The organism is Paenibacillus anseongensis, from assembly GCF_009757995.1.
Lineage (GTDB): Bacteria > Bacillota > Bacilli > Paenibacillales > NBRC-103111 > Paenibacillus_E > Paenibacillus_E chondroitinus.
Genome location: NZ_WSEM01000034.1, coordinates 115,344 through 510,646, shown reverse-complemented (window position 1 = coordinate 510,646; position 395,303 = coordinate 115,344). Strand labels below are relative to the sequence as shown.

The following is a 395,303-nucleotide window of genomic DNA, read 5'->3' as shown; positions in this document are numbered from 1 at the left end:
TTTTTTTTTTTTTTTTTTGTTCTTTGGCTGCAGTGAACAAAACATTACTGACTCAATCACTATAGAGTCGCCAAAGAGAGTTGAATTGAAACAGGGCCTAATTACTGTTGAAAATCATAACGATGGAATGGCGCGTCACAACTTAGAATACATCTCCAAAGACAAAGGGAAGATAGCTGTTGACCCGAATTATTATTTTAAGGAGAATGGATATAATCGCGGTGATATAATTTATTTATAAAACTCCTGTAATGGATACGAACTTACAGAGAAGTTCATAGAGGAGCACGCCTGATGGCTGCTCTTCTTTTTATTTGGCGCATTAATCTACAATACTTCGTTTTCAAAACGACAATGAATGCGATTATAAGGGATCTGATTTCAAGGATCTGATCTCCATTGGCACTATAGGGCTGATAACAGCGAACAATCTAACAAATATCATGGACTGAGATTGTATTCTAAACGCCATGGATGACGAATAAGCACTTCTCTAAAAATAAAAAGTTTACTTAATGAATCATTTGGAGATAATTTTAAAACAAACATGGAATAAGGAGGTGAGTTGTTTGTTTTTAAAACTTCCAGTCAGAAAAAAAATAATTTTCGATGAAAGTATAGATAGCTTTATCCGGCGGTTAGCGGATGCAAATCACATAGAAACTTCTAGTTTTTTTGCAATGATTGGAATCTCAAAAAACACATTTAAAGAGAGAATTAATAATAACTGTTTGCAAAGATTAAGTGAACTATCCGGTGTAGAAGTTGAGAAATTACGAAAACTTACCTTCTTAGATATATTCGAGGGGAATAATAAAGAGATAGATAATTTAGTGAAAATGAAAGGGGTTTACTTGTTAAAAGCTAAAATTTGTCCCAAATGTGTTCAAGAATACAAGTATATTCGCAAAGTATGGGCGATTGGATTATATACTGTTTGTCACATTCATAATATCTTAATGGTTGAAAAGTGCCCGAGCTGTAATGGCACATTATATTCTAACTTCGATTCAATGACTGAATGCAAATGTGGCTATAAATTAACTAAAGGTGATTCAAAAGAGATAGAATTTCGTAGCCTTGAAAAGTTCCTTTACAACAAGTTATTAGGATTTAATACAGAGATAGAATGCTTCAATAGTCTTAGTTTTAGTAATTGCTTATACATATTAATTGTATTTTCAACAATAGTTAATAAACTTTCTTTTTCTGGTACTGTAAAGTTTACTAGTGTAGAAAATAATGATATTGAAGTATTTCAAAAAGCAATGGACTTGTTTTTTAACTGGCCGCTTAATTTCATGAATTTTATAGACCTATATAATAAAACCAGTCTGGGTATAAATAGTCACCACTCGGGTGTAAATAAAGATTTTGGTTACTTATATTTAAGATTAGTTAGCAAATTAAAGTCAAAACAATTTAGTTTTATTCGATTTGAGTTTGACAACTACTTAATTAACAGATGGGAAGGAGGCTTAATACCGGCAAGCAACAAAGAGTTACGGTTAAATTCGAAATTTATTACAGGCGAAAAAGCAGCAGAGTTATTGAAAGTTAGTCATGTGACAATTGTTAGCTTAATTGAAAGACAACTACTTGTCGGAGCAGTTAATAAACGTGAAAGAAGAATGCAGGTACTCGTAGAAAAGAAAAGTGTAACAACATATCTTGCATCGATTCAAAATATGTTGTCAGCAAGTGAGGTTATTTGTTTATTAGGAATATGCAGAGATAGTATCCATAAGTTACAATCAAACGATATTATTCAAGGGGAAAAACATTTATTAAACAAGAAAGCATGGGCTTTTCAAAGAAATTCTGTTGAAGGGCTTTTAAATAACTTTGAAAAGAGAGTTCTTATGAAAGGAGAGAAACAGCCCACAGACCTTTATAATTTTTCAAGTGCATTAGATCAATTTGTTTCTACAAACTCCAGAACAATTGTTGACTTAATAAAGGCTGTGCTTGATTCGAAATTAGCAATTTATAAGATCGATGTATGTAAAGGAGATTTAAATAGTTATTATTTTAGTAAAAGGGAAACTATCGATTATTTAAACAGAACAAGAGAAGGTCTATTGAACAGGAAAGAGGTAGCAACTGCCTTAAAAACCGATGCAAATAATATTGGATATTGGATCAAATTGGGGTTTTTAGAAGGCAGTGCTGAACATTACAAAATAGTAGTTAGCACTGAGTCCATTAATAATTTTATTAGAAAATATATCGATTTGGGCGAAATTTCTAGATTGATGAAGCGTCAACCTCGTTGGGTACTGGAATATTTACAAGAAAGTGGTGTAGTTGCATTGTCAGGGAAGAAAATTGATGGGAGTGGTACTTATTTATTTAATAGGAATGAGATATTCGAGAGATTTAGAGATTTGATTGAGCCTATTCTTTCCACAGATATAACAGTTTGATTCTAATTATATCAAGACCCATCATTAGAATAAGTGATTATTATTTTAACAATGATGAAGCTTAGGTGGTTGGTAAAAATAGGATTCTTTGAATCCGTTTTTAAAAAGTATACTTTGAAAGATCCAAACCATTTAATTTTGCGTTTTTTTCCAACTGTGTTTGTAACCCTGTGTTAAGTAAAAAGCGGTCAAGTATATTTCGAATTTCTAGGCTTAACTGATAATTTTAAAAAAGTAGTCTTAATTTATAATCAGTAAGTATAACTTGCCTTAATTGAGGCGATAATTATTATTATACTAATTTTTTGGGGGATTATATAATGTTTACGGATCTTAAATTGGAATTTGAGAAGTTTCTTAATCATTCATTTGCCAATTTCATGTTTGTTGATGGGGTTAGTGGAATGGGGAAAACTTCGTTTGCTAAGGAAACCATAAATGAATTTAACAATTTACATAAAGGTGAAACTTCAGTTCTATTAACACAAGCGCCTTATATTGATAATGAAAGAGAGTTTATACGTTCATTATTAAGAGATGAATTTGTGTTTAATAAGAAAATGTCTAAAACCAATTTGAAAACAATTCTACTAACCAAATTATCAAATTGTAGGTACTTAGTAATAGATGATTCACAAAATCTATTAATTTCACGAAGGTTATTAATGAATCATTTTTGGCTCATGTCATGGCTTGTGAATGAGACAAATATCAAAGTTATGTATCTAGGTACTATTCCTTTTCAAGAATTTCTAGAAGAGTACGATACAATTTTTAGAAGAAGTGTTGTATATAATTTAAAGGCATCTTAGGAGCGCTATTGTACAGAAAAACACGAGCTGATCTTGGCATCGTGTTTTTTTGTGCTACAATTACATTTTTGCGACATTCTATCTTACAATAAGCATTATAAATGACAAATTATATTCAAAAAAGCGGCAGAACTTAATTACGAAAAGACCAATACAAGATATTAAAAAGCGACATTCCAAGTTACAATTCACATTTTTTTTGTGTGGTGTCATATTTATTGAGAAAATTTTCAAAATTTTTGATATTAGTTTTTCAAAGTTATTGAGAAATGTATAAATATGCATTAAATTGCATATAATTTGTTGTGATAACGATTATTTGGGAAATTCATTCTCTGGAGATAATTTAAATGAAGGAAAAAAGTCAGCTTCTAAATATTCCAATTCCATTTTATGACGAAAGTCTCAAAGGGCTGATTATAAGAGCATGTATGTTGAATAAGATCAAATTTCCTCTTATGTATAAATTCGCAAATCTCAGATCACAAAATGAACCTATAAATGTTAATGATATAAATGAGACTAGGCTAGAAAAGTTAGGAGAAATATTAAATATTAAAGCAGATTTGTTATCTTCTTTAACTTTTCATAATGCATTTAAAAAATGTGATATAAAAATAAAAAATTCGATTGTCTATATGGGTATGTTTAATGGTCAAACAAAAATTTGTCCTAAATGTTTAGATGAATGTGGGTATCATAGGAAACTCTGGGACTGTAAAATTTATTGTGTTTGTCCTTTTCATCGCTGCATGTTAGTTGAGAATTGTCAGAAATGCTATAGATCTATTTATACTCATCGTAGTAATATTCTTAAATGTGAATGTGGCTTTATGTACTCAGAAGCTTCGGTTAAAACTTGTGAGCACGAGGAGGTTATAGAGTTCTCAATGATGCTTCACAATAAATTATTTGATCAGAGTAGATTTATTATTTCGAAATTGTATTGCTTAGACCATAATCTTGAATTTGCTCAAGCTATATATTTAGTCATGCATTTTGTCAAAAGAATATCTCAAATTCTTTACAAAAGAAATATAAACTTTAGCTATAACTCTGATTTTAATAACTTACATCAAATTATTTTAAAAGTAATTTGTGTCTTTATTGATTTACCGAATAGTTTGCATGTACTTCTTGATGAAATATATCAACAACCGTTTAAAAAGAAATATCCATTACATACAAGCGATTTGCATTTTACAGTGATTAGAAATTTGTTAATGCCTGAATTTAAATTTATTTTAGATCCGTATCAACAGTATATTGATAAGGTAGCTTCAAAATTTGATTCTATGTAAATGAAAGTAATTAACAAGAATTTAGAAAGAACAATATTTGGTATTTTTAATGATATTAAGTTAACACACTTTTATAAATTGAAAAATATCTGGAATAACCATCTTCCTATAAAGGACGTATGGTTTTATTTGTACAATGCACTTTTAAGTAAGGCTTTGTAATTGTATCAGCGAAGTGATAGATATAATGCATTGAAATTGTAAAGAATAGTAAAATTAAAACTAAAAAGTAAGATGCAACCATCTTTGTATTAGTTAAAGAAAGGAAAAGGAAAGCATGGAAGTTAATCGATTACTAATTACTTCAAAACCATATTTTGATGAATCATTAGTCGGATTTTTAAGTCGACTTGCTTTGTTAAATAATTATTCAATCTCTTGGTTATACGGGGGATTGGGAGTAGACGTTCTAAATATGCGAAATGATTATCAACTAGGTAAAGCAGTAATTGATCAAACGAAATTAGCAAAGTAAATAGGAGGGAATGAACAATTAATAAAAGGCTTACCTTTGAATTTCGATAATATTAAAAAGAATGTAAAGCAAGCACTAGATAAATTTGCTTTAAGAATAGTTAGGAAACAGTTCTGTCCTTTATGTTTGTGCGAAAGGTTATATTATAGAAAGCATTGGGATATATCAATTTTCACAAGATGTCACATTCACAATTGTTACTTATTAAGTACTTGTACAAAATGCAACTCCAAAATCACGTTTAACAAGGTTATTTTGAATAATTGTGAATGTGGAAATAAATTATCAACGAGCTCGACGACTAATGTAGAAAATTCTGATCTGTCAAAATTATTGTTTCAGAAATTGTATCAAATGGAAACATCGAAAATTGAAAATGAGTGTTTAATTAAGTTGCAACAATTAGATATTGACTTAATTATTTTTTTGATTCTTTTTTTATCATTTAAAATTTCAAGTCAATTATATAACTTGAACTTTGCAGGTTTTCATTCTTCAATTGATTATATTTATAATGATCAAGTTATTAGTGAGGCAAGTAGTATCTTTTTAAATTGGCCCCATTCCTTCTACACTTTTTTAAATGAATTCAAGCAAAAACCTAAAAACAATCGACAAACAGGATAACAAAGGGACTTTGGGCGATTTCATTTACATATAGTAAATAAAATATCTTCTTTTCCCGAACTTAAGTTTTTTTCAGATGAGTATGAAAGATATATACAGAATATTTGGGATGGTGGAAACGGTCAAAAGGCGATAGATTCTAAAATACGTAGTAGGTTTATTAGTGCGAAAGAGGCGAGTAAATTTTTAGGAAGAAGACCTGAAAACTTTACAAATTTAATTCAAAATGGATTAGTAGAGGGGAAGATTGTGTATAGGCCAACAAAAAAATTAATATTAATTGATAAAAATTCTTTGAAAAAATATAAAAATCAACTTGATATAAAGAATGGAAAATATTAGAAAGAAAACGAATTTTTTAAAAAGCAAGGATACATTACTGTAACAGATGCTGCAGAAATATTAGAAACAACAAGAACAACCACAATAAAAATAACAAAAGAACACTCATTTCGACAAGGGAGGAGGATTTTTATATTAAAAAGTTTTATTGATAATCTCCAATGCTTAATTAAAAATAAAAGTAAAGATTATATCAATGAACCTAATCTTATTAACTTTTATCATGCACAAAGGCATTATGTTGAGATTACAAGTAAAGGATTGGTTGATTTTTTCAGTTTCTTATTTGAAACTAATATAAAAACATATATTAAGCATGAAAAAATAGGCCTTGAAAAATTATATTTAGATAAACAACAATTCTTTCAAAATCTTAAACGCTATGAGTAAAACTGGAAATAAGAAAATGATTATGAGTTTCATCAATTTCTTTTTGTTTGACCATCAAACCAATGAAACATTTGGTCTAATACTACAGATGAAGGATAATGTGGACTTCTGAACTTTCGGAATCCCTATTATTCTTTTTTTTCATTTAAAGAAAATAGTTGTTTTATTTAAAGCAAAAAGGTCAATACTTTTATCATAAATTATGAAACTAACAGAGGTGTAACCGTATGACTTACAAACCAGCACGTAATATTAATCCCAAAAGAAAAGGCTTCCGTGGGAAAGAACCATTTCTTAAAACTGGCGATATGATTCATTGGGAAAGTTTCCTTGAAAGAAACTTTATTAGATTAGCAGATTTCGATATTCAAGTTGAAGAAATTTTCTATCAGCCGGTCTGCATCCATTATTTATTAAATGGCAAGAAGCATAAGTATTTTCCGGATTTCAAATTAATTTTAAAAGATGGTCGTGTTTTCATTATTGAGGTAAAAGCTCTTCGGTTTAAGAACTCTCCATCAAATGTTATTAAGTATGAAGTTGGTCGGAAATATTGCGAAGCTCAAGGGTGGCATTACGAAGTATTCACAGAGGAAGAAATAAACCCAAGTCACTTGCAAATCAACCTTTCATTACTTCGTCATCTTGGTACTCAAGAAGTGACGGACATAATTATGGACCTTGTTTTGCAGCAATTGCAGTTAAAAACAGAAATGTACCTTTTTGAATTGAGGGAGTCTTGTGCTGAAATAGACGAAGAGAGCTTTTATAAGGCTGCCTATCAATTGATTTACCTACAAGAAATTTCAACAGATCTAGTTAATGTAAAGCTATCTGACGATTCAATTTTACGGTTTTCCAGTTGAGGAGGAGCGTAGTTCATGCTCATAGATTTCAAGTATGGTACACAATTTCGAATTGGAGCAGAAATATTTGAAGTGCTCCGACACAGAGATGATGATGTTGAATTGCTTAATATAACACAGGATACAAAGGAATTACTGCCTCTTAAAGAGATCTTGACTGCTTACAATGAGAAAAAGTTAATAATTCTACATGAAGGTAAAGATTCTGATGTAATTGAATACGGTACAAAAGATTATACGGATGCTCAAATCGATATAATGGAGAAACGGTATAAGGCGATTGAACCTATTATAGAACGAAAAATAAGGCCATCTCAGATAAAGGATTATGCTGAAAACTATCCAGAGGATTTAAAACCAAATGGCTCAATTTCTCCCGCGTCAATTTATAGATGGTTAGATTTATGGTATAAGCGTGAAAACAAATTCGATTTAATTCCTCAAACTAGAGGGCCAAAAGATCATCGAGTCTCTACAGAAGTAATGAATGAAGTGTCTCGCATTATTCTCAAATATGGACGCAAAGCGGAATACTTTACTATTAAAGACGAATATGATGTGCTGGATGCTGAAATAAAAAATATTAATTTGACCAGAGAAGTACATAAACAGCTAGAAATTATTTCAGAATCGACATATCGAAGGATACGGAAGGAAACAGTAGATACATATGAGCGCGATAAAGAACTCTTGGGGGCAAATCAAGCGGATTTGAAGCACAATGGTGTGCATTCAAATGTAAGAGCAACACGTCCACTTGAATGTATGGAATGTGACTGGACTCCAATTGACTGTTTAATCGTAGACTTTGAACTTGACGTGTTATTTCGTCCGGTCCTCATGTACGGAATAGATCAGGCAGTGGGAGAACCGATGGGATTAAATATCATCTTTAAAAAGGAGCCTAATGCTGGAGATTGGAAACAATTAATTTTACATTGTATCTTACCAAAAACTGGAATTAAAGAGCTCTACCCACGGGTTGAGAAGAATTGGACAGCTTATGGTGTCCCTCAATCCATACTTTTGGATAATGCAAAGGTGAACGACGCGAAAGAAGTAGAAGAGGTGTGTTCGGCTCTTCGTATCGGCCTTAGATATTGCGAAGTAGCATCCGGTCATCAAAAAGGTTCCGTTGAACAAGCACTAGGAAATCTAAATCACAAAGCATTTCAAGGATTAGTTGGCTCCCTTTTTTCAAATCCTTCAGAAAGAGGACAATATGATTCAGCAGCGAAAGCAGTGGTCGATATTAAAGCACTGTATCATATCGCACACATAGCAATTGTTGACATGGTCGCCAACAATTTTAATAGAGGGCAGAACATTCAAGGGGTTCCAGAGCATTTATGGGCTAAAGGTTTAAAAGAAATAAAGATCCATCCTCAATTACCTGCAAATCGTCAATATTTAGAATTACTCTTTTCTTCAAACAGTGATACACGCTCCGTCGGTCCTCGTGGAATATTACTCATGGGTCATCACTTTTTTAGCGATGAATTAAATGAACTAAGAAAGCGATTGGAACGTGAAGGTAGAAGCCGTGAAGTATTGATTCGCTTTGGCTCTGATTTAAGGGTTATTTTTGTAAAGGACGAATTCAATAAACGTTATATTGAAGCCTTTATCAAAAGTGCAGGCCTGGAACGGAAAAAGCTAGACAAGAATTACCTGATCCATGCAGAATTGCTGGAATATCTGACAAACAAGGATGGTAGTGCATATAACGACTACGATTCTTCGTTGCAAGGTAGGGCTAGACTAAACATTGAAGAAATTCAACAAGAATGCAAATTAGAATATCAAGGGATTCATAGAAGGAAAAGAAGGGAAGCGGCAGCAAATGAGACTGTAGCCAGTGCAATTAAAGGTGTACCTATCGAACAGCTACCTGGACTTGCAGAGTCTATGAATATCTCGATTCTAAATCCTGAGGAGAGTCGCGGAGGTATAAAACCATCCAAATCCGCTAATAATCAGGATGAATCTATTATTGCGCAACCTAAACCTGGTGCCTTGCATGTTGACAACATAGATCTAGATAAAATTGCAGACAGTTGGGGGAGTGGTCGAAAGGAGATAATTTAATTGGAGTTTGAACGATTAGAAGGAAAAATACCTGATTCGAAGGAATTGAAGAGACGTGTTGAGCATGTAAAACAGATTATTGTCCACCACCCAAAGTATGAATATCTACTTGAAGAATTGGAGACGATACTAGACTTGTCGGAAGGCTCAGTGAGTCCGGATGGCCTATTCATTTTTGGGCCAACCGGAGCCGGTAAAAGTACTGTGACCAAGGAATTTACGGCAAGATATCCTCATGAAATTAAAGAAACGGATGATCGAGAATACACGCATATACCAGTATTAAGGGTAGTTGTTCCTCCAAAAGCAACACCGAGAATGCTTGCATCGAAAGTGTTAGAAGATATGGGGGATCCCTTCAGCCATAAAGGATCTGAATCTGAGTTGACCAGTCGTATCCATCACTTTGTTAAGGTACTTGGGATTAAAGTAATTATTTTTGACGAGTTTCAGCATCTAATTGATGCAGATACCGAATATGTGTTAGCAACAGCATCAAACTGGATTAAAACATTTACTGAAGAAATTGGAATTGCTGTTATTCTCTGTGGAATGCCGGAATCTGTAAAAGTTTTTATTAGCAACCTCCAATTGGATCGTAGATTCTGTAACAAAGTTGCGTTAGAAGCTTTCGCATACGGTACCGTTGAGGAGATTCTAACTTTTAGGGTATTTCTTCAAAAAGTTGATAAATTGCTTCCTTTTGCTGAATTGGCAAATCTAGCCGATCCGCGATTGGCAGATAAACTGTACTTTATTTCAATGGGAATACCTTTTTATGTAATGAAGTTACTTGAGTATGCAACCTATATCACTGCTAAAGCGGGCGCTGATAAAATTACTGAATCCCATTTGGCGAAGGCGCTTATGAAAGTAAAACAAGTGGCTAGGCCATTTGTTGCAAATCCCTTTGCCGATCCTACTTTTGAATTAGAAGCAGCGCTTGCAGCAGAGAATGATGCCATGAACAAGTACAAAGAGAAACTGATGATTAAAAGGAAAAAGGGAAGAAAATCATTGAAAGCTCAAGGACCTTCGCTAAATGCATAAAAGGTTAATAAATCAAACGGCGGCCCCCCAGGCCGCCGTTTAATTTTTATCAAAAACTTCCATCAATATGTTCTTCGCTTTTTTCACTTCTTTAGGACTAATCGAAAGGAGAAGGTCAATGATTTGTTCTAGATCAGTTGATCTACCTTTTGTTTGGTTGTTTATCCTAGTATAAGAGAAGAGTTCAATTACCCCAACATTTAATGCATGTGCAATCTTTGTAAGATTAAGCACAGAAATATTAGTTTCCGCTCGTTCGACTCCCCCAATATAGGTGTAGTTCAAATTCGCCAATTCACCTAATTGCTCCTGCGACAATCCTCTTTCTTTTCGTAAGTCCCGTATCCGTTTACCAATTAATTTCAAAATTGATTCAGACATTAGCTACACCTCTAATTGAAGTGTAGTCAACTAGAATATAGATAAACACGAGAGAAAAATGGTATTTAATAATGAATACTATATATATGTATGACGAATCTATCATTTGGTAATAATATGAGTAATAGATTAATAGGAGGTGTACTAATGTGGAAAAATTAATTGATCTATTTCCACTTGAACAAGCACAGGTAACAGGGAAAGGAATTCAGTTTAAAGGTTTTATTTACTCATGCAGTATAGCAATTCGAGAACAGTGGTACGCAAAAGATTTAAGAGAAATTCCAATTTATTTTGATAACTACGACGATGATTACATTTTAGTATTACTGAAAGATGGAAGTTTAACAATCGCATACCGTATTTCAAATAGTGAAGTTGCGGATCAACAAAGTATTGAAAATTATCAAGCAATGATACGATCAATAAAAGAACAATTAAAATATCGTAAGAAAAGAAGTTGGAAAAAATGAAAAATGATAATTATGGAAAACTATTAATTCGCCCTTTTATTCAATGTAACGAAAGTTTATCAGGCTTTCTTTACCGAGTATCTTTAATGAATAATTATCGTTTTTCGTACCTAAGTAATTTTCTGCACTTATCAATTTACGAAGCTCAAAATAATGAATTCAATCAAGAGGCAATAGAGAAATTTAGTGACTTAGTATTAAGGAATAATGATTCGATTAGTGAAAAGAATGGGTATAATTTGAATAATTTCTTTGGATATGAACTGTACTCCAAAATTATCATGAAAAACAAAGTGAAATACTGTCCCTTGTGTATTAAGGAAAAATACTATCACCGTACAGTATGGTGTTTTACACCTATTCATTTATGTGTTTTTCATAACCTAATGCTTGTAGATCAATGCCCACAGTGCGAGCACTCGATTAGCATGGCAGATTTTATGAATCGAAGGTGTGAGATATGTTCGTTGAATTACGAGGATAGGGAGTCTGCTAATAACGACAACTTAATTCTTATGAAGTCTCAGCAGCAATTAATAAACTGTGTATGGGACAAAGAACGTTACGTTATACCGTATTGTAATTTTGGCCAGTATTTTAGACTAGCAAATAGTAGTTATCACTTACTTATTAATGGAAAAGATTATACCGCGATGACGACAGAAAAATTATCATTTTTTTATAATCGTTCCAAGGGTGGAAAAAGTGGATTAAAGCTAGCAAATGCATTAGCAAATGTTTATTGGATGTATTTAGATTTCCCGAGAAATTTTTATATTGTTTTGGGGGATTTCTTAAATCGTAACGAAGGAAAGCAACGGTATGAACGTCTGAAGAACTTTGAGATTATTTTCGATGATCAAGAATTTAATTGGGTTCAGAATGCCTATAATGCCTATTTTCTTAAACAAATTGACGAAGGATACGTACGGAAAGATTTCTCTGTGTTTAAAAAGAACCCAGGTTTACTAGCGGATAGATGTAAAATACGAAGAGAGGAAGTAAGGCAAGTAACAGGTATTGCCTATGAAAAACTTCATGAATTAAGTGATTATAGTGAGCTGCATATTGAAAAGAAATATTTACATGGACAACAGAGATATTTGGTCGAAAAAACGACACTTGATGATTTTTTGAAAAATAGACAGTCGCTGATATCAAAAAAAGAAGTCGGTTTGATTATTGGGTTTATCCCAGACACTGTTCAAAAAATAGCTAATGCCGGCTATTTAACACCAATAAGAGTTGCAAATTCTCCTAATGCCATGTTTCAGATTGATGAAGTAAATAAGCTGATGCAGGATTGTCTTGGAGAGTATACTGAGAACCTAGATCCCTCAATGGTTAGATTTCATAATGTGTTATCTAAGTATGCTAAATACGCTTTTACAATACTTGAGATTATTGCTTTTACATACTCTGGTCACTTAAATCCTTATCGTAACTCAGAGAGTCAGACGTTAGCCGACAATTATTATGACGAGGGGCAACTTAAGTCATGTCTGGATTTATTAAAAAGGAGAAGACAAGAAGAAAAAGGGCTTCACTTCAACGATGTGACAAAAATACTAAAGATTGGAGAAAAGAAGCTTTGGAGAATATTACGTGAACAGGACATTAAGGCGGATTTTACTTTAGTTATGAAAGACGGTAGGAAAAGGTACTATTTCAAAGAAGAGACGGTTTCGAGAATTAAAAGGTGTAAAAATCTGTTAGAAGGAATGAGTTAATTGGGCCTGGACGAATTAAAAAGATTTATTTTTGATGGTTCCTATATGGAACTTAAACAGGAAGAAGAAAGGTTGCGTTTATTAAAAAATTTAATCCGTGAAGAACAGGATAGTTTAGATCTAAAACGGATTGTTTGGGCAGAACTAGGTGTTGTTGGAGAGTTTCAAAACTCAATAGTCTATGAGTATGATCATGATGAATTAAACGCACTGCTTTATAATATAGGGATACTCCCAGTAATAACATGTATTAAAAGCAGCGATCTAACTGAGGAGGAATTAGGAAGAGTAGCACATGTCCCAGCTCATAGAAAAAGATACTTGCGGTTTACTCCAAGTAATCACTTTAAACAGTCTATGATCATCCCATTGTTCGATTTTAATGTTAACGAGTTAGATTTATTAGATAAAGTTGCAATGTGGAAAGAAAGCAATACTAAATTTGAACGATTAAATACAATATGGCAAATTGAGAAGTTAAGGGCTCTTGTTTCTCTAGAGTTAAAGACATCAAAGAAATTAACTTTTGAGTGTGGTACATTCTCATTTCTGGAAGGTTCGAAAAAATATAGAACAGATATGGTACTTGAACATTTTGATGTGAGGACAATAATTAGATGCGCAAGAGTTAACTTGGACAGGATGGATGAGATTAGATCGAGAGGCTTTCTGTCGAAGCATGAACTTGCTGGTATAAGACGAGTAGTTAATGTGCAAAGAAGATATATAATTATGACTATCAAAAAGGAGAAAATGAAAAAGGAATACTGGTGCTCTAAATTAAAACAACTATCACATCTTAGTCAAGGGGAAAATGCTGAGTGATGGAGGTGACAAAACAAATGAGTTGAATTGATTTTAAAGTTTTAAAGTTAAATGGTGTGTACTCATTCATTGAACACCTAGGAGCCTGTCACCAGTGCGCTGATTTCAGCGATTCTGGGTTAAGGGCTCCATTTGTGTTGTGGTTAATTCAATGTACCACGGAAAAATAAATTTGTAAAAATCATTTACAAATTGAATAGGGAGTGAGTGGGAAGGCTGTTCCGAGTGCAAGTCTTCAACACGATTTCGAGACTTAGTACATTCAAAATGTATGCCTTATAATAAGTTAATTATTGCATATAATTTCTACTTTGAGGAAAAATATGGATCTAAGAGGTGCCTGCGAGGAGGTTTTGAGAAATTTAGTTCTAGAAATTGGTTCGTAAGGAGGAGTCAATTATGGAGGGACAAAATCGCCAAATCACAATCATTCAAACTGCAATAATTCTAATTAGCGCAATTGTTGGGGTGGGTGTGCTAGCTCTTTCGCGTTTTGCTGTATGGGCTGCTGATTCAGGGGCGCCACTTGTAACGCTTTTTGGCTTCTTAGTTGGTCTACTAGGACTTTGGCTTACAACGAAACTAGGTATACGTTTTCCCACGCAATCTATAATTCAATATAGCGAAGGCTTAATAGGGAATTGGGTTGCTCGAATAATCAATTTGATGATAATTGTCCTTTTTTGCTTTCTAGCAGCTCTTGCTTCACGTGAGTTTGGGGAGGTCGTCGTTACTTCTGTCTTAGCGAAGACTCCGCTTGAGGTTACAGTTATCGTCATGCTGCTGCTAGCAGCTCTTTCGGCTCGCGCAGATATCACTACTTTTGCGTATTTCCATCATTTTTATTTCCCTATCATCATATTCCCTGCGTTATTGATTGTCGTGTTCTCGCTAAAAGATGCCCATCTGATCAACCTGTTACCACCATGGGGGAATGATCCTAAAAGTATCTTTAAAGGTGGGATTACGATGGCTGCCTTATTTCAAGGTTCTTTTGTCATAACAATAATAGTTCCAGCTATGAGGAGACCAGAAAAAGCTATGCTTGCAAGTTATATAGGAATTTCAATAGCTGGAGCGTTGTATCTCCTCATCGTAATTGCCACGGTTGGTGTCTTCGGGTCAGAAGAAATTAAAAAGCTTGTTTGGCCAACCTTGGAATTAGCTAAAACCACATCATTGCCTGCCAACATTTTGGAACGTCTAGATGGCGCTTTTCTAGCTGTATGGGTAACTGCTGTATTTACAACATTGCTTTCGTCTTACTATTTAGCTATTAATTTTATGAGTCAATTATTACGATTGCACGATCACAGGTTGTTTACATTTTTTCTCGTACCATTTATTTATGTTATTGCAATGTTTCCACAAAACTTGCTGCAGATGTATGCAATCATACAAATTATTGGTAAATGGGGGCTAGTCTTCACGATTGTGTATCCTTTGATTTTAATGATTGTAGCTGTTATACGTCAGAAAAAAAATATATAGGTGGCAGGCGAAATGAGATTACATTAAGTTTTAACTTGAAGGTATTTACAGTTATAATTTTTACATATTAAATTTACTTGAGGAGTATGTTGATGGATGATCAAAAGAGTAAAATGAAAGTATCGGAATTTAAGTTAACCTCTCCTAGGATTATAATAATTGGTTTTGCATTAATAATATTAATCGGTGCTGTTCTTCTTTACTTCCCTGTTTCAGCTGCGAATGGACAGCGTGTTAGTTTTTTAAACGCACTATTTACTTCCACATCAGCAGTTTGTGTAACGGGGTTAATTGTTGTTGATACACCTAATGCATTTTCAACATTTGGCGAGGTCGTCATCATGATTTTGATTCAAATTGGTGGTTTAGGATTCATGACCTTTGGCGTGTTAATGGCTATTATTATGGGGAAAAAAATTGGTTTAAAAGAGAGACTACTGATACAGCAATCAACAAATTCGTCATCGCCTCAAGGGGTCGTTAGACTCATATTGGGTATTTTTATGATCGCTTTGATAATAGAATCCTTAGGGGCATTAATACTGACTCTTCGCTGGTCGAATGACCTTGGGGCTGCACGTGCCATCTATTATGGCATTTTCCATTCCATCTCAGCTTTCAATAATGCAGGCTTTGCCTTGTGGTCCGATAGTCTAAGCAGGTATGTCGGAGATCCGACGGTGAACATCACGATCGCTTTGTTGTTTATATTGGGTGGCATCGGTTTTACAGTTGTTTTAGATGTGTATGACAAAAAAAGCTGGAGCAAACTTTCTCTTAATACAAAGGTTGTTTTGACGACTACGGTTATATTAATTGTATTAGGGGTACTAGTTATATTCTTTATCGAAATAGCTAATCCCAAAACATTTGGAAGTCTTAGCTTATCTGAGAAGTTATGGGCAAGCTTCTTTCAAGGAGTAGTACCTCGAACAGCAGGGTTTAACACAATTGATATTGCCTCAATGATGGCGGCTTCACAGTTCTTTATGATTTTTTTAATGTTCGTAGGAGCTTCTTCTGGTTCTACAGGTGGTGGAATTAAAACGAGTACCTTTGCAATATTAGTGTTAGCGGTGTTGACAATTGTTCGTGGGAGGGAAGAACTTCAGCTTTTTCAGAGAAGAATAGTTCAAGATTTGGTCCTTCGCGCGTTGGCAGTCATCATCATATCCCTATTTGTGGTGCTTAGCTCCGCATTTTTGCTTACTTTAACCGAACATAAATTACAGAAGGATTTTTTAGAAATATTGTTTGAGGTTACCTCTGCTTTTGGCACAGTAGGTATGTCAATGGGGCTGACCTATGAACTTTCTCCAATTGGGAAAATCATCATCATGATTACAATGTTCATTGGTCGATTAGGTCCATTAACTCTTGCATTTTCCTTTTCACAATCCATAAAAAAGCAGCCTTATCGATATGTTGAAGAAAAATTAATGATTGGGTGAAGCAAATCGGTTTTCATTTTTTGATATAACAAGTAAACTAACACTCCTTACTTTTTACATTAGATTTTATAGTAATGAAAATTTTCGTGTGATGTTTGACGAATACAACATTGTTGTGTAATATAAAACTACGCTTAATTTCCGGATTGATAAATTCTGGAAAGCGGGGGAACCAATTTTCTGGGGCGAATCTTCATGTAGGGAACCATCTTTCCCGAGCCCGGCAGCTAACCTCGTCAGCAGTGGATGGGTCAGTTTTTTATTATGCAAATAATTGCATTTTTGACCCGTAGAACGGGTCTTTTTGTTTAATTAGGCCTGTTCATAACGGAGTAGATCGTATTTTTTTTACGATCTACTCCGTCATGCGGGTCTATTTTATTTGTCTTATTACACCCATCCATGACCATCTAGACAAAGGAGGATATCGTTTAGAATAATTAAGCATCCAAAAAAACGAATATTTGCTTTTCGAGGAGGATCATCTATGGCACAGCCGAAATATATTACCGATATTGATAAAATCACGGAGATTCCAGAACAGGAACGAAGTAAACTGAAAGCAATTACGGAAAAATTCGTATTTCGTGTGAATGATTATTACTTGAATTTGATTGATTGGTCTGACCCGAACGATCCGATAAAAAAGCTAATCATCCCTAATGAAGGTGAATTATCGGAGTATGGACGTTGGGACGCTTCTGATGAAGACACAAACTATGTTGTCCCTGGTTGTCAACATAAATATAAAACAACGGCCTTATTACTAGTTTCTGAAGTGTGCGGTGCCTATTGCCGATATTGCTTCCGCAAAAGGCTGTTTCGAAATGACGTGAAAGAAGCAGTTACAAACGTTGATCCCGGATTGGCATATATTGAGAGCCATCCTGAAATTAATAATGTATTGTTGACTGGCGGAGATAGTTTAATTCTAGCAACATCGAAACTCAGGAAAATAATTGAACAATTACGTAAAATTGACCATGTAGAAATTATTCGGTTAGGTTCTAAAATTCCTGTTTTTAATCCAATGAGGATTTATGAAGACGAAGCTTTACTTGAACTTATAAGAACATATTCTACAGTCGATAAGCGTATTTATGTGATGGCACATATTAATCACCCAAGAGAAATTACTAAAGAGGCAAAAAGAGCTTTTGAAGCTTTACATAATGCAGGCGCAATCGTTGTCAATCAGACCCCTGTGCTTAAAGGAATTAACGATGATCCTCTGGTCCTAGCTGAATTACTTGATAAGTTATCATGGGCAGGAGTAACGCCGTATTATTTTTTTATAAATCGTCCTGTTGCCGGTAATAGAGAGTTTGTATTACCTTTAGAAAGAGTATACCGGCTAGTTGAAAGTGCGAAGTCTTTAACATCCGGTCTTGGGAAAAGAGTGAGACTATCCATGAGTCACACATCTGGTAAAATTGAAATACTAGCAATTGAAGATGGCCAGGCATATTTAAAATATCATCAGTCACGCGATCAGCAATATGGAAAATTTATGATATTAGATTGCCCTGATGACGCTGCTTGGTTCGATGATCTACCTGGAAGTAAAGAACTTTGGAACAGACCAAAGAAAATAGCAACCAGTGTGATCTCTGCAAATGATCTTCCAGACTTGCCTTTACATTAAGCCAAAAGAATAAAGAAGATCATCTTGGAGGAGTCTGTCAATTTAGGGGCTCCTCTTGTTTATTAGACGTACAAATTAAGTGATATAGATTTTTTTGGGGGGGAAGTTATGCTAACCACATACGCTATGTTAGAAGAAATTCAAAAAAGAATCGATTACTTAAAATTAAAAGAAATCGAATATAAGAAAGCAAATAATGTAAGCGGTCGGCTAAATGCCAAGACAAGACGGCAAGAATTACAGAGGCTAGAGGAAACTATTTGTGAAAAATATGCTGTAGAAAAAAAGGCTGATGGGATTGAAACATTATGATTATGAAAACAACAGAAGGAAAGGTCATCGAAATTTTGTTCAAAGATGAAGATGGTTTTTGTATATGTGATGATGGGTGGAAGCGGCCATTAAATGAATTAAAAGAACCGACGATAAGAGATGTACATACAAAACGTAAGCTTAAAACTCAACCGAAAAATTGTAGTGGAGATAAGGAAACATAAATTTACACATAATAACAGCAAGGCTCATCATAGGAGGTTTCAATGATCCACTACTGGCTTGTACTGCTCGGAATCGCAGTTGCGATCGCTTATGTAGCAGATAAAATAAAACAACCTTATCCAACCTTACTTGTTGTTGCGGGGCTTTTGCTTGGTATTTTCCCCATTCAGGTTCTTAATGAATTTAAAACCTATGTGACTTCGGATCATGTCTTTCAAACAGCTGTGATTTTAATTTTCCTGTCAGCGTTAATTGGAGATGCTGCACTAAAGCTTCCTTTTGGAGAAATCAAGGAAAACAAACGTCCGATATTATTACTGGCGTTATTAGGAACGTTTATAACATTTATTCTGGTAGCCGGGCTTTCATATTTCTTATTGGACCTGGACTTACAAAAGTCGCTTGTCTTTGGTGCATTGATGGCAGCCACAGACCCGGTCTCCGTATTAACGATCTTTAAGTCAATGGGTTTGAACAAGAAGTTGTCCATTATCGTTGAAGGAGAGAGTTTGGCGAATGACGGAGTAGCTGTTGTCCTTTTTAAAATAGCCTTGGTAACAACGGTACTAAGCATGTCTGGTGTATTACATGGATCATTGGAGTTTGTTAAAGTAGTTCTAGGAGGCATAGTCATTGGCGTTGTAACAGGCTACATGGCCTCAAAAATAACCTCAAGCATTGACAATTACCTGGTGGAGATCGGGCTTTCAATTGTCCTGTTCTATGGAGCATTTGAGTTGGCTGAAATGTTCCATTTCTCCGGTGTCATTTCGGTTGTTTTTGCAGGACTCTTGTTAGGAACTTACGGTAAAAATATCGGCATGTCCGATTTAACACATGATAAAATGGACTCCTTTTGGGAAACAATCGCTTTTATTGCGAACGCATTGATCTTTCTCATGGTTGGTCTTGAAATTTCAAATATTGATTTCTCTGAAAAGTGGATTCAAATCGGTGGAAGCATTCTCATTGTTCTGACGGCAAGATTTATTGCTGTCTATATTGCCCTTATCTTTGATAAAGAAATACCTGCCATCTGGAAGCCGATTATTGCATGGGGCGGATTAAAAGGATCACTGTCTATTGCGTTAATCTTGAGCATTTCTCCGGGTTTTGATGGCCGTGACATAATATTGGCTATGACGTTTAGTAATGTAGTTTTTTCACTGCTAGTTCAAGGAACAACAATAAGTCCTCTTGTAAAAAGACTTAAAGTTAAGTAAACCACTAAATGGACATAGACCACTTTGAGAAGAAATGATCTCGAAGTGGTTTTTTATTTGTGCATCAAATTCCCTCTGTAGGTAAAAATTATATCTGACTCTCGAAAAGAAAGGTATGAGAATATGGTTCTATCTATTTCAATAGGTATTATTTTAATTTTTGTATTGTGTGGAGCATTTGCTCCTGTTCAGTTTGCTGCGACAGCAACTTCGCTTTTTGACTCGTCAATAAGAAATTTTGGATGGTTTTTTTTGATCTCGACTTTTGGCTGCTTGGTTTTCGCTTTTTATTTGGCTTTTAGTAAGTATGGACGAATTAAGCTAGGGAAAGACGAAGATGAACCCGAATATTCAACCATATCTTGGTTTGCCATGCTTTTTAGTGCTGGGATGGGGATTGGCCTTGTTTTCTGGGGAGTAGCTGAGCCGTTATCACACTATCTTTCACCGCCTGAAGGAGCGACTGGAGGTTCTACAGAGGCTGCACGCTTGGCAATGCGGTATTCCTTCTTTCACTGGGGGGTTCATCCATGGGCTATTTATACAATAATCTCGCTTACTTTAGCTTATTTCCAATTCCGGCATGATAAAAAAGGGCTTATAAGTGCTGTCTTCTCGCCTTTAATTGGAAAACTATCCGAGGGAGGAATTGGAGCAGTTATTGACATCCTTGCTATTATTGCAACTGCATTCGGAGTAGCCACTTCGCTAGGACTGGGAGCACTTCAAATTAACGGTGGCTTAAATCACATGTTTGGTATTTCAATTCAACCTGTGGTTCAAGTAGTCATTATTGGCATTGTAACTGTCTTATTTTTAATCTCTGCAACTACTGGATTAGATAAGGGAATCCGAATATTAAGCAATGCAAATCTGCTCATTGCTGTCTTATTAATGGCATTCGTATTCCTAGTTGGTCCAACTTCGTTTATTTTAGATCTATTTACATCGACATTAGGTGGTTATCTGCAGAATCTTGTGTATATGAGCTTGAGAATGACTCCTTTTACACAAGGAACCTGGGTTGGTGTTTGGACTTTATTTTATTGGGCATGGTGGATCGCTTGGGGCCCTTTTGTTGGCACCTTCATCGCCCGAGTATCCAAAGGCAGAACGATTAAAGAATTTGTTTTAGGTGTACTCTTAGTGCCTAGCCTGTTTAGCTTCATGTGGTTTTCCGTATTCGGTGGAACAGGGCTTCACTTGGAATTATTTGATCAGTTTCCGATAGCTGCCGCGGCTAAACAAGATGTTACATCTGCTTTGTTCTTAACGTTACAGCAGCTGCCCATAGGTCATATCATAGCGCTTATAGCTACTATTCTGATTATCACTTTTTTCATTACATCTGCCGACTCTGCTACATTCGTTCTCGGAATGCTTTCTACGAAAGGAGATCCTAATCCGTCGAACAAAGTCAAGATTGTATGGGGGGGGCTGCAATCGTCCATGGCGATTGTATTGTTAATTAGTGGAGGCCTAAGTGGCTTACAGACGGCTTCTATCATCGCTGCGCTCCCATTCGCCATCATTATCATAGGCATGTGTGTATCCTTAATGATCGCACTCAGGCAAGATGAGAAATCATTAAGAAGCAGAGACGATAGGCGCATGAAGAAATTGGATGAACTTTTGAGCATACAGAGTGAAACTTAATTAGTTTGATCCTGAGGAGAATCTTTAGGTATCAAGTTGAAAATATCACCTTTTTCAAAGTGGGTAAAGGATAACGTCAGTATACAAAAAATGAAGTACAAGAAGAGCCGGTAATCAACTGGCTACTCTTGTACTTCGCTTTTCCTAATGAATATTATTTTTTGATTCAGTAAAGAGAGTATCTGTTTCTTGACTCTGTATGTTTTGGACAGATAAATTAGGAAAATTAATCAACATAAATTTTTCGAAGTCACCCATGGTTATAGGTCTAGCATGTGGCATTAACTCATACCCTAGCTCTCCATTGGCTTCAATAGTTCCTGACTTGACATCATCAATACGGCTGATTCCTGCCATACGTAAGCGTTTCTCTAAATCTTCGGTACTTAGACGAATACTTTTCATATTTTTAATGTTTAATACACCGTCAGATATGACGAAGATAGGCTTTCCTTTTAAAAGGTGTTCGGCAACTTTCCATTTGAGCGTTATCCATTCCATAAACACTAAAAAGACAATGAAGATACTTGTACCTAAAATGGAATTAGCCAATCCTTTGTCGCCAACTTCTGAACCAAGGATAGAACCAATGGATAATAAGATGGCGAGCTGAGGAGTAGTCATTTGAGATATGGATTTTCGACCAGCAATTCTTAATAGTAAGGTTCCAACAAAAGCCAAAGCGATTGAATTCCAAACAATCGTCCACATTGAGTTTTCCTCCGTGAATATTTTACCATAGTGTTTTCAATTTCAAGAATTCTATCCTAGTAATTACTAACTCAGGTAACCATTTCACGAAATGCTTCGATTTGCTCGGCATTTCCGCTAATTAATAAACGGTCTCCAAGACGAATTTCTGTGTTACCGTGGGGGATCAGATACGATTGTCCTCGGTAAATTCGTAAAATTAATATGTTTTCTAATCGAGGTAGTTGGCGTAGGAGAGTTGTCCGATAGGGAAGATGATGGATTTGCACTTCGAAAATAGTACCTTCTTCTTCTGTTATTAGCTTCAGTGCGCCGGGGCTGTCAATTAATGCTCGAAGCACAGTACGAGCCGCGAATAAAGTGGAAAACACCTCGAGCCCTGTACCTGCCATATCAGCCTGAGCTTCTGGCGCTTCAATGCGAACCAGGAGCCTTTTATCAGGCTCTTCTGTCTTCATTTTATTTGCCAGTTGTATGTTAAAGGCATCATCCATTGTTGCAATGACAACAATATCTGCATCAAATGCGCCATGTTGTTTCAAAGTCGTTTCATTCAGAATAGGAATATGATGAATATAAGCGGGATCCCTATGTTCAAGTTGGGTATCGCTGTTAGTTAAATCGCTTGCTGTGAAGACCTGAATACGATACACATCTTCAGCTATAAAGTCTTGTGCAACGGGCATGGAGATATGATTTAAACCTATAATGGAAATCATTTTTTTACGTATATATGGTTTAGGTGCGAGTTTGTTGAAAAGGACGGGAAACAGTAGACAAGTAAGGATAGCTACCAGTATCAATGCGCTATGAAGGGATTCTCCGATGACATGCAGGTCCAAGGCAAGTGTTGCTGCAGCTATAACTAAGCTAAGTGTAGAAGAAAGCAGGATCCCGGAACTAAGAACTTCCTGCCAACTGAACCATTTTTTTAATAACAACATGGGAATTATTTTAGCAAGAAACATCACAATCATAAGAAGTGGAATGGTCAATAGAATTTTTAAATCTGCAAATAAGTATTTTAAATCGAGCTTAGCACCTACCATGACAAAAAAAATGGGGATTAAAAATCCGTATCCGAACGACTCCAGTTGATGAATAAATTCTTTCTTTGGCTGTAACAAAGAGACAATGATTCCGGCGAGGAATGCACCTAAAATGCTTTCAACACCCAAACTCTCAGATAAAAATACAATGACGAGAATTAAAGTAAAAATGGCTCTTGTACCGAATTGTATGGAGCTTTCGCCCAGAATTTTGAAAACTTTCCCTGTTGCAAAGCGTTTTACTATAACATAGATGAAGAGAACCAATAAGAAAAACAACAAAAGCAGGAGCAGCTTGGACATATTTCTGGATAGGAAACTGACATAAAACGCCAAGAGGATCATGGTGAATAAATCCGCAAGTACAGCAACCAACAGGAGGATTTGCCCAAGACTTGTACTTAGCAGCTTTCGCTCTTTCAAGACGGGAACGACTACGCCTAGCGAGATAGTGCCAATAATTAAAGTCATTAGAAATGCACGTTCGACCAAGCCAAAAGTGATTAATACCAATGACAAAATTCCTGCTAGCATGAAGATGCCAATAAAAACGAAGATGGCTACGGATAAAGGGTGAAAGGAGCCGCTATTCATCTTATCCTTTTTAACAAATGTATTAAAATCGATTTCTACACCGCTCAGAAACATTAGATAAATAAAACCTAACAGCGAAAGGAGTTCTACCCAAGGATCATGGCCTACCAGATTGAAACCGCTTTTTCCGATAAGAAGTCCTGCTGCTATTTCAGCTACAACGACCGGGACAACTCTTAAGCGAAGCTGATAGAGCAAAATTGGAACTAAGAAAGAGATTGTAACTACAAGAATCAAACTTCCTAAAGAGCCGCTACCATGTTCCATAAAAGGTTATCCTCCTGCATGTTTCACCGTATACTTTTAATGTTAACAGTTTGTAAAAGCCAATTACCAGAAATTTCTGTCTCAAGTGATTATTTTCTATAGATCTGCATTTATTTATTACAATTAGAAGCGGACGATATTGTCAGTTGTCGATAGGTCTCCTTGTCACATATAACAAACAATCTTGCAGTTACAGGAATTTTCTCATGAAGCCTTTTGTTAATTGAGAGATTTCCTCCATCTGATATTAATGTGGCACCTTTACTCAACAGATCTTGAAAGGCATCATGAAATGTCAACCAATGAACATCTGTGGGTATTTCGTAAAGATCTTGTCCGTACGTACGCGTCAATAGCTGTGTTAAGATTTTTGAACTTCCAGGGTTGAAGGCAGCACGTACAGCTAGTTGGGAAATCGTTTCACTTCCGAAAATAAATTCGTCAATCTGCATATGTTGAAAATTCATGAGATTCTCTTTGTCTCTAATCTCAACGATGGTATAGACATGATTGTAATTTCTTTCGATTGTTGACGCTACCAGCAATGTTTTTCCATCAATAAAAGACGGGTCTCGTATCGTTTTATCGTATCGGGTGATCTCATCGGCGAAGATGAATACGGCTCTAGCTTTCGATACATTAGCCATTTCTAATGTTGTTAATTGTTGAGGATTTCCTTGCACATAATGTACACGGTCATGTTGTAAAGGAGTTTTTTCGAGTGTATCTATGAGAACAACTTCGGATAACGGGTCAGTGTTCAGTATTTCTTTAATTGCATTCTCTGCATGGTTGCTCCAATCAATAATTACAAAATGATTCTGGCCTGAGTATCGCAATTTTCCTTCCTCCTTCATTCGCGAATAAATAAATAATGAATCAATAACTTTACTGATGATAACTGAAACGAGTCCGATGCCAAAAAAATAAATTACCATACCTAAACATTTACCTGCGATGGTATGGGGATAGTAGTCACCGTATCCAACAGTAGTTACTGTTGTCATCACCCACCACAAACCATTGAATCTATTCTCAAAGGTTTCTGGTTCGAGTTCGTATGATAATAATGCGCTACATCCAATGAATATAACCGATAAAATGAAAATAAACTTGGTATTCATTCGAATTACTCGCATCAGTACCTTTGTTAAGAAAATCATATAGTCCTCCTTATAGAGTGAGCGGTTATTTCGGGGATATTATTTATTGTCTCGAAATAAGAAAACGACCGTTTACAATGAGTAGAATATATGCAATGTTAGATAAACTTTTAGTTTAAAATAAATGGTAGGAGTGTGAAACTTTATATTAACTTCATCACTTTTATTTACAATCATTGCTTCTTGGATTTTTGGTGAGTTAACTGCAATTTTTATAATCGAAATTATTTATCAAATGAACATCAGGGTAATATGGAGACAATTTTTTCTCTTTGTTGCTTTTCCAGTTTGTATAGTGATTCTATCCACGTATCCTAATGTTAATTGGGAAGACAGAGTTTTTTTAGTCGTAAGTCTAAGTACTATATGGTTCAGATGTTTATTAAATTTAACTGACACAGATACACATTAACGCATCAGTAAATAAAAGTTATTCTTAACTGTTTATAAATAAAATTGGTTTAAATATTAGCATTTTAGCTTGATTTTAGCTGAAAACATTTGATTATACAAGGTAATGAAAGAATATCCCTTGATTAGTACGGATATTATCAATTTTCTCTACATTTTCATTAATTTTTGAATATTGCGTATAATCAAGCATTTTGGTGGACGAGGGAGGTTTTTCTTGGATATGCCCGCTCATTTGCTCTAAAGGAGGGAGAGCGTGGCTTAGGGGCGCTGAGTCCTCATAACGCAGGATGTGATACATAGCGGATCATGTTACACTTGTTGTGGGGCCCCGAAATAATGGGAAAAAGGAGTTTTTGAATGAAAAAGTTGTTTTCGTACTCGCTTTGTTTCCTGCTGATAGGAATCGTTGTTGGTTGCACATCTCAAAGCGTTGGAAGTCAAACAAAAGCAAGCGATGAAAAGTCAACCGCTCAGGAGAGCACATTGGAAAAGGCCAAAAAACAAGGCTTTATAACGGTAGGTTTTGCTAATGAAAATCCATATGCCTATGCTACGCCAGATGGGAAGTTGACTGGAGAAGCGGTGGAAGTAGCCAGAGTAATTTTAAAGAATTTAGGTATCAGTGAAATGAACGGCGTATTGACTGAGTTTGGTTCTTTAATACCCGGATTAAAAGCAAAGCGTTTCGATATCATAACGGCGGGGATGTTTATCAACCCTGATCGGAGCAAGGAAGTGGCATTTGCCAATCCGGAGTACAGTATCGGAGAAGCGATTGCCGTTAAAAAAGGAAATCCGCAAAAATTACATAGTTATCAAGATATCGCAGCTAATAAGGATGCTAAAGTTGCTGTCATGGTTGGCGCTATCGAAAATGATTATTTAAGCAAAGCAGGAATCGCGAAAGGGCAGATTGTGACGGTTCCTGACCAGCCCTCGGCAATTTCAGCCTTGCAGGCTGGGCGTGTAGACGCTGTTACAATGACAGGGCCGTCTTTGCAAGCTATGCTCGATTCAGCTAAGGATAGTAAGATTGAACGTGTTAAGGACTTTACACAACCGGAAATTGACGGAAAGAGTGTAAGGGGATATGGGGCGGCGGCATTTCGCAAAGAGGATTCGACTTTCAGAGAAGCATTCAACCAAGAGTTGGATAAGTTGAAGAAGTCAGGTCAATTGTTAGAAATCTTAAAACCATTTGGATTTACTGAGCAGGAACTGCCAGGAGATATGACGGCTGATCAGCTGTCCAATAAGTAGACCGATGTTGAATTGGATATCTGCTTTTGAGTTTCTTCCCATATTAGTACGGGGAGCATTTGTTACGCTCGAAATTACTTTGTTTGCAATTGTATTATCCGCAATTATATCACTTGCTATAGGCTTATTGCGCCTATCGAGACACCGTATTGTACGGTTCATTGCTTCCGTATATGTTGAGATTTTTCGTGGAACATCCTTGCTTGTACAGCTATTTTGGCTTTATTTTGCGCTCCCCATGCTTTTAAATATCCAAATTTCCGCGATGGTTGCAGCTGTGTTAGCGCTTGGCCTAAATTATGGCGCATATGGCTCTGAGATTGTACGAAGTTCTATACTCGCGATACCCAAGGGACAATATGAAGCGGCAATTGCCTTAAACATGAGTCCAAGTCTAAGAATGCGCAGAATTCTAATGCCGCAAGCACTATTATTGATGCTCCCATCTTTCGGGAACTTGCAGATTGAATTGCTTAAAGGAACATCTTTAGTCTATTTAATCACATTAATGGACTTGACCTACCAAGGAATGGTACTGCGTACTTTCGATAGCTCTAAGACTGCAGAGATCTTCGCAATGATGCTCATCCTGTATTTCATCCTGTCTTACTCGTTAACGCTCTCGCTTCGCTATATCGAGCGAAAGGCAGTTGGGAGGCGTGGCTAGCTAATGTGGAATTGGGATTACGCTTTTCAAATTTTACCAGAGCTGTTGAATGTTCTTCCTATTACGATTTCCGCGACGTTGTTGGGCTTCTTGGTGGCATGTTTACTTGGATTGCCGCTGGCACTTGTGCGTAGATCCAGAAACAGAATGATTTCGGGTGCGGCTTTCGCCGTAATGGAGTTTATTCGCAGTACACCTCTCCTTGTTCAGTTGTTTGTATTGTTTTACGTGTTGCCTATCTATGGTGTATCTTTCTCGCCGATGGTGACGGGTGTAATCGGTTTAGGTGTGCATTACAGTACGTATATGTCTGAAGTGTTTCGATCCGGGATAGATGCTGTTCCCAAAGGACAGTGGGAAGCGTCTAAGGCATTGAATTTTAGTGCGAAGCGTACTTGGATGAGTATTATTTTGCCGCAAGCCCTACCTCCAGTGATTCCCGTTATGGGAAATTATTTAATTACGATGTTTAAAGAGACACCTATACTTTCAGCCATCACGCTTGTGGAGCTCCTGCAGACAGCAAAAGCGATTGGTTCGGGTTCATTTAAATATTTGGAGGCTTTTACACTCGTTGGCATTTTGTTTCTGCTGCTCAGCTACCCTTCATCGTTGCTTGTGAGAAAACTCGAAATACACTTCCAGAGAAAATAACATAGGGGGTACTGCATATGAGTCAAGTCCCCATCGTCAGGTACCGGGATGTCAGCAAATCTTATGGCTCGATTCATGTATTGAATCATATTGACTTGGATATCTATTCAGGGGAAAAGGTGGTTGTGATTGGGCCGAGCGGCTCGGGGAAGACGACATTGGCCAGGCTGCTCATGACGTTGGAACATCCTACATCCGGGACAATTGAAGTAGATGGTGAATTATTATGGCATCAGGAAGTCAAAGGAAAGCTTATACAAGCTAATGAGCAGCATTTACACCGCTTACGGAGTAATATTGGCATGGTCTTTCAACATTTTAACCTTTTTCCTCACATGACGATTCTTAAGAATGTCATTGAAGCACCGATTCACGTGCTTGGATTGCAAAGGGCTGAGGCTGAGGAACGGGCAATCGAAATGCTGGGAAAGGTAGGTCTTGCGGATAAGCTCAATGAGTATCCTGCCCGATTATCAGGCGGACAGAAACAGCGTGTTGCTATAGCGAGAGCGGTCGTCATGCAGCCCAAAATTATGCTTTTTGATGAAGCAACATCGGCTCTTGATCCTGAATTGGTTGGAGAGGTGCTTTCGGTAATCAAGGATCTGGCTGCTCAGGGAGATATGACCATGATGCTGATTACACATGAAATGGATTTCGCGCGCGAGGTTGCCGACCGTATCCTTTTTACAGATGGAGGCTCCATCGTCGAGCAGGGAACGCCAGAGCAAATTTTTGAAAATCCGCAAAGTCCCAGACTACAGTCTTTTTTAAGCCGTTTTCGGCAAACATGGTTTATGGGAGGAATTCCGCAAGCTTCCCCATCAGCTGAGTAAAGGTGGCGATAAAGTGATCCAAATGAAAGTAAATAGCGCTTTTATTCGAAGTGTCAGCCAGCAAGATGGTCAGTATATTTGGCAAGCAGCAATAGATAGTGGAAATCTGGATGTTAACTCGGCATATTGCTATATCATGTTCTGCAAATACTTTTCTGAAACCTGCCGGATTGCAGAAATAGATGGCAAGGTAGTCGGGTTTGTGACCGCATTCATACAACCAACGAACCCAGAAAACTTATTTGTTTGGCAAATCGCTGTCAATGCCGAGCACAGGGGAAAGGGAATTGCCGAATCACTCCTTAGAGATTTAATCTCTGTTAAGAGTTGTGCGAAGGTCCGATATATCGAAACAACGATATCGCCTAGCAATGCTGCATCTATTCAACTGTTTTCCAAATTCGCTCAAGATTTGCATGCGTCGATTGTGAGGAAGGACGGTTTTCCCTCTTCATTATTTCCCGATAACAAACATGAGGATGAGCAGTTAGTTATCATTGGTCCCATTCCAAAGATTAAAAAAGTGTGTTAGTAAATCAAATTTATTTAACATTTAGGAGGAGATACTTAAATGAAGATATTGGACACTGGTAAACCTTCCTTGCATGTATTTGAAATGCTTGAATCAGAAGTTCGAAGCTACTGCCGATCTTTTCCTACTATATTTACGAGAGCTAAGGGATGTACGCTTTGGGATGCTGCTGGCGAAGCATATTTAGATTTTTTTGCTGGTGCAGGTGCGCTGAATTACGGACATAACAACGACGATATCAAGAAAAAGTTGATCGAATATATTCAGCAAGATGGCGTCACACATAGTTTGGATATGGCAACGGCTGCTAAGGAATCTTTTCTTGAGCAGTTCCAAAGGATCATCCTCCAACCAAGAGGACTCTCATACAAAATCCAATTTCCAGGTCCGACCGGTGCCAATTCTGTAGAAAGCGCCCTAAAGCTTGCGCGTAAGGTGACTGGACGTTCTACGATTATTGGCTTTACGAATGCTTTTCATGGCATGACGCTTGGGGCACTGTCGGTTACGGGCAACAAATTTAAAAGAAAAGGCGCTGGTGTACCTTTGCATCACACCGTTTCTATGCCATATGACGGCTATATGAGTGATCAAGTCAATACAATCGAATATATGCGAAATTATATTGACGATAGCGGGAGCGGGGTATCGCTTCCAGCCGCAATTATCGTTGAAACGATTCAAGGTGAAGGAGGAATCAATGTAGCAAGTATAGAGTGGCTGCGCAGTTTGGAGATGTTATGCAAAGAAAAGGGAATTCTGCTCATTGTGGATGATGTTCAGATGGGCTGCGGAAGAACAGGAACTTTCTTCAGCTTCGAGGCGGCAGGAATTAAGCCGGATATCGTATGTCTTTCCAAATCGATTGGTGGTTACGGCTTGCCTATGGCCTTGACTCTCATTGCTCCTGAATTGGATATCTGGGAGCCAGGAGAGCACAACGGTACGTTTCGCGGGAACAACTTAGCTTTTGTTACGGCTGCTGAGGCGTTGAAATATTGGAAAACGAATCAGTTCTCAGATGAGATTTTTGCCAAAGGGGAATTGCTAAAGAGTGGACTACAGGATATGGTCGCTTCATACCCACATTTGAAAGGCCAAGTTAGAGGGCGAGGTCTGATGCAAGGCATTGCTTTTGAGACTCAGGGTTTAGCAGAGAAAATTTGTGAACGGGCTTTCTCCAAAGGATTGATTATGGAAACATCTGGTACGGATAGTGAAGTGGCTAAAATAATGCCTCCTTTAATCATAACTGAAAGCGAACTGAAGAACGGTCTTGAACTACTGTACACCAGCATCAAAGAAATTGCGGCGGAATCATACAGCGGAGAATGGAGGAGAAACAATGATCGTTAGACATCTCAATGATATTGCGGGCACAGAATTAGATGTAGACACGAAAACTTGGAGCAGCAAAAGATTACTTGTAAAAAGCGACCGAGTAGGCTTTTCCTTGCATGACACGACCATTAAAGCAGGTACGGAAACCGAAATATGGTACCAGCATCATATTGAGGCTGTGTATTGCATTCAAGGGGAAGGTGAAATCGAGCTGGCGGAGAGTGGAGATATATACCAGATCAACGCTGGGACCCTTTATGTTTTAAATGGTCACGAGAAGCACTTCCTGCGAGGGAAGACTGAAATGCGGATGATATGTGTGTTTAATCCACCAACTACAGGTCGTGAAGTGCATGATGCTCAAGGCGCATATCCATTAAGCTAAATCACGAAAGGCGGTAGAAGACCATGATGACATCCAAAGGACAAGTGGCATTAAATCATTCCAGTATGCAAGATACGTACCCGTCAAGAATTTATGAGGAACCAAATCTCTTGGAGAGGCAAGACCCAGTCGTTTATGATCATACGATCACTCAGTCCGTAATCAATGAGGAGCAGCTAGCTTTTTATGATAAGAATGGTTATTTGTTTCTAGAGTCCTTTTTTGATCAAAATCAGGTGCAGGTATGGAAAAAGGAGTTAGCAAGACTCTGGGATCAAAGTCGTCTTCTTGAAAAACCAGAAGTAATTAAAGAGCCTGGAAGTGATGAAATTCGATCCATCTTTGCTGTACACCGAGATGATGAAGCATTCAAACAAATCGCTGAGAATAAGCAGATCGAGGCCATAGTTCAGCAAATTTTGGGTAGTAATACTTATGTGCATCAATCTAGAATAAATTTCAAACAAGGCTTTACAGGTAAAGAATTTTATTGGCACTCGGATTTTGAAACCTGGCATGTGGAAGATGGGATGCCGCGGATGAGAGCGCTCAGTTGTTCTATTGCTCTAGAAGATAACACACCAAATAATGGTCCTCTTATGGTAATACCAGGTTCGCATCGTACATTTGTTTCCTGTGTAGGAGAAACGCCTAATGACAATTACAAGACATCGCTTCGCCGTCAGGAATATGGTGTACCTGACCAGAATAGTTTGAGATACCTGGCGGGGCAAGGGGGGATCATTGCTCCAACTGGAAAAGCTGGATCCATCCTATTGTTCGATTGTAATTTGATGCATGGCTCCAATAGCAACATTACCCCAGATCCGCGAAGCAATGTTTTTATTGTTTACAATAGTGTACTAAATAAGCTGAATGCGCCTTATTCCGGCAAACAACCTAGACCAAACTTCATCGCTAGTCGGTAATTATCAGGTTGGGGCCCGCCTTTCGGCGGGTCCTATAATCGAAAGGATGATGTTGTGTTCACGATCATATGCAGCATTCTTGTGATTCAGATCGTCTATGTGTCTTGTTTTACACTTCGCATGATCTTGACCCTCAAAGGTGAAAAATACACGGCTGCTGCAATCAGTATGCTAGAAATTCTTATCTATGTGATAGGTCTTAATCTCGTTCTAAAATATGTAAACCAACCTGCATGTTTAATCGTTTATGCAATCGGATATGGATTAGGTGTGCTTGCTGGATCATGGATCGAAGAAAAACTGGCTCTAGGATATGTTACGGTTAAAGTTATTACAGATGAGCTGCATCGTTATATGGCGGCTTATCTTCGCAAAGAAGGGTTTGGTGTTACCTCTTGGGTTGGTTGGGGAAGAGATGGTGAGAGAATGGTTTTGGAAGTTCTCGCACGTCGCAAAAATGAGAAGTTTTTGTATGACTGCATCCTGGCTATTGATCATAAAGCATTCATTGTCACTGTGGAGCCCAGAAAACTGCATGGCGGTTTCTGGTTAAATGCTACACGTAAATAAATTGTCATCTTGATAACGCTGAATCCTGACATTCAGGAGCGGAGGAACCATAGTAAACTGCTGCATGCTATTTTATGCACAGTGGGGTGAATCACGGAATCCACCGTGTAGGGCGATTCTCACGTCCAAATCCGACAGCTAACTTCGTAAGCGTATTATTGGTGTGGTTACGAAAATAACGGCGTAAGGCAGTTGCTTTCGTTGCCTTCCATAAGGAGGAGAAAAATTGAATATGTCTGAACAAACTTGCACTGAATATGTTTTGGTTTCCGCACCGAACCGAGCGGGAAAGGAATTTATCAACTTACTAAGAACGAAGGGAATTCAATATTACGCGATTACGAATAACAACTACGGAAAAAAACGCTTGGAAGCGATGGGTGTTGATCGTATTATTATGGTGAATACCGAAGATGTAACCAGCTGGACTCCGCCTGAGATACGAATTAGTAAAGTATATTTATTTGAAGTTAGTTTTAATCTATGCTGTCGATATATTCAAATTTGTAAAGATTGGAATCCGAAGTCCATACATGTGATAACAAAACGTGGGAATGCAAGAGTGACTTACAGAGCTCTAGGAGCTGACCATTTTACATACATCAATAATAATCAAGAAGCATCGCTCCTGCTGCTTCCATAAAGATGCACCCGGACTTAACCTCTTCTTTAACGGACAAGTCCGGTGCTTTCAATAATGATTTGAGAGTTAACTTCAAATTTGATTTGAGAGTAGACGTTTTGCCAATGTTCCCAGTCTTCCTCTTTGCCGAAATATTGACTCAGATAATGAAGTCCAAAGCCGTAGGGGTCAACCTTGGCATTGCGGATTTTATATAACAATTCTTGTGTGGTACTGTTTACGTTTTTTTCAAGCATTTTTTGGATCTGAAGAGTATTGGCGTCCATGACCGTAATTGGGCTTTGTTCAATCATTCCGTTTATTTTGAGATGAAGACTGACGATAGGAATGTCATCTTTCGATATAGAAACATGACGCGACACCCTCGACACGTAAAAGGCCAATCGCTTTCCTTTATAGTTAATAGGAATACCAGATCGGCTAAACTCATTCGCACTCATGTTATACAGTTTTGTTTCTTTCGGGTCTAAGACAAGTTTTTCTTTCATTTTATCAAGTAAAGAAAGCTTCTCGACAACATATGAATCCCCATCAAATCTAATGATGGGAAGGTAAGGATCAAGTCCCTTTTCTTTAAATCGACGGAAATTATCGAAGAGAAGAGCAGTCACGGTGTAAGGTGAAACCGTTCCTTCTTTGCCAAAGGTTAAGTAAAAGGAGTTGCCCGCCAATCTTTCTGTTGATGGATTCTCTTTTAGCAGTTTGTTTGCGCTCGGTTCGGCTAATGCCATATAGGCTATCAGCTGAATGTCTCTTCTTCTGGCAAGCCAATTGAGCGGTTCTTCCATCGACTCTTTTACTAGGCTGTTACCGAATAAGAACATCCGGCAATGTCCGAAATCGAGCTCTTTATCGACATGAGCTTTGATATTTCTAACTGCTTCGGCTATACTTGGGGCTTCCAAATGCTCGATTTGACTCTCCGCTAGCCCTTCACCAATCTTGGATGCTGGTATCGCGAGGCGAAGTGTTACCAAATAAGGATTTTCCTTATCTCCAGTCCAATCCACCCCCATAGCTACTACAAAGAATCTTTTATCAATGTCCTTAAAGCTACAACCTCCAAGGCAAAAGCAAAGGTAGAGCATAATGACAAGTAATAATATCCTCATGAAAAGGCGTTCTCCTTCTTTTTTCTCCATACAAAATAAAGCATCATAAAGACGAATATCATTTCAGTGAAAAAACGGGCCATGAGCCAAATCTCAGAGATAACCTGGTTTCTTTCTACGTTTACAAAGCGCATAAAAATGAAAGACAAGATCCCAGCACCTAAACCTAACCATATATTTATCTTGGGTACCGGCTCTTCTTCTACAGCTACTGAATGATTAATTGTATATCTAATGAACATGATGGCTGTGTGCCAAGTGTTCATAACAAAGAGCAATGATATTCCAGTGAAGAGCAGTAAAAAGACAAATAAAACCCGATTAATGAATCCATACTCCATAATCATGGAATCTGCCGTCATACTCCAAATGTAAACGTAATCGCCAACACCAACTGTACCGTGAAATCCGATAGGCACGAAAAAAGTAACCAATAAGAAGAAACATCCGAATAGGGGAACGACCCAACGATTTCGGAAGTGAAATCCATCGCTATGCAAGCGATTAAAAAGAACTAGGCTGAAATGACCAGAAAACAGAAATGTGGCCGAAACAATCGTTTTGAAGGATGGTGGTTTGTTTACATATCCAGCAACGTATCGGACTGCGTCCCAACTAAAGTTTTCATTAACCATAGCTTTAACTAGAAATAATAGAAGGAAAGGAGAGATGATAAGCATCATGATTTCATGTATAAACTGGACGGATCGGGTTGACCGGGTACTCGCCCATAACGCAGCACTAACCATGAGAAATAAATTTATGTAAGGATTTACGTCTGGATAAAAGAACATTCGAGCTGTCTCTGAATAGGCATATATAACGATGATTCCGGCTGGAAGCCAGATAAATAAACCTACAAACAAGGTGTTGACAATGGTAAACCATCTTGGGAGGTATAGATCGCATATTTCCGGAAAGCCTAGTCCAGGAAACCTTTCAAAACAAGCCATTATCACGAATGAAATGATGGAGCCAATCACCATTGCTAAGAGCATACCTGAAATTGCGCCATTAAAACGATCTCTTATGAGTATTGTTGGAACGAACATCATGATATTAATCATTCCAACATAGAGCACATGATAATAAGTATATCGAGACATCGATTAGTTGCTCTCCTTTCTATAGTGATGAGCTTTCGCTTCTAACTTTGGAATGTAGTAAGCAAAATAGGGGAGACCAAAACTTCTAAGATTACACCAATAAACTATTAATGCAAAGAATGAAACTACAACCCCTAATAAACCATAGAAAATTGAGACTATCACAAAGATGTATTTAATAAAACGTACCGAATAGCCAAAGCCGTTGTTCGGTATTACGAAATTAGAGATTGCAACAACTGAAGTGACGATAATCATGATGCTACTAACCAAGCCCGCCTGTTGAATGGCTTGACCCAGAATTAAACCGCCAACGGTTGTTGCCGTAGAACCGATATAACGCGGCAAGCGAAGGCTTGCCTCATTCAACGCTTCAATCATAAATAGCATAATGAAAACTTCAATAAATGATGGATAGGGGACCACTACTCGACTGCCTGCAATCGAAAGTGTTAATTGGACGCGAAGTATCTCTGGATTATATGAGACAATGGCTATATAGAGGGCTGGTAAGGTAATTGTAAGGAGCATGGCAAAATATCTAAGAATAAGCAGAAATTTGCTCATCCAATATGATTCATAATCATCATCCATCGCATGGAGAAAATCGATTAGTCGAACAGGAAGAAGCAGACCGAAGCGACTTCCGTCCTGCAGCAGGGCTACTTTTCCCCGTTCGATCATAATTGCAATTCGATCAGGTCTTTCTGTTTGGAGAATGATTGGGAATAGCCTGTGTCTCTTTCCCGAAAGTGCCTGTAAGAGTTGACCCGCTGCACGGAGAGTCCTGATTTGTACACTGTTTATCCGCTCATTTAATAAATCCAGTACCTCATTATTAATTAAATTTTTATCGTAAAGAACACTAATTCGCGTTTTTGAGTGATCTCCTATGATGTGTTGCTCTACTGAGAGAGAAGGTACATTATATCGCATGCGTATAAGGCTGATGTTAAGATCTAAATCTTCTGTGAGAGCAGTCTGAGGACCTTGCAATGATGCCTCTATTTGAACGGTATCAGGCTTGTCCTGAAACTTCCGTTGGACATAGAAGCGAAATACGGTGTCCTCAATTTTGAATAAGAGCGTACCATTCAGCAGCAATTGTGTCCAATATTCAGTCTGATTGGCTATCCCATAATTGGGATTAGTGTTAATCATGCGTTCAAATTCTTCAGGTTGGAAACAATAGGAATATGGAATGATCAACCCATCTTTAATCAGTGTCTGATCACAAAGCTCAGGGAAGTAAACAAGCTCCATCTGGATGTATCCGTTATCCAGTGTGTCATAAAAGAGATCGGATGGATTATTTAGTTCAGCAAGAATTTGTTCGATCATGTTATTCCCTCCAATTCCTTACGTTACCATATTAGCTTTCCCTGTACATGGATTGAGCATACGAAATATAACTGAGTTAAAGCGGATCTTTAATCATTATAACAACCTCCGTCTTCATGAAATAAATACGGGGGTATTTGTTAATAATAGTAAAGATTTATTCAAAGAGGGTGATGATAACATGAAAGAGACTCATGATGATGAGTTGGAATCTGGGGATTTTGAACTGAGTGTTGCCCAAATTAAAGATTATTTTGCTTGTACGGAGGATTTAAAGGTTCAAAAGTTCATTTATAACAGCCAATCGTGCTCATTGTTATACCTTGAAGACCTTGTAAAAACAGAGTTAATGCAATCAAATGTTATTAAACCATTGCTGGAATCAAACTCTGGAAATATTGAACAGATTTTTTCATCAATTGAAGCCAAGAAGTCGTCTGATATTCATCAAATAGGGAAATATTTACTTGATGGATTTTGCGCTATTGTGATTGAGAACGAAGTAGCTGCAATCATGATGTCTGTTGCTCAAACGCAAGGCCGGTCAATCCAAGAACCCAAAGATGAACAAATCATTAAGGGATCACACGAAGGCTTTGTAGAAAATATAAGTACGAATATTTATTTGCTTCGCAATCGGATCAAAAGTCCCAAGTTGAAGGTGAGGTATTACACCTTAGGCAATGTCACGAATACGAAAGTGGCTATGATCTATATGGAAAACAGAGCCGACCCTTTAATAGTAAATGAATGTGAGAAGAGGATTTCAGCTTTCGATCTTGATTATTTATATTCCGTAGGTAACATTGATGAAATGATCGAAGAGCACCCCTTATCGCCTTTTCCGCAATCTCTGCAGACCGAAAGACCTGATAGAGCAGTTTCTTATTTAATGGAAGGGAAAATAAATATTATCGTTGACGGCATGCCAAGTGTGTTAGTTCTTCCTATCACATTTTTTTCATTTTTTCAATCGCCGGATGATTACAACGGCAGATGGATTTTAGGATCGTTTTTTCGAATCATTCGATTTATTAGCTTTATTCTCGCAGTCAGTATGCCAGCAATCTATATTGCAATCGTCTCGTACCATTCAGAAGTGCTCCCTATAGGAATTCTTTATTCCATTCAGGTTTCTTTAGCGTACGTTCCATTACCACCTATTTTAGAAGCGCTCGTTATGCAAATCCTTCTAGAATTGTTGAAAGAGGCTGCAATTCGCTTGCCATCTCCCATTGCTCAAACGATTGGTATTGTGGGGGGGCTTGTGATTGGAACGGCAGTTGTTGAAGCCCATCTTGTCTCTAATACAATGATTGTTGTCATTGGATTGACAGCGATTGCATCATTTGCAACCCCGTTAAATGAATTTGGAACAAGCTTGAGAATCTTAGGATTCCCAACTATGCTTGCTGCCGCATTATTTGGATTATTCGGGATTTCCATCATGATGATGGTCATTTTCATTCATCTATGCAAAATTGAGACATTGGGGGTACCTTATTTTGCACCTTTCGGTCCTTATCATGGCAAACAGGGACTGAAGGATATTTTTTTACGACTCCCTATATGGAAGGGGAATAACAACTCGCAATCCTTTGAATCTGGCCGCACAAACAAGTCATATTTCAGGAGGTGGAAGCGCACTTGAATATCTCTATAACGAGATCCCAATTGTTTTTTTTAATTATCAAAACACAAATTGGAATTGGACTCCTATCTCTGCCATCCAAAATTCAGAGCTCAGCGAAAGGGGATGCCTGGATCTCGGTTCTTATCGCTGGAGGCATTATACAGCTTTTGCTTTTTATTTACTCGAGATTGCTTCGGAAATTTCCTGATCTTACCTTTAGTAGAATTACAGTGGAACTTTTTGGTTCTTATATTGGTAAGGTAATAAATATCATATACTATGTTTTTTTTATTTTCATAGCTGCTTATGCAACCACGCTTTATGTACAGTTGGTGCATACGTGGATGCTAACATACACACCTAGCTGGGTTCTAGAATTCCTAATTATTGGAACTGGTGTATACTTAGCTCATGAAAATTTGCGTGTTATTGCAAGATTTTTTGTACTAACTTCAGTATTGTTTGGTTGTTTAATACTGCTTAGTTTTTTTAATTTTACGAACGAAATGCACATTACTAACATTCTACCCATCGGTCAATCAGGCATTGAGCAAATGCTCAGAGGGAGTGAGAAAACTTTTTTTTCAATGCTCGGTTTTGAAGTAATCCTTTATTTTTACACACAAGTGCAGAACAATTCCAAAGGATTGATTCGTATCGTATCATTGGCCAATTGCTTTGTTACACTTTTCTATACATATTTTGTATTTATTTGTGTGATTGGGTTTAGCCCTAAAGTATTAGGACAGATAAATGAACCTGTATTATATATTTTTAAAGGATTGACCTATCAAGTTTTTGACCGTTTGGATCTGATTTTTTTGACGATTTGGTTTATTCCAATGACAGCTACAATCGTTTCTTATCTATGCATGGCTGGAAAAAGTCTTAGTACCAATCAAGATTCTTATCGAAGGTTGGTCTGGTTCAGTGGACTCCTTGTATTTATATTAGGGTGGTGCCTATCTACTTTGGAAAAATTAGATTCTTTCGGTAAATGGTTGGAATATGGTTATTTTATAATAATTACAGTCATACCACTTTTATTATGGTTGGTCTCCTGCCTTCGCAAAAAAAGTATAAAGGTAGGGATCTCATGAGGAAAAAAATTGCTGTAATGATTTTCATAAGCCTATTTTCTGTAATCTTAACAGGTTGTTGGGATATTCTTTATTTAACTAATAAAAAAATTATAAATGGTATTAGTCTCGATGTTACCAAAGATAGCTCAATGATGGGAATGGTCAGAGCGGTAGTTTTGAAGAGTAAAGGCGGTGGACAATTTGAAGTAAAGGATGAAGTGCTTCAGACTACAGGGGATTCTGTTTTTAATATTGGTTTGAAAATGGATAATATGCTTCCAGGCACTATTGAAGCCAGTAAGATTCATGTAATAATCATAGGTGAAAAGCTTGCAAAGCAAGGTATTTTGTCTCCCTTAGAAGGTTTTTATCGTAATCCAAAAGGGAACCTAACATCAAATGTATTAATAAGTGAGGGATTAGCTTCTGACATATTGTCATTTGAAAATATAGAAAATAGTCCTGTCGCATATGGCATTATGCAAATGATCAAGGGAGCTGAACGCAAAACGAATATTCAGAACCAAAATTTATATTCCATATGGAATCAAATTACTGATCCTGGTGAAGATGCAATGCTGCCAATGATTCGTAAAATTAAGGACAAAGCACTAGTCATTGATAGTACTGGTTTATTTCATGGTGACAAATATACGGGAACGATGTTGTCCCGAGAAGAGAGTACGATATTACTACTGTTAAAAGATAAGCTAAACAAACTTGCATACATTGAAATTCCTGTGAAAATGAGTTCTGGTCTGAGCAAGCCTAGCGAAAAGGAAATAAGCGCTATAACTTTTGAAGTACAGAAATTACAAAGATCACTCGAAGTCTCTGTTAAAAAAAACACTCAAGATATCGATTGCTTAATTAAACTTGATCTCTATGGTACCATTAATAGTTTTCCAAGTTATATGGGTCAAAAAATTAATATAGACCAATTAAATCAGGAAATTGCCGAAACGCTAAATAAACAAGCAATAGAAGTAACAAATAAATTACTTAAAGCGAATTGTGATGCTCTTGGAATAGGTAGGAGGCTACGAGTAAGCCATTCAGAACTTTGGAAAAGTATTAACTGGGAAAACAAGTACAAAGAAGTGAAATTGAACCCTAATATTCAAGTTCATATAAGAGGGACTGGTGTAATCAACTGACATTAAATATTACTGATTTGTTGAAAATAATGCCTTTATTGCTCGCGTTTAAGGTGATCTATCTGATTATGATCAACTTGGTTCTGTAATTTTATTGTTATCCATTTAATGATGTAACTAAGAAAAAAAATAACGATCAATGTATAGTAATGTTTCCAGTAGTTACTTGGCCTGTATAAATTAAAAGAAATAAATACGGGCTCAATAATATACGAAAATAAACTCGCACTACCCAAAGTCGCTATAAGAAAGCTGGATTTCTTGGGAAAGTATTGAAAAATAAACATATATGTAATGGGAAGTATAGTTATATCTGCTGGAAATAGTGGAGGAACGAATGAAAAGAGTTCCAAAGGATACTGCCATAGCCCCAATGCAATTCCGATATCATCCAAAAGTAGTGAGATTATCATCCATAAAAGGCCGTATGTAATGAGGACATTAAGTTTACTCCGATCTACATACTTCCACCAGATCAACCAAGGAAGAAGAGTTACGACTAAAAGAGTCCACCAATGGAGCTTAAATAAGTCATTTTGGATCCAAAAGTTAATTTTTAGATCTATAAGCTGATTCTGCAAATCACTAATTTGTTCATAATCGTTACCTAATGTACTCAATGCTAACTCATCCCATCATAAACTGTTTTGAATTATGAGCTAGTATTCCCTTATTCGATTTTAAATAATTCCATTCAGAATAAATTTTTCTTATTTAAGTATAAATTTATATTATTTTTACATGCTATAAAAAAAACTCATGGAGAGTGTTATCGATGCATTAACAGTCAAAGGGGATCTACGATGATTATTCTTATCTTGTCGATTATTTCATTCAATATAATCTGTTTTAAAACTAACAGGGTCTTGAATATTAACAAAATTCTTCACATCTGGATGTTTACAATGGCATTTCAATTTTTGTTTGATCTCCTGATCGAATTCAAATTAGAAGGGTATTGGTATTTTTCTAAGGGGAGAATTGATTGGCTTGGATTTTTAGCAAGGACAGTGTTAGTTCCTCCGGTCAACATGATGTATATTAATTTTTACCCCTTGAATGGCGGGATTAGAGAAAAAGGCTTATACATAATCTTTTGGTCAGCCGGCATCCTAACATATGAGTTAATAACATTACTGCCAGCTCCATGGGGCTATTTTCACTATGGTTGGTGGAAACTGGGATATTCGGCGATAGTTGACCCTATACTTTTGTTTATTCTTCTGATGTACTTCAAATTGATTTGCTCAATTGAATTGAAAATGGTGTTAAAAAAACAACATTTAGAATGATTTTGATGTGCTAACTTAGATTTTTATTTGACAAACGACATTGGAAGGTGGGGAGCGGAATTAATCTTATGGAGCAAAAACTTTGATATCGCTTCGCATGGATAGTGGGATATTAGACGATACTTAGATTGAAGCATCGCCTAAATTTGTATGAGGAGGATATTCTTTGCTAGCTTCTAAAATCATGTTGTCGACAATACTATCACTGTCTATTTTGGCGCCAGATCATGAAAGCCCTTCACTTTCTAAAAAGTCGTTGGAACTGATCGACAAGATCCGTTTGGAAAGTGAGGATTCACTTTCTATAAAATGGAGTACGCAAACTCAAACTCCTGAATTACTTTCAGGCAACTTAACAAAACCTTCTCAACATTCCCCAGGGTGGATCTCATACAAATATTTAGATGAAATTAAGATATTGTACGGCCTGAGACGCGTAAAGGAAGATTTGCGTATTGTTTCTGTCGAACCATCAAACACATCAACGAAAGTGTACTTGCAACGCATGTTATTTAACAGACCCGTTTGTGGGGATCAGCTACTTGTGGAGATAGATCGTTCAGGTATTGTCAAGCGAGTTGAGGGTAGCCTTCATACAGATTTGGAACAAAAACGTTTAAGAAGACCCATGTATGCAGCGATAACGATAGAAGAGGCTAAACAGGTGGCGTTGGCATTTGATCAATCGCTTAAGGAAACTGATGTAATCAGTTCAGACTCCTGTTACCTGCCTACCAGAGAAGGTATTCCTCTTGTACACAAAATCACTTTTGAAAAAGAAAAACGCCCAGTATCTTTTAAGGTTCATTCGATGACTGGGCGAATTATTGAATAGCAGGTCAAGTGGGGACTCAGGAATGCTGGGGTTCCTCTTTCCATTCTACTTTGGTCAGCAGTTGATATTTACAAAGCTGAAGGATGAAATCTTCATAAAAATCTTTTCTGACAACAACCTGATACTCATGATTGTTGTAGGGGTAAATTAGGACATCTGTAATGATGTCATTAGCTTCAAAGCTTTTTTGAATGAGTTTCATCGATTCAAAATATGGCTCTGTGAGAATTCGGATCTTAAACTCAAACTCATTAGCAACGGATACCTCACTAATGTCCACAACATCCTTATTCCATTCATAAGTCAATTTCAAGATTGCATTCCTCCTAGCTAAATTAAATAACGGACGTAGATATAAATACTGGCTAATCCGACGGAGAACAACATGAGGGGGAAGCCATATTTCATAAAAGTAACGAATTTAATCGGATAACCTTCTTTGCTTGATAACCCAGCAACGATCAAATTGGCGCTCGCCCCAATTAAAGTGCCGTTTCCTCCCAAACATGCACCAAGCGCTAAACTCCACCATAAAGGTTCTAGGTTATCTACTCCCATATTACCCATTTCCTGTATCATCGGAATCATCGTCGCGACAAATGGTATATTGTCTAAAAATGCTGACGCAATCGCACTGAGCCATAGGATTAACATGGAAGTCGCGATTGGATTACCTCCAGTCAACTCGATCGCTTGCGCGGCTAGTTTGGAGATGACGCCGGTTTCCACTAGACCTGAGACTAACACGAACAAACCGATGAAAAAGAATATCGTGGTCCATTCCACCTTCGTGAAGGCATTTTCCATGGCATGTTCACCAGTTAGAAGGAGTAAAATAAAAGCACCGGTCAAGGCGACGGTTGCTGACTCCAGATGTAGCATTTGATGCAGGAAAAAGCCAATGATCGTAAGCCCTAAGATAGAGACACTCTTAATTAATAGAGTACGGTCTGTGATGACTTCTTTCTCGTCAATTTGCATGATGCTCATCTTTAATTCAGGCGTCGTTTGAATTTGCTTACGAAACATGAGTACAAAAATAGGCAGCATGCAAACCATGATAATAATAGCGATAGGCGTAAGGTTATTGATAAACGCCATGAACGTTAATTCTTTAACCGCACTACCAATCATGATATTCGGCGGATCCCCGATTAGAGTCGCTGTACCTCCAATATTAGAAGCGAGGATTTGTGTGATCAGAAAAGGAATAGGATTCACTTTTAACTGCCGGGTGATACTAAATGTAACGGGCACCATCAAAAGTACGGTTGTAACGTTGTCAAGAAAGGCAGACCCAACTGCAGTAATGAGCACGAGTGATATTAAAATACGAACAGGGTCCCCCTTCGCTTTCTTGGCAGAGACAAGAGCGATATATCTGAACAGCCCAGTTTCTGCAGTAATGCTAACAATGATCATCATGCCTATGAGCAGCCCTAAGGTATTAAAATCAATATGGTGTAAAGCGTCTTCTTGGTTAACTATACCTAGGATAACCATAAGGACGCCGCCTAGCATGGCGATGATCGTACGATGAATTTTCTCGGCAATGATCATGCCGTATGTCACTAAAAAGATGCCAATTGCTAAAATCGCTTGCTGTTCCATAATTCCTCCTACATGTTATTTGCGTTTTGATAAAAAATATCCAATAAGGACTGTGCTTGAGAGGGTTGTTGCTCCAGCACCGATAAACAAGTTGATTTGTCTTTGCTTATCTTCTTCGACAGCTGCACAGACCAGGAATCCAAACAGAATTCCCATCCATGTAAGAAATAGAGCTGCGCTTATAAGATATTTAATTATTTCATTCATATACACTCCTTTCTCTGCATAAAAAAAGAGCCCAACCAAGGGCTCGGCATGGTTAAAAAAAACCAAAAGGAGCCCTTGGTGACAGGCTCCTCCAAAATACAACAGGTATTTGATTAGTTCATGATATGAATAACTTACATGGAATATTCGTTGCGTTTTAAATTTACAATGAAGTAAAGGTTGTGTCAAGTAATTTCAAGTTCGTAAAATGAAAAAGACTTCGGTCCTCCATGTACAGGAAATAGCAAGAAAATAATTGAAAAGTAAGTAAATGAATTTTCGTGAGTGTCTTGATTTTTTCTTACAAGGGATGGCAGTTTAGAAGTTTCTATGTATAAGTTTATTTAACCAAATAAGTATCAATAAAGGCTTTGGGTACATAGGTCATGTCATTAATAATAGAAGGTGCGTACATTAGCATGTCGTCCGTATTGCCAACCTTGAAGGACTTGCTGTCGATTTGTAGCACAATAGCATTACCTGACATCATGTTATCTTTCATGGTCTTATCATCTATCTTCGCTTTGTCTTCCATCATCATCTTCGTTAAAGTCACCGAACGAGTTTCCTCATCCCAAGTTACCTTAAAACCCAGCGATTCAGCGATTTGACGTAGTGGAGCCAGTTCAGTTCCATCCTTTTTCATTGTGGTTACCGTGCTGTAATCAAATTTTTTCATCATCATTTCCTCAGCGCCAGCCATACTCGGGATGGATAAGATGCATGCCGCAAGTGTAATTACAATTCCTTTTTTCCATGTTTTCATTTTAGTTCCTCCTTAATGTTGGTTACGTATTACTATAACTAAGATAACAAGCCAAACTTAAGAAAGACTAACGAAACAATTACAAAAGAATTACAAGTTTTTAATAGAGATCTTTCAATAATGTTTGAGCATTCATTTAATTGACAGAAGAAAAAGAAACAGGATTAAGTTGTTGTCAATATTCCCAAGGTAGAAAGAGCTCTTCCTAACGTAATTATCAATTGGCTGATGCAGGATGAGTGAAGATATTCAGCAAATACTTGCGTATGAATGAAAGACTCTCGTAAAATAAGTAATGATTGTCTTCTTTTAATAGCAAGATAATGAAAAACTAAATCTGGAGTGACGGAGGAATTTATGGAATTGATTAAAAACATGATAGAAGGAATTGGACTCAACTCGGAAATAGGGGGATACATGTCTTATGGAATTATGGTGTTATCCATTACTTTATTATGTATATTAGCTAACTTTATTACTAAAAAAGTGTTTATCAAAATAATTTCGCACGTGACCTACAAAAATAACATTCAGTGGAACCTCATATTGTTGGAGAGGAAAGTATTTCATAAGTGTTCTCATGTCGTTCCTGCTTTTATTATCTATTACTTTTCTTACACATTTCCTAGCTATCAACATCTGATCGAAATAGGCGCAGTATCGTACATGATTATAATGGGATTATTAGTCATGGATTCACTTTTAGATGCTGTAAATGATATTTACAAATCATATGAAATTTCTAAAATCAAGCCAATAAGAGGGTACATTCAGGTCGTTAAAATTGTTTTAACCATTGTCTGTGGGATACTCGTGATTGCTAATCTTATCGGCGAGAGTCCCCTTATTCTGTTAAGCGGCATCGGCGCGATCTCGGCTGTTCTTATGTTAGTTTTCAAAGATTCTATTTTAGGGCTTGTAGCGGGTGTTCAATTAACTGCTAATGATATGGTGCGGGTTGGCGATTGGATTGAAATGCCGAAATATGGAGCAGACGGCGATGTTATTGATATCTCATTAAACACTGTCAAAGTTCAAAACTTCGATAAAACCATTACAACCATTCCGAGCTATACGCTGATCTCGGACTCTTTTAAAAACTGGCGCGGAATGCAAAAGTCTGGAGGACGCCGAATCAAACGTTCGATATTCATTGATACGAGCAGCATCTGTTTCTGTACTAACGAAATGTTAGAGCGTTTCAAAAGTATTCACTATCTCACTGAATACATATTGGATAAAGAACGGGAAATTCAAAATCATAATAAAAATCTTCAGATTGATACCTCTAATAGAGTAAATGGCAGGGCGCTGACAAATATCGGTGTCTTTCGAACATATATTGATCAGTATCTCAAGAATCATCACATGATTCATCAAAACATGACTTGCTTGGTTAGGCAGTTAGCCTCTGGTGAAACCGGACTGCCTTTGGAAATATATGCTTTTACAAATAGCACGGAGTGGCAGGTATATGAGGCAGTACAGTCTGATATTTTTGATCATATTTTTGCCATTGCGCCTGAGTTTGGACTCCGGATTTTCCAAAATCCAACGGGGTATGATGTGAAAAGCTTATCCACGGTAAGCCTATCCAACTATAGTAGGGGTGGGGCTATTTAAGACAGCAAATCAATAGGGGACGAGATGTGAACGTTGAATATTTGAGCAGATTATTAAAAGGTAATGAGTATCACTCTATAACTGTAAGGACAGGCGAAAAATAATTCGTCTGTCCTATCTGCTGTTGATTGGCTCAATGAGATATTTGGTATAGTTAAATTGCAATTTGTTGGGTATTTGCTATCCATTTTTATTTTTGCACTACTACCGACAGAACCATTTTGGTTCCCGATTTTGATATTTTACAGGTATTGTTTGATAGTCGGTAACCTGTTCAACTATCTGGCAGAAGTGCTTGAGGCAGGATTTCATCAGCGCCATTGGAGAAATCCTAGTGGCGCTTTTTTCGCGTTTATTAGGTGAAGAAAAATCAATGTGCAGAAAGAAAATATGAGGATTTTTAAGTTTTTATGTGAGTATTTTTAAGAAGAATATGGATATTATTGTGTTATTATTGAGATGTTAGGTATTACCTTTAATTAACAAATATCTACTGGAGGGAGGTTCCATAGGTGAAATAATAAATTATGCTCAATATGATACAATTTGTATCATATTTCTTTTTGTAAACGCTGCCAGTTTTAGACAACATAATTGAATTGCTTTATGAGTCGTTAATATATTCTAATGAAATCGATTTGGAGGGCATTTATGAAGTGGAAAAAGAAAATATCGTTGACTCTTATGCTCCTTATGACGGTCAGCAGCTTTAGTGCTTTAGGCGCATCGGCTGCCCCAGCAAACGGGTATCCGGAATGGAATAACAATCCCGATGTTTTCCAGGTGAACCGAGAGCCTGCACATGCCTCCTTTATTCCTTATGGAGATGTGCCCTCTGCTTTGCAGGGAGCGGACATGATATCTGCGATGACGGAGCATCAATCACCTTTTTACCAATCCCTCAATGGGCTATGGAAATTTAACTTCTCTAAGAACCCTAATGCTCGTCCTGTAGACTTCTATAAGGATAGCTATGATACGAGTTCATGGAATGAGATTAAAGTGCCTGGCGAATGGCAGCTCCAAGGCTATGATTTCCCCATTTATACGAATATTACTTATCCATTCTGGGGTAATGGCAATTCAACCAATGTTCAGCCGCCTGTCGCTCCTACGGAATATAATCCGGTAGGATCGTATAAGCGCACATTTACGATTCCGGATAATTGGTCCGACCGGCAAACGTTCATTTCCTTTCAAGGTGTTGAAAGCGCATTCTACGTCTGGGTTAACGGTCAAAAAGTCGGATATAGCGAAGATAGCTATTCGCCCAAAGACTTTAACATTACCCCGTATCTAAAGTCCGGCGAGAATACGCTTGCTGTCGAAGCGTATCGCTGGTCGGACGGTAGCTGGCTTGAAGACCAGGATTCCCTGCGATTAAGCGGCATTCAGCGCGATGTGTTTCTTTTCAGCACACCCTCGGTTCATATGAGGGATTTCAGCGTCGTTACGAATTTGGATTCTTCTTATCAGGATGCTGAGCTAAATCTGAAAGTAAACGTCAAAAATTATATCAACGGCACAACGCCGGCCAACCATACGGTAGAGGCGATGCTGTATGACGGCAACAACCAACCGGTATTTAACGAGCCTGTCAAAATGGAAACAGCGTTTGGCGCGAACTCGGAGGTTCAGGTCAACGCTTCTAAGCTAGTCGCCAATCCTAAGAAATGGTCGGCAGAAGATCCGAACCTGTATACACTTGTTCTGAGCTTGAAAGATTCTTCCGGCAAATTAATCGAAACGGCGGGCACACGTATCGGTTTCAGGGAATTTGAACTCAAAACGATGTCCGATGGTAGTGGCAAGCAGCAAATGATCCTCAACGGTAAGCCAATTATGATTAAAGGTGTAAACCGTCACGATACAAACCCCGATACGGGGAAAGCGACCAATCTGGATCAGATGATCGAAGATATCGAATTAATGAAGCAATACAATATGAATGCTATTCGTACCTCTCACTATCCGAGCCATCCGTTCTGGTACGATCTGGCGAACAAATACGGTCTTTATGTGCTCGATGAGGTTAATTTGGAAACGCATGGCGTCAGGGACACCGTTCCGACCAGCAAGCCTGAATGGGTAGAAAACGTGAAGGATCGCGCTAACAGTATGGTCCAAAGGGATAAAAACCACCCATCCGTCATCATTTGGTCATTAGGCAATGAAGCGGGTTCCGGAAGCGATTTTAAAGCCGAATCCGATTATATCCGCAGTCTCGATCCTACCCGTCCGATTCATTATGAGGGATATAATGATAAGGCCGTAACGGATATGGTCAGCAACATGTATCCGGCTGTCTCGACCTTGGAAACGTATGCCAAGAGCAGCGATCCTAGACCATATATTATGTGTGAGTATGCCCACGCTATGGGTAACAGTACAGGTAATTTGCAAGAATACTGGGATATGATCAAAAAGTATCCGAATCTCCAGGGCGGATTCATCTGGGACTGGGTCGATCAAGCGGTACGCATGAAAACTCCGGCTGAAAAACTGTATTTGACCGATGTGGGCGAAACTTACAAAGCTGATTACACGGGAACAGTTATAGAAAGTGACGGTGCTGTAAACGGTGTTCTTCAGCCGAAGGATGTAGGAAGCGCTACCGTGACGATGCCGAACGATGCGTCATACAATATTACCGGACCGTTCACGCTAGAAGCTTGGATTAAACCGCTATCGAATATTTCGGACAGTCCAATCATTACCAAAGGGGATACCCAATTCGCTTTAAAAATGGCTGGCACGACCAAGTTGGAAATATTTGTTTATAAAAGTGGCACCTGGACATCAGCCAGTGCAAATTTGCCCGCGAACTGGGTGAATAACTGGCATCATGTTGCCGGGACTTATGACGGAGCAAACTTAAAGCTTTTTGTAGATGGCACTGTCGTCGCAACGAAAGCTTTCACAGGCAGCTTCGGTTCCAACAACTTTCCGCTTACCATCGGCACAGATAAGGAGAAAGGCCGCACTTCCAGAATGAGCTTCGATAAAGTCCGCGTTTACAACCGTGCCTTATCGTTGACGGAACTAAACGATGATACGCGCACAGCGGATGCATCCGTTGTCTTGTGGCAGGATTTCAATAAAGACAACGCCAAATCAAGCCCTCTTGAGCAGCACGAATTCTTGGGCTACGGCGGAGACTTCGGAGATAGTCCGAATGATGGCAACTTTATGGCCAACGGTCTTATCTTAGCAGACCGAACTCCGAAGCCGGAGCTTACCGAAGTGAAACATGTTTATCAAAACATTATCGTGAAAGCTGCAGACCTTGCGAAAGGCAAAGTCGATGTCAGAAATGAATTCTTGTTCACCAATGTCAACGCATACGAGGCAAATTGGGAATTACGGGCGGATAACAAAGTCATTCAGCAAGGTACTTTTGACAATTTGGATATACCCTCTTTGACGACGAAACAAATTACAGTTCCTTATAGCTTGCCGACGGCTAAGCCAGGTGTTGAATACTGGTTAAATTTCAGTTTCAAATTGAAATCGGATACGTTGTGGGCGAAGAAAGGACACGAGATCGCCAGTCAGCAAATAAGCCTACCGTTGAGTACGCCTAACCAACCGTCCGTCGATCTCTCTACATTGCCGGCTTTGAATGTTCAGGATCAAGGAACACAAGTTAAGATAAATAATACGGATATGCAAATCAATTTCAATAAATCAACTGGCACGATCGATACTTTCAAGTATCAAGGTAAAGATTTGATAAAACAAGGTCCTACACCTAACTTCTGGAGAGCGCCTACCGATAACGATAAAGGTAACGGCGAGCCTTCCAGAACGGCAACTTGGAAAAATGCCGGTAAAAACAGAAGCGTAACCAAAGCGACCGTCACCCCGATCGGAGACAAAATTGTTCGCATAGACGTGGAAGGAACGCTGCCGACTACGACAGTATCCTCTTACAAAACGTCCTATACCATCTTCGGCAACGGCGACATCACGGTGTCCAATTATTTGAAACCTGGCGCCAAATCGCTTCCGGAAATTCCTGAGGTCGGAAACATGCTGACAATTCCGCAAGAATTTGAGCATATTACGTGGTATGGCCGCGGACCAAATGAAAACTATCAGGACAGAAATTCCGGTTCCGATGTCGGGATGTATAGTAGCACCGTAGAAGCGCAATTTTTCCCTTATATCGAGCCTTCGGAAACGGGAAATAAAACCGATGTGCGTTGGGTTACTCTGACGAACCAGGACGGAGTGGGTCTGATGGCAATCGGTGCTCCTGTTATTGAGACTAACGCTCTGCATTATACACCGGATGATTTGGATGGACCAGCACATCCGTATCAAGCGACTCATCGCGATGACATCACGCTTCGCGTCAACTATAAGCAAATGGGCGTTGGTGGTGATGACAGTTGGGGCGCCAAGCCTCATGCGCTTTATATGCTGCTAGCGGATAAGGACTATAGTTACAGTTATACGCTTAGGCCGATTCCCGCTCATACAGCAGATTTGATGAAGCTGAGCAAGTCCGTGACGACGATCAACCTGGTGAAATCCATCCAAGTAAATGGCATAGCGTTGGACGGATTCGATCCGGAGAAATTAAACTACACGTACAATATCTTGCGCGGCAATAACAAAGTGCCGACGGTTGACGTGCAGACATCAAACAACACAGTAAAAGTGCAAGTGACTCCAGCTCCTGATGTAAATGGCAAAACCGTCATTAACGTCTCCTCTGCAGACGGCCTCTTCACCAAGATCTATGAAATCCAATTCAATGTGGTAGATCATTATTTGAGCAACATGGATTGGGTAAGCGCAACAGTCGGTTGGTCTTCGATCAAAAAGGATTTGAGCATTGATGGCAATTCACTTCGCTTGAAAGGTCCCTCAGGAACAGTCACGTATACCAAGGGGATTGGCACACATGCGAATTCGGAAATTATTTATAACTTGACAGGTAAAAATTATGAATCCTTCCAGGCGGTCGTTGGCGTTGATCAGGAAGTTAGTGGCACAGGAGTGAGCAACACGATTGTGTTCCAGGTGTTCTTGGATGGAGTCAAGGCTTTCGATAGTGGTTTAATGAGAGCTGCGACGGTTTCCAAAGCGATTAATCTGGACGTGAAGGGCGTAAAAGAAATGAAGCTGATTGTCAGCGATAATGGCGACGGAAACGCTGAAGATCACGGAGATTGGGCAGACGCTAAGCTCATTCCGGGCAAAGATCCTTTTGCGGTTCTTAGTGGTGTAAGCTTGGTAAAGGTAAACCAGCCATTTGACCTTAATTTGCAGTTGAACAATGTTACTCAAAACGTGTATGCGATTGACTTTATCGTCAATTATAATCCCCAGCAAGTCCTTCTAAACGATGTTACTTCCATACAAGATCAAGTAGAAATCGTTGCGAAAAAAGAGCTAGAGCCGGGTAAACTCAGAGTGCTGGCCGCAGCTCTTGGTTCCAGTATTCAATCAAGTGAGGATTTGTTGAAACTAGCTTTCACTACAACGAATGAATCGGTTACACAATCAACTTACACGGATATTTCCGTAAGTAATCTGATCATTGCCGACAATCAAGGAGCTGAAGTGAACGTTAATGGAACTCAATTTAGCGTTCAATTTGAACAAATCCATAAGGATGCTCTAATTTCAGGGATTGCTGATGCACAAGCCATATACGATGGGGCTGTAGAGGGCAGTAATCCCGGACAATATCCAGCTGCAGCGAAAGCGGCGTTCCTGGCTGCAATTCAGAATGCCGCTGCAGTCGCGAACGATGCGGATTCCAATCAGTCGCAAGTAGATCAGGCTCTAATTGACTTGACGGCAGCCGTTCAAGCCTTCGAAGCGTCCGTCCATACGAGCATTCCTGGCGATATGAACGGTGACGGCAAATTCACAATTGGCGATCTGGCTTTGGTGGCTAAGGCTTACGGTAAAACATCCTCAGATTCAGATTGGAATCTCTTCAAGTTTGCAGATCTTGTAGCGGACGGCAAAATTGATATTGCAGATTTGGCTTATATGGCAAGAAAAATTATTGAATAAGTAACAGGAAAAGAATCCGCAACTTCGGTTGTCGGATTCTTTTTAGTAGATAAGAAAGTATAAGTTTTATACTTTAGCTTCGCATCCCCAGCTGCGAGCTTTTCAGGTTGATATTTCGCCAAATATTTCCCAGACATTCTCAAGTAGCGGGCAGCAATCATACAGTGACCGGCTTGCTTGGATGAAAAAGAAGTGTAGGAAAGAGGAAAGCGAATGGAGAGCATCCGAGTTAAAAAGGACATATTCAGGAAGCGAACGGACAAGCTCCGTGCTAGCGGAGAGGTTCTGTCAACCGAACAATTTTCCCGGATCTATGAGCAATACTTTAACCGCGTGTACAAGTATATTTACTACCGGATTCAGAATCAGTATGAGGTAGAGGATCGGCGAAGTGAAAACGGAAATGGTCGATGGGACCCAGCTGTATTTTGCAAACGGAATTGTTATCTGGGAGGACAAGGGATTTACGGTGGAGATGTATGCTATGGATGATTTCGATGCGGATACGCTGAAGAGAATCGTCAAAAGCTTCGGCGTTGGCAAGGCCATGAAGCAAGAGCAAATTAATCAGTCGCAGTCCAATGTAGACAACTTGATTCAAACACAGCGAGCGGTTCCGGCTCCTGCGGCTCGTCAATAAATTGGAGCTTAAGTCGTGTAATGGTTATCTTCCAACCGTTTATGCGTGAATACGTTGATAAGTATGTTGTCAGCTTTACAATTTAGCTAGGAGGCACAAAAAAACATCATTCAAAAATGAATGATGTTCATATTGTAGAGAAACCCCAGTCTTTTACGCAGACAGGGGTTTCTTTTCTAAAGAAGGTGCTCACAGCCATGAATCACCACTATGAAAATCATTTTGTTTTTTAACCTCCCTCAAGGCATTCATTAATAATAATGATGCCTTTCCTAGGATGTTGCTATTTTTATATACTAGGCCAATTGATACGGTGGGGTCTATATCGACAAAAGGTCTAATGACTAAGGTATTTTCTAGTTCCAAGTCTTTATACATAGGAATAATTCCAATACCGAGACCAGCTTTGACCATTTGCCGAATCACAGAAAAACTTCCCACCTCGATACCAAAAAAAGAGTTTTGGCCAGTTTGACATAATATCTTTTCTGATATTTCTCTATAAATACAGGTTTGCTCTTTAAGCAGAATGGTTAGTCCGACAAGATCGTTAACCTCAATGCAAGCTTGATTGGCCATGGGGTGATCAGCTCTCATCAATACCCCCAATCTTTCTTCAATAAGTGGCTCAAACTCCAACATGAGGTTTACTGATGGAGATGCGCATATGCCGAAATCCAATTCACCGGATCGAACTCTTTCTGCGATAGATTTACTACCACTAATCTCCATAGATAACTGCACTTGCGGACGAAGCTTACAGAAATCAGCTACGATAGTCGCTATCGTCTGACTTGCGATAGGCTCAATAGCGGCAAAACGAACGGCTCCGCCATCCCCCGTACCGAAATCCGAGATCGTCTGTCTCATGGATCCTATTTGTTTCAGCAAAGCAGATGCTTCCTGATAGAGCCATTGACCGGCTTCAGAAGCAACCATGCGTTTGCCATCACGAACGAATAAAGAGACCCCTAGATCAGCTTCAAGGCGTTGAATCTGGAGTGTTACTGTAGAGGGTGCAAATTGGAGTTCTTCAGCAGCTTTCTGAAAGCTTCCAAGACGCAAAATCGCTTCAAATGTTGTTAATGCTCGCAGATCCATGTTCCTCATCCTTTTGTTTAATAAATGTGAACAATTTATTCAGATAGTTCAATTTTACAAAACTTTGATGCCAATTTACAATAGTTACAAGAACAATTTTTAGGCAGGAGGGATGCTATGGATTTAGGTTATAAATCGGCATTCAATTGGATCACCTTATGGGCATCACTATTATTTGCTTTGATCCTTGGATTTTCACGGCTATCCTTTGGATTGTTCTTACCAGGGATTCAAAGGGAAATAGGGGGGAGTTACGGTGATTTGGGCATGTTAGGAACAGTCAATTTCATTGGTTATTTGGTTGGAACCCTATGTCTACCGCCATTAATTTCCCATTTTCAACATAGTAAGAATATCATCAATAGAATTTCATGCTTGTTACTTGGATTGGCCATGATAGCCTCGGCGTTTAGTGAGCATTTCATCCAGCTTGGGCTTTGGCGGTTCATGATTGGTTTTTTTTCAGCTTTGGCCACAGTGTTGGTCTTGTCTATTGCTACGGACACCGTTCAACCCGCTGAACGAGGAATGACTTCAGGTCTAATATGGTTAGGTGGATCTGCCGGAATTTTAATTACAGGCTTATTCGCACCATATATCATAGAGCCTGCTCATTTGGATGGATGGCGCTATGCTTGGCTGGCTATGGGTATCTTCGGTGTTCTTGCTATGGTGGGCTTTGAAATGGTAACAAGAAAGCAAAGATTTGAGAGTACCCAATTCACCCAACTTGAATCGAATTCACGGGAACAAGAACAAGTGAGTGTATATAGACTCATGTTTAGTCCAAATAAGTTTTTATTCTTGCTCGGATCTTATTTCTTCTTTGGTTGGGGATATATTATTTATTTCACTTTTTTGGTTCCTTATCTTGTGAATAAAGGAATTCCGTCGATTTATGCTGGACTGATTTGGTCTTGTATCGGATTTGCAGGTTTATTCAATGGCTGGGTAGGAGGCAGAGCCATTGACCGATGGCCGAGCGGGTATACGCTTGCATTGGGGTTAGCATTAGGTACGATTGGTGTATTAGGAGTAACGACAAATCGTATTCTGCTTACTTCATTAGGCGCAGTAATTATTGGGTTGGTTTCATTTATTACCCCACCGTTGATGACGACCGCCCTTCTTCGCCGTTATGCACCAAGTAGCATCTATCCGGTATGCCTTAGCGTAGCCACCGCTTTTTTTGCAACAGGGCAAATGATAGGTCCCATGGTTGGAGGCTGGGTTGTCGAGCGATACGGTTTGGAATTTGGCGTAACATCCAGCTCTCTATTTATGGCGCTTTCCGCCTTGTTTGCTTGTTTATACGGAAAGAAACAAGGAGAGCTAGAGACACGTACATTGCGTTCCGAAAGTATGAATAGCTGATTCGTTATTAAGAAGAGTATTTTATAAAGGGAGAGAAAAACGATGGAGATATTACACGATACTAATCCGGCAATAAGAAAATATTTTAACTCGGGTAATCTTGAGCTTTCCTACATTGACTTTGGTGGAGAAAGTAATAAAGTGCTTGTTATGTTACATGGTTATATGGCTAACGCGAGAACATTTTCGGAGCTGGCTGTCAAATTTAAAGATTGGCGGGTTATAGCTGTAGATCAGCGCGGACACGGATGGAGTGAACATCCTTCTGGCATGGAATATGCAAGAAATGATTACATCAATGACCTATTAAACTTGATTCAAAATGAACTCGGGGGACAACCCGTAACGCTACTGGGTCATTCGCTAGGCGGATTAAACGCTTATCAATTCGCGGCTCGTTATCCTGAATGGGTCGAAGCCATTATCGTTGAGGATATTGGTGTGGAAATAAACGCTGACTTCTCATTTGCCGATAAGCTTCCATTTCGATCGGCCTCCTTAAAAGAACTAAGAGATTCACTTGGAAGTGTAGGACTTCGAGCGATTGATTATTTTTCAGAAAGCGTGTTCGAGGATGAACGGGGATGGGGGTTCCGTACAGATGTAAATGGTCTGCAAGTTTCCGTACCCCAATCTAATGGGGTTTGGTGGGAAGATTGGTTGTCTTCAAAATGTCCTATTTTGCTGATTCATGGTAAGAAAAGCTTTTTTCTTGACATCAAACAAGCAGAACAGATGGAAATTCGAAGACCTAACACTAAGCTTGTAGTTTTCGAAGAATGTGGCCATGGTGTTCACTCTGATGATTTAGATGGTTTTTATCAAGTTGTGAATGATTTTCTTACTGAACAAAATAACGGGAATAGACAGTAATTAGGTTTCAATAATAAAGCAGCAAGGGGTTGATATAGATGTATACCTTATGCGTCAAGCAGGGTTACCTATACCTGCGATATATGGTCCTTCGAAGGAAGGCTGGATTCAATTGGGAATAAAAACGCCGCCGCTTTGAGTACCATAATGGAGCCATGTGTTTTATGATGCTGCTTGGAAACGCCGAGCTATGAAGTTGCTCTTTTCTGTAGATAAGGACAAGTGAATCATTTCAGTCTTTGAAGCGTCTAACAAAAACGGGCTTCTTGCAGAGTAACGTTTTTTAAAAATGGAATATATTATTAGTGTCAAACTCAACCCCCTACCACCTTTTCGTCCTCCCCGTACGATAAGGTGGATTTTTTTATGTTATTCATTTGGAATAGACAGTAGCCTGTATCAAATTAAATTTATTTTAATATATTAGTTTAAGAACTTTTTCGACTGAAATGCTTCCGGATCCAAGGATTAGAGTTGAGTCAAAGAAACAGTATCGAGATCTAAGATTATACTTGTGGTACTACTGTTAATTATACGAAATTCTAAATCAAAATCTGTTTTTTCTCCTATTGCAAATGCTGGAATGATCACAGTAAATCTTCTATAACTAGAAGGTATTTTTTTAATAGGGATTAATGTTCCTGGATCAAAAGAACCAACTAGACTTACTCTTAGCTTTCCGGTATTTGATTTTGATTTGGCAAAGAAGGTAATTTTATATGCATGATTTGGAACTAGTGTTACTCGTTGAGCTAGATAAGATGTCTCGCTTCCTCTTACTGGGGCTTGAAATCGTATATGCTTTTTACCAGTATTAGATTGTACAGTAATTAGCCTAGTGTTTCTAGATAGCCACGGGGCAGTTGTATCATCTTCAAAATCTTCATTAATGGTTAGTATATTTTGAATCATTTTACCCACTCCTTATTATTGATACTACATAAATATGTAGATTCATAGGAATGGTGATAGTTTTAGAGTACAACTTAAAGTATTTTAATTTTTCTTCCATTTTCTTAATCATTGTCAGTCATTATATTGGATTATTATTGAGTGATACAGATGCCAATCGGTTCCGGATTTAATGCTGCTAGCACAACTGACGATGTGATCCGGGGAATTGACTTACGCGGTAAAGTAGCAATAGTTACAGGAGGTTATGTCGGTCTTGGACTTGAGACTACAAGAACGCTCGCAGCAGCTAGGGAGAAAGTCATCGTTCCTGCACGTGATTTGAAGAAGGCCCATCAAGCCCCTTGGATGGAATTGAAAGTGTTGAAATTGAAGAGATGAATCTCCTAGATCCTCAATCTATTGACAAATTCGCTAACAGTTTTCTCCAATCCGGTAGGCCACTTCTAATTGACCACCCAACTGTGGTCAGCTTTGCGCCAAGCAAAGGGAGCTCGCGTTGTATCGGTAGGAGCTTATAGCAGGTATATCAACTAGCGAAACCATGAAATCTCCTGTTCTATAAAAAAGCACATCTTTGTTCATGTGAAGCTTCTTTGACCCTTGAAGAACAAGGCAAAGTGCAGGTGTTAAGATACCAGGGAAAAGGGGTGTTTAAACACTGCTTTTATGTAATATAATGAATGGAATGTCAGTTGGCGATTTTCCATCGTTCACAGCTATTTGTTTGCAGAGTCCTGTGAGCAGCTACAACGCTTCTTCATGGGCAGAGATCGATTCAATAGAAATTGGTTTACTGATTAAATGATTCTCCTGTTGCCGCAACTATACTCACCTCTATCTTCATCATGCTTTCAGTTGTTGAACTAATCGAAATAATCATACCTTGCTGAATTATATACTTTCAAGCAGACATTCGAAGAGATTGTCGATTCCATTTACATTTTATTAAGGGCATGACTAAACATTAAGTTAAATCAACGTTTCCCAGTGAGTGAACGTAACGTGGTTAGTAAATTTGTTTACATGGCTCGCACAGAAATCAATTTATAAATAAACTCAAAAAAGCCCTACGGGAAATTGAAATTGTTCCCCGGGCTTTTCTTATTACCTGAAATAATAAAACTTCCGCAATTTCATCATTCTTACAAAAAGTTTAGAACATATGATAAGCATCTAACCGTTAAGGGGTGCTAAAAGTATTGAAAAAATTAATGAATAAGCGTAAGCGCCATGGAAAAAGTAATCCACTAATAAGTCCTCGAGTTAGACTAAGGAAATCGAAACCTCTCACAAATAAGTACAGTCCCGAAGAAATCTATAATAAAATTTCTGAATGTGAACTAAATTGGGTTTTTATGGAGTTACGGGAACCAGATAATAAATTTATAATTTTTTATATTAGGAAAGATGTTGTTACCCCAACATCTATTACAGGAAAAAGAATATTTCTTCCTATTCCCCCTGGGCGCACTGATTATGGAACAGTTGAATTTAGTGATAGTAGAATAGAAACCGTATTATGTTTTGAACCAGAAGAGAATAATATTGCTGAGAATGTAGTCATTGCTTGTATTAGTGGTCGGGGTGGAGGTGTATCTGGTCCTAACGGAATGACAAGTTTAAGAAATACACTTCGTACTAGGCTTGCAACATTGGGAGTACCCTCAAATAATATTTTTCAAATAAGTTGGAATAAAAACAGAGATAGTGATCCTTTTGGTGCTCCTTTAATGAGTGATTTAAAAAAAGAAATTAATTCCAGGAACAATAAACCAAGCTATATAGCAATCATAGGCCACTCATTCGGTGGTTGGGCAGCCTCTAAGTTATCAAGAGTTACTGCTGTTAAACCGGATTTTATCGGGCTTATTGATCCTGTTTATGGTGCTTCCAATATTATGTCTCCAAACGCTGTGCCAATAGGATCAAAAGTGATTAATTGGTATCAGAAGAATGGCATAAATGGTGGGGAACCATGCACAGGCATAGGTAGTATTCCTTGTACTTCACCCCAAAATGGTATTTCTTGCGGATATCAGAATGTACCTGGGGCGCAGAATATTAATGAAGTATACTTAAAAACATGGAGTGGAGCTATTAGATCAGTAAATTGCCTGGTGCCAAAAAAAGTTGTCAAATTGAAAGCGTCACATATAGATATTGATGATGATGAGTGGATCCATCGCCAAATCTTTGATCAAATTAGTTCAGATATTAAAAATCTAATTAAATCAAAAAAAGCCCGAAGGAAATGATTACTCTTTTGGGCTTTTTCCTTGTCGGGTGATAGTGAGGAATATTGACCAATTGATTAATCTAGAGGGAATTTAAGAGTGGAAAAATTATGTTGATATGCCCTTGTGGAAAAACTGCGGATAATAATGTAATTCATGTGGCTTATGCATCAGCTGAGCGATTTGTGTTTGACAAGTTGAGGCAGTTACTAGATAAATATGTGAACTAGTAGGAGTGATGATAGTTTTATGATACAAGTTGAATCAGCTGTAGAATGAAACAAAAGCGCCTACATAATTACCAGAACCTTGTGTGTATATTTATGCATAAATGCTTTTATTTAATAATTCGGTGGTAGCACCACTTATAAAAGGTCAATTTTGATACAATAAAATAAGTATTATGCTTCATTAACTGAATTATTATTATAAATACTCGAAGCTAAGCCGGCATAACACATTGTTGGTTGTATTTAGATAACATTGGGTGCTTCTGTATGGAACCCTTGGATATCGAAACGTATGGCATCGTTAAGGTGAATATTATTGATCCAACATTCAATAATAAAAAAATCAACGCTTTGAAAATTTGTCGAATTGAATTATTCAAGTCATTAGCTTAAATTTCGAAAATATAAGGTTCAATTGATTATTTTTTTTGGAATCCACTTTAGAACGAATGCTCTAGTGAGAGTTCCGGTCAACATATAGAAAATGAACGAATAATAGAAGTTCCAACCATAATAAGCAACAGCATCAAGCCAGATAGAAAACGGTTCGCCAATAAATGCAAAAACAAGTGCTTGCAAGAATAATGCAACGGAAAATGTTTTCCAATTCGAAAAATATTGAAAAATCAACATTTGAGCTACCGGTACTATCGAAAAATCAAAAGGTAACTCGAAAACAGAGTACGGTATTAATTTTGTAGGATAGATCCAAATACCAAAGTCTGCACCAAATTCGTCTGTTATAATTGAGATAATCAGCACGATTAATCCAAAAAACCAAATAATTGGCGCCCTTTTGCGGTCTATAAGTTTTATGAGAACGATCCAAGGGATAATGATCATTCCAAGTAAAAACCACCAAGTCCAAGTAAAAAGACTTTCATTTATCCATAGCTGATATTCAAAAAGTGCATGCGATTCCTGCAAATCATGTAATTGATCTTTTGTCATTTTTTCACCTACAAATGCGATATATTTTTCTTAATTATTTCCCTCATCGTGTTAGCTTAAACTTCTCTGGATATCTTCCAACTGAGTAAGAGCATGAAGTTGCATACAAGGCTGAATATTAAAGAGCACAAAAAGAACCACATTACCGGGTTGGAGCGGTAAAAGTGGTAAGGGGAGTAATTATAGAAGCCCTTAATAATTTATTCCAGGAATATCATAAGTGTCGTAGTTAGAAGCCTATTTTACTTGTATATTAAGTATCATCTCGAGGTGTTCAATAATTAGTTGTTGCCATGAATAATTTGCTTCAAAGGGGTTCCGTTTTTATTTTTGTTATTGCTTAGGGATTCTAGAACATTGGAGGAGTATTCAAAGTCATAAATGAAGAGAAAAGCAAAGCGTTCCTCCTAAACAATCGGGAAACGCTTTACTGTGTCAACAGAAACGATACTTCTATCATAGACTTGCTCATGAGGGGTTGTAATTTTATTTGAATAATCAGGATGTAATTGGGGGATAATTCCATCGAGTATGATGTTTAAGAAAGGGAGAATTGTTAGTTATGGATAATGAAGAACAGACAATCTCACTTTCGGTAATCCATAATATTGAGGCGCTAAGGAACTTGTTCGGGAACAACGAACAGCTTACCTTTCATTATTTTGAAAGGGATGGGGAAGAACCGTTTGGAGCGATTGCTTATTTAAAAGTCTTAATAGACACGGAGTGGCTGCAACAACTTATTCTTCCGCGTATTGGCGAGCGTATCCAATGGGAAGAAGCTTCAACTAATTCGCTTATTGATGCCGCCAAGGATCAAGGTATTACACGAGTGGTACCCAATTTAGAAGATGCGGTGCGAATCATCACGGACGCTGGGATTGTTTTGTTCGCTGAAAACCAAATTCAAGCCTTTGGAATGAGTCTTCCTGGATTCGGAAAGAGATCCATTAAAGAGCCAATGATGGAGGTAAATGTCCGAGGACCTCGTGCAGGTTTTATAGAGGATTTGGATACTAATGCTGGACTAATTTATAGACGTTTGAAAACTCCTCAACTTAAGTCGAAGACTTTTATAGTGGGTCAAGAAAGCCGAACTAATATCATGGTGCTTTATCTTGAAAATCAAGTAAATCTTAGTGTATTACATGAAATAGAGTCAAGGCTAGAATCTGTATGTCTAAATGTTGTTGTAGACAGTGCTCAGATTGAGGAATGGATACAGGATAGTGTCTACTCACCATTTTCCCAAATACAGAACACGGAAAGACCAGACCGAGTTGCAACTGCCTTAAATCAGGGTAAAGTAGCGATTTTAACGGACGGTAGTCCGAATGTTCTTTTAGCGCCAGCTATGTTTACAGATTTTCTACACCCAAGTGAGGACCTGTACGAAAAGTTTTATTTTGCGGATTTCCTTCGTGGTTTGCGTATAATAACGCTTTTCGTGTCCTTGTTTCTTCCGTCAGTCTACATTGCTTTATCTACTTTCCATCTCGAGATGATTCCAACACCACTTATGCTGACATTTCTTTCGGCTAAATCAGGCATCCCATTTCCTACAATTCTTGAAGCCCTAATTATGGAAATTGCATTTGAAATTTTAAGGGAAGCAAGTGTAAGGCTACCACAAACAGTCGGTCAATCTATTAGTATCGTTGGAGCGCTCATTATCGGGGAAGCCGCTGTTCAATCAGGCATCGTGTCGAGATCCATGGTAATCATCGTGGCAGTAACTGGAATTGCGTCGTTTACAATCCCGTCTTTTAATACTGCTATTACGCTAAGATTGCTCCGTTTTCCACTTATGTTTATCGCTGCTTGCACCGGTGTACTCGGCATTTCGCTCAGTATGTTCGCGCTTGTTCTACATTTATGTTCGCTAAGGTCATTTGGTACATTATTTATACCTACGCCTGAACCTAAGCACTGGCGGGATTTCGTCAGCCACTTTGTATTACTTCCAATCAAGCTTCGTAAGTTTTCGAAAATGCAAGCTTCTGCTGTTGCTGCGAAAGGATCCGAACATGATGAAGAAGTTTAAACGTGCACTGCTGATGTTCTTGATGATGACATTTCTAGTGGGGTGTTCTTCGGACATTCGCGAAATAAGCGATATTGCGCTTGTCATGTTGACAGCAATTGATTATGACAAAGAAAAACAAATGTTCATTTTTACCATCAACTGTATTGACGCTTCAACGAACAGTTCTGGAAACTCAGACAAAAAATTAGAGTGGGTCGCTACTTCATCAGGCAAGTCTATTTTCGAGGCTGCACGCAATTTACGGAGTCGCGCTGGTAAAGTGCTGGTCTGGCAACATGATAAGTTTTTTCTTATTGGCGAAAGCGCGGCAAGGAATTCGATCTACGAAATTGTGGACTTTATGACTCGGACGCGAGATATTAGGCTATCCAGTTATGTAATTATAAGCCAAGGAAATGCGAGCGAAATGATGAGAACCAAGGCAGAAACCCAAGATCTTATCTCGAATGAAATGGTTGGTAAAATCAAAAATGAGCATCTATGGGGAAAAAGCCTATCTATTACTGTTAAAGATCTCGTAAACTATTACACAAATCCTTATCGTGGATTTGTAACTGGAAGACTAAGCAAAATGAAGCCAATCGGTAGTTCACGTGAAGTAGTTCTACTTAGCGGTGGTTCTGTTATTCAACAGGGGAGGCTTACACAATGGATATCAGGAACAGATGTTCTTTCAATTCACATTATCGTCAATAAGAAATATTGGCGTGATCTTGAATTTTCGGAATATGTGTCATATAAATCGGCCAATTTAGGAATGAGAATGAAGGTAAGTAAGCGGTCTATGGCGTTAATTCAAGAGGAGGGGAAACCCCTAATCGTGATTAAAATAGGATTAATAGGATCTATAACTAGTCTCGATAAGTACTTAAATTTACCAGATCCGGTCACACTTCAAGCTATTGAAAAGTCTTCCAGTCGACAAATAGAGCAGCGTATCAAAGATAGCCTAAATCGGTTTCAACACGACCTAAAGGTAGATGTTATTGGATTTTCTGATTTTATTAGTAAATATCATCCAAACGAGTGGAGAGGGATGGAGAAAACATGGATAACTGACATCTATCCAAAAATTCCAATTCGTGTACATGTGGACGTTAAAATTCCAACGGTTGGAATGAGCCAAGTACTTGGAGGTGTAAAATGAATGATTATTTGACGATTATATTTATTCTCCTTTACTGCGTTTGGAAAGCTACAAGTTTATGGAAGAAGAAACTTCGACGTGAAGCAGCTGTACTCTGTATGTTATCGCTAATAGCGGGTATGTATTTCATACCTTCTATTGGTGACCAAATTCCAACGCCTAGTTCCATAAATAAGTGGCTTTACAAGCCAATTGCCGAATACGTGGAGCGTAAGGTAAACATTGTTCCGGAGGAATACCCATTGTGAAGTTTGAAAAAATATCGCCATTTCAGCTCGGATTTCTTTGTTTCGCATTCATGTCTGGCTTCTCAACCCTCTATTTGTTAGAAGCAAAAGTAATTATGCATGATGTTTGGATTGCAAATGTTACGGCGATGCTTGCTGTGCTTCTGATACTTAAAGTGTTTACATATGTCCAAAGCCAATTTCCAAATTTGAATTTTAGTGACATAATTGAAGCTTTATTTGGTAAATGGTTAGGGAAGTTTGTGCTAGTGTTTTATCTCATGGGTATGATAGGCCTTGGTGTATTATCTTTACGCTCTATTTCGTTGTTTTATAACACTGCTATTCTGCCAAATACTTCTCCAATGTTGATCATGGGGCTTGTTTTATGTGTGACGACTTACGCTGCTTTTCTTGGGCTTGGCACCATTTCTAGATCCATAGTACTCATTTTGCCATTTTTCATTGTGGCCATCTTGATAATTGGATTTTTAATTTATCAAGACGTTGAGGATAACCCTTTGTTGCCTCAGTTCCAGCATCCTTTTCCTTTGATATTATATTGTGCAATGATATCGTTTGGTTTTCCCTTCGGTAAAGCAGGAGTCATCGCTTTTGTCTTCTCTGAGGTTACAGTTCACAAAAAGCTATATAAAAGTTGTTCAATCGCAATCGTTTCCTCTTGCATATATTTGCTCATGTCAACTTATCTTTCGTTTGGTAGCCTTGGTGACAATATGTTTAAAACAGCATCATTCCCATTTTTTTCCTCCATTCAAATGGTTAAACTTGGAGAATACATTGAGCGAATTGAAATTATGATTATTAGTATTTGGACAGTTCTAACACTCTTCGAGATTATCGTTGTCCAATACGTATTTGTAAAAATAATAGGGCGAATGTTTAAATTGCGAGATATAAAGGCACTCTATTTGCCTGTAGGTGCAATCTTTTTAGTTGTCTCAAGTAAAAGTGCTGTCAATTCAGCGGAGCTCATTGCTTATGATCTATCCATCTTGCCATTTTCAATTATCTTACCAAGCATACTTATTCCTCTAAGCATGTTGTGTCTAGTTTACTTTAGGAAAATAAGAAGATGACAAGGATGGAGGACTATTATTCACGAACTACAGCCACCGTCAGAATTGAATTTATATATACGAAGTTTGCATGTTTTTATGAAAAAAGCCCTTCTCGGCCGACTTCGGGAGGGACTGCGTAGATCTCGGTTGAATTCACTACAGCACTACTTCTGTTTATAAATGAAATGGGCATTCTTAATTTGGCATTCGCAATTTAGGAGTAAAGCATTTGATGCATATACCTTGCATGAATGCTTTTTCTTTGTTGGGGTTACATTAATTGAAGCTATGTGGTGAAAGAGTTATTTTCTTGGAGAATTCCATAAAATAAAAATATGCAGCTTTACAGGAGGATGAAAAATGAATATTGATTACAAAACTACAGCTGTTGTCGTAACTGATCCGCAAAATGCTTTTTTGAGTCCAACTGGCTCAGGGTATGAATTAACGAAAGATGTTCTAAATGAAGTTAATACAATTAAAAATCTTGATTTGGTTTTTAAAACTGCGAAGGAACAAAACTATCAAGTTTTTATTTCACCACATTACTATTATCCACATGATCACAAATGGGAAATACTAAGCGCCGGTGAAAAAATGATGCATGACTTAATGATGTTTAATGTTGATGGTCCCCAAACAGCAGTTCCGAAATCATCGCAGGCTGATTTTTATGACTTGTATAAGCCATACATTGAAGATGGTAAAACGATTATAACAAGTCCACATAAAATATTCGGTCCTGAAACTAACGATCTTGTACTTCAATTGCGCAAACGGGGAATGAGTAAAGTTTTGTTAGCTGGTATGAATTCGAACATTTGTGTGGACTCACATATGCGAGAACTTGTGGAGCAAGGTTTTGAAGTAGCCGTAATCTTTGATGCTACTGGAGCTCCTGGTTTTGATGCTTATAATGCTGGTAAAGTGAATTTCGGTATTCTTAGCAGTGGTTCCTGGACCACAGAAGAAGCTATAGGCAAAATGAAGGGACATTAATTTTTAATTATCCAACACAATATGCACATACAGAAAAGTGATGCGGAAGGGAATCACTAAAAGTAAAACAATAAAATCACAATAAAACAGCAGCGATAACTCTGCTGAAACTCTCTCACATTAAAAAAACGCTACTCGTAGCGGCCTTTTGCTTTCGAGCAGCCTGTCTATTGCACAAAAACTTTATGTAGCCGGTAGAAAAAATAAACTGGAAGAGATGGATGCAATCTGGAGGGAGTCGCGGCTAGATACCTAGATATTTCACGTCACATCTATTGCGCAACCGTTTTGAGCAAGGAAATGCGGTTTGTTGTGACATCTAACAATTATTATAATCAGTTGATCTCATGCTTCGATCAGGAAGCCGTGCGAGAAAACTGCAGTCCCTCGTTTCCCAACAACAGTTGCAGGATTTATAAAATCAAGACCATAATTTCGAAGACGATTTGAGAGCAGATCACCGCGGTAGACAATTCCTATTGGGGCTCGAGAACGGTAAGAACAACTCAGAGGGACATTGTAAATAGGGAAGGGGATCCTCTGAAACGAACAACCTGTAAGTTATTTTCCTCAGTATTCAAAAAAACATAGGAAATTGGATTCACTCTTACCAGTATTCATGCATACAATGATAACAGGTATATTGGCCACTTAGCAACTTCGAGATTGCTTGAAGTTGCTCTTTTTTGTGTTAGATACGGACAAGCCTATTATCCTACTCTTTGAACAGTCTAAGAAAAACGGGCTTCTTTCAGAGTAACAATATTTAAATATGGAATACATTATCAACCACTGCCGCCGAAAAGGTGGATTTTTTATGTTAAATCCTTTTAAATAGATTTGGCCTATTAAATGTTTATTTAAGTATGAGTTTATAGTGATAAGACATAGTTGAACACCAAATAGGTATAGATAATACACCTTTCCACTTCTTGCAATGTCACTTCTGCATTTATCCTTTTGTTAGCAGTTTCATTAACGTTATCCAACGTTTCACCTATGAGTATCAAATGAGACCCAACAATAGATTTAATCTTTTCACTGGATGATTTGCTGTCAATGTATTGGATGAGGCGATTGATGTACTGATCTTCTCCGATGTTCATTAATTTTCCAGAAACTTCAGTTGGGGCAGCCAATGGCGGGGATAGAGATTCGGCAACTTCCTTAATTAGTCTTCGGCATGTGCGAGCAACATTTTCGCAATTCTGATCATCTTCTAATTTTATATTCTCATAAACTGAAATAAATTTCTGAAATGCTTCTGGGCAAATATCCTTTAATGCTGTGTCAACAATCAAACGGTTCCGCGAAAAAATATCCTCCGTGATCTCGCCCAACCTCAATTCATAATTACGATCTAATACATACTGATATAATCGTGCTTTAATTTTTTCAATTCTCTCCATGCTTGTTTGAATTTGATGTTGAATTCTGCTACGCTCCGCAGTATTTCCTTGTGATGCTGTAAGTTGGGAACTAGAAGAAAGTGAGACATCGCGATCATATGCCACCTTCATTCTTGCTCTTCCGGAACTCACGGTAGCCTCCATGACTGCAATTGATTCAGTGAAGGCTTGTTCTACTTTCTTTGGTTTTTGATTTTGATCTTTATTATTCGGGTCATCTATAAAATAGCGTCTTCCGGATTTTTCTATCGCCGTCCAAGCCGCTGCTGTTAGGAATCCTTCACGGTCAGTATCCAAGCCACTTGCTTCTTGTCTGAGCCAATCTACTCCTTCAAAATCATTTGTTAAGCGAGCCAGTCTCAAACATTTCAAAAGAATATTCTGTATTGGTAACTCGCTTAATTCAAAATTGCGTAAGATCTCATTAGATAGCAATAAAGCTTCATTATTGCTTTGTATAACCAAAGTTTATTCCTCCTCATATCGTACAAGGATTTTAGAAATAAGCACTTTGCTTTACTCGATAATATGAATGGCTTTAATTGGGTGGAACATGAATTTATAATTCCCGCATAAATTAGAGGTAGAAAGCAGGTGATTCAATGTGAAATCTTATCTTCGAAAATATGAGCTTATGGCTTATCTAGGTGTGAAAAAGACCACTTTGTCTCGCTGGATTGAATACTACAAAGAGTTTATTCCTTCTTCACTGCAGGGGGATGTAGTCTGTTACGGGCATGAAGCTAAAGAGGTTTTAATAAGGATTAAAATGCTACGTGAACAATTATATTCAAAACCACACATATACGAAATTTTATTGAGCGAAGGATACCCAAGGTATGGAGTAGATGGGCAAATTTTGACGACTTAATTAAATAAGCTTTTTTAAGTTAATGAGCTGTTGTGTTTTTTTGAAATCCTTGAACTGTTTTTTCTATATCTAGTCCATTCTGAATGGCTTTAAGTAGCATTGCTTGCTGCTGTAAAGGAGTCAAATTTGAATCATTTGCTAATGCAAACTGCGCTCCGACAATTGAACTCATTACCACTATTGCCATATCGGTTCCTTCAATGATTCCTGCTTTTATTGTTTCAACTTCAGGGGTTTCTGCTTGAGTTTCTGCTTTTCGTTTTATAGACGTGCCGATAAATGCGTTACATTCATACGTGTTAACTCCACCGTTATACTCAATTGTTACTCTAACCAAACTCATATAAAACACCTCTTTCAAAATATACATCTCTCATTTGATAGTATTAGAGGAATGACACAAATATTCAATATTTTTGGTAAGAATTTAAAGCACCCAATCCAAAGATTTGTATCTCGAATATGGTTTAGTTTGAACCATATATTTAGGTATAAACATTAAATTATTTACTTATTATGCACATATACTTATTTAATGATTTGTTTTATTTGGAGGCGTGATAATGAACTATCTCGTGTTTGGTCATGCAGGTTTCAATCACAATAAATTACTCAACATATTGCCTGATAAAGAAGAAATTATTTTCATTCGCCGAATGGATGAAAAAGGAGCTATAGATGAAAACACAAGGTTCCTTTCCTTGTCTGAATTGGCTTCGCTTGATTCCCAAAAATATACCGCTATAGTCTCCTCTCCATATGGGCTACAACATGTACTGGCTTTCCAGCCGCTAAGAACCATTGCATGCATACCACAGCGCTCAGAGCTCGAAGATACAACCTTATGGGATAAATATATAGGACTGTTGGCCTCATATTCGGACATGATTATTACAGAATCTGAAAGAACTTACCTGGAACAGACCCTTCAATGGGAAAGAGTATTCTTGCTGAGAGATTCTGAGGAATTAGTTCGGAGTGCCATAATATCCATGTTGAAAGGAGAGCTATTGGAACAATGGGTTACAAAACAATGGGAAGAGCGTAAGCGATTCTATCAATCGTTACATGAACAACAAGGACCTCACGAAACAATTTGTTATTTGCTAGCTTCATATCTCTATTTCTTAGGAGATGTTTCCGCTAAGATGTATCTGGGTATATCATTCGAACAAATGATAAAGAAAGAGTATTCGCAATGCTTAAATACCCATTTCAGATTTTTTTCGGCGATCGAAGTCAAAGCAGGGAGTTTGGAGAAAGCAGTTCGTACTTACGAAATCACAGCTATAACGGATGAGGAAAGGAAGAGTATGGAGAACATCAGGAACTGGCAAGAGCAGGGGGAATGGAGGCTTATTCAGGCAGAAATATTTAGAGCGAATGATGACTATCGCTCAGCTATAAAAGTGCTTGAAGATATGGGGGCTAAGAATTCGCTCCAAGCCGCGACGATGAGGCTTCAATATTATCTTCACACTTACCGCTGGAAGGATGCTTTGGCTTTATTTGATAACTATGGTCTGTCCGATGAGAATCGGGTCACTGCGGAAGTTATTCGGGGGAATATCCAACTAATTCACAACAAACACCACTTGGCGATTCGTACTTTTCTGCGGGCATCGGTTGAAGATTGGAACGTACTTACAAATTTGAATGAAATAGTGTCCTTAGAGCAAGCAGTGAGGGGGGAGTTTCAGTGAACAACATCCCTGTACGTAAATCTACAGGAAACCGTCTTACAGCGATGATGCAGGTCCATAACGAGGCAGATCGTTTTTTGGAAGATGTGTTAAAGGATTTAAGTGAGTTTGTTGATGATATCGTCATTGTCGATGATGCGAGTACGGATGATACAGCAAAGCTGTGCCGCTCATTTCCGAAAGTAAAAAAATTAGTTGTTTTACAGGAGTCGAAATTTCAACGGGAGTGGGAGTTGCGGGAATACTTATGGCGCTTTGCGTGCTCGTCGGAGCCGGATTGGTTGCTTTCTGTTGATGCTGATGAATTTTACGAAGATAAGGCTAAAACACATATGCGGGAACTAATTAATCAAGACCGATACGACTGGGTAGGTTTTCGTTTTTTTGATTTTTGGGGTGGGATAACACACTACAGAGATGACACTCTTTGGGGGATTCATCGCCGGCATACACGCACTCTTGTTCGTTATATGCCCGATTATTATTATTATAATCCTCCTATGGATCATCATGTTCCACGTCTCCCTTTATCCTATTCCGCATTGCCGGGATTTCTGGCAGAACTGAGGGTCAAACATTTCGGATGGGCGGTTTCAAAAGAGGAACGCTACCGTAAATACTTACGCTATATGGAGCGCGATCCAAAAGGGGAATGGGGCAGCTTAGATCACTATCGTTCCATTTTAGATGAAAATCCTACGCTTGTGGAATGGAAAGAGGAATTGCAATGAGAGAAATTGGTATATTGACGCATAGTTTCCTAGATGCCTACAATGGCAAAATTGATATGATATATGGCGGTGGTTTAGAACGCTATTTATACGATTTATCTGAAACGATTAAGGAACTCGGACTAATTCCTGTTATCTATCAATTATCGTATTGTGGATCATTTCAGACAGAAGTGAACGGTATAAGGGTGATTGGTTATGATTGTACAGACAAAAATATCGTAGATGTTTTTAACCTGATGTCTGCAGAAGCGAAGGGCTTGCTCATATATGCAAGCTTCATTTGGCAGCCGATTGATTATAAGGAAGGGAGCATTGGAATTTGTCATGGAATAAACTGGGATCATCATGCCGCATCCGTTGATCATAAATCCGATGTGGCTAGCAATGTGCAAAACGCGCTGAAGAAATTGAAACGTATTGTTTCGGTGGATTCGCACTTCCTTTCCTTCTGTCGTTCCGTGTGCTCTTATTCAAATGCAGACAAAGTGCTTTTATTACCCAATTCCGTGGATACAGCTCATTTTACCGTATCGATTGAAGAAGAGGATAAAGAAAATATTCATATCCTTTATCCACGCCGCATTAGTATTGAAAGAGGAATTGTTCCCATGATGCTGGTTGCGGATCGGTTGTTGGAGACATATGATCAGGTGACGATAGAATTTGCAGGAGCGACGATCGAAGATAGTTTAATTACAAAGGCGTTCGATCTATGGATGCAATATCACCCTAATCAGGATCGGATCACCCACAAGGCTTATTCATTCGATGTGATGCCACAGGCGTATTGGAAAGCGGATATCGCCGTTATCCCGACCATTTTCTCCGAAGGGACTTCTTACTCCTGCTTGGAGGCGCTAAGCTGTGGTGTTCCTCTCGTTTCAGCGAATGTCGGGGGATTGAACGATCTAATCATTGATGGGTTTAACGGATTATTGGTGACACCTACAGAAGAGAGATTGTTTCAAGCCATTTGCTCACTAATTGAGAATAAAGATATGCGAGAACAATTGGGTGCGAATGCACGCCATACGGCACAAGCGTTCGACAAACAAATATGGAAGCGAAAATGGCGGGATATATTAACGGAAAGCTTCGACTTAAATAAGAGGGTCATATCGGCAGGACATGATTTCACCCTTCCGACGCAAGAGGAGGAAGCTCAAAAACAAGTATGGGATCAACTGTGGTCCAGAGAGATCTCTTATCAGTGGGATCCTTTGAGTGAAGTGATTTTCAACTTCTTGATAGAAAAGATTGGGCCACTGAGAGATCAACAAATATGTGAGGCTGGTTCAGGAACAGGTAAAATCTCTTTGCGATTAGCCATGGATGGAGCTGCTGTGACCCTTGTAGACTACTCGGCACAAGCGTTGGAACAATCACGGATGGCATTCAAACAAAAGGATCAGCAGGGTGAATTCGTTCTCGCTGATATACGTAAAATGCCGATTGAAGCGAATAAGCACGATCTTTGTTGGAGCGCGGGTGTACTGGAACATTTTAGCTTAGAGGAAAAGGTTAACATTCTGAAGGAAATGGCTAGGGTGACAAAGCCGGGTGGCAAAGTCCTAGTACTTGTTCCTTATTCTCGTTCATTACCCTATCGAATAGGTAAAGCATACGCCGAAGCCAATCATACGTGGAGGTACGGCACTGAAATTCCAGTAGATTCCCTTAAGCAAGAGTTCGAACTGTCGGATATTGAGGTGGAAGAAGAAAGGAACATCGGATTTATTCAAAGTATGGATTTTCTTGACTATATTCCAGGGGCTGAGATCATAAAGCAAAGCGCAATTGAATGGTATAGCGAGCTGAATGATAAAGAAAGGGAGTTTTTCCCCGGTTATTTACTAGTGACGCTTGGTTCAGTTAAATGAGCATAAGTTTTATAATGAAAAACTCCGGTTTCGGGATGATCCCGAAAGACCGGAGTTATTTTTGCTTCTCCATATATTTAGATAGCATTTGATCGGCGACGAGTTGCGCTCTTGCCCGCCAACTTTCGCGCTTGGCTTGATTTTGACGAATCTGGCGCTTCTCAGGTGAACGGTCAAATCGTATTGCTTCGTCCAGCTGCTGTAGAAAATGGGAAGGAGACCGACCGATTCGAACTTCGTCAAAGGGTCTGACCTCGGGTAAATCCGTGCTGATGACTGGAAGTCCTGCTGCCAGGTATTCATAAAGCTTAACTGGGTTCGCCGCTTCTGTAACTTTCCGGATTTGAAAGGGGATAATTGCTGCATCGAACTGTCTGGCAAAGGCGGGTAAGCTTTCATAATCTCTATTTCCGAGCCAATGAACATTGGGAAGCTTGCCTATCTGCTCGGGTCCATGACAGAAGATCTCCCCAACAAAAACAAAAGAGTAATTCGGTCTTTCCTTTGCTAAATAGGCAATCAATTCGTAGTTAACCCACGAGGCGACAGCACCCCAGAATCCGACAACAGGTGCTGTGTTCAGGCATAGCTTTCGGGCTTCAATTTCATCATGCAGAAGAGATTGATCCTTGTCTAGAACTTGCGCAAAGTGCTCATAATCGGCTGCATTTCGGATGAGCATAACATTGGAATGCTTCTGTACGGTTGCATCGTAGATGATTTGAGAGGCGCAGAGTACGATATCAGCAGCATCAATCTTGCGTTTCTCCCAGACCTCGAGAGGAGCGAACTCTTCTGCGCTTATGTCGGCAATATCACTGACAACCATATTAATCTTATACTTTGGAAGTTGCTCGACAAAAGGACCGTGCGTAAGCCACATCACATATTCGTGATTTTTGTTAATGGCATCTGGATCTTGGCAAACCGCAAAATGATCATTCAGAATCACAAATGGGTTTTTCTTATCCTGTGTCACATTACAATAAATGACGTTGAAGCCTAATAGACTTAATTGATATAGCAGTTGTTGGGGGCGCTGGCGATGTACTTGATAGTCAAAACAGGGTAAATATAAAATTGGCGGAAAAGCTAAAGATTGGGTCAAGATTGTTGCCTCCTTTAAGCCTTCTGAAGTAAAGCTGGCATCGTCCGTACATATTAAGCTTCTTTAAAAAAAGACCTCAGCAGTAATGTGGGCTCTAGCGAACCGGTTGGTATACTGGGTTCCTGCTTTCGGCCAGTTTTAAGATAGTGATATGCCAATAAAGTTGTAGTGGCGGAATTATGTGCGTGCTTTTGCAAAACTTCTTGCATCCAAGCTGTCGACAACGTTTCACCGCAAATTTGAGCCATTACAGCAAAGAAGACCGCATCTGCCGCATGGATAAAGTCAGTTGCGGGGCTTTTTGCCTTGATAAAAGAGATCCATTGTTGCTTAACATTTACAGGAGCCTTGAGTAAACCGCATATCAGAGATTGGGGCATTTGTGAGAATGGAAAGTTATTCAGGCTAAGTTGATATATACGGATTATTGTTTCCCAAGCTCCAGCTTGTGTTAGAAATTGTATGGCATGAATCAGTGAAGTCGTAGGAATCGTCTTTATAACTCCTTCATCCAAAAGCTCCTGGATTTCAACTAATGGGGAATGTAGAGGATTAGCAGGCATGACTTCTAACACTTTACGAGCGGCAGTGCCATCAGATTGCGCCCAGGCTATGGCCCATAAGTAAGAAAGAGGGAGTGGATCATTGTTATTTTTTATATGCAATTGTTCCAGGCTGTGTATCGCCTTAGAACGATCGTTCAGCAGCCAGATGTAGATGGATCTGAGAAGGAGCGCTTGTTCATTCGGGAGAACTGCAGCAAGCAAGGGCTCTAAACACTCGAGGCATCGTGCATTCAAAAACGCAGGAGTTAACAATGCTAAATGTCGGGGAGTAAGCAAAGAGGCATTGTTTTCAAGATGCTCAGCTAATCTTTGTGTCTGACCGGACAATAGACAAAGCGAAATGGATTTTAACCAGGCCTGCAAGTAGCTGGGGTCGAGGGTTATCGCTTGAAAATAATGCTCGAGCGCCTCCTGATAGAGCCATCGTTTCTCGCACACATAACCGGCCAATGTGTGAGTCCGATAAGTCCCACAACCAGAGGTTGACGTATACTTGTAAGAAATATCGCCTGATTGAATAGCTAGTTGAAGTGATTCGTATGCTTTTAAGTATTCCAAACGCTCCATAAGAAGGAAGGCCTTCGCTTCATGCAGATCCGAAAAGTCTGGAAAAAGAGACAATCCTTGGTCCAGTAGCCTTTCAGATTCATCCAGTTGTTGGGTCATGTGTAGGGCGTAAGCGGTTTTCATATATAAATCCGAAAGGTATCCCGTGTTATTCGGAAGTTTCTTGATTAATGGTATAAACAGCTTTAGTGCTTGTTCATAACGTTCTATTTGATAATATTCGGTTCCCAGAGCATAATTCAGCATCGGATCTTCGGGTTGTTCTATCAATGCCTGGGCAATGATGTTGAAGTTTCGGCTGTTTTTATCCTTTCTCACGATCTCCTGATGCATATATCCAAAATGATTGATCCGTAGGCTGGAAAATGGAATAGACGCGCTCGATAGTTCCATGATGCTTTGAGCAACATCCTCATGAATTTTACCGCGGAATTGAATACGAGGATCATTTCGAAAAAGCCGGCATGCCGCATCCGTTACAAACTCCCGCTCAGGAAGATCGCTAAGAAAGTTGACGATCTGCAAATAATATCCGTACACATTCTCGTCCTGCAGTAATGTTAAAATTTCATCTGGCTTCCACGCATCGAGCTCTTCGTCCGCATCCAGAACAAGAATCCAAGAGCAGGAAGCTTCTTGCAAAGCGGCATTTCTTGCTTTGGCAAAATCGTTTTCCCAAGGAAGGTGAATAAGGTGTGCCCCGTACCGCTTAGCAATACTCAAGCTATGATCCGTTGATCCAGTGTCTGCAATTATAATTTCTGAGACGATTCCTTGAACGGAAGACAAACATCGATCTAAATGAAGATCCTCATTTTTCACAATCATACATAAGGAAATATCCAAGAGTGGCATATGATTGTTCTCCTTAGTAGCCTCTGGACAAAGGCAGACTTAGTTTGGCCAAACGAAGTAACATATAATGTGGAGATTGCTTATCAGGTACCCCGATTTTGGCATTGGCCAGAGCCGCCCATAGTCGGCTTCTTCGGTACCCGTCATCCTGCACCTCTTTCAGATCTGTCACTATGGAGGGGGGCCAATTTTCAAGTAGCTTTAGAGCTTTACCTTGATGACCATTGTAGTATGCAGATTTGACAGCAAGTTCAAACTGATCGTTAGTATTACCTTCCATCGTGCTGCTCTCTATTTCCGGCTCATCTAACCCTATCCAATACCTTATATTTTTGTGTATTTGACCGGACAACAATCGGCATATTTTTATCTTTTCATCTTTCACCTGCCTGTGAGCCTCGTCGTCCAATTTGGTTAAGAGAGAAAGTGCCGTGGTGTAACAGGATTCTTCAATTAACAGATTGACGACCTTTAACACAGCTTCTGGAGCTTTAATAGAAAATTTTTCTGATAAAAGGACAGGAAGAATGGACTCGGAGCCTATGGACTTCAACAACCGGAAAATTCTTTGCAGAGGTTTGGACAGCTGGGAGTTGTGTCTGACTGTTTCGGCATACCAGTGAATGGCATGATTGTCTTCTCCCATTTCTTCATAAACTTGCCCTAAGCCATAGGTGGATAGAAAAGTTCCAATACCGGAGTCCGTATGATACTGCATAGGTGCTATTCCAATTTGTATAGCTTGAAGGAAAGCCTCTTTGGCTAATGTTTTTTCGCCAATACTTGAGTGAACAATTGCTTTTATATGAAATAAATCGGGATAGTCAGGAAATAATTGGATGCCACTTTCGCAAGCTTGAATGGCTTCGAGTTGGCGGCCTAAAGCAAACAAGCAGCGAGCTTTGTACTTATAAAGCAAGTGAGCATAACTAACTTCATGGTTAACTAAGGACAAAGAAGTTTGCAGATAGGGAAGTGCCGACTCATAATTGTTTACCCGCATATGTTCTACAGCAATATTATAATGGTGAAACGGATCATTGGGTTCATCCTGAAGCGATTGCATTAAAAGGTCAAGATTCCTGCGGATTTTATCTTTTTGAATCACAAGTTGTTCTTCATATCCATAATGGTGAATAATGATATTAGTTATATGCAAAGCGGAGTTTGGATTTCGTTCTACAATTGAATAAGCGATCTGTTCATGTATTTTCCCGCGGAAGCGATGATCGGGATCATTGCGAAACATTCTTAGAATCGGATTGATCGTAGATACAGGAGAGTGAATAGAGTTTCCATTATGATTATGAATTTGTAAAAAAAAACCTTCGAACTCATGATGTTCCGCGCAAATTTTGAGTTCTTTCCTATGGTTTTCATCTAACTCCTCATCTGCATCTAGAATTAATATCCAGGATCCCGTGGCCAGAGATAAGCCAGCATTTCTCGCAGAAGCAAAATTGGATTGCCATGGTATTGTAATTACTTTGGCTTTATAGGATTTTGCAATTTGGACAGTGTTGTCTGTCGAACCGGTATCTACAATGATGATTTCGTCTACAGTATTTTTAATGCTGTCCAAACATCTGCGTAAATGTGCCTCTTCATTCTTTACGATCATGCATAGCGAAATCGTGTTTTTGGCCATTGGAAATCCTCCTTTGCCTACCAGACCACCGCGTATGCCAACCAGTTCTGTTTAATAAGCGAATACTAGAGCGAATTTGTTGCAAGTCTTCCTTTAACGAAGGAACGTCTGGCGCCCTGGATAAAGCATCGGAAAGACTGGTTTCTGCAAGATGAAGATAACAAATAGCGGCCGCGGTTTTAGCTCGTTCATATGTTCCCTCCTCTAGGAGTATGCTTTCGAACATTTCAGCCGCCATTAGGTAATGTCCTTTATCAAAAAGAATTTCACCCAAATCAAATAAACCCTCGTCATCCAATTGAACGCTAGACAAGGAAATGAGATGCTCTGCAGCAGTAAAAATGTACCCATGATCGTACAGCATTTTAATTAGTTCCAGTTTAAACTGTCCAGTCAGTTCAGAAAGTTTATCCATGAGTTGGATCTGGCCTAAAACAATGGATTGTCGAGTAATAGAAGCAGTAAGTTCAGACAACGAATTGTTATCTAAATCTGTTGGACTATGTCCTGTTGAGAGAAATTCATTGATAGTTTGATACAGCGTTATCAAATTCTCTGGCAATGAAGCAAAGAAGTCTGTTTGAAGTGATTCATTAAGCTGCCATTTGCAAATCGCACTCCATTGAAGCAGAATTTCAAGTTCGAGTGTGGTTGGATGCTCTTTTATATAATTTTGCAATAAATGATACGCTTCGTTTAGACGACCTAGGTGAATCATAGCAAGACAATAATTTTTAAAAAAAAGCGAATCAGTTAAGCAGGAAATAGGTGTTATTGCAATTGCCTCTTCAAATGCACCTACCTGAACAAGTGTTTCCAAAAGCAAATAATGCTCAGACGGAACGGATGGACGAACTTTTTCCTTTAATAAAGTGACAATTTCGTGCCAAGGCACATTTAATTCATAAAAAACCTCGGAAATGCCGAGTAAAGCTGGAGCATAGGTTGGATGATGCTGCAATGCCTGATTGAATAAACGAGCGGACTCCTCAAGACGTCCTAAATTTTGCGCGATTTCTCCCATCTTATAATAGACAAGAAAACTGCTTGCGCCTGCTTCAGTCACATATTTATTATTTTGAAAGGTCGAAGCTAGCTGAAATTGTTCATATGCCTGTTCCCATAACCCTTGAATTTGAAAAGACTGGCCAAGTATATAACGGAGATCTGGATAATCTTCATAACGCTCGGTTTCCTTAAGCAGCAGTAATTCGACCTCTTTGATTTCTCGAAGCTCCAGTAAAATTTTGCTTAAATCTTTTACAAGAGTAGAACGATAAGGAGCATCATCTCTCACTAACATTAGGGCCTGAATCATAGCATTTTTGGCTTCAATGAGTTTTCCAACCTGGCAAAAAGTAATGCCCAGATTATAGGAATAGTAAGGATTAGCAGGGTCAGTTTGCAATGCTTTTTTCAAGAGTCTTTCATTACGGGCGATCTTATCTTTTTTTTGTATGTGTTCGGGTAAATAACCGAAATGTCTGATCCGGATCTCCGAATCTTCAATATAAGAAGAGGGATGCAATTTTACAATCGAGTGGCCAATATCTTCATGTATGATTCCTTGAAAACGATATTTGGGATTGTTACGGAATAATCGTATGGTTCTATGCACAAGATGATCCTGAGGGCCTGTGCCAATTAAATTCTCTAGTATCACCGTGAACGCTACTGAATCGGAGTTGTTTATTTGTTCTTTGATTGCTGTTAAGCCGGAAAGTAAGATTTCGTCTGCATCCAGATAAAAAATCCAGTCGGTAGTGGCAATTTGTAATGCTTGATTTCGAGGTGTGGAAAAATCATCTTCCCATCTAGAATAAAATACCCTTGCTCCATAAGATTTTGCTATACGGATGGATGAATCTTGAGACCCGGTGTCGATGACAATAATTTCATCTGCATCTTTAATACTATCCAAACATTGACGCAGCCATTCTGATTCATCCTTTATGATGATGTGGATGCCGACTGTGCTCAATTTCATCTTCTCCTTACTAAAGGAAGAGTACATGGAGGACCATGTACTCTTTTTGGATTCCCCTTTACAGCAGCATAAGGGTCTTCATTTATTATATTGTTATGAAAGCTTTTATGTTCCTTGGGCATTCAGAATAACATTGATGGTTGAAGGTGATCCTGTGGCTGTTGAACGGTAAGCTAAACGTGTGTATTTCAGGAATCTGGTAGGGACAAGCACGTCAATGGAGCCGGCTGCCAACGGGTTGCTACCGTTCGTATCAACGTAATAGTTCGATCCGTCGGCGCTGATTTGAACTTGCGTATCGACAGAACTCGCACCAGTGTTATAGACAAAGAAGGAATATACACCGAGAACACTCGTTGTTACCGCAGGCAGTGGTGTATAGGTATCGTCGCTTGTGATTCCGAGGGTAGCTTGTTCAACAAAGCTTTTTTGCGAGATGGAAGTCACGCTACTGAGAGTACCGGCAGTAATCGTAGCACCGAGAACACTATCGATGGTACCATTGAGGATATTAGTAACTGTACCAGCAGAGCTCAGTGTACCAGCAGTAATCGTAGCACCAAGTACGCTATCAATGGTACCATTGAGGATATTAGTGACCGTACCGGCGGAGCTCAATGTACCGGCAGTAATCGTAGCACCAAGTACGCTATCAATAGTACCGTTGAGGATATTAGTAACTGTACCAGCAGAGCTCAGTGTACCAGCAGTAATCGTAGCACCAAGTACGCTATCAATGGTACCATTGAGGATATTAGTGACTGTACCGGCGGAGCTCAGTGTACCAGCAGTAATTGTAGCACCAAGTACGCTATCAATGGTACCGTTGAGGATATTAGTGACTGTACCGGCGGAGCTCAGTGTACCAGCAGTAATTGTAGCACCAAGTACGCTATCAATGGTACCGTTGAGGATATTAGTGACTGTACCTGCGGAGCTCAGTGTACCGGCAGTAATTGTAGCACCAAGTACACTATCAATGGTACCGTTGAGGATATTAGTGACTGTACCGGCGGAGCTCAGTGTACCAGCGGTAATCGTAGCACCAAGAACGCTATCAATGGTACCGTTGAGGATATTAGTGACTGTACCGGCGGAGCTCAGTGTACCAGCGGTAATTGTAGCACCAAGAATGCTAGTGATGGTACCGTTAAGGATATTAGTAACCGTACCAGCAGAACTCAAAGTACCAGCAGTAATCGTAGCACCAAGAATGTTTGTAATTGTTCCGTCAAGAATAATACTTGTGATGTTTCCGCTTGAATCTGTGGCGATAGCCTGAACAGTTCCGGTTGAATCTCGGCCGAATATTAATGTACGTAGATTATCCGGATCCGATTGAAACACACTAAAGTTTGGCAACTTCATCATTCCTTCCAGTTAAATTAATTTATTGTTGTTTGAGCTTGAAAATAGACATCACATTCTGTAGAACCCTTACCACAAGTTATATCTGTGGCTAATATTAAGCGAGTCCACTTTAAAAACCTGTTTAAAACAAATACTTTCATCGATTTCGGAGGAACTATGTCTTCGCAGTCTTTGATAAAATCGACTGAATTTGGACTGATTTCCGCACAAACAATGGCAGGCACATCACCCCTATTTATGACTGCATAGGAGTTCATAGTAATCGTTGATGTATCTTGAACAGGTAGTGTAAGCGTATGATTCGTTACTTTTAAGTTTAAAAAGGATTCCTCTATAAAAAGAGTGTTGTTTGTTGGTAAGATAACAACCTCTAAACGACCGTTATGATCAGTTCGTACAGCTCGTACTTCGTTTCCGTCGTTTCCAAAGATCTGTACTTTGTCCGATTCCGGTATGAGATTTCTAATATCTAATTGATTTGAAGAAACTTGGACTGGCTGATGAAGGGTTATTATTTTGTTTGGTTGGTCGCATGGAAGTCCTATTTTTTTTCGTTTCTGATGGCTTGGGCACTTTTTCCGTACAGGACTTGATCTTTTTTTTGAGCATACAATGAAAAAACATTTTTTTTTTGCACAAGTGCTCTTTTTTGACGACTGTTTTTTTACTGACTTTTTAATTGTTATTTTTTTGTGGGAAATAGTTAGCACCTCCTTCAATGACAATTATCAGTATATTTTCCAACATAGTTCTCTTATCGAAAAAAAGTGGAATTAGATGTAATATCATATTCTCTAGCAACTTTATTGATTGGGTTTAACTGGTAATTACGCATTGCCCCAGAGGTGTCTTACAGTCAGAGAGGCCTTAGTTCAGTTTTTACCGAACTAAGGCCTCTATCATTGGTACAAATTAGTATATAAAAAGTAGTGGAGGAGTTAAATAAGGGTAACTAAATCATCTTCAGTCTTCATTTTTTAGTTTGACTCCAAGCATATTTAAACCTAGCCTAACGTTAATATGTGATTTTTTTTCTGTTAAAAAACTTGCGAATACTTGGATATTTGGAATATCGATTTGAAAATCGCTTTGAACTATGAAAAGTTTTTCTTCTTTGATAAAGGGGGAGGCAAGGCTCTTCGTCAAAAATCCAAACAATCCACCTTGCAGTAGCATGTTTGTAATAATTGTTGAATCATCTAACTCTAAGGCTGGAGTAAGTCCATGGCCAAACACTTTTGGAAACCAATCAGGAAACCTGTTACCTACGTGGCAATATTTATCAGTAAAGAAATCCGTTTGGCTTACTACGAGTCCTTTCTCAGCTGAAACTAATATGACTTCGTCTTCGAATAGAAAAATATTCGATACTTTAGGGTGATTCGGTGGATCATGTCTTAGCGCAATATGAATAGTACCGTCAAGCAACTGAGTCACATTTTTGTAATCATCAAGATAACTATTAATTTTAATTGCAACTTTTGGATGACTTTTTCTAAAGGCTACTATTTGATTAAAGAAATAATGCTGCCATCCGGCTCCATGCCCACCTAATACGATATGATGATCGAATTGTTGTGACATCGAAAGCTTACTCTCGTTAAACAATCGAAACATCCTCTCAGCAAAAGGAAGAAAAGTAATGCCGGCCTCGGTTAAACGTACAGTTCGCTTATCTCGGAAAAATAACCTTGTATCTAAAGTGCTCTCTAATGCCTTAATCCTTGCTGTTATAGCAGACTGTGAAACATGCAAATGTTTGGAAGCCTTTGTGAAGTTTAACGTTTGGCAAACCGATAAAAATGCTTCCAATTTTTCAATTTCCATCTTCCACCTCAATAGTTTGATTTATTAATTATTACAGATAAAAAGTATGATTCAATTAATACGAAGAGAACTACATTCCCACTTATACATTGCAAAAATAAGGGCTGCCGCGTGGTAGCCCTTTGATTAAAGACAAAATGAGTAGGCATTCTCTAAGCATAAGATGCTCTAACTCAAATTTATTTAGGAAAGCTAAATTTGGTTAATGCATAGTTAAATGCTTCACCTGTCCCAATGAATTCGTCTAATCTTGTTTTTTTAACATATGGCGGGGGTGGTCTTGTAATTCGGAAATGATTACTATACCACCGTGTTTTCTATATTTCTTAATTCCATTTGATAGATTGAATTCACCCGCTGTATCCAGGTAGGGTACACGGCCCATCTCCAAAATTATTATTTTGAATTGCTTATTTATTTCTTCCATGATGGAGGTTTCGTTTACGGAGCAAAGATTTCTATTTACAAAAGTTCGGAAAACCGTGCATCATCTCTTCTGATTCGCATGAAAGTTATGAAGGGAAAAAATTTTCTTGGATTAAAGCAGATCCTACAATTGAGGGTTTTAAACAAGTAGTGTATGAGCCACAGTATCGTCTACGCTTGGGAGAGATTGCTCCAATTGATTCTGTTCATAAAATAGAGCGAGTTGTTTTTGACTTCCCTTCTACTACTAAAATCAACGGGGAACTTTTCTGTATTCAACCAAATACAGAAATTATTTTGAGCCCTAATCTTACCTGCTTTATCGGGGGTCGGGGAAGTGGTAAGAGCACCGTATTAAATTTAATACAAGAAAAATTAAAACCAGGTTCAAATAATTTTTTCAAGAAATACAAATTGAATTTACCGAAAGACTCATTAATAAAGGATTTTGTAAAAATTGATAAGGATGAAGAAGAGATAAAAGTTGAGTTCTTTAGCCAAAATGAGATCGAAGAGTTTGCCTTGGATTTTGAGAAATTCACCGAAACAATATTCCCTAGAATCCTGAAGCTAGGCGAAAACAAGGAATTAATCGACGCTTCAAGTAAACTTGATATGCATTTAGAGGAATTAAGTAGTCACATTAATGATATAGAAAACTTGAGAGTGCTAAATCTTACTGCTTCGTCTCTTCAGAAGAGGATAAAATCTCAGGAAAACATAATTTCGTCGTTAAATGATGAAAAATATCTTGAACTAAGTCAAAAGTTAGATCAGACAGATAAAGAGATACGCCGAATTAATTCATCTAAAAAGAAATATGATGACTTAATAAAATCGTTGAAGGATACAATAAATGATTTCCAAATCACAAGTGTAGCAAATGAATATGATGAACAGCGTGGAAAATTGATACAAACAATTAAGGCAGGGGTTGATTTATCTTCGGCACCGAACAACTTTATTGACGTTTCAAATACTCTCTCAGTCCTAACCGAAAACTTAGCTGCATTAAAACATGATTTAAATTTATTTCTTGAAAATAAAGGTTTAAAAGATGACAATCTTGCGGATGTTGCTTCCGCGACAGAAGAAGCAAACCGCTTAAACGGGCGCTTAACGGAAATGCTTTCAGAAATTCAGAACGTTGAAGAATCAATTTCTAAATTTACATTTAAGGATGATCTAAAACAAATATATGTTGATGAAATTAATAAAAAGATAGATGATCAAAATCGACATTTGACAAATTTAAGCGTTCAAGTAAAACCCATCTCGCTGAAATACGAGTTTAACGAGGATAAAGCTAAGCAGCATTTATTAAAATTAATGTTGGAAGATTTCTCAAATCTCGACTCGTACACAAACATTAAGCAAAACGACATCGAGAGGCATTTGTTTTGTATTGATCCCCAAACAGTATCAAGTAAATCTGATTATCTTGATGTTCTTCAAAAGACAAGCAACGCTAAATCAAGAACCTCCGCATTTTTGATTGAATATTTTTCAAACGATGTTAAGTTTGAAATATTTAAATTGCATATCAAAAGGATATATTCTGATATCAATATCTTTAAAACAATTCGTGTGTATTATGATGGAAAACAACTTGAAAACACATCTTTCGGTCAGCGTTGTACTGCCGCAATCATCCTGTTGATTAAATTAGGGAATACTCCAATTATTATTGATGAACCAGAAGCACATTTGGATAGTATGTTGGTCGCAAATTACCTTGTCAATATGATTAAAGAAAACAAACAGCAAAGACAAATTATTTTTGCAACACATAACGCTAATTTCGCCATTAATGGTGACGCAGAACTAATCAATATTCTTGAAATCAATACTGAAAATAAGACTTATATAGTTCCTACAACTATTGAAAACTTGTTATTACGCGACAAGCTTCTCCAGCTCGAGGGTGGTAAAACAGCATTTGAAAACAGGGAGAAAAAGTATCAAATTAAATAGAATTAGTTTAGGTGAAGGTTACTCGCTAACAGCTCGTAATAAAACAAATGACCGTGAGGCAATCTCACGGTCATTTGTTTTATTTAATATTTTTTAGCTAGCAACAAGTGTTAGTAGAAGACTTTGGATCTTTAAATTGCGAATCACATCCACAACCATCCTGTCCAGCTACCTTTGGTTCTCTATCTTCTACACAACAATCGCTTGCCTCGCTAGGTGCTGGTTCATCACAACATTTTCGTGGATCTTCATTTATTTGATTGCTCATTTTTTCTTCCTCCCTTAATTATTAAAGTGTGTTACATCTACGGAGACGCACATTAACAAAAAAGGACGCAAATCAAATTTAATTAACAACAATCTGATGAGCTGCACTTTGTATTTGAAGTCCCTCGGGAAGTGTAATCGATAATATTACCTAATCGGTCGAACTCGAAGTTACAGCAATTAAGTAAGAGTTCTTTTAGCTTCTCTCTGCCGCGCTGCACTCTAGACTTTGCACCAGATATAGAAAGACCTAATTGAACGCTTAGTTCTTTTTGTGTGCAATCGCCTAGTTCAGTGAGTTCAAGAGCTTGCTTAAACTTATCGGAAAGCCCTTGGATCATGGGGCGGATGCACGCGGATAGTTCTTTTATAGCATCATTCATTTCTTCATCTTGATATATTGGGAATTCATGTGGCAAGTCTGTTTTCAAATGAGATTGCTCTTTCCTAAAATAATCAATTATGCTATTACGAGTAATTTGATAAATCCAAGATTGCAGCTTCTGATCGTCTTTTAAAGTATCTAAATTGGCATGTATCTTCATAAACACATTCTGTAGAATGTCATCAGCGTCATGATCATTTTTTATGCGTTTGATAATAAAATTGCGCAAAGGGCTGTAGAATGATCTCCATACTTCCTCGGTGTTCATACTTTTCCTCCAGAATCGTTTTATTACACGGACGTTTGAGTTTACAAAAGGACGCATTTTTTATATTCATTCATAAAAATAATGTAGGCCCCGTTAGCAAAAATATTGCTAAGGGGCCAATCATATTACTTGTTAAATAACTTCTCAAGCGCCTCACGTTGAGGTTGCCTAATATTAATAACTGGGCGAATGCTTTTTGACAAACTTTCAGCATCCTCAATGTTCTCGCTCTTACCTAATGTAATCAAGGTGCCAATTGCCACAGCGCCAGTACGTCCTTTTCCACCGTCACAATGGAATCCAACCTTTTTACCGCTCTTATAAGCCTCTACAACGTGATTTATAGCTTGTTGAAATAGTTGGTCTTGTGGATCCTCCGCATTGTCACCAAGCGGCACCTGAAGCCATCCTACGCCATTTGCAGGGTAGGCACACTCCGTAGCCTCACCACGCAAATCGACAATAAACTCAACGTTCTCGTTTTTAACCATATCTTCAACGTCTGAAGCTCCGCCAAAAAATATTTTGTCTTCAACCAATGCTTGATAATTTTTCATAATGACTCCTTATTTTAGCTTAAAGGGTGTTAATTCAATTGTTACAGGTGAGGATGGTGCTGAAGGAGGGGCACAACATAGAGACATATCCTGCAAATCCCCAGCAGATTCAAATTCCGAATCCTCTTTGGTATAAAAAATTTCCCACGCATTACCGTCCGGATCATACACCCAGACTTTATCTTGAACCGCATAACAGCAAGTTGTGTTCATTTCATCAATGAGAAGAAGTCCGCTTTGTCTCAAACGCTCACCCATGGCAAGAACATCTTCCGTGTTATCAACCTGAAATCCCAAATGATTAAGAACGCCTTTTTTCTCAAAAGGTCGAACATTTAAGGAAAAATGGAGGGCTGGATCATCCAACTCAAATTTAGCATAGTTGTTTTTTACTTTAGAGGGCTCCGTACCAAAGAAAGCACGGTAAAAATCCAGCGACTTCTGAAGGTCTGAACAGTTAACGGCAACGTGCATTCTTTTGATCATCTTATTTGCCTTCTTTCACGAATTGTTCGATCCGGCTTTTAATGGAATCACGAACTTCACGGAACTTAGCTGTAATTTCTTCTTCCGTGCCTGTTGCTTTGGCAGGATCGTCAAAGCCCCAGTGCCATCTTTGAGCCTTATCATTACGGACAACAGGGCAGTGCTCGTCAGCATGACCGCACAATGTAATAATGTAATCAGCGCGACCTAGAAGCTCGGTATCAATGACATCAGAAGTATGGTTCGAGATGTCGATACCATCTTCACTCATTGTTGCAACTGCGCGTGGATTTAATCCGTGGGCTTCCAAACCCGCGCTTTTCACTTCGTATTTGTCCCCGCCTAAAGCTTTTAAATATCCATCAGAGATTTGGCTGCGGCAAGAGTTTCCTGTGCAAAGAAAATATACGAAAGGTTTGTTGTTCTCCATGGTTTCATTTCTCCTTTTTATGTGGGGCTATCCGGGTCTAAGCGCCTTGATGCCCTTTCCTCATTTGTTTTGTGCCTAAAATAGCTTTTATGATTAGCGCGGCGATCACCAGAATGACTGCAATCGCAACAATTAACAACCAAATATTCACACTTGTTGTGTTAATAACGTGAAGCCATAAATAAAGCCCTGTAAGAGTAATCAAAAGGGTTGGGACAGTAAGAATAATACCTGTCTTAAAATAATTGCCCCACGTGATTTTTACACCTTTTGTAGATAAAACATGTAACCATAAAAGGGTTGCGAGTGACCCAATCGGTGTTATTTTAGGTCCTAGATCGCTTCCGACAACGTTGGCGTAAACCAATGCTTCTCGAATAATTCCATCTGTATTCGTACCTTTAATGGCAAGAGCATCGATCATAACTGTCGGCATGTTATTCATGATGGAGGACAAAATAGCAGACAAGAAACCCATTCCGACTGTTGCAACAAATAATCCTTGTCCTGCTAAGTCCTCAACCACTTTTCCTAGGGCATCGGTAAGACCCACGTTTTTCAGGCCATAAACGACGACATACATGCCAATAGAGAATATTACGACAGCCCAAGGAGCATCTTTAATAACTCGTTTTGTTTCGATCACTTTACTGGATCTAGCCATAAAAATGAAGACCAGTGCTACGACTCCTGCGATAATTGAAACAGGAATTTTAATAAATCCGCTGCTTATATACGCCACGAGAAGGATGCCAAGGATAACCCATGACATTTTGAATAGCTTAAGATCTTTGATGGCATTTGAAGGTTGCTTTAATTGTTTCATATCGTAATTCGTAGGAATGTCCTTTTTGAAATAAACGTACAGGACCACCAGACTTGCGGCTAATGAAAATAAGCTCGTGACAATCATACGGCTTGCATAAGTGACAAAATCGATGCCGAAGAAGTCGGCAGACACGATGTTAACTAAGTTGCTAACAATCAAAGGCAAAGAAGTTGTATCTGCAATGAAACCACTTGCCATGATGAAGGGCAAAATCATTTTATCCGGCAGCTTCAACGCTCGGACCATCGCTAATACAATTGGAGTGAGAATTAACGCCGCACCATCATTTGCGAAAAATGCAGCAACTGCCGCGCCTAATAAAATGACGTACACAAACATGAGCCGTCCGTTTCCTTTAGCAATCCTCGCCATATGCAAGGCAGCCCATTCAAAAAATCCGATATTATCTAAGATTAAAGAAATGAGAATAATTGCGACAAAAGCAAGCGTGGCATTCCAAACGATGGATGTAACTGTCAATACATCGTGGAAAGACACGACTTGGAAAATAAGAGCTAAGATAGCGCCGGCAGAAGCAGACCATCCAATGTTGAGGCCCTTAGGCTGCCATATAACAAAAGTTAACGTAATAAGAAAAATAAGTACCGCAATGTAAGTCATGGTTCCTCCTAGTCACAACAATTTAGATCTTCACAAGATATCGCATCCACTTTTTCTTTTTGGGATGGTAGGTGCTGAAAGAATTCATGTAGAAAGGGCTTATCATCAATATATAACGAATAGAAAACCCATTGACCCTTTTTCGCTTCTTTTACTAAACCGCCGGCTTTCAGCTTACGCATATGCTGGCTCACATTGGGCTGACTGGTTTGTAAGAGCTCAACAATCTCATATACACATAGCTCACGTTCTTTGAGTAGAGAGAGAATCGTTAATCTCATTTTGTCCCCAAGCAGCTTACACGCATCAGATAATTGTTCAATATCAGGCAAAATTACACGCTCCTTTATATCGGTACATTCAAGCCTTTTAAGAGTTCAATCACTTTCTTTTGTATTGTGTCACGTGTTTGTCGAACTGACTGGATGTCATTTGAAAGTAATGGATCTTCAATATCCCAATCAACGCTCGTGATGCCAAAAGGGACAATGGGACAACGTTCCGCTACTTGTTGGCAGAGTTTAACAATGACATTCGACGCGATAAAATACTTCATATCGATTTTCTTAGAAGTATTCCCAGATAACTCAATCCCAACTTCCCTCATGACTTCTAGAGTTAAAGGATGAATATCATGTGGCTCTAGCCCTGCACTTTCGACGATAACGTTTTCCCCACCGTAATGTTTAGCAAATGCTTCTGCTATTTGACTTCGGCAACGATTTTGAATACATAAAAAGTAAATGCGAACTGGTTTCTTCATCATTATCTCAGCTCCAATATCATTTGTAAATGATTATATAATTATTCAGTTATATATTAAAGTTAAGGTTTTGTAAATGTATGAATGATAAAAATGTACTTGTAGTATTCAAACTCATCATAAAGAAATTTCTTCTCTTATTAGAGTATTGAGAGCCATATGAAATTCAGATCTTGATTAACCGATCAGTGGGGGCTTAAGTAATAAAGATTATTAGTAATCATACGTGGGAATTACTATTACTGTGCGCTTTTCATTTTACTTTTCGGAGGTTTAAACATTGGATGAAAGTCATACTCAAAAGGTAAAAGATGTATATCATAAAGTTCACGAAGCTAATGAAGAATTATTTAGTTTTTGGAAGGAGGACATACTGTTTAGTTGGCAATGGTGGGTCGCATTGGGATTAATAATTATTCCATGGATATTATGGTGGTTATTTAGAACAAAAAGAAGTACAAGCAGATTGTTATTCGCTGGCTTTTTCGTTTTGGTAATCTCTAGCTGGTTCGATTTCTTTGGAATCGCATTGGGATTATGGTATTACCCTGTACAGGTTATACCGACAATCCCCTCTTATTTGGTTTGGGATTTTACAGTATTAACAGTTATTGCAATGTTTTTACTTCAGATTAAACCCAAAGTTAATCCGCTCATAAAGGCAGGCATATATGGGGGATTCAATTCTTTTATTGGAGAACCGTTGTTCGACTGGTTAGGATTTTATGAAAGACTGAGTTGGAAATATATTTATTCATTTCCGATTTTTTGTGTAATTTATTTAATAGCTCATTATCTTAGTAGAAGAGAGAGTTTTGGAAATTTAACCAAATGATTTTTAGTGAGGATACGATTGTGGAGGAGCATGCCATAGTCTTCTCTCATTCGTCACCTTTAACTCTTTCTTTACCCATCCTCCCCCAGCCAAAAACGACCGCAAGAGAGGCTATAACAATAATTGGAGGCAAAATCATAGTTAATAGGAATTCCAATATCTATTCTCCTTTCGGGTGCATCTGTCCCCGTACATATCTGATATTAAACAAAAACAATTTCATTAAAAGAAACAGTGAAGGAATTAGAAGCAATAGTCCGGTTATAAAAGCAATAATTAAGGCTACTGCCATGGACTGATTAGTAAAATGTTCATACATAGATAAGTAAGGGTAAAGTAGATAAGGTAAGTGAGATGCCCCATAACCGTAAAAAGCAAATGCAAATTGAACCATCACGCAAATAAAGGACAGCCCATAATTCTTTTTCTTCCAAACGAAATAAACAGCTGCCAGAAAGAAGAGAAACGAACATGCAAACATCCAGGATAACTCCGTGATATGCTGATAATGTTCAGGGTTATGCAAGTTAATCGAGTAAAATACGATTAAACTACAAATGATCGTCGGTGCGCTCCAAATTAATGCCCATTTCCGCACAATTTCAAGAGCTGGCAGATCATTTGCTTTGGCCGCGTAAAATGTTAAAAACATAGCAGAAATATAAAGGACACTAACAATCGCAAGTAAAACAACGGACCATGAGTAAAGACTGAGAAAGAGTCTGCTGTATTGAAATAAGATCTTACCATTCTGAATTTCAATAAAATCACCCTCTGAAATTGTCAGCACTGTTGATAATGAAGCAGGAATCAGAAGTCCAGTTGCACCATATAAGAATGCATAAATTTCTCGACTCTTTATGCCATATGTATTAAACGCATAGTAGGAACCACGTATAGCAAGAAGTATGATGGCTACGCTACCAGGAACTAATAAGGCTGTTCCATAGTAATAAGCGGTATCTGGGAAAAAGCCTACGATCCCGACAATAAAAAATATGAGAAAGACATTCGTTACCTCCCACACAGGAGATAAGTATCGTTTAATGATATTCTGTATCACGTGTTCCTTTCTTGTTCTGTAACTGTAGTAACTAAAAAATCCAGCCCCAAAATCAATAGATGCTACAATTAAATACCCGTACAGAAAAGTCCATAGGACTGTAATTCCCACCACTTCCAAATTCACTTGAGAGCACTCTCCTTATTTTGCAACATAAGCTCGTCTTCGGGCGTATTATTTTTAAACATTTTCACTAAAACACGTAAACATGAAATCCCCAAAATCACGTACAGGGCGAGGAACACGACAAAAAGTAAGCCAACATGTTCAGAAGTCGTAGCACCCTGCTGTGTCTTCATATACCCACGCAAAATCCAGGGCTGTCTGCCTACCTCGGCATATATCCATCCATATTCAATGGCAAACATAGCGAGTGGAGCTCCGATGACAATCGCGGCAAGGAGCAGTTTGTTGTAAGGATTCCCTTTTCGAAACCAAAAAGCAAGAATAAACAATAAAGGTATGCTGGTTAGATAACCACCAATGCCAACCATGGCATCAAAAGTGTAATGAATCCAAAGCGGAGGGATTTCATCCGCAGGAAAATCATTTAATCCCTTTACTTCGCTCTTAGGATTTCCATGAGCAAGCACACTTAATGCAAATGGGATTTTCCATCCATATTTAACTTCGTGTGTTTCGGTTAAAATACCACCTACAATTAAAGGTGCATGTGACATCGTTTCAAAATGCCATTCCCCAGCTGCCAGCTTTTCAGGCTGATATTTTGCCAGGTATTTACCAGACAAATCACCAATTAAGAAAGTGGCTATTGCAAAAACAAATGCTGCGAAAAGAGTCATGTTCAAAACTTTCTTATAGTAAATATGCCGTTTTCCCTTTAATAGGGCGTATGCCGCGCTCCCTGCAATAATAAAAGCAGACGTAAGATAAGCTGAAACCAATACATGGGAGACTTTAGTTGGACTTGCAGGAGTAAACATAGCCTTAAGAGGCTGCACGTTACCTATAATCCCATCAACAATCTCAAATCCTTGCGGAGCATTCATAAAGGAATTAACAAGGGTAATAAAAAGTGCAGAACATGACGCACCAATGACTACAGGAACAATAAATAAAAAATGAATTTTCGGTTTAAATCGATCCCATGTATACATATAAATACCAAGAAAAATGGCCTCGAAGAAAAAGGCGAATATTTCCATAAACATAGGTAAACCGATGGCTTGTCCAGCTATCCTCATAAAATTGGGCCACAAAAGATTAATTTGTAGGCCAAGAGCTGTTCCAGAAACAACCCCTACGGCTACTGTAATGACATATCCACGTGTCCACCTTCGTGCCATCAAGGTATAATGGAGGTCATTTCGACATATACCCATCCATTCCGCCAAGGCAATAAGAACAGGAATTCCGACTCCGATAGTTGCAAAAATAATATGAAATACAAAAGTCAAAGACATTAATGCACGACTGTAAATAACCGGATCATTAGCAAACATGAATACAACTCCTTTATACAATACCGGTAAACTTCTCCATCTTGACTAAAACAGATGGTGAGAAATTGATAATAGTAAGATAACTGCAATGACCAAGCATAGAATAATCAACTTTTTTTCCTGCCTTTGATAACGTTCCACGACAGTCCCCTTTCGAAACTCGAATGTTCTTTAGTATCATCAAACTCATAAGAAATATGTATTTATTACCAATCAATATTTCGGTAGCAAAAGGCAATACTAAGAAAGAGAAGTACATTATAGGTGAAAGAAGGCAAAGAAAATGCTGAGAATGCTTGGGAAAATGTTTTTGAAGTTACTACTAAATGGAGTTTTCATAATCCCCCTATTGATGTATTTAACGCAAGCCACTCTTACAGAGGCATTCTTTGCCACTTATACTTTTTCGCTAATGTCTTATATTGCAATTGATCAATTGTTTTTAAGAGTCACCAACAATGGGGTCGCTACTTTAGCAGATGTAGGGCTTGCCTTTGTTTTCTTTTGGTTGGTCGAGAAATTCTTCTTCCACTGGTCCATAAACTTTATGAATGTAGCGATAATTGCTTTGGTTTTTGGCATCATAGAGTTCTTTATGCACAGTTATTTTCAGAAGGATAGAGGCAGACTTGATCGACATAGTTTTAGTGATAACTAATTTTTCTAGGTCCTGTTAAAATAAAAAACAGAAGGAAAACTCAGTTTCTGAGCATTCCTTCTGTTTTTAACAATTTTGTTTCAAGTCTTACTATCAGCTTTGCAATTCGATATCCCCAAAACAGCATTCAGTGGACAATAACGAGTTGTTCCCGTAACAATAGGCGCTATTCCAATTAAGCCCCACCATTTTTTATAATATGTCCCTGCAACGACAATAGCCGATCCAATTGCTATTCTTAGAACTTGCTCCGTCTTCCCTACGTTACATTGCATAAAAGCACCTCCAAAGTATCTATAATGCCATGCTGTTACGTTACAGTAGACATTGAATATGATGCCCTTTCTCAGTCCAATAATGACGGAATTTGAGTTTGTAATTTCAGGGGGTTGACGCAAATAAAAATCTTTAATATAGTATCAATATACCCATACGGGTATACGTAAAACAAAAAAGGTGGTGTAAGAAGGAATTCTCCAAACTAAATAGGCAAAAGGAAGAGAATTTTTTTTGCTATTTTATATACCCCAATAGGTATATAGCGGGCGTAGTCTAATGAACACGGAAAGGCTGTGTTTTATGGATTTAGCATGGATCATAACTATTTTCACTATTGGATTTTTGGGCTCTTTTATTTCGGGAATGGTGGGAATCGGTGGTTCCATTATTAACTATCCGATGTTGTTATTTATACCTGCAGCATTAGGATTTGCAGTTTTCACCCCGCAGGAAGTTTCTGCAATCAGTGCAATTCAAGTGTTCTTCGCGAGCTTAATGGGGATGCTTGTGTTTCGAAAAGGGGGACTACTAAATAAATCCTTAGTACTTTACATGGGTGTTTCAATTATCATTGGCAGCTTTATGGGGAGCTTTGTATCCAACGCATTATCAAGTTCAGTGATCAATCTCGTTTATGCTATTTTGGCACTGATTGCTGCCGTTTTGATGTTTTTACCTAAGAGAGGAAAAGATGTCGAAGATGTAAGCAAAGTTACATTTAATAAACCACTAGCGGTTATTTTAGCTTTAATCATCGGGACGGTATCAGGGATCGTAGGCGCGGCGGGTGCTTTTATAACGGTACCAGTGATGCTGGTCGTTCTTAAGATCCCAACTAGAGTTGCTATCGCATCATCCTTAGCCATAACTTTCATATCTTCCATTGGCTCTACGACAGGAAAGCTACTAGGTGGACACATGCTTTTGGTTCCATCCATTGTGCTTGTCATTGCAAGTACGATTGCATCACCTATTGGTGCTAAGCTGAGTAAAAAAATCAACACAAAGATGCTTCAGTGGATTTTGGCTGTATTGATAACGGCAACTGTCATAAAAATTTGGTTCTCAATTTTCCTTTAAAATCATCCGACCTTTTACCTCTGGAGGGAACTATACATGAATGAAAAACAGATACAAGGAATGAATGTCGCTAATTTAGCTAGAAAGGTTTTGAACCATACACCCATTTTTATTTTAGATGTTCGGAATGAAAGTGACTTCAACGACTGGAAAATCGAAGGCGAGAAAGTTAGTATCCTCAACGCGCCATATTTTGAACTTCTGGATGGCGTAGATGAGATTCTTGAACAAATACCGGATGACCAAGAAGTTGTAGTGGTTTGCGCGAAGGAGGGGTCATCGAAGTTTGTAGCTGAACAGTTGGTCGAAAACGGAAAACAATCTATTTCTTATTTGATTGGCGGCATGAAGTCCTGGAGCGAGCATCTTGAGCCGGTGAAAATAGCCGATTTGAATGATGGAGGTACCCTGTATCAATTTGTACGGTTAGGCAAAGGATGTCTGTCTTATATGGTGATTTCTGATGGGGAAGCTGCTGTTATTGATGCGGTTCGGATGACCGAGGTATTTGAGGATTTTGCCAAAGAAAATCTGGCCGTCATCAAACATACCCTGGATACTCACCTTCATGCCGATCATATTTCAGGCGGCCGGCAATTAGCTGAGAAAACTGGAGGATCTTACTGGCTTCCGCCTAAGGATGCGACAGAGGTTGTGTTTCATTATGAAAAACTTGAAGAACACAGCCAGCTTGTCATTGGGAAAACAGAAATCAACATCCAGCCTATTTATTCCCCCGGCCATACGATAGGAAGCACATCACTTCTTATTGATAATCAATATTTGCTATCCGGAGATATTTTATTCGTGAAGTCAATTGGCCGCCCTGACTTGGCTGGGAAAGCAGAAGATTGGGTCGCTGACCTCAGAACGACATTGTATGAGCGGTATAAGCATCTATCTGACGATTTAATCGTGCTTCCTGCCCACTTTGGTACAATTGCTGAATTAAGTGACAAAGGGCAAGTAGCCGCACGTCTAGGTGATTTGTATAAAAAAAATCCTGGTCTGAACATACACGACGAATCCGCATTTAAACGCACCGTTTCGGAAAATCTGCCACCGCAACCGAATGCCTATCAAGAAATACGCCAAACGAACATGGGGAGAATCCGTCCGACAATGGAAGAACAGCGAGAGATGGAGATTGGACCAAACCGTTGTGCCGTTCATGATGACACAACAAAATAAATATTTGGAGGAAATCAAGTGTCTAATAAAACCTATAAAGAACTGCTGACACATGAAGTTTTAGAGCGAATCAAACAGAAAGAGAATGTAACCATCCTTGATGTTCGGGAGCACGACGAATGGGAATCCGGACATATATACGGCGCCAAACATATCCCTCTAGGCCAAATCGCTCGAGCGCTTAATGAAATAGAGCAAAAACAAGAAACAATCATTGTTTGCCGCAGCGGTAATCGAAGCGGAATAGCTTGTGATTATTTATCTTCTATGGGCTATCACGTTGTAAATATGTCTGGTGGCATGTCCCAATGGTCTGGCGAAGTGGTTTATGGAAAATAACCAAATTCAAATAAGAATAATGGAGGTCTATAACCTATGACAGCATTGCATGTAGATCGTACGCTGGAGTGTGAAGGACTTGCTTGTCCACTACCAGTGGTTCGTACCAAAAAGGCAATAGATGAGATGAATCATGGCGAAGTATTGGAAGTACGTGCGACGGATAAAGGCTCGGTGGCTGACCTAAAGGGCTGGGCAAGCCGCACAGGACACCAATACGTTGGGTTAAAGGAGGAAAACGGCATATATCGTCATTTCATCCGCAAAGCTGAAGCATCCGGAACCAAAGTGGACATAAAATTTCCTCATACCGCAACCAATGATGAGTTATTGGCTAGAATAAATGCTGGAGAAAAGCTCAATATCCTTGATGTCAGGGAACCGGCAGAATATGCTTTCGGACGTATTCCAGGGGCCATATCACTTCCTTTAGGTGAACTTGAAGAAAAGTTAATGCGGCTTGATCCAAACAATGACTATTACGTTGTATGCCGTACCGGAAACCGCAGTGATATGGCATGCCAAATGCTAACAGATCAAGGGTTTAAAAGTATTAAGAATGTAACGCCGGGTATGTCGCAATGGGGACATTTTATAGAAAAAGACTAATTGCATTTTTAATTCTAAGGAGGAGTTTAGAATGGTAGATTTGATTGTTGACGCGAAGGGGTTGGCATGTCCACTGCCGATTGTTAAAGCCAAAAAGGGGATCGATTCTTTGGAGCCAGGAAAGATCATGGAATTACAAACGACGGACAAAGGTTCGATGAAAGATTTTCAGGCCTGGGTCAATCAAACGAAACACGAACTCATTGATGTAAAAGAAGATAATGGGATTTTCACATTTACAGTGAAAAAAGGATCATGATCTAAGTACAATTGGAGGATGTGGGAAGCATGGGAGGCAACAAAGAGAAAACAACAATTGTTCTTTTTAGCGGAGAGCTAGATAAAACGATTGCCGCATTTATTATCGCAAATGGCGCTGCTGCCTATGATCATGAAGTTACGATTTTCATGACCTTTTGGGGACTGAACGTACTTCGTAAATATCAAAAAATCTCGGTGAAAAAGGGATTCCTGGAAAAAATTTTTGGAAAAATGATGCCACGTGGAGCTGAAAAACTTGGGATTTCCAAAATGAATTTCGCTGGAATGGGACCCAAAATGATTAAACATGTAATGAAAAAGCATAATGCTTTATCCCTACCACAATTAATTGAATTAGCTCAAGAACAAGGTGTTAAACTGGTTGCTTGTACGATGACTATGGACTTGCTCGGTTTGCAGCAGGAAGAGCTGCTGGATGGCATTGAATATGCGGGTGTTGCCGCATATTTGGGAGATGCTGCTGATGCTAAAGTAAATCTGTTTATTTAACTTTTTAGTTCTACAGCCTCCTTATTGTTTTCGGTGGTCACATCAGCAATAATATACCTATACAGGTATAAAGAAAGGATGGCAGAATATGAAATACGATGATAATGTAAAAAAGAGATTAAAACGTGTGGAAGGTCAAATCCGCGGTGTCTTAAAAATGATGGAGGAAGAACAGGATTGCAAGGATGTTGTAAGCCAAATTTCTGCTGTCAGAAGCGCCGCGGATAAAGCGATTGCCTACATTGTTGCAGTCAATTTGGAACAATGTATCCTAGAGGAAATGGAAGCTGGAAGAGATTCGAGCAAGATGGTCAAACAGGCCGTTGAATTGTTAGTTAAAAGCCGGTAATAGGATCAGGAAAGAGGTTAGCCTATGGATTATACATCCATTTTAAATATCGTGGCCTTCGTGTTTTTAGTCTGGTTTATTTATTTCAGGTTTGCAAGCTTAAAAGGTCTAAATAATCTATCGCCAGCTCAGTTTCAGGAAGAATTGAAGGGTAAGCTTAATTACGTTCTGATTGATGTACGTGAACCCGGCGAAGTAAAGCAAGGCTACATTCCAGGTGCGATCAATATACCGTTATCCAAGATGAAACAAAGAGTTGGCGAAATTCAAAAAAATAATCATGTATTTCTATATTGTCGGAGTGGCATGAGGAGCAAACAAGCAGCAAGAATTCTAAAAAAGAATGGTTTTAATAAACTATCTCATTTACAGGGCGGAATTATGTCATGGAAAGGGAAGTTAACTAAATAAATAAATAAATAAACATTAGCCCGGTGGGTTAATGTTTTTTATTTTACATAAGTTGGACTCTTGCCCATTTTTCACTCCATTTATTAGGCATAAGCATAAGATAAGAGATGACAATAAAATCAGTGGAGGTAAGTCATTATGTATCGAAATTCCTACCATTATTATCAATGGTATCATCCCGTGCGTTGGAATTGGAAAAACCCCGAATGGAGCTACACTTGGTATCCTCACTATCACAATCGGGACAGTACCAACTATAATGGAAACATGAATTTAACAGATTATGGACCAAGACCATTGGTAGTGAATATTGACCAAGCAACTAGGCAAAACAATACTTACCGTACAGCTTTATGGACGGGGGAACACTTTCAAGTGACCTTAATGAGTATTAATGTTGGAGAAGACATAGGCTTAGAAGTACATCCCTCAACAGATCAATTCATACGCATTGAAGCTGGTCAAGGATTTGTCCAAATGGGAGATAGTAAAGATAAATTGAATTTTCAACAAATGGCTTATGATAATTTTGCAATTATGATACCTGCTGGAAAATGGCACAACGTAACCAATACAGGTAATACACCACTTAAAATATACGTCATCTATGCTCCACCGGAGCATCCACATGGTACGGTTCATCAAACAAAAGCAAATGCGATGTCGTATAGTTAGGTGTAACAACAGCACATGATTCAAATGATAAATGTTATTCTGAAAGAAAAGCCTAACTTTGAGTTAGGCTTTAATGCTTTTTGGGCATAGTAAAATTAGAGGAGGATACAGATGGAAGCAGAAAGCTCTCGTGAATCAAAATTAGTACAACAGCATCTTGCGAATGAGCGAACGTTTCTCGCTTGGGTTAGAACAGGAATCGCTACTGTAGGTCTTGGCTTTTTGGCCTCTGGTGTAGTATTTCGAGCCACACAGTATTCCTATTATATTCATAAAATTGCTGCAATCGTAGGAATAGGAATTAGTTCAGTTTCCTTGGAATTCTGGTCATAGTTTTAGCTACATTGGACTATTTCTCCAAACAAAGAGGGATTAACAATGGAAGTTTTCGTTCGTCAAAAATAATCGTTGCTTTCATTTTTCTTTCACTAGTACTTATTGGTTTATTGTTGATTTTACTTATTGGTCTGATAATGAATCCTTTGGAGTAGCTTGCTTCCAATGAAGATAAAAACCAGCTAATATACATATTAAAATTATGCTTACAGAGGTCCATTGAGCAGTAGTCCATCCTAACATATATTTTGGTGTATCGCCTCTAAGCATTTCTAACAGGAATCTCCCAATATTGTATAGAACGTTTGTTATGAGGAATAAATATCCTCTCTTTAATCTTTTTTGTAAGAGCATCATTACTATTGCAAAAATAATGACATCCATTTGTCCTTCCCAAACTTCTGCTGGATATAAGGGTTGGTCCCCAAATGTTGTTCTCGCGTTAGTGCCTTCTGGGTATAGAATCCCCCAATTGCCTCCAGTTGGATCTCCGAAAGCGTCACCGTTCATAAGATTGGCATCTCTGCCAATACTTTGTCCAAGAATAAGACCTGGTGCACATAGATCTGCAAGTTCCCAGAAAGAGATTTTATGCTTTCTAACATACCATATTGCTACAAGTACGGCCCCAACAATTCCACCTTGAATAGATAATCCACCGTGCCAAATAGCTATAATTTCTCCTGGATTCTTGGAGTAATAACCCCAATCAAACAAAAAAACCTGCCAAAAACGAGAACCTAAAATAGCACCGATAAACATAGGTACGGCAAGATTTAATAAATGTTCAGCAAGTACATTCTTCTTCTGAAGTTTTGCCAGCGTTACAGTAACACCTATCCCTAATATACAGGCTAGCACAAATAGAATACTGTAAGAGCGAATCGGAAATGAACCAATATGACCTAGAAATTGAAGCAAATGAAATCCTCCTAATAGGGAAGAACCCTAATTTATTGAACTTCTAATACTATACCTTAAATTTATACCTAAATACCAAATTAGATCAGAAGGAGAAAGTTGTTGTTTTTGTATTTCTAGATAGCTAATTATGTCGTCCATAATTAATATAGCCACTTTAACTTTACGCATTAGTGGGATTTTCATGTCGCCATTAACGTATTAGAGGGATATTCTTGTCGCTAGAGGGTATAGATTCTTGTCATTGGACTGGTGTTACAACACAACAACCTGATATAGTATCTACACAAGGAGCTATGTGTTTTGAAACACCTACAGGTGAGATAACTCCACTAGTAACTTGTACAGGTAATGGCGGGGTTGCAAGACTCAACTATTTATATGGCGATAGCTCATTTAGTTGGAGTGCAGATCTTAGATTTAGTAATGTCTACTATTTTAGCGGGGTTATTACAATCACAAATGCTAGTACAGGTACCACCATAGTAGGCTCGATTCCTATTAATGGATGGAGTGAGGTTCAATAGATTGAGGGACGGAACTCCAACGGGGGTTCCGTTTTTATTTTTGTTATTACTTAGGGATTAAATTAAACGTCAGTTTCTTGTGGAAACACGAATAAGGCTACTGTTCGGCGCAAACTTCTTTTTTCTAAGGAATCTCTGAAACATTGGTGGAGCACGAAAGTCATAAATGAAGTGATGTAAAGCGTCTCGCCTAAACAATCGGTAGACGCTTTACTGAGTCAACAGAGAGAATACATCCACCATAAGATTGCCGACAAGAGCAAAATATTTACTTTTGGGCATTCTAACGAGATATGATAGTTCAATAGCCACGATAGTTGAATAACGACATGACGACAACCGTTACACGATCGGCTTTACTCAGGTCCTGAAAGCCAAATTACGGAATGTCACCGTATTATGACCGTGGTGCAGCTCAAAGAAACTCTAGCATGATGATTGGGGAGACAAGGGTTATTTTTATTTACCAATTAAAAGCCGTTTATGAGTTGTTTTCTAACACAGAAGTTGGCAAACCTTTATGTCTGCAGAGAACTAATATACATAAAACTTCGACCGGATCTACGTCAGGAGATTCACCTACTAACGTAATCTAGCATCCCGAATCAAAGTGTAGAATATATGGATAATCGGATTAGTCGGTATAGAATTACAGGCATGTATTTCTTCGCATCGAGGAACTTATGATTTAGTAAATTCAGTTAGAGGGAACGCGGAGTACTAGGAAACTCATACGCTCCCTGTGGAGCAGGGGAAAAGCTGGAGATCACATCAAATGCTTACCTATTGTTACCGATAGTTTAATCGTAAGAGGTGTAAAATGAAGAGTGGATTCCAGCACGGAACATAAGTGATAATGAAAAGATTTGGGCAGGGAGAAAAGTTGTTGGCATATTTGTGTCATTAATGTAGGGGAATTTGTGTCCGTTAGACAGAACAAAATGATGGGGGGGTGTCGGGGGACAAGAACTTGATCCCATTCCCGATTTTGACAAGAACTTGATTTCATTTCCGACAGATGGGTTCGAGAGTGAATGATATGGATATAGAAATACCTGGAAAGGATACCTATAATTGAACTAACGGTCGACGACATGGATAAGAGTGTTGTTCATGAAAAAAACAGCTTATTCTGGGATACAGAAGGAAATGATGTTTTAGGAGCAACCTCACTTCCTCTTTATGGAGCATTTGTCTCAGAAGAAAAATGTCAGCTTTTTGGCGATGTCTCAGGAAAAAAGATACTGGAAATAGGCTGTGAAAGCGGTCAATCTTTGCAATATCTGGGGGAACGCAAAGCATCTGAACTATGGGGTGTGGATATATGGAGCATCAACATGTTAAACCGGAATATTTCTTTTACTTGGTTTGGTTTTGGCGGATTTTGTATAAAAACTCCCGGAAATAAAGAAATACTTATTGATCCATGGATTAAAAACAATCCCTCCTGCCCTGAAACGATTAAAAACATTGAAAAAGTAGATTACATTTTATTCACACATGCACATCGAGATCATGCTGAAGATGCAGTTTGACTTGCGCAAAAGACAGGTGCCATAGTATTGGCAGGCTGGGAATTGGCATTTATTCTCCAGAAAAAAGGTGTCCAAAATGTTGTTGCGATAAATAAAGGTGGAACTCGAAAATTAGGAGACATTACGGTAACTGCTGTACATGCAGACCGTTCCTCGGCTTTCGTTGATGGTGATCAGATTCTCTATTGTGGGGAGCCAATGGGGTACGTAATTAAATTCGAAAATGGATACTCGGTCTATCAACGCTAGGGATACAAACGTATTGGTGATATAACCGATCAATTTCACCAACTTCGGAGATAATCGTTGCCGCGATTTTCTCACCGATACCGGGGATGGATTGGATAATCTCATATTCTTCAACTTCATTAGCGAGTGCATCTATTTGCTTTTCGAGGGTAGATAGATGCTCTTTATAATGCAGGAGCATGCTAATGTACATATTCATACTAAATAAGTGACTTTGATAGGTTGCTTTGCGAAATGGATTTCGAATTGCAGCTGCCATGAGCTTCTGAGCCTTTTCTCTAGCCCATTTTTCGGAACGTCTTGTACATAAAACCGCAATCTTCTCGGTTAATTTAAATTCACCGGTACTGAGAACGTCCTCGGACGTTGGAAAGGCTAACAAGGTTTGCAGAGACACCGCAGAGTACAAAGCCCCGTAAACGCCCCTAAACTCCGGAAATACCTGATCTAACACCGCTTGGAATTGAAGTTTAATCTGAACATGTCCCGTTACCGATTCATGCTGTCTTGTGAGATTGCGCAGATTTAGTAACTGCACACCTCTAGTCTTACGATGCTCGAAGTCCTCCTTGTAAAAGAATTCGCATAAGGCATAGGCATCAATGGCATCTGTTTTTACTTTACGTAAGCTCGAAGATTTTTTAGATTGATAAGACAGAATAGGGTTAACAACAATGTACAAGTAGTTCTGATCATCTAAGAACTGTGTGACTGGAGCATTGTAATGGCCCATAGCCTCTAGAATAACCATTGGTTTTTGTCCAGACGTGGATTCAAGATCCTTTAAAAGCTGATGGAAAAGCTGCAATCCCTCTCGTGTGTGAATGATCGTAAAGCTCTTGCCGTAGGGCTTTCCTTTATCCAAGAAGGCCTGGCCCTGACTTTCTCCTTTTGCAATATCCAGTCCAATTACTGGATTCATACTTCAATCCCTCCTAATACTGAATTTGCCGGCAGCCCCTAGTCCTTCTTGCAGTGTCATAGCTTCGCTTGTTATTCGAGATCGTTGTCTCAACCAGCCTCAAACATGTTTCTACAAGTAGGGGGTGAACAGTTTAGCTGACGGGATCACGGTCCCACGGGCAGTGACGTTCGACCCCGGCTACCGTTTACTAAACCTCTTAAATGCAAAGAGGTCAACCAGTAAATACTGGCTGACTTCATAATACGAAGGGCAGATTAGTTCCAATATGTGGTATTATTATTACAGTGAAAAGCGATATGAGCATTTGGGGGAGAGTTTATCTTGCTAAAAAGAAAATTCGGAGACCGATCAGATTGGAAACGTGTTTTAGTTAGGGAATATGCTCAGTCTTTTATTAATTCGGAATACTTTAATGGCTACGTAACTCTCATCCGTACTGTCAAAGTGTCAGCCCCACTTTACGCTGAATATAACGGAGTGAAAATTTGCGTTGTCGATGATGGATATTTATGGCTTCAGCAATTCCCATCAGATCATAATCACTCCGTGACAACAATGTTTGATTCAAAAGGTAATATCGTGCAGTGGTACATAGATATATGTCTCCAAAATGGTGTTAGTGAAAATAATGTGCCTTGGATGGAGGATTTGTTTCTGGATGTAATTGTACTACCATCTGGAGAGATTTTTAACAAGGATATTAATGAGCTGGAAGAAGCCTTTTTGAATGGAACTATTAATAAGAAAATGTATGATTTGGCTAGAGAAGAATCAGCAATCCTTAATGATTTAATTAAGCGCAATGAGTTTACTTTAATAAAACTTTCAAAAGAGCATAAAGAATTATTGCTCCAGATGATATAAAGAGCGATTTTTATTGTGCTATATGGGAACGTTAGCATGATAATCAGGGAGCAGATCGCCGTGGGCCGGCAGCTGTTCCTTTTTTATTTTGGTAGCTGTCAGTTATGCATAAAAAGTTGATCATAGTGCAATTTGTTTATGGTAATATTAGGAATATGCTGGCTTTTCTAAAACTTATATGGTTTGTGAAAAGGGGAGAATCCTGTGAACAAAGGGGTCAATGATAAATTATCAAATGCTCTAAAAAGTATCATGATAATGGTGCTTGTACTAACCATCATCATTGGGTGCACATCACAAGAGGCTGTGGTTGATAATGACCAGCCAGAAAAATCAGGACAAACTCCAAATAAACAGTCGGGATCGCCATCTGAGGAAGATGGAATTATTGTGTCTAAAGAATTGGTAGATGTAGCTGGCCAAAACCCGAAGATTAATATTTATAAAATATTTTATATAAGTGATGGAACAAAGGTAGAAGCATTTTTAAGTGAACCAAAAGAGTCAGGTAAGTACCCACTTCATGTAACACTACATGGTGGATGGGCTTATGAGAGACCTAATAAAACCCATGACTCTTTTGGGTTTCAGGCTGAGAGTCTGAAAAACGTTCCTGAAAATGTGGTCAGAATTGCACCGCAATATCGGGGTTATATGGGGAGCGACGGTTCTGTTCAAGGGCTCGCGGGGAACACTTTAGATACACGGAATGCGATCAAAGCCGCCATGTCATGGGGGAATGTATTGCCCGATTCCATATTTTTGACAGGCGCTTCCATGGGAGGTGGCGTGGCATTGCGAACTGCGTCGGAACGTAAGGACATCAAAGCTGTAGTTGCGGTTAGTCCTTTTGTCGGATGGGATACAATCATCCAATGGATGGATAATAATACCGATGGAGTCTGGCCTGATAATGTTCAAAAGGAAAGAAAACTAGCTAATGAATATAAAGACATTTTCAGCAAAAATCCCGGCAAGGAAAAAGAAAATTCATTGCTTGACCGAATCCCAGATATTCAGGCTCCTGTCCTTTTATTGCAGGGCACCGCAGATGAAAGTGTAGTATGGCAAACAGTTCAAGAATTCGCCAACCGCATGAAAGAAAGGAACAAGACCATAAAGTTGATCTTATATCCGAATGGTGGCCACGGCTTAAAAGATCAGTACCAAAGTGAAACTAGTAAAGAGATTGACAGTTGGTTAACCGAATATGGTTTATCTCAGATATCCAAAAACCCGCAATAGTTGGTACCATTGCAGATTAAACTAACTGGATACATTAGTTAATACCCTTATAATAAAATGGGAAATAAATCAATAAATTGGGGTTAAGTTATGATTAATTCTGCTGAAGAATTTGTTAGGCTAAGGCTTAGTGAAAGTATAGACGAATACCTGAAAGCTGCATGGGAGGATGCACTTTTTGAGGTTTGGTTAGAAGTGATTAGAAAATATCCTGACATGCGTGAATGGGTAGCACATAATAAAACAATTCCTGTTGGGATTATGGAAATTCTCGCCGACGATGCAAATGAAAGGGTTAGGTTTAATGTTGCTACAAAAAATCGACTGCCTGAGCACCTACAATTAAAACTGGCTAAAGATTTAGATTGCTCTGTTAGAAAACGCATTGTCTATAATAAAAAAGCGACATTTCAAGTACTGAGTCTATTACTAAACGATGAGGACGAGGACATACGAACTTTGGCAAAGAACAGAATTGATGAAGGACGATACAAGTAAGCATTACCCTAACAATCCTGTAGAGCTTAAGAAATGAGCTTTGTAAAAAAAGGAGCGCCTCTAAAATTTATTCAGGGTATGCTTGGGCATGAAAAAGCATCTACACACAGATTTATGCTCAGTTACGCGGAGAGCGTAGAAGAGAATTATATCGTCGTTATTTTTAAGTCTAATTCATGCTCATAGCGTAAAAGTTCGTAAATGACACCAGTTTAAAAGATTGATTTGTGGGAATACTTGAATGTAAGTATGATACTAAGGAGGGAAAAGTGTTGCTAGGTATATCAAGTGATTTCAGTAGTAATGATTATGGAAATACAATTACAAGGATAAAGAACACTGTAATTAAACATATCGAATTTAGGAAAGTGATTGACGCTATTTCTGAGTGCCATAATTCTTCAAAAATTGGATGTCCTAGTAATCTTTTATTGACCGGATCCTCTGGTACTGGAAAGTCAGCTCTCTTGTCTTTTTACAAAAATAAATATTTTGAGAAATATAATGGTGATTCAGTTTTTCCAATACTTTATTTGAAGTCACCACTTCAAGCAAAACCAAGGGAATTAGCAATTAGTCTATTAGAACAAATGGATGTTAATTATCGTAACAATCTCTCTTTATCATCAATGACAAACAAAGTTGTTGAGTCTATTAAACAACTTGCTATTGAATTGATTATACTCGATGATATTGAGCATCTTTTCGATGCTACTTCGCTAAAGATACATAGTGATTCCGTTGAATGGCTTAGAATGTTATTTGACAATTTACAGATTTCAGTTATACTATCGGGTTTAGAAATTTCTAATAGATTACTACTCCATAATGCAGCATTCGCGAGTAGGATTCTATCCAGGGTTACGTTGTCTCCATTAGATGAAGATGAGTATGCCTTATTTCTTCAAGCAATTGATTCTTACTTGCCGTTCTCAGAAAAATCATGGCTTACAGAACAAGCGATTGAAAAATTGTATCTTACTTCAGGCGGACTCCCAGGCTATACTAAAGAGATAATTATTAAAGCAACTAGATTGGCTTTTGATGAGGACCGACTTACAGAATGGAACATTATAAAAACTTGTAATTTGCTTAGTAGAAGTTCACAAATTTCTAAAAATATAGATTTTGTTATGTTTAACGATCAAAAGCTGCATACCCTGAAGAAGATCAAATAGAAAAACTTATTTAAAAGAATATAAAAAGTACTTAAACATTGACTTTATAAGTCATGGATAAGTACTTTTTTTTGTTTCTAGGGGGTCATGCGTTATACTTGGTGAGAAAAGTATTGTATGCATTTCATGCATAAATAATGTATAAGATCAACTGCGGTATTTCGCAATAATTATGAAAAATGCGCTTGTTTTTACACAATGATTATCTTTTTTTCTCAGTAAATATGAAATAATCCCTTGATAAATCGACTGTTTTTAATCCATTTTTCTCAGGAATTATGACACCGCACATTTTTTTTTTTTTTTTTGCTTTTGTTTGTTTTTTGTTTTTGTGTTTATTTTTATTTTTTAATTATTATTATTCGGAGAATTAGTTGTCCGATTAAAGAACACCTGAAAAGTTGCAACGAAAAATTAAGGGGATATTTCCCTGAAAATGGGTAAGTATATAAAAATCAAGCTCATTTCATCTCAGAGGGGGGGGATTCATGCATGATTCAAAAGAATTTGCCCTTTGCGCTCGTAATGATGACTTTAATGATGTCTGTCGGTCTAATGAATCACGTTCAAATGGTCCCTTTATTATTGGAAACGGTACAAAGGGACGCTTGGATCAGCGTTGTAATATTGACTGTACCCATCTGCTTATTCATGATTCCGATTTACTACATCTGTAAAAAAACGAGCGGACGTAACATTCAAGACTGGATCAAGATCAACTACGGCTTCATGCCGTCCCTTCTATTTCGAAGTTCATGGATCTTATATTTTATTTTTTTTGTCTTCGTCGCGGTTAAAGATATGGTCATGTGGACGCATGTCTCCTATTTACCACATACCCCCGTGTTTGTTATTGCTTTATTCTTATGTGGTTTATCCGCGATTGTCAGCGTTTTTGGTGTACGCATGATTATGATTGCATGCGGCATTTTTTTGCCGACCGTATCTTTGCTCGGTTTCTACATTTCCTTTGCGAACATTCCGAATAAGGATTACTCCAGTATCTTTCCAGTCCTTGAAAACGGAGTCCTATTCTGAAAGGGCTGATTTATGTAGGAGGCGGATTGTCGGAGTTGGTCATCATCATATTTCTAAATCAGCAAGCTTCAAAAAAATCATTATTTTATTATGTTTTACTTGCTCTTCTGTTAGCCTTCTGGAAATCGCCGATGCTCCGAAACGCAATCCTGAGGAATCTGCATCAGAGGTCTCAGTAAAAGGACCGCGCGACGGTTTTACCGAAGACTTGACAACCAACGTCGCTTTGGTTCGACGCAGAATTAAATCAACTACATTGTGTGTTGAATATTTCACTGTAGGCAGAAGAAGTCAAACCAAGGTGGCATTATTGTATGTAAATGATATTGCAGATTCCGATTTGATCCAAAAAGCCAAAGAACGTCTTTGTAAAATTGATGTCGATGTGCTGCATAATAGCAGCCAATTGGAGGTCATGCTTGCTGATAGTTCGATTTCTTTGTTTCCGTTAATCGATTACATCGGGCGTCCAGATTATGTGAGTGAAAGCTTAATGGTCGGTCGGTTTGTTTTTTTAGCTGATGGCTCCCCTAACGCCATTATTGCTCCAGTCACGTTTACCGAGATTCTCAAAACACCGGAGGATCTCTATTTACCTTTTCAATTTGTTACCCTTGAAAGACTCCTTAGAATATTTGGATTTATTATAGGTACACTATTGCCGGGCTTCTGGATCGCATTATCCGCCTTCAATATCGACCAGATCCCTTTCTCCCTGGTGGCTTCAGCAAAAATAAACAGGACTGGTCTTCCTATGCCGTCCACGCTCGAAGCTTTTCTAGTGGTTAGTATTTTTGAAGTGTTCCGGGAAGCAGGTATTCGTTTGCCCAAATCGGTCGGTCAGACCGTTGCCGTTGTCGGTGGGCTAATCATTGGTGACATGTCTGTAAAAGCAGGTCTTACCTCCCCAATCATGATCGTGATCGTATCGATATCTACCGTTGCATCATTTATGCTAATCAACCAAAATTTAAATGGGACTGCGACCATTTTTAGATTTTATGTTCTTCTCATGTCCTGCTTTTTTGGCATATTTGGGTTTATCCTTTCCGTTATCTGCATTGTCTTTTATATGTCCGGCTTGGAATCCTTCGGCATCCCTTACTTGACTCCAATGTCTCCACCGCTTTGGAAGGAATTGATACCTGCTTTAGTGAGAAAACCACTATCTCAAATGAAACAGAGACCAGGTTCTCTGCAACCAAAAGATGCCACCCGTCAAGGAGATGACGCTTCTTGAACTTCGGACGTATCGTTGTGTTGATTCTAAGCTGCAGTCTGTTCCTCACCGGTTGTTGGGATCGAAGAGAGCTTCAAGATACCGTATTCGTAGCTGCAATTGGCGTTGATTATAAAGACGGACAATACCTCATATCTTCCCAACTTATTAATTTCGGTAACGTTGCCAAGCGTGGGGCGGGAAAAAATGCTGGAGAGAGCACATGGATAGGTACAGCAACCGGTAGTAACCCGTTTGTCGCTTTTCAAAATTTAAATCAAATGACATCCCAGCAGCAATTATATTTAGGACAGGTGACAGCTCTTGTCTTAACCAGCCGCGCGCTTGAGCAAGATGTAGAGGACATCTTAGAAGCGTTATACCGCTATCGGGAGCTTCGTTATACTGCCTGGTTATTTGGGACCGAAGAGCCCATCACACCATTGTTTGGTTCAGATGCTCTACTTGGGCTCTCGCCTGAGCTGACCGTCATCCACAATCCTAGGCCCGCTGCCGCCAAAGTAGCACGAACTCGGCCAGTTTCTGTGAGGCAATTCCTTAAGGCCTATAGAGAGCCCGCAGAAACGGCATTTATTCCCTCTCTATCGTTACATAACAATTGGGAGACAAAAGAAAAACCGATGCCTGTAGCCTATATCGATGGACTCTATGCTTTTTATCAAAAAAAGTATAAAAAGAAATTTCTGCTTTCCGATGTCGAAGGAATTCGTTGGATGTACAAACCTTCAGACGAGGTCCTACTGCAGGTAAAAGGACAGCAATTCCAAGCGACGTGTATGGTGAGAAGTAGTCGCCGGAGCGTAAAGTGGACTTATGCGAAAGATCAGCTTCAATATACTCTGGACTTAAAAATAAAAGCTAGTATGGAAATGGGGAATGGTCAATTCTCCAAAGAAGAACTGAGGGCTGCCGTGGACAAAACGATACGCAATGAAATTATGGAAACCTTTCAACTGGGTAAAAAATCAAACACCGACTTGCTGAATTTGGAGAAGGAATTGTATAAGTATGAACTTCAACAATGGCGTGAAATTTACCGTTCACCAGACGTCAAACCTGCATTGAAAGTGAATATTCATTTGTTTCTAGAGCATTCAGGGACTTATAAGGCTGACCAATATGGTGAATCATAGAGTTCCAAAATCTTTAAAGGAATTATTGCTCAAGTTTAGAGTCGATAAATTAGCAGAACCCGCAACCATAAATAGTTGCGGGTTCGCTAGAGAAAAGTATTGTAGGTATATATGTGTCATAAGAAGTCTAGTGACATGAAAGTAACTACATACATGCTAACGAATAGTGATTGTTAAATTTCGAGTTTGCGGGTACCAAGCCATTTCACCTTTTCAGGATCCCGATGTGAGAAGAACAGGCTCTGTTTCGTATCTAACGTAGTAATGGACTCCATATCTTCTTGGTTTAATTTAAAATCAAAGATGTTGAAGTTTTCAATAATTCTTTCTTTACGGACAGACTTTGGAATCACAACGACTTCTCTTTGTGTCAACCAACGTAAAACGACCTGAGCAACGGACTTATTATATTTTTCAGCTATATTTACCAGAACCTCGTTCTGGAACAAGTTATTTTTTCCTTCAGCAAAAGGCGCCCAAGATTCGATCTGAACGTGATTCTCTTTCATGAATTTTGCATTTTCGATTTGTTGGTTGAAAGGATGTGTTTCAACTTGGTTTACTGCAGGAATGACTTCATTATGAATGATTAGATCGATCAGACGATCTTCATGGAAGTTACTAACGCCAATTGCACGAACCTTTCCTTCACGATGCAATTCTTCCATAGCCCGCCAAGAACCATGCACATCGCCGAATGGCTGATGAATTAAATACAAATCTAAATAATCCAATTGTAATCTTTCCAACGATTTTTCAAATGCCTTTTTTGTACGCTCATAACCAGTATCCTGAACCCAAAGTTTCGTAGTAATAAATAATTCCTCTCTTGCTACGCCACTCCGTTTAATCCCTCTGCCAACGGCTTCCTCATTTAGATAAGAGGCAGCTGTATCAATCAGCCGATAACCTGCCATAATAGCGTCATAAACGCTTTGTTCACATTCATTTTGATCCGCAATCTGGAAAACACCAAAACCGAGTATAGGCATCTCAACACCATTGTTCAAAGTTACTTTTTGCATATAAAGTCCTCCAGTTTAATTATGATTATGTGCAAGTCAACCCGATCGTATCCATAACAACTACTGTTTTCACATTCTTATTATGCATTAAATGATACAGAGATCGTTATCCTAATCGTCTCTAATGTTTGCCTAAACCTCTCGCTACCATATGAGCAACACATTAAAGAGGAGCAGTCGCCTAAGCTACTGCTCCCTGTTTTTCTTGCTTTACGCGTTGACGAGTTGGTCGTAGCCAGCCTTCAAGCGCTTTATATCTTCTCTAGGTGGATAACCAAACATACGAGAATATTCACGGCTAAACTGCGATGCACTCTCATAGCCGACTCGGAAAGCTACATCGGCGGCATCCGTTGATTCGGACAGTAACAGGCGCCGGGCTTCCTGTAATCTCAGCTGTTTTTGAAATTGAAGTGGACTCATGGCAGTTACTTCTTTGAAGTGCCTGTGGAATGTAGAAGTTCCCATATTGGCTAATTCCGCAAGCTCCTCGATTCGTAAAGGCTTATCCATATTATTGATAATTTGATCGATAGCCTCCCGGATTCGGTAGGTGCTACTACCTTCCATTGCGATTTGGGCCAGAGTAGTACCATACTGCCCTTGAAGAAGTCTGTATAAAATTTCTTTCGTGTAGTAGGGAGCCAAAAACGGAATGTCTTTCGGTTTGTCTAGTAAACGAGACAATCTCATGATCGCATCCAATATGGAAAACTCGATTTCGCCGACAAACATCGCACGTTCTGTACTTTCTTGCTGGTCGATTTGAATGTTTCCTTCATTTAATATCTCTAATATTTGGTTCTGCGTAAATTCCAGTTTTAAGCTAAGATATGGTTCATCGGGAGAAGCTTTTATGACGTGACCGATTACTGGCAAGTTCATAGAGGAAACCAGATAGTCAGCAGGACCATACTCAAATCGCTCCTGAGAAAGTAGTACGTCTTTAAAACCTTGAGCGATGAAACAAAAGCAAGGTTTGTAAACTCTGTAAACAGGCTGAGACACTTGCGAGGCGCGTACAATAAATAAAGATGGAATCCCCGTCTCGTAAACACCGTCTTGACCCGCATGTCGTTCAATCAGTTCAGCAAGTTCATTCTGTAGGTTATCAATTTGTCCTGACATATTGTCCTCCTTACGAGTTGACCTTTGATGATTTCATTATAGTATAACAATCTTCAATTGCGAAGTAGTGACGAGAGGATTAGGCAATTATGTGAGACGAATGGGATAACGATCACTTTTAAAAGTGTAGCATAATAAGTATGTGCTTAAATTTACAGGACAAGGTTAAACAACCATTATCATAAAAAGTATGAAAGGGAGCGATTAAAATGTCAGATTCCAAAGAACTTACTATTGCCCAGAAGGCGATCGGAGATTTCGCACCTAAGTTGGTTGAACTAACTGACGAAGTATTATTTGGAGATGTATGGAAGCGAGAGGGACTTTCTCCGCGTGACCGCAGTTTGATTACCGTAGCGAGCCTAATCACTGGCGGAAATACGCAACAGCTGAAAAACCATTTAAATTTAGCCAAACAAAACGGTCTGTCGGAAGAAGAGCTAATCGAAACCATGACCCATCTTGCCTTCTATGCAGGTTGGCCGAAAGCAATGTCAGCGATTATGTTTGCAAAAGATGTATTTACATCCGAAAAATAATTAACTATCCGCCATACCCATTATAACGAGGTGATCAAATGGAGATTCGTTCATTAGGAAATACGGGATTAAAGGTAACCAGTTTGTGCGTTGGAACAATGACCTTTGGCAACCAAGCGGACAAAAAGGCTTCGTTCGAAATTTTGGATAAAGCCTATGAGGCTGGTGTGAACTTCATTGACACGGCCGATGTGTACCCGATTGGAAGGCAATCTCATGTCGTCGCCGGTGCAACCGAGTCGATCATCGGGGAGTGGCTGCAAGGTAAACGAGACAAACTGGTGCTTGCGACAAAGTGTTTTGGCGCGATGGGACCTGGTCCCAACGAAAAGGGCTTGAGCAGGAAGCATATCCTCACAGCGGTTGAGGACAGTTTGCGCCGTTTAAAGACAGACTATCTCGACCTTTACCAAGCGCACCAATTCGACAAAGATACGCCCATGGAAGAAACAATGCGCGCGTTAGACGACCTTGTCCAACAAGGAAAGGTCCGTTACATCGGAATCTCGAACTGGCGGGCCTGGCAGGTCGCAAAAGCAAACGGCATTGCGGAGCGGAAAAATTATGCCAGGATTGTAAGCGTTCAGCCGCGGTACAATCTATTGTTTCGGATGATTGAGGACGATTTGGTTCCTATGGCACTGGATGATGGGATCGGCATTATTACTTACAACCCACTCGCTGGCGGTATGTTGTCGGGCCGGTATGGAAAGAACGCTCTTATCGAAGAAGGGACCCGGTTCGGACTCGGGAACAATTCGGGGGTCTTTTACCAAGAACGATACTGGAAAGAAGCTACGCTTGAGGCAGTTGATCGGTATCGGATCTGGTGTGAAGAGCAGGATTTGAATCCTGTGACGACAGCCGTAAAATGGGTAACGCAGCAGCCGGGTATTACCTCCGCCATTATTGGTGCTAGTCGTCCTGAACAATTGGATGCGAGCTTGCAAGCCCGTGACATGAATGCCTTGAACGAACAGCAGGTAGCATGGCTCGATGGGCTGTGGTTCTCACTGCCCCGCCGTCGCGAATTTAGTTAGTGAAGGGTAGCAAATGAAATGGAATATGTGAAACTCGGAAATACCGGCATGGACGTTTCAAGGTTATGTATCGGTTGTATGAGTTTTCGCGTTGCGGAGCGATGGAGTCATCCGTGGGTACTTCACGAGGAACGGAGCCGAAATCGCGTATCGCTGGAGAAGCTCCCGCATCTTTTCGAACAGTTTTACCGCGGGGATGAGTCAAGAAACAGCAATAAAATGACCTGGCGGTGATCCGCCAGGTTTTCTTTATAATCTTGTAACTCACCAAGAGAGGAATAGACAATGATTCGAGACGAATGGGATATCTGTCTATTTCTCATTTGCTGCATAATAAGAATAAGGTTAACCAGGGCATTCAAATTGGAAAGGGACAAAAAGTCCGAAGATCGTTATTCGGCAGGTTTATACGGTGATCATATTGTTTTAAGGAGGCAAAAGTTGTTTACACGATTAAAGAAATTATTTGCGATCAAGGGATATAGTTTGTTTGTAATTTGTGTTCTATTGGTAGGTACTGGTATTTCTATTTCACTGCCGTATTTAGCTCTTTATTGTACTGATAAATTAGGAATGAGTTCAGGGGCCTTTGGCATTTTCACGGCAGTGAGTTCGTTAAGCGGTGTGGTGGTCAACTCTTTTATTGGTAAACACTCGGATCGCAAGATGGACCGGAGATTTATTATTATTTTAGCTACGGTTTCTTCTGCATTGGGCTATATTTCATATTTAGTGTTCGATAACTTCATAATCTTGCTTATCATCGTTAGCTTTTTTAGTGGTTTAGGGGCTGCTGCAATGCCACAAATTTACGCATACGCTCAGGAGTCAGCAAATGAAAGCAACTCCGATGATAAGACATTTGCGATGTCCACTTTACGTTCACTTGTATCTCTCGGTTTCCTGGTAGGTCCCCTAATCGGAACAATAATCTTGGGAACTGTTGGCTATAAGGGACTCTTTCTGGGGACTTCCGCTATCTTTCTTACAATAGCATTTCTTGTGTTTATATTTCTGCCTAAAAAAGGGGCCTTTCAAAAAAAGAGATTGAGTACGGGCACAACTAAACTCAAACGCGGTCAGATTTATTATCCGTTAATTGCCTTCATCTTTTTATTTGCGGTTAATGCTATTAACGGGATTGTTACGCCGTTATTTATTGTCAACGAGCTTCATGGTACGTATTCCGATGTTGGAATGGTTGTTAGTATTTGTGCTGGATTGGAGATCCCCATCATGTTCATGTTAGGCGCTTTAGGCAGAAAGTTATCTAACCGTTCTTTGATGATCAGCGCATGTTTGATTGCTATACTCTATAACATTATTTTAAGTTTATCTACCCACTCCTGGCAACTGATAGCAGCACAGCTCTTGCAGGCGGCATTTGTGGCTATTGTTATGGGCAATGGATTAAGCTATTTTACGGAACTGCTTCCAAACTCACCAGGGCTATCTACATCGATTTATTACAACGGGTCCATTATTGGAAGGTTAGTAGGAAATTTAGCTGGAGGTATCATTGCTCAATTTGCTGGGTTTCGTGAAGTTTATTGGGCGAGTATGGTAATTGTTATTGTCTCGTTCTTTATCTTATGGAGCATGAGACCACATAAGGATGTTGAGGTAGCTACTTGAAGATTATGAAAAGGGATTTAGATTAAAGGGGGGATTATGATGAATTTAGCCATTCAAAAAGAAAAGGAAGACCCTCAATTAGTGGAAGGAATTAAAGATTTATTGAAAGAAAGCTATCCTATTTCTGAGGATGATATGATCTTAATCATGAATAAGGCAAGTGATAATTCGGAAAAATATTTAGTCGAGTATTTTGCGTTTGTAGAACCCATCCAGGCTATTTGTGACGGAATCAGAATTATCTTAGAAAATCATCTAAAACAAGTAGAGCTGGAAGAAGAAATGGACTTGAAAATGGTTAATGAGGCCGCGGTATGGCATGCGTTTGAATGTATAAGAAGGTATTTTAAAAGTCAGGCAAACCTATTTTAAAACATAAATTGAATGCGAGACTTTTTATAAGGCAGAAGTAGAATATATTAAAAGTAATATATTAATCGTTAATAAAGCGATTAATGTGTTGTTTCTTGCTCAATAGTTTTCAGTGAATATTTATGCATATTAGAAAAAAACAGAAAAATTTTTTCTAATGAATTCTGTAACAAACCCTCATTTTTACCGCAGGGTAACTAAAATTCTAATCAATTCTGAAACAACAAAAACGGAGCACCATGGGTTTGCGGGCTCCGTTTTTTAGTTAATTATGGAATATCACATTTTTTTTTATATTTTATTTGGTTGTTTGTATCTCAAATTCATGCCTGTTTCAAATCATGATTAATGTCAGTAGTATCGTTATTAGAACGATCCAGTTCATGTACTTGTTTTTGCATATAGAGCGACCAATAATGAACAAGTTGAAGCCCATCAACCAATTCCACACCGACTTCTTTTGCATACTTATGTGCGTTTGAAGTAAATCCACTTGTTGTGAGTACAATGCCACCCTTAGCATTTTGTTTGATAATTTGAGAATGGATAATGGCAATGGGATCAAAAGAGACATCCTCTTTATAGCATTTTACTTGAACAAGAAAGAGACCGTTACTCCGTTGATGTTCGATGTCTACCCCATAATCCCCCGAACCCTGCGTAACATACGTTGTCCCCCCGTATATTCCCTCTAGAATATCGGCTACAAAATATTCGAATTCGTAAGGAGTATTTTTTATAAAGTTACTTGAGAAACTTTGATTGCCCTGTACCTCTTCATTCTTAAAACGATAATACAATCCCATAGCTAATGTTTTATACATCTGGTCATTCGTATCCAATAATTTGGTAGTTAGTGAACCAAGAGATTCAAGTTCCCGTTCTTTCAAATTGTACTTGAACAGCCCAACACCTAAGAGGATAATTGTAACAACAGCGAAAAAAATCATCATCATATATTCCCCACTTTTTCTTATCAGTTATTTCCATTTGCGAGTTGCATTAGTCATTTTGTAGGAGGTAAAAAGTTTGAAAGGACTATCTCAGACAAGCCAAGACAGGATTGATAATATTTACAAATCCCATATAGGATGGGAGTTGCATTCAAGTGAAAAAGAAAAACTATTAACGATGATTAGATTGCTCGGGAATTCAGCAGAGATTGCTGCCGTTCCATATTTAATCCCCTTGTTGTTAGAGAGTAATGCTGATTTGAGAAGCACAGCTGTGATTGCTCTGGAGTCTTTTATTGAGGAATTGTAGGTTAGAGGATTTGATTTGGTTGGATGAAAATATAAGAAGCCTCTCGTCTTATTTACCTAGTTCTAGACTAGTAGCATGGTACAAAATAAAGACTAGTGATTTCAAGAAGGTGGACCGAGTACTTGTTTATCTATGCAGTTTGCATCCTAGCGGGTATATTCGGGAAAAAGCGGTTGAGGAGCTTTCGCAAATAAAAGATGGACAAGAGCTCCTCTATTTATTGATCAGATTAAATGATTGGGTTGGCCCTGTCAGAGCACAGTCGCGATTGGCTGTTGATGAGCGTATTAATTCTGAATATGCTTCCAAGTTTATAAATAACCTCCCGCTTGTGATTCGGCTTAGAAGCCGTAACCGAGTTAGTCATCATCACATCGTTGAATCAGTGTTTGGGCTACTTAACCTAGAAGAATCTTTCCAAGCTGTAATGAATGGACTAGAATCAAGTACTTTTATAACAAAACGAATGTGTTATTAAATAGCCTTGGGATATCAAAACTCGCAGCGACCGCTCGTTCTTAATAAAGCTCTGAAACAATCGGAATCGATCATTAGAGTAATGGCTTGCAGAGTCATTTGTGACAGTAAGTTATTATTTCCAAGTTATTTCAAGCGCTTAATCAATGATCGATATGCACCTATCAGGAGAATTACATTAACCACCTTAGCAGAAATAAATTACATAGACGCCATTCGTGAACTAAGGAACTCCCTTGTTGATCCTCATATTTCTGTTAGGGAAGTGTCAAGATTTTATCTCAATTCAGTAACAGAGATTGATTATGCGAACCATTACTTGGATTATTTATGGAGCGAGAATACGAAGAGTCTGGCTACTGCTTTAATTGCTTTGGGTGAAGTAGGAGGTCCTGAACATGTGGAAATTCTAGCAGAGTATACGAATCAAGCAGATATAAAAATAAAGCGAGCAGCTCTAAGGGGATTATCTTTATTAAACTTCGAGCAGTTTCTTGAGCTTTTTTATATTGCACTACAAAGTGATAACAATGGTTTATCAGTTGAAGGATATCGAGGATTACGTAAGAAAGCACACCTAATTGATTCCAACCGTTTGTTAAATATGCTTCTTAAATCACCTGAAATACATGTCGCCAAATATGTCGTACGATTGTTCGCGGTTATAAATAAATGGGATCAATTGCGTTGTTTATTAAATGCTCTTGAGATAATGAGAGACTCTAATATTAGAGTCGAAATTAAAGCTCAACTAAGAAAGTGGATCTCCTCCTTTAATCGTAGTGTTCAAGCAAAACCGGATGCTTTTAAAGTTGAGGAAGTGAATAAGATGCTAGATCGACTTGCTCAAGATTTAGGAGAAAAAGAAGTCAAAAAATTAAAGTTTTTGATACGTTGAGTGTTCCGAGTGAGATCATACAAAAGGAGGGACTACCTATGGGGCAACGAGCTAACTTAGTTATTGTAAAGCAAGATGGTTACGATCTTTATTACAATCATTGGTGTGCAAATACGCTACCTAGTGATCTGTTTTGGGGTCCAGAACATGCAATTTCATTTATTGAAGCTCAAAAGAAAGTTGAACAGTCAGATTGGTTAAACGATATATGGGCTGAGGGCGGAGCTGTCATAGACGAAGCGAAGAAACTGCTTTTATTTTATGGTGGTGAAGAGGAGCAATCTAATATTCCATATAGAAGGCTATTCTTAGAATTAATGCAGAGGGTTTGGGGAGATTGGGAAATACAATGGGCTCATGAAGGTATTGTTGATCTTGCAGAATATGTTGGCGTCTCGAGAGATAAGGTTCTTTCTGGTAAAGACGATGATTTAGCTAATATAAATTTAAGTCCTCCAGGTGCTCTGGATTGGATTGATACTTTTGCTAGCATAAAATTTGAAGATGAAGAAACACTAATTTTCCCACTAGACGGGGGGATCGAAGGATATTTGCTTCATGGACCGGAGTTGTTGCAAAACTGTAATAAATCTTTTGGTTATAAACAATTTCACATGGAAGAATGGGTTTCAGACTTTCCAACTTCCGGATTTCATATAGACATAAAAAATAAGCAGATCGAAATATGGTATGCAGATTTATTTTCAAATATCGTTCAACGACTTCAAGAGAAATGGGAGGATTGGAAGGTAATCGACCACTTAGATAGTTATGAAGCACAAACTGAAATTTTAAAAGGTAGACTGCAGTTTCAAGCTGAAGATAGTAGTATAATGCTGTCGGAAATTAAAGCATCGCTCCTGCGGTCACCTACAAATCCGCTAGATACCATTTCTTCGTTAATCACAAGGTTACAAAAAGATGGTAAAGAAGTAAAAGTCAGCCCCTATGCCTATATGCATGAGAATTACAGCATGCCAAACACTATCCGTGAAGATATCATTCGATACGCTTTTTCTATGTTCGAGAACAATGAAAAATGAAGTAAAATATGTAATACAAACCGCTAAATTTGCAACGCTGAGTCTCAAATTCAAACCAAATATGAAACAACAAAAACGGAGCGCCGCGGGTTTGCGGGCTCCGTTTTCTAATTAATTATGGAATATCACATTTTTTTTGTGGTGTCATAAAAACTGAGAAAATATTTCATGTTTTTGAGAGAAAATTTTCGACATTGATTTGTACTCTGGATAATAATTTATCGCTGATACTTGAAGCGGAGCTTGTCATAAAGACGGTATCCTGGTTTTTACGTTCCCTGATGTACTGAGCTTTACTATACACATTTTCCTTGTTTGCACATAAAAATAAACGGCATAGGGCTTACCCCATGCCGTTTCAGACTCCACTTCTATTTCCAGTCCTTACTCTAAACGAAACTTAATGACATCGGGCTGCGGCCATGTCATTTTGTTAGTTTGTATGTTGTCCCATATATTGAAAAGTGCCTTTTGGATAAGTCGTCCATTGAAAAGGATGATAGAAGCTGACGCCGCCGAGCATACCTGTTTTGCGAACGAGTGTACCGCCAGCCGGTAAAAAGGGTTTATCCGTAGTCGCGGTCGGATCGCCGAGGACATCAACAATTTTGTTAGTTGAATCCCTGATCGTATAAGCGGAAACGCTGGATTTCGTTGGATCGTATGCATTGAATTCTTCGTTATAATACCAAATTGGCATAACGTCCATTGCATCGTAAAAGATGTTGTTAATCGCAATGTGAAGCATATTTCTATCATAATCTGATCTAAGGTCATACTGCTTAACAGACTGCGTAGTATTTGTAGCCTTTACGTATTTATTCAACCAAACAGAGTAACCCCCATACCCGCTTCCAGCAGTAGGAACGGCAATCTGAAAGGCAATACGGCCATCGCCAGCATCCACGAAATCAGTGAAGAAGGGGGCAACATTGAACTCCACTGTTTTAAACGCCCAATCTGTCGGGGAGCTAATCGCAGGGTTAATCCGACCAATGCTGTCTTGGAATGCACCGGCATCTACAGTTACATAATATTCGGTTTTATCGACAAGCGGGACGTGTTTGATGGTGACTGTGCTTCCATTAACAGTAACTTTAGAAGCATTCCCTGCATCGATTGTTTCGATTAGCGCGTTATCGGATTTCTTATAGATCTGGATGTTTTTGCCTCCGACAGCTGTAACCGATGCTTCAAGCGTCAAGGTCAATTCTCCGTTAGGATCGGCTTCCGTCGAATTCGTTGCAGGCGAAAGCGTAGGAGCCGCCATATTGCTAATTGTTTTAAAAGCCCAAATACTGTTCGTTTGAATGCCTGCGAAAGGGTTTGAATCTGAATCTATAAATGCGCCTTCTTCAATGGTAACGTAGTAATCCGTATTTACGCTTAAGTCTGCATGTTGAACAGTTACGTTCATTCCGCTAATGGTAACTTTCGAAGAGTCGCCTGCATTAATGGTTGCAGCAATGGTGTTATCGCTCTTTTTGAGGATAGCTATGTTCTTGCCTGCGACGGCAGTAACTGCTTTGCTGAACGTCATCGTCAAATTGTCGGATTTGCCAATACCCGTTTGACCGTTTATTGGGCTCACTGAGATGATTTCGGGCTCAACAATAGCAGTAATCGTCAATTCTTGCGATTTGATGTCTCTGCCCGAAACAAGAGCATTCCCTTTAATTGTCACTCCAAAGTTTGTAATGTCGGTATCAAAGTCGGTTCCGTCATAATCCAAGCTCAGATAAGCCTCGTTCTCACCTACCCAGTCAGCGCTAAGGATTGACAGCCCTGCGGGAGCATTATGCAACGTAATGTCGGCACTCGATAAAAGAGAGATCGTTTGATCTTTGAATGTATCTCCAGAGAGTACCAGGTCAAGGATGGCACCGCCTGTTGATTTCATGACATCTTCTTTAAAGTCTTCAAAATTTGTGACACTAAATGTACGCGTGTCCGGTGACCAGAAGCTCCAATTTAGCGAGCCGTCTAGTCCTGTGAATTTATTTCCAGACAGATCGGTTATAGCATTTGGATCAATAGAGATGTAATAGTTCGTGAAATCGTCAAGTCCAGGGTTTTTTATCGTGATTGTTTTTCCGGAAATGGTGATATAGTTCGTATCTGTACTTGCATAGCTTGCGATTGGTGCGCTTGTATCAGTCGATTTGAACAGATTAATATTTCCTGTGTCTGCTTGTATGTTTTCGTTAAAAGTAATGGTGAAGGCGTCTGATTTACTAACTTCTGTTGCATGATTCGATGGGAGTGAAGCAGACACAACAGGAGGGGTCGTATCCGGCGTTGTGAAGCTCCAATTCGACGAACCTGACATGCCAGCAAACGCGTTATCTGATAAGTCGGCAAACGCGCCGTTTTCAATGTCAATATAGTAGCCTGTTTCATCCGCTAGCCCTGGGTTCACGAACGTGACTCTCGCACCGCTTATGGTTACTTTAGCTGTATCATTCGAAGCATATTTCGCAACTTCGGAGTTATCACTTATTTTGCGGATTGTTACAAATTTGCCATTACCTGCTTTCACGGCTTCGTCAAAAGTAACGGATATTGCCGAGTTTGGATCAACTTGAGTTGCCAGATTAGCTGGTGTGACTGTTGTTGCTGTCGGCGGCGTCAAATCCGGCGTTGCAAAGTGCCAGGCTGATGTTTCATCCAAGCCAGCAAACCGATTCTCAGCTTCATCCTTGAAGGCGCCTGTTTCTATTGTGATGTAATAGCTAACGTTTTCTTCAAGATTTAGATCTTTTAAAGTCACAATGTTGCTGGAAATGCTGACATGCGAAGCATCATTGGTTTGGACTACTTGAAAGAGTTGCTGGTCGGCAGCCTTCCAAATTTTTATTTCTTTATTGCTTTCAAGCGTAATAGACTCGCTAAATGTCATTGTTAGATCGGCATCCACAGTCGCCGTTTTACCGTTCGTAACAGGGCTAGTTGCCGTCAACGTTGGCGCAATCGTATCCAATGTGGTGAACGCCCAAGTGGGTACGTCTGCGCTTTTTAAAACATTACCTACGCTGTCTTCGAAGGCCCCATCTGGAACTTCGATAAAGAAAGAAGCATCTGTAGCGAGCCCAGGGTTTTTAATGAGGACTTCAGCTCCGGAAATCGTAACTTTTGAAGTATCATCAACGTCAATCGCCGCTACTTCATTATGCGTAGCTGCGTTCTTAATCGATAGCTGTTTTCCTGTAACTGCTTTTACATTTTCATTGAAGGTAAGCTTGAAGTCGTCGCTCACCGACACATTTTTTGCTCCATTCAAAGGAGTTAAAATGCTTATTACAGGTGGTGTAATATCCGGCACATAGAACGCCCATTCCGAATCCGAAGAAACACCTTCGAAGACGTTATCGGATAAATCTGTGAAGGCGCCGCTTTCGACGAGTACATAATAATTCTCCGATTCTGGTAGATCGGCATGCTTGATCAGTACAGTTGAACCGCTAATCGTTACATGCGCAGTGTCATCTGCTGCAATCACAGCAAGGGGTTGAGTATTACCTGTTTTGTAGATTGTGATATTTTTGCCGGAAGCGGCTTTGACTGCTTCATTGAAAGTCATTTGCAAATCAGAGTTTTTCAGGCCATCATTCGCCTGATTAGCGGGAACCCTCGAAGAGAGCGTAGGTGCGGTCGTATCCGGTGTTGTAAAATGCCATGTCGAGGAACCGTTGAAGCCCTCAAATGCATTATTTGCCGTATCCAATACAGCGGTTGAATCCACTTCAATATAGTATTCTGTGACATCTGCCAGACCGGGATTCTTCAACGTAACTTTATCCCCGTTAAACGTAACAGTCGTTGTATCACTAGCTAGGTAGTTTGTAACAACCGAGTTATCCGATTTTTTACGAAGGTGAATGGAACCGGCGCCTGCTTTTACAGCTTCATTAAAGTCCAGAATGAAATCCGACGTCATAGCAGATTTGCTCATGCTACCCAGTGGTTGAAGGGATTCATCCAGAACAGGCGGTGTTGTATCCGGGACCGGAGTGGCCGTATTAAACAAAGTTGGCTGACCGATTAGGGTGCCAGATTGAGCTTTAGGCGTTATCTCAACAAAAAGGAACTGTCCGACATCTTCTGCTCCGATAGTGTATTGATTCGCAGTCGCAGAGGAGATGGCTGATTTATCCGTACCGTCTACATTCTTGCCACGATACCATTGATAGGAAAGTAAAGCCATTGCATCGCCTTCAACATCTTGGTATTGCGCATTTGCTTGCAAAGTTTCGTTGATTTTAAGCTGTCCTTGTATGGCAGCTTGAGCAACGGTCGGCGCATCATTAACTTCTTTTAAGTTCACGATGTATGTACTTGCAACTGCGCCGCTTTTACCGACGTAATTGCTAAGCAAAGCCGTCGCATCTTCTTTGGTGAGCTTGCCGTCGCGATTGATATCCAGTCGGTTAATTTCTTCGGGATCTGTGATCGGAGGCGTAGTATTGACTAGTTTGGTAATATATAACGCATCAGCAGAGGTTACATTGCCATCTCCGTTTGTATCCCCAATGCGAGTCAATGAAACTTGTATCGTGTCAATGACAGCGTTACGACCGCTTTTTTCAGCTTTCAGCGTAATGAGTGCAGTGCCTCCGCTAATGGCAGTAATAGTCAAGGATTGGCCGCTGATGGCTGCGGATGCAACGGCTGTACTTTGAGATGTGGCTGTGAGTGTCATCCCATTTTCATTTGCCCAATTTGTATGCGCACTGATATCCAGTGAGAGGGTATCTCCGGTCACGGTTGGATTTATGAGAATTGATTTGCTGTCGGTTGGAATCCAATTGATATCTTTATTGCCGACAGATGCTGCAATTGTAGCTGTATTGGCAGCGTGAGCAGGAAGTGCTGCAACGATAGGGCTAAGTGCTAAGACAGAAGTCAAAGTTAAAGAGATATGCTTTCGATGTGGAAGGGGAAGTACACGTTCCCATAAGTTTTTCTTCATGGCAGTTCCTCCTGTTGTTCGTAGAAATCTAGTCATTTATGAGATGGGCTTTAATCAACAAACGTCGAACCATGGCAGCCGTCTGAGCGCGAGTGATATTCGCGTTCGGTGAGAGCTTGTTGTCCGCGCCTTCGGCAATTCCTTGACTCACAGACGCAGCAATGGCTTGACGAGCCCAAGGCTGAATCTCGTCTTGATCGGTGAAAGCAGCGAGAAGTGCATTAATCGCTTGAGCGTCCTTAATTACGTCCAATTGAACGAGAGCGAGCGCCTGTTCGAGCATTTTCATTGCTTCTGCTCGCGTAATGAGTCCATTTGGTTGAAAGGTACCATCTTCATAGCCGCTGACTAGTTTATAGGAAACCGCAGTCGTCACCTGAGGCTCGAACCAATCGGAGGAGGTCACGTCGCTGAAAGAGACAGCTTGAGCCTCTTTTGGCGAGTAGAGACCGAGTGCGCGAAGCAGAATGGTTGTGAATTCAGCCCGTGTAATGGCACGATCGGGGCTGAAGGCGTCCTTTGACGTACCTTGGACAATCAATCGTGAGGCCAGATCGCTTACATCGGTACGACTCCAGTGTGAAGTTACGTCTGTGAAGGTTTTTGGATTCCAGATCACGGAATATGTACTGTTTGTTAAGCTTTTGATATCGGCATAGTACTTATTGTCTTCCTTGTGAATTCGCGTCGGAACATGTGTCACAGTACCGTCATTATGCAATACAATACCAGTTGTCATTTTCGTTGGGTCTACGCCATCCGGTAGCGCTAAGGAACGTTCCACATAATTATTAAATTGGTGGACTTGAACCTGCTTATCACCAAAGGTCGCTTCAACTTCGAAATCGACAGGCGATGTTACATTGTTGAATTGCTCTGTTTGGGCGAGAAGCTTGAGCTCATCGGATTGCTTGGCAGAGCCGTCTGCGATTTTGACTCGAATTTTAATATCCTCCAGCGAAACATTGGAACCGATTTCATGTGAAATGTTATCGATTCGAATCTGAGCCGCAGGCAAGGTGTAGGTGGCGCGATCTGTCTGAATTTGAACAGAAGCGTCCTTACCTTCCATGGCTTTGACAAGCTTACCGTTTAATTCGCCGACGACTACTTGCGATGTGTTGTCGCGGAACGGCAGCATCAATGTTTTAACCGTATTATGTTCAAGTTGTTGAATGACTTTGTCGTTGTCGACCGTAATCGATGTCGTTACACGGCCGTTAATTGTGGTTGTAATGGCTGTTGCTGATTTTTCTTGCAGTTTACCATCTATATAGACCTTCACGTCAATCGTTGGAGCTGTGCCAGTGCCGGAATTAGAAGGGGGATCGCTTACATTAAATGAATTTTCGATTATCTGAGCTTCGGGCTTGAGTTGTTGGGGCTCCTTGTCAATAAAATGGCCGTCAGTGAACGAAAAGTTCTCTGTGCTCTTGGTATCAATAGCGAATGTCTTATTGCCGGTTGAAGCTTTTGTAGTTCCGGAGATATCAAAAAGTACTTGCTTACCCTTGATAGGATGCGGGTCCGTACTGCCAGTAGATGGATCGATCCAAATGACGCGAATCCAACCATTCTCATTATCGAAAGAAGCTTGGAAGCAGCCTTCTGTGTTCTCTGAACACGTTGTCAAATCAGAGCTCCCATATTTCGAGGTTATTGCATGAATTTGAAACGCTTTTGGATCAAAATCGATTTGCATGTTGTAGGAAGCAATTTCTCCATTAGTAGGCGTCGCTGTTACGGGGATTGTAAAGGCGCTGTTGGTTTCCGCACTTGCATTCCCAATAGTTAATTGCACCGTTGCTGCTTCAACTGGAGTAGCTAAAGCCCAAGCTGGAAATGCCGACACGCTCCCCACTGCCAGAAGAACAGCCATAGTTCCTTTCAAACGAATTTGTTGTAAATGTTTTTGCATCATCATACCTCCGTCTATCTATGTTGTTAAAAAGGGAATTCCTTTGCGTAAATTTACACACTTGTGCAATTAATTCCTTCAAATATCGACATAAGTCACTGGGAAATTGATGAAAAGTAGTCCTTTAGAACTAATTTTTCTTCTGGTAGATAGGCTTATAAGACCATGAAATCAACGTAAAACGGAGCATATGAAAGCATTTACGAGGAAAGTGAGTGAACTCAGAGCGAGTAAGACAACAAAAAAAGCGATTGGCAAGTTGCCGATCACTCCCTAATTCAGCTCGTCAATGCGCGCTTTGTTTTAGACTGTCCAGGGCAGATTCTTGGAATTTTTGATACAATTGTGAGACGATTGTTTGAAGCTCCTTGTTATCATCAAGATCTTTAAAATTGAAATCACGCGCAATGAATAGGTAGAAGCCAAGGACATATGTCCTTCCCAATAGGGGCGGTTTTATTTTTTAATGAAAGAAAAGAGCATTATTGGGGAGTGCGAACATGATTGGGATTTTATTTGCTTTTCTAGGCGGGGCCTTTATTACATTGCAGGGTGTGGCGAATGCCCGGATCAGCCAAGATATCGGCACCTGGCAGGCGGCGACGATCACCCAGTTTACCGGGTTCGCGGCGGCTTTGTTGATCTTGCTGTTTGTCCGAGATGGTAAATGGCAAAAGTTTAAACAAGTAAAGCCGATCTATTTGACGGGCGGCGCCTTCGCGGCTATCGTCATTTCCAGCAACGTCACGTCGATTCAACGCATCGGGGTTACTTTGACGATCGCTTTCGTGCTGATTGCCCAGTTGGGCTTGACCTTTCTCGTCGATCGGAACGGATGGTTCGGGGTGGCCAAGACGAAGATGGGGCTGCCGCAATACATTGGCATCGCGATGATGATCACCGGCGTGGCGATCCTGCGGTTCTAAATTAGGAGTGAAGCTGAGTCATGAAAGAGTTAAAAGACGGCGAGCATCTGCACCAATATTTGCGCATGTATCAACTCGAGTCCGTTTTTCCGGAGTCGCTTCTGCTGCATTTGACGGTTTACAGCTTTGATCAAGGGGAACACATCTGTTCCCAGGGTGATCCGGCTTTGTACCTATATGTGCTTGTCAAAGGGAAAATTAAAATCTTTACCACCTCGGCGGATGGAAAAGCGCTTATTCTTTCTTTCAAAACGCCGCTTGAATTGATCGGGGATATCGAATATATCCGCGGGCGTGACATCATCAATACGGTCGAGGCCGTAACGCCTGTTCATATGATCGGTGTCCACCATCGTTGGTTGAAAAAGTACGGAAGCGACCATGCGCCGCTGCTGCAATTTATGCTGGATATCATCACGCAAAAATTTTATGTGAAATCCAACTCACTCAGTTTCAATCTACTGCATCCGGTGGAAGTGCGATTGGCCGGTTATTTGCTGGCCGTCTCCTTCGACGAATCCGATGCACAATTCAAGGGGCAGATTCGCACAACAAGCTTGAATGACGTGGCGAACTTAATCGGAACGAGCTATAGGCATTTGAATCGCGTCATTGCTCAGCTCTGTGCGGAGGGTTTGCTGGAGCGCACGCAAAGTCTTATTCTTATTAAAAACAAGGAAAGGCTGCGCCGGCTGGCGGGTCATAATATTTATGAATAATCGGCAAAAGGAAGAGGAGAAATCATGGCTATAGGATTTTTATTGGCGCTGCTGGCGGGATCTCTGGTTGGCTTGCAGAATATTTTCAACAGCAAGGTGAATGAACGGGCAGGAACTTGGGCAACGACTACATTGGTATTAGGATTGGGATTTCTGGCTTCCATGACAATCGGGCTCCTTTTCGAAGGGAAGCAGCTGTTTGCGTTGCAGACCATGCAGACTTGGTACTGGTTCAGCGGTTTGATAGGCGTTGGGGTGGTTGTGTGCATGGTGCAGGGGATCAAGCGGCTTGGCCCCACGTATGCCATCTCGATCGTTCTCACCTCGCAGCTTGCGTTTGCGCTGTTATGGGATACGCTCGGTTGGTTAGGGCTGACGCCAGTTCCTTTTACATTCAAGCAGTTGATCGGCGTGCTCGTCATTGTCGGCGGCATTCTTGTGTTTAAACTAGGCGGTGATCGGGAAGATCGGCAAGCGGCAGCTAAGACAATTTAGAACATTGGAGCGATCATTTTGAAAACATACCGGACTTTATTATTTGACGTTGACGATACGTTGTTGGACTTTGGCGCGGCTGAAAAGGCTGCGCTTCGTTTGCTGTTCGAGCGGCAAAACATGCCCTTAACCGATGAAATCGAGGCGCATTACAAAAAGGTGAATTTGGGACTCTGGAAGTCCTTTGAGGAAGGGACATTAAGCCGCGACGAGGTCGTGAACACCCGTTTTTCGAAGCTGTTTAAGGAATACGGGCAAGAGGTGGACGGCGTCTTGTTTGAAAAGAACTACCGCGCCTATTTGGAAGAGGGGCATCAGCTCATTGAAGGGGCGCTCGAGTTGATCACGGATCTACAGCATAAATATGATTTGTATGTCGTGACGAACGGCGTTTCCAAGACGCAATATAAGCGTTTGCTGGCTTCGGGATTGCATCCGATTTTTAAAAACATATTTGTTTCGGAAGACACTGGCTACCAGAAGCCGATGAAGGAGTTTTTCGATTACGTGATTGCGCGGATTCTCGATTTTGAAGCGGAACATGCGTTGATCATCGGCGACTCTTTAACCGCGGATATTAAAGGCGGGCAGTTGGCCGGTCTGGACACCTGTTGGTTTAACCCTGCGGGGCAGACTAACGACACCGGCATCGTTCCGACGTATGAGATACGGAAGCTTAATGAGCTTTATGGGATTTTATCGCGAGCCAGAGAGTGTTAACGGTTGACTCTATGAAGTCCGCGGGTTAATATACTATCTCTTGAATGAAGAGGTGATCAATATATATGCCGAATGTCATCTTTTACCGCGACCAAGCACTTCCGTTTCTTGAAGCAAAACTATGCCGGAAGAGTGATTTCGCCTATCAGAAGCATTTTCATGAGGAGTATTCCATAGGATTGATCGATACGGGGGAGACCTATGCGTGGTGTGACGGGACCATGCACCGGGTGGAGGAAGGCCGTATGATCAGCTTTCCTCCTATGATGCTTCATGCCTGCCATCCGAAAGAGGGGGCCAATTGGAGCTACAAGATGCTGTTTATCAAGCAGGATTGGCTTCAGGGGCTGAAGCGGCAGGAGCTTGACCGGCTTCATATTCCTTTTCTACTGGAAGAGGGGAAGAACAAGGCTTGCCGGATTCACATCAACCGGACAATGAAATCCTTAACGGGAGCAGGTACTCCGCTAGAAATTGAAATTTCGCTCATCGAGCTCATCCAGACTGTAGTGAGCCGGAATGATTCCGACCTCGCGCATAAGCGCAGCAATAACAGACAAGATCGTAAATACGTTAATTTGATAAAAGAATACCTGTATGAATATTATACAGAAAAGATCACTTTGGACGATCTGGAAAGGATTGCGGATATAAGTAAGTTCCATCTGATTCGGTTGTTTAAGCAATCAAGCCATATGCCTCCCCATGCTTATCAGAACCTGCTTCGGATTAATCATGCCAAGATAGAGCTTACGAAGAACCTGCGGCCAATTGCTGATATTGCGGTAGAAGCGGGATTTTATGACCAAAGCCATTTCTCGAGAACGTTCAGCAAGATTGTAGGAGTTACCCCGCAAAAGTACGCAATATCTAAGTAGCTGAAGAGCAATTTTTTACAATACCATCACTCCTTTATCTCCTACAATAAACACAATTCGGAAAAAGGGAGTGGCATGCCGTATGAATGAACATTTGAAATTGGAGCAGCAATTAACAACAGCTTTAAAATCTATTGCGCGTCGCAGGGATTTGAAAGATTACGTGGAGCAGAACCCGCAAGTAAACCGGATTTTACGTCAAGCAGCGTTAAGGTATATCGCCGGGGATAGCCTTCAGGAGGGATTGGAAACCGGAGAAAAGATATGGAGAAAAGGCTATTCTCTTTCTATTGAATATATTGGTGAGAATACCTCTGATGCCATACAATGCGAACAGGCCGTGGCTGAGATGATAGCTCTTATTCAGGGATTGAAGCAGTCTGGGGTTCCGGGCCGGGTGTCGTTCGATTTATCGCATATCGGATTAATGATAAGTCCTTCTCTTGCTTACTCCAACTTGATGGAAATGGCAAAACAAGCCGAAGGTACGAATATTGAATTGTTTATCAGCATGGAGGAGTCGGGAAAAACCGAAGGTATCTTATCCGTTTATAAGCGGGCAGCAACTGAATGCTCCAGTATTGGCATTACCTTGCAAGCGCATCTTACGAGAACACCAGAGGATTTGGCAGCGTTAACGTCACCTGGCCGGATCCGCATAGTAAAAGGGGCTTATCAGGAGTCGGTGTATCTATCGATTGTACGATCGCCTGAACTGAATGAGCGTTATTTGGAGTTAGTCGAAGCTGCAATCCGGCAAGGCCATCAAGTATCTATTGCTACTCATGACGACGTTATCATAAATGCCGTATTAGAGAGAGGCTGGTTAACAAACTCTCAAGCCGAGCTTGAAATGTTGTACGGGATCCGCCCGGATCTCGCTAACAGAATTCGCAGTGAGGGCAATCCTATAAGGATCTATGTTCCATACGGTCATGAATGGTACTTGTATCTATGTCACCGGATTGCGGAGTATCCCCCTAATCTGTATCAAGCTGTCATCGATATAGTAAGCGGGAAAGGAGTGGACAACAACTACTAACTAAAATGAGAATGTGTTCGTTATAGCATTCTTCACGTCCGCTAAGAATGAAGCACAATGGAGACGTACGACATTTTGCTATAATGCGTATACCAAGATTGGAGTGAAAACTATTAAACCAACACTAGAAAGCCTAAACCATTGGATTACCGAATTACCGTCAAAAATAGATGCTTTATCCGAACTCGCTCTTTCTGAGCGAACGCAGCCTAACAAATGGTCAATAAAAGAAATATTAGGACACTTGTCTGACTCTGCTCTCAACAATTTGCACCGATTCGTTAGTGCTCAATATGAAGTTCAGCCTTACACGGCGGTTAAGTACGCCCAAAATCATTGGGTAGAACTTATGGATTATCAGAACCTTCCAATTGAACATATCTTAAACTTATGGTTAAGTCTGAATAAGCAGATAGCTACTGTTATTGCGAAAATTCCCGAAGATAAGCTACAGAATTCATGTGATTTGGGCGAAGAACGGATTGTAACATTAGAGTGGATTATTAAAGACTATGTTGACCATTTGGAGCACCATCTCAAGCAAATATTTCGCATTCTTTAAATCCAAACTCAGAACGATAGTTAAATTAACCGTCCTTTCAAAGGGCGGTATTCTTTTGGGGTAAAAACCAGCATTAAGGTTTAACATAGCTTAAAATTGCTGGCAGATCCCATTCCGAAGCAGTTTGAGTTTATGAATAACCAAACATTTAGTTACATATATTTTTGTTCTATCAACCTATGAATCTACTGGACAAATAAATGATTAAACGCTAGTATGGGCAGTACAACTATATAATTGCAAATAAGGTGCACAATCGATAACAGAGTCGAAAGTGCTTAAAAGGGAAGTCAGGTGCAACACCTGCGCGGTCCCGCCACTGTAAATGCGGAGTTGCTTTTCTATCAGGCCACTGTCCCCACTTGAGGGGATGGGAAGGCGAAAAGTTTACGAGGATGCATGAGCCAGGATACCTGCCTATTTTGCTTGTCGCACTGTTTCTCCGGGGGGTGAGAAATTAGTTAGCATTCCTATGCCTTTTTTTGGCACAAGGATGTTGTTTTTTTGTTGGAATCAAAGGCAAACCCCACTCTGGGGCTTGCCTTTTTTTGCTTTGCTTTTTAACAAAATTGAAGGAGTGGTAAGAAAAGTATGTTAAGCAAAATGCATCGTAAAGCTATGTCGTCCTTGATGTCATTGGTCATGGTGTTATCTGTCCTATTCACCGCCATTGCGCCAGCTAATCCAATTTTCGCTGCGAATCAAGGACCGGTTTCAGTTGGCCTTCACATCGAAGGACCACAAGGACTTATCCACGAAGGAGCGGCGGAAGGTTCAAACGCATTAGAAGCGTTGCAAGCTGATTTAAGGCAAGCCCAAATTCAATTAGACATTACAAATTCAGCCTATGGTCCGTATGTGTCAGGAATTAATGGGATACACGCAGGACTTTACAATGGCTATGACGGATGGAACTTTGCCGTTAAACGTCAAGGGCAATGGATCATACCTGCAGTAGGAATGGATCAGTTTGAACTAGAAAGCAATGACCAAGTTAGTGTGTATTACGGTGATTTTAATACGCAACTAGTTCAATCCATTTCGATTCAACCTGGGGATGTTAAAGCCAACCAGCCGTTCTCTGTAACGGTTACGAAGAGCACTTATGATTGGTCAAGCAATCAACTTATTAACTCTCCGGCTAGCGGTGTGAAAGTAACTGTCGGTGGGACAGCAGTCGTAACGAACCCAAACGGTATAGCAGCATTTGATAAAGGTGTAAGTGCAGGAAATTATTCGCTTGAAGTTACGGATTATCAAGCAACTGCAGCACCGGGAATCGTCAGAGCTACTCAGTCATTGACTGTCAATACGGCACCGGCCATTCCGGTTGGGAATCTAACTCTTTCCGTTGAAAAATTTACATTAGGCCAAGGTTATTCTAAAGAACCGGTTAAAGTTCCTTTTTACGAAGGTGAAAATGGAGCAGCTGTGCTCACTCGCGTATTGGGTGAGGATAATATTCAGCATACTGGTAGTACGGAAGAACGTTTTTACTTATCTAAGGTTAAAGACGCTAGTAGTCAAGTAAATGTACCGAATTATATCAAAGAGCAAATGGATGCAGATGGCGTTCAATTAGGTACAAAGAATAACGAGCAGTGGCTGGGAGAATTCGATTATACGCCTATGTCCGGGTGGATGTATGCCGTAAATAATGTTTTTCCGAATGTAGGGATGTCCGACTATATCCCACATGATGGGGATGTCGTTCGAACTCAGTTCACGGTGTATGGCTTTGGAGCATCGCTGGGGGGCGACGAGTGGAGTCCGGGCTTTATACAAACAGCTAACAAGGATGCACTGACGGCTAGGATCGCAGAGATAAACAGTGATCCGAATAAAGCGGCGATTCTATCGAATGCAGTTGTTAAGTCCCTATATGATCAAGCGTATTCGCTGCTTACCAACATGGAAAGTAAGCAGCAAGACGTCGATAGTGCGCTAGCCAGTCTGAATGGTAATGTTAAACCTACAATTAAAGTAACCGGGATGACGGATAAGCAAGAAGTATCGCAGGCAAATATTAGCTTTAATGTGGAAGCGACGGATAACACCTCGGCTGTCATTACACCCGTAGTCAAGTTGAATGGAACTGTTATCTCCAAGACAGGTGGAGCTTACAATGTTGTTCTAAACGCAGGTGTAAACACAATTGCCATCACCGCTACAGGCGCATTCGGCAATACGGCAGAGCAAAATCTCACCATTACGTACAAAGCTAGTGTTGTAAACAATACGAAAGAACAGTTGAATAAAAACCTGGCCTATATTCTAAAAACGGTAGATAAACCGAAGTTTGGAACCGGCGGCGGAGAATGGTCTGTCCTTTCATTGGCCAGAGCTAACTACTCTGTACCTGATGGCTATTATCAATCGTACTATGACAATGTAGCTAGCACAGTAAAAGATAAAATGATTGCCAATGCCGGGGTATTGGATAAAACGAAAGGTACAGAGCACTCGAGAGTCATCCTGGGATTAACTTCGATTGGCAAAGATCCCAAAGCTGTTGGAGACTATGATCTTTTACAGGCACTTTCGGATTATGATTATGTCATTAAACAAGGCATGAATGGTCCAATCTTCGCTCTGCTTTCATTTGATTCTAAAAACTATGCAATCCCTTCTGCGGCAGAGGGAAAAGTACAAACAACAAGAGATAAACTAATTAAGTATTTGATAGATGGAGAATCAAACAAAGGTAACGCCGATCAAGGAGGCTGGGGGCTATCTCCCGGCGGTAGACCCGATGTCGATCTCACTGGAATGACGATGCAATCCCTTGCTCCGTATGCTCAGTCTAATGAAGATGTAAAAGCAGCGATAGCTCGAGCTGTTAATTGGCTTTCCAAATCTCAAAATAGTGAAGGAAGCTATACAAGCTTCGGAAGTACAAGCAGCGAGAGCCTGTCACAGGTGGTAACCGCGTTATCAGCAGTCGGCATAGATTCAAGATCAGACACTAGATTTATTAAAAATGGTAATTCTGCTCTGGATGCTTTAATGTCATTTGCGGTAGCCGATGGCGGCTTTAAGCATGTTAAAACAGGAAAAGTAGATTCTATGGCAACTGATCAAGGCACGTATGCACTTGTAGCCTATGATCGATTCCTGAATGGAAAAAATCGTCTGTATGATATGACAGATGTTGACGTTGAAAAACCAAGCATAACCGTAAATGGCCTAACGAATAACCAAGAAGTATCAGAGCCAAATCTTAGCTTTAGTGTTAGCGTAACAGATAACAGCGCTGAAGTTATAGCACCGGAAGTGAAGCTGAACGGAATAGTCATACCTAAGGTTGCCGATAAATACAGCGTTGTTCTTAACGTCGGAGCCAACACGATCACTGTTACAGCTACTGATTCCTCAGGGAATTCTGCTGAGCAATCGTTTACTATTACTTACAAAGTTAGTAGTGTAAGCAACCCGAAACAACTCTTAAATAAGAATTTAGCCTATATTGTGAAAACGGTAAATAAACCGACTTTTGGAACGGGTGGCGGGGAATGGTCAGTCCTTTCCTTGGCTAGAGCTAATTATTCTGTCCCAGCGGGCTATTACCAAATTTATTACAATAATGTAGAACAAGAAGTAAAAGAGTTAATGGCTGAAAACTCAGGAGTTTTGGATAAATCCAAAGGAACAGAGCACTCAAGAGCCATTCTTGGACTAGCTTCTATTGGAAAAAATCCAAGAGAAGTTGGGGGCTATGATCTTACGCAGGCACTTTCGGACTATGATTATGTCATCAAGCAAGGCATAAATGGCCCTATATTTGCCCTCATTGCGTTTGATACCAGAAACTTTGATATTCCAGTCGTACCGGCAGGGAAAATTCAAGTTACAAGAAATAACCTGATCGATTATATTTTAGAAAAAGAAGTAAGTAAAGGAACAGCGAATGCCGGCGGATGGGCGCTAATCCCAGGTAAACCTGATGTCGATATAACGTCAATGGCGCTGCAATCTCTTGCACCTTATTACTCTACCCGACCAGATGTAAAAAGTGCTGGAGAGCGTGCAATTGCTTGGTTGGCAAAAACGCAGGGCAGCGATGGCGGATTTGGCGAAAGCAGCGAAAGTATTGCGCAAGTCATTACGGCGTTAACTGCCTTAGGCATTGATCCAAACACCGACGAAAGGTTTATTAAAAATGGAAAATCTGCGCTAGATGCCTTAATGTCATTTGCAGCAGAAGATGGCGGCTTTAAGCATATTAAATCGGGAGCCGTCGATGGCATGGCAACGGATCAAGGCACATATGCCTTAGTAGCCTATGATCGATTCGTGAATGGAAACAATCGTCTGTATGATATGACGGATGTCGTCGATGTCCCTACTCCAGGCGATAATGAGCTCCCGTTACCAAACGGTGATCAACCTAAAATTTTGATCCCGTCCGATAATAAAGACTACATCATTCCTGTAACGAGTGCAGATGCAAATAAAGAATTAACGATAGAAATTCCGAATAATTCCAATTCAAAAATTCAAGTCAATTTGCCTTTGAACAGCAGCTTGCCCCAAATCGCGGCAGTTAAAGGCAACATCTCCATGGTCATCCCTAAGGGAGCCCAAATTGTTAGTGGGGATTCATCCAGACTGGAGTTAATCACAACCAATGATGCGGCAAGTTCTTCATTAAAAGATAAAATTAACACGATTATTGCGAACGGCAAGAAACTGGATACCGTTCAACAGGCCATCACGCTAGGCGGTACTAACCGAGTAGAGTTCAATCAATTCGTCACTTTGACTTTCACTGGCATGCAGGGCAAAGAAGCTGCCTTTATCGAGAATGGAACGCCGCATGCGATTCAGAAGTTTGCAAGTGATGAGGCAGGCCAAGCAAGTGGCAATAATGAATACGCCTACGACAGTGGGAACGATTTGATTGTCAAGACCAAGCATTTTACCGACTTTATCGCTTACGCTTCAAGCACGGTTGAAATACCGCCAATTGGTGGAGGCGGAGGCGGAGGAATTCCTCAACCGACGAAGCATGCTACCATATCCGTTGATAAGCGTACGATCAGCAAGGGTGATGTTATCTCTGCAACAAGCGTAGAACTTCAATCGGGAGATACGGCTTGGAGCTTGCTTAAGAGAGCATTAGATAGCCGCGGGATTAGCTATGAATATGAATGGTCTGAGAAATATAACAGCGTATATGTGCAATCCATTGCAGGTGACGGCGAATTCGACCACGGCAGCGGCAGCGGTTGGATGTACAATGTAAATGGCGACTATCCGAATTTTGGCGCAAGCAAATATACGCTTCAGGATGGCGACAGTCTGCAATGGCGCTATACGACTAATTTGGGAGAAGATCTAGGACAAAAATATACAGGCGATCCCGTACAAACCGGTAAATCAACGGATAAAAAGACAGTTATTGATGTTCCGGCAACGATTACCGAAAATTACAACGTAAATATCACCAAGGAATTGAAGGACAAAGAGCTTATTACGATTAACATTCCTAATGTGAAAGCCAAGGTCTTTCTTAACTTGGATGAAGTGAAAGACAATATCCCAATGATCACCGCCAACAAAGGCAATATCACCGTTTCGATCGACAAAGGCACGGTTTTGAAGTCAGGAGAGCCTAGTGTTGAACTGCTAACCTCTTTGAATACGGATGACACAAATCTGCAGAGTCTCGTCAAAGGCAGTCTAAAAAGCGCGGAAACGAAGATTCTGAAGCTGGCTTATGCTTTTGCCATGGGGAATGCGAATCAATCCGTCATTTTCGATAAGCCGCTTACTTTTGTCATCAAAGGTGCTAAAGATCAAAGTGTAGGATTTATCGAAGGGAATACCTTCACACCGATTGAGGTTTATGAGTCGGATGCCAAAGGTGCCGAGGCGACAAAAGGGAATGAAAAAATTACCTACGCATTTGTAAAAGACAAAGATCTACTTATTAAAACAAATCATTTCACGAATTTCGTTTCCTATTCCGTAAGTCAGCAGGAGACGGTGAAGCCGTTTGATCTGAAAAATCTGTATGCCGACACCCAGTTAATTTCAAATTGGGCAATGGAGGCCATTACAGAAGCATCTCAGAAAGCATTTATTGACGGCAGCAATGGAAAATTTAATCCTCAAGCCACTATTACAAGAGCAGAGTTCACTAAGATTCTAGTGGGCATCCTCGGAATAGATGTAAAGACAAGCAGTATCATTAACTTCAAAGACGTCTCTCAGAAGGATTGGTTCTATCCTTATGTGAATGCAGCGTATAAAGCAGGCTTTATTACAGGCTTCACGAACGATCAATTTAATCCGGACGAGAAGCTGACACGAGAGCAAATGGCGGTTATCATCGTCAAAGCGCTGGGCATTCAAGCCGGTGGGCAAACGCCAGCCATTGAAGATCTAGACCAAGTGTCCGATTGGGCGAAAGCTGATGTACAAACGATTATGGCACGTCAGCTTATGTCCGGGTGGGACAACCGTTTCCAACCTAGCAATGAGGTAACAAGGGAAATGGCAGCCGTTGTTGCTATGAGAGCTTTCCACTATAAGAATGATGCTCAAAAAGAAACAACTCAGCCCTAACTGGTCTTACTGGATAGAGGATCAGACAAATTAAGTTTTAATATGAAACAAAATTAACGGAGCGCCGCGGGTTTGCGGGCTCCGTTTTCTAATACTTCTGAAGGGCGATTATTTGGCCTTTTTGTTTTTCACGAAAACAAAGTCTTGACGTCGTATGTTACAAACATGCTAACAAATATTTCCTGAAAACAATAAATATTCATGGAAGTTTAATCCATTTCCCTTATTGTATCCGCTTTCTTTTTCCGCTATGATAAATGGTAAGTTGAGAGGTGGAAACATGACGGATAAAAAGTGGCTGGTCAGCATCGCGCTGATCATATCGGTGTTCGGCTTCTTATTGATCCGCTTTGCTTCGGAGTCCAGCAAAATCCAGTATATTGTCGATGAACTGAAGGGGGAAAAGGAACAAGCCTTCAAGGGGCGGCATATCGTACTGATTGAGCAGGAGCAGGGGCATCCCTATTGGCAGCTGGTGGAGAAGGGGGCGACGGAGGCGGCGCAGGCCGACAATATTGCCATCGAATGCATCGGACCGGTACGTAACAGCATAGAGGAGCAGATTAAATTGCTGGAGAAAGCCATCGCTTCCAAGGTGGACGGAATCATCGTGCAGGGGCTGAACGACAGCCTATTTACGCCCGTGATCAATAAGGCGGTGGAGCGGGGCATACCAGTGCTGACCATCGATACGGATGCTCCAACCAGCAAGCGGCTGGCTTATATCGGAACGGACAATGTAGAAGCGGGCCGGCGTCTCGGGGAAATCGTGGTGCAAACGACCGGCGGAACAGGCAAAATTGGCGTCATTATCGGCAGCGAGTCGGCTGAGAGCCAACTGCAGCGATTAAGCGGGTTAAGAAGTGTCATCGACGAGTACAAAGGGCTGCAAATTGTTGATGTACGGGCTTCCAACATCTCCATGATGGAGGCGATCCAGCAGGCGGCGGACATGCTGCAGCTTCATCCGGACATCGGCATGATGGTCGGAACAAGCGCTACGGACGCCTTCGGCATTCTCCAAGCGCAAAAGAGCTTGAAGCGGGACGATATCCGGATCGCCGGCTTTGACGATTTGCAGGAAACGCTGGATGCCATCCGCAAGGGCGAGATTGAAGCAACTGTCGTTCAGCAGCCGTACGGTATGGGGGAGATGTCCGTCCATCTGTTTAATGATTACTTCCAAGGACGCACGCTTCCTTCCACACAGTTTACCAAGGTGGAGGTCATCGATAAAAGCCAATTGGAAGCGGAGAGATCCTCATGAGCATTCGTTCGAAATTGTTTATTTTTATCCCCCTGCTTGTGTTGCTGATGAGCTTTGTTTCCTATTTTTTGTTCGAAAGCGGCAAGAACGTCCAGGAAAGCTATTACCTGATGATGGACCGCATTCTGCTCTATAAGCAAGTTTCCAAAGAGAGCAAGGAGGTTATGCGGTACTTGAACCGGTACGTTATCCAGATCGATGAGGAGAGCTACCCGGATCTGAGGAAGCATTTGGAGGCGCTGAAAGGCTTGAGAGAGCAGTTGGCGAATATGGAAAAAAATGAAGTGAATGCGCTCCCGATTCTAAATTATCAGAATATGATCGATACGTTCCAGGAGCAGGCACGGAGTATGATCGGCGGTGAGGAGGGGGGTTCCAACGCAAAAGCCGGGGCTTATCTGCAGGCGGAGCAGATCTCCCGTTATATCGGTGAGGACGGTCAGGCGCTAGTGGATTTGGAGCTGGAGCATTACCGGCCGGTCTACGAGAACATCATGCTGACCACTGCCAAGATGAACAATCTTGGCGTGTATCTGGTTTTTACAGTCGCTCTGCTCAGTATTGTTTTCTCGCTATGGCTGTCAAGCAGTATTAGCGGTCCGATCCGTCGTCTCGTTCTTACGGCCAAGCAAATTTCCAAGGGCAAGCTGGATACGAAGGCTCCGGAGCTTTCGACAGGCGATGAAATCGGTATCCTGTGCCAAACCTTCAATCGCATGCTCGACAATATTCAGGAACTTATGGATAAAAACATGAAGGGGCTGGAGAAGGACCGGCTGGTGAAGGAGCTGGAGCTGAAAGCGCTTCAAAGCCAAATCAACCCGCATTTTTTGTTCAACACGCTGAATGCGATCGCGAAGCTCGCCTACATTGAAGGAGCGGAGAAAACGAGCGATTTAACGGTATCCGTCTCGCGCCTGCTGCGCTACAACCTGCAGAAACTGGACCATCCGGTAACGCTTCGGGATGAGGTGCAGAATGCGCTGGAATATTTGGCGATTCAGAAGGCACGGTTCCGCGACCGGATTCAGTTTGTAACGGAGATTGACGAAAGGGCTATGGAGCAGATTGTTCCTTGTTTGACGCTGCAGCCAATTTTGGAAAATGCACTCGTGCACGGCATTGAAGGTATGGAGGAAGGTGCGCTATTAAAACTGGGCATCGCCTGCCGGGAAGGCCGGGTGCTCATCGAAATCGCCGATAACGGAGCCGGCATGAGCGAGGACATCAGAACCATGCTGCTTCAATCCATCGTGAAGGATGTTCCGCGGCCGCATAGAGGGAAGGAACAATCAACGGGGCTTGGGACGGTGAATGTCTTCAAGAGGCTGCAGTTGTTTTACGACGGAATGCAGAGCATCGAGATTATCAGCGCTGAAGGAGAGGGTACGACAATCAGGTTTTATCTGCCGCTGTCTACAGGTGTGGCTTGAACCGGAAAAGGGGAAATGAACGATGTACAGATTGCTGATTGCCGATGATGAAGCTTTGGAGCGGGAGGGCCTCGAAATGATGGTCAGCCGCATGCTGCCGGGCCAGTTTGAGTTTATTCATGCGGAAAACGGGCGCAAGGCGATTCAAATGGCGGACGAGAAGCGCCCCGACTTTATTTTTATGGATATCAAAATGCCGGGAATACAGGGCTTGGAGGCCGTGCGCGAGATTATGTCACGTCATCAGGAGGTGCGGATCATTCTGGTGACGGCTCACGATTATTTCGCTTACGCGAAGGAAGCGCTGTCGCTCGGTGTGAAGGATTACATCCTAAAGCCCGCCAAGCGCGATGAGCTGATAGAGGTGCTGCGTAAGCAGGCTGCCGAACTGGAGGAAGAGAAGCGCAGACGCGGGGAGGAGCTTGAGATTCGCGAGAAGCTGACCCGGCTGCTGCCGCTGGCGGAGAATGAGCTGACGATGATGTTGATGATGGACTGCATCCAGGAGTTTGATTTGCGGTATCTTGTGGAGCTGCTGAATATAAGCTGGGAGCAGGGCTATGCGATGGTGCTGTCCTTTCCCTTCGGGGAGCGGAAGGATTGGGAACACCTGCAAAGCGTCCGAAAGGTCCTGCACGAAGATCTCAAGCAGTACGCCAAGCTGCAGCTTGCCTGCATGGTCTCTCCTATGATCGGCAACCGGATGGCGGTTTTCGTCCCGGTTCCGTCTTCTGGTGCGGGCTTTACAAACCGAGTGGATGCCCTTGTGTTTGGGGAACGGCTGCAGGCCTTCGCCGAACACCGATTCAAGCTGTCCCTGTCCATCGGGATCGGCACGGTAGGGGAAGGGATGGAGGGGCTTCGCCGCTCCTACCAGGAAGCGGCCGCCGCCTCTGCGGACTCCTCGGATGTCGTACGCATCCGGCATTATGAAGATATTTGCCAGCGCGACGGTGTGCCGGGTATCGCGCTCGATGAGGAAAGAAAGCTGCTGGACGCGCTGCAGCGGCAGCATAAGGAAGAAGCGCGTATCCGCTTCTTGGATGTGCTGGAACGTCTGATCGCCGGCTCCGGGGCTGACGACCGTGTATGCCGGGATGAGGTCGTTGGGTTATTGATCTCCTTGGCCCGGCAAATATCGCATCGGTCCCCGGCGGAAATCGTCTCCCACTTCGCCGGGGTGGCGGGGATGGCCTCCCTGCGCCAGACTGCGGCAGAGCAGTTAGAACGGATGCTCGAGGATATGACCGAGGAGCGGGAGCACCGCCAATTCCGTGTGATCGAGCGGGCGAAGTCGTATATCGGCGAGCACTACAAGTCCGATATTTCCATGGAGCAGACGGCGGAATACGTGAATCTGAGCCCGTATTATTTCAGCAAAACATTCAAGCTGCATACGGGGGAAACGTTCATCGATTACGTAACCCGGCTGCGGATTGATGAGGCCAAGCGGCTGCTGGAAAGTGAGGAGCTCAGCTTTAAAGAGATATGCTATATGGCCGGCTACAACGATCCGAACTATTTCAGCCGCATTTTCAAAAAAACGACGGGAGTCACGCCGACGGAATACCGTCAGCAGCTCAGCCCTTGAAGTCCTTGAAGTCCTTGCTCCGGCAAGGACTTTTTTGCTTCCTGCACAAAATGGTGCTGGAAACTGAAAATATTTGAATCCGTTTTCATTTTCGATCAAATGAATGCTGTTATAGGACAAAGGAGTGCGGACCGCCGATGTAGCGAGTCCGCTTTTGGTGCTGATACAATAAATTGTGTAAGCGGAATCAATTCGTTTAATCAATTAGAGGGGGAAACCTGGACATGAACAAATGGTTGAAAAGATCGGGTTTTGGCATGGTGACGCTGGTGCTGGCCGCTTCCGTAGCGGGCTGCGGCATCGTATCGGACAACAGCAAGGAGACGAAGGGTGCGGCGGCAGCACCTAGTCAGACCGCTGCAGGAGCTAAAAATAGCGGCAAGATCGTCATCGGCATGTCGATGGACACATTGAAGGAAGAGCGCTGGCAGAAAGACCGCGACATCTTTACGGAAAAAGTGAAAGAGCTCGGCGGGGAAGTCAAGGCGCTGGCGGCCAACGGAGATGACGCCACGCAGTTGAGCCAGGCGGAGCAGTTGATTTCGCAAGGCGTTAACGTGTTGGTCGTTATTCCGCATAATGCGGAAGCGACGGCTCAGATTGTGGAAAAAGCCCACAAGGAGGGGATCAAGGTCATCTCCTACGACCGTCTGATCAAAAATTCCGATGTAGATTATTACATCTCCTTTGATAATGTCAGGGTTGGCGAAATGCAGGCTAAAGCCGTGACCGACAAAGTAGGGAAGGGCAATTTTGTCTACATCGGCGGTGCGGATACGGACAATAACGCCCACATGTTTAAAGAAGGAGCAATGAATATCCTCAACCCGTTGAAAGAAAAGGGCGACATCAAGATCGTGTACGACCAGTTCTCCAAGGATTGGAAGCCTGAAGAGGCATTGAAAAACATGGAGAATGCGTTAACTGCCAACAACAACAACATCCAAGCGGTGGTTGCGGCTAACGACGGTACGGCGGGTGGAGTCATTCAGGCGCTTACGGCGCAAGGGCTGGCGGGTAAAGTCCCGGTATCCGGACAGGATGCCGATTTAGCGGCTGTTCAGCGTATCGCCCAAGGCACGCAAACGATGACGGTGTACAAACCGATTAAAGCGATCGCCACGAAGGCGGCGGAAATGGCTGTAGCGCTGGCGAAGCAAGGCCAAGTCGCAGATGCCGGGAAAAAGGTCAACAACGGAAAAATCGATGTTCCTTCCGTCCTGCTGGATCCGATCTCCGTTGACAAATCGAACCTGGCGGATACGGTCATCAAGGACGGCTTCCACAAGGTGGAGGATGTGTACAAAAACGTGCCGAAGGACCAATGGCCAAAGCAATAACGGGACTCGAATTCGGGGTAAGGCGCCGTCACCTGGCTGTCTTGCCCCTTCCTCAAAAGTAACGATCCGATAGGAGCTGGGAAGATGCACGTATTGGAAATGATCGATATCTCGAAGGAATTTCCCGGCGTCAAAGCCTTGAGCGGCGTAAATTTTAAGGTGCGTCAGGGAGAAATCCACGCGCTCTGCGGTGAGAACGGAGCAGGCAAATCTACTCTGATGAAGGTGCTGAGCGGACTTTATCCAGCCGGCACATATACGGGTGAAATCCGGGTCAACGGCGTGAAGCAGGAGTTCCGTTCCATCGCCGATGCCGAGAAGGCCGGTATCGGCATCATCCATCAGGAGCTTGCGCTTGTGAAGGATATGACGATCGGGGAGAACATTTTTCTGGGGGCTGAGCCTACCAAGCGAGGTGTCATTCAATGGGATGATCTGTATTACAATGCCGCACTTTGGCTGAAGCGCGTCGGTCTCCATGTCAGACCGGATACGCGGGTCGGCTCGCTCGGCATCGGCCAGCAGCAGCTTGTCGAAATCGCCAAGGCGCTGTCCAAGCATACGAGGATCCTCATTCTGGATGAACCGACCGCAGCTCTGACGGAGAGCGAGGTCGAGATTCTGATGGGCATTCTCCATCAGCTTCGCGAGAATGGGGTTTCCTGCATTTACATTTCGCACAAAATGCCCGAGGTGTTCCGTCTTGCCGACAGCATTACGATTCTGCGGGACGGTCGGACTATAGCGACGCTGGACAGGTGCGACACGAATGACGATGAAGTCGTCTCTTTGATGGTGGGGCGCGAACTGACCGAGCGATATCCCCGCGTCGCGCACACCCCCAAGGAAACGGTGCTTGAAGTGAGCAACTATTCCGTATGGCATAAGGAAAAAGCCGGCCACCGCGTCATCCGCAACGTCAGCTTCGCTTTGCGCAAGGGGGAGATCTTAGGGATCGCCGGCTTGATGGGAACGGGAAGGACAGAGCTCGTTACGAGCTTGTTCGGGGCCTATGAAGGAAGGGCCGAAGGGGAAGTGAAGATTGACGGCGAACCGGCGAGGATCCGCTCGGTAGCCGACGCCATCTCGGCCGGAATAGGGCTAGTGACCGAGGACCGCAAGCGTCAGGGGCTCGTATTGTCCATGGACGTTAAAACCAACACGACCTTGGCTACGATGGAGCGAGTATCCAGATACGGCGTGATCAACGATAACGAAGAGATCAAGTGGGGCCAGAAGTATGTACAGGAATTAAAGACAAAGACTTCGTCGTTGGACACTCCGGTGGGCACCTTGTCCGGGGGCAACCAGCAAAAGGTCGTCATCGGAAAATGGCTCATGTCCAATCCGAAAATTTTGATCATGGACGAACCGACACGAGGAATCGATGTCGGAGCAAAGTATGAAATTTACAACCTGATGAACCGGCTGGTCGATCAGGGCGTGGCCATCATCATGATTTCCTCGGAGCTGCCGGAGATTCTCGGGATGAGCGACAGGATACTTGTCATGAGCGAAGGACAATTCGTCCGCGAGCTGGATTATCGAGAAGCGACCCAGGAAAATATTATGCTGGCCGCTACAGGAGGGAAATAACGATGCAACCTGCCACACACACTACTGAAACGACGAGCTCCGTCAGCCCTAACCGGCCGGCATGGAAAAGCTTGTTCGGCAACATGGATGCGCGCGCTTATACGATGGTAGGCGCTTTGATTTTGATTTGGCTGCTTTTCGGCTTATTGAACGATACCTTTCTTACTCCGCGGAATTTGTCCAATCTGTTCACGCAGATGTCTGTAACCGCCATCCTCGCGATCGGCATGGTGCTTGTGATCGTCGCCGGCCATATCGATTTGTCGGTAGGCTCCATCGTCGGGCTGACCGGTGGGATCGCCGCCATACTCAGCAACTGGTGGGGCATGCCGGCAGGCGTCGTCATCTTGGGGACGCTGGTGGCCGGGGCGATTCTCGGTATCTTCCAAGGGTGGCTCGTCGCTTACAAGGCGGTGCCCGCCTTTATTGTCACGCTAGGGGGCATGCTCGTCTTTCGCGGGGCCTTGATGGGCGTGACGAAATCGACAACGATTTCGGTGTCCGATCCGGCTTTGGCGTTAATGGGCAACGCCTACTTCGCCAAAGGCTTCGGCTTGATTCTCGCCGTATTGGCCATCGCTGCCATCGTCTGGTCGACGTTCAGCAGGCGGAGATCCCAGCTTAAATACGGCTTCGGCGTGCAGCCTCTGGGAGTGGATATCTTGAAGGCGGCTGGTTATAGCCTGCTGGTGGTTTTGTTCGTGCTCGTCGTGAACAGCTACAAGGGCATCCCGTTTCCGATTATTTTCGTCATCGTGTTAGCCTTCTTGTTTTCCTTCATAGCTACGAGGACGACTTTCGGCAGACACATATACGCACTTGGTGGCAACGTGGAGGCGGCGCGTCTGTCCGGCATCAATATCAAAAAGAAAACCATGACTGTCTTCATGTTCAGCGGTCTGCTGGCCGCTATCGCCTCGATCGTGCTGACATCCCGCTTATCTTCGGCCACCATCTCGGCGGGCAACATGGCGGAGATGGATGCGATCGCCGCCTGCGTCATCGGGGGGACCTCACTGATGGGAGGCTCGGGCAAGGTGTCTGGAGCGATCATCGGTGCCCTCGTGATGACATCTCTCGACAACGGCATGTCACTCATGGGGTTGGAATCGTTCTGGCAGTACGTCGTGAAGGGAAGCATCCTCGTATTCGCCGTATGGCTGGACATTTCAAATAGAAATAAAAAAGCGGCTAAATAAGAGTTCCGCCCGTCATTTTCCGATGGCGGGTTTGATCGTTGCCTTTCGCGTTACTGGGGTAGAGAGTGACATTTGCAAGATTACGTTGTATACAATGTTACTTTGACACTGATACAATAAATCATGTAAGCGGAATCATTTCGTTTAACTAATAAGAGGGGAAACCGGAAATGTAGTATGGTGGCAGAAGGCGGGCCTAGGGGCAATGGCAAGGCGCAATCTGAATAGGGGGGATGTATGCAAGTATTGATACGAAATGTATCTAAATCAAATTCTTGTGCCCCCTTTTTGGAAATTACTTTTGTAGGAACTTGCGTTTTTAGGAAAAAGGTAGGATAAGTTTTAGCTTGTAGGTAGCTATCATCGAATCAGTAGTCATAGGGGGAAAGGAAAAAATGCTAAAAAAGTGGAAACGGGTTATTTCTATTACATTATGTGGGGCTATATGTGCAACACCACTAATAGCAGGGCTGGCTCCTCAAAGAAGTTATGCAGCTGAGCCTGCGCCACAGACATTGCCGATTTATATGGATTCTGAGCACTATTCCTTTAAGGAAAGGGCAGCAGATATGATTTCGAAGATGTCTATTTCACAGAAGGCATCTCAAATGAACGGAAGCGCATCGCCATCAATCACCCTTTCCGACGGCAAAGTAATTCCTTCATATGGCTGGTGGAATGAGGCGTTGCACGGTGTATCCCGGTACCAGCTTAATGCTTCTGGTAACGCGACAACCATCAATAATGCAACTTCATATCCAATTGGGCTTTCCATGGGAAGTTCATGGGATCCAGAGCTTATGCACAAAGTAGCAACGGCTATTAGTGATGAAGCTCGTGAAACAGCTCCTGATAGTGACCGTATGTTAACCTTTTACTCACCAACTATCAATCTAGCTCGTGATACGCGTTGGGGACGCACGGATGAAACCTTTTCTGAAGATCCCTTGTTAACAGCTGGAATTGCCGGGCAGTTTGTAAATGGCCTGGAAGGTAAGAATATGGACGGTAGCCTAATTGATCCCAATGGGTACTTAAAGACTGTAAGTACCATAAAGCATTATACTGCGAATAATTCTGAAGTAAACCGTCTGAATGGCAGCTCTGATGTAACAGGTCGGGAGCTCAGAGAGTTCTATACTAAACCTTATAGAGAGATTATTAAAAATACGGATGTTACCTCTATCATGAGCTCTTATAATAGTGTTAATGGTACACCGGTTACATTAGACCGAAATTTAATGGAAACATTTCTTCGTCAAACCTTTGGGTTCTCCGGTTATGTAACAACGGACTGCGATAGTATAGCTATGGCTGTGTCACCATCCAGACAGAACTATATGTATCCCGGAACGACCAGGGCCATGACTACGCAAGAAGGATACGCATGGGCTGCAATGTTTGGTACGAATCTAGTATGTAATGCAGGGTATGCCGGCTCTAACTATGGCGCAGAACTTCCAGGAGCAGCAGCAGCAAAACTTCCTACTCCTTCAGGCATATTCACAGAGAATGCGATAGATGTAGATATGCTTGATCTGTATACTACTCGAATGAAACTGGGCGAGTTTGATGATACGGTTAGAAATGCAGCAGGCATCATTCAATCATCGACAAACAAAGTTTCCTGGTATGATGATGCAATTACTAGAAGAACTGCTTTGGGAAATGGAAGCTTGTGGATGTTTAATTCGGGTACCGGCGGTGACGGTAAGAACATAACTCAAGAAAGATCTGATATTGCTCGTCAAGCAGCAGCAGAATCCTTGATCTTGTTAAGAAACAATCCAGTCACATCAAATGGTAACAAACCAGTGCTTCCAATCAATGTGCCTTCAACTGGTGAATTTAAAGTTGTCGTGTATGGTCTTAATGCTAACTACAATACAACGAATAATAGCTTTTTCTTAGGTGGTTATTCTTCAGGTTCCGGCGCTAGCGGAATCGCTAAAATGGTAAACCCTTATAACGGTATCAAAGCAGAAATTCAAAAAATCAATCCCAATGCTGTGGTTGACTGGAAAAAGGGCTTCACCAATACGGGTACAACTTATGCAGGTATGACGACACTTGATAATACAGCGATTGATCTTGCATCAGGTTATGATTTAGCTATCGTTGCTCTTGGCACAGAACAAGCAACTGCTGCAGAGGATAGTGATAGAGGCGGCAATACAAACCCTAATAACACATTACCAGGAGCGCAGCTGGCGCTGGCTAATGCTGTTGCCCTGAAAAATCCTAAAACAGTCACCGTTATTGAAAGTACCAGCCCAGACGACCTATCAACTTTATCTGCAGATGTTCCTTCCCTGTTATGGAGTGGATACAACGGTCAAGTTAAGGGATTGGGACTAGCAGATGTTTTGCTAGGTAAATATAACCCGAGTGGGCGTACATCAACCCTTTGGTTCAAGAATGACCAATTCCCTAGCATAAGAAGTTACAGAATTACACCTGGACCTGATACCTATAAAACAGGTAATAATACAAGTGCATCCACTACGGTTACTTCCCCTGGTCGCACATATATGTATTATGATGGATCAAAAGGAGCTCCTCTCTACAGTTTTGGATATGGAATGAGCTATTCAAACTTCGCATATTCCAATATGACAGTAACAGGTTTAGGCGCAGGGAATTCTGTTGATGCTAACGATACGATCAATGTCTCTATGAATATTACGAATACAAGTGATAGAGACGGAAATGATATTGTAGAGCTTTATGCTTCAACACCAGACTCTACCCAAACAGGTGTTAATCAACGTCCTATCAAACGTCTTATTGGATTCAAGAAAGTAATGGTAAATGCAGGGCAAACAGTTCCAGTTACCCTAACCGTTAAAGTGCCAGATTTACGTTTTTATGATGAAGCAGCAGGCAAATGGGTTATGGATACAGGGAAACACAATTTGCAGTTCAGCACATCGAGTGCAGATGCTGACATTAAACTTAACAAGGATATTTTTGTTACAGGCTCATTAGCTCCTAAGTTAAGTGTTGTAACAGCAAAACCTCGTCAGGACAGTGACGTGGCATTAGATATCCCAACTCGGGTATTATTCGACAAAGGAAAAACTGTACTCCCACAAGTTACGGTGGCAATGAATGATGATTCGCTGTATGGATATATTGCCAAGGGTTCCAGCAAAGCTATGCCAGCTGGAATGACCGTAACATACAGCAGCAATAGACCTGGGGTGGTCTCAGTAGCTGGCGACCAAATCACGACTGTCGCAGCTGGCGTCGCAACGATTACCGCAACCGTTAGTTATGCAGGAGAACAACGTTCAACTGACTTTATAGTCTATGTTAATCCTGCTACCACTCTTAAAGACCTCAAGATTAACGGGACTACAATTAGCGGTTTTGATCCTTCCATAAATCAGTATAATGTAGTAGTTCCTTTCGAACAGAGTGCAGTTCCAGTGGTAACGGCTGCTTCTGCTAACGCTGATAGCATTGTAACAATCGTGCAAGCAAATGGTATTCCTGGCACAGCAAATATTACAGTAACCGATTCAACATTTAGTAAGGTTTATACAGTTAACTTTGGTCGGCCACCGGTAAGTGCTGAGTTCAAGGGAGCAACAGCTTTGGATAGTCACTACTCCATCGTAAGACAAGATTCGAATTATTCTTTTGACACGAATAATGGAGTGACTATCAGAACAAAACAGGCAGCAGTAAATGCAGTTCAGAACTTAGTTATGCAGCCAGCGATTGGCGATTTCGTATCTCAGACTGCTATGAATTTTTCAGCCACTCCTACTGTTAACAATCAGCAAGGCGGGTTGATTTATTATCAAGATGACTCTAATTACGTAAAACTTGTTTATGAACGTTCTACGGGAACTACAAACCGAATTGCATTGTATAAAGTCGTCAATGGGACAGCAACCGTAGTTACGGGCAACACAAATTCAGCAGGCAACACAAAGATGTATTTACGTCTGATTAGAAGCAATGGAACGATTTCAGCACAATGGTCCGCTGACGGTGTCACTTGGTCTAGTTACTCCGGAACAGCTGCAGTGAATTTCGCTGCGCCACAATTAGGCCTAATTGCAACTAATGGTAATGTAAGCGCGGATGCACTCAATGTATCTTTTGAATACTTGAGAATTGGAAGCCTTGATGCATTAAATCCTGTGGCGGATAAAATCCAAAAGGGCGGAGTAGATATTCCAGGGTTTGATCCGCGTACTACAACCTATGATGTAGTTGTACCAAAGGATGCATTGCCTGAAGATTACGAGTACTCAGTGGAGTGTGGAGATGGTTTAACGTGTGTCGTGAACCAAGCAACAACCATTCCAGGCAATGCCACTGCTGTTATAACTAGTCCTTTCGGTACAACAACATATACCTTTAAGCTTAATTATCAGGCTGAAAGCTTCAACTTTGTTAATACAACATCTGAGAATTTGTCAAACTTCTGGACAATTCTTAAACAAGATGCTGCTAATTACTCATTAGTACAAGGTAAGGGACTACGTCTTCCTACATTAACGGGGGATATCTATCAAACAAATGCCGCTTGGAATAACGTATTTACAGCCCCTGCCGGTGGTGATTGGGATATTGTTACTAAGGTCCACTATCCTGTAGCACCATCTGCAACCTATCAACAATTTGCGTTCTTAGCATGGCAGGATGAGGATAACTATGTTAAGCTGGATGCCGAAAATAACGGAAGTGGCATTCAAGTCCAATCTGGACGTGAAGTCAATAAGGTATTCACTTCATCTGGAACAAATGCTGTCAATGCCAATGGAGACGCCACTTTAACCGTTTATCTAAGAATGTCCAAGACCGGAAATAGTTACCAGTGCTCATATTCGTTAGATGGTATCAATTATACTAATGTAGGTGCAGCAATTAATTTAAGCCTTAACAATATCAAAATGGGACTATTTGCAACGAAGAACACAGCTAGTAGCCCAGTGATAGATACCTATGTAGAATATGTTCAGGTACTGAATACAAATGATGCACTACCGGTCACTCCAGCTCAAATGAAAATTAATGCTGCAACCAAAGTTTCTGAATATGTTAGAACGCTATTACCCGAAACCGTACAATTTAGTGAAGGATCAAACACTGTACAACTCGTTAATAGCATCACTCCAACGTATACAATCAGCTACGGTTCAAGTGACGCGAGTATCCTCTCTGCAACAGGTAGTGTTACTCAATCTGTCTACACAAGAGAAATCACGTACACGTATACGATTTCTGATGGAACTAACAATGTAGTAAGTACTCCTATTCACTTAAGCGTACCTGGATCGGAAGGATCAGCACCTCAAGTTGGTGTAAAGGCCAGCATTAGTGGCCCTTCATCGCCAGTGGTCGTGGGTCAGTCGGTTAACCTTCCGGTTGGCGTTACTGGATTGACTCATAATTTTAATATTCTAAGTGTGGAGTTAAAGTACGATCCAGCTATGATTGAGTTTGCTACTTCACAGAATAATGGTGTCAACGTCTTGCAAGCAGGTTCAGTTACTTCTACACGGAATGGACTCCAAGTTCTTGAGACAGCTGTGAAACCGGAAACTGGAGAAATCCTGATTATTATGGGTGTCACAGGTAAATTCTTAACAGGTGATGGGGAACTATTCGTTCTTCACGGCAAAGCCAAGGCTGATGCTGCTGCCGGGACTACAAATGTTGCTGTGACCAAGCAGGAAATCGTCGGTGACGAGAACCATTATTCATTACCCGACACATCTCAGGCTACGGTTGGCATACAAGTCGTGCAGGCAGATAAGATGGCATTGATTGCTTCAGTTGCAGCTGCGCAAGCGCTTCTTCAAGCAGCGGTTGAAGGAAATCAAGAGGGCCAATATCCAGCAGGTTCCAAAGCAATCTTACAAGCTGCAATTGATAGTGCATCAGTAGTGGTGCACAATGGAGCTTCGACACCATCTGACGTTGCTAATGCACTTGTTACATTGAATAATGCAGTTACAAGTTTCACTGCTTCAATTATTCATATCAATAAGGAGGCTTTGAATACAGCAATTACAGATGCTCAGCAAGTGTTGAACTCTGCAGTGGAAGGATCAGCGCCGGGTGAATATCCAACGGGTACGAAGGCTGTACTTCAAGCTGCGATTGATGCTGCAATCAGTGTCCGTGATAGTATTACGGTAACGCAATCTGAGGTGAACTTAGCAGTGTCGATATTAACGACAGCAGAGAGCACATTCAGAGCTAGCGTGAACTCAACGACTTCACCTTCAGTTGATTTAGAAGCATTAAATCAAGCGATCGCTGCAGCTCAAGCTAAGGTTTCTAAAGCTACAGCGGGCAACAAAATCGGTCAATATCCAGAAGTCGCAATCATGAACCTTCAAGCAGCTATTGATGCAGCGAACAACGTGAAGGTCAACAGTGGTACTACACAGTCGATGGTAGATGCAGCGGTAGTAACATTGAATGATGCTATATCAACATTCACAACGAAGATTGTGACTCTTGTACCTGGTGCTACCTCCATTACGATCCAGGATCTGTCGATACTTGCTAAATATTACGGTGTTAAGAAAGATCAACCTGATTGGGATAAGGTAGAGAAGGCTGATTTGTTCGATAATCATGAGATTACGATTCTTGAATTAGCAGCAGTAGCACGTATGATTGTAGCGAATTGGCTTGAGTAATAAACAATTGATGAAAGTGGAATAAAGAGGGGGGCGCTTTTGCGCCCTCCTCTTCATTTAATGAAGGGAGCAGTAAATTTTTGGCGAGCGCAGAATAATGCTAGAAACTGTAAAAATATTGTGTTCGTTTTCATACTGGGTTAAATGAATGCTGATAGGGGGCAAAGGAATGCAGGCCGCCGCCATAGCGGCTCGCTTTTGACGCTGATACAATAAATGATGTAAGCGTAATCAGTATGTTTAACCAATAGAGGGGGAAAGCAGAACATGAACAAATGGTAGACAAGATCATGAAATTGAAAGTTATGGGACATTTACTTGAAGGCACTTGGAGGACAGCCAAGGATCGCCACTGAATTGGAGGGGATATGCAATTTATGATACAAAATGTATCAAAATGATAAGTGGTGCTATTTTTAGTCCTCTTTTGAGAGTTACTATCGGATGATAGTGTGAAGAAACAGATTGCAGTAATGAATTTCATATAGGAGGAAGGAAATCACGATGAGAAATAAGATAGTAGCATTATCACTTATGGTTACCATGCTGATGACTTTTTTAGTTCAGCCTGCTTCGGCAACCTATCAGCCTGAGCTTCCATCGCTTTACCAGACTTTTGAAAACTATTTTAAGTTCGGTTCATTTAATGGGATGAACAGCTTTTTTGGGGGCGGCGATCCGCAAAGCATGCTGCAGCACCACTATAACAGCTGGTCTCCGGCTAATGAATTAAAGCCGCAATCTCTGTTTGGCTCCAGCCAGTCGGCTGCAGCATATAACAGCGCTTTAAACGCAGCCTATTCCAGCGATGAAGAGCGTGCGGCTGCGATTGATAAGGCAAATAAGACCGCCATACTTGCCTCAACAACTTCTCAAGTGGCTTTCTTGAACAATGTCAGGAATTTGAACAAAAACCGGGGGCCTAACGATCAGGTCAAGATCAAAGGTCATACGCTCCTTTGGCACAACCAGACGCCGGAAGCTTTCTTCCATGAAGGATTTTCAACCACTAAGCCCTGGGCAAGCAGGGAGGTTATGCTGGCTAGAATCGATTCCTATATCAAAGCTGTATTTGAAAAATTCTCCCCTTACAACGATGTCATCTACTCGTGGGATGTGGTCAACGAGGCTATTGATGACTATACAGGCTATATCCGTAATGAAAGCGATTACCAGGTCAGCAATTGGGGTCGCATTTTCAAAAAAACGGATCTGACCGGTGAAGACAGGCTCCTGGCAGAGAGTGAGTATATCAGGCAGGCTTTTGCATCAGCCTCGAAATACAACAAAGCATTGGGAGCAAACTGGACGTTTGTATACAATGACTTTTACGACGCCGATAAACCCTATGAACCAAAGCGCAGCGCCACCATCACCATGTTGAAACCTATCTATCAGCAGATGAAGCAAGACGGTACAACCTTCGTCGTGGGTATGCAGAACAGGAACGCGGTTTCACTCGACCTGAACGTGTTTAAAGAGACCTTCAATAAGTTCGCCGCCATCTCCGATGAAATTCAATTTACCGAATCCGACACACGTTCCGATCTTGTGGCCAATCCGAATTATGATCCGAACGCACTGCCGTACTATTTGCCGGACGGCTCGAAGAATCCGAACTGGACGAAAACGAATTGGGATAACACGCCCAACGCACATGTGGCACTGGTTAGAAACGGCTGGACGGCTTCCATGGCGAATTTGCCAGAAATCCAAAGGGAACAAGCTGATTGGCAGGCGGATCAATTCGATTTCCTGCTCGAGAACAGCAAGGGCAATGGCGGCAAGCTGAGCGTGTACGCCTTTGATGGAGTCAGCGATACAAGCACCTTCAACGCCAGAAAGGGTGCGCATATCTTCATGTCGGCCGACAGCAATGGAAATACGAACTATACGGCTAAGATGTCCTACTATGCGATGATAGGCAGCGTGGCCCGGATTGAATTGAAAAAGATGCTGAGTAATCTTCCTCCGGATTCTTCCAAGGATAAGTACACTCCTGACAGCTGGAACAAATTTGATGCGGCCCGCAAAGCAGCCAATGATGTTCTGGGCGTAAGAATCTATGATATTAATGGCGTAAATAACGTGAAGGACGCCGCAAACGCTTTGACGGCAGCAGTACCTGTATTGAAACCGGGCGCTGTACTTGAAGGCCCAGCGGCAGCTTCTAAAGAAGCAGCCTTTGATCTGAATTATGGCTTGAGCGGCATGGATCAAAATATTTATGCCCAGGATTTAACGTTTACTTATGATCCGAGTCAGTTGGAATACGTATCGGCCGAATCCGTGAAGCCGACTGAAGTTGTGATCGTCGACAAGACTCAGAAGCGAGGGGAAGTTCGGTTCCTTATAGCAACAACTGGGAAAAACGCCCATCTTGACGGTAGTCTTCTGAAGCTTTCTTGGAAACCAAAATTCGACACGCAGGCTGCAGCAGCAACGATTTCCTTGTCCAATGCTGTCGTTGCCAATGAAGTCGGCGTCGAAAAAGAATTGCAGAGCACGTCTTATACGGTTCTGCTGAACAGTGTAGTCGTTGATAAAACAGCCCTCAATACCTTAATCGCCGATGCACAAAGCAAGCATGACGCGGCCGTTGTGGGAACCCAGGTAGGTCAGTATCCGGTGGGCTCCAAAGCAACGCTGCAGGCAGCTATCAATCAGGCGAAGGCTGTAGCGAATAACGCTGCGGCAACCCAGTATCAAGTTGAGCAAGCAGTAATCGCGTTGAATGCAGCCCTGCAGACATTTAACGATGCAGTGATTCGCACGCAGCCTGGCGATACGAACGGCGACGGCCGTTATTCCGTGGGTGACCTGGCAATCGTTGCGGCAGCCTACGGCAAAACCTCCGCTGATCCGGACTGGTCCAGCTACAAGCATGCCGATTTGAATAACGACGGTAAGATCGACATCTTGGACCTTGCGTCTTTGGCTAGGAAAATACTTAAATAAGTAGCACTCAGCAGCAATAGAGAGGGAGCCTCGCTTCCCTCTCTATAATTCATTTCTTTAGCGAATAGGGAATGTTAGAAGGGTAATGAGTTTGACCTGAAACAGTACCTAATTTTGCTTCTCCCCAACATGTAACTATTATATTATTGGTAACAGTAAGAGGTTAGCCAATGAATGGTTAACCTCTTTTTAATGAGCCATAGTTGAGGATAGCTACAACTTGCGCCGACAATTTGGGGTGTTCAATCCACGCAACCCAACGATTTCTCATACAACTCATAAACGGTGAGTAAATGCTCCGCAAGGCCTTTTTCAGCGCACTTCATCCATTTTATAAATGCCATGTGAAAAATATCAACCGCAAATCGCGCGACAAAGGCTTTAACCCGGGCGATGCACAAGATGAAGCGATATGTGAACGAGAAGCAACTGGACCTATACGACAGGATCCCTATTTGGTAATTAGGTGTTCAACAGCGTAAAGTCGTGGTGCCTTTATGCCGTGTTTTCGAGCATCCGATATAACTTCCAGTACGGCGTAACCAACTTTAAAGTGGTTATGCCCCACAAGTGCATAGGCCATGCCTTTAGGTGAAAAAATGACTTTCAAAAGAAATCCAACAACTCTAGGTGGGAGGGCGCTGACCATTCTTGTCATAACATCAAGTTTTGAGCCTTTTGCCTTCAAAACAGGGATCATTTCTTTCATATTACGACCAATTTCAACGAGCGCCTCGGGTGAAGAAACTACTTTTTTAAAACTGCCGTGCTTTAATACTTCCACTTCCATTGCAACGTTGAATGCGAAGTGGTTCCAGAACCAGCTTCGAGGATCCTTTTGAACCATTATCTTGAAACCTGCCTCAGCAAAAAGATTGCGAACTTCTAAATCTCTTTGGGTAGGCTTGGATTCAAATGTTCCAAACTGAACGGTCTTGTAAACACCGCCGTAGAGAGTGTTTCCTTCAAATCCACCGCCACCGCCGGGGAAGCCGAAAACAATTTGACTGAGCGGAATTGGCTGAACAGCTGATTGAGGATCTTGCCAAAAGTTATTGAAAAACAGAACGGTTGCATGTCCAACTCGTGGCGCAAGGTACGTTACCGCACTTGATACTTGCTCGGGGTTGACACTCATGAAGATGAGGTCATAATCGTGATTTTCCTTTATTTCCTCATGTATGACAATGGGCCATTTTTCTTTGACTAGCCGTTCTTTTTTGCTCCGCCTTGCATCCCATATTTCTAAGTCTACATGTGAGCCATATTGCGCTTTCCTACCTTCACGAACATAAAACTCAACGGTATGGCCTGCATTTTCAAACGCCCAGGCGTACTGTGTTCCTACAGCACCACGACCGAAAAATAGTATTTTCATAAATCCTCCTCTTTACTAAACGATTGTTGAATTTCGAACAAATGTTTGATATTTTTAGCATATTGATTCGTGGAGGAAGTATCAATAGTTACATTTGTTTCAACTGTTGAGAACTCAACACATTGCGCTAATTTGTTGAATAGCTGGAGGAAAATTTATGGATAGAAGAATACAAAAAACAAGGCACTCCATTATGAATACTTTCATCGACCTTCTGGCTGAAAAAGGATTTGAGAAAATAACCATCAACGACATTGCCGAACGTGCAAACATAAACCGAGGGACTGTTTATCTTCATTACGTAGATAAATTCGATTTGCTTGACAAGTGCATTGAAACATATGTTGAGTTGCTGCTACAGCACTGTGCGAATAGTACTGACACCTATCTAAGCGTAAGCGCGTTTCAAAGCGTATTTGAATATTTGGAGAAAAATTTTACAATATACAAGTTGCTTCTTAACAATGAGGGTGTTGGATTTTTCCGCAACCGCTTATATGCCCTCATTGCGCAAACAGTAACTGAAGTTGTCGGTATAAAATCAGAAAACAGCGCATTTTCAAATGATGTGACTACTCATTTTTTGACTTCCGGGTTTATCGGTGTATTGGAATGGTGGATCAATAACTCTATGCCCTGCACTGTGCAGGAAGCTGTTGAGCAACTTATGTATTTGCTAGAACCATTCACCAAGCACCTTGTATCACACCAACCTTAAGATGAATGCTTCAACCTAAACAGACAGCCGTCCAGATTCAGTTCGCTGTAGCTGCCATGCGACTGAAGGTGGACGATTCCGCGCCTGAGAAGTACCACTCCGAATCCGAGTCCTAAACTGGGAATTTACCATGAATTAACTCGAAGTGCATGAATAGGTAACATGAAAGGACTCATTTACTAAAGGCATAAAATAATGCTAGAAACTGAAAAAATATTGTATCCGTTTTCATATTGGATTAAATGAATGCTGATAGGGAGCAAAAGAATGCAGACTGCCGCTGTAGCGGGCTCGCCTTTAACGCTGATAGAATAGATCGTGTAAGCAGAATCAATTCGTTCAACTAATTAAAGGGGGAAACCGGAAATGAACAAATGGCGGGAAGCTCGGGTTAGGCGACCCTGCCAAACAAGCGAAACAGGAAGCCAAAGTGAAAAAGATTCAAATCCATGAAGGGAACCGAAGAGACTTCGCACAAGCCTCTTTCCTGAAGTTTTTCACGCATTTATTTGGTGCAATGACAAGGCACAATCTGTATAGGGGAGGATGTGTGCAAATGTAGATACAAAATGTATCTAAATTAAAGGAGAGGGTAAGAGCAAGCGAATTAAATCAATGATGCTTAGAACTTTTGACTGCCCAGAATCTTATTTCAAAAAAATTTTTGAAAGGAAGTGCAGTTATCATTAACTCTTTAAAGAAAAAAATCGTGTCGATAGCTCTGAGCGCTAGCATGGTTTTAGGTTTAGCGCCTATCGGAGCCATTCCTCCCGTACAAGCCGCTGGCAGCTATGACAATAACTTCTCCATGGTTCTCAGCAGCTCAACCGACGCAAACAGATATCTCACAACGGCAAACTCCAATGCTTTCAACGTAGTTATGTACAACAACACCTATTCCGGTGTCTTCGGCGACCAGCACATGGGGGGAATCGAACTGTTTCTCCATGGGAATCGTATAGCTACCAATGGTGACATTCACTATATGCCCACTCCCGAGCAGTGGGATGCGACTCCAGCGCCTACCCGTGGTACCAAAATATTTGACATGACGACTAACAAAATCACCAGCCCGATGACTTTCAACGGAGCCACGGACGGAACTCTCAAGTATGATCTGATCGCTACCCCAGAGGAAGGCGGCGCATTGCTCTCAGTCGTACTAACCTCGGATTTACCAGCAAGCCTTGCTGGCAAGGCCAGGTTCAACATGGAGTTCATCCCCTCAAAATTTGAGAACAAGACATTTCAGGCAATCTCCGTAGAAAACGGACCTTATGACACCTTCGGAGTATTCCCGCTTCATCCACAGAGCACAATGTCCGAAGTTGAGCGTCCCAACTTTCCGACCCAGTCTTGGTACGTACAAGATTGGAACACGGATAGGGGCAATTCTCAGCCGCTTCCGTTTGTCGAGGGATATGGCTTTACATTTGCCGCTGAGGACGAGCTGAATAATATCAGTATCACCTCTGATACCGGCAAACTCCAGCTGTATGACGCTCGCGACCGCGCGCAGAATGGTTGGTATGTGCTCAGTAACTTGATCACGGATGGCAAGAAAGGCGACACTGTTGCAAAATGGCATATCCGTCCCAAGGTAGTTCAGAACTGGGTGCGAGAGCCAAATATAGCTTTCAGCCAGGTTGGTTATTCTCCCAACCAGGAGAAGTTTGCAGTTATTGAATTAGACAAGTATGAAAATAATTTTCCCTCGTCGGCGTCCCTGCTTCATGTAAACGCAGACGGTTCTAAGGAAGTGGTATACACTGCCAACGTATCTGCTCCCGTATCATGGCAACGGTATAAATATGTGAATTTTGACTTTACAAGCGAAATCAAGACTGGTATGTACGTCATAAAGTATGGCGATAAGGAAAGCGATGTATTCCCGATTGCGAACGACGTATATAATAAATCCTGGCAATCGGCTCTGAGTGGCTTCCTTGCGGTTCAAATGGACCATATCGAGGTTCGCGACGGGGACCGCATCTGGCATGGAGCGGCGCATATGGATGATGGTAGCATAGGACCTCTAGGTGCTTCCTGGTTTGACGGTATGAGCATGCCAGCAACGATGCCGGATTCAATCACTGCGAAAGGCATCAAGCCGGGGCAGCATATTCCTGGATTGAATGTCGGCGGCTGGTATGACGCTGGTGATTTTGACCTCCAAGGTTCCAGAGAAATCGAAGTGCTTCAGGATCTTATTTTTGCGGCCGAGGCTTTCAACAATATGGACAACAGCGATACGTTATCTGTTAAGTGGGATGATAAAACAGGCGGTGTGGTACAAATGCACAAGCCTGACGGAATTCCTGATATTGTGCAGCAGGTTGCACACGGAATCAAGTATGTCCTTGCACAGATCGATAATCTCGGCGGCTACGGTGGAACAATGGAATTACGTACTCTGCGCCAGTACACTCATCTAGGCGATGTTTCTTCCGATACCGACGGTTATATATACGACTCCACCCTTGGCCCAAATGAAATCGTTGAGCGCAACGGTCTCGTATATTCTGGTAAACCTGACGATCGAGTATTATTGCTCGGCGGCGGCGGCGGAAACTTCACCAGCACTCTTACCAGCAACACCTCAGCGGATATCGCAGGAGCCGCATACTTACTGTATGATTATTATCCTGAGCTTGCGACCAAATCCCTGAACACTGCACTCGCCATATGGGACAAAGAAAGAGCATCCCAGCCGGCAAACTTGGGCACCGAATGGAATACGCTGGTTCAGCTGATGCTTGCAACCAAAAAGATGGGCAACAGCAGCAGGTTTGAATATTTTAAGAACCGTCTTTCATCACTAACATCCACTGCATTTAACTCAAACGGTATAAGTTCAAGATACAACTCCTTGTTCATCATGGATCTTATGGACGAGGCCTTTAGAACTCAGGTGGAAAATGCTGTAACTCAATACGCGGCTACGGTTAGTTATCCTACCATAACCAACCCATTCGGAGTGCAGTTTACCACAGGAGCAGGTTGGGGCGGATCACCGACCATAATTGGCTTTGGTCAGCGTCTGGCCATTATGTATAAATACTTCCCAACTATCGATTCCTTGAAAATGTATACTCTACGCTCTGCGAACTATATCCTGGGCAGACACCCTGCCAACAACAATTCGTGGGTGTCAGGTGTGGGCACGAAGTCCCAATTGAAACCCTATAACAGCAACCGTGCGGACCAGTCCTTCATTCCCGGTTCGATTCTGCCTGGTCACATCACTTTTGCGCCAGATTTCGTGGAATCACTTGGTGACTTTAACTTCCTGTGGTTTGAAAACGAATCGATCATCAACTACCAGTCTAAGTGGATTTCTGTAGGTATGGCTGCGAGTATGATCGCCAATGAGTCTTCCACTGAGACTCAAGAACCAACCAAGGACTTCAAAAATAACTTCATGATGGGTATTAAGAAGACGAGTTCCACAGATGGATATCTGCAGACCCCAGGCTTCAACCTGTTCATGTATGATAACACCTTTGACGCTGCACTTGGCGACAAGAAGAATGCGGGCATCGAGCTTATCCAGTCCGGACGCCGTATCGCCACCAACGGCGACATCAGCCTGCTGAATGCTCCGGATAAGTCGGATAGTATTATCCCTCCAGTACGCAACAGCCGAACGGTTGACGATGTGAACAATACCCTCAGCGCGAGCTTGACTATTCCATCAGATTCAAAGGGCAACCCTGCGGTTAGTTACAACCTGAAGGCAGAACCAGAAGCTGGCGGTATCAAGCTTACGGTTAAGCTAGACAATCCTCTGCCAGCAGATCTTATAGGCAAAGCGGGCTTCAGCTTACAATTTGCCCCATCACAGTTCATCAGCAAGAGCTTCCAGGCTGATACGAACGGCGATGGCAATTATGATTCCTTCGGCGTATTCCCTCTCGTTCCTCAGGACGATATGGTGAGTGCTGAGAGAGCTAGGACCGAGGCAAGTGATAAAGGCAACATGCAACCGCTGCCTTTCGCAACCGGCAAGAAGATGACCTTTGCCGCCGAGGATAATGAAAACCGTATTCGCATTTCGTCGGACAGCGGTGATCTCTCGCTCTACGACGGACGTAACAATACACAGGACGGCTGGTTTATACTTCGCACCATGATTCCAGCAAACGCCACCGAAATCACATGGCACATCAGCCCTGACGTTAAGCAGGATTGGACCCGCAAACCCAATGTTGCTCACAGCCAGGTTGGATATGCGATGGATGTATCAAAGGCTGCCGTAATCGAACTTGATCCAAACTTCAACGCACCAACGACAGCTTATGTTGACCGTTTGAATATGAATGGCACCTATACGGAAGTATTCTCCGGTGAGCTTGGCACACCTACTTCATTGGCACGTTATACTTATAGAAATTTTGACTTCTCCTCAGTCAAAGATCCGGGTATGTACGTAATCCGTTACGCTGGAGAACGCACTGATCCGTTCCCGATAAAAAAGAACGTTTATGACAGATCATGGCAGTCATCCCTCAGTGGCTTCCTCGCTGTCCATATGGATCATATGACTGTTCGCGAGAGTTACCGCATCTGGCATAATCAGACATTTAAAGATGACGCGCTTCAAGCTCCGCTCAATATGCAATCGTTTGGTGGATGGAACATGGGAACTGTAACGGATTCTACCTATGCACCCTATGAGCATATTCCTGGATTGGCCGTTGGTGGATGGTACAATCCAAGCGGTTATGAACTTGATACAGCGAGCAACCTTGGGGTGATCCAGGATCTTGCTTTGGCATTTAAAGAGTTAGGTGTAGACTATGACACATTCACAATGGATAATGCATCTAGCTTCGTTGAGATGCACAGAATGGACGGAATTAATGATATTCAACAGCAAGTGAAGCAGGGAATCCTGCAGATATTAGGCCAAATTGAAAATGTCGGCTTCGTATTCAAGGGTATGAAGGTTCCAACCCTGAAGCAATATTCACAGTCAGGTGACGCCTCGAAGGCTTCAGACGGATTCGTTTACGACAGTGCTCTCGCGTCGGACGTTAGATATGGCTTAAAATCTGGCCAGCTGGACGACAGACTTGCTTTTGTCGGTACCAAGAACGTGGAAATGCAGTATGACGCAGCAGCTGCGCTAGCATCGGCAGCCTATGCTCTCAAAGGTTTTGACGACGCACTTGCCGCTCGCTGCCTGGCAACAGCGGAAAACATCTGGAATAAAGAGACCCTTGTCACTAGCGGAACGCAGGTTGCTGCTGAGTGGAGGGCCGCTGTGCAGCTCCTGATCGCCACCAATGGCAACAACGAAACATATAAGCAGTTCATTAAGGAAGTTTCGGCACTTGAGCTGAGTACTACAAACTTCGGAATGGACGGATGGAAAGCAGCGCGTGTCCTTACTTATATGGATCAAGGGTTCAAGAAGGAATTTAAGCAAGCCCTAACCAATTATATCCCTGTTTTGGACAGCGAGATCTCGAACCCGTTTGGCGTGCCGGTAACTGGCGGCAATGTCAGCGTTCTCAACATGGGCGTTAGCATGAGCATCCTGAACAAGTATTTTCCTGAGATTGTGAGCGAGAAATATACGCTCAGCGCAGCGAACTATATCTTGGGCACACATATGTATAACGACACCTCTTGGGTGTCTGGAGTGGGCACTAAGTCGTCGAAACACGGGTATGGCAGCAACCGTGCCGACCGTTACTTCATCGCAGGTGGTATCGTTGCCGGTTCTGCCAACGTTCTGTCGGACTTCCCTGAAGCCGTTGACGATTACAACTATCTGCCAGACGAAACAGGTTACAGTATCGAAACCGCTGCCAAATGGATTGTAGTTGGAAAAGCAGCCGACACAATTTCAACTGCTCCAGTAGTTGATCTAACTAAACCTAGAGTAAACATATCGGCAGCAAGCCATGTACAGCCTGAAAGTAGCTTTATTGTAAAAATCAGTATGGATAATGTGTCACAAAGCGTTTATGCTCAGGATATTTCACTTGGATATGACCCTAATATCTTCGAGTATGTATCTGTGGAAGGTGCTAATGACAAAATCATGGTAGTAGACTCTAGAACCACTCCCGGCGCTGTAAGAATTATTTCTGTGGCCACAAATGGTTTGGCTACGCCAAGTGCGGAAATACTTAACGTCACCTTCAAGGCAAAAACAAATGCTTCCGGAAGTATTGCAGTTACCCAAGCGGTCCTTGGTACTATGCCTGATGGAATAGAAATTGAGGCGGCATTGAGCAGTAAAACCATTGTAGTAGGCACTACATCTGAGGTTGATAAGGCTCAACTTGGAGCATCTATAAGTAGCGCAGAGACCCTTTATGCCAATGCGGTAGTAGGCACACAGACTGGCCAATACCCGCAAACAGCCAAGGATATCTTTAAGGTAGCTATAGATGCAGCAAAAGCTGTGAATGACAACAGCAGTGCAACACAGGCACAGGTAGACAGTCAAGTAATCGCTTTGAATAATTCGAAAAATATCTTCCTTTCTTCAGTGATAGCTGGACAAAGTGTTGATAAGACAGCCCTAGGAGTTGCTATTACTAGTGCTGAAAGACTTTATGCAGAAGCAGTAGTTGGAACACAGCTTGGACAATATCCGCAGGAAGCAAAAGATATCTTCGGTGCGGCGATAGATGCGGCCAAGTCAGTGTACAATAACTATAATGCAACACAATCCCAGGTAGACAGCTCCGTCGAGGCACTTAATAGTGCAGTGATTGTCTTTATGAACAAAGTAGCTTATGCAGACATAAACAATGACGGAATTATCAGCATAGGAGACCTTGCGATTGTAGCTTACTATTATGGAAAGGATTCTACCGACATCGATTGGGAAAAGGCAAAAAGGTCAGATGTGAATAGGGACAACAAGGTAGATATTTATGACCTTTCTTATGTTGCGTATAATTTACTGGATAATAAATAACTAAATAGTAAATTTGAGCTCCAATAATAAGAATGAAGTTATTCTTGTTATTGGGGCTAACTTTTTATTACTATTCACAGTCTCAGCATCTCTTTATGGATATGGATGAGGAGCCCGGGTTCGACCTGAAACAGGAGCTAAGCGGTTTGTTCGCGTTTAGCTCCTTTTCCTTTGGCATCCATTGCCGCTTTTTTGATCAGATTGTGGGCAAGGGAAAACCACCCGACCTCTAGACTTACTTTCTACTTCAAAACATTTCAATTTGAAACGGTTTAAACCTATGCTATTCTTAATAGAGAACTCCCAATAATTCAACCATTTGAAAAGAAAGGAAGTAATCGCGTGATGAGTGGGTTCTCGAAGTATATAGGCGGGATTTCCATTAGAAACAAAATATTCATAGCGAATATATTAATCATTGTCGTATTTATTTCTACCCAGTCGTACTTTGCTAACACGATTTCACAGAAAGCCCTTATTGAGAAAGAAATCAATAATTCTTCCCGAGAGCTTGTGCTCATCAAAAACAACCTTCAAACTTTGATAGCTACAATTGAAGACTATTCTAAAATTTTGGCCAGCGATTATCGGTTGCAGAACGTACTTTATAATGATTTATTATTAAATAGTGAGTTCAATGCAAGCAGGCCGGTTGAAGGTTTAAATAACCTTTCAATGAAAAAGACCCTTTCAGAAACGATTAGCAATATTGTGGAGCCTAACACAAAAATTAAAGCGGTAAGCATTCTCACCTCGAATCGTCACTGGGTGGACGTCGGGTTTGCTGATAACGCATATGCTTCCCGTATATTCGGTGACGATTATGGAGCGGATGATCGTTTCTACCAACCCACTTGGACAAGCTTGATCAAATTCGGATTTTTGTATGAAGGTGAGCACAATGTAATTGCGGTTTCCAAATCGGTCATTCATAAAGATACCGGTAAAATGGTTGGCAGAGTTTTTTTATATGTGAAAGAAGCGACGATTGCTTCAATTTACGAAGGGGAAAATAAGGGAGGGGAATTTTATATCGTTGATTCTGCCGGCCGAATTATTTCCTCACAGAATAAAGCCATGTTATACCGGGATTTCAAGGAAGCCGTCTCCATAACCATTCCCGAGAATGGTAAGGACACAGCATTTACCCAAGGCAGCGGAAAAAATGAAATGTTGATATTCACCCAGCGCTTCGAACCGTTGAAATGGACAATTGTAAGCGTTATCCCTATGGATGATATTTCTTCAGATCGGAAACAAATCAATCAATTAATGATCGGGATCGGCGCAGCATGCCTGCTATTAGCATTAATTGTGTCCTTTCTATTGTCGGGATCGATTACGCGACCCATCTTCCAGCTTGCTAAGACTATGCGAGAAATCCGGACGGGGAAGATGCAAGTCAGAAGTACTTACCAATCAAAAGATGAGATTGGATATTTAAGCGAGGGCTTCAATAACTTAATGAATCGTATTGAAGCGCTTATGGCCGAAAACGTCGAGAAACAAAGGACAAAGGCCGAGATCGAATTTAAATTGCTGCAATCGCAAGTAAAGCCTCATTTTTTGTACAACACGGTTGAAACCATTATTTCGCTCATTAAGCTGGGCTTAGGAAAGCAAGCCATCCAGGCAGCCCAATACATGGCGAATTTCTATAAGATTTCGTTAAGCAAAGGTAACGATATCATATCGATTGGCGAGGAGATGCGTTTAACGGAAAGTTATTTGGAAATTCAGCAGCTGCGTTATGTTGAATATATGACGTATACGATGGAAATTGACAATGAAATTCTGACGTATTCGATTCCTAAGTTGACCCTGCAGCCAATTGTGGAAAATGCCATCTATCATGGATTGAAGCTTAAAAAGGAAAAAGGAATCATACGCATTACCGGAAAGCGAAGCGGCAACAATGTGGAAATTGAAATTTACGATAACGGGGCTGGTATGCACAATAATCAAAGTAAAGCTATAATGGCGGGATTCAGTGCTCTTGATGAAGCTGGGGGATTTGGAATTAGAAGCGTATCCAATCGGATCCAAATGCTGTATGGAGAAAGATACGGACTCCAAGTTGAAAGCGAATTCGGCGTTTATACTAAAATTAAAATCGTATTGCCTCTTCGTCATCATTAGCTCCTGCTCGCATCCATGAGGCTGGCATTTCTATTATCCGCAAGATAAGGATTGAATAGAATAGGGGGAAATACCATGTATAAAGTACTTATCGTCGATGATGAATATTACTTCAGGCAAGCCTTGAAGATTTCGCTGCCGTGGAGTGAGTTGGGCTTTCAAATCGCGGGGGAAGCAAAAAACGGGGCGGAAGCGCTGGAGCTAATGGCTGAGGTAGAGCCTGATGTCGTGTTGGTCGATATGAATATGCCGATTATGGACGGATTGGAGTTTATACACAAAGCCAAAGAGCGCGACCGGAAATTAAAATTTCTGGTGTTGTCAGGCCACAGCGAATTCGCGTATGCCAGACAGGCCGTGCAATTAGGCGTTATGAATTACGTGTTGAAGCCTATTAACGAAGAAGAACTCCAAAGCTCCTTGCTTGATATAAAGGAATTGATACGAACGGAGCGTCTTGGGAAACTGGAGTTGGACGATTTAAGAAAGCAGGCGAGCGAAGGTTTGTCTGTTATGAAGGAGCAAGTGCTGAACGGTTGGCTGCAGGGCAACGGTATCTCTAGATCGAATTCCGAACGGGATCGATTAAATGATTTGGGAATAAAGTTGGAAGGGTTGTATTATAGGGCTATTGTGGTCGATCTGGATTCAAGTGATGAGAGGAATCTTGAGGAGGATATGCTGTTACGCAAAGCCAAAGTACAAGAAATCGCTCAAAATAATATGCAGAGCGCCTTTCAGTGTGTCGGCTGTCATGATCATGAGGCTCACCTGGTTCTGATCATAGGATCGCCTGACGGCAATTTCAATAAGTTGGAATCAATATGCGAACGGATTCGATTGAATATAGAGAACGACTTGGGCTGTACAATAACAATTGGTTTAGGGAATGGCTGCGAAACGCTTGAGTCCATTTCGGCATCATACAAGGAAGCGTTGATCGCATTGAAGCAGCGGTTTGTATGGGGGGGCAACAAGGTGTTCGCACATTCCTTGATTGCGGAAACCGGGATAAAGGTCGGCTTGTTCTCGGTGGAAAAAAGAAGCGGTTTGCTAATGTCTATGCGGATCGGGAACATGCCCGAGACGGAAGAGTGGCTCTCGCGCTTTTTTCATGATACTCGCGTACAAAAAGCTTCTATGGAAATGCTGCTCCTGGCTGGAATCGAAATCGTAGCCACATGTCTGGAATTTTTGGCCGAAGCGTCGCAAAGCTCTGAAGATGTCTTCCGAAATACGACACATCCCGATTTGATACAACACGTTCAGAGGATGAAAACCTTCAACGAGTTGGAGGACTGGATCCGTGCTTTCATTCTAAAGGCCATGGATCATGTGCATAGCCGCAAAACCAATAGAGCCGTAAAAGTTATAGAGGAGGTCAAAACGTATATTTCGAGGCATTACGGCAACGAAGAACTGCGAATCGAAGATATCGCAAAGAGCGTTCATATGAATTACAATCATCTTTGCTTCGTGTTCAAAAAAGAAACGACTTGTACAATCAATGACTACCTGACTGAAATACGGATTATTAAAGCAAAAGAACTTTTTGATCAGGGAGAGAAGGTTATCCAAAACGTAGCGAATCAGGTGGGATATGCGGACGCCAACTATTTCAGCAAATGCTTCAAAAAACAGATGGGCATCACACCTAGCAAATATGTGAATCAAATCAGTTAGACTATATACTTCCATGCAGACGTTAGGGGGAAAGTGAAAACTTTGCCTATAACGTCTATTTTTTACCGTTAATTTTACTACTGGTCCGAGAATAATCTCTGTACTAAAATTGGCAATATTCGTAAAATTAACTCAAGGTTGATACCGCTTTCAAGATCTGAAGTCAATCTGATATCCGCTTTCACAAATAGGGGAGGTAAACAATGAAAACGAAGTCAAAGACAGCAGCTATGTTCCTTATGGCAAGTACTCTTCTGGTTGCGACGGCATGCAGCAGTGGGGATGAAACAAAATCCAGCCAGCCGTCCGACAATCCGTCGCCCTCGGCAACAAGCAAGGAGGATAACAAGAGTACGGCGAAGACGGACAGCAAAAAAATCAAGATGAAAGTCATCACGATTACGACGGACGAAAATCGCAATAAAATTATGGAAAAATTCATTAAACCGAATATTGCTACAGCGCTTCCCAATCTTGAAGTCGAGTTTGAGCCCGGCGGCGGCGGCGAGGATATGGCAAACAAATTGAAGACGTTGAACGCATCCGGGGATATGCCGGACGTATTCTGGAATGACGCGGGCTACTTTACGCCGTTGAAGAGCACAGGCAGCATTCTGGATTTGACACCTTATATTTCCAAAGACGGTTTCTTAGGTAAATACGCGGTACCAGATGCGTTAAAGCATGTAGATAACGGGATTTACAGCTTGTCTTCCGGAGCGGACACCTATTTCACCCCTGTCATCTTCTATCATAAAGATATGTTCGAGAAAGCTGGGGTTAAAGTGCCAACCACGTTTGATGAGTTGATTCAAATCTCGAAGACGCTCAAGAGCAAAGGCATGGTACCGGCTGTAACTCCTGGCAAGGACGGGTGGGGACCGAAGCTCTTCATGCTGCAGCAAATGATTCAAACCGGAGATCCGCAGGCGATGGCAGACCTTGTCAGCAACAAAACGGACTTCAACAATCCATCCGTCAAGGAAGGAGCGGCTCGCATCGAAAAGCTGGTCAAGGAAGGCGTGTTCCCAGACGGAATAGCCAATATAGATTACGGTCCAGCGATGGAAATGTTTACATCCAAAAAGGCGGCTATGTTATGGCAGTTTACTTGGGAGTTGCCAAATCTCGCAAAAGACGAAACGGTTGATTTCTTCCCATTTCCAAGCGCAAGTGATAAGTATAACCCTACAAAGAATGTACAGTTCTGGGGTTCTCCGGTCAACGGTTATGCGGTCAACGGCAAAACCAAGAATCCGGAAGAGGCCGTCAAACTTGCCGAATTTCTAGCCATGGCGGATGCATTATACTTTGAATCTACCGGTGCTCCTATATCTTTGAAAACAGGAAACAAGGCAATGGATCGGAGCCCGCTAATGCAGAAGTTCGTTGACTGGTACAATCCGATTCCTAATAAAATCGCATCCTGGGCTCTTAATTCGTTAGATGCAAAGACGTCTGCCGAAGTGTCTACGCAAGGAGCGAATTTATTAACGGGCGAATACTCAGCAGATAAATTTAATGATGCGATGAACAAGATCTGGAGCCAAAATACGTGGTTTGCTAAATAAAAAATAATTGAATAGCTAAATCCCCTTGGGATAGATCCAAGGGGGTTTAGACACAAATTAAATGGTGGAGAGAGCGATGAACAAGTACTTTAGCACCAAAGTGTCTATCTTTGTGTTTGCTTTCCCGGCATTGCTGCTGTTTACCTTATTCTGCGTATACCCTTTGCTACCGGAGATCTGGATGAGCTTGCATAAGCATGACGGGTTTAGAAATTTGGGTTTTGTTGGTTTAAATAATTACAAAGAAGTGATATTATCTCCATCCTTTTGGACCGCACATAAAAATACGTATCTCATTGTAGCCATTTCATTGTTACTGGGGCTCCCCCTATCCATGATGCTTTCGCTTTTTATGGATGCTCAGACACCGAAGTTTCGTCGATTCTTCAAGACGGTGGCGATGTTCCCTGCGATCCTGTCGGTCACTGTTGTTTCTCAGATTTGGTTGGCGTTCTACGAACCCAATTGGGGCTTATTTAACGCGATTCTCAACTCATTAGGGTTGAGCTCTTGGACACATTCGTGGTTGACGGAAAAGAAAACGGTCATGCCCAGCATCGGTTTGACATTCCTGTGGCAATATATTGGACTGAACGCGATGCTGTTTTATACAGGAATCAAGACCATACCCAAGAGTTACTATGAGGCGGCATTGATTGATGGAGCTAATTTTTTTCAAGTTAGCTTACGAATTACGATCCCTTTGCTGCAGAATGTAATCAAATACGTGCTTATCCTGTCTACATTAGGCTCAATGGCATTTTATTCGCATGTACGAGTCATGACGGCAGGTGGCCCGGGAGATCAGTCCAGAACGGTCATCTACCAGATGTATTACACGGCATTTGATACTTCCGAATTTGGCAAAGGCACTGCGATCGCCGTCATTTTTATTCTGGAATGCCTTTTGATCTCCTTTTTCATTCAAAGGTTCGTTGCCAGAGAAAAACTGGAGTTTTAAGTGGAGGGGAGCTTTCTGAAATTATTAAGTCGAGTGTTTTGGGTAGTTGTGGGATGCACGTTTTTGTTTCCTTTGTATTGGATGATAACAATGTCGTTGAAGTCCAAAAGCGAAGCTTACAGAAATCCTTTTGGGATACCGTCTTCCTGGGATTGGTTGAACTTTAGCGAAGCGCTGTCCAAATATCATTTTTATACGTATTTCGAGAACAGCGTCATTTATACCGCAGGCACAATCATCATTACGTTGATAACCGGCAGTATGCTTGCTTATTGCCTCAGCCGTATGCAATGGAGATTCAACTCCGCGATGTTGCTATATGTATCTATGGGATTAATTGTCCCAATCGAAGTCGTCGTTATTCCTTTATTCCAACTGGTTAAATGGCTGCATATCAAAAATAGTTATTTGGGTCTTATCTTGCCATATTCCGGCTTCGCTATCGCTTCCTGCGTACTGATGCTGTATGCCTTTCTTCGGTCTTTGCCTAATGAGCTGGAAGAAGCGGCATGTATCGATGGAGCGAATGTCTATCAAACGTATATGAAAATCATTTTTCCAATCGTAATGCCGGCGCTCATGACGCAATGTGTTCTTATATTCATTCGAATCTGGAACGAATTTCCGCTTGCTTTTATTATTGCTTCCAAGGATCAATTACGGCCGCTTACGGTGGGGTTGCTTGGATTCTTTGTCAATGTGGGAGTTGCGGATTGGGGGCTCATTGGCGCGAGTATGCTGTTATCCAGCTTGCCTATGATTATCATTTATTTAATTGGGAACGAAAAGATCGAAAATGCACTGACTGCAGGTGCAATTTTGAAGTGACGAAAGTGAAGGGGAAGAAGGGACGCCAGCTAAGGTGTCCCTTCTCCGTATCTGCAGGCTAACGCAACCCTCTATCTTTTCAAATTTACCCGAGAATTTTCCTTACGGTCCAATAATAGTCTCTGGGAATATTCGTACAGACTGGTATCATGAAGTTATTAATTGATAGCGCTTCCAACGTTGGGGTTAGAACAGCTTAGTCGGAATCTGCAGAGAGAAGAAGCCGGCACTAATACCGCCCAGGCGGTAATGTGTATAGCAGTTTACTTATATCCAAGGAGGTTTTATGAAAGTGAGAAAAAGATCATTCATTTGGATTCTGACTTTGGTAACGGTATTTTGCATGTTGCCATTTTCAGGGTCGGTACTCGCAGCTGACAGTGCGGCAAATGCAACTGCGGCTGGCAGTACGCCAAGTGCAACTATCTATGTTGCTACAAATGGCAATGATACCACAGGTGACGGAACGCAAGGAAAGCCGTACAAAACGGTTGCCAAGGCAAAAGAGGTCGTAAGGACTCTGCCTAAGACCGGCGGGGATATCGTCGTTCAAATTGCGGATGGATTTTATTCGCTTGATGAGACCCTGGTATTCAACAAGGATGATTCCGGAAGTGCAAGCAGCACGATTCGTTATGAGGCGGCGCCGGGTGCGAAGCCGGTAATCAGCGCGGGTGAAATGTTGGGAAAAGGCGTATGGACTGAAGCTGTTGGCCTCACCCAGACTGGCGGTTTGAAGGCGTATAAAACGACCCTGAACCGGAGCGATAAGTTGCGGGCGATATATGTCAACGATAAGAGAGCCAACATGACGCTGAGCTCGCAAGTCGTTTCGGCTAACAGAACCGTCACCGGCACTCCCACAGCCAGCTTTACTACTGCTAATAATTCTTGGGCGTGGCAGAACGGCAGCAACATCCGGGCGGGTATCGTATTCGATGCCAGCGTGGGTCTGACAACAGCAACGAAGAATCCCCAAAACATCGAAGCCGAAAGCATGGGCGGTTCCACCGCCAGATGGGCGAGGCCTTTTGTCACCTTCGCGTCAATTGAACAGGCGCCGGCAGCCAGCAACAAGCCCGGTGGTGTCATGCTCCGGTTCCAGATGCCGTATGCGGCGATTTCACAGTCTTTAAGTAATAATACGCAATACAATCCAGGTAACAATCAAGTGATCCGCAACGCTTTCGAATTTTTCAACAAACGCGGAGATTTCTATTTCGACCAGGCGGAAAGCACGCTTTATTACATCCCGCTTGAAGGCGAGAATATCAATACCGCCGACGTGGTGATTCCAAAGCTTGAGACGGTTCTCGACATCAGAGGGATCCCTGTAGGAGATCGGTTAAACCCTGTTGCGGGCTCGGATGATGGACGTGTCAAAAATATAACTTTCAACGGGCTGAAGTTTGCCCATACCGACTACAAACTGACTGAACTGACGGGCACATATACGCTTAGCGACGGATCCGGTCCGGTAACGACTAGTTCCCGTGGCTATGCGTCCGTTCAAGGCTCTATCGTGAACAAAGTTTACTTCCCCAGCAGCATAAACTGGCATGAGACTTTCTACCGAGGGTATGACATACCGCCGGCAGCGGTAACGATCAACGCGGCGAGGAACATCAAAGTGCTGAACGGCGAGATCGGGCTTACCGGATTTAATGGCATCCATGTAGAAAACGATGCCAAGGATATCGAAATCTCGGGCAACTATATCGTAGATACGCTCGCTTCCGGCATTGTAATCGGACATCCGCAGCATATCTATGAAAATGATGTGGCGATTACGCATGAATCCAGTGCTTCGGTCTCTGGCACGCCAATAAGGAATTGGGCTGGCGTTGATAAGGAAAAATTTACGGCGGGTACGGAAGCCGTGCCGGAGAATATTTATATTACAAATAACTTTTTGTACAGGACCTGCTACGGATTCCCGGGCGCGAACGCTCTGGCTTCTTTCTACACAACGAATATGCAGGTACTGCACAACTACATTTATGACACCACTTACGGCGCCATGAGCATCGGTTGGGGTTGGGATGAGTATGATGGGTTCGGCTTTACTGCTCAAGGTACCAACAAGACAGGCGGCCCTTACAATGGTACGAATGAAACGAGCATCGCAAGGTCTCCAGCCATATCTACGACCTCCAGGAATAACAAAATAAACTATAACCGGATAGAGCAAATTTGCACGGTAGTTAACGACTCCGGAGCCATTTACTCTCTGGGCCGGCAGGGCGATCCGGGTAATTTGCCGGGCGGAGGGACATGGGATACCATCAACACCGTCTACCCGTTAACAAACGACCCTGTCACGAACAAGAATAGTAACTGGAATTCTGACAACTGGACGAATTTCACGGAGATGAACTACAACTTCCTTAACCCGAATCCAACTGACAAACCTACGGACTCCAACAACTGGATGAACGGATTCCATCCTGACGAAGGCAGCACGTTCATCAAGATGATAGGCAACGTTGTGCAGGCAAAGCTCTCCTATGCCGTGGGGCAAAGCCGTCTTATTGAGTTTAACAACTGGAAGCGCAAAAGCGATATGATTATGGTCCAAGGTTACGTAGACGGGGATAACAACCAGAATGGCGCCCCTAGGACTACTTATGACAATTACAAAAGCACAAGCCGCATTTGGCCACTTAAGGGCAACGAAATCGTTTTGAATTCAGGCCTTACCAACGAATACACGAAGATGATCCCAAGGAGCCTCATTGCCGATACCGAGTTTGAGTTGGCTTCCAACGTCATCATGGGTAAAGGTGAGAAGCTGAACCGCAGGGGTCTGCTGAAAGCTCAAGACACAGTTTGGCTCGCACCAGCGAATACAACTGTCTTTAATGAAGGCAATACGATGACAAAGGCTGCCGGCGACGTAACGTCAATCAACGCTCCGTCTGTCGCAGGAGAATACAAATTATATATCAAATATGGAGACGGCAGAGAAACGGCCACTTCCAAGTATACGGTATACGTCGACGCGAGCGGTTCAGCAACCAATGTGGAAAATGGGAAAAACTACGAAGTTTCAGCGGTACGTCCGCTTAAACTGACATTGAGTAACGATTACACCTTTACGCTTAACGGCAAGCCCGTGGCGAATGGGTACGAAATAAGCACCGAAGGAAGCTGGACCTTGGTAGGCAGCACTTCAACGCCTGCACTAACCCTCAATTTTACCACCACAGTATCGGTGGCGAATAGGCTGCTCCCGGCTGATGTGTCAGTAGCCCCCGGCGGGAAAGTCAGGTTAGCGTACGATTTGGACGACGCCACCAAACAGATATGGATTTCCTCATCAAGCGACGGAAATTTTATTGAAAGCGACAAAGAAACAATGGCCTCCGGCAACATGATAGAAATAACCGCGCCAAAGCTGCCCGGTCCATACATTATTTATGTACGGTCGAAAGAAGGCGATGTTCTCAGCCTGTCGCACGCTCGTGTAGTGGTGCGCGATATGACGCCTGTCGATATTCCTAGAAATGGTCTTGACTTATGGCTCAAGGCTGATGAGGGCGTGGAACAAGATAGCAGTGGCAACGTGACTGGATGGACAAATATGGGAAGCGTCCCGGCGAAGCTTGTCCCAGCGAACGTCCCCGGTAGCGGTGGCGATAATCTTGGAGCACCAACCGGCAACCCCACGCTAAAGAACGATGGATACGACTATGTAGATTTCGCAGCGATGTCAAGGCCGCTAAAAGCTGCAGGTTTTAAAAATTATAACGGCAGTACGCAGATGACGATATACGCGCTGGTTAAACCAACAACCACAGCCAACAACTCCAGTGACCAAAATGGTCTTGTTTATTTCGGAATGAACGAGGCTTACCAAACTTGGGCGGCTAACAGCGGTTGGAGCGGTATTAATTTGGGTGTAGGAACAAACAGAGTTAACATCCGCTTTGGTAACACGGATGGCAGCGTATCGGGCGGCGGGCAACAAATGACAACAACAGCCACTAACGGTTTGGCCAGCGTTCGGGCGCAGTTAAACGGAACCAATAGAGCCGTTTTTGTTAATAACAATGTCATCGGCACAGGAACCAACGCTAAAGCGCTTTTAGGGAACAGCTCGGATCTGGGTGTAGGTTACACGATGGCGGCTGCAACCCCCTTCCGCTTCCTGGGTGGAGTCTCGCAGATTCTCATCTACGACAGGGTGCTGACAGCTGACGAAATTACGAAAGTAGAAACATATTTTAACAATGTCAAAGCGGGCCGTGGTGGACCTGCGAACCCAATTGTCACAACGGTCGACAAAACCCTGCTGACCGCCTTGATTGAGGCCGCCAATAAAAAGGACTCTAGCATCTATACAAGCAATTCATGGAATGCTTTTGCAAGCGCATTAAATGATGCCAAAACTTCCGTCTCAAATGGTGAGATCGGGCAGGCAGTAGTAGACAATGCCTATTACGCGCTGCGTAACGCGATGAAAGAGCTTCAATTGATACCAAGCGGAGTTAGTACCGCCGTATACGGAACGCCTGTTATCGGCGGCTCCGAGCTCGACCCACTCTGGAATACGACCGCCACGCTGCCGATTCTTAAGCATCTGACAATGGCGAACGGTCCGACGGACGGCACAGGTAAAGTGCTATGGGACAATAATAACCTGTATGTACTGGTACGTGTAAAAGACCCTGTGCTGAACAGCAGCAGCAGCAACGCGTATGAGAAAGACTCTGTCGAAATCTTTGTGGATGAGACTAACAGTAAACAAACCACTTACGGTACAGGTATGGGACAATACCGTGTTAATTATCTCAATGAGAAAAGCTTTAATCCAGGCAGTATCAGTGCGGGGTTTGAGTCTTTTGCCAAAGTCGTGGATGGCGGCTATTACATTGAGACTAAAATTCCGTTTAAGGCAAGTGTTCCTGCAGCTAATCGTGCCATTGGATTTGATTTACAGATCAATGATGCGAAAGCAACAGGCGGCCGTCAGGACATTATCATGTGGAACGACGTGACCGGACAGTCCTATGCCAACGGTTCACAATGGGGTGTGGTTACTCTTCTGGGCGAGCAGAAGCTGACGGTGACGGGAGCCGACGGAGCGACCTCCATCACAACCAAAGACGGCACGCTGCAAATGTTGGCGGGAGTGCCCGTCGTATGGTCGGTAACCGCAGAAGACGGTTCGGAGACGAATGCGGCGATCATCAGTGAGACGGGATTGCTGTCGGCCAAAAAGAACGGCGTTGTGAAAGTAACGGCGCAAGCGATCGGTTCTAGTCTGAAAGGCAGCGCGCTGATCTCAATCAGCGGTCAAGAAGGCGCGGTGCTGTCAGGACCAACAACCGTTGATGGTGGCAAAACCTTTGATGTTGATCTCAGCTTGGCGGGTTCTGGCAAAGAAATCATCGCGCTGGATACGACGATTAATTATGATTCCGATAAGCTGGGGTTTGTATCCATGGACTCGCTTCAGGAAAATAATTTCAAACTGGTCGGCGATGTTAAATCGGATGGCAAGTTAAGAATTATTGCGGCTAATATTGGAAATACGGATATGGCGAGTGGATTGATCAGGCTTAAGTTTAAAGCTATTGCAACGGATAATTCGCAGATCGCTTCCATTCGCGTCTCTCAGTTAACGGTTGCTAATGGTGCGGGCCAAGAGAAAGAATGGGCTGGTGCAACTCATACAGTCCAAATTAATAAACTGGATAAATCGGGCTTACTGCGTCTGATTGCGGAAGCGCAAAGCGCTCATGATACAGCAACGGAAGGCACATATCCTGGTCAATATCCATCAGGTTCGAAAGCAACCTTGCAGGCAGCAATTGATGCCGCTCAAGTGGTGGCGTCGACTCAAGGAGTAAGCCAGGCTGAAATTGAAGCGGCAATCTTGAGCCTGAATGCGGCACTGCAAAGCTTTAATGATTCAATAATTAAAGCTATCGATGGAGATTTCAATAACGATAATAAAGTAAGTATTGGTGACCTTGCGATTATTGCTTCTGCTTATGGTAAAAAGAAAGAAGATGCAGATTGGAACCAGTACAAAGCGTTGGATTTGAATGGCGATGGCACAATTGACATCTTTGATATCTCAATTCTGGCTCGTAAAATTCTGAATTAATAACATGTAAAAAAGAAATGGTGGCTCTAGTTGAAATTAACTTGAGCCGCCATTTCTTTTTATGTGCTTCATATTTGTTGTGGGAGACCTAATCCGAGCGATCTGAGAATAGATCAATAATCGATGAGGATAGGTCATTGTTTTGAAAAAATTGATATTTTATAATGGCTTTAACGAAACAAAATGAAAACGCTATCAAGTGAAGCGGCATCTTTTAATCTATCGATTGACCTGTTGCGCTATGACCTATAGTAATACAGTAGCGGAAATTGCCATCTCGGCATTCCATATAGATTTATAAATATCGTAATGTGTCAATAAACTCGTTGAATATACCATTAAAAAGGGAGTGTTACATGGTGCAAATACAAAAAAACAGCCTGACAAGCAGTTCAATAAGAAAATTTCTTTTTATACTCCCATTTATGATTTTGCTTGGTATCTTTGCCTATTACCCGTTATATGGTTGGGTTTATGCATTCTTTGACTACACGCCGCCGATTCCGCTATCCCAATCGCCATTTGTCGGTTTGAAGTGGTTTCATACCTTGGTCGAAAACCAAGTAAAGATCGATCAAACCCTTCAAATCCTCAAAAACACATTTGGGATGAGTGGCCTAAATCTGCTATTCTCCTGGCTTCCAATGATTTTTGCCATATTCCTGACGGAAATCAAGTCCGTACGGTTCCGGAGGTTCATACAGACGGTAACAACCTTGCCGAACTTTATCAGCTGGGTATTGGTCTATTCACTGGCATTTTCAATGTTCTCTAGTGACGGTATAATCAACGGTCTTTTGAAACAAATTGGACTTATCGATTCCCCGATTTTACTTCTTCAAAATTCCGATCATGTCTGGATGATGATGTGGATATGGACAACTTGGAAAACATTGGGTTGGTCAGCCATTTTGTATATAGCAGCAATTATGGGTATAGATGATGCTCTATATGAAGCGGCCTATGTAGACGGCGCGACAAGAATGAGGGTGATCTGGCATGTCGTTTTGCCAAGCATGGTGCCAACCTATTTCGTCTTGTTGATGCTGCAAATTGCGAGTTTTCTGAATAATGGCTTGGAGCAATATTTTGTATTTCAAAATGCATTTAATAAGGATTCCATACAGGTTTTAGACTTATATGTTTACAACCTTGCAATGGGGGGCGGAAGCTATTCCGTGTCCGTTGCGATCAGTGTGCTTAAAAGCTTGATCAGTGTTGTGCTTCTCTTTTCTGTGAACGGACTATCAAAAAGACTAAGGGGAGAGAGTATTGTATGAGTCATACAGCAGCAGGGTTGGCGTCGAATGATAAAGTGCCCGGCAGTCATCTCACCAGAAAAATGAAAGTCCAAGTCAGCGCATCAGACAAGATGATGACTGTTTTAATATATGGGTTGTTTTCTCTGTATGCGCTTATATGTGTATATCCATTTTACTCGATCATTATTAATACCATAAGCGCTAACGATATCAGTGCCAAAGGTGATGTTATCTTCTACCCGATAAATATCCAATTCCATAACTACGTGGATGCGTTTAAAATACCGGGGTTGTGGGATGCAGCCATTATTTCTATAGCAAGGACCGTAATTGGAACCACTTTGACGGTAGGAGCCTCCGCCTTTCTGGGATTCATGTTTACCCAGGAGGATATGTGGAAGAGAAAATTTTGGTATCGCTACACGGTTTTAACCATGTTTTTTAATGCCGGCGTTATTCCTTGGTATTTGACCATGAGGTCTTTGCATCTGACAAACAATTTTTTGGCCTACATTCTGCCGACGATTGTAGCTCCGTTTTTTATCATTCTTGTAAAAACTTTCGTGGAATCAACGCCGAAGGAATTGCAGCATGCGGCAAGTATCGACGGCGCCGGGACCATGACTCTTTTTTTCAAAATCATGTTGCCTATTTGTAAGCCGATATTAGCTACAGTTGCGATATTCGCAGCAGTGGATCAGTGGAATTCCTTTCAGGACACGTTGTTGTTAGTCACGGAGAGCAAACTTTATAGTTTACAGTTTATTCTCTATAACTATATGAATCAGGCAAGTTCCTTATCCAGCATGGTAAACCTGCAGAATGCTGGCTCCACAGCGATGTCAAGTCTGGCAACGAAGCAAACGACGACATCCATTCGAATGACGGTGACTGTTATTGTTGTAGCGCCTATTTTGTTGGTTTATCCGATTTTCCAAAGGTTTTTTGTCAAGGGGATTATGATCGGTGCAGTGAAAGGATAATTTGCGCCGGATTAATAAATTGAATAATTATGGGGGTTGAGTATGCGTAAACCTGGTAAAGCAATAAAAAAATCGGCGTTGTTATTGTTTGCTAGCCTATTCATGGTGTCGGTCGCATTGACCGGCTGTGGAGATGAATCTAGCAATAAGACTGCATCAACGGAACCAAGCAAGTCGCCGAACTCCGGTACTGAAGCTACATCCAAAGCACTAGATCACAGTAAACCGTTGACCATCACTGTTTTTGACAATGCAGCCAATTATCAAGGAGAGCAGAAAGGGTGGTATGGTAAGCTTATTAAGGATAAGTTCAATATTACTCTGAACATTCTTGCTCCGCAGATTGCCGGCGATCAGCTATACAAGACAAGATCGGCAGCAGGTAATTTGGGCGATCTCCTGATCGTCAACAACAATCAACTGGAAGAATTAATTCCAGCCGGTTTGATTATGGACCTCTCGGATAAGATCAAGAGTACGCCGAACCTGTCCAAATATGTGGACAATCATTTCAAACCTTTCAATGCAGCATTCGAAAAAGTAAATCCTAGTGGCAAGATTTATGCTTTGCCGACCTTTGAGGCCGATACTTCACCAACGACATACTCGGAACAAATTCCTTACTCAAGCCCAATTATGCCCTGGGATTATTATAAGGGCGTCGGGGCTCCCAAGCTGAACAATCTGGATGATCTTTTGAATGTACTGAAACAAATGCATGAGAAATATCCGAAGACTCCGGACGGTAAGCCGATCGCTCCAATCACGTTGTGGAAGGATTGGGACAGTAGAGGCACGATGGAAAATGCACGCTGGTTGAGCAATTGGTACGGTTACGAGCAGCCAGAAGGAACCACGACTATGCAGTTGAATGCAAAAGGCGACGTTGTTCCCCTCATTGATGACAACAGTATGTACAAGAAAATTCTGCAATTTTATTTTAAAGCAAATCAGATGGGGTTGGTTGACCCTGACTCGCCGACCCAGGATTGGAACAAAGTATCGGAAAAGCTGACCAACAAGCAGGTATTTCTTTTGTGGTACTCATGGGAAACAGGATTCTACAACTCGATTGAAAGAGGTAAAAATGGTGACGGGAATGTGGCTATTCCGATCGCTGATACGCACATCATTCAGTCAAGTGATGCCTATTACGGCAATGGAAGAGCGTTTGCTATCGGTTCCAAAGCCAATGATCCCGATCGGATCATGGAATTCATGGATTGGCTGGCCTCTCCAGAAGGCTTGCGCTACTATGTGAATGGATTTGAAGGCTTCAACTACGAAAAGACGGCAGATGGCAAATTTAAACTGACCGAAGTAGGCCAAACCGCATTCCAGAAAAATACACCTGTTCCGGATCAGTACGGAGGCGGCGGGTATCAGGACGGACAAAGCAAGCTCAATACAATGATCATCAGCGATTTTGCCAAAGATCCATTGACAGGGGAGTTTTATAATAGCAATTACTGGGCTGCAACAATTGAAGCGAATAAGACAGCGCTAACGACAGATTGGCAAAACACCTATAAAGCAGAAAACGCAACAGACTACTACCTGAAAAATAAGATGATCGATATCGTCCCCAATATTAATACAAGTCTGGGCAGCGATTCATCAGAAATTAAAAACAAACGCAGCCAGATTTCTGACTATGTAAAGAATACATCTTGGAAAATGGTATTTGCGAAGAATCAAGCAGAGTTCGACAAACTTTGGGAAACGATGAAGAAAGATGTAATAGGCCTCGGTTGGAATGATGTCTTTGCCTCGGATACGGAAAAAGCGCAAAAGATTGTTAAAATGCGCGCAGATGCACTAGCTAAAAAGTAAAAAAATCTAATTTTAATGAGTGAGGGATATGTATGTTCTTATATATCCCTTATTCATTTTCTAATTCTAAGGAGGAAACTTCATGAAGCTGGAATTCGGCAACTATATCCTGATCTCCAAAGAGGGTGGCATAGAGGTTCAGAAAAATGGCAAGACGCTCTATTTCAACAAGCGGCCGATGTTCGTGACGATAAAGACCGCCTTTGCCATTAATGAGTTTTATGAGCAAGCATACGCCGAAATCACTGCTTACGGTGATAAAATCGTGGCTGAAGGTACGTTAATTGTCCCGACAGGCTCAGAATTCTTCTTCTCTGACGTATATGAAGTGGTCAACACAGGGTTCAAGGTAAGCAGGAACGTCAAGGTGTTGAAAGCGGGAGATGACCTTGGCTTTTCTACCAAGATCTCTTTGACGATTGCGGAATCGGATGACGTTCATGACTATCACTGCTTCGCACCCGGTGTCTGGTATAAGCAGAACGAATTCGCGCCTGACTACGCAATGGGCAAAGACCTGGACAACGAATATTTCTGGCGGATGGAAACCAATTACGCCTTGCCGTTGTTCGCGATGCAGCACATCGCTTCAGGAGAAGCTGCAGCTCTCTCTCGCTGGGCTGCGGATGTAACCATGCAGTCTACGGACATTGTTAGGTCCGAGAATAACACGGACCCGAAATGTACCATCGGAGCCATCGGAATGAGCAAGCCGGAGAGCAAGACGCTGAACTATTTGTATTACGGCTTTGGTGTACGCAAGGCATTAGAGATAGAGATTGACGGCCTGTCGATCGATTATGTGTATCCGGGCTGCGATGGCGAGATGCCTAGAAGAAATCAATATGAGGGTCTGGATTACAGTAAGAAAACGAAAAGGTTTCAGCGCATTAACCATCCCGTAGAAGTTGGCTTTGAACAAAATTACGCAATCGGCATTCAATTCGGCCATTATGGCAGCTTCCAGTCGATGATGAGAGAAATTTGGCGGGACACCTATTCCCGGCTGCGCGACAAGTTATTCGAAGTAGATAATGAACTTTATTTTCATAATTGTATGAATATTCTGACTAAATTTACACGTCAATACGGGGATTCGTATGGTTTGCCTTTTTCCTGTCAATTGCCCAACATGGATATCTCTAGCGTTTCCTTCCAGTTCGGCTTCGTTGGGCAGCAGCCTGGAATCGGATATCAGTTGCTTCGTTATGGTGATAAAGATGGCGTGCCTGAAGCGTTTGAGAAAGGCGTGAATGTCATCGACTTCTGGGTGAGAACGGCTATGACGGATTCGGGCCTGCCGCAAATGTGCTATAACCCGAACATCAGCGGATTCGAGCCGTATCCCCACTACATCCGAATGCTGGCCGATGGAATTGAGCCGATTCTGGACGCCTTTCTCTACCTGCGCGGAAAAGGAGACCTGCGTCCATCTTGGCTGGAATTTTGCAAAAGAACGGCCGATTGGCTCGTGGATATTCAGAATGAAGATGGCAGCTATTACCGGGCTTATCATACCGACAGTTCCATCCGTATGGACTCGAAGGCCAACACGCCCAGCGTGATTCGTTTCCTGGTCCAATTCTATCTTGTGTCTGGAGACGAGAGATATAAGGCTGCAGCGATCCGTGCCGGAGATTGGTCCTTTGATTGTAATTACCGCAATATGGAGTATCGGGGTGGTACCTGCGACAACTCTGATATTCAGGATAAAGAGGCTGGCATTTATGCTTTATTCGGATTCCTTGCCCTATATGATCTGACCGGTGAGGATAAGTGGCTGGAAGGAGCAATCGGAGCTGCTGATTATACCGAGACGTGGACCTATGCCTGGTCATTCCCGGTACGCACGCTCTGGCCGAAACATCCGTTCAACCACTATTCGATCAGCGGTCAAAGCATCATCACGATCGGAGGGGGTGCCGACGTGTATATGGCCGCTTGCTCATACACCTATTACAGGTTGTATGTCATTACAGGCGATGAACATTATCTTGACTTCGCCGAGTTCATCCACAAGAACACCAGGCAGTCGAGCGACGTGGATGGCAGCGTCGGATACGCCATGCCTGGCTTGGGGCATGAAAGCGGCAACTTTACGACGCAAACACTGCAAAGCCACTACCACTGGCTGCCGTGGTGTACCTATGTGGAAGTCGATCCCTCATCGAGGCTATATGACACCTTCGGAGGCTATGAAATTGCGGATGCGCAAAAGCTCAGCACAGAGGAGCGGGCGAAGAAAAACCGCATTTATGACACCTTTACAAGGGGCGTTCTTTCTTGACACATTGACCAGCACAGCGCCGATAAAGCGTTGTTCCTTTGCTTCGTTGACTGTTTTCAATCAGTAATATATGCTAATAAATAATTGATGCAATGTTATTTTTTGGATACTGGAGGATCATGATGACCAACATTTTTTATGTTGAGTATGATGCCGCTCACGCAAGCAATTTTGTGTTCGATATCCCAGAGGGCCATCATTGCTGGCTGCTCGTCGTGACCCATACACCTGCCCTGTTTTGGGTTAATGGAGAATTGAAAGAGTACCCGGCGCACAGTGGGGTTCTATACCATCCCGACCAAAAAATTTATTACCGGGCATGTGCGGAACAATATAAGAACGACTGGATTCGATTTGAATCCAAAGAATCATACGTAATGGAAACTTCGCTTCCATTCGGAGTGCCATTTTCGTTAAATGACCCTGAATATATTCATAAAATTTTTCAACTTCTCGTCAGTGAACACTCTTTTCAAAAAAATTATAAAGAATCATCCATTGACTGCTTACTGAGAACCCTGTTTAACAAGTTGCTGGAATCTTACTTTCAAGAAGTCATTACACCTCAATACTACAATTTGTTGACGCTTCGGACCGCCATTTACAGTAATCCTAGCCAGGATTGGGCGGTTCCGAGAATGGCTGACTCGATCCGAATCAGCCCTGGGTATTTGCAGACCATATACAAGAAGACTTTCGGGATTTCTTGTATGGATGACGTAATTACAAGCCGCATCCGCCAAGCCAAGGAGTATTTGTTGCACGGCTCGCTATCCATCGCGGAGGTCTCTTTACGCTGTGGGTACAACAACGTGGAGCACTTTTGTCGTCAATTCAAGCAGATTACGGGCTCTACACCAAGAAAGTTTCACAAGCAGTTGGAAGGCGCATCTGTTGAGAGGGCCGCTAGAACTTAGTTTATACAACTAAACAGAAGAGGAAGCAATGGCTAACAACCAGTAAATAAGATCTACATGTAAAGGGGAACTGTAACCGGTAGGGGCAACTATGCCTCTACCGGATTTTGGTTACTTATGGTAGATTCATAGATACGAGGGTTGGAACTGAGAAGGAGGGAAAGCAGTTGACAGATCTTAAGCTGTTATTTAAGAGTCCAGCAACGAAATGGAATGAGGCACTGCCGATCGGTAACGGCAGGCTGGGAGCGATGGTATATGGACAGACGCAACAGGAAAGATTGCAATTAAACGAGGACTCCGTCTGGTACGGGGGATCACGTGATCGTAATAATCCGGATGCAAAGGCAAATCTTCCGGAAATTCGCCGTCTCATATTTGAAGGCAAGTTGAAGGAAGCCGAGAAGCTCGCTGTCATGGCGTTGTCCGGTTTGCCGGAATCGCAGAGGCATTATATGCCTCTAGGACATCTTTTACTTGACTTCTCTCTTCCAGAGGGTGAACCGGACCATTACGTGCGTGCGCTAGATTTGGAAAGCGGCACTGTTACCGTCACCTTCAGTCAGGGCGGCGTTTCATTTAAACGTGAGATTTTTGCGAGTTACGTAGATCAGGCAATCATCCTGAGGCTTACAGCAAACCGATCTGGTGAAATCGGTTTCACTTCGCGTCTGGAGCGTGGTCGTTGGCGCTACGCCGACCATGCCGGAAGAGAAGGAAACAACACGATCTGGATGAGCGGTAATTGTGGCGGTGAGGGAGGCAGCCGATACGGTGCAGTATTGAGAGCAACAGCTGAAGGCGGCACGGTGAAAGCGATTGGCGAGCACCTGGTCGTGGAGAATGCAGATAGCGTGACACTTGTTCTGTCCGCTGCAACGACATTCCGGTTCCTTGATCCTTTGGCGGAAGCGAGGGAGAAAGCGGAGAGTGCCGCCAATTTGGGTTATCATGCACTCTATCGGAGACACCTGGACGACTATTGTGAATTATTCGGACGAGTGTCTTTGTCGTTGACGGAAGACTTGGAAATCGAACGCATGAGTTTACCAGATCGCATGGACAGGCTTAGCGGTGGAGAGTCCGACCCGGCCCTTTTTGCGCTTTATTTTCAGTTCGGCCGTTACCTGCTCATCTCCTCAAGCCGACCTGGCTCGCTGCCCGCCAATTTGCAGGGCATCTGGAACGAGCACTTCCTTCCGCCGTGGGACAGTAAATATACAATCAACATCAATGCGCAGATGAATTATTGGCCAGCGGAATCGTGCGCGCTTTCTGAATGCCACGAACCTCTCTTTGAGCTGCTGGAACGGATGCGCGAGCCTGGCCGCCATACGGCGTCCGTCATGTACGGCTGCAGGGGATTTACTGCTCACCATAATACCGACATTTGGGCGGATACTGCTCCGCAGGATACATGGCTGCCCTCATCTTACTGGCCGATGGGCGCCGCATGGCTCTCGCTGCATTTATGGGAGCATTATCAATTTACAATGGATGTGGAATTTCTCGGTAGGGCATACCAGACCATGCGGGAAGCTGCGTTATTTTTGATTGATTACGTCGTGGAAACGCCAGGCGGTGAGCTGGTTACCTGCCCATCTGTGTCGCCAGAGAATACATATATCCTTCCAAATGGGGAATCCGGCGTATTATGTGCAGGACCATCGATGGACACACAGATCATTCGTGAGCTTTTCACAGCAGTGCTAGAGACAGAGCTGATACTCGGCACTGAGAAAAGTGAGACACTAGGACCTGAGCTACAACGAGTACTGATGAAGCTTCCTCAGCCGAAAATTGGAAGGTACGGCCAACTTCAGGAATGGTATGAAGATTACGAAGAGGCGGAGCCCGGTCATCGCCACATCTCGCATTTATTTGCTTTGCATCCGGGGAGCCAGATCACGCCTGACGGAACGCCCGAACTAGCGGCAGCTGCACTGTGCACGCTGGAGCGGCGTTTGGCGAATGGCGGAGGCCATACCGGATGGAGTCGAGCGTGGATCATTAATTTCTGGGCTAGACTTAGGAAAGGCGAGGAAGCGATGAACAATCTGAATGCGCTTCTCACCCACTCGACGCTGCCAAACTTTTTTGACAATCATCCCCCATTTCAGATTGATGGCAATTTTGGCGGTGCGGCTGCGATTGCTGAAATGCTTATTCAGAGCCATGCAGGGGAGATCCATCTTTTACCTGCACTACCTGAAGCATGGCGCTCAGGGAAAGTGGCTGGTCTTCGCGCCAGAGGCGGCTTTACAGTCGACATGGAGTGGGCGGAAGGAGTTCTGAAATCCGCTCGTGTAGTTTCTGATAAAGGCACGGCTCTATGCAAAGTGCGTAGCAGCATTCCTATAACGGTAACGGCAAATGGAATAAGACTGGATATTTTGCAGAAGGATGGGGTTGTCGTCTTTGAGACTGTCGTTGGAGGCGTATATAACCTTGAGGCTGCGATGACCTAAATTTCTTGTGAAGCAGCAGCAACCAAAGTAAAATCAGGTGAAGTAGTCCGGCACGAAGCCGGATTGCACAGTAATTTGTAAGCGTTTACAAATTTGGTAGGCGATGATATTTCTGCGCAGCGATTTCGAAGTTGCCCGACTTCGCGGTCCGCGGTATCTACCTATTCGTCTACACAAGGGGGGAGAATATGGGAATTAGCTTAAACCGTTTCATTCGTAAAATGAATATTCAGAACAGACTGGTGATCTCTTTCGCGATACTTTCCTTAATACCGCTTTTAGTTACAGGTTATTTTGCTTACCACACTTCAAGCGAAGCTATAAAAACGAAAATTAGTACCTCTTCCATCCAGTTAATGAATCAGGTCAGTGAAAATATCCAAAATGAACTCATGAAGCTTGAAAATGACAGTGTGGATATCGCATTCTCCGATATCATCCAAAATACGTTGATTGATTTCCATACGATGAGTGAGTGGAAGAGGAATGACGCGGAGCTAAAAATGCAAAGTATGCTTGCAAAAAGGTTTTCATTCAATCATAGCGTTTCGGATGTTCTTGTATATACAATGCTGCAAGAAAAAATTATCGCTTATGGAGACGTTAGCTTCAAATTTAATCTTACCTCGGATTTTTTGAATGGTATTTTTGTACAAACGGCAACGAATAACGGTGTTCCCCTATGGACAATTGAAAGTGGTGAAGATGAAGTAAGAGAGTCGAGTTATCGGATCACCAATTACGGGAAGGTAGGCATATTGTTGACTCGAAGCTTTAAATCTTTTGATGGCATTCCGATTGGATACATGATTATGAGGATTGATGAAAAGCATATCTTAAAGAAATTTAAAGATATAAATCTTGGACAAGGGTCAGATATATTCATAGTAAATGGTAAGGGAACCGTTATTTCGGGCCAAAACCCGGAAATGGAAGCAGCCAAGCCTTATCTCGATCAATCGTTGATTGAGGAGCTTAAAAAGAACAAAGAAGATGATTCCTATTCCTTCACCGGCACAATTTCAGGAAAACGAAATCTGATCGCTTATAACTATATACCTAGTGCCGACTGGTACGTGATCAGTATTATTCCGTTTACGTATTTAAATGATGAATCCATAAAGACTAGTATCTATATTATATTTTTGGGAATTTTTTGTTTTTTGCTTGCGTTGATTCTGTCCTACTACGTTTCCAAAAGTATTTCGAAGCCTTTAAAGCATCTATTAAATTCAATGAATAACGTAAAAATCGGCAATTTAGTTACTCGAATCGAAGACAACAGCAGCGATGAGCTAGGGAAGGTTGCGACAAATTTTAATCACATGGTAGCTGAAATTAAATATTTGATTGACGAGGTGACAAAGAGGGAAAAATTGAAAAGGGTTGCAGAGCTGAAAACACTGCAAGCCCAGATTAATCCGCATTTTCTCTCCAATTCACTGAACACTGTCAGGTGGATGGCCAATATTCAGAAGGCAGAGAGCATTTCGAGCATTATCACTTCCTTGATCCAGCTGCTTCATGGATGTATGGGAAAAGGAAGCGTTCTGATCAGCCTGCAGGAAGAAATCGAATATGTAAAAGACTATCTAAATATAATGGCCTTCCGGGATTATGATAAGTTTAGGGTACATTACGAAATGGAAGAAAGCATTATGGACTTTCATGTCCCCAAATTTATTCTCCAACCGATCGTGGAAAACTGTTTGCTTCACGGGCTTGAGCCGAAGGAAGGCCAAGGACTGATTATCATTAAAGGCTACAGAATTGGAGAGGATTTAAAAATTATCATCACCGATACGGGCATCGGCATAAATAACAATACGTTAAATGATCTCATAGGGGAAACCTCATCCAACAAAAAACATGGCCTGAGTGGGATTGGCATTCGAAATGTGGATGAAAGAATCAAGCTGTACTTTGGAGAAAAATATGGAATTGCCATTCAAAGCATTCCGAACCTGTACACAACCGTAGAAATTACTTTGCCTGCTCTAGGAGAGGAGGATCTAGGGAAATATGCTGAAGGTACTTATAGTCGATGATCATGCGGTGTACCGAACAGATTTGAAAACGATGCTCGATTGGGAGAATTGCGGGTTTTATATTTCCGGTGAAGCTTATAACGGCATTCATGCCATGCAGCTTATGGAAGAGGATGTTCCGGATATCGTTATTACCGACATTAACATGCCTGGAATGAATGGGCTCGGGTTGATACAGCAGCTAGAAAGTGAGTATCCACAGGTTAGAATTGTTGTGCTAAGCGCTTACGACGATTTTGATTATGTCCGTCAGAGCATGAAGAGGGGAGCAATGGATTATGTGCTGAAGCATAGGCTGAATGCCTCCGTATTGCTCGATATTTTAAAAACGGCAGAAGATTCGATTCTTGCCTATCGAAATGAACGTGACAAACAAAATGAGATAAATCATGAACTCTTGATAGGCAAGGATCGTTCTCGCCATGAGTTTATTAGAAAGCTCCTGGAGGGCAGTCTGTCAGGACGGGAGGAAATCGTAAGCGAAATCAACCTATTAGACATAACGATGGACACGGAAAACTTGATCGTGACAGCTGTGGAGATCGACGATTTTCGTTTTATTGAAGAGAGATTTACCATAAAAGAAGTCGATGTGTTCATTCAAACCTTTCTCGATATTTCGAAAGAAATTCTTAATGATTGGGACAAATCGGTTATTGTCCATACAAGCAGAGGAAAGTTTGCGATGATTTTTTCGCTGGGACATAACCATAGCTGGATGTATATCCACAATCAGGTGTATACCTTTCTCAACCGAATCAGATCGGAGATCAAAAAATATTTAAATATCACGGCCAGCTTTGGTGTAAGCAAGGTATGCCATGATATAAAGCAGCTTCACCATGCATACTCCGAAGCCGCATTAATCCTGGAGGACAAGTTTCATAAAGGGAAAAATGGGATTTTTATGGAAAGTACAACCAACAAGCAGGAACAAGGATTTTTCTGCCTGGACATTAAGGATGAGAAAGCCATTTACGCAGCCCTGAAAAATCAGGATTTCGAAACGGTGAAAAGTTTAATTGATGCCGTTTTCAACAAAATTTCGAGCTTACGGCTTAGCAGTAAATCAACCCAAATTATCTGCGCGGAATTGATTAATATTGTGAATAAAACGTCTAAAGACGCCGGTATTGAGATGTCGAAGTTGTATACGGCAGGGGACATTCCTTACAATCTAATGCAGAAATATGAGGTTCTTCAGGATATTAAATCCTGGATTATGGATCTATATCTTAAGCTTATTGAAATCCTGAAACGGATGAAATACCGAGATTCACTTAGCGGCATTACCCATAAGGCGATGGAATACATCCAGAATAATTACAAAAACGATGTTTCGCTCCAGGATGTGGCCGAATTCGCCGGTGTTAGCAGCTCATATATTAGCAGGGTTTTTAAGGAAGAGTGTCAGATGGGAATAACCGAATATTTAAATCATGTGCGTGTTGAGTATGCTAAGCAATATATGGAGTACGGTGAATTAAAGCTGAAAGATATTGTGAATGATGTAGGATTTAACAATTATAACTACTTTTTTAAGGTGTTTAAAGAAATGACGGGCATGACGCCTCTGGAATATGAGCAGACGTGCAGAAAATAAACGAGCGAATGTTTTTTATGGATAGCAAAATGTTGTAGTGGAGTGCAAGATATTGGAGTTCGACCATGAAACGCAATTTGTATAATAGGTAACAGGTGAGTGGCGCTGCCCAATTAGTAGCTGTCACCAAGAAATAATTATGAAGGGGGCAAGAGTGTATGAAAAAAGCTTTATGTACAGCGGTAGCTTCAGTGTTCCTGTTGACTTCCTTATTGTCGGGCTGCAGCAGCGATGAAACGGGGCCGTCAAAAGGAGACGCAGCAAATGCCAAAAGCGTGGTTAAGTTATCGCTGTGGACATTCCAGGACCTGCATAAGAAGTATTACGAAAAAACAGCTGAACTCTGGAATAAAAACAACCCGGATCAGCCCATTGAATTGTCTATTGATACGTATCCCAATGCAGAAATGCACAATAAACTATTAATTGCGTTGCAATCCGGCGTGGGTGCGCCTGATATTGCTGACATTAACATCAACTTCTTTCAGAACTTCCTTAAAGGCGATATTCAGCTTGTGGAATTAAACAAAGTGATCGAGCCCGAGAAGGACAAATTCATCCAGTCCAGATTCGATATTTACAGTAAAGGAGGAAAATATTACGGCATTGATTTCCATGTAGGCGCAACGGTTGTTTACTACAATAAGGATCTTATGGACAAAGCCGGCGTGAACGTGGATAACATTAAAACTTGGGATGATTATACCGAGGCTGGGAAAAAAGTTGTCGCTGCGACAGGAAAGGTGATGACCGCTTTTGAGGTTACCGGACAAAGACCCTTCTGGCCAATGATCGTGCAAAGAGGTTCCGATTATTTAGATAAAGACGGCAACGTTACGCTCGATAACGCTATAAATATGAAGACCCTTCAGGCGATGAAGGATATGATTTACAAGGATAAGATTGCTGTTCCTATGCCTGGAGGCAATACCGGGGCTGAAGAATTTTTCACTTATATGAACAAAGGAGAAGCGGCTTCACTTATTATGCCAATGTGGTACATGAGCAGATTCCTGGAGTATATGCCTGATTTAAAAGGAAAAATATTGGTGCGTCCAATGCCGGTATGGGAAAAGGGTGACGTAAGATCCGCAGGTATGGGTGGAACAGGTACAGCCGTTACCAAGCAAAGTAAGAACCAAGATATCGCTATGAAGTTCCTCGCATATGCGAAGTTAAGCAAAGAGTCGAATATAAGAATTTGGCAGGAACTGAAATTCGATCCGATCAGATGGGACGTTTGGAGTGATCCGGAGCTGCAGAAGCCCGATCCTTATTTCAATAATGAGAAAATATTCAATGTGCTACTAGACATGAAAGAGGAAATCAAATCTCCGAATATGAGTGAGCTGAGCTCGGCTTCCCAAGATTTGGTCAATTCCAATGTGATGTTCAAGTCGTTAAAGGATCAGTCGCAAACGCCGGAACAGGCATTAAAGACTGCTGCTGACGAGCTTCGTAAGCAGAAGAAATAGCAAATGGGCAGAATGTAGGAATGACGGCTGCAGAAACGAAGGGATGAAAACGGTTTCGGCAGCCGTCAAGCAGGGAGGTATACGATTTGAATCATCGGTTATTTTATTCAGAAAAGTGGGCTCCTTACTTTTTTGTATCTCCATTTGTATTAGCATTTCTCATCTTTTTTCTGTACCCTACGGCATCCACAATCAACATGAGCTTTCACGAGGTACTTGGGCTTAACAGCAGTAAATTTATTGGGTTTGACAACTACAGGAGAATGTTTGATGAGCATTTTTTTAATGCACTGCAAACCAATACGATCTACACCGTTTTGTCTCTGTTATTGTTAATACCGATTCCGATCCTATTCGCCGTAATTTTGAACACAAAATTGGCCAAGGGAAAATCATTTTTTAAGTCGGTTATTTTCATTCCAGCCTTAACGTCTGTGATTGTAGCCGGTGTTTCTTTCAGGCTTATGTTCGGAGAAGCGGATACGGCTTTGATTAATTCCTTTATCTCTAAACTCGGCATTTCTCCGCAGAATTGGATTCTGAATTATAGTACAGGCATGATGCTGATGGTCATTCTCAATACGTGGAGAGTTGCAGGGATTAATATGATTTATTACCTTGCCGGTCTACAAAGCATCCCCGAAGAATTATATGAATCTGCTGAAATGGACGGGGCCAATGTCTTTCGCAAGTTTTATTGGATTACGCTGCCGCTCTTAAAGCCGATTATTATCTACACGTTAACGATAGGCATTTTTGAAGGATACAGAATGTTTGGAGAAAGCTATGTATTCTGGAACGAAGGAATGCCGGGGGATATCGGGCTTACCATCGTGAGGTTAATTTACCAGCAGGCATTTCAGCGAAATGATATGGGTATGGGATCGGCCATTGGCATTACCCTCCTCGTGATCGTACTCACCGTTAATCTGGTGCAACTGAAATTGTTCGGGCTCTTCAATAAGGAGTGAACGGATCAATGAATACTAAGCTAAGAAGAACGCTGTTGACGGCGCTCATCGTCATTTTCTTCCTCATCGTCTGCTTTATTGTCCTGTTTCCACTGTACTACATGTTTATGGCTTCTTTTAAGAGCTCCAAAGAGTTATTCCGAAATGGCATGGATTTCAGGATCATCCCGAGCCTTATGAGTCTTGATAACTACAAGCTATTGTTTTCAGGTAAAGGCAGTATTTACTTGTACTGGTATAGAAACAGCCTTGGCATCACAGCCCTTCATACTGTAGTTTCCTTGTTTCTATCCTCGTTAGTTGGCTATGGACTAGGGGCATATAACTTTAGAGGGAAAAATATTGTTTTTATGCTGGTACTGTTTGTCATGATGGTGCCCCTTGAAATACTCATGCTTCCTCTCTATAAGCTTATTGTGAAAATGAGCATCATTAACACGTATTACGGAGTTATTTTACCCTTTGTCGTATCACCTATGGCGATTTTCTTCTTTCGGCAGTACATAACGGGCGTTTCCAAAGATTATATGGACGCGGGAAGAATCGACGGATGCTCGGAGTTTGGGATTTTTATCCGAATTATGGCGCCCTTGATGAAGCCGGCTTTCGGTGCAATGGGGATCCTACTTGCGATGCAGAACTGGAACAGTTTTATATGGCCGTTGATTGTGCTGCGTACGAATAAGATGTTCACGATTCCTATAGGTCTTGCTTCGCTGATGTCGCCTTATGGCAACAATTACGATATGCTGATCGCCGGCGCCGTGCTTGCTATTATTCCGGTTATTCTTTTGTTCCTGGTCAATCAAAGGGCTTTTATTTCAGGCTTGTCCAGTGGCGGTGTTAAAGGCTAGAACCAAATAAATCAATCTACTCAGGAGGCAGATAAGTATGAAAAGCAGTATTAAGATTAATCCAGAAGCAGCGGTTCACAAAATTGACAGAAACATTTACGGTCATTTCGCCGAGCATCTGGGCCGTTGTATATACGAAGGGATTTGGGTCGGCGAGGACTCCGACATCCCCAACACACGAGGTATCCGCAATGATGTCGTTCAGGCTTTAAAAGATATGAAAATTCCAATCCTGCGCTGGCCAGGAGGATGCTTTGCGGACGAATATCATTGGAAGGACGGCATCGGTTCTAAGGAATCCAGAGCGCGAATGATTAATACGCATTGGGGCGGCGTGGTTGAGAATAACCATTTCGGAACCCATGAATTTTTCGACTTGTGCGAAATGCTGGAGACTGAGCCTTACATATGCGGGAATGTTGGCAGCGGAACGGTCTATGAGATGCAACAGTGGGTCGAATATATGACCTTCGACGGCGAATCGCCGATGGCCGATCTGCGGAAAGCGAATGGCAGGGAAATGCCATGGAATTTGACTTATTTCGGCATCGGCAATGAAAATTGGGGCTGCGGTGGCCGGATGAGAGCGGAGTTTTATGCAGACCTTTACAGACAATACAGCACATATGTCAGGGATTATGGGGAGAATGCGATTTATAAAATTGCTGCCGGTCCCAGAGGCGACAATTACCACTGGACGGAAGTGATGATGCGGGAAGCTGGCCATTTCATGGACGGACTGGCGCTTCATTATTACACGAGGCTAAGAGATCACAATTTCGTAATAGAAAATCCTGATGGTAACAGAATTTATATAAAAGATCCGAATGCGGTAAGAGGCCAGGCCGTCGACTTCGAGGAAAGTGAATGGTTTGGCATCATGAAGGCGGCGTATTTCACAGAAGAGCTTGTGACGAAGCACTCGGCGATTATGGATAAATACGATCCCGAGAAGAAGGTTGCGCTTATTATTGACGAGTGGGGCACATGGTTTGATGTTGAGCCGGGCACCAATCCGGGCTTCCTCTTTCAGCAAAATACAATGAGAGATGCGGTTTCTGCTGCGATCAGCTTGAATATCTTTAATAATCACGCTGACCGTGTGAGAATGGCGAATATTGCTCAGACAATTAATGTACTCCAGGCCGTGATTCTAACAGAAGGGGAAAAAATGATTCTGACCCCTACCTATCATGTCTTCGAAATGTTTAAGGTACATCAGGATGCCACCCTGCAGCCGCTTGAGATTCAGTCCGGCATTTACAAGTTCAATGGGGAAGAGGTACCGCAGCTTAGCGCATCCGCTTCCGTGGATGCTGAGGGTAAGCTGAATATTACGATTTGTAATACGGATCCGCACAATGCGGCTCCCGTTGATTGCAATATTGGAGGATTGAGCGGTAAACAGGTAACGGGAAGAGTTTTGGTTTCGTCTACGATGAGCAGCCATAATTCTTTTGAAAATCCTACTCAAGTTAAGCCCGAGCCATTTACTAGTGTAGAGCTGAATCAAGAAGGATTCCATACGGATATCCCACCGATGTCTGTTGTAGTGCTGACGATCCATTAATTCGGAGGGAGCTATCCGATGGCTAACAAACAGGGACCCTGCAAGGATTGCTCGGAGACAATCGATGTCGCACCGGAAAAGATAGAGGCGATGCTGCAATTGCTGATTCAATCAAGGCACATTGAGCTTGTAGATGAGGAAACATGGCATAATCGGCTAGCTGAGTGTAAGGGCTGCACTGGTTATATACATGGAGGAACGTGCAAATATTGCGGTTGTCTTGTACAAATACGGACTAAAATAAAGGATAGGGCATGCCCCTATCCTTTATTTCCCAAATGGTAAGAGCGGGAGAAAAATGATGACCACAATCGACGTTTGGCTGAATGAAGAGATAGGGCAAATCAATCCCAATATTTACGGACACTTTATTGAGCACTTGGGCGGAGTTGTATACGACGGGATCTGGGTAGGTGAGGACTCCGATATTCCTCATATAAAGGGATTCAGACAGGAGCTTATTGAGAAATTAAAAGCAATTCACCCATCTGTTATTCGCTGGCCGGGCGGCTGTTTTGCGGAAACGTACAACTGGAGAGACGGCATCGGTCCAAGAGAGAAGCGTCCCACAACCGTAAATTGGTGGTACATGAACGACGGGAAGCTGGAATCTAACCAGGTGGGTACCCATGAGTTTATCGAGTTTTGCAATTTAGTAAACGCCGAGCCGTATTTTGCAGTGAATGCTACGACAACAACCGTTTTAGAAGCTAGGAATTGGATTGAATATTGTAATATGAAGCAAGGTACAACTACACTGGCGCAGGAGCGGGTGGAGAACGGAAGCCCTGAGCCTTTTAACGTTAAATATTGGGGGCTTGGCAACGAAAATTGGGGCGGCGGTGGCTGCATGACACCAGAGGATTACTGCCATATTTACAGAAAGTACAGCATCATCAGCAAAAGTGTAGGGCAGGATCTTCAATTCATCGCATGCGGACCCTATGAAGATATTCCTGAATGGACGGCTAGATTTTTTGACAAGTATAAACAGATGTACACGGTGGGGCGAGTTGCTCCCATGTTCGGATACTCACTTCACTACTATGTGACGAATACGGGAAAAATGGGTACGGAGCTGACGTATAGTGATGCACAGTGGTATGAAATGATGCGGGTCGGACTGGATATGGAACCGTTCATCCAATCCCAGTTTGAGATGATTCGCGCTGCGATGCCCGGAACATCGGTTGGACTCGTCGTTGATGAGTGGGGAGTATGGCATCAGCAGAATGGAAGGCATCCGTTGCCGGGCAAGTATTTATTTGAGCAGATGAGCACAATGAGAGAGGCGGTCCTGGCCGCGCTTTCGTTAAATATTTTCAACAATCACTGTGATAAAGTTGTTATGGCTAATGTGGCTCAGCTTGTCAACTGTATCCATTCCCTGTTTCTTGCCAAAGGCAACGCCTGTGTGGCAACTACAAGCTACTACGTGTTCGATATGTTTAAAATCCACCAGCATGCAATAAGCCTTAAATCGGAAGTCTCATGTAAAAACATAACCTATTCTATAGAAGGAAACTCCTATGATATCCCAAGCATCTCCTGCTCGGCATCGGTCAAGGACGGTATACTAGCAGTTACACTTGCGAACTTATCCGTGAATGAAGATCAAGAGATCATGTTGAATCCGATCGGTGGCCAATATACGGGCAATGGGAGAATGGTCGTATTATCTTCTAACCATCATCAGAATGGCAATTCTTTTGAGGAACCCTATAAAGTTACACCGGTGGAACAGGCCATTTCATCAGAAGAATTCAAACTTACGGTTACAATTCCTAAAGCTTCTGTAGTATTATTAACGTTGGATGTATCAAGCTCTTCTTGAAATATATATTGACACTGAAGCAGCCGACCTAATCGGCTGCTTTTTCTCATGAAAAGGGCAGCATAACGCAACAAATGCAACCCCAGATTAAAAAGTACCTTTAATTTATAGGGGGAAGACCTTTATTCTATGAATTGTAAGCGCATTCCAAGTCGATATAATTAGAGATATCAATATGTAAGCGTTTAAAGGGAGATATGAAAGGGAGGAAAAAAGAAAATGGCATTACTAATGAAGCGTACTACACTCCGGTTGATCGTTCCTGTTTTGACTTTCGGTGTCATCTTATCAGGATGCAATGACGCAGGCAGCGGTTCAACTGTTTCTAGTACTTCTCCAACTACCACAGGAAGCGCGGTAGCTACGCAGGGTACGGAAGCTATTAAACCGATGACGATATCTATGTTCATTGCCAACTCCTATCAGCAGCCTACGGCAGACAATCGCATTTATAAGATGATTAAAGATAAAACAGGTGTCAGTTTAAAAATGGAATTTCTGGTCGGCGACCTGACGCAGAAACTAGGTGTTATGATTGCCGGCGGCGATTATCCGGATGTGATTACGGGCGATGACAAGCTGATTGCTGCAGGTGCATTCGTGCCTCTGGAAGACTTGATCGAGAAGTACGCACCGAACCTGAAGAAGCATTACGCAGATGTTTGGAACCAGATTAAGGATCCGGCAAGCGGTCATATCTACGCACTTCCGGGTTACAATGCCTTCACTGGAACATTTACTGAAACGACTTACGAGGGCCCTGGTTTCTGGTTACAAAAAGACATTCTGAAGGAGCAGGGCTGGCCGACTCCGAAGACGCTGGAGGATTACTTCGCTATTATTGAAAAGGCCAAGCAGCAGCACCCGGACAGGATCGGTTTCGAGACGCTGAACTTTGACTGGAGAACCTTCCCTTTGCAGAATCCTCCAGAGCATTTGGCAGGCCATCCGAACGATGGCGGGGTAATTGTAGATAACGGCAAGGCATCCATTTTTGCTGATAAGGATATAGCTAAAAACTATTACAAGAAGCTGAACGAGATAAACAGTAAAGGACTGTTGGACAAGGAAGCACTTGTGCAGAACTATGATCAGTATTTGGCGAAAATCGCAAGCGGTCGTGTTATCGGTATGTTTGACCAGCATTGGAACTTTAGTGACGGTGAAAAGTCGTTGATTTCTCAGGGTAACTTTGGCAGCACCTACGTAGGTTTCCCATTGCTCTATCCGGGTGCGACGGAATACTACCGGGATCGTCCCGCTTTAACCATCAATCGCGGTTATGGCATTTCAGTTAAGGCCAAAGATCCGGTCGCAATCATAAAATTCCTTGATAGTTTGATGACGGAAGACTGGCAGAAAACGCTGCAATGGGGTGTTCAAGGCCAGGACTATCAAGTGAAGGATGGCAAATATTATCGTACGCCTGAACAGCGTGACCAGCAAAATGATAATACCTGGAAGTTAGCCAATAAAGCAGAAGCGTTCTTCTTTAATTTGCCCAAAATGCAGGGTACTTACATCGATGGGAACGCGACGGACCCGAACACGCAGCCGCAGGAGTTCTATGACAGCTTGAAGCCAGTGGATCAGGAAGTATTGAAGGCTTACAATCATAAGACTTGGGCCGAGTTCTTCAAAACACCGGTCGATAACCCGGTTTATTATCCAGCGTGGTCCATCGACTTGATTGACGGTTCCCCGGCGAAAGTAGCCCAAACCAAGATGAATGATCTGGCCGTAAAGTATTTGCCGAAAGCCGTCTTGGCGAGCGAAGCGGATTTCGAAAAAGTCTGGAAAGAATATACCGATCAGCTTTCCAAAGCGAACGTCAAAGCTTACGAAGATCGAATCAACGATCAGATTCAATGGCGGATCAAGAATTGGAGCAGTAAATAATTCATATTCACTTACCGAGGAGCGGAGAAGACGAGCAGGTCTTCTCCGTTTATAGACGACAAGTTTCGGTTTGGGAGGGATCATAATGGAAGAAGCTATACTGAAGAAACAAGATGCGAAAGCAGCGGTCAGGAAAAAGAAATGGATCGATCCGGAAATTGGCGTAGAATTCAGCTGGAAAACGATAAAAAGCCAAAAGCAGTTAATTTTGATGTCGGTACCGATTCTAATTTATTTGGTTGTTTTTAATTATGTCCCTATTTGGGGATGGTTAATGGCCTTTCAAAATTATCGCCCGGCCTTGCCATTTTTAAAGCAGAAATGGGTTGGTTTTGATCAATTTAAATTTCTGATGGGTGATGATGTCTTCCTTCAGGTGCTCCGTAATACACTAGGCATGAGTTTGATCAATTTAGTACTGGGATTTGTAACAGCGATCGTGCTGGCGCTTCTCCTTAATGAAATCAAAACAAAAATATTTAAAAGCACAGTACAGACGATTTCGTACTTGCCCCACTTCCTGTCATGGGTTATAGCGGCTGGTATTGTGGCTTCCACGCTGTCCGTAGAGGATGGAATCGTCAATGTCGTATTAATGAAGCTTCATTTAATCAAAGAGCCGATAATGTGGCTAAGCATCGGACATTATTTCTGGGGCATTGTCGGTGCCGCAAACGTGTGGAAGGAAGTAGGCTGGAATACGATCATTTACTTGGCTGCGATTACTTCCATAGATCCTTCGCTTTATGAAGCCGCCTCCATGGATGGAGCCAACCGGTACCAGAAAATGCGCTATGTGACCCTGCCGGGCATTAAAGCGACGTTTATTATCCTTCTAATTATGAATGTCGGCCATATCCTGGATGCGGGCTTTGAAGTGCAGTACTTGTTGGGGAATGGTCTGGTTGTGGACTGGTCGCAAACCATTGATATTTTCGTATTGAAATATGGAATTGCACTTGGCAACTACTCCCTGGCGACAGCGGCAGGTATATTTAAGACGATCGTCAGCATTGTAATGGTTTTGAGCGCGAATTATATCGCGAAACGCCTCGGCGAAGAGCGGTTGTTATAAGGGGGTTGGATATGAAAACGGCTACTTTCCAGAATAATCGCTTGGAAGCGATTCTATTCAACACACTAAATGGATTTTTTATGCTTTTCCTGGTCATCGTTACCCTGTATCCTTTTCTCCATACATTGACGGTATCTTTTAACGAAGGCAACGATACGCTGCGAGGCGGACTTTATTTATGGCCGAGAATTTGGAGCTTGCAAAATTATCGTGCGATTTTCATCTCGGGAACTATCTATCATGCTGCCTGGATCTCGGTCGCCAGAACGGTTACGCTTACTGTGTTAGGCGTGTTTCTGACCTCGATGCTAGCTTATACACTGGCTCAGCCTCACTATTTGTTTCGTAAAATCATTGGCGTGTTTTTCGTGCTGACCATGTATTTCAATGCTGGGTTGATCCCGAATTATTTCCTGATCAAGCAACTGGGATTGCTGAACAGCTTCTGGGTATACATTCTTCCTGGGCTGGTCAGTGCGTTTAACCTGATCGTCATCCGAACCTATATCAAGTCTCTCCCAGGCAGTTTAATTGAATCGGCGAAGATAGACGGTGCAGGAGATTTTACCATTTTTCTGCGGATTATCTTTCCTCTCTGCACGCCAGTCTTGGCAACTATTGCGTTATTCATCGCGGTTGGCTCCTGGAACTCTTGGTTCGACACGTTCTTGTACGCTTCTTCCGACATTAAATTAAGTACGCTGCAGTACGAGATGATGAAGCTTCTAGGCTCTACGATGAGCAGCAACAGTGATCCCGCGCTTTTAAATGGCGTCAACACGGGCCAATCCAAAGGGATGGTTACACCTGCTTCTGTGCGGGCTGCCATTACAATTGTAACTGCTGTGCCGATTTTGTTAGTTTACCCTTTCCTGCAGCGCTTCTTTGTAGTAGGTTTAAATTTGGGAAGTGTTAAAGAATAAGAGTTCGGGCATTGGAAAAGCCGTTTTAGTCCGAGGACTAGAATGGCTTTTTCGTTGCTGGATCTATGTGTGGGACCGTATAATAATCTCATATCAAGAGGGAAATCAGGTGAAACGCGAATGTTGAAGGTTCTGATTGCCGATGATGAGCCGATCATGCTGGAAGGGTTACGTTTCCTCGTTGATTGGCACAAGCTTGGATTTGAAATATATGCTGAGGCGCTAGACGGAGAGGATGCCCTACAGCTAGTAGAGGAAAACTGCCCTCATCTGATCATAACGGATATTCGGATGCCCGTCATTGATGGCTTGGCATTAATTGAAAAGGTTTATACGCGCTTTCCTGATACGAAGTTTATTGTGTTAAGCGGCTACGCTGATTTTCAATATGCGCAGCAGGCTATGAAATTCGGTGTGTCCAATTACTTGACGAAGCCTTTGGACGAGACGGAATTAGAGAGCGCCGTTCTTGCGGTTGCGGAGGACATTCGTGCTGAGGAAGAGCGGCGTGCTCTGCAGCGCTCTATCCTTGATCGCAGCCGTGCTGAAACGGTTTCACGGCTTTTGATGGGAGACGTCAGAAAGGAATGGGTGGACAAGGCACGAAGCTTGTTGAAACTGCACGAGCAATCGAGAATTCGCTGTATCTACCTTGCTTGTAGCAATTCGGAATACAGCGAACAAGAGCGAGTCAGCCTGTTCCAACGTCTTAGGGAAGCAGTGGATTTGAATGGCTTGACCGATGTGAGCGTGCATCCGTTTGAACTAGGCATTAACAGGAGTGGTTTTATTCTCGCCGTGGACTCAAAGGAATCTGTACTAACTATCCCGCTCATAGATCAATTCGTATCGCATATTCGCAAAGAATGCGGAGAGACTTTTACTTTTGCAATCAGTAGTGAGGTTAGAGGGGTTATTTCATTAAGTAGAGCCTATCAGGAGGCGCTTACAGCTGAGGTGTGCAAATTTCCCTCTAATCTTCCTAGGGTCTACTATTATCAAGACAAAATAGTAGAGGAATCTCCATCGATCCCTGAGGTAACCAAGACATCGCTGATTCAGGCCATCAACTATGGCAATGTAGATGCCGTTCGCACTCTTACGCTTGATTTATTTATGACTTTATCTTCTTCGGAGGCATGGGCGGCGGCAAACTTGTCTACACTGAAGCTGGAAATTCTTCAAGAACTGGCCCAACAAGGAGCAGATATGGAAAATTGGAGCCGAAGGTGGTTTGCATCGCCTCTTCCCAAGAATGTGGGAGAACTGAAAAACAGCTTGTTGAAAGAATTTCTGGAAGCGGCAGAGTGGACAGCAAGGGAGAAAGGTGCTCGTATCGACGACATTGTTTCTGCCGCTGAAGCATACGTTAAACAGCATTACCAAGGAAAGTTGCAGCTTCAACACGTGGCTGAACATCTTCATGTGAATGCGGCTCACTTGGGGCAACGCTTTAAAAAGCAGCGTGGGCTGGCATTCAATGAGTACGTGCATACCGTTCGCATTACGGAGGCCAAGAAGCTCTTGCTTCGTACCGAGATGAAAATAACCGAAATCGCCCATATGGTGGGGTATTCAGATCCTGAACAGTTTGGTGCGAAGTTCAAAGCTTTGACCGGTGTAATCCCTTCGTCGTACAAAAAAGGCTGAGAACTAACCGATAGGAGATCGACAATGAACCGAAAATGGAAGCTTTTCAGCCATATCGTCAATGACATACCGCTCAAATATAAGTTTCTATTTATCTATCTTTTGTGTGTCTTACTCCCAATTATGAGCATCAATATCCTATTCTACATGCAAAATAGCCGGGATACGCAAAGTCGGGAGAGGGAGAATCTACAGATTTCTTTAGATCGGGCAGCATATGAGCTCACCCAGATCGTGAACGAGAGCGTAGCCATTGGTAACACAGTAGCGGCAGATCGAACATTTAACGGAAAGTTGGAAGCGTCCTATTCCGATTTGTCCACCTACTACGAGACTTATGACAGTTATTTGCGTGACAAGCTGCGTCCATATACGGATCAGTATCCGTACATTTCCTGGCTAGGCGTGTTTACCACGAACCCGACAATTGGAAGCGGAGGAAGCTATTTTGTACTGAAGGACAGCGATAAACAGAGCGAATGGTACCGGAAACTGACGGATACGAAAGAGAAGGTGGTCGTCGCCTCTTACTTGGATATGAATCCGATGAATCCTCAGCAACAGAGGGTGTATGTGAGCATTATTCGCAAGCTGGAGAATTTTCCGGATTTGATGACTTACACCAAGTATTTACGAGTGGATTTGCAGCTGGATAAGCTGCAGGAGCTTTTTAACAAGGAGCAGAACTATCTGCAATTCAAACTTGTAGATGCTAACAATCGGGTTGTTCTTGATTCGAACCTCTCTTACATTGCGGAGGATAACCTGTTGCTCCCAATTGCTAAAGACTACTTAGCATCAAATAACAAGGCAAATGGCAATTTTATCAGCAGCCTGGGAACGGCCAGTTACCTTAGCGGCTGGAAGTTAATTGGGATTCCAGAACAATCGCGATTTCAACAAAAGCAAAATGCGGTAATAAAATTCGGTATTATACTTACCTTGTGCAGCACGGTAATCCCGACGGTACTTGTTTTTACTATTCTTCAATCCTACAATTTGAGAGTCAGACGGCTTTCCAAACATATGCAATGGGTTAAAAATGAGCGTTTCGAACCTATTAACATGTATGAAGGCAAGGATGAAATTGGAGGATTATTGCGCAGCTTTAATCTGATGACGGTGAAAATCCGCAATCTGATTAATGATGTCTATAAGCTGGAGATCCAGAAGAAGGACTTGGAATTGGAAAGAGTACGGGCGGAGTTGAATTTTCTGCAGAGCCAGGTAGATCCGCATTTCCTGTTTAATACACTTAACGCTATTCTGGTGGTATGCAAGAAGCATCGGTATGAGCATGTTACGGATATTATTCGTAGCCTCTCGCAAATTTTGCGAAGGCTGCTCAGCTGGAAGGATGATCTGGTGACGATTGATGAGGAAATTAGCTTCATTAAGATGTATTTGCAGATTGAGAAATTCAGGTTTCAGGATCGGTTTACCTATGAGATCGATATTGATCCGAGGATATTATCCTGCCGGATACCCAAGATGAGCATCCAAACTCTGGTAGAGAATGCGTGCAAGCACGGGCTTCAATCGGTGAAGGGGGATCGGCGGATTCACATTTCAGCAGGGCTGGATGACCGCTATCTGATAATCAGGGTCAAAGATAACGGGATTGGTATAGACACTGCCAAGCTGAACAGCATTCTTCAGAACTTGCATGTGGAAGAAGAGGCAGGGAAAAGCATCGGCCTGAGAAATGTGTATAAACGGCTGAATCTTTTTTACAAGGATCGTTCCTTGTTTTTAATAGAAAGCAAAGCCTATGAACAGACGTCTGTAACAATCCAAATCCCTATTCATCTAATCTTGTCACAGGAGGAGGCAGCTGAACATGTGTAAAGTATTGTTCGTCGATGATGAGCCGATTGCACTTGAAGGAATCCGAATGCTAGCTGATTGGGAAGAGCTGGGGTTTGAGGTATGTGGCATGTGCCCCGACGGGGAAGAAGCTCTGCAAGTAATTATGGAATGCCGACCTTCACTTGTCATAACGGATATTCGGATGTCTGGGATAGACGGGCTGGAGCTGATTCGTCAGGCTCAGCTGTTGTCGGAGACGTATAAGCCGATTTTCATCATCATGAGTGGCTACGGCGACTTCAAGTATGCACAGTCAGCACTGCGATACGGGGTACGCCATTATCTGCTCAAGCCTATTATGGATGATGAATGGGAAAGCACTTTGGGGGATGTTATGGAGGAACTTACATCCCGACAACAGGTGCTTGACCAACTGGAAATGACAATCAGTCAACTCCTTCCAATGATGATGGCTCCCATTCTCCGGGGGGAGTTGGAAGAGTTGGATGAAAGCATATCTAAGCGGATCGGAGAGTTGGATCAGGAGGCTGAAGGCTGGAAGTGTATCCTGATAGAAGGGTTGAATGAAGAGGAACTGGCATCTTGCAGTTCTTATGTTGTTCCTCGCAGAGCGATGTTAGTTGATCTTATGCCTGGTCAAGTTTGCCTGGTGGTGGACTGTACTGAAGACGTTCGGAAACTGGCTGGGAAGGTTTATGATAGGTTTCGACAGCAAGACGTGGCGATATACGTATCGATTGGCCCTCCCGTTCGTTTTCTTCGGGAATTGAATGTATCCTATTCGGGGGCGGTGGAGGCATCTGTCCACCATTTTTTTTATGATCATGAGGGACTTGTTGATTACGAGAATGCCGATAGGTTGGAGTTTAGTTATAATCTTGGAATCATGGCAAAGTTGGAGGAACTGCTTGGTGCTGCAGAACGACTACAGGAACAGGAGGCAGCCAGTATCTTAAAACAAGTATTCGTTTTGTTCCAAAACAACAAGATTGCTCCGGAAATGGTGCGCATGCTCTGTGTACATGTGGTCCTGAAGAGTATGGATGTGCTGCGGGAGTTGGGAGTAGCATCCATGGATATGTGGCCGTTGTTCCGCAATGAGCTGCAAACCGGTCCTAAATCGCTGATGACATTGGAACAATCTGTGAGGAGTTATCTAACCGAATATATGCGAAGGTTAAGAGAACGGAGGGAATCCGGCTTAGGCCATCCACTGTATGGAATTGAACGCTATATTCAAGAAAATTATAAATTCCCGCTAACGATCAAAGAAATCGGAAAACGCTTTTATATGAATCCCGTTTATCTGGGCCATGCGTTCGTAAAGAAATATGGTGTTGGTATTATTGAATATATCCATGATCTTCGAATCAATGAGGCCAAGAAATTGCTGACGGAATCTGCTGCCACGATTCGCTCCATTGCAGAGGGAGTCGGTTACGTGCATTACCATCATTTCCTGAGAGAGTTTGAGAAGCGTGTAATGGAGAAACCGGTAGAGTATAGGGAAGCTGCTTACGATGTGAGAAAAAAGGGAAAAGAATGCGAGTAGTACCCTTTGATTTTCTAGGGGGTTGTACACAATGATTACGCTTACAAAACAACAAGATCTGGTAAGTAAAGTAAAGAGATGTACATTGTTTAGACGTTATACTAACCCTATAATGAAAACATAACCACATCACTGCAGTGATAGCTTTAAATACTCAATATAGGGGGATGTACATGAAGCTAAGCCAGCACAAAATGAAAGCGTTATCCGTTTCCTTGCTTGCTATAACAACGCTCGTATCGGCATGCACCAGCCAGAACAATACAACGAATACTGAACAGAAAGAAGCAGTGAGCACTGCTGCCGGTAATACCGATGTGAAAAGTGCAAATATAGAACCGCTTGGCAAGTATGATCCACCAATTGAGGTGTCGTTTGTCCGAAACCTCAGCGATGTTGTTGAGAATAACGTACTCGGTGTATTAAAAGGTGAATCGTTTGAAGACAACCGATGGACACGTCTATATAAGGAACAGCTCGGGATCACAATTAAAAATAATTGGGTCGTCAAAGGAAGCGATACTTCTGATCAGTATTTACAGAAGCTGAATGTAACGTTAGCCTCCGGCGATCTGCCTGATATTATTCCTGTGAACGCGACTCAATTAAAACAATTAGCAGATTCCGGCCAAATTGAAGATATGACAGCTTTGTATGAGAAATATGCGGCTCCTCTCACCAAAGAGATCTTATCACAAGAGGGAAAAAGTCCCTTCGATGCTGCAACGATTGATGGCAAATTGATGGCGATCCCGCAGGTCGACTCTTCGCTTGAACGCGCTATGTTTATCTGGATTCGTACGGATTGGCTTAAGAAATTAGGCTTGCAGCCGCCGAAGACGATGGCTGATGTACAAACCATTTCTAAAGCGTTTGCCGAGAAAGACCCGGATGGCAATGGGAAAAAAGATACATTTGGCCTCGGTTTAAACAAAGCCTTGTGGGGAGGAGCTGTAGGCTTAGAGGGCTTCATGGCAGGATATAAGGCTTATCCGAATATGTGGATTACCGATGCTTCCGGGAAGCTGATGTTTGGCGGTATTCAGCCGGAAGTTAAGAAAGCGCTTCAAGCCCTTCAAGAGATGTTTAAGAACGGAGAAATTGATCAGGAATTCGGGATCAAAGACGGTGGTAAGGTGGCTGAGCAAATAGCTGCTGGCAAAATTGGAATGGAGTATGGCGAACAGTGGAACTCCATCTGGCCGCTTCAATTGAACCGTAACAATGACCCGAGTGCACAATGGCAGGCATTCCCAATCGTTTCGGAGTCCGGCGATACACCTAAAGTTCCTCTGAGGTTCAGTACAAGCAAGTTTTTTGCGGTTAAAAAGGGTTTCAAGCATCCTGAGGCGGTTATCAAGTTGTTTAATATGCATCTGGAGAAAAACTTTGGCCAAACAGCGGAGTTTGACAAATATTATGCACCGCCGGAAGCAGAAAGCGTATGGCAGCTGTCACCGGTAACTCCGAGCCCAGTAAAGAAAAATGTTGAGGCATTCAGAGCGATCGATGCGGCGCGTAAAGCGAACAACTTCTCGACCCTGAAGGGAGAAGCCAAAACGATTCAAGGAAAGATAGAAGCTTTCAATTCGGGTTCAAAAGAAGGGTTTGCCTTGTGGGGATGGGAACGCATTTATGGTCCGGAAGGCTCTGAAGGCGTCGTTGACCAGTACGATAAAAATAGTCAATTCTTGATGGATAAATTCGTAGGCGCACCTACGCCAACGATGGTTGAGCGGAAATCAACTTTAGAGAAGCTGATGAATGAGACTTACACCAAAATTATTATGGGCGGCTCTGTAGATGAATTCGATAAGTTTGTGAAAGACTGGACGAAGCTGGGCGGCGAGCAAATTACAAAAGAAGTCAATGAATGGTATGCAGCAACGAAGAAGTAGATGCGGGCAGAGGACGGGTTAACCATCCTTCCTCTGCTTTTTATGCATTAAATAATGGAGGTTATTGTATGGGTATCGGGAAAATGTGGAGAGAGCTTCCGCTTCATCTGATGATGTTACCGGGATTAGTACTGATTGTGCTATTCTCATATGTCCCAATGGCGGGAATTATCATTGCATTTCAAAAATTTATCCCTGCAAAGGGATTATTTGGTGACCAGCGATGGGTCGGGTTGGATAATTTCAGATATGTCATGAATCTGCCCAGCTTTAATCAGGTCCTGTGGAATACCCTCTTTATCTCAAGTCTTAAGCTTATTCTAGGCTTAATCGTACCGATTATTTTCGCCATTCTTCTTAACGAATTGAAGAATGAGGTGATTAAAAGAAGCGTGCAAACGACCATTTATTTACCTTATTTCCTCTCTTGGGTAGTTCTCGGGGGGATACTTATTGATATTCTATCGCCTTCTACCGGTATTGTTAACCAATTGTTGGGTGCTTTCGGTTTGAATAAGATATTTTTCCTTGGAGACAATCATTGGTTTCCGTTTACACTCATTTCATCGGATATATGGAAAAATTTTGGCTATGGAACTATCGTTTATTTGGCGGCTATCACGGGCATAGACCCTGGCTTATACGAATCTGCCACAATTGACGGCGCCAACCGTTGGCATAAGATATGGCATATCACGATTCCAGGGATGCGAATGGTCATTGTCTTGTTGTCAGTTCTCAGTTTAGGACAGCTTTTGAACGCAGGCTTCGATCAAGTGTTCAATTTATATAGCCCTCAGGTATACGAAAGCGGCGATATTCTGGATACTTTTGTATATCGGATCGGATTATTGGATGCTCAGTACGGTGTTGCAACGGCCGTAGGACTATTCAAATCGCTAGTTTCGCTTATTTTGATTTCAAGTTCTTACTTTGTGGCATATCGGTTTGCAAAATATAGAATCTTCTAGGAGGAGGGAAAACCGTGGTACAACCATCACCCAGTTCTGTGTCTGATACTTATATCCGGGTACCCAACAGTCGATTTCGATTCGAGTGGTTTTCCGTTCTGAATGTTTCCTTTCTAATTATTATATCGTTAATTTGTATCCTCCCACTAATTCATATCATTGCGATCTCGTTTAGTTCAAGTACAGCAGCTGCAGCAGGTCATGTAAAGCTGTGGCCGGTTGACTTTACATTAGCCTCTTACAAGTTTACGGCTAGTCGAGCAGCATTTTGGCAATCCATGCTTGTATCCTTGGAACGTATTGCGATCGGGACGCCATTAAATCTAATTCTAACCATTCTTGTCGCATTTCCATTATCCAAGGAGACGAAGGCTTTTCGCATGCGAATGGTTTATGCTTGGATTTTCTTCATCACGATGCTCTTTCATGGTGGTTTGATCCCTTGGTATTCTACACTTAAGCAGTACAATATGCTTGATACGATTTGGGCACTCGTGCTGCCCGGTGCGGTTCCCGTATTCAGCGTGGTCCTTCTGCTTAACTTTTTCCGTGAGGTGCCGAAGGAGCTGGAGGAGGCAGCCGTCGTGGACGGTGCGAGCTATTGGACGACACTCTGGAAAATCTATGTGCCGATATCCATGCCTGCTCTTGCAACGCTTGCCTTATTCTCCATGGTCGAACATTGGAACAGTTGGTTTGACGGCCTCCTGCTTATGGGGGACCCTAGTCACTATCCGCTGCAGAGCTATATTCAAACGATCGTCATTCAACAAAATTTAACGAATATATCACGTGATGAAGCCGTAAATATGGCCCTCATTTCTGATCGGACGCTGAAAGCTTCACAGATCTTCTTAGGCTCCCTTCCGATTATCTTGGCGTATCCTTTCTTGCAGAAATATTTCGTTAAAGGGATTGTCCTTGGCAGCGTTAAGGGGTAGTGCATGATAAATGGCTTCCTAACGAAAATCCATATGAAACTTACAAGCTTCAGGCTATAATGGAAGAAAAAAGTTGGGGGCTTGTACCTTGATCAACCGTCAACCATTCACTTTGAGAAACACAATTTTCCTTCGGCTGCTCAGCACTTTTTTGCTTATCATGCTGCCCATATTATTATTTGGCGTCTATCTGTATAACTGGATCGTCCAGACGGCAAGTGAAGACATCTCCAAAACAGCCGTATCCCAACTAACCTTCTATATCAACGATCTTGAGAAAGAGATAGAACGGATGAAGCTGCTGCAGTTTGGCGTTATTGATGATGAAGATCTCAATGAACTGACGCTGACATGGGACACGATGGATGTGTTTAAACGCACTGAAAAAATTAACTCACTGCGAAAACGACTTTATGCCATTCAAAACAGCTCTCCTTATATTAAAAATGTAAGTGCTCATATTTATCCAATATCGAAAACGATTTCATCCGCCAATGGCCCAAGTGAATTTAATACCGAACGGTACAATGGCCTGCGCTCAACTTTAAGCAGTAGGAATAATCAGATCATTGAGTGGAATGGCGGATTGTTCCTAAGTGCCGCGAAGCAGGGAGTAACCAATGGGAATCAACCGTTGTTCATAATTGAAATTGAGCTGGATCAAGAGAGACTGCAGGAGGCCTTAGGCCAGTTTAACACCTATCCTGGAAGCGGAACATTAATGACCAAGGAGAATACGAGTGTTATTCTCACGAGTGGATCTTTGGAGCATTTATGGCAGGATATGCCGGAAACCATTGCGCAAATCAAACAAAACCCGGTTCACGGCACAGGGACCTTCACGATCTCGGGAAGCCGCTATTATACCGCAATTGCAAGCTCTGATTATTTGAATATGTCGATTTACCGGTTTATCCCAGAGCAAATTATTAAAAAACCGCTAGACAAGTTTTATCTGTGGGCCTGGTTATTTATTTTCGTTGCTATTGTCATCATTGCCATTTATGCATTTTCTACCTACAAATTTATTCACAAACCGTTGCTAACGCTAGTTAAGAGCTTTCGGCGTATGGAAAATGGGGATCTGGATGTAAACATCCAACACGAGTCTAAGGATGAGCTCGGTTACTTGTATGGCCGATTTAACCAAATGGTCACGAATCTTGGCTCTTTGATCGATCAAGTGTATAAGCAGAAAATTATGACACAACGGGCGGAGCTGAAGCAGCTTCAATCCCAGATCAATCCGCATTTTTTATACAATAGTTTCTTTATCCTGAGAACGATGGCCAGGATCGGAGACGTTGAACGAATCGGACAGTTTGTCACACAGCTTGGTGAATATTTTCAATTTGTTACCAGAAATGCTTCTGACGAAGTGCTGCTGAAACAGGAAATTCACCATGCCAGAATGTACACGGAGATTCAGGAATTACGCTTTTCTCGGCGTATCCGGGTACAATTCGACGCTCTTCCACGGGAAATTGAACAGGTGTTAGTACCACGTTTAATTGTGCAGCCGATTATCGAAAATGCCTTTGAACACAGTTTGGAACAAATGAAACGCAGTGGAAACATTATCATTCGCTTTGAGTTGGCAGAGAGTGAGATACGGATCATTGTCGAGGATAATGGGGATAGTTTGACGGATGAGACATTGGAACGTATCTCGGACACGCTGGATAACGGTGACGAACATGCGGAGACGACGGGCTTGGTGAATATTCACCGCCGTGTCAAAATGACATTCGGTGAAGCATACGGTCTACGAATAAGCCGAAGCGAGCTCGGGGGATTGAAAGTTATCATTTCTATTCCTTTTCAAGGTGGTGATGCTCATGATTAGAATGCTAATCGTTGACGATGAGGAGATCATAACAGACGGGCTGTTTGACATATTTAGCCAATTGAATCTCAATCTTGATTTGTATAAAGCCTATTCCGGTGAAGAAGCGCTGGATTGGATGAATACGACGAGAGTGGACATCGTGATGTCCGATATTCGTATGCCCGGGATGGATGGGCTCGAGCTAATGAGAAACATACGCGGTAGTTGGCCGCATTGTAAAATCATTTTCTTGACTGGATATAATGATTTTGATTATGTCTATCAAGCCATTCAATCACCCGGAGTCAGCTATCTCCTAAAGAGTGAAGAATACGATAAGATCATCAAGGCCGTAACGGATGCGATACATGAATTGGAAAACAGTCTAAAGTTTCATGATCTAGTCAAGCAATCAAGTGAGAAGCTAACTACGCTCGAAACTCTCGCTCAAGGGAATTATTTCCGTTATTTGCTTCAAGGGACACGAACAACGGAAGAGTTCGTCGTTGATTTCCGTAATCTTGGTATAACTCTTGATCCGACTAGGCCCATCCTTGTGGCGTTAGCTGACCTGCAACGAACGAACACACACCATACCTTTGCGGAAAGTCAGAATGCGGCACTTGCTGTCAAATTTTTGGCAGAGACATTTTTAGCAGAACGCACAGATAGTCTTGGAATCATTGATCAATACGGTGACCTCGTCTGGCTTATTCAACCCAAGCCTACACAAGTTAGTGAATCTGACGAAGCCTATTCCCGCACGGTAAAATTTCTAGAGGGACAATTTGAGCTTATGCAGCAAGCTAGTCATGAATCTTTGGGAAATTCTTTTGCCATCACGCTTTGCGCCGATACCTGCGAATGGAAGCAGCTTTCTGAGAGATACGATCGAATGAGAAGTGAACAGTACTGGCGAGCGGGAGACGGTGCCCAGATGGTGCAAACAGTCACCTTGGAAACCATTGGAACTGCGGCCAACTCAAGAACGCTGAGAGAAAAAGCGGAGTCTTTGGCGATTCATCTAGAAGGTGGAAATAGAGAGGGATATCTCCATCTGTTCAACGAACTAATGAAAACAGCATACGATGAACGAGGAAATGGCGGACCTTTTGCCTTGGAATTGTATTACACGATTGCTCTCTGCCTATTATCCTATATTAACCGTTGGGAGCTGCACGATAAGGTTGGAACAACCGGGCTTATGCAAAGAGACAGGCATTCATCCTGGCAGGATAGCTATGAGTTTTTGAAACAGACCGCAGAGTCTTTGTTCGATCTTCGATTAAGTGTAGAACGTAATAGAGCAGCAGCGGTGATAGAAAAGATTCGGTTGTACATTGAGGAGCATTTGGGTGAAGACTTGTCCCTCGTACGTTTAGCTAGCGTGATACACTTTAATCCGTCCTATTTATCTCGGCTTTTTAAGCAGGAAAGTGGCGTCAATCTATCTGAATATATTGATGATGTTAGAATGGAGAAAGCCAAAAATTTGCTCAAGAAAGATGAACTTAAAATTGCTGAGGTGGGCGTTCAGGTAGGCTATGAAACCCCACACTCTTTTACTCGATTTTTCAAAAAATCAACGAGTATGACTCCAGCGGAGTATCGTGAGGTTGTAAGGAAATAAGAGTAGTGGGATTAGCATTTTTTAAGTATTAGGAGAGTTAGCGATGGAGAATGTAACGATAACGAACCCCATTATCTGGGCGGATGTTCCGGATCCTTGCTTTATTAGAGTAGGAACCGCTTACTATATGGTAAGCACAAGCATGCATACAATGCCTGGATGCCCGATTATGAAGTCTGAGAATTTGATGGACTGGAGAATTGTGAACTACGTTTACGATACCTTAGAGGATAACGACGCCAATAATTTGCTGGACGGGAAAGGCATTTATGGTAAAGGGTCATGGGCGGCAAGCTTACGGCATCATAATGGGACGTTCTATGTTTGTTTCTCAAGTAATGATATGAAACGGTTCTACATATACCGGACAGATGATATCGAGAACGGGAAATGGGAGCGATCTGTCATTGCAGGAATTCATCATGACCCAAGTCTGCTGTTTGACGTCGACCGCGTTTATGTCATTCATGGCAACGGTAGTATTCGAATTACAGAACTAACGTCTGACGTGATGGCGATAAAATCCGGAGGTATCGATCAACGGCTTTTCGAGACGGAACGTGACGGCATCATGCTGCGATGCGAGGGATGCCATGCGTATAAGCTGAATGGTTATTATTATTTGTTTTTCATTGAATGGCCCAATACCGGAAATCGACGCCGTAGGCAGCTTTGTTACCGATCCAGAGAGTTGCTCGGTGTTTATGAACATAAAGTTATTCTTGATGACGACATGGGGTACCGCAATCATGGGATCGCTCAAGGAGGCATCGTAGATACACCGAAGGATGAGTGGTATGCCTTATTCTTTCAAGATCATGATGCTGTGGGGAGAATTCCCATTGTACTTCAAGTTACTTGGGTGGAGGATTGGCCGGTCATTGGGAAGGAAGGTAAAGCGCAAGTTTCATTCCAAGCCCAATTGCCGAGCACGGCACCTAAGGCGCCTACCCAATTGGTCATTAGCGATGAGTTCGACTATAACGAAAATAAATTGCTGCTTAATTGGCAATGGAATCATAATCCGGATAACCGCCTGTGGTCTGTAACCACGCGCCCTGGCTGGTTGCAATTAAAGACAGGAAATATTGCTAGTAGTGTTCTAGTTGCACGTAATACATTAACGCAGCGGACAGAAGGTCCTGGATGTATCGGCATTGCGGCAATGGATGTTTCCTCTATGAAGCCAGGTGATCATGCGGGAATGGTTGCGCTTCAGAATCATTTCGGAACAATCGGTATTCAAATCGGAGCGAACGGCGAGCGATATGCTACGATGTGTGTCAATCGAGGCGATGGTAGTGAAGAAACGGTCGAGCGCCTTCCCTACGAGGAAAATTGGATTTACTTGAAAATTCATTTCGATTTTGAAAATAGTACGGATCTTGCAAGCTTTTACTATTCAGCTGACTGTGAAGCATGGAAGCAAATCGGCGGCCCTTTGAAGATGAAGTATACGCTTGATCATTTTATGGGCTACCGAATCGGGTTGTTTAATTATGCGACCAAGTCTGTTGGCGGGCATGCTGATTTTGATTTTTTTCGATTTGATAAGGTGGAGAGTACGATTTAGAGGAGAGGCAGACCTATGACTTTCGCTCAAAACAGGCCATCAAGCGCACAAGTTGAACAATGGGATATTTTCGAACTTGCGTTCATTGTTTCATATGATGGAAATCCTTTTATTGAAGTATCTCTATCGGCGGAGTTCTACTCAAATGATCGTTCAGTGGGTGTCAGGGGATTCTATGATGGCGAAGGCGTATTTCGTATTCGATTCATGCCGACAACCTTGGGCGCTTGGAGTTATCGTACCTCTAGTAATGTAGTAGTGCTCGATGGACAGGTTGGCAGCTTTGTCTGTGTAGAATCATCTCCAGATAATCATGGTCCGGTTCGAGTGAGTGATACATTTCACTTTGCATATGCGGACGGCCTCCGATATCTGCCGGTAGGCACAACGTGCTACGCTTGGACGCATCAGCCGGCTAATCTTGAAGAACAAACGCTGTCGACGTTGAAAGCTTCCCCGTTCAATAAGCTGAGAATGTGCGTATTCCCAAAATCTTATCAGTTTAATACAGACGAGCCCATGTATTATCCTTTCGAGGGTTCACTGGAGGATGGATGGGATTATAGCCGGTTTAATCCGGCATTTTTCCAACATCTCGAGATGAGAATTGCTGATCTTGGCAAGCTCGGCATAGAGGCAGATCTCATTCTATTCCATCCGTATGATCGATGGGGGTTCTCACAGATGCCGCTGGAAGTCGATGAAAGATATCTTCGATATCTTACAGCACGTCTTGCTGCATACCGGAATGTATGGTGGTCACTAGCCAATGAGTTTGATTTAATGAATGCTAAAAAAGAGGATGACTGGGAGTACTTTGCTGAAATCTTGACATCAACCGATCCGGTCGGCCATCTCATTTCCAATCATAATTGTCTCCGATTCTACGATTACAGCAAACCTTGGGTAACTCATTGTAGTATACAACGTATTGACATGTATAAAACGGCAGAAGAAACAAATGCATGGCGTGAAAAGTGGAATAAGCCGATAATCGTAGACGAGTGTGCTTATGAAGGGGACATCGAACACGGATGGGGAAACATCACGGGAGAAGAATTAACCCGTCGATTCTGGGAAGGTGCTGTACGTGGCGGTTATGTTGGTCATGGAGAGACCTATTACAATGAGAAGGAAGTTCTATGGTGGTCAAAGGGAGGCGAACTTACGGGGACAAGTCCTGAGAGAATCGCTTTCCTTCGCCGAATCATTGAACAAAGTCCAGGTGGCATACTGAATCCACTACCTTCTTCCTGGGATTTGCCTTGCGCAGGTGTGAAGGATGAATACTACTTGTACTACTTTGGTTTCAATCAGCCGCGTTACCGGCATTTCAAACAAGAGGCCGGTGTCTCCTATCGTGTAGAAGTAATTGATACCTGGAATATGACGATAACCCAGGTGCCAGGCATTTTCGAAGGGACGTTCCGTGTTGAACTTCCTGGGCGTCAATATATGGCGGTTAGATTAACAATTGCTTAATCGACGTTCATAGGTATGATGAAGGGCTGCCTTGTGGCAGCCCTTTAACGTGTCGATTATTACAAATAAATGACAAAAACTTTAAATGAAACGAATCCGCATTAGCTGGAGAAAATATGTATGCTCAGTTCTTCTTTAAATCCAACTTTCGGATAAACACTTCGTCCCATTGGGGTTGCATGAATAACAGCCAAATTCACACCTTTTTGCTGCACAATGCCCAATACATGAGCTAGCATAGTACGGGCTATTCCTCTCGAACGATAGGCTTCTAAGGTTGCTATGCTATAAAAGCCTGCGACATCGCCCTCGGTAAAGGTCGTAAGTGTAGTTACAGGTACTCCATCCATATAACCAAGATAATGTTGAACCGCGGTGATATCTTGATTTGGGCCATCCACAAACACTTTACAAAAAATATCGGCCATCGACTCTGGAACGTTATACCCTGCTAGTATAACCTTTCGGAACTCTTCAATCTCTTGAGATTCCCGTACAGCTCGGACTTCCAGCCCCGGCAATTCCGGCAATTCCGAACGCCAGTCTTTCAGGGAAAGCCCCATACCCGAAATGACGCCAACCTGGTGAAAATGATTAGCCGCAAGCGCTTGGTTAATGACTTCGTCCTGATTGTGCGAGGTGGTCAACCAGGCCAATTTATGGCCGCGATTATGGTAAAAGGATTTGATAGATGCTATCTCATCCTCGGGATTGATCTCTTCAGAGCGTTTGTATGTAAAAACGCTATTGAACAGTCCGTATGGGATTTCGGATTCAAATCGTTGTGTGCGATTCGTCTCCACGAATGTGAAAACTTGGCTAAGTTGACTCAATTTCTCGTAAGCGCGGACCATATTTTCAAAAATTAGTTTCTGAGTCGTTGACAATTAGATCTCTCCTCCTGTTTTCACGGTAATACAACCGCGCAATGCGTGACAATTAAATGAATTGATAACTATGCCGATTGATCCCAATAACTGAAAAATTATCGGCCTGTAACCTATTGTTCCACAAAGGAACCAACTTCACAGGCCGATTACTTTATTCTATAGGGTTTTGGGTCGGGCCATATTTAAGGCAAGGATACTTGTAACTCATTAATTTTACCGCCAGACAGCTTAAATGTATGTTTTAAATAGAATGGACTTGGGAGATTAGTTTTATCAAAATCGCCCTCAAGTGACGCGATAACGGCGTACGCGCCATCATGTTCCGTGGCATCCGTTATGTCGAAGCGAACATGAGCACCAAAGATATCGGTTTTACTCCAATTTCGAATGGCTTCTAACCCTCTAAACTCCCGATTATCGTCAAACACGTAAGCATTATCGTTAAATGCAGCAAGAAATGACTCTAACTGTTCCTCATTTGAAGCAGTGAAATATGCTTTTACGGAATCTGGTAATTGAATCATAAATAACTCCTCCTTTTTGTAAAAGAACAGATAATAATTAAACTGTCGGAATCGTACCACCGTCAATAACGTACTCGCTTCCCGTGATGGAAGCTGAGCGATCGGATGCCAAAAAGGCTGCAAGTTCCGCTACTTCTTCAGGTAGTCCCGGACGACCGATTGGAATACCTCCGAGCGAGTCCATAAGCTCCTCTAACGCGGCTTCGCGACTACCGGCAACTGTCGCGATGCGGTCGATCATCCGATCTGCTGCTTCCGTCTGAATGAAACCTGGCGCAATCGTGTTGATCCGAATCCCCTTTGGCGAAAACTCCTTAGACAAACCTTTGCTGTAATTGGTCAACGCTGCTTTTGATGCTGCGTATGCTAGGGTAGTTTCATATAGTGGCAGCTTTCTCTGGATTGAGCTTACATGGATGATAACACCCTTGCCTTGCTCTATCATCATTGGTAGTAAGTTTCTGTCCAATCGAACAGATCCAAGTAGATTCATGTTCAAAGTTTCCAGCCAGTCTTCTTCAGTTAAGGCCAATGCACCACCAGGAGGCGTTGAAGCACCTCCGACTGTATTGATGAGAATGTCGATACCGCCTAACTTTTCTTTCACAGCCTCAACCAGAAGCGCCGTGCCTTCCGGCTTCGTGATATCAGCTTGAATAAAGTGAACGCCAGGAATATCGTAATCCTCCGGGATTGTACGAGCCGTTGTGAGCACAGTGGCTCCAGCTTCGGCGAGACGCTTCACAATCGCATAGCCCATTCCTTTTGTTCCACCCGTTATTAATGCCCGTTTACCTTGGAATTCATGTTCGTAAGATGAAAAATTCATTTTGCTGTATCTCCTTTATAAAAATTAATTGTTTTTGGTCACATATATTAGCATATCGCTACAGTTAAGATAAATCTAATTGATAATAATAATTGATTTTATTAGTAATATTCATGAATGGGCCATGTATAAAGTCATAAGTACACTGCAAATTCAGATCATTATCATATATTTAACGTTTATTGAAGAAAATATATATGATTGCCTGAAATACCTCATGATTTATACAATTCCATCCTTTAATTTGATACTTTGACTACTGGTCGAATCACGCGGATGGCAAGGATAGCAGCAATAGCTACTCCAAGTGCACCAAACCATACAACAGAGCTTATTGGCATGTTCTTAAGCATAATACCGCCAAGACCTGCGCCAATTGCCATGGATAGCTGCTGAGTGGAAGAATACAAACTGATCATAATACTAGACGCTTCTGGAGCCTGACTCACAAGGTTAACCTGTTGAGTTGGACCAGAAGACCAAAGTGACAAGGACCAGAGAACAAGGACTAAGAGTACGGCGACAATAGAGTGGGCGCTTAACGCAAGAAGTGCAAGAGAAATGGCGTGAATGATGAGTCCAGAAAGCAATGTTTTTCTTACACCCCATTTATCCGTTGCAGATCCACCAATTTTGGCTCCGATCATACTTGCAAAACCAAATAGGAATAAAGCCATACTAATCGTACTTGTGCTCATATTGGCCACGTTTAGGAGAAATGGTGTGATGTAAGTGAAAGCAATCGAGTAACCTAAAATCCAGAAGAAAATCACAACGAGTGCCATCAATATTTTTGGATTTTTAAGAAATGCGAGTTGTTTAACTAATGGTATAGGTGTTTCACCCTCCGTACGTGGAATAGCAGCCATCAAAATGAAAACAGCAGCAAAGCCAAGAATCCCCAATGCAGCAAAATTTAATTTCCAGTTCATGTTCGCGGCAACCAGTCTTCCAAGCGGAATACCGATTACAAAGGATGTACTAAAACCCATTACCACTGTAGAAATAGCACTTCCGATCTTTTCAGGCTTTGCTAATTTTGTAGCCATTGTAATTGCTACAGTCAGGAAAATACCCGCGCTGAGAGCAAGCACTACTCTTGATAAAAGCAAAGGTAAGTATCCTGGCAGGAAAATAACCATAGCATTACCGATTACAAATGTAACAAGTGACGCAATAAGCAGCGTCCTTCTATCCATTCTAGCTGTTAACGCTACTAGAATCGGTGTACCGATTGCGTAACTAAGCGAAAAGATAGAAATCAGCTGACCCGCAGAAGCAATAGATATTCCTGTATCTTTAGCAATGATATCTAGGAAGCCAGCAATAACATATTCAGATGTTCCAACGAAGAAGGTAACTATCGCTAGAAGTAAAATTTTCAATGAGTTTGACATGTTTATACCCCTTTTATATAAAGTGTTAGTTCATAGCATCTAATTGGCAGCAGTGAACACACCTGTTACGCTAATGGGTTAACAAACGATAAAATAGATAGAACTGCATGAATGATCGTCCTTTCCAAGTAGATTTGTTTATGATGTGAACACTCTTGTCCGCAACACCTGAATTATCATAACAATGTACATTCAATCAGTCTAATGCATGATATCTATGTTTTATATTAATTATTTTCATGTAATCTACGAATATAGCCTACAAATACAAAAAAACAGATTCCTATCGCCGGCTGCTCAAAAATTCGTTGGCTATATGCAAGAAAAGTTTAATTAATTCTTCTCTTTAGCTCAAACTGGCATTGTGCTTCTCTTACATTACTTATATTTATTAATATAATGAAAATTATAAATTATACAGTAGGGATTCATGTGTGTATAGTTACTTTAGGAAAGCGAATGTCCCCAATTCAGTTACTAGGGGGCCTTTTAATATCTATTATGGAAAGGAATTGATGTTCCAATGCCAGCTTACGTTATTTTTATCAGAGAAGAGACAACTAATATAGAAGAATTAAAAGTCTACGCGTCTAAAGCGCCGTCAGCCCTTCAAGGTCATTTATTGAAACCTCTTGTCATGTACGGTATGCATGAAGTCATTGAAGGACCGGAAGTAGAGGGAGCAGCTGTGTTGGAATTTCCAGGCATACAGGAAGCGAAGTCTTGGTACTACAGCCCTGCTTACCAAGATGCTGTTAAGCATCGAATGAAGGGTGGCACTTATCGAGGCATTATAGTAGAGGGTTTTACGAAAGTAGGTTCGGAACTATGAAAGAAGATTTCGTATTCCACTTGTTTGACAAACAACTTGCCACGTTTATTGAAATGATGAACAAGTGCCCTGAAAATCAACGTAAAGTAGTTCCTAATGGTTTTGAAACTAATCTTCATTGGCACTTAGGACATGTTCTTACTGTTACAGAGTACCATGTATTTGGTTCTATCGATCAAGCACTTAATCTTCCAAAGTTATATCAAGAGATGTTCACATATAGTACAAAACCAGCAAATTGGACGAAAGAACCACCATCATGGGAGCGATTGATCGCTCAGCTGGAAGAACTACGTAATCTGATTCACACATCATTGAAGACGAAGCTGGATACACCCGTAAGAAATAATATTCTAAAAGCTAATAATTATAGAGAATTACTCTATGCGACTTCCCAACACTTAGCCACTCATACGGGTGTAGTTACAGCTATGCTTCAAATATTAATGACTTCATTTTCTAAAACCCAGCTTACTGAAAAAAACAAAAAATAAAAAAATGGCGGTGCTAGGGAAATTACCCTGCATCGCCATTTCTGGTTTTTAGTCTAACAGATACACACATAGGGTTAGAGTTTTTCCTTAAAAGCCTTCGGACTTAGCCCCGTATATTTCGTGAAAACGTGAGTAAAATAGGCCGGGTCCTCAATGCCGACCTCTCTGGCAACTTCGAAGATTTTCAATGCTGAATTTTTGAGTATTTTTTTTGCCATATCAATACGGTATTTATTCAGCGAATCCATTAAGGCTTCCCCTGTTTCTCTTTTATATAATCGGCTTAAATAACTGCTATTTACATGTACGCATTCAGCAATGAACTGCAGATTAATTTGTTTATTGAAATGTTCTCGGATACACTTGTTTACTTCCCTCACAAGGTAATTACTATGATTTCCTTGGGAACTAAGCAGATGGATGGACGATTGAATAAAGTTATTTAAAATATGGAACAGATCGCGCATTGACTTGCTATGTTGAATTTGAGCGTAAGTTTGGGATTCATTGTTTAGGAAAGCGACATCTGCCCATTGGGGGTCTGTAAATAGTTTAAAAGACATGGAGCATAGGAGCAACCCGCTTGCTTTCATATGTTCAATAGGCACATTGTTTTCTTTATAGAAGTCAAAGAGATTTGATAATTTCAGAGAAGCTTCTGCAACATTTTCCTGTTGGATGTAGGTTATGATTTCATCTATATAGGTATGCGTGGGTACAGATCTCAAACCGTAATGTGTTGTATCGCTCGACTGATAGATAGAAATCGGGATATCATGATATAAACTATTGGTAAGCGCTTTCTTGGCTTCAGTAAAAGCTTCGGGCAATTCAAGTGAAGAAGCATGTGGTTGACTAATGCCAACATGCACCGCGAAGTTCATGAAATTATCGACCATTTTCATAATTTCCCTGCATTTATTTGGTATGAACTGCGTGTATTCGGCTTCGTTTGCATACGCAAAGGATACAATCGAAACAAGTTGATTTTTACTTATGATTGACGTGTAATGTTGGGAATCTTTGAAGGCAAGGTTTGAAAAGTGTCTAAGTTGAGAGACAAAATTGCTGTATTCGCTAGAGGTTGTTTCACTATGATTTTCAGCAAGGTCGCTCATTTCAAAAACCGCAATGATATAATGATCAATTATGATGCCATGTTCTTTCATTTTGCTTACAATGACCTCAGGATGACTAATCATGTTGTCGAAAACTTCTTTGATGAATTTATCCCGAATCTCGGACAAATGTTTCTGCTGCAAAGCGATTAATTCCTTTGCTTTTTGCACAGCTTCCGGAATCTTCTCAGTTGGGTTGATTTTCACAAGGAAGTCAACGACGTTATATTTGATCGCAGATTGTGCATACGCAAAATCGGCATAGGCTGTTAACAAAATGACTTTGGTATGAGGGTAATTTTCGTAAATATATTTGGCGAGTTCAATGCCGTCCATTCCGGGCATTTTAATATCCGTTATCACGATATCGATTTGGATGGATTGTAAAAAATCCTTTGCTTCCGTGCCGTTTGAAGCCGTGGCAGCCAGTTCACAGTCAAGAGACTTCCAGTCTACAAAGCTTTGCAGACCTTGTCTAATGACAGATTCGTCATCAACTATCATTACTTTATACATGAACGTTTTCTCCCTTATCTGCAGGAATAAAAACTGAAACCTTGGTACCTATGTTTAATTGGCTCTGGATGGCAATCCCGTATTGTTCTCCATAGATTAGTTTAATTCTATGATTGGTATTATGTAATCCAATATTGTTGTGGCCTTTTCTTCGGCGCTCGTTATGTACCGCGGAATCCAGATTGATTTGGTCATCTTTAAAGCCAAGACCGTCATCTTCAATCTCGAAATAGATAGAATTAGCAACCTCAGTGATTGTAATGGTGATGGTACCTTTATCTACTTTATTTTCAATACCATGAACGACGGCATTTTCGACAATGGGCTCCAGACAAAACTTAGGTACATATAAGTCCAAAAGAGCCTCATCTTTTACATCTATACGAAAATCCAGTTTATCTTCAAACCGCATTTTCTGTAGATACAAGTAAAAATTGACAATCTCCAATTCCTCGCGAATGGTTATTTTTGTTTTACTGTCCGTATACATACTCGCTTGTAGTAATTCGGTTAAAGACATCACCATTTTATACACCGTTTCATCTTTGGAAAAGCGTGCTTTATATCCAATGGTAATAAGTGTATTGAATAAAAAGTGTGGATTCATTTGTGATTGCAAAAATTTCAATTCCGTTTCTTTCAGTAAGAGCTGCTTCTCGTACACTTGATTAAAGAGATATTTGATCTCACTTGTCATTTTATTGAAGGTGTGGCTAAGCAGATTCAACTCCAAATCCGAATACTCGGGCATTTTGGCATCGTAGTTTCCAACCTTCACTTGATTGATATTCCGTAGCAAATCCTTAATAAAGCGAGTAAACCGCAGCGATAGGAAGATACTTGATACAAGGAATACGAGCATGATTAGCAACAAAAAGAGTGTGTAATTTTTCATATTGTCCGACAGCTTGGCCAGAATTTGTTTCTTAGGAATACAGATAACAAAGCTTAGTCCACTCTCATTTATTTTTTTCGCTGCTACCATGTAGGACCGATTATCCATAGTTATATGATTGATATCTGTTTTATCACTTAACTGCAAAATCGATGAATCCACTTTATTACCTATCAAATTTTTATTCGAACTTGAATAAATGAAACCTTGTTTATCGATGAGGTACACCATTGCACCAGGAATCTCAAGCAATGCAGCATATTTATTGAAAATTTGACTCTCATCAATGCCGATAATTAAGTATAACCGTTGATCAGGATTATAAATGTTGGAGACATTTCTAACGTAATAAATTACATTGTCGTTATAAAATGCAGGCACAGGAACAATACCCTCAATATTCATGCCTTTTTGCTGATTATAAATGTTTATATTATTGGCAGTAACGATGTTGACATCTTTCGTTGATCTGGAAATGGAGGAGAAGTTCGATTCATTTTGAAACATATAAACGGTTGAGATCAGTTTGCTAACCCAGGCTGTATTAAACATTAAACTATATTTAAGCTCTTCCTCCATATCACTTTTATTAACAAATTGGCTGTAATTGTCACTTTCTACGGAAGTATCTCCAGCTAGCCATGTTCTAACCGATTTGGTAGAAAGCATGTGCAGCGAAGTGTCCGTTATCAGTTTGAAAGAGCTTTCAATATTGTCGTTCGTTTGCCCCATAATTTGTGACCAATTGTTCTCTGCATTTTTGGTTAATTCAGAAGACATACTCCAATAAAAATACAGCCCCGAAACCGACATTGGGAATAGGATCATAAACACAGTAGCAACTATTATTTTATGTCGAATGGGTATTGCTTTGAAAAATGAGACCATAATCAACCTCCCAAATTTATTGTAATCGGGATCGGATGAAAGCGCTATTCGTTCATACGAGGGAGTCGAAATTTCTATAGAAAAGTCAAAATATCACAATGAAATTCATAAAACTACATCATGGAAGCGCTTGAATGACGAGATAAGTAAAAATAATGCAAGCTTATAGCTGCATTTTCACATTAACATTCCTAATTATAGGTAATAAGATGATGAAGTAAAGTTTTTCTGCTAAATAAAATCTTGAAAGGGGATTCAAAAGTGAGAAAGAGATATGTTCGTAAAGGAATTACAGTGATTACAAGTGGTATGTTAGCTCTATCTATGGTTGCTTGCAGCTCGGTAAAGCCAGCAGAAACAAAAGAGAGTGCGAGTTCGAGCCCGGCAACAGTACAGAATACGGCGGCACCCAGTAAGGCGCCTGTGAAAATCAAATATGCCACTTATCGGGTTGGCACACATGTATCCGCAGCTGCAGAAAAGAAAATTTTGGACGAGTTCAAAAAGAAGTACAACGGAGAAATTGAACTGCAAGTTGAAGAGATTCCTGGTGATCAGGCTTATGTGGATAAGATTAAGGTGCTTGCGGCTTCAAAAGACCTACCCGATGTTGTTGAAGGTAAAAACGGTCTTAATGATTTACTTATAAAAGGAAATTTAGCCACACCGTTAAACGAATATTTGGAAGCGGATACTGCGTGGAAAGCGGAGGTTGGCAACGATGCAATCAATTCGAACACACGAGACGGAAAAGTTTGGTCTATAGCCAACGGTGCGCAGCTTATCGGATATTTCTACAATAAAGAGTTGTTCGAGAAAGCAGGAGTGAAACCAGCAGCCACGTGGGATGAATTTCTAACGAATCTTGAAAAAATTAAAACAACGACTGGAACTGCTCCAATAGCTATGATGACCGGGGAGAATGCCTGGACAACCAATCTACTCCTGGGGGCTATTGTAGGGACAAGCGGAGACGCAGGAAATAAGTTCATGAACACACCATTTTCCAAAAACTTTGAGACGCCTGAGTTCATTGAAGGATTGAAGAAGATTCAAACCATCCTTCAAAAATATACGACAAAAGATGCACTTGGCGCCGGTTATGCGAATGCGGCCAACAATTTCTTGCAAGGCAAGGCGGCAATTATAGCGAATGGTCCATGGATGATCAGCGACTTCAGTGATAAAACGAAAGCGCTCGAAGGCTTTGATAAAAAGGTTGGCGTAGCGATGTACCCCAATTCCGGCATGTTTTCATCCTTTGAGGTCGGTTATATGTTAACGGCTAAGGATAAGGAAACGAAAGAGGCAGCGATCAAATTGTTGAAATTTTTAACGGATGCACATGCGCAGCAGATTAATCTTGAGCTCAGCAGCACAATGCCTTTGACGGTAAATGTAAAGCCTAGCGATGAGTTTAAGCAAAAGAACCCACTCTTTATGGCAAATGTGGAACTTGGAGGCCAAGCTAAAAATAAATTTGCCAACCTTGACGCTTTAAACTTTGCCAATGTAACGGAAGCTTGGAAAACGTTATACCCTGAACTTAACTTTAATAAAGCTACCGCTGAGGAAATTGCCAAGAGGTTAAGTAATACAGCAGAGAAAAACAAATAGAGTACATATCGGATAAAACAAGGGGGTGACTCCCCAGAGCTAACTTGTTTAGGGGAGTCGGATCCATATTTAAGGAGTCACAAGATGGCAAAAAATAAGTTGTATATTACGTTGTTCCTTTTACCAACTCTAGTTTTGTTCGCATTGGTTTTTGCCGCTTCATGTGTCATTTTGTTTGGAACCTCATTGACGGAATGGCGGATAGGTTCCAAAGTGTCCTTCATTGGCATACACAACTATGCAGAGATGTTCCTGGACCCGGATTTCTGGAAAAGCGTATGGAATACGATCCTATGGATGCTGCTCCAATCTACCGTTCATATTATGATTGGCGTTAGTTTCGCTCTCATTCTTTTGAAGAAGGAATTTTATTGGAAATTCGCGAGAACAGTGTATATGCTGCCCAATATTATTTCCGGTGCTGCGATAGGTATGCTTTTTCTGAGTATCCTTAATCCGGAAATCGGGGCTGTGAACCATATCATTAGGTTGTTCGGCTTTGAGGGCTTTTCACAAAACTGGTTTATGGATTATAACTCCGCCTTTTTCTCAGTCACGATGACTTGGCTTCCTTATGCGGCCGTTATTACCATTCTAGTACTGGCTGAAATTGCGGCAATTTCTGAAAGTGTATTCGAATCAGCAAAAATTGACGGAGCCAGTGAACTCAAAATCAATTTATACATTGTACTTCCTATGCTGAGGAATATTATTGGAACTTGCGTCCTTTTGGCAGGAACCAGTATCTTGCAGAAGTTTGACATTATTATGATGACGACAGGTGGAGGACCGGGAAACGAAACAATGAACTTGCCTATGTATATATATAAAACAGCGCTTATTGACAATAACTTTGGCTATGCGAATGCAATCGGGGTTTTTGCGATTGTGCTTGGCATCGTGTTTGTTATGACAACGAAAGCGGTGTTTAAAATCGGAGACGCTTTGGAATAAGCAGGGTGGTGGAGATGAACATAATGAAATACTTCCTATTATTGACTAAATATATGTTTGTAGGCTTAATTATTGTCTTATCTGTAGCACCATTCTTGTGGGTGTTTCTATCTTCATTTAAGAGCAATATGGAAATCATGGTTTCCTCCTTAAGCTTAGCGAGCCATTTCGATTTAAGCAATTACGAGAAAGCGTTTAAGATTGCTCCATTAGCTAGATTTTATCTAAATAGTGTCATTGTTGCGGTATGCGGTACTATATTAAATCTGTTTATTCTGGGATTATCCTCTTATGTCATTGCACGATTCAATTTTCGAGGGAAAAATATCATCATTGGCATATTGTCTTTATCTTTGTTAATACCTGGCGCTGCGCTGCTGCAGCCTTTGTATCTTACTGTGAAAACATTAGGCTTGTACGATCATTTATTTGGATTGATTCTTGTATATGCTGGTTTCGGACTGCCCACATCCTTATTCATTCTTTCCAGCTTTTTTCTCACCATTCCCAAGTCATTGGAAGAGTCTGCATACTTGGATGGTGCCGGCTTCATCAAGACCTTTTATCGCGTCATTTTACCTCTATCAAAACCGGGTTTCTCGACGGCGGCCGTTTTACAGTTTTTATTATGCTGGAATGAATTTCAATTTGCACTTACATTAACTACTGGTAGCAAAAGCAGAACACTACCATTGGCGTTATATTATTTTAAAAGCCAGTTCGGAAGTGATTACGGCGTTATGTTCGCAGCTACAATTATTGTTATCATTCCAAGTATTATTGTGTACATGATCATGCAGGAACAAGTGGTCTCCGGTTTGACAGCGGGGGCAGTGAAAGGGTAATCATTGCAAACGCATACATCGATGGGACTATGTTCATAATGAACTACGAAAATAGTAATGGAGGTCGACGACTATCATGTTGAAAATGAGATTTAAAAAATTCACATCGGTATTATTGTTCATTTGTATGCTAGTAGCACCAATGAGCCAAGCTATAGTCGCATCCGCAGAAGAGGCCAATGTAAATTCTTCTGCACTTGATGTACAAGAAAGCCAAGTAAACGGGGAATATTCGCTTAATTTATCACAACTGGGGAACGTTGATTGGTTGCATTTCAAAGGAAACGGCGCCAATAATTTGACCCAAATTAGAAAAGCAAGCTCAAGTGCTGTTACCTTTAGCGTATATGGAGATAACACGACAGGCTTCGAAGGCAAGATGGATAGAGGATCGGATGCCAATTATTTGTCGTATACCTGGGATAACGGAATGTCTGGATATGAGACAGGCAATAAGGATACAGGGTTTGGGGTGTTTTTTCCTAATAACAGGACTCCTGGAACCTATGACAATGTTGGTTGGACCTTTACGGTAGCGCCGCAGCCTCAGGAGTCGACCGTTGTGTTTGGCATCGGCATGTGGCAAGCGAAAGTCGATGTGAAAATCTATGCAAATAATACGCTTGTTGAGACGAAGAAAATTAGTGCAGGCGGAACTTCACAAGTGTACAAGTATCAGATCAAGGTACCCGCGAATGTACAGTTAAAAGTAGAAGGTCTCCAAACGGAGACGATCAGTCAATGGGGAAACATGTCTTTTTCCGGATTGGCTGTCAGCAGCGTGGAGATTGCGGATAAACTTAATTTACACAACGAGTATAACAACGTGAAAGATTGGACTCAAAAATTATATACGGATGTTTCATGGCAAGTATTTGTCGCCGCTAGAGACAACGCCAATCGTATTCTAGAGGAAGCAGATGCTTCGCAAGCAGAAATTAACGATGCGTTAAATGCCCTTTTAGCAGCAAAAACCGCCCTTACCAAAAAAGAAACGAATATGATGATCGATTTTACAGGAACTGAAAAAAATGAATATGCATTTGGCGATGAAGTCGATCAACAGGCTAGGTATCAAACGTTTACGGTTAATGAAGGCTATGAAATGGAATATGTCCAATTTGTCATTAAACAAATGGCGAGCGATGCGAATGATTTGGTTGTAAAACTTTATAACACCAATAGTAATGGATTGCCAGTAGGTTCGCCGCTGAAAGAAGTTACTGTCAGCAAAGATAGTGTGATAGATGGTGGTTTAACAACCGTACATTTCAATTACACTCTCGCTAATAACACGCGTTACGCGATTGTTTTAACACAAAGTAATCTTGTTTCAGGCAAATACCGCTGGGTTGTCATGGATAAAAATGAAGAATCAAGCTCGGAATTTTTTGGAAAAACCGTTTCAGGGAATTTCATCTCAGAAGCTCAGCTAGGAACGGGAATTTTGCGGATTATTAAAAAGACGGCCGTAAATCGCAACTCTTTGCAAACGTTTATAAAGGAAATTAGTAAGTACAATAGTAAGCTTTACACGGTACAGTCTTGGTCTGCATTGAAAACCGCGTTGTCTAACGCCAATGGATGGCTGAACAATTTTGATGCAACTCAAATTGAACTTGACGGCGCGCAAAACCAATTGCAGAAGGCATTTGATAGTCTGGTTTTAACCAGGGACATAACCAGCTTTGTTAGCCAAATTGATGCCATTAGTCGTGCAGTTGTAAAAGGTTACACAGAAAGTTCAGTGACTGCTTTAAACAGTGCCATTACAGCAGCCAAGGCATTAAGCAATGATGCATTAGTAAGTGAAAAAATTAAAGCTTTTTCAGCGGTGCTAAATGCGATTGATGCTTTAAAAGTATCGGGAAAATATCAATATGAAACTCATGCAAACATGACGGCGGCTTTTGGTTTTGAGTCAGATAAAAATGCTTCTCTTGCGTTCTTGGACGGTTCGTATCAAATTGGCGGGAATCGTCCGATGCAGCATGGACCCATTGCACCAAAACAAATGGTTACTTTTGGTGTGACGGATACTAGCAATATTAAATGGTATTTAAACGAAGGATATTTGCCGGTGTTTGTAAGTGAATTTACAAAGGATGATGTGCAGTATAAAATTGAGAATTTCGGCAATAAACATACGGTAGATAACAAGGATTATGTCATTGACTATTCTCGGATAACGGCAACGAATGTTTCGAACGAAGCTAGACTTTTACCGGTCGTATCTTCAAATTTGATTCCATTGAATGATAATACGAAATATGCGTATGTGGTAAACCCAGGAGAGTCCGTTGTCAGAGAGTATGCCGTTGAGGCGGATAAATACGAATATTTTAATGAGGGTGTAACGAATTACACTTCATTAACCATGGAACAAGTGATTGCTCAAGGTTCCTATGATACTAATTACCATGAAATGAGTACGTATTGGAAAACAAGACTTTCCGATTTGGTGGATCTTGATTTACCGAATAAGGAACTGGTTCAAGCATTTAAAGCCGGATATATCGATACTATGATAATCAAAGATGGCAATTTTCTACACGTTGGAGAGAATGGATACGCAAGATTATTTTCTCATGATACGATTGGCATTTTAGTCCAATTGATACAAAGCGGAGATTTTCAACATGCCAAAGATTATTTGAAAAGCGTGCCTTTAACAGGCGGAATCAATATTGAAACAGGTGTAACCGACGTAGACCTGTATTGGGACGCCAATTGGAAACTTCCGTGGGCGTATGCCGTTTATTTGAGTAAAACGGGTGATACCTCCATCTTTAAAGAATCTATGACTGCCGAAGATGGGACGGTAGGTACTGTGTTTGAAAAGAGAATCAAATATGGTGCGAAGAGAATTGAAGCCGATCGTGTCAATGGTATCATGAAAAACACGCTTGCGATTGACTCTGATGGCAATTGGACAATTGATAATTATTCTGCATTAACAGGATTGACAGCCTATGAATATATAACGCGCGAGTTATATAGATTAGATCACGACGACTATTATTTGAATGAAGCAGAATGGGCTAAGGCGCAATATGAAGATCTGTTAGCAAAATTCACAGCAAGACTACAACAAACAATAACAGAAAAAAGACTGAATTATATTCCTGCCTCTGTCGTACAAAGTAATGATGAAAACCGTATGCATGATTCTAGGGATGCGAACTGGGCCTCGATGTTCTTATTCGGTTTATGGCAGTGGGATGGATACTTGTATGGAGCTGATCAACCCGAAGATAATATCAATTTAACCATGCTGGACGATACCTATTCATATGGAATAAACAGACGTGTTAATGAAAAAACAACGGATTCTCCATACAACTTTGGTGGTTACCCACATGGATTCTATTCAAGTGCCTATAATGCTGGTTACGGAAGTGCAGCGCTGCGTGGTGAAAAGTATAGAGATATGGGAATTAAAGCCTACGAATTTATGATTGAAAATTCAATGAGCGGGCCATTCAGTTGGTGGGAAGGTATTGCTTACCCGGAATCTAGCAGTCCATGGGCGAAGACAAATGATAACCTGAATGTTCATAATACCCCAGGCGGCGGTGGATCAGCACCTCATATGTGGGGGCAATCCGTTAACTCCAAAGTATTGGTTGATTCCCTGATTGCGGAAAGAATTTATGAGCAAAACAAAAAATATGATATCATCGTAGGTCGCGGCATTCCTAATGAGTGGGTTGTTGATGCTGCGAAAAATTCAAATGTTGTTGCAAATGTTCAGAACTACCCTGCGCTACAGGGAGGCAGAGTGGGGTATACCGTCGTCAGAGACGAAAACAAACTTGTTTTTACATTTAATACAAAGCTGGATCAAGCGAAAATTGATGCAAGCGGGGCTAATTTTAGCGTTCAATTACCGATTATGGTAAACAATATTCTAGATGCGTCGGCAGGAGTCATCAATCATGAGAAAGGGATTGTCACCGTTCCTGTAAGTACGAAAAATTTAACGATCTATTTAACAGAGTTCAGTAATAATGCAAGGCTGGCTGATTTGGCAGTCGATCAAGGTACGCTGTCACCTGCATTTTCACCATCGACAATGAATTATGCGGTAAGTATTCCCAACACAGCTTCAAGTCTTAATTTCAATTTGACCAAAGCGGATCCTAATGAGACACTTTCCGTTACGGGGGCTGTACAAATTTCTGAGTCAGGTAATGTTTATTCATATCGTTCATCCGATTTACTTGTAGGATCTAACGCTGTTCAGATTATGGTTACTGCGGGAGATGGTAAGGCAACTAGCACCTACAATATCACAATTAACAGGGCTCAAGCGGAGACACCGACACATACGTCTGACAGGGATTCAACTTCACAATCGATTCCAGATAACAATAAAGTGACTTCTACGGATGGGAAACTGACGGTTCCCGTAGGTAAAATAGGTGAGGTTAGTTTTGGAGGAGATGCGGTTAAGGTATCAATTCCGAAAGACGCCTCGGACCAAGAAATAAAATTAACGATAGAAAAAGTAGTAGGCACTGATACCCTTCTACAGAATCAAGAGATTCTGGCTAGTCCAGTGTATGAGATTTTGAAAAATTTCTCGGACAACTTCAGTAAAGCTGTAACACTAACCTTTGCTTTTGATCCAAAAAGCGTGAAGAGTAATCAAAAAGCAGCTGTATTTTATTATGATGAAGGGAAGAAGATGTGGGTGGAAGTTCCAGGCGGCCAAGTTAACGGGAATTTCATATCCGTAGAGGTTAATCACTTTACCAAGTACGCTGTTCTAGTTGTAGATAATAAAGATGTAATAACAGAGAATCCTTCGAAAGGCACCGTTACTTTTAGTGATGTCGCAGGCCACTGGGCTGAGTCATCGATTAAGCAAGCGGTAAGCAATGGAATCGTCAATGGTTATTCTGACGGAACATTTAAGCCGGAACATGCTGTAACTCGTGCAGAGTTCGCTGTCATGCTGATCCATACGCTTAAACAGCAAGGAGAAGGTGCTCCGCTGACATTCACAGATACGGCCAAGATTGGAAGTTGGGCACAAAAAGAGGTAGCACAAGCGGTACAAGCTGGCATGATTAGCGGCTATGAGGATGGCTCTTTCCGTCCTGATGCGGAAATTACACGCTCTGAAATGGCATCCATGATTGCGAAAGCTCTAAGTTTAAGGATCGATTTGAATACGACAACGAACTTCGCAGATGACCAAGATATTCCACAGTGGGCCAAAGGTGCAGTGGAAGTAATCAAGAAACTTGGTATTATCGAAGGTAAGGGAGAAAACGTATTCGCTCCTGCTGCCAATACAACAAGAGCAGAGGCTGTTACGGTTCTTTTGAAAATGACGTCCAAAAAGTAGTAGAATGAGACCCGCTCTGATAAAGAGTGGGTTTTCTTTTTTTTACGGGTAAAATAATTATGGAGAATCTTTTTAAAAAGAAAGTGAATGAAGCCTATGAAACAGCACAAACTACTTGAAGCTGATAATGAAATTTAACTATCGGAGAACTGATACCGCGGCGATGGAACAGATCCATCGCTTGTTTTAGTTAATTATACTTCGAATTAATCTATGATAATAAAGCAATACGTAGTCTTTACATAGGAGGTTTATTGTGGATAGCCGATATGACGAACTCTATAAAAGGGCGAAAGCCTATGGGCAGGAGCATGTACTCAAATTTTACCCCTCGCTATCCAAAACGTCAAAGAGCAAACTGCTGGATCAAATGGAACAATTGGATTTTGCCGAGCTCCACGAGCTTTTTCATCATATGAGGCAGCCATTGTTAGGTTCCTACGATATTTCGCCTATGGAAGCTTACGATTCGGAAGATTACAGCGCGGAGGAGCGGAGGCAATTTGCTCATACCGGATGGGACCAGCTTCGTCAAGGCAAGGTCGCGGCTCTTGTTGTTGCCGGAGGGCAGGGAAGCCGCCTAGGGCATGAAGGACCGAAGGGGACCTATAACATCGGGCTACAGTCAGGAAAGTCGCTGTTCCAATTGCAGGCCGAGCGCTTGTACAACTTGTCCCGTAGAGCCGGCCGGACCATCCCCTGGTACATAATGACCAGCCCGGAGAATCATCAGGAAACGGTACGATATTTCCAGGCATCGGAGTATTTCGGCTATGCCCCGGACGACATTTTCTTCTTCCAGCAAAATGTCCTACCAGCACTGGATTCCTTGGGACGCGTTCTGCTCTCCGCTAAGGATGAAATCGGCCTTACCCCCAGCGGGAACGGCGACGTCTTTGCTTCCATGAAGCAGTCCGGCGCCTTGGACGACCTGAAACGTAGGCGAGTGGAGTGGCTTTTCTATTATAATGTCGATAATGCCTTAATCCGAGTTGCTGATCCGCTGTTTGTAGGAGTTGCCGCGCATCATAACCATCCGATTGCCACAAAAGTCGTAGAGAAAGCCTACCCCGAGGAAAAAGTCGGCATTCTTTGCCTGAAAGGCGGCCGACCCGCCGTCGTGGAATACATTGATGTGCCTAAAGAGCTAATGTATGAAACCGATAGCTCGGGCCAGTTGACGTACGGGTTGGGCAATCTTTCGATCCATCTGTTTCGTACTGATTTTATTGAACGGTATGCGGATACGCATATTCCTTATCATGCCGCCAATAAGACGGTCAAATACATAGACGATCAGGGCCATACGGTCCAACCGGCGTCTCCAAACGCTTTTAAATTTGAAAAATTCATTTTTGATTTCTTCCCACTCACCGAACGCATGACGGTGTTGAAAGTACGAAGAGACGAAGAGTTCGCGCCTGTCAAAAACAAGGAGTGCAAGGACAGCCCCGCGACAGCACGCCGACTTGTGCAGGATTTGTATAAGCGATGGCTTTTGGAAGCAGGCGCAGCCCCCTCCCTCCTGGAAAGCCGGGATATCGAAATTTCCCCGTTGATTTCTTATGCGGGGGAGGGACTGACTCCGGAAGTTTTGAAAGTACTTCTTGACACACAGTTTAACTGATGGCTAACTCGGAACGAAAGCTTCATAAATAAAGATGAAACAGGCTGCCGGTGTTAAACTTGGTGGCCTGTTGTGCTAGCGAAGAAGTATAGCTCATTAAACTTCAGTAGAAGGCTGCTGACAGCAATGGGTCGGTAGTCTTTGGTGTAACCGCGTTGCTGAAGGAAGTTTCATATAATGGAGATAAATTGGTGTAAATTCCCAAGTGAATCGAATACGGCATGAAGGCTTAAATATTACTTTTTACATACTATATAACCAGAAAGTAAGTACTTTTTTTTTAGTTACTTTTGTTCCATAATGACTCTTGTGGCCACGAAGCATTAACCTAATTGATAAAAATCAGCTGATTGCATGATAGAGTGAATGTAAAAACATACTAACCAATGTGCATTATTAATTAATATATCCGGGAGAAAAGTAAATGAGTTCAACAATTGATCAATTAATAAATAAACACATTGAAATTTGGAGTGAAACAGACTCCAAGAAAAGAAGAATTAAAATTCAAGAAGCGTACACATCAAACTGCCGGGTGTTTGATCCGTTTTTCTCTGAGGTAATTGTTGGTCATGACGCTCTGGATAACCTTATTGATGAAGTACAAGCCAAAAATCCAGGAAAAGTGTTCACAGTTATTCCGGGTACAGTAGACGAACATCATGATCAAGCGAGATTTAGTTGGAGGTACGAATCATCTGAGAATCCAATAGTGATTACTGGGCAAGACTTCATTGCTGTAGAGAATGGTTCCATTCATTCCTTGACTGTATTTGTAGACAAGCCAACTTCAGATTAATCATTTCAATATAAACGTTAGTAAAGGGGAAAAAGAATATGGGGAAATTTGACGGGAAAGTAGCAGTAGTAACAGGAGGCACAAGCGGAATTGGCCTCCAAGCAGCCACGCAGTTTGCAAAAGAAGGTGCTCATGTATATATTACAGGACGCAGACAAGCAGAGCTTGATGTAGCGGTAAAACAAATTGGGAACAATGTAACTGGTGTTCAAGGGGACATTTCTAAGCTCGAGGATTTAGACAAGCTCTATGCTTTGGTTAAAGAGCAAAGTGGACATCTAGATATACTCTTTGCGAATGCAGGGCTTGGTTATATGCTTCCCTTGGGAGAAATTACTGAAGAGCATTACGATAAAACCTTTGATGTTAACGTTAAAGGAACGCTTTTCACTGTTCAAAAAGCTCTGCCTTTGTTCCCTGATAACGTTGGATCTATAATCATGACTGGTTCAACGGCGGGTTCTATTGGTGATCCAGCGTTCAGTGTTTACGGAGCTTCAAAAGCTGCGATTAGGCAGATGGCTCGTAACTGGATCCTTGATTTAAAAGGGACAAAAATTCGTGTAAACGTCCTAAGCCCTGGATTTGTTCATACGCCGGCGTATGATTACTTGTTTGCTGAGAATACTAGTTCTGTTCTAGAACATGCTAAAAATATAACGCCACTGGGCAGGGTTGGAACCGTTGAAGAAATTGCTAATGCTGTGATGTTCCTCGCCTCAGATGAAAGTAGTTATATTAATGGAATTGAGTTATTCGTAGACGGCGGAGTTGCTCAAATTTAATGGTGCGAAAGTTCAAGAATTAGTGCCTAAGATTAATGTACAAGTACTAAGAATGAACGAAAAAATTATTAGTTTTGGGGGTATTTAAAATGAATAAAACAGAACAGACCGTAATTATTGCCCGCTTTAAGCTGAAAGCTAACTCAGATAAACAAGCCTTTTTTGATAACCTAAAGCCGCTCTTTGATACAATGTCCAAAGAACCTACTTTTGTAAATGGGATTGTACATGAAAACGTTGATGATCCTGATGAAGTTGTACTCTACGAAATTTGGAATTGTTCTAAGGAGACTTGGCTAGCAGAGGAAGAAACGAAAGCTTATCGCCAAGGTCCATATACTCGTGCAGCAGAATTCTTGTTGGGTAGAGAGCTTGGTTTCTACTCGGCATTCGGAGAATGGGGAACTACGATTACTGCTGGTAAACATTTTTCCTAATATCAACTTAAAGGATTTCAAGAAAAGGTTCAGCTACTTGAAAATTGAGAAGCTGTTCCTTTTTCTTATAATTGCTCTATCTCAATTACTAATTGCTAATAATGAATTTTAGAAGGTAAAAAATATGTAATAAAGAAGGAATACACCCATGGGATCATCTAAATTGGATCAATTAAAGTTTTTATCTGTGAACTCATTTGGCTCGGTTATGGGTATATCAGGACTTTCGCTTGCTGGAAGGTTATCCCATAATCTGTTTGGAACCTCCTCGCTGATTGCAGAATTGATTGGTTTGATGGGTATCATAATGTTTGTGCTTCTAAGTGTTTTTTTCGCCATAAAGTTGCTCAAATTCCCAAGTGTTGTTTATTCAGAGTTTTCAAGCCCAATTGGCGGTAATTTCTATGGAGCGATCACCGTTGCTATCCTACTTCTTTCTTCAGTTATTTTACCTTACAACAGAATCCTTGGGCAATCGATTTGGATAATAGGTACAAGTCTAACCCTATTATTAAGCTACTTCATGGTATCTCGTTTATTTAAGGTTAAACAGGATCCACTACATGCTGTTCCTGCCATGTTAATTCCTGCTGTTGCCATTTTGAATGTACCAATTACGGGGGTTGCAATGCCGTTTGCTTGGATTCATGAATTAAATTTGTTTTGTATAGCGGTAGGGGGAGTTTCATCCCTCATTTTCTTGACTATGATTTTTACTCGATTGATCCACCACGAACCTATGGCAGCAGGCATGAACCCCTCTTTGTTAATTTTGATTGCACCTTTTGAGGTTGGCTTTCTTGCATATGTATCTATGACAAAATCTATTGATATGTTTGCATCAACTTTGTTTTATTTTGGACTTTTTTTATTCATGGTTTTGTTTTTCAAGGCAGTGAATAAGTCGATTCCGTTTAGTACGGCTTGGTGGGCAGTAAGCTTTCCATTGGCTGTTCTTAGCAATGCAGCTTCGAAGTATGCCCAGTATGTAAACACATGGCCGACGAAGTTCATTGCAGCTTTTATCCTTATCTTGACTACATTTGTTATTGTTATTATTTTTATTCGGACTATTAAACACTTAATTAGTGGAAAGCTGCTGCAGGGTTAATGGCATTAATGACATGTGAGTGAAGGCTTGCAGTTTTTTGAGAGAATTTATAGTCGTTCAGCTTTTTGGTACAGATCAGCTTTTTGTTCTTGCGATGTCATAGCTTCTAGCAAGAATGCAGTCAGAATGATGCCTGGAACGTTGATTAAAAGCCGGGTTAAAGCAAAGGTTGATCCTAAAGATGACATTTCGAAGAGCAACATCGGTATTTTCGTTGAGGACCAAGCACCGATGAGAATCATAATATTCCTGAACTTGACACCTTTTTTCATGAAAGCTGCAGCTACCGGAAAAGATGCATAGAGCGGACCAGCAGCAACAGAACCAATAAGAAAAGCTAGAAAGATCCCCTTCCAGCCTGATGTTTCTCCCATGTACTTCACCATGATTTCCTTTGGTACCCAAGTATCCAAAAGTCCCATTAAGACAAAGATGGGCGGGATGACAAGCATCATTGCTTTCAGACTTGATGTGGAAACTTTTATAGCATTCAAACCGACAGTCTCCTTATAGAAATACAAAAGAATTAAAACTATGATAGTCAATAACGGAAACCTGTATCGTTTAATTATTCTTCTCATGCGCCCACCACCCAGCCAATGATCAAAGCCACAAGGAGAGAGAACAGAAATGCCACGATATTTCGAGAAAGTGTTAATCTTTTTCCGAAATATTTCGTCTCCAAAGGTGCAGTGACGATACCCACTGTCAAAAGGGTAGACACTAATGCTGCTGCTTGCATGACCCCTGCCCCTTTCTGTAATAACAGGGCAACCATAGGAAAAGCAACAAAACCAGGGATGATAACAATAGAACCTGCAATTGCGGATATCAGTATACCAATAAAACCGCTAGATGAGCCGATGTAATGACTGATTGTTTCTGGATGAAGGATTGATAGTAAAATGCCCATGATAAATATGATTCCAAGTAATTGAGGCAAAATATTTTCGAAAGACTTCCATGCTTTCATTAAAGAACGTTTGGTCTTTCCTTTGTCTTTCCAATAGGAGAGAACTAACAAAAATAATGTCAGTCCATATATGATCATATTACTCATAAATTCTACCTACTTTACTATTATTTTATGAGTCCTTATTTATTAATATCTGCAATTTAATATTCTCAACCTTTTCTGAATTCATTCTGTAATTGAGCACATCGGACTTGTGTAAGATAGATTACAGAATAAATAATTGGATAGCCTTATACTAGGGTAGTAGTTAAGGAGGAGTGAAAACGGGTTGCAATTGAGTTGAAAGACTTAATAAATCCGGTTCATCGTATAGCTGCTGTCGTTGCAAGAGATTGCTGCAAACATTGAAAACATTATAAATTAGGAGGCATAATATATTATGTCAAAAGTATTAGATGTCATGGGACCACGTATTCAACTCGTAACGGATTTAATAGAAAATAAGGATTATTCCCTCATGAAGGCTGAAGTTCCAGCAGGAGTTATCGTTCCTGTTCACAGTCATGATGATCGTGAAACGTTTGTGGTTCTCACAGGGGAACTTGAAGCATTCACGGAAGACAGCTGGAAAACAGTAAAAGCTGGTGAGACCGTTGATATTCCAGGAGATGTAAAGCATGCCTGGAGGAATTCCTCTAACGAGACAGTAACATTGTTAGTCGTATCGACAGTAAAAATGGGGGAATTTTTCAATGAAATTGGCCGCCCTGTTGACACCGTGCCACCAGGACCTCCTTCATTAGAGGTATTACAACATTTTGTTGAAGTTGCGATAGCTTATGGGTATTGGCTCGGCACACCAGAAGATAATGCTTCGATCGGTATTAAGCTAGGTTAATATATTTTCAGTAGAAATGCCCTATCTACGAGAACTTAAAAAAAGAGGAATCCGTACTAAATCGCGGGTTTCTTTTTTTATGGAGTATACATCTTATCCGCATAATCGAGTAGGATGGCGGAAAAATAACAAATAACATATTGCTAAACAATATGAGTTGTTCCAGCAATTAAGGAGGAAATCAAATGAATCAAGCAATCATTATCGGTACTGGGCCCGCTGGACTTACCGCTGCAATATATTTAGCTCGTGCAAATTTAGAACCAATTATTATTGAAGGTCCTGAACCAGGTGGACAATTAACTACCACTACGGAGGTAGAGAATTTTCCGGGTTTTCCAGAAGGAATGATGGGACCAGAGTTGATAGAAAATATGCGAAAACAAGCGGAACGATTCGGCGCAAAATTTCGTTCAGGATGGGTTAATAAAGTGAATTTATCCGACCGACCATTTAAATTAACGCTTGAAGGAGGAGAAGAACTCGTAGCAAACTCCATCATTATATCAACAGGTGCCTCTGCGAAATACCTTGGCATATCGGGTGAAAAAGAAAATGTGGGACGAGGTATTAGTACTTGTGCAACTTGTGATGGGTTCTTTTTCCGTAACAAAAAGATTATTGTTGTTGGTGGCGGAGACTCCGCAATGGAAGAAGCGCATTTCTTAACTAAATTTGCATCAGAGGTACGAATCGTTCATCGACGCGAGGAATTACGTGCATCAAAAATTATGCAAGACCGTGCTCGTCAAAACCCCAAAATCACATGGAGCTTGAATAATACCCCCTTGGAGGTGCTATCAGGGGAGCGCGGGGTAACTGGGTTAAAAGTTCTCAATAATATCACGTCTGAAGAAGAGATTATCGAAACAGAAGGCATTTTTGTTACGATAGGACATACACCTAACACAAAATTCCTTGACGGCCAGTTAGATACGGATGATATTGGTTATTTGATCGTAAAACCAGGGTCTTCTGAAACTAACATTCCGGGTGTGTTTGCCTGTGGCGATGTGCAAGACAAGAAATATAGACAAGCCATTACTGCAGCTGGAAGTGGTTGTATGGCAGCTTTGGATTGCGAGAAGTTCCTTGAAGGTTCTATGGTTCATGATTGGAGTAAAACGCTTGTGTAAAAAGGGATTAGAGAAGTATTTATATTAGTTTTATGATGAATTTATCAAACACTAGGAGGTTATAATAATGGATGTTATTTCGTTAACAAAGGATAGCTTTCATAAGCAAATTGAACATGGAGTGACACTTGTAGATTTTTATGCAACTTGGTGTGGTCCTTGTAAGATACAGTTGCCTATTGTAGAAGAAATTGCTAAGGAACTGAAGAGTGAGGCTACAATTGCTAAAGTGGATATAGATGCGGAATCTGACATTGCATCAGAGTATGATGTGAAAAGTATTCCTACTTTAATGATTTTTAAAGATGGTTACAAATTAGAAACCTTTGTTGGCGTTCAGAGTAAAGCGGTTTTAATGCAAAAAATCAATGAGTATACAGCGATAGGAGATACTTGTTAAATCTATTTGAAGGAGTAAGCCATGGAAATTAACCAACAAACAACTGCGATTGTTGTCACTGACCCTCAAAATGCATTCTTAAGTCCTTCTGGTTCGGGCTATGAATTAACGAAAAATGTTATTAAGGAAGTCAACATGATTGAAAATTTGGAACTAATATTTAAGACAGCAAAGCAACAAAATTATCAAGTATTTATTTCACCACATTATTATTATCCTCATGACCATAAGTGGGAGATATTGAGTGTCGGTGAAAAAATGATGCACGATCTAAAATTGTTTGACGTAACTAGCCCACAAACTGAAGTACCACAATCATCACAAGCAGATTTTTATGAACTCTATAAACCTTATATTGAAGATGGGAAGACAATTATTACAAGTCCACATAAAATCTTTGGACCAGAATCAACGGATCTCGTTTTACAATTACGTAAAAGAGGGTTTAGTAAAGTCCTTCTCGCTGGAATGAACTCTAATATTTGTGTCGATTCTCATATGCGAGAACTTGTTGAACAAGGGTTTGAAGTTGCTGTCATTCATGATGCAACGGCTGCTCCAGGCATGGATGCCTATAATGCTGGGAAGCTTAATTTTGGATTGCTAAGTAGTGGCTCATGGACAGCAAAAGAAGCTGCCGAAAAAATGAGTTCAAAATAGATGATAACGATATTTTTATTAATGAAATAACCTAAGAGGCTGTTGGTAATCCAACAGCCTCTTTTTTAAAAAGGATATGTGAATTAGATTACAGAAGGATCTCTCATTTAGAAGTATGCTGATAAAGAAATAAAACAATTACAAATAGAACGAGGAGAAATCGATAATGTCACTAGATAAGCAACAAGTCGTATTGAATATTCGTTTTAAAACTAAACCAGGAAAAAAAGAGGAATTCCGTACCCAGTTATCTTCGTTGATCCAAGTTATGTCTGTAGAGAAAGCATTCATTAGCGCTATACTATCTGATGATTTGGATCAACCAAATGATTTAGTCATCTATGAGATATGGGAGGGAACAAGGGAAAGTTGGTTGCAGGAAGAATTTACGAAACCTTATCGGAAGGAGTATGAAGGTACCCTTGGTGAGTTGATCGAGGACAGAATGGTTAGTTGGCTAGAGCCTAAAGGAGAATGGGGAAGTACGTTAAGGGCAAAATGAGGTTAGAACCCATGTCTAACTCTATTAACATTAGCATGAGAATGTTTAAAAGACAGGATGTGTGAAATGATACACTATGATGCCGTTATTATCGGATTCGGAAAAGGTGGTAAAACACTGGCTGCTGCCTTAGCTAAGAAAGGTCAGAAAGTAGCCATCATTGAACAATCAGAACTCATGTATGGAGGTACATGCATTAATATCGGTTGTATTCCAACAAAAGCATTAGTTCATTATTCTAAGCAGTCACAACTCATGAATTTCAAGGATTTTGATGATAAATCCGCAGTCTATCGACTAGCTATAGACAAAAAAACAACCTTGGTAACTGGCCTTCGTCAAAAGAATTACGATAACCTTGACAATCTTGATAAGGTAACGATTTATACGGGGAAGGCAAAATTTGAATCATCACATGAAATAGCAATTCAAAGTAGCGAAGAACTTACATCGATTTATGGTGAGCAGATTTATATAAATACAGGAGCTTCAACCATAATCCCTGCTATTGAAGGGGCTTCTAGTAGTAAACATGTGTACACAAGTACATCCCTAATGGAATTAACTAATCTGCCTAAAAAGATGGTTGTTCTTGGAGCAGGCTACATCGGATTGGAATTTTCATCGATCTATGCGAATTTTGGTTCAGAAATTGTGGTTTTGGATAAGCATAGTGAGTTTCTCTCAAGGGAAGATCGAGACATTGCGAATATGGTTCAATCAACTCTTGAGAAAAGAGGAATCGACTTTAAGTTGGGTACTGAAATCCAATCTATTCGTGACGTAGAGCATGGAGTGGTTGTGACATACCGTGATCAGGACAATAACATTCATGAACTTTATGCAGATGCTGTTTTAATCGCCGCTGGAAGAAAGCCAAATACGGAAGGTTTGCAGCTTCAAAAGGCAGGCATAGCTGTTACTGATCGAGGAGCTATCAAGGTTGACGAGCGATTACAAACGACAATACCTCATATTTATGCCATGGGGGATGTAGTTGGCGGATTTCAATTCACCTACATTTCGTTGGACGATCAACGTATTATATTAGACAACTTGTATGGCTCAAAGCAAAGAACAACGGAAGACCGGCTTTATGTGCCATATTCCGTATTTATTGACCCTCCTTTATCCCGTGTGGGGTTAAGCGAAGATCAGGCACTTGCTAAGGGATACGAAATAAAATTGGCCACAATGCCTGCCGCAGCAATACCACGTGCAAAGTTGACGGAAGAAACGGACGGGTTGTTAAAAGTAATTGTTGATGCCAAAACAGACAGGATACTCGGCTGTTCATTGTTTTGTTCAGAATCACATGAAATGATTAATATTGTTCAGATAGCCATGGAAACAGGTCAACCCTACACGTATTTAAGAGATCACATCTTCACTCATCCCACGATGAGTGAATCTCTAAATGATTTATTTCAATTAATTAAATAACATAAATGAGGAGAATATAAACATGAATAGAATACAAACAAAAGATCAGTATCAAGAACTTATTGCAAGAGATGCTTTTACAGTTATGAAATTTGATACAACGTGGTGCCCTGACTGTAAAAATATGGATCGTTTTATTGGGGATATTATTGAAGAGCAAACGGATAAGGATTTCTATGCAATTGATGCTGAAGCATTTCAACAAATAGCCGAAGAAAATGATGTGCGTGGGATTCCTAGCTTATTAGTATTTAAAAATGGACAGAAAATCGGTCATTTACACAGTAAACTTGCAAAAACCCCTACACAAGTGCGCGAATATCTCGACACATTAAATTAAGAATAGAAGAAATTAAATTGAGGAGTGTTCGCTAAGCGAATTGCTCCTCATTCACTTTAATTGTTGTCCAGTGCCAAACTTTCTTTAGCTTTCTTTTGATCTACTAGAATTTTTTTTCTACCTGATCTGATGATACCCTGTTTGGAAAGCTCGTTCAATGAGTTAGTAACGGACTCTCTTGTAGCTCCAATCATATGAGCTAATTCCATGTGGGTTAGAGGGAGATCGATTTTAACAAAATGCTCCTCAGGGATACCGAATTGACTAGAAAGCCGTAGCAGCAAATATAGTACACGTTCATGTACAGTCCCTAATGCTAGTCTTTCCAGCAATTCAGAGGCTTCGTTTAGTTTCTTACTAACCTCCTTCAAAAAGCGCAATACTAATTCTGGCCTTTGGAGTAGAAATTGTTCGAACTGATCTTTGTGAACCGAGCAAAGTAAGGTTTCCTCCAGTGTTTCAATATAACCATCACGTGTTCCAAGCGAAAATGCATCGATTTCACCAAACATATTACCTGCTCCAAGTATTGCAGCTGTGTACTGTTTGCCTTCTAAATTTATTTTATACACGCGAAGTTTCCCAGTTTTAATAAAAAATAAGCCATCCCGGTTAGAGTCAGGTGTTTGTACAATTGTTCCTTTTGGTATCGCACTAAAATGAGTCATCGGCGTCATTTGATCAATTTCCATTAAATCCTCAGGTGGAAGTGCCTCAAAAATGTGAATTTTAGATAAGTACCATAATTTATCCATCATCAATCAAAACACCTTTCATAATAAGTCTTTCCTAAAGATTCCCTTCTTTACTTTGAAATATTATTCTGTATAACTATTAACTGAAAAAGTCCAATGAACTTAGTTTTTAGTTCATTGGACTTTTTACATTAAAGCTGATGCCTTATTTAACGCAAGATGAATGTGGTAACTAAGGAAGATCAATAAGTAAAAATCTAGTATGTTCTATTGCAGTTAGTTGGAGCAAAGGCATATTTGTTATACGCGCAGTGTCTCGTTTTTGAAGAAGGTGAGTTTGATCCAGCTGTATCGATCCCTCAACAATAAATATAAAAATCCGACGCCCTTCTGGTTGTTCAAAATTCAACGACTTACCAATTTCTAAATCTGAAAAATAAATGGTGAGATCCTGGTGAATGTAGGATACATTCGGATTTGAATTTTTTGAAACAATTGGCAATAATCTATTTCGCATAAGGAGAGGATCATATTCAGTAGTCTGATATGAAGGCTCTAAACCTTGTTCCTCGGGATCAAACCAAAGTTGAAGGAAATTTACTGTATCTTCTCCTGGATTCATCTCAGAATGCACAATTCCGGTTCCTGCTGTCATCCGCTGCACGCCGCCGAATTTAGTCACAGCCGTATGGCCAGTGCTGTCTTTGTGCTCTAACTGGCCATCGAGAACAATTGAAACTATCTCCATGTTTTGGTGAGGATGCATTCCAAAACCACGATGGGCCAAAACGAGATCATCATTCAACACACGCATTGGTCCAAAGCTTGTTGTATTAGGATCATAGTAATCTGCAAAAGAAAAACTCAGGCTGCTTTTTAACCATCCAAAGTCAGCGTGGTGCCGGGAAGAAGCTTGAAATACTTGAATCATTGTTCCACCTAATTTCAATTAATCTGTTTCTTATATTTGATATTATGTATCAAAAGTAACAATAAATAAAGTACACACTTTATTGTGATATAGTTACTAAAAAGTGATAAATGTACATTTTCTTAGAACGTTTAAATGAAATGAATATGCGGTATTTTCATTAACAAGTTAAAAATATTTTGATTGTGAATGAACATGTGACATAGTTCTTTGTGCTATTGCTAATAATACACATAACACTTATATATGCAGATATATCCAATGCTCATTAGACCTATGGGAAGAGGGAGAAGAGAATTGCACCAAGTACCGTTGACTACATCTGCGGCTATGAACTTAGAGCAGCTTCAGCGATGTTATGCCGAGAATGAATTATTAAGCATCAGAGACTTATGTCATTCGGACTTGAACTGTGGAGCATTTATCGTTTATTTAACGATTCTCGTGGATGAAAAAAGATTAAATGAACAAATTGTCCGTAAAATAAACTTGGATTTATCTGGGAATAGTTATCGTGGACATGCCCAGAAAACTATTCTTGAAACTCTTTATTCTCTAGGCGATGTGCAAGTGCTTAAGGATATGAATGAGGTCGTCAGACATGTTGCTGATGCCAATTTTGTTGTTTTTATGGACGGGCATACGGAAGGATATGCCATGAGTCTACCAGGCTATGAGACAAGACCAATAGGTGAGCCTCAGCTTGAACTTAACGTGCGCGGTCCGAGAGAGGCCTTTTCGGATGATTTGCAGATAAATCTAGGTATGGTTTTTCGACGGATGAAATCTTCTAATTTGAAAGCGAAAATGGTTCATATTGGGCAAGAGAGTCAAACCAAAGTGATGATCCTTTACCTCGCGAATGTTGTCGATAGCAGAGTTCTGGATGAGATGATGCGGAGAATTGATGCAATCGAAATCAATACACTAGTAGATATTACGCAAATTGAAGAATTGATCCAGGATAGTACGTTTTCACCATTTCCACAGATTCTAGATACCGAAAGACCCGATCGTGTCATTACAGCAGTAAATCGAGGGAAGATCGTAATTATGATGGATGGGTCACCAAACGCTCTAATTGCACCTAGTACATTTTTTGAAATGCTTCATCCCTCGGAAGATCTGTATGAACGATTTTACTTCGCTAATTTTATCCGTGCCATACGATTGATTACATTGTTTGTTTCTTTGATGGGGCCTTCTCTGTACATAGCATTAACAACGTTTCATTTGGAGATGATTCCAACACCACTGATGATGACTTTTCTTACGGCAAAAGCAGGAATACCTTTTCCTACTTTTATTGAAGCAATCATTATGGAATTATCTTTTGAGATATTAAGGGAAGCGAGCTTACGGTTACCACGGGTTGTTGGGCAATCAGTAAGCATCGTTGGTGCTCTTATTATTGGAGAAGCTGCCGTACAATCAGGTATTGTGTCTCGTCCAATGGTGATTGTTGTTGCTATGACAGGCATAGCATCCTTTACTATACCATCCTTTAGCACAGGTATTTCGTTGCGAATATTACGATTTCCACTAATGGTTCTTGCTGCCAATCTAGGTGTGTTCGGCGTATCTGTGGGCCTGTTTCTAATCGTGTACCACTTATGTTCCTTAAGATCTTGTGGCGTTCTTTTTCTTGATCCACTTGGTTCGGATGGTTGGAAGAAAGCTTTGAAAGAAATTATTCTATTTCCAGTTAAGTTCAGAAAAGCAACTTCTCGACAAGAAGCGCGATTGGTAGATTCTTCAAAGCGTTCAATCAATTATTTGCCTACGAAAGATTGGGATTAATATGAGGGATATTGAAAAGTTTATACTTTTATGTATTGTTGTAGTTTTAATGGGAGGCTGCTCGAGGGATGCTAACGAAATCGGAGATATTGCCATAGATACAGCAGTAGCCCTCGATTACAATATTAAATCCAAAGAATATACATTTACATCATATTGCGTTTTGCCGGCAAACTCGAGTCAAGAAAAAGCGGGATCATTTACTCAAAAAATCTCAAGTGAAACGGGAAGTACGCTATTAGAAGCAGGTAAAAAAATGCGATCTCATGCCGGTAAAAATGCGATATATCAGCACAATAAATTTTTTATCGTTGGTGAGGATGCCGCACGGTATTCGTTATACGAAGTAGTAGATTATTTAACAAGGAAACGTGAGTTCCGAATTACATCTTTCCCGATCATTACGAAGGGTCTAGCTTCAGACAAATTAAAACTAAAACCCGAATCTGGAGACATGGTTTCGAATGATTTATTAGGTCAAATTCGGAATAATAAGCTACTCGGACAGAGTGCTCCAATCCTTTTAAAAGATTTTGTTAACTTATTCTCGAATCCTTATCGGGGATTTGTTGCAGCCAGTTTAATTTTGAAACCGTCCGAATCTAAAAACAGAGACGTTCCTTTATTGAGTGGGGGGGCAGTAATCTACAAAGAAAAATTGGTTAGTTGGTTGAATGGAAACGATGTCTTGGTGGTCAACATCTTAACCAATAAAAAAATATGGAGAAATCTTGAATTTCCTGAAAATATTGAATCGAAATCTGGCCTCGATTTTACTTCTGTATTTCATGTGTCGAATTCAGAAATTCACAGTGAGTTTAGCAACGGCAATCCAGTAATCAGAATAAATATGAAATTAGATGCAGCTGTAGAAAGTGTGAATCAGGATACAAAAGTTTTAGATTCAGCAAACATAAATCAGATGGAGAAAGCCGCTGCTGAGCATATTGAAAAAGTTATAAAAACTACCTTAAGTTATTTTCAAAAAGATTTGAAAGTGGATATTATTGGATTTTCGGATGTGTTGATACAGCATTATCCTAACGAATGGAAAGTTATTCAAAAGGATTGGGAGAATATATATCCTACAATGCCAATTCAGACTCATGTCTCAGTCAAAATAGAAAGAGCTGGTATGACTACATCCATCGGAGGAAAAGATTAATGGTAAATGGTGTTTTTATGGTCGGTTCTCTCTGTTATGGAATCGTGTTATTTGTACATTTACTCAAAAAGTCATATACATCTGATGCCATATTGATATTGGTCTTGTGTTGTTTGATCACGGGTTATTTTACTCCACATATTGGAGAAAAATGGCCAACAGTAGAAAGTGTATACTATGCATTGTATTCACCAATATCCGATTATTTCAACCAATAGCAAATAAACAGGTGGGATCTAAATGGCAGGCTTAGAAAAGATATCGCATATACAGTTCAGTTTTCTAATATTCGGTTTTATAACTGGATTCGAAGGATTATTCCTATCGGAAGCAAAAGTATTACAACAAGACGTTTGGATCGCTAATGTTGTGAATATTTTTATGGGAATTGGTGTTTTGTCGCTCATTTGTTATGTTCAACGTCAGTTTCCACAAAAAAGTTTGGCTGAAATTTGTAATCATTTAATGGGAAAATGGGTCGGTAAAGCCATGCTTTGCATCTATCTACTCAATAATATTGAGAACGCTTCTGGTGGTTTTCGAGCGTTGTCAATGTTCTATACGACGATTTTGTTGCCCAATACAAATGCGAATATTATGATATTGACTTGTGTTATTTGTTCTACATATGGCGTGTACATAGGACTTGGTACATTAGTACGAACTAATTTCGTTGTTTTACCGTTCTTTTTAATTGGGTTTCTTGCCACTTGCCTATTTGTCTTTCCTGAGATTCAAACCAACCCATTCCTTCCTCCATTTCAAAGTAAATTTTCCGAAATCATTGTGCAGAGTTTGCACTTATTTACGTTTACATTTTCTGAATTAATTACATTTGGTTTTTTAATGTCAAGAGTTGAACAACCCCAAAAATTATTTTCAAGCTCTGTGGTTGCGATTATTATGTCAGGGCTGTATATGCTAATTATTACGTATTTGACTCTTGGTTCATTAGGGTTAAATTATGTGAAAACATCAACCTTTCCATTTTTTTCAACATTACAATTGGTGAAATTCGGTGAATATTTGGAAAGAATTGAGGTCATTCTTATTGGATTATGGACGGTTCTTACATTAATATATTCCATTGTTTTGCAGTATGTATTTACTCTTATATTAGGGAATGTTTTTAAAATTAAGAAAAAGAAACCTTTTGTTTTTGTGGTTGGTTTGCTATTTTTTGCACATGCCAGTAGAAGCTTTATTCGAACGTCTGATCACTTTACATATGGAGATAAAATTTTTCCTATTTCATCACTACTTCCCTGTATTATCTTTCCGATATTATTAGCAGTATTTGCAATGATCCGGAAGCGCAGTAAGGAACCTTTAAGAGGTACATAATATTAAATGATGAGTAGGGCGTAACAAAAATCTTTAGTGTAATGTAATTTACAGAAAGTACTGTGTCAATTTGCTAAGATTAGGTTGTACCAAATACAAGCATTAAAAGAGATTTCAGAATTTGTGTTAGTGATGACGGAGGTGGTATGTATGACAAATGTAACCATATTCAAAAGTGATCATTGCTCTGCGTGCCATGAAGCAATTTCCTATTTCGAACAATTAGGAATCCATTATAAACAATTGGATGTCACATTTAATCAGAGCAATTTCAACGAAATGCTTAGAAAAGGCGGAATTGCGACACCTTTCATCATCATAGGCAGTCAATCTTTTGAATTTTTTGATCCTGATAAAATTAAGGAAGCATTGGCGTGCGATAAAGCATTGTAATTACAGACAGTATATATGTTTGACATAAAAAACCCGTTAAGCAGAGGCTTAACGGGTTTTTTTGTCATTACTACTCCAGATATTTGCACAAAGGATCGTGGTATTCAGTTAGCACTTAGTGAGTGAGAATTTCTATGCTTTGCAATGGATTCTTGCACCTTTTTCGCCCACTCTACTCTTGGAGCATCCGAACCAGTGAAATCAGGATCTTGGTGTACATGTACCCTTTTAATGAGGTCACCGTCAAATTCAAAAACGTTACAGAAGCGACCATGCGAATACGCGTTACTTGGAAAAGCTTCGCCGGAAGTTGTGGTGCCTTTTACTTGTCCCTCAATTACTACATAATTACCGCTTGGCATTATATTAAAGTTCTTTATGTCGTGTTCCATATGGGCGATGTCTAAAGCCCCGAATCCTTGAGCAAGAAGGCCAATTTCATCCTTGCCGTGCACCATACCTACCTTCGGGAAATAAATTGTAGCATTATCTTTAAAAAGTGCCATTAAGTGTGGATCACCTTCTTCAACATATCGGAAGTAATTGACTGCCGAATCAATACGTGTTTGCTGCAATTCATTTTGGTTCATCAAAAGTCGCTCCTTAGAAAAAAAATATTGAAATATCAGGCTATCTTTATTTTCTGCCGTTTATCGTAAGTTCATTCATTTCATCAAAGTTGTTGAAGAAAATAGAGCGGTACTCTCGATCTGGACTTTATTGAACAAATACAAGTCGGAATGCTCCATAATCAGAGATATTACATATCATTCCATAACCTTCGTTTAATGCACTATGACTCGAATGTCACTTTGTACTTACTATGTAACTACAAAGTAAGTACTTTTATAAAACTAACTTTTGACTCATAATGACTCTTGTGGCTCGGAAGCATAAGCTTGATTTGATGAATCAGTTGTTAGAATCGACTAGTGGATGTAGTAGCACAATAGTAATTGATTTCTCTAAAAGATTTTAAATAGCTTCTTTCATTAAATGAAAGCCACACTTTGCTTAGGTTGTGATTTACAATTCAGTTAACTTTATCAGGCATTGATGAAGTCAAGATAGAGATTAATCGAAGGAGCTAATGAATCATGGAACTTAATTTAAGAGATAAAGTTGCTGTGGTAACAGGAGCGAGTAAAGGAATCGGGCTCGCAATAGTCAAGAGATTTGTTGAAGAAGGTGCCAAGGTCGTAGCCGTGAGCCGTACGCTTAGCGAAGAGTTGACTCAGCTGGCCAATAAATATGATGTTGTACATGTTCCTATGGATGTTGCATCAACGAAAGATGTCGATATAATTTCATCAAAATTGATCAGTCCCTTTGGTAGAATTGATATTTTGGTTAATAATGCCGGCGCCATTGATTCTCGCAAAGGGATAGGTTTTATAAATACAACGAATGAAGACTGGGAAGAATTATATAACCTTAATTTATTCAGTGTAGTTAGGTTTACGCAAGCCGTAGTTCCGCACATGCTCAAACAGAAGCAAGGTTCTATTATTAACGTTTCTTCAGTAAATGCCTATCTTCCTGAAGTAACATACCCTATCTATGGGACAACAAAAGCTGCTTTAAATAATTTAACTAAGCTCTTAGCTGCTGAACTAGGATCTAAACAAATCCGTGTTAACAGTATTTCACCGGGACCTGTTAAAACAGACATGTGGACAGACGAAAACGGACTAGCAAATGAGTTCGCCAATAAATTTGGAACTTCAGCAGAGAAAGCAATGGATAAGTTTTCTGAAATGGCAGGCATTTTATTAGGGAAATTATCTGAAACAAATGATGTTGCCGATCTTGCTGTTTTCTTAGCTTCTGAACGAGCAAGTATGATTACGGCTTCCGATTATGTGATTGATGGCGGAGTCTTAAAAAAATCGTAAATTCAAAATTGATTTTTTGATAAATAATGGGAGATGTAATGAAATGGGTATTTTTGATGGTAAAGTAGCAGTTGTAACTGGGGGTACTAGCGGAATCGGTCTGGCTGCAGCTCAGATGTACGTTAACGAAGGAGCTCATGTCTTTATAACAGGACGTAGACAAGCAGAACTCGATGAGGCATTGAAACTGCTCGGGAAAAATGCAACGGGCGTTCAAGGTGATATTTCCAAAAATGAAGACATCGACAAATTGTTTGATACCGTTAAACGCGAGAAAGGCAAGTTGGATTTTCTTCTAGCAAACGCAGGCCTAGGCTCGCTCGTTCCGCTTCTAGACATTACAGAGGAACATTACTACAAAACATTTGATGTTAACGTAAAGGGAACACTTTTCACAGTTAAGAAGGCATTGCCTCTGTTCCCAAATCAAACGGGGTCAATTATGGTTGTAGGTTCTTTGGCGTCATCTCCAGCTTTCAGTGTGTACGGGGGGACGAAAGCAGCTATCAGACAAATGGTGCGTAGCTGGATTCAAGAATTAAAAGGTACGCAAATTAGAGTAAATGTGATTCAACCAGGATTTATTAATACACCTGCATATGAGCAGCTGTTCGGAAAAGAAGCATTACCGCTCGTTTTAGAAGGTATGGCAGAAAAGACGCCACTTGGCAGAGTTGGAACACCGGAAGATATTGCTAAAGTAGTGGAATTTCTTTCTTCGGACGACAGTGCGTACGTGAACGGGATCGATTTGTTTGTAGACGGAGGAGCAGGTCAATATTAAGAAAAGAATATAAATCATGAAATTTCAGGTCGTTATTCAAGACTAAAAGGTGCTGTCACTCAAAATTCTTGAGGAGACAGCACCTTTTTTATTTATTTTTCAATAATAGGACTGGTGGGAGTAAATAATGAATAAAAGTGAATTATCTAAACAACAGAAATTTTTGATATTTAGTTTGTTTTTATTAACCTTTGCATTGGGAACCAGTGAGTTTGCCATTGTAGGATTATTAAATGAGATTGCAACCGATCTTCATCGTACAATTGCAGCAGTTGGATCATTAGTATCTGCGTTTGCAGTCGCTTTTGCCATCGGTACACCAATATTAACTTCGCTATTGAGCCGTTTTAATAAATATCCCATAATGCTAATATTAATATCTTTCTTTATTATTGCCAATGTCCTTAGTGCATTATCCTACAATTACGAGGTATTATTTTTATCGCGAATTCTTACGGCCATTGCTGAAGGTGTTCTGGTTGCTTATGCGCTAAATATTGGAACAAATGATGAGATTCCAAATGAAAAGAAGGGATTCGCCCTCTCCATGATATTCTCAGGATTCACCTTTTCTAGCGTCATTGGAGTTCCCTTAGGCACATATATTGGACAAGTATACGGATGGCATATGACATTCTGGACTACATCAGTACTAGGTGTTATTACACTTGTTATTTCAATGAGCATCATTCCAAGAAATATAGTAGGGGTAAAAAGTTCTATTAAAAATCAAATTGGTCTATTTATTCATCCGCAATTCATTTTGGCCTTCTTCATTCCAACACTGAGTATTGCGGCAACATTTATTGTGTACACGTATCTAACAGCGATTATAAATGAAGTATTGTCCATTCCATTAGAATACGTTAGCCTGGTCCTTCTGATATATGGTATTTTTTCAGTTATTAGTAATATGATCGGTGGTAAAATAGCGTCAAAAAATGGAGTAAGTAAGCTAAGATACATTTTTATATTCCAAGCTATCATTCTCGCATCCTTGTATGTAACAGCTTTTTCAATTTATTCTGCGATGATTAGTATCTTATTGATGTCATTGGTTGTTTTTGTTCAAGGGTCTACAAGTCAGATTTATTTTGTTGAGTTAGCTGAGCAGCATTTTCCAGCAGCAAGGGATTTAGCAGCGTCATTAACCCCTGTATCCATAAATTTTGGTATTGCTATCGGATCTGCTATTGGTGGTTTGGTTGCTACTAACATGGGACTAATTCATGTCTCATGGGTGGGAGGAATCTTTGCCTTAACTGCTTCATTTGTAACCTTCTTGAGCTTTCGTTTGAATCAGAAAGTGAAGGCAAATAAATACTCGGGGGAAAATGGAAAACGCAAATTTTGAATTTAGATAAGAATTAAGATGGTAGTCATGCAGTCCTGTAAACACCAAAACTAGTGTTCACAGGACTGCATTTTAAGTTGTTAAAAGTACAACTATAATTTGAAACTGAATTAACATTATTCTACGGATAGAATTTGATACTCATCTTCAGAGAATGTTTTTGCTGCATAATCGCCACCCCATGAGCAAAGTGCTCTCAGCATAGGTTCGAGCGACTGGCCAAGTTCAGTAGTTGAATATTCAACTTTAGGAGGCACTTGTTTATAAGTCTCCCTGTGAATGAGTCCGTCAGTCTCTAATTCGCGAAGTGTTTGAATTAGCATTTTTTGAGAAATACTTTGAACAAGTTTTTTTAACTCGCTTGTTCGTTTTGGCCCCTTTATCAAATGGTACAAAATAAGTCCCTTCCATTTACCTCCAATAACCTCCAACGAAATCTCTAAGTCGCAATAATATGTTTTCATATTTGATATAACACCTTCCCATTTTAATTGTAACTATTTGGTTACTATGTAACAAAAAAGTGTGTACTTTTCATATTACTTCCTATGATTCATAATATCATTAGTTCGTAGACAAGAGTAGTTCAAGCTCAATCATTCAAACTATTCATATGTTAACCAAGTGAGAAAAAAATAAGCATGACAAAGCCCTTATTTATTGAAAACGCTCCCAGATCTAACTTTATGAAAAAAATTATCTTATTTACACCAAAGATGATGGGGGAGGTCGAGGGCAAAAATGATTAGTTATTATTGTGTCCATTGCAATATGTTGCATTCCGGACCTCTTACTCATAATGAGATAATTTTTACAACTGCTTTTCATTGGAAAGAAGGAATTAACTATCAAGTAGGTGTATGTAATAAACAATTGAAAATATCCTTAGGTAGTATAAAGATGAGCAACACCTCCCTGGAAATCTAAAGGTGCATGTGAAATGGCGATCTTTTCTCGAATATCAGTCGAGGGGAGGTCGCTTATTTGATTGATATTCTCATAAACACGGCATAATTTTTGCTATTAAAGCAAATAATACATGACGATTCCCTTGCAATATATAGTAAATAAATTTAACAAATAGGAAGCATACAGTGTAATTGGATTAGTCAAATAGGAGGAAGTACATGATTCGCTTTGAGCAAGTATCTAAGAAATATTCCGAACGGACTTATGCTTTGCAAGGAGTTGATCTGCATATAGAAAAAGGAGAGTTTTTTGTTCTTATTGGGCCTAGCGGTTCTGGGAAAACAACAATGCTGAAAATGGTCAATCGACTGATTGAACCGACATCAGGTGAAATATTCCTTAATAATAAATCTATCAGAGATTACAACATCCATGAACTACGCTGTAATATCGGATATGTGCTGCAGTCTATAGCCCTTTTTCCTCATATGACAATAGAGAAAAATATCTCGATCGTTCCTGAACTGCGTGGATGGAGTGCAAAAGCCATTCATATACGGGTAAATGAACTGCTCGAAATGGTTGGATTAGACCCGTTGACATATAGAAATAGACGACCTGCTGAGCTTTCTGGCGGACAACAACAGAGAGTAGGCGTGGTTCGAGCACTCGCTGCTAATCCAGACATTGTCCTGATGGATGAGCCGTTCAGCGCACTGGACCCAATTAGCCGCGACCAACTGCAACAGGATTTGGTTGTATTAAAAAAAACAATTTCTAAAACAATTTTGTTTGTCACCCATGATATACAAGAAGCTGTTCTACTTGGAGACCGTATCTGTTTAATGCAAGCTGGTAATGTCGTTCAAGTTGGCTCTGCTAAGGAACTTATAGAGAATCCAGTTACTAGTTTTGTGAAGGAGTTTGTTGGTTCGAATTTGGATAATGGCTGCAGGGAAGAAGGGTTGAATAAATGAATGCGTTGTATCAAGCTTTTATGGAACACAAATCTGAGCTATTTGTGGCCCTGGGTGAACATATCCAAATCTCGTTTATTGCTCTGATTATTGCTGTTGTTATAGCTATTCCCATCGCCATTTACGGCACAAGACATCCACGCTGGGCTGAAGGTATAATTGGAGTATCGGCAGTTCTGCAAACAATCCCTTCCTTAGCCTTGTTAGGATTACTCATTCCTTTCGTTGGGATTGGGAAAAAACCAGCTATTATTGCAATCGTTATTTATTCTTTACTGCCGATTTTACGCAATACGTACACAGGTATTCAACAAATTGACCGGAATTTAATTGAGGCGTCCAATGCAATGGGTATGAATGGTTGGCAACGGCTTTGGCGAGTTGAACTCCCGCTTGCGCTTCCGTTTATTATGTCCGGCATTCGTACGGCGACGGTACTAATTATAGGGACAACAACACTTGCGGCGCTTGTTGGAGCAGGAGGATTAGGCAATTTAATCTTATTAGGAATTGATAGGAACAACCATGATTTGATTATCCTTGGTGCTGTGCCTGTTGCCTTGCTGGCTATTTCGTCTGATTCCCTATTGCGTTTCGCTGGGCGTACCTCGCTAATTCAATTACGTTTTTATGTTGGTGTTGGCCTTATATGTACAATTCTTATACTCGTTCAACTGTTACGGGGGACTGCCGGAGGAGTAATTGTGATTGGTGCTAAAATAGGTGCTGAGCCAGAAATACTAATCAACATGTACAAGCTACTTATAGAACAAGAGTCAAACCTAAAAGTTCAATTGAAACCTGGATTAGGGAAAACAACGTTTGTTTTCGAAGCACTTAATTCCGGGGCAATTGATATTTACCCGGAGTTTACGGGTACTATCGTTTCAACATTTCTTAAAGAGAACGCCGTTAGTACGGAGAGTTCAGAAGTTTATGAGCAGGCGCGAGCAGGCATTTATCAAAAGAGCAATATGATCCTTCTGCATCCGATGAAGTATAATAATACATATGCTTTGGCCGTTCCAAAGCAAATGGCTGAAGAAAAGCAAATCAAGTCCATATCAGATTTAAATCGAGTTTCTGGGGATATACGCGCAGGCATGACGTTGGAGTTTTCTGATCGAGAAGATGGGTATCGTGGCATTGAGAAATTGTACGGGCTTCATTTTGCTAATATTAAAACGATGGAACCGAAGTTGCGCTACACGGCAATCCAAACTGGCGACATTAATCTCGTAGATGCGTATTCAACGGATAGCGAGATCCAACAGTATCAATTGACCGTCCTTGATGATGATAAAAAACTTTTCCCGCCTTACCAGGGGGCATCACTCATGAGGTACGAAACGTTGAAAAAACATCCGGAACTCGAACGAATTCTCAATAAACTAGGCGATAAAATTACCGATGATGAAATGCGCAAAATGAATTACCAAGTTAACGTTCAACAAATGTCCGCAGGTCGAGTAGCTGAAGAGTACCTGAAGCAAGCAGGTTTACTTCGATGAGTGTCGCTGAACAAATGATTGAAATTTTCGAACGAATGTTCGATGAAAATTTCTGTGTGCGGTAAGTATTTGTAAATCCAAATGGACATTTTGTACATGGTAGAAATAATTTGTTAAGCCGGTTGGATGAAATGGAAATATTGGAAGGCGGAGGCTCCTCTTATAATGAGTGTGTAAGCATTAAATCATGAAGGGGAGATGTCCATGAGTAAAAGGACGCAAGTATACGTCCTCATCGCTGCGATGGCAGGCAATCTGCTGCTGCCCTCCAGCATGGCGGGGCCGAGTGCGGTACAAGCTGCAGTGACCACCTATGTGGCGGCGAGTTTTAATAGTTACCCTACAACGCCATCAACGACGGGGCCGGCAGCAGAAGTAGGCGGCAACTGGGGGTTGTATAATGCGAAAGCAGGTACGGACTACACGGTTGGGGAAGCCGTCTACGGCAGAAGTGATCTTAGCTTGAAACTGGTGTCTGGCACTTCGGGCACTCAACTGTACACGGGGAAATTTGGACTCAATATTGCCGGCAAAGTGGTTCTGGAAGCATCGGTTCGAGCTGAGGATACCGCTCATATTCGGTTGCTCGATGTGAAGAGCACCAGTGGCGTGTGGAAAAACTTTTTGACGCTAACGGAAACAGGTCAGATGTCCATTTTGAGTAAGGCTTTGGGAACGTACACGCCAAATACGTGGTATCGGGTGAAAGCGATCATCGATCAAACTGGGCAAAAAGCGGACGTGCTGCTTAACGATGTGCAGGTCGTAACCGGGGTCACGTTAGGAGCGACTTGGGATACGATTAACACCATTAAATTTACACAAACAGGAACGGCACAGCCAGGCAGCTCCTTTTTAGATGATGTGCGCGTCTATGGTTACGTGCCAGTTGAAAGCGTTTCCACATCGCCGATTGCCTCGACGATTGGCGTTGGCAAGCAGCTTTCACTTGCTGCGCAAGTCGTGCCCTCGGATGCCGCTGATCAACGCGTCGTTTGGAGCTCGGACGCGCCGGCAACCGTGACGGTCGACACGTACGGCGTGGCTACTGGTATTGCCGTCGGCACCGCGCATGTAACGGCTACGACGTTAGATGGCGCGAAAACAGCGTCATCCACCATTACGGTCGCCACCAATGTGCCTGTGGATAGCCTGGCATTGCCTACGGAACAGAATATAGTGGCTGGAGGTACGGTGCAGTTAATGCCTGTATTTACACCTGCAAATGCGACGAACCAAAACGTGACATGGACAAGCGGTAATCCCGCTGTCGCAACGGTCGATGCGCAAGGGCTTGTTACCGCAGTAGCGGCCGGTCAGACCGTGATTACGGCGCTTAGTGCAGATGGCAGCCATTCAGCATCAACGACGGTGAAGGTGCAGCCGCCGGGTGTTCAATCGATCTCCTTGCCGAGTACGGCAACGGTGATCAAAGGGGATACGATTACGCTGGTGCCGACCTTCCAGCCGGCGCAAGCAGGGAATCAAGCCGTGACATGGGCGAGTGGCGATGCCTCGATTGCGTCTGTGGATGCGGCCGGCGTCGTGACCGGTCTTAAGTCTGGCGAGACATCGCTCACGGCGACGAGTGTGGATGGAGGAAAAACAGCGAGCACTATGATTAAAGTCATTGATCAAGCAGCAGTGTCCGGCGAGTTCGAGCGTTTACGCTTAAAGCGCAAAGCAGGACTTGACGGCGGTGATAACTTAGATACATCTGATGCGGATGTACAGGCAAAGGTTGCCATACTAACGACGAACGGACAAACCCGTTGGTCAACGCTTCAAAAGGCGTCAGACCGCCAAGTGCTTTGGACGGACAACGTCGTCAGCAGCGGCAATTCTGACGCGATTCATAACAATATCTCGCGTATTCGTGAAATGGCGTACGCTTACTCGACGAAGGGCGGCACGCTCTACCACAATTTGCAACTGCGTGACGATATCGTCTCTGCGCTGAATTGGGTCTACACGAAGCAATATAACGAAACGGGTACCGCTTTCGGCAATTGGTGGAATTTCGAGATCGGCATTCCGGCGAAAATGACGGACATTATCGTCATGATGTACGATGCGCTGACGCCGGAGCAGATTGCGCGCTATATTGGAGCGATTGACCACTATACGCCGGATATTCAATCCAATTTATTTGATACCAGCTCCTACTATACCGGAGCTAATCGTTCGGATATTTTGCTGTATAAGCTCGTGGACGGCGCACTGCTGCAATCGGAAGCACGCATACGTGCTGCAGCGACGGAGATGTCTCCTTTGTTTACCTATGTATCGGCAGGCGACGGCTTTTACAATGACGGTTCTTTCGTCATGCATACGTCTGTACCATACACGGGCAGCTACGGATCAGTAATGTTGGAAGGGGTAAGCCAGCTCCTTTACTTGCTGAACGGCAGCCCTTGGCCAATTACCGATCCGAACGTGAATAACATTTATCAGTGGATCTACGATGGTGTCGCCCCAGTGATTTATAAGGGGATGACGATGGATTTCGTTAATGGCAGATCGATAGTGCGCGGTTCGGATAATTCGCAGAAGACGGCGGCAGGCATCATGTCGGCGCTCGCAAGACTGGCATTGAATGCGCCGGCGGCCGATGCGCAGAAGCTGAAGAGCCTGCTGAAGGTGTGGATTACGCAGGATGAGACGCATTTTAATTATTACAATTTTATATCTTCGATCAACTTGATTGGTTCTGTGAAGGGGTGGGTCCGTGATACTGCGATTGTGCCGGATCCGGGAGCAAGTGGCTACTACGAATTTGCGGGGATGGCCAGAAGCCTGCAAGTTCGGGATGACTACACATTTGGCGTCAGCAAAAGCTCCAAGCGCATCCAGACCTATGAGCTGACCAATGGTGAAAATGGGGAAGGCTGGTACACGGGCGACGGGATGACGTACCTGTATAACGGCGATCAAGCGCAGTATATGGAAGACTACTGGGCGACGGCGAATCGGTACCGATTGCCGGGTACGACGGTGGATACAAGACCGCGGACTTTCAATGATTATCAAAATGGGGACGGCGAAGGCAAGCCGGGCAATAGCTGGGCAGGCGGCGTCGAGATGGGTGCCTACGGCAGCTCCGGCATGCAGCTGAAGCAGATCGGCACGACGCTGCAAGCGAATAAGTCGTGGTTCATGTTCGGCGACGAGATCGTCGCGCTAGGCTCCGGGATCTCGAGCAGCGATAACCGGACAATCGAAACGATCGTCGAGCAGCGCAAGCTGAATGCAGTCGGCGACAATCCGCTCATTGTGAACGGGCAGGCGAAGTCCACGAGCCTTGGCTGGAGCGAGCGTATGACCGGCGTGAAGTGGATGCATTTTAGCGGCAACGGTGCGCAGTCGGATATCGGCTACTACTTCCCGGATCAGCCGGCGATTAATGGGCTTCGGGAGCAGCGCACGGGTCGTTGGAGCGATGTCAACCAAAGCATTGGCCAGTCCGATGCTGTGACCCGCAACTACCTCAGCTTGTGGTTCGATCACGGGAAGAGCCCGCAAGGCCAAACGTACAGCTATGCGATTCTGCCGAACAAAACGGCGGAGCAGGTGAAGCAGTATGCAGAGCATCCAGCTTACGAGGTGCTGGTTAATAATGATCAGGCGCAAGCGGTACGCCATAACGGATTAGGTCTTACGGCCGTGAACTTCTGGAAGGATCAGAAGGTAAAAGCCGATCTGGTAACGAGCTCCAGACAGGCTGCTGTCATGATCAAGGAAGCGAACAACCAGTTGGAGCTCGCGGTTTCCGATCCGACGTTGGAGAATTCTGGCGCCATTGAGCTGGAGCTGGATCGTTCAGCTGCAGGACTTCTGCAGGCGGACCCGCAGGTCATGGTCACACAGTTGTACCCGACGATTCGTTTGGTGGTGAGCGTGAACGGTTCGGTGGGACGTACGTTCCACGCGGTGTTCGATACCGATCCAGCGAAGCCGATACCGTCGGATCACCCGCCGATTCCGGCGATCGTGAATCCAAGAAGCGGCAGCAACGAGTTGGATCGCACAGCTGTGTTATACGCAGCCTTCGATAATGAAGGCAATGGGCTGGAAGCGATCGGTGGTGGTCCAAGCGGCTGGACGGTGAGCAATGCACAGCAGACCATTGTGACGCTGGAGCGGCTGCCGGAGGAGTCCAGTAATATGCTGCGTCTTCTCGATCTGAGCGACCAAGCTTCGGCCTCAGCAGGACGCAAATTCCCGGCTGTCTCGGGATTGGCCGAGATCGAGTGGACGTTTGCGGAGCCTTATGGTCCGAAGGGCGAGGAATTCACGCTGCTGAATGGCGATTCTACGGCTATACGCCTGGTGACACGCGCAGGAGCACTATATTGGCTCGACGCTCAGGGCTCCGAGCATTATGTGCAGGGGCTGCCTGCGGCAACATGGACGAAGCTCCGCTTGACCGTTGACATTCCGCACAACAAGTACGATGTCTATGTGGACGGTACGTTGGCGGCAGCAGGTGCAGCTTTTGCCAGCCCGGTTGCAGCACTTGATGGCATACGGATGAAGACGGATGCGCAAGCGAAGGACGCGATTCTGTACGTGGACGACATTGCGGTGTACCGTTTTGGCGAGCAAACGTTAGTGTACAGCACGTTCAATTCAGGCGAGACAGGGACATGGCAAATTGCTGGAAGCGCGACGGCTCCAGTTCAGATTGTGGAGGATCCAAATCCGACGAATCGAAGCATGCTGCTCAGCGATAATGACAACAAGTTCAGCGCCTCAGCTATTCAGTCGTTTGCGGCGCAAAACGGAGTTTTGGTTGCGGAGTGGGATTTAAAGGAAAAGAACAGCGGCAAAACGCCGTTCTATGAGCTGCGCCAAGGCGACAAGACCGTCGTTCGATTGTTAACGAGCGGGACGCTGCGCTATCTGTACAAGGATGGCACGGTAGATACCCTCGGCTCAGTGTCGACCGGTGTCTGGCATCATATTCGACTGGAGGTTGATATTGCGAACCAGAAGGTCAATGTGTACTTAAACGGTGTGCTCCAAAAGGCAAACCTGAACTTTTACGAATCGTCGTCCACGATCGACAACATTCGCATCTATACCTCCTACGGCGCTGTAGATGCGCCACTATGGATCGACAATGTGAAGGTATATACGTATCGTGAGCCAAAGCAGCCACAAGGATTGATGTTGAATACGACGGAGGAAGCGTTGTATCTGGATGAACCGGGTGATGGTGCGGAGCAAACGACAGCTTCGTTGAGCGCACAAGTGACACCTGCAGATGCCTATGAAACGAGCGTCGGATGGGTCTCCACTAACACGCTGACGGCGTCTGTTGATGGTACTGGATTAGTGCAAGCGAAGCAGCCGGGCAAGGCGGTCATTACAGCGACGACAGCTCATGCTGAGCAGCAGGCTGCTGTGACGGTGTATGTCGTGCCTAGGGCACCGGAGGTAACGGCGGACGATACGGCGAACACCGTGTCGGGGATGACGACCGGGCTGGAGTACAGCCTGGATGGCGGCGACTATGTGCGGTATGAAGCGGAGACGTTTGGACGCCTCAACCTAAACGGCCCGCACGAGATTAACGTCCGCCGTGCTGCGGATGAGACGAGCGGGGCACCGGCGGGGAAGGTGACGACGCTGCGTTTTGTCACGGTGAATGTGTCGCCAGGCAATGGTTCGGGGTCTGGCTCCGGTTCCGGTACTGGCAGCGGCTCGGGGACCGGTTCGGCGACACCGGTAACACCAGTAACACCAGTAACACCAGTAACGCCGCCGACGACAGAACCGAAAGAGGGTGTCGTTCAGCTGAAGCTGGCGGCCGGCGCGGTCACAACAAGCAAAGACAGCCAAGGCAGAGCAGTGACGACAGTGAATGTGGCTGCCGAAGCGCTGAAACAAGCCTGGTCTTCTGCAGCAGCGACCGTCGTGATTGCACCGCCGGATAGCGATGGCAGCACACTTGTCGTGAAGCTCCAAGTTGCTGCCCTGCAGGAAGCGGCAAAAGCAGCGCCGACAGGTGTCGTAGTCCTTCAAGCGCCGCAAGGTGCAATGACGCTCCCACTGTCGTTGTTTGTTCCAGGCGGAGCTGTCGCACAAGCTGCTCCATCGGAGACAAGCATCGTGTCCGTCACGATTGAAAAAGCGGACACCTCGCTGGAAGAGCGTGTAAAAACAGCTTCCAGTCACTATGGGGTTTCGGTTGCAGGACCGATTATGGACTATCACGTGACGTTGGAGCAAGGAGATACGGCGGTTGCGGTCACGCAATTCGGCAATCTCTATGTTGAGCGTACGCTGATTTTACCCATGGGATTGAACACAAGCAATGTTACAGCTGTACTATACGATCCAGTGACAGGTGCGCTGGCCTATGTGCCAGCGGTGTTCGTGACACTGCCTGATGGGCGCACGGAAGTGCGCATGAAACGAAATGGAACAAGTATTTACACGGTGATTCAAGGCAGCAAAACATTTAACGACCTTGCCGGACACTGGAGTAAGACAGATGTCGAAAAGCTGGCCTCGATGCTGATCGTTCAAGGTCAGACGGATACAAGCTTCGTGCCAGAGGCACAAGTTACGCGGGCGGAGTTCGCAGCGATGCTCGTGCGCGCACTCGGCTATCAAGCGAAGCCAGTGCAGCAGCCTAGCTTTGCGGCCGTCGCAGCGGCCGACTGGTACTACGATGCTGTCGAAGCGGCGGTGCAAGCAAAGCTGATCGAAGGTACCGGACCGAATGCGTTCAGCCCGAACCTGCAGATCACGCGCGAGCAGATGGCGGTGATGCTCACAGCTGCGATGAAGCTTGTTGGCAAGCAGGTGAGCGGAGCAAATCCAGACTTGCTCGCCCCGTTCCAAGACCAATCGGAAATAAGCGCTTGGGCGAAGGCTTCACTTGCTTCAGCATTGCAAGCGGGAATATTGACCGGAAGGTCGGAGAGCCTCATAGCGCCAGCCTCCCCTTCAACTAGAGCGGAAGCGGCAGTCGTGTTGAAACGCCTTTTGAGTTATATAGCATTTATGGACTAAAGATTTAGGAGGGGGCGAAGGCTCCCTCTTTTTTTGTTGTCATGAACTGAAAATTTTGCGGCGTCGGCAATCTTTTTAACAACGCGATTGGACAATTTATGCATTCCCTTTTATAGCGGGGAGCCATTATAGTAAAAAGAGTCGTACTGGCAGAATTCACGCTTTACGGCTTATTCGCAATGTGTGAGAATACGAGGTATGGGGCAGCTGAATTGCATGCTTACGAACACGATGAACCCCAAAGGAGAGAGCGCATGCCAATCAAAATCAATCTGTGGAAAAAGCGCAAAAGCGTCATTTTTACATGGCTAATTTCCTATAGCGCTGTCTTTATCATTCCGATTCTCATGAGCCTCATTTTGTACAGAGAGTCTAGCAATACACTTCGCAGCGAAATTCATCGAGCGAACGATACGATGCTTCAACAGGTGAGAGAAACGATCGATACGCAGGTTGAAATGATGCAGCGTTTGAGTATGGAGCTGACTTGGAATACAAGAGTTCAAAGCTTGATTTATACCCGCATGTCCAGCAGTGATGAGCAATATACCGCCTATCAGGTGGCGAAGGAGTTTCAAATGTACCAGACCTCCTATGCCAATGTCGATCAATTTTATGTGACCTGGGAAGCGGAGAATACCGTTCTGTTGCCTAGCTCTACACGTGACTATCAAGCGGGCTTTGAAACCATTCACGATACAGGCGTGATTAGCTATGCCGATTGGCTGAAGCTGGTGAAGATGAACAGGAGCACGATTTTTACCGTCCTGCCACGCAAGGATTCCGCTTATTCGAAGCAATCCCTCGCGCTGATCACTCGGCTTCCGGCAGGGTCGGGAAGCAGGCCGACAGGCTCCGTGGTTGTTATGGCGGATGTGGAGCGTTTTAATAAAGCGATTGCAAAGGTGCAGTCTTTTAGCGGCGGGTATGTGTACGTATTGGATGAAGCGCATAAAGTATTGCTGTCGAATACGAGCACGGGGCTCCCGCCTTCCGTTCTGGACCAGTTGGGCAGGTCGGAAAGCGGCGTCATTTATACCAAAACCAGCGACGAACAGTCGGAGATTTACTATCTGAACTCTGAGGTCTCGAAGCTGACCTATATATCTGTTATTCCGAGCAAAGTCTATTGGCAAAAAGCCGTCTATGTCCGCAATGTGATGTACATTAGCGTAGCCATTTCCCTCATCGGGGCGGCCATTTTGACGCTTTTCTTCATGCGGCGTAACTATTCACCGATTCAGCGTCTGGTGAAAGTATTGGCCGGGGCCGAAGCGGTCCAGGGCAGCCAACAAGAGGGGAATGAGCTCAGCTTCATTCACCGTGCCGTTTCCGATACGCTCAGCGAGAAGGAAGCGATCCGGGTTCAGCTGCAGCAGCAGCATAACATGCTGCGCTCAAACATGCTGGCGCGCCTGCTGAAGGGCCGGCTGGACGGGCCGATTCCGCTGCAGGAGTCGCTGAATTCGCATCAGATCGAGCTGCTGTCCGAAGATTTTGCGGTTCTGTTGTTCTTTATGGAAGCTCCCGAGGAGGTCAACATCAGCATTTCGTCCATCGGGCCGTATGAAAAGAGCCGGTTGGCACAGTTTATTTTGACCAATGTAGTGGAAGAGTTGGTCGGCATGCGCGGGCATCGCGGCTATGTCGCCGAAGTGGACGATATGCTTGCTTGCATTGTGAATTTCTCTTCAGAGGAGGAAGAGGGGCGCTTGCAGCAGCTCGTATCGATTTCGGAGGAGGCGCAGCATTTTCTGCTGGAACGCTACCGGATGAAGCTGACGCTGTCCATTTCACGGGCGCATTCCACGATTCCAGGCATTGCAGCCGCATACCAAGAAGCTATGGATGCGATGGAATACAAGCTGGTGCTTGGCAAGCAGAAAATTATCGCCTATGAACAGCTGCGCAAGGAGCCGATGACCGGCTACTATTATCCGCTGCAAATTGAGCAGAGGCTGATGAACTTTATTAAAATCGGCGATTTGGCGCATGCGCGAGAAGTGTTGGACGAGGTTGTTGATCGCAATTACGGGAACTCTTCGATGACGTCCGTGACGCTGGTTCGTTGTTTGATGTTTGATTTAATTTCGACGATGATGAAAACGATCCATGAGCTCGGTGAAGTCGATGAAAGCTTTCTCGCGGAGCATCCGAACTGGATGGAGACGATGGCGAGCAGCGATACCGTCAAGGAAATGGTGGAGCAGCTGAATCTGCTGCTGGAAGATGTGTGCGCATATACGGCAGCGAAGCTGGACGTTAGCATTTCCAAAGGGCGCGCAGAATCGCTGCGAGAGTTGATTAATAAGGTGAATGTCTATGTGGAAACTCATTATCAGGATATGGATTTGAATGTGGGAATGCTCGGTGACCAATTTCAGTTAAAAGCGAGCTACTTGTCTAAGCTATATAAAGAGCAGACGGGTGAAGGGCTGCTTGATTATATTAATCGTGTGCGGGTGGAGCAGGCTAAAGCGCTGCTGGGCTTTACGGATCAGCCGATTGTCGATATCGGCAAGCTGGTTGGCTTCAATGAAGCGGCGACGTTTATCCGGGTATTCAAAAAGTTTGAGGGCATTACGCCTGGCAAGTTTCGAGAGCTGCGGGGCTAGACGGGCGGCCACTTCGGTGGGTGCCTGTTTTTCATACATGAGGGGGAAGCGATGTATTCGGCCTCAGTCAGCGAAATAGCGGCATGTCATTCGTTTTGCCATACAATTGGCGTTTTTATGCATGTCGGCGCCTGTTTTAACAACGAAATTGGAGCTTTTGGATATATCTTTTTGGGTTGGATGGCGTCAATATGAAGCCTGTAAAGACCGAAGCGTTCTACCGACGCTGTATACAACAAAGGGAGGTAAGCAGTTATGCAAGCAACGAAAAAAATCGTAACATTAGCCACACTGCTGGCGCTGTCGGGCTCCGTGCTCGCGGCTTGTTCTAAGGAAGCGCCTGCCGATCAGCCGAAGGATGGAGCAAGCTCTTCCCCACCGGCAACGGCTGCAGGTACATTCAGCTATCCGATGAAATCGGATAAAACCCTCACGTATTGGGCGGAGCTCAACGGGAATATCGGCAGCGTGAAGCCTACGTTCCAGGAGGTGCCGTTCTTCCAAGAGTGGCAGAAGCGGACAGGCGTCAATCTAAAATTTATTCAACCGCCTGCGAATCAAGCAAAAGAAGCACTGAACGTGCTGCTGGCCTCCGGCGAGCTGCCTGACATGATCGAATATTCGTGGAGCTCCGCTTTCCCAGGCGGTCCGGAAAAGGCGATCAACGACGGCTACATTTTAAAGTTGAATGATGCGATCGATAAGTATGCGCCGAACTTGAAGAAGTATTTGAAAGAGCACCCGGAAGTGGATAAGCAAATTAAAACCGACAGCGGCAGCTATTATGCCTTCCCGTTCATTCGCGGCGATGACCTGCTCAAAACATACCAAGGCCCGATCATTCGGAAGGACTGGCTGGACGAGCTTGGCTTGCCGATGCCGCAAACGATCGACGATTGGTATAACGTGCTGAAAGCGTTTAAGGAAAAGAAAGGCGTAGCGGCACCGCTGACGTTCCTGGGTATGCCAACGGCATTGTTTGGCCTGGATGGCGGTGCGTTCATTGGGGCGTTCGGGGTCATCAAGAACTTCTACCAAGAAGACGGCAAAATCAAGTACGGCCCGATGGAGCCCGGCTATAAGCAATTCCTGGCTACGATGCAGAAGTGGTATGCCGAGGGCTTAATCGATAAAAACATCGCCACTGTGGATACCAAAACGATGGATTCCAACATGACGTCCGGCAAAAGCGCGGCGACGGTATGGAATTCCGGGGCGGGCATTGGCAAATGGCAGCCGATCGTGAAGGAGAAAGAGCCGAAGGCGCAATTTGCTCCAGCTCCCTATCCTGTGATGAAGAACGGCGATAAGCCGAAGTTCGGACAAAAAGACTTTGCTTTTGTACCGACGGGCGGCGTTGCGATTACGGCTAATTCGAAAAATGTGGAAACAGCCGCACGTTTGCTTGACTACGCTTACGGTGAAGAAGGCCACAATTTCTTCAACTTCGGGGTTGAAGGTATGAGCTACAAGATGGACAACGGGTATCCGAAGTATACGGATTACGTCATGAAGAACCCGGATAAGCTCGCGCCTGCGCAAGCACTTGCGATGTATGCTCGCTCCGGCTATAACGGTCCGTTCGTACAGGACAAAAGGTATATCGAGCAGTACTTGACGATGCCGGAGCAAAAAGACGGGATCACGGTGTGGTCCAACACGGATGCAGAGAAATATCTGCTGCCGCCGATCACGCCTACGCCGGATGAAAGCACGGAGTTTGCGACAATTATGAACGACGTGAATACGCTTGTCGGCGAGATGTCGTTGAAAATTATTTTGGGCTCCGAGCCGATTGATTCGTTCGACAAGTATGTGGATAAAATCAAATCGCTCAAAATTGAACGCGCCATCGATATCGAGAAAGCTGCTTTAGATCGTTACAACAAGCGTTAATCCGTTTGACAAGGAGAGGTGTTATGCCTCTCCGCACTTATAAATAGAGGAGTGTTGAGCATGAACCGGAACCTGCAGACAACCGCTGCACCTGCTGCTCCGACCCGTACCGGTTCTTTACGGAGAACTGTTGCGAAAGACTTTATCACGAATAAATATTTGTATCTCATGATTTTACCTGTATTGGCGTATTACGTCTTGTTTCACTATGCTCCGATGTACGGCGCGTTGATCGCCTTTAAAAATTACTCACCCATGAAGGGGATTATGGACAGCCCATGGGTCGGGTTAGCCCATTTTGAGAGCTTCTTCAGCAGCTATTATTTTTGGCGAATTTTTAAAAACACGATTCTCATCAGTTTATATTCGCTTTTGTTTGAATTTCCGATGCCGATTCTGCTTGCCCTGCTTCTGAACGAAGTGAAGAATAAAACCTTCAAAAAGACAGCGCAGTCCATTACTTACATGCCTTATTTCATCTCTATGATCGTGATCTGCGGGATGATTAAGGATTTCACGAACAGTGGCGGCTTTATTAATACATTTTTTGTCTCGGTGATGGGGACGGATGGTCAGGCGATGCTGCAAAAGCCGGAACTGTTCCGCTCGCTTTATGTGATCTCGGACATTTGGCAGCGCATAGGCTGGGAGTCCATTATTTACATGGCGGCCCTCACGGGCATTGATCAGGAGCAATACGAAGCAGCGCGGATTGACGGCGCCTCCAGAATGCAGCAGATTTGGAACATTACGTTACCGGGTATTTTGCCAGTCATTGTCATTATGTTTATTTTACGGTCGGGGAATCTGTTGAATGTCGGATTTGAAAAAATTATTCTGCTCTACAATCCTGTCGTGTACGAGACAGCGGACGTGATTTCTTCTTTTGTGTACCGAAAAGGTTTGCTCGAATTTAACTGGAGCTACAGCTCGGCTGTCGGGTTGTTTAACTCAGTTTTGAATCTCATTCTGCTGATTGCGGCGAACAGGTTTAGTAAGAGGATGACGGACAACAGCTTGTGGTAGGTTGATTTTAAGGAGAAAGGAAGTACTCGAATGTCGATCCATTCCAAATGGGAAGAACGTATTTTTAACACGGTGATTTATACGGTACTAACGTTTCTGATGGCGGCTACGATTTATCCGCTGCTGCATGTGTTGTTCGCTTCGTTCAGCGATGCCAACCGAATTGTGTCTCACGAAGGTGTCTTGTGGCGGCCGCTCGGCTTTAATATTGAAGCGTATAAGCTTGTTTTTTCAAATTCTGCGATTATCGTCGGTTACGGGAACACGCTGTTTATTGTGATTGTCGGCGTTGTGTTTAATCTGCTTTTGACAGCGCTTGGCGCTTTCGTGCTTTCCCGCAAGAACGTGTTCTGGAGCAAATGGATTATGTTCTTCATTCTGTTCACGATGTTCTTCAGCGGCGGGTTGATTCCGATGTATTTGATTGTCAAAGGCGTTGGTTTGCTCGATTCGCTATGGTCTATCATCATTCCTTTTGCTGTGAGCACATTCAATCTCATCATCATGCGGACGGCTTTCGCGTCCATTCCCGATGCGCTTGAGGAGTCGGCGAAGATCGATGGGGCGAATCATTTTGTGCTGCTGTTCCGGATTATTATCCCGCTGTCGCTGCCAACGCTGGCCGTCATTGCCTTGTATTATGCGGTCGATAAGTGGAACGGCTGGTTCTATGCATCGATTTTTTTGAAAGATCGGGATTTGTTTCCGCTGCAGATTATTTTGCGGGAAATTCTCATTTCGAACTCCACCGATAGCATGTCTTCGGGGACAGGCGGGGATATGTTCCAGATTGGGGAAACGATCAAATATGCCACGATTGTTGTGGCGACGCTGCCGATTCTCTGCGTGTATCCGTTCTTGCAGCGCTTTTTCATTAAAGGCGTTATGGTCGGGGCTGTGAAGGGGTAGTTGGGTGAGGCCGATTGGCACAAAAGAAAGGGGCGTTTACCGATGTGGGTAGAAGCGTTGGAGCATGCTGTGGAGAAGACACGGCTTAATATTAGTAAATTCGGGGAGTTGTTCCCCTGGACCGGACTTGACGGCGGCGATTATAAAAGAAGTGATCATCAGGATTGGACGGAGGGCTTCTGGTCCGGGATGCTTTGGTTAAGCTATGAGGCTTCGGGCGACCGTGTGTTTCGGGATGCGGCCGTCCGTACGGTGCACAGCTTTCGTCGCCGGTTAGACACATTCAAGGTGCTGGATCACCATGATATTGGCTTTCTGTATTTGCCTTCGGCGGTAGCTTGGTGGACGTTGGAGGGAGAGCGGGAGGCACAGGAGCTGGGTTTGGCAGCGGCGAATACTTTGCTGAAAAGATGGCGCCCGGCTGGCGGGTATATCCAGGCGTGGGGCCCTGCGGGTGATCCGAAAAATGGAGGTCGGATCATTATCGACTGTCTGCTGAACCTTCCTTTGTTGTACTGGGCGTATGAACAGACAGGGGATCAGCAGTATCTGGATGTTGCTGTGGCTCATGCGGAGAAGAGCCGCCGGTATTTGGTGCGAGGGGATGATTCGTCGTACCATACGTTCTATTTTAACCAGGAGAATGGGGAGCCTGTCGGTGGTGGTACTCACCAGGGCTACCATGACGGGTCCACGTGGACGCGCGGGCAGGCGTGGGGCATCTATGGCTTCATTCTTTCGTACAAGTATACGAAGAATCCGGTGTATTTGGAGGCCTCGCGACGGATGGCCGCCTACTTTATCTCGCGTCTGCCGGAGGATCAGGTGACGTATTGGGATTTTGACGTGCCAGTCGGCGAGGGCACATCGCGGGACAGCTCCGCGACGGCGATTGCCTGCTGCGGCATGCTGGAGCTTGTGGGTTGCCTGTCGGAGGGAGACCCCGACCGGGAGCGGTTCGAGCAGGCGGTGTTCCGATGCATGAAGTCGCTCACGGAGAACTACTTGACGAGCGACGAACCGGAGGCAGAGGGCTTGCTCCGCCATGGCTCGTACCATGTGCGGGGCGGTATGTCGCCGGATGACTTCGTCATCTGGGGGGACTACTTCTACATGGAAGCGCTGATGCGGCTTGTTCATGAAGTGCCAGGGTACTGGTACGAAAGAGATTTAGGGTAATGAAGAGGCTGTCCCAAAAGTCATCGAAATGACTTCTGGGACAGCCTCTCATTTCTTTATATATGTCAATGCTCTAAATTGTGCCTTTACGCATAGTGTGGTAGACTTCACCTAAAAGTTGCTCTTCGTTTTCGTTCTCAAATTGGAGAATGAGGGAGGAAGGCAGGTAAATTTTAAGCAGAGTGGGGTCGCGCCATGCAATGGGTGAAAAAATCAATGCAACGCTGGAATTCTATTCACAACCAGATTCTTTTTTTCATTCTATTGTTTCTCATTATTCCCCTATTTATTAGCGCCTTTTGGATCGATAAGCCTCTGGAGCGCGTTATTGAGAATAAAATTGGCAATGCGACATCAGAAGCTTTGTACCAAATCGATTTCAACATTGAGTTATTACTGCAGGATATGCTGAAATCCGCGGTAGATATCTCAACGAACCCCAATATCACCTCCCTGCTGAAACAGCCGAATTCCGTCACGTATTATGAAAAGCTGCGGCTTGCAGATAACGCAATGAATAAGCTTTATTCTTCTTATTTTTCGGAAAGTTATGTAACTTTGCTCGATATGCACGGCAATTGGTTAAGCAACAAAATTGTCCAACAAGATTTATATGACGAGTATATTCAATCGGACTGGTATAAAGAAATGTTAAAAGAACCATTTGGCATTAGCTGGATGGCGAATGACAGCCGCAATTATATTTATTATGACAAGAGTCAGCTCGTTACGCTGATTAAAACCATTACAGATGTGCAAACCAATCAAAACATCGGGATCGAGCTTTTTAGCGTAAGCGAAAGTGATTTTCGCAAGTACATGTCGAAATTGGACGGCAATGTCATGATCATGGACCAACAGGGGAAGATCATTTCCAGCTCCATGAAAGCGGGCATGGATCCCATAGAGGTTTTACCAGAGGATGTCTCCAAAATATGGGACTCCTCCAAAGGGCAGCTGATTGTGGAAAAAAATCATCAGAAATGGATTGCCAGCTTTGACACGATTGGGTTAACCGGCTGGAAATTAATACAGTTTATTCCTTACGATACGGTGTTTAAAGAAATATTTGATTTGCGAAGAACGAATATGATCACGGTCGGGATCATTGTCATCGTGTTTATGCTGCTCGCGTTCAGCATATCTTACCGAGTATCCAAGCCGGTCAAGCTTTTAAATAAACGAATGAAAGAAATAGAGAAAAACGATTTTAACAGCTCCTTGGCGCTTTCGGGTCCCAATGAAATTGCTACGCTGATCGATACCTATAACCACATGGCCAGACAAATCCGGGACCTGCTTCAAAGGCTGAAGGAGGAATATGTGCAGAAAGAAGAAATGCGTTTTCGAGCGCTTCAGGCGCAGATTAACCCGCATTTTATTTTGAATACGTTGAACAATATCAAATGGATGGCATACATCCGCAATGACCGGGAAGTCGGGGAGATGCTGTCCAGCCTGGGAAGTATGATGGAAGCGAGTATAGGAAGAGGAGAAACGTTGATTTCGCTTAAAGAGGAAATGGACTATGTTCAGCATTATATTACTCTAATGAAATTGAGATACAACGATAAATTGAGTGTCGAGTTTCATATTCCCGACCCCTTAATGAAGCAGGAAGCCATCAAATTTATGCTCCAGCCCATTATAGAGAATAGCATTCACCATGGGATTGAGCCGATGGAAGGGAGAGGGGTTATTACCATTAAAGCTGTGGCTGACCAAGAGCATAATCAAATGATTTTAACCGTGACAGACAATGGTATAGGGATCCATCCGGACAAAATTGATGATATCAATCTGATCTTGTTGCAAGGACATGGACAAGGACATGGTGCATCGCAAAGTATCGGTATCAGGAATGTGCATGAGCGCATCCGGCTTCAATACGGGGAAGGGTACGGTTTGCATATTCAAAGTAAGGCGAACGAGACGACGGTCGAGTTCAACTTGCCGCTCAAAACAATTGAAGAAGGGAATGCTTATGCCTCTGAAAGTACTGCTCGTAGATGACGAATTTTTGGTTCGATTAGGTATAAAATCATTGATTGACTGGGAGCAGCACCAGTTGACCTATGTCGGGGATGCACAGGATGGTTTGGAAGCCTTGGAGATTATCGAGAAGACGAGGCCCGATATCATACTGACCGACATTGTCATGCCTAGAATGAACGGTATTGAGCTGATTGAGAAAGTGAAGAGCGAATATCCGGATACGCATATCATTGTGCTCAGTTCTCATAATGATTATGAATATGTGCGGAAAGCAATGAAATTGGGAGTAGAAGACTATATTTTGAAAGCGTCATTAAAGCCTGAAGAGCTTTTGCAAATGCTGCTTGAGGTTTCCAAGAAAATTTCGTCAAGCCGTGAGGTTCGGCAGCGTCAAATCGATACAAAGCCCGCGGTGGAAGTGAGTGAAAATGGAGGTTCGCGGCAGCTGAAGCAGTGGATTTTTCAGGGGAATGTCAAAGCGGAAGAAACGCAGGTTGCGGAAAAAGATAAAGCATTCTTTCTAAATGGCTATGTGTTTGTACTGATAACCATTCATCGCAATCAGCGCCGAACGGATAGCTCGGACAAGATGAAGTTCATGAATCTTATTTCCTTACAGCTGGACAAAAGCACAGAGGGCATATTTCAAGATGTGAATGAGGAAGAAATCGTCCTGCTTTTACCCAAAAAGAAGGAGGGAATCCTTCCCGTTGACGAGGCGATCAGGTTCGGCAAGGAGATCATGGAGGCCGCAAGAAGATTTATTAATCTGTCTCTTAGCATAGGGATCAGTGAAGGGTCTCAAGGTATAGAGAGTCTGCCAGACGTATACTCGAAGGCGAAACGCGCGCTCCAAAATTATTTTTATGAAGGAAAAGAAAAGGTTTATTTATATGGGGAGCACTTGGATAATATTCCGGTGGGGAATGTGATACCGCAAGAGGATGAGACGGTATTGAAAGTCGAATTGGACCGTATGAACGCGGCGGGGATCAAGCAAGTATTGGACAGAATTTTCGAACGGATGGAATTGTGGAAGGGTCCTGTCGAGAAGTGCATCCAATTGTGTCTACATCTGCTGCATACGATTCAGAACGGCCTCAAACCTTATCAGGAAGACCTGTTCAAAGAGCTTGAGCAGGAGGAACCCCTATATAAACAAGTCCTTAAGTTTGATGAACTAAGCAAGGCGAAACAATGGTTCGAACAACTCATTGATGATTGCTGCGGTCAGGGGAAAGCATTGGGGGGAGGAAACTTCCGGGAAGATATTCAACAATTGATTCTTTACATGAAATCCAATTATACAGAGGACATCTCTTTGAGGCATGCCGCCGAACGAGTCAGGATGAGTGAAAATTATTTGAGTTATTTGTTTAAAAAAGAAACGCAGGTCGGTTTTTCGGAATATCTCAATCAAATTCGTGTAGGAAAAGCAGCGGAATTATTGCTTGAATCCAAGCTGCCTGTGTATGCGATTGCAGAAAAGGTAGGCTATGAGAACTTCAATTATTTTGGCCGAATCTTTAAGAAAACGATGGGTGTAAGCCCTCAACAATACCGTGTAAAGTTCAAATCCTCCTTATCCTAAGGGGGATTTGTTGTATTTGTTTGCCCATTCGTAAAAAAGTGAACAATGATCGTGGAAAAGTGAACAGCCGTAAAAACTCCTTATTTTTATGAACAAAACCGATAGATACGTTCCTGTTTTATAAAGTTTCCGTAACCTATAATAATTTCTGTAAGCGCTATACAAAAAGAAAAACAACTAGAATAACAGATTATGATTTGGAGGGGTGAAGATGACGACCAGAGTTGCTAAGGCGTCGCGGCGGTCTATTCGAGGTGAATATTGGGGGCTCTTTTTTATTGCTCCATTCGCTATTTTGTTTCTTATTTTTGAGATTTACCCGATTGTAAACGCCTTCTATCTTAGTTTTTTTGATTACGGACTAGGGCAGAAGGAATGGATTGGGCTTGGTAACTATGCGGAATTGATGTCAGATCGCGTATTTTTACGCTCCATCGCCAACACATTTGGTTTTGTTATCGGCACGGTGCCATTGACATTTATTTTCGCCATATTTGCAGCTGTGCTCATTTATGGCAAACATAAGCATATTGCCTCTTTCTTCAGAGGTGCGTTTTACTTGCCGATCATCACTTCTCAAGTCATTCTTTCCTTGATTTGGGCTTGGATCTATAGCCCTGTGAACGGGATTGCCAACTATGCCTTATCCTTGTTCGGAGCAAAGCCCGTCATGTGGCTCTCTGATGAACGCGTAGCCTTATTAGCGCTGATTCTAGTCGTTGTGACCTTTAACGTGGGACAACCTATTATTTTACTATTGGCTGCTTTGGGTAACATATCTCCTGAGTACTATGAGGCCGCGGATATCGATGGGGCTTCAGCGCCCAGAAAGTTCTGGCACATTACGCTGCCGCTCTTGAAACCGACTTCATTGTATATTCTGGTCATGTCAACGATATGGGCCTTCCAAACCTTTGTTGTTGTACAAATGCTAACGGGCGGCGGACCCAACTACGCCACTTCCACGATTATGTTTTTGTTATATGAAACCGCATTCGTGTATGGAAAGCTTGGCGCAGCCTCTGCAATGGGCATCATTATTACTGTCTTGATTTCGATTGTGGCTGTAGTTCAGTTTAAGCTCATGAAGTCAGATATTCAATACTAAGGGAGGAGTACTCATGGCTAAATCATCTTACTTGATCATGAAGGTATTGGGGAATATCCTTCTGTATGTGTCTGCCGCATTGTTTATCTTTCCGCTGTATTGGATGGTTACCGGTGCTTTTAAGAACCAGTCTTCCAGTGTCAAAATCCCACCTGACTGGATTCCTACAAAAATAACGATGGCGAACTTCTCCAATCTGATCAATGACGGCTCCATCTTTTATTGGTTATATAATAGCGGCTTCGTGTCTGTTATTGCCACAGTTGGCGTTGTTCTCATTGCATCCATGGCGGGTTACGCTTTAACCAAGCGTAAATTCAAAGGCTCTGAATTTTTCTTTAGTGCCGTTTTAATTGCCATGTTCATTCCCAGACAAATTACACTTGTCCCTTTATTTACGATGATGCGGGACCTTGGTCTGGTGAACAATTTGGCTAGTGCCATTTTGCCGGTGTTGACCATCCCGTTTGCGGTATTCATGATGAAGCAATTCAGCGAATCCGTGCCGACCGAGCTGCTGGAAGCCGGAAGAATCGATGGCTGCTCTGAAATCGGATTATTTTTCAAACTGTTCTTTCCGATCATTAAACCGGCCATTGGCGCGCTTGCGATCTTTACATTTACGTATGCCTGGAACGATTACCTCTGGCAGCTGATTATGCTCAGCGATAAGACCAAAATGACGATAAATGTGGGTATTTCAACACTCGTATCGGAGTATGTGGCCAATTATGGGCTGCAAATGGCTGCCGCATCGCTTGGTTTTATACCGGTATTCATTATTTTCATCAGTTTTCAGAAATATTTCGTTAAAGGCATCACACTTGGCGGTGTAAAGGGTTAAATTTCAAATTGCCCCTAGGATACTACTGTAGGAGGTGAGCCTTCGCCCAACTGAGTAAGAGAATTGTTTTACGGTTTCCGATTTGATGAATGAAAAATTGGAGGGGTTTACATGAAAAAGCTTGCCATTACTTTGTTGTCATCTGCGTTAGTTCTAACAGCTGCCGCGGGATGCGCCAAAACAGACGAGAAAAAAAATGCGGGCAATGCGCCGGCAGCGACAACAGGTTCGAAAGAGAAAGTAGAGCTCACTTGGTGGGTGGATGCACGCGGAGATGTGAAGCAAGTCTATGATGACATCAAAGCAGGATTTGAAAAAGCGAATCCAAATGTGAAAATTAACATGGTTGTAACGCCGGACGACAAAATCAATGAACGAATCAGCGTCGCCGCCAATACGAACGAAGTTCCAGACATTCAACAAGGTTCATTCTTCTGGCCATTGTCTTATGCCAAAAAGGGCCTGCTGGTTCCGCTTGACGATATTATCGACAAACAAGATTTCGAAGAAAAAACGTTGAAATCCGTTTCGGTTGACAACAAGGTCTATATTTATCCAAACAGTACGGTCGCTATCGGGTTATTAGTGAATAAAGATTTATTCAAGGAAAAAGGTGCACTAGATCTTCTCCCGCAAAATATGCAGCCGTGGTCTTCCGAACAATTTCTAAAAGCAGCAAAGGCAGTGACGGATCCGTCGAAGCAAACTTACGGTTACGGGCTTTATGCTGGGGATTCCGGCGGTGACCAAGGAACTCATTCTATTTTATGGGGTTTTGGCGCAAAAACTTGGAATGATGATGATACGAAGGCAACTCTGAACTCGCCGGAAGGTGTGAAAGGGCTTGAATTCTTGACCAAGCTGACGGATGAGGGCGTGGTTCCGCCAGGCGCGGCAGGCCTAAAAGCGACTGCGGTATTCAACGATATGTTCGTTCAAGGCAAGCTTGGCATGGCGTTTGGAAATATCGGGAATTTACCGACGTTGAATAAAGCGTTTGCTGAAGGAAATGCCAAGAAATTCGATGTCGATATTGTTCCTTTCCCTTCCGTGGATGGAAAATCATCAAACACAGTATTGTTTGGTTATGGAACTTGGATGTGGAATACGAAAAATGAAGTGAAAATGAAATGGGCCAAAGAGTTTGTGAAATTTGCGAACAACCCGGAAAACATGGGCAAGATGACTCAAGCGGAATCCGTCATTGTAGCGCGCAAATCGCTTGCGAAAAGTTATGAGGCCGGCACAATGAAAAGCAAAACCATCGAATTGTTCAAATACGCAGGAGACATCGGTGTGTCCGTTCCAGGTTACCCGCAAACTCGCGCTGCTTTCTACCCTGAGGTTCAGGCTGCATTGACGAAGGCCAAAACGGCTCAGCAAGCATTGGACGACTGGGTGAAGAAGTCAAACGATATTATTGCAGCTTCGTCGAAATAGATCTTTTATAAGCAAAAATACGTTTCCGGGGTTCGTACCACCGGAAACGTATTTCATTCAAGACAAAATCAAAGGAGAATGAACAACATGAAAACTTATGACTTAGATCGCTTCAAAGGTATAACAGTAGCTATGTATTCTTGCTATGACGAGAAAGGCGAAGTGAGCAAGGAGGCAGCTAAAAAATTAGCTCGCCACTATGCCAATATTGGCGTGAATGGTTTATACGTGGGAGGCAGTTCCGGGGAAGGGATGCTTCAAAACGTCGAGGAACGGAAGCAAACGCTTGAGGCGGTTATGGAGGAAGTTGGCCAAGAAATGACGATCATCGCGCATGTTGGCGCACCTTCCACTAGAGATAGCGTCGAGCTATCCAAACATGCTGAGCAAGTAGGCGCTCATGCCATATCGGCCGTACCGTCGATTTATTACCGTTTGTCACCGCAAAGCGTTGAACATCACTGGCAACAGATGATAGACAGCACAACGCTGCCGTTCATTATCTATCATATTCCCCAGACGACAGGGTTTCAATTGTCCAAAGCTTTACTTACGAAAATGGCAGCTCAAGACAAAGTCATCGGTGTGAAAATATCGGCGGAAAGCACCTTTGAATTGCAGCAGTTTAAAGCGGCTGGAGGAGATGATTTCCTGGTCTTTAACGGTCCGGACGAGCAGTATTTGGCAGGCCGCAGCATTGGGGCGGACGGCGGTATCGGAGGCACATATGGCGTTATGCCAGAGTTATTTATGAAAATTGAACGGTGTTATGTTGAGGGAAAAGCGGAAGAAGCCCGCAAATGGCAATTTATTGTGAATGATCTGATTGCGGAACTGCTGTCCTTCCCGTCCTTGTATGGTGCTTGCAAAGAGATTCTGAAGCTGCGCGGTTTGAACACCGGCGAAGCGAGATTGCCGTTCTTGCCAGTTCCAGAGGCGGAAATGGGCCGTTTAGAAGCAATCAACGAGAAAATGATGGCGTATATCAACCAAGCTCAAGTCTAATTCATTTATGGGAGAGGGAGGATGACACATGAGTAGAATGAGCAGCATTTTTCCTGAAAAAGGGTTAATTGTTTCCTGTCAGGCACTTGCAGACGAACCTTTGCACGGCGGCGACACGATGACGAAAATGGCAAGAGCCGCGGTGCAATCCGGCGCGATTGGCATTCGCACGAACGGTGTATTTGATATTCTTTGCATCAAACAAGAAGTTAATGTACCAGTTATCGGACTTATTAAACGAGATATTCCGGATTCGGCTATTTTTATTACCCCGACCCTTACAGAAGTAAAAGCCATCATTTCGGCTGGAGCGGATATTGTCGCTTTGGATGTCACGGACCGAGAGGGACGGTTGGAGGCTGTGAAGCCCTTGATTGCTTATGCTCATGAGCAAGGAGTTGCCGTTATGGCCGATGTTTCCACGCTGGAGGAAGGGCTGGCCGCGGAGAAACTGGGCGTAGATTTCATCGGAACGACACTTTCGGGTTACACGCCTTACAGCCGGCAGCAAGATGAGCCTGATTTCGAATTGTTGGCTCAATTGTGCGCGTCTGTTCAGGTTCCCGTCGTTGCAGAAGGCCGCATTTGGTCACCGGAGGATGCTGCTAAGGCGATACAAACCGGAGTCTCCTACGTTGTCGTCGGAAGCGCGATTACGCGTCCGCAGCTGATTACTTCGCGATATGTGAATGCTGTGCGTAATAGCATTGATTCGGGGGAAGTAAAGCGATGAGTGCCGGATGGTATGACGCTCAATCCGCTTATGCGATTGGTGTGGACATAGGCGGTACCAAAATCAATGCGGGCATCGTTAGTAGGTCGGGAGAGGTCCTTCATTCGCTTAGCCTCAGCACTTTAGTGGGGTAAACGCATACAGGCAATCGGGCAATGGAGGCGGTTGAAAAATTGCTCCAGAAAGTGGTGCTGGAGCAGCCCGACTTTCGGGTACGGGGCATCGGGATCGGAAGCGCCGGGCAGATTGAGTGGGCGAGCGGTCAAATTCGCTTTTCCTCCGATCTTATACCGGGTTATCAAGGTACGCAGCTTAAGAAGATCATGCAGGAAAGATTTCATCTGCCCGTACACGTCGACAACGATGTGAATGTACTCGCACTCACGGAAAAGCGTTTTGGAGCCGGTAAAGGGATAGATGATTTTATATGCCTTGCTCTCGGAACCGGGGTAGGGGGAGCTATTGTCGTTAATGGCCGCTTGGTGCATGGCGCTTGGGGCGCGGCAGGTGAACTTGGCCATATGTCCGTTAATTTTCAAGGTCCCCTCTGCATATGCGGAGGGAGGGGCTGCTTGGAGCAATACGCATCTGGGACTAGCATCGCCAGAAGGATGAAAGAAAAGCTGGTGACAGAGGGGCTTCCTGTGGAGGATGTGGACACGCGCCAAGTATTTACCCGATGGCATGCTGGAGAACCGCTCGCTAGTAGGATTATGGAAGAAACAATAGCCGCTCTAGGCACAGCTATCGCTTCGTTGATTCACACGTTTAATCCGGGGCTGATCGTCATCGGCGGCGGCGTTGCAGAAGCGGGTGAGCTTTTGTTTGACCGGCTGCGCCAAGAAGTGCGCAATCGAACAATGGCTTCTATGTTGGATGCCGTTCGTATCGAGCCGGCCTATAAAGGCAATTGGAGCGGCATGATCGGCGCGGCTTTGCAAATCTGGGAATACGCAGACGAAGGGGTGCAGCAATGATTATAGGAAATAAGGAAAATTGGAGTAAGGAACGCCAGTTTGTCCATCCAGTGCTTAGGAAAATCATAGATGAGGTACTAGGCGTGGATTTCTCCAAGATTGGGAATGGCAGATATACGTTACAAGGCGACGATATTTACTATACGGTTATGGAACTTACTGCAAGGGACGTGCAAGAAACCAGGGCAGAGAAGCACAACACGTATATCGACATTCACTTTTTGTTAGACGGCAAAGAAACGATCGGTTGGGCGGGAGAATCTGCTGAACTTATTGTGGTTGAAAGCAGCAAAGAGAATGATTATAGCTTGTACGATTCCGCTGCCGGGGAACAGTTCCTAGAGCTTACTCCAGGTATGTACGCTGTCTTTTATCCACATGATGTTCATAGGCCAGGTCTAATGGGAAAAGACGCCCCTGCTCCTTCCCGCATTCGGAAAGCTGTCGTGAAAGTCAACAAAGACCTTTTCATAGGAGGATAGTCCAGGATGCCTGTCGTTGATTTGTCGTTAGAGCAGTTGAAAACCTATGAAGGGCGTAATCCGAGGCCAATCGATTTTGACGCCTATTGGGATCAAGCGCTTCAAGAGATGCAGGCCGTTGATCCTTGTGTGGAACTCATTCCAGCTGAATTTCAAGTGCCTTCCGCTGAATGTTTTCACTTGTATTTTACATGTGTAAACGGTGCGCGTATTCACGCTAAATATGTGCGGCCCAAAACGGCGGGTGGACAGCATCCGGCTGTCCTGCAGTTTCATGGGTATTCCGGCTGCAGCGGGGACTGGTCGGAGATGTTGGCCTACACAGCGCTCGGCTGCTCAACCGCATGGCTTGATGTTCGCGGCCAAGGCGGGCTATCCGAAGATACAGGCGGTGTCGTCGGCAATACGTTGCGAGGCCATATTATCCGCGGATTGCAAGATCATAATCCGCACAAGCTGTTCTTCCGTCACGTGTTTCTGGATACGGCACAACTAGCCGCCATCTTCATGAACTTTCCGGAGGTGGATGCGGGCCGGGTTGGCGTTACCGGTTGGTCGCAAGGAGGCGCACTGGCGATTGCTTGTGCGGCGCTTGAGCCGAGAGTTCGCAAAGTGGCTTCGGTCTACCCCTTTTTGAGCGATTACAAGAGAGTTTGGGAAATGGATCTGGCGAGGGATGCGTATTGGGAGCTTCAGAATTTCTTCCGTTATTTCGATCCCCAGCATCTTCGAGAGGAAGAGTGGTTTACCAAACTGGGATATATCGATATACAAAATTTAGCACCGCGAATTCAAGCGGACGCATTGATTGGTGTTGGTCTGATGGATACGGTTTGTCCGCCATCCTCGCAATTTGCTGCCATCAATAAAATGAAAACATCGGTCAAACTTGAAATTTATCCGGATTTTGGTCACGAACCGATTCCAGGCTTGAAGGATCAGATTCTGCAATTTATGGCCCGTTTGTAGAACATAGCAGAGGAGCTTAATGAGATGAAAAGCGTGCGTTTTGGGGTAGTGGGCAGTGGGTATTTCGGCGGGGAGCTGGCCAGGACGTTACATCGGCTTGAAGGCTCAAGGGTCGTTGCCGTTCATGGGGGCAGCCGAGCCGCGCTGTTAGCGGAGGAGCTGCATTGTGAAACGATCGAAAGCCTGGAAGATTTGGTGCAGCGTGATGATATTGATGCAATTATCGTGGCATCCCCGAGCCATGCTCACAAAGAACCGGTTATGCTGGCAGCCAAACATGGCAAGCATGTGTTTTGTGAGAAACCGATTGCTCTTACATTGACCGATTGTGAAGAGATGGTCAAGGCATGCAAGTTGGCGGGCGTTGTATTTATGGCCGGACATATCATGCATTTTATGAACGGCGTCAACCAAGTCAAAGCTTGGATTGCCAGTGGCGAGATTGGCCGACCGCTTGTCTGCCATGCCGAACGAACCGGCTGGGAGGATAAGCAAGCCAGCGTCAGCTGGAAGAAAAACAATGCCACCTCAGGCGGGCATCTATTTCACCACATTCATGAGCTGGATTTCTTGCAAGCCATCATGGGACCGGCGGTATCGGTTTGCATGGCTGGGGGCAACCTGGCACATCAGGGAGAAAGCTTCGGCGATGAAGAAGACGTCCTGCTCCTGACATTGGTGTTCGCAGACAGTACGCTCGGAACGATGCAATACGGTTCGGGATTTCGCTGGGGCGAGCATTTCGTCAAGATCAACGGAACCGAAGGAGCGATCCTGCTGGATTTGAAGCACTCGAAAGTTGAATTGAATCAGAACGGACGTATCACCAGCCGTTATCTGAACGATTCCGCCGAAGAAGATATGGAACGCGCGCGGTCCTATCAAAACGTCGACGGCGCTGTCGCTTACGGGACAGCCGCTTCCAAGATGCCGAGCTGGTTAGCTGCTCTGATCGAGAAGGAAATGTCCGCATTCCGGGATGCCGTAAATGGAATACCTGTAGGTGAAAGTGTGCAAATGCTGTTTGACGGGACAGCCGCCACAACGTCCATTGCTACCGCTGAAGCCGCTATGACTTCTCTGCGTGAGAAGAAGTGGATCAGCCTATAATGGAGCGAAGGAGCGGGATGCAATGACTTCTTTGGGATTCGGCGTCATCGGATGCGGTAATTTCGGAGGCGAGTTCGCCAGAATTTTGAATGGGCTCGAAGGCACGAGAACGGTTGCTGTAGTTGGAGGAGCGGACGATAGCGCCAGGCTGCAGTCGGAAGAGCTGCAGTGTGCCACGGCTGCAAGTGTTGAAGCATTGGTCGCACGCGATGATGTGGATGCCGTCATTGTCGCCAGTCCGAATCATCTTCACAAACAACATGTCACTCTAGCGGCGCACATGGCAAGCACGTGTTTTGTGAGAAGCCGATCGCTTTATCTTTGGCCGACTGTGAGGACATGATTGAGGCTTGCCGGAGAGCTTCTGTCCCACCATGGAAAAATGTCATGCGCCGTTATTTTCAGCGATGATCATGGGGTAAGCTGGCGCAGAGGCATCTCGCCGAATGATGGAAGAACATTCATCGGGCAATCGTTGAGGGCAGAGACATTAAGCACGGAGGGTGCGGACCTGACTGAGTCGCAGGTGATTGAACTTCCGGATGGCGGGCTGCGCGTATATATGAGAAACCATGCCGGTCTACATCGTACCGCTGTGGCCATGAGCCTGGATGGCGGCGAGACCTGGAGTGAAACGAAGTATGATCAGGCCTTATTGGACCCGGTTTGCCAATCGAGCGTAATTACCTATCCGGACATGGGAGATTGAAAAGTAAAAGTATTGTTTGCCAATCCAGCCCATCCCCACAAGCGGAGAAACGGGACGATTCGATTGAGCGAAGATGGGGGAAGCACCTGGAAGTATGCCAAAGAGGTCGATGGATATACGTTTTCGTATAGCTGTTTAACGGTCTTGGCTAATGGGGACATTGCGCTGCTATATGAAAGCGATTTTTCTGAAACCAGAGAGATGACCATCAAATTTACAACGTTTTCACTGGACTGGCTCGTGTCATCCTGAGATCCGTATATATTCAAAAGCCCTTGATAAGATCAAGGGCTTTTTCAACTGAATATTTTAATATACACGGTTTACATCCTTATTTAACTGGTAGATGGACCAGGCCAATAAAGCAGCAAAACAGGACCACAATAAGTAAGGTACCAGCAACCACGCAGCAAGTTTGGAATAAGGAAGGGTGAAATATATCAGCAGAAACGAAGTGAAGGCTACAACAACCGTATCAAGGAAAGCCAAACGCAAGTTTTTTAGGTTAAACTCGATAAAGGTAAAGGCTTGATTAGCGATATAGTTGATCAACAAAGTCACAAAATAGGCCAGGGAGGCATCCTGAAAACCATTTGTTTTCGTATAAAGAATGGCTATCGAAAGTGAAATTAGAGCATAAATAATGCTCCATACAATGCCGAATAGTTTAGGGGGAGGGCTCCAAGCTGGTTTATTAAGACTAGTATAATAATTAATATCGGTAGGAAATAAAACAGCGGAGAGCGAAAATAATGCATATGCAAGGATAAATACGGTAATAAACATCATAAGAAGCACCTCCATAAAGTCGTCCAAGCTTAATACTATAGTATTTACAAATCCTGAAAAGGATAACCTGTTGAGCAAAAGAAATGGAGTGAAGTCTGTGAAATCAGCATTGGAGCTATCTTCAAAGAACGGTCTCTGGGGTGATCAAGGTGATGGGACGTACATCAATCCTATCCTGCCGGGAGATTTTAGTGACCCTGATGTTATCCGAGTTGGCAGTGATTTCTATTGTATTTCCTCAACCTTGCATTTTTCTCCTGGGATGGTTATTTTGCACTCTAAAGACCTGGTGAATTGGGTGATAATTGGACACGTCGTCGATGATCTCACGCAAATAAGCCCAGAATTGAATTTTGACAAAATGAATAGGTACGGCAGAGGCGTTTGGGCGGGCGCAATACGATACTACAAAGATAAGTTCTGGGTTTACTTTTGTACGCCGGACGAAGGATTTTTCATGAGCTCATCGACTCGACCTGAAGGCCCTTGGGAGCCTCTGCAGCATATTTGGCAGATCGAAGGTTGGGATGATTGCTGCCCATTTTGGGATGAAGATGGACAGGGCTATCTAGCTGCCACAAATTTCAGCAATGAATACAAGATGCATCTATTTCAGATGAATGAAGAAGGAAACCAGATTAGGAAGGATACTGATTTCGTTTTCCATCAATATAAGGGAAGTGAAGCGACGAAGATTTACAAAATAGACGGTTTATATTACTTTTTCCACAGTGAGGTTCGGCATCAGGCAGGAAAAGATCTTAGAGTCGTTATGATGCTCAGATCTTCACATATCCGTGGTCCATACGAGGAGAAAGAACTCATTCATTCTCATGGTGAGGCACTGGATCGAGAGCCTAATCAGGGAGGTTTGCTGCAAACAGAGGACGGGACATGGTATTTCATCTCACATCAGGGGACTGGCGGGTATTATGAAGGGAGAACCTTGCATTTGCTTCCAGTCACTTGGGTGGACGGCTGGCCAATCATCGGGGAGGATATCGATGGGGATGGCATTGGAGAAATGGTATGGGGAGGCAAGAAGCCAATACAAGGTTACCCCTTGATCACTCCAAGTACGAGCGTGAACTTTACTAACGCTAGGTTAGAACCTCAATGGGAATGGAATCATCAACCTAGAGCTGGTAAATGGTCTTTGACGGAAAGACAGGGTTATCTCCGATTGCATGCTTGCGTGCCCCTAGAGGTTGGGAACTTTTTTACAGTCTGCAACATACTTACGCAACGAAGCTTGGGAACGGTAAATAATGTAGTCGTCACTAAGATAGATCTATCTGGAATGGAAGATGGGCAGGAGGCAGGCTTATGCCATTTTGGAACGAGGTATTGTACGATTAGTATTAAACAAGAGGGAACAGTTAGAACAATCCAATACAACGATACAGGTATTCAAACTATAGGATCCCGAATCAGTCAGTGTGACCTATGGTTAAGATCTTGTTGGGGGTTAGACGGAATCAACACCTTCTCTTATAGTCTTGATGGTAAAAATTTCATCGATTTCGACGAACGCTATCAACTCAACTGGGGCCATTATCGGGGAGATCGAATCGGCTTATTTAGCTTTAACAATAAAGCGGAAAATGGATATTTGGACATTGAGTGGTTCCACTATCGATATGCAATGCCTCAGGGGCGATGAATTGCAGCTGGAATATTTCATTTAGTTGCAAGTTGAGGGTGCTTTGCAGGTTATGATAAGATTGTTAGATATCAAAAGAGAAATTGAGGTGAGTAGCTTGGAGAGACTTTATAGTATGTTAGACTTTAACTCCGAGTTCGTAGAAAAGAAGGAATTTGAAAAATATAAAACAGCTAGGTACAAAGAGAAAAAGATGGTTGTTATCACTTGTATGGACTCAAGACTTACTGAGCTCCTACCTCGAGCCTTAAATATTAAGGATGGGAATTCCAAAATCATTAAAGATGCTGGAGCGATTGTTTTGCACCCATTCGGCAGCGTTATGCGTAGCGTAATTGTCGCTATATATGAATTAAATGCAGACGAAGTGTTTGTGGTCGGTCATCATGATTGTGGGATGAGCTGTATTGACCCTGGGGAAACGATTAATAAAATGAAGGAGAACGGGATATCTTCCGAAATTATCGACACCCTCGAAAGTTCCGGCATTAATTTGCAAAAGTGGCTGCACGGTTTTGATAGTGTTGAAGATTCTGTCAAAGGAAGCGTGCATACGGTCAAAAACCATCCCCTCCTGCCAAGAAACATTCCCGTTCATGGCCTTGTAATCGATCCGGAAACAGGGAAGTTAGATTTAATAATTGACGGTTATAAACAGTGAGAAAATATAAATGATAAAGAATAAACGGCAGCCGATCATCAGTGATCGGCTGCCGTTTCCTTTGGAAGCAGCTTAACCTACAAACTTCGCTCTAACAAGGTACCGACTTGTTTAGCCATGACTTGAGGTGGATAGGGCATGCCGTTTTTGATCCACCATTCAATCACGCCTGCATAAGCGGTACCTGCATATTGCAGCATGACATCATCTATTAGATCTGTATTTTTTCCGCTATCTCTGTCAATTTCACCTTTGAATCCTTGTATAAAAGAAGCAAGAAGCCGAGCTCGAAATGCAGATGGAGTCCCAGTACTTGCGAGCATGGTTGAAAAAAACAAATAATTTTTCTCGAAATATTCAAAGTAGGGTACAAGAGCTTCGTTCCAATCCAGCTTACAAGCCCATTCATCCATCTCTCCTAATTCATCGAGGTGTGTTTGAATGAGTTTATCCAATAAATCAAATTTATCCTGATAATGCAGATAAATGGTTCCTCGATTTAGGTTAGCCCGATCTGAAATATCCTGAATGGTTATATCATCGAAATTTTTTTCAGCCATCAGTTCAATGACAGCTTTTTTCAAAGATTCCTGCGTTTTCAGGATGCGCCGATCTGTTTTAGCCATGTATATTCACCAAACCTTCTATAAGATACTTAACACATTCCGCCGATCTGTTGATATATCAACAGATTGCGTTTCTTTAACCATTGAACTTACGTGCTTGATTATATAATAATAGACACTAGTTGGTTAATCAAATTTATTTCAATAACCATACTTCATTGATTAACCATCTCAATTTGATTTATTAAAAGGAGACAACACACATGTGCAAAACTCACGTTCTAAGCATTCCGGCGGCCAAAGCGCCTTTTGAAAAAACTACGATTGAAAGACGGCCATTACGACCGGATGATCTGTCGATCGATATTAAGTTTAGCGGCATTTGTCATTCCGATATTCATAGTGCACACGGGGACTGGGCAGGCGGGATTTTCCCGATGGTGCCAGGTCATGAAATTACCGGGGTTGTAACGGCAGTTGGGGAGAAAGTGACGAAATTTGCTGTAGGTGACCGCGTTGGTGTTGGCTGCTATGTGGACTCTTGCGGAGAGTGCGAATATTGCCTAAGGGGAGAGGAGCAGCACTGCTCGAAAGGCTTTGTGGCTACCTATAACTCTTTGGACTATGAGGGCAATCCAACCTATGGCGGTTACAGCCAAAACATCGTTGTTACTGAAAGGTTCGTTGTGCATATCCCGGATGGGATGGAGTTAGATGCAGCCAGTCCGCTTTTATGTGCGGGTATTACGACTTACTCTCCCTTGAAACGTTGGAATGCCGGTCCAGGAAAAAAGGTAGCTATTCTGGGGATGGGTGGTTTGGGCCACGTCGCAATACAATTCGCGCATGCCATGGGAGCAGAAGTTACAGTGTTGAGCCGTGCAAAAGAGAAGGAAAACGAAGCGTTAAGTTTTGGGGCGGATTATTATTACTCAACGCTTGATCCTGAAACTTTTAACATGCTAGCCGGCCGATTCGACCTGATTCTCAACACCGTATCCGCCAACATTGACGTCGATTCGTACTTATCGCTGCTTCGTGTGGACGGAACGCTAGTTAATGTCGGAGCGCCTGCGGAGCCGAGTCAATACCACGTATTCTCCCTAATCATGAGTCGCCGCAGTATTGCGGGGTCTTTGGTTGGCGGACTTGCGGAAACACAAGAGATGCTTGATTTTGCTGCCGCACATGGCATTCTGCCTCAAATTGAAATTATCCGTGCCGAACAAGTAGACGAAGCGTATGAGCGCATTCTGCGTAGTGACGTGCGATACCGTTTCGTTATCGACATATCGACTTTATAAACGAATGGACGATAAATTTAAAAATTATTCGCTTCGATTGGCTTTCATACTGGCGGCATTTTCCGCATTGGGACCATTCACAGTCGATATGTATCTCTCGTCACTTCCGCAAATTATGGATTTTTTTGGAAGTAACGCGTCCATGATTCAAGCTAGTTTAACAGCCAGCCTACTTGGCTTAGGTTTAGGCCAGATGGTCATGGGACCTTTGAGTGATAGGTATGGAAGACGTACCCCATTGCTGATCTCCATGGTTCTTTATATTGTTTCATCATTTGGTTGTGCTTTAGTACCCAATATTGAATCTTTTATCCTTTTACGCTTCGTCCAAGGAGTGGCAGCATCGGCCGGACTTGTGATCTCTCGTGCGATTGCTCGGGACAGATATCATGGGGTCGAATTGACGAAATTTATCTCTCTGCTTACAATGATCAGCAGTGTCGCTCCATTAATATCCCCAAATGCCGGAAGTGCTGTTACAGCTTTCAGTTCATGGGTGGGTGTGTTTGTTTTTTTGGGGCTTCTAGGAATACTATTAACAGGGATCACAAACTGGGGATTAGAGGAAAGCTTACCCGTACAGAATCGTGTCCAGGGAAACTTTAAGGAATTAATAGGGAACTACAGCCGTCTGTTTCACGATCGAACCTTTATGGGATATGCGCTTGTTAATGGTATTTTGTTCGCTGGTGTATTTGCCTTTGTCGCCGGCACTCCGTTTATTTATCAGAACATTTATGGTGTGTCGCCTGGGATATTTTCGATCTTGTTTGCGATGAACGGTCTTGCCATTATGATTGGAGCGCAAATCGTGAAACGTGTGGCTGGCCGGTTAACAGAGCGCAGTATATTTCGTATCGGCTTATCGCTGTCCCTTATTTCTACTTCCGCTATCCTGATTTCAGTTCTCTCTCAGGGATCTTTACTGGCAGTATTTGTTTCAACCTTCTTATTTGCAGGATCCATTGGGATCATTGGGCCGGTTTCTATTACCTTAGCGATGGAATCGCAGGGACAAATGGCGGGGAGTGCGTCTGCCGTTATAGGGACTTTTCAATACGCACTAGGAGCAGTTACTTCGCCACTTGTGGGATTCGCAGGCGAGTATTCAGCAGTCCCTTTTGGAATTGTTATATTTACAACCAGTTTATTGGCCATCGTTTCCTACATCGTTCTCATTAGGAAAGTGGAGACTGTAGGCGTTCTAAACCACACGAAAAAAAATACTTGATTCTAACGGAGGAAGATAGAAAATGGAAATTAGAAAAGTCGGATCACAGCCTTCGGGTAAAGGTCCATCTGAATATTTCACTGGCACTGTTCGCATTGATCCACTGTTTGAAGCTGCAGATCCTGCTCGTGTAGCAGGAGCAAGCGTTACGTTCGAGCCGGGTGCGCGGACAGCATGGCATACGCATCCACTGGGTCAGACATTAATCGTAATGGCTGGAAAAGGACAGGCTCAACGCTGGGGAGGGCCGATCGAGGAAATTAGTCCCGGTGACGTGATTTGGTTCCCGCCTGGCGAGAAACACTGGCATGGAGCTTCGCCAACCACAGCCATGACGCATATTGCGATTCAAGAGCGGCTGAACGGAAAGGCTGTTGATTGGTTAGAAAAAGTCAGTGACGAGCAATATCAGTCTTAGGCACATGAGTGCTGCATAAATACCCTTGTATAGATCGTATTGCCTCAATATTTATTGGGGCAATTTGTTGTTTTTCATAGCGATAAGGCCCACTCGGTTGATATACTAAGGTATAATTTAATATGAATAAAACACAGAGTTCTGACCGAAAGCGACTGTTGTAGTTTGTAGTGCAGCTTGAAAACTAAAGGAGGCTGTATCGATGAATGTCCGTTCAAACTGGATTTCAGCAGGCGAATTGGAAGCGCTTAAGCTAGTGGGCAAAAAGGTTATTCGAGGTGGTATCGCTGTCTTTTATCATGAAGACCAGGTATATGCCGTGGACAACCGGTGCCCTCATTTAGGATTTCCTCTCCATATGGGGAGCTTATGCAACGGGATTTTGACGTGCCATTGGCATCATGCCCGGTTCGATGTCTGCAGCGGCGGTACGCTTGATCCGTGGGCAGATGATGTTCCATCTTATGAAGTGCGTGTCGATGGCGGCGAAGTATGGGTAAATCCGGTTTCTAGAAGAGTAGAAGGCGCGGAAAAATATAAGCTCAGACTGAAAGAAGGGCTCGAGCAAAATATCGGCATCGTTATTGCGAAAGCGGTTGTCGGACTAATTGAAGCTGGCGTGCCGGAGCAGGACATCGCCCGAATCGGCATCGAATTCGGGACGACATATGGAACCGGTTGGAACGCTGGACTTACGATTCTCACAGCGATGGCGCAAATCGTAGATAAGCTTGATAAGAATGGAAAAATACTTGCCTTATACCAAGGCCTTGTTCATGTTGCTCGTGGCAGCTCGGGCAGAGGAGCCCGCCACTTGCTGTCGGCGCTGCCCTCATCTGACGTGCCGTTCGAACGGCTGACCGAGTGGTATCGCAACTGCATCGAGGTGCGGGATACGCAGGGCGCTGAGAAAGTGCTAATGACCGCGGTTATGAAAGGGATCGATACGAAGCGTCTTTCGGACATGATGCTTGCTGCCGCAACAGATCACTTTTACCTGGATGGCGGCCATGTGTTTGATTTTCATAACAAAGCTTTTGAGGCGCTGGAGTGGGTGGATGTGTCACAAAGGGAGCGGATTTTAACTTCGCTCGTCCCAATGATGGCTAGCCCGACACGGAGCGAGGAGCTGCACCAGTGGCAGGCACCGGTTAATCTCGTAGAACCGATCAAGCAAGCGATCAGTGAGCTGGAGCAAAATGTGGCGCAACAAGTGAAGTTGGCGGATGGGTCAAGGCAGCAGACAGCTCTTTCAGTGGAAATGGAACAGCAATTGCTGCAGCAGCTGCTAAGCGATACGCCGGAGCAGACAATCACTTTGCTGCGTGACCTACTTATCTCGGGAACGGCTCCGGCGCAGTTGGCTAAAATTGTTGCTTTGGCCGCCGCGGAACGGATCGTTCGATTCCATACGCAGAATGATTTTCGCGATTGGATTGCTGTACTTCACACGTTCACCTATGCTCACGCCGTTCACGAAAGGCTGCTGCAATCGGATGAACCTCATCTGCAGAGGGCGATTTTTCATGGAGCCGTCAGCGTATATCTGGACCGTTTCCTAAACGTGCCAACGGCCGCGCGGCCAAAGTCGTCCGGCTCCGATACGCCAACCGATCATCGGGAGATGCTCGATCTGCTCGATCTGCGGCAACAGGTTGGGCCAGCCGCGCAATGGGTTGTGGACTACATGCATGGCAATGGCGATCCTGCCGAGCTTCTTAATACGCTTGGCCATGCGCTGCTGCGAGAGGATGCTGAATTCCACACTTTCCAAATGTATGAAGCCTCAGTGGCGGAATATAAGCACTGGCAATCGGTGACAGGTTCTTTTGCGGATAAAGCCAAAGAAACGATGCTGCTCGCCTGTACGCGATATCTGGCAGCACATGCGCCAACCGCGCGCGAGCTCCCGCATACGGCCAAAATTGCCTGGAGATTGCATAAAGGTGAGCGGTTGTTTGAAGAGGAGTGACAGTTAGAAACGATAAATGATCAGAACCCGCAACTTCACTTGGTTGCGGGTTCATTAGTCAGAGCTTTGCAAATTACGAGTCGAAGGGAGGTTTCTTACGATAGACCCTCTCGGGGCGCCCTACGACACCATAAGTTAGATCGGCGAATACTTCGCCCGAGGAAACCAAATGCTCTAAATAACGGCGTCCTGTCGAACGGCTTACACCAATTTCTTTGGCAATTTGCTCCGCGGACATTCCATGCTCCGCGGCAGAAATCGCTTGCACAATTTTGACCAGCGTTAATTTATCAATGCCCTTGGGAAGATAGGAATGATCCGTACGAGAGTCTTTTTTACCTGCCCCCGAAATGAGACGATCTACATCACTTTGATTAATAGAGCCACTCTGATTAAGACGATTCAGTTCGTTGTGAAAGTCCATATAACGCAGGAGCGTTTCCTGTAATCTGTTAAATATTAGTGGTTTCATAATATAATCGAACGCTCCGCTCCGAACTGCTTCTCTTATGGCTTCGACCTCTTTGGCCGCTGTGATCATAATGACGTCGGTATCCCGATAATGTTGACGAATATAAGACAGCATGTCCAGTCCATTGGAGCCAGGAAAGTAAACATCTAATAGAACTAAATTTGGCTTTAAGATGTCCAGCTGCTCTTTGGCCTGAACCTCATCTGTAGCGATTCCGACAACGTGAAAGCCGTGTACTTTCTCTATAAACCTTCGGTTGATTTCGGCTATTTTCACATCATCTTCGATAATTAAAACTTCAACTGTCAGGTGTTGGGATTCCTGGATCACGATAAGGACTCCTTTCTGTGGATGTCGGATGTTTCGGTATGGCGACAGTGAAGACCGTGCCGCATTCCGGATTTTTATGGAAAGTGATATATCCATTAAGCTTGCGTACAGCGTGCTGAACTAATGCCAGACCAATGCCTCGATTCTCACCTGCTTTCGTTGAAAATCCTTTCTCAAACACTGCGTTGCCCAATTCGTCTGGAATACCAATACCACAGTCCTCACATTCGATGATCAAATCCTCACCGAGATCGGTTAAAAATAATTTCACATACGGCATAGTCTGCACTTCCACTGCTAATACAGCTTCCATCGCATTGTCGATCAAGTTACCGATAATCGTGATCAATAGATTACGATCGATTTCCTCAGGGATATCTCGAAACGAGCTCTCGCGATCAATGTCAAAAGTGAGCTTCAATTCCTGCGCATGATTGAATTTGCCAATTAACAGCCCCCCGATCATGGGATCAGGTATTTCAGTCATGATGAACTGTACCCAATTCTGGTGCACATCGGATTCTTTGGAGATGAGATCGACAGCCTCTTGATACGATTCCAGCTGAATGAGTCCGGATATGACATATAACTTGTTAGAGAATTCATGTGTCTGAGCCCGCAGGGCTTCTGCGAAACGTTTTACTTGAGATAGTTCCTCAGCCAATCGGTAAAGCTCGGATTTACTTCGAAAGCTTGAAACGGCACCAGTGACACCATTTTTTCGGCTTATAATCGGTACGCGATTGACGATGACATCATGATCACCAATGAGCATTTCATGGTCGAAATCGGCCTCTCCTGTACGTACCACCTCGGTCAAGCGGGTGTTCGGTATCACATCCTCAATATGTCTGCCGGTGATTTTTGCACTTAGCGGCAGCTGCATAAGCTGCAAGGCATAGCGGTTCACCATCGTGATGAAGCCATCTCGATTTATGGCGATAATTCCTTCGCGAATCGTTTGCAGAATCGCCTGTTTTTCCGTATATAACTCGCCGATTTCCTTGGGCTCAAGTCCATGTATAGAGCTCCGGACGTTACGCGCGATAAGGATTGAACCGATTAGACCAAAGATCAGGACGATAAGGGAGATTACCTCAATACGCGATTGATAGGCGTAAGTAATAGAATCAATATCTTGCGTAAGAAATCCGACGGATACAATCCCGATAACTTGATTTTGCTCATCGAAGATAGGCGCTTTACCGCGAAGTGAAGGTCCAAGGGAGCCGATGGCTTTGGAAATAATGGATTTTCCTTCTAAGACAGGACCGTTGTCGCCGCCAACCATTTCTTTCCCGATTCGTTCAGGAAGTGGATGCGAGAAGCGAATCCCTTCGCGATTCCCGACAACGATATATTCGGCATCGATTTTTTCTCGAATCGTTTCGGCAATAGGTTGGATGGTCCTAGACGGATCAGAAGTCTGAAATGCATGGCGAATGTCAGGCATATTAGCAACAGTTTCAGCAACCTTCAAGGCGCGTGTTCCAATCTGATCTTCAAGTGCCGTTGTCATGATGTAATAAAATATACTGCCTAAAGAGATTATGACGATAGAAAGGAACGAACAAATGATTAAAATAAGCTTGGTCTGAAGCCTCATGTTCCACGCAGGCCTCCTATTTTTGTTTAAATTGTATCATAAAGCGTTATCATTTTGACCGTTATAGGGTAACCAGATCCGTGAACAATATGAACAAAATGGTCAAAACGTTGTTATTACAACTAATCGCCATAAACTTCCCTACCGCTGCCTGTAGATGTTATTCTGAAATCGCTTCAAAGAAAGCGCATACATGAAAACTTATTACTTATAACGGAGGGGTTTCATTTGATAAAACAGCTATTATCAGTTTCTTGGAAAGTTACAGCTATTAGCATACTTGCGGTAAGTTTGGCGGCTTGTGGCAACAACACGGTTAAACCGGCAGCAACAACTTCAGGTTCAACTGATAAATCAAAGGAGACGACAGCTCCTGCAGCTGCGAAATCCAACTATCCTGAAAAAGCGTTGAGCATCATCGCTCCATCAGGCGCAGGCGGCGGTTGGGATATGACAGCCCGTACGATCGCTAAAGTATTAACGGAAACGAAGGCTTTGGATAAACCTGTTACAGTTGAAAATAAACCGGGTGGCGGCGGTACCGTTTTTATGGCAGAATACGCTACCAAAGATGTGAAAGATAACTACAAGCTGTTCGTCAGCTCGCCTCCAATCCTGATTAATCATCTGAAAAAAGAAGGAAACACTCCTTACGGTTACAAGGATACGACGCCGTTAGCCCAATTGACAAAAGATTATGGTGCTGTCGCGGTAGCAGCAAATTCAAAATATAAAGATCTGAAATCTTTACTCGATGATATGAAAGCGGATCCAACCAAGATTACGGTTGCAGGAGGCTCCGCACCTGGATCGATGGACCATCTGGTTTCGATTCTACCGGCGTTCAAATACGGCATTGACCCTAAAAAAGTGAAATATGTGTCCTACGACGGTGGCGGCGAAGCCGTAACGGCATTGTTAGGCGGAAATGCTGATGTGTTGGGTACAGATGCTTCTTCGTTAGATCAATATGTGAAAGCCGGGAAAATCCGTATTCTTGCGATTGCCGCACCATCTCGTCTTGGCGGCAGCTTGAAAGATATCCCAACGATGAAAGAACAGGGTGTTGATGCCGAGTTCCTCATTTGGCGCGGTTTCTTTGGGCCGAAAGACATGAGCGCTGACGCCAAAAGATTTTGGGAAGATAGTATTAAGAAAATGGTAGAATCTGATGTTTGGAAAAAAGAAATGCAAGCAAATAGCTGGGAAACGGATTATAAGAAAGCAGACGATTTCAAAGCTTTCTTAGGGCAGCAAGAAGCACAATTGAAAGACATGTTAACAGCGCTTGGTATGCAGAAATAAATCCTGAAGAGACAGGGAGAAGACGGCTTCTTCTCCCTTGCCCCTTAGGGTAGGAGGCAGAGAAATGAATACTACTTTTGATCGTTATGCAGGCATCGTATTTTGCGCCATTGGCCTTGCATTTATGATTGGTTCCTTGGGCATTTCAACAAGTGCTTATGGCAGTAATGTAGGCGCGAATATATTTCCAATGATTTTGGGGGCGTTGTTGTCTTTAATGAGTTTCCGTCTTATTTATGAGACTTTCCGTAAGCAACGTACGGAGAAGAGCAAGGAAAATTTGGACTATAAACGATTTATCATTATTTTTATCGCAGCGGTTTTGTATGCGTATTTCCTTGAAGATATCGGATTCGTAATCTCGACGTTCCTGTTCCTGATGATCGGTTTCCAAACGATGCATAAAGGAAGAGTATGGGTTTCCTTAGTTATCGCTGGTTGTTTCTCATATGGAGTTTATTATTTGTATGTAAATCTGCTGGATGGTTCGCTTCCCGGATTTCCTACATGGTTAGGGGGAGCATAAGATGAGCACTTTGGATTATGTGTTCCATGGTTTAGGTACTGCGATGCAGTGGCACAATGTCGTATTTGTATTTCTCGGCGTCTTGATCGGTACGGTAGTTGGTGTACTTCCTGGAATCGGTCCTATGAGCGGTGTAGCCCTCTTGATACCGATCACGGCAACGATGACAGGCGGTTTAGCTCCGGAAGAAGCGGCTACAAGCTCAATCATTCTGTTAGCAGGGGTGTATTACGGGGCGATGTACGGAGGTTCGACGACGTCGATCCTGTTGAACACGCCAGGAGAATCGTCTTCTGTCGTCACAACACTGGATGGCTATCAAATGGCTAAACAGGGCAGAGCAGGGGCTGCGCTTGCGATTTCGGCAATCGGTTCCTTTGCGGCTGGGATTATTTCGCTGATCGGTCTGATCTTCCTGGCTCGTCCTTTATCAGCGGTAGCCATTAAGTTCGGGCCAGCCGAATATTTCTCACTTATGGTGCTCGGATTACTCGCAATCAGCGGGCTTGCAGGGAAATCGATGGTGAAAGCGCTCATGATGACTGCCTTCGGACTCTTACTGGCAACGATTGGTATAGACAATGTGTCTGGCGTGGAACGATTCACGTTCGGCATTCCTGAGCTATATCAAGGCTTGGAATTCTTGACTGTTGCAGTGGGTACATTTGCTGTCGGAGAAGTATTTAAAACCATTCTTCAGCGCGAAGGAAACGACGGAGAGATTGCAAAAATTAATCGGATCATGCCGACGAAGCAAGATATGAAAGACAGTGCTGCACCTATTGCACGTGGTTCTGTGCTCGGCTTTTTCATCGGCCTGCTTCCTGGAGCGGGAGCTATTCTTGCTTCTTTCTTTGCTTATATTGTAGAGAAAAAGATTAGCAAAAATCCAGAGAAGTTCGGAAAGGGAGCGATCGAGGGAGTGGCGTCGCCGGAGGCTGCGAATAACGCTGCATCAGGCGGTGCAATGATTCCGCTTTTGACACTGGGTATCCCGTCTTCGGGTACGACTGCCATTCTGATGGGTGCTTTTATCATGTACAATGTCCAACCAGGTCCTTTGTTATTCCAGGATCATCCACAACTGGCATGGGGCGTTATTGCAAGTATGTTTGTCGGAAATCTTATGCTCCTAATTCTTAATATGCCGCTAGTTAAAGTGTTTGCCAAAGTAATTGAAACACCTGCGAAGTATTTAATTCCGTTAATTATCGTTTTTTCCGTGTTTGGGGTGTATGCCGTACAATATTCAACGTTTGATTTGCTGCTCATTATGGGTTGCGGGCTTGTGGGTTATTTCTTGTCCAAGAACGATTACCCGTTAGCCCCACTTGTACTCGGTCTTATTCTGGGTCCAATGATGGAAAACAATATGCGCAGGGCGCTTACCATTTCAAACGGCGATTTCATGATCTTTTTGCAAAAACCGGTTTCACTGGTATTTCTCATTATCGGTTTGATTTGGATCACGATTCCGCTGATTCTAAAGCTTAAAGGCAAAAATGTACTTGTGAACGAGGAAGGGTAAAGGCATATGAAAAATACAATGGGTGGTAAAAGCATTATTTTACGTCTGGAACTGCTGACAGAGCAGATTCACTTCGGCCAATTGATTACGATGATTACGGAAAACGGTGGGGATGTCATCGCCATTGATGTCATCCAAACAGGTGCGAATTGGACGGTTCGAGACATTACGGTAACAGCATTAGAGCAAACCCAGTTGGACAATATTGTTGCTAGGATGAAAGATCTCTCTGGCGTGAGACTCATACATGTCTCTGATCGCACATTTTTACTTCATCTCGGCGGCAAAATCGAAATGAAGCCCAAATCGCCCATCCAGAACAGGGATGATTTATCCCGAGTGTATACACCGGATGTCGCCAGAGTCTGTATGGCAATCCATGAAAATGAGGATAACGCCTACAAGTTGACGATCAAGCGGAATACAGTCGCTGTTGTCTCTGATGGTAGCGCCGTTCTAGGACTCGGCAACATCGGGCCTTATGCGGCAATGCCTGTTATGGAAGGCAAAGCGATGCTATTCAAGCAGTTTGCTGATGTTGATGCGTTTCCCATTTGTTTGAACACGCAAAGTACGGATGAAATCGTTACAAGCATCAAGCACATGGCCCCTGGTTTTGGCGGTATTAATTTGGAGGACATTTCTTCACCTCGATGCTTTGAGATTGAAGAGCGGCTTCGGAATGAACTGGATATCCCTGTTTTTCATGACGATCAGCATGGCACGGCCGTTGTATTATATGCAGGGCTCATTAACGCTTTGAGAGTAGTTGGCAAACAGATTAATGAGGCTAAAGTTGTCGTATGCGGAGTTGGCGCAGCGGGAATTGCTTGCTCCAACATTTTGCTTGCAGCAGGTGTGAAAGAGTTGATTGGCGTTGACCGGGAAGGCGCGTTGCTACGAACGAATGAGTATGCTAACCCGATATGGAAGGAGTATGCGGAACGAACGAACCCTAACCTACGATCTGGTTCCCTGCATGAAGTCATCGAAGGAGCAGATGTGTTCATTGGCTTGTCCGCCGGGGGCTTACTGAAAAGGGGAGATGTGGAGCGGATGGCGGCAAACCCTGTCGTGTTCGTGATGGCGAATCCAACGCCTGAAATTCATCCGGATGAAATCGAAGACATTGCTGGGGTCATTGCAACGGGGCGATCGGATTTTCCAAATCAAATTAACAATGTACTTTGTTTCCCAGGTATTTTCCGTGCAACCTTGGACTGTCAAGCCTCCACAATCAATGAAGAGATGAAGCTAGCTGCCTCAGCAGCGATTGCTTCCGTAGTAACGCAGCAGGAACTGAATAAGCTGTATATCATTCCAAGTGTGTTTAATCAAGAAGTCGTTAGACGTATTCGGGAAGCCGTCATTCATGCCGCTATTCAAACTGGTGTGGCAAGGCGGATCCCCCGCGAGTTTCGCCAGGTAGATTAATCTGTCTGAGCAACGACGAAGCTAGAATGGAGTGGTTGGTATGGGTGGTTTGGAAACAAAAGCCATTATAGAAATCAATCAAGCAGCGAATCAATTCCAATCCAGTATTGTCATTCAAGTTGGCATGAGGTTTATTGATGTGAAAAGCATTCTAGGTCTGAGTGTCACGCTATTCAATAATCAAACGTACAAGCTTGATATTCAAGGTCCGGATGAAGAAGAAGCGAAAGAGGTCCTAAAGGGGATCTTTGACAAGCACGGACTTAAGATAGCTGAAAGATAAGCACATGAAAAAGAAACGAGAGACGATGTCTTTCGTTTCTTTTTGCTTCCATAAAGCCCTCATTCACTCAACTCACGAATTGCCTTTGCAAATCTGGCTATCCCCAGTTTAATCTCCTCCGGCTTCGTTCTGGCGAATGTAAACCGCACGTAACCGGAATCTGAACCATAAACACTCCCGGGTACAAAGATAATTCCTTTCTTAATGCATTCTTCCAACAATTTAGCGTCCGGAATATTCGGGATCAATTTGCACCAAAAATGCAAACCCCCTTCTGGCGCCGCGTATTCGACTAGACCAGAAAGCTCCTTCTCCAGTGCTTCAATAAGTAAATCCCGTTTAAATTGAAGTTGGATACGCAATCGCTCCAAGTGGGGATCTAAATAAGAGGATTGCAAAAATTGCCCCGCTACTAGTTGCGGAATGATGCTTAATCCAAAATCCATCTGTTGTCGGGCATCGGCTAATCGTTCCACAATGGATCGAGGCGCTACCATCCAGCCTATCCGTAAGCCGGAGGCTGCGATCTTGGAGAATGAGCCAATATATAAAATTGAACCCATAGTATCCATTGATTTGAGTGGCAAAGGAGGGGGACCCTCATAAGATGTTAAGCTGTATGGATCATCTTCCACAACAGGAAGTCCTAATTCACTAATGATTTCAAGAAGACGGTTGCGCCTTTCTTCACTTAGTACCGTTCCCGTTGGGTTCTGGTAGCTCGGATTCAAGAACACCATCTTTATTCGATGTTTTTTGTATAAAGCGCGAATATCTTCTGGCTCTATGCCATGATTGTCGACCGGAAGGCGAAACAAACGAAGCCCGGCTGATTGAAACATAGGCAGCGAATAGCAGTAGGAAGGATCTTCAATAGCAACTGCATCACCTGGTGACAGCAGACATTGAGTGATTAAATATAACGATTGCTGGGATCCCGATGTGATAAGAATGGAGGATTCCGTTGTTCGAATGCTTCGATAATTGTTCAGAAATTCTACTAAAGCCTCTCTTAATAGCGTCGAACCCTGAGGGTTATCGTAACCCATATAGGACGTATATGCGTTTCTACTCATTAATGTAGCTATTTCATCTGTGGGTGCTAAATCTGCCGATAGTTCAGGACTCGCAAAATCAATTAGGGATGGATTTTGCGCTAACGCTTCGCGGATCCTTCGCAAAAAGGGCAGGTTCGGAAGAAAGCTTCCTCCTTCGGCAAACCGACTCCAGTTCGGAGTGTGTTTCGGAGTGGCTCCCCATTTGGACGTACTTACCTGAGTCCCGCTGCCAGTGCGACTTTCGATAATCCCAAGGGATCGAAGTTCGGCAAAGGCAGAAATGACGGTGCTGCGGTTCACTTCAAATTGTTCAGCAAGCTTCCGCTCAGATGGCAGATAACTGCCTGGAGGAAATTCCCCATATGAAATTCTTTGCTCTAGATGGTCGGCAATTTGCTCGTAAAGAGCTTTTTTACTATTGCGATCAGGTTTCCACATCTTAATATCCCCTTGAATATTCAATCAAACCGCACAAATTTTACATTTATAATACCATTTATCTACAAAAAATAATCGAAGTTTTTGTCTTTATCAGTTAGCATTCTGTGAACAAGGGTGGTTAGTGGATGGCGTAAAAAATGAGTGATTGGTTGGTTACATTCTCCCACTTCAATTTTATGATAGTAATCAGAACTATGGATCATGTCATAAAAGTTGAAAGGAGATGGAGCATATGGCAGCTTTGATATCTTTTATTTTACTTTGTAGTGCGATTGTAGCAAGTCCTTTGCTTGTCGCCATAGGAGGCGCATATCTCATCCGTAAAGATGAGCTTGATAATGCGAATGGTAAATTTTAAGAATAACTATATAAAGGATTAACTAACTTGTCCAATGGGTGGATTCGATAAAAAACAATTCGTTGAAGCCTTATCTAATTCTTTCTAATAGCTCTGACCGTACAAGGCCCTCATTTATGGGGGCCTTGTATCTATTGGTTTATTCCCACGAGGCAAATTCATCAGATAACAATTTCGTAAATACCAATGCCAATTAAAATAAGACCTCCTATTGCATTTGAATACCGGCCAAACCATGTTTGAGCGATTTGTTTTCCAACACGGACACCTAATGCAACGGTAAGTAGTGAAAACACTCCGATCGACAAAGTTGTTCCCAGAGCGGATACTCCAGTAACACCAGCGCCAAATCCACTAGCTATACAGTTCAGAGCGAGAGCTAGCCCAAGCGTCCAAGATTCTGTCCACGAAATAATATTATCACCATTACGGTCCACCCTAGCAGGATTCTTAAGTAAGTTGGCCAATTCGCTTGATGCCTCAGTTGGTCCAATCGTGTTCATTTCTTTTATGTTAGTTTTTATGCTCCATAAACCAATGATGATAATCATGCTTCCACCAATCCAGTTTGCAAAAGCAGGCGGTATATAATTAGCAACGAGATGCCCAAATGCAATTGAAGCGTAGGCAGATGCTATCGACAGAATTGCAATAAGCAGATTGGAACTAAAGGGAATTTTGGTCGAGCGAGCACCAAATGAAAAGCCTATTCCAAGATTATCTAAATTTGCTGCGAGACCGATACCCAAAATGCTGAGCCAATGCATCTATCTCTCCTCCAAACCGGACTTGAATGATAATTAAAGATATGCGGCGCTCTCTTTATAGGTTCCTGCCTATATGACTGATCGAGTTGTGTAAGACGGCGAACTGGGCTCGATTGTTTTTTTCATTAATGGAGATAATGTTACTAATGAAAAAGAGGTGGGTTCATCATGATATATATTTATAATGATTTCGGGGGCACACATACGACAGCTTTGGCTGCAGCGTATCATCTGAAGAAGTTGGACGAAACTCGCAAGCCCACGGAAAATGAAATATTGAATACGCATAATTTCAATAAATTGGTGTACCAGGACAGAGGAAAGCTATACTTCCACGGCAAGGATGAGGAAGGCCATAAGGTCTATACAATGGGGAGAGGCAGATCTAAAATCCTGGTTCCAGGCATTTTTAATGTGTTTGATATGTTGATGGAAAATGAGCTTCTCAATGAAAAAATTATTTTATCCAATACGTCTCCGACTGTGCCTTTTTCGATGACATGTGGTGGGATGCTGTCACGATGGCTAAAGATTGATTTTTTAGGCGTACCGTTATTGGTTATAGGGGCTAAACAAGCGTATCAAGACATTATTAATCTTGTTCATTATACAAAACAAACGGCACATTCCTCTAAAACACAGATAATTATGTTAGAAAATAAAAATTTCAAATAAAAAGCCTAGCATATATTCGCTAGGCTGATCTGACCATTAGACAAGCTTCAATTCTAATGCTCAATTAAATTGATTAGAGGGACTTCTTGCTCCAGCACTGGTTCATCAAGCGTGTAGACCATCGCCGTCTCATTTTTTTCATCAACCGTTTGGATGTAAATTGGAATTTCGTTAAAGGTCACATGCGCCATTTCTGGGGATGAGGCGATTTCTAATGCTCTGGATTTGTTCACTTCAATGATCTCCTTAAGGTAAATGTACAGACCATTTTAGCTTGTCCTCAAATCGATTGAATTATTATGCACCTCTCCTTTAATGAACTGTGACTTTTATTTTGCCTATGATATATTAGTTAAGACTAATACTATCGAGGTGACAATATTGAAATATAAATTTATGATTCTATTAACTGCGGTCTCACTAACGCTTTCGGCTTGTGGATCTAAACAAGAAGTTTCTAACGAGGAACATTCTGAAAGCCAAGCGCACGTTCATAATGATAAGCAAGAGAAAACGGTATCCTCAGACGTTTTGCCGACTTTTCTTAGTTCACAGAGGGAAGAAATTCAAATGGTCTATCAAATAGCGGGTAAATCGGCAGATATTATAAAATGGATACCCTGCTACTGTGGCTGTGGAGAAAGTTCGGGCCATACAAGTAATATGAACTGCTTTATTAAAGAGGTTAATTCAGACGGTTCTGTCGTTTGGAATGATCACGGAACCCGATGTGGTGTTTGTTTACAAATTGCAGTTGAGGCTGTCAAAATGAAACAGGAAGGCAAATCCCTCAAAGAAATTAGAACCATTATTGATAACACCTATAAGAAGGGCTATGCTAAACCAACCGATACCCCTTTGCCTGTATAACGGATTTTATTTGCCTTCTTTCACAAATTGTTCGATCCGGCTCTTAATGGATTCACGCACTTCACGGAACTTAGCTGTAATTTCTTCTTCTGTGCCTGTTGCTTTGGCAGGATCGTCAAATCCCCAGTGCCATCTTTGAGCCTTATCATTACGGACAACAGGGCAGTGCTCGTCAGCATGGCCGCACAATGTAATAATGTAATCAGCGCGACCTAGAAGCTCGTTATCAATGACATCGGAAGTATGGTTCGAGATATCGATACCATCTTCTTTCATGGTTGTAACTGCACGTGGATTTAATCCATGGGCTTCTAAGCCCGCACTCTTCACTTCGTATTTGTCCCCGCCTAAAGCTTTTAAATATCCATCAGCGATTTGGCTGCGGCATGAGTTTCCTGTGCAAAGAAAATATACTAACGGTTTTTTGTTCTCCATGGTTTCATTTCTCCTTTTGTTTTTATGATTAACGCGGCGACCACCACAATGACTGCAATCGCAACAATTAACAACCAAATATTCACACTAGTTGTATGAATAACGTGAAGCCATAAATATAGCCCTATAAGAGTAATCAAAAGCGTTGGGACGGTAAGAATAATACCTGTCTTAAAGTAATTGCCCCACGTGATTTTTACACCTTTCGTAGATAAAACATGCAACCATAAAAGGGTTGCGAGTGACCCAATCGGTGTTATTTTAGGTCCAAGATCGCTTCCGACAACGTTGGCGTAAACCAATGCTTCTCGAATAATTCCATCTGTATTCGTACCTTTAATAGCTAGCGCATCGATCATAACAGTGGGCATGTTATTCATGATGGAGGACAAAATAGCAGACAAGAAGCCCATTCCCACTGTTGCAACAAATAATCCTTGTCCTGCTAAGTCCTCAACCAATTTTCCCAGGGCATCGGTGAGACCGACGTTTTTCAGACCATAAACGACGACATACATGCCGATAGAGAATATGACGACAGCCCAAGGAGCATCTTTAATCACTCGTTTTGTTTTGATCACTTTACTGGATCTAGCCATTAATATGAAGATCAGTGCTACGACGCCTGCGATAATGGAAACAGGAGTTTTAATAAATCCGCTGCTTACATATGCGGCGAGAAGGACACCAAGGATAACCCATGACATTTTGAATAGCCTAAGATCTTTGATGGCATTTGAAGGTGGCTTTAATTGTTTCATGTCGTAACTCGTAGGAATGTCCTTTTTGAAGAAAACGTACAGGACCACCAGACTTGCGGCTAATGAAAATAAGCTCGTGACAATCATGCGGCTTGCATAAGTGACAAAATCGATGCCGAAGAAGTCGGCAGACACGATGTTCACTAAGTTACTGACTATCAAAGGCAAAGAAGTTGTATCTGCAATGAAACCACTTGCCATGATGAAGGGCAAAATCATTTTATCCGGCAGCTTCAACGCTCGAACCATCGCTAATACAATTGGCGTGAGAATTAACGCTGCACCATCATTTGCGAAAAATGCAGCAACTGACGCGCCTAATAAAATGACGTACACAAACATGAGCCGTCCGTTTCCTTTAGCAATCCTCGCCATATGCAAGGCAGCCCATTCAAAAAATCCGATATTGTCTAGGATTAAGGAAATGAGAATAATTGCGACAAAAGCGAGCGTGGCATTCCAAACGATGGAAGTAACCGTCAATACATCGTGGAAAGACACGACTTGGAAGATAAGAGCCAGGATAGCGCCCGCAGAAGCGGACCATCCAATGTTGAGACCCTTAGGCTGCCAAATAACAAAAGTTAATGTGATAAGAAAAATAAGTACCGCAATGTAAATCATTGTTCCTCCTAGTCGCAACAATTTAAATCTGCACAGGATATCGCATTCACTTTTTCTTTTTGGGATGGAAGGAACTGAAAAAACTCATGCAGATAGGGCTTATCCCCAATGTTTAGCGAATAAAAAACCCATTGGCCCTTTTTAGCCTCTTTAACTAAACCGCCAGCCTTCAGTTTTCGCATGTGCTGGCTCACATTGGGCTGACTGGTTTGCAAGAGTTCAACAAGCTCATATACACATAGTTCACGTTCTTTGAGTAGAGAGAGAATCGTTAATCTCATTTTGTCCCCCAGCAGCTTACACACCTCAGATAATTGTTCAATATCGGGCAAAAATTACACGCTCCTTTAAATTGGCACATTCAAGCCTGTTAAGAGTTTAATTCCTTTTTCTGCATGGCGTCACGTTGAATTGTAGATGATTATATAATTATTTAGTTATATATAAAAGTTAAGGTTTTGTAAACTCCAACCGATTAAATCAAAATAATTTGATTTAATTCTTGAATATTCCAATTACGATATGTTAAGATCGTTTCATCAAATAAAATTGATTTAAGGATGCAGATGTTGAACTCTTACAGCCTTCTGCCAGTTTGTTGCTAAAGGAGGAGTTACAAATGATTAAAGAGCTACCTATTTCTTCGAGTGATGAAAGTCAAGTTGATTTTTCGAAATATGAACTCCAGTTTAAAGCTTTAGCAGATCAGAAACGGTTGCAAATCATGTATGAGCTTACTCAAAAAGGCAGTGTCTGCGTTTGTGATTTGGTTGACATTGTAAACATGCCCCAGTCAAAACTATCGTACCATTTGAAAATATTGCTTGATGCTAATCTGATCACGAAAGAAACCAGAGGAACTTGGAGTTATTATGAATTAAACCATGCAGAGGTTAACCGATTGCTTTCACCAGAATTATGCTGTATTTTCCGAAAAAGCGAAAATCAATCAAGCGGATGTTGCTCGTAGCCCACGTAGGTGGGTTTTTAAATCAAGTATTAATCAATATTTCTTGATATAGAAAAGGAGAGATGACTCATGAGTCAGATTCAAAATGATGAGGTACGTCAACATGTTCGCAATCGCTATAAACAGATTGCTGTTGAGAGCAATCCTAATGCAAGTTGTTGCTCCTCCACTTCACCAACAACAAGCTGCTGTAACACTCCTGATGAGGTTTCCTCCAAATTAGGTTACTCCAATGAAGAACTGAATGTTGTTCCAAATGGTGCAAATCTTGGTTTAGGATGTGGAAATCCTCAAGCAATAGCGTCACTAAAAGCGGGAGAAGTTGTTCTGGATTTGGGCAGTGGCGCCGGTTTTGATGTATTTTTAGCCTCTAGACAAGTTGGAGAAACGGGTAAAGTTTATGGAGTCGATATGACGCCGGAAATGGTTAGCCGTGCACGTCAAAATGCTCAGAGTCATGGATATGAAAATGTAGAGTTTCGTCTCGGTGAAATTGAGCATTTGCCGATCCTGAATGATTCCATTGATGTTATTATTTCAAACTGTGTTATTAATTTGTCACCGGATAAAGAGCAAGTATTCAGTGAAGCTTTTCGTGTTTTAAAACCAGGCGGACGCTTGGCGATTTCAGATGTAGTAATGACTTCCGAACTTCCAGAAGAGTTAAAAAGTGACCTTCATTCACTCGCTAGCTGCGTATCAGGTGCCTCTACAATTGATGAAGTTATGGTGTACCTGCAAAGGAGCGGATTTCAAAGCATTGTTGTTGAACCTAAAGATGATTCTCGGGAATTTATTAAGGATTGGGTGCCGGGAGCTGACGTAGAAAACTATATTCAGTCGGCAATAATCAAAGCAATTAAATAGGGGGAGTAAGAGGTTTAGCAGGAGTAGATCGCAGTGACCGGAAACTGATCACCATGCACGGACGGAGAGAATATACAGTATAAAGAAATCCGTGAGGTGTTTTTTGATGCTGTTTTCTGTACTGCAACTAATTGGTGGAGTAATTCTTTCTTTAGGTTGGGTTCCTCAAATTATTCAAATTTTGAAAACGAAATCAGTTTCAGACTTAAGTTTAAAAGCATATTTGCTTATATTTTTAGGAATTAGCCTAATGGAGATTTATGCGATTAGTTTGGCTGTCAACGGTGCTGGGTTAGCTTTTTTGATAACAAACACATTATCTTTATGTGTTGTGCTGTTCGTAATCACTTTAATTTTACGGTATCGGTAACAACTCGGGAAGACAGCTAATCAAATGAGATCGGCTGTCTTTTTAATTGTTGGGAGTTTATTTTACTCCCTATTTATTGGATTTTTTATTTTATCCATGTATAAATCGAAATATAATTTGCCGTCTGTCCCCTTTACGGCGTAGCACACTTCTCTTAGAGTCAATTTTCTTTTTTTTAATTCATTATTTATCCAAGATTCGGAGATCTGATTTTGTTCTAAATTTTCATGAACCATTATACCATCCATGATCAGTTCAACTGGAAATGTCGTTTTCGTCTCTTTTTGTCCATTAAATCTGGGTATATCCTTCATTAGAACCTGGCGAAATTCAGGTTTTTTTAATACGGACAATCTTCCATTTAACTCAAGAACCGCAAATTCAACTTCCTGAATATCAAAAATATCCTTCTCCCGTAATTCTTGATTCAAAGTATCCAATGAAAGATACATTTTTTTTAGATTATCTTCAAGTATTTTTCCATTTTCAATAACAATTGTGGGCCGGCCAGACAGCCATTTCCTTGACTTCCTGCTTTTTAATGAGATGAATGTGACGATAAATGCAATACCACTGAATAACAATAGGGAGGCTAAAAGATTCCAATGATCTAATTTTGTGTTAAATGCCAAATTGCCAGTAATGGCTCCTAATGTTATTGCAGCTACAAAATCATGAAAAGTCATTTGTGAGATTGTTTGTTTTCCCAATATCCTAGCAACGATCATCATAATAATAAATGCCGCAATCGTTCTTATTATAACTTGAATGAATTCCTCCATATACTTCCCCCTATAAGAATAAATTCCCCAATTTTCCCATGGATTATTTCATTTATTTATATTTTTTTGTCGCAGTTCACTCAGATTCTTTCTGCTCCAGCACTTTAAAGGTGAATGCTTCGGGGGAACAATAGTTGAAACACCGAATGGTGTGAAACGCTGTAACCCTTCACTGTACGACGGGCAAATTAGTTAAGTTAAAGTAACTAAGTAACAATAATATCACTACTTTTTGGAACACTGGATATGGTGTATTCTAAAATCGATGATAAATGAGGGAGGCTATCCTATGCAGTATAATAACTTGTCAAAAACAAGTCTTAAAGTTTCCAAGATAAGTCTTGGAACCATGATGTTCGGAGGGCAAACAAGCGAAGCTGATAGTCTTAAAATCATGGATTACTCATTTGAGCATGGCATTAATTTTTTTGATACTGCAAACTCGTATAATCAGGGTGAAAGCGAAAAGATCGTCGGCAAAGGTCTCAAAGGGAGGCGTGATGAGATTATTCTTGCTACAAAGGTACGCGGTTCTATGGGTAAAAACCCTAATAACGCGGGATTAAGTCGCCGAAATATTCTATCTGCTGTTGATGCTAGCTTAATGAGATTGGATACTGATTATATCGACATCTACTATATGCATGCGCCAGACAACGATACAAACATCGAAGAATCACTTGAAACGATGTCATCTTTGGTAAAAGCGGGGAAAATTCGATATATTGGTGTCAGCAACTATGCCGCTTGGCAAGTCGCTGATATGTTGGCTATCTGCGACAAACGCAATTATATCGCTCCCATAATCACTCAGAATGTCTATAACCCTATTACCCGCGGCATAGAAACAGAACTCGTTCCTTTTTTAAAAGCGCATGACGTGGGCATGGTCATCTATAACCCTATTGCCGGGGGGTTACTGGCCGGTAAACATAAGCCGGGTCAGCCTGCGGAAAATACTCGATTTGCCAATAATGAAACATACTTTAACAGGTACTGGTCAGATGAGAATTTTGCCGCAGTAGACAAGCTTACTCAAATTGCTGCGGAATGTGGATTGAGTATCCTGCAACTTGCGATGAAGTGGTGCGCCGCGCAAGAATCCGTAACGAGTATCATTTCTGGAGTAAGCAGATTAGCCCAAATCGAGCAGAATATTGCGTCGATTGAGGGGCAACCGCTGGATGCCGAGACTCTGTTGAAATGCGAAGACGTATGGCGTTCATTAGCAGGAAAACGTTTCGGATACAACCGATAAGTAACCGGATTTTAATATTATTGAAAGAATAAGGCGGATCGGATGATCACGCCTTATTTCTATTCTCGTTGGGCCGATCGCCTCTGACTATCGCTTCAAGTAATATCTAGTTTTGATGAATATGATCTTCTGATAGGATATCCAACGATTCAGCTGCCATTTGCTCACCTAACGGGCAGAATAACGTATTAAGTGTAAGTAATTTGTGGTAAGATATTTCCAGTAAATGTATCTATGTGGGTGGAGTGAATAAGGATGCAGAGTAGTTTTGAAAAGGTAAAACAGAAATTATTAGAGGTAGGCATCACTAGTGAAAGTGGTATTCACTCTGATGATTTAATTATTTCATTTGAGCAGAAATATGGGTTTCACTTGCCTCAAGATTATAAAAAGTTTCTTTTGACATATGGGAGAATAAACTATAACCATCAAATAAGCTATTCACAAATAACCAATATTCCAAAGCACGATGAACGAGGAAGAATGGGGTATTTTTATTACTTGCAAAATGACAAACACGATCTAATTAGTAATATTGAATGTTATCTAGGGCGAATGCCTGAAAGCATGATACCTTTTGCGGATATTACAGGTGGGGATCAACTTTGCATTGGAGTTACTGAGGATGTATGGGGAAAAATATACTTTTGGGATCATGACCAAGAACACTTCGACCCCACAGAAGAAGAATTGTGGAATAATGTTTACTTAGTAGCAAATTCATTTTCGGAGTTTATCTTAAGTTTTCAAATAGTAGTAGATGAAGATGTTCGCAGAGATCTTGGTATTGTTAGTGTAAAGACGACACCTGAGTTTCTAAAACTGGTTGAAAAGTTCAAAAGTAAAAAACAGTAATCACGCTATTGGAGCTTGACGAATTAAGCTAAACATTCAGCTAGCGGATGAGGTTAGTTCAGCGAACCAGGAGCAATTTGCCGCCGCGGCAGCTGCTTCTTTTTCATTAAGCTAAAGGGCAGGATTCTTTAACGAGCGAAAGAATCAGAGCCAAAAATACTTGGTTAATGATTGTCTATTTATACAATAAATGGAATTCCATAAACCTCTATGGTTCTCCCAGTAAATAACAGAGCAGGCCTGTCCCAAGTAGCATGGGCAGGCCGTCCTATTAGTTAAACGTGACATTTACCGTATAACCAATCTTCTTAAAAAATTCCTTTAACACTTTTTCTGCACTTTTCTCTGCAGTATGTAGTAAACCATCAGAGATGGCTTCTTGACGAATTTGCTCTTGTGCCTTAGCGGCCAGGTCAAACCCCTCATCCCATTTAATATCACCATGGAAAAGCCCACCATTGTCAAAGGTTTGTATTTTATCCATCTGTACTGATGGGTCCTGGATAAGCTTTGCATGAGGAAGGGTAATATCTATTTCTTTGGTTTCTTCATTAATAACCATGTCCTTAGAAGTAATCCCTTTCAAATCAACACCAGCAATAACCGTCGCAGGTACAACTAATAGTAGTTTTCGCTTTGTTCCTGGCAGATTAATAGAGATGTCTTTCCCGAAAATCTTATTATCCTCTTGGCTTAGAACCACTTTCATATGAGCTTCAGCTGTTGCCAATGTGGCAAGCTCTTGAACTTGTTCAACAAACGTGACAGACTCTTGTTTGAAGGTACTGCCCGCAAATAGACGCCAAATTCCTCCTGAAGTGATGACTAAAAAAACAAGGATGGCCAAAATGATCATCAATCCAAGAACTTTTAAGAAAGACTTAAATATTCCTTTCGGTGGAGATAAAGATCTTGAGTTATGATCTAACGCAATAGTTGCAGCACTTTGCTGTTGTGCTTCCTTTATTTCTATTAATTGTCTTTCTAGCTGTGCTATTTTTTTGTCTTTTTCTTCTATAATTTCTCTATTTGTATTCATTTTTCCACCTTTCATTTTTACCATTACAATGCTTATCCTTTTAATCTACAAATCTATTATGTATGGAATTATTTATATAATAGCACACATAAAAATCTAAAAAGTATTTATTTCCACTTTCCCCTGTCCGAGACTGAGTAGAAACAGGCAACAAGCACATTGATTTCCTCATCGCTAATCTATCGTTGAAAAGTTATTTGATTATTTCCAAATATTAGAGGCAATGATCTCAAGAGAAGGTTGGGTATTATTGATTAATCATCATGGTTTTCAAGTGTTATATGAGATTAACGAACAAAGTGATTGGTTTGACTGTGAAAACCTTGAAAGCTTTGTTATTGAAGTGAAAGAACATATTGATTCTTTACCTATTTCGTTGAGCTAACGGGACACGATAGTTGAACATTCAACAAAGAACAAGGCAGCCGGCAATGTGCGGCAGCCTTTCGTTCACCTAACGGGAGTTTAGCGTCAGATAGAAACATCTAATATAATGTGCTTATCCACTTGAATGGAGGGTCTAACCTTGGGCATTAGGAATTCTCTGATTGGAGGCGTTTCCGGCGCTGGCAAAACTACGGTCTGCAACGAATTGCAGCGGCGCGGCTACCATGCCATTCATGGTGATCGTGAATTGGCTTATCAAGGCGATCCGGAAACTGGTACCCCAACGGATGGCTTTAAACCCGAACACCACATTTGGCATGTAGAAAAAGTAAAAGCTTTGGTCGCCAATCAGGATGAGGCGATAACATTCTTCTGCGGTGGTTCGCGGAATTTCCCCAAATTCATCGATCTCTTCGACGACGTGTTTGTCCTTGAAGTCGACTTGGAAACCAGTCTCCGGCGGATTGATGAGCGAGTAGCACTGGACCCAACTGACTGGGGTGGCAGACCAGAGGAACGGGAAATCAGTGCGCGAATTTATCAAACGAAAGAAGGCGTTCCCGAAAACGGGATTATTATCGACGCCACCGCACCGATCGCGCACGTCGTTGACGAAATCCTCCATCAAATCGAAGCAAATGAACGCCAATGACAGTAACTTATGGGTCACTCACGGACAGCACCTGGATACGACCACTGCGCTAACGGGAGACGTTAGTACAATACGAACAGCGCAGCAACCCACATGTGATGGTTGCCGTTTTCGCTGAACGAATAGGCAGGATAGTTTCAAAAACGTCGAGAATAGCTTAAAGTACAGTGAATTAGTGAAGTTCATTATTTCAAAATCGGAGAAGAAATAAATAAGTAAATTACAAGGACAAATATGTGTTAATTTTAGTGGCTATAAAACTTTTGAAATTCTTGATGGAGAAGCAGATTTAGTATTAAAAATTTCATATTATTTGATCAATGAGCATGGATTTAAAACTAATCCATTAATAGATGGATTAGAAGGCATTTATGTTGAATTATTTAATGGAAATACAAAGTTGAATATTTCATGGGATATATGGTGCGGATGTTGTATATCACCGAATGATTCGATTGGGGAAATATGGATTGAAAAGTTGTCAGTACTTATAAATGAATTATTATTACAAGACTACTTTAGCTAATTAGAAGAACCATCCTTCAGATAACGGCGTATCCACGCTGCGCGTTTAGCGGCTTCTCGGACTGCCCGAGGCATTTCGTGCACAATACTACGGCAGCTGATCAGTTGGCAGGAAAGGGAGACTAATGCCTCGAATTCATTAAAAAAAAGGTGTGGACATTAAGATCGATGATGGTTCCGCAGGTTGCAGGGGGGATTTTCGATTATGCAAGAGCCCGAGAAAATTTATAACACTGCGGTAGAAGCCACTCTTGAAGTGATCGGAGGCAAGTGGAAGCCGGTTATTCTATTCCATCTAACGTTCGGAAAAAGGCGTAATGGCGAACTGAAGCGCCTGATGCCTGCCATAACTCAGAAGGTGCTGACTCAGCAGCTAGGAGAATTAGTAGATGATGGAATCGTGTTCCGTATTTCTTATAACCAAGTGCCGCCAAAGGTCGAGTATGAGTTAACGGACTACGGCTGGAGCCTGAAAGAAATCCTTCATCTTATGTGCAGATGGGGAGATACGCATATCGAAAAGGTATACGGCGATAGAGGAACTGTCTTATTTGAACCGCCGCAAACGAACGAATAGGATAAATAAAAAAACGGTCCCTATTAATAAGGAACCGGTATCCTCAATTTATGGAATGATCTTGCGTTTACGGAATTGTTCAAAGATGTCCATAAATATCTTTTCCGTATCGACGAATTCATGGAAGCCGTAACGGCGAGATTTCGAGCTGTCCGAGAAAAAGTCATAATCCCAAGAGAACACGAAGTCCCCGAACCGCCAGGAAGAAACGTCCTCATAGGTATTCCTCATTAAATCATATTTCTCCACCATGGAGTTCCATAGAGCTTCCTTGTCAGCCATGACTACCTCTAAAGCCATCGGTAACGGAGGGGCGGTCTCGATTTCGAAAAATTCCGCGATTTTCGGCCAAAGCTCATTCCATCTAAACAAGTCGCCGTTCGTAATGTTAAATGCCTGATTCGCGCAACGTTCATCAGTTGCCGCCCAGACTGTTGCGCGAGCCAGTAAGTTTGCATCGGTCATTTCTAGCAGGCTGTTATACGCACCAGGCTTCCCTGGAAAACGAAGCGGCAGACCCAATTCCTTTGACATGGAGGCATAGATCGCAATAACCATCGCGAGGTTCATTGGATTTCCCAATGCAAACCCACTGACGACTGACGGGCGAAGGGCCGACCAGGTCCACTCAGTTCCCGGCTGACGTTGTTCAAGGAATTGCTGTTGGTCGATATTGAATTCGGGAGGCATATGGTTGGCATCCGTCTCCCGTGCCGGTGTTTTAAATGGACCGAGATGTGCGCCGTACACTTTATAGCCTTGCATTAGACTGATATGCGCAAGGTTTGGGGCAATCGGTTCGATCACATTGACCACATTTACAAGCATGGCTAAATTAGGCGGAACCAGTTCGGCCCATGTCGGGCGATCTTGATAAGCAGCATAGAAGATATGTGTGACCGAGGTTAGATTGCCCAGCTTCGCCAAGGTATCCTCTTCATTTAGAAGGTCTGCCGCTACATATCGTAACCGATCGCTGTTCACACCGCCACGTCTCGAAACACCAATGATATTCCATTCAGGGAGTGTTATCAGGTAATCGATCAGATTCCGTCCGATCACTCCGTTCGCTCCAACGACAAGAGCGGTTTTACTTGCTTTCATTTCATCTGGTTTCATAAGGCATTCCTCCTTCTCTTATAGCGTTTATTATGAATGGGAGGAGAACTGAAGAAAAGTACGCACTTTCAACTCACATAGTTACTTGAAAGTAACAATTAGGAAATAAAACAGGGATTTATTATCGGGACAGGTATAAAAGAACTGTTCCATTCTGCAACTGGCAATAGCTTGGACAATCGCAAAAGGTGCGTTGTCGATTCCGGGAAGCTAATAGAGAACATTAATAGAGGAGCCTGCTTTGCGGCACTCTTTTTTCATATGAAGTAATTTACTGCAGCAAAAATTCTAAAACTCCACACTGGGAAATTTAAGGAAAATTTAATAAATACCCCACTTTTTTATTAAACAGTTTATCTTATATTTAATGAGCTTACTTAACATATCCAGAAATAGGTGGTTCATTATTGAGAATTTCCTCGGAAGAACGCAATTAGGTTTCATGTTGAAAAGAATAATTAAAGGGCTGGATGTCATTATTTTGTTGCTGTTGTTCATCTTAATGATCACCAGTATATTCTGCATCTATAGCGCAACACAGACTCAACCAGACTATTCCCAATCCTATATTAAAATGATGTATTATTACGGGGTTGGGTTTATTGTCTTATTTATAATGCTATTTTTTAACTACAAACTCTTATTGCGCTTTTCGCCGATGTACTATCTCATTGGGGTGGGACTGCTGGTTTTATTATTTTTTAAAGGGGATACGATCAATAATGCTCAGGGGTGGTTCATTCTTCCTGGTGGGATTGGCTTTCAACCAGCAGAGTTTTGTAAGCTCATTTTAATCTTGTTTTTATCGTATTTTCTATCTAAAAGAAAAGTCGAGACGCTTAGCGTGTTCAAGGAAATACTTCCAATGGGTATTATTACATTAGTTCCTTTTCTCCTGGTTCTCATGCAACCAGACCTCGGTAACTCCGTAGCGTATTTGGTTATTTTTATTGTGGTTTGTTGGTTTGGGCACATGAACTACAAGCATGCTTGGATAGGTCTAGTCATTATGATAATCGTAAGCGGAAGCTCCCTCTGGGGCTATATCCAAAACCATGCGGAAATAAAAGAATTCATGGCATCCCAAAATAAAGAGTACTGGTTGGATAGGGTGGATGCCGTCCTTTTACCAGAACTAGCTTCTGAAAAAGCAACCTATCACATGAAAAAATCGGTTACAGCAATCGGATCAGGCTCGCTAGAGGGAGATGGCTATCTTCATGGAACTTCAGTCCAGAGTGGTCAGGTACCATATACCTATGCAGATTCCATATTCGTTGTAATCGGAGAAGAATTTGGTTTTATAGGAGCATCGGTGTTACTCATCCTTTATTTTGTCCTCATTTATCGAATGATTACGATCGCACTTAGCATTCGCAGCCAAACAGGCATTTACATCATTGGTGGGATTTCTGCTATGTTTTTGTTTCAAGTTTTCGAAAACGTTGGGATGCTGATTGGTATTATGCCGATTACGGGAATTACCCTTCCTTTTATCAGCTATGGAGGCACTTCGCTGTTGATTAACATGGTGTCGATAGGCTTTGTTCTAAGTATTAAAATCTATGATGACATAGATATTGATGATATTGACGTTTCCTATGGTCGCAAGCCATATTCCATGGTCCAAACTGGCATCTGATCGCCTGGGTTCATCACATTGTACACATTGCCGGACCAAGGTGTGCCGCAGATGTGCAGATAGGCGTAAGGTGTGCCATCGAACATCACCCAGGCACCTGCATCTCTGACTGTGTTGGGCAGTCCGGCATTCTTGGCGTCAAAAGGCCAAATGATCATCCAGTGCGGACCAATCGGGATTGGTAGGCTTGTTGTATCAAACGGATCAGTGTTGCTATGCTGCGTGGCACCGCAGAGCATATAGATGAGGCCAGGAGCCATATTCGTGGGTTGCGGCTTCTTGGCCTTGAGATCCATGATCCATTGCAGTCCCATTGGATCGGCGCACATCGGGGGATTGCCGATCTGGTTCTCATCCCCGGGAAAGCATATCCAATGGTTGGTGCCTTGGCGTAGGATGATTAGTTTTCCATCCGCACGCATTTCCGCAACCGTTGCATCTTTGGTGATGTGCCGTGGGCCAGAGAGCATCGCCCTCGCTATCTTAATGGCGAGGGCTTGTTCCTGTTTCGATGTAGGGACCGATTGTCCAGGCGGCAACATGGCAATTGCGCTGTTGCTGTAAGATCCAGACGCTCCCTCTCTAAGTGGAGCATGAGGTGTGGAACTAATTTTTATTTCCTTCGCTGCTTTCGTTTGAGACCCCGCTACGGATGACTTTTTCCTTCGTTTTGCCATTTAGTTCTCCTCCCATTTAGAAACATAAACCGTGATACGACCTATCAGCATTCTATGCTGTCATTTCTTAAGAAATGTAGGGTATGAGAATCCAACTTAGTTTTCGAGCGACTCGCTCACTCTATCCGTTTTTTCATGCCGATGTATTGGAATTATTCAAGGACCTACTACTTAATATCTTGTAAGAAATTCTTGAAATTGCAGAAATTTATCCGTTGGGGGGGTGCTATTATACAAATATAAACGAAGACGAGGTGATGATATGCAAGCGAAAATGACAGCGGACGCCATTCCCCTCCCCAGAAAGCGGAATTCATGGATAAGAACGATACAGAAGTACAAAGTGTTGTATGCTCTCTTATTCCCGGCATTAATTTACTTTGCCGTATTCAAATATATTCCTATGGCGGGAATCATAATTGCCTTTAAAAACTATAACTTAGCCTTGGGACTATGGGACAGCCCATGGGTGGGATTGAAGAATTTCAAGGATTTTATCAATGGCGTTTATTTCTGGGACATCATGAGAAATACGATTATCATATCGCTGTATAAGCTATTGTTCGGTTTCTCCGCTCCCATCGTACTTGCCCTGCTTCTCAATGAAGTTTATACCCAATGGTTTAAAAAAATCGTGCAAACGATTACGTATTTGCCTCATTTTCTCTCATGGGTCATTGTTTACGGACTGATGGTGGCCTTATTAGCCCCAGGAGATGGCCTTTTTAATATGATTTTGAAGGAAAATGGGGTTGGACCGATCTCTTTTCTAACGGAACCTGCCTGGGGCAGAGTGTTGATCATCTTATCTGAAATATGGAAGGATATTGGCTGGGGAGCGATATTGTATCTCGCCGCATTAGCAGGAATTGATCCAAGCTTATATGAAGCAGCTCGAATGGATGGCGCTTCCAAGTGGAGACAGCTTTGGCATGTCACATTACCCGGCATTCGAGGCGTTATTATTCTGATGCTGATCCTTAAATTAAGCCATATTTTGGATGCTGGTTTTGATCAAATATTCATGTTTGCGAACAGCTTTAACCAAGAAAAAATCGACATTATCGACACATGGGTATACCGTGAAGGGTTGGAGCGTCTGAAGATTGGCTTGGCTACTGCTGTGGGATTGTTTAAAGCTATCATCGGATTTGCTTTAGTTTTGGCTGCGAACAAGCTCGCCAAGAAATTCGATGGGCAAATTTGGTGAGGTGGTTTTTACAATGATCAACATGACAGTCGGGGAAAAAGTATGGCAAGCAGCCGTTTATATGATTCTTATTGTACTATCTCTACTCTGCTTACTCCCCTTTTTATACGTGGTTGCGGTTTCAGTGACACCAGAATCGGAAGTAGTAAGAAGAGGAATTGTTATTATACCTGAATCCTTTACTTTTCTAGCCTACAAAGAGGTATTCATTTCTCACGGGATAGGGCAGGCGTATAAAATCACGTTGTTTAGAACGATTGTAGGTACGGCTCTAAATGTGTTTTTTACGATCATAGCGGCTTATCCGTTATCCAAAAAATATTTGCCAGGACGCAGTACGTTTTTAATATTCATTGTGTTTACTATGATGTTTGGTGGAGGGTTAATTCCGACGTATTTGTTAATCCGGTCTCTGGGATTGCTAAACAGTCCGTGGGTATTAATTATTCCACATCTCATTAGTGCATTTAATCTGGTGATTATTAAAGGTTTTTTCGAGCAATTGCCTGCTGAAATCGAGGAATCGGCGAGGGTTGATGGCGCAAGTGAACTTCAGTCGTTATGGCGGATTATTTTACCCTTGTCCTTGCCCGTTCTTGCCACGATTTCCTTGTTTTATGCCGTAGGGCATTGGAACAGTTATTTCGATGCGATTGTTTACTTGAATGATTCAAACTTAATGCCGCTGCAAGTTGTCTTGCGTAACATTTTGCTTAACATCGCAACACAAAGTTCTGAATCGATGGCTAATGCCGGAACGGTTAGCAAGTTCGCCGTGCAAATGGCTGCTGTTGTTGTGACGACGGTTCCGATCTTGATCGTTTATCCATTTATGCAAAAGCATTTTACGAAGGGTGTACTCTTAGGATCGATTAAAGGTTAAAAAGCAATTCCTACCTAGGTTGTTACGGATACAGCGTGATATTATATATTCAAGCAAAAGGAGAGGTCACTATGCAACTTAAAAAGGTTTCATTTACGATTCTGACTGCTATCGTAGGGCTGGGAGCGCTATTGGCAGCATGTACGGACAAAGAAGGAATTAAGCCAGGAGCTTCGAGCAACTCTCAATCCGAGTCTAACAAGTTTGCGACCAAAATGAAGATTTCGATGTTTAACCAAGGTACTTTCAATGCTGCCGCACCAATACCTCCTCGTGAGGAAGATATTCAACGTCAAATGTTGGAGAAGGCGGTGAACATCGACTTGGATATGATGGTTCCTCAAGCTGGGCAAGCGACAACCAAACTGAATACGCTCATTGCTGGAGGGGATATTCCCGATTTGCTTTTCTTGAAGAGTCGAGCTGATCTCGCGCAATATTATGATCAAGGTGTTCTTGCGGATTTGACGCCATACTTGGATCAATTTCCTGAATTGCAGAAGCGTTTTGGTAAAGACTCCTGGGATGCGACGTCATATCTGGGAAAAACCATTGGCGTTCCGGGTTATGATAATGTAAACGGTATCAGTCGAAGCTTCTTTATCCGCAACGATTGGCTGAAAAAGCTGAATATGAAAGTGCCGACAACCCCAGACGAGCTGTTCGAAGTGATGAAAGCCTTTACAGAGAAAGACCCGGATGGAAACGGCAAAAACGATACGTACGGATTCATAGGCGGTATGAATAAAGAAGGCAACCTGCAAACCTACGGCTTCGATAGCTTGATGTGGATGTTTGGCGTTAATCCGCCTTCTGCCATTGAAGTGAAAGACAATAAACCCGTATTCCTTTTTATCGATCCCAAAATGAAAGAGGCACTCGCTTACATCAATAAAATGATGACAGCGAAAGTTGTCGACCCCGACTGGGTGACGATGAATACGCCAGATTTGTTAGACCAAAAGTTATTTAAAGGTAAAGTTGGCTTCATGATCAGAGATGCCCGCAGATTGGAACCGGATTATCAGCAGAAGATGAAAGAAATCGGAGGAGAGATACCGGAATGGATCGTCATTCCTCCAATGAAAGGACCCTACGGTGATCAAATCGTAGAGAGAAAATCGTTCCAAGGCAATTCATGGGCCATTTCCAAGAAAGCGGACAAGGACAAAATCATTCGGATCTTGTCTATGCTGGAATATCTCTTTACGGACAAAGAAGCCTATCCCAATTTTGCATATGGAATTAAAGGGATTCATTGGGATATCGTAGACGGCAAGATCAAAAATAAAACCTCTGAATTATCCAAAGATATGAAAGAAAAGTACCTATGGGTCGATCACTATAGAATGCCGCGCCGAGGCGATGATGCCGAGTACTTCAGCTTCCAGAATCCGAAGACGACAGAAGCATTCACGAACAATCAGCAATATGTAGGTCCTACTTTACCCGGAAATTTATTGACTGCCGACCCTAGCGATACCTTGGCAGCTGACCGCACGCGTTTCATTAATGAAAGCTTAGTCAAATTTATGTCGGGCAAAGACCCTCTTACCAACTGGGATAATTTCCTCAAAACATTGGATACCAAGTTTGATATGCAAACATATAAGGATACAGCAGTTAAGCAATTTAAAGAAGCAGGCTTAATCAAGTAAATAAACAAAGAGAGTGGCGATAAATAGCCCCTCTCTTTGTCGTCCTATGCTATGCTTAGTTTAATCTGGATTTAAAAGGAAGATGGCCGATGCGACGTAGAATCAGCTTGCCTTTAAAACTATTTTTAATCGTGTTTGCATTTGTATTAAGCTGCATCATCTTGATAAGTCAATTGTCCTATCGCTATGTTCAAAAGGAAATAAGAACCAACGATATGTATTACACGAACCAAATATTGGACAAAGTTGACCAGTATTTGACGGTTAATTTTTCTTCGTTCCAGACAATCCTGTTCTCGGTTGAAACATCAGTGAAAGCAAACATTGACAATACGGAAGTGATTAAAAAGCAATTAAGAGAGTTATATGAACTAAACAGTAATTATGTGAGTAACATTTACTTGATTAAAAGTGATTTATCCATTCTAGGTGGAAGTATGGCTACGCGGATTTTTGATGAGCCTTTATCGGACAGAGAACCTTTGTTTGATGCGGCAGACAAGAACAGAAGAACTACATTTGTCAGTGATCCTTATAAATCTAAGTATTCCGGCTGGACCGTTACGATGGTTCGATATCTGAACGGCTCTCCTTCTCCTTTGGCCATTGCGGTCGATTTGGATCTAAATGCCATTGAAGAAACCTTGTTCAAGATTAATAAAAAAGAACAAATGAATCTCGCTCTGATCACCTCATCGGGCAAAATTATTGCTGGATTCTCGGAAAATAGAGGTCCCCTAAGTATTCAAGATCATACGTTTTCAATCGGGGAAACGTCGGCGGAACAAGTTCTCGATACGTCGGGAACAAGCCTTCAACTGCATACAAAAGAGGGCTTACCGGTCTCTATTCTGAAGAAACCGACGGAGAAATTCAATTGGTCCATCATTTCGATTAACGATGAATCTCGTCTGGAAGCTGCGCTATCCAGATTGGAGGCCTATTACATCGTGCTTTTAGTTGCAGGTCTTCTCTTAAGTTTGTTCATTTCTTTTTTTATTGCCAAATATATAAGAAATCCGCTCTATACGCTCAAAACAAAAATGAAGCGGGTAGAGCAAGGCGATCTGACAACGAGAGTTACCATCAAGCGAAACGATGAATTCGGTGACCTTTCCCGTGCTTTCGACCGAATGCTGCAGCAAATTGTGGAACTGATTCGGCGAGGAGAGCTTCATAATGAACTTGAGCGAAAGCTGGAAATCCAAGTGCTGCAATCTCAAATAAACCCTCATTTTCTTTATAATACGCTTGGAGCTATCAGCAATGTCATACACCTCGGACAAATAGAAAAAGTAGATGTAGTGATCGGGTCTCTCATTTCAATATTGGAATACGGGATCGCTGATGCTTCGGAGAAGGTTTCACTACGTCAGGAGCTGCAAAATGTATCGGACTATATCGCGATTCAGAACATCCGTTATAACAGGCATTTTCAGTTGATTGAGCATATTGAAGATGGGTTAATGGACTTTCCGGTTTTTCGAATGCTGCTGCAGCCTATTGTAGAGAATAGTATCTTCCATGGCTATAACGGAGGAGGAATCGAAGGTTCGATTACGATTCATGCTTACAGGAAAGGCGACATCGTCATGATAGAGGTCATTGATCAAGGCGAGGGAATTCCAGTAGATAAAATAAAGCATATTTTAACGGCAGAACCGAGTGATCTGGAAGTAAAAAGGAAAAGAATCGGGTTAAACAATATTCATGGTCGAATAAGACTTCACTATGGGGAGCAGTTCGGGCTTCAAATCATAAGCATCCCAAAAGAAACAACCTGTGTTCGCGCCGTATTCCCGGTAGATTTATTTAAAGGAGATGTATGTGGGTGAGAGACTACACTTGCTTCATCGTTGACGATGAAGATCTAATCATTCAACGATTGGAACTTTTTTTTAGAGAGCTCTCTCCTAAGGAATGCCGATTCCAGTTAGTGGGAAAAGCGATGAATGGGCAGCAGGGGATAGAGGAAATCTTAAAGCTAAAACCGGATATTGTAATAACCGATATCGTGATGCCGCGAATGGATGGGATATCCATGATTGAGCAATTAAAGCCGGAGCTGCCTCATACCCAATACATTCTTTTGACCGCCTATTCATCCTTCGAGTACGCACAGCGAGCTATTCATGCCAATGTATTGGATTACATTGTTAAGGTTCCGTTAAATGAAGCAAATTTGCATCGAGCTTTGAATAAGGCAGCTGGAATTTTGGATGAGGTTAAGAGAAAAGAAGAAGAATTTCAATCTTTAAACATATCTGTTCTTGAAAATAAATATCGAGTCCGCAAACAGTTTTTTAGCGAACTGGTCAGAGGCGAAATACCTTCTCATCGGGCATCGGATTTCGCCAATCGTATGCAGTTTCATTTCTTTCAAGCCAACTATTGCTGCTTTATTGTTGAAATGAATCAATATGAAAGTTTCCGAAATGAATATTCAGCGGTTGATCAAAACATCTTGAAATATGCCATTACGAATGTCATCGAAGAAACGGTGATGAATTGCGGCACTGGTGTAGCTACGGATCTATCCGATAATCGGTTTATTGGTTTTCTTTCGTGGGAAAATAATCGTAGTGAGATGGATACGGAATATGCTTGCCAGCTATTAGGGGGGCAGATCGTTTCCCATTTGCATCAGTATTTGAATCAAAAGGTATCTGTAGCTTTTGGCAGTCCGCATCGAGGTTGGGAATCCATTAAACAAGCCTACACGGAAGCTCAAAATGTAAGTGAGGATTTCTATTATCATGCAGATAAAGTAGTCAAAACACCTACGCATCGGTTCCATTACCGTAATGACAGTAGAGATGATTTTCAGCAGAAACTGGCTGATTTTCTTGCATGGGTGCACAGACAGGTTGCCAAGGAAGAGCTGGAGAAAGAATTTGCTGATTTAAACCAATTTGCTACGGATCATAAAATCCATAAGTCCATCATGGCTCCTATGCTTCGAGACTTCTACAGAGACATTATTGCGAAATTTAGATCGGGGAGCACCCAGAACAAGGATGTAGCAGAGTTTCCCATCGAATTTATGGCATTTCGGGAGCAACTAGCCTATATTAGCGACTTTACATTCGAATATGTACACGCTGGTCAACTCTTACACCGAGCAGAAATTATGGGAGCCATGCGATTTATTGAGAAAAACCTGAAACAGCGTTTAACGTTGGAGGCTATTGCCGAGGAAGTGAATCTAGCTCCGTCGTATTTTAGCAGTCTTTTCAAAAAAACAATGAACGAAGGCGTTATTAGCTACATCAACCGCAAAAAAATACAGCTGGCTCTCGAGTTATTACATGTTCAGGATTATTCTTTATTGGAATTGTGCGAGGAAGTAGGCATTGTCAATGAAGGGTACTTTTGCAAACTGTTTAAAGAATATACGGGTGATACACCTAAGCAATATCGGATAAAAATAACACGGTATGAATCCAAATGAGTTTGCAAAAAAATGTATGAATTTTTCGCGAAATCATGTAAAAAAACAGGGTTTAAAAGGACTACCATGATAGATGTATCTTATCATGGAGGTTATCAAAATGGAGCTAATTAAAGCGGATGTAACCGTCGTTGGCGGAGGAATTGCTGGGCTGTGCGCCGCCATTGCTGCTGCTCGTCAAGGGCTGCAAGTTTCACTTATCAATGATCGACCGGTTCTTGGGGGAAATGCCAGCAGCGAGGTTAGGGTTCATATCAACGGGTCGGCCTATCTCGGCAAAAGTCCATCCTATTATGCGCGTGAGGGCGGGTTAGTGGAAGAGCTAAAGTTGAAAATTTTCCACTATAATCCACTATATAACAAAAAGCTTATGCTTTCGCTTTCGGATACGGTCTTGTTGGATATGATCTATGATGAACCTAACATTTCTCTATTTCTGAATACATGCGTGCATGAAACGGGAATGGAGAACGGCAGAATTAAGTGGGTTGAAGGCTTGCAACTGGCTTCTGAAAGGAAATTACGTTTTGAAAGCCGAACCTACATCGATTGCTCTGGAGACGGAGTTGTCGGATATCAAGCAGGTGCTCTCTTTCGATGGGGAAGAGAAGCGAAGCATGAATACAAGGAGGATTTGGCTCCTGAAGTGGCGGATCACTACACCATGGGGGACACAATCCTTTTCCAAGCACGCGATGTAGAGTATCACGTTCCGTACAAGAGGCCTGGCTTTGCGTATGATATTACGAAGTTGCCCTTTTTCGATAGTATCAGAAAAGGCTTGAACCATCGGGCTTTTCCTAGAAAAATCAACGGGCTCGGCGGATTATGGTGGCTGGAATACGGCGGGCATATGGATGTTATTACAAACAATGAAGACATTGCATTAGAGCTGCGGAAACTGGTTTACGGGATTTGGGATTATATCAAAAATAGTGGTGAATTTGATGATGTAGACAATCTCATCTTGGATTATGTATGCCCGATTCCGGGAAAACGGGAATCCAGGCGATTTATTGGGAATTACATGTTATCTCAAAACGATCTTACAGCGAAGCCACATTTCGAAGATGCTGTATCCGTTGGGGGCTGGTATATGGATTTACATGCTGCCAAGGGCATCTACGATGAGGGGCCGGCTACAGCGTGGAACTTCGTGCCGGGCTTATACAATATTCCGTTTCGTAGTTTATTTTCGCAAAATATACCTAATCTTATGTTCGCTGGCCGGAATATAAGTGCTACCCATGTTGCTTTCGGATCGACAAGGGTAATGGCAACCTGCGGATGCATGGGGCAGGCAGTTGGAACCGCGGCTGCGTTATGCTTGAAATATGAGGTAGACCCCGCAGAAATCGTCCGAGCACATATGGGAGAGCTGCAGGGGCTGCTGCTTCGAGACGGACAAACGATAGTAGGGCTTAAAGAGGAGTTGGATCCTTATTTCGCTGATGGATTACATATTCGTTCCTCGTCTCAGCGCAGCTATGACAATGTTCATCCAACCGAAGCGATTCCCTTGGACCAAGGGTTATGTTTGGTCTTGCCGATTCAGACATCAGAGGCGGATAGCGTACAGGTTAAAATTAAAAACAGTTCCGAACATTCGGAAACGCTGCATGTGAAGTTGTTTGGTGGAGAACGGAAGGAAAACTATATTCCGACTAGCCCGTTGAAAGACTACAGCTTGGCTATTGCAGCTGGTTATGACGATTGGATTACGTTGAATTTGGGCTGTGCGAAACCTGCGGACGACAAAATCTACATTGTACTTGAAGGTACAGAGAGGCTTGCCGTATACAGTAATGAAGAGAAACTTACTGGAGCGGTCAGCTTTCATTATAGGCCGGAAGTGCCGTCTAGGCTGAAGAAATTCAACAAGAGCATTTGCTTTAAGGATCTGCTGCCATACCAGAATATGTATAATCCCGAGAATGTCGCCAATGGCTACTCTAGACCTTATGGTCTGCCGAACGGCTGGATTTCCAAATGTACGGAAGAGCAGGAGTGGTTGGAATTCAGTTTTGCAAGTCCTAAAAATCTGGACGAAATCCATCTTGTTTTCAATTCGCAGCTGGACTTGGAGCATTTTGACGATCCCATTGAGTCCCTTATCCAAGACTATGATGTGACCTTGACCTTTGAAGACGGAACCGAGAGGAAAATCAGTATCCGTGGAAATTATCTCACGTTGAATAAACATAAAGTGGATGCGATAAGTGTCACCCTAATCCGATTCGATTTCAGTGCTACATACGGTACGCCTTATCATGAAGTGTTTGCTGTTAAATTGTATGCTCCTAAAAATGATCAGTGAGGCCAGGTGAAGTCGCGATGCAGGAATTATTCCCTCGAAGAGGGTTGCCTAATGTCATTCAGAAGTTGGAAGATGGGGAAGAGGTAACAATCGTCTATTTTGGCGGCAGTAATACGCGTTCTGAAGGATATAGGGTCATGACGGCGGATTGGCTTCGGGGACAATATCCCAAGGCGGATATCCGCTCTGTCAATGCAGGCATTGACGGAACTGGGTCGGATTTGGGCTGCGCCCGTTTGGAGACGGATGTGCTTCGTCATCAACCTGATCTCGTATTTGTGGAGTTTGTCGGTAACGATGGCGGAGTCCCCGAGTCCAAGGCGCGAATTGAAGGAATTGTCCGTCAAATTCGCAAGCGGAGCCGATTTATAGATATCTTGTTCGTTTATACGCTGAAAGAGCGAGATGTAGCAGGATTTCAGTCTGGGGAGTACCAAAAGGGAGCTCTTATGCAAGAAGAAGTGGCCGATTATTACGGTATTCCTTCGATTCATCTGGGTGTAGCGGTCAGTCGCTTGGTTTCGGAGGAAAAGTTAGTGTTCACTTCAAGGTCAGGAGAGTCAGGAGATTCCATTCCCGGGGTCATTGTTTTTACGCATGATGCGATCCATCCGATCATTCCCGAGGGGCACCGGATATACACGGATACAATCACTCGGTCATTTGAGCGGATTCGTGCACTCGGGGTTTATTCGGGCAGTGTTGAACATAACCTGCCTCAGAACCCTCTGGTGCCAGCCAATCCATGGGAGTACGCCGCAATGCTGTCGCTGGATGGCCATGCCCATTTATCAGCAGGATGGTCCTTCGTGACTCCCGATGATTTTGCGCTGGCCCGCAAGTACGATTGGTTATTTCCCGGACTATGGCGAGCAGTCGATCCCCGAGAGGCTATCACGGTGCAGTTCCAAGGCACACATATTGGACTGTTCGATATCGGAGGACCTGATTCCGGCAGGCTGAAGGTGACTGTGGATGGCGGGGAATCGTTCCTTGTCGACAGATTCACACCGTATAACGACCATAATCGGAATCAGTATGTTTTCTTGCCGGAGCTTCCGAATGGGAACCATACGGTTCGCTTTGAAATCGATAATGAGAAGACAGACAAAGCGGCCGTGTTTGAAGCATCTGGCAATGAACGAAGTAGAGAGCATGTTCAGCAGCATCTGGATTGGTACAACCAAACGGTGATCCAGCTTGGCAAATTGTTGGTGGTGCAGCCGCCGGTATAACATCGAGAGACCTACATGGCATCTGACGGCTGTTGAGCAGTCTAATGCTATGTAGTTTTTTTACTTAAAATCTTATAAGAAATTCTTGAAATCAAAGAAATTTCATGATGATGTGACCTGCTATGATAAAAAGACGGAGGTGATTACTTTTTTGAAAGCGCAATCAATTTAGGAGAGGATGTGAGTGATCTGGTGAAAAGGAAACTGTTTTTCTTTATTTTCATAATGGCGTTGATGGTTCCTTTAGGCTTATTTGGAATAAGGAGCGCTAATGCGGAGACCTTACCGTACAAGACAATTATCATCGATGACGGGAGTATCACAATTGATGGTGTTATGACTCCTGATGCAGATAATGAGAGCAATGGATACTCGGCTCCAAATTGGACCACAAGTACAGGGGTGAAGGGGTACGATAATTCCAGTTCCAAATATACAAGTACAGCAGGCAGAACCATATCGTGGAATCCGCGATTGGAAGCAGGAACAGCGAGAATATCATTTTACAAGCTTGATTGGGCGGATAAAGCGGATAGCAATGTGAAAATCGAAATCGTGCATAATGGCATAACAGATGTGCAATTTATAGATCTTAGGCCTTCATTCGGGGCGTCAGCGGGATGGGTTGACCTGGGAGAGTACTATTTTTCCGGGACAGGTGAAGAATTCGTTAAATTGACCCGGTCTACCAGCAGCTCTAGCACGATACTTACGCGCGCGGATGCGGTTAAGTTTGAAGGGAATATTCAGCAGAGAGAGCCTCATAAGACGATCATTATTGATGATGGAAGCCTCACGATTGATGGAGTCGTCACCACTGATGTAGATAACAAGACTAACGGATACTCAGCTCCCTATTGGAGCACGAGTACAGGAGTGAAGGGGTATAATAATTCCAGTTCCAGCTATACAGATGCCGTGGGAAGAAGCATTACATGGAATCCGCGATTGGAAGCAGGAACGGCGAGAATATCGTTTAACAAGCTTAATTGGGCAGATAAAGCAGATAGTAATGTAAAAATCGAAATTGTGCACAATGGGATTACGGATGTCATGTTTATGGATCTCAGGCCCTCATCAGGCCCAGCTGTTGGATGGGTTGATTTGGGGGAGTATGTTTTTAGCGGTACCGATACCGAATTTGTCAGACTGACTCGAACGCAGCCTACGACGGGCACCATCATTACGCGGGCAGATAGCGTCAAGTTCGAAGGGAATATTCGGCAGCAAGCTCCACCGTTGCCTCCGCTGCGCAGCCGCACATTGGCGAATCTCAGTTATACGGAAAAAGGCAGCATCGAGAACGCAAACTATAAGGCGACTTTCTATGAAGCTGCTTGGGATGGAGGCAAATCCATCGTTCGTGATCTGTTCTATAAGGACACAGAAACAGGGAACTGGGTACCAATCAATCATGTGGCGGAAAGACTTGAAGAACAATGGGTCCTGTTGGAAGGGAATGCAGGGAGTCGGACCAATTACTACGATACGATGAACAAACGGTGGATTACATTTGATGGGATCAATTTCCCTGATAGCCATACTGCCGTATTAACCGATTCTTTGCATGGAAGCGATTACGATTTACAAGTGAATTGGTCCCTGTCTGGAGACAGACCAGATGTTTCCTTCACTTTTACTCCACGCCGGAATGGGAATTATGTCATTGGCTATCAATCTTTCACAACAGAGTTAGCCTCTGGTGTTAATGAAGTGTTAAATGGCTTCAGATCGCATGCCAAAATGGTAGGATCGGTTGAATCAACAAGTTTGAGGGAGCTAAGTGCTCCGATGAGTCTGATTGAGAAGAAAGACGGAGCGGGGAACGCTTTGTCCTATGGAATATTTGTACCGTCAGAGGAGCTCCACGTCGAGTTTGAACCGACAGGAGGCGTTACCCAACAACGGCTTGGCATGAGTCTTGTCAACAACGAAGGCACTGTGCAGCCGATTCTTTATGCGCCGCAACTAGGGACTTACTCGCAGATGACCGCTGAAAGCACGTATCAGTTCCATATGGGGCTAATCGCTCAAAACAGCAGTCTGTATAAGGCCTACGAAGACATTCTCCGCAGTGAATACGGTTATTCAGCATACAGGGAAAATGTCGCGAATCAATCACTTACAGATGCGATGTTCAATATGATCGATTTGCTCAAGATCGAACCTCAAGGGGATGACTCTGTTAATTACGTTCCGTCGCCCAGCGGCTGGTGGAACCGAGCCAAGGGCTTCATTGATATCGAGAACGAGGATAGCGTCCGAACAACATCAAACGCGGCTCTTCTAGGGGCCTACTATCTGACCGGGGACGATCAGCTTTACGATAAGAGGGCATTACCGTCCATCGAGTACGGTGTCTCGCGAAATGGGATTGGTTGGTCGCCAACGCAGAAGCCGGTATACGGCGTGCCGTCATTATGGAAAATGGCAACCTTGCCATTCGATGTTTCAAGCGTAGCCGCTGTCAATCAAATGCTGGGCACTTCGCCAGGCATTGGGGCGTTGGGGCAGGAAGAGTATCTTGTACGAGATCCTGATCAGAAAGATCGGGGGCCTGTCATTCAGCCCCTTATGATGTATCGGATGACGGGGGATGCGCAGTACTTACAGGCTGCCAAGGATGCAGCCGACAGCTATATCGCTCTAAATATCGATACACCTGCATCTGTAAACGTGAGTAAAAATGAGTTTATTTATTATTATGGCAAGCTGTGGATGGAGATTCTGGAGCTTTACGAAGAAACGAAGGATCCCAAATACTTGAATGCCGCCTACAAGGAAGCGAAGCAGTACGCTACCATGTTCGTTGCTCGTCCGGTTCCTGAAGGCACCGTTACGATACCGCAGCCGGAGACGTATAATTACGCGGAATCGTTCCATTGGCCGGAAAGTGGTAAATACGCATATCCTAGGAGCAAGCTCCCTGAAGATGTAGCTGGGGGCGTACAAGCGGACAGTTGGCTTGTTTCACCCAACGGGTTGACATTTGAGGCGGGAAGTACAACCGGCTATTATCGAATGAATGCTCAGGAGGCTCCATTCATGCTGAGATTATCGCTCTATACAGGCGATAAACTGCTGCAGGATATCGCTCATAATGCGGTCATCGGACGATATTCCAGTTATCCGGGTTATTACTATAAGGGTTTTGCAGTTAGCCAACTTGAACCAGATTTCCCTCTGGAAGGTCCAAGTGGGGCTACATCCATCTATTATCACCATATGCCAGCGCAGCTGGGGCAAACAATGGATTATCTGATCAGTGAACAATCGCTGAAATCAAATGGAAGTATCACCTTCCCGTCCGTATTTGAAACTAATTTTTTATGGTTCAAATATCATCTTTATGGGAATAAACCAGGTCAATTTTACGGCAATTCCAACGTGTGGCTCTGGATGCCCAAAGGAATTATCCAGACTAACCATCCGCAATTGAACTGGATAACGGGAGAAAGTGGAAATAAATTCTACATCAGTTTAAGCAACGAATCGCAGGTTGAGGTACAAACTCCAATTGAATTGAATGCACAAATGATTGGGTTCAACCCAGCACAAGATTATAACGTAACCATCATTCGCGACAATGGGACACCCGTGCAAGCCGTTATGAGTGACGGAATCATACAGGCCACAGTTTCAAGCAAGGGAATAACAGCTATCATTGTGGAGGGGCTAGACATTGATGTGCCGTTGCACCAGGTTAGAACGGCCGATACATCGGATGCCAGTTATTTCTTCGATGTCCACAGTCCTATAGATGCTGTTAAGGGCATGCTAATCGTCAAGCCTGACGAAACGTCCTACGATGCTTATGTGGAGGCAAAAACGACAAAGCCAGCGACGATCCATTACTCTTTGGATGGCGGTGTCACGTACACGACCGTTCCAGATACGATTTATCCGATGGAATGGTCGATACGGGTAAATGATTTATCCCAAACGTTCACTTATTATGTGGAATCCGATGGCAAACAGACCCGCAAACGGACGTTATATCTGGCTGATCAGGTAGCGACAACGCCAGTCCAACCGGATTGGCAGCAAGGGCCATCGATCATTGTGGATAATACGGAGGCTGATTTAGAAGGTGTCTGGATACGAGATACAACGGCCAATGACTACTATTACGATAACTATGTATATGCCAAATCGACAGCGGGTACAGCAACAAGCAAAATTGCCTGGCGACCAGATCTTCCTGAAAGTGTCACCTATAGCGTGTATTACAAACTGCCGCAAATAACAGCCTCAAGCGAAAATTGGGCAACCAATGCCTCATTTACCGTTTATTATAGCGGGGGCTCCGAGACGGTTACCGTTGATGAGTCAAAGGCCGATGGAACGTGGGTGTTCCTTGGCGCCTATCCTTTTGCATCAGGGGATAGCGGGTATGTCGAACTAATCAATAAGGCCAACAAGTCACGGGTAATTGCAGATGCCATGATGTGGGTGGACCCTAATAAGACGCTCCAATTAGAGTCGGTGGCCATCAAGTCGAATAAGGACGAATTGCAATTGACACAAACTGCTCAACTGAGTGTAACCGGTTATTTGGACAATGGACTGATCGGTGATCTGAGCCATGCCAATGTGCAGTATTTCGTTGATAGAACGGATCTAGCTGAAATTGACAGCAATGGCGTGTTGACCCTTCGAAGCCTAGATGGAGTCACAGAAAACATCACGGTGTGGGCCATTGTTACGTTGGATGGAGTGACCTTAACAACACCATCTTTGGCTATAACGATTAAGGATCTGACGGTTATCGTCGACAGCACGGATACGACGGGATTATACACGACGGAAGGGTCTTGGAGCCAAAGTAATTTAGCCGGCTACAAAATAGGTGTTAAATCACGTTATTCTACCGTTCAAGGATCATCGGCGACTTGGAAAGCCCAGCTTCCAGAAGGGAGATATACGGTCTCCATCTACAAGATCGTCCATACAACGGCAAACGATAATCATGTCAAAGTGGAAGTGAAGCATCAGTCCGTTACCGAGGTCACGTATATCGATGCGACAGTCGGCTCATCGGGTTGGGTTAATCTTGGAACGTTCGACTTTACAGGAGACGGCAGCGAGTATGTTCGTTTAACTAGGGAGACTCCAACTACGGTAGATCCGCCAACCCTTCCTGCTGATATGATTTATACGAGGGTTGATGCAGTCAAGTTTGAACGGTAATCCTTCAGCTCAATAAAACAAAAAACCGAAAGTATGAGTATGTATCTCTCAGACTTTCGGTTTTTTTGTTAACAACACAATTTCGACTGCCTGTTGATAGATACATAAAAACGTATGATAATGTAAGACATACATTTCTTATACATTTCTTAACAATAAGGCTGGGGGTATGAAATGAAGCTGCAGGCTGCTGGCAGATCCAGATGGCTCGTCTATCAGAAGATTGTGATCGTGTTTATCGTGTTGCTTATTCCTTTGGTCGTCATGAATATAGGGGTGAATTACAAAGGGTTAGCTTTTGTTAAGGAGGAAATATCCGAGTCGGCGGTTGCCGGCGCGTCCTTTTATTCGAAGCAGATCGACAATGAGTTATATTTTATTCGGAACCAACAGCTGCTGTTCATGAACAACCGGGATCTGCAAAAGCTCAGTTTTGTAGGCGGTACGATTGAGAATTTTGAAGAGGTCCAACTAATCGATCAAGTGAAAGACAGCTTGCTTACGCTGCAAAGCTCAAGCGATTATGTGGTCGATGCAGGGGTGTATATCAAGTCGGTCGGCAAAATCATATCCATGATGAACGGCGTTGAGAGTACACCGAATGAGACATTCAGGATGATCTCCACGTTAATGGAAACCACGCCAAAGCCGTCTTTCTATAGACTGGGCGATCGCATGTTATTTATTGAAAGCGAAAACAATTCAGGCATAATGTCTTATATTGAAATTTCTAAAAGCAAGCTATTGGCGGCCTTGAACCAAATTGCGGCGCTATACCAGAAGTCAGCAGTACTGTTAGGAGATGAGAAACTGGGAAGTATACTCTCTACCGCAAAAGACACGGATGTTATCCCTACGGTGCTGTCGCTGGTTGAAGAACAGAGCGAACGTAATACGAACAAACCCATCATTCAGAAAATAAATGGCACAAGCTATTTCATCACGCACAGTCAAGTCAGTTCATTAAATTTGTCGCTGGTGATGTATGTCAATCAGAATGAACTTACAAGCAAGCTAAATCAGTTTACTACCTGGTTTTATGCGATTTTTGCTATCACTATTACGGTGCTTCTTCTTTATTCTTTCTCGATCCACTTCATGATTCATAAACCGCTTTCCAAGCTGACCAAGGCATTTCAAATGATTGAAACGGATAATTTGAATTTGAGTATTGAGTCAAAGCGAAAAGATGAGTTCCATTATTTATTTAACAGCTTTAACCGGATGGCGAATCGATTGAAGCGCTCCATAGAGGAAAATTATGAACAGAAAATCGCTCTCCAGCATTCTGAATTGAAGCAGCTGCAATCGCAGATTAACCCGCATTTTCTATATAACAGTTTCTTTAATATTTACATGATGTGTAAAACGGGGGACTCGGATACCGCTGCTGAGCTTTCTCAGAAGCTTGGGAGCTACTATCAGTACATCACGAGGAGTGGGTCCGATGAGGTCCCTTTATTTAAGGAGTATCGACATGCGCTTGATTACTGCGAAATTCAGTGTATCCGGTTTTCGAATCGCATTCGCTATGAATATGTAGAAATGACGCATCCCGTACAGTCGGTACTGGTACCTCGACTGATTATTCAACCCATTGTAGAGAATGTATTTGAGCATGCCTTTGAAGACGGAACGACGCAGGGAATCGTCTATCTCTATGTTGATTACCGGGAGCAAGGCATACGTGTTACGGTGGAAGATAACGGGAAGTCATTAACGGACGAGAAGCTTGAGCAACTGCGCACAAAACTTGCGAGTAGTGCGGAACAAAAAGAGAAGACGGGAATGACGAATGTAAACGTCAGACTTCAACTGAAATATGGGGCGGGCAGCGGTGTATTCGTCTCCCGCAGCCAACACGGAGGCTTACGAGTAGATCTGATAATAAACTTTATCAAGGAGAGGTAATCATGTACCGACTGCTTATTGTGGATGACGAACCGGCTATTGTGAATGGTCTGGCACTGCTTTTTCAGGAAAAAGCGGATTTCGAACTTGAGGTTTGCAAAGCTTATTCAGCGAGAGAAGCACTTGAAATCGCTAGAAAAACGAAGTTAGATGTCGTGGTTAGCGATATTCGAATGCCCCAGAAGAGCGGATTACAGCTCATAGACGATATTGTATATTATTGGCCTTCTTGCCGAATTATTTTGCTGACTGGTTACAGTGAATTCGATTATGTCTACGAAGCCATTCGTAAGAATGTGGAGAATTATATTCTGAAGACAGAAGGGATCGACCCTATCTTTGAGGCTGTTAAGAGGGCAATCGATAAATTAGAGCAGGAGAATCGCCATCATATGCTGGAGGAAAAAGCGCTGATGCACGCTCAATTCGCTGAGCCACTGCTCAAAAAAGAAATGCTGGAAGCTTTGCTGCTAGGTGAGCCGGTGACTTCGCTTCTTGCGAATGCTCGATACGCAGAGGTGGAATTTCGTATACAGACAGAACAGCCAGCCTTTTTTATTGCAGGACAAATTAACCGTCTGGAGGAGCAATCTCCCGCACATAAATCGAAGCTGCTGCAGGCGGTGCAACAGTCCTTCGACACGCATCTTCCCGTTTCGATTCATGGCGAACAAGCGATTTATGATGCGAACACGCTGGTTTGGCTGCTTCAACCCCATCATGAATTAATAGCCCGGTTCACGGTAGAGGATCATGAAGTGGACTGGCAGGGCATTGTTGGATATATGAAAAGTATTCTGGAAGCGGTGCAGAATGACTGTGAAGAGAATTTGGATGTTTCCGTCTCGTTTGCGGTATCAGGCAATTTAGTAGATGAGTGGAATGATCTTCATGAGCAAGTAGAGGCTGCCCGCACGAATATTCTCAAAAGATTTCAGCTGGGACAAGAGATGGTTGTTCTTGACCTGGGCATGAAGGCGGAGATGATGTCATCTCAAATGCTGCTGATTGAACAAATTCATCACTATATCCAGAATCAGCTTTCGGGAGATTTGTCGCTTACGGCCATTGCCGCAGAGGTGCACTTTAATCCCTCCTATTTATCCCGCTATTATAAACAAATTACAGGCCGCAATCTGATGGAATATATTCAATCGACCAAGCTGGAATCAGCAATTGCGATGATGGCCAATCCGCAGATGAAATTGAATGAGATCGCATCCAAGTTAGGTTTCGATTCGCCTTCTTATTTCACAACGTTTTTCAAGAAAATGACGGGAACTTCACCGCAAGAATTTCGCAATTTACAATAAGTGAAACAAGAAGTAAATAAAGTGAAAGCAATGTAAAAGAATTGAAATTGTTTGCTTTCTCCGTTTACCTTTACAATAAAAACGTAGGGAAACAAATGAAAACCTATTGCGAATTAAAGGGGGAAAGCGTTTACTATGACAAGTAATCAAAAAGTGAAGCTGCTTCTGACGGGAGGGATGGCCCTCTCGCTGTTGACCGCTTGCAGCAATCAAGTAGGCGACAAACCGAGTTCTCCTGCGCAAGCGACAGCAGGCACAAGTACGGGTTCTGCGCAAGATCCATTAGGCAAGTACGCTGAACCCGTAACGGTTACACAAGTACTTGGATTCAACCCGCCGGAAGATCCGAGAACACAGCAGGGGATTACACCGGATAAGAACGCTTATTTTAAAGATTTGAAAGAGATGACGAATATCGAGGTTAAATATAAATGGACCGTTCCTTCAAGTCAGTTTGAGCAGAAGTTTGCTCTATCTATGGCTTCAGGAGATCTGCCCGACATTTTGGAACTCGATCAGAAAAATTATGAGAAGTTAAAGAAACAGGGCATGCTTGCTGATTTGACGGAAGCTTACAAACAGTACGCATCCCCTGCGCTCAAAAAGTATATGGAGTCCGACGGCGGATTCGCCATGAAAACGTTCAGCTCAGAAGGCAAGCAGCTGGGTATTCCTGCTTTCGAAGATCCCTTCCTATCAACGCAGCTGCTTTGGATTCGGAAGGACTGGTTGGACAATTTGAAGCTTCAGCCACCCAAATCGATTGATGAACTTGAGAAAGTCGCTGAAGCTTTTGTAAAAGGCGACCCGGACAAGAATGGGAAAAACGATACCTATGGCATCGCGATGCAAAAGAACTTTTTCTTCTGGGGATTTGATGTTAGAGGCTTATTTAATGGCTTCGGGGCTTACCCTTCCGTCGGCGATAATCAGTCCGCTTGGATCAAAGGCGCAGATGGCAAATTAGTCCCGGGACTTATTCAACCTGAAGTGAAGAATGCACTGGCTAGAATGCAGTCATGGTATCAAAAGGGCATCTTCGATAAAGAGTTTGCGCTGAAGGACGAGAATAAAGCGGTTGAAGATATCACGGCTGGCAAAGTAGGGATATCCTACGGCGAATGGTGGTACCCGAACTGGCCGCTTAACTTGAACGTGGATAAGGATCCCAATGCAAACTGGATCGCGCTTCAAATCCCTTCACTGGATGGAAAACCTGGGAAGTCACTTGTTCCGACACTGCGCAGCAATAAAGTATTTGCTGTTAATAAGAATGCGAAAAATCCGGAAGCTGCTATTAAAATGATTAATTTCTACATTGAAATGGGTAAAAAGAAATACATCGAGAAGAATAAAGCGGAGAATGGCTATGTTTATAACTGGTTTAATCCGAGAATCTACAATCCGGCTCAGATCGATACGATCTACACGGAAGTCAACAAGGCGCTCGATGCCAAACAAAATGAAATTACGCTCGATGACGAAAATTACAAAAACGTAGCCGACGTCTTCAAAGCAACGCAGGACTTCCTCGCTAACAATACGACGAATGCAAGCAAAGGCGTAAATTGGGGGCAGTACTACAGTCGTGCAGCCAAAGAAGGCGGCTGGGGGCTGACGCGTCAGATTCGCGAAAATAAAGCGTTCGTTAACAACGAGTTTTACAGTGTTCCTACCCCGACACAAGTCGAAAAGGGCGGCCAGTTGGATAAGTTAATGTCGGAATCATTTACGAAGATTGTGTTAGGCGGTTCGCTGGACGAGTTCGATAAGTTTGTAGCCAGTTGGAAGACGCTGGGCGGAGACCAAATTACGAAAGAAGTCAATGAGTGGTATAGCACTGTTAAAAAATAAACAAGTTGATATTGCGGGGGAAGTTACGGGTTAATAACTTCTCCCGCTCTATTTCTACACACTTAGGAAAGGGAGGAGCATTCTACGATGCGAACATTACGCAGAGATTTCCCGCTGCATCTCATGCTAGTGCCGGGAGTTATCTTGACGCTTATATATGCTTATGGTCCGATGGCGGGCATCATCATGGCTTTCCAAAATTTTGAACCGTTATCTGGATTCTTTAAATCCAAATGGGTCGGATTTGACAACTTTACCTATGTGTTTCATTTACCGGATTTCAATCAAGTGCTATGGAACACCCTTCTGATCTCTATATTCAAAATGATTTTATTTCTGCTTGTGCCTCTTATTCTTGCGCTGCTGTTGAATGAGATTACGAAAAAATGGTTTTCGGGCTTGATTCAATCGAGCATATTTTTGCCCTTCTTTCTTTCATGGACAGTACTTGGTGGCGTTATTATTGAACTGTTCTCCTTAAATGGACCCGTTAACGGTTTGATATCGCTGTTAGGCTTAAAGCCAATCTTGTTTATGCTCAACAACGATTGGTTCAGAGGGATCATCATAGGCTCTGATGTATGGAAAGGGATGGGCTACAACATGATTATCATGTTGGCTGCTATCACGGGCATTAACATGAGTCTATACGAAGCGGCTGAAGTGGACGGGGGAGGAAAATGGAAGCAAATGCTTCACATTACGCTGCCGGGTTTAGCGCCGATGCTCATTTTACTCGGTGTATTGAGTTTGGGAAATATTTTAAATGCTGGTTTCGAGCAAATTTTACTCATGTATAACCCGACTGTGTACCAAGGATCGGATATTATCGATACGTTCGTCTATCGGCTTGGGATGTTCAGTCAGCAATTCGGGCCTGCAGCAGCAGTTGGATTATTTAAATCTATCATTTCTTTAGGTTTGGTTTCTATTTCCTACTATGCTGCCTACAAATACAACAATTACAGAATATTTTAAACGGTTGGAGGATGTATTGTGGTCTATAAGCAATCGTTAAGCAGGAAGCTTTTTGTCGTGTTCAATGTGCTGTTGCTAACTCTCATCACCGTATTAGGTATTATACCTTTTATACATTTACTTTCTGTTTCGCTTAGTTCGAATACCGCAGCAATGGCCGGTGAAGTGAAACTTTGGCCTGTCGGCTTTTCTTGGGATGCGTATGTCTATCTGGGAGAAAAGGTGGAATTTTTCCGGTCCCTGTGGGTATCCGTGAAGCGGGTTGCGCTCGGCAGCGTAGTGAATATGCTGCTTGTGTTCATTACGGCGTATCCTCTTTCCAAATCGCAAGATCAGTTTGCTTGGCGAACGCCTTATGTTTGGTTTTTCGCTGTGACCATGTTTTTTGGCGGAGGACTTATCCCGACGTATATCATTGTGAAGAATACAGGGATTATGGATTCGATCTGGGCGCTTATTTTACCAGGCGCATTAAATGTATGGAATATGATTCTCATGCTGAACTTTTTCAGAACGATTCCCAAAGAAATGGAAGAAGCGGCAACGATTGACGGAGCCGGCCATTGGAAGATGCTGTGGCAGATTTACTTGCCCGTTTCGCTCCCTTCCATCGCGACGATCGGGTTGTTTACCATTGTTGGCCATTGGAATGCTTGGTTCGACGGTATCCTATATATGAATTCGCCTGAAAACTACCCTCTGCAAACGTATCTTTCTACCCTGATTACAGCGATGAGTTCGCAGATGACAGCCGTTTCTGCCGAGCAATTGAAAGCCATGGAAAATCTCAGCGAGAAGACGCTTCGGACAGCACAAATTTTTATGGGAGCTTTGCCGATTATGGTTGTCTATCCTTTTGCTCAAAAATATTTCGTTAAAGGCATGACGGTCGGCAGCGTTAAAGAGTAAACGAATAATCGTTCAAGGGAGACAATAGCAGATGAAAAAAGTGAAAGTTGCACTAATCGGAGCAGGTTTAAGAGGAGTTAATTATCTGGAATACGCCTTGCAGCATCCGCATGAACTTGAGGTTACCGCTGTAGCTGAGCCTAATAAGGAGCGCAGAGAGAATTTTAAAACTAGGCATGGTTTACACGAAGACAAGTGTTTTACGAGCTGGGACGATCTATTTGCTGCGCCAAAGATGGCGGATGCTGTCCTGATCTGTACGCAGGATAAGCAGCACTATGAACCAACGATTAAAGCTCTGAAGGCAGGGTATCATGTTCTTTTGGAAAAGCCGATGTCACCCGATGCGCAGGAATGCGTGTTGATGGGAGAGATCGCCGCTCAATCAAACCGCGTTTTTTCCATTTGTCATGTTTTAAGGTATACGAATTTCTTTGCGACTATCAAAGGGTTGTTAGAAAGCGGTTCCATCGGGAACCTTATGTCGATTGCCCATAATGAAAATGTGGGCTATTGGCATCAAGCACATAGCTTCGTAAGAGGCAATTGGCGTAGAAAAGAGGACTCCAGCCCGATGATTCTGGCCAAATCGTGCCATGACTTGGACATCCTGTTATGGCTAGCAGGCTCGGATTGCATACGTGTATCTTCCTTCGGTTCTTTATCCCATTTTACTTCCGATCAAGCGCCGAAGGGTGCACCGCATCGCTGTCTGGATGGCTGCCCAGTAGCGGACGACTGTCTCTACTATGCGCCAAAACAGTATTTGACGGATAATACGCATTGGCCTACATCTGCGATTAGTGATGATCTCAGCTATGAGGCTCGCTTGAAAGCGCTGCAGGAAGGGCCTTATGGCCGCTGCGTGTATCACTGCGATAATGATGTCGTTGACCATCAGGTGGTGAATTTAGAATTCGCAAGCGGCGCAACAGCGGCATTCACGATGAGTGCATTCACCAGGGATGTTAGCCGAACCATTAAGCTGATGGGCACAAAGGGCGAAATTCGCGGTTCCCTGGAGAAGCAAGAAATCGAAGTCATTCATTTCGGCAGCGGGAAGGTGGAGCGAATTACCTTCGAGGATGCCGGAGGCCATGTTGGACACGGCGGCGGTGACACGGGTTTGATCAAAGATTTCCTCAAGCTGGTTCGAGAGGACGGCAATAGCCAAGGACTTACGTCAGCCTATCATTCCGTACAAAGCCATATGATGGCATTTGCCGCTGAACAGGCGCGAGTGGAACACAGTGTTATTGAGCTGAAAGCTTTTGTCGAGTCCATAAAGATTCAATGACCGATTAAGCAAAATAGGTATTGGATAGGTTCACACAACCAAGCAAAATGGTCAAGTTTACATATACTAAGGACAAGATGAAGATTAAGGGGCTGAGATGTTGATGCGGAAACAATCTATAATCGGTGCCTTAAATATCGACACGAATTCAGGAACCATTGTCAACGGCGATATGATTAACATTTCGCCGACTGAAATATCTAGAAGTTTCAGAGGTTCAGGCATTGACGTTACGGGTGACAATGCCACGACAGTTTCATTTATTAACATAACCTTGATTTTTGGTTCAACTCCCATTGACAATAGTTCAACCAAGCTCAAAAGAAAAGTATCAAAATGAAAGTGAGAAAAACCTTAAGAAAGGGCTGCCTTGTGGCAGTCCTTTCTTTGTCTGCATTCGATTGTCGGGAGAGGCAAACTTCACGTCCTATCGTCCTATAGAAATGGATGCGGATGCGGATTGAGCTGCCCAATCTTCAATGGCTTTTTCGCATATCCAAGCTCCACAGGCACTTGAAGGACTCTCTTCAGCCCCGTCAAGCGTTGCAAATGATGTCCGAATGTCATTGGCAGCATGCCTGGAATCAGGACTTTTACGCAATGCAACCCGTTCCGCAGTGTTTCGGGCGACGACTGATCCACCACGATCACATCGAGGTTCAAGCGGCGAAATACCTCGATCATGTCCTTCAAATCGTCGGTCAGATCCGCATGGCTAGCCTTACGCTTGAACTCCTCGTCAAACGTTCTGAGCGGACGTTGTCCGTCCAGCAAAAATCGCAGCCGATCCTCGGCTTGTGGCAAACCGTACAGCAGGGCATGATCCTCCATTTGCAAAACGAGATAAGGACCGTCCAGCATTTGCTTGACTTGTTCCAGGTTCGCCTCGAATCTCTCTTGCAGGAAGAGTAATCTGCCGGCCAATTCGTGAATGGCGCTTTTCGCAGCCCGCACGGGATCCAAATGGGCTCCTGCTGCACAGATAAGATTCATCTTCCCGGAGTTGATGCTTTTCGCGAGTGACCAAATGCTCGGAATCCCGTTCTCCATCGTCATATTAAACAAATGCACGTCGTATCCAGCGACTGCGCGCAGCCTTTCGAGCATGAGCAGCAGCTCCTGATCATGAGCGGAATAGGGATCCAGGCGAGGGATTGGCAACTGTGCGTACCAGGTCATGAGGAACGAGTCGCGCTCCGCCACTTCCAAAATCCCATGTAAGATCGCTTCCTCCAAGCTTCCGCCTAACGCGCACCCGTTGGAGCCTTCCTGGACAAATCCGCCGCCGAATCCCGAGCTGTAATAAGCGAGACTCTCCGGAACAAGGATCGGGCAGTCTCGCACAAGCGAATAGCCCCAGACCCAATCGATCGGGAGGTCGGGATCAAACGGTTCGAACGTGAAATCAGGCAGCGCGTACTGTTTCTTCGAATATAGCCCAACCGTGGATGGATCAAGGGCTTGATCCGCAACACGGTTGAAGCATTCGTAGATTACGGTACGTTTACCGCGGGGGGTTACTCCGCAGAGTCGTTCCAAACCTTCCAAGATCGCGGTCAATTCGCTTTCCGCATAAGAAAAGCTGCGTCCTCCCGTTATTTCATCTCCCATTAGAAATGACGGCAGATTAACCCCCGCCCCGGCAAACGGTGACTCAAGGTCAAGCATCTTGGCATTAAAAACGCCGGTCCGCGAGTCTAGATAATCCTTAGCCAAATGTAGCTTCAGGTCATCAATTGGACGGCTGCGGTAACTGTCGGCGCTTGTCTTAGGTCTAGGCTTGAGCGTAATGTCGGATGCCGCCGATGAATCATCGGGCAAGCTGCCGCACACCTCACAGAGCGGGTCAGGCAGAATGAAATGGAGCGAGCTATTCAGAGTTAACAGGTTAACGATATACATATGCTGTTCCGTGTGGGCTCGATTGCCCTGCAGTACACGCTCAATCTCTGCAATCAGCAAGTGGGCTGTTTGCCAGATTCCAGAAGGCGAAGAGCTGACGTGCTGCATATCTCCAGGGGACGCCGTGAAATGTCGGTTATCCGCACATTGGGAGCATCCTGGCATGCTCGGACGAACGAGCGGACCGACGATGCCCTCATCCCTTGAAAGATAGCCTCGCAACCACGGGATGCCGGCCTGCTGTAGAACCTCTTCAGCCTCGAAGTATCCGGAGGAAGGCCAGTCATCGTGCAGCACTACCGCCAATTTCGCCGAATTCGGTATGTCTGAAGTGAAATCTGGCTGCCGAACGACCTCATAACGCTCCATTAGTTCTCCGTATACGCAGTCGGCCAATAAACCTTCCCCGACAACGGATAGGATAGCATGCATGCCGTTCACCTCCTCTCACGTTGAGTTGCTTACCGCTTTCTTTAAGATGATTTCAGTATATCTGTGTGAGGATGAATATATGTGCGATTTGGATCATGAGGGACAAGTAGCTATACATAAAATTACATGTGAAGGGTTGAAAAAGATCGGGAAGTAGGAAGAGGGGTAAAAATGACAAAATTTAAGCCCAACGTATTGGCGATCGGCTCTGGTCCATTTTTAATTTCGCTCATTTCTGCGCTGCTTGCATCCGGAATGCCCAAGATTCATGTGTTAGTCTCTGGCTCAGTGCCGACGGATCGGCAACGGATGTTAAATCTGGCGGCTCGTACGCGTAACATAGACCCCGAGATAACCATAGAGGAAGTTGCCCTTGAGAAGGAAGGGGATCATGGTTGGCGAGAGGCACTGAGGCCATTTGATGCTATTTTGTATATATCACAGGAGGGGAATATCGAGGAACTGCGATTTCTTCACGCTATTTGCAGGGAGGAGAGGAAGCTGTTTCTTCCCGGAGTAGGTCTGCAGCAGGCGGGACTTGCGGGTCCGCTTGTGCATCCCGACGATAAGGGAGGCTGGGAGTCAGCGTTTCGCAGCATTCACGAGTCAGCGATTTATAAAGACCCTCAGCGGTACACTTTTTCTTCTACTGCGGGAGCGATGCTAGCGAATGTAATCGTGTTTCACTTATTACAAAAGATGACGGGAGCGCTCGATGCGGAACAAAGCAATCAATTCTTCCTGCTTAATCTCGAGACATTGGAAGGAAAATGGCATTCGTTCATGCCTCATCCACTGGTCAGCGGACGTGTCGCAGCTGAGTGGATTCATGATTTCGAGCTGCAGCTTGAACGGAGATCAAGCCAAATTGATGGCGGATTGCTTCCTTACTTTGGCCGGCTGACATCGGCGGAATCAGGGGTTTTCCATCTTTGGGAGGAAGGAGACTTGAAGCAGCTACCGCTTGCTCAGTGTCGTGTTCAGGCCGTCGATCCGCTATCGGCAGGGCCGGCCAGGCTTCTGACAGACATCATTTGTGCAGATATGACGCATGAGGGAGCCAGGCGGGAAGCAGGATTGACCGGGATTGAAGCGTATGTGTCTCGCATGGCCGGTCTGCTCGTTCAGGAAGAATGTATTGGTGTTGGAGCGGGGGAAACATTTGCAGAAGGAATTGGCCGTGGGCTGCAAAAGAGCTTGGCCGAGCTACTGGACAAGCGACACGCCCACCAATTGCCATCTGTCTTTCGAGTACAGTTGTCTACAATCGAAGATCAACACTGCCGATTTTATTTACAGGCTTTGACAACGATGACGGGAGCGCCAATGATTGGTTTGGGAGAGGAAGTATGTGGATTCCCTGTGATGTGGGTTGGCACAAGTGATCGTTGGTATGGCTGTGCAGGCTTGAATGTAACCTTGGCATTACGTGCGGCATTACAACAGGCTTTAATGGAGGCACAAAACAAACTTGCTTGTCCCACATCAAACGTATTGGAGGTACCGGCTGTACAGCTAGCCGAACAGTTGCCTTTCATTGTTGAAATCCCTGCCTGTGATCTAACGTTAAACACGGATGTTCTTCAGTCCGCTATACAGGTTTTGGAACGGAACCATAAACAACTCTTGGTTTTGGATCTGGCCGTAAAATCGTTTTTGAAAGAAGGGTTAGCCGGTGTGTTCGGTGTGTTGCTTAGGAGCAACGGGAAAAAACGGCCCCGAATTTGAGTTCGCGGCCGTTTTTTCTCGTTGTTTATTGTGTTGGACTAAGAAATTACCATACGAAAGCAGATGTGATGATTACCAAAAGAATAAAGAGAACCAAAATTGCTGCTGCGCTGGAACCGTAACCTGCACAACTACCACCATAACCGACTGCACCCATGTTTACTCATTCCCTTCTGGTGATTTATCACTACCGTATAAGATATGTTAGATAAGTGCCGTGTGATTGGACGTATGTACCTATTTGCACGACATGGAAAAAATACTCGAGAGCTTGCATTATGTGCGCACGCAGAAAAAAAACGGCTCGCTTTTTATAAGCGGCCGTTTTTTCTTTTGTTTTGGCTAAGAAATTACCATACAAAAGCGGATGTGATGATTACCAAAAGAATAAAGAGAACCAAAATTGCTGCTGCGCTTGAACCGTAACCTGCACAACTACCACCATAACCGACTGCTCCCATGTTGACTCATTCCTTCCTGGTAATTAGTAACTACGGTATACATTATGTCCGCTGAGCAGCAATTGATTGGACGTATGTACCTAGTTGCAGTTATCCGTTAACCAAGATATTTCTCCTGTAAGTTTCGATAAGTTCAGTCGCTGTATCTTTTGTATGATAGACCCCGTGAAAAGGACCGGTCGGTGAGCAGTAACCAACAGGAATCTGGAAAATTTCTTCGATTAACAATTTGATTCCGGGTAAATTTCCGATTGCGGCTTTTGAATACGCCTCAGTAACTTCATTCGCGCGATATTGAAGATCACGGGCTTCCTCGTACAAGCCTGCGCTCATTTTTTCCATCATCACCTTATGGTGATAACAAGTAACGGCTTGTAGAGCTCCAATATTACCATCGGCTCCCATCAGTTGTGAGCAAATAGCCAGCTCGTCGGCTCCCGTTAAAATGTTAAGATCGGGTTGATGCTTCTTAAATCTTTCTAAGAAATAAAAGTTGTTGTCCGTAAATTTAATACCACGGAAAGTGGGAACCTCTTTCATAGCCTCGAGGAGCTGGGAAGGTTCAATGCTTTGTCCGCCAGTCAGCGTTTTCCCCATAGCTACCCAGTAAATATAAAAGGGGGTGTTTGGAGCGGCCGCAGAAATGCGTTTGAAGTAATCGACGTTGTCTTGCAATGTGGCTTGTTCTGAAATGCCAACCGATGCGACGGCATACGCGCCGTGCTCTGCGGCATGCGCAGCGAGTTCAATCGAATCTTCTAGATTCTCGTTGTACCCGACGTGTACGAAAATAGGCAATTTATGCTCGGCAGCTTGTAATACCGCTTCGGCCCATTGCTTTCTTTTTTCCACACTTAAATATTGGCCCTCGCCTGTCCAGCCCAGCATGTATAAGCCATCCGCCTGCTGCTTGACGTACATGTCGATTAAAGCCGGAGCCAGCTCCGTCTTGACATTCCCTTCTTGATCCAAAGGTGTGACCAGTGCAGGGAGAACCCCTGTCATTAATTTATTTTGCATCGTAATCTCTCCATTCTAGTAGATTTATAGATTTTAGCCTTTGATAGCTCCGCTGGTCAGTCCAGCGACAAAATATTTATTTAAAGCAATAAAGACAACTAACATGGGTAAAACCGACATGACGGTGCCTGCCATCATCAGATCCCAAGAGGTTACCGATTCTCCGGAGGTTTTCATAGACACAATTCCAACGACGAGAGGTTGCTTGTCTGGATTTCCTAAGGTAAACACCATAGGCAGCAGGTAATCGTTCCACGAATTCATGAAAGCCAACAAGCCGACGGTTGCAATAAGTGGTTTGGTCAGTGGGAAAATGATGTTGTAGAAAATTCTGAAAAAGCTGCAACCATCTACTTTGGCTGCTTCGTCGATCTCTTTCGGAATCCCGTCGATAAATCCTTTGGCTAGATAGAGATTCGTAACATTGATTCCGAAAATGTAGATAATGATAACTCCCCAGAGCGAGTTGTTCAAATGCAGCATTTTTGCAATATTGAGTTGCGGGTAGAGATATAAGCTGCCTGCTGAGATGAACATAGAGAAGGTGATTAGGGCAAGCAATAGGCGTTTTCCTAGAAAATGTCCGCGCGAGAACACATAACCCGCAGAGATGGAAGTAAAGATGGTCCCGATGACGATGAACGTACACATATAGATGCTGTTCCATACGTAAACTTTGAAATTGGATAAATTCCAAGCTTTCACATAGTTTTTGAGAGTAATCGTTTCAGGAAAAAAGGAGGTAGACGTTAATATGCTTGCCGTGTTTTTCAACGAACTAATGACAACGTAAAAGATTGGAAAAATCACTATTATGGCGAGCAGCGCCAGAAAGAAATAGAGTGGAATGGCTTCTATTGCTCTTTTCGTTTTCATTCTTTCCATTCTCCTTAATAATGATCTCCGACATTTTTGGTGAGGGTCATATAGAGACCAACGACGATCGACAGAATGACGGCTGTAATAACGGCGAGCGCTGAAGAGTAACCATATTGGCTAACCATGTCCGCTGCACCATAGGAGAAGAAAAACTTAAAGGTGTAGGACATCACGACCTCCGTTGAACCGCCAGGCTGCCCATTGGTTAGAACCAAGACCAGATCGGACATTTTGATACTATTTACGATGAAGAGCATCATCACGACTTTCCCTGTAGAAGCAAGCATAGGCAGGGTAATGCGGCTAAACTTTTTCCATTTGGTTACGCCGTCGATGTCCGCACATTCGTAAATATCTTGTGGAATGTTCTGAAGACCCATGATAAAGAAGATCATGTTAACCCCAAACCCTTTCCAGACACTAGCGATAATAATGACAATATCAGCGAGCCATTTGTCTCCAAACCAATTAATGGGCGAATCGATCATGTTAACGGATCTCAGCAGTTGATTAACTGCGCCTTGAAATGGCTCGAACATTAAGAAGAAAACGATTCCGACAATGGCTGTACTGACGATGGTCGGAGAGAAAAAGATGGTTCGAAACACAGAATTGATTTTTTTATTACTGTTCAACACAACGGCAAGAAATAAGGCAAGAGGAATTTCAAGTACGAATTTGATAACAACAATAAACGATGTATTTAACAGGGAATGCCAATAGTTACTATCCCGCATAAACGCACGAATATAGTTGTCAAACCCAATGAACTTGGCTGTTGAAATGCCGTTGTAGTCAAACCATGACCATTGAATTAGCCATAACATGGGGTAAATGGTAAACAAGGCAAATCCAATGAGCATCGGAGCCAACATTAAGTAAGCTTGCATGTTATCTCTTTGATGAGGGGTGAAAACCTTTCTGGCCGTATTCCTGCGCTGCAGACTGTTCATGCGTGCGATGCCTTCTTTCTTGGAAATTGAAAGCATGGCAGGGCCATACTCTCAATTTTTTAGTCATGTGTCATTTAGACTTGGTGTTCCAGTCTTTGTTTACATATAAGCTAAGATCTAATCCACCTGCAACCGCCTTATCAAGAGCTGTGTTATAACGATTGGTTAAGTCGGTAAGCACTTTGGAGACGTCTGCATTTGCCGGTCCAGCGATCAGATTGATAATCGTATTTTGGTAGGGCTGGCCTTCAATGGTAATGACGCCATCGGGTGGAGTGGGCGCAAAATAAGAATTGGAGGTATTCCCAAATTCGGCTGTCCCCGCTTTTTTAAAGCTTGAAGGGGCTTGAGCTTGAATATCTTGTCTGGCAACAAAGTCGATTTCGTTATTTTGAATCGCTTTTAGCACTTCATCACTATGGAATAAGGCGTAGACCTTCATCGCTTTTTCAGGCATTTTTTTCGCGCTAGGTCCAATACAGAGCACATCCGCGATCTGAGCGTAGTTTTTATGTTTATCTGCTGGATTCAGAACAGGTGTATCGACGACGCCAAGTTCAAATTTGGTTCCGGTTTCTTTCCAAAACTTATCGAGTGAGGAGACATCCCAGTTTACGCCTGGCAGCATCCCGATTCTTCCGGCAGCGAATTGAGCCATCAGCGAATCGTTGTCCATACCTTCCCCGCCAGGGAAGATGCTTCCGTCGGCTTTCATTTGCAGTATTTTTTGGATATTATCTTTAAAATCCGTGAAAATGAATTTACCGGAAGCAAAGTCAAATCCCATATTGCCTACCGAGCTTGCAAATTGGGTAGCGAAGTACCATTTTCCGGAGGAAGCGGAATCTTTCAAGTGCACGCCGTATCCGTAAGCGCTGCCTTTATTGTCTTGCGTAATTTTTTTCGCATAGGCAACAACATCGTCCCAAGTCGCAGGAGGCTCCGTAAATCCTGATTTTTTCAGCAAGTCTTTGTTGTACATGAACTTCGTAGTCAACACTTTATAAGGAACGCTGTAGGATTTATCGTTAAACGTTGTGTATCCTTTAATTAAAATATCCTTATAAGTACTCAGAAATTCTTTGCCTCCGGGCAGATCGTCAATCGGGAGCATCCAGCCTGATTTAATGAAAGGTTCTTTGACCGTGCCGACAAATTTATACAGCTCCGGAGCTTGATCGGCTGCGAGGGCAACCTTTAACACGTCGTCGTAATTGCTTCCGTATACTTTGTATTCGATATTGATCCCGTCTTTTAAGCCTTGGCCTTTGTTGTAGCTATCAACAATAGGATCCATAATAGGTTTGTAAGAACCATCATTCGTCCATACCCTTATAGTTTCCATTTTTGTGCTGGATGCAGCTTCCGAGCTGCTGCTTGGTGAATTGCTCGTAGTAGGCGAACTGCTGCTGCAGCCGGCTAAAACAGTGGTAACGAATGTAGCGCAAAGGCATGCAAGACTAAGCCGGTATCGCGATTTCGAAAAGTTTGTTCTCAAATTGTAGCCCCCTTTGAGTTGTGTGAAGCGCTTTCGTATTTATGTTAGCAAGTTTATAAACGCAATAAAATATAAAAACTTGAGGGAAAAAGTTAAAAATGTTATGCAGTTGTATGCGCTCTCTTGTGGCTGTTTTCGTATTGTTGGTATACTGAAAGTGCACGGCGATTACTCGGAAAGGGGCCAGCACGAGTGGAAAATACGTATGAATATTCGTAATCGTTTGGTGTTGTATTTCCTTGCATCTATCTTAGTGCCTTCCGTCATTATTACGGTCATTGTGTACTTGGGTTCAACCGGTATTATTAATAAGAAAATGAGTGAATTGATTGAGAAAAACCTGGATTCAGCGCGACTAATCGTTCAAGAGAGGCTCGCATTTATCAATGAGATGACCACCTTAATTTCGTTAAACCCGATGATTCAAGAGGTGGTAGGCGAGAGCCCGACACAGGATTTATCCGATAATGTGAAACAGATTATTAAGCTGGATCGCGCATTGGACAGTTACTATTTGTCAAACTATTACGCCTCCCCGATTTCAGCAATCGTACCTACGATTTACTTAGTCAACCGGCCGGAATATCAAAAGTATGATATTTCTTCCAAGGTTCAAGATATTACGAAGATTGAAAATGAACCTTGGTATGTGAGCAGCCAAAGTAAAAATTTTGTCATCGAAGCTCGTCCTGATCAAGATCATATCATCGTGGCAAGACGGATATACAGTTTAAAGAACGCGGATAAATATGAATATGCAGCCTTGGTAAAAATTGAGCTGGAAAATAAATCAATCAACAGTGTGCTTGCAAACTACAAGCCCTCGCCAGAAAGTAAAATATGTATTCTGGACCCCAACAATCAAATTATTTTGAGCAGCGACTCGCTATCTGAGGTCGAAAAAAGCTTTATTCAGAAACTGAATGTGAGTGCGGGCCATTCACAAATTATGGATTCGGACGGGGGCAAAGTGCTCGTAACTTCCAAAATGATGGATAATATCGACTGGAGAATTGTGAATGTTACGAACTTAAGCGAAATTAATTCAGATCAGATTCGGCTGACGCGAATTGTTGTCGTTATCCTTGTAATTTGCATGACTACAGCGCTTCTAGCGGCATTCATTCTATCCCGTTATATCTCCAGCCCGATTACAAAGTTGGTTGCCTCTATGCGCACGGTAAAGGGGAATAATTTTGATATCAACCTTAAATATAACAAAAAAGATGAGTTCGGGTATCTGATACGGCAATATAAACAAATGATTGGCCAGATCAAAGATTTAATCGAGAAATTAACGATTAGCGACTTGAAGAAGCAGAACGCCGAACTGCTTGCCAAGGATGCTCAGCTTCGATTTCTGCAAGCTCAAATCAATCCGCATTTTTTATACAACACGTTAGATTCGATTAATATGTATGCCATCAAATATAATGCGCCGATCATTAGTAATATGATCCAATCACTCGCTAATTTCTATCGCTTTTCGCTAAGTAAAGGACGCTCAATGATCACGCTCGAAGAGGAAATCAACCATACGCATAGTTATTTAGAGATCCAATCCATGTCGTTCGGTTCAAAGCTGCGTTATGGCATTGATATACCACGCGAGCTGCGGAGAAGCAGAATTGTGAAATTAGTCATTCAACCTTTAGTAGAAAATTCAATCATCCACGGCTTTCATCCTGATAAGGGGGAATTGGAGATTACGATATCCGCCAAGCATGTGGGTGACAAAATTGTCATTGCCATCACGGATAACGGTGTTGGCGCCGAAGTCGAAGAACTTAATCAATTGCTAGAGTCAACGGAACCCCAAGACCACTCATTTGCTATTCGCAATGTCCATCGGCGGCTCCAAAGCACGTTCGGAGAAGCCTATGGGATTAGATATAGGCAAAATCAGACCGAAGGAATCACGGTCGAAGTTCTGATTCCCAAGAATTACACTTCGGAGGATAACGATGTTAACAGTAGTTCTAGCTGACGATGATTGCTTGGTCACTGAAATTCTAAACGATACAATTCCATGGCACGATCTGGGGATGCAGGTAGTTGGCATTGCCGATCATGGCAGGAAGGCACTGGACTTATGTCTGGAACTTCAACCGGATATTTTGGTAACGGATATACAGATGCCCTTTTGCAACGGGTTGGAAGTGGCAATGGAGCTTATGGAGCATGACATTCCAACGAAGATCATTCTAATAAGCGGAGTACAAGATTTTAACTATGCCAGATTGGCGCTGAATGTGAAAGCAACTGGTTACATTCTGAAGCCCATTCAGCTTAAAGAAGTAACATCCGTATTGAAAAAAGCGCGGGATACCATTGAAATGGAGTTCCAACGCGAACAGGTCATTCAGCGCCTCACGTCGCAGCTTTCAGAAAACATGTCTTTGATGCGAGATAAGTTTCTAACCAATCTTATATTTGATGGAATGGAAAGCAACGACGAACTGCAAGAACGTTTAGTGTATTTCGATTTACCGTTTCGAATCTCGGAAGATATCACCGTCGCGGTAGCTAAAATGGACGAGTACGAACAACGCGTGAGAAAAGAAGGTGTCGAGCGCGTACAGTTCTTTAACTTTTCGATTAAAAACATTATTGAACAAACATTAAATAACTTTCAAGCAGGCATCTGCTTTTCAACCAAAGATAATGAATTTGTCATCATTTTTGGCGAGGAGTACTGTTATGAAGATAAAATGACACAAATATTTGAGGGCATTGAACAGCTGCTAATTGATTTCGAAGGCATTTCGCTTTCTATTGGCATAGGGAATTGTGTGAGCGTCAAAACGGCTAATCTATCCTATCGTTGTGCTTGTAATGCTGTGAGCTATAAGTTTTATACCGGCAATAATTCTATTATTCATATTAATGATATTATCGACTCTAACACGATTGATAAAATGAGCGATTTGAATCATAATGCCCGATTAAATGAGCTGCAGAAGCTTTTGCTCGTAGAAATTAAACTGGGCGAATCTATCAAAACGATGGCATTATTTGAAGAATATTATTCGCTGCTCTCCAAAATAAATCAATTTTCCCAGGAATATATACGGGGCCGCTTTCTGGAATTAGTCATCGATGCTCACCGGGAAATCTGTGAAACGGAAGATGAAGTAGAGGAAGTTAACGCCACCTACATGATTTCTTTGCAAGCGATTATGAGGGGGGAGTCGATATCAGCAATCAAGCCGAATGCAAGCAAAATGCTGATCTGCATCGCCGACTACTACAGCGCAAAATACAACAAAAAGCATAACAACTTAGTTGAGCGCATCAAACGTTATGTGAATCGGAACTTTAAAGAAAATATTTCACTGGCAGAGATTGCAAGCGAAGTATTCATGTCCCCTACCTATATTTGTGCGGTGTTCAAACGAGAGACGGGACAAACGATAAATGAATATATCATAGAAATGAAGATGAATGACGCCAAAAAAATGTTAGCCAGCACCAAAATGAAGATTATGGATATTTCCGAAGATTTGGGATATGAAAACTCCCAATATTTTAGCTATTCCTTCAAAAAGTATTTAGGCGAAACGCCTCAGCAGTATAGAAACAGGTTTTCCCAGAAAGCATAATTTACCCAAAATTTCCAAATGCATTATTCACATTGAACTGAAGCAACAAGGTTGAATAGTCCGAAAAGCTGATTCGATTGGAAACTGCCCCCGACCACTTGATCATCAAAATGAGTCAAATAAAATGAGAGGGAAATTCCATTGGGAAGCACAAGCTGAACCCACTGATTTAAGCAAGCCTCATCTTGCTGTGCGTTTTGAATGGCAGTTCCGTTGCAGACTAAGGAGTGATAAGATTGGTGGGTTAAAAATCCTGATGCCATGTTAAAATTGGCATTCGTTACATATACATGTAAATTAGTCCCATCTGTTAATTGGATGGTCACCCATTTATTCATACACTGTAAAAGGTTTGCAATCCCTGGTCTGTTATCTTGATAGGACGGGAAGTTATTCCACATATGGTTATCTCCTTTGAAATGAGATCCTGCATTGCTTCCACCATATGCAATGGAGTGGGCGTTTGTGCACATAGGGGATTGATTTTTGAGTAGGCTGAAACGAATTTGTTTCAGCCTTTTTCGCCGCGGGTTCGCGCAGTCACCATGACGACAGTAAAAATACATCATTTTTTGTAAAGATAAATCATTACTATTCATTCATAATCGGGCTACAATAAATTCAAGAAAGAAAGCGCATTCGCGATGCGTGTGGCAAACTACAAGAGAAAGCAGGAGATGTGTATGAGCGTTGTTAATGAGCAGGTAGGATTAGGCATCCATACTTTGCGAAAGAAAAATCGCCTATTTCCAAAGCTAATGAAGCAGAAGTTTCTATTCTTGTTGCTAATCCCTGGCATGATCTACTTTCTGGTTTTTAAATATATTCCAATGTATGGAATTCTGATTGCTTTTAAAGACTATAGTCCGCAAGACGGCGTTTTTGGCAGCCCGTGGGTAGGTCTCAAGTATTTCCGTGAGATGGTTGAAATGAAATATTTTTGGACGGTTACGTTAAACACGCTGAAAATCAGCATCTTGAAGATTGCCATAGGATTTCCAGCACCTATTATTTTTGCTTTGCTGCTAAATGAGCTGGTTTCCAATAAATTCAAAAGAATCGTGCAAACGATTTCATATCTTCCGCATTTCCTTTCCTGGATTATCGTAGCAGGACTCATCTTTCAACTCGTTTCTCCCAGATACGGCTTATATGGATTAATTAGCGACGCGTTTGGTTGGCAGCCCCGCATTTTATTGGGTAATGCAGATTCGTTCCTGCAGATCCTACTGGTTTCTAACGTGTGGAAAGAAATTGGATATGGCAGTATCATTTATCTGGCTGCGATTGCCGGAATCAACTCGGATATGTACGAATCGGCCGTCATTGATGGTGCGGGCAAATTCAAGCAATGTATGTATATTACGATTCCAAGTATTTTGCCTACGATCTGTATGCTCTTCGTATTAGGACTGGGCGGTATTCTTGATGGCGGCTTCGACCAGATATTTAACCTTTACAATTCCATCGTCATGCCAACTGCGGATATTATCGATACCTTTGTGTACCGGGTAGGCTTGGTCGATATGCGATATAGTTTCTCAACAGCGGTTGGCATCGCCAAAAGTGTCATCGCACTCATCCTTGTCTTAACTTCGAATTGGATTGTTGGCAAGTTATCAAACTATACAGTCTTCTAATAAGGAAAGGAAAGAGTACGCATATGAAATTGAGTACAGGTGAAAGGATATTTAATGGTTTTAACATAGGTTTCATGTTATTTATCTGTTTAACGATTGTTTTTCCATTCGTACAGCAGGCTGTAATTTCAATTAGCCCTCCCAATGAATCCAGTACAATCGGGCTTCACTTATTTACCGGCAATCCAACTTTTGATGCTTATAAACAAATTTTTGCAACTGGTGCTTTGCTTGAATCCTATTACTGGACGATTCTACGTACGGTCTTGGGAACCCTGCTTACGGTTGTTGTCTCGGCAATGCTTGCCTATCCGTTATCCAAACGATATTTGTTAGGTAGAAAATGGTGGATGGGCCTCATTATATTTACGATGTTTTTTGGAGGTGGATTAATTCCGACCTATTTACTGGTCAAAGAGCTGCACATGCTCAATACCATCTGGTCCTTGGTTATCCCAGGCTTATGCAGTGCTTATACCATTGTGATTATTAGGAATTTTTTCACTTCCTTGCCTGTTGAGGTAGAAGAGAGCGCATACATTGATGGAGCAAACGATTTTTCTATCTTCTTCACGATTGTTTTGCCTTTATCTACGCCGATCATTGCCACTGTGACGTTATGGTCTATGGTTGGCCAATGGAATTCGTGGTTTGACGCCATGATTTATATCTCCAACGGTGAGATCAAAGTTTTGCAAATTATTTTAAGGGATGTCCTTAATAATGCGCAGGATGCAGCGCTGGCCAATGTCATGGGGATTGAGAATGTCGATATGTCCGGTCAGCGATATACGGCCGAATCCGTGAAGGCAGCTATCTTGCTGGTCACTACCATCCCGATCATCTTGGTGTATCCCTTCTTGCAGAAGTATTTTGTTAAGGGAATTATGATCGGTGCTGTGAAAGGGTAATACAGGTTTCAATGGCTAGTCCAAATACATGATGAAAGCAAAGGGGAAATTGTCGATGAAAGTTGTCAAAAGCGTTTCTGCTTCACTTGTTTTGACCACAGCTGCGGTTGCTGTTCTTGCGGGTTGTACCTCCTCTACCAATGAAACGAAAGCAGGTACCACGGAAAAGCCGTCCATCAACATCTTTACGACAAGAATTCAGCCTAATCCCAATTCAGAAGTTATTAAGCAGCTGAATGAAAAGCTTGGCGTTGATCTGAAAATCACAGCTGTGCCCGATGCAGATTATGACACGAAGCTGAATTTGTTCGTTGCATCAGGCGAGATGCCGGATGTGTATGGCGGCTATATTACAAGCAGCAAAGCGCTGTTTGATTCGGCTGCAACTTTGACGGAGGACGAAGTCAAGCAATACGCGCCCAACATCTATGCGTCATTTGTTAGCAGAGTCGGCAGTCAAAAAAGCCACATCCTCGATCTATGGTCGAGAGATGGCAAGCTGAAGGGCTTTAACAACGGGGCACTCGGCAACTCCTTGCCTTATGGCGTCGCCATTCGTTCCGACATTTTGCAAGCACTTGGGGTGAGCATGCCCAAAACGATTGCCGATTGGGATACCGTGCTCAAAAAGTATAAGGAAAAATATCCGAACAATTATCCGATTACGGTTCAAAACGGCGGAGAAGCGCAGGCGATGTATTACTTCTTGTCCGCTTATGGTGTACGGCGTGATGCTTGGATTTATAAAGATAACCAAATTCAATATGCACCCTTCATGCCAGGTATGAGAGAAGCGCTAATTCAGCTTAACAAATGGTATAAGGCCGGCTATATCAATCCGGAGTACTACACGATGTATCAGAATACATCGGCGCCTATCGACGAATTTGTCAATAACAACGCGCTCTTTTACCAATATTACAATACGACGCTCCAGATCAACCCGCCTTTTGATGAAGGAAGTATCGGTGCCAAGCTAACAGCCAAATATCCGAATGCGAAGCTGGAATGGGCGCCATTCCCGACGTCTGGAGACGGTGGCAAGGCGATTGTCGCCAACGCGCCGATGTTTACCAATATCGTCTTCTTTAATAAGAAGCTGGAGAAAGATCGCGACAAGCTGCATAAAATTATGACGGCTTGGGATACCATTTTTGGCGATGCGGAGACGTTTACACTGGCTAAGTATGGATTGAAAGATACGCACTATACGCTTGTTAATGATTCGCCTGTAACCAAACAGGAATTCTCGACGAATGAGGCCAAAGCCAAAGAAGGATTCGGCTGGCCGTTTATGGGCGCTTTTGACGCCACGGATGATGTGAATGCGAAAGTGCTTCCTGCTTTTATCAAAGAGAACAGACAGAAGCTGCTGTTTGACGACAATGGGCTGTACAGCAAGAAAAAGGTGGATTACCTCGTGACGACGGATAAACCGACGGTAGAAGGCCCGATTACCACGGAATCCGGCGAGAATCTGGATGGCAAGAACCAAACGTATGCGACACAATGGAACACCATGTTCACATCGGTTATCGTTGGCGAGAAGACAATTAATGATTTCGACGCTTTTATTGCGGATTGGAAAAAACAGCTCGGCGATGAGTTAGTCAAGAACGCGAACAGACTGTATAACAAAAAGTAAGGAGAATTAACAGGCTATGCTGAATGAAAAACAGACAGAGCGCATGCTCGGGAAGCTCAAGCGATTCGAGAAAACGATAGAGCCTTACATTTTCACCAAAGTAGACACATTGGATGTAGAGATTTACCGGACTCCAGAAAGATTGCATCGTATACCGGAGAGCCATTTGTTCGTCCAGGCCAGTTCAGGGGAAGTGTGGGGCGGTGAAGGGAATTATTGTTGGCTGAAAGGAACCTACAAGGTCAAGCAAGAGCTGGATCAGATGACTTTGTTCCTGAAACCGCATGTTGGAGGACATGAGACGCTTCTCTGGGTAAACGGATCGCCTTCAGGAACATTTACATTAAGCCATGGGAATCACTACTGCGATTTGCTGAAGTCGAATGTGCAAGGCGGTGAACGCATCGAGATTGCGCTGGAGTCTTATGCGGGCCATTTCTCAGCAGCTAGCCAGCCGTTGGCGGAATCTCCGCGCTCTGACTTCCTGCACAAGTATGAATCCGTCGACATTTGTGTGAAAAACCATCAGATGGCCGATTTTTACTTCGACCTGAAAACCTTTAATCAAATGGCTGGCGCGTTGGATAAACATAGTTTTGTTAGGGCAAATATCATTAAAACGTTAACGCAAATCCATGAAATTCTCTATTATTCCCCTGATAATATTGAGACCAGCATATTTGTGGAGGCCGTTGCGCAATCCAGCAAGCTCATTAAAACATTATATCAATACAAGAATACTTCTCTGGCTCCGATTGCAGCGGTCATTGGGCATTCGCATATGGATACGGCATGGCGTTGGACGATTGAAGAAACCGTTAAAAAGTGTGCGCGTACGTATGCCAATCAGATTAGTTTAATGGAGCAGTATCCGGAGTACAAATTTGTACAAAGTTCCGCTTATCATGGAAAAATGATGTTGGAGCACTATCCCGAGTTGTTTGAAAAAATCAAAGCTGCGGTTAAAGACGGCAGATATGAACCGAATGGCGCCGTATGGATTGAATGCGACGGCAATCTGGTCGGCGGGGAAATGATGCTGCGCCAGTTCGTATGGGGGCAGCGATTTACTCGGGAGCATTTCGACTATACGTCAAATTGCTTTTGGCTGCCGGATACGTTCGGCTACAGTCCTTCCATTCCTCAGATTATGAAGGGGTGCGGGGTCGACTATTTCCTGACGACCAAGATGTCGTGGAACGACACGAACAAGTTTCCGTACGATACCTTTTATTGGCAGGGACTGGATGGGACGAGAGTGTTAACGCATCTAAATAAAACCCACCTGTGGCCGGATCCGGAAACTTGCATCGACTCCGTGATAGACGGTCACCGCTCCAAAGATGCCATCACGGATAAAAGGGTGTCCAACATGCGTCTATTAGCCTATGGTTATGGCGATGGTGGCGGTGGTCCGCAATTCGAAATGATTGAAATGGCGCGCAGATGCAGCGATTTGGAAGGCTGCCCAAGAGTCGAGACGATGTTCGTTGGCGATTTCATGCAAATATTGGAGCAGTCCCTTACAAGCCCTCCCGTCTATGCGGGTGAGTTGTATCTCGAGCTTCATCGGGGAACGCTGACGAATCAACATACGATCAAACGTAATAACCGCTTGTCCGAAATTCGTCTGCATGACTTGGAATATCTCACGGTTAGAGATGCGGTGAATCGTGATGTGATATGTCGGGATACCGATATCAGGCCGCTTGTGGAGACGCTATTGATCAACCAATTTCATGATATTTTACCGGGAACATCCATTCCTGACGTACATGACCGGAGTATCTCGGAAACGACGTACATCATTCAGCAAGCGGATCAATTAATTCAACATGTTGTGCCTGTTGAACCTGTAGACAACAAAGTTTCGGTTGTTAACACCCTAGCATTCGATCGCACCGATACGATCTATTTGGATGCTTTGGATGGCTGTGTGATCCAAGGGGATTATGCTCAGCAGCGCGTAACCGATTTGTGGGGCCGCAAGCAGCTCGCTGTCGCGGGTGTAACGATCAAAGCCTTATCCTCTGCGGTGCTGGAGCGGGTGGAAGGCGAATTGAAGGAAGGCTCCTGCTTCCATTATGGGAACCATACGCTGGATACGCCATTCTATAAAGTGGTTTTCGACGAAAAGAGTTATATTAAATCGATGATTGATAAGGGTTTGAATAGGGAGCTTAGAGGAGACGGCTACGCTCTGAATACGATGCTGATGGCGGAGGATGTGCCGACCGCTTGGGACAGTTGGGACATTGATGCGGATATTGAGCTGAAGTTCAAAGATAACGCTGAACTGCTCTCAAGTGAAATCGTATCGGATGGGCTCGTGGAATTTAGAATCCGCAATCACTATAAACTGACCGCCAAATCGAGCTTGCAGCAGGACGTCATTTTCTACAGCGACAGCAAGCAAGTGAAGTTCGAGACATTGATGAATTGGCAGGACGATCACAGATTGCTCAAGACCGTATTTGATACGAGTGTATTTGCTGATTTTGTAAGACAGGAACTCCAATTCGGTTACATCAAGCGGCCAACGACCCGGAATACGGATATTGAAAAAGCCAAGTTCGAGGTGTGCAATCATAAATACACCGATTTGTCCGAAACCAGGTACGGCGTTGCCCTATTAAACGACTGTAAATACGGGATATCCGTCCACCAATCCCAGCTTGGACTCACGCTTCATAAAGGCGGCTGCCGGCCGGATTTCAGGGGAGATAAGGGCGAACACAGCTGCTCTTATGCGTTCCTGCCGCATGACAGCGGATTTGATGCCGATTCCGTCATCAAGCCCGCTTATGCATTCAATTATAAGCCGATTCTCGTTCCGGGCGTATGCAGCTTTGAATCTTTTATTCGCGTGAGCGAACCGAATATTATGATTGAAACGATCAAGCCGTGCGAGGATAACGATAAGGCTTATATCATCAGGATGTATGAGGCAGAGGGGACTTATACCAACTCGACTCTGACGTTTGCGAATGGTATGGTCAAGGCTGCTGTAACCAACATGTTGGAAGAAGACACGGAGAAGCTGGAAACGAAGAACGTGATCGCGCTTAGTTTCAAGCCATTTGAAATTAAAACAGTCAAGATCAGCTATTAATGTGAAGCGACTCGAAAAAAATCTGCCGGAGTTGCACGGCAGATTTTTTTTATCATTCTCGTCCATCCATAAATTGTTTTGGGCTTTTGCCGGTCAATTTCTTGAACGTTCGGCTGAAATGCTCAGGGGAGGTGTAGCCTACTTTTTCACAAATTTCATAGATTTTCAGGTTGGATGATTTGATAAATTCAATTGCCTTGGTGATGCGAGTATGGGCCAAATAATCGGTGAAAGTGGTGTCGCGTTTCTCTGAAAACAGGCGGCTAAGATAGCTGCTGTTAATGTTGAACTTGTTGGCAACGGATTGCAGGCTAATATCGTGCATATAGTTTTCTTCCACATAATGTTTCACCTGATTGATCATGGAATTCTCGCCGTTGTGGGCCTTTACGACGGCGATTACGGAGGATAGCCATTTGTTGAGCGAGTCCAAATCGCCGTAAAACTTCAAATGCTCCTCGTACTTATTGCTTAACTCGCGCAGCTCGCCATAGAGCCCGTTCTGCATCGCGAAGTCCATGAGGACAAAATGATATTTCATGTAGAGCTCTTTGATAGCTCGAATATGGCTGGCACTTACGTTTTGAGGCGGAATGATAACACTTTGGATTTCCGGTTTGCGCTTATCAAATAGGATGGCACTCAGCTGCTCTTTTAAGATGGAGACTTGCTGCCGGCTGTCGATCGCCAGTGGCCCCGTTTCTTCGAACTGCACGGTATAAGGAATGATAGAACCGTTTCCTGCAACAAAACAATAATCGACGGACATTCTCGCCTCATGAAGGAGCTGCGGAAGCGAGAAGAAATCGAAAGAAACACGGCTAACTCCAAGATTGATCCGGAACCCGCTTGGGCGAAATGCACCAAAGGCGCGCCTTACATGCTGCAGGATGCTGGACTCGGATTCCTGCGGGGCATAGAGCGTAAGAATCAAATACTCGAATGGCGACGTCTGAATGATTTCAACCTGCGCTTGACGGCTGAAAGCCAGGATCTGCTCGTTAGGTGAGAGGCATTCCGAGATGGCCTTTTTCATGGATGCTTCAGGTGTAGAAACATGTGCATCAAGCTTGTTCAATCTCAGCAGAAGCAAGGTCATGCGCCTTTTATCATTATTGCCCATCAATTCCTTCAAGGTGCTGATATCGTTTGTTGTCAGATTTTCCGCTGCAAGCCGGCTTAATAGTGTTTCTTTCATCAATTCTTTGCTGGAGACCGCCGGCAATTTCGGGTGATCGTTCAATCGCAGATTGGACAGCGTATGATGGATATGGTCTTCCGTCATTTCAGACTTTAATAAATAATCTTTGGCGCCAAGAAGAAAGGCTTCTTTCACCAAATGAAATTCATTAAAAGCGCTGATCACAAGAAAAGTAATATGTTCTCTAATCGCCAATGTATTTTTGATCAACTGAAGTCCGTCCATGACTGGCATTCTTAAATCCGTAATCACCAGGTCTACGTGGTTGCCTTGCTTTATCCAATCATAAGCATCCTGACCGTTAAAGAACTCGCCCGCCAGATGAAGTGACAGGTCATCCCAATGGATCATGTTCTTAAGCATCTGTCTTACGTAAGGCTCATCGTCAACAATAATGGCATTCATGGTTGGTTGGTACCTCCTTCGCTAATGAAATGGGCTTGGGCATCTTCTATATTTTCTAGCACGGGAAGAATAATTTTGACATTTGTGAAGAAACCGGCTTCACTCTCGATCTCGATGCCATAGGGTTCCCCATATTGGAGCCTGATTCTTTTATGGATATTAACGAAGCCTATGCGCAGTGAATCTGAAGAAATCGTTGATGGATGAACGAGCAGATTGTCTACGATTTGGCTGGCGATACCAATCCCGTTATCGCGAACGGCAAGAATCAGGGTCGTGCTATTTTTCAGAAAGGAAGAAAGGGTAATGTTGGCTTTGACGCCCGTGTTCAAATTGTGATTCAAGCCATGCATGATAGAGTTTTCTACTATGGGCTGTAGAATCATATGCGGTACTAGCAAATGCGTAGTTTGCTCTTCTATCTGGTACTCGACGTTTAATTGATGATCGTATCTCAGCTGCTGCAAAGAGATGTAGTCCTTAATATTCTGAATTTCCTCTCTTAATGCAATCACGTTACTAGGATGACTGAGGGTATTTCTGAGCAGACGGCTTAACGTAACCAGCATCGTGGCTGTAATTTCATCCTTATGTTTCATTGCGGAAAAGCGTATGGAATTAATGGTGTTGTATAGGAAATGCGGGTTGATCTGATATTTAAGCATATCAATTTCGGATTTGCGTTTTTGGCGTTCGATGTCAATCGTTTGTCTGAATAAGTGGTCGATACGGTCCACCATTTGATTGAATCCGCTTGCAATTTCGCTGATTTCGTTTTTGGAATTGGGGATAACGGTCATTTTCACATTCATTTCTCCGACCTTTTTCATCGCATTGGCCAGACGTTTGATAGGAAGCAGAATCTCATTAGAAATAATAAATGAAAACAGAAACATGAGGATTAGCAAGGCAGCTGCAAGAATGGTGGAAAAAAGAATGATGGCCGAAGACGCTTCCGTTACATGGCTTGAAGATGACAATTGAACGATGCGCCAATTCGTAACGTTCGATATGTCTTGTAAAATGAAAAATTTATCGATGTACGTGATGTTATTCGGGTCTTGATCGAGTGGGAGTTTTTGGGTCATTAAAGCAGTTTGCTGATCGCTAATGGGGAGAGCATAATCGTTTCCGGCAATGATCGTATTGTCAGTATCCAATACGCGAATGATGCTGTCAGCAAATCGAAGCTTATTGTTTAAGAGATCGTTCATTTTCTGCTGATTAACCAAAAGGATAACCTGGCAAAGGATTTCGGACGGATTATTGCCCATAATGTTATAAATGTTTTTGGTGATGACCGAATAGGTGCCTTCGAAAGAGTCGAAGGGAGTGGGCTGATTGCTAAACCAACGCATGGCGGGACTGGCTTCGGTGCTGGCAATGATGGGATTATGCTTGAATTCATTCGTAACGGAGACAAAAGATTTGTAGCTGTAGACTACGCGTCCGTCGATCATAACCATGGCAGCAGAAATGACATCATCCGTTGCAAACAAGCTCTTAAATTGCGGATCAAGGTTCGTCGTGACGGTGTATTTGGCATGTTGAATATCCCCTTGCTTGATATCACTTAACGCAGGGAGAACGAAATTATAGAACGTGGACGAATTCGAAAGAATGTCCATATACTTCTGAAATCGGATATACAGTGCGTCGAGCGAAGCCTGACTTTGCCGCATATCAAATGAAATGGTGTTGACCAACTCTTTTTGAGCGTTGGTTTTGATGGTGTAGTACGAGTAATAGGAAAGCGCCAAAAGCGGAATGACGGCAAGGAAAAGATAATATAAAAAGAATTGATTTTGAATTTTTGTTTTCATTGGAATCAACCCCATCGATAATTTCTATACCCAATGTACAACGTATTTCTTTATTCGTAAAGGAGCTCAGTATTGAGATTTTAAACATAGGAGGAAGATGAGAAATGGGAAAAATGACAAAGAAACAGCATCCGTATTTATATTTTGATCAAAATTGGGTTGCGTATTTTCGGGTTCAACTGCAAGAAGATGAGAACCTGCGGAGGGAATGGCAGGCTTATGTGGCCAAGGCGGATGGTCTTCTGGAAAATTCTTTTACAGATGAAGTTGAAGCTGACGGGGTGGATTCCCAGCATGGCAAGTATGGGCCGCCGAGCGAGCAAGTGGCCAAGATGGGCACCATGCTTGGGTTAGTGTATCAGGTAACGGGGCAGCGGCATTATGCAGAAAAACTAAAGGAAGCGCTCCTTCATTACAGCACCTATCAGAAATGGCACGGTAAAGGCTTGCTGAAGAACGATCCACCTTGGCATTCGGAGTTAAATACATCCCGATTCTGTCATGGTTTTGCCGTCGGCTACGACTGCATCTACGAGTTGCTGAGCACGGAAGAGCGTGAGACGATTCGCCGGTCCTTGCTCAATCTTGGCGTTTTGCCGACATTGAAGGATTGGGTATTTGCCGATACCCGTATTCATACGCTTGATTCCATGGGCCATAATTGGTGGGCTGTGATGATTGGACTGGCGGGAGTCGGCGTGCTTTCCGTCATGGAAGAGGAACCTGAAGCGAGCGTTTGGCTCAATGAAATCATTCGCATTTTCCCTGAATACTTTTTGTACAAAGGCAGTGTTCTTGGCAGTAAAAGTTTGAATTACGACGAAGCTGGGGCATTCTACGAAAGTCTCAACTATGCCGATTATGGCCTGTATGAATATCTGGTCTTCAGGTTGGCTTATCAACATGCTTTTGGGTATACGGATATTTCCGATATCCCTGATCTCGCGAAGGCTGGAGACTTCTTCCTGCATACGACATACCCGGCCTCCGAACGGCCGCTGACCGTTAATTTCGGTGACGGCTATATGTATACAGGTGCCGTGCACGCTGCAAAGATGTTGCTGGCGACCGGGCTCGACGATCCACGTTTGCGCTGGTATTTAAAAGAATGGCAAGCGGAGTATGGATTTTATGATTTTATCCAGCAGGATCGTATTTGGCAGGGGGAGTCGAGTCCACCATCTTCTGCAGAGACATCCATAATCTACGAGGGTATCGGCTGGGCGACGATGCGCGATGGTTGGGAGAAGGACGGCACGTTGCTGGCGGTGAAGTCTGGCTTTACCTGGAATCATTGCCATGCGGATGCGGGTTCTTTTGTTCTATATCATAAAGGGCGGCCTCTCTTGATTGACTCCGGCAACTGCTCTTACGAGAGACCTGAATATGTTGATTATTATGTACAGAGTGAAGCGCATAATGTTGTGCTGTTTAACGGTGAAGGGCAACTGCGGTCAGATATGCCCCGTGGCGTGAAGGAGCCTGGACATGTGTATCATTTGGTGGATCACGCCGGTCTCCGTTATGTGTACGCTGACGCAACCGGACCTATGTCGATGCATTTCTCAAGAAATTTCCGTCATTTTCTCTGGGGCGATGGTGTCATCGTCATCTTGGACGACATTCGGGCGCACGAGAAAGGCCATTTGCAATGGCTGCTTCACTTTGAAGGGGAAACCTGCATGGTGGAAAACGGTCCATTGCGTATCACGAACGGTGATGCCAGTGTGATCGTTAAGCATCTATTCCCGCAGCAACTGACTCTGAAGCAAAAGGAAGGCATGGCGGATCATGCTCCTGATACAAAGGTGACTTATTTGTCATACGAAACCTGCGAGTCCGTTCATGAGGCTAAATTTATAACGGCTGTAATCCCCATGGAACCGGAGCAGCCGCTTCCCGAAGTGACCGCCCTGGAGGGACATGAAATGCTTGGTGTGCGCATCCGATCAGGCGGCAAGCAAACGGATATCTATTGGAATCTGCGGGCAGATGGCCGAGTCATGCATCAGAATTGCATCCGCAAATTGAATGGATGGGAGACGGATGCTTATCTGATCGCCGTAACTCGACCTGAGGGTGCGGATGAGGACGATTGGACGAATATCGAGCGCTGTTTCATCGGGTATGGGAGCGTTCTTCGCCATAGCGGACATACGCTATTTGCTTCGATGTCCAGAGCGACGGTTTGCTTGGAACTAAGCGCTGAGGAGGTTTCGGTTTCCCTGCAAGGCCAACCTTGCATTCGGGCAGAGATACGGCCTGCCATCATGCCGCAGCGCTCAACGGCTATGGGGTGTGCCGAGGTGGTCTCCGAAGACGACGGAGTCATTGTCATTCGTCAATCGACCGCTTTGGCGACGCGACGTCCGGGTTAATAACAACAGTAAAAATGCATCAATTTTTGTAAAGAAACATCATTTAATTAAGCTTATGAGAGCGATATAGTAAATAAAGGAAGTGAATGTAAGCGATTTCCTGAAGGGTCGAAAGGGGGGATAAAGTGATGGATCCATAATCCGAACGAAGAAGCGAAAGGGAAGATTGAAGAGCGTTCCTATAATCGAAACAGGAGGTAAATGGCATGAAGGCAAAAAAACTAATGGCTGTTCTCTTATCCATCATGTTGATACTGCCCATCATGATGATACAACCAGGTTCAGCTACGGCTGCTAAAGACATTATGGATAACTACATTGTACAAAAAATTATGGATAAAAGGGAGCTTAAGCCCTATACGTTAACCAATCCTACTCGGTATGGATTTGGATCGGGCTATATCAACACGATTGATTTCGATGTGTCGTCAGTAGCTCCAGCCAATCTAGCCGTGAGTTTGCAGCTCTATGTCGAGAATAATGATCATCCCGGCAATATCAATGATTTGATGAAAACAATCGGCGGCAACGGCCGATTTGAAGTGTCGGATAATCAAATCGGTGGGCATTACTTAATGTATAACTCCAAGGATTTGAAAAGAGCAGACGGCACCGAGATCCAGCCGGGGTGGAATGACGTGTTGCTTCCATTTTCAGCGATGGGCAATGTTGCAGCAGTCGACCTGGCTCACATCCGGTTTTTCCGTTTAGAGTATTTTAACTTCACTGTTAAGCCAGACGCTTATGTCATCCGGATGAAAGACGTGAATATCGTGGATATGTCCCGTCCGGCCGATCCGGTGCCACCGGTGCAATACGACACCACACCTCTGGTAGCTAATATCCCCTTCACCAAGACGTTCAACATTACCGGTGGCGGCAGTGCCGGAACTCCTACAGCCTCTTTTGCTGTCCAATTTCCACCAATTGACGCTTCACACCATGATATCAGAAAAGTTAAATTGGTCATGGATACCGAGATCGAAAACCTGACTCATCCTGGTAATATTACGGTGATGTCACAAGCTGCAGGCCAAGTTGAGCTTACGAGCAGCGGCCACAATGACGCCAATGAACTAGCCTTCAGTGTCGGATCGCTGAACTGGCAAAACGGCCAATCGAGCGCTTCCGCTATGTTGACTACCGGTGGCGCGACAGGCGGTACCATTGATTATTCAAACATCAACTATATGCGCTTCTATATGACGAATTGGCCGGCTACCTTTACCGACAATTTGGTGCTCAAAATTTCGAATGTCCGCTTAATTGATACGACCAATGACACGACACTGCCCACCTTTTTCAACGACGGCATGTTGTTCCAGCAGAAGAAGCCCATGAATATATGGGGTTATTCGGATGAGGGGAAGAATATAAAAGTTGAATTGTTTAAAGGTAATGAGACTACAGCTCTTGAAACGAAGACGGCCGTTGCTGCTGCTAACAGAAGATGGGATGTTGCATTATCCCCCCGGGTCGGCAGCTATGACAGCTACAAAATTGTTGTTAGCGAAGGCAACACTGTCATTCAGACCATCAAAGATGTTGCCATAGGTGAATTATGGCTCGCGGGCGGTCAGTCCAATATGGCTCTAAACGTGGGTTCGGCGATGACAGGCGCTTCCGAAGTAGCTAACGCTAATAACCATAACATCCGTTTCTTCCTGGTTCCGGCTTACCCAGCGGGGCAAACGGGTGATCAGCCAATTGATCCAACGCCGGATATTGCCGGAGCGTATTGGGGCGCAGGCGATAGAGGCACCGAAGTCAACAAAGTTTCTGCCGCCGCCTATTTCATGGCAAAAAGTTTGCAGCCGAAGCTGAACGTTCCTGTGGGCGTGATCAGTGATGCAACCGGCGGTACCATCATTGAAGCTTGGCTGCCCCGCACGGCTATTGAAGGCGACGCAGAAGTAAAAGCCGCTCTGATGAAACGTGGTCTGTACTATGATGCCGACTGGTGGCCGACAGAAGCCAATAAAATGTCCATTTTGTACAATCAGAAAATCGGTCCTCTTGCCGGAACCAACATAGCTGGTACGATCTGGTATCAGGGGGAAAGCAACTCCAACCGCAGCGAAATCTATGATATCGAATTAAATCTGTTGAAAAAGAGCTGGAGCGAAGCGTTTGGTTTTGCAAACAACACCATGCCTTTTATCGAAGCTCAGGTTGCCCCGGACCAGTACGATAATGGTAGTACCAATCCGCAGCATCTCGGTTGGCTGGCTGAGAGTATGACCAAATCCTATTTGGCCAACGCTGACAAGAATATGACGCTGTTTCCGATCTACGATGTTCCGTTGACTCATGTGTTGAACGGGACTTCACCTGGCGCGATTCATCCACGTACGAAAGAACAGGTTGGCCAGCGCTTCGCAGATAGTGCCATGAGTTTGGTATATGGCGCCAACGACCTGAAATCGGCTCCGATCTATAAAAGTATGACCGTTTCAGGCAATACCATCAACCTCACCTTTGACAATGTCGGGGAAGGCCTTAAATCCTATAACGGCATCTCCCTTCATGGCTTCAGCATAGCAGGTGCAGACCATGTATATGTGACCGCCAACGCTGAAGTTATAGGTCCGAACACCGTTAAGGTTTGGAGCAATATGGTCTCTGATCCGAAGGACGTCATTTACGCGTTTGACAATTTCAATAACAATGCCAATCTAGTCGGTGCCGCCAAAGGGAATTATTATATTCCGGTCAGCCCCTTCCGTACTACGGCATATGCAGATAGCACCAGTGCTCCAGACCCGAGCGTCACCTATTATACGGAGCAAGGCTGGATGTACGCAGACAAAGACGAGTGGGTCGTCGACCAAAACGATACTACGATTAATTTCTTCGGATTCCATCCGTCTTGGAAGTCAGGTACTGTGAGCACCACCTCAGCGGTTACTTACGGTTATTCTCCTGCTTTGAAGCTGGAAGGTGCTTCGGCATTGCAGGTCAACTATACCGGTTCTGCTGGTAAAGTGATCGGTATCAGCCCGATACTGACCTATGACAGCCTGAAATTTAAAGCCGGCAATTACAACTATGTATCAGTCAATGTCCTTAATGTAAATGAAAACGCTGCCAAACTGGCCCTGCAATTCGTGAGTGGCGGCAAGACGTATACGGCAGCTGTTGCCGAAACGGGCTTATATGAAAAAAGCCTTGCCAAAGACAACAAATATACGACTGTCACCTTTAATCTGCGCAAATTGTTTGACGGAACCCAAGTTGTAACCGATACCAAATCTTTGCTCAATGCCATTACCGATATGCAGTTCACCTTCACGGGTGTAACCGATGGCAGCCTGTATCTCGATAAAGTCATGGTTGGTACTAGTGCCGGCGTAAAGACCGATGCCGAGCTAACTGCTGCTAACCCAGCGTTTAATGCTGCTGCGATGCGGACGCAGCTGCAAGCAACCTTTGTTGCAGATACCAGCCCATACACCGCTGCCTCCTTGGTTGCTTACAATGCCGCAAAAACGGCTGCAGACGCCTTGATTCAGGGAAACAGCACCGATATTGTCAAACTGGGTCAGGCTATCGACAATGTCATTACGGCAAAAAGCGCTTTGGTTGTTAAGCCTGTCAGCAAAGATGAACTGCTCGCCGAGATGAACAAAAAGCCGGCAGATTCCACTTCGTACATCACAGCTTCCTGGGATGCTTATATGACGAAATGGAATGCGGCTAAATCCGTGTACGACAACAATAATGCCACTGACGACCAGATAGTTACCGCTACAACGGAGTTGGCAGCCGCATTTGGCAGCCTGGAAACCTCCTCGACTTTGCTTGTATTCGGCGATCCTGTCGTGGAACAAGGTGTAGCCTTTACGAAATACAACGGTAATCCTTCTTCCGAAGCGCAAACTTTCGTTGAAGAGTATAAAGGAGATACGGTTGGGCGCATTAATGCTCAAAAATATCTGTATGGTACTTTGAGTGCAGACTCTTCCCTTCGAGGTGCTGAAGATGTTATTTTTACCATTCAGTATTATGATGTCGGGACACAGAAACCTTTTCTAGAGTTGGGTCAAAAATCAACTGGAAACGCTTATAATAACAGGCACTTTATACAGCTCTATAATACGGGCGATCTGGTAACCCTGAAAATTTATGTGACCGATGCCCAAATGAGGAAAGCGCAAAATGGCGGTGCTGATTTCCGGATATTAGCTGCCGGTGGAGATTTTTATGTAAAAAGTATACGCGTGGAGAGTGGCAAGGAACCTGCCATTGATGAAACCCTTCCACCTGTATTTGCCGGGGAAACGGCAAGTAATAATATGATCGGAAAAACGGTTGCCGGATATCAGATGTGGTTTACTGCCAATGATACCAATTCGGGTTGGGTTCATTGGAACTCGGGAACGAAACCTGGCGTTGGCCAGCTTAAATTTGAAAATTGGCCCGATGTAAGGGAGTATCCCGACACTGCTCTATTCCCTACCAATTTCGATAACCTGGAAACCGGCGAACAAGCCAAGTTGTTTACATCCAAGAATAAAGATGTGGTTGACTTGCATGTTTCTTGGTTACGTGATTATGGCATAGACGGGTTAGCGGTTCAGCGGTTTTATAGTTCAACAGAAGTGACAGAAAGTCCTATAAAAAATAATATAAACCTGGTTCAGGATGCAGCTGAAAAGTATAACAAACTATTTTATGTCATGTATGATTTGTCAGGATCTGGAAGTGTAGGAGAAGCTGCTGTAGACAGAATCAAAAAAGATTGGGTATACAATATAGAAAGAAAAGGTATTGTAAGCTCAACCAGTTATGCCTATGCAAAAGGAAAACCGGTCGTTTGCTTATGGGGTCTTGCGGGAGATAACCCGTCCAGATATCCGAGTGCAAGTAATGCGCTCACACTTATTCATTGGTTCCAAGACAGAGGTTATTATGTGATCGGAGGGCTGCCTGATAATACATGGGCATCGGTAACCAATGATTATGCTGCGGTATATCAGTCCCTTAATATGGCATCTCCGTGGACAGTAGGACGGTTTAATGGCTCAGAGGACGCCAAAGCTTGGTGGGAGCAGACTGACCAACGATTGGAAAGAGAGATGGCGTATTGCGAGCAATACGGAATTGACTTCCAACCTGTTATTTTTCCAGGATTTGCTTGGTCGAATCTGAGAAATGGTGTGAATTCGGCGCCGAATGAGATAGGCAGAGAAAGCGGAGATTTCATGTGGACGCAGGCGGCGCTTTTAAGAGAACATGGTCTAAGGACATCGTATATTGCCATGTTTGATGAATTTGATGAGGGTACATCCATCATTAAGGGCGCTGAAGATTCCTACGAGATCCCGAAAGGCGAGCAGTATTTGTATACACAAGCATCTGAAGGTACATGGCTTTCTTCCGATTTTTACTTGCGGCTGACGGGAGCTATTGCCGATATGAATAAACATGACATTACGGAAGGCAATCCTGTTAGCTATGAGGTGCCGATTGAGGATTCGTTGGGTCCTGTGTATTGGCGGAACGGTTTTGAGAAACGCTTTGCTGCGGGCGGGGAACTTACGAACGTTGACGTAGGTATTTACAATCCCGGTGATGAAAATGAGCGCGGGAATCCAAAAATTTTGAAGCGTCAGCATTCGGATCCCGCTTTAGACGCTTTTGCCATCGCGAAAGATGCCTTTCATAGAGGCGCGTATTCCTTCCGATTTAGCGGAAAATCGGAAAACGGGACCGATAATACTCAACTTTATGCGCGAATTGCGCCAACAAAAATAAAAGTTGAAAACAATTTGGAGCTTTCTTACTATATCCGGGCAGAAAACGACTTAGGTCGGCATGCTTTCATTGATCTATTGTTTGACGACGGTACTCATTTAAGCGACAAGGTTGGATTTACTGGCAAAAGCGCAAAAGGCGCCGTAGGCCAATGGGAAAAAATCGCTTATCATTTAGATACTTCCTTTATAGGCAAGACGATCGTAGCGGTTATCGCCGCATACGATCACACGGGAGATGGCGTTTATACGGCTTACATGGATGACATAACGATTCAAAACGAAGTGCCAACAACAACACCGATACTTAGTCAAGCAATACTTGCGGTTAATGCGACATCACTTCAAGTAGGTGCAGCAGCGTCAGCGGTGGTAACAGGTATGCTTAACAATGCAGCACCTGCGGATCTTACCGTAGCCACAGTTACGTACGGATCAAGCAACAGCGCGGTAGTATCGGTTGATATGCGGGGGCATATCACGGCGGTAGCCGAAGGTACTGCTCAAATTACAGCTGAGGTGACGCTGGATGGTGTAACCGTGCAGACCAATGCTGTGACGATCACAGTGGCGAAGCCGCTGCCAACAACGCCGGTCCTGAGTCAAGCGACGCTCGCGGTTAATGCGACATCACTTCAAGTAGGTGCAGCAGCGTCAGCGGTGGTGACGGGTACGCTTAACAATGCAGCACCTGCGGATCTTACCGTAGCCACAGTAACGTACGGATCAAGCAACAGCGCGGTAGTATCGGTTGATATGCGGGGGCATATCACCGCGGTAGCTGAAGGTACTGCTCAAATTACAGCTGGTGTTACTCTGAATGGCGTATCCGTGCAGACCAATCCTGTTACAATCACAGTGGTGAAGGCGGTGTCTTCAGGGGTTCCAGGTATGCCAGTCTTATCATCTAACAGCGGTGAAGCTACGGGATTGAGTGATGGCAGCTACACCGTAACCATGAATATGTGGTGGGGCAATAACGGTACTTTATTTAAATTGTATGAAAATGGTACCCTCATCTCTACCCAATCGTTGAAGGATGCAGCTCCCGCTGCACAAGTGGCCAAGGTTGATGTGCATGGCAAAGCGAACGGCACTTATACGTACACGAGCGAGCTCATCAGCCAGTTCGGTACAACAACGAGCAATCCGCTTGTTGTCACCATCTCGAACGCATCGCCGGGCAAACCGGTGCTCTCCCAAGATAATTGGGATGGAGACGGAACCTTTCATGTTGCTATGAACATGTGGTGGGGAACGAATGCGACCGAATACCGTTTATACGAAAATGGTGTGTTGCTCGAAACGAAATCACTGCAAGCCGCTACGCCTGGTGCTCAAAGTGCGGTGAGTGCAATTGCCGGACGTGGAGTTGGTACATACGAGTACCGGAGTGAATTGGTCAATGCGGGCGGAGTAACCTCCAGTGACGTGCTTACGGTACGAGTAGAGAAATAAATGAAGGCCTTATGCATTCGATGGGAGTGCATAGGGCCTTCTTTTGTTCGAGAGGTTGAATTAACACTATTTCATTCGTTACTAAATGCTAAGCTTAGTAATTATTTATAAATAATTTTATAGCTAACTTTTTATATCTTAATTTGTTGAATATCTGAGATCAGCTTACACTGTTTATGGCTGAAGTGTAGCTGTAACTAGGTATAGAAAACTCAAAGTAGATGATAGAAGAGGAGAAAGAGTAGATGAAAACCACTACTGTTAATAGCTTGATTGCCATTGAGAAGGTTGAAAGTGAAGCATGGTTGGATATGTATGCTGCTGCACCGGATAGCTATGTTACTAGCTCAAAAACATCTTATGCACGGTTGGGTACGAGTGTAGGACTTGCAGATCAGGGTGTGCCGATCGCGGAATTCAACCGGGTTCTCGGTCTAGGGATTGCAGAACCTTTAAGCGAAGAAGGGTTGGATCAAGCGATAGCGTGGATGAACGAACATGCTTCTGAGTTGTATTCTTTGCAAATTCCCCCGACAGCGCTACCTGACATGATTCACGAGTGGATCCAAGCAAAAGGATTCAAGCGTACTGGAAGAGGCTGGGCGAAGTATTACCGGGATTCCATGCCAGTAGAAAGTCATCCTATGCCAACTACGCTCGAAGTTCGACTCGTTGAGCCGCATCATGCCACAGACTTTGGTTATGCTGCACAGGTAGGGTTCGGGTTTCCTGAGTCACTCATTTCATGGTTTTCAGCATTGGCTGGTCGCCCAAAATGGAGAGTATACGTGGCGTACGAAGCTAATCATCCTGTAGCCTGTGGGGCAATGTTTATCGATAAAAACTGGGCTTGGCTTGGAATAGATGCGACATTGCCCGATTATCGCGGCAGAGGAGCTCAGAACGCTCTAATTAAACAACGGTTAACTGATGGGATTGCACTAGGTGTTACTGGTTTCACTGCGGAAACCGGACAACCACCTGAAGGACAAGAGGATACGAATAAGTCATACTGTAACTACCATCGAGCGGGATTTAATCGTGTTTACGTGCGTCCTAACTATATGAAGGTTGATTGAAAAAGTGGAAAGCAAGCTCTTGTCTAATCTATTAGGCAAGAGCTTGTTTTGTTAAATTGTCCTTCAAGTAAAAAATTGTATATGATAAATTGTAGAGAAATTAGATCCATATTTAGGAGGGATACAAAATCATGAAACGAAACAGATTAGGTGCTTCAGAGCTCATGGTAGGCGAAATAGGATTAGGCTGCATGTCGTTAGGCACAGATCGCCAGCATGCCATTTCTATGATTCATGGAGCATTGGAACGTGGGGTAAATTTTCTGGATACGGCTGATTTGTACGATGAAGGTCTTAATGAAGAAATCGTAGGTTCAGCGATTCAAGGTCGCAATCGTGGCGAAATCATTATAGCCACAAAAGTCGGTAACAGACGAATACCAGGCAAAGAAGGCTGGGTATGGGATGCCTCCAAAGCGTACATACTGTCCGCGGTTAAAGAAAGCTTGAGACGGCTGCGTACGGATTACATTGATTTATATCAATTGCATGGCGGTACACTTGAAGACCCGATCGACGAGACGATCGAAGCTTTTGAACAATTGAAACGAGAGGGAGTCATCCGCTATTATGGCATATCCTCGATTCGTCCAAATGTGATTCGGGAATATACAAACCGATCATCGATTATAAGCGTCATGAGTCAGTATAGTTTATTAGATCGACGGCCGGAGGAAGAAGTGCTACCTTGGCTTGCTGAGCATTCAATCAGTATGATAGCCCGTGGTCCAGTGGCGAAAGGAATTCTGTCGAATCGGGGACGGCGGCTTCAGGAAAATTACCTTGACTACACAGGGGAATCAATTAGTAGCCTGTTTCCCAAATTACTGGATTCAGCCAATGTGAATGGCCGTAATTTAAGTCAGCTTGCCATTCGCTATGTGCTATCGAATCCTGCGGTTGCTGTGACCATCCCAGGGGCTAGCTCTCTAGAACAATTGTTGGAGAACATCGCCGTTGCAGAAGCCCCTCCCCTAAGGGATGAAGAGATCATTTTGCTTCAGAAATTGACGCGTTCAAATAGGTATGAACAACATCGATAATTTGTATCTTCTTACGAGTAGCTCCACAGTCCGCAGCTGTTGAGCTACTCGTGTTATTTATGCTGAATCTAATGAGTGCATATAGGAAACTTTGGAACAAATACCGAGTATAACCAATATAGCGGTTTAAGTTGAGAGAATGAATAGGAGTGTGATCCAATGAGCTGGAAAAAAGCAGCCATTGCGGCTGTAGTTGGAGCGCAAGTCATGATGTCATGTGCTTTCGACGCTTCAGCGGAAGGAGCAACTGTTGTTTGGGAGCCCATACCTAGTGTGCAGCCGGAGTTCCAGCACGAAATGTTCCCTTCGGAGGTCCCCGAATCAGGTAGAGTGCCTGCCGTTATTCAGTTATTGAGCAACATCCCTTATTATGACAAATACGAAGATTCCGGCGGTCCACCTCAGGGCTATCTAGCTCCTCAGGAGGTTCAAGTAGTCAAGGCAGGCATGCCTTGGTCGGATGCGCATAATTGGTGGAAAGTCCGCACCTGGCTTGGCGATAAGTGGATCAATGTGCCTTCAAAAGCGTTAGACGTCGCTCCACCAAAGCAAATATCGCTGCTGGACAATACGCTGATGTATGCCAACCCAGATATCAAATCACCATCAACGGGTTCATTGGCACCGCAGGATGTGGAGGTGGTCGCTGCTGCGAAAAGGTGGTTTGTTGCCGATAACTTCGATTACAACACGATGACATGGCTGCAGATTCATACGACTTGGCTCGGTGACCAATGGATTCAAATTCCTCTTAATCGTATTGGTACGCTGCGGAGCGTTGTGCCAGAGAAAGAATATTTCATGAACGTAAGCAGCATTCCACAAGGTGTTGGGGAAATAACAGCAGAGTTCATTTCGCCATTCAACAGCACAAGCTATCGTGTAGAGACAAAGAGCGGAGTTCAGTGGATGTATTACCGAGGCGCGAGGGTTGAAGAGTCCCAAGAAAGCTTAGTATTGTATACGCGAACAACGCTTTTTGCACAACCTGATTCCTATGGGGAAGAGGTGGCCATTCTTCAGCCTCAGAAAGTGGAAGTGTTCGAACGAATTAACAATAATCCATATGGGAACACACAGGATGAACCCATCTGGTATCATGTTCATACATCGGCAGGGGATGGTTGGGTGAATAAACAGTTTGCCGATCCTATTGATGCCAAACCGACAGACGTGGCCATAGAATTGAAATCCAATGCGGAGTTGATGAACTATCCCTTAGGTAATTGGTATAAATTCGCACAAGCTTCCCCTCAAATTGTACATCCGATTCGTTATTGGGATGATACCCTAGGGAACCGTTGGTACCAGATCGATTCTTATGTTGGGCTTGTCTGGTTGAAGTTAAATTCATATTCCGATCGAATTGTGACTGATGGATTTGAACCGGCTATAGACATGTCCTTCTACTCTTTGTACTACAACAGTGCGAAGATTGATGGCGACGAGCTTAAGCTTCAAGACCGACAGGTGGGATATATACGCGATAACGCTTGGTATGTATCCATTCCCTTTTTATCCGAAGGTTTCCGCTACGACAAAAGTGAGTCAGGAGGCTGGACCACTTATCAGAACAGCAGGTTTGGTAATGGTTTTCGCATTCAGGCTGGCTCCTTGCAGGCAACAACACTTTGGAAGGGTAAAGAGGTTCAGAAGGTTAACTTGATGGCAGCGCCACAGGTCTCATCAAATGGAGAAATATACCTGAACGAAGCCGATGTACGGAACTTGTTCGGTACTCTTATTGCTAAGGTTGATAACTCCCTTACTTTTACACTTCAGGCCTACAATGTGACTACACTTGCTATTCCCACATCAGTCGATACCGATCAGATAGTGCTCAATGTAGCTTTTAGAGACAGCACGCAGCAGCTCGCGGCCGACGCTTCACCTGAGTTAAGACCCAAGTTGACTGTCGAAGAGATCGGAGCCCCACCGGCAGAGGCTATTCAGGCCTATTCAAAATGGGTTGCACCCATTCAGTGGGACGTGGCTTTCTTCCAATACCAAGCTGCCAAGCCGCTGAAGGTCGGGCAGAACCAGCTGCGGGCTAGACTTGAGATTGGCGGCAGGATTTTATGGCAGCAAGAATTTACGGTCATGAGGACGAAATAGGTTGGTGAGCGGGAGCCTTCATCCTTTTTGAGGATGGAGGCTTTTTTGTATGTTTTGGGCTTGGGGTAAGCTAAGCTTAAGCCTTGTTGCTGGTACGCGAATGAGAGTTTCGCGCCAAGTAATCATAGCTCGGCATTGGCGGCCTTGCGTCAAATGACCCAACTCGCTCAGCAAGACTGCCTCCCACCAAGTGAACATACCGCTCTGCATGAGCGCCTTGCGCCAAGTGACCAAACCGCTCAGCGTGACTGCCTCGCACTAAGTGACCATATCGCTCAGCATGAGCGCCTTGCGCCAAGTGACCAAACCGCTCAGCGTGACTGCCTCGCACTAAGTGACCATATCGTTCCGCATGACTGCCTCGCACCAAGTGACCAAACCGCTCAGCAAGACTGCCTCGCATCAAGTGACCATATCGCTCAGCATGACTGCCTCGCACTAAGTGACCATGCCGCTCTGCATGAGCGCCTTGCGTCACGGCCCCTCGCTACCATGTCTATGTTGTACGTTATACAACATAAAACAGCTTTAAAGCCCACCACCCTACTCTTCATTGCACTTAGTGCAATAAATTCAATCAAAAAAGCGTGAAAACCCCACTATCCTGCTTTCCACGTTGTATTTTGTACAACGTGGAAGAAGCCAGTGGCTGATCTGAGGCCCGTATGCTGCACAAAGTGCAACATACGGCTGACTGTGGCTATTGGTTGATCTGTCATTCGAAAGCTCTTTTAACATTGGAGTTAATTTTCATTCATTAAATGATTTCAACCGAGGAATCCCTGGAAGCTTATAAAGTTCAGCTGATTTTGCAACTTTAAGAAGATCCCATCCGTCTATTATATAGGCTTAATTTTACTAATGTGGATGAAGGAGGTAAAAGTTGAATGATGAACATGGAACGAGATCTGCACGTAGATATTGCAATAATAGGAGGAGGAGTGGGAGGGTGCGCTGCAGCATTGGCTGCCTGTAGGATGGGGAAAAGTGTGTACATGACCGATGAATACGACTGGATAGGCGGTCAGTTGACGAGTCAGGCAGTGCCGCCTGATGAGCACAAATGGATCGAGCAATTTGGCTGTACGCGAAGCTATCGCCAATTTCGCGAAGAGGTCAGAGAGTACTACCGTCAACACTATCCGTTATCCGAGTATGGGCGTTCGGTATACTATTTGAATCCAGGAAATGGTGGAGTAAGCCGGCTGTGCGCGGAACCACGTGTCACGCATGCCGTATTGCAGCAGATGCTCGCGCCGTTCGTTAACAGCGGGAAACTTACCATCCACACACGAAGTAAAATTGTAAAAGCGTGTAGACATGACAACGAGATCCAAGCCGTTACTGTTAAACGCGAAAACGGGGAAAAGCTGACTGTTTACGCACCTTATTATCTTGATGCAACAGAATGTGGGGACGTACTGCCACTTGCGGAAGTCGACTACGTAACCGGAGCAGAATCGAAGGCAGAAACAAACGAACCTCATGCCTTGGAGGGTCCCGCAGATCCTCATGATATCCAGGCTTTTACTTACTGTTTTGCGATGGACTACTTCGAAGGAGAGAATCATGTCATAGATAAACCCCATGATTACGAGTTCTGGCGTTCATTTCAAGCACCATTTTGGCCGAATCCGCAGTTGAATTGGGTATCGCCTGATCCCAAGACATTGGAACCAACGGAAGAAACGCTTTTTCCCGGTACGGATAAATACCCTTTGTTTATCTATCGCCGAATTGTGGATAAAGCGAACTTCGCGGCGGGGACTTACACGTCAGACATTTCGTTAGTCAATTGGGCGCAGAACGATTACTTTCTTGGAAATGTTTATGATGTACCTGAACAGTTGGCCGAAAAGCATCTATATCAAGCGAAACAACTGAGCTTTTCTTTGTTATATTGGCTGCAGACGGAAGCTCCTCGGCCTGACGGGGGAGTGGGCTATCCGGGGTTGAGGCTGCGTCCGGACGTCGTCGGGACCGCTGACGGCATGGCCCAGGCGCCGTATATTCGGGAATCGCGTAGAATTAAAGCGGAATTTACGGTTTTGGAACAACATGTAAGCACAGCTATCCGAGGCGATCAAGGGGCAGTAGAGTTCCCTGACAGCGTAGGGATTGGATGTTACCGAATCGATTTGCACCCGAGTATGACGGGACGGAACTTCCTCGACATTTCTTCGTTACCTTTTCAGATCCCATTAGGAAGTCTGATTCCCAAGAAGGTTACGAACTTGCTGGCTGCCTGTAAAAATATAGGAACAACCCACATTACCAACGGTTGCTACAGGCTTCATCCCGTTGAATGGAATATCGGGGAGTCTGCAGGCTATACGGCTGCCTTTTGTTTGAACCAAGGCATGACCCCAAGTGAGGTTCGCGCTGACGCAGCAAAGCTCAAAGAACTTCAAGCTTTACTGACGGCGAACGGCATCGAACTGGCATGGCCTAAGATTGGAGCTGTATAAAAAACCTATTAAAGATCAACTTGTTCCTAAAAAGGGGGCTTTTATGGATCATAAAAAAAATTTGCTTTCCGGGATAGTAGCTGGAGTACTCCTTCTTTTCTTAAATAATTCTATTGCTTTGAGTACAATAAAAAGTCTTTTCGATAGCATGCCAATTGCTTATATTACAGTTAGATGCATGATCTATATTCTATCTTTTATCGGTATTTTGACGATTGCTTTTTGTTCAATAGAATTGATAATAGAAGTACATAAATTCAGAAAGCAAAGATAAACTTGTCGGGTGACAAAAATATGGTTACATTAAAAGTCGCATTTTATGCGGCTTTTTCGAATTGTGTCCTCATTTCCCGACGGATCGGACAAAGTTATGGATAGTTAGGTAATCTTGTTCAAGAGTCCCCAAACAAGTATACTTTAGTACATAAAAGCGGTTATGTGAAAAAGTAAAATTTGGAGGTGAACCTAATGAAATTTATCGTTTCAAGCAAATTCATCCTTTTCTTATTGAATTTAAAGAATAATAGATTGAGAAGTACTAATATGAAGTAGGTACATTGAACTTGCTTCCTCTTATACCCATCAAATACACTTTGAGGAGTAGTCGTTCTATTAATTTATTTAAGAAAAGAAAGGGTGCCAACATTAATATGAAACTAACTTATTTGCGCGGGGGCAGTATTGCAATAATTGCAATCGCTGCACTAATCGTAGGAGTTAAGGCATTGTTAACGATTCAGAACATAAATCGCATTACAAATGTAGAGTTGGTTGGGGAGCAAACGATTTACGGAAAACCGGGCTCCCAAATGATCGTACGAATGGGAAAAACAGTGGCTGTAGCTACGGATAAAGAAGGTATTCCGGACCTGACTGCAGGTTTGGATCTTCAGCCAGGAACCTCGATTCCGGATAATCATTTGCTGTTTTTTCCTAAAACGACCCGAGGGCTCCAAGCCGATCTCCAAACAGATAACGAGATTTGGATCACGGTTCGCGGAGGGTATACAGTTTATAATGAAAGTGGAAAGAAAATCAAACCAATTATTGAATGATTACATTTTCTTTTTCCCGACGGAAGGTAGGGAAGAGATAGATACAGTTTAACGTGGAACTATAACTTATAAACACCAGTGGAGGTAGCCGATACAAAGCGGCTGCCTTTTTCACGCTAACGGGAGGTTAGCGCAATACATTCCATAAGTAATATTTCCAATATTAATACACAAAATAATGAGGTGCCTTCTTGTGAAATACTTCGAAGAGGCTAAGCATTTAAGGAAAACATATGTGCAAAAAGTAAGGTCAGAAATAACTTTGTGTGATTCGGTCGCTGTGCTAGACATACCTTATATTCACTTTCGTTATATTTTTTGAATCACTACAGAATGAAACGGACTAGCGTAATTTCGAACGCTAGTCCGTTTCTGTTTGTTCATTATTCTCCTTATTAAGCTGCTTTCGCTCTACATGGGCCGCTCCCCATTGATGTAAGGCTTCCAGAATTGGAGACAGACTCATGCCGTATTCCGTGATGGAGTATTCCACTTTCGGTGGGATCTGCGGATAAATGACTCGCTTAACGAGCTCTTCCTCCTCCATTTCGCGCAGATGGAGCGTAAGCATCCTTTGCGTGATATCGGGCAGCAATCTTCTTAGCTCATTGAACCGCAGAGGTTTGCCTTGAAGCAAATGATAAAGGATAATCGGTTTCCACTTGCCGACGATCGAATCCAGCGCCGCAACGAATTGACATTGGACAGGGTTCTTTTGCATACGTTGACCTCCGTTACAGTACCTTTTTTAATACTATACCACATTATTGTGCCTACTTTAAATAAGTAAGTGTATATTGTATGATCAATTTAGAAAGTGTACTCAAGTTGATTACAGAAAGGAAGTTTTGATTTATGGCAACTGTATTGTACATCACCGCACATCCCCTTGATCCTCAGGAATCTTTTAGCCTCGCGGTAGGTAATGAATTTATTGAAGCTTACCGCGAAGCTAATCCAACAGATGAAGTTGTTTATTTGGACTTGTACAAAGAGAATATTCCGCAATTCGATGCAGATGTTTTGCGAGGTTGGGAAAAGCTTCGGTCGGGTTCGTCTTTCGATCAACTATCCGAAGCCGAGCAATCAAAAATAGCTCGACTTGACGCGATTGTCAATCAATACGTGGCTGCCGATAAGTACGTGTATGTTTCCCCCATGTGGAATTTCTCGATCCCGCCGGTTTTGAAAGCATACACGGATGCGACTTCAATTCCGGGCAAGACGTTCAAATATACAAAAAATGGTCCTGAAGGTCTGTTGTCCGGTAAGAAAGCCTTGCACATTCAAGCTAGCGGTTCCGTTTATTCGGAAGGTCCGCTTTCAGAAGTTGAAATGGGATACAGCTATCTGAAAAAAATTTTGCAGTTCTATGGGATTCAATCTATGGAGGCCATTTTTGTTGAAGGAACTGCATCATCAGAGCGAGCTCCAGCCATTAAAGAAGAGGCAATTGCTCGTGCTAAGGAAGTTGCCACACGTTTCTAATAAGGGGAACTAGATACTTTAATTAAAAAAACAAGGAGGCAACTCAGATGAAACTTTCAGGGAACACGATACTGATCACTGGCGGAGGTTCTGGAATTGGTCTAGCTTTTGCAGAGCGGTTTATCAAAGCTGGCAATACGGTCATTGTCTGCGGACGACGTGAAAGTGTTCTGCAGGACGCCTTTGGATAATATGGGACGTTAATAGCTAACGTGTTGGGTAATAACTCTGCCAAGGCCGTAGATGCCTTCGAAGCAAACATTGAAGGGATACTATTTAACCGACTCATTGAGCTAACGCATACGATAGTTGAATGAGCGATTTAAAGCAATTTAGAAAAAGTCTTTTAGATCAAAGACTTTAAATTTTCGAAGCGTAAGTTTGCCTCGATAAATTTGAAGTTTTTGATCGGTTGATTATAAATATAGGTTGATTGAGGATAAATAATAAAATTTTACATATTGAATTTCTTATTGGGTAAGATTAATAATGCTTTTACACCTTTTGACTCTAGAAAAGAGGACTATGTAATTATGAAATCTGTGCTCACAGGAACTGAAATGGGGAAACTTTGGGCGACTTATATCGGAAATTCAATGGGAAAGTGCATGCTCAATTATTATCTAAAGAATGTAGATGATCCCGAGATTAAAGTGACTTTAGAATATGCATTGGAGTTAAGCAATAATAATATCCAAACAATTGAGTTCTTCTTTAAACAAGCAGACTTTCCTATACCTGTTGGGTTTACTGATAGTGACGTGAATTTGAATGCGCCTCGTTTGTTTATTGATGAGTTTTATCTTCATTATTTGAAATATGCGAGTAAAGCTGGTATGAGTCTCTACTCGATTGCTGTACCTTTGGTTACAAGAAGAGATATTCGGGATTTTTTTATCAAATGCGTTCAAGATACAATGAAACTGCAGTCCGTGGTTGCGGTAATTTCAGAATCTAAAAATGAGCTAATGAATTCGCCTGTCATTCAGCCCCCAGAAAAAGTTGATTTTGTACATAGTCAAAAGTTTCTAGGCTCTTTTTTCGGAAAAAGCAGACCCCTACAAGGATTAGAAATTGCGCATATCTTCGGAAATCTGAATAACGACATCACAAGCAAAGCACTTATTATTGGATTTGCTCAAGTAGCAAATGACAATAAGGTAAGAACATTTCTAGAACGCGGAAAAGATATTAATCAAAAGCACATTGAATCATTAACAGAAAAGTTGTCTCAGGATGGATTGCCCTCCCCGACACTAATAGATCATTTCGTGACTTCTTCGACAGTCTCACCATTTTCTGACAAAATCATGGTTTTTCATAAAGTTGACATGTTTAATGTGAAAATAAGGGAGTATGCCAATGGCATATCGCTTGACGGTAGAAAAGATATTGGTGCTTTATTTTTGAAATGCCAAGCAGAAGTAATGTTATATGTGGAAGATGGTGCAAATCTCTTGATTGAAAATGGATGGTTAGAAAAACCACCAGAGGCAGTTGACCGTAGTAAATTCTTAAATAAATAAGTCATTAACCAGAACACGATGTTCGTTCCAAAAAAGGGAGTAGTTTGCCGCGTAGGCAGCAGCTCCCTTTTTTCATTAAAGTAAGGGTAGGACACTTCCAATATGTGTTAAAATATAACTTATGTTTAGCAGGCAAAACCGAGGTGAATACATACCTTGATGGGAGTGAGTAATATGTTGCAAAAAAGCAAAGTTATTATTGCGATATTCGTTATCTGTTTATCTAGTTACCTTCTAATTACAAAAAACTTTGAATTAGTGCCTTATTTGATGTTAACTCTTGCGATATTTATGTTAGTGACAGGATTAGTCGAACATCAAAGAAACAGAAAAGGATTTTGGGGGTATTTAAGTATTTTAGTTTCTTTGTTTATTTTATTTGTCTCTTTACAGGGTTTCTTTTTGAACTAAAAGGACACTTTGAATAAAAGAATCGCCTTTTTTCTACGCAATAGTAAAATGAGGTTATACTTTAAGAATATTAAATTAGGTCATTATTAGTGGAGGAATATGCAGCCATCAAACGATGAGCAAAGTATTGTTTGTGAAATTAAGAGAACAAAAAAAAATGTGTTTAAATTTTTGTTTTCAATTGGATTATTGTTCATTGGTTTAATTTGTTATGGGACTTACTGGGCCTTCTTTGACATGAATCGGCTCCCGACAGGTGAATTAATTGAACAATCAAACTCACCCAACGGCAAATATACAATTAATGCGTATGTTCAAGTGGAGGAGCAACGACTGATTTTGCTGTAAGAGCAGAACTTGTTTCCAACAAAAGCTCGAAGAAAAAGAATATTTATTGGAATTATAGAGAAGAGAACGCAAATATCGTATGGATTGACGATGATACTGTCGAAATTAATGGTCATGTTTTAAGATTACCAAATGAGAAATTCGATTTTAGGAGAGAGTGAATTTTCTATTTACGGAATTAAGTAAATGGGACACTATAGCTTAATAAAGACACCATGGCAACCGGCATCAGTTGACAAATGCGAGCGAGCGCCTTATTATTTGTTATGTTGTTTTGCTTTAGTTTGAGAAATCAACAATACATTCGTATAACCCCATGAAATACAGGGTGGGGGTCTCTACAGGAAGCCTTAACTTCCTTGCTACGAATATGGAATCGAGTTTCAACGATTCTATATTCGATAGTAAGGAAGTTTTTTTGTTTCCAATATATAGTAGAAGAAACCCAAGGAAGGAATCATAACGATGAAATACAGATTATTTGTTTTGTTAGGCGCAGTCTGTTACGGCATTCTATCGACAATCGTTACAAAGGCATACGCAAAAGGTTATACGCTCGGAGAAATCGTGGGAAGTCAATTATTGACAGGGTGCGTATTGGCTTGGACTCTTGTTCTATTCATAAAATGGAAGGGAAGATGGAGCGGAAACGTTAAGACGACGTCTTCATCCACGACGGCTGCTACGAAGTTATCGTGGAGGCATCGAGTCATCCTGATGGTCGCTGGTGTGCCTACAGCTGTAACAGGCTTGTTGTATTACCAGTCCCTGAGATATATTCCCAATTCGCTAGCCATTCTGTTGCTATTCCAATTCACATGGATGGGGGTTTTGATCAATTCGGTGGAACAGAGGAGGCGTCCGAACGGCATCATGTTGATCACGCTGACCGTTCTGTTTGGAGGGACATGGCTAGCGGCCGGCATACTTGATCAAGGCTTATCTGAGTTTAACTGGATGGGAGTCATATTTGGCTTTATGTCCGCGATAAGCTACTCGTTGTTTATTCTGTTCAGTGGCAAAGCTGTGCCTTCCATGCATCCGATATACCGAAGCGCTTGGATGGTTACAGGGGGGATGTTATTTGTATTTCTCTTGTTCCCACCCAGCTTCCTGTTCAACCACGCGCTTTTGGAGGGATTGCTTCCGTTTGGGGTACTGCTCGGCTTGTTTGGCGCGTTCTTGCCTCCAGTATTGTTCGCGGTAGGGGTTCCGAAAATTGGAGAAGGTTTGACAGGCATCCTCGGTGCCGCCGAGTTGCCTGTCGCGGTTATGCTGTCATCCATCGTTCTACACGAGCACGTAAGCTTACTCCAATGGGCTGGGGTCTTGTTGGTACTGCTTGCGGTTGCGTTTCCCGAACTGATGAAGCGAACGAGATGGGCTGGTCGCAAAGATACCGTATCCGGTTGACACAAAAGCCGCAACCGGCTAAATATTGTAATATGCTTTAATAGATCATTTTTTCGAAAATTGATCATTGCGCTAACGGATAACTATAGTTGAATGACAAGGGAGCAGTTCGCCGCGGCAGGCAGCACCTTATCAATCGGCATATGCGTCTAAACCAAATATAAGCATTGATGATGTAAAAGTGAGGTATTAGTTCCACGAGTGTCGGATAAACGGAAATAAAGGATATTTCTCAAAATGGGCTGCTCCAGCGAAAGATCAAAAAGGTGGCGAACTTGCGTGGATACAAGGGAACACTCTATGTAGAATGAAAGCTTATAAATTAGATGAAGATGAATATCTATAGTGCTCTCTAATGCCGTAATCCTCGCTGTTATAGCAGACTGTGAAACATGCAAATGTTTTGAAGCTTTGTGAAGTTTAACGTTTGGTAAACCGATAGAAACGCTTCCAATTTTTCAATTTCCACCTCAATAGTTTGATTAATTATTACAGATAAAAAGTATGATTCAACTATTACGAAGAGAACTACATTCGCAGTCAAATATTATAAAAATAAGGGCTACCGCGTGGTAGCCCTTTGATTAAAGTCAAAATGAGTAGGCATTCTCTAAGCGTAAAATGCTCAAACTCAAATTGATTTAGGAAAGCTAAATTTGGTTAAAGCATAGTTAAATGCTTCACCTGTTTTTTCAAAAAAGTGTTCGTACCCAATGAATTCGTCTAATCTTGTTTTTTTTAACATATGGCGCGGTTGGTCTTGTAATTCGGAAATGATTACTATACCACCGTGTTTTCTATATTGATTAACTACATTTGATAGATTGGATTCACCCGTTATATCCAGGTAGGGTACACGGCCCATCTCCAAAATTAATATTTTGGATTGCTTATTTATTTCTTCCATGATAGATTTTTCGAATTTATTTGCAACCCCGAAAAACAAAGCTCCTTCGACGGAGTAGATACTAATTTGAGGGCAATTATATTCTTCATTAACAGCAGGTACTGTTATTTGATCATTTTTCTTGGGAAAATCCGGAAAGATCTTTGTAATAACTAAAAGGCTGCTCATATGTTTTAAAAAAATGATAGCCGATAAGATTAATCCAACTTCAACAGCAGTTATCAGATCAGTAAATACAGTGAGAAGAAAGGTAATAAGTAAAACGAATGACTCCGCAGTTTTGCTTTTTAAAACATGAGCGAACTCTTTACGCTCACTCATGTTCCAAGCAACAACAATTAAAATTGGTGCCATACTTGCAAGCGGAATGTTAGAAGCGTACGGAGCAAATAATAACAAAACTAACAGGACGACTATACCATGAATGATCCCTGAGAAGGGAGACTCTGCCCCGCTCTTAATATTTGTCGCAGTTCGAGCAATAGCACCCGTTGCTGGAATACCCCCGAACAATGGAGTTATCATATTAGCGATACCTTGACCAATCAATTCGCGATTGCTATTATGTCTAGATCTAGACATTCCATCAGCAACTACAGCAGAGAGTAATGATTCAATACCACCTAATATGGCTATTGCAAATGCGGGCTTTATTAAAGATTGAATATGTTCAATTGAGAGTGAAGGTAAGTGTAAGTTAGGCAAGCTTTTGGGAATTGGGCCGTAGATGGAGCCGATGGTAGCAATTTTGTCAGGATAGAAAATGGATGC

General features: G+C 42.5%; 316 protein-coding genes, 10 pseudogenes and 4 riboswitches (1 of these 330 only partly in view). Of the genes and pseudogenes, 242 read left to right on the top strand and 84 right to left on the bottom strand.

Features of this window, described 5'->3' with window-relative positions; all coding sequences use genetic code 11:
- The 10 genes and pseudogenes from GON05_RS39125 to GON05_RS33285 all read left to right on the top strand — a co-directional run.
- Nucleotides 1–241, top strand: a pseudogene (locus GON05_RS39125) (hypothetical protein); the annotation flags it as partial.
- A gap of 328 nt (nt 242–569) precedes the next feature.
- Nucleotides 570–2,426 (top strand): TniQ family protein, encoded by a 1,857-nt coding sequence (locus GON05_RS33320; RefSeq protein WP_157325615.1) that lies wholly within the window; start codon nt 570–572, stop codon nt 2,424–2,426.
- A 320-nt stretch (nt 2,427–2,746) separates the two neighbouring features.
- Nucleotides 2,747–3,238 (top strand): AAA family ATPase, encoded by a 492-nt coding sequence (locus GON05_RS33315; protein WP_157325613.1) that lies wholly within the window; start codon nt 2,747–2,749, stop codon nt 3,236–3,238.
- Between the two features lie 350 nt (nt 3,239–3,588).
- Nucleotides 3,589–4,539, top strand: a complete 951-nt coding sequence (locus GON05_RS33310) for a TniQ family protein (protein ID WP_157325611.1) — start codon at nt 3,589–3,591, stop codon at nt 4,537–4,539.
- 277 nt (nt 4,540–4,816) lie between these two features.
- Entirely contained in the window at nt 4,817–5,014 is a 198-nt protein-coding gene (locus GON05_RS33305; RefSeq protein ID WP_157325609.1) for a hypothetical protein, read from the top strand.
- Between the two features lie 36 nt (nt 5,015–5,050).
- A pseudogene (locus GON05_RS40195) lies at nt 5,051–5,206 on the top strand (TniQ family protein); the annotation flags it as partial.
- A 162-nt stretch (nt 5,207–5,368) separates the two neighbouring features.
- The gene (locus tag GON05_RS39525) at nt 5,369–5,641 is read left to right on the top strand and encodes a hypothetical protein (protein WP_246239645.1); all 273 of its coding nucleotides are present in this window, start codon (nt 5,369–5,371) and stop codon (nt 5,639–5,641) included.
- A gap of 959 nt (nt 5,642–6,600) precedes the next feature.
- The gene (locus tag GON05_RS33295) at nt 6,601–7,239 is read left to right on the top strand and encodes a TnsA endonuclease N-terminal domain-containing protein (RefSeq protein ID WP_157325605.1); all 639 of its coding nucleotides are present in this window, start codon (nt 6,601–6,603) and stop codon (nt 7,237–7,239) included.
- Between the two features lie 15 nt (nt 7,240–7,254).
- Nucleotides 7,255–9,327, top strand: coding sequence for a hypothetical protein (locus GON05_RS33290; protein ID WP_157325603.1), 2,073 nt, complete (start codon nt 7,255–7,257; stop codon nt 9,325–9,327).
- A complete protein-coding gene (locus tag GON05_RS33285; protein WP_157325601.1) occupies nt 9,328–10,377 on the top strand; it encodes a TniB family NTP-binding protein in 1,050 nt (349 codons plus the stop codon). It begins immediately after the preceding gene.
- A 39-nt stretch (nt 10,378–10,416) separates the two neighbouring features.
- Here GON05_RS33285 and GON05_RS33280 read toward each other — a convergent pair whose 3' ends face one another.
- Nucleotides 10,417–10,758 (bottom strand): helix-turn-helix domain-containing protein, encoded by a 342-nt coding sequence (locus GON05_RS33280; RefSeq protein WP_157325600.1) that lies wholly within the window; start codon nt 10,756–10,758, stop codon nt 10,417–10,419.
- A gap of 149 nt (nt 10,759–10,907) precedes the next feature.
- On the opposite strand from GON05_RS33280, the gene GON05_RS33275 reads away from it, so the two are divergent.
- The 11 genes and pseudogenes from GON05_RS33275 to GON05_RS33230 all read left to right on the top strand — a co-directional run bounded on the left by GON05_RS33275 (nt 10,908) and on the right by GON05_RS33230 (nt 21,750).
- Nucleotides 10,908–11,231, top strand: a complete 324-nt coding sequence (locus GON05_RS33275; RefSeq protein WP_157325598.1) for a Mu transposase C-terminal domain-containing protein — start codon at nt 10,908–10,910, stop codon at nt 11,229–11,231.
- Nucleotides 11,228–11,611, top strand: a pseudogene (locus GON05_RS40190) (TniQ family protein); the annotation flags it as partial. The gene GON05_RS33275 and the pseudogene GON05_RS40190, both read left to right, overlap by 4 nt.
- Nucleotides 11,612–11,746: 135 nt before the next feature.
- The gene (locus tag GON05_RS33270) at nt 11,747–12,961 is read left to right on the top strand and encodes a hypothetical protein (RefSeq protein WP_246239640.1); all 1,215 of its coding nucleotides are present in this window, start codon (nt 11,747–11,749) and stop codon (nt 12,959–12,961) included.
- Nucleotides 12,962–13,786: a hypothetical protein gene (locus GON05_RS33265; protein WP_157325595.1), complete on the top strand. Its 825-nt coding sequence runs from the start codon at nt 12,962–12,964 to the stop codon at nt 13,784–13,786.
- A gap of 399 nt (nt 13,787–14,185) precedes the next feature.
- Nucleotides 14,186–15,277, top strand: coding sequence for a GerAB/ArcD/ProY family transporter (locus GON05_RS33260; protein WP_157325594.1), 1,092 nt, complete (start codon nt 14,186–14,188; stop codon nt 15,275–15,277).
- A 92-nt stretch (nt 15,278–15,369) separates the two neighbouring features.
- Nucleotides 15,370–16,728, top strand: coding sequence for a TrkH family potassium uptake protein (locus tag GON05_RS33255; RefSeq protein WP_246239638.1), 1,359 nt, complete (start codon nt 15,370–15,372; stop codon nt 16,726–16,728).
- A gap of 121 nt (nt 16,729–16,849) precedes the next feature.
- Nucleotides 16,850–16,985: riboswitch (cyclic di-AMP (ydaO/yuaA leader) on the top strand.
- Nucleotides 16,986–17,215: 230 nt separating this feature from the next.
- A complete protein-coding gene (locus tag GON05_RS33250) occupies nt 17,216–18,373 on the top strand; it encodes a KamA family radical SAM protein (protein WP_157325592.1) in 1,158 nt (385 codons plus the stop codon).
- Nucleotides 18,374–18,499: 126 nt separating this feature from the next.
- Nucleotides 18,500–18,685 (top strand): hypothetical protein, encoded by a 186-nt coding sequence (locus tag GON05_RS33245; RefSeq protein ID WP_157325591.1) that lies wholly within the window; start codon nt 18,500–18,502, stop codon nt 18,683–18,685.
- A 2-nt stretch (nt 18,686–18,687) separates the two neighbouring features.
- Complete coding sequence (locus GON05_RS33240) at nt 18,688–18,870, top strand: hypothetical protein (protein WP_157325590.1); 183 nt, start codon at nt 18,688–18,690, stop codon at nt 18,868–18,870.
- A 42-nt stretch (nt 18,871–18,912) separates the two neighbouring features.
- Complete coding sequence (locus tag GON05_RS33235) at nt 18,913–20,094, top strand: cation:proton antiporter (RefSeq protein ID WP_157325589.1); 1,182 nt, start codon at nt 18,913–18,915, stop codon at nt 20,092–20,094.
- A 123-nt stretch (nt 20,095–20,217) separates the two neighbouring features.
- Complete coding sequence (locus tag GON05_RS33230) at nt 20,218–21,750, top strand: glycine betaine uptake BCCT transporter (protein WP_157325587.1); 1,533 nt, start codon at nt 20,218–20,220, stop codon at nt 21,748–21,750.
- Between the two features lie 144 nt (nt 21,751–21,894).
- Here the strand turns inward: GON05_RS33230 and GON05_RS33225 are convergent, their stop codons facing one another.
- From GON05_RS33225 to GON05_RS33215, 3 genes are all read right to left on the bottom strand, one after another.
- On the bottom strand, nt 21,895–22,461 hold the full coding sequence (locus GON05_RS33225) for a DUF421 domain-containing protein (protein ID WP_157325585.1): 567 nt from the start codon (nt 22,459–22,461) through the stop codon (nt 21,895–21,897).
- Nucleotides 22,462–22,532: 71 nt separating this feature from the next.
- Complete coding sequence (locus tag GON05_RS33220) at nt 22,533–24,371, bottom strand: cation:proton antiporter domain-containing protein (RefSeq protein ID WP_157325583.1); 1,839 nt, start codon at nt 24,369–24,371, stop codon at nt 22,533–22,535.
- Between the two features lie 110 nt (nt 24,372–24,481).
- Entirely contained in the window at nt 24,482–25,534 is a 1,053-nt protein-coding gene (locus GON05_RS33215) for a potassium channel family protein (RefSeq protein ID WP_157325581.1), read from the bottom strand.
- Between the two features lie 771 nt (nt 25,535–26,305).
- Here GON05_RS33215 and ehuB point away from each other — a divergent pair.
- The 10 genes from ehuB (at nt 26,306) to GON05_RS33165 (ending at nt 33,765) form a co-directional block, all read left to right on the top strand.
- On the top strand, nt 26,306–27,208 hold the full coding sequence (gene ehuB, locus GON05_RS33210; protein WP_157325579.1) for an ectoine/hydroxyectoine ABC transporter substrate-binding protein EhuB: 903 nt from the start codon (nt 26,306–26,308) through the stop codon (nt 27,206–27,208).
- A 4-nt stretch (nt 27,209–27,212) separates the two neighbouring features.
- The gene (gene ehuC / locus GON05_RS33205; RefSeq protein ID WP_157325577.1) at nt 27,213–27,875 is read left to right on the top strand and encodes an ectoine/hydroxyectoine ABC transporter permease subunit EhuC; all 663 of its coding nucleotides are present in this window, start codon (nt 27,213–27,215) and stop codon (nt 27,873–27,875) included.
- A gap of 3 nt (nt 27,876–27,878) precedes the next feature.
- A complete protein-coding gene (ehuD, locus tag GON05_RS33200) occupies nt 27,879–28,529 on the top strand; it encodes an ectoine/hydroxyectoine ABC transporter permease subunit EhuD (protein WP_157325575.1) in 651 nt (216 codons plus the stop codon).
- Nucleotides 28,530–28,546: 17 nt separating this feature from the next.
- Complete coding sequence (ehuA, locus tag GON05_RS33195) at nt 28,547–29,365, top strand: ectoine/hydroxyectoine ABC transporter ATP-binding protein EhuA (RefSeq protein WP_157325573.1); 819 nt, start codon at nt 28,547–28,549, stop codon at nt 29,363–29,365.
- A 22-nt stretch (nt 29,366–29,387) separates the two neighbouring features.
- The gene (ectA, locus tag GON05_RS33190; protein WP_157325849.1) at nt 29,388–29,897 is read left to right on the top strand and encodes a diaminobutyrate acetyltransferase; all 510 of its coding nucleotides are present in this window, start codon (nt 29,388–29,390) and stop codon (nt 29,895–29,897) included.
- Between the two features lie 39 nt (nt 29,898–29,936).
- Nucleotides 29,937–31,253, top strand: a complete 1,317-nt coding sequence (ectB, locus tag GON05_RS33185; RefSeq protein ID WP_157325571.1) for a diaminobutyrate--2-oxoglutarate transaminase — start codon at nt 29,937–29,939, stop codon at nt 31,251–31,253.
- Nucleotides 31,243–31,623, top strand: a complete 381-nt coding sequence (locus GON05_RS33180) for an ectoine synthase (protein WP_157325569.1) — start codon at nt 31,243–31,245, stop codon at nt 31,621–31,623. Before ectB ends, GON05_RS33180 begins: the two co-directional genes overlap by 11 nt.
- A gap of 23 nt (nt 31,624–31,646) precedes the next feature.
- Nucleotides 31,647–32,552, top strand: coding sequence for an ectoine hydroxylase (gene thpD / locus GON05_RS33175; RefSeq protein ID WP_276509727.1), 906 nt, complete (start codon nt 31,647–31,649; stop codon nt 32,550–32,552).
- Nucleotides 32,553–32,606: 54 nt separating this feature from the next.
- Nucleotides 32,607–33,122 carry a DUF2179 domain-containing protein gene (locus tag GON05_RS33170; RefSeq protein WP_181646322.1) on the top strand — a complete coding sequence of 172 codons (516 nt, stop codon included), beginning with the start codon at nt 32,607–32,609 and terminating at the stop codon, nt 33,120–33,122.
- Between the two features lie 6 nt (nt 33,123–33,128).
- Nucleotides 33,129–33,291: riboswitch (cyclic di-AMP (ydaO/yuaA leader) on the top strand.
- A 63-nt stretch (nt 33,292–33,354) separates the two neighbouring features.
- Nucleotides 33,355–33,765, top strand: a complete 411-nt coding sequence (locus GON05_RS33165) for an HAD family hydrolase (protein ID WP_157325847.1) — start codon at nt 33,355–33,357, stop codon at nt 33,763–33,765.
- 26 nt (nt 33,766–33,791) lie between these two features.
- Here GON05_RS33165 and GON05_RS33160 read toward each other — a convergent pair whose 3' ends face one another.
- Genes GON05_RS33160 through GON05_RS33150 form a run of 3 tightly spaced genes read right to left on the bottom strand, consistent with a single transcriptional unit; the run spans nt 33,792 to nt 37,324 of the window.
- Entirely contained in the window at nt 33,792–34,877 is a 1,086-nt protein-coding gene (locus GON05_RS33160; protein ID WP_181646321.1) for a Ger(x)C family spore germination protein, read from the bottom strand.
- A complete protein-coding gene (locus tag GON05_RS33155; RefSeq protein ID WP_157325565.1) occupies nt 34,874–35,983 on the bottom strand; it encodes a hypothetical protein in 1,110 nt (369 codons plus the stop codon). Before GON05_RS33155 ends, GON05_RS33160 begins: the two co-directional genes overlap by 4 nt.
- 3 nt (nt 35,984–35,986) lie before the next feature.
- A complete protein-coding gene (locus tag GON05_RS33150) occupies nt 35,987–37,324 on the bottom strand; it encodes a spore germination protein (protein WP_157325563.1) in 1,338 nt (445 codons plus the stop codon).
- Between the two features lie 181 nt (nt 37,325–37,505).
- Between GON05_RS33150 and GON05_RS33145 the strand changes: the two genes are divergently transcribed.
- From GON05_RS33145 to GON05_RS33135, 3 genes are read left to right on the top strand one after another with little or no spacing between them, the layout of a single operon-like run.
- Nucleotides 37,506–38,975: a spore germination protein gene (locus tag GON05_RS33145; protein WP_157325561.1), complete on the top strand. Its 1,470-nt coding sequence runs from the start codon at nt 37,506–37,508 to the stop codon at nt 38,973–38,975.
- Complete coding sequence (locus tag GON05_RS33140; RefSeq protein WP_338114252.1) at nt 38,960–40,057, top strand: GerAB/ArcD/ProY family transporter; 1,098 nt, start codon at nt 38,960–38,962, stop codon at nt 40,055–40,057. Before GON05_RS33145 ends, GON05_RS33140 begins: the two co-directional genes overlap by 16 nt.
- The gene (locus GON05_RS33135) at nt 40,054–41,196 is read left to right on the top strand and encodes a Ger(x)C family spore germination protein (protein WP_157325557.1); all 1,143 of its coding nucleotides are present in this window, start codon (nt 40,054–40,056) and stop codon (nt 41,194–41,196) included. The genes GON05_RS33140 and GON05_RS33135 overlap by 4 nt, the downstream gene beginning before the upstream one ends.
- Nucleotides 41,197–41,231: 35 nt before the next feature.
- Here the strand turns inward: GON05_RS33135 and GON05_RS40185 are convergent, their stop codons facing one another.
- Nucleotides 41,232–41,675 (bottom strand): CBO0543 family protein, encoded by a 444-nt coding sequence (locus GON05_RS40185; protein WP_397369780.1) that lies wholly within the window; start codon nt 41,673–41,675, stop codon nt 41,232–41,234.
- A gap of 426 nt (nt 41,676–42,101) precedes the next feature.
- Between GON05_RS40185 and GON05_RS33130 the strand changes: the two genes are divergently transcribed.
- Nucleotides 42,102–42,488 carry a hypothetical protein gene (locus GON05_RS33130; protein ID WP_309491806.1) on the top strand — a complete coding sequence of 129 codons (387 nt, stop codon included), beginning with the start codon at nt 42,102–42,104 and terminating at the stop codon, nt 42,486–42,488.
- Nucleotides 42,489–42,654: 166 nt separating this feature from the next.
- Nucleotides 42,655–43,323: a hypothetical protein gene (locus tag GON05_RS33125; protein ID WP_157325553.1), complete on the top strand. Its 669-nt coding sequence runs from the start codon at nt 42,655–42,657 to the stop codon at nt 43,321–43,323.
- Between the two features lie 16 nt (nt 43,324–43,339).
- On the opposite strand, the gene GON05_RS33120 is transcribed toward GON05_RS33125, so the two are convergent.
- From GON05_RS33120 to GON05_RS33105, 4 genes are all read right to left on the bottom strand, one after another.
- Nucleotides 43,340–43,636, bottom strand: coding sequence for a hypothetical protein (locus tag GON05_RS33120; RefSeq protein WP_157325551.1), 297 nt, complete (start codon nt 43,634–43,636; stop codon nt 43,340–43,342).
- A gap of 17 nt (nt 43,637–43,653) precedes the next feature.
- Complete coding sequence (locus GON05_RS33115; RefSeq protein WP_157325549.1) at nt 43,654–44,934, bottom strand: ArsB/NhaD family transporter; 1,281 nt, start codon at nt 44,932–44,934, stop codon at nt 43,654–43,656.
- 15 nt (nt 44,935–44,949) lie between these two features.
- Nucleotides 44,950–45,141, bottom strand: a complete 192-nt coding sequence (locus GON05_RS33110; protein WP_157325547.1) for a hypothetical protein — start codon at nt 45,139–45,141, stop codon at nt 44,950–44,952.
- Between the two features lie 340 nt (nt 45,142–45,481).
- Nucleotides 45,482–45,907, bottom strand: a complete 426-nt coding sequence (locus tag GON05_RS33105; RefSeq protein ID WP_157325545.1) for a copper amine oxidase N-terminal domain-containing protein — start codon at nt 45,905–45,907, stop codon at nt 45,482–45,484.
- Nucleotides 45,908–46,264: 357 nt separating this feature from the next.
- Between GON05_RS33105 and GON05_RS33100 the strand changes: the two genes are divergently transcribed.
- From GON05_RS33100 to GON05_RS33090, 3 genes are all read left to right on the top strand, one after another.
- Nucleotides 46,265–47,530 (top strand): mechanosensitive ion channel family protein, encoded by a 1,266-nt coding sequence (locus tag GON05_RS33100; protein WP_157325543.1) that lies wholly within the window; start codon nt 46,265–46,267, stop codon nt 47,528–47,530.
- 651 nt (nt 47,531–48,181) lie between these two features.
- Complete coding sequence (locus GON05_RS33095; RefSeq protein ID WP_157325541.1) at nt 48,182–53,566, top strand: glycoside hydrolase family 2 TIM barrel-domain containing protein; 5,385 nt, start codon at nt 48,182–48,184, stop codon at nt 53,564–53,566.
- A 391-nt stretch (nt 53,567–53,957) separates the two neighbouring features.
- A complete protein-coding gene (locus GON05_RS33090; RefSeq protein WP_157325539.1) occupies nt 53,958–54,206 on the top strand; it encodes a hypothetical protein in 249 nt (82 codons plus the stop codon).
- Between the two features lie 189 nt (nt 54,207–54,395).
- Here the strand turns inward: GON05_RS33090 and GON05_RS33085 are convergent, their stop codons facing one another.
- Nucleotides 54,396–55,307, bottom strand: coding sequence for a LysR family transcriptional regulator (locus GON05_RS33085; RefSeq protein WP_157325537.1), 912 nt, complete (start codon nt 55,305–55,307; stop codon nt 54,396–54,398).
- A gap of 117 nt (nt 55,308–55,424) precedes the next feature.
- Between GON05_RS33085 and GON05_RS33080 the strand changes: the two genes are divergently transcribed.
- A complete protein-coding gene (locus GON05_RS33080) occupies nt 55,425–56,681 on the top strand; it encodes a YbfB/YjiJ family MFS transporter (protein WP_157325535.1) in 1,257 nt (418 codons plus the stop codon).
- A 42-nt stretch (nt 56,682–56,723) separates the two neighbouring features.
- Nucleotides 56,724–57,554 carry an alpha/beta fold hydrolase gene (locus GON05_RS33075; protein WP_157325533.1) on the top strand — a complete coding sequence of 277 codons (831 nt, stop codon included), beginning with the start codon at nt 56,724–56,726 and terminating at the stop codon, nt 57,552–57,554.
- Nucleotides 57,555–58,022: 468 nt separating this feature from the next.
- Here GON05_RS33075 and GON05_RS33070 read toward each other — a convergent pair whose 3' ends face one another.
- Nucleotides 58,023–58,466: a carbohydrate binding domain-containing protein gene (locus GON05_RS33070; RefSeq protein ID WP_157325524.1), complete on the bottom strand. Its 444-nt coding sequence runs from the start codon at nt 58,464–58,466 to the stop codon at nt 58,023–58,025.
- A 141-nt stretch (nt 58,467–58,607) separates the two neighbouring features.
- Here GON05_RS33070 and GON05_RS33065 point away from each other — a divergent pair, with 141 nt between their 5' ends.
- Complete coding sequence (locus tag GON05_RS33065; protein WP_157325522.1) at nt 58,608–58,847, top strand: SDR family NAD(P)-dependent oxidoreductase; 240 nt, start codon at nt 58,608–58,610, stop codon at nt 58,845–58,847.
- A gap of 87 nt (nt 58,848–58,934) precedes the next feature.
- Here the strand turns inward: GON05_RS33065 and GON05_RS40180 are convergent, their stop codons facing one another.
- Nucleotides 58,935–59,102 (bottom strand): AraC family transcriptional regulator N-terminal domain-containing protein, encoded by a 168-nt coding sequence (locus tag GON05_RS40180; protein ID WP_181646342.1) that lies wholly within the window; start codon nt 59,100–59,102, stop codon nt 58,935–58,937.
- A gap of 566 nt (nt 59,103–59,668) precedes the next feature.
- Here GON05_RS40180 and GON05_RS33055 point away from each other — a divergent pair.
- Entirely contained in the window at nt 59,669–60,724 is a 1,056-nt protein-coding gene (locus tag GON05_RS33055; RefSeq protein WP_157325520.1) for a hypothetical protein, read from the top strand.
- 620 nt (nt 60,725–61,344) lie between these two features.
- On the opposite strand, the gene GON05_RS33050 is transcribed toward GON05_RS33055, so the two are convergent.
- Nucleotides 61,345–61,884 (bottom strand): CBO0543 family protein, encoded by a 540-nt coding sequence (locus GON05_RS33050; protein ID WP_157325518.1) that lies wholly within the window; start codon nt 61,882–61,884, stop codon nt 61,345–61,347.
- 562 nt (nt 61,885–62,446) lie between these two features.
- On the opposite strand from GON05_RS33050, the gene GON05_RS33045 reads away from it, so the two are divergent.
- From GON05_RS33045 to GON05_RS33025, 5 genes are all read left to right on the top strand, one after another.
- Nucleotides 62,447–63,928 carry a spore germination protein gene (locus tag GON05_RS33045; protein ID WP_157325516.1) on the top strand — a complete coding sequence of 494 codons (1,482 nt, stop codon included), beginning with the start codon at nt 62,447–62,449 and terminating at the stop codon, nt 63,926–63,928.
- On the top strand, nt 63,912–65,078 hold the full coding sequence (locus GON05_RS33040) for a Ger(x)C family spore germination protein (RefSeq protein ID WP_157325514.1): 1,167 nt from the start codon (nt 63,912–63,914) through the stop codon (nt 65,076–65,078). The genes GON05_RS33045 and GON05_RS33040 overlap by 17 nt, the downstream gene beginning before the upstream one ends.
- Nucleotides 65,075–65,326, top strand: a complete 252-nt coding sequence (locus GON05_RS33035) for a hypothetical protein (RefSeq protein WP_157325512.1) — start codon at nt 65,075–65,077, stop codon at nt 65,324–65,326. Before GON05_RS33040 ends, GON05_RS33035 begins: the two co-directional genes overlap by 4 nt.
- Complete coding sequence (locus GON05_RS33030) at nt 65,323–66,405, top strand: GerAB/ArcD/ProY family transporter (RefSeq protein ID WP_157325510.1); 1,083 nt, start codon at nt 65,323–65,325, stop codon at nt 66,403–66,405. Before GON05_RS33035 ends, GON05_RS33030 begins: the two co-directional genes overlap by 4 nt.
- A 342-nt stretch (nt 66,406–66,747) precedes the next feature.
- The gene (locus tag GON05_RS33025) at nt 66,748–67,386 is read left to right on the top strand and encodes an isochorismatase family protein (RefSeq protein WP_157325508.1); all 639 of its coding nucleotides are present in this window, start codon (nt 66,748–66,750) and stop codon (nt 67,384–67,386) included.
- Nucleotides 67,387–68,258: 872 nt separating this feature from the next.
- Here GON05_RS33025 and GON05_RS33020 read toward each other — a convergent pair.
- Nucleotides 68,259–69,260, bottom strand: a complete 1,002-nt coding sequence (locus tag GON05_RS33020; RefSeq protein WP_157325506.1) for an AbiTii domain-containing protein — start codon at nt 69,258–69,260, stop codon at nt 68,259–68,261.
- Nucleotides 69,261–69,399: 139 nt separating this feature from the next.
- Between GON05_RS33020 and GON05_RS33015 the strand changes: the two genes are divergently transcribed.
- Entirely contained in the window at nt 69,400–69,666 is a 267-nt protein-coding gene (locus tag GON05_RS33015) for a MerR family transcriptional regulator (RefSeq protein WP_157325504.1), read from the top strand.
- Nucleotides 69,667–69,685: 19 nt separating this feature from the next.
- On the opposite strand, the gene GON05_RS33010 is transcribed toward GON05_RS33015, so the two are convergent.
- Nucleotides 69,686–70,009: a hypothetical protein gene (locus tag GON05_RS33010; RefSeq protein ID WP_157325502.1), complete on the bottom strand. Its 324-nt coding sequence runs from the start codon at nt 70,007–70,009 to the stop codon at nt 69,686–69,688.
- A 220-nt stretch (nt 70,010–70,229) separates the two neighbouring features.
- On the opposite strand from GON05_RS33010, the gene GON05_RS33005 reads away from it, so the two are divergent.
- The 3 genes from GON05_RS33005 to GON05_RS39520 are packed head-to-tail and all read left to right on the top strand — an operon-like array spanning nt 70,230 to nt 73,983.
- Entirely contained in the window at nt 70,230–71,369 is a 1,140-nt protein-coding gene (locus GON05_RS33005) for a hypothetical protein (RefSeq protein WP_157325500.1), read from the top strand.
- Entirely contained in the window at nt 71,366–72,100 is a 735-nt protein-coding gene (locus GON05_RS33000) for a glycosyltransferase (protein WP_309491805.1), read from the top strand. The genes GON05_RS33005 and GON05_RS33000 overlap by 4 nt, the downstream gene beginning before the upstream one ends.
- Complete coding sequence (locus GON05_RS39520; RefSeq protein WP_246239636.1) at nt 72,097–73,983, top strand: glycosyltransferase; 1,887 nt, start codon at nt 72,097–72,099, stop codon at nt 73,981–73,983. Before GON05_RS33000 ends, GON05_RS39520 begins: the two co-directional genes overlap by 4 nt.
- Nucleotides 73,984–74,038: 55 nt before the next feature.
- Here the strand turns inward: GON05_RS39520 and GON05_RS32990 are convergent, their stop codons facing one another.
- The 8 genes and pseudogenes from GON05_RS32990 to GON05_RS32955 form a co-directional block, all read right to left on the bottom strand.
- On the bottom strand, nt 74,039–75,091 hold the full coding sequence (locus GON05_RS32990) for a glycosyltransferase (RefSeq protein WP_157325498.1): 1,053 nt from the start codon (nt 75,089–75,091) through the stop codon (nt 74,039–74,041).
- A 53-nt stretch (nt 75,092–75,144) separates the two neighbouring features.
- On the bottom strand, nt 75,145–77,079 hold the full coding sequence (locus GON05_RS32985; RefSeq protein ID WP_157325496.1) for a glycosyltransferase: 1,935 nt from the start codon (nt 77,077–77,079) through the stop codon (nt 75,145–75,147).
- Nucleotides 77,080–77,092: 13 nt separating this feature from the next.
- Nucleotides 77,093–78,727 (bottom strand): glycosyltransferase, encoded by a 1,635-nt coding sequence (locus GON05_RS32980; protein ID WP_157325494.1) that lies wholly within the window; start codon nt 78,725–78,727, stop codon nt 77,093–77,095.
- Complete coding sequence (locus tag GON05_RS32975; RefSeq protein ID WP_157325492.1) at nt 78,684–80,708, bottom strand: tetratricopeptide repeat-containing glycosyltransferase family 2 protein; 2,025 nt, start codon at nt 80,706–80,708, stop codon at nt 78,684–78,686. Before GON05_RS32975 ends, GON05_RS32980 begins: the two co-directional genes overlap by 44 nt.
- Nucleotides 80,709–80,819: 111 nt before the next feature.
- Nucleotides 80,820–82,082, bottom strand: coding sequence for a DUF6385 domain-containing protein (locus GON05_RS32970; protein ID WP_246239635.1), 1,263 nt, complete (start codon nt 82,080–82,082; stop codon nt 80,820–80,822).
- Between the two features lie 17 nt (nt 82,083–82,099).
- Nucleotides 82,100–82,795: a DUF6385 domain-containing protein gene (locus tag GON05_RS32965; protein ID WP_338114253.1), complete on the bottom strand. Its 696-nt coding sequence runs from the start codon at nt 82,793–82,795 to the stop codon at nt 82,100–82,102.
- Nucleotides 82,796–83,048: 253 nt separating this feature from the next.
- Nucleotides 83,049–83,912, bottom strand: a complete 864-nt coding sequence (locus GON05_RS32960; protein ID WP_157325489.1) for a LysR family transcriptional regulator — start codon at nt 83,910–83,912, stop codon at nt 83,049–83,051.
- Between the two features lie 244 nt (nt 83,913–84,156).
- Nucleotides 84,157–84,357 (bottom strand): annotated as a pseudogene (locus GON05_RS32955) (STAS domain-containing protein); the annotation flags it as partial.
- Nucleotides 84,358–84,488: 131 nt separating this feature from the next.
- Here GON05_RS32955 and GON05_RS32950 point away from each other — a divergent pair.
- Nucleotides 84,489–86,312, top strand: coding sequence for an AAA family ATPase (locus GON05_RS32950; protein WP_157325485.1), 1,824 nt, complete (start codon nt 84,489–84,491; stop codon nt 86,310–86,312).
- A 350-nt stretch (nt 86,313–86,662) separates the two neighbouring features.
- Here GON05_RS32950 and sigZ read toward each other — a convergent pair whose 3' ends face one another.
- The 7 genes from sigZ to GON05_RS32915 all read right to left on the bottom strand — a co-directional run bounded on the left by sigZ (nt 86,663) and on the right by GON05_RS32915 (nt 90,921).
- Nucleotides 86,663–87,232, bottom strand: a complete 570-nt coding sequence (gene sigZ, locus GON05_RS32945) for an RNA polymerase sigma factor SigZ (RefSeq protein ID WP_157325483.1) — start codon at nt 87,230–87,232, stop codon at nt 86,663–86,665.
- A gap of 125 nt (nt 87,233–87,357) precedes the next feature.
- Complete coding sequence (locus GON05_RS32940; protein WP_157325481.1) at nt 87,358–87,789, bottom strand: protein-tyrosine phosphatase family protein; 432 nt, start codon at nt 87,787–87,789, stop codon at nt 87,358–87,360.
- Between the two features lie 9 nt (nt 87,790–87,798).
- A complete protein-coding gene (locus tag GON05_RS32935) occupies nt 87,799–88,275 on the bottom strand; it encodes an ArsI/CadI family heavy metal resistance metalloenzyme (protein ID WP_157325479.1) in 477 nt (158 codons plus the stop codon).
- A 1-nt stretch (nt 88,276) separates the two neighbouring features.
- Nucleotides 88,277–88,705 carry an arsenate reductase (thioredoxin) gene (gene arsC / locus GON05_RS32930; protein WP_157325477.1) on the bottom strand — a complete coding sequence of 143 codons (429 nt, stop codon included), beginning with the start codon at nt 88,703–88,705 and terminating at the stop codon, nt 88,277–88,279.
- 37 nt (nt 88,706–88,742) lie between these two features.
- Complete coding sequence (locus GON05_RS32925) at nt 88,743–90,155, bottom strand: arsenic transporter (RefSeq protein ID WP_157325475.1); 1,413 nt, start codon at nt 90,153–90,155, stop codon at nt 88,743–88,745.
- 8 nt (nt 90,156–90,163) lie between these two features.
- Nucleotides 90,164–90,487: an ArsR/SmtB family transcription factor gene (locus tag GON05_RS32920; protein WP_157325473.1), complete on the bottom strand. Its 324-nt coding sequence runs from the start codon at nt 90,485–90,487 to the stop codon at nt 90,164–90,166.
- 14 nt (nt 90,488–90,501) lie between these two features.
- Nucleotides 90,502–90,921, bottom strand: a complete 420-nt coding sequence (locus GON05_RS32915) for an arsenate reductase ArsC (RefSeq protein ID WP_157325471.1) — start codon at nt 90,919–90,921, stop codon at nt 90,502–90,504.
- A gap of 277 nt (nt 90,922–91,198) precedes the next feature.
- Between GON05_RS32915 and GON05_RS32910 the strand changes: the two genes are divergently transcribed.
- On the top strand, nt 91,199–91,753 hold the full coding sequence (locus tag GON05_RS32910) for a CBO0543 family protein (protein WP_157325469.1): 555 nt from the start codon (nt 91,199–91,201) through the stop codon (nt 91,751–91,753).
- Between the two features lie 46 nt (nt 91,754–91,799).
- On the opposite strand, the gene cydS is transcribed toward GON05_RS32910, so the two are convergent.
- From cydS to GON05_RS32900, 3 genes are read right to left on the bottom strand one after another with little or no spacing between them, the layout of a single operon-like run.
- Nucleotides 91,800–91,892, bottom strand: coding sequence for a cytochrome bd oxidase small subunit CydS family protein (cydS, locus tag GON05_RS40175; protein ID WP_476703899.1), 93 nt, complete (start codon nt 91,890–91,892; stop codon nt 91,800–91,802).
- Between the two features lie 21 nt (nt 91,893–91,913).
- On the bottom strand, nt 91,914–92,942 hold the full coding sequence (locus tag GON05_RS32905) for a cytochrome d ubiquinol oxidase subunit II (RefSeq protein WP_181646319.1): 1,029 nt from the start codon (nt 92,940–92,942) through the stop codon (nt 91,914–91,916).
- The gene (locus tag GON05_RS32900; RefSeq protein ID WP_157325467.1) at nt 92,939–94,279 is read right to left on the bottom strand and encodes a cytochrome ubiquinol oxidase subunit I; all 1,341 of its coding nucleotides are present in this window, start codon (nt 94,277–94,279) and stop codon (nt 92,939–92,941) included. Before GON05_RS32900 ends, GON05_RS32905 begins: the two co-directional genes overlap by 4 nt.
- 283 nt (nt 94,280–94,562) lie before the next feature.
- On the opposite strand from GON05_RS32900, the gene GON05_RS32895 reads away from it, so the two are divergent.
- On the top strand, nt 94,563–94,937 hold the full coding sequence (locus GON05_RS32895) for a DUF2512 family protein (RefSeq protein ID WP_157325465.1): 375 nt from the start codon (nt 94,563–94,565) through the stop codon (nt 94,935–94,937).
- An 80-nt stretch (nt 94,938–95,017) separates the two neighbouring features.
- On the opposite strand, the gene GON05_RS32890 is transcribed toward GON05_RS32895, so the two are convergent.
- On the bottom strand, nt 95,018–95,212 hold the full coding sequence (locus GON05_RS32890; protein WP_145667258.1) for a YgaP family membrane protein: 195 nt from the start codon (nt 95,210–95,212) through the stop codon (nt 95,018–95,020).
- A 304-nt stretch (nt 95,213–95,516) separates the two neighbouring features.
- Here GON05_RS32890 and GON05_RS32885 point away from each other — a divergent pair, with 304 nt between their 5' ends.
- The 10 genes from GON05_RS32885 to GON05_RS32840 all read left to right on the top strand — a co-directional run bounded on the left by GON05_RS32885 (nt 95,517) and on the right by GON05_RS32840 (nt 100,974).
- Complete coding sequence (locus tag GON05_RS32885) at nt 95,517–96,296, top strand: sulfite exporter TauE/SafE family protein (protein ID WP_157325463.1); 780 nt, start codon at nt 95,517–95,519, stop codon at nt 96,294–96,296.
- 36 nt (nt 96,297–96,332) lie between these two features.
- Nucleotides 96,333–97,487 carry an MBL fold metallo-hydrolase gene (locus GON05_RS32880; RefSeq protein WP_157325455.1) on the top strand — a complete coding sequence of 385 codons (1,155 nt, stop codon included), beginning with the start codon at nt 96,333–96,335 and terminating at the stop codon, nt 97,485–97,487.
- 18 nt (nt 97,488–97,505) lie between these two features.
- The gene (locus tag GON05_RS32875) at nt 97,506–97,826 is read left to right on the top strand and encodes a rhodanese-like domain-containing protein (RefSeq protein WP_181646318.1); all 321 of its coding nucleotides are present in this window, start codon (nt 97,506–97,508) and stop codon (nt 97,824–97,826) included.
- Nucleotides 97,827–97,862: 36 nt separating this feature from the next.
- Entirely contained in the window at nt 97,863–98,435 is a 573-nt protein-coding gene (locus GON05_RS32870) for a sulfurtransferase TusA family protein (protein ID WP_157325446.1), read from the top strand.
- A 31-nt stretch (nt 98,436–98,466) separates the two neighbouring features.
- Nucleotides 98,467–98,694, top strand: a complete 228-nt coding sequence (locus GON05_RS32865) for a sulfurtransferase TusA family protein (protein ID WP_157325444.1) — start codon at nt 98,467–98,469, stop codon at nt 98,692–98,694.
- A 29-nt stretch (nt 98,695–98,723) separates the two neighbouring features.
- The gene (locus GON05_RS32860; RefSeq protein ID WP_157325442.1) at nt 98,724–99,206 is read left to right on the top strand and encodes a DsrE/DsrF/DrsH-like family protein; all 483 of its coding nucleotides are present in this window, start codon (nt 98,724–98,726) and stop codon (nt 99,204–99,206) included.
- Between the two features lie 88 nt (nt 99,207–99,294).
- Nucleotides 99,295–99,555: a metal-sensitive transcriptional regulator gene (locus GON05_RS32855; protein WP_157325440.1), complete on the top strand. Its 261-nt coding sequence runs from the start codon at nt 99,295–99,297 to the stop codon at nt 99,553–99,555.
- 24 nt (nt 99,556–99,579) lie between these two features.
- Nucleotides 99,580–99,966 (top strand): rhodanese-like domain-containing protein, encoded by a 387-nt coding sequence (locus GON05_RS32850; RefSeq protein WP_157325433.1) that lies wholly within the window; start codon nt 99,580–99,582, stop codon nt 99,964–99,966.
- Nucleotides 99,967–100,104: 138 nt separating this feature from the next.
- A complete protein-coding gene (locus tag GON05_RS32845; protein WP_157325431.1) occupies nt 100,105–100,641 on the top strand; it encodes a cupin domain-containing protein in 537 nt (178 codons plus the stop codon).
- A gap of 111 nt (nt 100,642–100,752) precedes the next feature.
- On the top strand, nt 100,753–100,974 hold the full coding sequence (locus GON05_RS32840) for a YidH family protein (protein ID WP_157325429.1): 222 nt from the start codon (nt 100,753–100,755) through the stop codon (nt 100,972–100,974).
- Between the two features lie 126 nt (nt 100,975–101,100).
- Here the strand turns inward: GON05_RS32840 and lgt are convergent, their stop codons facing one another.
- A complete protein-coding gene (gene lgt / locus GON05_RS32835) occupies nt 101,101–101,898 on the bottom strand; it encodes a prolipoprotein diacylglyceryl transferase (protein ID WP_157325428.1) in 798 nt (265 codons plus the stop codon).
- 1,621 nt (nt 101,899–103,519) lie between these two features.
- Here lgt and GON05_RS32830 point away from each other — a divergent pair.
- Nucleotides 103,520–103,750 (top strand): annotated as a pseudogene (locus tag GON05_RS32830) (class I SAM-dependent methyltransferase); the annotation flags it as partial.
- 12 nt (nt 103,751–103,762) lie between these two features.
- Nucleotides 103,763–103,960, top strand: coding sequence for an MBL fold metallo-hydrolase (locus GON05_RS39515; RefSeq protein WP_246239674.1), 198 nt, complete (start codon nt 103,763–103,765; stop codon nt 103,958–103,960).
- Nucleotides 103,961–104,183: 223 nt separating this feature from the next.
- On the opposite strand, the pseudogene GON05_RS32820 reads toward GON05_RS39515, so the two are convergent.
- Nucleotides 104,184–105,131 (bottom strand): annotated as a pseudogene (locus tag GON05_RS32820) (IS110 family RNA-guided transposase); the annotation flags it as partial.
- A gap of 324 nt (nt 105,132–105,455) precedes the next feature.
- Between GON05_RS32820 and GON05_RS32815 the strand changes: the two are divergent.
- The 7 genes from GON05_RS32815 (at nt 105,456) to GON05_RS32785 (ending at nt 112,330) form a co-directional block, all read left to right on the top strand.
- Nucleotides 105,456–105,998 carry a ribonuclease FAU-1 family protein gene (locus GON05_RS32815; protein ID WP_157325424.1) on the top strand — a complete coding sequence of 181 codons (543 nt, stop codon included), beginning with the start codon at nt 105,456–105,458 and terminating at the stop codon, nt 105,996–105,998.
- Nucleotides 105,999–106,202: 204 nt separating this feature from the next.
- On the top strand, nt 106,203–107,243 hold the full coding sequence (locus GON05_RS32810) for an alpha/beta hydrolase family protein (protein ID WP_157325422.1): 1,041 nt from the start codon (nt 106,203–106,205) through the stop codon (nt 107,241–107,243).
- Between the two features lie 90 nt (nt 107,244–107,333).
- A complete protein-coding gene (locus GON05_RS32805; protein WP_157325420.1) occupies nt 107,334–107,741 on the top strand; it encodes a hypothetical protein in 408 nt (135 codons plus the stop codon).
- Between the two features lie 272 nt (nt 107,742–108,013).
- Nucleotides 108,014–108,919 (top strand): TniB family NTP-binding protein, encoded by a 906-nt coding sequence (locus GON05_RS32800; RefSeq protein WP_157325419.1) that lies wholly within the window; start codon nt 108,014–108,016, stop codon nt 108,917–108,919.
- Nucleotides 108,920–109,411: 492 nt separating this feature from the next.
- Nucleotides 109,412–109,957 carry a GerAB/ArcD/ProY family transporter gene (locus GON05_RS32795; protein ID WP_157325417.1) on the top strand — a complete coding sequence of 182 codons (546 nt, stop codon included), beginning with the start codon at nt 109,412–109,414 and terminating at the stop codon, nt 109,955–109,957.
- A complete protein-coding gene (locus tag GON05_RS32790) occupies nt 109,935–111,197 on the top strand; it encodes a spore germination protein (RefSeq protein WP_157325415.1) in 1,263 nt (420 codons plus the stop codon). Before GON05_RS32795 ends, GON05_RS32790 begins: the two co-directional genes overlap by 23 nt.
- A complete protein-coding gene (locus GON05_RS32785; RefSeq protein ID WP_157325413.1) occupies nt 111,194–112,330 on the top strand; it encodes a Ger(x)C family spore germination protein in 1,137 nt (378 codons plus the stop codon). Before GON05_RS32790 ends, GON05_RS32785 begins: the two co-directional genes overlap by 4 nt.
- A gap of 173 nt (nt 112,331–112,503) precedes the next feature.
- Here the strand turns inward: GON05_RS32785 and GON05_RS32780 are convergent, their stop codons facing one another.
- Both GON05_RS32780 and GON05_RS32775 read right to left on the bottom strand, forming a co-directional pair.
- The gene (locus GON05_RS32780; protein WP_157325411.1) at nt 112,504–113,355 is read right to left on the bottom strand and encodes an aldo/keto reductase; all 852 of its coding nucleotides are present in this window, start codon (nt 113,353–113,355) and stop codon (nt 112,504–112,506) included.
- A 210-nt stretch (nt 113,356–113,565) separates the two neighbouring features.
- Entirely contained in the window at nt 113,566–114,483 is a 918-nt protein-coding gene (locus GON05_RS32775; RefSeq protein WP_157325409.1) for an AraC family transcriptional regulator, read from the bottom strand.
- 209 nt (nt 114,484–114,692) lie between these two features.
- On the opposite strand from GON05_RS32775, the gene GON05_RS32770 reads away from it, so the two are divergent.
- The 5 genes and pseudogenes from GON05_RS32770 to GON05_RS32750 all read left to right on the top strand — a co-directional run bounded on the left by GON05_RS32770 (nt 114,693) and on the right by GON05_RS32750 (nt 118,069).
- Nucleotides 114,693–115,022, top strand: a complete 330-nt coding sequence (locus tag GON05_RS32770; protein ID WP_157325408.1) for a carboxymuconolactone decarboxylase family protein — start codon at nt 114,693–114,695, stop codon at nt 115,020–115,022.
- Nucleotides 115,023–115,060: 38 nt separating this feature from the next.
- Nucleotides 115,061–116,062, top strand: coding sequence for an aldo/keto reductase (locus tag GON05_RS32765; RefSeq protein WP_157325407.1), 1,002 nt, complete (start codon nt 115,061–115,063; stop codon nt 116,060–116,062).
- Between the two features lie 18 nt (nt 116,063–116,080).
- A pseudogene (locus tag GON05_RS32760) lies at nt 116,081–116,203 on the top strand (aldo/keto reductase); the annotation flags it as partial.
- A gap of 300 nt (nt 116,204–116,503) precedes the next feature.
- Nucleotides 116,504–117,697, top strand: a complete 1,194-nt coding sequence (locus GON05_RS32755; protein ID WP_157325401.1) for a sugar efflux transporter — start codon at nt 116,504–116,506, stop codon at nt 117,695–117,697.
- Nucleotides 117,698–117,736: 39 nt separating this feature from the next.
- Nucleotides 117,737–118,069 (top strand): hypothetical protein, encoded by a 333-nt coding sequence (locus tag GON05_RS32750; protein WP_157325399.1) that lies wholly within the window; start codon nt 117,737–117,739, stop codon nt 118,067–118,069.
- A gap of 323 nt (nt 118,070–118,392) precedes the next feature.
- Here the strand turns inward: GON05_RS32750 and GON05_RS32745 are convergent, their stop codons facing one another.
- Nucleotides 118,393–119,025 (bottom strand): restriction endonuclease, encoded by a 633-nt coding sequence (locus tag GON05_RS32745; RefSeq protein ID WP_157325397.1) that lies wholly within the window; start codon nt 119,023–119,025, stop codon nt 118,393–118,395.
- Nucleotides 119,026–119,098: 73 nt separating this feature from the next.
- Here GON05_RS32745 and GON05_RS32740 point away from each other — a divergent pair, with 73 nt between their 5' ends.
- From GON05_RS32740 to GON05_RS32730, 3 genes are all read left to right on the top strand, one after another.
- The gene (locus GON05_RS32740; RefSeq protein ID WP_157325395.1) at nt 119,099–119,332 is read left to right on the top strand and encodes a hypothetical protein; all 234 of its coding nucleotides are present in this window, start codon (nt 119,099–119,101) and stop codon (nt 119,330–119,332) included.
- Nucleotides 119,333–119,891: 559 nt separating this feature from the next.
- On the top strand, nt 119,892–120,707 hold the full coding sequence (locus GON05_RS32735; RefSeq protein WP_157325393.1) for a HEAT repeat domain-containing protein: 816 nt from the start codon (nt 119,892–119,894) through the stop codon (nt 120,705–120,707).
- Nucleotides 120,708–120,745: 38 nt separating this feature from the next.
- Nucleotides 120,746–121,750: a hypothetical protein gene (locus GON05_RS32730; RefSeq protein ID WP_157325391.1), complete on the top strand. Its 1,005-nt coding sequence runs from the start codon at nt 120,746–120,748 to the stop codon at nt 121,748–121,750.
- A gap of 433 nt (nt 121,751–122,183) precedes the next feature.
- Here GON05_RS32730 and GON05_RS32725 read toward each other — a convergent pair whose 3' ends face one another.
- Nucleotides 122,184–126,719, bottom strand: a complete 4,536-nt coding sequence (locus GON05_RS32725; protein ID WP_181646315.1) for an Ig-like domain-containing protein — start codon at nt 126,717–126,719, stop codon at nt 122,184–122,186.
- A gap of 28 nt (nt 126,720–126,747) precedes the next feature.
- Entirely contained in the window at nt 126,748–128,637 is a 1,890-nt protein-coding gene (locus GON05_RS32720) for an S-layer homology domain-containing protein (RefSeq protein WP_181646314.1), read from the bottom strand.
- 500 nt (nt 128,638–129,137) lie between these two features.
- Between GON05_RS32720 and GON05_RS32715 the strand changes: the two genes are divergently transcribed.
- The 16 genes from GON05_RS32715 to GON05_RS32640 all read left to right on the top strand — a co-directional run bounded on the left by GON05_RS32715 (nt 129,138) and on the right by GON05_RS32640 (nt 158,604).
- Nucleotides 129,138–129,563, top strand: a complete 426-nt coding sequence (locus tag GON05_RS32715) for a DMT family transporter (protein ID WP_157325385.1) — start codon at nt 129,138–129,140, stop codon at nt 129,561–129,563.
- Nucleotides 129,564–129,583: 20 nt separating this feature from the next.
- On the top strand, nt 129,584–130,282 hold the full coding sequence (locus GON05_RS32710) for a Crp/Fnr family transcriptional regulator (protein WP_157325383.1): 699 nt from the start codon (nt 129,584–129,586) through the stop codon (nt 130,280–130,282).
- Nucleotides 130,283–130,306: 24 nt separating this feature from the next.
- Nucleotides 130,307–130,777, top strand: coding sequence for a DMT family transporter (locus tag GON05_RS32705; protein WP_157325381.1), 471 nt, complete (start codon nt 130,307–130,309; stop codon nt 130,775–130,777).
- Nucleotides 130,778–130,795: 18 nt separating this feature from the next.
- Complete coding sequence (locus tag GON05_RS32700) at nt 130,796–131,497, top strand: YjjG family noncanonical pyrimidine nucleotidase (RefSeq protein WP_157325379.1); 702 nt, start codon at nt 130,796–130,798, stop codon at nt 131,495–131,497.
- A 65-nt stretch (nt 131,498–131,562) separates the two neighbouring features.
- Nucleotides 131,563–132,375 carry an AraC family transcriptional regulator gene (locus GON05_RS32695; RefSeq protein ID WP_157325377.1) on the top strand — a complete coding sequence of 271 codons (813 nt, stop codon included), beginning with the start codon at nt 131,563–131,565 and terminating at the stop codon, nt 132,373–132,375.
- Nucleotides 132,376–132,457: 82 nt separating this feature from the next.
- Nucleotides 132,458–133,417, top strand: a complete 960-nt coding sequence (locus tag GON05_RS32690; RefSeq protein ID WP_157325375.1) for a proline dehydrogenase family protein — start codon at nt 132,458–132,460, stop codon at nt 133,415–133,417.
- Between the two features lie 103 nt (nt 133,418–133,520).
- Nucleotides 133,521–133,979 (top strand): DinB family protein, encoded by a 459-nt coding sequence (locus tag GON05_RS32685; protein ID WP_309491804.1) that lies wholly within the window; start codon nt 133,521–133,523, stop codon nt 133,977–133,979.
- Between the two features lie 229 nt (nt 133,980–134,208).
- Nucleotides 134,209–134,414, top strand: a riboswitch (cobalamin riboswitch).
- Nucleotides 134,415–134,570: 156 nt separating this feature from the next.
- Nucleotides 134,571–140,549 (top strand): S-layer homology domain-containing protein, encoded by a 5,979-nt coding sequence (locus tag GON05_RS32680; protein ID WP_157325373.1) that lies wholly within the window; start codon nt 134,571–134,573, stop codon nt 140,547–140,549.
- Nucleotides 140,550–140,829: 280 nt separating this feature from the next.
- Nucleotides 140,830–141,816, top strand: a complete 987-nt coding sequence (locus GON05_RS32675) for a sugar-binding protein (protein ID WP_157325371.1) — start codon at nt 140,830–140,832, stop codon at nt 141,814–141,816.
- Nucleotides 141,813–143,249, top strand: a complete 1,437-nt coding sequence (locus tag GON05_RS32670) for a sensor histidine kinase (protein WP_157325369.1) — start codon at nt 141,813–141,815, stop codon at nt 143,247–143,249. Before GON05_RS32675 ends, GON05_RS32670 begins: the two co-directional genes overlap by 4 nt.
- A gap of 22 nt (nt 143,250–143,271) precedes the next feature.
- Nucleotides 143,272–144,840: a response regulator gene (locus GON05_RS32665; protein WP_157325368.1), complete on the top strand. Its 1,569-nt coding sequence runs from the start codon at nt 143,272–143,274 to the stop codon at nt 144,838–144,840.
- A gap of 224 nt (nt 144,841–145,064) precedes the next feature.
- Nucleotides 145,065–146,180 carry a D-xylose ABC transporter substrate-binding protein gene (gene xylF, locus GON05_RS32660; RefSeq protein WP_220138855.1) on the top strand — a complete coding sequence of 372 codons (1,116 nt, stop codon included), beginning with the start codon at nt 145,065–145,067 and terminating at the stop codon, nt 146,178–146,180.
- An 84-nt stretch (nt 146,181–146,264) separates the two neighbouring features.
- Nucleotides 146,265–147,776: a xylose ABC transporter ATP-binding protein gene (locus tag GON05_RS32655; protein WP_157325366.1), complete on the top strand. Its 1,512-nt coding sequence runs from the start codon at nt 146,265–146,267 to the stop codon at nt 147,774–147,776.
- Nucleotides 147,777–147,859: 83 nt separating this feature from the next.
- Nucleotides 147,860–148,975: a sugar ABC transporter permease gene (locus GON05_RS32650; RefSeq protein WP_246069191.1), complete on the top strand. Its 1,116-nt coding sequence runs from the start codon at nt 147,860–147,862 to the stop codon at nt 148,973–148,975.
- A gap of 395 nt (nt 148,976–149,370) precedes the next feature.
- Nucleotides 149,371–155,646, top strand: coding sequence for a glycoside hydrolase family 3 N-terminal domain-containing protein (locus GON05_RS32645; RefSeq protein ID WP_157325365.1), 6,276 nt, complete (start codon nt 149,371–149,373; stop codon nt 155,644–155,646).
- Between the two features lie 504 nt (nt 155,647–156,150).
- Nucleotides 156,151–158,604: an endo-1,4-beta-xylanase gene (locus tag GON05_RS32640; protein ID WP_157325364.1), complete on the top strand. Its 2,454-nt coding sequence runs from the start codon at nt 156,151–156,153 to the stop codon at nt 158,602–158,604.
- Between the two features lie 451 nt (nt 158,605–159,055).
- Here GON05_RS32640 and GON05_RS32635 read toward each other — a convergent pair whose 3' ends face one another.
- Complete coding sequence (locus GON05_RS32635) at nt 159,056–159,982, bottom strand: ketopantoate reductase family protein (RefSeq protein WP_157325363.1); 927 nt, start codon at nt 159,980–159,982, stop codon at nt 159,056–159,058.
- 157 nt (nt 159,983–160,139) lie between these two features.
- On the opposite strand from GON05_RS32635, the gene GON05_RS32630 reads away from it, so the two are divergent.
- The 35 genes from GON05_RS32630 (at nt 160,140) to GON05_RS32465 (ending at nt 220,294) form a co-directional block, all read left to right on the top strand.
- Nucleotides 160,140–160,700 (top strand): TetR/AcrR family transcriptional regulator, encoded by a 561-nt coding sequence (locus GON05_RS32630; RefSeq protein ID WP_157325362.1) that lies wholly within the window; start codon nt 160,140–160,142, stop codon nt 160,698–160,700.
- 631 nt (nt 160,701–161,331) lie between these two features.
- Complete coding sequence (locus GON05_RS32625) at nt 161,332–167,640, top strand: glycoside hydrolase family 9 protein (RefSeq protein WP_157325361.1); 6,309 nt, start codon at nt 161,332–161,334, stop codon at nt 167,638–167,640.
- 345 nt (nt 167,641–167,985) lie between these two features.
- Complete coding sequence (locus tag GON05_RS32620; RefSeq protein ID WP_157325360.1) at nt 167,986–169,779, top strand: cache domain-containing sensor histidine kinase; 1,794 nt, start codon at nt 167,986–167,988, stop codon at nt 169,777–169,779.
- A 75-nt stretch (nt 169,780–169,854) separates the two neighbouring features.
- On the top strand, nt 169,855–171,462 hold the full coding sequence (locus GON05_RS32615) for a response regulator (protein ID WP_157325358.1): 1,608 nt from the start codon (nt 169,855–169,857) through the stop codon (nt 171,460–171,462).
- Between the two features lie 203 nt (nt 171,463–171,665).
- A complete protein-coding gene (locus GON05_RS32610; RefSeq protein WP_157325356.1) occupies nt 171,666–173,033 on the top strand; it encodes an ABC transporter substrate-binding protein in 1,368 nt (455 codons plus the stop codon).
- Between the two features lie 76 nt (nt 173,034–173,109).
- Nucleotides 173,110–173,994 carry a carbohydrate ABC transporter permease gene (locus GON05_RS32605; protein WP_127452675.1) on the top strand — a complete coding sequence of 295 codons (885 nt, stop codon included), beginning with the start codon at nt 173,110–173,112 and terminating at the stop codon, nt 173,992–173,994.
- An 81-nt stretch (nt 173,995–174,075) separates the two neighbouring features.
- Nucleotides 174,076–174,822 carry a carbohydrate ABC transporter permease gene (locus GON05_RS32600; RefSeq protein ID WP_220138859.1) on the top strand — a complete coding sequence of 249 codons (747 nt, stop codon included), beginning with the start codon at nt 174,076–174,078 and terminating at the stop codon, nt 174,820–174,822.
- Nucleotides 174,823–175,108: 286 nt separating this feature from the next.
- Nucleotides 175,109–180,937, top strand: coding sequence for a sugar-binding protein (locus tag GON05_RS32595; RefSeq protein ID WP_181646313.1), 5,829 nt, complete (start codon nt 175,109–175,111; stop codon nt 180,935–180,937).
- 359 nt (nt 180,938–181,296) lie between these two features.
- The gene (locus tag GON05_RS32590) at nt 181,297–182,217 is read left to right on the top strand and encodes an ABC transporter permease subunit (protein ID WP_338114251.1); all 921 of its coding nucleotides are present in this window, start codon (nt 181,297–181,299) and stop codon (nt 182,215–182,217) included.
- Nucleotides 182,214–183,182, top strand: a complete 969-nt coding sequence (locus tag GON05_RS32585) for a carbohydrate ABC transporter permease (protein WP_246239628.1) — start codon at nt 182,214–182,216, stop codon at nt 183,180–183,182. Before GON05_RS32590 ends, GON05_RS32585 begins: the two co-directional genes overlap by 4 nt.
- A gap of 42 nt (nt 183,183–183,224) precedes the next feature.
- Nucleotides 183,225–185,015 carry a type 2 periplasmic-binding domain-containing protein gene (locus GON05_RS32580; RefSeq protein WP_157325353.1) on the top strand — a complete coding sequence of 597 codons (1,791 nt, stop codon included), beginning with the start codon at nt 183,225–183,227 and terminating at the stop codon, nt 185,013–185,015.
- An 82-nt stretch (nt 185,016–185,097) separates the two neighbouring features.
- The gene (locus GON05_RS32575) at nt 185,098–187,302 is read left to right on the top strand and encodes a glycoside hydrolase family protein (protein ID WP_157325351.1); all 2,205 of its coding nucleotides are present in this window, start codon (nt 185,098–185,100) and stop codon (nt 187,300–187,302) included.
- 122 nt (nt 187,303–187,424) lie between these two features.
- Complete coding sequence (locus tag GON05_RS32570; RefSeq protein ID WP_157325349.1) at nt 187,425–188,219, top strand: helix-turn-helix transcriptional regulator; 795 nt, start codon at nt 187,425–187,427, stop codon at nt 188,217–188,219.
- Nucleotides 188,220–188,386: 167 nt separating this feature from the next.
- Nucleotides 188,387–190,687, top strand: a complete 2,301-nt coding sequence (locus GON05_RS32565; RefSeq protein WP_181646312.1) for a glycoside hydrolase family 95 protein — start codon at nt 188,387–188,389, stop codon at nt 190,685–190,687.
- A gap of 188 nt (nt 190,688–190,875) precedes the next feature.
- Nucleotides 190,876–192,735, top strand: coding sequence for a cache domain-containing sensor histidine kinase (locus GON05_RS32560; protein ID WP_157325346.1), 1,860 nt, complete (start codon nt 190,876–190,878; stop codon nt 192,733–192,735).
- Nucleotides 192,710–194,338 carry a response regulator gene (locus GON05_RS32555; RefSeq protein WP_157325345.1) on the top strand — a complete coding sequence of 543 codons (1,629 nt, stop codon included), beginning with the start codon at nt 192,710–192,712 and terminating at the stop codon, nt 194,336–194,338. The genes GON05_RS32560 and GON05_RS32555 overlap by 26 nt, the downstream gene beginning before the upstream one ends.
- A 158-nt stretch (nt 194,339–194,496) precedes the next feature.
- Nucleotides 194,497–195,813 carry an ABC transporter substrate-binding protein gene (locus tag GON05_RS32550; protein ID WP_157325343.1) on the top strand — a complete coding sequence of 439 codons (1,317 nt, stop codon included), beginning with the start codon at nt 194,497–194,499 and terminating at the stop codon, nt 195,811–195,813.
- Between the two features lie 86 nt (nt 195,814–195,899).
- Nucleotides 195,900–196,784 (top strand): carbohydrate ABC transporter permease, encoded by an 885-nt coding sequence (locus GON05_RS32545; protein ID WP_157325341.1) that lies wholly within the window; start codon nt 195,900–195,902, stop codon nt 196,782–196,784.
- A gap of 8 nt (nt 196,785–196,792) precedes the next feature.
- Nucleotides 196,793–197,638, top strand: coding sequence for a carbohydrate ABC transporter permease (locus tag GON05_RS32540; RefSeq protein ID WP_157325339.1), 846 nt, complete (start codon nt 196,793–196,795; stop codon nt 197,636–197,638).
- Nucleotides 197,639–197,675: 37 nt separating this feature from the next.
- Nucleotides 197,676–199,208, top strand: coding sequence for an alpha-N-arabinofuranosidase (locus tag GON05_RS32535; RefSeq protein ID WP_157325338.1), 1,533 nt, complete (start codon nt 197,676–197,678; stop codon nt 199,206–199,208).
- A gap of 18 nt (nt 199,209–199,226) precedes the next feature.
- Nucleotides 199,227–199,493, top strand: coding sequence for a DUF6171 family protein (locus GON05_RS40170; protein WP_220138854.1), 267 nt, complete (start codon nt 199,227–199,229; stop codon nt 199,491–199,493).
- A gap of 16 nt (nt 199,494–199,509) precedes the next feature.
- Entirely contained in the window at nt 199,510–201,042 is a 1,533-nt protein-coding gene (locus tag GON05_RS32530) for an alpha-N-arabinofuranosidase (RefSeq protein WP_157325336.1), read from the top strand.
- Between the two features lie 219 nt (nt 201,043–201,261).
- Nucleotides 201,262–202,941, top strand: coding sequence for a type 2 periplasmic-binding domain-containing protein (locus GON05_RS32525; RefSeq protein WP_157325334.1), 1,680 nt, complete (start codon nt 201,262–201,264; stop codon nt 202,939–202,941).
- A gap of 85 nt (nt 202,942–203,026) precedes the next feature.
- The gene (locus GON05_RS32520) at nt 203,027–204,016 is read left to right on the top strand and encodes an ABC transporter permease (RefSeq protein ID WP_157325332.1); all 990 of its coding nucleotides are present in this window, start codon (nt 203,027–203,029) and stop codon (nt 204,014–204,016) included.
- A gap of 11 nt (nt 204,017–204,027) precedes the next feature.
- Entirely contained in the window at nt 204,028–204,939 is a 912-nt protein-coding gene (locus GON05_RS32515; protein ID WP_157325330.1) for a carbohydrate ABC transporter permease, read from the top strand.
- 120 nt (nt 204,940–205,059) lie between these two features.
- Nucleotides 205,060–206,589 carry a response regulator transcription factor gene (locus GON05_RS32510; RefSeq protein ID WP_181646310.1) on the top strand — a complete coding sequence of 510 codons (1,530 nt, stop codon included), beginning with the start codon at nt 205,060–205,062 and terminating at the stop codon, nt 206,587–206,589.
- Nucleotides 206,590–206,613: 24 nt separating this feature from the next.
- Nucleotides 206,614–208,437 carry a sensor histidine kinase gene (locus GON05_RS32505; RefSeq protein WP_157325325.1) on the top strand — a complete coding sequence of 608 codons (1,824 nt, stop codon included), beginning with the start codon at nt 206,614–206,616 and terminating at the stop codon, nt 208,435–208,437.
- Nucleotides 208,430–209,971, top strand: coding sequence for a response regulator transcription factor (locus GON05_RS32500; protein WP_157325323.1), 1,542 nt, complete (start codon nt 208,430–208,432; stop codon nt 209,969–209,971). The genes GON05_RS32505 and GON05_RS32500 overlap by 8 nt, the downstream gene beginning before the upstream one ends.
- Before the next feature lie 173 nt (nt 209,972–210,144).
- Nucleotides 210,145–211,869 carry an extracellular solute-binding protein gene (locus GON05_RS32495; RefSeq protein ID WP_157325321.1) on the top strand — a complete coding sequence of 575 codons (1,725 nt, stop codon included), beginning with the start codon at nt 210,145–210,147 and terminating at the stop codon, nt 211,867–211,869.
- A 68-nt stretch (nt 211,870–211,937) separates the two neighbouring features.
- Complete coding sequence (locus tag GON05_RS32490) at nt 211,938–212,840, top strand: ABC transporter permease (RefSeq protein ID WP_079412691.1); 903 nt, start codon at nt 211,938–211,940, stop codon at nt 212,838–212,840.
- 53 nt (nt 212,841–212,893) lie between these two features.
- Nucleotides 212,894–213,781 carry a carbohydrate ABC transporter permease gene (locus GON05_RS32485; protein WP_181646336.1) on the top strand — a complete coding sequence of 296 codons (888 nt, stop codon included), beginning with the start codon at nt 212,894–212,896 and terminating at the stop codon, nt 213,779–213,781.
- Between the two features lie 160 nt (nt 213,782–213,941).
- Nucleotides 213,942–215,627 (top strand): sensor histidine kinase, encoded by a 1,686-nt coding sequence (locus GON05_RS32480; RefSeq protein ID WP_157325833.1) that lies wholly within the window; start codon nt 213,942–213,944, stop codon nt 215,625–215,627.
- Nucleotides 215,620–217,239 carry a response regulator transcription factor gene (locus GON05_RS32475; protein WP_157325319.1) on the top strand — a complete coding sequence of 540 codons (1,620 nt, stop codon included), beginning with the start codon at nt 215,620–215,622 and terminating at the stop codon, nt 217,237–217,239. The genes GON05_RS32480 and GON05_RS32475 overlap by 8 nt, the downstream gene beginning before the upstream one ends.
- A gap of 43 nt (nt 217,240–217,282) precedes the next feature.
- Nucleotides 217,283–218,812, top strand: a complete 1,530-nt coding sequence (locus tag GON05_RS32470) for a glycoside hydrolase family 43 protein (protein ID WP_157325317.1) — start codon at nt 217,283–217,285, stop codon at nt 218,810–218,812.
- 15 nt (nt 218,813–218,827) lie between these two features.
- Nucleotides 218,828–220,294, top strand: a complete 1,467-nt coding sequence (locus tag GON05_RS32465) for a DUF5605 domain-containing protein (protein WP_157325315.1) — start codon at nt 218,828–218,830, stop codon at nt 220,292–220,294.
- A 101-nt stretch (nt 220,295–220,395) separates the two neighbouring features.
- Here the strand turns inward: GON05_RS32465 and GON05_RS32460 are convergent, their stop codons facing one another.
- The 4 genes from GON05_RS32460 to GON05_RS32445 form a co-directional block, all read right to left on the bottom strand.
- On the bottom strand, nt 220,396–221,181 hold the full coding sequence (locus tag GON05_RS32460; protein ID WP_157325313.1) for a GNAT family N-acetyltransferase: 786 nt from the start codon (nt 221,179–221,181) through the stop codon (nt 220,396–220,398).
- A 185-nt stretch (nt 221,182–221,366) separates the two neighbouring features.
- Nucleotides 221,367–221,708, bottom strand: coding sequence for a nuclear transport factor 2 family protein (locus GON05_RS32455; RefSeq protein WP_157325311.1), 342 nt, complete (start codon nt 221,706–221,708; stop codon nt 221,367–221,369).
- 37 nt (nt 221,709–221,745) lie between these two features.
- Nucleotides 221,746–222,537 carry an SDR family oxidoreductase gene (locus GON05_RS32450; RefSeq protein WP_157325309.1) on the bottom strand — a complete coding sequence of 264 codons (792 nt, stop codon included), beginning with the start codon at nt 222,535–222,537 and terminating at the stop codon, nt 221,746–221,748.
- Nucleotides 222,538–222,776: 239 nt separating this feature from the next.
- The gene (locus tag GON05_RS32445) at nt 222,777–223,934 is read right to left on the bottom strand and encodes an MFS transporter (RefSeq protein ID WP_157325307.1); all 1,158 of its coding nucleotides are present in this window, start codon (nt 223,932–223,934) and stop codon (nt 222,777–222,779) included.
- A 523-nt stretch (nt 223,935–224,457) separates the two neighbouring features.
- On the opposite strand from GON05_RS32445, the gene GON05_RS32440 reads away from it, so the two are divergent.
- Nucleotides 224,458–224,766, top strand: a complete 309-nt coding sequence (locus GON05_RS32440; RefSeq protein WP_157325305.1) for a DUF1330 domain-containing protein — start codon at nt 224,458–224,460, stop codon at nt 224,764–224,766.
- Complete coding sequence (locus tag GON05_RS32435; protein WP_157325303.1) at nt 224,763–225,260, top strand: DinB family protein; 498 nt, start codon at nt 224,763–224,765, stop codon at nt 225,258–225,260. Before GON05_RS32440 ends, GON05_RS32435 begins: the two co-directional genes overlap by 4 nt.
- 74 nt (nt 225,261–225,334) lie before the next feature.
- Here GON05_RS32435 and GON05_RS32430 read toward each other — a convergent pair whose 3' ends face one another.
- Together GON05_RS32430 and GON05_RS32425 are read right to left on the bottom strand one after the other, a co-directional pair.
- Nucleotides 225,335–226,894, bottom strand: a complete 1,560-nt coding sequence (locus tag GON05_RS32430; RefSeq protein ID WP_157325301.1) for a response regulator — start codon at nt 226,892–226,894, stop codon at nt 225,335–225,337.
- Nucleotides 226,887–228,569 carry a sensor histidine kinase gene (locus tag GON05_RS32425; protein ID WP_220138853.1) on the bottom strand — a complete coding sequence of 561 codons (1,683 nt, stop codon included), beginning with the start codon at nt 228,567–228,569 and terminating at the stop codon, nt 226,887–226,889. The genes GON05_RS32430 and GON05_RS32425 overlap by 8 nt, the downstream gene beginning before the upstream one ends.
- A gap of 369 nt (nt 228,570–228,938) precedes the next feature.
- Between GON05_RS32425 and GON05_RS32420 the strand changes: the two genes are divergently transcribed.
- The 9 genes from GON05_RS32420 (at nt 228,939) to GON05_RS32380 (ending at nt 242,208) form a co-directional block, all read left to right on the top strand.
- On the top strand, nt 228,939–230,294 hold the full coding sequence (locus GON05_RS32420; RefSeq protein WP_220138852.1) for an ABC transporter substrate-binding protein: 1,356 nt from the start codon (nt 228,939–228,941) through the stop codon (nt 230,292–230,294).
- An 84-nt stretch (nt 230,295–230,378) separates the two neighbouring features.
- Nucleotides 230,379–231,248, top strand: a complete 870-nt coding sequence (locus GON05_RS32415; protein WP_157325299.1) for a carbohydrate ABC transporter permease — start codon at nt 230,379–230,381, stop codon at nt 231,246–231,248.
- A 23-nt stretch (nt 231,249–231,271) separates the two neighbouring features.
- The gene (locus GON05_RS32410) at nt 231,272–232,093 is read left to right on the top strand and encodes a carbohydrate ABC transporter permease (RefSeq protein ID WP_220138851.1); all 822 of its coding nucleotides are present in this window, start codon (nt 231,272–231,274) and stop codon (nt 232,091–232,093) included.
- A gap of 76 nt (nt 232,094–232,169) precedes the next feature.
- Nucleotides 232,170–237,449 carry an S-layer homology domain-containing protein gene (locus GON05_RS32405; protein ID WP_157325297.1) on the top strand — a complete coding sequence of 1,760 codons (5,280 nt, stop codon included), beginning with the start codon at nt 232,170–232,172 and terminating at the stop codon, nt 237,447–237,449.
- A gap of 256 nt (nt 237,450–237,705) precedes the next feature.
- The gene (locus tag GON05_RS32400) at nt 237,706–239,076 is read left to right on the top strand and encodes a UTP--glucose-1-phosphate uridylyltransferase (RefSeq protein ID WP_181646309.1); all 1,371 of its coding nucleotides are present in this window, start codon (nt 237,706–237,708) and stop codon (nt 239,074–239,076) included.
- Nucleotides 239,077–239,500: 424 nt separating this feature from the next.
- Nucleotides 239,501–239,875 (top strand): nuclear transport factor 2 family protein, encoded by a 375-nt coding sequence (locus GON05_RS32395; protein ID WP_157325296.1) that lies wholly within the window; start codon nt 239,501–239,503, stop codon nt 239,873–239,875.
- Between the two features lie 38 nt (nt 239,876–239,913).
- Nucleotides 239,914–240,660: an SDR family NAD(P)-dependent oxidoreductase gene (locus GON05_RS32390; RefSeq protein WP_157325295.1), complete on the top strand. Its 747-nt coding sequence runs from the start codon at nt 239,914–239,916 to the stop codon at nt 240,658–240,660.
- A gap of 89 nt (nt 240,661–240,749) precedes the next feature.
- Entirely contained in the window at nt 240,750–241,097 is a 348-nt protein-coding gene (locus GON05_RS32385; RefSeq protein ID WP_157325293.1) for a putative quinol monooxygenase, read from the top strand.
- Between the two features lie 148 nt (nt 241,098–241,245).
- The gene (locus tag GON05_RS32380; protein WP_157325290.1) at nt 241,246–242,208 is read left to right on the top strand and encodes an SLAC1 anion channel family protein; all 963 of its coding nucleotides are present in this window, start codon (nt 241,246–241,248) and stop codon (nt 242,206–242,208) included.
- Nucleotides 242,209–242,255: 47 nt separating this feature from the next.
- Here GON05_RS32380 and GON05_RS32375 read toward each other — a convergent pair whose 3' ends face one another.
- Entirely contained in the window at nt 242,256–242,702 is a 447-nt protein-coding gene (locus GON05_RS32375; protein WP_220138850.1) for a permease, read from the bottom strand.
- A gap of 83 nt (nt 242,703–242,785) precedes the next feature.
- On the bottom strand, nt 242,786–243,268 hold the full coding sequence (locus GON05_RS32370; RefSeq protein ID WP_157325287.1) for a permease: 483 nt from the start codon (nt 243,266–243,268) through the stop codon (nt 242,786–242,788).
- Between the two features lie 295 nt (nt 243,269–243,563).
- Between GON05_RS32370 and GON05_RS32365 the strand changes: the two genes are divergently transcribed.
- The 7 genes from GON05_RS32365 to GON05_RS32335 all read left to right on the top strand — a co-directional run bounded on the left by GON05_RS32365 (nt 243,564) and on the right by GON05_RS32335 (nt 248,503).
- Entirely contained in the window at nt 243,564–244,022 is a 459-nt protein-coding gene (locus GON05_RS32365) for a cupin domain-containing protein (protein WP_157325285.1), read from the top strand.
- Nucleotides 244,023–244,207: 185 nt separating this feature from the next.
- Complete coding sequence (gene trxB, locus GON05_RS32360; RefSeq protein ID WP_157325283.1) at nt 244,208–245,158, top strand: thioredoxin-disulfide reductase; 951 nt, start codon at nt 244,208–244,210, stop codon at nt 245,156–245,158.
- 67 nt (nt 245,159–245,225) lie between these two features.
- Nucleotides 245,226–245,558 carry a thioredoxin gene (trxA, locus tag GON05_RS32355; RefSeq protein ID WP_157325281.1) on the top strand — a complete coding sequence of 111 codons (333 nt, stop codon included), beginning with the start codon at nt 245,226–245,228 and terminating at the stop codon, nt 245,556–245,558.
- Between the two features lie 21 nt (nt 245,559–245,579).
- Entirely contained in the window at nt 245,580–246,218 is a 639-nt protein-coding gene (locus GON05_RS32350) for a cysteine hydrolase family protein (protein WP_157325279.1), read from the top strand.
- Nucleotides 246,219–246,384: 166 nt separating this feature from the next.
- Nucleotides 246,385–246,720: a putative quinol monooxygenase gene (locus GON05_RS32345; RefSeq protein WP_157325277.1), complete on the top strand. Its 336-nt coding sequence runs from the start codon at nt 246,385–246,387 to the stop codon at nt 246,718–246,720.
- Nucleotides 246,721–246,786: 66 nt separating this feature from the next.
- The gene (locus GON05_RS32340) at nt 246,787–248,163 is read left to right on the top strand and encodes an FAD-dependent oxidoreductase (RefSeq protein WP_157325275.1); all 1,377 of its coding nucleotides are present in this window, start codon (nt 246,787–246,789) and stop codon (nt 248,161–248,163) included.
- 22 nt (nt 248,164–248,185) lie between these two features.
- Complete coding sequence (locus GON05_RS32335; RefSeq protein WP_157325273.1) at nt 248,186–248,503, top strand: thioredoxin family protein; 318 nt, start codon at nt 248,186–248,188, stop codon at nt 248,501–248,503.
- A 56-nt stretch (nt 248,504–248,559) separates the two neighbouring features.
- Here the strand turns inward: GON05_RS32335 and GON05_RS32330 are convergent, their stop codons facing one another.
- On the bottom strand, nt 248,560–249,261 hold the full coding sequence (locus GON05_RS32330) for a Crp/Fnr family transcriptional regulator (protein WP_157325271.1): 702 nt from the start codon (nt 249,259–249,261) through the stop codon (nt 248,560–248,562).
- A 169-nt stretch (nt 249,262–249,430) separates the two neighbouring features.
- The gene (locus tag GON05_RS32325; RefSeq protein WP_157325269.1) at nt 249,431–250,129 is read right to left on the bottom strand and encodes a pirin family protein; all 699 of its coding nucleotides are present in this window, start codon (nt 250,127–250,129) and stop codon (nt 249,431–249,433) included.
- 330 nt (nt 250,130–250,459) lie between these two features.
- Here GON05_RS32325 and GON05_RS32320 point away from each other — a divergent pair, with 330 nt between their 5' ends.
- From GON05_RS32320 to GON05_RS32305, 4 genes are all read left to right on the top strand, one after another.
- Nucleotides 250,460–251,929, top strand: coding sequence for a spore germination protein (locus GON05_RS32320; protein WP_221435292.1), 1,470 nt, complete (start codon nt 250,460–250,462; stop codon nt 251,927–251,929).
- A gap of 1 nt (nt 251,930) precedes the next feature.
- Complete coding sequence (locus GON05_RS32315; RefSeq protein ID WP_157325265.1) at nt 251,931–253,094, top strand: Ger(x)C family spore germination protein; 1,164 nt, start codon at nt 251,931–251,933, stop codon at nt 253,092–253,094.
- 240 nt (nt 253,095–253,334) lie between these two features.
- Entirely contained in the window at nt 253,335–254,438 is a 1,104-nt protein-coding gene (locus GON05_RS32310) for a GerAB/ArcD/ProY family transporter (protein WP_157325263.1), read from the top strand.
- Between the two features lie 150 nt (nt 254,439–254,588).
- Complete coding sequence (locus GON05_RS32305; protein ID WP_157325261.1) at nt 254,589–254,831, top strand: glutaredoxin family protein; 243 nt, start codon at nt 254,589–254,591, stop codon at nt 254,829–254,831.
- A 104-nt stretch (nt 254,832–254,935) separates the two neighbouring features.
- Here GON05_RS32305 and GON05_RS32300 read toward each other — a convergent pair whose 3' ends face one another.
- Nucleotides 254,936–255,421 (bottom strand): nuclear transport factor 2 family protein, encoded by a 486-nt coding sequence (locus GON05_RS32300; protein WP_157325259.1) that lies wholly within the window; start codon nt 255,419–255,421, stop codon nt 254,936–254,938.
- A 507-nt stretch (nt 255,422–255,928) separates the two neighbouring features.
- Between GON05_RS32300 and GON05_RS32295 the strand changes: the two genes are divergently transcribed.
- From GON05_RS32295 to GON05_RS32285, 3 genes are all read left to right on the top strand, one after another.
- Complete coding sequence (locus GON05_RS32295; RefSeq protein ID WP_157325258.1) at nt 255,929–256,726, top strand: SDR family NAD(P)-dependent oxidoreductase; 798 nt, start codon at nt 255,929–255,931, stop codon at nt 256,724–256,726.
- A gap of 43 nt (nt 256,727–256,769) precedes the next feature.
- Entirely contained in the window at nt 256,770–257,510 is a 741-nt protein-coding gene (locus GON05_RS32290) for an SDR family NAD(P)-dependent oxidoreductase (protein WP_157325256.1), read from the top strand.
- Nucleotides 257,511–257,637: 127 nt separating this feature from the next.
- Nucleotides 257,638–258,864, top strand: a complete 1,227-nt coding sequence (locus tag GON05_RS32285) for an MFS transporter (protein ID WP_157325254.1) — start codon at nt 257,638–257,640, stop codon at nt 258,862–258,864.
- Between the two features lie 116 nt (nt 258,865–258,980).
- On the opposite strand, the gene GON05_RS32280 is transcribed toward GON05_RS32285, so the two are convergent.
- Entirely contained in the window at nt 258,981–259,328 is a 348-nt protein-coding gene (locus GON05_RS32280; RefSeq protein ID WP_157325252.1) for a winged helix-turn-helix transcriptional regulator, read from the bottom strand.
- Nucleotides 259,329–259,991: 663 nt separating this feature from the next.
- Between GON05_RS32280 and GON05_RS32275 the strand changes: the two are divergent.
- The 24 genes and pseudogenes from GON05_RS32275 to GON05_RS32160 all read left to right on the top strand — a co-directional run.
- Nucleotides 259,992–260,708, top strand: a pseudogene (locus GON05_RS32275) (ABC transporter ATP-binding protein); the annotation flags it as partial.
- 38 nt (nt 260,709–260,746) lie between these two features.
- Complete coding sequence (locus GON05_RS32270) at nt 260,747–262,261, top strand: ABC transporter permease/substrate-binding protein (protein ID WP_157325248.1); 1,515 nt, start codon at nt 260,747–260,749, stop codon at nt 262,259–262,261.
- Nucleotides 262,262–262,465: 204 nt separating this feature from the next.
- Nucleotides 262,466–269,284 (top strand): polysaccharide lyase family 8 super-sandwich domain-containing protein, encoded by a 6,819-nt coding sequence (locus GON05_RS32265; protein ID WP_181646306.1) that lies wholly within the window; start codon nt 262,466–262,468, stop codon nt 269,282–269,284.
- A 254-nt stretch (nt 269,285–269,538) separates the two neighbouring features.
- Nucleotides 269,539–271,899 carry a helix-turn-helix domain-containing protein gene (locus GON05_RS32260; RefSeq protein ID WP_157325244.1) on the top strand — a complete coding sequence of 787 codons (2,361 nt, stop codon included), beginning with the start codon at nt 269,539–269,541 and terminating at the stop codon, nt 271,897–271,899.
- Between the two features lie 255 nt (nt 271,900–272,154).
- Nucleotides 272,155–273,795 (top strand): type 2 periplasmic-binding domain-containing protein, encoded by a 1,641-nt coding sequence (locus tag GON05_RS32255; protein WP_157325241.1) that lies wholly within the window; start codon nt 272,155–272,157, stop codon nt 273,793–273,795.
- Nucleotides 273,796–273,855: 60 nt separating this feature from the next.
- Nucleotides 273,856–274,821, top strand: coding sequence for an ABC transporter permease (locus GON05_RS32250; protein WP_157325240.1), 966 nt, complete (start codon nt 273,856–273,858; stop codon nt 274,819–274,821).
- A 30-nt stretch (nt 274,822–274,851) separates the two neighbouring features.
- Nucleotides 274,852–275,730: a carbohydrate ABC transporter permease gene (locus tag GON05_RS32245; protein WP_157325238.1), complete on the top strand. Its 879-nt coding sequence runs from the start codon at nt 274,852–274,854 to the stop codon at nt 275,728–275,730.
- Nucleotides 275,731–275,772: 42 nt separating this feature from the next.
- A complete protein-coding gene (locus GON05_RS32240) occupies nt 275,773–276,909 on the top strand; it encodes a glycoside hydrolase family 88 protein (RefSeq protein WP_157325236.1) in 1,137 nt (378 codons plus the stop codon).
- Nucleotides 276,910–277,125: 216 nt separating this feature from the next.
- Nucleotides 277,126–278,922 (top strand): sensor histidine kinase, encoded by a 1,797-nt coding sequence (locus tag GON05_RS32235; RefSeq protein WP_157325234.1) that lies wholly within the window; start codon nt 277,126–277,128, stop codon nt 278,920–278,922.
- Nucleotides 278,894–280,495 carry a response regulator gene (locus tag GON05_RS32230; RefSeq protein WP_181646305.1) on the top strand — a complete coding sequence of 534 codons (1,602 nt, stop codon included), beginning with the start codon at nt 278,894–278,896 and terminating at the stop codon, nt 280,493–280,495. Before GON05_RS32235 ends, GON05_RS32230 begins: the two co-directional genes overlap by 29 nt.
- 211 nt (nt 280,496–280,706) lie before the next feature.
- The gene (locus tag GON05_RS32225; RefSeq protein WP_157325231.1) at nt 280,707–281,603 is read left to right on the top strand and encodes a carbohydrate ABC transporter permease; all 897 of its coding nucleotides are present in this window, start codon (nt 280,707–280,709) and stop codon (nt 281,601–281,603) included.
- A gap of 13 nt (nt 281,604–281,616) precedes the next feature.
- Nucleotides 281,617–282,447: a carbohydrate ABC transporter permease gene (locus GON05_RS32220; protein WP_157325229.1), complete on the top strand. Its 831-nt coding sequence runs from the start codon at nt 281,617–281,619 to the stop codon at nt 282,445–282,447.
- Between the two features lie 111 nt (nt 282,448–282,558).
- Nucleotides 282,559–283,887, top strand: coding sequence for an ABC transporter substrate-binding protein (locus GON05_RS32215; protein ID WP_157325227.1), 1,329 nt, complete (start codon nt 282,559–282,561; stop codon nt 283,885–283,887).
- Nucleotides 283,888–283,974: 87 nt separating this feature from the next.
- Nucleotides 283,975–284,892, top strand: a complete 918-nt coding sequence (locus GON05_RS32210) for a dihydrodipicolinate synthase family protein (RefSeq protein ID WP_157325225.1) — start codon at nt 283,975–283,977, stop codon at nt 284,890–284,892.
- A 37-nt stretch (nt 284,893–284,929) separates the two neighbouring features.
- Nucleotides 284,930–285,625 (top strand): N-acetylmannosamine-6-phosphate 2-epimerase, encoded by a 696-nt coding sequence (locus tag GON05_RS32205; protein WP_157325829.1) that lies wholly within the window; start codon nt 284,930–284,932, stop codon nt 285,623–285,625.
- Nucleotides 285,622–285,759, top strand: a complete 138-nt coding sequence (locus GON05_RS32200; protein WP_157325223.1) for a hypothetical protein — start codon at nt 285,622–285,624, stop codon at nt 285,757–285,759. The genes GON05_RS32205 and GON05_RS32200 overlap by 4 nt, the downstream gene beginning before the upstream one ends.
- A 21-nt stretch (nt 285,760–285,780) precedes the next feature.
- Nucleotides 285,781–286,602, top strand: coding sequence for an ROK family protein (locus GON05_RS32195; protein WP_258567570.1), 822 nt, complete (start codon nt 285,781–285,783; stop codon nt 286,600–286,602).
- The gene (locus tag GON05_RS32190; protein WP_157325219.1) at nt 286,599–287,084 is read left to right on the top strand and encodes a NanQ anomerase/TabA/YiaL family protein; all 486 of its coding nucleotides are present in this window, start codon (nt 286,599–286,601) and stop codon (nt 287,082–287,084) included. The genes GON05_RS32195 and GON05_RS32190 overlap by 4 nt, the downstream gene beginning before the upstream one ends.
- Nucleotides 287,085–287,090: 6 nt before the next feature.
- Nucleotides 287,091–288,053: an acetylxylan esterase gene (locus GON05_RS32185; RefSeq protein ID WP_157325217.1), complete on the top strand. Its 963-nt coding sequence runs from the start codon at nt 287,091–287,093 to the stop codon at nt 288,051–288,053.
- Between the two features lie 24 nt (nt 288,054–288,077).
- Complete coding sequence (locus GON05_RS32180) at nt 288,078–289,163, top strand: Gfo/Idh/MocA family protein (protein ID WP_157325215.1); 1,086 nt, start codon at nt 288,078–288,080, stop codon at nt 289,161–289,163.
- Nucleotides 289,164–289,185: 22 nt separating this feature from the next.
- Complete coding sequence (locus GON05_RS32175; RefSeq protein WP_157325213.1) at nt 289,186–289,506, top strand: Gfo/Idh/MocA family protein; 321 nt, start codon at nt 289,186–289,188, stop codon at nt 289,504–289,506.
- Nucleotides 289,455–289,574, top strand: coding sequence for a Gfo/Idh/MocA family oxidoreductase (locus GON05_RS40160; protein WP_181646304.1), 120 nt, complete (start codon nt 289,455–289,457; stop codon nt 289,572–289,574). Before GON05_RS32175 ends, GON05_RS40160 begins: the two co-directional genes overlap by 52 nt.
- Nucleotides 289,546–289,872, top strand: coding sequence for a sialidase family protein (locus tag GON05_RS32165; protein ID WP_157325211.1), 327 nt, complete (start codon nt 289,546–289,548; stop codon nt 289,870–289,872). Before GON05_RS40160 ends, GON05_RS32165 begins: the two co-directional genes overlap by 29 nt.
- A gap of 12 nt (nt 289,873–289,884) precedes the next feature.
- Nucleotides 289,885–290,124, top strand: a complete 240-nt coding sequence (locus GON05_RS32160) for a sialidase family protein (protein ID WP_157325209.1) — start codon at nt 289,885–289,887, stop codon at nt 290,122–290,124.
- Between the two features lie 57 nt (nt 290,125–290,181).
- On the opposite strand, the gene GON05_RS32155 is transcribed toward GON05_RS32160, so the two are convergent.
- Nucleotides 290,182–290,661 carry a TspO/MBR family protein gene (locus GON05_RS32155; RefSeq protein WP_157325207.1) on the bottom strand — a complete coding sequence of 160 codons (480 nt, stop codon included), beginning with the start codon at nt 290,659–290,661 and terminating at the stop codon, nt 290,182–290,184.
- A gap of 97 nt (nt 290,662–290,758) precedes the next feature.
- Here GON05_RS32155 and GON05_RS32150 point away from each other — a divergent pair, with 97 nt between their 5' ends.
- Together GON05_RS32150 and GON05_RS32145 are read left to right on the top strand one after the other, a co-directional pair.
- Nucleotides 290,759–292,324 (top strand): glycoside hydrolase family 43 protein, encoded by a 1,566-nt coding sequence (locus GON05_RS32150; RefSeq protein ID WP_181646302.1) that lies wholly within the window; start codon nt 290,759–290,761, stop codon nt 292,322–292,324.
- 97 nt (nt 292,325–292,421) lie between these two features.
- On the top strand, nt 292,422–292,985 hold the full coding sequence (locus GON05_RS32145; RefSeq protein ID WP_220138857.1) for a beta-class carbonic anhydrase: 564 nt from the start codon (nt 292,422–292,424) through the stop codon (nt 292,983–292,985).
- Between the two features lie 77 nt (nt 292,986–293,062).
- Here the strand turns inward: GON05_RS32145 and GON05_RS32140 are convergent, their stop codons facing one another.
- On the bottom strand, nt 293,063–293,611 hold the full coding sequence (locus GON05_RS32140; protein WP_157325205.1) for a TetR/AcrR family transcriptional regulator: 549 nt from the start codon (nt 293,609–293,611) through the stop codon (nt 293,063–293,065).
- A 203-nt stretch (nt 293,612–293,814) separates the two neighbouring features.
- Here GON05_RS32140 and GON05_RS32135 point away from each other — a divergent pair, with 203 nt between their 5' ends.
- The 4 genes from GON05_RS32135 (at nt 293,815) to GON05_RS32120 (ending at nt 298,476) form a co-directional block, all read left to right on the top strand.
- A complete protein-coding gene (locus GON05_RS32135; RefSeq protein ID WP_157325203.1) occupies nt 293,815–294,855 on the top strand; it encodes an NAD(P)-dependent alcohol dehydrogenase in 1,041 nt (346 codons plus the stop codon).
- Nucleotides 294,856–294,859: 4 nt separating this feature from the next.
- Nucleotides 294,860–296,086: a multidrug effflux MFS transporter gene (locus GON05_RS32130; protein ID WP_157325201.1), complete on the top strand. Its 1,227-nt coding sequence runs from the start codon at nt 294,860–294,862 to the stop codon at nt 296,084–296,086.
- A gap of 22 nt (nt 296,087–296,108) precedes the next feature.
- Nucleotides 296,109–296,504 carry a (R)-mandelonitrile lyase gene (locus GON05_RS32125; RefSeq protein WP_157325199.1) on the top strand — a complete coding sequence of 132 codons (396 nt, stop codon included), beginning with the start codon at nt 296,109–296,111 and terminating at the stop codon, nt 296,502–296,504.
- 202 nt (nt 296,505–296,706) lie between these two features.
- Nucleotides 296,707–298,476, top strand: a complete 1,770-nt coding sequence (locus GON05_RS32120) for a Rieske (2Fe-2S) protein (RefSeq protein ID WP_157325190.1) — start codon at nt 296,707–296,709, stop codon at nt 298,474–298,476.
- A 73-nt stretch (nt 298,477–298,549) separates the two neighbouring features.
- Here GON05_RS32120 and GON05_RS32115 read toward each other — a convergent pair whose 3' ends face one another.
- The gene (locus tag GON05_RS32115; protein WP_397369775.1) at nt 298,550–299,275 is read right to left on the bottom strand and encodes a response regulator; all 726 of its coding nucleotides are present in this window, start codon (nt 299,273–299,275) and stop codon (nt 298,550–298,552) included.
- Nucleotides 299,247–300,884 (bottom strand): ATP-binding protein, encoded by a 1,638-nt coding sequence (locus GON05_RS32110; protein WP_157325180.1) that lies wholly within the window; start codon nt 300,882–300,884, stop codon nt 299,247–299,249. The genes GON05_RS32115 and GON05_RS32110 overlap by 29 nt, the downstream gene beginning before the upstream one ends.
- A 228-nt stretch (nt 300,885–301,112) precedes the next feature.
- Between GON05_RS32110 and GON05_RS32105 the strand changes: the two genes are divergently transcribed.
- The 5 genes from GON05_RS32105 (at nt 301,113) to GON05_RS32085 (ending at nt 305,960) form a co-directional block, all read left to right on the top strand.
- On the top strand, nt 301,113–302,189 hold the full coding sequence (locus tag GON05_RS32105; protein ID WP_157325173.1) for a Bug family tripartite tricarboxylate transporter substrate binding protein: 1,077 nt from the start codon (nt 301,113–301,115) through the stop codon (nt 302,187–302,189).
- 64 nt (nt 302,190–302,253) lie between these two features.
- Nucleotides 302,254–302,715: a tripartite tricarboxylate transporter TctB family protein gene (locus GON05_RS32100; protein ID WP_157325171.1), complete on the top strand. Its 462-nt coding sequence runs from the start codon at nt 302,254–302,256 to the stop codon at nt 302,713–302,715.
- Between the two features lies 1 nt (nt 302,716).
- Nucleotides 302,717–304,243, top strand: coding sequence for a tripartite tricarboxylate transporter permease (locus GON05_RS32095; RefSeq protein ID WP_157325169.1), 1,527 nt, complete (start codon nt 302,717–302,719; stop codon nt 304,241–304,243).
- Nucleotides 304,244–304,249: 6 nt separating this feature from the next.
- A complete protein-coding gene (locus tag GON05_RS32090; protein ID WP_157325167.1) occupies nt 304,250–305,677 on the top strand; it encodes an NAD-dependent malic enzyme in 1,428 nt (475 codons plus the stop codon).
- Between the two features lie 40 nt (nt 305,678–305,717).
- Nucleotides 305,718–305,960 (top strand): HPr family phosphocarrier protein, encoded by a 243-nt coding sequence (locus tag GON05_RS32085; RefSeq protein WP_157325166.1) that lies wholly within the window; start codon nt 305,718–305,720, stop codon nt 305,958–305,960.
- Between the two features lie 59 nt (nt 305,961–306,019).
- Here the strand turns inward: GON05_RS32085 and pdxR are convergent, their stop codons facing one another.
- Nucleotides 306,020–307,456 (bottom strand): MocR-like pyridoxine biosynthesis transcription factor PdxR, encoded by a 1,437-nt coding sequence (pdxR, locus tag GON05_RS32080; RefSeq protein ID WP_157325165.1) that lies wholly within the window; start codon nt 307,454–307,456, stop codon nt 306,020–306,022.
- Nucleotides 307,457–307,691: 235 nt separating this feature from the next.
- On the opposite strand from pdxR, the gene GON05_RS39840 reads away from it, so the two are divergent.
- Complete coding sequence (locus GON05_RS39840; protein WP_258567569.1) at nt 307,692–307,817, top strand: hypothetical protein; 126 nt, start codon at nt 307,692–307,694, stop codon at nt 307,815–307,817.
- 161 nt (nt 307,818–307,978) lie between these two features.
- Here GON05_RS39840 and GON05_RS32075 read toward each other — a convergent pair whose 3' ends face one another.
- Nucleotides 307,979–308,584 carry a manganese efflux pump gene (locus tag GON05_RS32075; protein ID WP_157325164.1) on the bottom strand — a complete coding sequence of 202 codons (606 nt, stop codon included), beginning with the start codon at nt 308,582–308,584 and terminating at the stop codon, nt 307,979–307,981.
- Nucleotides 308,585–308,752: 168 nt separating this feature from the next.
- Here GON05_RS32075 and GON05_RS32070 point away from each other — a divergent pair, with 168 nt between their 5' ends.
- Nucleotides 308,753–309,259: a DUF3189 family protein gene (locus GON05_RS32070; RefSeq protein WP_157325163.1), complete on the top strand. Its 507-nt coding sequence runs from the start codon at nt 308,753–308,755 to the stop codon at nt 309,257–309,259.
- Nucleotides 309,260–309,312: 53 nt separating this feature from the next.
- Here the strand turns inward: GON05_RS32070 and GON05_RS32065 are convergent, their stop codons facing one another.
- Entirely contained in the window at nt 309,313–309,492 is a 180-nt protein-coding gene (locus GON05_RS32065) for an H-type small acid-soluble spore protein (protein WP_181646301.1), read from the bottom strand.
- Between the two features lie 148 nt (nt 309,493–309,640).
- Here GON05_RS32065 and GON05_RS32060 point away from each other — a divergent pair, with 148 nt between their 5' ends.
- Nucleotides 309,641–310,129: a PCYCGC motif-containing (lipo)protein gene (locus GON05_RS32060; protein WP_246239663.1), complete on the top strand. Its 489-nt coding sequence runs from the start codon at nt 309,641–309,643 to the stop codon at nt 310,127–310,129.
- A 6-nt stretch (nt 310,130–310,135) separates the two neighbouring features.
- Here the strand turns inward: GON05_RS32060 and arsC (GON05_RS32055) are convergent, their stop codons facing one another.
- Genes arsC (GON05_RS32055) through GON05_RS32045 form a run of 3 tightly spaced genes read right to left on the bottom strand, consistent with a single transcriptional unit; the run spans nt 310,136 to nt 312,281 of the window.
- Nucleotides 310,136–310,564: an arsenate reductase (thioredoxin) gene (gene arsC / locus GON05_RS32055; protein ID WP_157325161.1), complete on the bottom strand. Its 429-nt coding sequence runs from the start codon at nt 310,562–310,564 to the stop codon at nt 310,136–310,138.
- Complete coding sequence (locus GON05_RS32050; RefSeq protein ID WP_157325160.1) at nt 310,543–311,949, bottom strand: arsenic transporter; 1,407 nt, start codon at nt 311,947–311,949, stop codon at nt 310,543–310,545. Before GON05_RS32050 ends, arsC (GON05_RS32055) begins: the two co-directional genes overlap by 22 nt.
- A gap of 8 nt (nt 311,950–311,957) precedes the next feature.
- Nucleotides 311,958–312,281: an ArsR/SmtB family transcription factor gene (locus GON05_RS32045; protein ID WP_157325159.1), complete on the bottom strand. Its 324-nt coding sequence runs from the start codon at nt 312,279–312,281 to the stop codon at nt 311,958–311,960.
- A gap of 287 nt (nt 312,282–312,568) precedes the next feature.
- Here GON05_RS32045 and GON05_RS32040 point away from each other — a divergent pair, with 287 nt between their 5' ends.
- From GON05_RS32040 to GON05_RS32030, 3 genes are all read left to right on the top strand, one after another.
- Nucleotides 312,569–312,919, top strand: a complete 351-nt coding sequence (locus GON05_RS32040) for an ArsR/SmtB family transcription factor (RefSeq protein ID WP_157325158.1) — start codon at nt 312,569–312,571, stop codon at nt 312,917–312,919.
- A gap of 69 nt (nt 312,920–312,988) precedes the next feature.
- Nucleotides 312,989–313,786, top strand: coding sequence for an arsenite methyltransferase (locus GON05_RS32035; protein ID WP_157325156.1), 798 nt, complete (start codon nt 312,989–312,991; stop codon nt 313,784–313,786).
- Nucleotides 313,787–313,892: 106 nt separating this feature from the next.
- Entirely contained in the window at nt 313,893–314,156 is a 264-nt protein-coding gene (locus GON05_RS32030; RefSeq protein WP_157325154.1) for a PQ-loop domain-containing transporter, read from the top strand.
- A 62-nt stretch (nt 314,157–314,218) separates the two neighbouring features.
- Here the strand turns inward: GON05_RS32030 and GON05_RS32025 are convergent, their stop codons facing one another.
- Nucleotides 314,219–314,938, bottom strand: a complete 720-nt coding sequence (locus GON05_RS32025; protein WP_157325153.1) for a DUF421 domain-containing protein — start codon at nt 314,936–314,938, stop codon at nt 314,219–314,221.
- A 289-nt stretch (nt 314,939–315,227) separates the two neighbouring features.
- Here GON05_RS32025 and GON05_RS32020 point away from each other — a divergent pair, with 289 nt between their 5' ends.
- On the top strand, nt 315,228–316,196 hold the full coding sequence (locus GON05_RS32020) for an aldo/keto reductase (RefSeq protein ID WP_157325151.1): 969 nt from the start codon (nt 315,228–315,230) through the stop codon (nt 316,194–316,196).
- A gap of 255 nt (nt 316,197–316,451) precedes the next feature.
- Nucleotides 316,452–317,051: an SMI1/KNR4 family protein gene (locus tag GON05_RS32015; RefSeq protein WP_157325149.1), complete on the top strand. Its 600-nt coding sequence runs from the start codon at nt 316,452–316,454 to the stop codon at nt 317,049–317,051.
- Between the two features lie 271 nt (nt 317,052–317,322).
- Here GON05_RS32015 and GON05_RS32010 read toward each other — a convergent pair whose 3' ends face one another.
- The gene (locus GON05_RS32010; RefSeq protein ID WP_246239626.1) at nt 317,323–318,114 is read right to left on the bottom strand and encodes a DUF4230 domain-containing protein; all 792 of its coding nucleotides are present in this window, start codon (nt 318,112–318,114) and stop codon (nt 317,323–317,325) included.
- A 199-nt stretch (nt 318,115–318,313) separates the two neighbouring features.
- On the opposite strand from GON05_RS32010, the gene GON05_RS39115 reads away from it, so the two are divergent.
- The 3 genes from GON05_RS39115 (at nt 318,314) to GON05_RS32000 (ending at nt 320,231) form a co-directional block, all read left to right on the top strand.
- The gene (locus GON05_RS39115; protein ID WP_221435287.1) at nt 318,314–318,475 is read left to right on the top strand and encodes a hypothetical protein; all 162 of its coding nucleotides are present in this window, start codon (nt 318,314–318,316) and stop codon (nt 318,473–318,475) included.
- Between the two features lie 141 nt (nt 318,476–318,616).
- Entirely contained in the window at nt 318,617–319,129 is a 513-nt protein-coding gene (locus GON05_RS32005; RefSeq protein WP_157325147.1) for an AAA family ATPase, read from the top strand.
- 730 nt (nt 319,130–319,859) lie between these two features.
- Nucleotides 319,860–320,231, top strand: a complete 372-nt coding sequence (locus GON05_RS32000) for a winged helix-turn-helix transcriptional regulator (protein WP_157325145.1) — start codon at nt 319,860–319,862, stop codon at nt 320,229–320,231.
- Between the two features lie 48 nt (nt 320,232–320,279).
- On the opposite strand, the gene GON05_RS31995 is transcribed toward GON05_RS32000, so the two are convergent.
- On the bottom strand, nt 320,280–321,350 hold the full coding sequence (locus GON05_RS31995; RefSeq protein ID WP_157325143.1) for an SDR family oxidoreductase: 1,071 nt from the start codon (nt 321,348–321,350) through the stop codon (nt 320,280–320,282).
- Between the two features lie 442 nt (nt 321,351–321,792).
- Here GON05_RS31995 and GON05_RS31990 point away from each other — a divergent pair, with 442 nt between their 5' ends.
- A complete protein-coding gene (locus GON05_RS31990; RefSeq protein ID WP_157325141.1) occupies nt 321,793–322,992 on the top strand; it encodes an FtsW/RodA/SpoVE family cell cycle protein in 1,200 nt (399 codons plus the stop codon).
- On the opposite strand, the gene GON05_RS31985 is transcribed toward GON05_RS31990, so the two are convergent.
- Complete coding sequence (locus GON05_RS31985; protein ID WP_157325139.1) at nt 322,950–323,669, bottom strand: hypothetical protein; 720 nt, start codon at nt 323,667–323,669, stop codon at nt 322,950–322,952. The genes GON05_RS31990 and GON05_RS31985 overlap by 43 nt on opposite strands.
- A 262-nt stretch (nt 323,670–323,931) precedes the next feature.
- Between GON05_RS31985 and GON05_RS31980 the strand changes: the two genes are divergently transcribed.
- From GON05_RS31980 to GON05_RS31910, 15 genes are all read left to right on the top strand, one after another.
- Nucleotides 323,932–324,879 (top strand): ABC transporter permease, encoded by a 948-nt coding sequence (locus tag GON05_RS31980; protein ID WP_157325137.1) that lies wholly within the window; start codon nt 323,932–323,934, stop codon nt 324,877–324,879.
- A gap of 13 nt (nt 324,880–324,892) precedes the next feature.
- Nucleotides 324,893–325,762, top strand: a complete 870-nt coding sequence (locus GON05_RS31975) for a carbohydrate ABC transporter permease (RefSeq protein WP_157325135.1) — start codon at nt 324,893–324,895, stop codon at nt 325,760–325,762.
- Between the two features lie 71 nt (nt 325,763–325,833).
- Nucleotides 325,834–327,420, top strand: a complete 1,587-nt coding sequence (locus GON05_RS31970; RefSeq protein WP_157325133.1) for an extracellular solute-binding protein — start codon at nt 325,834–325,836, stop codon at nt 327,418–327,420.
- Between the two features lie 89 nt (nt 327,421–327,509).
- Nucleotides 327,510–329,255: a sensor histidine kinase gene (locus tag GON05_RS31965; RefSeq protein ID WP_157325131.1), complete on the top strand. Its 1,746-nt coding sequence runs from the start codon at nt 327,510–327,512 to the stop codon at nt 329,253–329,255.
- Entirely contained in the window at nt 329,252–330,871 is a 1,620-nt protein-coding gene (locus GON05_RS31960) for a response regulator (RefSeq protein WP_309491803.1), read from the top strand. The genes GON05_RS31965 and GON05_RS31960 overlap by 4 nt, the downstream gene beginning before the upstream one ends.
- Before the next feature lie 100 nt (nt 330,872–330,971).
- A complete protein-coding gene (locus tag GON05_RS31955) occupies nt 330,972–333,188 on the top strand; it encodes an FAD-dependent oxidoreductase (RefSeq protein ID WP_157325128.1) in 2,217 nt (738 codons plus the stop codon).
- 17 nt (nt 333,189–333,205) lie between these two features.
- Complete coding sequence (locus GON05_RS31950) at nt 333,206–334,423, top strand: SGNH/GDSL hydrolase family protein (protein ID WP_157325126.1); 1,218 nt, start codon at nt 333,206–333,208, stop codon at nt 334,421–334,423.
- A 225-nt stretch (nt 334,424–334,648) separates the two neighbouring features.
- Nucleotides 334,649–339,613: a golvesin C-terminal-like domain-containing protein gene (locus tag GON05_RS31945; RefSeq protein ID WP_185157260.1), complete on the top strand. Its 4,965-nt coding sequence runs from the start codon at nt 334,649–334,651 to the stop codon at nt 339,611–339,613.
- A 174-nt stretch (nt 339,614–339,787) separates the two neighbouring features.
- Nucleotides 339,788–341,524: a sensor histidine kinase gene (locus GON05_RS31940; protein ID WP_157325122.1), complete on the top strand. Its 1,737-nt coding sequence runs from the start codon at nt 339,788–339,790 to the stop codon at nt 341,522–341,524.
- A 2-nt stretch (nt 341,525–341,526) separates the two neighbouring features.
- On the top strand, nt 341,527–342,837 hold the full coding sequence (locus GON05_RS31935; protein ID WP_157325120.1) for a response regulator transcription factor: 1,311 nt from the start codon (nt 341,527–341,529) through the stop codon (nt 342,835–342,837).
- A 135-nt stretch (nt 342,838–342,972) separates the two neighbouring features.
- Nucleotides 342,973–344,691, top strand: a complete 1,719-nt coding sequence (locus tag GON05_RS31930) for an extracellular solute-binding protein (protein WP_157325118.1) — start codon at nt 342,973–342,975, stop codon at nt 344,689–344,691.
- Nucleotides 344,692–344,778: 87 nt separating this feature from the next.
- Nucleotides 344,779–345,669 carry an ABC transporter permease gene (locus tag GON05_RS31925; protein ID WP_157325116.1) on the top strand — a complete coding sequence of 297 codons (891 nt, stop codon included), beginning with the start codon at nt 344,779–344,781 and terminating at the stop codon, nt 345,667–345,669.
- An 18-nt stretch (nt 345,670–345,687) separates the two neighbouring features.
- Nucleotides 345,688–346,578: a carbohydrate ABC transporter permease gene (locus GON05_RS31920; RefSeq protein WP_127455805.1), complete on the top strand. Its 891-nt coding sequence runs from the start codon at nt 345,688–345,690 to the stop codon at nt 346,576–346,578.
- Nucleotides 346,579–346,609: 31 nt separating this feature from the next.
- Nucleotides 346,610–347,875 carry a Gfo/Idh/MocA family protein gene (locus GON05_RS31915; RefSeq protein WP_157325114.1) on the top strand — a complete coding sequence of 422 codons (1,266 nt, stop codon included), beginning with the start codon at nt 346,610–346,612 and terminating at the stop codon, nt 347,873–347,875.
- A gap of 103 nt (nt 347,876–347,978) precedes the next feature.
- Complete coding sequence (locus GON05_RS31910; RefSeq protein WP_157325112.1) at nt 347,979–348,215, top strand: spore germination protein; 237 nt, start codon at nt 347,979–347,981, stop codon at nt 348,213–348,215.
- A 95-nt stretch (nt 348,216–348,310) separates the two neighbouring features.
- On the opposite strand, the gene GON05_RS31905 is transcribed toward GON05_RS31910, so the two are convergent.
- A complete protein-coding gene (locus GON05_RS31905; RefSeq protein WP_157325111.1) occupies nt 348,311–350,209 on the bottom strand; it encodes a TOMM precursor leader peptide-binding protein in 1,899 nt (632 codons plus the stop codon).
- A gap of 171 nt (nt 350,210–350,380) precedes the next feature.
- On the opposite strand from GON05_RS31905, the gene GON05_RS31900 reads away from it, so the two are divergent.
- Nucleotides 350,381–351,937 carry a bacteriocin maturation protein gene (locus GON05_RS31900; protein WP_157325109.1) on the top strand — a complete coding sequence of 519 codons (1,557 nt, stop codon included), beginning with the start codon at nt 350,381–350,383 and terminating at the stop codon, nt 351,935–351,937.
- Between the two features lie 46 nt (nt 351,938–351,983).
- Here the strand turns inward: GON05_RS31900 and GON05_RS31895 are convergent, their stop codons facing one another.
- The 6 genes from GON05_RS31895 to GON05_RS31870 form a co-directional block, all read right to left on the bottom strand.
- Nucleotides 351,984–352,094: a YjcZ family sporulation protein gene (locus GON05_RS31895; protein ID WP_079412559.1), complete on the bottom strand. Its 111-nt coding sequence runs from the start codon at nt 352,092–352,094 to the stop codon at nt 351,984–351,986.
- A gap of 193 nt (nt 352,095–352,287) precedes the next feature.
- Entirely contained in the window at nt 352,288–352,398 is a 111-nt protein-coding gene (locus tag GON05_RS31890; protein ID WP_079412559.1) for a YjcZ family sporulation protein, read from the bottom strand.
- Between the two features lie 90 nt (nt 352,399–352,488).
- Nucleotides 352,489–353,418, bottom strand: coding sequence for a dihydrodipicolinate synthase family protein (locus tag GON05_RS31885; RefSeq protein ID WP_157325107.1), 930 nt, complete (start codon nt 353,416–353,418; stop codon nt 352,489–352,491).
- 33 nt (nt 353,419–353,451) lie between these two features.
- Complete coding sequence (locus tag GON05_RS31880; RefSeq protein WP_157325106.1) at nt 353,452–354,294, bottom strand: carbohydrate ABC transporter permease; 843 nt, start codon at nt 354,292–354,294, stop codon at nt 353,452–353,454.
- Nucleotides 354,295–354,308: 14 nt separating this feature from the next.
- Nucleotides 354,309–355,286, bottom strand: a complete 978-nt coding sequence (locus GON05_RS31875; protein ID WP_220138848.1) for a carbohydrate ABC transporter permease — start codon at nt 355,284–355,286, stop codon at nt 354,309–354,311.
- Nucleotides 355,287–355,320: 34 nt separating this feature from the next.
- A complete protein-coding gene (locus GON05_RS31870) occupies nt 355,321–356,595 on the bottom strand; it encodes an ABC transporter substrate-binding protein (RefSeq protein WP_157325104.1) in 1,275 nt (424 codons plus the stop codon).
- Between the two features lie 4 nt (nt 356,596–356,599).
- Between GON05_RS31870 and GON05_RS31865 the strand changes: the two genes are divergently transcribed.
- The 3 genes from GON05_RS31865 to GON05_RS31855 all read left to right on the top strand — a co-directional run bounded on the left by GON05_RS31865 (nt 356,600) and on the right by GON05_RS31855 (nt 360,350).
- Complete coding sequence (locus GON05_RS31865) at nt 356,600–356,755, top strand: hypothetical protein (protein WP_157325102.1); 156 nt, start codon at nt 356,600–356,602, stop codon at nt 356,753–356,755.
- A 198-nt stretch (nt 356,756–356,953) separates the two neighbouring features.
- Nucleotides 356,954–358,735, top strand: coding sequence for a cache domain-containing sensor histidine kinase (locus GON05_RS31860; protein ID WP_181646300.1), 1,782 nt, complete (start codon nt 356,954–356,956; stop codon nt 358,733–358,735).
- Entirely contained in the window at nt 358,713–360,350 is a 1,638-nt protein-coding gene (locus tag GON05_RS31855) for an AraC family transcriptional regulator (RefSeq protein WP_157325098.1), read from the top strand. The genes GON05_RS31860 and GON05_RS31855 overlap by 23 nt, the downstream gene beginning before the upstream one ends.
- Nucleotides 360,351–360,373: 23 nt before the next feature.
- Here the strand turns inward: GON05_RS31855 and GON05_RS31850 are convergent, their stop codons facing one another.
- Nucleotides 360,374–360,949, bottom strand: a complete 576-nt coding sequence (locus tag GON05_RS31850; RefSeq protein ID WP_157325096.1) for a hypothetical protein — start codon at nt 360,947–360,949, stop codon at nt 360,374–360,376.
- 84 nt (nt 360,950–361,033) lie between these two features.
- On the opposite strand from GON05_RS31850, the gene GON05_RS31845 reads away from it, so the two are divergent.
- The 4 genes from GON05_RS31845 to GON05_RS31830 all read left to right on the top strand — a co-directional run bounded on the left by GON05_RS31845 (nt 361,034) and on the right by GON05_RS31830 (nt 367,658).
- Entirely contained in the window at nt 361,034–361,990 is a 957-nt protein-coding gene (locus GON05_RS31845) for an ABC transporter permease (protein ID WP_157325095.1), read from the top strand.
- A 74-nt stretch (nt 361,991–362,064) separates the two neighbouring features.
- Complete coding sequence (locus GON05_RS31840; RefSeq protein ID WP_221435286.1) at nt 362,065–362,901, top strand: carbohydrate ABC transporter permease; 837 nt, start codon at nt 362,065–362,067, stop codon at nt 362,899–362,901.
- 55 nt (nt 362,902–362,956) lie between these two features.
- A complete protein-coding gene (locus GON05_RS31835) occupies nt 362,957–364,546 on the top strand; it encodes a type 2 periplasmic-binding domain-containing protein (RefSeq protein WP_181646298.1) in 1,590 nt (529 codons plus the stop codon).
- Between the two features lie 16 nt (nt 364,547–364,562).
- Nucleotides 364,563–367,658: an alpha-mannosidase gene (locus GON05_RS31830; protein WP_220138846.1), complete on the top strand. Its 3,096-nt coding sequence runs from the start codon at nt 364,563–364,565 to the stop codon at nt 367,656–367,658.
- Nucleotides 367,659–367,710: 52 nt separating this feature from the next.
- On the opposite strand, the gene GON05_RS31825 is transcribed toward GON05_RS31830, so the two are convergent.
- Nucleotides 367,711–369,264 (bottom strand): response regulator transcription factor, encoded by a 1,554-nt coding sequence (locus tag GON05_RS31825; protein WP_157325090.1) that lies wholly within the window; start codon nt 369,262–369,264, stop codon nt 367,711–367,713.
- Nucleotides 369,261–371,087, bottom strand: a complete 1,827-nt coding sequence (locus tag GON05_RS31820; protein ID WP_181646297.1) for a sensor histidine kinase — start codon at nt 371,085–371,087, stop codon at nt 369,261–369,263. The genes GON05_RS31825 and GON05_RS31820 overlap by 4 nt, the downstream gene beginning before the upstream one ends.
- 104 nt (nt 371,088–371,191) lie before the next feature.
- On the opposite strand from GON05_RS31820, the gene GON05_RS31815 reads away from it, so the two are divergent.
- The 5 genes from GON05_RS31815 to GON05_RS31795 all read left to right on the top strand — a co-directional run bounded on the left by GON05_RS31815 (nt 371,192) and on the right by GON05_RS31795 (nt 384,916).
- Nucleotides 371,192–373,465 carry a heparinase II/III domain-containing protein gene (locus GON05_RS31815; RefSeq protein ID WP_157325086.1) on the top strand — a complete coding sequence of 758 codons (2,274 nt, stop codon included), beginning with the start codon at nt 371,192–371,194 and terminating at the stop codon, nt 373,463–373,465.
- 206 nt (nt 373,466–373,671) lie between these two features.
- The gene (locus GON05_RS31810; RefSeq protein ID WP_157325084.1) at nt 373,672–380,679 is read left to right on the top strand and encodes a sialate O-acetylesterase; all 7,008 of its coding nucleotides are present in this window, start codon (nt 373,672–373,674) and stop codon (nt 380,677–380,679) included.
- Nucleotides 380,680–380,924: 245 nt separating this feature from the next.
- Nucleotides 380,925–381,758, top strand: coding sequence for a GNAT family N-acetyltransferase (locus tag GON05_RS31805; RefSeq protein ID WP_157325082.1), 834 nt, complete (start codon nt 380,925–380,927; stop codon nt 381,756–381,758).
- 131 nt (nt 381,759–381,889) lie between these two features.
- Nucleotides 381,890–382,801 carry an aldo/keto reductase gene (locus GON05_RS31800; protein WP_157325081.1) on the top strand — a complete coding sequence of 304 codons (912 nt, stop codon included), beginning with the start codon at nt 381,890–381,892 and terminating at the stop codon, nt 382,799–382,801.
- A 159-nt stretch (nt 382,802–382,960) separates the two neighbouring features.
- A complete protein-coding gene (locus tag GON05_RS31795; protein WP_157325079.1) occupies nt 382,961–384,916 on the top strand; it encodes a hypothetical protein in 1,956 nt (651 codons plus the stop codon).
- Between the two features lie 76 nt (nt 384,917–384,992).
- Here GON05_RS31795 and GON05_RS31790 read toward each other — a convergent pair whose 3' ends face one another.
- The gene (locus tag GON05_RS31790) at nt 384,993–385,394 is read right to left on the bottom strand and encodes a hypothetical protein (protein ID WP_157325078.1); all 402 of its coding nucleotides are present in this window, start codon (nt 385,392–385,394) and stop codon (nt 384,993–384,995) included.
- A 418-nt stretch (nt 385,395–385,812) separates the two neighbouring features.
- Between GON05_RS31790 and GON05_RS31785 the strand changes: the two genes are divergently transcribed.
- The 3 genes from GON05_RS31785 (at nt 385,813) to GON05_RS31780 (ending at nt 388,439) form a co-directional block, all read left to right on the top strand.
- Entirely contained in the window at nt 385,813–387,384 is a 1,572-nt protein-coding gene (locus GON05_RS31785; protein WP_157325812.1) for an FAD-dependent oxidoreductase, read from the top strand.
- Nucleotides 387,371–387,658 (top strand): hypothetical protein, encoded by a 288-nt coding sequence (locus GON05_RS39110; RefSeq protein ID WP_221435285.1) that lies wholly within the window; start codon nt 387,371–387,373, stop codon nt 387,656–387,658. The genes GON05_RS31785 and GON05_RS39110 overlap by 14 nt, the downstream gene beginning before the upstream one ends.
- Before the next feature lie 376 nt (nt 387,659–388,034).
- Complete coding sequence (locus tag GON05_RS31780) at nt 388,035–388,439, top strand: hypothetical protein (RefSeq protein ID WP_157325077.1); 405 nt, start codon at nt 388,035–388,037, stop codon at nt 388,437–388,439.
- Between the two features lie 361 nt (nt 388,440–388,800).
- Here the strand turns inward: GON05_RS31780 and GON05_RS31775 are convergent, their stop codons facing one another.
- Nucleotides 388,801–389,160 (bottom strand): winged helix-turn-helix transcriptional regulator, encoded by a 360-nt coding sequence (locus GON05_RS31775; RefSeq protein ID WP_157325075.1) that lies wholly within the window; start codon nt 389,158–389,160, stop codon nt 388,801–388,803.
- 134 nt (nt 389,161–389,294) lie between these two features.
- Here GON05_RS31775 and GON05_RS31770 point away from each other — a divergent pair, with 134 nt between their 5' ends.
- The 6 genes and pseudogenes from GON05_RS31770 (at nt 389,295) to GON05_RS31750 (ending at nt 393,625) form a co-directional block, all read left to right on the top strand.
- The gene (locus tag GON05_RS31770; RefSeq protein ID WP_157325073.1) at nt 389,295–389,927 is read left to right on the top strand and encodes an FMN-dependent NADH-azoreductase; all 633 of its coding nucleotides are present in this window, start codon (nt 389,295–389,297) and stop codon (nt 389,925–389,927) included.
- A 47-nt stretch (nt 389,928–389,974) separates the two neighbouring features.
- Nucleotides 389,975–390,109 (top strand): annotated as a pseudogene (locus GON05_RS31765) (SDR family NAD(P)-dependent oxidoreductase); the annotation flags it as partial.
- A 351-nt stretch (nt 390,110–390,460) separates the two neighbouring features.
- A complete protein-coding gene (locus tag GON05_RS31760; protein ID WP_157325810.1) occupies nt 390,461–391,453 on the top strand; it encodes a DUF3231 family protein in 993 nt (330 codons plus the stop codon).
- A gap of 159 nt (nt 391,454–391,612) precedes the next feature.
- Nucleotides 391,613–391,864 (top strand): DUF3953 domain-containing protein, encoded by a 252-nt coding sequence (locus tag GON05_RS39995; protein WP_309491810.1) that lies wholly within the window; start codon nt 391,613–391,615, stop codon nt 391,862–391,864.
- A gap of 99 nt (nt 391,865–391,963) precedes the next feature.
- A pseudogene (locus GON05_RS38915) lies at nt 391,964–392,373 on the top strand (DUF5412 domain-containing protein).
- A gap of 123 nt (nt 392,374–392,496) precedes the next feature.
- Nucleotides 392,497–392,597, top strand: a riboswitch (purine riboswitch).
- A gap of 80 nt (nt 392,598–392,677) precedes the next feature.
- Nucleotides 392,678–393,625, top strand: a complete 948-nt coding sequence (locus GON05_RS31750) for an EamA family transporter (RefSeq protein WP_157325069.1) — start codon at nt 392,678–392,680, stop codon at nt 393,623–393,625.
- A gap of 631 nt (nt 393,626–394,256) precedes the next feature.
- Here the strand turns inward: GON05_RS31750 and GON05_RS31745 are convergent.
- Nucleotides 394,257–395,303 carry the 3' portion of a SulP family inorganic anion transporter gene (locus tag GON05_RS31745; RefSeq protein WP_157325067.1) on the bottom strand. 621 nt of this gene lie beyond the right edge of the window, so 1,047 of the gene's 1,668 nt are visible here — the last part of the coding sequence; its start codon lies beyond the right edge, outside the window — the gene reads right to left on this strand; it ends in the stop codon at nt 394,257–394,259.

Excerpts from the sequence above, each read along its gene's own strand:
- GON05_RS33315 (WP_157325613.1), top strand. The coding sequence starts at position 2,747 with ATGTTTACGGATCTTAAATTGGAATTTGAGAAGTTTCTTAATCATTCA.
- GON05_RS33310 (WP_157325611.1), top strand. The coding sequence starts at position 3,589 with ATGAAGGAAAAAAGTCAGCTTCTAAATATTCCAATTCCATTTTATGAC.
- GON05_RS33305 (WP_157325609.1), top strand. The coding sequence starts at position 4,817 with ATGGAAGTTAATCGATTACTAATTACTTCAAAACCATATTTTGATGAA.
- GON05_RS39525 (WP_246239645.1), top strand. The coding sequence starts at position 5,369 with ATGGAAACATCGAAAATTGAAAATGAGTGTTTAATTAAGTTGCAACAA.
- GON05_RS33295 (WP_157325605.1), top strand. The coding sequence starts at position 6,601 with ATGACTTACAAACCAGCACGTAATATTAATCCCAAAAGAAAAGGCTTC.
- GON05_RS33290 (WP_157325603.1), top strand. The coding sequence starts at position 7,255 with ATGCTCATAGATTTCAAGTATGGTACACAATTTCGAATTGGAGCAGAA.
- GON05_RS33280 (WP_157325600.1), bottom strand. The coding sequence starts at position 10,758 with ATGTCTGAATCAATTTTGAAATTAATTGGTAAACGGATACGGGACTTA.
- GON05_RS33270 (WP_246239640.1), top strand. The coding sequence starts at position 11,747 with ATGAAGTCTCAGCAGCAATTAATAAACTGTGTATGGGACAAAGAACGT.
- GON05_RS33260 (WP_157325594.1), top strand. The coding sequence starts at position 14,186 with ATGGAGGGACAAAATCGCCAAATCACAATCATTCAAACTGCAATAATT.
- GON05_RS33255 (WP_246239638.1), top strand. The coding sequence starts at position 15,370 with ATGGATGATCAAAAGAGTAAAATGAAAGTATCGGAATTTAAGTTAACC.
- GON05_RS33250 (WP_157325592.1), top strand. The coding sequence starts at position 17,216 with ATGGCACAGCCGAAATATATTACCGATATTGATAAAATCACGGAGATT.
- GON05_RS33245 (WP_157325591.1), top strand. The coding sequence starts at position 18,500 with ATGTTAGAAGAAATTCAAAAAAGAATCGATTACTTAAAATTAAAAGAA.
- GON05_RS33240 (WP_157325590.1), top strand. The coding sequence starts at position 18,688 with ATGAAAACAACAGAAGGAAAGGTCATCGAAATTTTGTTCAAAGATGAA.
- GON05_RS33235 (WP_157325589.1), top strand. The coding sequence starts at position 18,913 with ATGATCCACTACTGGCTTGTACTGCTCGGAATCGCAGTTGCGATCGCT.
- GON05_RS33230 (WP_157325587.1), top strand. The coding sequence starts at position 20,218 with ATGGTTCTATCTATTTCAATAGGTATTATTTTAATTTTTGTATTGTGT.
- GON05_RS33225 (WP_157325585.1), bottom strand. The coding sequence starts at position 22,461 with ATGTGGACGATTGTTTGGAATTCAATCGCTTTGGCTTTTGTTGGAACC.
- GON05_RS33220 (WP_157325583.1), bottom strand. The coding sequence starts at position 24,371 with ATGGAACATGGTAGCGGCTCTTTAGGAAGTTTGATTCTTGTAGTTACA.
- GON05_RS33215 (WP_157325581.1), bottom strand. The coding sequence starts at position 25,534 with ATGATTTTCTTAACAAAGGTACTGATGCGAGTAATTCGAATGAATACC.
- ehuB (WP_157325579.1), top strand. The coding sequence starts at position 26,306 with ATGAAAAAGTTGTTTTCGTACTCGCTTTGTTTCCTGCTGATAGGAATC.
- ehuC (WP_157325577.1), top strand. The coding sequence starts at position 27,213 with ATGTTGAATTGGATATCTGCTTTTGAGTTTCTTCCCATATTAGTACGG.
- ehuD (WP_157325575.1), top strand. The coding sequence starts at position 27,879 with ATGTGGAATTGGGATTACGCTTTTCAAATTTTACCAGAGCTGTTGAAT.
- ehuA (WP_157325573.1), top strand. The coding sequence starts at position 28,547 with ATGAGTCAAGTCCCCATCGTCAGGTACCGGGATGTCAGCAAATCTTAT.
- ectA (WP_157325849.1), top strand. The coding sequence starts at position 29,388 with ATGAAAGTAAATAGCGCTTTTATTCGAAGTGTCAGCCAGCAAGATGGT.
- ectB (WP_157325571.1), top strand. The coding sequence starts at position 29,937 with ATGAAGATATTGGACACTGGTAAACCTTCCTTGCATGTATTTGAAATG.
- GON05_RS33180 (WP_157325569.1), top strand. The coding sequence starts at position 31,243 with ATGATCGTTAGACATCTCAATGATATTGCGGGCACAGAATTAGATGTA.
- thpD (WP_276509727.1), top strand. The coding sequence starts at position 31,647 with ATGATGACATCCAAAGGACAAGTGGCATTAAATCATTCCAGTATGCAA.
- GON05_RS33165 (WP_157325847.1), top strand. The coding sequence starts at position 33,355 with ATGTCTGAACAAACTTGCACTGAATATGTTTTGGTTTCCGCACCGAAC.
- GON05_RS33160 (WP_181646321.1), bottom strand. The coding sequence starts at position 34,877 with ATGAGGATATTATTACTTGTCATTATGCTCTACCTTTGCTTTTGCCTT.
- GON05_RS33155 (WP_157325565.1), bottom strand. The coding sequence starts at position 35,983 with ATGTCTCGATATACTTATTATCATGTGCTCTATGTTGGAATGATTAAT.
- GON05_RS33150 (WP_157325563.1), bottom strand. The coding sequence starts at position 37,324 with ATGATCGAACAAATTCTTGCTGAACTAAATAATCCATCCGATCTCTTT.
- GON05_RS33145 (WP_157325561.1), top strand. The coding sequence starts at position 37,506 with ATGAAAGAGACTCATGATGATGAGTTGGAATCTGGGGATTTTGAACTG.
- GON05_RS33135 (WP_157325557.1), top strand. The coding sequence starts at position 40,054 with ATGAGGAAAAAAATTGCTGTAATGATTTTCATAAGCCTATTTTCTGTA.
- GON05_RS33130 (WP_309491806.1), top strand. The coding sequence starts at position 42,102 with ATGGCATTTCAATTTTTGTTTGATCTCCTGATCGAATTCAAATTAGAA.
- GON05_RS33115 (WP_157325549.1), bottom strand. The coding sequence starts at position 44,934 with ATGGAACAGCAAGCGATTTTAGCAATTGGCATCTTTTTAGTGACATAC.
- GON05_RS33110 (WP_157325547.1), bottom strand. The coding sequence starts at position 45,141 with ATGAATGAAATAATTAAATATCTTATAAGCGCAGCTCTATTTCTTACA.
- GON05_RS33105 (WP_157325545.1), bottom strand. The coding sequence starts at position 45,907 with ATGAAAACATGGAAAAAAGGAATTGTAATTACACTTGCGGCATGCATC.
- GON05_RS33100 (WP_157325543.1), top strand. The coding sequence starts at position 46,265 with ATGGAATTGATTAAAAACATGATAGAAGGAATTGGACTCAACTCGGAA.
- GON05_RS33095 (WP_157325541.1), top strand. The coding sequence starts at position 48,182 with ATGAAGTGGAAAAAGAAAATATCGTTGACTCTTATGCTCCTTATGACG.
- GON05_RS33085 (WP_157325537.1), bottom strand. The coding sequence starts at position 55,307 with ATGGATCTGCGAGCATTAACAACATTTGAAGCGATTTTGCGTCTTGGA.
- GON05_RS33080 (WP_157325535.1), top strand. The coding sequence starts at position 55,425 with ATGGATTTAGGTTATAAATCGGCATTCAATTGGATCACCTTATGGGCA.
- GON05_RS33075 (WP_157325533.1), top strand. The coding sequence starts at position 56,724 with ATGGAGATATTACACGATACTAATCCGGCAATAAGAAAATATTTTAAC.
- GON05_RS33070 (WP_157325524.1), bottom strand. The coding sequence starts at position 58,466 with ATGATTCAAAATATACTAACCATTAATGAAGATTTTGAAGATGATACA.
- GON05_RS33050 (WP_157325518.1), bottom strand. The coding sequence starts at position 61,884 with ATGACAAAAGATCAATTACATGATTTGCAGGAATCGCATGCACTTTTT.
- GON05_RS33045 (WP_157325516.1), top strand. The coding sequence starts at position 62,447 with ATGGATAATGAAGAACAGACAATCTCACTTTCGGTAATCCATAATATT.
- GON05_RS33040 (WP_157325514.1), top strand. The coding sequence starts at position 63,912 with ATGATGAAGAAGTTTAAACGTGCACTGCTGATGTTCTTGATGATGACA.
- GON05_RS33035 (WP_157325512.1), top strand. The coding sequence starts at position 65,075 with ATGAATGATTATTTGACGATTATATTTATTCTCCTTTACTGCGTTTGG.
- GON05_RS33025 (WP_157325508.1), top strand. The coding sequence starts at position 66,748 with ATGAATATTGATTACAAAACTACAGCTGTTGTCGTAACTGATCCGCAA.
- GON05_RS33010 (WP_157325502.1), bottom strand. The coding sequence starts at position 70,009 with ATGAGTTTGGTTAGAGTAACAATTGAGTATAACGGTGGAGTTAACACG.
- GON05_RS33005 (WP_157325500.1), top strand. The coding sequence starts at position 70,230 with ATGAACTATCTCGTGTTTGGTCATGCAGGTTTCAATCACAATAAATTA.
- GON05_RS39520 (WP_246239636.1), top strand. The coding sequence starts at position 72,097 with ATGAGAGAAATTGGTATATTGACGCATAGTTTCCTAGATGCCTACAAT.
- GON05_RS32985 (WP_157325496.1), bottom strand. The coding sequence starts at position 77,079 with ATGCCACTCTTGGATATTTCCTTATGTATGATTGTGAAAAATGAGGAT.
- GON05_RS32980 (WP_157325494.1), bottom strand. The coding sequence starts at position 78,727 with ATGGCCAAAAACACGATTTCGCTATGCATGATCGTAAAGAATGAAGAG.
- GON05_RS32970 (WP_246239635.1), bottom strand. The coding sequence starts at position 82,082 with ATGAAGTTGCCAAACTTTAGTGTGTTTCAATCGGATCCGGATAATCTA.
- GON05_RS32960 (WP_157325489.1), bottom strand. The coding sequence starts at position 83,912 with ATGGAAATTGAAAAATTGGAAGCATTTTTATCGGTTTGCCAAACGTTA.
- sigZ (WP_157325483.1), bottom strand. The coding sequence starts at position 87,232 with ATGAACACCGAGGAAGTATGGAGATCATTCTACAGCCCTTTGCGCAAT.
- GON05_RS32940 (WP_157325481.1), bottom strand. The coding sequence starts at position 87,789 with ATGAAAAATTATCAAGCATTGGTTGAAGACAAAATATTTTTTGGCGGA.
- GON05_RS32935 (WP_157325479.1), bottom strand. The coding sequence starts at position 88,275 with ATGATCAAAAGAATGCACGTTGCCGTTAACTGTTCAGACCTTCAGAAG.
- arsC (WP_157325477.1), bottom strand. The coding sequence starts at position 88,705 with ATGGAGAACAACAAACCTTTCGTATATTTTCTTTGCACAGGAAACTCT.
- GON05_RS32925 (WP_157325475.1), bottom strand. The coding sequence starts at position 90,155 with ATGACTTACATTGCGGTACTTATTTTTCTTATTACGTTAACTTTTGTT.
- GON05_RS32915 (WP_157325471.1), bottom strand. The coding sequence starts at position 90,921 with ATGATGAAGAAACCAGTTCGCATTTACTTTTTATGTATTCAAAATCGT.
- cydS (WP_476703899.1), bottom strand. The coding sequence starts at position 91,892 with ATGATTTTGCCTCCAATTATTGTTATAGCCTCTCTTGCGGTCGTTTTT.
- GON05_RS32900 (WP_157325467.1), bottom strand. The coding sequence starts at position 94,279 with ATGTTTGCTAATGATCCGGTTATTTACAGTCGTGCATTAATGTCTTTG.
- GON05_RS32895 (WP_157325465.1), top strand. The coding sequence starts at position 94,563 with ATGCTGAGAATGCTTGGGAAAATGTTTTTGAAGTTACTACTAAATGGA.
- GON05_RS32890 (WP_145667258.1), bottom strand. The coding sequence starts at position 95,212 with ATGCAATGTAACGTAGGGAAGACGGAGCAAGTTCTAAGAATAGCAATT.
- GON05_RS32885 (WP_157325463.1), top strand. The coding sequence starts at position 95,517 with ATGGATTTAGCATGGATCATAACTATTTTCACTATTGGATTTTTGGGC.
- GON05_RS32880 (WP_157325455.1), top strand. The coding sequence starts at position 96,333 with ATGAATGAAAAACAGATACAAGGAATGAATGTCGCTAATTTAGCTAGA.
- GON05_RS32870 (WP_157325446.1), top strand. The coding sequence starts at position 97,863 with ATGACAGCATTGCATGTAGATCGTACGCTGGAGTGTGAAGGACTTGCT.
- GON05_RS32865 (WP_157325444.1), top strand. The coding sequence starts at position 98,467 with ATGGTAGATTTGATTGTTGACGCGAAGGGGTTGGCATGTCCACTGCCG.
- GON05_RS32860 (WP_157325442.1), top strand. The coding sequence starts at position 98,724 with ATGGGAGGCAACAAAGAGAAAACAACAATTGTTCTTTTTAGCGGAGAG.
- GON05_RS32855 (WP_157325440.1), top strand. The coding sequence starts at position 99,295 with ATGAAATACGATGATAATGTAAAAAAGAGATTAAAACGTGTGGAAGGT.
- GON05_RS32850 (WP_157325433.1), top strand. The coding sequence starts at position 99,580 with ATGGATTATACATCCATTTTAAATATCGTGGCCTTCGTGTTTTTAGTC.
- GON05_RS32845 (WP_157325431.1), top strand. The coding sequence starts at position 100,105 with ATGTATCGAAATTCCTACCATTATTATCAATGGTATCATCCCGTGCGT.
- GON05_RS32840 (WP_157325429.1), top strand. The coding sequence starts at position 100,753 with ATGGAAGCAGAAAGCTCTCGTGAATCAAAATTAGTACAACAGCATCTT.
- GON05_RS39515 (WP_246239674.1), top strand. The coding sequence starts at position 103,763 with ATGTTAAACCGGAATATTTCTTTTACTTGGTTTGGTTTTGGCGGATTT.
- GON05_RS32805 (WP_157325420.1), top strand. The coding sequence starts at position 107,334 with ATGATTAATTCTGCTGAAGAATTTGTTAGGCTAAGGCTTAGTGAAAGT.
- GON05_RS32795 (WP_157325417.1), top strand. The coding sequence starts at position 109,412 with ATGATTCAAAAGAATTTGCCCTTTGCGCTCGTAATGATGACTTTAATG.
- GON05_RS32780 (WP_157325411.1), bottom strand. The coding sequence starts at position 113,355 with ATGCAAAAAGTAACTTTGAACAATGGTGTTGAGATGCCTATACTCGGT.
- GON05_RS32775 (WP_157325409.1), bottom strand. The coding sequence starts at position 114,483 with ATGTCAGGACAAATTGATAACCTACAGAATGAACTTGCTGAACTGATT.
- GON05_RS32770 (WP_157325408.1), top strand. The coding sequence starts at position 114,693 with ATGTCAGATTCCAAAGAACTTACTATTGCCCAGAAGGCGATCGGAGAT.
- GON05_RS32765 (WP_157325407.1), top strand. The coding sequence starts at position 115,061 with ATGGAGATTCGTTCATTAGGAAATACGGGATTAAAGGTAACCAGTTTG.
- GON05_RS32750 (WP_157325399.1), top strand. The coding sequence starts at position 117,737 with ATGAATTTAGCCATTCAAAAAGAAAAGGAAGACCCTCAATTAGTGGAA.
- GON05_RS32745 (WP_157325397.1), bottom strand. The coding sequence starts at position 119,025 with ATGATGATGATTTTTTTCGCTGTTGTTACAATTATCCTCTTAGGTGTT.
- GON05_RS32735 (WP_157325393.1), top strand. The coding sequence starts at position 119,892 with ATGGCTTGCAGAGTCATTTGTGACAGTAAGTTATTATTTCCAAGTTAT.
- GON05_RS32730 (WP_157325391.1), top strand. The coding sequence starts at position 120,746 with ATGGGGCAACGAGCTAACTTAGTTATTGTAAAGCAAGATGGTTACGAT.
- GON05_RS32725 (WP_181646315.1), bottom strand. The coding sequence starts at position 126,719 with ATGAAGAAAAACTTATGGGAACGTGTACTTCCCCTTCCACATCGAAAG.
- GON05_RS32720 (WP_181646314.1), bottom strand. The coding sequence starts at position 128,637 with ATGCAAAAACATTTACAACAAATTCGTTTGAAAGGAACTATGGCTGTT.
- GON05_RS32715 (WP_157325385.1), top strand. The coding sequence starts at position 129,138 with ATGATTGGGATTTTATTTGCTTTTCTAGGCGGGGCCTTTATTACATTG.
- GON05_RS32710 (WP_157325383.1), top strand. The coding sequence starts at position 129,584 with ATGAAAGAGTTAAAAGACGGCGAGCATCTGCACCAATATTTGCGCATG.
- GON05_RS32705 (WP_157325381.1), top strand. The coding sequence starts at position 130,307 with ATGGCTATAGGATTTTTATTGGCGCTGCTGGCGGGATCTCTGGTTGGC.
- GON05_RS32695 (WP_157325377.1), top strand. The coding sequence starts at position 131,563 with ATGCCGAATGTCATCTTTTACCGCGACCAAGCACTTCCGTTTCTTGAA.
- GON05_RS32690 (WP_157325375.1), top strand. The coding sequence starts at position 132,458 with ATGAATGAACATTTGAAATTGGAGCAGCAATTAACAACAGCTTTAAAA.
- GON05_RS32680 (WP_157325373.1), top strand. The coding sequence starts at position 134,571 with ATGTTAAGCAAAATGCATCGTAAAGCTATGTCGTCCTTGATGTCATTG.
- GON05_RS32675 (WP_157325371.1), top strand. The coding sequence starts at position 140,830 with ATGACGGATAAAAAGTGGCTGGTCAGCATCGCGCTGATCATATCGGTG.
- GON05_RS32670 (WP_157325369.1), top strand. The coding sequence starts at position 141,813 with ATGAGCATTCGTTCGAAATTGTTTATTTTTATCCCCCTGCTTGTGTTG.
- GON05_RS32665 (WP_157325368.1), top strand. The coding sequence starts at position 143,272 with ATGTACAGATTGCTGATTGCCGATGATGAAGCTTTGGAGCGGGAGGGC.
- xylF (WP_220138855.1), top strand. The coding sequence starts at position 145,065 with ATGAACAAATGGTTGAAAAGATCGGGTTTTGGCATGGTGACGCTGGTG.
- GON05_RS32655 (WP_157325366.1), top strand. The coding sequence starts at position 146,265 with ATGCACGTATTGGAAATGATCGATATCTCGAAGGAATTTCCCGGCGTC.
- GON05_RS32650 (WP_246069191.1), top strand. The coding sequence starts at position 147,860 with ATGGATGCGCGCGCTTATACGATGGTAGGCGCTTTGATTTTGATTTGG.
- GON05_RS32645 (WP_157325365.1), top strand. The coding sequence starts at position 149,371 with ATGCTAAAAAAGTGGAAACGGGTTATTTCTATTACATTATGTGGGGCT.
- GON05_RS32640 (WP_157325364.1), top strand. The coding sequence starts at position 156,151 with ATGAGAAATAAGATAGTAGCATTATCACTTATGGTTACCATGCTGATG.
- GON05_RS32635 (WP_157325363.1), bottom strand. The coding sequence starts at position 159,982 with ATGAAAATACTATTTTTCGGTCGTGGTGCTGTAGGAACACAGTACGCC.
- GON05_RS32630 (WP_157325362.1), top strand. The coding sequence starts at position 160,140 with ATGGATAGAAGAATACAAAAAACAAGGCACTCCATTATGAATACTTTC.
- GON05_RS32620 (WP_157325360.1), top strand. The coding sequence starts at position 167,986 with ATGAGTGGGTTCTCGAAGTATATAGGCGGGATTTCCATTAGAAACAAA.
- GON05_RS32615 (WP_157325358.1), top strand. The coding sequence starts at position 169,855 with ATGTATAAAGTACTTATCGTCGATGATGAATATTACTTCAGGCAAGCC.
- GON05_RS32610 (WP_157325356.1), top strand. The coding sequence starts at position 171,666 with ATGAAAACGAAGTCAAAGACAGCAGCTATGTTCCTTATGGCAAGTACT.
- GON05_RS32605 (WP_127452675.1), top strand. The coding sequence starts at position 173,110 with ATGAACAAGTACTTTAGCACCAAAGTGTCTATCTTTGTGTTTGCTTTC.
- GON05_RS32600 (WP_220138859.1), top strand. The coding sequence starts at position 174,076 with ATGATAACAATGTCGTTGAAGTCCAAAAGCGAAGCTTACAGAAATCCT.
- GON05_RS32595 (WP_181646313.1), top strand. The coding sequence starts at position 175,109 with ATGAAAGTGAGAAAAAGATCATTCATTTGGATTCTGACTTTGGTAACG.
- GON05_RS32585 (WP_246239628.1), top strand. The coding sequence starts at position 182,214 with ATGAGTCATACAGCAGCAGGGTTGGCGTCGAATGATAAAGTGCCCGGC.
- GON05_RS32580 (WP_157325353.1), top strand. The coding sequence starts at position 183,225 with ATGCGTAAACCTGGTAAAGCAATAAAAAAATCGGCGTTGTTATTGTTT.
- GON05_RS32575 (WP_157325351.1), top strand. The coding sequence starts at position 185,098 with ATGAAGCTGGAATTCGGCAACTATATCCTGATCTCCAAAGAGGGTGGC.
- GON05_RS32570 (WP_157325349.1), top strand. The coding sequence starts at position 187,425 with ATGACCAACATTTTTTATGTTGAGTATGATGCCGCTCACGCAAGCAAT.
- GON05_RS32560 (WP_157325346.1), top strand. The coding sequence starts at position 190,876 with ATGGGAATTAGCTTAAACCGTTTCATTCGTAAAATGAATATTCAGAAC.
- GON05_RS32555 (WP_157325345.1), top strand. The coding sequence starts at position 192,710 with ATGCTGAAGGTACTTATAGTCGATGATCATGCGGTGTACCGAACAGAT.
- GON05_RS32550 (WP_157325343.1), top strand. The coding sequence starts at position 194,497 with ATGAAAAAAGCTTTATGTACAGCGGTAGCTTCAGTGTTCCTGTTGACT.
- GON05_RS32540 (WP_157325339.1), top strand. The coding sequence starts at position 196,793 with ATGAATACTAAGCTAAGAAGAACGCTGTTGACGGCGCTCATCGTCATT.
- GON05_RS32535 (WP_157325338.1), top strand. The coding sequence starts at position 197,676 with ATGAAAAGCAGTATTAAGATTAATCCAGAAGCAGCGGTTCACAAAATT.
- GON05_RS40170 (WP_220138854.1), top strand. The coding sequence starts at position 199,227 with ATGGCTAACAAACAGGGACCCTGCAAGGATTGCTCGGAGACAATCGAT.
- GON05_RS32530 (WP_157325336.1), top strand. The coding sequence starts at position 199,510 with ATGACCACAATCGACGTTTGGCTGAATGAAGAGATAGGGCAAATCAAT.
- GON05_RS32525 (WP_157325334.1), top strand. The coding sequence starts at position 201,262 with ATGGCATTACTAATGAAGCGTACTACACTCCGGTTGATCGTTCCTGTT.
- GON05_RS32520 (WP_157325332.1), top strand. The coding sequence starts at position 203,027 with ATGGAAGAAGCTATACTGAAGAAACAAGATGCGAAAGCAGCGGTCAGG.
- GON05_RS32515 (WP_157325330.1), top strand. The coding sequence starts at position 204,028 with ATGAAAACGGCTACTTTCCAGAATAATCGCTTGGAAGCGATTCTATTC.
- GON05_RS32510 (WP_181646310.1), top strand. The coding sequence starts at position 205,060 with ATGTTGAAGGTTCTGATTGCCGATGATGAGCCGATCATGCTGGAAGGG.
- GON05_RS32505 (WP_157325325.1), top strand. The coding sequence starts at position 206,614 with ATGAACCGAAAATGGAAGCTTTTCAGCCATATCGTCAATGACATACCG.
- GON05_RS32500 (WP_157325323.1), top strand. The coding sequence starts at position 208,430 with ATGTGTAAAGTATTGTTCGTCGATGATGAGCCGATTGCACTTGAAGGA.
- GON05_RS32495 (WP_157325321.1), top strand. The coding sequence starts at position 210,145 with ATGAAGCTAAGCCAGCACAAAATGAAAGCGTTATCCGTTTCCTTGCTT.
- GON05_RS32490 (WP_079412691.1), top strand. The coding sequence starts at position 211,938 with ATGGGTATCGGGAAAATGTGGAGAGAGCTTCCGCTTCATCTGATGATG.
- GON05_RS32480 (WP_157325833.1), top strand. The coding sequence starts at position 213,942 with ATGCTGCCCATATTATTATTTGGCGTCTATCTGTATAACTGGATCGTC.
- GON05_RS32475 (WP_157325319.1), top strand. The coding sequence starts at position 215,620 with ATGATTAGAATGCTAATCGTTGACGATGAGGAGATCATAACAGACGGG.
- GON05_RS32470 (WP_157325317.1), top strand. The coding sequence starts at position 217,283 with ATGGAGAATGTAACGATAACGAACCCCATTATCTGGGCGGATGTTCCG.
- GON05_RS32465 (WP_157325315.1), top strand. The coding sequence starts at position 218,828 with ATGACTTTCGCTCAAAACAGGCCATCAAGCGCACAAGTTGAACAATGG.
- GON05_RS32455 (WP_157325311.1), bottom strand. The coding sequence starts at position 221,708 with ATGATTCAATTACCAGATTCCGTAAAAGCATATTTCACTGCTTCAAAT.
- GON05_RS32450 (WP_157325309.1), bottom strand. The coding sequence starts at position 222,537 with ATGAATTTTTCATCTTACGAACATGAATTCCAAGGTAAACGGGCATTA.
- GON05_RS32445 (WP_157325307.1), bottom strand. The coding sequence starts at position 223,934 with ATGTCAAACTCATTGAAAATTTTACTTCTAGCGATAGTTACCTTCTTC.
- GON05_RS32440 (WP_157325305.1), top strand. The coding sequence starts at position 224,458 with ATGCCAGCTTACGTTATTTTTATCAGAGAAGAGACAACTAATATAGAA.
- GON05_RS32435 (WP_157325303.1), top strand. The coding sequence starts at position 224,763 with ATGAAAGAAGATTTCGTATTCCACTTGTTTGACAAACAACTTGCCACG.
- GON05_RS32430 (WP_157325301.1), bottom strand. The coding sequence starts at position 226,894 with ATGTATAAAGTAATGATAGTTGATGACGAATCTGTCATTAGACAAGGT.
- GON05_RS32425 (WP_220138853.1), bottom strand. The coding sequence starts at position 228,569 with ATGTCTTCTGAATTAACCAAAAATGCAGAGAACAATTGGTCACAAATT.
- GON05_RS32415 (WP_157325299.1), top strand. The coding sequence starts at position 230,379 with ATGGCAAAAAATAAGTTGTATATTACGTTGTTCCTTTTACCAACTCTA.
- GON05_RS32410 (WP_220138851.1), top strand. The coding sequence starts at position 231,272 with ATGAAATACTTCCTATTATTGACTAAATATATGTTTGTAGGCTTAATT.
- GON05_RS32405 (WP_157325297.1), top strand. The coding sequence starts at position 232,170 with ATGTTGAAAATGAGATTTAAAAAATTCACATCGGTATTATTGTTCATT.
- GON05_RS32395 (WP_157325296.1), top strand. The coding sequence starts at position 239,501 with ATGAGTTCAACAATTGATCAATTAATAAATAAACACATTGAAATTTGG.
- GON05_RS32390 (WP_157325295.1), top strand. The coding sequence starts at position 239,914 with ATGGGGAAATTTGACGGGAAAGTAGCAGTAGTAACAGGAGGCACAAGC.
- GON05_RS32385 (WP_157325293.1), top strand. The coding sequence starts at position 240,750 with ATGAATAAAACAGAACAGACCGTAATTATTGCCCGCTTTAAGCTGAAA.
- GON05_RS32380 (WP_157325290.1), top strand. The coding sequence starts at position 241,246 with ATGGGATCATCTAAATTGGATCAATTAAAGTTTTTATCTGTGAACTCA.
- GON05_RS32370 (WP_157325287.1), bottom strand. The coding sequence starts at position 243,268 with ATGAGTAATATGATCATATATGGACTGACATTATTTTTGTTAGTTCTC.
- GON05_RS32365 (WP_157325285.1), top strand. The coding sequence starts at position 243,564 with ATGTCAAAAGTATTAGATGTCATGGGACCACGTATTCAACTCGTAACG.
- trxB (WP_157325283.1), top strand. The coding sequence starts at position 244,208 with ATGAATCAAGCAATCATTATCGGTACTGGGCCCGCTGGACTTACCGCT.
- trxA (WP_157325281.1), top strand. The coding sequence starts at position 245,226 with ATGGATGTTATTTCGTTAACAAAGGATAGCTTTCATAAGCAAATTGAA.
- GON05_RS32350 (WP_157325279.1), top strand. The coding sequence starts at position 245,580 with ATGGAAATTAACCAACAAACAACTGCGATTGTTGTCACTGACCCTCAA.
- GON05_RS32345 (WP_157325277.1), top strand. The coding sequence starts at position 246,385 with ATGTCACTAGATAAGCAACAAGTCGTATTGAATATTCGTTTTAAAACT.
- GON05_RS32340 (WP_157325275.1), top strand. The coding sequence starts at position 246,787 with ATGATACACTATGATGCCGTTATTATCGGATTCGGAAAAGGTGGTAAA.
- GON05_RS32335 (WP_157325273.1), top strand. The coding sequence starts at position 248,186 with ATGAATAGAATACAAACAAAAGATCAGTATCAAGAACTTATTGCAAGA.
- GON05_RS32330 (WP_157325271.1), bottom strand. The coding sequence starts at position 249,261 with ATGATGGATAAATTATGGTACTTATCTAAAATTCACATTTTTGAGGCA.
- GON05_RS32325 (WP_157325269.1), bottom strand. The coding sequence starts at position 250,129 with ATGATTCAAGTATTTCAAGCTTCTTCCCGGCACCACGCTGACTTTGGA.
- GON05_RS32320 (WP_221435292.1), top strand. The coding sequence starts at position 250,460 with ATGAACTTAGAGCAGCTTCAGCGATGTTATGCCGAGAATGAATTATTA.
- GON05_RS32315 (WP_157325265.1), top strand. The coding sequence starts at position 251,931 with ATGAGGGATATTGAAAAGTTTATACTTTTATGTATTGTTGTAGTTTTA.
- GON05_RS32310 (WP_157325263.1), top strand. The coding sequence starts at position 253,335 with ATGGCAGGCTTAGAAAAGATATCGCATATACAGTTCAGTTTTCTAATA.
- GON05_RS32305 (WP_157325261.1), top strand. The coding sequence starts at position 254,589 with ATGACAAATGTAACCATATTCAAAAGTGATCATTGCTCTGCGTGCCAT.
- GON05_RS32300 (WP_157325259.1), bottom strand. The coding sequence starts at position 255,421 with ATGAACCAAAATGAATTGCAGCAAACACGTATTGATTCGGCAGTCAAT.
- GON05_RS32295 (WP_157325258.1), top strand. The coding sequence starts at position 255,929 with ATGGAACTTAATTTAAGAGATAAAGTTGCTGTGGTAACAGGAGCGAGT.
- GON05_RS32290 (WP_157325256.1), top strand. The coding sequence starts at position 256,770 with ATGGGTATTTTTGATGGTAAAGTAGCAGTTGTAACTGGGGGTACTAGC.
- GON05_RS32285 (WP_157325254.1), top strand. The coding sequence starts at position 257,638 with ATGAATAAAAGTGAATTATCTAAACAACAGAAATTTTTGATATTTAGT.
- GON05_RS32280 (WP_157325252.1), bottom strand. The coding sequence starts at position 259,328 with ATGAAAACATATTATTGCGACTTAGAGATTTCGTTGGAGGTTATTGGA.
- GON05_RS32270 (WP_157325248.1), top strand. The coding sequence starts at position 260,747 with ATGAATGCGTTGTATCAAGCTTTTATGGAACACAAATCTGAGCTATTT.
- GON05_RS32265 (WP_181646306.1), top strand. The coding sequence starts at position 262,466 with ATGAGTAAAAGGACGCAAGTATACGTCCTCATCGCTGCGATGGCAGGC.
- GON05_RS32260 (WP_157325244.1), top strand. The coding sequence starts at position 269,539 with ATGCCAATCAAAATCAATCTGTGGAAAAAGCGCAAAAGCGTCATTTTT.
- GON05_RS32255 (WP_157325241.1), top strand. The coding sequence starts at position 272,155 with ATGCAAGCAACGAAAAAAATCGTAACATTAGCCACACTGCTGGCGCTG.
- GON05_RS32250 (WP_157325240.1), top strand. The coding sequence starts at position 273,856 with ATGAACCGGAACCTGCAGACAACCGCTGCACCTGCTGCTCCGACCCGT.
- GON05_RS32245 (WP_157325238.1), top strand. The coding sequence starts at position 274,852 with ATGTCGATCCATTCCAAATGGGAAGAACGTATTTTTAACACGGTGATT.
- GON05_RS32240 (WP_157325236.1), top strand. The coding sequence starts at position 275,773 with ATGTGGGTAGAAGCGTTGGAGCATGCTGTGGAGAAGACACGGCTTAAT.
- GON05_RS32235 (WP_157325234.1), top strand. The coding sequence starts at position 277,126 with ATGCAACGCTGGAATTCTATTCACAACCAGATTCTTTTTTTCATTCTA.
- GON05_RS32230 (WP_181646305.1), top strand. The coding sequence starts at position 278,894 with ATGCCTCTGAAAGTACTGCTCGTAGATGACGAATTTTTGGTTCGATTA.
- GON05_RS32225 (WP_157325231.1), top strand. The coding sequence starts at position 280,707 with ATGACGACCAGAGTTGCTAAGGCGTCGCGGCGGTCTATTCGAGGTGAA.
- GON05_RS32220 (WP_157325229.1), top strand. The coding sequence starts at position 281,617 with ATGGCTAAATCATCTTACTTGATCATGAAGGTATTGGGGAATATCCTT.
- GON05_RS32215 (WP_157325227.1), top strand. The coding sequence starts at position 282,559 with ATGAAAAAGCTTGCCATTACTTTGTTGTCATCTGCGTTAGTTCTAACA.
- GON05_RS32210 (WP_157325225.1), top strand. The coding sequence starts at position 283,975 with ATGAAAACTTATGACTTAGATCGCTTCAAAGGTATAACAGTAGCTATG.
- GON05_RS32205 (WP_157325829.1), top strand. The coding sequence starts at position 284,930 with ATGAGCAGCATTTTTCCTGAAAAAGGGTTAATTGTTTCCTGTCAGGCA.
- GON05_RS32200 (WP_157325223.1), top strand. The coding sequence starts at position 285,622 with ATGAGTGCCGGATGGTATGACGCTCAATCCGCTTATGCGATTGGTGTG.
- GON05_RS32195 (WP_258567570.1), top strand. The coding sequence starts at position 285,781 with ATGGAGGCGGTTGAAAAATTGCTCCAGAAAGTGGTGCTGGAGCAGCCC.
- GON05_RS32190 (WP_157325219.1), top strand. The coding sequence starts at position 286,599 with ATGATTATAGGAAATAAGGAAAATTGGAGTAAGGAACGCCAGTTTGTC.
- GON05_RS32185 (WP_157325217.1), top strand. The coding sequence starts at position 287,091 with ATGCCTGTCGTTGATTTGTCGTTAGAGCAGTTGAAAACCTATGAAGGG.
- GON05_RS32180 (WP_157325215.1), top strand. The coding sequence starts at position 288,078 with ATGAAAAGCGTGCGTTTTGGGGTAGTGGGCAGTGGGTATTTCGGCGGG.
- GON05_RS32175 (WP_157325213.1), top strand. The coding sequence starts at position 289,186 with ATGACTTCTTTGGGATTCGGCGTCATCGGATGCGGTAATTTCGGAGGC.
- GON05_RS32165 (WP_157325211.1), top strand. The coding sequence starts at position 289,546 with ATGTCATGCGCCGTTATTTTCAGCGATGATCATGGGGTAAGCTGGCGC.
- GON05_RS32155 (WP_157325207.1), bottom strand. The coding sequence starts at position 290,661 with ATGATGTTTATTACCGTATTTATCCTTGCATATGCATTATTTTCGCTC.
- GON05_RS32140 (WP_157325205.1), bottom strand. The coding sequence starts at position 293,611 with ATGGCTAAAACAGATCGGCGCATCCTGAAAACGCAGGAATCTTTGAAA.
- GON05_RS32135 (WP_157325203.1), top strand. The coding sequence starts at position 293,815 with ATGTGCAAAACTCACGTTCTAAGCATTCCGGCGGCCAAAGCGCCTTTT.
- GON05_RS32130 (WP_157325201.1), top strand. The coding sequence starts at position 294,860 with ATGGACGATAAATTTAAAAATTATTCGCTTCGATTGGCTTTCATACTG.
- GON05_RS32125 (WP_157325199.1), top strand. The coding sequence starts at position 296,109 with ATGGAAATTAGAAAAGTCGGATCACAGCCTTCGGGTAAAGGTCCATCT.
- GON05_RS32120 (WP_157325190.1), top strand. The coding sequence starts at position 296,707 with ATGAATGTCCGTTCAAACTGGATTTCAGCAGGCGAATTGGAAGCGCTT.
- GON05_RS32110 (WP_157325180.1), bottom strand. The coding sequence starts at position 300,884 with ATGAGGCTTCAGACCAAGCTTATTTTAATCATTTGTTCGTTCCTTTCT.
- GON05_RS32100 (WP_157325171.1), top strand. The coding sequence starts at position 302,254 with ATGAATACTACTTTTGATCGTTATGCAGGCATCGTATTTTGCGCCATT.
- GON05_RS32095 (WP_157325169.1), top strand. The coding sequence starts at position 302,717 with ATGAGCACTTTGGATTATGTGTTCCATGGTTTAGGTACTGCGATGCAG.
- GON05_RS32090 (WP_157325167.1), top strand. The coding sequence starts at position 304,250 with ATGAAAAATACAATGGGTGGTAAAAGCATTATTTTACGTCTGGAACTG.
- GON05_RS32085 (WP_157325166.1), top strand. The coding sequence starts at position 305,718 with ATGGGTGGTTTGGAAACAAAAGCCATTATAGAAATCAATCAAGCAGCG.
- pdxR (WP_157325165.1), bottom strand. The coding sequence starts at position 307,456 with ATGTGGAAACCTGATCGCAATAGTAAAAAAGCTCTTTACGAGCAAATT.
- GON05_RS39840 (WP_258567569.1), top strand. The coding sequence starts at position 307,692 with ATGGCAGCTTTGATATCTTTTATTTTACTTTGTAGTGCGATTGTAGCA.
- GON05_RS32075 (WP_157325164.1), bottom strand. The coding sequence starts at position 308,584 with ATGCATTGGCTCAGCATTTTGGGTATCGGTCTCGCAGCAAATTTAGAT.
- GON05_RS32070 (WP_157325163.1), top strand. The coding sequence starts at position 308,753 with ATGATATATATTTATAATGATTTCGGGGGCACACATACGACAGCTTTG.
- arsC (WP_157325161.1), bottom strand. The coding sequence starts at position 310,564 with ATGGAGAACAAAAAACCGTTAGTATATTTTCTTTGCACAGGAAACTCA.
- GON05_RS32050 (WP_157325160.1), bottom strand. The coding sequence starts at position 311,949 with ATGATTTACATTGCGGTACTTATTTTTCTTATCACATTAACTTTTGTT.
- GON05_RS32040 (WP_157325158.1), top strand. The coding sequence starts at position 312,569 with ATGATTAAAGAGCTACCTATTTCTTCGAGTGATGAAAGTCAAGTTGAT.
- GON05_RS32035 (WP_157325156.1), top strand. The coding sequence starts at position 312,989 with ATGAGTCAGATTCAAAATGATGAGGTACGTCAACATGTTCGCAATCGC.
- GON05_RS32030 (WP_157325154.1), top strand. The coding sequence starts at position 313,893 with ATGCTGTTTTCTGTACTGCAACTAATTGGTGGAGTAATTCTTTCTTTA.
- GON05_RS32025 (WP_157325153.1), bottom strand. The coding sequence starts at position 314,938 with ATGGAGGAATTCATTCAAGTTATAATAAGAACGATTGCGGCATTTATT.
- GON05_RS32020 (WP_157325151.1), top strand. The coding sequence starts at position 315,228 with ATGCAGTATAATAACTTGTCAAAAACAAGTCTTAAAGTTTCCAAGATA.
- GON05_RS32015 (WP_157325149.1), top strand. The coding sequence starts at position 316,452 with ATGCAGAGTAGTTTTGAAAAGGTAAAACAGAAATTATTAGAGGTAGGC.
- GON05_RS32010 (WP_246239626.1), bottom strand. The coding sequence starts at position 318,114 with ATGGTAAAAATGAAAGGTGGAAAAATGAATACAAATAGAGAAATTATA.
- GON05_RS39115 (WP_221435287.1), top strand. The coding sequence starts at position 318,314 with ATGATCTCAAGAGAAGGTTGGGTATTATTGATTAATCATCATGGTTTT.
- GON05_RS32000 (WP_157325145.1), top strand. The coding sequence starts at position 319,860 with ATGCAAGAGCCCGAGAAAATTTATAACACTGCGGTAGAAGCCACTCTT.
- GON05_RS31995 (WP_157325143.1), bottom strand. The coding sequence starts at position 321,350 with ATGAAACCAGATGAAATGAAAGCAAGTAAAACCGCTCTTGTCGTTGGA.
- GON05_RS31990 (WP_157325141.1), top strand. The coding sequence starts at position 321,793 with ATGTTGAAAAGAATAATTAAAGGGCTGGATGTCATTATTTTGTTGCTG.
- GON05_RS31985 (WP_157325139.1), bottom strand. The coding sequence starts at position 323,669 with ATGGCAAAACGAAGGAAAAAGTCATCCGTAGCGGGGTCTCAAACGAAA.
- GON05_RS31980 (WP_157325137.1), top strand. The coding sequence starts at position 323,932 with ATGCAAGCGAAAATGACAGCGGACGCCATTCCCCTCCCCAGAAAGCGG.
- GON05_RS31975 (WP_157325135.1), top strand. The coding sequence starts at position 324,893 with ATGATCAACATGACAGTCGGGGAAAAAGTATGGCAAGCAGCCGTTTAT.
- GON05_RS31970 (WP_157325133.1), top strand. The coding sequence starts at position 325,834 with ATGCAACTTAAAAAGGTTTCATTTACGATTCTGACTGCTATCGTAGGG.
- GON05_RS31965 (WP_157325131.1), top strand. The coding sequence starts at position 327,510 with ATGCGACGTAGAATCAGCTTGCCTTTAAAACTATTTTTAATCGTGTTT.
- GON05_RS31955 (WP_157325128.1), top strand. The coding sequence starts at position 330,972 with ATGGAGCTAATTAAAGCGGATGTAACCGTCGTTGGCGGAGGAATTGCT.
- GON05_RS31950 (WP_157325126.1), top strand. The coding sequence starts at position 333,206 with ATGCAGGAATTATTCCCTCGAAGAGGGTTGCCTAATGTCATTCAGAAG.
- GON05_RS31945 (WP_185157260.1), top strand. The coding sequence starts at position 334,649 with ATGGCGTTGATGGTTCCTTTAGGCTTATTTGGAATAAGGAGCGCTAAT.
- GON05_RS31940 (WP_157325122.1), top strand. The coding sequence starts at position 339,788 with ATGAAGCTGCAGGCTGCTGGCAGATCCAGATGGCTCGTCTATCAGAAG.
- GON05_RS31935 (WP_157325120.1), top strand. The coding sequence starts at position 341,527 with ATGTACCGACTGCTTATTGTGGATGACGAACCGGCTATTGTGAATGGT.
- GON05_RS31930 (WP_157325118.1), top strand. The coding sequence starts at position 342,973 with ATGACAAGTAATCAAAAAGTGAAGCTGCTTCTGACGGGAGGGATGGCC.
- GON05_RS31925 (WP_157325116.1), top strand. The coding sequence starts at position 344,779 with ATGCGAACATTACGCAGAGATTTCCCGCTGCATCTCATGCTAGTGCCG.
- GON05_RS31915 (WP_157325114.1), top strand. The coding sequence starts at position 346,610 with ATGAAAAAAGTGAAAGTTGCACTAATCGGAGCAGGTTTAAGAGGAGTT.
- GON05_RS31910 (WP_157325112.1), top strand. The coding sequence starts at position 347,979 with ATGCGGAAACAATCTATAATCGGTGCCTTAAATATCGACACGAATTCA.
- GON05_RS31905 (WP_157325111.1), bottom strand. The coding sequence starts at position 350,209 with ATGCATGCTATCCTATCCGTTGTCGGGGAAGGTTTATTGGCCGACTGC.
- GON05_RS31900 (WP_157325109.1), top strand. The coding sequence starts at position 350,381 with ATGACAAAATTTAAGCCCAACGTATTGGCGATCGGCTCTGGTCCATTT.
- GON05_RS31895 (WP_079412559.1), bottom strand. The coding sequence starts at position 352,094 with ATGGGTGCAGTCGGTTATGGTGGTAGTTGTGCAGGTTACGGTTCCAGC.
- GON05_RS31890 (WP_079412559.1), bottom strand. The coding sequence starts at position 352,398 with ATGGGAGCAGTCGGTTATGGTGGTAGTTGTGCAGGTTACGGTTCAAGC.
- GON05_RS31885 (WP_157325107.1), bottom strand. The coding sequence starts at position 353,418 with ATGCAAAATAAATTAATGACAGGGGTTCTCCCTGCACTGGTCACACCT.
- GON05_RS31880 (WP_157325106.1), bottom strand. The coding sequence starts at position 354,294 with ATGAAAACGAAAAGAGCAATAGAAGCCATTCCACTCTATTTCTTTCTG.
- GON05_RS31875 (WP_220138848.1), bottom strand. The coding sequence starts at position 355,286 with ATGCTTTCAATTTCCAAGAAAGAAGGCATCGCACGCATGAACAGTCTG.
- GON05_RS31870 (WP_157325104.1), bottom strand. The coding sequence starts at position 356,595 with ATGGAAACTATAAGGGTATGGACGAATGATGGTTCTTACAAACCTATT.
- GON05_RS31860 (WP_181646300.1), top strand. The coding sequence starts at position 356,954 with ATGAATATTCGTAATCGTTTGGTGTTGTATTTCCTTGCATCTATCTTA.
- GON05_RS31855 (WP_157325098.1), top strand. The coding sequence starts at position 358,713 with ATGTTAACAGTAGTTCTAGCTGACGATGATTGCTTGGTCACTGAAATT.
- GON05_RS31850 (WP_157325096.1), bottom strand. The coding sequence starts at position 360,949 with ATGAATAGTAATGATTTATCTTTACAAAAAATGATGTATTTTTACTGT.
- GON05_RS31845 (WP_157325095.1), top strand. The coding sequence starts at position 361,034 with ATGAGCGTTGTTAATGAGCAGGTAGGATTAGGCATCCATACTTTGCGA.
- GON05_RS31840 (WP_221435286.1), top strand. The coding sequence starts at position 362,065 with ATGTTATTTATCTGTTTAACGATTGTTTTTCCATTCGTACAGCAGGCT.
- GON05_RS31835 (WP_181646298.1), top strand. The coding sequence starts at position 362,957 with ATGAAAGTTGTCAAAAGCGTTTCTGCTTCACTTGTTTTGACCACAGCT.
- GON05_RS31830 (WP_220138846.1), top strand. The coding sequence starts at position 364,563 with ATGCTGAATGAAAAACAGACAGAGCGCATGCTCGGGAAGCTCAAGCGA.
- GON05_RS31825 (WP_157325090.1), bottom strand. The coding sequence starts at position 369,264 with ATGAATGCCATTATTGTTGACGATGAGCCTTACGTAAGACAGATGCTT.
- GON05_RS31820 (WP_181646297.1), bottom strand. The coding sequence starts at position 371,087 with ATGAAAACAAAAATTCAAAATCAATTCTTTTTATATTATCTTTTCCTT.
- GON05_RS31815 (WP_157325086.1), top strand. The coding sequence starts at position 371,192 with ATGGGAAAAATGACAAAGAAACAGCATCCGTATTTATATTTTGATCAA.
- GON05_RS31810 (WP_157325084.1), top strand. The coding sequence starts at position 373,672 with ATGAAGGCAAAAAAACTAATGGCTGTTCTCTTATCCATCATGTTGATA.
- GON05_RS31805 (WP_157325082.1), top strand. The coding sequence starts at position 380,925 with ATGAAAACCACTACTGTTAATAGCTTGATTGCCATTGAGAAGGTTGAA.
- GON05_RS31800 (WP_157325081.1), top strand. The coding sequence starts at position 381,890 with ATGAAACGAAACAGATTAGGTGCTTCAGAGCTCATGGTAGGCGAAATA.
- GON05_RS31795 (WP_157325079.1), top strand. The coding sequence starts at position 382,961 with ATGAGCTGGAAAAAAGCAGCCATTGCGGCTGTAGTTGGAGCGCAAGTC.
- GON05_RS31785 (WP_157325812.1), top strand. The coding sequence starts at position 385,813 with ATGGAACGAGATCTGCACGTAGATATTGCAATAATAGGAGGAGGAGTG.
- GON05_RS31780 (WP_157325077.1), top strand. The coding sequence starts at position 388,035 with ATGAAACTAACTTATTTGCGCGGGGGCAGTATTGCAATAATTGCAATC.
- GON05_RS31775 (WP_157325075.1), bottom strand. The coding sequence starts at position 389,160 with ATGCAAAAGAACCCTGTCCAATGTCAATTCGTTGCGGCGCTGGATTCG.
- GON05_RS31770 (WP_157325073.1), top strand. The coding sequence starts at position 389,295 with ATGGCAACTGTATTGTACATCACCGCACATCCCCTTGATCCTCAGGAA.
- GON05_RS31760 (WP_157325810.1), top strand. The coding sequence starts at position 390,461 with ATGAAATCTGTGCTCACAGGAACTGAAATGGGGAAACTTTGGGCGACT.
- GON05_RS39995 (WP_309491810.1), top strand. The coding sequence starts at position 391,613 with ATGGGAGTGAGTAATATGTTGCAAAAAAGCAAAGTTATTATTGCGATA.
- GON05_RS31750 (WP_157325069.1), top strand. The coding sequence starts at position 392,678 with ATGAAATACAGATTATTTGTTTTGTTAGGCGCAGTCTGTTACGGCATT.